A 461,373-nucleotide genomic window follows, 5' to 3' on the forward strand; every position below is an offset into this window, starting at 1 on the left:
GTGTTAAGACCAGTTCAGTACCACTTTGCCGGATTGGCCAGAGCACATAATGTCGAAGCCTTCCTGAAAACGCTCCATTGGTAACTCATGGGTTATCATGGGTGTTAAATCCAGCCCGGATTGAATTAAGCTGGCCATCTTGTACCAGGTTTCAAACATCTCCCGGCCATAAATACCTTTAATTATCAGTCCTTTAAAAATAACTTTGTTCCAGTCAACTGCCATATCAGACGGCGGGATCCCCAGCATGGCAATTTTGCCACCGTGGTTCATGGTATCCAGCATGCTGCGAAATGCTGCCGGTACGCCAGACATTTCCAGGCCAACGTCAAAGCCTTCTGTCATACCCAACTCTTTCATCACGTCTTTTAAATTCTGCTTGCTCACATCTACCGCACGGGTGGCTCCCATTTTCAGTGCCAACTCCAACCGGTATGGGTTTACATCGGTAATCACTACATGGCGGGCACCAACATGACGCGCCACTGCAGCGGCCATAATACCGATAGGGCCGGCACCGGTTATCAGTACATCTTCACCAACTAAATCGAATGACAAGGCAGTATGCACAGCATTGCCGAACGGGTCGAAAATAGCGGCGATATTGTCCGGAATATTATCAGCCAGTTTAAAGGCGTTATAGGCCGGGATCACCAGGTACTCGGCAAAAGAGCCGGCACGGTTTACACCAACGCCAATAGTATTGCGGCATAAATGCACTCTACCGGCACGGCAGTTACGGCAGTAGCCGCAGGTGATATGGCCTTCGCCGGAGACGCGATCGCCAATGTTAAAGCCACGCACTTCCGAGCCCATGCCTTCAATTACGCCCACATATTCATGGCCAACCACCATACCGTGCGGAATAGTATTTTGTGCCCACTCGTCCCACTTATAGATATGCACATCGGTGCCACAAATCGCGGTTTTTTTAATGCGGATTAACACATCATTTGGGCCAACCTCCGGTTTGTCTACTTCGGTTTGCCAAATGCCAGGTTCTGCTTTTAACTTTGCTAATGCTTTCATTTTCACGCCCCGCCCTTATGCGATCACGCCCATGTCTTTACCAATACGGATAAAGGCTGCAATCGCCTTATCCAGTTGCTCTGTTGTATGTGCTGCTGAAATCTGGGTGCGGATCCGCGCCTGGCCTTTTGGCACCACCGGAAACGAGAAACCCACCACGTAAATACCTTCGGCCAGCATACGTTTGGCCATTTCTGCCGCGACTTTGGCATCGCCCAGCATTACCGGAATAATAGCGTGGTCTTTACCGGCCAGCGTAAAACCGGCAGCAGACATTTTTTCGCGAAAGTAATTGGCGTTATCCCACAGTTTAGCCCGCAGCGCATCGCCTTGCGCCAACATGTCCAGCACCTTTATAGAGGCAGTGACAATAGACGGCGCCAGCGAATTAGAGAATAAATATGGCCGTGAGCGCTGACGCAGCCACTCAATCACTTCTTTTTTACCTGAGGTATAACCGCCGGACGCGCCGCCAAGTGCCTTACCCAGGGTACCGGTAATAATATCAACGCGGTTCATCACATTGCAGTATTCATGGGTGCCACGGCCATTTTTACCAACAAAACCTACAGCATGGCTGTCATCTACCATTACCATGGCGCCGTATTTATCGGCCAGGTCGCACACAGCTTTTAAGTCGGCGATTACGCCATCCATTGAGAATACACCGTCGGTGGCAATCAGCTTAAAGCGGGCGCCGTCGGCATCGGCTTGTTTTAGCTGGGCTTCAAGCTCTTGCATATCGTTATTGGCATAACGGTAACGTTTGGCTTTACACAACCGCACACCGTCAATAATAGAGGCATGGTTTAACGCATCAGATATTACCGCATCTTCGGCGCCTAAAATGGTTTCGAACAAGCCGCCGTTAGCATCAAAGCAGGATGAATACAAAATGGTATCTTCAGTGCCTAAAAAAGCACTGATATTTTGTTCCAGCGTTTTATGAATATCCTGGGTACCGCAGATAAAGCGTACCGACGCCACACCAAAACCATGGCTGGCTAAGCCCTGCTGCGCAGCAGCAATTAAATCAGGGTGATTGGCCAGGCCTAAATAGTTGTTAGCGCAAAAATTCAGTACCTGCTGGCCACCAACAGTAACGTCAGCACGTTGTTGAGACGTAATAATACGTTCTGCTTTGTACAAACCTTCTGCTTTCACATCGTCTATTTGTTGTTGTAGATGTTGCAGAAAAGCGCCATTGCGCATAAAGCCTCCTGTTGCGGGGGTAAGAGAACAGAAAAAAACGGCGCCATTGTAAAGCTTATAGCGTTGTCCTGCAGCGCTTTTAACGTATCCAAAGCGCTGCTCAGACCTGCAGCTGTAAAGTTTAAACTACATAAACATCAATATCTAAACAGCCTTACCGGGCCAAGGCTTCGTAATGCTGCTGCAAACGGGCGATACGTGGCCGGGCTTGCTCGGTGGCATAAGGCTTAAATAACAGCAATACCTTAAGCACCCCCTGATATACGCTGGCCTGATCAATCGCCTGATCCGGTGCCTGGGTTTTCAGATAGCTGATCCAGAATGTCACCAATAGTTTTATGCTATGCGCCAGATCGGTAATATCGTCATCGTCAATCTGGATCACAGCAGATTGCTTCAGTGCTTTTAGTACGGCAATAACACGCGCCAGCACGCCTTGCTGCACTTGCAGGTAGTCTTGCTGCAAAGCGGGATCACGCGACAGAATATCCGGCAAATTGGCGTAGAAGAAATGAAAACGCCACATTAGCTCAAACACCGCATCCAGATAACAGGCCAGCGCGTCTAAAGCTTCAGCTTTGTCTGACGGCGGTTTAATACGGGTTTCCAGCAACTTGGCGTATTCTTTAAAAATCTGCCGGACGATGTCTTCTTTATTACGGAAGTGGTAATACAGATTACCCGGGCTAATGCCCAGGTGGGCAGCAATATGATTGGTAGTGACCTGACGCTCACCAACCTGGTTAAACAGCTCTATGCTGGCTTGCAGAATTTTATCTTTAGTTCTTAACTTCTTTTCCATCTGCGAAACAGGCTTATTGTTAGCTAAATTAATTTGCTATAGTAACGCCAAATTGACTAAAAACTCTAGTCGCAGGACAGCCACTGCTGTGCCCTCGCCAAGGAAAGCTTACAACTCAATGAAAATAAAAGCTATTTACCCAGGCACCTTTGACCCACTCACCAATGGGCATGCCGATTTAGTGCAGCGGGCTGCCCGTATATTCGATCAGGTTATACTGGCTGTCGCGGCTAACCCCAGTAAACAGCCACTGTTTAGTCTGGACGAACGGGTAGCACTGGCCCAACAGGCTTTTACCGGCATCAGCAATGTTAGTGTTATTGGCTTCTCAGGCTTACTGGCTAAATTTGCTGAAGAGCAATCAGCACAGGTGCTGATCCGTGGTGTGCGCGCAGTGGCAGATTTTGAATATGAGTTTCAGCTGGCCAGCATGAACCGCCAGTTAAATCCGGCGCTGGACAGTATTTTTATGACACCGTCCGAAAAAAATACCTTTATCTCCTCAACGCTGGTAAAAGAAGTATGCCGCCATGGCGGTGATGTCTCCAGTTTCGTACCCTGCCACGTTGAACAGGCACTAAAAACTAAATTTAAACTATGACTTTTAAACCCGCTTTATTAACTGCATTGCTGTTTGCCCTGCCAGCTGTGGCTGCGCCCTGGGTAGACACTACCGATAACTATTTGCGCCAGTCACTGCAAACACTGTCTCACGCTGGTGTAATTACCGGCCCGGTAAATACCTACCCGCTAATGTGGAAAAACATAGTTGCTGATTTAGCGGCGGCGCAAGAGCTACCCACAGAAGAGCTGCGCTTTGCCCTGGCCCATGTGCGCTCAGCATTAAATGCGAATCAGCACAGCTATATTGCCGGTATTAAACTTAAAGCCAGTTCAGATCCCTCTTTGTATCAAAGCTTTGGCGAAACTTACTTTGATAAAGCCAGTGTCAGTGTATTTAAAGAGTATCTTGGTGATAACTGGGCAGCGAAAACCCAGATTAATTACCGTGAACCGGAAGATGGCAGCACTGAGCAGGAATTAACCTACGACGGCAGCTATATGGCCGTTATTGCCGGCAACTGGGTACTGGCATTGGATCAGCAGCCATTATGGTGGGGACCCGGCCAGCAAACCTCACTGCTGGTAACCAATAATGCCCGCCCGATCCCGTCATTGCGCTTAAGCCGCCACAGCTGGCAAAAGAGTGACACTATGTTATTCAGTTGGTTAGGCCCGTGGAGCTTTACTACCTTTGTTGGCCAGGGTGAGCACAGCAGCATCCCGCAACAGATTAAACATTTTGGTGCACGTTTCAGCGCCAGGCCCTTGCCGCAACTGGAACTTGGCGTATCGCGGGTAAGCCAGTGGGGTGGCAAGACACTGGATAACGGCCTGGATGCCTTCGGCGATATGTTGTTATTCAATGATGATAACAACGCCGATAACCTGGCCGCATTGGACATGACTTTTCACACAAATCTGTTTAACCGCCCGTTCAGCTTTTATACCGAACTGGCAGACGACAACGGTGGCCGCAAGTTAGGTAAACCCATGCAACTGTATGGCGTGCGTACTTTCTTTGGCAGTGAAAGCGCGGTGCACACACTGAATTTAGAATGGTCTGACACCTATATCCGCTGTGAAGAGCAAATGGTGGCCGGTGATTGCGCCTACGAAGGCGACATTTATCCGCAAGGCTACCGCCGCTATGGCCGGGTGATCGGCAGCGGTTATGGTGCCGATGCCAGAGTGTTGTCAGCAGGTTACCGCTATCAGACATTTGACGGCTACAGCTGGGCAGTTAGTGTGCTGCGGGGTGAATTTCTTGCTGCCAGTTCAGAGCTGAAAAACTGGCAGTTAAGACTGGAATACCGCCAACCGCTGTTTAACGGCTTGCTAAGCATTGAAGGCCGGGCGTTCGATAAATCGCCGCAGCCAGAACTACGCATAAAACGCGGTAGCCTGGCGGCAACCTGGGAATACCGCTTTTAAGCTAACACAGTATCGGGCTGGCTCTAGCGCCAGCGGGTTAATTTGTGGCCTTTAAGCGCATAAAACAGAATAAACAGGTAACAGGGCAGCATCACGATATAAGCGCCCTGTTGCCCCAGCGCGCTGCCGCTGGCCAGCCCCCAAAACAACGGGCCAAAGGCACCACCGGCAATACCCATAATCAGTAACGCCGAGCCTACACTGGTAAGTGAGCCCAAACCAGACAACGCCAAAGGCCACACTGCCGGCCAGACAATAGCATTTGCCAGCCCTAATACCGCAATAAGCAGCAAGGTGTCGGGTAAGGCTGTACCACCAAAAGGCACCAGCAGCGTATTGGCTATAACATAAGATGAAGCATCCCCCATAACAATTGCCAGCGTAAGCACTACGCCCAGCACAGCTGATACTGCCAGTGCAGCCTGCTGCGACAGCACTCTTGGGATCAGCACTATGCCCAAAACATAACCCAGCACCATACAAGCCATAGTGTAAGACGTCATTACGGTATACCGCTCCACTCCCAGCGATAATGCAAACAGGCCGATGGTGTCACCGGCGATCACTTCTACCGCAACATAAACAAACAGTGCCAGCACCCCAAGTGCCAGGCTGGGCCTTGCCAGCGCGGCTTTAACCTGCCCGGCTTTGTTACCTTCGCCGGTTTCTTTTTCCAGCTCTGGCAATGGTGAAAACTTCACTGCCAGGGCCAGCAAACCCAAAAAGGCAGCTAACCCGAGATAAGGCAACACTAAACTGGCTGCCATAGTGTCAATCTGCTCTGCACTAAGCTCCGTGCCGGCAGGTGCAACAAAGCTGCTGGCGATAAGGGCAGTAAAAACTATGGGCGCAACTACACCGGCAGTTTTATTTAAAATACCCATAATGCTGATACGCACAGCCGCAGTTTCTTCCGGGCCAATTTTAACCACATAAGGGTTTACCGCGGTTTGCAATAAAGTCTGGCCGGTACCAATAACCAGCTGCGCTAACAAAAATAAGGCAAAGGTCTGGGTTTGGGCCGCCGGAATATATAGCAACCCGGCCAGCATCATTGTGGCCATACCCAGCGCCATACCATTTTTATAACCTACTTTACGGATAAGCCAGGCAGAGGGCAGCGCGGTAAAGGTTACGGCGATATAAAATGAAAACAACACCAGCGATGCCTGAAACGGTGTTAGCAATAGCATCTGCTTCAGATAAGGCATTAACGAGCCATTAAGCCAGGTAGCAAACCCCAGTACAAAAAACAGCATCGCCACTATGATCATTGGCAGTATGCTGCTGCGCTTTTTTGCCTGCTCAGCTGTCATTTCCATATTTATTCCCCGCTTTTATTATTATGCTATTCGGCAGCAAATACCGGCTTACCGTTAATCCAGTTAGCCTGCACCTGCCAGTTATTATTCAGTAATACTAAATCTGCCTGCGCCCCGGCTACTATACGGCCTTTGTTCGGTTGTGCTAAAAACTGCGCCGGGTACAACGACGCCATACGTAAGGCTTCTGCAGCACTCACATCAAGCTGTTCCACGGCATATTGCACGGCGGCTGCCATATCCAGTACCGAGCCTGCCAGCGCACCGGCTTCGTTGGTTAGTTTGTTACCCTCGCGGATAACTTTGCCGTCAAAAAAAGCAAATTCGCTATCTGAAGTGCCAACCGGCGACATGGCATCGGTGACGATCATCAGTTTACCCTTAGGCTTGGCAGCCAGCGCCACTTTGGCAGCCACCGGGTGCATATGGTGACCGTCAAAAATAACCCCGCACCAGCTGTTGGCATCTGCCAGTGCAACCCCAACCATACCCGGCTCGCGCGAGGTCAGCGGCGACATAGCATTATAAAGATGGGTAAAACCGCTGGCACCGGCAGCCAGCGCGGCTTGTACGGTAGCCGCGTCGGCATTGGAGTGTCCAAGGCAAACAATTACATTCAGCGCGACCAGCTGCTGTATTTGCTGCGGGCTGATATTTTCCGGCGCCACTGTCACCAGCTTAACACCAAGATCGGTACGGCCGTATATTGCCAACTCCGCTTCACTTAATTGCCGGATGTGTTGCTGCGGGTGCACACCTTTTTTTGGTACCGACAAATGCGGCCCTTCAAAATGCACACCAATAATACCGGGCTCAGCATCGGCAATAGCATCGGCAATAGTGTCAGCAGCTTGCTGCATAACACTAATGCTGTCAGTAATTACCGTAGGCAGCATAGCTGTGGTACCAAAACGGGCATGTGCCTGCAACATGGTGCGCAGTGTCTGGCGGCTGGGAGCGGTATTAAATAACGCCCCGCCACCTCCGTTAACCTGTACATCAATAAAACCGGGCACCAGTAAACCCGTTTGCACTGCACCGGCTGCCGGTGTTACCGCCTGAATAATGCCGTCTTTAATTACGACACTGACATTATCAAACCACTTTTCGCCGTCAAACAGGCGGCTGACACTTAACTGCTGCATGTACTCACTACCCTTAGGTTGGGTTATACCGTTTTGGTCACTTTATTCAGGCCCGGCGGTGCATCGGGGTTAATGCCCCTGCTGCGCGCCACTACTTCAACATCCAGATAAAACCGCTGCAATACCAGCAACGGTAATACCCGCGCATCGGCGTTTACACCACGGTGGTGCAACTGCACTATGGCAGCACCACGGCTGCGTACATCTTCTATCTGGCTGCGGTGTGCGCTTAAGCTTTCATCTTCTATAGTGACATCAACAATAGCAAACTGGTTTTTTACCAGTGTAACCGGGCCGTGTAAAAACTCAGCACTGGAAAACGCTTCGGCATGAATGCCACACACTTCTTTTAGCTTTAGTGCAATTTCGCGGGAAATGGCATAGCCCAGACCACGGCCTAATACCACCAGATGTGCCACTTTTTCTAACGCCTGTGCCGTTAACTGCTGTGGTAATTCGATAGCAGCCTGCAAACTTTGCGGTAATTGCTGCACCGCCTGTTGCAGTGCCTGATTACCCGACCAAACCGACACCAACTGCAAAATAGCACTTAAGGTAGCCAGATAGCTTTTGGTCGCCGCCACTGCCTTTTCCGCACCAACATGCAGCGGCAGCGTATAATGCGCCAGCTCTGCCAGAGGAGAGGTGGTATCGTTTACCAATGCCACCACCATAGCGCCGCTACGTTTGGCCATATCAACCTGTGCCAGAATATCCGGGCTACGGCCCGACTGTGAAATAACCAGTACCAGCGCATCGGCCAGCTGCAATGATTTGTTGTATACACTGGCAATAGACGGCGCGGCGGCAGCTACCGGCAAACCAACTTCTATTTCAATTAAATATTTGGCAAATACCCCGGCATGATCAGAAGACCCGCGCCCCACCATATAGACAAACTTTGGCGCACGTTGGCGAATGTGTTCTACCACCTGCTGCACGGTAGCGGCATTGGCTGCCAGTTGCTCGGCAATACGTTGTGGCGCTTCTGTGGCTTCCAGAGCCATAATACTGTTGCTCATTTTTACTTCTTACCTATAACGACATAACGGAAGATGGCAGTTGGCTGCGCTGACGGGCAAACCACACTGCACCGAGTTCCGGCGGTTGTAATGCCGGTGTAACCTGTTGCTGAATATGTTCTGGCAGATACGGCAGCAGTTTATGCGCCAAGCCACCAATAAAAGATAATCTGGGCGGCGCTATGCTAAGCAACCTGTCGGCAATAGCGCTGATAAACTCTGCGCCCTGACGCACCAATTGTAATGCCGTAGCATCACCAGCCTCTGCGGCAATAAATACCAGAGGCGCATATTTGGCATAAGTAGTTGGCGTTGCCTGCATAAAATGCGACACCACCTCAATGCTATTGCTGGCAGCCAGCTCTTGTAGCAGCAAGGTTGTCATTTGCGTAGGAGGCGCCAGTTGATCCAGGCTTAGTAATACCTTATGCAGCAACTGCATACCAAACCAGGCGCCGCTGCCATTGTCACCATAAGGGAAACCATGGCCGCCCACCTCTATCAACTGACCGTTTACTTCGGCCAGACCGCAAGACCCCGTGCCAACAATAATGACTGCACCATCAAGCCCCTGATGCGCTCCCATACAGGCAATATGCAAATCACTGGTAAGGTGTAGCGTTTTAAACGGATGCTGCCAGGCAGAAAAAAGCCGGTAATATTGTGGCATATTAACACCCGCTAAACCGGCACCGGCAATTAAGCGCGACATATCATTAAATGCCAGCCCCGCACTGCTAAGCGCCTGCTGGGTAGCCGTTAAAATAGAGTCTGTTGCTACTTTCATGCCACGCAACGGGTTAGCCGGGCCGGACAAGCCTTCGCCTAAAATTTGCTGATCTGCCGATACAATAACAGCGCGGCATTTACTGCCACCACCGTCTATTCCTAAATATAAAGGCGTATCGGCCTTCAGCGCTGTACTCATCCTGTAAACCTCATTGCAAATTGTGTTGATGCCTCTGGCTGTCATCACTGTGGCTGTCTGCTATTAGCTGTTGCCTGTTAGCTTAGCAAATTGACAGCGTTGTCATTTTTAAAAACCAGCATATAATAAATCTGACAAATAACAAGTGTCTTGTTTAAAAATCAGGCTGGCATTTTACGACACTGGCCGCATTAAATTTAAAATTAACAATATAATCATAAATTTACATAATATGTTTGAGTTGTTTGTTAACATACTAAAATAACAAGCCGGTGCAGTTGGTACAGCACCGGCTACAACAGGGGAACTTTTTATGCGCGTTATGATTTTTTTACTGCTGCTAAGCACAGCTCCGGCATCGGCAGCATGGACCCAGCAACAACTGGCAGAATTTGCCCAAAACAGTACTTTGCAATTTACTGTGCAGTCAAACCAGCTCAATACGCCTTCACGTTTTAACGCAGCTATTATTTTACAGAATAACTCTGCGGTCGCTTTACCTGCCGGTGCAGCAGACTGGCAAATATACTTTCATTTAATCCGCCGGATAGAACATACCCAGCAGCATGGGCTGCAAATTGAGCACGTGCAGGGCGACCTGCACCGCATTAGTCCCGTAGCAGGCTTTGCCGGCCTTAAACCCTCGCAACAATTAACACTGCCGTTTGAGTCTGGCCCCTGGATGGTAAGCTACAGTGATTTTATGCCACGTGCTTTTATTGCCTTTGCTAACCTGCAGGCCGAAGTTTTTACCAATACTGACACTGAAGACTTCAGCCGGTTTGTGCAGCCTATAAACACAGCAGAGCAGCAACTACGTAGTTTGGGCGAGCCGGATCAGGTGCCGGTAGTAGATGCAGCTTTGCGTTTTAGCCACAACGAGCAGTTAAACCGTGCCCGTATAAGCGATGATGTCAGTACCCGCATTATACCTACGCCATTGCAGGCAGAATTTAGTAAGCGCCGCGTTACACTGGATAACAGCTGGCACATTCACTTCAGTGGCCGCCTTACGCAAGAAGCAAAATACCTGCAGCAGCAATTACAGCAACTAGGCTTAGCCCTGCCCGGCAGCAGCGCGGCAGCAGATAAAAAAACCAGTGTGATAACATTACAGGTAGATAGCAGCTTAGCTGTCAGCGCAGAAGGCTACCAGCTTGATATCAGCGATAAAGCCATCCGTATTACCGGTAAAGATAATGCCGGCGCATTTTATGCTGTGCAGTCATTACTGGCGCTATTACAACAGCAAGACAACAAACTGTTGCTACCTACAGGTAACATAACCGACCAGCCACGTGCTGCCTGGCGTGGCATGCATTACGATATGGCGCGTAACTTTCATGGTAAAGCAGTCACTATGCGGCTGATTGATAATATGGCGCGCTACAAACTGAATAAACTACACCTGCACCTGACAGAAGACGAAGGCTGGCGGCTGGAAATTCCCGGCCTGCCGGAGCTGACTGATATTGGCGCCAAACGTTGCTTTGATTTAACCGAGCAGCACTGTCTGCTAACCCAACTGGGTACCGGCCCGCACCCGGATGGCTCTGGTAATGGTTATTACAGCACAGCCGATTTTATTGAAATTTTACAATACGCTGCAGAGCGCCATATTGAAGTTATACCGGAAATTGACCTGCCAGGCCATGCCAGGGCCGCTATTGTGGCTATGAAAGCCCGTTATAACCGCCTAATGGCCGCCGGCCAACCCCAGGCTGCCAGCCAGTATTTGCTGTCTGATCCGAACGACAGCTCCAGTTACCTTAGCGTGCAAAACTACAACGACAATTCAGCTAATGTCTGTCTGCCCTCAACCTATGCCTTTGTCGATAAAGTAGTGTATGAGTTGCAACAAATGTATCGCCAGGCTGGTATTAAGCTGAATATTTTTCATATGGGCGGTGATGAAGTAGCAAACGGTTCCTGGCTGGGCTCTGCCGCCTGCCAGCAACTGTTTAGCACACCGGACAATGGCGTAGCAGGCGTAGCCGATTTAAAGCCCTATTTTGTCAGCCGGCTGGCTGATATTACCCAAAGGCGCGGCCTTGCGCTGGCAGGCTGGGAAGACGGCTTAATGTACGACCGGCAAAATACCTTTAACCGCAGCCAGTTTGCTAACGAGCGGGTAATCGCCAATGCCTGGGACAATATCTGGGAATGGGGCGTGGGCGATCGCGCTTACCGGCTGGCGAATAATGGTTATCAGGTGATCCTGTCGCCCGGTACGCATTTGTATTTTGATCACCCGCACGAAGCCAACCCCGCCGAGCGCGGCTATTACTGGGCTACCCGCTTTAGCAGTATTGATAAAGTGTTTGGCTTTATGCCTGACAATTTATACGCCAATGCCGATACTACCCGCAGTGGCGCCCTGATTACCGATTTAGAAGCTCTGGTTGGCCGCGAAATGCCGGCACTGAAGCAGGCAGAAAATATCCTGGGTATTCAGGGCCAGGTGTGGAGCGAAACCATACGCACAGCAGAGCAACTGGAGCAAATGATTTACCCCCGCCTGCTGGCTTTGGCCGAGCGCGCCTGGCATAAAGCCAGCTGGGAGGCCAATAATAATAGCATCCAGCGTAGCCAGGACTGGCAGCGGTTTGCTTTGCGCTTAAGCCAGGTTGAGCTGGGCCGGCTGGCCGCGAATAACAGCAGTTTTTACCTGCCACCGCCGGGCGTAAAACTAAACGCAGAACAACTTAAGGTTAATACCGCGCTACCGTTTTTAACCACCGAGTGCAGCACCGATCAGGGCCAGAACTGGCACTCCTGCCCGGCTGCCGCGCCAGCACAACCAGCCACACTTTGGCTGCGCAGCCGCCTTGGCAATACCGTAAGCCGTACGGTAATCCCCGACCTTAGGCCCTGAATATAAAAAAGCCAGCTAACCTAAGCTAGCTGGCTTTCAGGCAACACCAACAACAAAGCTAACAGCATCAAGCCATTAGCTTTATTACTTAACTGGCGTCAGCGATTTTCTTTACCAGTTTCTGTGTATGCTGCAGCGACATCAGCTGGGCATAAATCGCAGTTAAATAACCGCTCTTACGCAGCTCAAGGAACACTTCATCACTCAGTTCATTCAGTTTTGGCTCGTCAATCAGGTAAATACCGTTAATACGGCGCTCTTCACCTTTAATTGTCAGCGTTAATACCTGTTCTTTAATCAGTTCCAGGCTTTGCAATTTTTCCACAAAGTTGCGGGTAATCATGCCCATATCAACATATTCAGCCATTTGCTGCTTACGCTGGGTTAAAAATTCGCTTTCACTGCCATCATCGTTAAACAGAGCATGACCTTCAGCCTGGCCTACACGCTCAGAACTTTCATCCAGGCCTACCAACAGGCGGTCGCCATCCGGCTTATCTTTTACCAGTACCAGCGGGTAATTGCGTGCTGCACGCGGTACATACAGCGCCTGCCATTGGTCATTTTGCATAAACAGGTTTTGTTGTGCAGCCAGGCCCAGCATAGCTACCGGCTGAAAAGTGTCATTAGCTTTTACAAAAACAATAGGAAACTCAGCACCAGCCACAACAAATTCGTGTACCACTACCGGTAATAAATGCTCGCTGCTGATATGAGAAAAGGCGTTGTTATTATTGATTTTAGTTGCGGCGTGCTGTTCTTTATTTAACGGCACAATCTTAGGTGTTGAAGTCATAAACTGCTCTTTATTCTGTTCATGGATTTGAGAAGTACTGATGGCAAAGATGTTGTTATAAGTCGTCTACCCCGAACGCCATCAGCAATGCGCTGTTATCATGCGCTAAGTCAACAATGGGATCAATACCAAATCACTGCTCTGCTTACATAGTTTTTAGCTGCGTTATCAGCCAATCTTTAATGTTGGCATCCCGCTTGTTCGGCAGTTCACCTGCAATCCCTTGTTGTGTATCAGCTAAATGTGCTACCGGGTTGCCATCAGCATGGAATGCAAAATGATTAAAAAATGCCTGCCAATGCTGCCGTTGCTCTGGTGGCAGATTCCTTATTGTTATTAAGGTGTGCAACAGACTATCAAACGGTGAAGCCTGATTCGCATCATCACCGAGTGAGCCACCCCACCAATAATTGATAAGAATATTAACTGCAGACAATGATTCCACATGATGCCACCACAAGGTAGGTATATACAGTACATCGCCAGGTTCAAGCGCAGCGAATTGAGCATGCTCAAGCGCCGTTTTGAATTTAGGATGTGCGGCAAAATCCGGCTTTAGCATATCAACCATACTGATGGGAGCTCCAGCCGGGGTGAAGTCCAGCGGGCCGATATATAAGTTGCTGACCTGCTCTGGAGGAAATAAGGTAAAACGCCGTGCCCCCGCCACGACACAGGCCAAGTTATCTGCATTGTCAAAGTGCGCTGGCACTATTATGCGGTTTCCTACCCAGATCCGTGGGCAAATATCTGCCGCCAGCAACGGCATAGTATTAAAACGGTGAAAGTCTGGTAAACAGGCATCAGTCCGCGCACTTTGCACTGCTATATGCAACGCATCTTTTTTACCATTAATTTTGCGCAGCTCATTAATAACAGCCGTAACGGGCGCCTTTTGCCGTTCAAAGTTAAACCCTGTCAGCGTGTCGTTGTAACTTAAACGCCCGCCACTGTCCGGATGAGCCAGAACTGTATTGACTTCAGCTCTGTTATCCAGCGCGGCAAAATACTGTTGTAATTGCATATCTGATTGCAAAGCAGCCTGCACTGCAGGCCAGTGTTTTACTGCCTGGCGCAATATCGCTGGCTGATGTAACGGAACAATCTTCTGCCGGAACAAAGCTTCATCGACGTTGTGCCACTGGGTAACATCTTTCATATAATTACCTCCACTCAGTAGCTGAAAATATAAAGGTTGGTACTGCTAAGCAGTACCAACCTTGGCCTTACGGTCAACATTTCGCAAATCAGAAGTTCATACGAACACCGGCAACAAAACGGCGGCCATTTTCATAGATTGAAAATAACCGGGCTTTATCAGTATTGTATTCAACAACTTCTTCATTGGTCAGGTTAACAGCTTCCAGGGAGAAGGTAATATTGTCGGTCAGGTTATAACTTAGACTGGCATCCAGTTGGCCATAACTGTCATTCCATAACTCATCACCGTTATAGTGCAGGCCTTTGTACCATTCAGTGCGGTAGTTATACATTAAACGGGCACCAATTTTATCTGTCTCATAGTACACGCTGGCATTAGCCATATGTCTGGATGTACCTTCAACCAGGCCCGATCCCGGCAAAGTCAGATCGCGCGTTTCATCACGTTTAGCATTGGTATAGGTGTAATTGGCACTTATGCCAAAATCACCAAACGCCTGCTGATAACTCACTTCAAAACCATCTGTTTTACCACCTGGGCCATTTTCAGGGCGGGTAAAGGTAACATCGACCCACTCTTCGCCTTCTTCCCAGTAGCGCTCATCCACAAAGGTTGAGAAGCTGCGGTAACTTTTTACATCTTTATGGAAGTACGTTACTGCAAACAAGGCTGATGCATCAAAATACCACTCCCAGGATATATCAAACTGGTCAGCAATTTGTGGCATTAACATTGGGTTGCTGGCACTACCCGTTGGCTGGGCTACGTCAAGCGAACCATAGGTGATAGAAGATGAAATATTATTCCAGTCTTGCCGTGCCATCACTCGCGCAGCACCAAAGCGCAGGATCTGATCGTCTGATAAATCAAAAGCAATATTCAGGCTGGGCAGCACTTCACTGTAGTCGTTATCCGTTTCAACCCAAGCCAGGTACTCCGGTGTCAACCATTCACGATCTATAGTTTGTAAGCCCCAGGAATCGCCGGAAAATTCATAGCCACCAGAGGTTTGTTTGGTATCAACATAACGAATACCAACGTTACCGCGGAAGCCCTCTCCCTCAAAATCCCCCTGAACATACAGCGCTAAAATATTCTCTTCAACACTCCAGATTTCTGGCAAATTAAGTGATTTAGCATAATCTGCCGGTACACCATTTAGCCCTTCAAAAGCAATTTGTTCCATAACAGCACGGTTATGAGCCAGTTGCCGTGTCATATTGCCATTTACTACAGCATCAATATTAACGGTGCCGCTGAACAGGCCACATTGGGCTAAATCGTAACAACTGGCAAAAATATGATCCAGATAACTACCTGCAACATCCTCGTTACCTGTCATGGTTTGTGGGCCATGCCAGCTATAAGCAATACGGTCCTGAGTACGTTCAGCTACGCGATATTTAACGCCGGTTTTTACTGCTGAAAACGCTCCTTTTTGTACCGGAATAGTGAAATCGAGCTGACCATAGGTTTCTTCGTCAGTTGTTGGTTTTTCGCCACCCCATATCCAGCCAGGCCGGAACTGAGTAGGGTCAGACGCATCTACCGTAGTTGACGCCGATGGTTTACTACCACGCAAATCAAAGGTGTAGCCGGTAATATCTGCCGGGGTACCATATTCCCATGACGTTTCGCGATAAGTACCACCTTTGGCTTTGGTATGGCCTACCTGAGTATGTAATTCAAACGTTTCTGCACTATAGGTCAGATCGAAGTCTATAGATCGGGTTTCAGTAGAAGATACACGATTAATAAAGTTATATGCCGCTGTACCACCCGTCGCGACTTCACCTGCAACAATACTGCCATTTTCGATGACCGTGTTTGTCAGTGCAGCGGCATTGTTATTGACAAAAATAAGCCAGTTCTGGTTCTGGTTGTTGGCGTCTACTTTAGAATCCAGTACGTTCAGCACCATATCCAGATTGTCATTTGGTCTTGCCTGTAATGACAAAAACAAGGTTTCGCGTTCGCGGTCTTGTTCAAACCGAGGCACACCAATATGGCTCGGTACTTTTGTATCTAAATCAGGGTTAGTTGGCCAGCCCAGAACTTCAACACCTTCACGAACAACTTTACGATCCTGCTTAATAGCCGACACTAAAATACCGAAACTGTCGTCATCGTTTTTCCAGGAATACAAGCCAGAGATCTGAGGGTCCCACTTTTCTGACGTTTCTGAATACTGCCCTTCCAGAGAAATATTGACTGAATTAGCATCCATCGACAACGGTTTGCGTGTACGCAGAATAACCGTACCGCCAATCGAACCTTCATCAATACTGGCAAGCGGCGATTTATAAACTTCTAAATCGGATACCAGTGCTGACGGCAACATAGTGTAGTTAAAGCTACGCCCCGGATTATCCAGAATAAACCAGTCTGCTGTTGCTACGGTCTGACCATTAAGTAAAGTACGGTTAGTAGATGAACTGGCACCGCGTACTGTAATTTTTTCACCTTCACCAAACTCACGGCTTACACCGACACCGGTAATACGTGACAATGACTCGGCAACGTTTTTATCAGGAAACTTGCCGATATCTTCTGCCGTAACCACATCTACCACGGCATTTGAGTAGCGCTTGGCATTTAAGTTAGCCTCTTGTGACGCGCGGATACCGCGGATCTCTATAACTTCAACCTGTTCTGTTGTTTCAACCTGATCAGCGGCAAATGCCGGCATTGTTAATGCGGCGCTTCCTACCAACAAGCTGAGTTTCACTGCTAAGGCACATTTATTAATTTTATTGTGCTGCATATGCTTCTCCCGTTCCTGTTTTAATTTTTACTGTTTTACTTCATCCCGGACACTTAATGACAACGCTGTCATTGCAAATGAACATACACAAAAAAATTTGCCTTTGCAAACCCAATACGACGAAAATTTAACCATATTACCCACAACACGCTATTGGCTTATTTAGCCGCCTCTTTGCTACGGTAAAAATCTGCTCGTAAAAAAAGCAGCTCTGTAGGTTTATTTTTTAAAATTAATTCATAAAGTTAAACAAAAATACTGCCAGATAAAGCAAAGCGGAGCTCAGTGCAGTAGTAATTAACATTTGCCGTTTAGCTCAAAAAGAGGTATCCATTAGTTTAATTTGATCTAACAGATGACCAGCGCTGTCATTTCTATACTAAACATTACTGCAAATGGCGATATAATAGGCAGCCTTAACGTAGTAAAACCGTGGGATAAACCATGAAAGTAACCATTAATGATGTTGCCAGCCATGCTGGGGTATCCATTAAAACCGTATCCCGGGTAATGAACAATGAACCGTCGGTGCGAAAAGACACCTATGACAAAGTGATGGCCGCTATAACCGCACTGCAATATCAGCCTAATGCCGCCGCCCGTAACCTGGCCAGTAGCCGCTCATTTAGCATTGGTTATATTTACGACAACCCTAATGCCTATTATGTTATTGATATGCAACGTGGTTTACTTGATGCCTGCCGCAAGCACGGTTATGAGTTGCTTATTCACCCTACCAATGCCAAATCACCGGATATTGTGCAGGAGGTTATAGATTTAGTGCAGCAATCACGTTTAGCCGGTCTGGTGCTGACACCACCGTTTTCTGAAATGCCACATATTGCCGAAGCGCTGGAAAAAATCGGCGTGCATTTTGTCAGAATTATCTCCGGCTCTACCCCATCGCCTAAGTTAAGTAACTGCGTGCTGGTAGACGATTTTACCGCCGCCTTTAAAATTACTAACCATCTGCTGGAACTGGGCCACACGGATATCGCCTTTTTATGCGGTGACGAAGAACACAGCTCAAGCGGCGAGCGCTTAGCCGGTTATCAGGCCGCACTGACTAAACGCGGCATTACCCCCAACCCCAAATTTATTGTGCCGGGCAGTTATTCATTTGAATCGGGCGTAAAAGGCGCAAAACAGCTGATGAACCTGAGCAAAAAACCCAGCGCTATTTTTGCCTGTAATGATGAAATTGCCGCCGGTGCCCTATTCAGTGCCCGGCTGATGAATATTGCTATTCCACAGCAACTGGCCATTGCCGGTTTTGAAAACAGCCCGTTTTCACGCCAAACCTGGCCGCCGTTAACCACGGCACATCAGCCTAACGTTACCATAGCGCAGCAAGCGGCAGAGTTGTTATTCCGCCATGCCAAGCCTAATGCCAGCAAGATGCTGGCAGACAAACAGCCGGTATTTATTCCTGAGCTGCTGGTGCGTGAATCTACTGCTGTTAATGATTAATAATATCAAGACAAGATTTTTGAAAATCTTGTCTTGATATATGCAACTAGTACGCACATCTGGGAACTGTACATGTTAGAGTTGTACCAGAAAATGAGCATATCATAATGTAAGAAGTGCACGTCATATTATTAAATACTGATACGCCAAACATTGCCTCCAGATACTGTCTCATACTTTGATAACTTTCTGGATTAGAAAATTGATATGAACCGGTGATCATATTACGATTGGTTGGCACAGTATTATTATCTGCGTCCCTTGCTGTATTCTCAGCTATATCTAAGGTTCGGGAAGACAGATTTGGGTATACGAGGATAGAAGAACCGTCAGGGAACTCTATTCTATAGCCTAACTTCAGATCTTTAAGATGCAGAGCCCCCAATGACAGAGTGTCTGTTATTCTATTGGTTATTGCTGCAATATCATATACACCTAATGCAATATGGGACTCATACATATTGTTTCGCATTTGGCTGTTAGATAAAAAGTCATGAACAGTGATAGCTGGGTGTATTATTTTCACAGTTCCCAACTCAAAGGGAGCCGCATTCTTCAAGAGCAACGATGGTGCAACCTTATTATTTAAGGATCTATTGTTCTGAATAGCAGATTTCAAACTGTCGTACAGAGCAAAGATATCATTAAACGCTTCCTGCTCAGCAGGGTTCAAAGGAATTAAATTCGTTTTATGAATGGGAAATCGGTCTGGTCCTTCTACAACATAATCTATGTACACATTGTATTTGAAGCCCTCTCGCATATAAAAATCAGCTACATACACTTCACCGGATTGATTCCAGTTAAATACTGACTTTGCTGCGTGCTCCCGACCAACAGTACCGCATGGATCACAGGCAGTAATTTTTGCTATAGAAGCAGCAGTAGCATTCAGAGATCCAATTATCAACAAAAGTGTAAAAAGCATGTATTTTAACATTGCACATTCCTGTAATTGATGTTCCTATATAAGATAAACAGGAAAAGACTTAAAGTAAACAAAATTTAAACATTTACAAGCAGACAACACCCAAATGACTCCCATTTACATTACACCGTCAACCTAAAAGCACTTAAATTATTTACTTTGAGAAAAACAGACTGTATTTTGTGCCTATTCACAATAATTAGTACATTGAGAAAATCCCAGGCAGACAGCATTCTCCGGCAATATAGCATTAACAGTTGATTGATTATAAAGAATTCAAAAGGGGCCTTTAGTATGATTATGACCAATACTTATGACGGATTAGTCGGTTTCGTAGTGACCTTTATAGCAGCCATGCTATGGGTGCTGCTACCAATATTTATCTACCTGATTGGCAGTAGGGTTCGTCGTATGTTACGAATTATGGAGTCGAACCAAATTGCAATTGAGGATCTGAACCGCAATGTCAAAATATTAACCGAGATACAGAAAAAACAATTATAAAACAACAGCCTAAATTCACCCGATGTAATATTTTAACTAAATAGAGAGGCTATGCAGTTTGCAACAGCCTCAACTATTTTTTCGGTACTCTATCCAAAGTTATAATAGGTTGGTGAACCCGGCCCCACCGGCAGGCCAAATACAAACACCCACAGGTAAAACAATGTAACCCAGCCGACAAAAAACACCATGGTGTAGGGCAGCATGGTGGCAATCAGTGTACCTATGCCTAAATCCTTTTTGTAGCGTGCCGCTACCGCCAGTATTAAACCAAAGTAGCTCATCATCGGTGTAATAAGGTTGGTAACAGAATCACCGATCCGGTATGCCGCCTGTATTACCTCGGGGGAATAGCCAACGATCATCAGCATCGGCACAAAAATGGGTGCAAAAATTGCCCACTGCGCCGATGCAGAGCCCAGTGACAGGTTCACCAACGCGCACATACCAATAAAAAACACAAACAGCATTGGGCCGGTCAGGCCAATATCCTGCAGCAAGGTTGCACCTTTTACTGCCAGAATCGACCCCAGATTCGACCAGCCAAAAAAGGCAACAAACTGAGCCGCAAAAAATACCAGTACGATATACAACCCCATTGAGCTGATGCTTTTGGCCATAGCATTAATTACATCGCGGTCGGTTTTCATAGTGCCGACAATACGGCCGTAGATATAACCCGGTATCGCAAAGCTGATAAAAATAAATACCACTATGCCTTGTAAAAACGGTGAGCCGGCAACTAAACCCGTTTGTGGGTGGCGTAACGGCCCCCATTGCGGCACCACACTTAGTGCTAATAAAACACCCAGCGCAACAAAGGCCAACCCGGCTGCTGTTAAGCCGCGTTTTTCCGCAGCAGTCAGCTTATCCAGTTGCGGCTCGCCCAGTTCAATCGCCGCTTCACGCACATCATATTTGCCCAGTTTCGGCTCGACTATTTTTTCAGTAACAAAAGCACCCAGCGCCGCAATAAAAAAGGTACTGGCAATCATAAAAAACCAGTTCGCTTCTGGCCCTACAGTGTAGTTAGGGTCAATTAAATTGGCAGCAGACTGGGTAAAGCCCGCCAGTAACGGGTCAACAGTACCAATAAACAAATTAGCGCTATAGCCGCCTGACACACCGGCAAAAGCAGCTGCTAAGCCTGCCAGCGGGTGCCGGCCCAGTGAATGGAAGATCACTGCCGCCATCGGTATTAACACCACATAACCAAGCTCAGATGCCGTATTAGAAATAATACCGGCAAACACGATAGTCACGGTAACCATACGCTTGGACGCGCCCATAACCAGGCCACGCATCGCGGCAGAAATCAGCCCGGAGTGCTCGGCAATACTCACACCCAGCAAAGCTACCAGCACCACACCCAGTGGCGGAAAGCTGGTAAAATTAGTAACCAGGTTAGATACAATGCGTTGCAGGCCATCAACACTAACCAGGTTAACCACACGGATCACGCCATCTGCCGCCCGCCCGGCAGTACCTTCCGGCCGCGGATCTACCGCGCTAACGTCAAAGTATGCTGCTATACCGCTGCCCAGCACCACGGCTACTGCAAACATCGCAAACAAGGTAACAGGGTGTGGCAACAGGTTACCAAACCACTCTACCGTATCAAGAAAACGGGTAAACCAACCACGTTTGCCGTTATCGGCAGTGTAATTGTCAGAAGCTGACATAAAGTATCCTCAACGTAAGACTTTATCCGGTGCTACAACCACTGGGTTAGCACACTGATTATGCCGCTTTATGCCATACAGAGCGTAATAAGCTATTAAAACGCTGAAAAATAACATTTATGACGGCCAAAACCATCATCGGAGCGGGCGTAATTTTGTTGTAAGCCGGCAAATTTAGCACAACTGGCGGGCATCACAAAACCTCAATAGCTTATTCTGTCAATTAGCCATCCGGATAACATCGTACCTCAATGTTTTAGCGCAACATAAAGTACGCAGGCACTTATAGCACTAAAGTAGCGTTGCCCAACTTTAGCGCGGCTTCTAGCATGAGCAGAATCAGCCAATAGCTATTTCACTACGGAGCAAACAGCATGCAGGTTCTTGTAACAGGGGGTACCGGCGGTATAGGTTTTGCCATTGCCAGCCATTTTGCCGCTCAGGGGCACAAGGTTATTCTTGCCGATCTGCAACAAAGCAGTATCGACAACAAAGTGGCAGAGCTTCAACAACAGGGGTTTGCCGCAGAGGGCATTGTGCTTGATGTTACCGATGCGGCCTCAATAGCCAACTGTGCGGCAAAATACCCGGCAGATGTACTGATTAACAATGCCGGCATTCAGCATGTTGCCAGGCTGGAAGATTTTCCACCGGAAAAATGGCAGCTATTGCTTAATGTCATGCTTACCGGCCCGGCAATGCTAAGCCGCGCTATGCTGCCTGGCATGCGCCAGCGTAATTTTGGCCGCATTATTAATATTGGTTCTATTCATGCGCTGGTAGCCTCGCCATTTAAATCGGCTTATGTTGCTGCCAAACATGGTTTACTCGGTTTTAGTAAAGTGGTGGCACTGGAGAACGCCGACATCAATTTTACCATTAATACTGTTTGTCCGGCTTATGTAAAAACCCCGCTGGTAGAGCAACAAATTGCGGCTCAGGCAAAAGAACATAACCTGACCGAGCAACAGGTAATAGAGCAGATCATGCTGGCGCCTATGCCACAAAAAGCTTTTATTGGTGTTGATGAAATTGCCGCCACTGCAGCCTTTTTATGTAGTGAGGCCGCACGGCATATGACAGCGCAAACCCTGGTGCTGGATGGCGGCTGGACAGCACGCTAGCTCAATGGTGAAAACTCGGGCACAATCCGTACATTATGTTATCTGATGACAGCACCTGAACTTATGATGCTAAACGGCAGCAGCATTGGGCTTGGCACCATTGCTGCGCTTTCGTTGGTTTACCTGTTAATTTTGTTCAGCGTCGGCCGTTTTGGCAGGCGCATTAATAGTAAACACCCACTGGCCCCCTGGGTGTTCAGCTTTGCGCTGTCTATTTATTGTACGTCCTGGGCATTTTATGGTGTTACCGCACAGGCCGCCGTAAACGGCTGGTGGATGCCCCCTACTTATATCGGTTCTTTTATTCTGTTCTGGTTCGGCTTTAAGCTTATTGCCCGTATTGCTATTGCCTGCCGCCGTTACCGCATCACCTCTGTTGCCGACTTTATCGCCACCCGCTTTGGCCATTCACGCAGCCTGGCGGTGATCACCACACTTATTCTGTTGATGTCTACGGTGCCTTATATTGCGCTGCAGCTGCATGCCGTATCTACCAGCATTAATACCCTGGTTGGCAGTGCCCCCAGCCTGGCCTGGTACAGCGATACCGGGCTGTATGTCAGCTTATGGATGGCCGTATTTGCGCTGCTGTTTGTCAGCAAAAGTGCCAAGGCTCACCAGCCCAACCCCGGCCTGATGACCGCCATCGCCTTTGAATCGCTGATTAAATTACTGGCCCTGCTGGCTATTGGCGCCTTTGTATTTTGGGGTATGTACGACGGTATCGGCCAGATTTTCCAACTGGCCGCGCTCAGCCCGGCGGTGCAACAGGTGCAGCAACAGGCTCTGCCGGCCCACACCTACTGGCTGCACGTATTGCTGGGTTTTGCTGCTACCTTGTGTCTACCACGGCAGTTTCACGTTACCTTTGTTGAAAACCAGCATCTGGGGCATTTACGCAGCGCACGCTGGATTTTTCCGCTTTATCTGCTGCTAATGGGTATGTTTACCCTGCCGCTGGCACTGGCCGGCGTAATGTTGCTGGGCAGCAATGCCAATATCGATCTGGTGGTACTGCAACTGCCACTGGCGGCACAGCGTACCGATATCGCTTTGCTGGCTTATCTGGGTGGTTTTTCTGCCGCGACCAGTATGGTGGTAGTGGCCACAGTAGTGCTGGGTATTATGATCACCAACGAACTGCTGGCCCCGCTGCTTTACCGCACACCGGCGCGCCAGGCAGCAGCGTCCGGCCATATCAAAATTTCAACCCTGCGCCGTATTGCCATGCTGGCGGTTATGGCACTGGGTTATGTGTATTATCGCTGGATCGGCACCGAAACCGGCCTGGCTCAGCTGGGTTTAACCGCCTTTGCCCTGGTAGCACAACTGGCCCCGGCGCTGATCCTTGGCTTGCTCAGCCGCAATATTAACCGTCAGGGCGCTATTGCCGGTTTATGTGGCGGCGCGCTGGTGTGGGCTTATATTATTTTACTGCCCGAACTCAGCCGGGCCGGTTTACTGGGCAATCAGTGGTTAACGCAAGGGCCTTTTGGTATCGGCCTGCTGGCACCGCAAAAACTACTGGGCTTAAATATCGATATGATTAGCCTGGGCGTACTGATCAGCCTGACAGTAAATTGTTTATTAGTGCTAATAGTCAGCCGTTTTAGCACCACCCGGGTGGGCGAATGGCTGGAAAGCGGCCGCTTTTTACGTACCCAGCTTACCCAGCACAACGCCAGGCCACTTAACCTCAGCGTGCAGGATTGCTACCTGCTGGTAAAACGCTTTGCCGGAGAAAAAGAAGCCCGCCGCCTGCTGCAACGTAATTTAAAAGACCCAAACGCTTTGCAACAACTGGCACCGGCCAATTTGCTGCAAGCCGCCGAACGCAGTTTAGCCGCCGTAGTAGGCGGTGCCTCTATGCGACTGATTATGGACGCCAGCGGCCGCCATGCGGCGCTGCCGCTGGAATCGGTAGCCCGTTTTGTCGACGAGGCCAGCCAGGTATTTCAGTTTAATCAGGCATTGTTACGTTCCACCATCGACAATATCAGCCAGGGTATCAGCGTGGTAGATGCCGATCTGCGCCTGATAGCCTGGAACCAGCGCTATATTGATATGTTCAGCTACCCGCCGGCACTGGTAGAAGTAGGCCGGCCGGTAGCCGATGTTATTCGCTTTAACCTGCAGCGCGGCCTGATCGACAGCCACGACATAGAAGCCGAAATTAACAAACGGCTTAGCTACCTGAGGCAAGGCAGCGCCTATAAATTTCAGCGCCGCCAGCAAGACGGCCGCGTACTGGAAATGCAGGGCAACCCATTACCCGGCGGAGGCTTTGTTACCACCTACAGTGATGTCAGTGCTTTTATCGATACCCAGCAGCAATTAGAACAACGCGTAACAGAGCGCACCCAGGCCCTGCAACAACTTAACCAGCAGTTGCAACTAGCGCAGCAAAAAATTGAAGCCGCTACGCAGGCGAAAACCCGCTTTTTTGCTGCTGCCAGCCATGACTTAATGCAGCCGTTTAATGCCTCAGCTCTGTTTGCCAGCCTGCTGCGCGATAAACAAACCGAGCCCGAGCTTAAACAACTTAGCCAGAACCTGATCAGTTCTTTAAATTCTGCCGAAGAGCTGCTCGGGGCCATACTGGAGCTGACTAAACTGGATTCAGGCGTGATCAGCGCCCATCACCAGCCGGTAACTATACAAGCGCTGCTGGATGACATTGCCAAAGACGCCGGCGTTCTGGCACAGGAAAAAGGCCTGTCGTTGCATTACCGGCCATCAAAGCTGGCAGTAAATACCGACAGAAAACTACTAAAACGGGTGGTGCAAAACCTGTTATCCAATGCCATACGTTACACCCAAAGCGGTAAAGTACTGCTGGGCGTAAAGCGGCGCGGCAGCGATGTGCAAATTTGCGTTATAGATACCGGTGTTGGCATTGCGTTACAGGATCAACAACGTATTTTTGAAGAGTTTCAGCAAGGTGAGCAGCAGGATCAAAAAGGCCTCGGGCTGGGTCTGGCGATAGCACGACGTATCAGCACTATATTAGGCCACCCGTTAACACTGCAATCGGTGCCGGGCAAAGGCAGTTGTTTTAGCGTTACTTTACCATTAAGTAACACACCGGCTATTTTACTTACCCCAGTCAGACCGCCACAAATCCATATCAGCTTTAGCGGTAAAACCGTATTATTACTGGATAATGAATCGCAACTGCGCGCGGCCGTCGCGGAGCTGCTGCGCAGCTGGCAGATTAACGTTACGGCTGTCGGCCAGCCGGCGGAAGCGCTGCAGGCGTTGCAACAAGGTCTGAAACCCGATTTACTGCTGTTTGATTATCATCTGGACAACAATGCCACCGGCATTGAAGTTGCAGAGCAACTGGCGGCACATTTCGCTGTTAATGTACCGGTGGTAATTCACTCAGCAGATCATAGTGAAGACATCCGCGAAAGCGCACTAAATGCCGGTTACTACTTCTTACTTAAGCCGTTAAAACCAGTAGCGCTGAAACAACTGTTCCAGCGCCTACTGCGTTAACCAATACGTCATGTTTAGCTGGCGCTTCTAAAGCGCCGGCTGAACGGTAATACCGCAACGAGTGCAAACAACCACAGTGTTGCTGGCACCGGTATTTCTGCCGCACACTGCCCCTGCCCCACACCAATACAAGCGCCGCGCGCCATCAGATCCAGACTGATCCCATCAGCACCGACAACGTTAAGCTCAAAATTAGTATCAGAACCAAAATTAATCAGGCTAACTCCATCGGTAAGCGCCAGAAAGCTGACTGAAAACAGCCGTACCGGTTCTGTTTGCTTTAACGCCAGCTCAGCATCAGTCAGAAAAGACACCATAAAACTACTGACAGCACCACCGGTGATATTAAAATCATACAGCGCATCCAACAGCGGATCGTCAGTAAAGTTAGCCAGATCAAAAAACACGTCTGTGGCTTGCAGAATACTGTCATCAAACAGCAACAGCAGATCCCAACCAGAAACAATTTCGCCAGCCAGGCCAGAGACAAACACATCCACCGACAAAGTGTCAGAAACCGCTCCTTGCTGCTGGGCCGGGGACATATAAATCATCGCCGCTTTGGCCGGCAAAGCTGCCAGTAATACCGCAAACATAACGGACATCATAAACTTACTCATAATAGTATCCTTCTATTTAGGTTAAACCGTTGGCTAAGGTGCTATGGCACAGCGGGGTAAGCTGCACTTCAGCGCACATAAACGGGTATCGTTGACAGTTATTAAGCCATCGCCATTTTGATCCCGGACATCACCAGGCAACGCGGTCTGCCCAATACCGGCACGCACCAGTGCTACGTCAACCGAATCAGTAGCACCATTACCGTTGACATCACAACCGGCATCCACTGCAGTAATAGTAAGGTCAAACAGTATTGGTGAGTCGCCCTGATCACTGCCATTTAACCGGCTTTGCACTTGTATAAACCGGCCACTGCCCGCCAGAGGGTCTGCTTTGCCTGTGAGCTGATAGCTGGCTAATGCCAATCCGGCTTCTGTTTCCGCCATACGATACGATACCTGTACCGAGGTATTAGCAGGCACCAGGTCGTTCCAATTGATATTGTCCCACGCCATACCAGCGCTACCACCGTCGTACACTACGGTCCAGGTGCCGGTTGGGTTGGTCACATTACGGGCCACCAAACCGGTTGCATCGCTGTAGGTATAGGGCATATTGCCGACCGGAAATACCCCCAGCGGCGCGCCATCGGTTCCGCGGTATTTTTGCACGCGCCCAGCACTGGTAAAACCAATTTGCAGCACATCGTTATTGGCATCTACCTGAATACCTACTGAGCTGCTGCCACCGGCTTGCAACGGTGCCTGCCACTGTAAAGTGCCATCGGGCGCCACTTTACGTACGGTTGAACTACCGGCAATAATATTACCGCTGCCATCCACCACAATACCTGAGCTGCCAACTGTCATATTAGGAATAGCACTGTAGGTGTTAGTGGCTGGGTCAAACTGCTGATTGGCACTGCCTAAGTACACCTTGCCATTACCTAAGCCAATACCGTAATTAAAACCAGAAGCAAAAGACGCTACGGTGTAAGGTCCGGCATTACTTTGAGTGTTGGTAATTTTACCTAAAATACCAGACAGAGAAGCACTCCACAGCGTACCATCGGCACTAATCAAACAGCCATAAGGTGTCCAGGAGCCGGCATTAGGTTGCCCGGCACTGGGTGCTGTTGACACCGGCCCGGCGATGGTAGAACCGTCGGCAGCACTGATTTTGTAGTAAGTACGATCACTAAACAGGCCCACCCACAAATTGCCATCGGTACCGATACACATAGCGCGGCCCAGCACTCCCGTTGGCCGCAGCGGGGCGCCAATGCCATCGGGTATGCGTTTTACCCAGGCAATGCGTTCATCCTGAATTTCATTATCATCAATAATGCCATTGCCGTTTGCATCGGCCAGCGGCAGCATTTCACCGGGTTCAATAATGCCGTTATTACTCGTATCAGCGGAGGTGTCCATAACACCGTTGCCATTGCGGTCGATAAAACCTTCTGCCAGTATTTTCAGTACCACGCCCCCACTACTGCTCCCCTGGCTAAAATGCCGGTTCAGCACATAGGCATTACCGTTAATATCCACCGCGGTGCGTGACGGCGCGGCGCCATCATAAGCGTTGCCCAGATGGTTATAAAAGCCCGGCTGCCCCGCCGGACCAAACCAGGTGCGATAGCGTGCGACCTCTTTATTCAGGTTAGTGTCAAACTTAGACACCGTATCTTCACCGGCGTTGGCTATCCACGCCACCGGAAAAGTAGTACCAACGGCATTAAGCTGCAGTTGATCGCTATTGGGCGCGTCATAGTTAACACCGTCCAGTAAGCCGAGGGCAAAATCAGCGTCCAGAGTATAGGTTTTTCCGGCCGCCAATGCTGCTGTACTGGCACAGCACAAAGTGGCAATGATCAGCTGGCACAACACGCCCTGCCTGACCAACCGGGTAGATTTAGTGTTCATACGACAGGTCTCCTTTTGTTAGCGACACCGCAGTTTGCAAAACACGTACTGCTGCAGGCTGGGGCACCTGGTCCATATCATGAGATTTATTATCGGTTAACCGCTCCGATTGTTTCGATACTAAATCGTAGGCAAAAATTTGCGCGGTACCGCTACGTAAACTGGTGAAAATGATCCGTTTGCCATCAGCCGCCCAATGCGGATTGAAATCTTCGTGCGGATGCCGGCTCAGGTTAGTTACCGCAGAGCCATCGGCGTTCATCAGGAAAATATCCATCCGGGTTAAGCCGGGATCATCCCGGCTACTGGCAAACACCAACTGACGGCCATCCGCAGACCAACGCGGTGTTTCATAGGCGGCCGGTTTACCGGCGGTCAAATTTATCGATTCACCACTGTGCAAATCAGTGCGAAACAGCGCTAAATAACCGCGCATATCGGCGACATACACCACAAAACGTCCATCCGGTGAAATCGCTGCATGCGCTTTATGCCGGGTAGACACCGACTGGCTGATATTTTTCAGGCCGCTGCCATCACGCTGTGTAACCCAAACATCGTTTTTACCTTGATCATTCTCGCCCAGAAAAACTAATTGCTGGCTGTCTGCCGACCAGACTGGCGCGTCCGGGCCTTTTTCCGCACCATCCGCCGCTACTACTGTCACAGCGCCATCATCCAAGCGGACGATATGCAACTCGACTCCGGCCTTGCTGTTGTCTCGCGCCAGAAAAGCAATTGCGCTACCATCGGGTGACCAGGAAGGGGCGGTTTGCCACAACAGGCTATCGTTAAGCCGACGCAAATTGCTGCCATCGGCGTTAATCAGGTAAATTGCTGACTGACCATTTCGTACCGAGCTAAATGCCAGTTGAGAGCCATCAGCAGACCAGGCTGGCTGGGTATTTACTGAGTTGCCACTGGTCAGTGCCCGCTCTTCATAACCCTGACTAACATAAATATGTGCATTACCATCACGGATGGAAACAAATGCCATACCTTGTTGCAGCGAGCCTGCCGTCGCGGCACTGCTGCCTAACAGCAACATTGCAGCAGCAAAATGCAAGTATTGATAAGACGCCATCGTTACTCCCCTGCCGGATGCACCAGCACTATCGAAGTTGCTATCAGACGGTTACTGCTATCACGTACCTGCAACTGATACTTGCCCGCACTGGAGGTAACTAACTGATACGACAAGCTACCGTCACTACCAGAACTCACCAGCTCCTGAGTTGTTTTTTTGCCCACTGTGGTTTTCACCGTGAAACTGGCTCCGGCAGCAAAATGCTGGCCATTAAGCTGAACCAGATCACCAACCACAGCTTGCGATGGCCCATACAACACCGGCTTAGCGGCGGCCATTACCGTGGAACTGACAAACAATATTGAAACAATACTGGTGGCGCAGATGCGCCGAATTGAAAAAGGGTTTTCCATTGCTAGCTTCTCCTTTGCTATAAAGCAGAAACCCGCATCACACCTTAATATGCAGGGGATACTACAATGAGGGATAATGCATAGCACAGGCCAATATTAGAACTTGCTGTTTTAATTCATGTTGCTGCAGCAGTGGTTGTATAGCATTGTGCTGGCTGTAAAGCCTATTGACGCAAGAGCAGCAGGTTTAGTACCGCTGCAGCTGACAGAGTTATTGTGGCAGGCGCAATTTTTCAAACAAAATACCGGCCAGAGTGCGGTTATTAACGTTAAGTTTGCGCAAAATGGCTGATACATGCTGCTTAATGGTGGTTTCCTGCACGTTCATTTCAAAGGCAATTTGCTTATTCAGCAGGCCGTCGGCAATCATTTTTAACACCCGGAACTGCTGCGGGGTAAGTTGCTCCAGGCGGTGGGCAAAATCTTCATCAATCAGCGGTTTGGCATTACGTACATCCTGCTCCAGTTCGGCTGGTAGCCAGCTGTCGCCGTTTAATACCGCCGCTATGGCCTCAGATAACAACTCCAGCGGCGCTGATTTGGGAATATAGGCCGCAGCGCCCAGTGCCAGTGCCTGGCGGATAATTACCGGGTTTTCTTCTGCCGATACCATAATAACCGGTACGTCGGGATATTCGGTGCGCAGTGCGCTTAAGCCGGTAAAACCGTCTGAACCGGGCATTTTTAAATCGAGAAAAATAAAGTTGGTGTCAGGGTGCGCCCTTAGCAAGGGCCAGAGTTGTTGCATGTTTTGCGCCTGCAGCAGCAGGGCGTCGCTGCCAAGAATATTGGCGCAAGCCTGCGATAGTGCTACGCGAAACAGCGGGTGGTCGTCAGCAATTAAAGCAATCATAAATCCGGTTCAGAGCCTTTTGGCCCATCATAATGTACCGGGGCTTTCGCCCCGGCAAGCACTTTGTTAATTAAAAACGGTAACCAACGCTCAGGCTAACAGTGCGCGGGTCAATATAAAAACCCAGTACTGAGTTATCCAGTGCAGCACCGGCAAAGTTATAACCGGCAATACGCGCTTGTTTGTCACCCAGGTTTTTACCCTGTAACGACACGTCCCAGTGGCCATCGTTTGAATACCAGTTCACACCGGCATTAAATACCGTGTAACCGCCGTAATCCAGCATTGACGGTACTTCAAAAATCTGGGTTTCACTGCGGTGCGCCATATTGGCCGTAATGACAAACTCACCTATTTCAGTCGCAATGCTGTACTTACCGGCCAGGGTTGCGGTGAGTTCCGGCGTATTGGCAAAAGCCCAAACGTTTGACACGTCCACCACCTGCTGCTGGTTCGGGTCAAAAAACTCTACTTTATTAAAGCTGGCATCTACATAGCCGACTATCATACTTAAATCGAAATTACGGCTTACTGCAAACTGCGCTTCAAGCTCTACGCCGTTAATATCGGCACTGGCAGCATTTAATACCTGTGAGGCCACCGTAACCACACCGGGTGAAGTTTCAACCGAGCGTTGCACAGTAACCTGCATATCGTCGTAAGACGACATAAACACCGCAGCATTTAAGCGTAAACGCTGATTAAACCACTCGCTTTTCATACCCAGCTCGTAGGTATCTACGGTTTCTTCCTGATACGGCTCGTCAGCATCAGGGTTGATAGACTGGTTAGCCCGCATATCAAAACCACCGGATTTAAAACCGTTGGTGTAGCTGCCGTACAGCATCAGATCGCGGCTGTACTGATATTCAGCGCCCACCCGCGGCGAGAAATGGCTGAAGCTCTCTTTACCGCTAAATTCGGTTTGGGTAGACAGGTAAACGCCGTCATTATCACGCGGGAACTTATAACCGGCATAAACATAGCGATACACGCTGGCGTCTTTATCATCCTTGGTATAACGGCCACCAAAGGTTAATGACCATTTATCATCCAGCTGATAAGTGCCCTGGGCATAAGCTGCAATGCTGTCGGTTTGCACACAACCGCCGTTTTCGGTGGTGCTTAAGCCATAAACCACCTGGCCAAAGGCACCGCAGGCTTCGCCGTCGTAGTAATACAGGCCGGATGCTACTTTGAGCTTATCATCGCTGTATAACAGCTGTAGCTCTTGCGATACCTGAGTGTCTTCATAAAATGCCGGGATATCCAGCGTTGGAAAGCTGGTAGAGTCGAAATCGATATTGGTATCGGTTACACCTTCGCGCCGGGCAGTAACAGACTTAAGCGTCCAGTTATCAGACAAATCCAGCGTCATGGTAATAGACTGGCCTTCAGTTTCTACCTTATTGGTTACCGGCATGCTGATATTGGCATCATATACGCTGCCCGGCACAGCATCTGTTGGTGCCAGTGCACTGGGGAACAGCCTGAAACCTCCGCGCGGGTTTGAATCATCTACCGTTTTATCCGCGTTTAGCAACATGCGAAAACTGTCGTTCACGTTCCACTGCAGGCTTACCCGGCCTGTCATCAGCTCTTTGTTGTAGTTGTCATCACCGGTATTTAAAAACTTACCAAAACCGTCACGGTTAAAGGTAGCAAAAGCACCGCTGATATACACATTGTCGCTCAGGCCGGTCTGGCCGGAAATTTTCAGGTCACGCTGGTTTTTTGTGCCCACAGTGCCGCGCACGGCAAATTCGTTATCGCCGGTCAGTTGTTTGGTAACATACTTTACCGCACCACCAATGGTATTACGGCCATACAGTGTGCCCTGCGGGCCACGCAGCACTTCTATCCGTTCAACGTCGTATACATCCAGTGCTGCGCCTTGTGGCCGCGCCATGTATACGTCATCAATATAAATACCTACACCGGGTTCAAAACCCCACAATGGGTCCTGCTGGCCAATACCACGGATATAAGCAGTAAGGGTACTGTTGGTACCGCGCGATACCTGCAGTGTGGTGTTAGGTGAAAACTGCGCCACAGCAGTAATGTTGTCCATACCGCGCTGCGCCAGCTCTTCTTCACCCAAAGACGTTACCGCAACCGGTACTGTCTGCAAATTTTCTATGGTGCGCCGGGCAGTAACCTCGATGCGCTCCAGTTTAATTTCAGCATCGGCCTCTGTGGCCGTTTCCTGCGCCAGGGCGCCGGTGGCAAAGCAACTGCTGATCGCCAGTGCTACTAAGCTGGGTTTCAGTAGGGTACGGCTAAACTTGTGCTGTGCATCGCTATTATAGTTATTGGCCATCTTGGCTCTCCTGCTGTTTGATTTCACATCATCTTGTAATTATTTTTGCAGCTTTACTGTAGGCCTAAACGCAGAATTTTTAACCTGTACCTTAGTACTATGGTGATGCCCGTCGTCCTGTATCAGACTAACTGAAACTGATAATAAGGATAACAAGATGTTGAGTCTTATCGGATTGCTGGCCGGGCTAGGCCTGCTGATAGTACTGACGATGCGCGGCTTTAACCTGTTTATTACCGCCCCCCTGTGCGCATTACTGGTAGCAATAACCAATGACATTCCGTTCTGGCAACTGGCCGATAAAGCCGATTTTGTTCACGGTTATATGTCTGGTTTTGCCGGTTTTGTTGCCGCCTGGTTTCTGATGTTTTTATTAGGCTCTATCTTCGGCAAATTAATGGAGCACACCGGCGCCGCAGACGCCGTAGCACTGGCAATTGTTAAACGGCTGGGCCATACCCGCGCGGTGCTGGCTATAGTGCTGGCATGTGCGGTATTAACCTATGGTGGCGTCAGCTTATTTGTAGTGGCGTTTTCAGCCTACCCTATGGCGGTAAGCCTGTTTAAAGGCGCTAACCTGCCGCGGCGTTTTATTCCTGCCGCGCTGGCATTGGGCTCGGTTACCTTTACCATGACATCGGCCGGCTCACCGGAAATACAAAACTGGATCCCCATCCCCTACCTTGGCACCACACCTTACGCCGGCTGGCAGGTAAGCATTATTGTGGCGCTGTTTATGGCAGTTGGCGGCTATTTTACGCTAATACGGATGATTAAATCTGCTGTAGCCAAAGGCGAGCAGTTTAACGCCCGCAGCAGCGATCCGCTGTTAAGTGATAAGCCCTTACCGCATTGGTTTACCGGTTTGCTACCGTTGTTGGTGGTGCTGCTAACCTCCTTTTTGCTGCACGACAGCCTGCAACAAGCCGCATTAATTATTGCTCTGGCCGGTGGCGTAATCAGTTTATATTTATTAAATTTCCGCTTTTTATCCAACCCGGCAGCAGCTACTAACGAAGGCGTGCTGGGCGCTCTGCTGGCCATTGGTAATACTGCCGCCGTAGTCGGCTTTGGTGCAGTTGCAAAATTAACACCGGCATTTAGCAGCGTAGTAGATTACATGACTCACCTGCCCGGGCCCGAACTTTTGGGTGCTGCCGTGGCAGTAAGTGCCATAGCCGGTTTAACCGGCTCAGCTTCCGGCGGCCAGGTTATTGCGCTGCCGGAAATTGCGCCGCATTATCTGGAGCGCGGCGTAGATGCCGAGCAACTGCACCGCGTAGTGGCTATTTCATCCGGCGCGCTCGATTCTCTGCCGCATAACGGCTATGTGGTTACCACCATCCGTGCTATCTGTGGTGAAACACACCAAAATGCCTACTGGCCGGTTGCAGTTGTCAGCGTGCTGATGCCGGTGTTGGGTACTATGCTGGCCATAGCGCTGTTTCAGTGGTTTTAACCGGAGGCAACACCATGTTTATCAGGCTTATTTTACTCTGCTGCATTATGCTATCGGCCAGCGCGCATGCCATGCTGGTGCAAAAACAGCGTTTTACACTGGACAACTTCAGCACAGAAAACGGGCACACTATTGCACAGGTAAATATCGGCTGGGAAGCTTATGGCCGGCTTAATGCCGATAAATCTAACGTGATCTTAATTACCCATTTTTTTTCCGGCACCAGCCATGCTGCCGGTAAGTACCATAAAGACGACAGCACCGCCGGCTACTGGGATGCCATTATCGGCCCCGGTAAAGCAATAGATACCAATAAGTTTTACGTGATCAGCAGCGATACACTGGTAAACGCCAACGTATTTGACCCAAACGTGATTACCACAGGCCCGGCCACCACCAACCCGGCTACCGGTAAACCCTATGCGTTAAGTTTTCCGGTCGTCACCATCGGTGATTTTGTTGAGGTACAAAAAGCCTTGCTCGACAGTCTTGGCATTGGCAAATTACATGCAGTTATCGGCCCGTCGATGGGCTCGTTTCAGGCCATTGAATGGGCGGTGCGCTACCCCGACAGAGTTGCGCGCTTAATTCCGGTTATCGGCAGTGCTTATATCGATGCCTACGCCGCAGTAAAACTGGAGCGTTGGGCTTACCCAATCAAAGCAGATCCAAACTGGCATAACGGCAACTACTATGACAAAGGCCAGCCAATACAAGGGTTAAGCACTGCGCTGGCGTATATTACCCAGGACGCGCTGCACCCTACCGGCTTTAACCAGCGCTACCCGGCGCCGACGCAGGATAACACCCCGTTGCAAGACATCACAGCTACATTTTCTGCCTGGGATCAACTGCTGCAGCACGCCAAAGCACGGGCAGAATATCAGGACGCCAACCATATACTGTATTTGGTGCGCGCATCGCAATTATGGCGCGCCGGTATGGGCGATAACTGGCAACACGCCCTTAGCCGGGTAAAAGCCAAAACGCTGTTTTTACCGGCCAGCGGCGATTTACTGCTACCACCGGCCTTAAGCCAGCATAGCGCAGCCGCCATGACAACTGGCGGTAATACACCACACTATGCTGAAATTCCGGGCAGTTGGGGCCATCTTGATGGCGTGGTGAGCATTAGTGCTGTGGCAGGGCAAATCGCTGAATTTTTAAACTAGTTTTTTCTGGCGGGTGCTGCGTTTATCGGGCACCCTTTTCCCTTTTTACCACCCCCTTAGCCCAGGCAGCCAGCAGGTAACCGACGCATCGTATAATTAACTCGCACTCAAACGCATTTTGGGCTAAAACTAACCGGCAGAGGATTGCAAAAATTCAGCCGTCAGGCAAGATAGTATCTTTTTCAACAAACTGATTTATAAAAGGAAGTAACCATGGCTTATGATTATGGTAGCGAGTCGTTAGGGATCCGTAACCCGTTTAAAGCCGAAGGCTTGCTGCGGGCAGTACGGGGTTTAGTGGTCAGTTTGCTTGGTATTTACCCGCTACTGCAAGTGGTAAGCCTGGTACAACAGGACAAAGCCCTGGCCTGGTTTTATGCTGCCATTGGCTTTATGTTGCTGGCAGGTGGCTTACGCGCACTGGGCGGCGGCATTTTCCAGATGCTGCGCTTTTTTGTAGGCCGCAGTGTACCTACCTCACTGGCGCCGAATTACAGTAAATCCGAGCGTGAAACCGCCAAGCTGGAACAGCCGCATTATAAAAGCGCCGACTTAGAAGAAATGCTGATGGGGCGCAAAAACAAAACCTTCGTCGAGCCGGTGGGCTTTATCTCCCGCCTGGTGCACACGCTGGTGCCCAAACTTATTTTTCTGCCCTACCCTCTGCGTAATCTGGCGCAACGTTTTTCCGGTGCCTTAATTGCCACCGTAATTGCACTGGTAGCTTATGCGTTAACCGCTTTTGTTTGTTTAACCGGCCTGGCCGGCAACACCGGCGATATTCTGCTGCCATTTTTCTCGTTTGTGCTGGTGGTGTATTTAATTCTCAGCTGGCGCAGTGCCAGTACAGTGTACCGTAAAGCCGAAAAAACCATTGAAACCAAAGGCAACCTGCAACTGGCCAAAATTATGGCCTTTGCCATACTGGCGCCGGTGCTGCTGGGCTTATTAATCAGCTACTTGCTGCAACAGCATGATATTCAGCAGTTTGTTGCAGACTTACAGCAGTCTGAGCTGGAAAGCTTTGCCGTAGCACCGCAATTATTGCTGGTGCTGTTATTTGCCGCCATTAGCGGCACCTTTATCTTTTTACTGTTAAAACAACGTACTGCCCAGGTAAAAGCGCAAACCAAGGTGTCGGAATACCGCGCCAACTGGCAGGAAAATATTCACCCGCGTGAGCTGTTTGTTAATATCGACAATATTGTCATGGCCAACCGGCGCTACAAAGAAATACCTAACCGGATCTACCGCGAGCTAAACCCGCAATTAAATGAGCAATCGGAAAGCAAAGGCGATTTTAGCGGCGAAGTGATTATAGAAACCCAGCCCGCTTATGCCCCAATGGACCACAATGCACTGTTTAAACAATTGCGGCTACTGGCCACTATTACCGGCCAGGTACTGTTGTTAATCGGGCCTTTTATTCTGTTTTATTTATTGTTTGAGGCAGAAACCGTACTGCAACTGATCCGGGAATACAGTGCACTGGCCCGCCCGTCTGATGCAGTAACACAAAGCTTTGCAGTTAACCTGTTTAATGAAAGCCAGTTTGTTTTAAGTCTGATTTTCAGCTGGCTTATTTGCCACAGCTTTGGCCGCCTGCTGGAAAACTATAGCCACACCTTCTGGGCCGAGCTGAACTTTGATTCTTTACTGGTGTATTTAAAATGCGAAGGCACCTACACCCAAAGCAAGCTGACCACGGGTAAAGGCATTTACGATTCTACCGCGTCAGAAAACTACGTTATGCGCTCATCGTTAACACCGTGGATTATTACCTCACGCATTATGAGCAGCACCTTTGCCGACAGCGGTGCCAAAAATGTCGAGCACCCGCGGCATATTCTGGAAATGCAGGACAACCCGCAGGAACTGCAGGCGATACTGGACGACATTCAGGGCTTCTTGTCTGATCGCGAAACCATTGCCAGCATTAAAAACCAGCAGGACTTATCCAACACTGAGCAAATTTATCAGATTAACCAGCAATCACGCGCCATGCCGGTTACGTCAGATCAGGCCATGCTGGCCAGCCCACAGCAAGACGCCGAAGCCAGCACCAGTCTGCCACCAGAGCAGCCACAAAACCCATAACCTAAGCCGAAATACCCTTGCGCCAGCAGGCGCAAGGGCTCGCCATGACAATTTGCTGCATTTACCGAGCTATAGCTTTTACTAACAATGCCGGTAATGGGCTTTGCCATACGGCTAAGGCGAATGTATTGGCAATCTATCTTGCTGATGAATAACAGACTGGCCGCTAACACTGCCAGCAGCAAACTTGAAACATGCACAAATTTTGATGCTTAATCTTACTACTATGGTTTATTTCAGCAATTCTACAGGTACTGCCTTTTTTCTTTCCCAGCAGTATTTTTCTTTATTGAGCGAATAAACACTGTCGACTATTAAGCGCCCTTCAATCTCGCGACGGTCACTTCTGAAGGTTGCTAAGAAATACCCCTTAATGTCTACCCATCCGTTATTGCATTCCATGTCATACAACTCACCTGTTTCAGTATCATCCAATACATTGATCGCTGATTTGTTGTCGCGAAATTTTGCATGATCAGATGTTAAATACAGCCAACTATCGCCAGCACTAAGGAAATGTCCGCGTACACGAATTCTTTTGTTCAGAAATTTGTCTGGGGTAGCGATTAGTTGAACCAAGCTCACAGGAAGCACTTCAGTACTGCCATAAAATTGATCTGCGTTGAATTTCTCTTCAGCAACAACAGCTGATGACAGTAAAAAGCAGCAAACACCAAGCAAAGCTTTTAACATTACTTAAACCTCTTAAATGTATTCTCGTTGCAGTAAAAAACCGACTTCAAAGCATCCATTCCTGTGCCAATCAGAAAAACTGGTGTGCGGGTCTTTTTTGAGAGTTGCTTGCAATCACCAACAGTGACTCGTCCCATAATACTGGTTAATCTGTAACTTGGCGGAGCGGCAACAATAATTGCAGCTTCGTCCAGAATGTCCTGCCAAGAACAGACGAATCCATTTTGGTAACACTCCCGCCCATCCCAAGCATCAGTACCAATAGTACCTAATTTATAATCGCCTTTATTGTCTCGTCGCATAACAGCCCCCAGAAATCTGTGCTTTCTGATTTGATCTGCCGTCAATGGATCATGCGCCAGCCTTGTTTGCATCCCTAACTGGCCTCTAGCAACGTCCAATGCAGATAAAAATTTGCTGTCTTTACAAAGTTCCTTGCACTCTTCAATCTCTGCCATCTCGCTATCTCCTTATAAAAAGAACATGCAGTATAAAAACGCACAACACAAATATCAACCTAATTAAAACCAAATATTAACAATTCAGATGTATAAGTTCGCTTACGCCAGCGGCTAGTTAATTGAGCAACAAAGCCGCACCAGCCAGTGGGAGCGGTACAGTTTTTCTTTTGTGCATAAATGGGGCATGTTGCAGCCATTACTCGGCCGCGAAGGCCGCGATATGCTGGTAGTAGGCTTTATGGTATTGCTGCTCACAATGGCGGTATTGGGCTTCGCCATGCGGCTTAGGCGGCGCCAAAGCAGGATGTGTTAACAGCTGTGTTGCTGATAAATAACAGACTGGCCGCGAATGCGGCCAGAAGAGCGGTTTTACCTGTTTACTCAGGAGCAGTTGATAAGTGCCATGACCATCATGTTCCGAACTTTAGCTGATACTCTTCTTCAAAACCTTTTATCATGGTGTCAATCAACATTGCATCATTGGACAAATGAACATACTCATCTTCTTCATCAGAAATGAGTTCCATCCTTTCGATGGTTTCTTGCAGTAGCTTTTTTAGGCCGAGAATAACCAGCCGCTGCTCTTTAGCTTGTAGTTCCATATTATTTCCCCTGAGCCTTTTTATCAGCGACATCGAATGTTCTTTCTGCGAATGCGGCCAGCTCTTCCAGTAAAGAGATATATTGCCTCAATGGCATATCATACAAGGGCCTGATTGTGTAATGAGTGGGATGCGCAGACGGTTTTGGATTAAAATCCATACTTACCCTTAAACCCGAAGGCAACTTGGTTCCTCTTGGAATTTTCCACCAAAAAGTTCCAAATCCGGGCTTCTCTCTGTCGAAAGTTGAAATACCGCCAGTATCCTTCGATACGTAATCAACACCATTTTTCGTATATATTTGAATATCAAAACTTTCTTCAAGCATACGCGGCGGCATAGTTCGCAATTTATGCAGCTGAGGACTATTTTTGCTGCCGTTTCGGTATAAATTTACAGGGATAACTTTGACGTACATTTCAACGATTGTATGGCTCATGATTCTGTTCCTGTTTTGTCATAACAAGCCTGTAGAAAAATCTGTTTCCAGCACAGCATTTCTATACCACCATTTTGTTTACTATTTGTTAGCAACTCTGCATGTTTTTGGTGGGAATTTCAAGACAAGAATTTCTATGGTAACTGCCAAATCTGTTAAGTGTGTGGCTATATCGTTTTATATAGCTCACTTGATGAAGAGTGGTGCTTGTTGATTTCAGATATAGTCTTTTCAAGGGCTATGATGTCTGTTGTGTCTGCAAAGTAAAGCGTATTTATCCCAGACTTTTCGTCCTTCACAAAGTATTCGTACTCAATATCGAAGTGCTCAACAAGGACGTCTTCAATGTAATCGCGGTGTTCCAAGTCGTCCAGCACCAGAACTATACCTCGCTCTGGTGCAATTTTCAGCTCTAGTATTCTTCTAATATCAGACACACTTATAGACCTTAAAGCGATGGAGCAATAGGCAAGGCTGTAGTTGTTTTAGCTTGTCAGAAGCCACCGCTATTGCCACCGAACTTGAGTTCATGCTTAACAGCTTGAACGAAAGCATCAACTAACTCCAGAGAGAGCGGGCTTTTATGGAAGTGAATTTTAGCTTTTTGCTCAGTGTAGCTAATTAATTCAGCCTCAATAAGCAGTTCATCTCCGTTGCAACATTCTAAACTCAGGCAGTCGTAATCATTTGCACTGGTAACGACGACATTGTACTCAATTCCATCTATCAGCATATGGTTCCCAACTCAAAGCTCACGGGCAACAGGCCACAACTGCTGCGCATTATCATACGCGTTTTAGCGAACACATCATTTAGCAAAATAGTGACAGCCCCATTTTCGGGCTGAGGCTAATGCAAAGCCAAAACTTACTATTGAAAACACTAAGTAATAATACATATATTGCTTCGGCTGAAAAGTTAGTGCATATGCTATAGAAACAAGAAAACCGAACATTGATGCGAACCAAATAAACTTAAGAACCTGATCATAAAAGCCATTCAACACGATACCACTATGCTGCTGGAAGCTTAAAAACAACGACGTCAGCTTGTAGGTTAACCACACGAGGAATAATGACATTGTTGATATGAAAATTGCACCTGATACTTCGTGGAACAGTACGCCCCAAATTAGGGCCATTGAGGACCAGAAAACCGGAAATCGAAATCCAATATTATCTGTTTTAATCAAGTATTTTGGTTTGGTATACAGTCGCTCCAACTCAGTACTCCGCAAACGTTGCTCTTACCCATAACAATCAAACCCGATACCTCACCATAATTTAATTCATTTAATTTTGATCTGCCTCCCGTTTATTCCAGCGAATTGTTCGGAGCCTTTACAGCGAAGAGTCTTCAAATGAAAAGTGAACTCTATATGAAAATAACTTCAGTCCAGGAATGATGCTAGCCGCATAGCGAACGCCTTCGGGAAAATCTGACGCAACGACTATGCCACGAGGAAGCTTTCCATCGGATTTTGCGAACCAACCAAGGTACCTAGCAATTTGACCTATGACGGAATCTTTAGCCTCGCCAACCTTGACCTCAATTACAACCCGATCGCCTTTGGCATCTTCTGCAAGAATATCAATGCGACCAATGTCAGTATGCAATTGTCGCGAGATAAACTTTAGACCTTTCTCAATAGAAGCAAGATTATTTATTAAGTGATCTTCGATGTCACGCTCTAGACCGATTGATGTTTCAACCATTTCTGCTACTGGCGAGATTTGATCCTCTCCCTCCGCTGGAGCCCACTCATTTACTCCATGTCGCTCTTCGTCATATAGCTCAAAACTCCCGTCTGAATTTTTGTAGAGAAATTTTACAGCTGATGGATGATGAATGTATGCTTTTGGATTATTCACCGCGCAAGCATAAAGGTGGGCTTGCAGTGTTGTCGGCTTCCATTGCCCTGGATAGTCAGCGTTAATTGCTTGCTTTACCTCTTCAGAAGTAACCCTTCTGCCAGATTTTTCTAGAAACTTTCTAATTGCTTCTGCCATCGTCATGTTTATCTCTCCTCGACATTGTTTAAAACGCCGAACGCCCTCAGCACGTGCGGCTTTGTAGAATCCCGCACGTTCCAAAATTTTATCCAGTCTAGGCTGCTAATTGAATGTAAATCAAGAATTTTTATGATGTAGGAATTTTGCTGCAACAAACTACCGCTTTTAAACCACTACACCACTGCGACAATTTGCCACAGCGACGTAAACCGCCGGTGGGGTTACACTAAAAGCTCAAACATGACATTATCGCTGCAATGGTTGAATCTTTTCTGACATGTTGCTGCCACAGTCGGGCTTAAGCTTTATTGCCACACTAAGGGCCGCATTACCGCAATGCCGTACTGTTATCGCCCAAGCAACTGGAGTGAGAGCATATTCACCGTGTACTAGCCAAACAGGATGGCAATATCAGCCGCACCGCAGAACTGCCGGGCATGCACCGACGCACCCTGCAACGTAAGCTAAGCAAACACCGACCTTGTTAAGTGCGGTAATTTGATACATCATTTGTGTATTGCCATGTTCAATGTGTGGGATGAAACAATGGAAACAGCAGAGCTTGAAAATATAACCAATGCCGCTATGACCCTACCCGAAAAGCAGCGGGCAAAACTTGCACATGATTTAATGGCCAGTTTAGACGGGCCCGCAGATATCAGCGTAACAGAAGCCTGGGATGCAGAAATTTGCCGCAGGATAAGCGATATTCAATCAGGCAAAACTGAACTGCTGGATGCAGATAAAGCCGTCGCTCGCGCCAGAGCCAAAATAAGGGGCTGAGTTTGAAGGTAAAGGTTAGCAAGGAAGCAACCGAAGAATTGATTGAAGCCGCAGCCTGGTATGAGTTGGAACTACCCGGTTTAGGAGAGCAACTTATTAATGCCTTTGAGCTTGCAACAGCAACGCTGGCCGAACCAAACCCACCGCTCGTACCTGCAATTGGCAAAGCCGCTAAGCTGGGTGCCAAAAGGTTAATTCTGCAACGGTTCCGTTCTCTATTGTGACCATTGCAAACAATCAGGTAATTACAGTTATTGCCTTTGCCCATCACTCCAGAAAGCCGGGCTACTGGCGCAGTCGGCTAACGCCACCATAACAACGGATGTAAAATAGGATCTGGCAATGCAGCATTAGCGCTATTGCTGCCCGGCCATTTGCTGTAAAAACTGCAGGCGTTGCAACTCTTCGGCATCGGGTTGCCAGGGTTCGTCAGTTAGCTGGCTTAACGCAAAATAATCCAGCTTATATTCTGCTTTTTCACTGTCGCCGTACTGGGTTAGCTCGCCGGGTACGGCCGGGCGCTTTTCCAGCACAAAGGTGCCGAGAATATAAGGCCCGCTTTGCTGTTGCAGCACCGCTTTAAAAGCCCGTAAGATTATTTCACCCTGCCCTTCACTTAGCTTTGCGTTGCCTGTTAACAGGGCTAGCGGCTGGCGTTTTTCGGTAAATAAATTAGCCCGTAAGCGGTAATAACCAGCTTGATGAACCGCTATTTTTACCGGGATCAGCATATCACTGCCCACGCCACGGCTATCGCCCACGCCGGTGATAGTGGCTACCGGGTGGCTGTATTCAATACCGGTTTTCAGCACTTGCTGCTGGCCGTTGGCGCTAAAGCTGACGCTGATTTCAAAAGCGCCATTCCAGTCGGCCTCTGCATTAAAGGTAGCTGACCAGTTAGCCGGTGTACCGCGCATGTCTTCTGTGGCCACTATTGTAGCCGTACTTTCCGCGCTTAGTGCCACACTGACATCTGACACCTGAATACCGCTTACCTGCAGCGTTACCGGTATCGCCTCGGGGTAACTAAAACGGAATTTTGGCAGCACTATCGTTGCGCTGGCACCGCCCTCAAGTGGCACGGTTTGCGGGATATAGCGGTTTGGCGCCAGCAGGTGTTCATCATCCAGGCTTAATGGCCGTGAATACGGCGGTAACTCAAGCTCTGCAGCATAAGCGCTGGCCAGTAATTTAAAGCTTTCGCTTACCGGCTGGGGTATTTTTTCTGTTACGTTAATTTGCTGTGGCTTTGCCGCTGGTGTATTAGCTGGCTTAACGGCAGCAGCGGCTGACAGCGTGGTAATTTGCGGCGCTGTTTCTGGCACTACCGTTGCCGGTTGCAGCCAGAAAAACCATAAGCCTGCCAGCAATGCCGGCAGGCATAATAATAACCACTTTTTCATTAGGCTAGTTCGCTGCCTGATACACCAATGCTGACATACTGGTGTTATCAGAGTTACGCACTATACGATAACGCGAGCTAAACACCCACCAGCCACGGTTTTCGTCAACAGTGTTAAATTGCAGCCGCTCGCCATTAAGGTAGTTAACACTATTGCTGGCCGCAGTTATTTCGTCAGCAGCGCGGTTGGCTATAACATCGCTGTGGCTGTAGCCTTCGCTCATTAACATCGGGTAATGGTATGGCATAAAGCTGGCTGGCCCGCTAACCGATGTCAGCTTGCCATCAAAGGCCACACTGCGTGAACAACTGTTAAAGCTGCCAACGTTGGCGGCACCACAGCTGGAATGGCTGGCCACTACGCCGTCATCTTCACCTGGCAAAAATGCGCCGGTGGCACCTAAAAAGTCAGAACCGGCGCCAACAAAACGTAAGCGCGGCACCCGGCTGTCGGGGAAAGCTGCTAACTGGCGTGCGGTGTTTACCCGTAAGTCGTTTAACACACCAATGTTAGCCGGCGACGGTATCTGCCCCAGCCACAAAGATATAGCCAGCCGCAGTGCGCCATCAATCAGGCCGGAACCGCCGGCCACATTTACCGCTAAATCTGCCAGTTCTACCCCGCCGCCAGCACCGGCAAAATCAAACGTCGCAACAATATTCAGCGGCTGTAAGCCGGCGTTTTGCAGCCACAGCGCCTGATTATCAATAATGTAGCGGGTAACTAAATCACCGGTAGAGTGCGACACAAAAATACAGCCACTGGCGCAGGTGCCATTTTGTGACAGCTGTTGCAGCTTAGGCCAGACATAGTCACTGGCAATTTTACCGGCCACCCGCTCTTGCGATGGCCAGTCAATACGTACATCGGCGCGGTCGCGCCAGTATCCGGCCCAGTACTCTGCGCCATTGTTGCTTACCTGGTTGCCGGTAGGCCGGCTGGCTAAATTATCCGGTTGAAAACCGTGCACCAATACCACCGGATAGCCGCCTACAGCGGCCTGCGCAGCGCCGCTAAACAGGCCTGCCAGTAAAAGCAGGGTAGATTTTTTCATTTGGGTTGTCCTCGTCTTTTCTCTGCTGAAACAGGGTTCTTGCTAAGATTATCGTTATTATTCTGCCGCCTCGTCCCTTTGACATTACCCAAACTACTTGCAGATGCAGCAAGGCGGCAAGTGAGCACATCTCCATGAACATAGTTACCTATGTGATGGAACCGTGCTGGCGTTCCAGTGGGCTAACGTAGTTAACACCGCTGCAGCTTCAAGTAGGGCGGGTAAACAACTCCACCAACAAGATAGACCAGTTCATTTTGAATGCAATGCACTGATTTTGCTGCCAGCAAGCTGCCAGACCGGCTAAACCGGTAACGGTGTTTGAATTTTCTTAAACAGAGAAAAATGTGAACAGCGCTACAACAGAGTTAAACCGGCAGTGTGCTTTTTAAGCAGATAACTGGCAGCTAAAACACTGTTTAAAGTGATTGCTCAAACTATTTTTGTTTTTTTGCCTCGCCGGATAACGTAATGGCTTACTAAACACTCTCAGCCCACGACTACCGGGTTAATCTGCAGTGTGTAACTTAACACTTTGCATAATGCTGTGCTCTGCCGCTCTGGCGTTGGCATGCCAGTAGTGAAAATAAGCCGGTAAATTTGCTTTGTACGCAAAACGGATTTTTAAATAAAACTGCTCCGACAGCGGGTAGCAGTAGTAGTGATACTGCCGGGTAAACGCCCGGCTGGCGTGCGTGTAATGCAACCATTGCTGGCTGCCAAAGTGTTTAATGCTATAACACTGCGGCAGTTGCTCTTTGTGCCTTAGCACAGCATATTGCTGCGTTTGCCCGGCAAGTAATTTATTGCTGTGTCTGCGGGCTTCGTAGTGTTGTAAAGCGTGTTTTAGCTGCGCAGCGCCAGCAGAAATATAGCTGCCGTTTGCATCGCCGTTCTGCCCGCAGAGATATTGGCCTAACTGTGCAAGATCATGCCGGGAAATGCTTTTACCCGTTGCAACCTGCTTTAGCCAGATTGATAACATTAACTGCCCCAGCGGCTCGCCGTGAGTTCTTAAAAAATGCCCTCTGTACCAATATTGTTGCTGGTTTATACAAACAAAACGATGCCGCTGTCGCTGATCGGTATAAAGCTCAAACCAGCCGGGCGTCTGGTAAGGAAACAACACCGGAAACGTCATCGGGTTGGGGCTGGGAATGCAAAACGCTAACAGATCATTATCCAGCAACACTTTGTAATTAAAGCGCCTGTAGGCATCTGGCCCGCCATCAAAGCCACGGCCGGTAATGCGTTTTAAAAAGTTCTTTATCATACCGGCGCCAACACTGTGCAATTTACGCTTTTATGTTGTTAGTTTGTGCAGCATTGCTACAGGTAAACTTACGCTGCCTGCACCAGGCTAAAGCCAGTTCATCCATCAGCTCAGCGTTGATGGCTAAAGTGAGCCAGATCCCGGTTTTATCCTGCTCCAGAATACATTCAGTTGGGTTTCGTAAGTCAATGTAAGCACAAGGAATATTGTCACCGTGCACAGTTTTCTCACTAAACACGATATGCGCCACCGGCTTTGCGTTAACATTGCAGTTCATAACAGAGATCTCCCCGTATGTTATTGGGTGCCAAGAGCAAATATGCCGCCAACAACACTCTTTGCTTTTACGTTTTCTTCACATTATTGCGAATTACGCAAATTTATCAAGCTAATTTTGCAGCAACCGCTTTGTGCATCTGGGCCAATGCACCGAGAATCGCCCAGATGAAAATTGGCAACATACTGAGACATAGAAGAAAAATGCTAGGGAAAACCCTGGAGGATGTTGCTTATGCCGCAGAAACTGATGCCGGAAATTTGTCACGTATTGAGCGCGACGAGCAGCGCCCGTCACTGGATTTGCTGGAAGCTATCGCCCACGCTTTAGATATGCAGGTGTCGGCGCTGTATCAAAGCGCTGAGGAGCACAGCCGCACGGAGGTTATGGAACAAGGCAACCATTACAGCCCGTCGGCTACTGCAGTAGACGCGCAACTGGCTTTGTTGCTTAAGCATTACCATAGCCTGACCGACGAAGGCCGGGCTTTGGCTGTTAACCTTGTCAGCACATTGAAGAAAACTCATGGCGCAGGCAAATAAACCGCTTTAACCCACGCCACTCTTACTCTGTGTTATCTATTTGAGTTATTAACCAAATCGCCAACAACGTGCGATACGTAATCGGCGCCTTTGAGTATTTCATCAATAATGCTGGCTGCTTCTGAGATAAGATCAGCATTTTTATCTGCCTGCTCAGTAACCAGCAACATGCTGCCCCTGCCCTGCGTTACCAGTTGATTATTTTTGCTTACCATTTGGTTTATTTCTTCTGTCGACTTGGTGGTGCGCCCGGCTAATGTTCTTACTTCATCGGCTACTACTGCAAAGCCTCTGCCATGCTCGCCCGCGCGGGCCGCTTCAATAGCAGCATTTAATGCCAGCAGGTTGGTTTGATCAGCAATAGATTTTATCGTAGTGACAATTTTAGAGATTTCACCTGACTGAATATTTAACTCTTCCACCAGCCCGGCCAATTGTTTGATATCCTGCGACACTTTCTCTGAGTTGCGCAGATTTTCTTTTAAAATGCTGGCGCCCCGCTCTGACACCTGCGCGGTTTCAACCGAGGTGCTGTGTGCCAGCTCTGCCGCTTTTTGAATGGCCAGTTGCCGCTCCATCCGCCTGGTAATATCGCTGGCTATCTTAACCACTTTGATGACTTTACCGGCATGGTCAAACACCGGGTTGTAAGTTGCCTCAATCCACACCGAATTGCCCTGGCTGCTTACGCGGCGGAATAAACCGTTTTTTACCTGGCCGTTTTCCAGATCCTGCCAGAATGTCGGGTTATCATGGTAAAACTCCGGCGCACAAAAAATTCTATGGTGCTTACCGCGGATATCGCTAAGGCTGCGATATCCCAACGCATTGATAAAATTCTCATTTGCCGTAAGGATAGTGCCGTCAGGGGTAAATTCTATTACCGCATTGGAGCGCTCTACCGCATTGATAAAAGCCGAATTACTAACAAATTGCTCATGCACTTTTGTAACATCATTGGCAATTTTCATCACCTGAACAACCTGCCCACTTTCAATGGTAGGAATATACGTTGCCTCAAGCCAGATATCGCTGCCATTTTTATGCTTTCGTCTGAACAGGCCCCGTTTGGGCTGGCCTTTTGCCAGATCGGCCCAAAACTGCCGGTAGTCGGCCGATTCAGTCAGCTCTTTCGGGCATAACGTTTTGTGATGCCGCCCCTGGATTTCTTCCATGCTGTAACCAATACAATTGAGAAACAGCGGGCTGGCTTTAAGTATGTCACCAGCCGGTGAAAAATAAATAACGGCACATGAGTTTGAAATACTGTGAGCCTGTGCTTCTAAAGCTTTTACCGCTGCGCTGATAACATCTTGCTTTTCTTTATTTTTATTAAAAAACATTTGGACGATCTCCACGGCGGAATTAGTTAAAACAACTGGCAACGCTTTGTGTTGTACCGGACATGACACAGGCACACCCTACCTAGTTTAGTTAAAACAATGAAAAAAGCTGTGTTCAACCTCGTTGTTGTCTAAAAAGTACCGTTTTGCCATATAAACAAAAAACGCAGCCGAAGCTGCGTTTTTCTGTTTACTGTAAAGCTTATTGTTTTTTCATTTGTTGATGAAAGGCAGCCACGTCAGTTACCCTTGTTTGGCCGGGTAAATCGGCAAATGGCTGGTCGCGGAACTTAGTGCCGCGCATTTGTACCGAAATCCGTGCTGCGTTGTCATTTAGCATGGTTTCGCGGTAAAAGGCTTTTACCTGCTCCAGTGTTACCTGCTCTACGGCGGCAATTAACTGCTGTTTGCTGTCGAAGCTAAATTTCTCGCGGTACCAGTCGGTAATTAACGGCCCTACTTCTTCCTGCAGGTTTTTCGCCGGCTCTTTTAGCGTGATCAGTGTACTGGCTTTAAGCTGGGCAAAGCTATCTTCAGTTAACTTATCCAGCTCGGTGGCATATTGCTGCTTAAAGCTGTCAAAGCGGGCCTGCATATCGGCTACACCTTTTACCGGTGTTTGAATATACATGGCAAAACCGGTGTAGTTTTCTATTTGCATGGCGGTGCCACCCACGGCATAGGCCAGTTGCTCTTCGGTACGCAGTTTATCAAAAGCCACATTACTAAAATGGCTGTTAAGCACCGTTGCCCGCGCCAGTTGGGTATATGAAGCTTCAGGGTGTATATGCACATCTACCAGGCCAACATCGGCAACGTCGATATCTTTTTGCAGTACCAGTTTTTCACCTGCGGCCGGTTGCCAGTAAGCTGTGCGGCTGTATGGCTGCTCGTTACGCTGCGCCGGCAGCGCCTGTTGCACGGTAGCCACTACCTGGGTTATGGCGGCTTTGTCGTAGTTACCAAAGGCGAATACCCGCAGCTGATTATTCGCCAGCGTGTCGGCGATAAAGCTTTGCAGCTGTGCAATGGTTAAACTGTTGGCAGCAGTAATTAGCTGCTCTGGCTCATAGTTACCATTGCGCACCAGGGTGTTGTAGCCATTAAATGCCTGATAAAACGGGAATTGCTTGCCCTGGTTTTGCAAACCGCGGATATAGCGGTCTTTCGCCTGAGCAAAGCTTTGCTCGTCAGTGCTAACCACTAAACCGGCCAGGGCCTGCTGCAACAACTCAGGCTGTTTGTCAGTAAAACCGGCTACCGTCAGCGCCATACCGCTACCGGCGGTTAACCGCAGCTGCATACCGGCAATATCGGCTTCTGTTGCCAGCACGCTTTGTTGCAGGCTGAAAATGTCGCGCCACAGTGCCAGGGCTACTCTGGCTTTAATATCCTGCTGTGGTGCCGGTGTATTGATAAAAATTTCCAGCACGCCACGCGGCTGGCTGGCAAACTGCTGGCTGGGGTACAACCAGGCGGTAATACCGTTTTGCTGCAGCACAATTTCCGGTTTGGCTTGCTGTACCGGCGCTACCAGCTCAAAGTTTTCCGGTAACAGCCGGTTTACTGCCGGTAAGTTCAGAGCCAGCTGCGGGCTTTGTTGCCAGCTTTGCTGTTCTTCACTGCTGATATCAGTAATTTTATATTTGCCGTCGTAAAAATGCAGGCTGCTATCGTGCGGCTCTTGCTTGCTGATATACCATACGCGCAGGCGCTCTGGCGTTAACTGCGCCAGCACATCTTTAATGGCTTTGGCATCAAAACGCTGGTAATAAAACGGCGCATTTACCGCGTTGCGAGCCGGTACTTTTTGCATGGCACCGGCCAGGTCAGACACATAGCCAAATTCGTCACCTTTTTCCAGAAAGCGGAACTGGTTGTTCAGGCTGGTTTGAATTTCGCTGAAGTATTTGCTGTCTACGCCCTGCTGCTTCACCAGCTCAATGTACTGCATAATAGTGGCTACTATACCTTCACGGTTTTGCATACCGGCGTCGGTTAGCTCTACGTCTATGCTTAGTGAGCCGTAATTGCCGTATAAGTCGGGTGTGGCACTGGCGTTCAGCTTAGAAATAAGCCCCATGGCTTTGAGTTGCTCAGCCGGAGTGCCGGGCATTTCTGAGCCCAGCAGGTAACTGATAAATTCATTGGGTTTAACGGCAAACTGCTCGCTGTTATTGCTGATGGTAAAATCCAGCCGCAGCTGCTTTACGTCCTGATTCGGCACATAATGAATACGCTTGCCACCTAACTGGCTAAAATCCAGCTCTGCGGTTACGGCGGGTTTTTCAATGTTCTTATTCACAATACTGCTAAAGTGTTTGCTGGCCAGTAGCTCCATTTCGCTTAGCGGTAAATTGCTCAGCAGGGCCACTTTCATAATATTGGCCGAGTAATAGCGGTTATAAAACGCCAGGGTTTCAGGGTGCAGTTTACTGCCGTCTTTATCGCCCAGGGTTTCCAGGTTACCAATTAAAAACCGGTTTGCCGGGTGGTTACCCATCATGCCGCGTGACAAATTGTACTGGCCGAAGTAGTCCATTTCGCGGCGCATTGACCACTCTGCATTAACGGCATTTTTCTCTTTATCGGCGTATTCGGGGTATAACTTGGGGGCTTTAAAAAAATCGGAGAAACGATCCAGCGCTTCGTCGTAAGCGTTGTTATTTACCTTAAACATGTAGTTGGTAATATCAAGCCAGGTGTAAGCGTTTTGCGCGCCGCCGTTGGCTGTCATAAATTCGCTGTAGCCTTTGGTATCAGGGTAACGCTCGGTGCCTAAAAACAGCATATGCTCTAAATAATGCGCCATACCCTGCTGGCTCATGGGATCTTGCAGTAACCCTACGCCTACACTTAACGCCGCGGCCGATTTTTCTGCTGTAGGGTCTGACACCAGCAGCACTTCCAGTTTATTTGGCAGTACCAGAGTTTTATAAGCACGGCTGTCGTTCGGGCTTACCACTACCTGGCCCTGCACCTGTTGCTGTGCAGCACGCGTATCAGCAGATAAACTGCGCTCACCGGCACAACCGGTTAATACAGCCAGCGCAACTGCACTGATAACAAATATTTTTTTCATTGAACCACCACGATTAGACAACTTGTTACTTTTTGTGAAGCTCAATGTAATGAAAACGACTGGCCACTACCAGCGCTAACCACCTCTGGATTGTAATAAATTGTGTCGGCACACTTGTTGGATAAGACTGTTGCTGGGTAAGACTATCAGCTAAGTGCAGTATCCAATAACATCATCAAGACAAAGCCCAGCATTAAGCCGTTGGTGGCAGCCATTTCGTGGCCCTGCCGGTGCGATTCAGGGATCATTTCATGGCTGATCACAAATAACATAGCGCCAGCCGCTACTGCCAGGCCCCAGGGTAACAACAGGCTGGATTCGCCCAACACCGCCGCGCCAACAATAGCCATAACCGGTTCGGTTAAGCCAGATAATATCGCAATACCCACTGCCAGTGCGCGGCCGTACCCTACGGCCAGCAATGCCATTGCCACTACCAGCCCTTCGGGAATGTCCTGCACCGAGATACCGGTAGCCAGTGCGCTTGCTGCTGCAACATCGCCACTGGCAAAAGAGGCGCCAATGGCCAGCCCTTCAGGAATATTATGCAGCGCTATGGCAAACACAAATAACCAGCTGCGGCGCAGGGTTTGGCCACGTTGCCGGTCTTCATCTTTAATAAAGTGTTCATGGGGTACCAGCCGCTCCAGCAGTAGCATAAAAACACCGCCAAGCAAAATAGCCAGCGCCACACTGCCAGAGCTGTACCACGCAGAGGCACCACTGTTGGCTAATAAAGCCAGCGCCGGTACGATCAGCGAAAACATACAAGCTGCCAGCATAACGCCGGCACCAAAGCCCAGCATTACATCAAGCAACTTTTGCGGCAACCGGCGCATAAACAGCGCCGGTATCGCACCGGCTGCCGTTGCGGTAGCGGCCACCATACCGGCATAAAAGGCATAGCGCACATTAGCTTGCTGTTGCAGTAATAACACCAGTTGCTGCAAACCATAGCCTGCACCGGCCAGTACTATCAGCAGACCTGCCAGTTTACGCAGGCCCAGCGCGGGCCATTGCAACAACATTAGCTTCATTGCTTCTCCTGATATAACCCCGCCACACAGGGCCAGTTTATTACATTAAAAAACGCTGCCACATATTCCGGCCGCTTATTCTGGTACTGCAGGTAGTATGCATGTTCCCACACATCCAGCCCCAGTATTGGCGTTAACCCTTCCATTAACGGGCTGTCCTGGTTCGCACTGCTGCTTACCTGCAATTTGCCCTGCTTGTCTTTTACCAGCCACGCCCAGCCACTGCCAAACCGGCTTAGCGCGGCCTGAATAAATTGCTGCTTAAACAGGGCAAAGCTGCCAAAGTACTGTGTTATGGCTTCAGCCAGTTCGCCGCCAGGTTCGCCACCGCCTTGTGGTGACATAATCTGCCAGAACAAACTGTGGTTAGCATGGCCACCACCGTGGTTACGTACCGCCAGCTGTAACGGTTGTGGCAAGGCAGATATTTCACTGAGTAAACGCTGCAATGGCCAGTCAGTATAGGCGCTGCCTTCAAGTGCTGCATTTAAACCATTAACATAAGTTTGATGGTGCCGGCTGTGGTGTATTTCCATCGTCAGTGCATCCAGATGCGGTTCCAGTGCGTTGTAGCTGTATGGTAGTTCCGGTAATGTAAAGTTCATATCGCCCTCCAATTAATGATAACCATTATCATTTGCATTTAATCGAAAAACAAGCCATATTTTCAGTCAGGTTCCCGACAAGGTGAGTGATATGGATACGATAGAACACTGGAAACACATTATCCGCCAGGCCAACAGTGCGTTTGCACATGACCACTATGTACTGGCGGCCGATTTATACCAGCAGGCTGCAGTGTTGCTAACACAAGCCTGGCCGGAGTACGAAGCCAGATCGGCTGACAATTTTATACCCGGTGCACCCGATGGCACTGCATTGTTAATTATTTGCCTGTCGATCAGTGTGCAGAATCTGGCCGAAACCTATGCCAGACAACAACGCTGGCGCCGCTGTCTGGCCACATTAAACCGTGCTTTGCAGCAAGTGCTGCAATTGCAGGCACAGTTGCCCGACACCCACCCGGCTAACGTTGCGCTACTGCGGGAAAGCTGCAGCCTGCGCCGCGAACTGTGCCGTTTTTCGCAGTTAGCACCCGTTACACAAACCGCAACGCAGCCGGCCTCTGCCACACTGCATTAAGGAGCATATTATGCTGATACAAAGTTCATTGTGGCAGGATTTCAGCCGCCTGAGCCGGCAGCTAAAAGCAGGAAAGATCATGCCGGACGACTATCACCGGCTGGTATCTGATTACAGCTGCCGCTGCTGTCAGTTGGCCACTATGCTGGAACAGCAAAACAGCAGTGTGTTGCAGGAATGGTGTTTGCGCTATGCGCTGTTTACACTAGCCGAAGGCGCTGTGAGCCAGCTACACACAGCAATGCAGCGCCAGGCCTGTATGGATATGCTGTATATGCCGCTGATTGCGCTAACCCGGCTATACCGGCGCCAGCCACAAGGTCAGGCTGAACTGGCAGCACTGCATGCAAAACTAAAATACTGTTTTGCATGCTCATAAGCGCTGCTATTACATCTGTGACTGCAAATAGTTGGGCAGGCCAAGCAGTTTAATCAGGTTAAGTTGCTGCTCCAGCCAGTGGGCGTGGTCTACCTCGGTATCGTCCAGCAACTGTTGCAACATAGCACGGGTAACGTAGTCCTGCTCTTGCTCACACAGCGCCATGGTTTGCTTTAACAACTTTTGCACGGTGAATTCTACGTTTAAATCGTTTTGCAACATGGCAGGCACATCCTGGCCAACGTGAATGGCGTCACGTTTGCTCATATCCGGCACACCTTCTAAGAAGATAATGCGTTCAATCAGCTTGGAGGCATGGCCTTTTTCGTCATCAAATTCATGATCGATACGTTCAAATAACTTGTGCAGGCCCCAGTCGTGGTACATGCGCGAGTGAATAAAGTACTGATCCATCGCTGCCAGCTCGTTGGCCAGTAGCACGTTTAGCGCGTCAATAATTTTGCGGTTGCCTTTCATTTACTCGCCTCCCAGCTGAGCCTGCAGATAATTTGCCAGCCCCATAGTGCTGATTTGGTGCTGCTGGGTTTCCAGCCAGTCCAGATGTTCTTCTTCATATTCCAGAATTTCGGTCAGAATATCGCGGCTAACGTAGTCCTGCTCGGTTTCACATAATGCAATAGTGGCACGCAGCAACGGCAGTTGCTCTACCTGAAATTCCATATCGCACTGCAGCATTTCCGGTGTGTCTTCACCAATGCGTAATTTACCCAGCGCCTGTAAATTGGGCAGGCCTTCAAGCATTAAAATACGCTCAATCAGTTCGTCGGCCTGCTTCATGTCTTTAATCGACTTTTTGTAGCACACATCGTTAAGTGCTTTTAAGCCCCAGTTTTTATAGATGCGGGCATGCAGAAAGTACTGATTAATCGACGTTAATTCAGCTGTCAGCACTTCATTCAGCTTAGACAGCACCTGCGGATTACCTTTCATGTAATGTACCTTTTCTGTCGCGGCAAGAATTGTTGCACAGTGTAGACCAAAATACCTCTTTACGCAAAATTATGTTTATAATCAATAACATAATACTGATAACCATTCGTATTATTAACTCGTTTAGCTTAACGTTTAATTAGCACATTAAAGCTTAAGCCGGATTTCAGGGTGCTTGTCTCAAGCCTTTTGAATTGTCGGGCATTTTACGGTAAACAGAGAGTGGTATTACTTACCTATAATAATAATCCGGGGGTCCGATGAAACTGTTCCAACCTATTGCGCTGTTACTGCTGCTATGCAGCACTGTGGTGCTGGCAACTGAGCGCCAGATTGAAATTGACAACAGTGTAACCACAGAACATAAAACCGAAGTTAACGGCAAACGCTTTAGCTATACCGCTACTACCGGCACCCAGCCGGTGTGGGATGAAGACGGCGTACCTACCGCCACCTTGTTTTATACTTATTATCAGCGCAGCGATATTAAAGATCGCAGCAAGCGACCGCTGTTAATATCATTTAACGGCGGCCCCGGCTCTGCCTCAGTATGGATGCACATTGCCTATACCGGCCCTAAAGCACTGATTATTGATGAAGAAGGTTACCCGGTGCAGCCGTATGGCGTAAAAACCAACCCGTATTCTGTACTTGATGTTGCCGACATTGTATTTGTTAACCCGGTAAATACCGGTTACTCACGCGTATTACCGGGTAAAGACGGTAAAATGCCATCAAAAGATCAGCAACAAAAAATGTTCTTTGGTGTTAATGCCGACGTGAAGTACCTGGCCGAGTGGATTAATACTTTTGTTACCCGCACTGAGCGCTGGCAATCACCAAAGTTTTTAATTGGCGAAAGTTACGGCACTACCCGGGTATCAGGCCTGGCGCTGGCACTGCAAAACCAGCAGTGGATGTATTTAAACGGTGTGGTACTGGTATCACCTACCGACTTAGGCATAGAGCGTGCCGGCCCGGTTAAAGCCGCCAACCGCCTGCCGTACTTCGCGGCCACTGCCTGGTACCACAAAAAGCTTAACAGCGACCTGCAGCAAAAAGATTTATACGACATTTTGCCGGAAGTAGAAGACTTTACGCTAAACCAATACCTGCCGGCACTGGCTAAAGGTAATGCTATAAGTAACGACGAAAAACAACGCATAGCCCAGCAGGTAGCCAGCTATTCGGGTTTATCACTGCAGGCGGTGCTGCAAAATAACCTGGATATTCCTACCAGCTATTTCTGGAAAGAGCTGCTGCGCGATCGCGGCCAAACCGTCGGCCGGCTGGATTCACGCTATTTAGGCATTGATAAACGCGACGCCGGTGACAAACCGGACTACAACGCCGAGCTAACATCCTGGCTGCACTCGTTTACCCCGGCCATTAACCACTACCTGCGCAACGATCTGAAATACAAAACCGACATTAAATACAATATGTTCGGCCCGGTACACCCGTGGGACAGATCTGACGACAACACCGGTGAAAACCTGCGCCAGGCCATGGCACAGAACCCCTATCTTAAAGTCATGACGCAGTCTGGCTACTTTGACGGCGCCACTAACTATTTTGATGGCAAGTACAATATGTGGCAGCTGGACCCAAGCGGTAAAATGAAACATCGCCTGAGTTTTAAAGGCTACCGCAGCGGCCATATGATGTATCTGCGTTATGAAGATTTGAAAAAGTCGAACGACGACCTGCGTGAGTTTATCCTGGGTGCTTTGCCGGCCGAAGGTGTAGCCGCCAAATACTGATACGGCAGCAAAACACTGTCAGACAAATCCCTGCTCCGGCGGGGATTTTGCTTTAAAGCTAACGCGATAACTTAGTACGGTTTGCAGCTAACACCACCAATGCAATACCGCCCAAAATAGCCAGCGAAGCCAGCAACAAACGCAGTGTTAGCGGCTCCTGCAATAGCAATACACCACCCAGTGCTGCCAGCAGCGGTACACTTAACTGCGCCGTGGCAGCAGTTGTAGCTTTTAGTAACGGTAAAGCGGTATACCAGATGGCATAACCAATACCAGAGGTTAAAACCCCGGATAGCAGCGCATACCCTACCCCGGCACTGTCTAACGACGCCTGCTTTATTAACAACACACTTAGCAGCAGCGCCATCGGCACGGCGCGGATAAAGTTACCGCTGGTTACCGCAAGCGGATCGCCTGCACCTTTGCCACGCAGCGAGTACACGCCCCAGGCCACACCGGCAGCTAACATCAGCAAAGCCCCTGACAGCGGCGGTGCCGACAGCCCCGGCAGTAACAAACCAATAAGCCCCGAGCAAGCCAGCAGCAAACCCAGCCACTGCAACAAACTAAAGCGTTCACCGCGCCACAGGCCGCAAGCTATCATGCTGGTTTGCACTGCTCCGAACAGGATCAGTGCGCCTATACCGGTGTTCAGCTGAATATAAGCAAACGAAAACCCGGCAGCATAAACAAACAGCGCCAGCGCTGATAGCCAGTTACCACGGCCGCTGTGTTCAGCCCGGCGCAATGCTACCAAAGCCCATAACACCACAGCACCGGATACCAGCCTTATAGCGGTAAAACTGGCAGCATCTATCTGGGTATGCGCCAGTGCCGCACGGCACAGCAGCGAGTTACCGGCAAAGGCGATAAGCGCCAGCAGGGTTAACAGCACAACGCGGGTGTAGGGCATAGTACAACCTATAAAACAGCAGGATTTGCAGCAGGCTAGCACTAAAACCGACCCGATAATATCGCGACAAAAGTTGTAGTTAAGGAATATAGCGCCAGAGTTAATGTATCGGCTCAGTAACAAAACCCAACTGCGTAATGCTCAACTGCTGTGCCAACGCCATTACGTTAAGCACATGCCGGTACTCCACGGCTTTATCGGCCATTAGCTGCAGCGGTGGTTGCTGGGGTAACTGCGCTATTTGTGCCAGCTTATGTTGCAGTTGCTCTGCCGTTACCGCTTCGCTATTCCACTGCACGCTGCCGTCGCGCAGTATACTGATGGCAATGCTGTCGGGCTGTGTGGTAGCGGGTGTTGCACTGGCCTGAGGCAACTCTACCAGTACAGTCTGAGTAAGCACCGGCATGGTGATCATAAAAATAATCAGCAGTACCAGCATCACATCCACCAGGGGTGTCATATTAATTTCGCTGATGATTTCATCATCCTGTGAGTCTGCGGCGAAAGCCATTTATGCACTCTCCCCGTTACTGGCCTGTTTAGTGGTTAACACACTGACACTGGCTTTAGGCGCCGCGCCGGTAAGAAAATACGCATGTAGTTGATGGGCAAAACGGTTAAGCCGGGTAATCACACCTTTATTGGCCCGTTGCAGTGCGTTGTAGCCCAGCACTGCCGGTATGGCCACCGCCAGACCAACGGCAGTCATAATTAATGCCTCACCTACCGGGCCGGCTACTTTATCAATACCGGCCTGGCCGGATACCCCTATGCTAACCAGCGCATGGTAAATGCCCCATACTGTGCCAAACAAGCCAATAAAGGGTGCGGTTGAGCCTACCGATGCCAGCACCGGCAGGCCACGCTGTAGTTGCTGGACGTTGTCGTCAATAGCATTGCGCAAACAGGCGCTTAGCCAGTCGTTTAAACTTAGCTGGCCGTGTAAATCGGCTTTGTGCAGGCTGTGATGATCAACCGCCGCCTGGCCTTCTTCGGCCAGCATACGGTATGGGCTGGCACTGTTGTGCGGTTGTAGTAACTGCAGGCCCTGGGCAAAGCTTTGCGCATGCCAGAAATCACGCGAGGCAGTATTGGCCGGGCGCAGGCGCCACAGCATCAGGCTGCGCCAGATAATCACGCTCCAACTGGCAACCGACATTAGCAGCAGCAACAACGCCACGCCTTTTATTACCCAGTCGCCCTGCGCCCAAAGCGCAGCTAAACCATAAGGGTTGTCTGTTAGTTGTGTCATCAGTTAACTCCTTCGGTTAAGGAAAATGCTACCCGCTGGCGGTAGCGGTAATCTATGGCGGTTTCGCCACGGCGCGCCGCCTGATAACGCCAGTGCTGCACGGCGCTGAGCGCAGCCTGATCTAATCTTGGGTAGCCGCTGCTTTGCAGCACGATAACATCGGCTACGGTGCCGTTAACCAGCACGGTAAGTTCCAGCACCACTGTGCCCTGCTCACGCAGTTTGCGCGATAACTGCGGGTATACCGGCGGCGCGTTGTAGTGCGCTGTAGCATTTAACACCGGTGCAGAAACCGGCACGGCTTTAGCAGCGTGGTCTTGCTTTGCGGATGGGTTAGCTGGCTCAGTAACCGGCTGTGCTATGGCTTTTATTTCGGCGGCTTTTGTTAGCGGTGCCTGTTCTGCCGCTTTAGCTGGCTTTTTATCTGCCTGAGTTTGCTTTAGCTCACGCTTAGCTGCCGGTTTAACTGCAGGCTTAATTTCTTGTTTTACTACCGGTTGCGTTTCTGCTGTAGCCACAGGCTTTTGCTCTGGTGGTGGCCCGGCAGTTTGCTGCGATGCCGGCTGTGATAGCAATACCCCGGTTAATACCGGCGGCTTTACTGTTACACTGTTTTGCTGTGCTGCCAGATACCAGGCCAGTGGTAATAAATGCGCACTAAATACGGCAACCAGCGTAAACAAAAAGCCCCCTGCTTTAACAGCAGGGGGAAGGCTTTGCGCCAGCGGTTGCATAGCGGCGGGAGAAAACATCAGAAACTATAACTAATGGCCAGTTTGGCATAACGGCCAGGTTCGCTGTAACGCTGCAGGCCGGTACCGTCAGCCAGAACACCACCTCGTGCGCCACTGCCTACCCAGTTGGTAACAAAACGCACCCTTTGCCATTGGTAGTATTCTTCGTCGAACAGGTTATAAATGCCGGCTCTCAGCTGCCAGTTTGGTGTCAGGTCCAGTGTCGCCATCAGATCAACCACGGTGTAGCTGTCGGTCAGGTAAGGCTTTGCTTCAAAAGAGCTTTCTGTTGAGTCATAGGCGTCTTTGGCTTTTTTAGCCGCACTGTGGGTTAGGTTCGCAGTAACATTCCAGTTAGCTCCGTCGTAGCGAAAGCCCAGCACTGCTGAAGCCGGGTTAATGCTGCGTAGCGGGTCACCGTTTTCTTTCTCACCCTCGTTATACGAATAAGCCAAACGTGAGCTAAAAGCGCGGCTAATGCGCCAGGCGGCTTCCAACTCCACACCTTTTACATCTGTTTCGCCAATATTATCAATGGTGTTGTACTGGTTACCCTGCGATTCTGTGCAAACACCACGGCTACAGGTTTCGTACACCACATCGGGGTTTTGTATCCGGGTAACAGTGTCAATCATATCGCTGTACTGATCTTTAAACAGCGATACGCCAAGTAACAGATTGTCGGTTTGATAACGGTAACCGGTTTCCAGATTCAGGCTACGCTCGGCCTTTAAATCCGGGTTAGCGATACTGCTCCATAAGTCGTCTACAATAACACCCGTTGCTTGTTCAGTACGGCTGATCAGCGAGGTGGGGGAATACATTTCTGCTACGGTTGGCGCCCTAAAACCACGCCCGGCCTGAACCCATACCTGATGCGCCGGGGTTATCTGGTAGGTCAGGTTAGTTTGCCAGGTAAAAGCGGTGAAATCGACGTCGCCTACGGTTTGGCTGTCATCACTAAACTGCTCATCTAACTCAGGGCTGTACTTTAGCGAATCAAAGCGGCCGCCGATACGTAAAGTCCAGCGTGGATCAAACTTGATCACATCACGGGCATACAGGCTAAGTGCGGTAACATCGGTTTTGGGCACCTGATCCGGATCAATTACCGGTGGGCTGGCCAGCTCATCTGTCTGGCCGATATAACGGCGGTCAACAGCAGAATATTCCACCTTGCGCCGCTCAGCTGAACCACCATACAGCCACTGCTGGTGCACAGTATTGCTAAACAGTTCCTTATCCAGTGCCACAGCCAGTTTCAGTTGTTGCTGCTTAAAATCACGATCTTCACTGCGCAGGCAAGGCGATACTTCACCATTTACTGCACCACTGCAGCCTGTGGTGAGCATGGTGGTTAAACCATGAGTGTAATTTGACTGATAATCCAGCGTGGCATTTACGCTGTCGGCAAAGGCCTGAGCGGCCAGCCACTCATATTGCAGGCCAAAGCGTTTGCGTTCAATTTCATCGTCACCAAAGCGGGATAAATAAGTGCTGTCCAGCCTGGATTGGTTGTCCAGCTCGCTTTTTTGTTTAAAGTATTCGCCGGTCCAGCCCAGGCGCTGGCTATCCGTTAGCTGATATTGCAATTTGGCCAGAATATTATTGCTACTGTAATCCAGCGGATCGGCAATAATGCGCCCGGCACCGCTGATATTTTCACCAGAGCGGGCAGTTTCAGTTTCACTACCATCACGGCGGGTATACACCAATAAAGATTCCAGCTTGCCGCTGCGATTAGCCACAGTGCCGCTGAATGAGGTTTCGTCATTTGAGCCGCTAAAACCGGCAGACAAGCCAATATGGCTGTCATCACCTTCTGCAGTTAAATAGTCGGCCGGATCTTTGGTAACAAACAATACCGCCCCACCTAAAGCGCCGCTGCCGGCGGCGATAGCATCAGCCCCTTTTACAATTTCAATTTGCTTTAGTGCGTCGATATCGACTCCGCCTCTGGCGGAGCGGAAAAACTCATAAGCAACAAAAGTGGGCGGGTCCAGCGTTTCACCCAGCGACAAACCATCTACAGTAATGGCTACCCTGTCGCCATCTAAACCACGGATATTAAAGCCATTACTACCAAAACGCCCCATGTCGGTAGTGGTAACACCAGGCACAAAGCGCACCGCATCAGCAATATTTTGCGCTTGTTGCTGTTGCAGCTGCTGTGCGCTGAGTTGCTCGGTTTGTTTGCTGTTAGCCTGAGTTTGTGCCGGGGCCTGTGCGGTTACCGATACGGTATCCAGCTCTGGCGCAGTGTTATCCGCCAGTGCCTGGCCGGTAAAGGCGCCCGTTACTGCCAGCGCTAATAAAGTGTACTGCATAACCATGTTACTGTTCTCCTGAATGCGGCTTAGTCTGCTTTTTTGCCGGTCTGGCTTATTTGTTTGTCCAGCCGGGCGGCAAATTCTGCAACGTATTCGTCGTAACTCAGCTGGCCATCGCCATTGGCATCGGTAGCCGCAAACTGTGCAGCACGGCCTTTGGCATATTCTTCGCGGCTGATTACGCCATCTTTGTTGCTGTCGTACATCGCCAGCATGCCTTCAACAGAATGGGTGGTTGGCATTTTTAACAGGCGCTCGCGCCGGGGCTGTTCAGTGCGCTGTGCTTGCTGTTGGCGGCTTTGCTCTGCACGCGTTTGCTCTGATCGCGTGTCTTCGCCACGCGGCTCCGGTTTAGGATCGGCAGCAGATAACACGCCGTCTTTATTGGTATCCATCCGCTCAAAAGCTAAATCGCCGGAGCGGTTAAATTCAGCGCGGCTGATATAGCCATCTTCGTCTTTATCCAGCGCATTAAAGCGCACATGAGTCTGGCGCAAGTGGCCGGCACGCTCGCTAGCCAGTTGTTTTTGCTGCGCCTCGTTTAAACGCGGCAAATCGGAGGCCATCGTATTGCTGCAGGCACTCAGGTAGGCACTGCTTAGCGCCAGAAATAAGGTGGTATATAAATGTTGTTTGTTCATCGGTAAAACTCCTGCTGTAACGGGTGGGCGCTATTGGGTAACTTCCAGCACAACACTGTAGCTGTAACTGTATTGCGGCACTTTGGCGCTGGCCGGAGCATCAGCGCGATAGCGGCTTAGCAATAAATAAGTACCGGCTTTTTCGGGTTTAAAGCTGATAATACCGGCGGCATCAGTTGTCAGTTGCTGCGTGATTTTTTCGTCATTGGCACCGGCTTCCACGAAGTACGCATTTACCGTCTGTTGTGCCAGCGGCTTGCCGTTAAACAGTACGCGGGCCCGTAGGGTGCTGTCGGTATAAAGATCATTAGGGTGGCTGAGAAACTCCAGCTCCAGTGCCTCGCCACCGGGTTTTAATGCGTTATGGCTTGGGGCGCCTTTGCTGACATAGGTTTCAGCCCGGGTTACCGCCTGAAAATGCGCAATAGATTTAGCCCCGGCCGGTAATGTGAAGTTTTCATCACGGCTGTTTTTCCGTTCACCATCTTGCTCGTAAGTATGAAATACCGCGCCGTAACGCAGGCCGGTGCTAAAGCGGTAAGTGCCGTCGTCGGTTAACCGGTGCTCTGCCGTGGTGCGGGTATGGCTGTACTGCACCAGAGCCGGTTTAACTGACGTGCCAGCCGGTGTCAGTACACTGAACTGGCTGTTATCAAAAGCTACTTCGGGAATAAAAAAACGGTCGGCGAAGGCGGCATCCAGGCTTACCCAACCACCGCGGATCGGCTCAAAACTGTTGGGCTGTAAATACGGCACATGGGCTTGTACTACAAAAGGCGCGGCAATGCTGGCAGACAATAGCCCAGCAACAAAAATAGCCCGGTTAAGTGGCAACGACATAACGGCCCCTTAATGATAATAATTCTTATTAACTTGCGAGCCGCACTTTAATCTAACTGAGAATCATTTGCAAATGATAATTGATCTTATTTGGATAACTTAACGACAATAGCAAAACAATAAACATGCGGGCAGAAAAAAGCCGGGCTATAGAACCCGGCTTGGTAAGGTGTTGTAGCAGCTTATTCGGTTTGTCCCAGCAGGTTAAGAATAAAGGCATACTCCTGCGCGTACTCGGCTAAGCGTGAAAAGCGACCAGATTTACCGCCGTGGCCGGCCTCCATGTTGGTTTTAAACAATAATGGCTGGTTGTCGGTTTTAAGCGTGCGCAATTTAGCGACCCATTTGGCCGGTTCAAAATACTGCACCTGAGAATCATGCAAGCCGGTGGTGACCAGCAGTGCCGGGTAAGCCTGCTTGCTTAGCTGATCATAGGGCGAATAAGACAGCATATAATCGTAATAAACTTTTTGCTTTGGGTTGCCCCACTCGTCAAACTCGTTGGTGGTAAGCGGAATGCTTTCATCCAGCATAGTGGTAACCACATCAACAAAAGGCACATGCGCTATCAGTGCCCGGTATTTTTCCGGCGCCATGTTTGCTACTGCGCCCATCAGCAAGCCACCGGCACTGCCGCCCATACCAAATACTTTATCTTTGGCGGCGTATTTATTGGCTACCAGATAATCGGTTACCGCGATGTAATCGGTAAAGGTATTAATTTTTTTCAGCAGTTTGCCATCTTCATACCAGTGGCGGCCCATTTCCTGGCCACCACGGATATGAGCAATAGCATAAACAAAACCCCGGTCAACCAACGAAAATACGGTAGAGCGGAATGACGGATCAGACGAGCTGCCATAAGAGCCATAAGCATATTGGTACAAGGGTGCAGTGCCGTCGGCTTTAAAGCCTTTTTTATACAATAAAGACACCGGTATTTTTACGCCATCGGCGGCGGTGGCCCATACGCGCTCAGTGGCATAGTTGTTTTTATCAAACCCACCCAGTACTTCGGTTTCTTTTAGCAGCTGTTTTTCACCGGTTTTCATATTCAGCTGATACACACTTTGCGGTGTGGTCAATGATGTATAGGTGTAGCGTAACCAGTCGGTGTTTTGCTCCGGGTTGGTTTCAAAGGTGGCAACGTAGGCCGCTTCATCTGATGCGACATAAAAGGCTTTATCGGGAGTGTTCCATGGCATTACTTTAATACGCCGCAAACCATCGCTACGCTCGCTGATAGCCAGATAATTGTCAAACGCTTCAAAGCCATCAATAAATACTTTCTCATCATGCGCGACCAGCGGTTGCCAGTTGTTGCGATCACCCAGCTTAGCGGTTTCTACTGTCATTAAGCGGAAATTAGGTGCATCCCAGTCGGTATTAATAATCCAGCGGCCATTAAGATGCTCGGCCGTATACTGAAAATCACGCTGGCGCGGAGCGATAACTTTAAACTCGCTTTGGGGCTTGCTGGCATCCTGTACCCGTATTTCGCCAGACACAGTACTGCTGGAGTAAATCATCACATACTTGTCGTCCAGCGTATTGCCCACCCCCATGTAAAAGCTGTTGTCTTTTTCTTCATATACCTGGCGGGCACTGGCAGGATCATTACCCAGCGTATGTTGCAATACCTTAGTGCTAAGCAGGGTTACCGGGTCGTTTTTAATTACGTACAGCGTTTTGTTATCCTGCGCCCAGGCCAGGCTGCCGGATAAGCCGGTAAGCTGATCAGGTAAATCCTGGCCGGTGCGTAAATCACGTACTTTAAGGGTGTATTGACGCCGGCCATTAGTGTCTTCCATGTAGGCCAGCAGGTTTTGGTCCGGGCTTACCTGCCAGTTAGCTACCTGATAAAAGTTTTTCCCCTGCGCCAGTTTGTTCACATCCAGCATAATCTGTTCGGTGCCGTCTTTTAACGACTTACGCGCAAACACCGGGTATTCCTGGCCGGTTTCAAAACGACGGTAATAGCTGTAATCACCTCTGTTGTAAGGTACTGAGCTGTCGTCCTGTTTAATACGGCCGATAATTTCATCTGTCAGTTTGCTGGTAAGCGGCTGATATTTGCTGGCATAGGCTGCAAAGTAGTCATTTTCCTGCTGCAGGTAATCCAGCACGGTTGGCGAGGTGCGGCTGTCGTCACGCAGCCAGTAAAAGGGGTCTTGCCGGTCGCCATTGGGTGATTTAACAGTATAAGGTTGTTGTACTGCTACCGGTGCGGCAGGCTGGGTAGCGTGAGTCAGGCCGCTGTTAATCAGGGCAGTAAATAATAATGAATAAAATGTGGTTTTCATGGTTTTGCTCTGTTGTACCGTTAACCGCTGAAATTAGCATGCAGCGGTAAACAACTCTATTAGCGATGGTTTAAAAAAGTGTAACCGGGTGTTACATAGTCTTCAGCTATGTAGGCTTTAGCTGTTGGCTATTCACAAACGTCTGATTTTAGGCTATTACTTGTAAGTTTTCTAATTAACAGGATCAGGTTATGGCACTAATGACAGTTGAGCAGGTTGCAAATCTGCTTGGCGTACAAACAACAAGAGTAGAGCGATTGGCACGGGAAAATTTGCTGATTGCTGCTAAGACAGACAGCGAAGGTAAGCCCTTGTTTAATGAAGAGGATGTAAAACGCTATAAAACGCTGGCTGAACGTTTAGGTGGTTTGTAACTTTAAAGCCGCTAAAGCTTGTACCTGCTGCTGCCAATAGTTTGCCTGTGTCTGGCAATCTGGCAGCGCCAGATACCACAGCCAGCAAAAACCGCTGTACAGCAGCTTAGCTGCAGGGAGCTTTTTATCTAACAATTTTTTATCTAACAATGTTGCCAGCTCACTATGTTGCCGTAAGCGGGCATAATCTGCCAGCATTTGCGCTTCGGCTGTTTTATCTAAGTTAAAATGCAAACTTATGGCGGCTAAATCCAGGCTGCTGTCGGCCTGCTGGCTGTACTCAAAATCAAGTAACCACAATGCATCAGCGGCCCAAAGCAAATTCCCCTGATGTAAATCCAGATGACATAATACTAAATCAGGCGCCAGGCTGCTAAGCAGCTGTGCGGCCTGCTTCACCTCAGCCAGCACAGCTTTGTTAATTTGGCAATCTGCTGGCAGCGCTGCCAGTAGTTGTGGTAAATAGGCTACATAATCCAGGGTGGTAGTTTGCACCTGTAACTGATGAAACTGTGCCAACACAGATAGCAAAGCGCTACCGCCATGGCGGGCATAATCGAACGGCTCGGCGCCGCGGATATATTCGCTTAACATCACCTGATAGTGGTTATTTAAACACAGAGGCGTAGCGGCCAGCCCTTTGGCAGCGGCGGCATGCTGACAACGTAGCTCCTGCTGGCGGCATACGGTAGATTCTGCCGGATAACAGCGCAACACGTATTCGCCCTGCACTGTTTTTACATAGTAACTTTGGTTACTGGCGCCATGAGACAGAGCCCGCACCTGCAACGGCGGCTGATCAACAAAAAACTCCAGCCGCTGGCATAAGCGGGTTACATGCTCAATCTCACTGCCGGTTGCTGCTGATAATGACTGCGCCAAATAAAGAACCCTGCAATAGCGATAACCGTATACAGCATAAACAAGCCGGTAAGGAAATACAGATGTTTTTGTGCATAAACGAAAATTGATACGGCGTCTATCACCACCCAATACAACCAGTTTGACACCAGTTTGCGTGCTACCAGCCAGGTTGCCATTACACTGAACACTGTGGTTTGCGCATCAATATGGGCGAAATCGGCCTGAGTATAATTTGCCATAAAGGCCCCCAGCACCACTCCGGCCGCGGCAGTAATACCAATTAACACCGCATGGCGCTGCCAGGGCCACTCATACACCGGGCCGCGCTGGTCCGCAGCACTTTGACGTAACTGCTGCCAGCGCCACCAGCCATATAACGCCATAGCAGCGTAATACAACTGTAGCAAGGCATCAGATAACAGTGCCGACTGCCACATAACATGGGTAAACAGCACGGTACTTAACAGCGCTGCCGGCCAGCACCACAGGCTTTGTTTTAATGCCAGAATCACATAAGCCAGCGCCAGCAGCGTTGCTGCCAGCTCAAGGCTGTGCATCAACTGCCACTGCGCCATAGCCTGTGTGATCAGCTCGTTCATGGCCGTAAATCACCGTGAATAAACTTAACGACAAACACCACCTTGCCGTACTGCTCAAATGACCATTTGATGCAGGCCTGCAGTGCCTGCATCACTGCATCATAATCACCAAATAACTGGGTACTCATGGTGTTGGTCAGCACGGTTATGCCCGGGTATTTATTCAGCTCGGCAATAAAACCTTTTATCGGCGTAATGTAATCGTCGGCTAACGGATACTTACTGATTTCAACAGATAATTGCATAATGCCCTCCTTAAATAATCAATCGCTTCAGAACTGGTAGCTGGCCGTTACGCCAAAGCGGCGCGGTTCAGCAAACTGCTCATAGACATGTGGCTCGTAGCCGTCACGCGGGTCGTTGCCAAAGTAGAAGCCACGTACACCAATATCCTGATCCAGCGCGTTACGGGTCCATACTGCCAGCTCCCAGTTTGTCAGCTGGTAGCTTAAACGTGCGCCTAACAGCTCGTAACGTTTTGAGCGGGCATTGTGGCCGTCAGAGTAAAAGAAGGCATCTTTGCCCTGCAGGCTGACATTAAAGGTAAGGGCTTCGGTGATATACCAGTCAGTGGCTACACTGTATTGAAAGCGCGGCGCCTGAGCCTGCTCACGGCCGCTGAAGTTTTCTTCATCCAGCGTAATATAATTACCCAGCTTGGTTTTAAGCCAGCTGGCAGATAAAAACAGCGCAAACTGCGGGTGCAGTTGCAGGCGGTTTTCCATTTCAATACCGTAGTTACGGCCGCTACCGGCATTATCAATAAAACCGGCAAATTGCGGGCCGCTGTCGGGATTAAGCCAGCCTTTTACCTGCATATCGTCACGCCACATATAAAACGCCGCAACCCTTGCGGTTATGCTTTGGTCCAGCGCACTGCCCTTTACACCAAATTCAGCGTTGTACAGTGTTTCTGGCTTAAAGCTGGCTTTGCTGTTTAGCTCGCTTAAGCTGTCATCGGCGGCTTTAGCCAGTGCGTCACCGTTTACACCGCCGGCTTTGTAGCCGCGTGACGCCAGCAGGTATATTAATGCCTGGCTATTAACCTGATAATTCAGGCTTAGATTGGCACCCCACATAGTGTCGTGGTTTTTAATATTGTTGCCGCTGATATCGCTGTAGTCATCGTCATAACGCTCCAGCCGCAGGCCCGACACCAGGCTCCAGCCACTGCTTAGCGGCGTGCTTAGCTCACCATACACAGCGGCATTGCTACGGCTGAGCTCACTGACAAAACTGTCGGCTTGCCATAAATCCCAGTTCCAGAATTGCCGGGTTAAATCGAAGTTTTTACTGGCGGCATAGAGGCCAAATACCCAGTCGCTGTTACCCAGCTTGCCCGCTGGCGTGGAGATAAACCGGTAATCCAGCGTAAGTTGATCTCGGCTGCGCAAGTAACGATCGGTAGTGGCATATTCATCGGGGTGAATACCAACATAACTCCAGTCTTCGTCAAAACCATAATCGCTGTCGGCAGTTAAATAACTCAGTTGCACCAGCACTGTAGCAAACGGCAAACCACGGTAATCTGCCTGCAGCGCTACCGCTTTGCTGCGGATCTTATCTTGCCCCGGCTCGTCTGACAGCGTGGTACGGTTGCGATCCAGCGAAAACGCATCATAGCCGTTATCCTGATCGGTAAAGTGCGTAACCAGTTGCAGTGTCAGGGCATCTGATGGCTGATAACGCAGTTTAAAACGGCCGGTAAATTCATCGATATTGTTGGTATCGTCGCGGTTTAAATAGGCATTATCGATAAAACCATCTGAGGTTTGCTGTTCCAGTGAAAAACTGTAACCCAGTTGCTGATTAATGCTGTTACTAAACTGGCCTGCCAGTTGGCGGCTGTTGTAGTTAGCCAGGGTAGCGCTTAACTTACCCTCCGGCGTCGCCGTTGGGCCTTTGGTAGTCAGGTTTAACATACCGGCCAGCGCATTGGCACCAAAGCGGCTGGCTTCAGGGCCTCGAAATACTTCCAACTGGGCTAAATCACTGATGCCACTGATCCCTAAACCCGAGTAATCAATACCGTCAATCAGTATGCCCACTGATGGGTTAATGGTGTCGACAAATTCGCTACGCTCGCCGATACCGCGCATCTGAATATAGCGGCCACGCGATGCACCTGAGGTAAAGTTAACATTGGCAAACTGGTTGAGTAAGTCATCCAGATGTTGCGCTGAGGTGCGCTTAACATCCTGCTCACTGACCAGCACGATACTACCGGCAACCTGTTGTACTGCCTGCTGGCGAAAATCACCCTGTACACGGATCCGCTCTATAGCCGTATCAACCGGCTCTGAGGCAGTTTCAGTTGCATTGATCTGAATAGCAAAACTGCTGCATACCGCAACAGTAATTAACGATGGGAAAAAACGCATTTTTGTATGAATCTCCATAACAACACAGAGATCACACCAGCTTGAGGAGTTAGCACCATCCCTCCGCCGGTATAATCCGGATCAGGTTCTAAGGGTTCGCCTTGCGGCATCTCAGCTATTGCACCCCTTGGTTGCGCGGCAAGTGTAAAGCGTTTTATTTGTACATGCAATGCACAAAGCAACACCAGTGGCCTGTTGCTACTTTGCTATGGTGAAATGGGTACTGTGATACGGCAGCTTTGTCAGTTAATTGGCAAATACCTGCCAGTCGTTATTTAGCTGGGCAGCCAGTTGGGTTAATTGCTCACTGGCACTGGCTGAGCGGCTGGCTTCATTGCTTAACTGGCTAACCTCATCGTTTAGCTGATGTATAGTGGCGGCGATATTTTCTGAAACCACCTGCTGCTGTGCTGTGGCGGTGTGGATTTGAGCATTTGCACTGCTGATATGCTCAACCGCACTGGCCAGTTGATTAAAGCGGCTACCAGTGTCCTGCGCCAGCTGCACATTGGTATTGGCCTGTGTATACGCCTGCTGCATTACCTGTACGGCGTCAGAAGCTTGCTGCTGCAACTTTGAAATCATGCCGTTTATTGACTCTGTAGCCTGCTTGGTATTGGCAGACAAGGTGCGCACTTCGTCAGCGACCACAGAAAAGCCGCGTCCGGCCTCGCCTGCCCTGGCGGCTTCAATGGCGGCATTTAACGCCAGTAAATTGGTTTGCTCAGAAATTTTACCGATCACCTCCAGCACACCTGAGATCTGGCCGGAGCCCTGTTGCAAACTACTTACCACCTCAACACTATGCTGTAACTGTTTAGCCAGTGCTGTGATACCTGCGGCGCTTTTATCAGCAGCAGTATGGCCACTTTGGCACAGCTGCTCTGCGTTCACTGCCGCCTGTGCAGCAACACCGGCGTTTTGCGCTACCTGCTGCACGCTGCTGCTCATCTGCTCTGCGGCGGCGGCCAGTTGCTGTGCCTGGCGTGCCTGCACGGCAGCACTCTGGTTTACCTCAGTACTGATATCGTACACCTGCCCTGCCTGCTGGTTTAATGCCACAGCACTGTGGCCCAGCTTGGCAACCAGCTGCTCAAAATGCTGCATCATCTGATTTAGTGCGCCGGCAGCTTGTGCCAGTTCGTCGTTGCCATTGTCATTTGCCCGCAAGCTAAGATCAGAGCGGGTAACCACCTGCACCAGCAAGTCACGCAATGCCAGCAATGGCCGGCATACAGAGCGCTGTATCGCCCAAATCAGTGCACTAACCAGCAATACCAGCGCTAAGCCACCCAATAAATAAGCCCGCACCAACTGCCCGGTAAAATGCTGCGCTCTGTCACGCACTGTTACTGCAGCACTGAGTTGTTGCTGAATGAACGCCTCGGTCAGTTGGGTAAAGCCAGTGATCCTAAGCTCGATTTCGCTGTTAACGGTAGACTCATTCAAAATACGCACCAGCAGCGCATCGCTGCCGGCATAACTAATCCATTCGCCATAATGCTTAACTGCTTTGGCAAAGGCCTGATCCAGTTCGGTATAAAATTCGCTGTTATCCTGCATTGGCCTGCTTTGCACAAAGCCCTGCCAGTGCTGCTGCGCCTGCGCCATATGTTGTTTAATGACTTGTTCAGTGGCTTCTGCTGAAGCCCAGCCGGTACGGTACTTACGGATATCCTGCAATGCGGTTTGCTGTAAAATCTGCTGCACCGCCATAACATCAGACAAAATCGCCAGATGATCATCATACAGCTGATTAAACAACCTGTCTTTTTGCTGTGCCGACCAAAAAGCACCGGCTAACACCAGCAACAACATTAATAACGGCAGTACACCAAGTATCAGTACCCTGCTGGAGATTTTCAGCTTCGACAACATAACCGCTCCCAACGTCCGGCTTAAAACTGGCGGCAGTGTAAAGCGGCCAGATGACAGTTATGTGAATATTAATAATCGCCATTGACATGCAAAATAACAGATATATGATATTTCACATATGTATAAAGGGTAATTACCATGAGCAAAAAGTCCGTTATTTTTATCTGCACCGGCAACTCAGCCCGCTCGCAGCTTGCTGAAGCCCTGCTCCGGCATATGGCGGGAGACCAGTTTGACGTATTTAGTGCCGGTACCGCGCCAGAACCGGTAGACCCAAGGGTATTTGAAGTATTAAACAGCCGGCATATGTCAGCTGAACACCTGCGCAGTAAAGATTTAGCCAGCCTCAGTGAGCGGTATTTCGACTACGCTATTACGCTGTGTGACAAAGCCCGGCAAAGCTGCGTTACTCAGGTAAAAGCAGCACAAATTCTGGCCTGGGATTTTGCCGATCCTAAACCCAAAGCCGGTACTAAAGCCTTTGATGTGGTGTTAAACGAGCTAAGCGAGCGGATTAAATACTTCTTACTGTTCAGCCAGAAATACCGCTCTGGGCCAGAGCAGCTTGGCGATGCATTAAGTTTTTATAAAGCACTGGCCGATGATACCCGGTTAAAAACCCTGTTACTGATCCAGCAGCAACAAGAACTGTGCGTCTGTGAGTTAACTGCTGCACTGACTGAAACCCAGCCGAAAATTTCCCGCCATCTGGCTCAGCTGCGTAAAGCGGCTATTTTGCAAGACCGCCGCCACGGCCAGTGGGTGTTTTACCGCTTAGCCGATAACCTGCCAGACTGGGCATTAACAGTACTGCAGCTTACGGCAGAAAATAACGGCGACCTTATCGCTGATAACCTTAGCAAACTTAACCAGATGGGCGACAGACCGCAACGCGTCGCGCTATGTAACTGAGTGACTTAGCAGTATAGTTAACAAACAGGATCAACAAGATGACAATTAAAGTAGGTATTAATGGCTTTGGCCGCATTGGGCGTTTGGCATTGCGCGCGGCGTTTGACTGGCCCGAGCTGGAATTTGTACAAATTAATGACCCGGCTGCCGATGCGGCCACCTTTGCCCACTTACTGAACTTTGACTCAGTGCACGGCATCTGGCGCCACAATGCCGTGGCAGAAGGCGATAACATCCTGATCAACGGCAAAACGCTTGCTGTAAGCCAAAACAAAGCCATTGCTGATACCGACTGGTCACAATGTGATGTAGTTATTGAAGCGTCTGGCAAGATGAAAAGTAAAACTGTACTTGAAGCGTATTTAGCCCAGGGCGTAAAACGGGTGGTGGTAAGCGCACCGGTAAAAGAGCCGGGTGTATTAAACGTGGTAATGGGCGTAAACCAGCAGCTATATAATAAAGACATGCACCGCATTGTTACCGCCGCCAGTTGCACCACTAACTGCCTGGCACCGGTGGTAAAAGTAATACACGAACAGCTGGGCATTAAGCATGGCAGCATTACCACCATTCACGATTTAACCAATACCCAGAGTATCCTGGATACACCACATAAAGACTTACGCCGCGCCCGAGCCTGTGGCAGCAGCTTAATCCCAACCACCACCGGCTCGGCTACCGCCATTACCGAAATATTCCCTGAGCTTAAAGGCCGCTTAAATGGCCATGCGGTGCGCGTGCCGCTGGCTAATGCCTCGTTAACTGACTGCGTCTTTGAAGTAGAGCGCGCCACCACAAGCGATGAAGTCAACGCCCTGCTAAAAGCCGCCTCAGAGGGTGAGTTAAAAGATATTCTCGGTTATGAAACCCGGCCTCTGGTGTCGGTAGATTATAAAACCGATCCGCGCTCAAGCATTATTGATGCACTATCCACTATGGTGGTTAACGGCACTCAGGTAAAAATTTATGCCTGGTACGATAATGAATGGGGCTACGCCAACCGCACGGTTGAACTGGCCAAACTGGTTGGCCTGCAGGACAAACACTAAGCAATGCTAACCGGAACAAGTCTATGCTAAGCACACTAAGCCCGCAGCTGCGCCAGTATATGCTGGTAACAGCTAATTACTGGGCTTTTACCCTGACCGATGGCGCGCTGCGCATGCTGGTGGTGCTGCATTTTTATAGCCTGGGTTACAGTGGACTGGCCATTGCCATGCTGTTTTTGTTTTATGAAATTTTTGGCGTTATTACCAACCTGGTTGGCGGCTGGCTGGGTGCCCGCATCGGCCTGAATAAAACCATGAACATCGGTCTGTTGCTGCAAATACTGGCACTGGGTATGTTACTGCTACCGGCACAATATTTAATTGTGCCCTGGGTAATGGCAGCGCAGGCACTATCAGGCGTCGCCAAAGACTTAAATAAAATGAGTGCCAAAAGCAGCATTAAACTGCTGGTGGCAGACAATGCTCAAAGCACCTTATTTAAATGGGTAGCTATTCTTACCGGTTCAAAAAATGCGCTTAAAGGTGTGGGCTTTTTTATCGGCGGTTTACTGCTAAGCCTGTATGGTTTTAGCACTGCGATACTACTTATGTTGCTGACACTAAGTGCAGTGTGGTTGCTAAGTTTATGGCGCTTAAAAGCCGATTTAGGTAAAAGTAAAACCAAGCCCAAATTTACTGAGCTGTTGTCAAAAAGCCGGGCAATTAATTTACTGTCAGCCGCACGTATGCTGTTGTTTGGCGCCCGCGATGTCTGGTTTGTTATTGCGCTGCCGTTAACGCTGGCCAGCCAGTTTGGCTGGAGTCACTGGGCAGTGGGCAGCTTTCTGGCATTATGGGTTATTGGCTATGGCGCGGTGCAAAGTATGGCCCCCTTGCTTACCGGCAAAACCACCCTGCCTGATGGCCGCACTTTAACGCTATGGGCACTGCTCTTGTGTGCCATACCAGCCGCTATTGCGGTAGCGCTTGAGCAACAATGGCAGGCAGAAACTGCTTTGCTTGGTGGTCTGCTGCTGTTTGGCGCCGTGTTTGCCATTAATTCCTCCTTACACAGCTATATGATTGTCAGCATGGCGAAAAGCGATGGCGTGTCACTGGATGTCGGCTTTTACTATATGGCCAATGCCATGGGCCGCCTTATTGGTACGGTGTTATCCGGCTGGGTATATCAGCTGGCAGGCTTAACGGCCTGTTTATGGATCTCGTCTGCCATGCTGGTGGCTACCGTATTGGTATCGCTGCTTTTACCCAAACACCACGCATAACATCATATGGCATCACCTGACAATGCATGACACCAGATGACATCAGGCAGCGGCTGCTCTACACTGCAGTAAGCCGCTGATAAATTGTGAATTACACCATGTTAAACTTAGGCGCACGCCAGTTACTGCTGCTGTCTTTAGTGGGTGCCTTTGCCACTATGGCACTTAAGTCACTGGCCTGGTACCTTACCGGCTCGGTCGGTTTTTTATCTGACGCAGTAGAATCTCTGGTTAACGTTGCCGGCGCAGGTTTTGCGCTGGCCATGGTAAGTCTGGCCCGCCGCCCGGCAGACAACAGCCACCCTTATGGCCACAGCAAAGCGGAATATTTATCGGCCGCCTTTGAAGGCGGCATGATTTTTCTGGCTGCACTGGTCATTCTTACCACAGCTATTGAACGCCTGTTTAACCCGCAGCCTATTTCTACGCTGGGTATAGGCACCTTGCTTACGGTGCTGGCCAGCCTGATTAACCTGGCTATTGCCATGCTGTTGCTAAAAGGCGGTAAGCAGTATAACTCCCCTGCTCTGGAAGGCGATGGCAAGCACCTGCTAACTGATGTCTGGACCACCGCCGGTGTGGTTATCGGCGTTGGCCTTGCTGTGCTCAGCGGCCACAACTGGTTAGATGCAGCTGTGGCTATTGCCGTTGCGCTGCATATTCTGCATGAAGGTGGTGGCATTTTGTATCGTGCGGCAAACGGCCTGATGGACAAAGCCCTGCCTGACAGCCGCATCAGTGAAATAGCACAGGCGCTGGAGCATTTTGCCAGCGGTAAAGTGCAGTTTATTAACCTGCGCACCCGCGCAGCAGCCACCCTGCAGTTTGCCCAGGTAGATATGCAGGTACCCGGCCACTGGACAGTAGAGCAGGCGCATCAATTAGCTGACGACGCCGAACTGGCTATGCAGCAGCTGGGCGTTGAACTTAGCGTACATATAGAACCACAGCATGCGCATGGCACGCCCACCAACCCTGTAACGGAATATAAAGGAGTTTAACATGACCGTACGTACCCGATCTGAATGGCTCTGCCTGCAACAGAGTTACGACAAAATGGATATGCAGGCGCTGTGGCTAAAACTGCTTAGCCTGCTGGTCTGGTTTTGGCTGCTGTATAGCGGCAGTAGTTTGCGCGTTCAATTCGCAGCAATAGCCTTATTCTGGCTGCATGAAGCCTTACTGCGCACAGTGCAGCAGCGCACCGCCGGGCGGCTGTTACAGTTAGAGCAGGCACTGGCACAAAATCAGGACATTGGTATGCAATGGCACAGCGCCTGGCAGCAACAACGCGGCGGCATCACCGCCCTGGCTATGTCATACCTGCGTCAGGCGTTAAAGCCAACTGTGGCGATTACCTATATTGCTCTTGCCGTACTAAGCATAATTCGCATGAATGTTGTATTTAGTTAGTTACATCAACCTGCGGCAGTGATTTTTCAGCCTCAGCCAATAAGTAAAACCGCATGCCGCCCCTATACCCACCAGCTATACTTCATACCAGCCGCAGGCTGCGGCTAACCCGGTAACACCGGGGTAACGGAGGAGCTTTTACTATGGCCAGAGATATGGTGATGGAACACCTGCATCCGACTTTCCGGCAAAAAGTCGAGTTGCTGTTGCAGGAACTTGCCCGCGCAAACTTACCTTTCAGATTATTTGAGGGCTTTCGCTCGCCACAGCGACAACGCGAGCTGTATAGCCAGGGCCGCACACGCCCCGGCGCCAAAGTAACCAATGCCGATGCCTGGAGCTCATTGCACCAGTATGGCGTTGCTGCCGATTTTGTACTTTATATTGACGGCAAATGGAGCTGGGATGATAGCGGCGAGCGCAAAGCCTGGTGGAAAAAACTGCATAAACTGGCGCAGTTGCAGCAGTTGGAGCCATTAAGCTGGGAGTTGCCGCATTTACAAATGCAGGGTATGCAGCTGGCACAACTGCGCAGCGGCAGCTACCCGCCGGATGGTGATAGCGATTGGGCTGAAAACCTGCAACAAGCCATTGTTAGCTGGCACGGCACACCACTGGCCCCACCGTTACCGGCTGCACAATTTGGTCGTCCACCATTACCGGCTAATGCTCCAGAACCTGAGGCAAGCAACACGCTGGCGCAAGCTGGTTTAAAGCGCGCTACAGTAATAGCCCGCGATGGTTTACGCCTGCGGGCAGGCCCGGGTACAAGCTTTGATGTTAAAACCACATTACGCAGTGGCCAGCTGATTACGGTAATGCAGACCAGCGGCGACTGGAGCCAGATAGATATTCAGGGTGACGGTTTAGCCGACGGATACTGCCACAGCGGTTATCTGGCATTTGCTTAGCCATTTTCTTACAGCACTGCGTAACATACGCAGTGCTGCTTTGTTAAAGCCCCAGATACCAGGTCGCAATAGAAAAGTACAACACCACACCAGCAACGTCAGCAAGAGAGGTAATTAACGGCCCGCTGGCGGTAGCCGGGTCAAGGTTAAAACGGCTGAGCAGGAACGGTAGAGATAAGCCCGTTAAACTACCTGCCAGTACTACCAGCATCATAGTGAGTGATACCACCAGCGCAATATCATATCCGCCACGCCACCAGCCTAGCCCGACTACAGCAGCAGCCATCGTCAGGCCGAGCAAACCGGCAACCAGGCATTCCTTGCCAAGCAAATAGCCCCAGTCGCGCAGCTTAATTTCACCGGTAGCCAGAGCCCTTACCATCAGAGTGCCGGATTGTGCCCCGGCATTACCACTGCTGCCTATCAGCAAGGGCAAAAAGAATAACAACGCTATATTGTCAGATATTGTGCCTTCAAAATAAGCAATACCTGCACCGGAGAAAATATTGCCAAACACCAGGATCACCAGCCAAAGTACCCGCTTGCGGTATAACAGGCCGATACCAGCGTCTTTTACACTGGTTTCCAGCTTGCCGATGGTGGCGGTTTTGTGGAAATCTTCTGTGGCTTCTTCTGCTGCAACGTCCATCGCATCATCGTAGGTTACAATACCCACCATCTGGTGCTCGCTGTTAACAATAGGTAATGCAAGTAAGTCATATTTAGCGATTAACGACGCTACTTCTTCCTGTGGCATATCAACACTGGCATAAATAGGATCGTGGTTAATCAGCTCTTCTATCGGCATATGCAGCGGTGCCAGAATAAGATCGCGCAATGACACCACACCGATTAATTTACGGGCAGCATCTACCACATAGGCAGAATAAATGGTTTCTTTGTCCGGCGCTTCACGGCGCAGTGAGTCCAGCGCCTGTGCCACTGTCAGCTCAGCGGCAAGAATGGCGTAGTCAGACGTCATAATAGCGCCAGCGGTGCCTTCTTCATGCGATGTCAGACGCAATAAGTCTTCACGCTCAGCTTGTGCCAGTGCGGGCAGCAGAGTTTCGCGTTGTTCATCACTTAAGCGGTTGAATAAATCGGCGCGCTCATCAGACGACATCTGGCGGATGATAGGTGCCAGTTTACGACGGCTGATACTAATCGATAATTTGACCTGTTCTTCTGCCGGTAAATAGCCAAATACTTCTGCTTGCTCAGCCCTTGGCAACACTGTTAACAGCGTCCATAGATCCTGAGGCGCAAACTCAACCAGCGCACTGGCAAGGTCGGCGGGGTGCACATCGTCCAGCCGCTCACGCAGCAAATGTACAGTATCTGATTCCAGCGCGGTGCGCAGCGTGTTGATCAGCGCAGGTAATTCCATAGCAACCTCTTACTAAACAAGCTTAGTAAGGGCTGAAGGCTACCTCACTAAGCGGCACAATTGGCGAAACAATTGCAAAAAATGGGTGTTTGCAGGCAAGGCCTGCTACTGGGCACGTCCATAAGGGTGATAAATCTCCGGCTAAGTTAATTAACCTGTTGCTGAATAAGCAAAATATTGCGCTATTTTATAAAGCATAGCAGTGAATCTCAACTGAATATTGCCAAAACGCCGATAGGACTTATACAGTCTTCTTGCTAAGATTGCTGCAGTACCATGATTGAGCAAACTATATGACAACAAAAAACTCAGCAGATAATGCCTGGTGGCTGCCAATTGAACTGGCCGCTGACAGTTGCTGGAGCTTCAACATAGGCCCGTTAAGTATTTATTTTAAACGCCAGGCGCAACAGTGGTTGCTGGCATATGAACGCACCGGCAGCATGGGCGAACGCGAATTACTTAGTAGCTCTGCGGCAATTTGTATGCCGCCGCAGCTAAAAGCCGAACGTTATATGTTTCGTCAAAGCCCGGCGGCATTGTGCCTGAAACCCGTGCTGATGGACAGGCCTGTCGTGGTGAAAACGCTGCAACCTGTGCATATACCTCCTGCTGAACAAACCACCTTGTATATCAGCTCTCCGGTAAGCGTACGGGTGTCTTTGCAACAACCGGAATACCTGTTGCAGGAAATTGCCATAACGCGTTTATCCGATACCTGGTTTGGCCCTTCTACTCAGGTGGGCGAATTATGCTACGCTGACAAAACCCATGCCCGCCACAATAAAAACGAGCTGCCTCTGCGGCCACATCGTGCCATTACACCCGTAGTGGTGCAAAACACGTCAAAACAAATGCTGTCATTGAGCAAAATCAGTATTCCTGTGCCTTATCTGGCCGTTTACAGTTCGGCTGATGGCAATTTGTGGACCGACCCGATAACCTTGCAACACGAAGGCGCCAACAGCCTGGCCCGCTTTAAAACCGGCACTTTGTCGGCAACTGACGCCAGTGGAGCAACCCTGGTAAGCCCGGCGCGGGCTGTGCCGGAAAAACATAGCCTGATCCGCGCCTTTACCCATATTTTTGCTGAATAACCCAGAGGCAATATGACTGAACAACTACTGCACTGGCTGGAATCAGAACAAGCCAGCCATCTGTTAAGAGCAACAATTCTGCTGCTTGCCGGTTTTGTTATCGCAGGCCTGGCGTCACGTGCTATCGGCCGTATTCTGCTCAAAAGCTTTTCACAGCATCATGTGGTGTTATTTAAACGCCTAGTGTACTGGCTATTACTGGCGTTGTTTATAGCTTCGGCGCTAAAACAGCTGGGCTTTTCGCTTAGCGTATTACTTGGTGCCGCCGGTGTGCTATCGGTTGCGCTGGGGTTTGCTTCACAAACCTCGGCATCTAACCTGATTAGCGGCTTATTTTTAATTGGTGAGCAGCCATTTCAGCTGGGCGACACCATTAAAGTAGGCAACACTACCGGTGAAGTATTATCGATAGATTTACTGTCGGTAAAACTGCGTACCTTTGATAATCTTTATGTGCGCATTCCAAATGAAAGCCTGATTAAAAGCGAAATGACCAACCTGACACGCTTTCCGATCCGGCGTTTTGATTTATTAATAGGCGTCGCTTACAAAGAAAATATCTCACAGGTGCGCCAGGTAATGCAGAGCGTGGCCGACAATAACCCCTTATGCCTGGACGAACCCAGCCCGATGTTTTTATTTCTCGGCTTTGGTGATTCATCGCTGAATATTCAATTTTCAGTATGGGCAAAGCGGGAAAACTTCCGCGATTTACGCAACAGCCTGCAGGAGGAAATTAAACTGGCGTTTGATAAAGCTGGTATTGAAATTCCATTTCCGCAGCGTACCGTTTATCTGGCACAACAGGCTACACCGCTACCAACAGAGGATGCTGACCCGGTAAAACAGCACAAGCCGGTATAGGCTTTACTTGCTAAGTACGCTGAAATAACGTTAACTGGTAACACTATTGCTACAGACTCTACCTTACCGTCAGCCAGAGGAGCAGGCTTATGTTTCGCAGTCTAAGCTGCTTATTAACCGCTGTTTTCTGCTGTACCAGTTGGGCTGATTGCACTGAAGTCAGCCCACAAAGTAATACCACGCTACCCAAAGGCGTTAAAGTGGGTAATATCGAATACCAACGTAATAACGTATTCGACCTGAACGAGAAAGGCACATTCTGGCTGCACCGCTTTGCTAACTACAGCCACATTGTAACCAAAGAACCTACAATACAGGACGATTTGCTGTTTCTGCCCGGAGAGCCGCTTAACCTGCATGATCTGGAGGAAACCGAACGCTTACTGCGCAGCCGTGGTTACATCCGCGAGGCCTCCGTCAATGTGATCCGCTACTGCGAAGATACACAAAGCGTCGATATACTGGTAGAAACCTGGGACACCTGGTCTTTACTGCCCAAAATAGATTTTAGCAGCGAAGGTGGTGAAACCGACTACTCCCTAGGTATTGCCGACGATAACCTGCTGGGTACCGGTAACCAGCTACAGCTGGACTACGCAAAAGACAGTGAACGTAGCGGCTATCTGCTGAGTTTTGCCTCGCCGAATATCTTTGGCACCCACTGGAATACCCTCACCCGCTACGCCGATAACTCAGACGGCGAAAGCTATCACTTTGCGCTGACACGGCCTTTTTACCGGCTGTCATCCAAGTGGGCATTCAGTTTAGATATAGAGCAGAAAAAAGAAGAAATTAAAGACTATCTGCTGGGTGATGAAGTAAACCTGTACCACCGCAAACAAAAATGGTTTGAAAGTTACGCCGGTTTTAAAATTGCAGAGCAGGGCAACCGCATTCACCGGCTTAACGTGGGTATAACGCTGGACGATACTAAATTTCAGTATATTGATGAAACCCAGTATACCGTGCCGGAAGATCGCAATTTGTCCTCTGTCTGGCTGGAATACCAGATGCTGCAAACTGACTATAAAAAGCTGTTTAACATTAACCAGTTTAACCGGGTAGAAGATATTAACCTGGGCTGGCAGGCACGGTTACGCATTGGCCGTTTGCAGTCATGGCTTAGTGCAGACAAGCCTGGCTGGCAACTGGATTCTGAGCTGGCCAAGGTATGGCAGCTAAACAGCGACACCTTCTTGCTGGGTAACAGCCGCTATCAGGCGCTATGGTTAAAACAAATGAACCAGCATTTGTTTAGTAATCAGCTGCAGCTGGTACATCAGTTAAACAACAGCAGTAGTGCGGTAGGTATTATCAACGCTGAATTTGGCCGTCAGCTGTTCCAGGATAACACCCTCTACTTGGGCGGTGACACCGGCCTGCGTGCCTTTCCGCTGTACTACCAACGAGGTGACAGCCGTATTGTTGCCACTGCCGAATACCGCTACTTTACCGATTGGACAATATTACAATTGCTGGACGTAGGCTTTGCCAGCTTTGTTGATGCCGGCCGCAGCTGGGGTGCCGAGCAGGATTTTGACAGCAATATCGATGATGGCGTGTTGTTTGGTGTCGGTGGTGGTATCCGTTTGCTGTCGTCGCATTCCAGCCGTGGCACCATGATCCATATTGATCTAACCCATCCTTTTACCGACAACCCTGAGCTGGATGCCTGGCAGTGGCGGGTTACTGCGAAAAAACGTTTTTAGTTCTAAGTTATCTGACGAAAACCGGCTTGCCCTAAGTCAACCGTTGCAGGCCAGGATGGCCGAATCGAGCCCCCAGGGAGGGGTTCACGGCGTGTTGACGTAGGCAAACCGGTTTTCGCCTAAACTCAACTAGCCGTTTGAATTGTTAATTTTGACACTTCGGACAAAACACGGTGCTGCGCTGGCCAAGCCGAATTTCACTTAATACCGTGCCACAGGTTAAACAAGGCTGGCCGCCGCGGCCATACACCAGCAATTGCTGGGCAAAATAGCCAGGCTTACCGTCAGCCTGGCTAAAATCTTTTAACGTAGTACCGCCCTGCTTAATGGCTGCTGCCAGCGTGTCTTTGATCACCGGCAACAGTTTTTTCAGTTGTCGTGTTGTTACCGCTTTGGCCGGTTTAGATGGCAAAATACCGGCTTTGAATAAGGCTTCGTTGGCGTAAATATTACCCACGCCTACCACCACATGGTTATCCATCAGCACCAGTTTTGCTGCACTGCCCCGCCTGGCAAAAGCCGCGGTTAAATGCGCCAGATTAAAACTATCGCTCAATGGCTCCGGCCCCAGGCTGGCCAGTAACGGGTGGGTTTCTCCCTTGTGTTGCCACAACACAGCGCCAAAACGGCGGGTATCGTTTAACCTAAGCAGCATACCGCTGGCTAATACCAGATCAATATGATCATGCTTAGTTGCAGGCGTATCAGCCGGTATAACCTTTAAATGGCCCGACATACCCAGATGCAAAATAATATCGCCTTCAGGCAGCTGAATAAGCAAATACTTGGCACGGCGCGTTACCGACAAAATCGGCTGGTTTAGTTGCGCCAGCACCTCATCCGGTACCCACCAGCGTAGCTGGCGTTGGCGTGCCACCACGTTAACTAATTGCTGGTTTTCCAGATAAGGGCTAATGCCCTGGCGCGATACTTCAACTTCCGGTAATTCTGGCACGGTTACTCCGCTGTATCGATTAAAAACAATTGCGCAGCCTGGGCGGCGCTTAACTGGTAAAACTGCTGCTGCCCGGCCTGTTGCAGCAAATACCGGCCGTTACCGGTATCAGACGCCGGATACAATAACCAAATAAGCGGTGCCGTTTGCCCCACCAGCTGTACACTGGCCTGTGCTACCGGTACACGGCTTTTATCTGTACCCACCTCAACCGGCGTAAGCAAACTATGCTGCCAGGCCACTGCCAACTGTGCTGCATCCAGCGGCTTACTGAGTGGGGGTTGTAACTGCCATACCGGCCCGGCTTTAACAAGCCGCGTATTAGCAAAAGCTACCATCAGTAGTTCACTATCAGCGGGGAGCAACCTGTGCTCAGGCGCATTAAACTGTGCTAAACGCTGCGGTATACCGTACAGCGCAAACATTAGTATCAGCACTGCAAAAATCAGTACATTGTTCCAGTTACGGCGGGAAAGTTTTAGCATAACCATACCTGTGTGCAAAAGCTTTGCGGCATAGTAACTTAGGCGGGCTTTAAAAAGCAAAAACCCGGCGTTGGCCGGGTTTCTGTGTTCGATTACTTGATTTTCGCTTCTTTGAAAATCACATGCTTACGCACTTTAGGATCAAACTTTTTGATTTCCATTTTTTCTGGCATGGTGCGCTTGTTCTTCGTTGTTGTATAGAAGAAACCAGTGCCTGCAGAAGAAACTAAACGGATTTTATCGCGCATTTTTTATTCCTTACACCTTGTGACCGTTAGCACGCACTTCGGCTAATACCGCATCGATACCTTTCTTATCGATGATGCGCATACCACGGGTAGAAGTACGTAATGTAACAAAACGGTTTTCACTTTCAACCCAGAAACGGTGAGTTTGCAGGTTAGGCAGGAAACGGCGCTTAGTAGCATTGTTGGCGTGCGAACGACGGTTACCCACCATCGGACCTTTGCCAGTTACTTGGCACACTCTAGACATGTCAATAGTTCTCCAAAATTACATCAGCTCGAGCTGTCATCACCCTTCTGGCCAAGAAGGTTGCCCCAAAACAAGAGGGCGCAATTTATACACGAATAAGCCGCCTTATTCAAGCGAAATCTTTCGCCCGCGCGCAGAGATCCGGCAAGGATCCCGGCGGTTCTTTACAGCCAGCCACGCTCTGCAAAGGAGATTACATCAGCATCGCCCACAATAAAGTGATCCAATACCTTGATATCTACCAACATTAACGCCTGAATTAATCGTTCAGTAATCGCTCTGTCCGCCCGGCTTGGTTCAGCCACGCCAGAGGGATGATTGTGCGCCAGAATAACAGCGGCGGCATTATGCGCTAAAGCCTGCTGAACTACAATACGCGGATACACCGGCGAGGCATCTATAGTGCCAGCAAATAACGGCTCGGCTTTAATCAGCCGGTGTTGGCTGTCTAAATACAGTAAAAGAAAAACTTCGCGCTGCTCACCACTGATAGCATGCTGCAAATAACGTTTCACGGTAGCGGGCTCGGTAAACACGGTATCGCGTTGCATTTGCTGATGCAAATAACGTTTGCTCAGCTCCAGCACAGCCTGCAACTGTACAAACTTGGCCTCACCCAAGCCTTTGGCCGAACAAAAATCAGCCTGGCTGGCACCAAGTAAACGCCTTAACGATCCAAACTGATTTAACAACTGCCGTGCCAGCGTTACCGCATCGGTACCGGCTATACCGGTGCGCAAAAAAATAGCCAGTAACTCGGCGTCTGACAGTGCTGTCGCGCCTCTGTCGAGCAGTTTTTCCCTTGGCCGCTCTGTGGCCGGCCAGTGACGAATACTCATGCTATCCCTCCCTGAATTGATGCTGAATTTGTGTTTCCATGCTATCTTATCGCCAGTTTTTTCCGGTTCCGGTGTCTCTGTTATGTTGCAAACCCTTGCCCAAAAACACATTTTGTTAGGTATCAGTGGCGGTATTGCCGCCTATAAAAGTGCAGACTTAGTACGCCGCTTAAAAGAACGCGGCGCGGATGTACGGGTTATTTTAACCGACGCAGCCCAGCACTTTATTACCCCGCTAACACTGCAGGCAGTATCCGGCAACCCGGTAAGCACCAGCTTGCTGGACCCGGCAGCTGAAGCCGCCATGGGCCATATCGAGCTGGCAAAATGGGCTGACATCGTGTTAATTGCCCCGGCCAGTGCCGATATTATCGCCCGCATAGCGCATGGCTTAGCCAACGATTTGCTGACAACCTGCGTGCTGGCCACTGCGGCACCTGTTGCTGTAGCGCCTGCAATGAACCAGCAGATGTATAAAAACATAGCTACCCAGAATAATTTAGCCACTTTAAAAGCACATAATTTTTACATTTATGGCCCTGGTGTGGGTGAACAAGCCTGCGGTGATGTTGGTTCAGGCCGCATGCTGGAGCCGTTAGAACTGGTCAGCGCCCTAGAAAAACATTTTTCAGCTGAACAGCAACTTAATAACATAAAAATCACAATCACTGCCGGCCCAACGCGTGAAGCTATTGATCCGGTGCGTTATATTTCTAACCACAGCTCCGGCAAAATGGGTTTTGCCTTAGCGCAAGCCGCCGTAGCTATGGGCGCACAGGTAACTCTGATTAGCGGCCCGGTGCAGTTAGCCACACCGGCAGGCGTAACACGCATTGACGTGACCACAGCAGAGCAGATGCATAACGCCGCGCTGGCGCAGGCGGTACAAAGCGATATTTTTATTGGCTGTGCCGCTGTAGCCGATTATCGGGTGGCAGAGGTTGCCAGTGAAAAGATGAAAAAAACTGCCGGCGACAGCCTTGAGCTGAAGCTGGTAAAAAACCCCGATATCATTGCCGCTGTTGCGGCACTTTCCGCACAACGCCCCTTTACTGTAGGTTTTGCCGCAGAAACACAAAACGTACTGCAATACGCCAAAGATAAACTGGCACGCAAAAAGCTGGATTTAATTTGCGCTAATGACGTATCAGGCACTGAACTGGGTTTTAACAGCGATCATAATGCTGTCACCCTGGTGTGGCAGCATGGCGAGCAGGCATTAGAAGCCCAGCCCAAAGCTGATTTAGCCAAAGCCATACTGCAGCATATTTATGCCCGGTTTTCCGCCAGCTAATTACCATTAAAAGACTAATTATCAATAAAATAAGAGTTAAGCCGTAAATGAAAAAAGCCATTGATTTAAAAATACTTGACCCGCGTATTGGTACAGAATTTCCGTTACCGGCTTATGCCACACCGGGCTCTGCCGGGTTAGATTTACGCGCCTGTATAGACAGCACGCTGACACTGGCACCAGGTGAAACGACATTAATTCCTACCGGTTTATCTATTTTTATCGGTGATGCCAATTTATGCGCCACTATCCTGCCCCGCTCTGGCCTTGGCCATAAGCACGGCATCGTGTTGGGCAATCTGGTTGGCTTAATCGACTCGGATTATCAGGGCCCGTTAATGGTATCTATGTGGAACCGCGGCAATGACAGCTTTACTATCGAGCCGGGTGATCGCATTGCCCAGCTGGTGTTTATGCCGGTAGTGCAGGCAGAATTTAATATTGTCGACAGTTTTGAGCAGACAGCGCGCGGCGAAGGCGGTTTTGGCTCATCAGGTAAAGCTTAAGATGCCGGCACCTCGTCGTAGTAACCGTAAAGAAGATATTTTGCAGGCCCTTGCGGCCATGTTGCAAAGCAATAACGGCCAGCGTATTACCACCGCCGCACTGGCAGAAAAAGTCGGCGTATCTGAAGCAGCGCTATACCGGCACTTTCCCAGTAAGGCACGGATGTTTGAAGGCTTAATTGAGTTTATCGAAGATACCCTGCTATCACGCATTAATGGCATTCTGGACGAACATAAAGACACCGCCAGCCGTACCGGGCTTATTCTGCAGCTGATATTAGTGTTCGCCGAACGTAACCCCGGTATTTGCCGTATTCTCACCGGTGATGCCTTGCAAGGCGAGCAGGAACGCCTGCAAGAACGGGTAGCCCAGTTATTTGAAAAGCTGGAAACCCAGTTAAAGCAATGTCTGCGTGAGCGTAAGCTGCGTGAAGGTAAAGGCTTTAGTATCGACGAAGGCGAGCTGGCAAACCTGCTGCTGGCCACGGTAGAGGGTAAGCTAAGCCAGTTTGTCCGCTCTGGTTTTACCCGCTTACCAACCCAGCACTGGGCTAATCAGTGGGCACAACTACAAACTGCTCTGTTTAGCTAAATCATAACGTGAGAGCAGCGTGGCTGCTGTGCTTTCGTAGCAGCGGCAACTAAGGTAGTAACGTCTGGGATTAGGAAATGCTTTCTTCGCCGGCTTCAAGGAGCACATCCATGTGCCCTCTCAGCCTGCGCGGCATCCATGCCGCTGCTGCGAAAGCACACCTAATCCCTTCCTAATTCAACTCCGGTTCAAACAAAGCGCTCGTACAGCGCCGCGCCCCATACCAGCGCCACTATTACTAAACTAACAAACACCGCCGCCGAACCCATATCTTTAGCGCGGCCCGACAACTCATGCCGCTCCAGGCCAACGCGGTCAGTCAGTGATTCAATCGCAGAATTTAATAGCTCCACTACCAATACCAAACACCAGACACTCACCAACAGCGCAAACTGGCTTACTGACGTGGCCAACCAGGCCGCTAACGGCACTGAGATAACGGCTAAGGTAGTTTCCTGCCGAAAAGCAGACTCAAACTTCCAACTGGCAGCAAAGCCCTGCATAGAACACTTTGCTGCTTTAATAATGCGGCCTATTCCAGTGCCATTGGGCTTTAACATCTTTGCTGTCCTTAGTTGCTGTTTTTATCAGGCTAACGCCGAAACATCAGGTACAGGGTCAGGTGTGCTTTCGGAACAGCGGCATGGATGCCGCGCAGGCTGAGAGGGCACAGGGATGTGATCCTTGAAGCCGGTGCAGAAAGCATTTCCTGACACTGTACCCTAATCTGCAGCCCGGTTGTCCTTAAGCATGCACACCATATTGCGCCCGGTAAGCTTTTACCGCATCCAGATGCTGCGCCATCTCCGGCTTATCGGCCAAATAGCTGATTAAATCCGGCAGGCTGATAATCGAGATCACCTTAGTATTAAAGTCGCGCTCCACTTCCTGGATCGCCGACAACTCCCCCTGGCCGCGCTCTTGCCGATCCAGTGCAATTAACACCCCGGTCAGCTCAGCGCCCTGCGCCTGAATTAACTGCATCGACTCACGAATCGCCGTGCCAGCAGTGATTACATCATCCACCAGCATAATACGGCCTTTTAGCGGCGAGCCGACTAAATTACCGCCTTCACCATGGGTTTTGGCTTCTTTACGGTTAAAACAGTACGGCACATCGCGGTTATAATGATCGGCCAATGCCACCGCAGTAGTAGTGGCAATAGGAATACCTTTATAAGCCGGGCCAAACAGTACATCAAATTCCAGGCCGCTATCTTGCAATGCTGCGGCATAAAAACGACCAAGTTTGGCCAGATCACCGCCGGTGTTAAACAAACCGGCATTAAAAAAGTACGGGCTGGTACGGCCGGATTTCAGCGTAAAACTGCCAAACTTAAGCACCTGGCGCGACAGCGCAAACTCAATAAAATCACGTTGAAACTGTTTCATAGCCTGATCTTTACCTTCAAACCTTAATAAGTCTTAAGCCAGCACGCGCTTTTGCTCATCGATAATTTCACGGATAGCATGCTTGCCTAAATCCATCATCTGCTGCATTTCTTCAAAGCTAAACGGCGCTTCTTCGGCGGTGCCCTGAATTTCAATCACTTTGCCGGTTTCAGTCATCACGATATTCATATCCGTTTCCGCATTTGAATCTTCGGCGTAGTCTAAATCGGCTACCGCTGTGCCTTGATAAATACCGACCGATACCGCAGCTACCATAAAATTCAGCGGGTTGGTTTTTATCATACCTTTAGCACGCATAAAATTCAGCGCGTCAACCAGCGCTACACAAGCACCGGTAATAGAGGCCGTGCGGGTACCGCCATCGGCCTGAATCACATCACAATCGATAGTAATCGTATTTTCACCCAATAGTTTTAAATCAACCGCCGTGCGTAGCGCGCGGCCAATAAGGCGCTGAATTTCCATCGTGCGGCCGCCCTGTTTGCCACGTGCCGCTTCGCGGTCATTGCGGGTATGGGTAGCGCGCGGCAACATACCGTATTCAGCCGTTACCCAGCCTTTACCCTGGCCTTTCATAAAGCGTGGCACTCCTTCAATTACGCTGGCGGTACAAATCACCTTGGTATTACCAAATTCAACCAATACTGAGCCTTCAGCATGAGCGGTAAATTGACGGGTAAAAGTAAGGGGACGGATCTGACTGGCGGTTCGGCCACTTGGACGCATAGCTGCACTCCTGAAATTAACAATGTTCGCCATTATACGCTATGAATTTCTAAATGCACGTAGGCGGCCAGGCTGCGAGCCCCATGAGCTTAGCGTTACTAAGTGATTGGGGCACGTAGCTGCAGCCAACACCCGTGCAGTTTGAAAGGCGACGCGTTTAAAGGGTTAACGACTGTTAGGGCGAGCAATTCGCCAAAATCCGTGTTCCTGCGGTATACTCGGTGTTTATTTGTCGCCAGAGAGTCTTTTATGATCCACAGCATGACCGCCTTCGCCCGCCACGAAACCAAAGCCAGCTGGGGCACCGCCCAGTGGGAAATCCGCTCGGTAAACCAGCGTTACCTGGAATCCTACTTCCGCTTGCCGGAGCAGTTTCGCGGCTTAGAAAGCTTGCTGCGCGACAAACTACGCAACAGCCTGCAACGCGGCAAAATAGAAGTAAACCTGCGCTACCATGCCAACCAGGCCGCTGGCGAACTCACGTTAAATGAAGTATTCGCCGAGCAATTACTGCAAAAGGCACAACAATTACTGCAAAAGGCGCCGCAAGCCCAGTTAAATATTGCCGACATTCTGCGCTGGCCCGGTGTAATGGAAACGCCAACCGAAGATTTAGATAGCTTACAAGCTGAGCTACTGGCCGGTTTTGATGCTGCCTTACAAGACTTTTTAGCCGGCCGCGGCCGCGAAGGTGACGCTATAGAAGAAATGATTCAGCAGCGTTTAACCGCCATTAGCGAGCAGGTAGCCTTTGTCCGCAGCCATCTGCCACAGGCGATGCAATGGCAGCGCGACCGCATTGTTAACCGTTTAAATGAAATTAAAGCCGATATTGAACAAGGCCGTTTAGAGCAGGAAATGGCGTTTTTAGCGTCAAAGTCTGACGTGGCTGAAGAGCTCGACCGCCTCGACGCCCACATTAAAGAAACCCGCCACACCCTGAAAAAAGGCGGCGCTTGCGGTCGGCGTCTCGATTTTATGATGCAGGAATTTAACCGCGAAGCAAATACGCTGTCGTCTAAAGCCATAAGCACCGAGATCACCAACGCGGCGGTGGAGTTAAAGGTGTTAATTGAGCAGATGCGCGAACAGATCCAAAACGTTGAATAACTTTTCCACTCTTCAAAGATCAACTAAAAAGCCCTGTTATTTGCCTGCAAATACAGGGCTTTTTTCTAATACAACCCAGCAATTAATCACCACTATCGGTTATTTATTTAAGAAATCTTTCATTAACTGCGTATATTCACCGTTATTAGTGATTATATTTGAAATTTCTCAATACCCCTCTATAATCACCAAATATGGTGATTAATAGCTAAAGCAGAGCCAACATCATGGCAAAAAAAGTAACGGTTTCAGATATGCCTGATTCAGTATTTATCGATAACGCCGGAATACTGGGACAACTGATTAAAGCGAAGCGGACAGAACTCGGTATTAAATTAGCCGACTGTGCGGCGCTATGCGGGGTCGGCATTAACACCCTGTCACGTATTGAAAACGGCAACGCAAATTGCACCTTAGCTGCAGTATTCTCTGTGTTAAACGGCTTGGGCATTAAACTGACTTCGAAAGAGCTGACATCGGCAGCGATTCCCACCTCAGGTGGAAGGAAGTGGATTTGATGATGGCGAAAATCGACGCATACCAACTAAAGGTAACTTATGGTGATGATGTCATAGGAACATTGGCACTGGATAACAGCACTAACCTATTAAGACTTAGCTATGCACCGCATTGGCAGCAACAGGGTTTTGCCATTTCACCGCATTTGCCACTTAATAATCAGCATACACCGGAAGTTGCCTACAACTATCTTGATAACGCCCTACCGGAAGGTGAAGCGCGAAAGCTGCTGGCAGAAAACTTAGGCGTTTCGGAAAAAAACGTCTATTCGCAAGTGCGTGCTATTGGTAATGATTTAGCAGGGGCCGTTGTATTTAGCCCCGTTGAAGAGAAGCATGTAGATAAGACGCAACCCAGCTTTAGGCTACTTGAAGAAGCTGAGTTAATTGAAAGACTTAACATTAAAGAAGAGTTTGGCCTGCTGACATGGGATGACAAGCCCCGGCTAAGTGTGGCTGGCGTGCAGGACAAATTAAATGTTTTTATTGATGAAGCCGGCCACCTTGGCTTTGGTGACGGCTCACTGTGCTCTACCCATATTCTGAAATTTGAAAAGAAAAACTGTCCAAACCTCGTATTAAACGAGTTCTTCTGCATGAAGCTTTCAACTGCAATTGGCTTACCCACAGCCGACGTGGCGTTTAGGCGATTCGGTCCTCATCCGGCGCTTATCGTTAAGCGGTTTGATCGCAAATACGTGAGGGACAATAACAGAGTATTGAGACGCCACGTAATAGATGGCTGCCAAGCACTTAACTTATCGAGAGATCATAAATATGAGCGTAACCTTGGCGATGGCCGGGACGTTAAACACATCCGTGATGGTGCAAGTTTAGAGAAGCTATTTGGGTTTTGTCGGAAAATGTCTTCGCCCGTAGAAAGCATGCAATGGCTGATCCACTGGCAGTTGTTCAATTTAATGATCGGCAATTACGACAGTCACGGCAAAAACGTGTCGCTGTATTTCGACGACAGCACTGCCCGCTTTACCCCGGCTTACGATTTAGTTAATGTCTCGATGTTCCCACAATTCAAGCATGTGCTAGCAATGGCGATGGGAGATGAATTTGAACCTGACTCCATACACGCTTATCAACTGGCAGATTTTGCAGAAACTTGTAAGATCGATAAAAAGCTATTGTCGAGACTGTTAGTTGGCTTAGCAGATAAAGTCCTAAACCAGCTTTCCGATGAATTACTAATTAATCATCTGAAAGATCTGCCCAGCATTACCTCTGATGATATTCAGTACTTTCTGGTATTGCGTGACAACATAGTTGCGAGAACAATCCACTTAAAAACGCAGGCAGTCGATATTCCCTTTATCAAGGTATAGACGCATGATGAATTTGCTACAAGACCCTATTCGCTACTTCAATGCCAGTATAAACCAATCGAGCTGACTTTCGGTTACCTTACTGGCCTGGCCTATCACATTGAGCACTGCGATCAGACTCTGATTTTCATCATTATCCAGCACCCACAGCTTTTTATGCCCAGGCTCCAGCGCACGAAATCAGGTTGCATCGTCGGTTTACTTAACAACCGCTGCAACCTGCTGCTACAGCCCCCCCAAACACAGGTATTTTAAATCGGTGTAATCATCCAAACCGTATTTAGAACCTTCGCGGCCATAGCCCGATTGCTTGATACCACCAAAGGGCGCGGCAGCGTTAGAGACTATGCCCTCGTTAATACCCACCATGCCAAACTGCAGCGCTTGCGCCACCCGAAACACCCGGCCGACATCGCGGCTGTAAAAATACGCCGCTAAGCCATATTCGGTATTATTGGCCAGTGCTATTGCTTCAGCCTCGGTATCAAACGCCATTAACGGCGCTACCGGACCGAAGATTTCCTCATTATTTATAGCCATATCCGTGCTGACATCGCTAAGCAAGGTCGGCTGAAAAAACTGCTTACCGGCGCTGTGGGTTTTGCCGCCCAGCAGCACTTTGGCGCCATCATCAAGCGCGCTTTGCAGCAGTTTTTCTACTTTTTCTACCGCTTTACCATCAATTAACGGCCCAATTTGGCTATCTCCGTTTAAGCCATCGCCTACCTTCAGTTGGGTAACGGCAATGGCAAGCTTGTCAGCAAAGGCCTGATATACACCGCGCTGCACTAAAATGCGGTTGGCACAAACACAGGTTTGGCCGGCATTGCGAAACTTGGCCGCCATCAGGCCCTGCACGGCGGCGTCTAAGTCGGCGTCGTCAAATACAATAAAGGGGGCATTGCCGCCCAGTTCCATGGTTACCCGTTTTACACTGTCGGCGCATTGCTTTGCCAACTGCTTACCCACGGCGGTAGAGCCGGTAAAACTGAATTTAGCTACCTTAGTGTGCCCGGTAAATACCTCGCCAATAGCTTTGGCGTCGGTTCCTACTACCACATTAAATACCCCGGCCGGAATACCGGCCTGGTGGGCTAACTCAGCCAGCGCCAGCGCCGATAACGGTGTTTGCTGTGCCGGTTTCACCACAAAGGTACAGCCGGCTGCCAATGCAGCGGCGGCCTTACGCGCCAGCATGGCATTGGGGAAATTCCACGGTGTAATGGCTGCCACTACCCCGACCGGCTGGCGCTGCACAATAATGCGTTTATCATTGGAGGGTGCCGGTATGGTATCGCCGTATAAGCGTCTGGCTTCTTCGGCAAACCATTGTAAATAAGAAGCGCCATAGGCTATTTCGCCTTTGGCCTCGCTAAGTGGTTTGCCTTGTTCAAGCGTGAGTATGCGGGCTAAGTCGTCCTGATGCTGCATCACCAGCTGATACCAGCTTTGCAGCAGCTGTGCGCGTTCTGCGGCCGGTTTTGCTGCCCAGCCGGCAAAAGCACTGCTGGCTGCCTGCACGGCTTGTTCAGCCTCGTTGGCACCAGCAATAGCAACCTTAGCAAGTAACTGCTGGTTGGCCGGGTTAACCACTTCAAAAGTATCAGTATGCTGTAACCAACTACCGTTGATGTAGGAGCCTTGTTTAATCAGGGTGTTATTGAGCTGTTGCATGATCGGCTGCATAGTTCACTCCGCTAAGCTGAGAATGTCAGTGAATGTTAGCATACTGAAGTGAACCGCAAATTAAACAAACGGCGGGCAAAGGCCCGCCGTTTTCAGTATCAGGCTGGTGGATCAGAAACGATACGCTAAGCCCAAAGATGCATTGCGGCCATTGATGGTACGGGCACGGATAATACCGTTCTCCGGCACAGAACCTTCTTCGGCTTCTGTCAGGCCAATTTCATCAAACAGGTTGTTGATATTCAGCGACAACGTCAGGTTTTCGGCCAGATTGTAGCTGGCAAACGCATTGACCTGAGTGTAACCGCTGAATTTTAAATCGTTATTGTCCTGGGCATAGGCAGCAGTGGTGCCAATAATGCTGACACCCAGCTGGGCTTGTTCAAAGAAATAACGCGCCAGCAGGTTATAAACGAAGTCAGCCTGGCGTCGTGGTGTATTGCCTACCACTTCCGGGCTCAGCGCATCTTTGCTGATCTCAGCATCGGTCCAGGTAACAGAGCCACGCATATCAAAATCGCCGATGCGGTAGCTGCTTTCTAACTCTATGCCGTGTGCTTTGTACGTGCGGTCGAAAAAGCGCTGGCTGGTGGCTTCAAAGTTTTGCTCTTCGGTTTCGGCAAAAAACAAGGTAGCAAACAGGTTTAAATTACCATGCCGGCTTTTACTGCCCAGCTCATACTGGGTAACTTCATCTATGGCATCTTCTTTGGCAACACTGCCATCGGCATTAACTTTACCAAATAATAACCGGTCGGCATTGGCACGTCCGCCTTTGCTGATGCGGCCAAACATGGCCCAGTCTTTATTAAACTGGTAGTTGGCGCCGGCCGAGTAAGAGTTGTAGCCCCAGCTGTAGTTAACAATGCTGGCATTGGCTAAGTCGATACCCGATACGCTTTGCTCTACCTGGCTGATTACGCCATCGCCGTTCATATCGCGGCTACTTTGCACCGCACCGGCATAAGTGCCTGAAGCACTGCCGATATCGCGGCGGATACTGGCATCAAGCGACAAATCACCAAAAGCCCAGCTTACACCGGCATAAGGTGCTTTAATGCTGTAGTCGGTGTCGTAGTTGCGCTGGCAACAGTTGCCGAAAAACGGCACACCATAGGCGGTAAGGCCCTGCTCAGAAAATGCGGTACCGTCTGCTGCAGTAACATTTAGCAGCTCGGCATTGTTGCCTTTTAACGCCATTAAATACGAGTTCCACAACCACGACATACTGATACTTTGATCAGCAATGTAGTAACCCAGGTTCACATCAACCTCACCAAAGCGGCGCGACAATTTTAAGTCGTTCACGATAGAACCGAAATCGTCTATCTCAATATCGAAAGTGTGAATACGCATGGCGTTTTCTGCTGTATAGGCCTCACCGGCATTAGGCCCTACTGCATAAGTTAAGTTGGCACCGGCACCGGCGATACTATCGGCAATAGCCTGGGCATTGCCTACTTCTGCCGGAAACAGCGTATTAAAGTTGCCGCTGACGTCGCTGACGCGAAAACGGTTTTCCAGCGTCCAGCCTTCAGCCAGATCAAACACTGCCTCTGCCCCTACGCTGCTAACTTTGGGGTTCATACCATCGCGCAGATCACCGCGGGAGATTTGGTTAGCACCGTTTAAACGCACCGTCTGGGTTAAATATACCGATTGCAGCGTGTCAGAGCCGGCGTCGTAGCCGGGTATTGAGCTGCCATCAGCATACATTGGCATCGGCATATAGCTGGTGGCTTTGTCGTTTAAATGTTTAACGTACAACCGCACATAACCGGTATCGAATTCTTTGGTCAGGTTACCCTTTAACTGAAAGCCTTTTTCGCCCTGATAGCCAGGGTCACGTAAACCTTCACCCTGGCGGACAAAACCGCCCAGATGAAAACGCATATCGCTGCTGATATCGCCACCATAGTCAAAGTCGGTGCGGAAACTGTCGTAATCCAGCCCGGTAGTAAAACCGATGCTGCCGCCGCTTTCTTCGCCGGTTTTACTGACAAAATTGATGATACCGCCTGGCGAATTACTGGCAGTGGTACTGGCCGAGCCGCCGCGGATCACATCCAGCCTGGATAAGGTAGCATCAGCACGCAGAAAAATATCGGCATTACCAAAAGCAATATCGCCAAACTGCATTACCGGCAAACCATCTTCCTGCAGGGTAAGAAACTTGGCACCTCCGGATGCTACCGGCAAACCACGCACGGCAATATTGGCATTACCTTCACCGCCGCTGGCTTCACTGCGCACGCCCGGCAGCATACGGAATATCTCGGCTGTGCTACGCGGCGTAGCAACGGCAATATCATCTAGTGTCAGGCTGCTAACCGACACACTGGACTGCATTACCGTTTGGTTACGCGACACGGCACCGGTAATAACGATGCGCTCAAAGCCTAAACCGGCGTTGTTGCTGTCTGATTGCGCTGCTGCCGGTTCGTTTGTATCAGCCTGCTGCGCCAGCAGTGATGTACTTGTCAGCGCCACACTTACCGCTGCAGCGACTAAAGCTGGTGTTAGTTTATTTTTTTGCATTGTCTATCTCCCGTGTTGAAATGGCTATCTGTGTATTCCGATAGTCTTTTATATAGTCTTAATCGTTTAAGTTCAGTTAACTGAAAAAGCCTGTTAGTCGGCCATTTGCTCTAACCTGGCTTTCGCCGGCTGTTTCAACCAGTTGTACAGCATGGCAACTGCTAACATGGCGGAAAACAGCGTGGCCAGATAAAACCCGGCGGTAACATCGTTAGCCCAATCACCCAGCACAGCCATTAACGCCGGAGCTACCGCCGCCGCTAACGCAGTAAAAGCCAGAATTAACCCTGCCACAGCGCCATGCTGCTGCCGGGTAAAGCAACTGATACCTTTAGAATTCAGCGTGGGATAAATCATCGACATAAACAGGCCGGACAGTGGCATCAGCCATACCGCAACGTCTTTACCGCCCAGCATACTGGCAGCAAAACAGACAAAAATGCACAGCGTAAACACTGCCATCACGCTGCTCCAGCAAAAGCGGCTTAAAATGGCGGTGGCAAGAAAACGCCCCAGCGCACGCAGAATAAAAAACACTGTTATCGCCTGGGCAGCCAGTAAGCTCCAGCGGCCGTCGTAATCGGCCAGTAAGGTGGGCAACCAGACAAATATTGCTACTTCACAGCTGACATACAGCGCTATCGCCAGCGAAAAACCCAGTGCATAGCGATCTTTTAACAGCAGCATAGAACGGCGCAGTGATACCTGCTCTGCAGATGCCTGATACGGCGGATAGGGCAGCCGCGCCGACATTACTACCAACAGGGTGCATAGCAAACCGGCCAGTAAATACAGCGATGTCCAGTGAATAGAGGCTGCTATCATCAGGCCAACTAAGGCCGGGCCCACTATAGCACCAATAGCAAAGAAGCCTTCTACCGTGTTCATCGTGCGGGTATGGCTTTGGCTGTCTGGGCTGATATCGCCAATTAACGCCAGCGCAGCGGTTTTAAAAATACCAATTGCCAGGCCGCACAGGCCCATTAATAAGATAAAAAACAGCGCACTGTTACCGGCCATAAAGGCATAGCAAGATACTGCATACAGGCTTAAGCCAACGATAATCAGCTTTTTGCGGCCCAGTTTATCGGCCAGGCGGCCAAGGAATAAACCGGCCAAACCAATGGCTAACATGGGTACGTAGTGAAAGGCACTGGCCTGAAACATGGTTAACTGATATTCCGCCATCGCCTGCGGAATAATGACACCCACCGCATCGGTGGTCATGGCAAAGACAAAAAACATCAGGTAGGTCATCCAGCGCACCTGGCGCTGCAAACCCACGGCGCGATCTAACGTCACAGCTGCCCCGACAGCCTGACGCTTCGCTTGCGTAGTAAGCATAGTGTTCCCCGTTTATATTACCTTTAACAGTGGGTGTAAGCGCACCGCTCTGCAAAGGCTTATTGGCACGATACACTTTGGCACCGGCACCCGTTTTATTATTATCCGGGGGGTTGACAAAGTTGTCCGTTGGCTTAAAGCTATATCTTAATCGTTTAAGAAGCAAATTTTTTTTCAGGATATATGCCATGAATCGTCAGTACAACGCTAACCAAATTCAGCTGATCACCTATATAGACCGGCTAAGCGGCGGCAAAATCAAAGACTTACATACTATGTTGCAAGGCCCGCTGGCAGGCTTGTTTGATGGCGTACATTTGCTGCCGTTTTACCCGCCGATAGATGGTGAAGATGCCGGCTTTGATCCTACCGACCACACCGCAGTAGACAGCCGGCTGGGCAACTGGCACGATATCCGCGCTTTAGCCCAAGACTACCCGCTAATGGCCGATATGATTGTTAACCATATGTCGGCACAGTCACCACAATTTGCCGATGTACTGGAAAAAGGCGAAGCGTCGCCTTACTGGCCGCTGTTTTTAACCCGTGACAAAGTGTTTGCCGCTGATGCCCCGGCAGAGCAGCTTGCTGCCGTATACCGGCCAAGGCCAACACCGTTTTTCACCGAGTTCAGTTTAAAAAATGGCACTAAAGTACCGTTTTGGACCACCTTTACCGCCAACCAGATTGATATTGATGTTAACTCAACGGCCGGTAAAGCCTATCTGCAGGCCATTTTAGATCGCTTTACTGAAAACGGGGTGAAATATATCCGCCTGGATGCCGCCGGTTATGCTATTAAAAAAGCCGGTACCCGCTGCTTTATGCTACCGGAAACCTTCGAGTTTATTGCGGCTTTATCTGAACAAGCCAAAGCACGCGGCATGGTGTGTCTGGTAGAAATACATGGCTACCACCAAACCCAGATTGAGATCGCCCGCCGCTGTGATCTGGTATACGACTTCGCCCTGCCGCCACTGGTACTGCATACCTTATTCAGCCGCAATGCCGATGCACTGAAGCACTGGCTGGATATTGCACCACGCAACTGCATAACGGTGCTGGACACCCACGACGGCATTGGTATTGTTGATGCCGCCGATTATCAGGGCCAACCGGGCCTGCTGACAGATCCGCAATTAGACAGCCTGGTAGAAACCATTCATACCAACAGCAAAGGCAGCTCAAAACTGGCTACCGGCAATGCCGCTAACAACGTTGACTTATATCAGGTGAACTGCAGCTTTTATGATGCGCTGGGCCAGAATGACCAACAGTATTTGCTGGCCCGCGCCATTCAGCTGTTTTGCCCGGGTATCAGCCAGATTTATTATGCCGGTTTACTGGCCATGCCAAACGACCTTGCACTGCTGCAGCACAGCCGGGTAGGCCGCGATATCGGCCGGCCTTATTTAACCGCCGCCAAAGTTGAGCAAGCGTTGCAAAAACCTGTGGTACAGGCGCTGTGTCAACTGATTAAACTACGCCGTAGCATGCTGGCATTTAACGGTACATTCAGCCAACAACTGACAGCGCATGATTACCAGTTGCAGTGGCAATATCAGGGCCACAGCGCCAGTTTGCACATTCAGTTAGCCAGCTTAGACGCCACTGTACACTGGCAGGCGGCCGGTGAAGCCGCACAAAGCCTGAGCCTGAATGCCTTGTACCAGAGCGTGCTTTAACTGCTTTCGCCCGGTCGTAGCTGGTAAGGTAATAATTGTGAGCTGTCGTCCGCACTTAAAAACGCCCTAACGGCCGCCTCACCTTTAGCATCACTAAACTGCCACACCGACGTAAGCGTCGGGTGGTAGCGCTGTGTTTCTTCAATGCCATCAAAACCTACTACCCGGATATCCTGCGGAATGCTCAACCCCAGTTGCAGCGCTTCGCGCATTGCACTTAAGCCGATAAGGTCGCTCATACACAGCAATACTGTTGGCCTTGGTTTCATCGCCAGCACGGCTTTGGCTGCCTCGCTGGCATAATTCTGATTGCTTTCCGGAATATGCCATAAGTAGCCAGCCGCCAGTGTTAAGCCGCGTTGCTGCATCGCCCTTTGGTAACCGTCTAAGCGGCGGTGCGCTATAGAGCTTTGATTATCCCACATTGGCGCATCCCCCACCGGCCGGCTGGTGGTAGCATCAATTAAACGTAAGCCCAGTACAGCAACAGTATCATTGTCCCGCAGTACAGCCATGGCGCTGTCAAAAGCGGCCTGCTCGTTATCAATATTTACCGACGGGCGGCCAGGCAAGTCAAAATCGACAGTAAGAACCCGCTTATGTGATTGACGTAGCTGTTCAATTAAAGCGGTATTGCGTGGTGCACCATAGCAAATAAAGCCGTCGACAAAATCACTGATCGCATCCAGGTTTGTAGCCTGGCCGGAAAACAACAGCAAGTGCAGCTGATGGCGCTCCAGCTCACGGCTAACCCCCTGCAAAAACTGGCTTGCTACCGGATCGCTCACCATATATTCCAGCGAGTCAGATAAAATCACTGCGACAATACCCGAGCTGCCGGTACGTAACGACTGCGCGGCCTTATTCGGGCCTAAATAGCCCAGTTCATTACAGGCAGCCAGAATTTTCTCCCTAAGCGCTACTGAAAGCTGATCCGGCCGGTTAAAGGCATTGGAGATCGTCGCAGTAGAAACACCTAAGGTTTTGGCGACCCTTTTCAGGGTTAGTTTTGTTGTCATTGTTGTAATTTTCGCTATCATCTTAATTGATTAAGTTATATGATTTTGCAGTAATTGCGAAGCTTTCCGGCTACCTTTTTTCCACAGCTAACCCGACCACCTAACATAACAGGATAACCCTATGCTTGCAGTAATTGGAGAGAATGTAGTCGATATAATACCCGCGGAACACGGTATGTACCGGCCATATCTTGGCGGTTCCCCCTTTAATGTGGTAATAGGTGCTGCCCGTCGCGGTATCAATGTCTGTTATTTATCACCGTTATCGCAAGACCATTTTGGTCAGCAGTTTGCCCGCTATCTGGCCGACAACGGCGCCTGCTATGGCCTGCCGTTTTTCAGCAGTGCTCCGTCTTCGCTGGCCATGGTCAGTGTTGATGCACAGCAGCAACCGCAATACAGCCTGTACCGCAGCAACATTGCCGACCGCGCTGTCAGCGCAGAGCAGCAAATTGCTGCCTTGCCCGGCAACAGCAAACTGTTGCACCTGGGCTCGCTGGCGCTGGAGCCACAAGACGCGCCGCGTATCCGTGCGGTGTTGCAAGCGGCGGCAGCACAGCATATTTTAATCAGCGTTGATATTAATGTGCGGCTTAATGCCGTATCAGACATTACCGCCTACCGGGCTTTTTTGCCTGAAGTCACTGCGCTAAGCCAGTTTATTAAAGCCAGTGATGAAGACCTGCAGCTGTTATATCCAATGCTTAACACCCGCGACGCGCTGGCCGCCCTGCGGGCTACTGCCCCCACAGCCTTAGTAGCACTGACCGAAGGCGACAAAGGTGCTACGCTGTACTGGCAACAACACCGGATCAGCCTGCCGGTTATTCCGGCCACGCCTTTTGTTGATACCGTAGGCGCCGGTGACACCTTCTGGGCCAATTTGCTGGCATCGTTGCTACAGCTGGGCCTGCCAACAGCAGAGCAAATCAGCACCGCTCAGTTAACGCTGTGCCTGCAACAGGCCATGCTCGCCGCCAGTTTAAATATCGCCCGCCAGGGCTGTAACCCACCCAATAGCGCTGAACTTGCAGCAGCGTTACTGCAGTTACAAACCGCTAAAGGTTAAAGACCGCTGCTGCGTGCTACGCGCCTTGCTATCGCTTGTTGCAATAACGCCGGATTGGCACACAGCAGCGTAAATTGCTGCTTAGCGCGGGTAATGCCGGTGTACAACAACTCACGGCTAAGCAAAGGGCTGTTATCAGGTGGCAGCACTAAACAGCAGTGGTTAAACTCCGAGCCCTGCGATTTATGCACCGTAATAGCAAAGGCGGTATCTACCTCAGTTAAACGGCTCGGCAATACCCACTTTAAGCTGCCATCAGCCAGTTGAAACACTACCCGTAACTGGCCACTTAACGGGTCTTGCAGTGTAATGCCAATATCGCCGTTCATTAAGCCTAAGCCATAGTTATTGCGCTGCATCATTACCGGCCGCGCGGCGTACCAGTGCTGGCGCGCATCAATTAAGCCTGCGCTGGTTAACCAGGCAGCAATCTGCTGGTTTAGCCCTTCCACGCCCCAATCACCGCTACGCAGTGCACACAGCAGCTGAAAATGGCTGTAGCCGCCAAGTACCGCTGCAGCCCACTGATCACGATCAGGTTGGTGGTGCTGCATCAGTTGCAGGTAGTGGCGGTAACCGGCCACCACGGTGGTTTTTAATGTCGTAGGCGAATCTGCGGCTAGCAGTTCAATATCCGCAAACTGCGTAAATAATGCCACGGCACTGCTGTCGCCACGATTAACCGCAGCAGCCAATTGACCAATACCGGAATCAGCAGCAAAACGGTGGCTATGGCGCAGCATCACCGTCGCCTGATTCAGCACACTGCCATCGCCCTGCCAGCTTTTCAGGGGAACACGACTAAAAGGCGTAAGTAAAGCTAAGGTATCGTTGCTGTAACCGCCCAGATCGGCACCCCGGCATAAATCACCCAATACTGAACCTGCCTCCACCGACGATAACTGATCTTTATCGCCCAGCAACACCAGTTGCGCCCGCTCTGGCAAAGCAGCCAGCAGCGCTGCCATCATTTCCAGATCCACCATTGAGGCTTCATCTACCACCAGCACGTCCAGTTGCAGCGGGTTGTCGCTGTCGTGTTTAAAACTACGCCGGTTGGGTAGTGCTCCCAGTAAGCGGTGCAAGGTAGTGACTTCAGTCGGGATACGCTGTAGCTGCTCAGACGATAGTTGCCCGGAAAGCTTAGCCAGTGCGCCGCTGATAGACTCGGTTAAGCGCACAGCGGCCTTACCGGTTGGCGCAGCCAGTTTTATTGTCAGCTCACGCTGTTGGTTAAGAGCAGCCCCCTGCTGCAACAGCACCAGCAGTTTTACTACCGTGGTGGTTTTACCGGTGCCGGGGCCGCCGGTAATAATGGCAAAGCGGCGTTGCAGTGCCATAGCGCAGGCCAGCTTTTGCCAGTCAGGCTCTGTGTGAGAGGTTGGCGGGAATAACCCATCAAGTTGAGCACCAATAGCCGCTGCCAGTGGCAGCACAGCGCCCACGCGCTGGCTTATTTGCTGTTTTACCAGTTGCTCGGCCTGATATAGCCGGTTTAAATATAAGCGCTCATCGGCCAATACCAAAGGCGCGCCGCCCTCACCTTGCAGCCAGGCACTTTGTACCAGTGCACTGCGGTAATCCTGCAATGTTAAGCCCTGTAAAATGGCCGAGGGCCGATCACTAAAGCGTTGTAAAAACTGATTTTGTGGCGGCAAACTGAGCAGGCCGTCCGGGTCGCTCACTAAGTCCTGCAGCAAAATGCAGCTGTGGCCACGGCCATACTGATGGCACAACAAGGCGCTTAGCAACCACACCAGCGGGTTAGGCTCGGCCGCCAGCTGATGCAGGGTTTGCGGTAGCTGTGCATCTAACGCGCGCAGCCAGCGCCGCTCTGTCCAGCGTTGCAGCAGTGCCTGCATCTGGTTTAAATCCGTCAGGGCGCTGTTAGTCGCAGCACTTGGCGCGGTGAATAAATCAAACTGCATTGTCAGCCTCCGCCGCTACCGGCTCACCGGCAAATAAGGCATCTAACTGCAGCAGCAGCCTGATGTCGGCATTTAGCAGCAGCTGGCCCTTCTCAGGTGCGCGGATAAACCAGTACAACGCACCGCCAATATATTGCTCCGGTGCCTGCAGGTAGCCGGGCTGGCGCAGCTTTAACAACCGGTGCAGCGCCAGTAAATACAGCGCAGCCTGCACATCATAGCGTTTATCCAGTACCACCTGTTGCATGGCCTCCTGGCTGTAGTCGGCGTCTGCCGGGCCTAACCAGTTAGATTTATAGTCCAGCACCCAATAGCGGCCATCTGCACCTTGTAAGGTTAAGTCGATAAAACCCTTGAGCATACCGTTTAGTGTATCAGGCAACAGCGGCGGGCGGGCCATACCCGGCAATATGGCGCGGCTGATCAGAGCATCCAGTGTAACCACATTAACCGCACAGCTTTGCAGCCAGAACTCCAGCTCGGCACGAACCTTATGCAACTGCGCCAGGTTAAGCACGGCGCCCTGCAGCGGGGTGTGCAACATCTGCGTTAACCAGCTTTGCAGCACACTTTGCCACTGCAGCCAATTGTGTTGCGTTAACCTGTGCTGCAATAACTGAGCAGTAAACACGCTATCGCAGGCGGCAAAACCCTGCTGTTGGGCATCTTCCAGTAACTGGTGCAAAAAGGTCCCCGGCACAGCACCACGCGGAAAATCATGTATTGATAACTGTTGCTCGCTGTGGGCAAGCGGCTCGCTGGCTTCCTCCTGCAACAGAGAATCCAGTGCGGTATCGGCGGCCAGTCCGGCTGTTGCTGCCATACCGGCCTCTGCTGCGCCGGCCTTGCTGCCGCTACGCAGCGCCGAATAGCTGGCTATCCACCAGTGTTCACACTTTAACGGCGCGCTAAGTGTAAGTGCCGCGGCTGGCTGCGTTAGCTGCGTTTCCGGCATAAATTTACAAAACTGCGGCAACGGCTGTTGCTGCCACGGCAATGCTGCCAAAGCGGCTTGCAGATCGCTAAGGGCCGGATCTTCGGGCACACCAAGCAAATACCCTATGGCACTTTGCGATAGCTTGCTTTTTTTCGCTGCGCCCTCGCTAAACAGGGCTAACCCCAACCAGCAGGCATATACCGGCCGTGTTAATGCGACATATAACAGGCGAATATCTTCGAGTAAACGTTCATGCTCGGCGCAAGCCAGCGCGCTATCGTCCGGGGTTAAATCCAGCACCATCTGGCTGCCGTTGAAATAGCGCTGTGGCTGGCCTTTTCTGACATTTTTAAAGCCACAGATAAAAGGCAAAAACACCAGGTTGTATTGCAGGCCCTTACTTTTATGAATAGTGACTACCTGCACCAGTTGCTGATCGCTCTCCAGCCGCAGTTGCTGCTCATCGGCATTTTTCGGGTTGTCCAGCTGTTCAGCCAGCCAGCGTAGCAAGCCGCTTTCACCGTCGCGCTGCTGGCTTTCACTTTGTAACAGCTCTGCCAAATGCAATACGTTGGTTAAGCGCCGCTCGCCCTGCTCCAGCGCCAGCCATTTCGCCGGTAAAGCAAAATAATGCAACCAGGCAGTTAACATGGCCAGCACACCTTTAACGCGCCAGATCTGGCGAAACTCACGCACTTGCTCGGCAAGCTTCTCCCAGGCCTGTTCATCATTTAGCCAGTAATGCAGCTGCGCATCGCTGTTATTGGCCAGCGGCAACGCCAGTGCGGCACGCAGCAGGCTTTCATCTTCCGGTTGCTGACAGGCCCGCAGCCAGCTAAGCACAGCTATGGCTTCCTGGCTTTGGAAAATTGATTCGTTATCAGATAAATACACCGAGCGCACATTACGGGCGCTTAACTCGCGCCGTACCAGAGCCGCTTCATTGCGGTCGCGTACTAAAATGGCAATATCCGCCGGTTGTAGTGGCTTAAGCCTGTCGCCGCCAGTGGCAAAACCTGCCTTGCCAAGCTGTGCCTGCAACAACAGCGCGGCCACTTCATCGGCACAGGCGTTGGCCATTAAGCTCTGGTAGCTGCCTTTTTTCAGCTGCGCCGGGTCAATATCACTTAGCCAGTAATTTAGCGCCGCAACAGTGTTACCGTCGCGCTCTAGCTGATCAGTTTTACCTTTGGCCTTAACCGGTAAAAACGGCAGCGTTGTGCTGTCGGCTGCACCAAAACCAAAGGCGCCACGCTGCTGCTCGGCACGGGCAAACAGTTGGTTAACACTGTCTACCAGGGCAACGGTAGAGCGAAAGTTAGTACCCAGGCTGTAATGGCGCCCGGCTGTTAAGCTGCGGGCATTCAGGTAAGTGTGTAAATCGGCGCCGCGAAAGCTGTAAATCGCTTGCTTGGGATCGCCCACCATAATCAGTGCGCAGTCGCTACTGTTAACGTCAGGGTAAATGGCGCGAAAAATAGCAAATTGCAGCGGATCAGTGTCCTGAAATTCATCTACCATGGCAAACGGATACTGGGCCCGGATACGGGCAGCCAATACCTCACCGGCTTCGCCTTGCAAAGCATGATACAACTGCAGCAGTAAGTCGTTAAAATCCAGCTCGCCGCGCTGGCGTTTATGCCGGTTAAACTCACTAGCCAGCCACAGGGCGGCATGATGGCGCACACTTAATGCCAGTTCGGGTTTGGTATCCAGCAAGGTTGCTGTGCGCTCAAATAAGTCAAATAGCGGGTGGCTAACCAGCGGCTGGCTCTTTTTTTGCGCACCAGCCAGCTTAGCACCGCTGAATTTTTGCACCATGGTGGCAAAACCGGCATCACGGTTATTCAGCAGTGCCGGCTCTGCCAGCATGGCCTGCCACCATTGCCGCTCGGCGCTCCAGCTGGCGGCGCGGTATTTAGTGCCGTTTAACCAGCCATTAGCGTAGGCATCGTCCAGCAGTTGCAGTGCATCCGGGCTTAGCGCCTGCTGCAGTTGGCTACAGTGGCTATCAAGTTGCTCTTGCCACTGCAATAACGGCAGGGCCGCCTGCTGCGGGCTTAATGGTGCTGGCAGTGGCACACCGGCGGCATTAAAGCGTAAGTTAACTGCATCGGCCTGCAACCAGGGCCGTACGTCGTCAAGTAAGGCTTGTGGCGCTTTGGCGACATTACCCAGCTCGTGCAATATGGCGGCCTCAGTTAGCGGGTACAAAAAGCGCCGCCAGTAGTCACAGGCCAGGGTGTGCAGCAGCTGTTGGTTATCATCGCTGAGTGTTTCGCCAAAGCTCATGCCGGAATCAAAAGCATGTTCAGCCAGCATACGCTGACACCAGCCATGAATGGTAAAAACAGCCGCTTCGTCCATCCATTCGGCAGCGCTGCTCAAACGCGAGGCGCAGGCGGCAAACTGCTGTGGCTGATACTCTGCCAGTAAGCCGGCGAGAAACTGATCTTCAGCACCACCGCTACGAAATGCTGCCGCCGCCTCGACCAGACGGCTGCGGATCCTGTCGCGCAGTTCAGCTGTGGCAGCACGGGTAAAGGTAACCACTAAAATTTCCGGTGGTAATAACGGCCGGCTAAAGCCTGCGCCTGTATTAGCGTTACCGCCCTGTGGTGCAGCCCGGCCATGCCCCAGCACCAAACGCAGATACAGTGCAGCCAGGGTGTAGGTTTTACCGGTACCGGCGCTGGCTTCAATTAAGCGGCTACCGGTTAGCGGGAAGCTTAGCGCATCTAAGGCTTGTACATCGCTCATGCGTTGGCTTCCTTGTTAGCATGTTCTGCCAGTGGGGTTTGCAACAGCGGGCCATACAGCTTTTGTGCCCAGTCGGCAAAACCGGCCTGCAGTAAGCTGGCAAAATCCGGGTAATAACGCTGCAGCTCAGGTGCGCTTTCTACTTCACCGGCAAAGTTATAGCCGCCTTCAAACAGCTCGCGGCATTTGGCTTCGTCCTGCGTTTGCAAATAGCACAGCGCGGTTTTCGGCATTACCGGCAAGGGTTGCTTAAGGCCCTGCTGCCAGTATTGCACCAGTGCGGTTAGCTGTGTGTCGGCCTGTTGCTGCTGATGTGGTAACAGTTGCACTGCGTCGTCCAGCCCGAACTGCCAGGTGCTTAGTGCCTCACCCTGCGCATTGGCGGCCAGTTGCTGCAACCAGGCGCTACGCAGGGTATGCCAGCGCAGCTCGCCCTTATTGCGGATGGCCGTTGGCCTGAGCAGCAACAATGCCTGTTGCCCGGCCGGGCTTTGGTAAACATTCGTTAAGTTGTCTTGCAGCGCGATACCGGCCGGGTTTAGCGCCAGCCGAAGTGGAGTTGCACGGCGCTGCCAATCGATACCGGCGGCGCGGTAGCGGGCAAACACCACTTTGGCTTCACGGCCAATAGCTGCGCCGCTAAGGGTGCCAAACAGCGCCAGCGGCAACTTAGCCTCATGCGCCAGCTGAGCAATAGCAGCATCGACATCCAGCTGTGGCTCGGCCAGCAGTTGCTGCAGCAACTGCTGTTTTAGCTGATATAACTCCAGCGCATTAAGTACAAAGGGTTCTGCATCTTCGCTTGCCAGTTCAGCCTGGTAAAAACGGGTTTTAAAGCGCTGCTGCAAATAGTGCCGGCAGGGGTTGGCTAAAAAGTCGTCCAGCAGGCGCAAACTTAATAGTGGCAGCTCGTCGCTGTGGCTGGCTGTAGTCATAACAGCCGGTGCCGCCTGGTGCGCAGCTTGCCACTCATGCGCATAGGTGGCGTAGTTACCGTTAAAATACTGCTGCGAAAAGGGCTGCAGCGGATAGTTATGCAACAACGCCTGTGACACTTTTTGCTCCGACGGATGCCGCCAGCCGCTATCGAGCAGATCCATCAGCTGGCTTAACAACACACTGGGCGGTAATTCGCTGTTATTACGGATATCGCGCCCTATCCAGCTTAAATACAGGCTTTCGCGGGCGCTTAACAGCGCTTCTAAAAACAGGTAACGGTCATCGTCACGGCGCGAGCGATCGCCGGGGCGGTAATCTGCCGCCATTAAGTCAAAATCATCGCGCATGCGTGAACGCGGGTAATCGCCGTCGTTCAGCCCCAGCAGGTAAATGCGTTTAAACGGAATAGCCCGCATCGGCATTAAGGTAGAAAAGGTCAGGCTGCCGGCTAAAAAACGCTGGCTTAAGCCGCTGCTGGCGGCCTGCTCCAGCCAGGCTTCGCGCAACACCGCCAGTTGAATATCGCCGGTAAAATCTCCACTTTGCGCGGCACTGACCAGTTGCGCTATGCCCTGGGTAAGCCTGGCGTAAATAAGCTGATCCTGCTCATCAGCAAAATCAAACAGGCTGTTTAGCAGGCCGTCGTCACTGAGCAGCAGTTGCTGCCAGTCAGTCAGGTTGCGCCCGCTGTTGTGGCTAAGTAGTACATGCCAGCGTTTTAGCTGCTGAATAAACTGCAGCAGCGGCCCCAGCTCAGCAGCAGCCAAACCGGCCACTTCGGCATAGGGTGCGCGGCCCTGCCACAATGGTACATCGCCGATGGCAAAACCGAGCAACATACGCTCTATGGCAAACATCCAGCTGTAACTGTGGCCTGGTGTGGCTAAATCGAGGCTGGCGCGCTGCTCCGTATCCAACCCCCAGCGCACACCGGCTTCACTAAGCCACAGCCGTAATTGCGGCAGCGCCTCGCTGTTGATGCCAAAGCGGCGTTGAATGGCCGGCACATCAAGCAGATCGCATATTTCGGTCAGGGTAAAACGCTGGTTAGGTAAGTCGAGCAGGTACTCCAGTGCCAGCATTAATGGCTGGCTGCCGCGCAGGCTCTGATCGGCCAGGGTGTAGGGTAAAAAACGCGCATCGTCATGTGTCAGACGCCCAAACACCGCATGCACATGACTTTGGTACTGGCTGATATCCGGCGTCATAATAATCACATCGCGCGGCTTAAGTGTTGGGTCGGCGGCAAAAGCAGCGATCAGATTGTCCTGCAAAATTTCGACTTCACGCTGGCGGCTATGAGCAATATGAAAACTGATACTGGTGTCGCCAGCAGCCAGTTGCCGTGGTGGCTGCGGTGTAGGGTTAAGCTCTAGCATATCCTGCTGCAGTTGCGCCAAAACCGGCAGTACGCTGATATCGGCCACCGGTTCTGAGAATAAATCTATCCGGCCATTAAACCAGTGCTGATAACGCTCGCTGTGATCAAACGCATCCAGCAGGCTGATGTAATCGCGCCCCTGTTTACCCAGGCTGGCCAGCAACACGGGCGCGTGCAGGTACAAAGCATCAGTGTCCAGCACCGGCGGTAAGCCGGGTTTACGGCCGTGGCGTTTTTGCGCTGCGCGCATTTCATCTTTAGCCTGGCTGATATCGCCCCAAAAATGCCGGCACGGGTTCAGCACCGTTAGCAGCACCTGGCGCTGCGCACCCAGCGCGGCCAGCAATTCTACCGTTTGCTGCGGCAGCGACGATACACCAAATACGACGATACGATCGGGCAGTAAATCGGGCCGTTGCAACTTGCCTTGTTGCAGCGCTTCCAGCGCCATGCTGTGTACATCGGCCCGGCTGGAAAACGCCAGATCGCCCACCACTGTTGCCAGCTGGCTTTGCAGCAGACGCCACAATGCCGGTTGCCATAATTGATCGGGCGGCACCTGCTGTTTTTTGCTGTTGGGTAACAGGTTAGTGCCGCTGCGCCAGCTTTGCAGCCAGTCGGCGCGGTACACCTGATATTGGTCAAATAAATCGGCCAGCCGCAGCGCCAACTGGTAGCTTTTGCGGCCGTCACTGTCATCCTGTAAATACCGTTTTAGCGGCGCATATACCGCATCGGTTAACTGTGGCAGCAAGCCAAGTAAACGCCAGCTTAAGTTAATTTTGTCATACGGCAGGCTTTTCGGGATCGTGTCGCCCAGCACGGCGCGGTAAAGCTGCCAGACAAATTGATTAGGCAGTTCAACCTGTAAACCGGCCGCAATACCGGGGTGGCCGTTGGCCGTTTCAGCCAGCGCCATTTTTAACCACTGCGCTATGCCATTACTTTGTACCAGAATTTCTTCTGTGCCCAGCACCGGCACCGGATGTGCGCTTAACCACTGCACCAATAACTCGCGCAGTGTTTCCAGCTGATTGGCGTGGATCACAACAAAACCAGGCTCTGGCATGCACTTTCTCTGCTAAAACAATATGCTGGCAGGTTAGCACAGCGGCCCGGTTTTGAGAATGCAGCGTTATTGCACCACTCTACCCACGCCTTGCTACCCGCTGCCTGCAAATTTTGCATCCGCCTGCATCTGGCATTAGTATTGGCCGATGATACCCGCCAAACAGCGCGGCCCTGCGGAGACAACATGCATTTGACAGCCAAATCACGCAAAACCCTGGTTATTATTTTAGTTCTCGTTTGTGTTGGCTGTGCTGCTCTGGCCAGCCGGGAATTAGATGCGCAATATGGCAAGGCTGCAGTCACTAACCGCGCAGTACCTGCCGGCGATGATCTGCTAAGCGATCATTACAACAAGCATGTTAAACCGGTTATTGAGGCCCGCTGTGTGGTATGTCATGCCTGTTATGACTCGCCCTGCCAGTTGAATATGGCCTCCGCCGATGGCATAGAGCGCGGCGCGCACAAAGAAAAAGTATACGATGGCGCGCGGCTGCTGGCGGCCACGCCAAACCGTTTATTTACCGACGCTTTTGGCAGCGATGCCTGGCGGGAACGTGGCTTTTTTCCGGTACTGAATGAGCGCCAACAAAGCCCGCAAGCTAACACACAGGCCTCGGTACTGGCACGCACTTTGTTATTAAAACAACAATACCCGCTGCCGCCGGGCGACATACTCCCCAAGCCTTTTGATTTCAGCCTTGACCGCAACCAAAGCTGCCCCACTATTGAAGAATTTGATCGCTACGCCCAAAGCCAGCCTTATGCCGGTATGCCCTACGGCTTGCCGGGTTTAAGCACAGCAGAACACAACGCTTTACTTGACTGGCTAAAACGCGGTGCCGTTATGCCACAGGCCAGCGCGCTGCCAGACGCCGAGCTGGCCGAAGTAACCAGGCTGGAGCAATGGCTTAACGCCGACAACCTGAACATGCAACTTAGTGCCCGCTATATTTACGAGCATTTATTTACCTCACAGTTATATTTCAGTGCATTGCATGCAGCAGAGCATACTCCACAGTTCTATAACCTGGTACGTTCAAAAACTCCGCCCGGCAAGCCGGTTGACGTTATCGCCAGCCGCCGGCCCTTTGATGCTCCGGGCGTAAGCCGGGTGTATTACCGGCTGCAACCGGTTCAGGCCACTATCGTAAATAAAACCCTGCAACCCTATGACATTAACGCTGATTTGCTGGCCAAATGGCAGCAATGGTTTGTTGACGCCGACTATCAGGTAAGTGAATTACCGGGTTACCAGCCAGAGGTAGCTGCCAACCCGCTTACGGCTTTTGCGCAGTTGCCGGTTAATGCCCGCTACCGTTTTATGCTGGAGCGGGCAGAAAACACCATTATGGGTTATATCAAAGGCCCGGTATGCCGCGGCCAGGTAGCGTTAAATGTAATTAACGACCACTTCTGGGTATATTTTGTAACACCTGAGATGGCCAGTGCGGCTGAAGTTGAAGCGTTTTATTTGTCACAGCAGGATAATTTGCGTTTACCGGCAGAAAAAGAAAGCACCGCCGCAGCGCTAAGTTGGGTGGCCTTTGCCAAACGTCAGGGTAATTATTTACGCGCCCGCAGCGATTTTATGAACAGCGCTTTCAAAGATGGCAAGCACCTGACCACCAGCGGCATCTGGGATGGTGATGGCAATAACCATAATGCCAGCCTGACAGTATTCCGTCACTTTGATAACGCTACCGTAGTAAAAGGCCTGCAGGGCCAGGCACCGAAAACCGCCTGGGTAATAGATTACGCCCTGCTGGAACGCATTCACTACCTGCTGGTAGCCGGTTTTGACGTATACGGTAATTATGGTCATCAGTTAATGACACGGCTGTATATGGACTTTTTGCGCATGGAGGGCGAGTCTAACTTTCTCGCCCTGCTGCCACCCGATGCACGGCGGCGTGAATTTAGGGACTGGTATCAGAAATCCGGCACTGAGCTGACTAAATTTATTGAAGGTGATATCAACCCCTTCCACCAGCCAAGTGGTATCCGTTATAGCACCGACAACCCTAAAGCTGAACTGTATCAGTTATTGCAACAGCATTTGGCGAAGGTACAACCGCAGCGTTATCAGCTGCATAACAGCAAGCTTGCTGCCAACAGCCAGGCATTGCTGACACAGCTGGGTAAAATCAGTGGCCACGGCGCAGCCATTTTGCCCGAGTTAACCATGATCATGCTCGAACCGGAAAATGGCTCCACGCCAGAGCTGTTTACCTTGATCCGCAACAGCGCGCATTACAACGTAAACAGCCTGTTTGCCGAAGAGCAAAACCGTAACCCGGCGCAGGATAATATGACCTTAGTATACGGCCTGCTGGGCAGTTACCCGAATGCATTCTGGCGGGTAAAAGAAGCCGATTTAGCAAAACTGGTAGCACAGGCAGAGCAAATAAGCAGTGAGCAGGATTATGCCAAACTGCTGGATAATTTCGGTGTGAGGCGCACCGCCGCTGATTTTTGGGCGTTTAGTGATAAGGTCAACCAACTGTTTATGCGCCAATATCCGGTAGACAGCGGCTGGCTGGATTACAACCGGCTGGAAAACAGATAGCCGGTTGGGCACATAAAAAATGTAGTTAACCCAGCATCAGATAACGATGCGCCGCCGCACCGGCTTTAACCCCGGCTGCAGCGGCCAGCATGCCATTGTGCATCGGGCTTGCCATATCACCGGCGGCAAATAAACCGGCTACCGAGCTTAGCTGCATGGCATCGGTTTTAATGTAAGCGCCAACCGGTCCCTGCTCCAGCTCGCAGCCCAGTTGCTGCGCCAGCGTATGGCCAAAAGCGGTTTTCGGAGCCACATACACTACCTGCGCCGGCACACGGCGGCGATCTGCCAGCAGCATATAACTGATATCCGGGCCTTCACCTGCTACTGCCGTTACGGCAGTGTGTTCAAGCGTTACACCACGGCGTTCAAACAAAGCCAGTTGCTCAGCATCGGGTATAAACTTACCCTGGCTAAAATAGGTTACCGGGCCCCAATCAGGCAAAATAGCCGCCTGATGTATTGATGCCTCGCCGGTGGCGATAACAGCAATAGGCTGATTGCGAAACTCATAACCGTGGCAGTACGGGCAATGAATAACCGACTTGCCCCAACGCGGTGCCAAACCCGGTATATCCGGCAAGGTGTCGGTAAGCCCGGTGGCCAGGATCAACACCTTGCTCTGATATTGCCGCTCAGTTTCATCCTTAATACAAAAACTGCCGTCAGCCAGCTTTTGCGCGCTGCTAACCCGGCTTTGCCGGAACTGCACTGTTGGGTAGGCTATAAGTTGTTGCCAGGCGCGGCCGCGCAACTCGCCGGGTTCAGCACCATCGGCAGCGAAAAACCCATGCGACTGCGCCGCAAAACGGTTACGCGGCTCACCGGCATCAATCAGCAATACCCGGCGCTGGCCGCGCGCCAGTTGCATAGCCGCCGAAAGCCCGGCAAAGCTGCCGCCTATCACTATTGCATCCCATATCATTTGAGTACCTCACTTTTGTATTAAACAGCGGATGGATTAAACAGCTAATGCCTTAAGCTGCCGCCTTAAGAAACATCATAAGTTACATAAAAACCAAAAACAACTCTCGTAACATAAAAAGTGTCTTAAAACTGCGGTAGAATATCCGCCACTACAGCGCTTAAAGAGTCACTAATGAGAAAAGACAGCCGTTTATCACGCATGCTGCACGTACTGGTGCATCTGCATCAGCTGCAACAAGCCGTTACGTCAGACCAACTGGCGTTAATGCTGCACACCAACCCGGTAGTGGTGCGCCGCACTATGTCATTGCTGCGTGAGCAAGGCTATGTCAGCGCGGTAAAAGGCCATGGCGGTGGCTGGACCTTAGCCAAACCACTGCACGAAATCACATTACTGGATATTCACCGCTCGCTAAGCGAAAGCTCGTTATTTACCATAGGCTTAACCGATGAGCACAATAACTGCCCGATAGAAAAAGCAGTAAATCTGGCCATTGATGATGTGTTACAGGAAGCAGAAACGCTGGTACTACAACGCTTTGGTGAGGTAACTCTGGATAAACTGGCGGCAGGCTACATACCCCGGTAATACCCTTGCTGGCGCAGTGCTTTACATAACTGTTATGCTGCCTGCACTTTGTTTGGCTGTACTACTAAAACCTGATAAGAACCAGATGAAAATTATTGTAAAAAGTTTACTTAAAGGCCTGGCAATCGTTCTGCCACTGGTTATCACTATCGAGCTACTGCGCTGGCTGTTGTTAACAGTTGAAACGGTATTAAACCCGGTATTGCAAATGGTATTACCGGGTGAATGGTACCTGCCGGGTATGGCAATACTGGGTTTTTTACTGGTATGTACCGCCATTGGCTACAGTTCGCGCTGGCCAAGCTTTAACTGGCTGTGGCAGGTACCCGGCAAAATTTTAATGAAGCTGCCCGGCACCAGGCAGGTATATGGCATGCTGCAGGACATTATTGACGTAATGGCAGGCAAAAACTTTACCGATGGCTCGGTAGTGATAGTTAAGCTCCCTTCGTCTGAAATTGAGTTAATTGGCATTGTTACCAAGCAAGGCGGCCAACCGCACGACCGCATGTCGTCACTAATGCAGGAAGAGCAGCTGGCGGTATTTATTCCGATGGCATACAACGTTGGCGGTTATACCATTATCATACCCCGCAGCTGCACGCGGAATATTGACATGAAACCCGCCGAAGCCTTACAGCTGGTACTCAGTGGCGGTTTGGGCAGTGCTAAAGCGCCGGGCTCATCAATACGTTAAAACGCCGGGCTTAACCCAGCAACATCCACAGCGCCACGCCAAACATCAGGCTGGCGCCAATGCGGTTTAAATACTGCACCCGGTTGGCTTTGCCAAAAAACAGCGCCAGCGCTTTACCGCCACTGGCATATAACAGCATAGATAAAAACTCCAGCAGCAAAATAATAGCCACCAGCACCAACAACTGCGGCCAAAACGCCAGTTGGGTATCTATAAACGGCGGTAACAGCGCCATATGAAAGGCCCAGCCTTTTGGGTTCGACACCGCAGTAACAAAGCCCTGGCTAAATAAGGTACGCCGCGCCATCAGCGGCGGCAGCTCACCCGCTTTAGGCAATGCCAGCTTACCTTTAGCACGCCACATTTGCAGGCCAATATAGCTAAGGTAGCAGGCACCAACAACTTTAAGCCACTGAAACACAGCCGGAAACTGCAGCATTATTGCCGCCACACCGCATACAGCCAGCACAGCCACCAGGCCCACACCCAGCATTTCGCCCCACATCATCCAAAAGGTACGCCGCACGCCCTGGCTCATGCCCAATGTCATCGCCAGTGTCATACACATACCCGGAGTTACCGAGACAAATAAAAACGTCGGAATAAAAGCACCCAGCAACGCCAGATTAACCATAGCCACCTCAACAGCAAAGTAGCGCTATTCTGGCGGGTTGTATCAGCGCCAGCAATAGGGTTAGGCAGAGTTTTTAAGCGCCTGATCGAAACCTTTATTATTCAAACCAGTTCTCTACAACAAGACCGGCAACACGGGAAAACTCACTAACGTTGCGCGTTACCAGTATTGCCCCTGAAGCTTTTGCGCTGGCAGCAATAAGGTTATCCAGCGGGCCTATCATTCGGCCCTGCTGTTCCAAATCGGCGCGCACATCCGCGGCAATACGGGCTGCTTTGGCATCAAAAGGGATAATTTGAATAACTTTTAATAGCTCATTAAGTTGATCACGTCTTTTAGCCGGGGCCTGCGATTTAGCAATACCTGTTTCAAGTTCAAACAATACCACCGCGGGTAATAAAATATCGCTTGGGGCCTTTGCTAAAAGTTTTTGCTCAACCTTACCCATTCCTTTAAAGAAGTAAATCAGTGTGTTGGTATCCAGCGCATATTTCATAGCGGCTCTCGCGGAATGTCTTTGCCTTGTTCTGCGCGGATCTCTTCCTGCTGCGGAAACACCTGCCAGCTGCCAGCCATCTCCCGCACAGATAAAGGCCAGTCAGTATGGCAATGCTGTCGGATAAGATCTGCAATCCATTGGCTTTGCGATACCTTCGCCTCTGCGGCAGATTGTTTCACTTGCTGGATTAATTCGTCATCCAGATAAATAGTAATTTGCGCCATAGCCCCCTCCAACAACACATATAAGTACAAGTATAATTTTACTGAGCGTAAATGCAAAATATTGACATGAAAAAATTTCCACCCTCTGTCGAATCCTGCCCTGCTGCTTCGACTAAGCTGTGATACGTCAAACTAATGCGTTTAACACAGGGGGTTAAGTATGTCAGGCAATACCGTAACACTGCACCGGGTTATAAAAACCACACCAGAGCGGTTGTACCGCGCTTTTTTAGATGCCGATGCGCTGGCAAAATGGTGCCCGCCGCATGGTTTTACCGGCAAGGTGCATAGCATGGATGCAAGGGTAGGTGGTGGTTATAAAATGAGTTTTACCAACTTTAATACCGGCCAGAGCCACAGCTTTGGTGGCACTTATCTTGAGTTAAAACCAAACGAGCTGATCCGCTATAACGACCAGTTTGATGACCCAAGCCTGCCGGGTCAGATGCTGGTTACTATCCGGCTAAAGCCGGTACTGTGTGGCACTGAACTGCATATTGAACAAAGCGGTATACCCAAGGCAATACCGCTGGAGTTTTGCTATGCCGGCTGGCAGGAGTCATTACAATTGCTGGCATTTTTAACCGAGCCGGAAATACCGGATCAAAACGCCGGCTAACTGCCACGCCGCACTATTGCTGTTGCAGCCACTCTCTGGGGCTGGCACCGGTTTTACGCCGGAACGCCCGCGCCAGTGCGGACGGGCTTTCGTAGCCCACTTCATCAGCAATTAAGGCAATAGGCCGGCCTTCGCGCAGGCGCTTTTGTGTCAGGCTAACGCGCCAGCTTAGTAAGTAGTCAGCCGGGGTTTTGCCTACTACTTTATGAAACTGTGCCGCAAAGCTGGCGCGCGACATACTGGCCGCGCTGGCCAGTTCAGCCACCGACCAGGGCTTGGCCGGCTGGTCGTGCATTAGCGTAACCGCGCGGGCTAAGCGTAAATCGGCCAGCCCCGCCATCATACCGGATGACATGCTGCTACTGGCCATAACATGGCGTAGCAACTGGATCATCACCAGCTCAAACAGCCGGTTTAACACCGCATTTTTACCGCAGTTTTGCTCTGCGGCTTCGCTGAACAACCACAATACGCTGTCGGTCAGGATGGGTAATTCATTAACCGGCAGCAACATATAATCGGGTAAAGCCGTGGTTAACGGGTTATCCAGGCCACCATCGAAACTTACCGCCGCACCGACAAGCTGGGTATTGTCTGTCGGCACCGCACTTAACTGGTGTTTACAGGGCCGGGGAATAAACAGCAGGCTGGGCTGGCTGATAACAATATCCTGCTTTGCTATATGCAAGCGTGCCTTGCCGGTATTAAACAAATACAGCTTGCCACTACGCTCCTGTGCGCCATAGGCCAGTTCACCACTAAAAGTGCCGGCATAAAAGGTTGTGGCGTGCATACCAAATTGCGCCAGTAAGGTTGAAAGCCTGTCCATACCCATCTCCAATTAGACCATCTGCAGCATAATTTAGACAATATGGCGCCAAAAGACAAGGTTAACCGCCTAATATACTCCCAACGCTCACAAATGAGCTGAAGCTAAGCAGTACGTCACTTTAGGCATGACGTTAACCAACGAAAACACTATTAACTTAAAAGGAATACATTATGACTAAGTTCAAATTTCGCCACATCGCTGCTGCTATTGTTACTACAGCGTTGACATTAAGCAGTGCCGCCTTTGCCGCAGAAAAACCCACTGTTGTGCTGGTACATGGCGCCTTTGCTGAATCGTCCAGCTGGAACGGCGTAGCCGCTAACCTGCAGCAACAAGGCTACCCGGTGGTTGCCGTTGCTAACCCACTGCGCAGTTTAACTGCCGACGCCGACTATGTTGCCAGCCTGGTAAAACAAACCAGCGGCCCGGTTGTACTGGTTGGCCACTCGTACGGTGGCGCGGTGATCAGCAACGCAGTGCAGGACAACACTAATGTTACCGCTCTGGTATATGTTGCTGCCTTTGCCCCGGAGCAAGGCGAAACGGTACTGGAATTGTCTGGCCGTTACCCCGGCAGTACTTTAGGTTCAACACTGGCAGCGCCGGTGATACTAAAAGACGGCAATAAAGACTTATACATCCAGCAAGATAAGTTCGGCGAGCAGTTTGCTGCCGATGTACCGGCGGCCGACGCCGTGCTGATGGCCGCTACCCAGCGCCCTATTACTGAATTGGCATTAACAGAGCCCGCCGGCCAACCTGCCTGGCACACAGTACCGTCATGGGCCATTTATGGTACTGCCGACAAGAATATTCCGGCAGTTGCAATGAAATTTATGGCACAGCGGGCTAAGGCAAAAAAAATCGTTGAAGTGCCGGATGCTTCTCATGTGGTGATGACATCTCACCCGGACAAAGTCGCCGCGCTGATTGTTGAAGCAGCCACGGCCACCACGAAATAACCGCCGCTAACTGCGGCACACTGAACCGATATTGAGACTAAACGAGCATAAACTAACTGAATAAATTAAGGAAACTACCATGAAAACATTAAACACTATTGTCACAGCCAGCCTGTTAGCCTTAAGTATCGGCAATGCGTTTGCCGCCGGCTCACCGGGTGTTGAAACTCAGACCCAGGGCTTTTTAAATGCGTTAGCCCAGGGCGGCGGTAAACCACTGGAACAGTTATCTGTCGCCGATGCCCGTGCTGTGCTGGTGGGAGCGCAACAAGGTGCTACCTTACCGGCAGCCGACGTTAGCGAAAAAACCATTAACGTTGATGGCCAGAGCATTAAGCTGGTAATTGTTAAACCCAAGGGCGCAAAAGGCACCTTACCGGCCTTTATGTTCTTCCACGGTGGTGGCTGGGTGTTGGGTGATTACCCCACGCATGAGCGTTTAATTCGTGACTTAGTAGTGCGCTCTGGTGCCGTAGCAGTGTATGTAGATTACACCCCGTCACCGGAAGCGAAATACCCAACAGCAATTAACCAGGCTTATGCAGCAACAAAATGGGTGGCAGAGCATGGTAAAGAGATTGGTGTGGATGGCAGTCGTTTAGCGGTAGCCGGTAATAGCGTTGGCGGCAATATGGCCGCGGTAGTGGCCTTAAAAGCGAAAGAACAGGGCACTCCGGCGCTGAAGTTCCAGTTGCTGCTGTGGCCGGTAACCGACGCCAGCTTTAACAATACCTCGTATCAAACTTATGCCGAGGGCCATTTTTTAACCCGTAATATGATGCAGTGGTTTTGGGATAACTACACCACCAGTCAGGAGCAGCGTAACGATATTTATGCCTCGCCACTGCGTGCTACAACAGAGCAGCTAAAGGGGTTGCCACCGGCGTTAATTCAAACGGCAGAAATGGATGTACTGCGTGATGAGGGCGAGGCTTATGGCCGCCACCTGAATGCCGCCGGTGTCACCGTAACCTCAGTACGCTACAACGGTATGATCCACGACTTTGGCTTGCTGAATGTATTAAGTAACGTACCGGCAGTACAGGACGCCTTAGATCAGGCAGGCCGCGAGTTAAAAGACCATCTTAAGTAAACCCACCGCCCGCAGAAAAGGCCCCCTCCCGGGGCCTTTTTGTTTTATACCGTCAGCCCATAAACTGCTAGGTTTGCAGCCGCGTAGCGCTAAAGCGGTTTAGTAACTGGTGCATCAGATACACGGCAATTAAGGTACAGATCACCGAAATAGCCACCGAGCTAAAGCGATACAGCGCGCTGTATACCAGATCTTTTTCTGGCGTAAGATATTGGCCAAATAAAATGCCCATTGTGGTCATAGCACCAAAACCGGCACCGGCCTGGCCGCCTTCAAACATATGATGCCGGGCAAACAGCATGATGCTAAGCCATATTGCCAGCGCGACAAACAGCAGCACTCCGGCATGGTTATACAACAGCAATTGGATCAGCAAACCGGCGTTACAGCCCACTAAAGTACCGATTGCCCGGTTCCAGCCTGCTTTACCGGCACCGTGCCAGTTTAGCGGAAACAATACCAGCACCGATGCCACCTGCGCTGACAACGAATCTACCAGATCAAAGCTTTGAAACACCAAAAACGATAAAGTTGCCACAGTGGTAGCCAGGATCACTTCATGGCGCTGGTTACTCAGCGGTTTAACCGGCAGCTGCCGCCCTTGCCTTGGTGCAGTGTCGGGAAACAGGGTATACATTAAAAAGGTAATAAACAGGGTAACAGCACCGGCCACCAGATTAGACATCACAATATCGCTGACCTGGGTAACAGGCGCCGGATAACTGGCAAAGTGCAGTTGCATTGATAAACCCACCATGGTCATGGCGCCAAACAAAAAATTAACCCCACGTGTCATACAGCGAAATAAAAAGCCAAACTGCAAAATAACCAAAAGTGTCATCGCCAGTGGCTTATCACCAAACAGGCCCTGCAATACCAAAATACTGATACTGACAAACAGCGTACTGGCAATAAACTGGCGCAGTATATGGGCATTAAGCACCGGTACCAGCCCCAGCAATAACATGGGGTTAACGACAAAAAAAGTACCGTAACTCCAGCCCATTAGCTTACACAGCACAAAACCCAAAGTACCGGCAAAAGCAATACGCAAACACTGGCGCAGATCGTTACTGCTTAGCTGCAATTTTTGTGGCGTAATGCTCAGGGGCGAAGACATAGCCGCTACCTTAATAGATATAATGCAGCAGGCTGACAAACTGCGCCTGCGCCTGCCCCAACCAGCGGGCCGGGCCACCTACCGGATACAACTGCACCGTGGCACGTGCGCCGCTTGGCAAAGCTGCCAGCACCTGATCATTATCCTTTAATGCCAGATGCAAACGCAGATACTGGGCATCGCGCACCCAGCGATCAGAACTTTCCGGGTTAGCCAGGCTGCCATCGGCCGGTAACTGGCCGTCTTTTACCCCGGCATCAACCGACGCTACTGTGGCCGCAAACACCTGGCCTGGCAGGCTGTCAAACATGACACTGGCCGCAGTACCCACGCTAACCTTCATCAACGATTTTTCCCGAAAATCAGCAATAATATCGGCTTTCGCTGCCACCAGCGCAGCCAGGGCTTTACCGGCGGTAGCATAGTTACCGGGCAGCAATTGCAGGTTACTGATAACGCCATCTACTTTGGCCTGCACTGCAGTGTACTGCAGGTTTAGCCTGGCATTGGCTAAGTTATTGCTAGCCTGGCGCAGCAACAGGTTGTCATCACCGGCAGCACCACGGCGCACCACCAGCTCATTTACCTGAGCTTTAGCAGCCTCTACCTGTGCCAGTGCGCCGGTGTAATTGGCCCGGGTTTGATCAACTAACTGCTGCGATACACTTTTGCTGCCAATAAGTTGCCCCAGCCGCTTTACTTCCAGCGCCAGCTCATCGGCACTGGCCTGATGCGCGGTTACACTTGCGCGGGCTGCGACAATAGCGGCCTCCAGTTGAGCGTTTTCCTGCTTTGCGGCTTCAAGCGCCAATTCGGCTTTGTCTATCGCCAATAAGTAAGCGCGCTGGTCCAGCGTAAACAACGTATCACCGGCTTTTACCGGCTGGTTGTTTTGCACCAGCACTTGGGTTATCTGGCCGCTTACATCGGGCGCTATAGCAACCACAGGGTGCATTACCCGCGCCTGGGTACTTAGCGGCATCCAGATATCTGCACAAATAAAATAAACAAAGGCTATAACAAATACCGCTAAAGCCCCCTGTACCCAACGTTTAAAAATCTGATCCGGTGTCATGCTTTATTCTCTGTAGCGGTAGCGAGCAGCAAAGTACGGGCGTTACGCTCCATAATATCTAACGACTGCATTAACTGCTGTACCGCAGCCGGGGTTAAATCCTGGTACAGTGCCTGGCGGATTTGCATCGTGCGCTCAATCAACTGCGCCAACATATGCTGGCCGGCGGCGGTGAAATACAAGCACTGCGCTCTTTTATCGGTAGGGTGTGGCTGGCGCTGCAGCATGTCCTGCTCTACCAGTTGGCTGAGCGTACGGCTTAGCGACGGCATTTCTATACCCAGCTCCTGCGCCAGAGCCTGCTGGGTTGCGCCTTCGCCCAACATTTTCAGGTGTAACATCGCTGTCCAGCGTGCCTCTGTCATACCCAGCGATTGCACCGACGCAGTAATAGCACTGCGCCATAAACGATGCACCCGGCCTATCTGGTTGCCCAACGGCACTTTCAGCATGGCTTTCATCTCGGTCAGGTTGGTTATTTCAGTCATTACATGCCCGGCAATTAGTTAGCATGCTAAGTATTATATGGTCAGCAATATACTTAGCAAGCTAACTAATTTGTTATTGCGTTGAACTGCACAGGGGTTACGTTAAACGCAGCAACATGGCTGCCACTGCAGGTTCAATGCTATAGTGACGCCATATTTAACGCTGCCACTGGCAGCCTTTATTACAGGAATACGCATGAACACTATTTACCATATCGGCACTGTGGGCCAACCCTGGGGCGCAGCAGAAAAAGCGCAATGGCTTAGCGAACAACAGATAAAACGCAGTTTCTTCGACGATGTACTACCGGCAATTACAGCACTGCAAAACGAGTTTGATGTTGAGCAATACGGCGAGCTGAATTATCAGCACGTTTGCGGCAAAACCTACCCGCTGTATGCAGTAAAAAGCCGCAACTGGCAAAACGATAAGCCGACTATTTTAGTTACCGGTGGTGTACATGGCTATGAAACCAGTGGTGTACATGGTGCGTTGCGTTTTTTACAAACCCAGGCCAAAGCTTATAGCAACAAAGTAAACGTATTGGTGCTGCCCTGTATCAGCCCCTGGGGTTATGAAACCATTAACCGCTGGAACCCAGAGGCGATAGATCCGAACCGCAGCTTTAGCACCGGTGGCAAAGCCACTGAAGCGCAGCAGGTGCGGCAATATCTGGCCCACCTGAACACCCATTTTGCGCTACATATTGATCTGCACGAAACGACTGATTCAGATAACAGCGAGTTTCGCCCGGCCAAAGCTGCCCGCGATGGCACAGTAAATAACAACTGGAATATTCCGGATGGTTATTACACGGTAGATGATGCCGAACACCCTTGCCCGGCGCTGCAAAAAGCTATTATCGACAGCGTAGCCAGGGTGACGCATATTGCCGAAGCAGATGAAAACGGCGAGCTAATTGGCGAGAAGATCGCGCAGTTTGGTGTAATTAACTATGCCAAAGCCAGCTTAGGTTTATGTGGCAGCGTAACCGATGCCCCGTTGGTTAGCACCACAGAAGTATACCCTGACAGCCCAAGCGCCACGCCGGAGCAGTGTATTCAGGCCCAGGTGGCAGCGGTAACCGGTGCACTGGAATATTTGCTGCAGCAAAATTAACTAATACTCTGCCGGGGCAACCTGCAGTAAATGCTCAATAAGCAAACGCAGCCGCAGCGGTTGGTTATCTCGATCGCGGTATAACAGATAAGTTTTACGCAGCGGCCCCAGCCAGTCTGTGGCCAGCGCGACCAGCCTGCCCTGCTGCATATGCTCCTGCACTACCCGGCGCGGTAAATAACCAATACCTACGCCGGCCTCAACTGCCTGCATGGCAATATTCATATCATCAACAAACAGCCGGACATTGCCTTGCGGACGAAAGTCAACGTGCTCGCGGCGCTGCTGATGCTCAAAACGCCAGACATTAATCGGGTTGCTGACAACCAGCGGATAATTAATCAGTTCAGACGGGTGCTGAATGTGATGCCACTGCGTTGCCTGACTGGCAGCACACAGTAACGATTGCACATTGGTCAGCGGCCGGGCAATCCAGCCTTGCAATGCAGGCTCACCTACGCGAATAGCTAAATCGATAGCTTGTTCGCCAACGTCAATCAGCCAGTTTGACATACGAATATCTAAATCAATTTTCGGGTAGCGTAACTGAAACTGATTCAGTGCGGTTGCCAGCCAGCGGTACATGGTATTAACCGGCACCGCGACTCTAAGCGCACCAGCAGGTTCATGCTTTTCAGCATGCAAATCGCCGGAAATGTCGTTCAGCTCAGTAAACAATGGCCCGCAACGCTCAAAATACTGCTGCCCGGTACCGGTCAGGTTAATACGATGCGCATCGCGGTGCAGCAGGCGTAGCCCTAATGCTTGTTCCAGCGCATTAATGCGCCGGCTTAGCGTAGACGGCGGAATACCTACCTGCTCTGCCGCCTGGCGAAAACTGCCGGCTTGCGCCACCAGCCAAAACAGCCGCATATCATCCAGAGAATAATTAGGTTTCATTTTTGGCATTTAACCTGCTATTAGTTGGCATTTATTTTATTTATGAAACAAATAAACTATACGGCAAGTTAAACTGCCAGAGCAATGCTATGAGCCGCCAATCGCCAATCGCTACTATTTTATTGTTGTTAATCAGTATATTTTGCTGGGGCAGCGTGTTTCCTGTGTCAAAACTGGTGCTGGATCAGATGTCACAAAACTCCCTGGTAGTATGGCGCTTTAGTATCGCCGCGCTATGTCTGGTGCTGTGCCTGCTGGTTAAGCGTGAGCGCTGGCCGCAACTGAGTGTGAAGCAATACGCCTGGTTGCTGTTTATCAGCGTGATAGGTGTAGGCGGCTTTAATTTATTGCTGTTTACCGGCGTTAAACATACTGCAGCCACTAATGGCGCACTGGTGATGGCATTAAGCCCTTTAGTTACCTCATTAATGGTGGCTGCGCTGTCACGCAAGTGGCTTAGCCGCTCGCAAAGTGTCAGCCTGGTAATAGGCTTAGCTGGCGTATTGCTGGTTATTACCAAAGGCAGTTGGCAAGCCCTGCTGCAGTTTGAGTTTAACCGCGGCGACATCACTATTATCGCCGCTATGCTGTTATGGTCGGCCTACACCACGGCATCACAAAAAATGACCACCTGGTTGCCACTGTTGCCTTTTACGTTAATCAGCATGTTAGCAGGCGATGCCTTTATTCTGGGCTTTAACAGCATACAGGGCGATATTCATCCGGTTACAGAACTGCTGCAACTGCCGCTGCAGGGAATATTGGCAGTGGTTTATATCGGCGTGTTTGGCACTGTAATAGGGTATTTATTTTTCTTAAATGCAGTGCAGCGGCTGGGCTCTGCAACTGCGGCATTGTTTTTCAACTTAATTCCGGTGTGCGCGGCTTTAACAGCGCTGATGATGGGGCAAAAGGTTACATCTGTTCAGGTTACCGGTATGGCGGTTGTGTTGCTGGGCCTGATGCTGCCGCAGCTATTAAAACTAATACGCCAGCGTAACGCTGCACAAATACCAGCTAATCAGTAATGATAACGGCAGGAAATAACGGTTAGCGCATTACCGTCCACCGCATATACCAGCCGGTTGCTGTCATCAATACGGCGCGACCAGAAACCCGACAGATTTTCCTTTAGCGGCTCAGGTTTACCGATGCCGTTAAAGGGGCTGCGTTTCGCCTCGTTAATAAGTTTATTAATGCGTTTCAGCGTCTTTTTATCCTGGCTTTGCCAGTACAGATAATCGTGCCAGGCTTCGTCTGTCCATGACAATAAACGACTACTCATCCACCAGCTCTTTGTTTGTTACCTTACCCGCTTTGAACTGCGCAATAGAGCGCTGCAAATGTTCAGCGTTAGCCGGTGAGCGTAGCAAATGCACTGTTTCCATCAGGCTGTTGTAGTAATCCAGCGACATTACCACGGCATCTTCAGCATCGCGCCGCGTAATTACGGTGGTATCAGCGTCATTCACCACGGCATCTAGCACAGCTTTTAAGCTATTTCTGGCTTCGGTAAAAGATACAACTTTCATAAGGCCTCAACATTTACAATTAACCGCATAAGTATAGGCTTAAGCACCAGACTTGTACAGAGAATAGCACAGGTAAAATCTCATTAGACAAGAGCAGGTAAAGCAGTTACAGGTAAGCAAGATGCTTTCACCACAACGCCTTTTGTGCTCGCCACAGCAACTCGCCGCCACTTTCGTGGCGACTCAGACACTCTGTGGCTGTGCGCAAAAGGGTTCTGGTCGCATCTTGTTTTCGCAGGCCCGGCCTGTGCTATCAGTTACGCTGCGGAATACGCTCCAGCACCGCTAACAACAATTGCCAGTATTGACCTACGGTGGTGATATTAACCATTTCATCCGGGCCGTGCGGGAAGCGGATAGTGGGGCCGATGGATACCATATCCATATCCGGGTAAGGTTTTTTAAACAGGCCACATTCTAAACCGGCGTGAATAACCATAATCACCGGATCTTTGTGGTAAATGTCTTTGTAGGTTTGGTTTACTATCGCCATTACCGGTGAATCCGGGTTGGGTTTCCAGCCAGGGTAGGCACCGCTGAATTTCACTTCTGCGCCAGCTAATTGTGCCAGTGAGCCAAGCATGCTTTGCACCTGCTCACGGCCGGAATCAATTAACGAGCGGATTAAACACAAAACCTGAACACTGTTATCTTTGGTGGTGATCACACCCATATTCAGCGAGGTTTCGGTAACACCGGCTACCTCATCACTCATGCGCATTACGCCATTAGGGCACACATTTAGCAGATTGATAAGCGTGCTTTGTGCTGCTGGCGTTAATACCTGCGCCGGTGTGGTTACTTCGGCCAGGCTTAGTTTTAATGCTGGCTCTACGGCGGCCAGTTCCAACTGTAACAGTGCCTCAAACTCTGCTACGGCCTGTTGTAACAGCGCCAGCTTTGCCGCCGGTACTGTTACAGTAACACTGGCTTCACGCGGAATGGCATTACGTAAAGAGCCGCCGTTAAAGGCTGCTACAGCCAGTTGCAAAGCTATTGCCTGGTCGGCCAAAAAGCGCGCCAGCAGTTTATTGGCGTTACCACGGCCTAAATGAATATTCACACCCGAATGGCCGCCTTTTAACCCGGTTAAGCTTAAAGTAAACGCCGTTACGCCGCTTGCAGGTACCTGCCACTGTGTTGGTACGGTAAATTCAGCGTCTACGCCTCCGGCGCAGCCCATGTAAATTTCACCTTCCTGCTCTGAGTCGGTATTGATCAGAATTTCGGCTTCCAGCATGCCCGGCTCTACACCAAAAGCACCGGTCATACCGGCTTCTTCGTCTATTGTCAGCAGCACTTCCAACGGGCCGTGTTTAATATCGCTACTGCCTAAAATAGCCAGTGCCGAAGCCATACCAATACCGTTGTCAGCACCTAAGGTAGTACCGTTGGCTTTTACCCAATCGCCATCAATATAAGCTTCTATAGGGTCTTTGGTGAAATCATGCACTTTGTCGGCGTTTTTCTGCGGCACCATATCCAGGTGCGCCTGGATCACCGCGGTTTTGCGGTTTTCAAAACCGGCTGTCGCTGGTTTTTTAATGATCAGGTTACCAACTTTGTCTTCCAGTACGCTTAAGCCTTTATCACGAGCCCAGGCCTGTATGTGCTGGCTCAAGGCTTGCTCGTGCTTGGATGGGTGCGGGATGGCACATATTTGGGCGAACCATTGCCATAACGGCTGCGGATATAAACTTGATAATGCTGACACTGCAGGCTCCTGTATTACTGACGCGGCAAAAAAACTTACCGGCGAAAAGGCGGCTATTTTAGCACAGCGGGCTGCAGGCTTCACAGTGTCGCGGCTAACGCGAAAATATCAGCCGTGCTGTGTAGTAAAGTCTTTGTTACTGATGGCGTGCAGTGTACCGGCTGCCAGTAAACTGGTTATTGAAGTAGTATCGGCCGATGTGCCGGCAGGCTGAACTGAGACAGGTAGCAGTAACAGATAACCATCGCGGCCATGCTCTTTTACCCAGTACAACGCCTGATCAGCCAGGCGCAGGCTATGTTGCCAGTTGCAATCGGTTAACTGCGCAATGGCACCAATTGAGCAGGTTAGCGGCTGTTGCAAGGCCATATTTTTCTGCCAGGGGTATTGGCGGATCGCATCCTGAATACGCTGTAACACGAGCTCGGCATCTTCACTGTGTTCGAGGATCAATAAGAACTCTTCCCCACCCCAACGAATAACGTGATCAGAGCTGCGGCTGTTCTGCCGCAGAATATCGGCCACTACCATTAATATATTGTCACCGGTTTGATGGCCCAGGCTGTCATTGATGCGTTTAAAGTAATCCAGATCAAGCAAAACCCAAATCAGTGGTTCGGCATGACGGTTGGCACGCGCTAATACCTGCTGAATATTACTGTCCAGATAATGCCTGTTGTGCAGCCCTGTAAGCGCATCCTGCATGCTCATCAGCTGCAGTTTTTCATTGGCCTGGTGTAACTCGCGGGTACGGTCAGCTACCAGTTTGGCTAACTGGCGCTGCGAGCGGGCCAATGCCAGTAAACGCCAACGATACAGCCCCCACAACAACAATATAAACAACACAGCTAATACACCACGCGCCCAGGCGGTTTCGTGCCAGTAAGGCGTTAGGCGTATATCCATGGTTACTGCGTCACTCCAGCGGTAATCGGCCGCCACCCGTACCTGCACATTAAAGCTGTAATGGCCGGGTGGCAGGTTGGTGTAAAACGCCTCCCGCCGGTTGCCAGCATCAATCCAGTGGGCGTCGTAACCTTGCAACTGATAGCGAAACTGCACTGATGACGCCTGCACATAGTAAGGTGCGGTAAAGCGGAAATGCCAGTCGCGCTGCTCTGGTGCCAGCCGGGCTTCGCTATTGCGATAATACTGTTCATCGGCAATTAAACTTTCCAGTACAGGTTCAGGCAAAGGGCCATGCTGAATGAGTTGCTGCAGCGGCAGAGATACCACGCCGTCCAATGTTGGATACCATACCCGCCCCTGATGCACTGCACCTTTGCTACTGCCGGCACCATTACAGCAACGATGTGAATCAGTGGCGGCTTCCGGCCTGCGGTCGTCCACTAACATATATAACTGCTCTACGCGACCTTGCAGCAAACCAGCATAATTTACACGGTAAAATCCCTGAAAATTGCTGATCAATAATTGATTGCCAACCAATTCAGCATGCAATGCTCCGCTGCCAGGCAAGCCATTTTGCTGGTTAAACCATTGCCACTGCCCCGGCTGCCCCAACACGAACCCCTGATCCAGGCCGCCCACCAGAATATTGCCATCGGCAAATTCTACGATGGTACTAACAAAACTACCCGACAACGGCATATCGTCAACCCGGCTAAAGCCATTGGCATCACGTATATACAGGCCGTTTTCGGTGCCAACCCATAGCCGTTGCCGGCTATCGGGATACACCATGCGTACTTTAGCCTGGCGCAGGGCTTCTGGCACCTCAGACTGTTGCAGCTCATCCTGCTGCAAATAGAACAAACCACCGTTGGTCCCAACCCAAATACGTTCATCTTCCTGCGCCAACGTGGTTACCAGCAAATGCGCTATAGCATCATAATTACGCTGCCAGGCCAGCGTTACACCGTCCAGTTGGCTTAAACCGCCGCGGGTGCCTACCCACAGCCGCTGCTGCGTGTCCAGCAACAAGCTATATACAAAGTTGTTTGGCAAATACTGATTGGCAGTCAGTGGCTGAAACTGGCCGTATTGCAGTAAGGCTAAACCATTACTGGTACCTGTCAGCAAATGTTGCTGCCAGGGCAGCAGTGCCCAAACATAAGGATCCGGTATACCCTGTGCCCGGCTAAAGCGCTGGGTTGATGCGCGGCGTAACCGTTTCAAGCCGTGAGAATGACTACCCAGCCACAAATTGCCGTGCTTGTCCTGCAACATGCTTTCTACCCAGACAAAATCGCCATCTTTATCACTGACAAAATCAGTTTCAACTAATACGCCTTTGTGCAGGTTGTAAAGCTTTTCGTAGGTGGTTACCCATAGTCGCTGCTGTGGATCCCGGTAGAGTAATTCTATGCGGGTATCCGTTGGCTGCCCCGGTAAGGTTAGCTTTTGCCACTGTTTATTCTGCCAGCTGAACAAGCCCATATTCGAGCCCAGATACACATTTGCGCCCTGCACGGCAATTTCAGAAATTTGCAAAGCCGACACCTGCTCAGGTGCCGGATGCCACTGGTACCCATCAGCATTCAGCGTGGCAAAACCGTTTAGTGCGCCAATCCATACCGTGTCATGCTGCTGATGCAGCTGAAATACCTGGCCATGGTGTTCAACTACCGGCTGTAATTGTTTTAATTGCTCATGCCAGCGAAATAACTGCGTTGCGCCTATCAGCACTGTGCCATCTGCCAGCTCAGCAAAACTGCTTACCGCCCCCAGAGCATCCTGTTGTTGATCCAAACGGCTGAACTCATGTTGCTGCAACCGCACCAGGCCATTAACAGTGCCAACCCATAGCCGTTGCTGTGCATCTATATGCAGCGCTGAAATCAGGTTAGAGGGTAACGTCGGCGTATTGGCGGTGTTGTATACTTTGAAATTAAGGCCATCAAAACGGGCCAGGCCGTTTTGCGTACCCAGCCAGATAAAACCCTGGGCATCTTGTGCTATTGCTGTAACTGAAATTTGTGGTAAACCCGCTTCTACCGACCAGATACGGTATAAGTAATCATCCTGTGTCAGCACCAAAGCTGTTGCCTGTGGCACACTCAGGCAACTTGGTAAAAGGGAAAAAAGTAACACCAGATGACACCAACGCACTTTATTAATATCCGCTACCTGCAAAAAGTTAATTTCAATCCGACTTTACTATAGCTTGCTTTAAAGCCCACCACAGAAACCTGACGAATGGTATTTTTTACAGCATTAACGGTCAGGTTGCAGCAATGGTCATACCAGTGTAAGCTCAAGCCAAATTTCAATACAGGAGCCATGCTATGGCTATTTCCCTGCGCAAAGCCAACTGGGGTTTAAAATTATTTGCCTGGCGTTATATTCCGCTGATTGGCTTTTGTTCGCCGAAAATTGTACGTATGAACAGCAAAACGCTGGAAGTTATCATGCCGCATAGTTGGCGCACTAAGAACCATTTAGGCAGTATTTATTTTGGCGCTTTGGCTATAGGTGCTGATTTAGCCGGCGCTTTTTTAGTGTTTAGCAAAGCCAAAGCGCGTGGCGTAAATGCTAATTTTGCCTTTAAAGATGTGCAGGGCCAGTTTTTAAAACGGCCGGAAGCAACCGTGCACTTTACCAGCCATGATGGTGATATTATTGACGCCATGATTGATGAATCGTTAGCCACAGGCGAGCGTATTAACAAGCCGGTGTCGGTGGTGGTTACCTGCCCGACTTTACATGGTGACGAGCCGATGGCAACTTTTACGCTGACGTTATCGGTTAAAGCTAAAAAGCAAAAGAATTAACCGTTCCAGCTCTGGGGCTCCCGGAGCCGGTATACCCACATCAACACGCCGTAAACCCATCCCTGGGGGCTCGATTATAAGCTTCATCCATGAAGCTTATCCTGGCGGACCAGCAGAGCTGTTCAAATTCGCTCCAGGCGAATTTGTCAGCATCCTGGCCTGCAACGGTTGATTTAGGGTACACCGACTCCTTGCTAAACAATCTCATCTTATTTGCAGCAACAGCCAACAGCGTCTAAAATCCGCATTCTTTCATTTTCAGGCGTCAACCCCATGCAGGAACTTGCCGGTAATCTGTTTATTATTTCGGCGCCAAGCGGCGCCGGTAAATCCAGCCTGATCCAGGCGCTGTTAAAAAACCACAGCGATATGCAGGTTAGCGTATCACACACCACCCGTGCGCCACGTCCGGGTGAGCAGGATGGCGTGCACTATCATTTTATCAGCGTAGATCAGTTTAAAGCACTGATTGCACAGGATGAGTTTTTAGAGTGGGCCGAAGTGTTTGGTAACTACTATGGCACCTCAAAAAGCACTATTCGCACCAGCCTAAGCCAGGGTATAGACGTTTTTCTGGATATAGACTGGCAGGGGGCACGGCAAATCCGCCAGCAGGCACCGTCAGCTAAAGGTATTTTTATTCTGCCGCCCAGCCTTACTGAGCTGGAACAACGGTTAAACCAGCGTGGGCAGGATTCACCAGAAGTTATCGCCAAACGTATGGCACAGGCACGCAACGAAATGAGCCATGCTAACGAGTACGAGTACCTGATTATTAACGATAACTTTGACACTGCTTTAGCCGAGTTTGAGCGCATTGTGCTGGCACAGCGTAATAGCTACGGCAGCCAGGCCAGCAAACATAGCCCGTTGCTTAAGCAACTGTTGGCGAAAACAGCAAATTAGCGTAAACTATGCGGTCTTGTGATGGCCCGAACACTGGAGTGGTAAATGGCACGTGTAACTGTTCAAGATGCAGTAGATAAAATTGGTAACCGTTTTGACTTAATCCTGGTGGCCGCACGTCGTGCCCGTCAGTTAGCTGTTGAAGGGAAAGAGCCGCTGGTAGATATCGAAAACGATAAGCCAACCGTAATTGCCCTGCGCGAAATTGAAAAAGGCTTTATCACCAATTCAGTTCTGGATGAGCAAGAGCGTCGCGATCAGATCCAGCAGGAAGCGTCAGAAATGGCAGCCGTAGCTGCGATTATCGGTTCAGACCACTAAAATCCCTCGCCGTATGCAGGCCAGCGGCGTTTAGCCGTTGGCAACTGTGATAAATAGACGTATATTCATAATAAATCCCGCGCTTAACGGCGTGTTTTATTTGCTGTCGCAGTTTGGGAGCACAGGTGTATTTATTTGAAGGTCTGAAAAACCAGATTAGTGCCTATTTGCCGCCGGAGCAGGTTGCCCTAGTGCAACAAGCCTATGTAGTGGCAAGGGATGCGCACGCGCCACAAACCCGATCCAGCGGCGAGCCTTACATAACCCACCCTGTTGCCGTAAGCAGTATTCTGGCTGATATGCACATGGACCACGAAACCTTAATGGCCGCCCTGCTGCATGATGTCATTGAAGACACACCGGTAAGCAAAGAAGACTTAACCCGGCTGTTTGGTAATACCGTTGCAGAGCTGGTACAGGGAGTAAGTAAGCTTGATAAGGTAAAGTTCAAAGACTATCAGGAATTTGAAGTTACCAACCTGCAAAAAATGTTTATGGCCATGACGCAGGATATCCGCGTTATTTTAATTAAACTGGCCGATCGCACTCATAATATGCGTACTTTAGGTGCCCTGCGTCCCGAAAAACGCCGCCGTATTGCCAAAGAAACCCTCGAACTGTACGCCCCTATTGCTAACCGTCTGGGTATTCATAACATCAAAAACGAGCTCGAAGACTGGGGCTTTCAGGCGCTGTACCCTATGCGTTACCGTGCGTTGTCTACCGCGGTTAAACAGGCTCGTGGCAACCGGCGTGAGCTGCTGGAAAAAATTCAGCATGAAATTTTAGGCCGCTTAGAACAGGCTGGCATTAACGCTGAAGTTAGCGGCCGGGAAAAACACCTGTACAGCATTTACCGTAAAATGAAAAACAAAGAGCTGATGTTCAACGACGTCATGGACATTTATGCCTTTCGTGTAGTGGTAGAAAGCGTTGATCACTGTTACCGCACTTTGGGCGTGGTGCACAACCTGTACAAGCCGATTGAAATTCGCTTTAAAGACTATATCGCCATCCCAAAGCAAAACGGCTATCAGTCGCTGCATACCTCGCTAATTGGTCCGCACGGTATACCGGTAGAAATACAGATGCGTACCCGTGAAATGGACGAAATGGCCGACAAAGGTATTGCCGCCCACTGGATGTACAAAGCCAATGGCGAGCATCAGGACACCACAGCGCAAATCCGTGCCAGACGCTGGATCCAAAGCTTACTGGAATTACAGCAAAATGCCGGTAACAGCGCTGAATTTGTCGAGAACGTAAAATCAGAACTGTACCCGGACGAGCTGTATGTGTTCTCCCCCAAAGGTAAAATAGTTGAACTGCCGATTGGCGCCACAGCAGTGGATTTTGCTTACGCCGTACATACCGACATTGGTAACCGCTGCGTAGGTGCTAAAGTAGACCGCAGACCTTACCCGCTGAACAAACCGCTGGAAACCGGCCAGACGGTAGAAATTGTTACCAGCCCCGGCGGTAAACCCAACGCGAACTGGCTGAATTATGTGGTAACCAGCCGGGCTATTTTAGGCATTCGTAACTACCTGAAAAAACAGCAACAAAACGAATCTACTGGCCTGGGCCGGCGCTTGTTAAGTTCAGCGTTGGGCGAGGTAAAACTGGAAGATATCGCACCGGAGCGGATTGAACAGGTACTGCAAAACACCAAACAGAAATCATTAGACGAGCTTTGCAGCGAAATTGGCCTGGGTAATCAGCTCGCCATCGCCGTAGCGCGGCGCTTGCTGGGCGAATTTGATTCTGATGAGTCCAGCAGCAAAGATAACAACGGCCCGATGCCGAAAAGCAAAGCCTTTATTATTGGCTCTGAGGGTATGTTGCTGACATTCGGCAAATGCTGCCGGCCTATACCGGGCGATGATATTATCGCCAACGCGACACCGGGCAAAGGCCTGAACGTGCACCGGGCCGATTGCCGCAATATTAAAGGCTGGGACAAAGAGCCGGGTAAGTTTTTCCCGGTACGCTGGGATAAAACCGGCGATAAACAGTTCCTGTGCGATATCCGGGTATTTATTGTTAACCGTCAGGGCGTACTGGCTAAACTTACCACCCTGATTGCTTCGCAGGGGTCGAATATTCAGGACTTAGCCACCGACGATCGTGACACTGGTGAATACGTGATTAAAATTACGCTGTCAGTGCGTGACAGAGTGCATCTGGCCAACGTAATGCGCAAAATCCGCGTGATGCCAGACGTACAAAAAGTTTACAGAAGGAAATAAACAGCATGTCTAAAGTGATTATCCGTACCAGCGATGCACCGGCTGCCATTGGCACATACAGCCAGGCAGTAAAAATTGGTACCACGGTGTATTTGTCTGGCCAGATCCCATTAGTGCCAGCCACTATGCAACTGGTATCAGAAAACTTTGCCGAACAAACCCATCAGGTATTTAAAAACCTGGCAGCAGTGTGTGACGCCGCCGGTGGTAGCTTAAATGATATGGTGAAGGTAAATATTTTTCTAACCGATCTTGGCCAGTTTGCCACAGTAAATGAAATTATGAGCCAGTACTTTGCCGAGCCTTACCCGGCGCGTGCCGCAGTGCAGGTATCGGCTCTGCCGCGTGCCAGCCAGATTGAGATCGACGGCGTAATGGAAGTGCCGTCAACACACTAGGCCGACAATGACTCCTGCCCGCCTGCTCTGCCTTACTGTTACCGTTATGCTGGCCAGCTGGCTGGCAGCTACGGCAGTGCAGGCCGAAGAGCCACTGCCGGGCGAAAGTGAGCCGCAGTTGCTTTGGTGTCTGGATCACTTTTCCCGCTTTCATCACTATGAAGACGTCACCACACCTTACGGCCCGTCGGTTGATTTAATGCAGGAATTAGCCAGCCGCGCAGGTTTTAAACTGGTCTTCACCCCTAAAACGCCGGGAGCACGTTGCCTGCGGCTGATGGCCGAAGGCAAAGTAGATTTAATGTCAAACCTGAAGTTCAGCGCCGAGCGTGACGCCATCATGCACCTCTTGCCGTACAATAAAACGGTGCCGGAAAGCCTGTTTATCCGCCAGGACGACAAGCGCCAGCTAGAAACCGAAGCACAGCTGCAGCAGCTAACACTGGTGAGTATCCGCAGCTATGTTTATTCGCCGGCACTCATGGCACTGCTACAGCAAAAACAACGTCATATCGTAGAAGTAGACTCAATTGAAGCCGGGTTGGAAATGGTTCTACGTGGCAGAGTAGATGGCTTAGTTGCACCTACCATCAGCACCTCTGAGGCTATCCGCAGTATCAGCAGCTACCATAACAAATTCCGTAATGCGGGTATCGACTTCAGCCGTGGTCAGTCTGGCTTTATTCATATTGGTTTATCACGGCTAAGCCCCTATGCAGCAATGGAGCCGATATTACGCCAACACCTGGCCACCATGTTAAACGACGGTACGGTCGAGCGCTTATATGCTACACCAACCAAGCTGCAACCTGCCCCCCAGTTAAATAAACAGCCCTGATGACATTAGCCGACTCTGTTGCCAGACAGCCTGTTTCTGCCATTAAAGGCGTAGGTGCCAAAGTGGCCGAGCGGCTGGATAAACTGGGCATACAAAGCATACAGGATATTTTGTTTCACCTGCCACTACGCTATGAAGACCGCACCCGCATTTATGCCATAGCCGATTTAATGCCACTGATGCATGGCACTGTGCTGGGAGAGGTTACCAGCAGCGAAATACAAATGGGTAAAAGGCGCAGCTGGCTGGTAAAAATTAAAGACGGCAGCGGCTTTCTTACCCTGCGTTTTTTCCATTTTAGTGCCGCGCAAAAAAATGCTGTTACCCCAGGCGTGTTACTGCGCTGCTTTGGTGAGGCCAAACGCGGCCCACGCGGGCTGGAAATGTTGCACCCGGAATACCGCGTCCACAACGACGAACTGCTGACCGAAGTAAATGAAACCTTAACACCCATTTACCCCACTACTGAAGGCTTACGCCAGGCCACCTGGCGCAGCCTTACCGATGCCGCGCTGCAGTATTTACAACGCAGCCAGCCGGACGAATATTTACCCGCAGATATGCTGCGCCAGCCATGGTCACTTACTGAAGCCTTAACCTACATTCACCGGCCGCCGCCGGACGCCAGCCTGCAATTACTGGAGCTGGGTAAGCACCCGGCGCAGCAACGGCTGATTATTGAAGAATTAGTGGCGCAGCAGCTGAGCATGCACAAGCTGCGCAGCCAAAGCCAGCAACAACAGGCTGTAGCACTGAAAATTGACAGCAGCTTACAGCAGCGCTTTTTGGCCACGCTGCCGTTTTTACCCACCAACGCCCAGCAGCGGGTAACCGATGAAATACGCCACGACTTAAGCCAAACCCTGCCAATGTTGCGCCTGGTACAGGGTGATGTCGGCTCAGGTAAAACCCTGGTAGCGGCATTAGCAGCCCTGACAGCCATAGGTAATGGTTATCAGGTAGCGTTAATGGCCCCCACTGAACTCTTAGCCGAGCAACATGCGGTAAACTTTGCCCGCTGGTTTGAACCTTTGGGCATTAGCGTAGCCTGGTTGGGTGGTAAAACCAAAGGCAAAGCACGTCAGGCAACCCTTGCAGCCATTGCTGATGGCAGTGCCAAAATGGTGGTAGGTACCCATGCGCTGTTTCAGCAGCAAGTAGAGTTTAACGCCTTAACACTGATTATTATTGACGAGCAACACCGCTTTGGTGTGCACCAGCGGTTGGCACTACGTGAAAAAGGCGGTATCGAAGGTAAGTATCCGCACCAGCTGGTCATGACCGCCACCCCGATACCGCGCACGCTGGCCATGACTGCTTATGCTGATCTGGACACCTCAATTATTGACGAACTGCCGCCAGGCCGTACGCCGGTTACCACAGTAGCAATACCGGATACACGGCGCGATGATATTATCGAACGGGTGCGCAGCGCCGTACAGAGCGAGCGGCGTCAGGCGTACTGGGTATGTACGCTGATTGAAGAATCTGAAACGCTGCAATGCCAGGCTGCTGAAGACACCATGCTGAACTTGCAACAAGCCTTACCGCAACTGAAAATCGGCCTGGTGCATGGCCGGTTAAAAGCCGCTGACAAACAAGCCGTAATGCAGCAATTCAGCAGTGGTGAACTCGACTTACTGGTGGCCACTACAGTAATTGAAGTTGGCGTAGATGTGCCCAATGCCAGTTTAATGATTATTGAAAACCCGGAGCGGCTGGGCTTAGCTCAGTTGCACCAGTTACGCGGCCGTGTAGGCCGTGGCAGCACTGCTTCGCACTGTGTATTGCTGTACCATGCGCCGCTGTCACGCACCGCACAATCGCGGCTTGGCGTACTGCGCGATTCTAACGACGGCTTTGTTATTGCCCAGCGTGATTTAGAAATACGCGGCCCCGGCGAACTATTGGGCACCCGCCAAACGGGTATTTTACAGTTTAAAATTGCCGACCTAGCCCGCGACGCCGACTTACTGCCACAGGCACAACAACTGGCCACACAGTTATGGCAACACAACCGCCCCGCCAGCCTGGCGCTAATCAAACGCTGGCTGGCCAATAAAGAAATTTATGGTAATGCCTGATACAACAAAACTGGCTATAAATTACTGCACCCTGCCGTATTGCGCTGGACGACAGATGCTGTGCTTGCGCAATATAACAGCGGTATTTCGCCAAAGGACAATCGTATGACAGCATTAAGCCCTTACCAATTACGCCAGCAGTGTCGCAGCGGCGCCTTTAGCGGCAATACCTCGGGTTTTGCACCAGGGTTTGTGCAGGCTAATATGGCGATATTGCCCAAGCAGTACGCGACGGATTTTTTGCAATTTTGCCACTTTAACCCCAAACCCTGCCCGTTGCTGGGTATGGCGGCCACACCAGGTGCCATTGATATGCCCTCTTTGGCCAAAGATCTGGATATCCGCAGCGATCTGCCAAAGTATCGTATTTTCAAAAACGGCCGACTGACAGATGAAGTAACCGATGTGCGTGAATACTGGCGTGATGATTTAGTCACCTTTTTAATTGGCTGCTCATTCTCGTTTGAAGAATCGTTACTGGCCGATGGCCTGGAAATCCGTAATATTACAGAAAAAGTAAACGTACCAATGTACCGCACCAATATCGCCTGCACCCCGGCCGGGGTATTTCACGGCGGCATGGTGGTAAGCATGCGGCCGATGAAGCCGTTTGATGCAATACGCGCTATCCAAATTTGCTCACGCTTTCCGCAGGTGCACGGCGCGCCGGTGCATTTTGGCGACCCGGCCGCTATCGGCATTAATGATATTAATAAACCGGATTTCGGTGATGCAGTAACCATAAAGCCCGGCGAAGTGCCGGTATTCTGGGCCTGCGGCGTTACCCCTCAGGTAGCTATAGCCAACGCCGGCGTGGATTTTTGCATTACCCACAGCCCGGGCCATATGCTGGTAACTGACTTAACTAACAGCAAGTTGTCGGTGCTGTGACGCTAACGTTACGGCAATAGCTGAATTAGCACGCCAGCGACAGCAGCACATGCCAGCACCGGCATTATGCCCTGGTTATAGCGAAATAGAGCGACGCCGGCGGCGATACCCAGCAGTAATGCAAACCAATCGAAACTACCGCTTACCCCTTGTGGCCATAACACATGGTAGCCAAAAAACAACGCCAGATTTGCAATTACTCCCACCACTGCTGCCGTAATGGCGGTAAGCGGTGCAGTAAGAGCGGCTTGCTTACGGCTGCTTTCAACCAGCGGCGCGCCAACTAAAATAAACAGGAATGACGGCAAAAAGGTAAAAAAAGTGACAATAGCCGCGGCCAGCATACCTGCCAGGGGCAGCATGTTTGGCCCAAACAATTGCTCAGTCCAGCCGGCAATAAAACCGACAAAGGCCACTACCATAATCAAAGGGCCGGGAGTACTTTCGCCCAGCGCCAGTGCGTCGATCATTTGCAGTGCAGTCAGCCAGCTGTAGTGCTCTACCGCGCCCTGATACACATAAGGTAATACCGCATAAGCGCCGCCAAAGGTTAACAGTGCTGCCTTGGTAAAAAACCAGCCCAGCTGCGCCTGTGGGCTGTGCCAGCCATATAACAGTACCAGCACACCAAGTGAAACCGCCCAGATCCCCAGCCCCAGAGCAATACCCAGCACAAACCGGCGCCAGCTGAATAACTGCCATTTTGGTAATGCCGTGTTGTCGTTTATCACTGCATCGCCCGCTGCAGCATGCGCTGTGCCACTGCCATGTGACACTGGCGGTACTGTTAACTGTACCGGCCAAAAGCGCATTAGCAGCAAACCAATACACGCCGCAGCAAGTACGATATAGGGAAAAGGTAGCTTAAATACGGCTATGCCAATAAGCGCCGCTAACGCCAACAGTTTAAGGGCGCTGGTGTGTAAGGTTTTTTTACCGATACGCCAGGCGGCAAACAGCACTATGGCGGTAACCGCCGGTTTTACGCCATACAGCAGGCCTTGTACCAGCGGCACGTCGCCATGTGCCAGATACAACCAGGCCAGCAGACTTAAGATAAAAAATGACGGCAGAATAAACAATAAACCAGCAATTAAGGCACCTTTAGCGCCGTGTAATAGCCAGCCGATATAGGTAGCCAATTGCTGTGCCTCAGGCCCGGGCAGTAGCATGCAGTAGTTCAGCGCATGTAAAAAACGTGCTTCAGAGATCCAGCGGCGTTTATCTACCAGCTCCTGGTGCATCATACCCAGTTGCCCGGCCGGCCCGCCAAAGCTGATAAAGCCCAGCTTTAGCCAGTAGCGGAATGCCTCGCGCAGGCTAACGGCTTTGGCCGCTGAAGATAAAGGCTGTGACATAAACTAAGTTATCCTGCTCTGCTGAATGTTGCTTTAAAGCTGTCCGGTGCAGTATGCCAAAATAATATGGCAGTAGCATTGTTTAAACTGAGTTTATTACGCCGGGTATAACGGAAACAACAGCGGCACCAGTAACACGCTTACCACCAGTACCAACAAGGTAAAAGGCACACCAATACGCATAAAGTCACTGAATTTATATTGCCCCGGCCCTAATACCAACGTATTTACCGGTGACGATACCGGCGTCATAAAAGCTGCCGAAGCGGCCAGCGCCACCATCATAGCAAACGGATAAGGCGATGCCTCCAGCGTAGCGGCCAGTGACACTGCAACCGGTGCCATCAGCACCGCAGTGGCAGTATTAGAAATAAATAAGCCGGTTGCCGCTGTTAACACAAATAATGCCGCTAACAGGGCGTAATGGCCGCTGTCGCCAAGCACATACAACAGGCTGCTGACGGCCAGCTCAATACCGCCGGTTTTTTGCAATGCCTGTGCAAAGGGCAGCATACCCACAATCAGCACCAGGCTGGGCCAGTGAATGGCTTTATAGGCACTGTTTAAATCAATACAGCGCAGTGCACCTAACAGCAGGCAGGTAATCAGCGCTGCTATTACGTTGGGTACTATGCCCGTTACCATTAGCAGCACCATCAGCGCCAGACAACAAAGCGCATGTGGTGCTTTGCGGGCGGCAGGGGTCATTTCATCTACTTCAGCCGGCAGGCTAAGTACCAGAAAGTCGCGGCCCTGATGCTGCAGGCTGTGAATGTCTTTCCAGTTACCGGCTACCAGCAAGGTATCAGCCCGCTGTAATTGTTCATCTACCAGTACACCTTGTAGCGCCTCGCCGCCACGGCGCAGCCCCACTACATTCAGTTTATGCCGGCTGCGAAACGCTAGTTGCTGAATTGTTTTACCCGGCATAGATGACTCTGGCGGAAACGCCACTTCTGCCAATCCTAACTCATGAGCATGTAAAGCATAGTAAGAACTGGTTAACGGCTGTGGCTCAAGCCCCAAGTGGTGGCAAATTTGCAGTACGTCCTGCGCCGGATACATCAGGTCAACCAGCAGCACATCACCTGCCTGCACGATAGTATTGCCGGTAGCATTAAGCAGTAAGGTACGGAATTTTTGCAGCCGCTCTACCGCCACTACATTAATGCCATAGTCTTTGCGCAGTGCCAGTTCATTCAGTTGCTGGTTTAATAACAGCGATCCCGGCAGTACCCTTAGCCGGTGTTCACGCTCGTTTAAGCGGTAACTTTGTGCCAGCGCGCTTAATGTCAGGCGCGGCGCACCACTCTGCCCCGGCACTAACTGCGGTTTAAGCCAGCGCCGCGCCAGCAGCATATAACCAATACCCAGTAACAGCACCACTAAGCCGATAGGTGTAAAGCTGAAAAAGTTAAAGCCTTCCAGGCCATTACGTTGCAATTCACTGTGCACCACCATATTCGGCGGTGTAGCCACCAGTGTTTGCATACCGCTGATCAGTGCGGCAAAAGCCAGCGGCATCATTAACCGTCCCGGCGCAATATTCAGCCGGGCGCAAATGCTTAACACCACAGGGATAAAAATAGCTACCACACCAGTAGAGCTCATTACCGAGCCTAATAGTGCTACTGCTAACATCAGCAGTACCAGCAGCCGGGTTTCGCTGCTCGCTGCCACCCGTACCAAAGCATCGCCCAGCCGGTATACTATGCCGGTGCGAACCAGGCCATCGCCAATAACAAACAAGGCCGCAATAAGAATAACGGCAGGATCACTAAACCCGGCCAGCGTTTGTTGTAAATCCAGCACACCTGTTAGCGGGAACAGCACCAATACCATCAAGGCCACGACATCAGTACGGGGTTTATTCGCTGCAAAGCAGCCAATACACAACAGCAGCATAGCCAGCACGCAAAGCAGTTCTGTGTTCATCGGCTATGGGCTCCGCTTAGTGTTAAAGGCGTGATAGTAAGGTAAACAGAGTAAGCTTTCTTAGCGGCAGATCAACAATACTCATTAGCTATGATACCTTTTGCCTCGCGGCAATACTTAACATTAAAGCTACTCAGGACCAGGGCCGGGCCTCTATGCGCAATACGCCCCGCAGACCAGGGCGGCTTTTCTGCTCTATCGGAATAGCGAAAACAAAACCTTTAGCCGCATCGTCAGACAACAGGCGAACCTCTGCATCTATGCCAGGTTTACCGGGGTTGATATCCTGATAACCATATTTAACACGCCAGCCCCCCAGTGCCTTTTCATCGGGGAAAGCCTCCACCAGTATTAACTCCCGGAAGATAAAACCGCCCTCATAATGCCGCTTCATAAACAGTACGCCATTTACCTCGTAATCGGGAACCAGCACTTTTACATCAAAGGCAAAACTGACAGACTTCGACGTTTTTACGCTCTTTCCGGGATCGAGGAATACAGAAAAAAGGTGCGGGCTCATCGCCCGGTCCGGCTTGCGTTCAGTACCGTCCTTGCCGGGGAAAAGCTGGCCATAGCTGCGAAAAATAGCAGAGTTTTCGCGGACCTCGCGCCGGGTCATCTGCCACTGGCAACCACGCACACTGGCGGCAATTTCAAATTGGTATGACGCCCGCACCGTTTTGCCATCTTTCAGGGCTTTCTGCACTTCCATCGGTAAAGTGATATCGTCCACATCCAGGATGCCATCAACACGCAGCGTACCAAACAGGAAACGGGTGAGATTCTGATACCCCTCTTCGGAATTCACAATACCATAGTGCCCGGAGTGGCTGCGGTGCACAAAAGCACGTGGTGAGGTGACATCCTTGCCATCCGCGCCCGGCCCGTGGGTAGTGGCATTTTCAATACGCACCAGCCCGTCACTGGCATCCCCGGCTGCCCAGGCCGAAATACCACCTGCTACGGTGTAATCGCGCGGATTGGTGCCAACAAGGTTGAAGATCCGCTCAGGTGGGAAGTTTTTTACCAGGCTGACGTCGTCTCCCCTGGGGACATCAAGGTATGCCGCCATCCTCTGACGATTAAAGTTGTTAACATCACCGAATGAAAGCCAGCCCGGCACATTACGTACTATGCGCATATCAATACCATTATGTGGCGTGGCATAGGTAAAGACCTTATCTACCGCCGCTCGTGCGGCTGCCGAGCCAAGCTTGGTATTTTGCAGGAAAGCACGACACACCAATCCGCCCATAGAATGCGCAACCAAATGCACACGAAAGTCTGCTGCTGTCATATTGTTCGCTTTATTGGCACACACTTTATCCCGCAAGCGCAGAATAAGTTGATCTAACCCTTTGGCAAAGTGTTCAATCGGTGGCGTTTCACCAGTGCCAAAATCTTTAGACGCCTCGTCGTAGTAACGGTAAATAATGATACTACGATATGGCACAGGGTGATTATTGCGCTCGGCCGCGACCAGATCATCGCCATCGACAAAAACATCTTCATACTTGTGATCACTCATCAGACGTACCAGTGGCGATTCGAAGTAAAAGCGTTTGACATCACCGCTCCAGGCCATGCGCGACTTAGTTGAACCAACATTAAACCCCATATAAGGGTCGGCAACGGTTTCCTCAATCTCACCCTGAGTAGCAGCAAAGCCGCGGACATAGATGATCGGATGATAAGGATGCTGTGAATTTGTGGCCATAGCAGAGGCTCCGTGTTGAAGTAAATTGGGTCAGGGTTTGTAATCACAATCAATGACACCCGAGCTAACACTGCTGAGCTGTTAAAGTGCGCTGATGTACAGCATTTTTTAATCAAACAATTTTTTTAATCAAACAACTGTAGTTTAAAAACAAATAAAATGTGAGGTGTTAGACACATGATTAAAAATGGTATATTTCAATTTATAAATGAATATTTATCATACATCGTAGCCAAGGTAGCAGCATGATTGAAAAAATTCACCTGAGTATTTTGCGTGAAATTGACCGCCAGGGCTCGCTAACAGCGGCAGCCAGCAGCCTGAGTCTGACGCAGTCGGCCTTAAGCCACACCATAAAAAAGCTGGAGCGGCAGGGCAATATCAATTTGTGGCTTAAAGATGGCCGTAATATCCGTTTAACTGAGGCTGGTAACTACCTGCTGGAGCAAGCAAACCGCTTGCTGCCGCAGTTTGAACGCATGGACGATACGCTGCGCCAGTTCGCCGATAACGAAAAAGGCAGTCTGGCAGTGGGTATGGAATGTCACCCATGTTATCAGTGGTTACTAAAGGTGGTGCAGCCGTTTTTGGCGCAATCGCCGGGGGTAGATATCGACGTAAAGCAACGCTTCCAATTTGGTGGCATGGCAGCGCTGTTTAACTACGATATCGATTTACTGATAACACCCGACCCAATCAACAAAGAAAGCATAGTGTTTGAGCCGGTGTTTCCGTACGAGCTGGTGCTGGTGGTTAGCCAGCACAGTAAACTGAGTGGTTTAAGCCAGGTAGCCCCGGCACAGCTAAGCGACCAGGTATTGCTAACCTACCCGGTAGAAACGGCGCGGCTGGATATTTTTCAGCAGTTTTTACTACCGGCCCAGTGTATGCCCAAATTACATAAAACACTGGAAGCCACCGACATTATTCTGCAAATGGTGGCGGCTAACCGCGGTGTTGCGGCTATGCCGAAATGGCTGGCGCTGGAATATGCGCAAAACCTGCCGGTTAATGTTATTCGCTTAGGCAGCAGCGGTATTCATAAGCATATTTATGTCGGTTACCGTAAGCAGGAAAAACTGAATAAACATATCCAAACCTTTATTACTCTGGCCAAAAGCAGCGGTGCAGCCTTGTCGGCAGAAGTGTAAACAGCACTCAGGTAAATGGCAGCTTAGTGCTGCCGTGCCAGCTTCCACTGTAACACCGCTTTTACCACTAAAGTGGCAATAGCAATAAGTGTTAGCAAAGCTGCGGCAATAAAGGCCCCGGCGGTGTTGTAATCTTGCTGCAGCAGTTCAATATGCAGTGGCAGTGTATTGGTTTGGCCACGAATAGTACCCGACACCACAGACACCGCGCCAAACTCGCCCACCGCACGGGCGTTGGTTAAAATAACGCCATACAGCAGCGCCCAGCGAATATTGGGCAAGGTAATATGCCAGAACACCTGCCAGCCACTGGCACCCAGCAACACAGCTGCTTCTTCCTGCTCGGTGCCCAGCGTCGACATCAGCGGCACCAGTTCGCGCACCACAAAGGGGCAAGATACAAATACCGTTACCATTACCAGGCCGGGCCAGGCAAACATCAGCTGTATATCATGCTGCTCCAATATATTCGCAAAAGGGCCGTTGCTGCCATATAGCAATAAATACAGCAAACCGGCCACTACCGGGGATACGGCAAACGGAATATCAATCAGCGTAAGTAATAAACGCCGGCCGGGGAAACTAAAACGGGTAACACACCAGGCAATCAGGGTGCCAAAAATCAGGTTTACCGGCACCGTTAAGCCCGCCACCAGCAGTGTTAAACCAATGGCATGCAGCATGTCAGGCTCAGTCAGGTTTTGCCACACCCCGCCGACACCGGCAGAAAACGCCGCGACAAAAATAAACACCAACGGCACCACTAACAGCAACAGCGTTAACACCACACCCAGGCTGATTAATAACGGCCTGATCCAGCGCCGTGAGCTATTAAGCGCGGTTTGGCTCATTTCACGCCTCCGGTAATGTGCTGATAGCGCTGCTGAATGCCATTAATAACAAACAGCAAAATTAACGATGCCAGCAGCACCACACTGGCAATAGCGCTGGCACCGGCGTAATCAAATTCCTGCAGCCGGACAAAAATCATCAGCGAGGTCACTTCAGTTTGCCACGGCAGGTTACCGGCAATAAAAATAACCGCACCAAATTCGCCCAGACTGCGGGTAAACGACAATGCCGTACCGGTAAGCAGTGCCGGCTTTATTTCCGGTAATATAATACGAAAAAACGTTTGCCACGGGCTGGCGCCCAGCGTAGCCGAGGCCTCTTCATACTCCGGGCCAAATTCTTCCAGCACCGGCTGCACCGAACGCACCACAAAAGGCACACTGGTAAAAATCATTGCCAGCACTATGCCCAGCCAGGTGTAAGATACCTTTATATCCCACAGCGCCAGATACTGGCCAAACCAACCCTGGGTAGAAAACACCGCCGCCAGTGTTAAACCCGCAACAGCGGTGGGCAAGGCGAAAGGTAAATCCATCAGGCCATCGAGCAAAATACGGCCGGGAAAACGATAACGGGTTAAGATCCAGGCCATTAGCAGGCCAAAAAATAAGTTAAAAATGCTGGCCACCAATGCTGCAGACAGCGTAACTTTATAGGTAGCTACTACCCGCGGATCAGAAATAATCGCCCAGTACTGCGCCCAGCTTAACTCTGCCGTTTGCACTATTAAGCCGGTAATGGGCAGTAAAATAACCAGGCTGATAAAAAACAAACTGCTGCCAAGGCTGATACCAAAGCCCGGCAGCACACGTTTACTGCTGATACTGCGATAAAATGCCACGGTTAGCGTTTACCCTCGGCCAGTAATTGGTCCAGCACACCACCGTTGGCAAAATGGTTACTTTGCACGGCATCCCAACTGCTGAACACATCTTCTACTTTAAACAGTTTAGTTGCCGGAAACTGCGCCGCAGTGGCAGCAACCACGTCGGCATCGTGCACCCGGTAAAAGTGGCGTGCCAGTACCTGCTGTGCCGCCTTGCTGTATAAAAACTCCAGGTACGCTTTAGCTTGTTTTTCGCTGCCGTTGCGCTGAATATTGCGGTCAATCCAGGCTACAGGGAATTCGGCCAGCACATTGGTTGGCGGCACTACCCGCTCAAACTGCTGATCCGGATATTGTTTAATAATACCGTTTACTTCAGATTCAAAGGTGATCAGCACATCACCCAGCCCACGTTCAACAAAAGAGGTGGTAGCGCCACGGCCACCGGTGTCAAATACCACTACGTTGGCTAAAAAGGTTTTTACCCAGTTACGGGCTTTGGCATCGTCGTTGTCAAAACGCTGCAGCGCATCACCGTAGGCGCCTAAATAAGTGTAACGCGCGTTGCCCGAGGTTTTCGGGTTAGGAAATACCAGGCCAATGCCCGGTTTAGCCAGATCCTGCCAGCTGCTGATTTGCTTGGGATTACCCTTACGCACTAAAAAGGCCATGGTAGAGTAATAAGGCGAGGCATTATTGGCTAAGCGTTCACGCCAGTTTGCCGGCAGCAAATTACCACGCTGGTGCAGTACATCAATGTCGGTGCTTTGGTTAAAGGTTACCACGTCGGCACGCAGCCCCTGCAAAATAGCCTGTGCCTGGCGCGATGAGCCACCATGCGATTGGTTAATGGTTAAGGTTTCACCGGTTTGCTGCTGCCAATGGGCAATAAATAACGGGTTAATTTCAGCAAATAATTCACGGGCAATATCATAGCTGCTGTTTAACAGTTCTTTTGCGGCCAGTGGTGCGCTTAGCAAGGTGGCAAACAACAGCAGCGCCAGTTTTTTTGAAATGTGCATAGGTACCGTCCTGTAAATTAAATGCCTTCGCCAAGGAAGACTTTGCTGTAACGGGGCTGGATCCAGGCAATATCGCCCTGCGCCAGCGCCAGCTGTTTAAATTGCTCTTTGGGTAATTCAATATGAATAAGCTGTTGCCCGGTATCGGTTATTACTTCCAGCCGCGCCACCGGCCCGACTATGGTTACCAAATCCAGCTTTACTTTTAGCCCGTTGCTTACCGGTGCTTTAAATACCTCTATTTCATGCGGCCGCACGTAGGCAAAGCCGTCCTGCTCGTCACCATTAGTATGTTCCGGCGACGCCAGTTGTACACTGCCAATGGTGGTTTGGCCCTGTTTTACCCTGGCATGAAATAAATTTACGTTGCCAAGAAACTCATACACAAAGGGGTTGGCCGGGTGATCGTAAACCTGCTCTGGTGTGCCATCCTGTTCAATGGCACCTTTGTTCATTACCACTATACGGTCGGCTACTTCCAGCGCTTCTTCCTGATCGTGGGTGACAAACACACTGGTTACATGAATTTCGTCGTGTAAGCGGCGTAACCAGCGGCGCAGTTCGGCCCGCACCTTGGCATCTAAGGCACCGAAAGGCTCGTCCAGCAGCAATACTTTAGGCTCTACCGCCAGTGCCCGTGCCAGGGCAATACGCTGGCGCTGACCACCGGATAACTGCGCCGGGTAGCGATCTGCTGTCCAGTCCAGTTGCACCAGCTGCAGTAATTTATTCACTTTTCTCGCAATTTCGGCCTTATTGGGGCGAAATTTTTTCGGTTTTACCGTTAAACCATAAGCAACATTTTCAAATACCGTCATATGCTTAAACAGCGCATAGTGCTGAAACACAAAACCCACGCCGCGCTCAGACACATGCTGGCCGGTAATGTCTTCATTATTAAACTGAATACGGCCGCTGTCGGCTTGTTCCAGCCCGGCAATAATACGTAACAAGGTGGTTTTGCCCGAGCCTGACGGCCCCAGTAGAGCCGTTAATTCGCCGGTATTAATACTCAGGTTAACATTGTCTACCGCTACAAAATCACCAAAGCGTTTATTTACCTGTTCAATGCTGATGCTCATAACCTGTTAATCCTGTTCTGTTGTTACAGTGCATGGCCGCTCAGGCTGTGGAGTATTGCCGGGCTCAGCAGTAGACAGCTGTTATCTTACGCCTGGTATTTAATAACTTTAAAATAGCAAATTAGAATCTTCTATATCTTTTAGAAATATAAGTAGCAAAATGCCTTCCGCAAAAGTGCTAAAACACAGCCCCGATACAGCATTTTTACTTTGCACTTGCGTTACATAATAAAAAAAGCAAGAAGGTAACGCATTTTGACAACTTCCCCGAAGTGACAAGATTACTACAATGATTGCCAGGGGTTGGCTATTCGGCATGGATGTGCAGGAAGCCGTACGGTCAGCGCCTGCACAAACGAACATGCCGGCAGCTTCCAATATCTGTAGTTAGTAACCGTGCTGCTGCCCTATTGTTTGATTTGAATGACTTATAACAAATCACGAGGGGATGTAGATAAAATGGAAAACAGGAAAAAATTTAGCCGGACAGCATTGGCCAAAGCCGTGTCTTTGCTGCTTGGCAGCACCGCTGGTATGCCGCTGTACGCGCAACAAGCCCCGCAGACCGAAGCGGTAACACCGGCCGACATTGAAGTAATACAAGTGCGTGGCGTACGGTCAAGTATGCAGGAAGCCGCTGATATAAAACGTAATTCAATGGGTGTGGTCGATGCTATTTCTGCTGAGGATATCGGTAAATTTCCAGACACCAACCTGGCAGAATCGCTGCAGCGTATTACCGGTGTGTCTATCAGCCGCACCAATGGTGAAGGTTCGGAAGTAACAGTACGCGGCTTTGGTGGCGACAACAATATGGTTACCCTGAATGGCCGTACCATGCCGTCAGCCACTACTTATGGTGCCGGTTCAGGTGCCGACGGCACCACCCGTGGCGGTAGCGCCCGGGCTTTTGATTTCTCTAATCTGGCATCAGAAAGTATCCGCGCAGTAGAGGTGTATAAAACAGGTAAAGCCAATATCGCCACCGGCGGCATTGGTGCCACACTTAACGTTAAAACAGCCCGCCCGCTGGATACAGAAGAAACTGTAGCCAGTGTTGGTTTAAAAGCAGTACATGATTCCACCAACCGCACCGGCAATGATGTCACCCCGGAAATATCCGGCATATTCAGCCATACGCTGGATAATGGCAAATTTGGTGTGAGTTTATCGGCCAGCCATCAAAGGCGCGACTCCGGTTACACCGGCGCCACCGTTAACGACTGGCAGGTAGATTACTGGGACGACATCGCCGATGCCGATCGTACCTGGAATAACGCTGATACTGAAGTGATTAATGCGCCAGAACAAGGCCAGCTATATGCCCGGCCAAATGATATCCGCTATGCGTTTTCCAATACCCGGCGCGAGCGCGACAATGCCCAGCTGACGTTACAGTTCAGGCCGGTAGACAACTTTACTGCAACAGCAGACTACACCTTTGCCGAAAACAACCTGGTTGAGCACCGTGGTGAAGTGGGTAACTGGATGCAAACCGGTAGCAATACTAAGGTGGTAGAATTTGATAACAATAGCGTTAAAACGCCGTCTTATATTCAGGAAACCTATGCCAGTGCCGTAGATGAAGGCTATGAGCAACAATGGCGTGAACAAACCAATACGCTGAAATCTGCCGGTTTAAACCTGGAGTATCAGGTTAATGATGCCCTAACCCTGATGCTTGATGCCCACAGTTCCGAGATGTTCAGCCGGGGTACCGGGCCACGCGGCTCAGGCGAACTGGCCGTAGGTTTAGGCGCCCCTATTGTTACCTCGCGTGAATGGTTCTGGGGTGCCGATTTACCCACTTATCAAAACGTGTATGACGATACCATCCCGGAGAAAGGCGCTAATGCTAATGGCATGGTAGATGCCGGTGATGTTGGTTCATCCATTGCCCGTATTCGCAACGCCAGCCAGGAAAGTAAAATCAAACAGCTTAAACTGGATGGTATGTATGAGCTGGACGATGGCCGCTTTGATTTTGGCGTAGAAATGCGCAAAATGGAGTCGCGCTCTATCCAGACAGCCGGTAATAATATTGCACTGGGTAACTGGAACGTAGGTAACCCCGGCGAATTTGGTGATTTAATTAAACCATTTGATTTACCCGGCGAGTTTGACGATTACAGCGCCCGCCCGGGCGGCTACGGCTTTATTGCTGATCCGCGCGCATTATACAACGCTGCGTTAGATTTATATCCCGGTATTCCTACCGGCGTAGAAAGCTCATTATCGTATGACAACATCGTTGAAGAAGACACCACTGCAGTGTACTTTCAGGTGGCGTTAGGCGGTGAACTTGGCGGCATGCCATTTGATGTGTTAACCGGCCTGCGTTATGAAAAAACCAAATCAAAATCCAGTTCACTGGTCAGCCAGGTGTATTTCAGCTGGGAAGATAATAACGACATTGTTGCCTATGTCGATTCTACTGTACCACCAGAGCCTACCTCAGCGGAAAATGATTACGACTACCTGCTACCCAGCCTGGATGTTACCCTGCACCTGAGCGATGACCTTGTCAGCCGCTTCTCGTTCAGTAAAACCATAGCCCGTGCCGGTTTGGGCAGCCTGGGCGTATCGGCGTCTAACTTTGGCGGCGGTGGTGGCTCTACGCTGTTAGGTGCTCAGCCTACTGCCGATGCCTCTAACCCCGGCTTATTGCCGCTGGAATCGAGCAACTTTGATTTGTCGCTGGAATGGTATTACAACCCCTTTAGCTATATGTCAGCCGGTTTGTTTCAGAAAAACGTTATCAACTTTATCGGTAGCCGCCAGGTAGATCAGCCACTGCTGGGTATTCGCGATGTTACCGGCGGGCCACGGGCAATAGCTGCGGCTCAGGCAGTGCGCGATGCCGGCTTCCCGCTGGACGATACCTATTTGTTCGCCATGATGGCCTTTAATGAGTTCCGTAACCACCCGGATATGATTGCCAGATACGGCGCTAACCCGCAATTTACCGGTACGCAAGAACAAATCGACTTTTTGGCCAGTAACCCTGGTTTTGATTTACGCGCTAACGATGATGATCCGGAAATGGTGTTCCGTACCAGCACACCCGATAACAACCGCGAAGCGAAAATATACGGTGCCGAATTTGCTATCCAGCATTTCTTTGGTGAAAGCGGTTTTGGTGTGCAGGCTAACTACACCATAGTGCGCGGCGATATTGGCTTTAATAACAACGCTAATCCTGGCGAGTCGCAGTTTGCGCTGATTGGCCTGAGTGATACCGCCAACCTGATTGGTATCTACGAAAAAGACAGCTGGCAGGCCAGGGTAGCCTGGAACTGGCGTGACAAGTATCTGGCCGAAGTAAATAAAGGTGGCTCTAACAACCCCAGATATGAAGAAGCCTACTGGCAGATAGACGTTAATGTCAGCTACGACATCAACCCGCAGTTAACGGTATTTGCCGAAGTGTTGAACCTGACAGGTGAAAACAGCCGTTCTCATGCCAGGAATGAAGCCATGCTGTGGTATCTGACAGATCTGGGACCACGCTATCAGATTGGCGTCCGTTACGACTTCTAACAGCTGCTCCCGCCAGCCAGACTGGCGGGAATGTTGTATCAGTTGTACATTAAAAGCCAGGCCGCCGTTACAGCGGCCTTTCCTGACCGATGGGAGTTATAGCTACACAGCAGACACAGGAAGTAAAAATGCCCCGACATGCACTGTTAAACAATATCAGCCACCAACACACCCGTGTACTACACCGGTTTGGCGCAGAATACGGCGACAATATTGCCAGCGTGCTGGTGTTTCCTACCGAATTTACCGAACTGCAAAAAGAGTACCCCATTCTGCTGCGCCGTGACACCGGCGACAATCAGTATTATGCCAGTGCTTTATTAGGTTTTGCTGCAGATGAAAATTTGTACCTTAACAACCAGCAGCCGTCTGGCTGGGACGCACGCTATATTCCGGCCAGCATTGAAAAAGGCCCGTTTCTGATTGGTTTTCAACGCCAGAGCAGTGATCTGAACGAAGCACCGGAGCCGGTAGTACATATAGATATGGACCACCCCAAAATTAATGAGCAATACGGCCAGCAATTATTTTTGCCGCAAGGTGGCAACAGCCCTTATCTGGAGCATATATCTGCCCGGTTGCAGACAATTCATCAGGGGCTGGCTATAGCACCGGCGATGTTTGCTGCTTTTACCAAACTGGAGCTGATAGAGCCGGTCAATATTGAGTTCAGCCTCGATAACGGCGAAAAATACCGTTTAACCGGCAATTACTGCATTAATGCAGCCCGTTTGGCTGCACTACGTGGCACAGAGTTAGAACAGCTGCATCAGGCCGGCTTTTTGCAACTGGCGTATGCCATTGTTAACTCAATGAGCAATATCCGCAGCTTAATTGAACGTAAAAATCAGCTTAACCGGCAACAGGCCGCCACTGTAAGCAACAAGCCATTATGAGCAAAGCATTATGCTGAATATTAGCCGCCATTGCCGTATTGTTGACATTTGCCAACCCGGTGTTTTACCGGCAGAAATCGTCAACGCCAAACAACCGGTGGTGCTAAAAGGCCTGGCAAAACACTGGCCCATGGTACAACTGGGGCAGCAAAATCCGGCCTTAGTGGCCGATTACCTTAACAGCCACTATAACGGCCAGCCCACCCAGGTATATTACGGCGAACCCGGCCTGAACGGCCGCTACTTTTATAACGATGACGCCACCAAACTAAATTTTACCGTTAGCTTAGGTAAAGTTGATCAGGTGCTACGCGATATACTGGCCTGGCAGCAGCAAGCACAAGCGCCGTCGGTTTACATTGCCTCTAACCTGCTGCAAAGCCACTTTCCTACCCTGCCCGATCAGCATAATATGCAGCTGCCCAAACCTGAGCTGGGCTATGCCACCGAGCCTGACCGCATCAGCATCTGGCTGGGTAACCGCTCACTGGCCGCCTGCCACTATGATACCTCTGAAAACCTGGCTTGCTGCGTACTGGGTACACGCCGTTTTACCCTGTTTCCGCCAGAACAAATCAGTAATTTGTACCCCGGGCCACTGGAACCGACACCAGGCGGCCAGGCCATCAGTATGGTCGACTTTAGCAAGCCGGATTTACAGCGTTTTCCTGATTTCCCCAAGGCTGTAGCGGCTGGCCAGATAGCCGAGCTGGAACCGGGCGATGCACTGTATTTACCCAGCATGTGGTGGCATCAGGTAGAAGCGCCGGGCACATTTAATATTTTGATTAATTACTGGTGGAGCACCGCCCCGCGTTATACCGGCTCAGGCATGAACCTGTTGTACCACGCCCTGTTGTGCCTGCGCGACAAGCCAGAGCATGAACGCCGCGCCTGGCAGGCGCTGTTAAATTACTATGTATTTGACGACCCCAAACAAGCCGGGCAACACCTGCCTGAAGCCGCCCGTGGTGTATTGGGCGGGCTGGATGATATGCAGGCGCGGCAGCTCAGAGCCATGCTGCTAAACCGGTTAAATCGCTAAAAATATTATAAAAATCACAGGGAGCAGACCATGCAAAACAATACAGTTAAAAAAGTGGTGATCGCCGGTGGCGGTACCGCCGGTTGGGTAGCCGCTGCCGCGCTGTCAAAACGGCTAAAAGGCTTAATTGATGTGGTGCTGATAGAATCGGAAGAAATAGGCACTGTCGGCGTGGGCGAATCTACCGTGCCACCGGTACAGCTGTTTCATAATTTGCTTGGCATAAACGAGCAGGAGTTTATGCAGGCTACCGATGCCACCTTTAAACTGGCCATTTCATTTGAAAACTGGGGCCGGCCGGGCGACCATTATTTCCATCCCTTTGGCGTAACCGGCAAAGGCAGTTTTCTGAGTGATTTTCAGCACTACTATTTACACGGTTTAAGCCAGGGCATAACCGAACCTTTTGGCGACTATTGTTATGAGTTACAGGCGGCCAAACAGCATAAATTTGCCAAAACCGAACAATCCACCATTAACTATGCCTACCATCTGGATGCCGGCCGGTATGCCCGCTTTTTACGCCGTTTCAGCGAAGAGTTAGGTGCGGTGCGTATTGAAGGCAAAATTGCCCAGGTGCAGCAGCATGTTAACGGCGATATACGTTCTGTAGTGCTGGAGTCTGGCCAGGAAATAACCGGCGATTTGTTTATCGACTGCACCGGCTTTCGCGCCTTGTTAATAGAGCAAACATTAAAAACCGGTTACGAGCGCTGGGATCACTGGTTACCGTGCAATAAAGCGGTAGTAGTGCAAACCGAGCCCGGCCCTACTGTGCCGCCTTATACCAGAGCTATCGCCCATGACAGTGGCTGGCAGTGGAAAATTCCGCTGCAGCACAGAGTTGGTAATGGTTTGGTGTATGCCAGCGATTATTTGTCCGACGACAAGGCCAGACAGCGTTTACTCGATGGCCTCGAAGCTCCGGCCATTATGGAACCACGGGTACTGAGTTATCAAACCGGGCGGCGTAAAAAGCTCTGGCATAAAAACTGTGTGGCTATTGGTTTATCCAGTGGTTTTATTGAACCGCTGGAATCAACCAGTATTTTTCTGTTTATGAGCGGCATTATCCGCTTACTGCGCTTATTTCCGTTTAATGGTGTAACACCGGCCTTAACTGATGAATATAACCAGCAATCTATTACTGAAGTAGAGAAAATCCGCGACTTTATTATTTTGCATTACCACCAGACCGAGCGTAACGACAGCCCGTTCTGGGACTATTGCCGCACTATGACGATCCCGGATTCACTGGCACACCGCATAGCCTTGTTCCGCGAAAGTGCCCATGCTTTTCAAACCGGCGATGAGATGTTCCGGCTCGAATCCTGGAGCCATGTGATGCTGGGGCAGCGGTTACAACCACAAAGTTATCATCAGTTGGTGGCGGGCCTGAACAACGGCGAATTAAGCCGCCACTTACAACAGATCCGTGACACCATTAACAGCGCCGTGCACCGGCTGCCGTCACACCGTGACTTTTTGCGCCAGTACTGCCCGTCTAATCTGACATAGCTGCAGTGCTGAATAAGTGCTGATATAAAAATGCAGATCACCCGGCTGGCTACAGGCAAAGAACAATCGCCATTGCTGGTGGTAGATAATTTTGTGCCACAGCCGGAAGCATTAGTTGAATATGCCTGTGGCCAGCCATTTTTGGCCAATTCACCTTATTATCCGGGCGTGCGCTCAGCAGCGCCTGAAAGCTATCGCCAGTTTATGCTGCAAAACCTGCAGGCTATGTTAATAGATTACTTTGCCCTACCGGCAACGGCGCTGGGCTTTTCGGTGTGCCATTTTTCGCTGGTAACTACGCCACCGGCACAACTCAAACTGCTGCAACGTATTCCGCATTTTGACACGACAGAAAAACACGCTCTGGCGGCGGTGCATTATTTATTTCACGGCGATCAGGGCGGTACAGCGTTTTACCGCCACCGCAAAACCGGCTTTGAAACTATTGATGACAGCCGCACTATGGCGTATTACCGCGCGCTGGAAGCCGAAAACGATGGCCCCAACCTGCCCAAAGCCAGCGATGGTTATATTGGCGGCGATACCGCATTATTTGAGCAAATTGGCGCGCAGCAAGGCATCTTTAACCGGCTGATTATTTACCGCCGCCATGCATTACACAGCGGCATTATTACCCCAAACACCAGCTTATCCGCCAACCCACGTTTGGGCCGGCTAACCATTAGCAGCTTTATCGATATGCAGCCAGAGCGTGGCTAAATACTACCGATACTTTGCTAAACGGCTTAACCCGAACTTGCGCCACCAGCAAAAATGTCAGCTGTACCGATAAGTTATTGTAAGTTTTAAATAAGCGGTGTAGTGTTTTGTACATTTACAAGCACAGGTTAACCCGTGTTTAATTGCGGGTAGAACCGGCGAATAAGTGTTAAGCATCATGATAGATCAGCAACATATCAATAAATATGCGGAATGCATGGAGGAGATCAAGAAACGAACCGAAGTCATTCGAGCGTTTCTCGACGGCCGTTGCAATGCCCTGTATAAACAAACAACAGCTGAATCTATTTGCCTTCAAGTACGAAAAATACTTGAGCTTATAGCTTTGGCATCACTTGTAGCCAACAAAGAAGAATATGCAAACATCCGGGCTAACTTTTCTAAAGATTGGCACGCCAAAAGAATCCTGCAAAGCATCCAGGAAATAAACCCAAACTTTTACCCATCTCCAAGTACTCAGATCCTTGATAAGGTCACGGGAAAAGTTTTAGAAGTAAAGGCTATCAAGTCAGGCTTTCTCACCAGAAAAGACTTTGAAAATATCTACGACCGGTGCGGGGGTTTACTTCATGCTCAAAACCCTTTTGCCGCCTCCAAGGATATAGACAACTTCTTAAAAATAGTACCTTCTTGGTTAGACAAAATTAAAACTCTGCTAAACCACCATCAAGCTCAGCTAGTACAAGACGACCTTCAGCTTTGGGTGGTGATGCAATCTAAAACAGATGGTAGAGTTCAGGTTAGTCTTTTTCAGCGGGTCAGTGAAAATGTTTAAAAATAAATGGGTCACAATAAACGTAATAAACGGGGGTCAGATAAAAATTAAATAGCTGATAGTTTAATTTTTATCTAACCCTAATAATTCAAATTCGTGCAGTATATATAACAGGCAAAGGCTGCGCACCGCTGCTTTGGGCACTGTGTATTCATCAGGAGTAAGTATGCCAAAGAAAACTGTTGTTGGGGAATATCAGGGCAGTAAGATTATCGTGGAAAACACTTGGTTTGGGGGTGCAAAGCTTTTCCACAACAATGATCTTGTGGCAACCAATAATGACTTTTTTGCCGTTAAGAAGAGCGTCCCTCTAATGAGTGGGATAATCACTATTAACGGGGTTGAGCATCTGATACAGGTTTTCGGATATGCGCTCATCACAGTTAAGCTTCAAATAAAAATAAATGGAGAATATTTGGCCGGTGATAGATTTTAAGTACATAAGCAAAGGCAACATTATTCTCGCGAGGCTTGAACTCGCTTCGCTCGGCTGTTGCTTTGTTCGTTAGGTACCTTCGCACATTTTCACTTATCAAGGTTATAGCAATTGAATTATAAAGACAGATGTATAAATGCAGTCAAGAAGACCAAAGAGTTCGGTCTTGAAATTGATCAAAGCCCCATTCCTTTTTCAAAGCCGATATCAAATTCGAAGCGACAGAAAATTTTATTTAATAGCGCATGGGCGTTAGAGTCAATCGGCTATCTCACGTCTTTTGATTTAGCGCAAAAATGTATTCCAGTACATCTAATGCTTAACCAGTTTTTAAAAAAAGAATTGGGAGTTGTAAGCTATATAACCATTGGTGATAGGTTTTGGAGTAATAGTGAGATCTACTGTGAAATGTCATATGATAATATTCAAAAAGAGCTTAATACCCCTCAAATAAATTCACCAATCAATGCACATATATGGCTAACTCTATCTGACGGAAGTATTTTGGATTGCACTTCCGAAGCTCACTTGGATATATTGGAAAATCGAGGGATTTATCCAACACACCAGTGTATTACGTACATAGAAGCAAATAGCAAACAAAATGTACTGAGCGGATATCATCGTCCATACTTATTTGGCTCCGATTTTCTGATAAAAACTGGAGCAGCTCCTGCGGTACTTTGTAAACCAGCTAACCTATGAAGCGGCACATAACAAACTACTCAACCGGAAAAATTACTCGCTGGCGCTCCCAATTTCCGGTGAGTAAAGCGTTAGCAGGTTTTCGGGAGTTAATGCCTTTGGCCAGTGGCTTTATTCCGGTCGCGATCACTTACCACCTTGCTACAGCTGCAATTACTTTAGCTGGTAAATAAAGGGTGATGCCGGTAGTCCTGCGCTGTTGTACAGCACTGCATCCGGGTTATCGGCCCAGGCGTAGCGTACTTGTACCGGCGCGGTAATATCAGCATGCGACAGCGCTAATTGTTTACCCTGCAGCTGTACCTGCGCCCAGCAATACTTGCCGTCGCTGCCGGCGATGGCAAAGCTCTGGCCGGGTTTTAGCACCAGTTGCTGATCAAAGCTAAGCAGTAATTTATTGCCCTGCGCCTGTACCGACACCAACTGCGGCCCCTGATACTGCACATCTTCGCCAAGCGCCACCGCCCGCGCCGCCAGTGCCAGGCGCTCTGCTAAGGTTTTTTTATCTACCGGGTGAATATCGTTCCACTCGCCGGTATCAATCGCCACCACCACAGCGGTATCAGGTTCGGTTAAGCTCTGGCGCTGCGCTTCGCGTAACCCGGCCCAGTGGCTGTCGGTGGGCTCTGCTGTTTTTTCCAGATAATTAGCCAGCTGCACAAATAAAAACGGTAATGGCTGTTGCTGGCCACTATTTTGCGCCCACTTTAGCCGCCAATCGCGGATCATCGCGGTAAAACGCTGCTGATACTGCGCGTACTGGCCAACATTAGATTCGCCCTGATACCAGATCACGCCTTTAACCGGCAAATAAGTTAACGGCGCGGTTAAGCCATTAAATAAGCCCAGCGGTTTCCAGCGGATAAAGGTATCACCGGGCAAAGGCTCTGCTGTGGCGGAGCTTTGCATTTTCCACGGCCCGGTTAAATCCAGCTTGCTGTTATCTGTGCCAAGCCAATAAGGTTTATCCGGCATTAAGCCGGTTTTACCATTGGTGGCGATAATACGCACTGCCAGCAGGTTGTTACCGGCTTTAAGCAGGTTGTCAGGTAAGGCATAACGGCGCGGCGGGTACTGATAGGTGGTATTGCCCACTTGCGTGCCATTGATATATACCTCGTCGGCATCGACAATAGAGCCCAGGCGCAAGGTATTGGCCTGTGCCGCCTGTTTGGCAGTTAACTGCACCGTTTTACGTAACCACCAGACACCGGTAAAAGGCTCGGGCCGAAAACCCGGCACGTTAAAGGTGGCCCAGTTGCTGTCGTCCAACGCGGTACTATACCAGGGTGTTTTACTGTTTAAGCCCGCATCACGCTGCTGTAAATCACCATACCAGTTGGCATTTTTTGCCTTATCGGCTTCGGTAACTGCCTGGATCAGTTTATCATCGCGAAAACGGATGCCTTCAGCCAGCGCATCAGGAAATGGCTGCAGCGCCTGCTCGCTCATCCAGGCTTCAACCGGCGAGCCACCCAGCGCATTATTTAAAATACCGATGGCAACGCTGCTATGTGCGGCAACAGAATGTTCAAACAGCTCGCGGGCAAAATAAAATGCCAGCGCAGAAAACTCGCTAATAGTGTCCGGGCTGGCAGCAACCCAGTGGCCGCTGCTGAAATCCTGCTGCGGCGTTTTAAAATTGTAATGTTGCGGTACTTTAAACTGGCGGATTAACGGATAGCTGGCGGCGGTTAAATCCTGCGGATAGGCCTCGGCCAGGCGTGCCATCTCCATTTCCATATTAGACTGGCCCGACGCCACCCAAACATCACCAAAATAAATATCCTGTAGCGTGATCTGGTTATGGCCGTGAAAGCTCAGCTGATAAGGCCCACCGGCAGCTTGTGCTGGCAGCTTAAGCTGCCAGCGGCCATTGGCAGGCTTTGCCTGCCCCACGGCTTTGCCATTAAAGCGCACTTCAACTGTTTCATCCTCAGCGGCCCAGCCCCACAATGTAATAGTGGTGTCGCGCTGCAGCACCATACCATCGCTAATCAGCTTTGGCAGGCTGATATCAGCAATTGCCAGCGGGCTAAGCAGCAGTGCAATATATAAGCTGGCGTGCTTAGCCCAGACGGTATAGCCAGCAAATTTTAGTTGCCGCATGTAGCATTGCCTTCATTTTGCGCCAGCCGCACATTGGCCAGTTGTAATACCAAGCCAGCACCAGCTTGCAGCACCATTGGCCGGGTAACTTTACTGATATCAAAAGCGCTGTCGGCTTCACTAAAGCAGCGCAAGGCAATTTTCATACTCTGCCAGCCCTGGCCCTGCATTTGCGCCAGTTGGCCGCTGATATCAATATTGGCACTGCAGTTGTCGCCGCATTGCATGCCAAGCGTAGTGTTACTGTTGCTAAGTGCCAGCACCTGATATTCCAGCTCCAACGCCATATCACCGTTAGACTGGCGGGCTAAATCCAGCACTACTCCATCGGCATGGGTTAGCAACACTGTACCGGGTTGCACAAAACTGAGTGTAACCGAGTCTTCCTGCTGCAACCGGTCTGTGGCAGTGGCGGTTATTGCGCCAAGGGCTGAGGTATGCAGGGCGTCTGTTACCCGCGTGATCTGGCCCTGATCGAGCAATTGCAACTGCCAGGGTGTTACGGCTTTGCCTGCATGCAGATAACGGCTGGCATTGAGCATTTGATCAGCGCTGATCCCGGCCTCTTCATGCAATTGGCCAACTGTGGTGTTGTCGCCGTAGTTTAAACCATAGCCATAGGCAAACAGCGGCTTGTAGCCCGCATCACCTACATTAAGCGGCTCGCCTTTGGCGTTATCCGGCCAGGAGAATGACAACTTACCCTGAAAATCGTGCTGCACTTCACCTGCGGGCGAGCGGAACAGTACATCGGCCACAGCACCACCTTCGCTGCCGGGTAAAAACGCTGCGACAAAAGCATCAGACTGATTCAGCTCAGGGTTTACCCACAACGGCCGGCCGGATAAAAACACCGCTACGGTAGGAATACCCTGGCTTTTTAGTTGGGTAAGAATTTGCAAACCGCGGTTGTCGTCAAACGCCAGATGGCTGCGATCGCCAATAAACTCGGCATAAGGCTCTTCACCAAATACTACTATGGCAACATCAGGCCGCTGGCTGTAACGGCCATTTTCGCTAAGCTCAACACTGCCGCCCCCGGCGGTAACCGTTTGCAGGATACCGGCATAAACAGACTCGCCATTAGGGAAATCGCTGTTGGCATTACCCGAGCCCTGCCAGCTTAGTGTCCAGCCGCCGCTTTGCTTACCAATATTGTCGGCACCATCACCCGCCACCAGTACCCGGCCAGTAGTATTTAACGGTAACAACTGTTGATTATTTTTCAGCAATACCAGAGATTTACGTGCAGCCTCCCGTGCCAGTGCCCGGTGCTGTGCATTGCCCAGCAGTTCATAACGCCCGGCCAGTGGCCGCTCAGACGGTTTTACCTGCTCAAATAAGCCCATTTCTGCCTTAATGCGCAGTATGCGCAGTACGGCTTCATCCAGCCGCGCCATCGGCAGGCGGCCGTCTTTTACCTGCGCCAGCGTATTGGCGTACAGTGCCTGCCAGCTGTCCGGTGCCATATACATATCCAGCCCGGCAATAACCGAGGCCGCACAATCTGTTGGCGTACAACCGGTTATCTGGCCGTGGCCGTTCCAGTCGCCCACTACAAAACCGTCAAAGCCCATCCGGTGTACCAGTACGTCTGTCAGCATAGGGGCAAAACCGTGCATTTTATCGCCATGCCAGCTGTTGTAAGACGCCATTACCACGCGCGCACCCGCCTTAATGGCACTGTAGTAAGGCGGTGCATGTATGTCGCGCAGCTGCGCTTCTGTATCTATATTGTCGCCCTGATCTTTACCGCCTACGGTACCGCCGTCACCCAAAAAGTGTTTTACCGTAGCCAGCATATGCTCAGCACGCAAAAAGTCTGCGGCGCCCGGCGTACCCTGAATGCCCTGCAGAATATATGGCGCATAGCTGGCGACCAGTGCAGGGTCTTCACTGTACGATTCATAAGTGCGGCCCCAGCGATCGTCACGCGCTACCGCTATGGTTGGTGCAAAGGTCCAGTCGAGCCCGGTTACCTGCATTTCAATGGCGGTTGCACGGCCAATAGCATGCAGTAGCTGTGGCTCGCGCATGGCTCCCAGGCCAATATTATGCGGAAAAATCGTCGCGCCTTTTACATTGCTATGGCCGTGCACGGCATCGGTACCCCAAATCAGCGGAATATAAGGCCGGCCGTCGCTGGTGTCGGTACTGGCCTGCCAGAAGGCATCGGCCAGCTGCAACCAGGCCGCTGCACCAACACGGTTATCACGCCCCGGTGCCGAGTTGCCACCGTTTAGCACCGAGCCCAGATAATAATCCCGCGCTTGCTGTGGTGTAACCGAGGCAATATCGGCCTGAATAATCTGGCCGACTTTCTGCTCCGGCGTCATCTGGCGGAGCAAAGCGTTAATTTTGTCTTCTATCTGCTGATTGCGCGCAATCGGCGCGCTTTGCAGCGGCCAGTTTTGCGGCTGGATCTGTGGTTTTTCTGCTGCCTGGCTGCTGCCATCAGGTGCCTGCCCGGCACAACCAACCAGCGCCAAACTGCAGGCTAACGCCAGTGTCAGTATGGCCGACAACTGGCCACTGCCCTGATATCGCTTGCTTTGTTGCATAATTCCTCCCGCTGTTGCGGTTAATCCTATTGTGATATGCCCACCGCAGTTACTTATTGCTGATCACGGCCTGGCTCAGATACGCCTTATTGTTAGCTACTTCAGTCACGTCACCTTTGATAACAAAACTGCCTGTTAAGCGAATGTCTGCCGACGAACTGCCCAGCATCAGGCGGATTTCGCCCGGCTCTACTACCCAGCGCATGCTCTGGTCAAAAAAAGCCAACAGGTTAACCGGCACAGTAAACCGCAGTGTGGCCTGTTCGCCGGGTTTAAGGGGTACCCGCTTAAAGCCGGTTAACTGCTGCACCGGCCGGGTGACACTGGCCTGCGGGTCGTTAACATATAACTGCACCACCTCAGTGCCCTGACGCTGGCCACTGTTTTGTACCGTCAGGCTTATTTGCACTTCACCGTTGGCACGGGCGCCGCTGGCATCAATCTGCAAGTTGCTGTAGGTAAAGCTGGTGTAGCTTAAACCATGGCCAAAAGGATACAGCGGGCTGATATCGTCAAATAAATAGCCACGTTTAGCAGAGACTTTATGGTTGTAATAGCTGGGAATATGGCCGGCACTGCGCGGGAATGTCAGCGGCAACTTGCCAGACGGGTTAACATCGCCAAACAACACATTAGCGATAGCCGTGCCGGTTTCCTGGCCCAGATACCAGGCTTCAATAATTGCCGGTGCGGTTTCGGCCAACTCGCCAAGCGCCAGCGGCCGGCCATTAGTCAGCAGCAGCACTACCGGTTTGCCGGTGGCCAGTATTGCCTGCGCCAGCTGCTGCTGGTTACCTACCAGCTCTAAACTGGTACGGTCGCCCAAATGGCTTTCGGCCCAGGCTTCGCGTGATAAGCCCTCGTTTTCACCTAACACCAGCACCACTGCATCGGCGGTTTTTGCCAGTGCCACGGCTTCATCCAGCAGGCCTTTACGGTCGTTATCGGTCGCCAGCGCTATAGGATCGTAGTTCCAGCGCTGCATTGAAAATGTACCGGCCGCCTGGCTGCGCTGGCGGATATCTGAGGTAATAAAAGCCTGATTCTGCTCTTGCGCTTTAGTTGCTGTTAAGGCTTTGGTTAAAACAGTGCCGCGGGCAAACTGCACTTGTGCTTTGCCCTGCAGTTTTTGTTTTAAGCCCTGATAAATACTCACCGTCTGGCGCGGAATACTGCTGTAACCACCCAGTAAAACTTCATCGGCATGCGGGCCAATAACCGCCAGCTTGCTAATTTTTGCGGCATTTAGTGGCAAAATGCCGTTATTTTTCAGCAACACCATCGACTTTTCAGCCACCCGCCGGGCAAAGTCGCGATCTTTAGCGGCCCCTACCAGCGCATTGGCCTGGCTGGCATCAACATAGGGGTTGTCAAACAAACCCAGGCGGAATTTCAGCGCAAGTACGCGGCGTACTGCGGTATCTATCACGCTTTCGTCTAACTGGCCACTTTGCACCAGTGCCGTTAAGTGCGGGAAGGTTTTCGGATCCGGCGTTTCCATATCCACTCCGGCCAGCAAAGCGGCTTTAGCCGCTGCGGCCTCGGTGTCGTACAAATTATGGCGGCTGTTCAGCTCTTCGATGGCAAAATAATCGCTGACAATAACGCCGTTAAAACCCCATTCTTTGCGCACTATGTCTTGCAATAAGGCGCGGTTAACATGCGAGGGAATACCGTCGATTTCATTGTACGACGCCATAATACTGGCGGCATGTGCCAGCTTTACGGCGGCTTCAAACGGCGGTAAAAACACCTCATGCAGCTCACGCGGGGCTATGTGTGCCGGGGCAATATTTACCCCGGCCTGCGGCTGACCGTGGCCGGTAAGATGCTTTAATGTGGCCACCACTTTATCTGGCGCAAACTGGCCGGTTTTACCGGTTTTGCCCTGAAAGCCCTGTACTGCTGCTACCCCCATGGCCGACATCAGGTACGGATCTTCGCCCATGGTTTCTTCAATCCGGCCCCAGCGCGGATCACGGGCAATATCCAAAATGGGCGTTAAGGCCCAGTGTGCCCCGGTAGCGCGCATCTCGCGGGCGGCCAGCGCATATACATCGTGCATATCTTCCGGTGACCAGCTGCTGGCCAACGCTATTGCCTGCGGAAAACTGGTGGCATCAAAGGCGGCATAGCCGTGTAGTGCTTCTTCGTGCATCAGCGCCGGAATACCCAGCCGGGTGTTTTCTTTTAGCCAGCGCTGCAGTGCATTGTTAAACTCTGCGGTTTGTTGTGGTGTTTTAAATTCACTCGGCCGGCCGATATGGCCAATGCCCAGCGGGATAATTTGTGCTGCTTTGCCGGGTAAAAACTGCTGTTGCTGGTTTTCCATACCACGGCGCTGTTGCCATACCGTTTGCAGCTGGGCGACTTTTTCTTCCAGTGTCATGCGGGCCAGTAAGTCGTCTACCCGTTGCTCTGTGCTCAGGCTGGCGTTTTGATATGGCTGTTGCGCTAACACAGTAAATACTGCGCTAACCCCTAATAGTGCTGCAAGCAGTTGCCTGGCCATGCGGTGTCTCCTGTTTAGTCGCGGTACGGCGTTAAGGTACGGATCCGCCCTTCGGCGTCATACTGCAGTTCAGTCATTTTTACCGAGCGCAAATGGGTTACCCCTTCAGACAGCACCGAGTCGTGGTAAAACAGATACCATTTACCGTTAAATTCGCAGATAGAATGATGGGTAGTCCAGCCGATAACCGGCTCCAATATGCGGCCCTGATAAGTAAAGGGGCCGTAGGGGCTGTTGCCGGTGGCGTAGCAAAGAAAATGCGTATCGCCGGTAGAATAAGAAAAATAGTATTTACCGTTATATTTATGCAGCCAGGACGCTTCAAAAAAGCGCCGCTCAGTATCACCGGCCAGTAATGGCTGGCCGTGTTCGTCCAGAATGATAATTTCGCGTGGCGCTTCGGCAAATTCCAGCATATTGTCGGTCAGCCGGGCCACTTTGGGCCCCAGCGCCGGTTCATTGGCAGCAGGTTCAGCATATTGTGCATCATAGCGGTTATTGCGGTACTGCTGTAACTGGCCACCCCAGATGCCACCAAAGTACAGATAATAGCTGCCGTCGTCGTCGGCAAATACGGCCGGGTCTATCGAGTAACTGCCCTGAATGGGCTCAGGCTGTGCCGTAAAAGGCCCGGCCGGGCTATCACCGGTAGCAACCCCTAGCTGAAAGCGGCCATCGGCTTTTTTCGCCGGAAAATAAAAATAATATTTGTCGCCTTTTTTTGCCGCATCCGGTGCCCACATTTGCCGCTCTGCCCAGGGTACGTCGTTAATATGCAGCGCTACGCCGTGATCTACTGCAGTAGCTTCCGGGCCGTCCAGCGACAGTACGTGATAATCCTGCATGGCAAAATGATCGCCGTTGTCGTTAAAGGCAATACCCGCATCAATGTCATGCGACGGGTAAATATAAATACGGCCGTCAAATACATGCGCTGACGGGTCGGCAGTGTAAATATGCTCTACCAGTGGCTGCGAAATTGCTTTGGCTTTTAGTGCCTTATAATCGGTGTCTGACATTAGCGTTATTCTCCCTGCAACAAACCGGCCGCGGCGCGCCGCTGGCTTAGCTCTTGTTCAATCTGAATTTCTTTATGCTTATTAATTTCATAAACAAACATGCAGGCCACGCCGAGTAAAAACGGCAGCGCCGCATATAAACTGACCGACAGTTTAATGCCGTTAATGGTGCTCTCTGCCTGGGAGGACAACAGAGCGTCATAGCCGTAGTGCGCCAGCAGGCCGGCCACCAGAGCGCCGCCAATGCTCAGCCCCAACTTAAGACCAAAAATCATCGCTGAAAAAATAATGGCCGTAGCACGGCGATGATTTTTCCATTCGGAATAATCAGCCACGTCGGCAATCATGGCCCACAACAGCGGAATAGTAATACCGTAGAAAAAGCCGTGCAGCAGCTGCGCTAAAAACACCAGGCCAATGGCATCGGGCGGCAGCAGATAAAACAACAAAATAAACAGCGTAGAAATAAACAGCGCCACAGCAAACACATCACGCTTGCCAAACCTGTCGGCCAGTGGCTTGGCAAAGCTAATGCCAATAATCATGCAGATAATGCCACCGGCATTAAACAGGCTAAAACCCGAGGTAGGCGCGTCTTCAGGCCAGAGAAACCCGTTTAAGCCCATACCGGTAAGCATGGCATTAAGCCCGGCAATAAAGCGGTTAAAGCCAATATCGTCCAGAAAACCGGCAATATGGGCTTCGCTAAGATAATGCTCAAAATAAAAAATATACATGCCGCCTTTTAGCGCCAGCGTAATAAACACCAGCACTGTTAACAGCAGCAGAATAAACCAGGGCTTGTTGCGCAGCAGATCACCGAGATCCTGGCGGATACTGGACTTTTGTAATTGTGGTGACTGCACCCGCTCTTTAGTGGTAATAAAGGTGATCAGAAAAAACACTATGCCGGTAATGGCAAACAGCAGCATGGTCTTTTCAAAACCTACAGCTTTATCGCCATCACCGAGGATCAGCACCAGAGGTAGCAACAACGCCTGAATAATAAACTGCGCCACCATTACCGCCACAAAGCGGTATGCCGACAGGCTGTTACGTTCGGCCATATTACCGGTAAGTACGCCGCTTAATGCCGAATACGGCAGGTTATTGGCAGAATACACCAGCACCAGCAACACATAGGTAATAAAAGCATAAATAATTTTGCCCTGCGGGCTGAAATCGGGTGTGCTGAACGCCAGCAAAGCAATAACGCCAAAGGGTACCGCTGTCCACAAGATCCAGGGCCTGAACTTGCCCCAGCGGCTTTGTGTGCGATCGGCAATCAGGCCCATAACCGGATTAAAACAGGCGCCAATTATACCGCCGAAGAAGATAATCGCCGCCGCAGAGCCGGCCGGGATCTGATAAACGTCGGTATAAAAAAAAGCCAGAAAGGTCATCAGTGTCTGAAAGATCAGGTTAGCCGCCAGATCGCCGAGGCTATAGCCGATTTTTTCTGTCACACTGAGTTTTTCTGTCGTGCTGAGTTTTGCTGTGGCGCTTGAGCTAGCTGTTTGCATCTTTGTCTGCCTGTTGATTATCGTTGTTTTTATTCTGTTTTATATGTTGGTACAGGCAACCAGGCCTGAAACTGCCCGCTTACATGCAACAATGCCAGCATATACAACATGCCATCATAGTAACGGTAATGGCCTTCTGGTACTGGCAGCTGCCACAAGGCCTGCACAAATTTACCGGCATCCGGCCGGGTAGCCGCCAGGCTGGCCACGGCATTCATTGCCACTAAGCCACTTTGCTGGGCGTTATCCAGCTTTTTACCGTCCAGGCTGTACTGGCTGCTGTAACTGCTTAACCCTTCACTGACAAAAAACGCCTGCAGCCGGTTGCTTAGTTCTACCGCTCTGGCATCCTTGCGCCACCAGCTCCAGTCAAACGACCAGTTCATTGCCGTGCGCCAGGCATCAAAGCGAAAATCGGCTGACTCGGGCCGCCATGGCGCCGCCCAGGGGCTGCCATCAAAGTTGCCGTAATCCGGCGTCAGGCCTGTGCCTGGATGAGCCGCCTTGCTGAAATAGTCGCGGCTAACCTGCGCGGCCTGTTGCCAGAATGCCCGGTCGGCTTCTGGCCCCATTCTGGCCCACACTTCATAAAAGGCCGGTAAATGGTATGAGGCATCGGTATGATCGGCATTGGCTAAATCGGGTGTAAAGCGCACCATGGCGTATTCAGGATGAAACAAATTCGTGCCGGTTTGGCTGCCACGCCGGGTCTGGCCGGTAATAATGTTGCGGTGGCGCATATGCTGCAGTAATTCATCGGCCCTGGCCTTGTACTGGTAAATACCCGCCCCGTCGCCCCAGCGTACCGAGGCAAAATATAGCGCCGTAGCAAAATATTCTTCGCCATCAGGCGCGGGCATTTCATCCAGTGCCACTCCGTCGGTACCTACAGACCAGGCAAAGTAGCCATAGGCCGGATGCGCCGGGTCGCTATGGTACATATGGCTGACAGCCCAGTTCCACAGCGCATTAAATTCAGCCTGTTTATTCAGTTGCACGGCGATCATCATGCCGTACGACATGCCCTCAGAGCGCACATCATTGTTATTAATATCTGCAATATACGCCTTGGCGCCATGCCCGTTACTGCCATCAGCAAAATACACTGCCTGGCTATCTGGCGCGCCATAAAACAGCTGGTTAAAAGCCCGGCTAATTTTGGCGTTAATGGCCTGCTGGCTGTAGCCCTGCTGAGCAAATAAGTTAGGGTAACGGCCACTAACAGCACTGCCCTGCTCTGCCTGCCCGGGCACTATAGTTGCTGTTTGCCGGTTAGCCGTACAGGCTGCTAACAGAGCTATCAGGCAAAGGCTGCAAGCCAGTAGTGCCGGTTTGTATAACAGCAAAAACTTAGGTGCTGACATCATGGGTATTGCTACTTTTATAATGACAATCTGACCTTACCATACAATGCAAGGCCGCTTAGCGGATTAACGAAATGTACTGAAAGAATTATGTTTTTTAACAAGCACGCTGCTTAAGTACCGATTAAACTTTATGCTGCTTAAAGATAACTACAATAACAGGGGTCACTATTTTGCAGCCTAACTCAGTAAACGCAGCACTCACTGCGACAGAAGCCGATAACCGCGGTTTTATTTTATTTATTACCATAGTCGCCACCTTAGGTGGCTTTTTATTTGGCTACGACAGCGGCGTGATTAACGGCACTGTGGATGGCCTGCAGCAGGCGTTTAACTCACAAAGTGCCGGTACCGGCTTTAACGTAGCCAGTATGCTGCTGGGCTGCGCCGTCGGCGCTTTTTTTGCCGGCCGGTTAGCCGACATTAGCGGCAGGCGTACCTTACTGCAGGTAGCGGCTGTGTTTTTTGTTATCAGCGCCTGGGGCTCAGGCGTGGCTGACAGCTCAGTAGAGTTTGTGTTTTACCGTATTCTCGGCGGCTTGGCGGTGGGGGCCGCGTCGGTAATGGCACCGGCTTATATCTCTGAAGTAGCACCGGCGCGTTATCGGGGCATGCTCACCACAGTGCAGCAAATTGCCATTATCTTTGGCCTGTTTATGGCTTTTATCAGCAATTACCTGCTGGCAAAATTCGCCGGGGCCTCCACCGCAGTGCTGTGGCTCGACTTTGCTGCCTGGCGCTGGATGTTCTGGATGGAGCTTATTCCGGCAGTGCTGTTTTTACTGATGCTGTTGTTTATACCGGAAAGCCCGCGTTTTCTGGTGCTCAGAGGCAAAGCCGCACTGGCAAAAACGGTGTTAACACGGCTGTATGGCGACACTGCCGCAACGCGTAAATTAACCGAGATCCAGCAGTCGCTGGAAGGCAATCATCAACCACAGCTGCGCGATTTAGTGGATAAGCAAAGCGGCAAATTGCGCCGTATTGTCTGGGTTGGCATTGGCCTGGCGACGTTTCAGCAATTAGTTGGTATTAATGTGGTGTTTTATTACGGCGCTGTACTGTGGCAGGCGGTGGGGTTTTCCGAATCAGACGCGCTGTTAATCAACGTGATCAGCGGCGGCCTGAGTATTGCTGCCTGCGTGATTACGCTGCTGGTAATTGATAAAATTGGCCGCAAGCCACTGCTGAAATGGGGCTCAGTTGGCATGGCTATTACGCTGGCTTTGATGGTACTGGCTTTTGCCAATGCCGATCAGGACGCCAATGGCCGCCTGTTGCTGGGCGACTGGGGTATAGTGGCGCTTATTAGTGCCAATGCTTATGTGTTTTTCTTTAATATGTCCTGGGGCCCGGTAATGTGGGTAATGCTGGGCGAGATGTTCCCTAACCAGATCCGTGGCTCGGGCCTGGCGGTTAGCGGCCTGGCACAGTGGAGCAGTAACTTTCTGATCACCATGACCTTTCCGCTATTACTAAGCGGCATAGGTTTAGCCGGCGCTTACGGTTTATACACGCTGGGCGCGCTGTTATCGGTGTTCTTTGTTGCGAAAATGGTGCATGAAACCAAAGGCACCGAGCTGGAAGATATGCAGGGTTAAAGCAGCGTGCACCAGATACAATGGCAACTGCAGTTATAGTAAACGGCTGCAGTGCCAAAAAGCTGGCATTGTTTCATGCACCTGCCAAAGCGCTTGTCAGGTCGTTATTTTGCCTAATATATATCTTCAATGTACCGTGCATCTGGCAAAGCGACGATGACCTATCGATCAATTATCAGGTGAAAAAGCTTCAGCAGCTGGTTACTGCATGCGCTATACTGCACCAGTAGTATGATTATTGGTGAGGAATATGAATTATGGCTGTTGTCCGAAAAACAATTACCTTAACCGAGCAGCAAGGTGACTGGGTAAAAACACGCATTGCCAGCGGCGATTTCACCAACGACAGTGAGTATTTCCGCGACTTAATCCGCCGCGATCAAGCCCGCAACGCCCAGCTTGAAGCAGTACGCGCAGCACTGATTGAAGGTGAGCAAAGCGGCATAAGCCCACGTTCTGCTGATGATATTTTGCAGGCCGCAAGAGCAAGGCTGAAAGCCGATGGCACGATACCGGCTTAGTCATAGCGCAGATCAGGATTTTTTTGACATCTATATCTATGGGGCGCAGACCTTCGGTGTTAAACAAGCTGAAGCCTATACTGCGGGTATGCAACTACGTTTTCAGGAAATTGCCGAAGCGCCCCATTTGTATCAGGCTGTCGACAATATCAGGCCAGGGTATCGCCGCAGTGTGTACGGCGTTCACGCAATTTATTACCGCCAAGACGGTGCAGATGTACTGATCGTTCGTATTCTACGAGCACAGAATCTAACCACAGCGCTTACGGAAGATATTAGTTAGCACAGCCCAATCCCCCAGCATCTGGTTTTGCCTTTAAACAAACTAGCAAAAGGAATGGCATGCATAAATTTTTAATATTATTTTTAGTTGTCATGACTAATTATGCTCACGCAACTCAGCAGATTAAAGAAACATATATTATTGATGGTGAATCATTTGGTCTAGATATGGGGCCTGGAGATGTAAGTCCTCTTAACTCACTATACACCTTTGAAGAAATTCACTTAATGTTGGAATCAGAAGGTTGGTGTTCTGCAAACTGGCGAGGTTATAAAGGTACTTGGGAAGTTAAAAATAACCAATTGTTTTTAAACGCTCTAGTTAAAGGAGCTTGCTCTGAGAATCCTCCATTAGTTGATCCGGTTTTATTCTTCGGTGAAAAATCTTATCCACTAAAAGCAAAATGGTTTAGTGGAAATATTAAATTACGACTATCTCCCGACACATATAAATATTGCAAAACCGATGGCAACACAAAAAAAATGATCGGTTATGAATATGAAGCCATGGTATATGAATTCTCTAATGGCGACTTTGTGTATAAGTCAAAGCAGTTAATTAAAGAAACATGGGAGCATGCTCTGGAGAGCTGCCTAACGGAGCGTTGATATGCCGTTCAGAGGTTTGGAGACGCAGTAATTGGCAGTGAACAACTGCCGATAAACTGAGTTTTACTGTTTTTTATATGCAGTTTGATTATACAAAAGAATTTCCGGCTGCCCCGCAACTACGCTAAAACTGACTTCAACCCCGGTATCTTCATGTACATAGGTATTTTCACCCTGCACTGCTGTTAACGGATAAATATCGCCATTGGGGAATTTAACTGCAATCCCGTCAGCCTCCGCCACTGGAATAATGTCCACCTGCCAACCTGCTGCAAAGGGATATTTGCCGATAAACACGGCCTGCTCTTCCAGATTAACTTTACGCTTATTAAAAGATTTGCCTTTAAAATTAGGCCAGTTATAGACAAATGACGCTGCCCTCATCATTTCAAACCCAACACTATAGCCAGCATCGGAGTTTGTCATAAATACTGCGCCATCCCCTGTTTCGGGATACATTACCATAAAGCATCTGTAACCCTGGGTGCCACCACCATGCTGAAACAAGAATTGCTCACCTTCACCGGCAACGATAAATGTCATTGCCGGTTGCCCGCCAAACTCTTCTGATAGATCCTGGTCCGGCATTACCGGGGCTAACATTTCTCTGGCGGAGGCTTGTGACAGCAAATGACTTTGCCCTTTATATGCCTTACTGGTTTCTATCGCCAGCTTGGCTAAATCGGTTGGTGTAGACCACAGTCCGGCAGCAGCTTGTTCAGGATGCACCCGCCAACTGCCGTCTATCATCTTGCCCGACGTTTCGTGGCCTAAAGCTACTTGAATACCGTCCTTTTGCGGATAATCCATAGCAAATGAGCTGTTTTGCATACCCACTTGCGATAACATCCAAACATCCATAACACGTTCAAACGGTTGTTTGAACGTATCACTTAAGGCTATTTCGGCAAGGGTGTACCCCGCGCCTGAATAGCGAACTATAGTGCCTGGTGTTGTCTCAACACTGGCAGCTTTACTTGTCGCTGGCGCATCGCCGTTAAACGTTTGAATATCCGATGGTATTTCGGTACCTTTTTCATAGCCCTGATAACCTCCTGCTGTTAAACCGGAACTGTGATCAAGAATGTTTTTAAACGTCACAGGAGCCTCAGACGTTTGCTTGCCTTTCGCTAAGGTCAACGATGTTAAATATGTCGCGATATCGGCATTAATATCGATAACGCCCTGGTCTTTCATTCTCATCACAGCAAATGCCGTTGCAGGTTTTGCAATAGACGCCGCCTGAAACACTGTGTTGACAGTAACAGCCTGCTCTGAAGTTGCAGAGACAGTGCCGTAGCCCTGGGCCCAGGATACTTCTCCGTTTTGGATCAGGGCGAAACTTATACCAGGCACTTTGTGATGTAACAACCGTTCATTTATTGCAAAAGTGCTTACCCTTTCCTGTTCAAACTTAACAGGAAGACGCAAACCTGTTTCAACTGCAGCCTTTAGTGCCGCTGTGCCAGGCTCAATATCAACAGTGTTTTTAGCCTGAGCGATATTGGTGCTGACAGCCAATATTAATAACAAATACTTCTGCATATTTTCCTCAGTAGGGTTGCTCACATTTGAACGCAACGATAATGACCAAAGGCAGAACAACAGGCATGATTTCCCGATGACTTTTTATGACCTTTAATGACCTGACGTGGTGAACATGTTAAGTTCTGCCCTCCACAGGGACAGCAAGGGTTAAGCAATGCGTTGGCAAATTGAAGGTTTTGTTTTTTGTGATCAGCAACAGTCGCTAACGCATGATGGTAAAAGGCAACAACTGGAACCTATTCTGGTTGAATTACTCAGCTACTTTTGCAATAACCCGGATAACATCATCAGCAGAGACACTCTGGTTGAAACAGTATGGCTTGGCCGCACAGTAACAGATAGCGCCGTGAACAGAGCCATTACCAAATTGCGGCGTTGTTTTGCAGATGATCCCAGAACCCCCAGATTTATCGCTACCTTTCCGAAAAAGGGCTATAAATTTATTGCTGTAGCTAACAGAATAACACCCGATGATACAACTACTTTGCAACCAGGCAATACAGCTTTGCCTGTGCGCACAGCCCGGCGCCAAGCATCGGGTAAATGGCTCCTTTATACCACTGCTGCCGCCATAGCCGTTGCTATCGGCTTGTTGTGGTATCAGGGTAGCGACAAGGCCACTTCATTGTTTACTGCAGCAAAACCCCTTACCCGCTCTTCAGGGCAAGAATGGCAACCACGGATTTCACCCGACCAGCAATACCTGACATACACCGAAATTGTTTCCAATAATATGCAGTTGTTTATCAAGAAGTTATCTGACGGCCATACAATAGAAGTGATGTCAGAAGCTGAGGCCAATGCCTGGGTTGGACCTGCCAGCTGGAGCCCTGCAGGTGATAAAATTGTTTATCTGGTGGCGACTAAAGATTACTGCCGCTATTACCTGCAAGCATTTGACGCTATGACACTAGGCGAGCCACAGCTAATTCACAATTGCCCTGCCGGTAGTTACGGCAAAATTGCCTTTACGCATAGCGATAACCTGTTAGTTTTTACTGAACGCTCCGCAGCCAACGCGCCCTACGTGCTATTTGCATTTGACCTGGCAACAGGCAAAAAGCGCAAACTTAACCAGCCACCACTGATACTGGCTGGTAATGTGTCGTTCGATTTGCATCCAACGCAAAACAAACTGCTGGTGTCCTCCGTAGACGAGCAAATGTGGGAGCGTTTTTATAGCCTCGACCTGAACACCGATACAATAAAACTGCTGTTTAAGCTAAACAGCTACATCTGCTGTGGTATTTGGGATCATAGCGGAAAGCGCGTAGTGTTGATGGGTGAACACCCGGCAGTACAACTTATTAGCTACGATCTGCAAGGCACAGACCGGCAGGTAATTTATGCCGGCTCACAACAATTACATGCACCGGAACGGCACCCGAATGGCCGCGACTACGTCTTTGCCGCTGGCAGCAGCAACCTCGATGTGCATTTCTATAGTTTTAGCTCAGGGCAAACACAACAGATTACCAATACGTCTGTGGATGACAGGTTGGTGGTGATCAGCCCACAGCAGAACAAGGTGGCCTACGTCGGGCTGGCAAGTGGCACAGAAGAAATCTGGCTGGCAGATAGCGATGGCAAAAATCAGCGCCAGCTGAGCCATTTTGCTGATCAACGGCATTTCCTGGATTTAACCTGGTCACCAGATGGCAAACAGCTGGCGGCTCTGATGCTAAACGAAATCCATCTGTTTGATATCAGCCATAACAGCAACCGGGTTTTGCTGATCCCACAGACAGAGATCCGTGCTATATCTTTTCAGGATCAGCAAAAGCTGTTTTACAGCGTAAAGCAAGACGGCAACTGGCTTGTTAAACAGTACAATCTTGCAACCAATGAAGTCTCAGCCACAGAGAGTAAATGGCAGTTTGTCCGCTTCGCTGTCAATGCTGACGATACCTTGTGGTTGGATCAGCAAAACAACCTCTATACAGGCGCAACTGCTCAACCGGCAGAACTGCCTCAGCCCGACAGTCTTAATATCATGGCAGGGCGACATTTTAATTTACGAAAACTCGGCGCCAACTGGTACTGGCAACTCTGGGACAACGATCAGTATCAGCTCTATAGCATAACGGCAGAACACCAGCAGCCCCAACCGCTGCTGCGCTCCGACAGCCCGCATTTTGATCTGTCTGAAACCGGGATTTTTTACCATGTTGCCGAGCAGCGCAATACTGATATCTTTCAAACCGTAGCGCTGAAGTAGCACATCACCATAAATCCCGTTATATAAAAAAGCCCGGCAAGCCGGGCAACAACAACGGGGTAGTACAACCTTAGCGGTACAGCACCAGATTAACCTGGTTTTCTAACCTTTCTTGCTGGCCGCTCACTGCTTGCGGGTTCAGTTGCTCACGCGCGACCATATCAGCCAGTGATTGCAGGCTGTGCTCACCGCTCTGAATGGCTTTACCCAGCGTGTTACTCCAGCCAGCGTAGCGTTTGGCAACTGCGGCGCTGAGGAAGTCTTTTTCCAGCAAGGTAGCGGCGCGTTTTAATGCCATGGCCAGATGGTCCATGCCACCGATATGGCCGTAAAACAGATCGTAACGATCGACACTTTGGCGGCGTAACTTAGCGTCGAAATTAAAACCGCCGGTAGATAAACCGCCCGATTTTAAAATTTCGTACATTACCAGGCTTAACTCTTCCACGTTGATAGGAAACTGATCGGTATCCCAGCCATTTTGTGCGTCACCACGGTTAGCATCGATGCTGCCAAAAATACCCAGCGAAATAGCAGTTGCCACTTCATGGTGGAAAGAATGGCCTGCCAGGGTGGCATGGTTGGCTTCGATATTAACTCTGAACTCTTTTTCCAGGCCATACTGCTTTAAAAAGCCGTACACTGTTGCTGAGTCATAATCGTACTGGTGTTTAGTGGGCTCTTGCGGTTTAGGCTCGATCAGTAAGGTGCCTTTAAAACCAATTTTATGCTTATGCTCTACCACCATTTGCATAAAGCGGCCCAGTTGGGCTCTTTCCTGGCGCAGATCAGTGTTAAGCAGTGTTTCGTAGCCTTCACGGCCGCCCCACAGTACATAGTTATCACCGCCCAGCCGTTTGGTGGCGTTCAGGGCGTGAAATACCTGGGTAGCGCCGTAACTGAACACTTCAGGATCGGGGTTAGACGCGGCACCGGCGGCATAGCGCGGGTTGCTGAATAAATTCGCGGTACCCCACAACAACTTAACGCCGGTTTGCGCTTGCTTTTGTTCCAACACATCTACCATGGCCGCGAAATTATTCACGTACTCTTTGATGCTGTTGCCTTCGGGCGCTACGTCGATGTCATGGAAACAGTAATACGGAATACCTAACTTTTGGAAAAATTCAAAGGCGACATCGGCTTTGTGTTTTGCCTGTTGCATAGCATCACCGGCTGCCAGCCAGGGACGGTTAAATGTGGGCTGGCCAAACACATCCTGGCCGTTCCAGCAGAAGTTATGCCAGTAACAGGCTGCCATACGCAGGTGTTCTGCCATGGTTTTACCGAGGATTTTTTCACTGGCGTTGTAATGTTTAAATGCGAGGGGATTGGTGCTGTCAGCACCTTCATAGGCGATTTTATCTACTTTATCGAAATACTGAGCCACGCTGCTCTCCTTGGTTTTGCACATATGCTGCTGGTGTAATGTTGGGCAATGATGCGGCTTATCACAATTATGTTTTTTCAGAGCCATCTTGTGCTTTTCAACATAATTGCCGTCATCATTGCTGCTGTAGCGTTGTTGGTTGCGTGCCTTCGCCCCAATCACATAGTTTACTATGCTCATGGGGCTCATCCGCTTGCTGCCTGGCTACAACAGCAATGATTCAGGCAATATCAGCTCTGCAGCTGTAACTTAAAAATGCCCGGCCAGGCTCTGGTACAGTGCCTTGAATTTGCTGTAGCGCGGCAATAGCGCGGCATGGCGCTGGCTGTCGGGCAGATGCCGGCTTACCAGCTCAGGTTGCGGGCAAATATCGGCCATTAGCGTGTGCGGCTCCATTGCCAGCTGCGCCAGCCTGGCAGCGCCCAGTGCAGGCCCCACTTCACCGCTTTGGCGAAAGCTAAGCGGCAGGTCTAATATATCTGCCAGTAGCTGGCGCCAATAGGCGCTGCGGGCGCCGCCGCCAATAAGGTTAATTTCTGTCGGCAGCAGGCCGCTGGCATGCACGGCATCGGCCCCCTGCGCCAGGGCAAAGCTCACACCCTCTAACACCGAATAGGTAAGCGCTTTGCGATCTGTACTGTGGCTTAAACCAAACCAGACGCCTTTAGCATTAGGGTTATTGTGTGGCGTACGTTCGCCAGATAAATAAGGCAAAAACAGTGGCAGCTCTGCAATATCGGCACTTATATCAGCAGTTGTATCAGCACTGGCCTGCTCCAGTTCGGCTAACAGTTCAGCCACCGGGGCATGCGCCACCTGATCGGCGTACCATTGCAGGCAACTGGCGGCACTTAAGGTTACCGACATTAAATGCCAGCTACCGGGTAATGCATGGCAAAAACTATGCACTGCCGACTGCGGATTCGCCATAAACCCATCGCTGACCGCAAAATACACACCCGAGGTGCCAAGCGACAACATTGCCTGCCCAGCACGGACAATACCTGCGCCAACAGCGCCGGCGGCGTTATCCCCCCCACCGGCAACCAGTGGTACTTCGGCCATACCCCAGCGCTGTGCCAGTTCCGGCAGCAAAGTACCGGTGATCTGGTTGCCTTCATACAATTGCGGCATTTGGCCCCGCTGTAAACCGCAGGCCTGCAGCAGTGCATCACTCCAGTCCCGTTTGGCCATATCCAGCCATAAAGTACCGGCCGAATCAGACAGATCAGAGGCAAAATCACCGCTTAAGCAAAAGCGCAGGTAGTCTTTTGGCAATAATACTTTTGCGACACGGGCGAAGTGCTCTGGCTCATTTTGATGCAACCATAACAATTTTGGTGCAGTAAAACCGGGCATGGCCAGGTTGCCGGTAAGCTGCTGCAATTGTGGCACCTGTTGCTGCAACTGCTGGCACTGCGCAAAAGCGCGGCCATCGTTCCAGAGTATCGCCGGGCGGATTACCTGGTTGTTGCTGTCAAGCAAGGTGGCGCCATGCATTTGCCCCGCCAGCCCGATGGCTTTTACCCCGGCTAACGACTGGCGCTGGCTTAGCTGGGCCATGCATTGCTGCAGGCCGGCCCACCAGTGCTGTGGGTCTTGCTCTGACCATAACGGATAAGGCCGGCTTACCAAAAGTTCGCTACTGCTGCTGTCAATAACGCTGCCGGTGCTACTAAGTAAAATAACCTTTATGCCGGATGTGCCTAAGTCTATACCTATGTACATTTGCAATAATTATCCGAATGTTAGCGCTGATAAACGCATCTTTGATGAGCCTGCTGTCAGCAGCAATTACGAAAATTCATAATTAATGGCTGAATTATGTTTTCTGGTTTGCCTGCCGCGCTGGCTGGTCTAATATTGAACACGCTTGCACTATTTTAGTTAAAAATACAAAACAAAAATAATAACCAGATAAACCAGACGGGGCGGGGATATGTTTAAGGCCAAACACAGCATTACGTTGTTGTTTAATGCGAACAAAGTTTACGATAGACAGGTTATTGAGGGTATAGGGCACTATTTGCAGTCATCTAAAGTGGATTGGGATCTGTATCTGGAAGAGGATTTTCTCTGCCGGCTGGAGCATATTCACGAGTGGAGCGGCGATGGCATTATTGCCGATTTTGATGATATGAATATCCAGCGCGCTTTGGCAGGTACAGTTAAACCGCTGGTTGGTGTTGGTGGGTCTTACACCAATGCCGCCGATTATCCGGCAGTACCCTATGTCGCTACCGATAACTACGCTTTAGTGCAAAGTGCCTATGAGCATTTAAAACGCAAAGGGCTGGATCGCTTTGCGTTTTACAGTGTGCCGGTTGATGAGCACCACCGCTGGGCAAAAGAGCGCGAAAATGCCGTGCGCACGCTAACGGCGCAAGATGGTTACGATTGTCAGGTATATCAGGGCCACTGCACCCGGCCGGAAACCTGGCAATATGCGATGAACCGCCTGACCGACTGGATCCAGGGCCTGCCCAAACCAATTGGCATTATTGCCGTAACCGACTCACGCGCCCGCCATTTGTTGCAGGCCTGTGAGCATGTTGGCATTATTGTGCCGGACAATATCGCCATTATTGGTATCGACGATGATGATATCGCCCGTTACCTCAGCCGCATCAGTTTAAGCTCGGTAACCCAGGGTTGTTTTGAAATGGGCTACAAGGCTGCCAAGTTGCTGCATATGCAACTGAATAATATTGATGTCGGCAATAAGCGTATTCTGGTGCCGCCGGTGGGCGTGGCTTCGCGCCAGTCTACCGATTTTAAAGCACTGCGGGACCCTTATGTTATTCAGGCTATGCATTACATTCGCCGCCATGCAACCCGTGGCGCCAAGGTTGAACAGGTTACTGACTTTGTTGGTATTTCGCGCTCTAACTTAGAACAACGCTTCCGCTCAGAGCGTGGCCATTCTATTCACACAGAATTGCATAACCAAAAGCTGACCAAAGCCTGCAAAATGCTGAGAGAAACCGAGGTTAATCCCACCGAAATTGCAAAAATGTGCGGTTACCCATCGTTACAATATATGTATGCCGTTTTTCAGCGCCATTTCAGCCAGACACCGAAAGAGTACCGTACTGAGCGCAATGACGCCTTTAACGGCATGGCGGTAAATGATTAACCTGAACCGCTGCTATTTGCCCGGTTAGCGCTTTGCGCAAAAAACGCACAGCGCAGACGTATTTTCATAACACTAAGGCCATTGATGAATATGGCCTTTTTTCTTTTAATGACACTACCTTTTTATGTAACGGGCCAGCGCACAGGCTGCCCCGGCATTGACAGCGGGAGTGTTATAAATGACAAACAACTATCGGACGGTGTTACAACAATCAGTACTGGGGCTGGTATTTTGCTTAAGCGCCTGCCAACCCGCTGTGGATACAGCAGCAAACCACACCACTGAGCCTGTACCAGCACCTGCAGCCGCACAATTTAACTGGTTTGAATATCAGGGCCTTGACCCGCTGTTTGCCGAGCCATTAGCGCAGGGCACCTATCAAAACCCGGTACTGGCAGGTTTTTTCCCTGACCCCAGCATTACCCGCAATGGCGACGACTATTATATGACGGTGTCGTCTTTTACTTACACGCCCGGGCTGCCCATTTTACATAGCCGCGATCTGGTAAACTGGCAGCTTATTGGTTATGCGCTAACACGCCAGTCGCAAATGGAAATGGCTGGTCTGCAGGTGTCGCGCGGTATTTTCGCCCCTACGCTGCGTTACCATAACGGCACTTACTATATTATCACCACCGTGGTAGACAGAGGCGGCAATTTCATTCTTACCGCTACCGATCCGGCTGGCCCCTGGTCTGATCCCATCTGGCTACCTGAAGTGGAAGGTATTGATCCGGATATTTTCTTTGATGACGATGGCAAGGTATATATTGCCCACAATGGCGACCCCGTCGAATCATTGTACGAGGGCCATAAAGCCATTTGGTTATGGGAGTACGATTTAGCAAACCAGAAAATTATCGCCGACTCGCAGCGCTTATTGGTTAATGGCGGCGTTGACTTAAGCACTAAGCCGATCTGGATTGAAGCCCCGCACCTGTATAAACATGATGGCTGGTATTATTTACTCTGTGCCGAAGGCGGTACAGCAGATCAGCATTCGGCGGTAATCTTTCGCAGCCGCAGCCTGACCGAACCCTTTGTACCCTACAGCGGCAACCCTATTCTAACCCAGCGCGATCTGGCACCCGAGCGGCCGGATCCTATTACCACCGCCGGCCATGCCGACTTTGTACAACTGCCCGATGGCAGCTGGTGGGCGGTATTTCTGGCCAGCCGCGCCTATCAGGAACGCTATTTTAATACCGGCCGTGAAACCTTCTTATTACCGGTTAGCTGGCAGGATGGCTGGCCGCATATTTTACCGGCCGGTGAAGCTATACCCTACCGCCCTGCCGCCCCGGCCAGCCTGGCCAGGCAGACTGTGTCGCAACCACTAACCGGCAACTTTAGCTGGCGTGACGACTTTAGCGCAAACACACTGGATTTAAACTGGAATACGTTGCGTAAATATGACCAAAGCTGGCTTAACCTGAGCAACCAGCAACTTACACTGCAGGCCGGTGCCACCGGGCTGGATTCTTCCGAGCAACCGGCTTTTATTGGCCGTCGCCAGCAACATACCCATTTTGATGCCAGCACCAGCCTGACACTGCCTGCCGGGCAAGTTTCTGCAAGCCCGTTTTCTGCCGGAATAGTAGCGTTTCAAAACGAGCAGTATCACTACTATCTGGGTATTAAAACCCACGGTGAGCAGGTGAGCATTTTTCTGGAACAGGCCAATGGCGGCGCACCGCAGCAAATAGCCAGCCAGCCGCTAACCAGCGCCACTGACCAAATCCGCCTGAAAATAAGCGGCCGCGCCGGTAGCATCAACTTTTATTACGCAAAGGGCAACGATGACTGGCAAGCGCTGGCAGGTACCCAGGACGCCACACTGTTAAGCACGCAGGTAGCCGGTGGTTTTGTTGGCACTATGCTGGGTTTACATAGCCGACAGGAAACCGGGGGTAACTGATGAAACCCTCTTTATTACAGCACTGTTTACTGCAGTGCTGTTTACTACTGTACTGTGCGCTGTTTAGCCTGCAAATATACGCCTTACCGGGTGATTATCTGGCACTGACACCCGCTAAGGCTGATTTTGCGCTGGTAGGCAAAAACAGCCAGGCCACCATTCTGGTAGCAGAGCAAGACCATAAAGGCTTATTGCGGGCGGTTAACAGCCTGCAGCAAGATATTGCCAGGGTTAGTGGTAAACAGCTGAGCATCAGCTATAAGGTAGAAGCTGAGCCAACCGGGCAAGTGCTGATTATTGGCACTTTGGGCAACAACCCGTTGCTGGATCAGCTGGCAGCGGCAGGCAAGCTGGATAGCAGCGCTATTGCCGGCAAGTGGGAAGCCTATCTTATTCAAGTGATAGAGCAACCGTTGCCGGGCGTAGCACAAGCTCTGGTTATCGCAGGCAGTGACAAACGCGGCGCGATTTACGGCGTGTTTGATCTGGCCGAAACCCTTGGCGTTTCGCCGTGGCACTGGTGGGCCGACGTACCGGTAATCAAACGCGAGCAACTGTATATTAAAGCGGGCACCGCCTTTACTGATGCACCAAAGGTAAAATACCGCGGCATTTTTCTGAACGACGAACACCCGGCATTAACAAACTGGGTACACGAAAAATTCGGCGACTATAACAGCCTGTTTTATATCCATGTATTTGAGCTGTTACAAAGGCTTAAAGCCAACTTTTTATGGCCGGCAATGTGGAACAACGCCTTTGCCGATGATGATCCGCAAAATGCCGTTCTGGCCGATGAAATGGGCATAGTGATGAGCAACAGCCACCACGAGCCGATGATGCGCGCCGACAAAGAATGGAACCGTTACGGCGAAGGGCCGTGGGAGTACTCTACCAACCGCGACAATATCTATAAGTTCTGGCAGCACGGCGCGAAGCGGCATAAAAACCTGGAAAGTATTTTTACGCTGGGTATGCGCGGCCAGGAAGACGAACCAATGAGCGAAGGCGATAATATTGAATTACTGCAGCAGATAGTGGCCGATCAGCGCACTATTTTGCAGCAAACCTTTACTGATCGCCCGGTTGAAACCGTGCCGCAGGTATGGGCACTGTATAAAGAAGTACAGGGCTTTTACGAGCGCGGCATGCGGGTACCAGACGATGTTACCCTGCTTTGGGCCGACGATAACTTTGGTAATATCCGCCGTTTGCCCACAGCCAGCGAGCGTAGCCGGGCCGGTGGTGCCGGCGTGTATTATCATTTTGATTATGTTGGCAGCCCCCGTTCGTATCGCTGGATTAACACCGTACCGATGGCGAAAATATGGGAGCAAATGCAGCTGGCCTGGCACTATCAGGCTGATCGCATCTGGATAGTGAATGTCGGTGATTTAAAACCGATGGAATTTCCGATTGATTTCTTCCTGCGTATGGCCTGGAACCCGGACGCTTTTAACGCGAACAATTTGCAGCAATTTGCTGCTGACTGGGCCACGCAACAATTTGGCCCTGAACATGCCACTACCATAGCAGAGCTGATCCAGGGCTACACCCGGCATAACGGCCGCCGCAAACCTGAAGCCGTAGAGCCCGGCACTTACAGTATTTTTCACTACAATGAGGCACAGCGCATAAGCGATGAACTGGCGCAACTGGTAGCAACAGCAGATAAAGTACAGCAGCAGTTAACCCCAAAGCTGCATGATGCTTATATTCAGCTGGTTGCCCACCCGCTAAAAGCCAGCCAGGCGGTGTATGAGCTAAACCGCGCGGTGGCAATAAACCAGCTGCACGGCGCACAGGGCCGGGTAACCACCAACTACTGGGCGCAGCAGGTAAGGTTTTGGTTTAACCGCGATGCCGAACTGACAGCACAATATCATAGCCTGGGCAATGGCCGCTGGAACCACATGATGTCACAGCCGCATATCGGTTTTACTTACTGGCGTAACCCACCGGCTAACCTGATGCCCGTTGTCTCGGTAGCTGAACCTATGGCGGTGGCTGATATGGGCGTAGCCGCCGAAGGTTCGCCGCTGTCATGGCCAATAAGCGAGTATCAGGGCCAGCAACTGGCACTGGATCACTTTTATCCGCATGGCCAGCAACAACGCACTATCGAAGTGTTTAATAAAGGCACAGTGCCGTTTGAGTTTAGTGCTAAAGCCTCGGCAGACTGGGTAAAACTGAGCCACAGCAGCGGCCAAATTGCTGTTGAGCAACACATTGCCGTATCCGTTGACTGGAGCAAAGCCCAAACCGGGCTGAATAACGCCGAAGTGCATATTCAGGGCACCGGCTGGGGCGGGGCAAAAATACAGCTGGCTGCCATAAAACCCGCTACAACCGCAACACAGGGTTTTGTTGAAGCTGATGGCTATATTGCTATCGAAGCCGCCAGTGGCAAAACGGTTGCCAATAATAAGCAAGCCTGGTGGCTGGAAATTCCGGGCCATGGCCGTACGCATTCTTCGATGTCGGCTATGACAGTACCGGATTATCAACCCGGTGCGCTAAAACAGGCACCTTATCTGGAATATCCGCTGTTTTTTCATAGCACCGGCACTTTTACCCTGCACAGCATAGTGGCACCAACGCTGGACTTAGTGCCGGGGCGCGGCCTGCGTTTTGCCGTGGCGCTGAATAATGACCCGCCGCAACTGGTTGATACGCTGGCCGATAACAGCCAGCAGGTGTGGGAGAAGTCGGTACTGGATGGTGTGCGTATTATCAAAAGCCCACTGCAGGTAACTAAACCCGGAACCCATACACTGCGTATTTATCTGGTAGATCCGGCGCTGGTACTGCAAAAACTGCTGATTGATACCGGTGGCCTTAAACCCAGTTATCTTGGCCCACAAGAAAGCAAACGGCTGCGCTAGCAGCTGTTTGCTGCCAGGCCACAGTAATTTTGCTCAAATGCACTACTGCGGTGGTGCGAACGCTGCAAACATCTCGTCGCAGGTCATATTGTGGGTGTGTTCAGCAAAGTTGTAATAACCTGGTTTGCTGTCGATACACACCTGATGATCGAGCACTAAATCATCGCTGTTATCAAATAGTCCTGCCGGCATAACATATTGGCCATTTTGGCTTAAGCGATAAAACAAATGTGTACCGCATTCAGCGCAAAAACCCCGCTCGGCCCAGTCGGATGAACGAAAAGCACGGATATATTGCTCACCGTTAAACTTAACTTCTGTACCGCAATCGATCGCCAGCAGTGGCCCGCCACCCCAGCGCCGGCACATACCACAGTGGCAGGCGCCTATCTTGCTCTCTGCTTTTGCCGCACTGATAATAACTTTACCACACAGGCAACTGCCTTTACGTTGAACTGACATGTTATGCTCCCATCAGGTTAATGCTAGCTAGTTAATGCTACACACTTTAGCACAGCACTAATTTATTCGCGTCCAGCACTGAACATTGCGACAATAATTGCGTACCCCGTTACATCTGACAACCGCTTAAGAGAGGCTGTTATTCCAGTTAGCATTTACCAACAACAGGTTGCCAAAGCAGCCCTAAACTACGACGAAAACCAGTATCAGCTGCTGCAACGCTTATCGCTGCTGGCACAACAGCTAAGTACCGGCCAAAGTGCCGGTGCTCCGTCTTCGCTGCGTGGTTTGTATATTCAGGGCCCGGTTGGCCGTGGCAAAACCCTGCTGATGGATCTGTTTTACCAACAGTTGCAAACGCCACAGAAGATCCGGCTGCATTTTCATCATTTTATGGCACGTATCCACCAGGAGCTGCACCAGCTAAGCGGCCAACCGGATCCATTGCAGCGTATTGCTGCACAGTGGGCAGCACGTTACCGGGTATTGTGTTTTGATGAGTTCTTTGTCAACGATATCGGCGATGCCATGTTACTCGGCACGCTGTGGCGCCATCTGTTTAACGCTGGTGTAGTATTGGTTACTACCTCGAATACCTTGCCGGAACAGCTATACGCCAACGGCCTGCAACGGCAACGTTTTTTGCCTACAATCGCCTTACTGCAGCAATACTGTGAAGTGGTAACGCTGGACAGCGGCGAAGATTACCGTCTGCGCCAGCAGCAAAGCTGGCCGTATTATTTGCAGGGTGCCAGCCTGGCAACACTGCAGCAAAAGGCGGAACAGCTAAGCGGCCCGCTGACACCCTTACCGGCCATTAACTTGTTAAACCGCCCTGTACCGGTACTGTGGCATAACCAACACCTTATAGCTTTTAGCTTTAACGCCCTGTGCGCCGGGCCGCGCAGCCAGCTGGATTATATGGCGCTGTGTGGCCAATACGCCGCCATTGCTGTACACGGTGTACCGCAATTTAGCTATCTGGCCGATAAACCGATAGTGCACGGCGTTGAAGACTGTTATCAGCGTGAACACAAAGAATACTACGTAAGTAAACTGGACAACGAAGCGCGCCGCTTTATCGCCCTGGTCGATGAATGCTACGACAGAGGCACCTTGCTACTACTTAGCGCCGACGTGCCGGTTAATGAGTTATATCAGGCAAAACAACTGGCGTTCGCCTTCGCCCGCTGCAGCTCGCGGCTGCATGAAATGCAAAACCGGGTGCTGGGTCAGAGCACTGACATCAAATAGCACAGTTTCGCCTGAGCTATTATGTACTTGCTACCCGGCTTATAGACTTATGCGACCAGCGGATAGCAGTAACTGGTCGCATACGACTAGACTATTACTAAAATTGAACGCAATATGAATAAATTATTTTTCCATTGCGGAGGGAAGATGAAACTTAACTGTGATCTGGGTGAAAGCTTTGGCAGCTGGCAAATGGGGCTGGACAGCGAGGTTATGCCACATATCGATATGGCCAATATTGCCTGTGGCTTTCATGCCGGTGATGCGGATGTAATGGCAAAAACCTTACAACTGGCGAAACAGCACAGTGTTGTTATCGGCGCACACCCATCTTACCCTGATTTGCAAGGCTTTGGCCGGCGCAGTATGGCCCTGTCGCATAGCGAAATTGTGAACTGCCTGCATTACCAGATTGCCGCGCTGGATGGTATGGCACAAAGCGCTGGCTTAACCCTCAACTATGCCAAGCCGCATGGTGCTTTATATAATGATATGATGAGCAAACCAGCCGTATTCGCTGCGGTACTGGACGCCGTTGCCCGTTATTATAAGCCGCTTAAACTGATGATTTTAGCCACTGCACAGCAGCAAGATTACCGCGATTTAGCTGCTGCCAAAGGCGTTACCCTGTTATTTGAAGCCTTTGCCGACCGGCGTTACACCATTGATGGCAAACTCACACCTCGCGGCCAGCCGGGCGCCGTATTACATGCTGATGAAATGCTGGCACAGGTTAGCCAACTGGTTAAACACGGCACAGTCACCACCGCAACCGGTAAACAGCTGGTACTTGACGCCGATACGCTGTGTGTACATGGCGATAACCAGGCCGCTATTACCCAGGTGCAGCAAATTAGAGCCCTGTTAAAATGAGTATGGGCATGAGTAAGCCGCAGTACCAACTAACCCTGGCCGGTGAAAATGCCCTGATGCTGTATTTTGACCAGCGCATTGACCCGGCCATATCCGCCCTGGTACAGCAGGCTTGCGAGCTGATCCGTGCTGAACTGGCAGCAGATCTTATTGATGTATTACCCTCTTACGCCTCGGTGCTGGTGATGTTTAACCCGCTGCGTACTGATCACTTTCGCGTACAGGCGCAGCTGAAGCACAGCATGACGCAGCTGCAAAACAGCGACAGCCGAAGCGGCAAGCAGGTAGAACTGCCGGTGTATTACAGCGAAGAGAGCGGGCCGGATTTAGCCCTTATCGCCCAAACAAAAAACATCAGCATTGATGAGGTTATTCAGCGTCATCAGGCTGTCAGTTACCGTGTTTATGCTATTGGCTTTGCACCGGGTTTTGCCTATTTAGGTGAGGTAGACCCCATATTACAGATGCCACGTTTAGCCACACCACGCGCCAAAGTGCCACGCGGTGCCGTTGCTATTGCCGACCGGCAAACTGCAGTATATCCGGCACAATCGCCCGGGGGCTGGAATTTGATCGGCCTGTGCCCGACACGGATGTTTAACCCAGAGCAAACACCGGCAATGCCGGTATCGGTAGGCGATGAAGTACGCTTTGTAGCGATAGATAAAGCAGAATTTTTGCGCCTGGGCGGTGAACTACAAGGTGCCGGGCTATGAGTGGCTTTGAAGTAATAGCTGCCGGCGTACTAAGCCTGCTGCAGGATAACGGCCGTTTTGGCCAGAACGCGCTGGGCTTAACCACCGGCGGCGCTATGGATGCCCCTTCTGCCCGCTGGGCTAACCGGTTACTGGGCAACGACAATAACGCTACCCTGATAGAGTGCAGTGTTGGCGGCCTGCAACTGCGTGCCAACAGCAGCAGCTATATTGCCGTTACCGGCGCAGAACTGCCGCTTAGCATTAACGGCAACTCGGCTGAGCTTTGGGCAGTACATAAAGTTCAGCCAGGCGATGTCATCGAACTGGGTATGGTAAACCAGGGCCTGCGGGCATACCTGGCTGTTGCCGGGGGTTTTGCTGTTACACCTCAGTTTGGCAGCGTGTCTACCGTGCTGCGCGAAGGTATTGGTGGCTTAAAGGGTAATAAATTGCAAACCGGTGATTTTCTGGCAGCACAGCCGGTTAACCAGCTACCTCGGCTAAGCCTGCCGCTGGCCTACCGGCCACAGTTTAACCGCGTTCTGACGCTACGGCTGGTTGAAGGTTATCAGGCAGACAGCTTCCCCAGCACAGAGCGCCAGCGCTTTTACCTTAACAGCTATAAAGTAACACCGCAGGCCGATCGCATGGGCTATAAGCTGGCCGGTACTGCCATTCGCAGCCAGCAAAGCCAGTTGTTATCTGAAGGCATCTGTTACGGCGCAGTACAAATACCGCCCGATGGCCAGCCGATAGTATTACTGAATGACCGCCAGACGCTGGGAGGTTATCCGAAAATAGGCTCAGTTCTGTCGCTCGATTGCGCACTGCTGGCGCAGGCTGTGGCCGGTACCGAGCTGTACTTTACCCCAATCAGCCCAGAGCAGGCGCACAATGCTCTCTGTTTAGCCAAAGTACGTACTGATGCAATAACAAGCCAACTGGTGAGCCTGTAATGACAGCACTGCCTCCTGATTATCTTGCACTAAGCCAACAAATAGAGCACATGCTGGTGCGGCAAAACCTGCGCGGCATGGCCACACTGCAGCCACATTTGCGCCCCGGTTATATTCTGCGTGCGGCGCGGCTGATTAACCAATGCCGTGGTACTGTGCTTATAGGCACCGGTTTTCCGGTGCTGGATACCTTTGAAACCGACGGCCCGGTAGGCGCTATTGCTTTATATCAGTTACTCATGCAGCTAGGGGCAAAGCCGGTTATCGTCTGTGGTGACCCGCTGTACAGCGCATTAAAAGCTGATTACCAGTGTTACCAAATTACGGTAAATCAGTATGAGGCGCTGCCTGCCATTGCCAGTGAAGCGCTGGCAGCATTACAGCCGCAGCTGGTGATATCCATAGAACGGCCCGGTTTTAATGCGCTGCAGCGCTACGCCAATATGCGCGGTGAAGATATCAGTTCGCGCTGCGCCAGCTTTGACTACTTTTTAACACAAGCGGCCTGCCCCACCATCGGTATTGGCGATGGCGGCAATGAAATTGGTATGGGTAATTTGTATCAGCAGGTTAGTGCACTGAATATTACCCCGGCGGTAACCGAATGCGATGAGCTGATTGTGGCCGATGTATCAAACTGGGCAGCCTGGGGCCTGGCGGCTATGGTGTCCTTGCTGCGCAATGAAAACCTGCTTGCCAGTGCCAACCCGCTGGAAATTTTGCAGTATTTATCGGCCAAAGGCAGTGTAGATGGCGTTACCCGGCTAAATACCCTGACCGAAGATGGCCTGGCGCATACTGAAGGCGAGCAACTGATTACGGATTTTAAGTTACTGATTAAGTGAGAATCGGTTTACCCTAAACCAACCGTTGACGGCATGGATGCCGGACAAATGTGTCTGGAACACATTTGAACATCGTAGATAGCCCGCAGGGTGAACTGTAGGAAACAGTTCATCATCGAGCCTACAGGGACGTATTTACGGCGTGTTGGTGTGGGTAAACCGGTTCGATTGTACACCAACGAACAGCGTTAACAGCGAGAACCGCAATGACAACAGTATATTTAAACGGCGCCTTTGTACCGGCCAGTGAAGCAAAAATATCGCCGATGGACCGCGGCTTTTTATTTGGCGACGGCATTTACGAAGTGATCCCAAGTTATGGCGGCCGCTTTGTTGGTTTTGGCCCGCATATCGACCGCATGCACAACGGCCTGGCGCAACTGTCGATTGACCCTAAACTAAGCCTGGCTGACTGGCAAACCATTGCCAACAAACTACTGGCAGATAACCGTGCAGAACTGGGCGATAACCTCGGTGTGTATTTTCAGGTTAGCCGCGGTACCGATACCAAGCGCGGCCATGCCTTTCCGGCCAATATAGCGCCAACGGTGTTTGGCTTTGCCTTTGCCATCCCGCCAGAGCCGGTGGCCGATAAAGCCAAAGCTACTACCTACGCTGTGGTTACCGGCCAGGATTTACGCTGGCAACGCTGCCATATTAAATCGACGTCGCTACTGGGCAATGTGCTGCACTACCAGCAAAGCTACAGCCAGGGCGCACAGGAGATATTACTGTTTGATAAAGACGGTAATTTAACCGAAGGCGCTGCAGTTAATGTCTTTATCGTAAAAGATGGCGTTATTGCCACGCCGCCGTTAAGCCATAAACTGCTGCCGGGCATAACGCGGCAAATTCTGCTGGCCATTTTAGCCAAACACAGCAGTATCAAAGTGGAAGAGCGTGATATCAGCGAAGCCGAAGTGCTGGCCGCCGATGAAATATGGCTTACCAGCTCCAGCAAAGAAATTGCCCCGGTGTTATATGTTAACGACAAACCCGTCGCTGACGGCAAAGTAGGCGATGTCTGGCTTGCTGTACAACAGCTGTTCAGCATGCATAAGTTCGATTATTAACCTCAAACCTCACACACTATTAAAATAGCGCTACTGCAGCGCTGCCAACCCCGGGCAGCGCTATCTTTTATCTTCTTTTAATCACAATTTCACAAATAATTAATTTACAAAATTGCATTATTTATATATCTTTTAGCAACGTCATTTTAGCCGGAGCCCGGATGCGTATTTCTAACGTCTGGCGAAAGCCGCTGCCGCTGCTGGCAGCTGCCTTGAGCTTTTTAGTATTTATTGTTTTCTCACAACAGGTTAACGCAGATATGTTTAGCTGGTTTAAAAAATACGATGTGCATTTATCACCTGCCGTGCACGGTAAAATAACTTTCAATGGCAATCCGGTGGCCAACGTTAAAGTATTCCGTGAGCTGACTTATGACACTGAATATCTGGACTACGCAATAACCGATGTTAATGGCCAATTTTCCTTTGCTGAAAAGAATATCCGGTCACGCCGGCCAGGTAGCCTGCTCGAAACCTTTACCCGGCAGGTATTATTTTTGGATCATAACGACAAGCGGTATATTTTGTGGCGCTTTACTAATCGCACCATAGAACCCGCGAAAACGATAAATAGTTTGCTCAATGGTCTGCATTGCGATTTGTCAAACCCAGATATGATTTATGACCTGAGAAATCAGGAACATCCTGCTCATCCTCATGTAGTTTCGGGGATTTGTACATTTGAAACAGAAACCTACATTATTGGACAAGAGAGGAAGTAATCGTGCCTACACTTACCCCTTCAATGGCAGTGAAGCTTGCATCTTTAGCTTATGAAATTAAAGCTCCGGGGTCCTCCGGTAGCTATGATTTTGACGCTGCACCGGAAATAAGAAACGCTTTCAGTTTCGATTTATCCAACGGACCTATACGAGGCGTCTCTGGTAGCATGCTGGCCAGAATGCTAAAACGCTCAACTGGATTTGCAATGATTGGCAAAGGGAAAGGCCAATACAACGGTGATCACGTTGTTGCTATTCGAGGCACAGCAAGCTTAAGTGATGGTATCACTGATGCCCATATTGGTTTGACTGGTGGAGATAATAACTCTTTAATCCATGCCGGTTTTAATAAAACCTTTCAAAGTATGAAGCCAGCATTAGAAAACACATTAACGCCTTTACTAGCGCGTAGCTCAACCGGAACCGTACATTGTGTCGGCCATAGCTTGGGTGGTGCACTGGCACATATCACGGCCGATTGGGTTAAACGTCGTTATAAAAATAAGGTATTTTTGTATACCTTTGGCGCTCCCCGTGTCGGGCTGGATGGTTTCGCCATCAAAACATCTAATAACATCGACCGTATTTTCCGCTGTACCCATGCTGCCGATCCGGTACCAATGGTCCCTCTGTGGCCCTTTGTACATGCCCCTTATCAAGGTGAAGAAGTATTGTTAGCGCCAGGACAAGGAATTAGCTTTGCTGCACATAAAATGGCTGAGGCTGCCACTCCTGGTTATTTGAATACAGCCAACAGTGATAGCTGGCGCAGTCTTCAGCAAAGATCATCGCTGAATCTGGCGACAGTAAGGTTACAGTATGATAACCGCCACCAAGCTTCTTTCTCAAACTATTGGGCGGAAAAAATAAGTGCTGGTTTAATTACTCTGTTAAAGGACGCAGGGTATTACACTGCTGTCATGGCACAAGCTGCTATTGGCACCGGTTTAACATTCTACGATATGCTGGCAAGAACTTTAGAAGCTGTTGCAAAAGCCTCGACTAAACTTGCTGAGCAAACAAAAGGCTTGCTTGGCCACATGTTAGTGTTTGCCCGTCAGGCAGTTTCCACAGTCACCGAGTTATCGTTTAAATTTATCCGCTGGGTATTTGATGTCACTTTAGGTGCTTTATATCGCACTGCACGTGAAGCCATTAACAGCGTAATGTAAAGTTACTGCCCGGCTTTGCCGGGCTTTTTACTTATTTGTCTTATTAACATCAGAAAATACTTACCGGTTTCCACGCCATTGAGGTTGTCAAAAATCGATGCAACGCCAAACCATGAGATGGTTTTTCCTAATTTTCGTTGCTTTTTCACAGCAGGTTAACGCAGATATGTTTAGCTGGTTTAAAAAATACGATGTGCATTTGTCACCTGCGGTGCAGGGCCAGGTGTTACTTAACGGCCAACCATTAGTGGGTGCCGTGGTATCGCGTGAGCTTAACTATGACAAAGAATATGTTGATAAAACTACCACCGATGCTAAAGGCCATTTTAGCTTTACGGAGAAAAATATCCGATCCGGCAAACCTGGCAGTCTTTGGGAAATGCGAACCCGTCAGGTTATTGTTGTCCACCACAACCAACAACCCTATCTGCTTTGGTATCTGACAACGTCCAGCATTAAGCCACAACAAGCCGTGTTGCAGCGCTTGGCAGCGCTAAACTGCGATCTTAAAGACGAAGAACTGGATCAGGTATTTGCAAACGTTGAAACACCCGACTTTCCTCATGGCGTGGTAAGTATTTGCCGCTGGCCGGAATAAAGATAACTACATACAAGTAATTCAGCTAATGCTGCGATAACATCATTTGCCATACTGCGGCGGGCTGCTCGGTTTGCTGCAAATAATCGATAACAGCCTGCTGCTCGGCAGGCGTTTTGTTTTGCGATAACTTAAAACGTCCCGTGATACTGCTCAGGTTAATCTCAACGCCGACTATGGCGTTAACTAACTTTTGTTGGTAATCAGCGGCTTGTACCATATCAGCTGCGCTGTGCGCTTCCTGCTTTTTGACCAACGCCAACGTTTGCCCGGTATTTAACAGCCGTGCGGTGCCTTTTAATTCAGCCAGAGCGTAGTTCCAGGTAGATACCGCAGGTTGCTGCCGGTAACAACTGGCAGCAATAAAAGCATGCGGCCCCTGAATAACAATAGTAACCTCAGCACCATCCAACTGGCGAAGCTGCGGGTTATTGCGCGCTAAATGGCAATACGCTTTATCACTCTGGTTTTGCCAGTCAAATAAAAACGGCGAGGGTGTATAGCTTAAACCGGCGTTATTACTCAGCAGTAAACCAAAATAATGTTGCTGTAAAAATGCCTGTAACTGCGTGCGGTCATCGCTGGAATAAAAAGCAGGTGGATACACGGCTGGCTCCCGGTTAGTACTGGCGCTGAATATGAAAGGCGTTATCTATCGCGGTAAAGCCCACTTGTGGGTAATACTGCATGGCAGACGGCGCACTACGCAGTAATTGTTGTACCTGCGGCCCGGTAGCCTGTTGCACCGCAGCCAGCAGCGCTTTACCTATACCCTGCTGCTGATAAGCTTGATCTACCAGCAGATCACAGATATACACCACATAGGCTTTGTCGGTTAAACAGCGCGCCAGCCCGAGCAACCGGCCATTTTGCCTGGCGGTAATCAGTAAATTGCTACTTGCCAGCATAATGGCCATTCTTGCTCTGTCGTCTGTTGGCCGGTTAATGCCCGATGCGCGGTAAAGCGCCAGCATTTCGTCCAGATTAAAACTGCTTTCCTGTTGGTATACGATGGTCATTAGCTGTCTCCTTCTTGTCTTGCCGCTAGCATAGCGACTAAACTGGCACCATAAAAAGTACCAGTTTTAACAAAATGAGAGATCCAGTTGCGTATACTAACCGACAACCTGCAGCTTAGCGGCCGGGGTAGCCTGCAATTGCAGCTATACCAGTTGTTACAATATCAAATACTGCAGGGGCTCTGGCCTAATGGGGCCTTATTGCCATCCAGCCGTCAGCTGGCCACGGATTTAAAGCTAAGCCGCAACACGGTAAATCAGGTACTGCAGCAATTGGTGGCAGAAGGCTATATCGTGGGCCAGCCGGGCCGAGGTTATCAGATTATTGCAGTGCCAGATCAGTACTTTCAGCCGGAGCCAGCCCGTGCTTTACCAGTTAACCGGCTAACACTTAACCATTACGATTTACCGCAAAAACAGGGAATGGTAACTGGCTTGCTGCAACCGGGTGTACCGGCTTTGCCGCTGTTTCCTTATGCGTTATGGCAACGTCTGCTGTCGCGCCACAGCAACCGCGGGCAGCTAAGCGGCTTTGCTGAGCCTTTGGGTTACCTGCCACTACGTCGGACACTGGCTGTTTATCTGCGTCAGTCGCGCCAGGTGGTGTGTAACGAGCACAACATACTGATCACCGCCGGAGCACAGCAGGCACTGTTTATTGCAGCCAAACTGGTGGCAAAGGCAGGCCAGCAGGTATTGATGGAAACACCCGGCTATCCGCGCCTGAAGCAAGCCTTGCAGTTGTGCGAGTTGCAGGTGCGGCATTTGGATGCCAGCTCTGCTAATGGCCTGGATATAAAACAGCTTCCATCATCATCTGAGGCCAAAGCGCTATTCCTTACGCCCGGACATCAGTATCCACTGGGCGGCATTATGCCACTGGCAAACCGGCTGGCTGTGTTGCAATGGGCGCGTCAACACAACTGCTGGCTGGTAGAAGATGATTACGACAGCGAGTTTCAGTATCAGCACCGGCCTGTTGCCAGCCTGCAGGGTTTAGCAGGAGGTGAAGGGGTGTTATTTGCCGGTTCGTGCAGCAAAACCTTGTTTCCGGCGCTGCGCCTCGGTTATCTGGTTGCACCCAAAGCGGTTATCGCTCAGGCTGCCAGCATTTTGCAGGCGCTGCATGGCGATGTACCACTATTGCCGCAAGCCGCATTGGCCGATTTTATCAGCGAGGGGCATTTCGGCCGGCACCTGCGCAAAATGCGCCGCTATTATCAGCAGCAAAAGCAGTTTGCGGCACAGCTGTTACAACAAGGTCTGCCGCAGTGCCGCTTATATGCGCTGGACGCCGGCTTACATTTAGTGTTGCAGTTTCCTGAACCAATTGATGACGTCAGCTTACAGCAACAACTCACAGCCTATGGTATTAAAGCACAACCGCTTAGCCGCTACCTGTTTAATGCTGAGCCACGCAGTGGTTTGGTATTAGGTATTGGCAACAGTAGCCAGCCGGAATTAGCGGGCGCACTGCAACAGCTGATAACCTTATGCCAGCGCGCACTGCGTTAAGGACGGGAATGCTCTTAGGTGCCTGCCTAGTGGTTTAGCAATGCGTTAGCTGCGTATAGCTTACTTTCGCCCTGATGCTGCACGGCATAATTAAAACCCGGCTGCAGGCAATAGCTGCCATATTCACCTTGTTTATTCAGCGCAATAAAGCCAATTTGGGTATCGGCAATATTGCCTTTGCGCAGCTGCAGCTTGTGATAAATACGCTGCACCGCCTGCTCACACGCCTGCTGCGGGCTGTAGCCCTGACGCATCAGCTCGACTACCAGAAAAGACCCTGTCACCCGGATCACCTCTTCGCCATGGCCTGTGGCAGTGGCCGCCCCCACTTCGTTATCGACATAAAGCCCGGCGCCGATAATCGGCGAATCACCCACCCGGCCGTGCAGTTTAAACGCCATACCACTGGTGGTGCAGGCACCGGCTAAATTACCGTGGCTGTCCAGCGCCAGCATCCCTATGGTGTCATGGTTTTCAATGTTTACAATTGGCCGGTAATTGGCATCTTTTCGCCACTGCTGCCATTCCTGCTCTGACTCTGCCGTGAGTAAATTCTCGGCGACAAAACCTTGCGCCAGTGCAAAGTCGAGCGCACCCTGGCCTACCAGCATCACATGCGGTGTCTGCTCCATCACCGCCCGGGCTACCGCTACCGGGTGTTTAATTTGTTGCAGTGCTGCGACAGCACCAATATTGGCAAATTCGTCCATGATGCAGGCATCCAGCGTGACTTTGCCATCACGATCCGGCCGGCCGCCATAGCCCACACTACGCTCGGTCGGGTCGGCTTCGGTCAGCATTACACCTTGCTGCACCGCATCAACGCCACGGGCTCCCTGTTGTAATAAATTAAACGCCACCTTGTTCGCCTGCAGGCCGAAATCCCAGGTGCTGATCACCACAGGTTTACGCCCCGGCGCCGCTACTGCCGCACGCCCCGGAAACAGGGCTGCAGCCGATACACCGGCGCCGAGCATAGCGCCGAGTTTTAAAAAATAACGCCGTTTAAGCATAGGGCTCTCCTTGTTGCCGGTTTGGCACTGGTTGTTGATTTGGCTTAGCCCGTCCGGTCAGGCAATATTGTAGTTGCTCAAGCTTAGCGGCATCGACCATACCTTCAGTGAGTACCGCCGAATGCAAATGCCAGCACAACTGCGCATTGTCGTGCAGTGTTTGCTGCAATTGCGGCAAATTCGCCAGCGTAACCCCACCTCCTGCCACCAGCACCATGCGCCCGGCAATATACTGCTGCAGCACCGCCAGCTGACGTACGCCCTGCGTTATGCTTTGCTGTTGCTGCCAGGGTGTACCATTACTTAATAACCGCTGTATGCCTAATGCCAGCAGTTGCTCTACTGCTGCTGCCGGGCTGATGCAGGCATCAAAAGCACGGTGAAAAGTACAAGCCAGACCAAGCTGCCGGCACTGTTGCAATAAGCCGGTTAAAAACGGCAAATCCGGCTGCGCATCGGCACTTAGCGCACCTACCACTATGCCATCTGCACCCAACTGCGCTGCCTGCAATAACTGCGCCTGCATTTGCTGCTTCTCTGGCACCGAGTAAACAAAATTACCGGCTCTGGGCCTTAGCATAACCCGCAGCTGCGTATGCGAATTACAAGCCGCACGCGCCTGGCGTAAAGCATCGGCACTGACAGATAAGCCCTGCTGTGCCATCTGGCTGCACAGCTCAATGCTGTCAATACCAGCGGCGCAAACGGTGCGGATATTCTGCGTAAGGTAACGGCTATCGCTATCAAGGCATATTTCAATTTTCGCCATACTGCTTAGCCTCCTGCGCTGCAATGGCCAGTTGGCGGCGGGCATAATAAATAGCCCCTACCGTTGCCGCTGCCAGCGGTGCACTAAAGCGGCTACGTTGCGCCGGCGGCAGGTAAGTGAGCAAACGCTGGCCCACGCCACCGAGCAGACAACAACGGCCGGACGGTAGCTGGCTACTGAGCTGCGCGATAAACGCCAGTGCCTGTTGCAACATATCAGTAGCCACAGCATCAGCGCTATCTGCTGCCTGAAATACCAGCGGTGCCAGCTCAGCATATTGCTGCGGTGTCGCCTGCAGCAGTTGCTCTGCCATTTGCGCAGCGCTACCATTAAAGTGTTGTTGTAGCAAGGCAGTCAGCATAGTGGCAGGGGCCAAGCCATCCAGTGCCAGCAATACCGCCTGCACTGCCTGTAAACCCAAACCGGCACCGCTGCACACAGCGTTAATTGGAAAACCATAGCCACCAAGCAGGGTTTCGCCCTGCTCCGTCAGCCCGATAGCACTAAAGCCGGTGCCCAGAATAATCACGCTGCCAGCCCCGCCGCCATGGGCACCATAACAGGCTGCATGTAAATCGGTGGTAACATGCCAGCTGGCAAAAGGGTGCTGCCACTGCAGCGCTGTGGCTTTTAACCCGGCCAGATGGGCACCGGCAAAACCGGCACCTACATGCAAACGCGGATAAGCCCTGCTGTCCAGCCCGGCCTGTTGCAAAGCAGCATTTAACGCCTGCCAGACATTGGCTTCAACCTGTGGCCAGCCCAGCCCCAGGTTGGCAGCGCCCGAGTGCCCTTCACCCAGCAAAGCGCCGTTTTTATCTTCCAGCCGCACCCGGCAATGGCTGCCCCCGGCATCGATACCGGCAAACAGTGCAGAGCTTACAGTTAACATCAATCAGATTACCTTTATGATAAAAGGCGCAGCCTTAGCTACGCCTTTGTATGCCAACAATATTGCAGCTTAAAGCACGGGGCCGATCAGCTCAAACTCTGCTACCTGCATTAAATTGGTATCACCTTTGTTTTTTGTGATCTCAATGCGGTAATGGCTGAAACTGCGACCATTTAGTATGCTAAAGCTACGCCGCTCGGCTCGTGCCACGAAACTCTCGCCAGCCCAGTTACCCAGTGGCTGCCAGCTTTCACCATCGTTTGAGCCGAGCAGACGGAAGTTCTCCGGATCGCGATCCGGCGCATCGTTGGCACTGGTAATAGCAAAGGTATTCACAATTACCGGCTGCGGCAAGCTGATTTCCAGCCAGGAGGGCGCTTCAACCGACGGTACGCCGCCGTTGTCCAGCCATTTGGTTGCCGGATTATTATCAAACGCCATAGTGCCGGCTTCACCATCACTGATAGCGGCCCGCTCGTTGATCTGGGCTGCAGCATTATCACTGTGATCCTGCGCCTGCACCTGTGGGCCAATCAGCTCAATTTCGGCTACCTGCATTAAAGCACTATCACCTTTGTTTTTAGTGATATTCAGCCGGTAATGGCTGTAGCCCAGTGCATTAGCTACTGCAAAAGTTTGCCGCTCGGCGCGTTCGCTAAAACTGATACCGGCCCATTGCCCCAGGCTAACCCAATACTCACCATCAGCAGAGGCCAGCAGGTTAAAGTTTTCCGGGTCACGGTCCGGCGCATCATTGGCACTTACCAGCGCCAGCATGTTCACCGCCTGCGGCTCTGCCAGAGCTACACTGGCCCAGGCCGGTGCTGCGGCTGTTGGCACTGCGGTGTTGTCCAGCCACTTGGTCTGGCTGTCACCGTCAAAGGCGTAACCGGCGGCTTCGGCTTCACTGATAGCGCCGCTGGAAGTTACTGCTGTTGCCGCCAAAGCATGATTCAGTGCTGGCATTGCCGGCCCGATAAGCTCAATTTCAGCAATTTGCATCAGGCTGTTATCACCTTTGTTTTTGCTGATATTAAGCCGGTAGTAGTGATAAGCCAGGCTATTACCGGTGCTGAATAAACGGCGCTGACCACGGCTGTCAAAACTCTCTCCGGCCCACTCGCCTAAAGTCAGCCAGTTGACACCGTCGGTTGAGGCCTGCAGGTTAAAGTTCTCCGGATCGCGTTCCGGCGCATCGTTAGCACTACTGATAGCCAGGCTGCTAACAGCTTTTGCTTCACTAAATTGCACCTGCACCCAGGATGGCTGCTCAGCTGTTGGCACCGCCGTATTATCCAGCCATTTGGTGCTCAGCAAACCATCAAACGCCATCTCAGCCCGCTCGGCATCACCAATAGCACCTCTGGCGCTAATGTTGCCGCCTTGCTGAATTTGGTCAGGATACACCGGGCCAAACAGCTGCACTTCAGCCAGTTGCATTAAGTTAGTATCACCTTTATTTTTTGTGACATTCAGCCGGTAATAGCGGTACGGCAAGCTGTTATTAAAGGCAAAATCCTGCGCCGTTAAGCGCTGCTCAAAGCTGATCCCGGCCCATTGCCCCAGCGTAAACCAGCTTTCACCATCGTTGGAGGCCTGCAGATTAAAGTTTTCCGGGTCGCGGTCCGGCGCATCATTGGCGCTGGTAACAGACAACACACTGATAGCTTGCGCCTGAGCAAACTGCAGCGTTAACCAGGCAGGAGCCTCTGCACTGGGCACGGCTGTATTATCCAGCCATTTAGTGTCGGCACTGCCATCAAAAGCTTGCTCACCACTTTCGCTATCGCTGATAGCACCGCGGTAGCTGATTTGCGCACCGGCTAAATAGGCTGCAGTGGTGTATTCACGGATCGGTCCGCTGCTGTTATCTGCCAGCACTAATGGCAGCTCAAGATCAATAATGCTGTCTGGGGTTAAACCCAGCTCTGCCAGTACCGGATGGCCCTGTAATGCATCCAGCAGTTGCTGGCGCAGTGCTGTAGCAGCGGCTTCATCGCCCCCGGCTGCCAGCGCAACCTGCGCAGCCGCTGCCGCAAAGGTGTCGGCCAGAGTTGCCTCAGCGCCAATGTGGGCAAAAGCGGCATTAACAAATGACAACCGAATCAACTGGTTGCTACTTTGAGCAAAATTTTCAGCATTATCGGCACTTTGCAGTGGCTGCTGCATCAGGTTTATTGCCGGCATGTCAACGCCAAGAATACGTAACAGCTGCGCGGAGTACTCCAGTTGCGCCGGTTCCAGCGTAGCCAGTGCTGACACATTCCGCCCTCCTGCAATTGCTGCTTCCAGTAATTGGCTGGCAAAGGTGGTCAGGGCATTGACCTGCACTGTGGCATCAGCAGTGCCATCAGCGGCAGCACCCAGCGGTGCTTTTAACCAGAACAGGTTAGTTAATGTCACACTGCCCAGCGCGCCAGCACTGACCGGTGCACCCAAGACTACTTCGCCACACAGGCTAAGATCACATAGCATACTGCTGTCGGCGGTAGTGGTAACAGCCAGTTTGTGTACTGCGCTAAAGGCATAACCCGGAGCTGATGTCAGGGTGGTAGCGGCCATACCGTTACTGTCGGTTTGCACGGCGGTACTGCTTACCGTAGTACCGTTTAATGCACTGACACTAACCGCAGCACCACTTAAAACCCCTTTTACAGCACTGGCGTTTACCTCGGCTGAGGTTAACACTGGTGTTGGTGCATTATTTACATCCGGTGTCTCACCACTATCACAACCGGTTATTGCACCTAGTGCCACTGCCATCGCACACAGTAGCTGACATTGTTGTATTGTTTTCATTATATATTCTGCCTCTTTGTGTACATGGTTCAGAAATTAAACGTAATACCGGCATAATAGCGCCGGCCAGAGTAGCTATTGTTTAAAAAGCGTGCGTCGGTGTCGTTACCTAACCTGGATGTTGATTCAGATTTTGTCAGGTTTATAACCGATGCACTTAGCAACCAGCTCTCTGTCAGGGCGTAGGTGGCATTCACATCCACCTGATCATAAGGGTCCTGATACACGTTTAAACCACTGTTAATACCCAATACCGTTTCGCCACGTTTGTTATAAGACGCCCGGATACTGTAATCGTCTGTTTCGTAAAACGCCGACAGGTTGTACTGGTACTTGGCACTGCCCACTAAAGGCGATTCACCAAATTTTTCACCATCAACATTCACGTCTGCCTGGTTAGTTTTGTTGTAGGTATAGTTGGCGTTAAGACCAAAGCCGTTGGCAAAAGCATGCTGGATAAACAGCTCTACACCTTGCGACTTCGCGTTTGTACCATTACCTACAGTGCTGTAAGGGCTGATCGTGATCTGGCCCGGTTCAACCACACCCGGTTCACCGGCAAAATCACGCACTGAATCAATGATCAGCGGCACCACAAAGTTATCAACGTCTTTATAAAACAGTGCCATCCCCACCGCCGAGCCGGTGCCGTAGTAATACTCTATCGAAAGATCGGCCTGCATAGATTCAAACGGCTTCAGATTTTTATTACCACCACTGCCGCTAAAACCCGGTTGGGTGTTAAAGGCCTCACGGTCTTTAGCCCATTCATCTGATATAAAGCTGATACGCTCCTGACTGCCTAAATCGCTGTAACCCGGTGGCGACATCACTTTTGCCAGGGCGCCGCGCACCACCAGATTATCACCGGCATCCCATACCAGGTTCAGGCTGGGTAATACATAGGTTTCTTCGGTAGTTTGCGAGATCAGTTGCCAGTTTTCGACAAAACGGGCGTCGCCGGTCACAGGTAAACCGGTTACATCGTCGGTATGATCAAGAAAGTAGGTGTATAAATCGGTCGATTCACCGGTGGTTTTGGTTTTTACTACCCGCACACCGGTATTACCGCGGAAATCACCAAAGCTAAAATCGCCCTGCAGATAGAATGCTTCACTTTGCTCACGGATGTTGTAAACAAAATTATCTTCAATCCGGGTATAAGGTTTGTAATTGCTTAAAATAATGCTGCGGTATTTATCCCAGTCTATCACCGGCATCAGATTAATATTAAAGCCACCGGCAATATTACCCTCGCCCTGAGGTTTTAATACATCTTTTGCCAGTGGCATACCGCCGTTCCACTGGTAACTGTCAAACTGATCTATGCCCCGGCCACTGGCCAGTGCACCTTCAATATCAAAATCGGGTGCCAGAAAGAAGTTATTCCCGGTTTCGCGGTGTAATTTGGCATCACGGAATTTTAAGCCGGTGCGAACCAGCGTAAAAATGCCCCAGTCGACATCAAAATCAAGATCCAGCTGATAGTAGCGCTCTTCCAGCGTGCTACGCACAAAGCTGGAATTAGACGACCCCGGGTCCCGGCCGCCGCCGACACCACTTAGCAGATTGGTTAAGGTGTTAGGATCGATATACATTGACATACGGTCACCCGTTGACCAGCCAGCGTACTGTGCAGCATTTTCAATAAAGGGTTGGTTTTCACCCCAGTTTGAACTTTTATACGCCACATCCCAGCTTTCTGTTGGCCCACCTTTAGCTTTGGTGTTACCGGCAATCAGTTTCAGGCGGTAGCTATCACCCTCGTAACTGAAGTTAAAATCGAAAGTATCTGAGGTAGACTCTTCCCTGACATAGCTGCCATTCATCCAGGGAAACTGCAAATCATTCTCGGCCCCACCGGCGCCGACAGTATAATCCATGCCGGTAATAATGGTGCCGGAAGCATCCAGCGTTACGCCGGTAAGAAAATTAGGGTTTAATGACCACTCCGGCATTGACACCACTGAACGGGTTCTGTCCTGGCCCAGAGTAAAACCAAAATAGTTAAAACCCAGCTCCAGCCGGTCAGTAGGTCGCCATTGCCCGGTAAGCTGCACGCCTTCGCGATCACGCTCTTCTTTGGTTACACCAACCCGGGCCACCTGCGGAAACCAGACCCCGTTATAAACATTGCCCTGGGCATCTGTCAACGCAGCCCAGTTGTTGTTATTGTCTACCGGATTGCCATTAACATCTACCGCCGTATCTGCCACACCGCCCCAACGCCAGACACTCGAATCGGTACCGCCCGACAACACACGGCTGGTGCGGTTTTGCCGGGTATATCCTACCAGCAGGCCCAGGCTTTCAGCATCGTTTTTCCACGAGTACACGCCGGTAAACTGCGGTTCGTGTTTGTCGGTAACATCGGCATAGGTCGATTCAATATTTAGTACGCCAGAATTAGCATCCATCTCAAACGGCTTGCGTGTATGTAACAGCACAGTACCGCCAACCCCACCGGCATCCAGCCGGGCTTCCGGCGATTTAAATACTTCAACGGTCTGGATCATCGCCGACGGCAACAGGGTGTAATCAAATGAACGTGATGGTTCACCGGGTGACGATGCAATAAAGTTGCCGTTTAACTGGGTAAACGTCAGATCAGACGATAAACCACGGATACTTACAGTTGAACCTTCACCGCCGTCACGCTGGATCACCACACCCGGCACCCGCTGCAGTGAATCAGCAACGTTTTTATCCGGAAACTTACCGATATCCTCAGCAGTAATGGCATCCACCACCGCGCTGGACAAGCGTTTTATCGCCATATTCTCGGCCATACTGGCACGGATACCCCGAACCTGTACTACCTCAACTTCGGCTTCAGCCTTGGTTTCTGCCGCTGGCTCAGTTTGCTGTGCCAGTGCTGTATTGCAACCGGCGGTTAATAACAGGCTTAAACTTACTGCCTGTGCCAGCCGGTGTTTACGCAGCTTTAGTGGCTGCGTGATATTCCCCGTTTTGTTGTACATATTTTTGCTGTACATAGTGTGTCGCTCTCATTTTTTTAGTTTTAAATATTGTTCTGAGCTATGAGTTTCTCTTACCGCCTAAACGCAGTCAGAACCCTGTTTTTCACTTGTGTCACTATTTAATTAGCTGCCCGATTGACCACGGGCATTGGTTTAACTTTTTAGTTTCAGTTTGCGCAGCACCTCATCAGGCGGGCCGTCGAAACTGGCCATAGGTTTATTGCCGATATAACCGATGTCGGCCATACCGGGTTCAGTGGTGTAAAAAGCTGTGGCAGTTAAATCGCGTACTTTGGCAAAGAAACGGGCGCCGTGCTTTAAGTTGGCAGCCGCTTTGGGCTCAAAACAAATATCGTCACAAATTTGCCGTTGCTCAGCCGTACTGAGTTTGGCGAATGCTTTACCAAAGCGTTTCTTTGCTTCGCCGTTTAACCAGACCAGGCCACCACGTACCAACACAAGATCGGCTTTTTGTTGCGGATAAGGCGCGCTAACCCATTCATTAATAAAGTGTTGCGCGCCCAGGCTGGCTGCCGAAGGCGACTGGGCATCGGCCGGAATAATAATGTCAGCCAGTACGGCCAGATCGTCCAGCTCAGCCTGAGTCAGTGTCATTGACCAGGGCACTACAGGCTTGAGCATATCCGGATCGGTAGGCCGGTAAATAAGCTCTGCCCCTTTGGTTTTTGCTGTTACCGCCGCAGCATGGCCCGCCATACTCAGCACAGGTATCGATACGGCCGCCGTAGCAAGCAGCTTTAAGGCATCACGGCGTTTTAAGTTGGTGCTGTTATTGTCGTTATGATCTGCCATATCAGATATTCCTTTGCTTGAACTGCTCAACAATGTAATCACTGGTGCGCCAGGCCAGTGCCAGAATAGTCAAAGTGGGGTTTTTATCAGCGTTCGACGCGAAAGGCGCGCCATCAGCAACAAACAGATTGGGTACATCCCAGGCTTGACAATACTGATTCAACACCGATTTTTTGCGGTCGGCGCCCATAATGGTGCCGCCCACTTCGTGAATAATGGCACCGCCGTTCATGATGGCTTTACGGCCGTCGGTTTCTATGTTGCTGGTTACCTTGCCGCCCATACCGGTAATAATGTCGGCGAAGGTTTTTTGCATGTGCGCCGCCTGATTTATCTCATGCTCTGACCACTGCCAGTGAAACTTCAGCACCGGTATCCCCCACTGATCCACCACTGTCGGGTCCAGTTCGGCATAGCTGTTTTCGTTGGGGATCATTTCGCCACGGCCATCAAAGTGCACAAAGGTGCCGTAATAGCGCCGGCACGCCTGTTTAAAATCAGCACCGTAAGCTCCTTCAGTAAAACTTTGCAGGCCGCCAAAAGCACCGGCCCCCGGCATGCCACGGCCACCGCTCATTTCAATGTGATAACCACGGGCAAAATTCAGCTTGCCGGCTTTTTGCTGCTTGTACAGCCACCATGGTTGATACAGATGCATACCGGACGAGCCGTCTTCATTCATTGGCGGCAGGTTTTCCAGCGCCGGAATTTGCCCGCCGACGCCGGCACCGACGGTATCCATCAGGTATTTACCCACCAGGCCGGAACTGTTGGCAATACCGTCGGGAAACAGCGGGCTGCGCGAGTTAAGGAAAATCCGCGCCGTTTCTGCTGCACTGGCAGCTACAACAACTGCACGGCCTTTAACTTTTACTTCTTCACGGCTGTTTTTATCGATGTAAATCACCCCGTCAGCTTTACCGGCCTTATTCAGCGTTACTTCGCGTACCATCGCATCGGTAATGATGGTCAGATTGCCGGTAGCCAGTGCCGGTGGAATTAACACCGTAGTTGACTGAAAATTGGCTTTAATCGAACAGCCACGGCCGCAAGGCGTGGCCCAGAAACAGGCAGCGCGGGATTGCATAGAATCGGCCACCACTTTTTGCCCCAGCTCACTGTTAGGAAACAGCTTCGCTGGCAGCCGGGTGTGGTCCTGGCGCTGGCTTAAAATGGCCAGATGCGCCGGGATCACTGGTATATTCAACTCATCACAGGATTTTTTCGCCAACAGCTCATAAGCACGCGGCTTGGGAGCCGGTTGCAAAATGCCTTCGGGCGAATCAGGGGTGTTTTCCAAACCATGGCCGGTGTCACCGTACACACCAATTAACATTTCGGTTTTATCATAATAAGGTGCTAAATCGGCATAGCTTATCGGCCAGTCAAAACCCAGGCCATCGCGGCTGTAGGGTTTAAAGTCATACTCGCCGTTACGCAACGAAATACGGCCCCAGTGGTTGGTGCGCCCCCCCAGCATGCGCGCGCGCCACCAATCAAAACGTTGTTGTGGCTCGCGGCTGGCCTGGGTATAAGGTTCACCCGGTACCTGCCAGCCACCGTCGATGGTAGCGTCATAGAAACCAAAAGGTTTGTCCGGGGTACTGGCTCCGCGTAGCGGTGCTTCTTTGGGCAGGTTAAACATCGGCGTTTCTGTTACCGGGTCATAATGCCGCCCTGCTTCGAGCATTAATACCTTTAACCCGGCAATGCTTAATATTAATGCTGACATACCGCCGCCGGCCCCCGAGCCGACTACGATTACATCATATTCCTGTTGTCCGGATGCTCCTGACATCTTGCACTCTCCTCGTCTGCACACTTTATAACGGTGCGCTTTGTTATAATAATTGTGCCGGCCAGGCTGCTAACGGCCTGCTGGCTTGGAACTACTCACTTAAACACCACTTTGTAACCGGTTACACTACTAAGCAAAAAAAACCGGGCATTGCATTTAACCTCAACGCCCGGTGTAATTGGCCACTGCCAGCAATAAATCGCGTGTGGCACGGATCCCGGCATCTTCATCAGCACTTTCACCTTCATACTCAATACCTATATACCCCTGATAGCCTGAGTTTTGGATTAATTGCCACATGCGCTGATAATCGATACTGCTCTCAGCACCATTTTCATCAAAGGCATAGCTTTTAGCACTGATGCCTTTGGCAAACGGCAACAGTAGTTGCGTGCCCTGGTATTTGTCACCGCTAAAGTTACCAAAATCCGGCAGGCTGCCAATATTACCGGCCTGCTGCAATACCGTAGCCAGCCAGTTGGCATCCATAGAGTGGCCCATATGGTTTTCGACAATAATGCTGATGCCAAAGGGCGCGGCGAAAGCCGCCAATTGTTGCAGGCCCAATACTGCCGCCTGCTGCATCTCTACTGCATCGGTTTTGGCGTTATCAGCAATACTGACGCGGATAGCGTGGCAACCTAAAAACGCTGCGGCTTCAACCCACTTATAGTGGTTTTCTACCGCCTGCTGGCGCTGCTTTGCCTCCACTGCAGCCAGATCGCCTTCAGCGTCGACCATAATCAGTAAACTGCTGACACCGCTGTCATCGGCACGCTGTTTTAACTGGCGCAAGAAAGATTGATCCTGCACCTTGTCGGCAAAAAACTGATTTACGTATTCCACCGCGCCCAGCTGAAAATCGCGGCGGGTTTTTACAGCAAAATCCAGTACCTTTAACTGACCGGAACGTAACTGGCGGTGCAATGACCACTGGGCCAGCGAAATTTTTGGTTGCACCGGGCTGGCAGCAAACAACGGCCAGCTTAACGGCAACTGGCTGGCTAAACCGGCAACAGCAGCTCCGGCAAAGGCCCGACATAAAAAATGGCGACGGTTAATAGCCATAACATTCTCCTGTTATAAGGCCCGGATCCGGATCTGACGAAAAGCTATTTTGTCGTTATGGTCTTGCAAAACAATATGCCCCGGCTCGTTTGCGCCAAGCACTCTCTTGGGGGCAAATTTACTATTGGCAGCGCGCTGCTGCCAGTCGGCGGAGCCCAACTCAAACTGCAGTACCAGTTTGCCATTAAGCCAGTGTTCAACCTGCGGGTGGCGCACTACAATGCGGGTATGGTTCCAGCTACCGGCAGGTAAATGAGCATCAACCTGCGGTGCGTATATATCAAATAATGAAGCGGTAAAATGGATCGGATTGTCATGGCCGGGATAATTATCATCATCCAGTAGCTGGTACTCTAAACCACCGGACCAACCTGCGCTGTTAACCTTGTAGAAGATACCACTGTTGCCGGATGCCGAAATTTGCCATTCCAGTTCCAGTTCAAAATCGGTAAAGCTTTGTTTACTGACAATATCACCACCGCCAGCTGCAGTAAGCACCAGTGCATTGTCGATAACTTGCCACTGCTGGCCAATCGGTTCACCGCTCTTGTCGGTCCAGGCTTCGACAGACTCACCATTAAACAGCCATTGCCAGTCAGCTGATACTTCTGCTGTGGCTTTATCAGGTGTAGCAGCACCAGAGATGCCTTCGGAGGTAGTTGGTGCAGGTTTACAGCCGGTAACAGCCACCAGTAACAGCAGGCTGCTCGCCGCTGCACGGAAAAACGCATCCGAGTTAACTCTGATCACGTTGACGCTCCCCTTGTTGTAGCCAGCGCTATTGCCAGCCGGTACCGCTCGTTATAATTATTTTGTTGGCGTGATTCTGCGATCACTGCCAATGAAACCGGTTACATCATTTAAGTTAAATCCGGCGCAGAATTTTGTCAAGCCAGATTGGTTATTTTTTGCTGCTATTGCAGCGGTGAGTCATGCACCGCTGCACGGGTATATTGGCTGCCTTAGTCGCTTAAACCCAGAATACGACGGTTACGATCGGCATCGGTAGCACCACCGGCAAAATCATCGAAGGGTCGCTCGGCCACGCAGATCAGCCGTTTGGCAATAAAAGGCGCGCCTTCTGCAGCACCTTGTTGCGGGTGTTTTAAACAACATTCCCACTCCAGTACTGCCCAGCCGGTATAGCCGTATTGTGTTAGTTTGCTGAAAATAGCATTGAAATCTATCTGGCCATCACCAAGCGAGCGAAACCGGCCCGGCCGTTCCAGCCAGCTGCTGTAGCCACCGTAAACACCCGCTTTACCGGAGGGGCGAAACTCAGCATCTTTAACATGAAACGCCCGGATGCGCTGATGATAAAAATCAATAAATTGCAGATAATCCATCTGCTGCAGCAGAAAATGACTGGGATCATACAAAATACAGGCGCGTGGGTGCTGCCCGGTAGCGTTAAGAAAGCGCTCAAATGATAAGCCATCGTGTAAATCTTCACCCGGGTGCAGTTCAAAGCATACATCTATGCCTGCGGCATCAAAAGCATCCAGCACCGGTAACCAGCGCTGCGCCAGTTCGGCAAAGCCCTGTTCTACCAGGCCGGCCGGGCGCTGTGGCCACGGGTACACAGTATGCCATAGCAAAGCACCGGAGAAAGTAACATGGCAGTTCAGGCCGAGGCGTTTTGACGCCTGCGCTGCCAGTAACAATTGCTCAGTCGCCCACTGTTGCTTCTGCGCTTCGGTTTTCGCGTGCGCCGGGGCAAAACCCTGATACAGCTCATTGTATGCCGGGTGCACTGCCATTAACTGGCCCTGCAAATGGGTCGACAACTCGGTAATATGCAACTGATAACGCTGGCATAATGCCAGCAGCTGATCGCAATATTGCTGGCTTTGTGCAGCTTGCTCTAAATCAAAAATGCGTTTATCCCAGGTTGGCAACTGCACGCCTTTGTATCCCAGTTCCGCCGCCCAGCGTAATAATGACTCTAATGTACAGGCCTCTCCGGCAGGTGGCAGATACTGCGCCAGAAATATCGCTGGCCCTTTAATTTTGCTTGTCAGCATACATTTATTATCCCGTAAAAGTGTACTGCCCGGTTATGCTTACCCAAGCCGCATTTTGCCTGCTGCTTAACACAGCAGCCTGCACGAAGGCCATACCGCGCACCGCCTGCTCAATACCTGCAGCTAGGTTGCCGGTTGTGGGTTGGCGTAATGCCAGCGCAAAGTCACGATAAATATTAGCAAAAGCCTCCAGATAGCCCTCAGGGTGTCCCGCCGGAGTGCGGCAACAGGCCCGTACCTGCGGTGCCAGGTATGTTTTATCAGTACCCGCCTGCCAGGTTTGCTGTGGCTGATTGCGCATCTGTACTATCAACTGGTCTGGTTGCTCCTGCTGCCAACTAAGTGAACCGAGCTCGCCATACACACTAATTTGTAAACCATTGCCCATGCCGGCACATACCTGGCTGGCCAGCAAAGTGCCGCGGGCACCATTACTAAAACGCAGCAAAGCGCTGCCATCATCATCCAGTTGGCGGCCGTCTATCACGGTTGCCAGATCGGCGCACAGCTCTGTTACCTCAAGCGCACTGATAAACTCTGCCAGTTGAAAAGCATGGGTGCCAATATCAGCAAAACAACCACTGACACCCGAGCGGGCCGGATCTAACCGCCACTGCGCCTGAGCACTGCCATCGCTGTCGGCTTTATTTGCCAGCCATCCCTGTGGATAGCTAACAGCAACGCGACGCACCGTACCTAAATGGCCCTGCTGCACTAATAATCTGGCTTGCAGCGCCATCGGGTAAGCGGCATAAGTATGAGTTAAACCATAATGCAGGCCCGTTTGCTGCACCAGCGCCTGTAGCTGCAGAGCTTCGTCTAATGACAAGGTTGCAGGTTTATCTGACAACACATGAAAACCGGCCTGCAAGGCTGCTTTTGCCACCGGAAAATGCAGATGATTCGGTGTCACTATAGTAACAAACTCTATCCGTTGCTCCGGCGGCAGCTGGGCTTCTGCAGCAAACAACTGCTGATAGGAATCGTAACAACGCGCGGTGCTGATACCCAACTGAGCCGCCATAGCGGCGCTGCGCTCAGCCTTGCTGCTAAAGCAGCCTGCTACCAGCTCGATCTGATTATCCAGCCGGGCTGCAATACGGTGTATAGCCCCGATAAAAGCACCCTCACCACCACCAACCATCGCCATTCTGACTTTTGTTTGCGCCATTAGCACCCCTTGAAACCGGTTACAACACCGAAAAACTCTATGCTGTTTTACTGTAGCAGCACCGCTGTGGTTACACCGGTAACCGGCGCTGCTTTGGAAAGCTTAATACAAATACCACTAGTACCAACGCCGCTATACCAGCCGGAATTAACCAGATTTGCCACCACTGGTAGCCACTATCCAGGTGATGCAAATCGGTGATGTAACCGGCCAGACGGAACCCCAGTAACATACCTACGCCATAGGTTGCCAGCGTGATCAGGCCCTGCGCCGCAGCTTTTATCTCACGGCCGGCTTTTTGTTCGGTGTAAATCTGGCCGCTGACAAAGAAAAAGTCATAACAAATACCGTGCAGCAAAATACCAAAAAACAGCATCCACAACTGCTCACCGCTGTTACCATAGGCAAACAGCACATAGCGTAGCACCCAGGCCAGCATGCCTACCAATAAGGTAGCTTTAATGCCATAACGGCGCAAAAATAACGGTAGCAATAACATAAAGGCAATTTCAGACATCTGCCCCAGCGACATTTTTGCCGCAGCACCGCTGATGCCCAAATCGTTCAGATACAGGTTGGCATTTTGATAATAAAACGCCAGCGGAATACAGATCAGCACCGAGGCCAGAAAAAACACCAGATAAGCGCGATCTTTCAGCAAGGCCAGTGCATCCAGCCCCAATAGTTGCCGCATGCCAGGCCGCTGTTGCGAGGCCTGCGGTGGTGTATCGGGCAGGGTCAGGCTAAACACGCCAAGCGCCAAAGACGCACCAGCGGCCAGCATAAAGGTAAACTGTAACTTCTGACTGCTTTCCCAGCCAAACCAGCCAATTAACAAACCAGCGGTGATCCAGCCAACAGTGCCTAATACACGGATATGGGCAAACTGCGCGGTTTTTTCTGCCAACTGGCGAAAGCTAATGGCATTAACCAGCGCCAGCGTTGGCATATACACCACCATATACAACAGAATATAGGGGTAAAAACTGCTAAAACTGCCACTGTAGGCCGCACTAAACAGCAAGGCCGCCCCCACCAGATGCAACAGCGCCAGAATTTTCTGTGCGGCAAAGTAACGATCGGCAATCAGGCCGATAATAAAAGGCGCGATAATAGCGCCGATAGACTGCGTTTCATACGCCATGCCCATTTGCGCACCGGAGGCAGAAAAACGCTGTGACAGATAGGTGCCCATGGTAACAAACCAGGCGCCCCAGATAAAAAACTGCAGAAACATCATTAGCGACAATTTAAGTCGGATGCTGATAGGCATGGCGGTGTTTTTCCCTGTTGATTTTATTGGCATTAGTGGCTGCTAACTCTGTTGGTTAGCATACTTTTTATCCACAACAGAAATAACTGTAACCGGTTACACCAAAAATTACAAGCTGGCACGCAGCAGAAAATACCGCCGCCAACTACTCAAACTTTAAAGATATAACCGCGTTTATAACACCAGTGCATTAACAGGTAGGAAAGCAACAAAAAGCTCAGCGCAAAGGCCAGTGAGCCGTTGTAATCGCCAAACAATGGCTGATATACAGCGCTGAATAACCAGCCGTGTAAAGAGGTATCGCCGACAGATACCATCATCAGTATGCGCGCTGCCACACCGGCAAACATAAAAAACAAAATAGCGTTGGCGCCAAACACCACAAAAGGCGCACTCCACAGCCGCCAGCGTTTAACATCACATAACCACAGGCAGGCCGCCAGTGCGATAGCGCAATAACCGCTGCTTAGCAGTACAAAGCTCGGTGTCCACAGGCTTTTATTAATTGGCAGGCCCATATGCCACAGCTCGGCCAGCCATACGGCCACTACACCAAATAATAAAAAGCCACGAATTTTTTGCACCAGGGTGCGATCGCTTTGCAGATATTGCGCCATTAACACCCCGGTCAGGCAGCTGCTGATTGCCGGTAAGGTAGACCAAAGCCCTTCCGGATCAAACGCAAACGGTGTGGCACTGCGGTAATACACATGGCCGGCACCCAGCACGACATGATCCAGCCAGGCGGCAAAACTGTTACCAAACTCCAGTAAACCACGGAACTGGTTGCCCTGCGCATCCTGATACGGCAGATACAACATGCCGGCCAGATATAAGGCACACAACCCTAACAGCCAGCCGATGCGGCCACGGGTGCCACAATACAGCACAATAAGCACAGTAAAAAAATATACCAGGCCAATGCGTTGCAATACCCCAAGCCAGCGCAGCGTAAGCAGTTTCTGCTCAATATAGTTGTACGCCGGGTCACGGAAATTGTAATAAAACAATGCTAAAAACAACCCCAGAGCAAACAGCTTTATGCTGCGCACTGCGGCATGTTTTATCACTGCAATATTGCCATTGCTGTTTTGCCGCTGCAGGCTTAATTGCAGCGACATACCGACAATAACAATAAAAAACGGGAAGATCAGATCTGTTACTGTCCAGCCATGCCACTGCGCATGCAGCAACGGGCTGTACACATGGCTCCAACTGCCGGGGTTGTTAACCAGTATCATGGCGGTAATCGTTAGCCCGCGCAGCGCATCCAGCGCCAGCAGGCGCTTTGGTGGTAATACAGAAAGTATTGCTTCAGCGTAACGCTGATACCAGTTAAACATAATTTTAATACCCGCTAACAGTAACCGGCAGCTTACCGGTTAAACGATATTGGCCAAGTAAAGCCTGCGCCAACGCTTCGTATACCGCATTACCGGCGCCCATAGCGGTTGGCTGTTCTGACGTGTTATAGGCATAGCTTGCCAGCACTACATCGGCATACTGGCCATAACGGCTGATATCATAAGGTGCGCGCAGGCTTAAAAACACGTGCGGTTTTTTCTTCGCTGTAATCTGCGGCAGCAATGTCTCAAATTGCAGGCTCTGGCGCTCATAAGCGGCGGTAATATTAGCAATACCGGTTAAATCATCCATACCGCCAATATCGGCCAGGCTTTGCATAGGGGCAATAAAGCCGCTTATCACCAAATCAGCCGCGCCAATTTGTGCACTGGCTTTGCTTAGATCAGTTTGTTGCAGGCTAATGGTGTCGATCACGAAATGATCTTTGCTGTAGTGCTGCAGCGCGGCGGCTAAGGCCTTAGCTTTAGTTTGGTCCGGCATAATCAGCAACAGTTTTTTTGTATCGCTGAGTTTAAACGGCCAGTAAGACGAAGCCGGTTTTACCTGGGTTATCGCTGCTTTGGCCAGTGCCAGTTCGCTTTGCCGGTGCGCTACGCTGCCAAGCAGTTTGCCGGCCAGTTTGGTTTGTTCTGCCACCGATTTCACCGCCGGTAATAAAGGATACTGCTGCTTTAAGGCCACTATGCGCTGATAAGATTCGACCAGTTCCGTTTTAGCAATAGCACCTTTGTCTACCGCAGCCTCAAGCTCATTAAGCAGTGCTGCCAGCGCTTTTAGCTCGCCGGGGTGTTGCAGCTTTACCGGCATCAGGGCGATATCAGCACCGGCGGCAAAGGTTTGTACTACCGCTTCGGTGTGGGTAAAAAACTTGCTGATCCCGGCCATATCCAGTGCGTCAGTCACTATCACACCCTTATAGCCCATTTCCTGGCGCAATACGTCATGCAAAATGGTGCGTGACAGCGTAGCCGGTTTAAGCATTTCTTCACCATTTTTGGAAACAAAAGTGCTGCTGTCCAGCGCTGGAAACTGAATATGCGCGGTCATAATCATGCCGGGCGTTTGCTGCTTAATAATATACGCAAACGGGTATAAATCGACCTGGCGGATTTGCTCACTGCTGTGCTCTACCCGTGGCAAGCCTAAATGGCTGTCTACTTCAGTATCACCGTGGCCGGGGAAATGCTTTAGTGCCGCTATCATGCCGCGCTGTTGCATAGCGCTGGTCATAGCGTTACCCAGTTCGGCCACGTGCTGCGGGTTTTCACCAAAAGCCCGTACGTTAATCACCGGGTTTTGCGGGTTAACGTTAACATCTATCGTAGGGGCAAAGTTTACGTTAATGCCCAGTGCCAGCAATTCATCGGCCAACACCTTGCCTACTTCAGCGGCAAAAGTAGTACCGTGTTCAGCATAAGTTGCACCTATAGCCATATTGCCGGCAAAAGATGTGGCTAAACTACGTGGCAGACGGGCAACCCGGCCGCCTTCCTGGTCAATACTGATAAACAGCGGTAATTTAAGCTTCGATGCCGCTGCCGCACTTTGTAAATCACGGTTAAGCTGCACAGTTTGAGCAACATCGGCCAGGTTTTCTGCAAACAGGATCACACCGCCAATATCATAGTCACGTACCAGTGTGGCCAGCTCAGGTGGCAATTGTGTCATTGGGGTGCGACACTGGCCGTTTATCGGCACCTGTTCACAGTAGTAGCGCAGGTCCAACATCAGCTTTTGCCCCAGCATTTGTTTTACACTGGCAGCCGGCGTAGCAGATTTAACCGGCATAGCAGCAGCCGGCAGAGTAAAACTGCAGGCACTTAGCAGCAGTAAAGAAGCGCGGGTCAAGCATGACATAGAGTTCCCAAGAGATAAAACAACCACGGCGGTATCCTGTTATTTTGGCAAAAGCTGCAGGCAGTACAACAAAAATAAATTATTCATTCAAGTAAAATTTAAATGAATACTTTACTCACCCACTATACATTATGGTATGGTTAAGCACTTTTTCATGGTTAAGAGCTGCGCATGCAACTGACATTACTGGACTGGACGGTATTTTTTGGCTACTTCGCCATACTGGCACTGGCGGGCTGGTATGTAAACCGGCGTAAGGCCGGTAACAGTAATGACTATTTTTTAGCAGCCAACAGCATGCCGGTATGGGTGGTAGCGGTGTCGGTGCTGGCTACTTCACAATCGGCAGCTACCTTTCTTGGCGGCCCTGATATGGGTTTTCGTGGCAACTTAAGCTATATCGCCACGAATATTGGCGCCCTTATTGCTACCTATATCGTGATTAAGTTTTTACTGCCGCGTTATTACCAGCTTAAGGTAACCACGGTATATGAACTGCTGGAACAACGCTTTGGTGCCAGTGCCAAAGATCACGCCGGTAAAATGTATTTATTTGGCCGGGTGTTTGCCAGCGGCGCACGGCTTTATATGGCAGCCATAGCGGTGGCTATGTTGTTGTTTAACGATATTCAGGCCGGTAGTGTACTGACTGCCGTAGTATTACTGGCATTGATCGGCCTGGCCTGTACTGTTGCCGGGGGCATCCGCTCAGTTATTTATACCGATGCGCTGCAATGCGGCGTTTATGTGCTGGCCGCGCTGCTGGTGCTGGGTTATCTGTATCACAGCCTGGGACTGGATTTACCCATCCTGATACAGGCGCTTAGCTCACCGGTAGAGGGCGGGCCATCTAAATTATTGCTGTTTGACTGGCGTTTTGATGTCAGCTCAGCTGGTGTTTTCAATATGTGGTCAGCATTAACCGGTTTTATTTTGCTGAATATTGCCGCTTTTGGCTTAGATCAGGATATGACGCAACGAGTGCTCACCTGTAAAGACAGCAAAGCCGGTGCCAGAGCACTGTTAAGCTCAGCACTGATGGTGATCCCCATTATGCTGGTATTTATTCTGATTGGCTTTTTGTTATATATCTTTTATCAACGGCCAGATTTATACCAACCGGCGCAGGGTTTTGCCGACAGCTTCGGCGGGGAAAAAGTCACGGTATTTATGTATTACGTATTAAATGAAATGCCATCCGGCCTGCGCGGCCTGGTAGTTGTTGGTGTAATAGCGGCGGCGTTATCTACTATTACCTCAGGCTTAAATTCTATGTCATCTGTGTTGGTAGCCGACATGTACAAACCCTGGCGGTTAAAGCACCACCCTGTTACCGATGACCGGCATTTTGTCCGCGCCGGCCAGCTGGGTATGCTGTTTACCGCTATCACCCTGTCGGCCATGGCTATTTTGTGTTTTTACTGGCAGCAGTATTCGGATATGCCACTACTGGCGTTTGCCCTTAGCGTAATGGTGTTCTCATACAGCGGCTTACTGGGGGTATTTTTTACCGCCTTGTTTAGCAAACGCGGTAACCGTTACTCTGTTAGTGCAGCACTGTTAAGCGGATTTTGCGTGACCCTGCTGCTACAACCTTATATTCTGCACCAACTTAGTCCGCAACTGGCTGCACTCGACTTAGGCTTTACCTGGCAGCTGTGTATCGGCACCCTGGTGGCAACATTAGTGTGTCTGGCCGGTAAACCAGCGGAAAAAAAAGGCGCTGCCATGGAGGGAGTTAACTAAATGTGGATTTTGGCAGTTGATGGTGGTGGCAGTAAAACGCTGGCCCGCCTGACTAATAGCAGCACCGGCCAACACTGGCAGCAACAGGCCGGTCCGGCCTCACTGACCAATGATTTTTCGCTGGCACTGAGTAACATTAATTTACTCAGTGCCAGCCTGTGCCAGCAAGCCGGTATCAGCAGCCAGCAAGTGGTGGCCGTAATGGGTCTGGCTGGTGCGGGTAACCCACAGCAGCATCAGCAGGCTTGCCAGCAACTGGCCCGGCACTATGCCCGTTTTTTACTGACCACCGATGCCAAAACCTCTCTTTATGGCGCTAATCTGGGCCAGCCGGTACTGGTAGTTGCACTGGGTACCGGTTCAGTTGCTATGCGCCTTCTCGCCGATGGCGCTGAACAACAGGTTGGCGGTTGGGGCTTTAATATTGGCGATGAAGGCGGTGGCGCCTGGTTAGGTAAACAGACAGTACGCGAACTGCTATGGCAGGTAGACAGCCTGGCCGGGGTACAAAGCCCACTGCTGCAGGCCGTGGCACAACAAATCGGTGACGACGCGGCTGTGTTACTACCCTGGCTGAAAACCGCCAGCCCAAACGATTACGCTGCTCTGGCACCATTAGTGTTTAATTATGCCGGGCACTGCACAGTGGCCGATAAATTGTTACAACGCCACAGCGCAGCGGTACACCAATTGCTATATAGCGCCCGTGAGCAATTTGAGCTGCCGGTAGTCTTATTAGGCGGCCTGGCGGATATTACCGCCCCGCTTTTAAATACAGAATGCCGCGCTTTGCTGCAACCGCCTCGCGGTAGCGCACTGGATGGCGCTTTTATTCTTGCAACACAACTGACAAACTCTTTACCCCTTTCAGGAAACGGCAATGACAAATAACCAACAGGACTCTTTACTACAACAACTGGATGCCATGAGCTCAGAGGCACGCAATCCCGATAGTTGGGATATCGATTTGTTGTCGAGCCTGGAGATCGTAAAACGCATTAACGCTGAAGATCAAACCGTGGCACAAAGCATTACCAGCTGCCTCGGACAGGTGGCAGCAGTGGCTGATCGCATAGTAGAAGCCTTTGATGCCGGTGGCCGCCTGGTGTACCTGGGTGCGGGCACCAGTGGCCGGTTGGGTATTCTTGATGCCGTAGAATGCCCGCCTACTTACAGTGTACCTTCAACTCAGGTAATCGCGTTAATTGCCGGTGGTAACGGCGCCGTATACAAAGCGGTAGAAGGAGCCGAAGACAACCCACAACTGGCCGTAGAAGATTTACAAAGCATAAACCTGCAGCCCAGGGATATTCTGATTGGCATTGCCGCCAGTGGCCGCACACCTTATGTGCTGGGTGGCCTGGCCTATGCCCGCAGTATCGGCTGTTTTACCGCCGCCATCAGCTGTAACGCCAATGCACCGGTGCTAAGCGCAGCCGATATCGGCATTGCTGCTGTGGTCGGGCCGGAAGTGGTTACCGGTTCTACCCGGATGAAAGCCGGTACGGCACAAAAGCTGATTTTAAATATGCTCACCACAACAGCCATGATCCGCAGCGGTAAGGTGTATCAGAACCTGATGGTAGATTTGCACGCCAGTAACGAAAAACTGGTGGCACGCGCAGTACGCATTGTTATGCAGGCCACCGATTGCACACCAGAAACCGCACGCGAAGCGTTAAAAGCCGCTGATATGAGCGCTAAACTGGCTATTTTGCATATTCTCAGCGGCCAGAGCATTGAGCACTGCCGCCGGCAATTGCAGCAACAACATGGCTTTATCCGTAAGGTATTACAGCAAGGCACCCCCGAATGAAACCGTTACTGTTACTGCTGCTAGGTTGCTGTTTGCTGGCCTGCCAGCCGGATACAGAACGCCCCGGCACGCAGCCGGCAAAAGCTGAACTGCAAACCGGAGCTGAGCAATTGCAACAGTACCTGCCGCTACTGCAAGGTAAACGCGTTGGCGTGTTGGTAAACCAAACGTCGCTGGTTGGCGGGCAGCATCTGGTTGATGTACTGCTGGCCAATAAGGTGAATGTTGTCAGTATTTTTGCGCCTGAGCATGGCTTTCGCGGTGATTATGACGCTGGCGCCAGTGTAAAAAACAGCACAGACAGCAAAACCGGTTTACCGCTGCTGTCGTTGTACGGTGCCAGCAAAAAGCCGTCAGCAGAGCAAATGCAGCAACTGGATATCGTTATTTTTGATATTCAGGATGTTGGTGTGCGTTACTACACCTATATCAGCTCTATGCACTATATGATGGCAGCCGCAGCCGAGTATAACGTAGCCATGCTGGTGCTGGACCGGCCCAACCCGAATGGCGCCTATATAGACGGCCCGGTGCTGGATCCCGCCTTTCAGTCTTTTGTTGGCATGCACCCTATTCCGCTGCTGCACGGTATGACAGTGGCTGAGTTGGCACAAATGATTAAAGGCGAACGCTGGATTACTAACGCCGACAAACTACAACTGCATGTAGTGCCACTGCGCGGTTATCAGCGTAGCCAGCCTTATTCGTTGCCGGTAAAACCCAGCCCGAACCTGCCCAATGATCAGGCCATAGCGTTGTATCCGTCGCTGGGCTTTTTTGAAGCCACACCACTAAGTGTGGGCCGCGGCACGGAATTTCCGTTTCAGGTGATTGGCTACGACAAATTTGGCCCGGCTGGCTTTCAGTTTATGCCGGTATCCACTCCAGGTGCTGCGTTAACACCACCGTTAATGGACAAACTGCTGCAGGGCGAAGATTTGCGTCAGGTACAAGCACAGGGGCTGAATTTACAGTATTTGTTACAATGGCATGCTCTATTTAAGCAGCACAACGAGGTGTTTTTTACCTCTGCCAACTTTATGGACAAACTGGCGGGCACCGATCAGTTAAGGCTGCAAATTGAACAGGGGCAAACCGAACAGCAAATCCGTGCCAGCTGGCAAAGCGCACTGCAGCAGTTTAAACAACGACGCCAGCCTTACCTGCTGTACCCATAAGCCTAATGCAGGTAGCGTAATAGTGCTTGTTGCACCGCACCGCTTTGCTGTTGCTGCAAAATAAACTGGTTAAGTGCCGGTAATAACGGCTGCCATTTAGGGTGCAGGCATAAACTGATACTGGCTTTGGCAACCCCCTGCTCCAACGGATACAGCGTGGCTTGCTGCAACTGCTGCTGCATTAGCCAGCGCGCAATGATGTCGTTCATGTAGGCCAAATCACAACGTTCATTCAGCAACATTTTCAGCTGTGCCTCCTGGCTGGAGGCATCGACCCTGATAAAACCCTGCTGGCTGAAATACGGCTCAAGCTCAGGGTATATATAATGCTCGCGGGTACAGATCCGTAATTGACGCGCCGTGGTTAAATCCATTACCGCATCTTCTGGCCTTAAACTAAACAGGTAGTCGTTGTAACTGAGTACCGGATCTGAAAATATCAATGCGTCTGGCTGGCTTAGCCAGGCAGGGTTAATAAACATTGCGTCGATATCACCCTGATATAACGCCTGCTCGGCGCGCAGCGGGTTATTAAAAACGTAGCGGCTGCTTATTTTCTGCTGGCGGAAAAACGGCTCAAACAACTCAGGCAAAATACCGCTTACCTGTTCTGAGCGCCCGTTAAGATAAATAAAAGGCGGAAACTGAGGATGGTGAATAATCAGTTGGCCTGTCTTTGGCTGTGCTATTGCCCCTTCTATGCTTAATACTGCCAATAGTAATAACAGCCCAAACTTCATGCTTTACTCCGTTAGTTTCTGCAAGCGATAGCGTGCAGCTAAATCCCCCTCAATACGTTTTCCTTGCTTATCAAGCATAAATAACTGATTTTCCGCAACAAAAAACTGTACAGGTTGCTCCGCTTCCAACAACACCGTGCTACCAATATCACTCCAGTTAAACACACCCTGCTCCGTAAATACCCTGGCAGATTTACCTACATACACCTGTTCCAGCTGATAACTGCCATCGGCATTTAACGTTACCGTGGTATTAATGGCCTCGCAGTCGGCACAGGGCAACATGCCCTGATAAGTACCCACCCAATCCAGGCTGGTACGCGCATTGTGTGTAATATCAGCCTGTGGCGTAACACTGTGCGGCGGAGCATTGTTTACGCTTTGTTTAGCTGTGTTGTCACAACCGGCAGCCAGCATTATTGCGGCAGTTACAGCCAAACCTTTAGCTAAATTTTTCGTCAAACTCTGCTTTAACATTATAAGTTCCTAATGTGTCGGGCAATGTTGACAGCCAGCATATAACTTAGCTAATCAACAGCGCTTTACCAGTACTAAAAGGTGATATTGCACTGCCGGGGCTGTATAGCGGCTGAATAATCAATATAAAAGAGATATGCATCATCATGTTATTGTTAGAGGCCAACAATAAAAATATATGGCTTGCTCACTGCATAATAAAACAATGAGCAAGCCGGGCCGGTGGTTAAATAACTAATGGCTTAAGGCAGGTCAAAAATCAGTGCCTTGGCAGCGCTGGTGGCAGTAAGTTGCAATGCAATTTGCTCACTGATCTTAATACCATCACCACGCTGCAGTTTATGCCCGGCAATGTCCAGCTCACCGGAGATCAGGTGAATATACACTTTACGGCCGGGCGCTATATCCAGTTGTTGTTTTGCCGCTGTTGGCAAAATCAGCTGATACAGCTGTGCATCCTGCAGCACGGTTAAACTGCCTTCACGACCGTCCGGCGATAATATCAGCGTTAAACCCGGCTTTTGGCCAAAGTCTTTTTGCTGATAACCCGGCTCACCGCCAAACTGATTTGGTTGCAGCCATATTTGCAAAAAGGTTAGCTCGTCGTGCTTACTGGCATTAAACTCGCTGTGGTAAATACCTTTACCGGCGCTCATCAACTGGAACTCGCCGGCTGGCAGTACCTCGGTATTACCTGCCGAATCTTTATGCGCAATCTGGCCCGACAGCACCAGGCTTAAAATCTCCATATCTTTATGGCCATGAGTGTCAAACCCGGCACCGGGCGCCACTCTGTCGTCATTAATTACCCTTAACGCTGAAAACCCCATCTGCGCCGGATCATAATAACTGCCAAACGAAAACGTATGCTGGCTTTGCAACCAGCCAAAATCGGCTTTACCGCGATCAGCTGCGTAACGTATCTCAAACATTGTCTTTCTCCCGCTCAGGTCTTAAGTTGGGTGTAGCTTATAGTTGCTTCTCAGGCGACAAAAGCGGAATAATTTGGGTTCAATGTTCAGTTTTTTTGAACTAAAGCCCGTCAATGCCACCATAAGCTACAATGGTCCTGAGCGACACAACTACAACACCTACTTACGGAGCTGATTATGAGTATTAATGTACTGGCCATTTGCGGCAGTTTACGGGCGAAATCCACTAACCGCGGGCTGCTGCGTTATGCCCAGGCGCATGCGCCTGATGGTATGCAAATTCATCTGGCTGATCTGCAGGAGGTACCGTTTTACAATGCCGATCTGGCCGAAAAACCCGCCGCAGTAAAGCAGCTGTTAAAACAAATTGGCGAAGCCGATGCCTTATTGTTTGGCTGCCCTGAATATAACTACTCGCTGGCACCGGCGCTGAAAAACGCCATTGACTGGGCCTCGCGTGAGCCGGACAACCAGCTGTTAACCGGCAAACCTGTCGCCATCATGGGCGCTGGCGGTGGCATGGGCACCAGCCGGGCGCAATACCATCTGCGTCAGGTATGCGTATATGTGAATTTGCACCCGCTAAACCAACCCGAAGTCTTTGCCAATGCCTTTACCGGCAGCTTTGACAACGATGGTAATCTGACCGATGAAAAAATACAGGGTATGGTGCGCAAGCAACTGGACGCCCTGGTCAAATGGCAGCAACAACTGGCGCGTTAACCCGCTCCGGCCCGGCTAAACTAAGCTAAGCACCGGGCCGGTTTTCTTCTGTGCTTTATTTTCAGCTGTAGGTTGTTTGGTGGCTTTGGGCTAAAATAAGCTACCTTCAACTCACTGCCTGCTTTGCCGTTATGAAACTTCTTGCGCTGTTGTTATTTATTTTAAGTTGCTCTGTTTTTGCCAAACTGCCCAAAGTCAGCTCGGGCAGTATTGAACGGCTGGAAAACTATCATTCTGAGTTTGTACCACCACGTCATATCGATATCTGGCTGCCAGAAGGCTACAACGGTAAGAAAAAGTACGCCGTAGTGTATATGCATGACGGCCAGATGCTGTTTGACGGCAGCAACAGCTGGAACCAGCAGGAATGGCGGGTAGATGAAACCGCTGCCAGGCTGATGGCAGAAGGTAAAACCCGGCCTTTTATTGTGGTAGGTATTTTTAACGCCGGGCCGCACCGGCACAGCGAGTACTTTCCGCAGCAACCCTTTATGGCCTTAACGGCCGGGCAACAGCAGGCGTTGTATCAACCTGATGCAGCACAACAGGCCTCACTGTTTAGCCAGCCGGTGTATTCAGATAACTACCTTAAGTTTTTGGTACAGGAGCTCAAACCCTATATCGACAGCCGTTATGCCGTGCATACCGATGCCGCCAATACTTTTATTATGGGTTCCAGCATGGGCGGGTTAATTTCATTGTATGCCATCAGCGAATACCCACAGGTATTTGGCGGTGCGGCTTGTTTATCTACCCATTGGCCCGGCAGCTTTGAACAACACAACAACCCGGTACCGGCACAGTTTTTTGCCTATATGCGCAATAAATTGCCTGAAGCCGGTAAGCACAAACTGTATTTTGACTATGGCACCGCCACGCTCGACGCCTGGTACCCACCGCTGCAGGCGCAGGCCGATGCCATTATTGCCAGCAAAGGTTACGACGATACCAACTGGCAAACCCTGCGCTTTGACGGTGCCGAACACAGCGAGAATGCCTGGGCAGAGCGTTTACATCTGCCACTGACCTTTTTGCTGGGTCACGCCACTGCGGCTAAATAATTCTGCGGCGTTTAGCAGCAAGGCAGCCTACTGCCCTGCCGGGAGCAGCTGAATAAACACCGGATTACTGTAAAACCATAAGTCGTGCCACGGGTTCTCACCTTTGGCATCGGCTTCGGGCTCAAGCTCATCTTTGTTATTGGTGCCGCGCAAGCGCAGGTAACCGCTTTGGCTAACTTTACCCAGCGCCAGCTCAAATCCGCTATAGCCGTGTTTAGTTTGCCAGTCGCCGGCATACAAACGTTTAGCTACCCGGGTAGCCAGTGCTTCGTCACTATTGCGGTTTTGCGCCGGCCCGCTAATTACACCTTGTATTACATCTACCCGCTGCACCTGCGGCTTAAAACCGCCGCCATTAGGGCCATCAGGGCCCCTGAATCGTACACGTAGTAGTAACTCATCTTCAGCCGACACAAGTAAAGTCTCGCCTAAGGTAGCCTTTTGAGCCGTATTTTTTACCACCACGTCAATATAGAGGGCATCAATTAAATCGCCGGTGGTAACAAATATATTGCCGGCTTTTAGCGCAGCAAAAATACTCTGGTAGTCTTTTTCGGCATAAACATAGGTTTTGGCGTATTGCCCGGGCCAGAAATCGGCCCAGCCATCGGTGTAATGGCCATGGCTGTCAGACACGCCGGTAACCCACCAACGCCGGCCTTCGCTAAGCAGGCTATCCCACACGCCGCCTAAGCGCGCTGTCATTTGGTCGTAGCCGCCCATAGTCGGGTAATGCGGGTATTCGGCGCGAATGGCGTTGGCATCGATACTGCCATCCGGGTTTAATGTGGCGGCCTGGTGGCCTTCAGCGCCGGTCATACCAATCACCACATCCGGTGCCGTATCTTGCCAGTCGCGCAATTGTTGCGGGGTAATTTTATGATACTGACGAAAACCTGTGGCTAAACGCGATGGATGATTTGCCAGCAGCAAGGGTTTATCCGGTAGCGCATCCATGGCTTTTAATGCCAACAGCATAAAGGCATCTTCAGCTTTTTCCGGCCCGGGTGGCATGCCCTGACGGCCATTATAGCGGTGTTCTATCTGGTACAGCTGCTGTGCTTCAGTCGTGCTGTACGGCATAATAAAACTGGCATGGCGACCGCCAGGGCTGTTGCCTGGTACATCAAATTCCATACCGTAAAATTGCAAAATGTGCGGCAAGGCTTTGCGCGACGCCACCAGCTCCGGATACGCCTGCTGCAGCGCTAATTTGGCACGGTTCGGGCCGCCATGGTCTGTTACCACCATCCAGCTTAAACCGTAATGCGCGGCCATCTGGGCATTTAATGCGGTAGAATATTTCGCATCCCCACCAATAATTGGTGCCGGTGGAAATACCGAGGTATCCCACTTTACGCTGTAGTGGGTGTGCACATGGTGATCACCGGCCAGCCAGCTTTTGCTTTGCTTTGTATTCAGGTCTGTTGGCACTTGCTGGCAAGATGTGACCAGCAAGGTCACAATAGCAGCTAAGCCCAACTGCTTTTTATTCACTACAAAATTCATTGATCAATACACCCTACTAAAACAGTGTACCTATACCCAAAGTAATTGGTGCTGCAGCGGGGCGGCAAGTGCTTGAGGCCCCGGTCACATAGTTAACCTATGTGACCGGGCCACGTGATGCAAGCAGGTGCGCAGCCAACAAAGCTGCAGCTTCCAGTACGAGGGTATAAGCTTAAAACTGAACGGTGATGCCCGCCATATAAGTACGGCCACTGTAGGTGGTGTTATAGGCTCTGTTGCTGGAGTCGCTGTATAACTCGTCCCGTACATTGGTCAGGTTTATCGCTTCCAGGTTTAGCTTTATGTTGTCAGTTAAGCGATAAAACGCGGAGAAATCGACGTTAGTCGTGGCATGGTAGCCACGCTCGTCATCGTCAATAGAGCCGCTTTCCACACCGGTGATGTATTTGCTGCGATAAGCAGCAGCAACACGGGCGCCCCACTGCTCGGTTTCATAATATACCGTCAGGTTGTAGCTTTGTTTTGATAGTCCCGGGAAGGCTTTAAATTGATCTTCGCCTGAGTTTTCTACGTTGCGATACAAGGTTTTAGCATCGGCCCAGGTGTAGTTTGCTATAACACCAAGGTTATTAAACGGCGCTGGCAAAAAGTCGAGATCACGTTGCACTGCCAGTTCAAAGCCCTTAATAGTTGAGGAGTCTGAGTTTTGCGGTGAAGACACGTTAAAAATATCATCTACCGTTTTCCCCACCGGCAACAGCACAGCCGGTAAGCCTAACTCGCTATAGACAATTTGCTGGGTTTCGGTAACGATAAAGTTGTCGATATCTTTATAAAACAGTGCTATCGACGCCAGACCGACATCTTCAAAATACCACTCCAACGCGGTATCAAAGTTAGTAGATTCAAAAGGTTGTAGGTTCGGGTTACCTATTGAAATCTGGCCGATATCGTTTTCGCCCAGCGACGTCTGGCTAACATTGGCCGAAAATGCCATAGCGCCCAATGATGGCCGGGTCATATTCTTGCTAATACCGGTGCGCCAGATCACATCGTCGATAAACTCATAAGCAATGTTCAGGCTGGGCAGATAATCGGAGTAATCGCGCACCATCTGCGTAGGTACACCTTTCGATAAGCCTGCAGAGGTGATCTCGGTGTTAAAATATCGCACACCTAAATTCAACCGCAATGGCGCACCGGCCACGTCATACTCGGTGTCGTACACCAAATAGGCTGCGCGGGTTTCTTCGGTCAAATCATACGCCGAGCTTTCTACTGTGTACTCGTCGGTTAAAGCGAAATCTGTCAGGCCATAAAATGCCTGCAAAGCTGCCATATCACCCTGCAACCAGCTTCTGTCAGGGTGGTGAAATACCTGCACCTGTTCTGCCGTTAGCGTAAGTACGCCCTGATTTTGTGGTGTGGCGGGGTTAGTCGGAAAGTTTTGCGCTACCCGCTCAAAGCCGGTGTTGCTGAACTTTTTATAATTAGCGCCAAATTTTAAACTGGAACTGTCTGTCAGGTAGTAGTCAAAATCCAGCCTGGCATTATCAAAGTCGGAGTAGATAAAATTCGATTGAAAGTACAAATCTTTTACCGTGTAACCTTCCAGCGTACTAACATCAAAATCAGGTGAATAACTGTGGCCGTAAAACGCATCCTGGGTAAAGTCAGTAATAATATTGACGCTTTTTTTCGCTTCAATATTCAGCTTATTTACCCGTGGCTGTTCATAATCTGATGAGCTGTGCCCCAGCATGGCGCGCATTTTCAGCGCATCGCTCAGTGTCCAGTCGGCTGTCAGGCTGATTTGGTTAAACACCGATTCGTTATAGTCCTGGCGGTTTTCATTACGCCAGGTGGCGTTTTCATAATCGGCATAAATCACTTCTTTATCGCCATTGTTGTCGCGCCACACCAGTTCATTCACCACGTTGTTATCTTTTACCGCATGGTGATGCTCAGACAGGGTGTTTTCCAGCTTGCCATGCATCAAATCCAGCACCAGGCTAAAATTCTGGCTGGGTTTATATTGCAGTGCAACCGTTACTCCAAGCCGCTTTTGCTCATTTTCCCACATTGAATAGCGATGGCCGCGCGGGAACCATAATTCCCCGGAATCCAGCTCGGCTTGTAATGCTGTATTGCTGGCATCGGCAGCAGTTTTGCCACCTTCACGCCGCCAGCGCGTGGTATTGCTGCCATATTCCATCGTGTCTCTGTCGCTGTACGCAACAGATACCAGGGCGCCAAAGTCAGACCAGGTGTTTGACAATAACGCCGCAATCCGCGGATCGGTGCTGTCGGTGTTACTGTTGGTACCCAACTGGCCAGACACAGCGGCCTGAGCGCCGTCATAGTCAAAAGGTTTGGCGGTACGTAAGTTTACGGTACCGGCAATGCCGCCTTCTTCCTGATCGGCCGAGTAAGATTTTTTCACATCAATCTGGTTAAACAGCTCAGAGGCGAAAATATTAAAATCAAAGGCCCGACTACGTGACACCCCGCCACGCGCATCCATTGGCGATGACGACGTGCCCAGCGCTTCCATACCGTTTACCTGCACCCGGGTAAAATCCGGGCCCAGACCACGCAAAGAAATCTGCCGGCCTTCGCCGCCTTCACGGGTAATGGTTACGCCAGGCACGCGCTGCAGTGAGTCGGCCAGGTTTAAATCCGGGAAGTCGGCAATGTCTTCCGCCACTATCGAATCCTGCGCTATCATCGCTTCGCGTTTTAAGTCTTTTGCTTTGATAATGGCGCTGCGAAAGCCCTTTACTTCAATCACTTCGGTTTCTGTTGCCACTTCTGCCGCAGCAGATTGGGCCTGCACGGGGGCGCTGCATAAAGCCGGAATTGCAGCCAGTATCGCCAGGGCCAGATGGCTCTTGCAAAGATTCGTCTTCATAATGTGTCCGTTAATCCTGATTAGTTAAGCTAATTGGTGGAGTAAATCTGCCAGCGCAATTGCACAGCAGTCCCCTTAAAGAGCAACAACCCGTGATTTTTGGACAGAAAAAAATATTAAGCTTTTTTGACAGCGGGTTAGGATCAGGCTTAATCAGCTTGCTACACGGTTCGATAATTTAAGGCGTTCTGTTCAATAAAATGCATTTTATTTATGATGTGCTTTTAAACACACTAACCGCTACTTCTGTTTAAAAGGATACCCAGTGCTTAGAAACTCCGCCTCCCACTATGGTTATGTCGCCCGAACACTGCACTGGCTAACTGCCCTGCTGTTTTTACTGGCTTATATCAGTGTTTACTACCGGCAATGGTTTACCGAAGCGCGCACGCCGGAAAACTGGACAGCACTGCAACTGCATCTGTCTTTTGGCGTAACTATTGCGGTGTTAGTGGCATTAAGGGTGTATTGGCGCTTAACTAACCCGCAACCTCAGCCAGAACCAGGCTCGGCCTTAATGCATAAAGCTGCGCACCTGGGGCATATTGCTTTATATGGCGTGTTAATTGTTATGCCGCTAACCGGTTATCTGGGTACCGGCGTTGCCACTGAATATTTTTTCCTGTTCGACATACCCAAATTTGAAGACACCTGGTTATTTCAGACTGTGGTAGCCAGTGGTATGGGCCTGAGCTTTGAGCAGTTTGAAGCGCCGATAGATTTTATTCATAAACAAGGCGGAGCCTATGTGGTATGGCTATTAATACTCGGCCATGCAGGTGCTGCGTTTTATCATCACCTGAAACTAAAAGATCGCACCTTACTAAAAATGTTAGGCCCTAAAAAAACAGCCAACTAGTTGCTGGCTGTTTAAGGGTATAAGTTTTATCAGCCCGGAATCCGGGCTATCACCTTAATCTCAAAATCAAAGCCCGATAACCAGGTGACTCCCACTGCTGTCCAGTTTGGATATGGCGGTGCGCCAAAGATCTTTTGTTTCACTTTCATAATGGTGCCAAATTGATGTTGTGGATCGGTATGAAAGGTGGTGACATCGACGATATCGTCAAAGCCGCAACCTGCTGCAGCTAAAGTGGCTTTGAGATTCTCAAAAGCTAACTCAACCTGAAGCTCGAAATCTGCTTCAGGGCTACCGTCTGCCCGACTGCCAACCTGGCCGGAAACAAACAGCAAATCGCCTGAGCGGATTGCTGCGGAATAACCATGCTCTTCATAAAGTGCATGTCTGTTGGCTGGGAAAATGGCTTCTCTTTTCGTCATGGTATGGCTCTCTTTTTGAGGGTTCGATTGCCAGCGCTGCTGATATCAGCAGCGCTGCACAATTTGGATAGTTTTATTGCTCCTGCATGTTGAATTGGTTTAACATACGAGGCGTATGTATAATATCTGACATACGCCTCGTATGTCAAGTGGCATACATATCGTATGTGACAGGAGTATCGAATGAGCACCCGATTAACCAAGATGGCAGAAAACCGTGAGAAACTGATTGCCTCTGCAAGGCGCGCCTTTGCTCAGCAGGGTTATGCTGCCGCCTCTATGGACAGTTTAACTGCGGAAGCCGGGCTAACCCGGGGCGCGCTGTATCATAACTTTGGCGACAAACGTGGTTTGTTAGCTGCTGTTGTCGATCAGATAGATTCTGAAATGGCGGCATATGCGAAATCTGTCGGAGCCAAAGCCGGCGATGCCTGGCTAGGTTTACTGGCCGAAGGCGCTGCCTATATAGAAAAGGCACTAGACCCGGAAGTGCGGCGCATTGTGTTGCTGGATGGCCCCTCAGTACTGGGTGACCCGTCGCAATGGCCAAGCCAGAATAAATGCCTGCAATCAACCAGAAACACTATTGAACAGTTGATTAAAGATGGCACGTTAAAGCCGGTAGATCCTGAAGCCGCTGCAATGCTGTTAAATGGCGCAGCGTTAAATGCCGCCCTCTGGATAGCGTCCAGTGCTAATCCTCAGGCTATGCTGCCAAAAACGCTGGAGGCATTTAATTTGCTCGCTTCAGGGTTCCTTACGAAAGACTAACGAAAAACAGCTGGATAAGTACAACTGTACATCGGCTAAAGAAAACTCGTGCTCTTAAAGCAAAACCGATTGCTTCTTCAAAGCTGCATTTGGTGATATTACAGATGATGCTATGGCCCCAGCATTGTTGCATTAATATTATTTCTCATTGCAACCAAATGCATTTTAGTGACATTATTGTAAATAACTATCACTAATAGGACTGTGAAGATGAAATATCGTATAGAAGATGGTAAATACACTACTTTAGGCCCTCAGGAATTATGGGCATTTTATCGTGGCCTCAGTGGCCTTTATCGGGGAGCCGGAAGTTCGGGCAGCCCTAAACTGGTTAGAGCCAACGGGCCTAGAAGTAAAGACGTAACGATTGTTTATGATGCCGAACATGAGATTGAGATGGTACTCCCTGACAGGACAAAGGGCTTGTCATTTGCCAGTTCGGTAGAGAAATTGGCAAAAACTCCAATTATCTCAGGTCATGTCTGGTTGTTGCCTAAAGGGACTATGTTACCGGAGGGGCTGATTTTTAATGTCAAAGACAAAGATCATCCTTTGCTGAACGTATCCCGTAAAATGTCTGTGTCAGAATTTACTGAGAAGCTACTGGTATTGTCAGGCAAGATGGTGGCAGCAAATATCAGTGTTGAAAAAGGCACCGGAAAACTTGTCCAAAACGCTGCGTTGCAGGATCAAAAATCTAAAAGGTATTAACGATGTCCAGGATTAATGTGTATTTTCCGACTGAGCTGCTTGATGAAATCTACAGTATTGTCATGCAAGAAGGATATGAAGCGATTAAGCCTTTGTTTAATAATTACATTAAAGCTGAAACAGAGTATTTGAGTGTTGATCAGGATGCTGCGGTAAATTTACTCCGGCTGGCAAATATCGAAATGCAAAAAGCGTTGTTGAAATACCCTTACACGGATGATGAGGATGAAAATTACAACCCTGAACATGAAGCGCAATTTGACGATGTGATGATGGGAATCTACGAGAAAACCTATTATTACTTGCGAACTGAGTTCCCGGATCTTGAAGTCTGAACCCGTTAACAGCATCTGCTGTTAACGTTGATCACGTCTGCTTCATTGATACACACACATTAGGCTTGCTTCTCAATGCTTGCATGGTCTTTTTAGTTTTAGTGCAAGAACTAGAACTTATTATTTAGAGCAGCTTTGGCAATTGGTGAGTCTAAAAGAGTTTCCGGACGAACGTCACTGACTCGTTTAACAATTATTGCTTTTTGCTTCTCTGATATTTTGTCACGGCTTCCGGTAAGGGTTCTTGCTCCACTTTTCATCCTGTCTAACACATAATCCGGCAATTCATGGTCTTTGACAGATAAAGTTCCCTTGTCAGGCGAAATTCGCCCTGTTTTCCATCCTCTATTACTGGGCAGCTTTATTGGGCAGAGTTGTAGAAACTTTAAATACTTAACATAGATAAATGAGCAAGTATCGGTTGTTAGGACATCATGTTCTATACCCCGAACTAGGTACATGCTAAAGTCACTATCCGAGGAATTACTTGGCTTATCTAAGAGAATTAGAAGTTGGCGCTGCTCTCCTGCTGTAGGAGACTGCCCCAGTAGATACTTTCTAAGCCGGTCAATCGCTAGAGGAACATGGCGCAACATGTTTTCGTCAAAATAGCTAAGTTCACCGCTATAGTAAGCATGAGCAAGTACTCTAAAAGAAATAGAAGCCAGATACTTAGCTAACCAAGCTTCATGTGAAAATGTGTCCTGAGTTCCATCTTGATATTTAAAGAATATTTCTTTCGCAAACTTTGCTTCCCAACAGCTAAACAAATCTTCGCAGTCACCGCATAAAAATGGGAGCTTCAATCCATCTTGCTCTGATTTGTTTGGGTTTTCAGTTGAACGCATATTCCCAGTTGGTGATGTGTTCTTGAGGTGACGAAAGATAAACTTTGGAATTATATGACTCAACTCCAGATCTTTTTCTTTTTCACATAGCCTGCATTTAGTCATAAGATTTCCTGCATATAACATCATCTGCATTGCAAACCAAACGAGAGCCCAAAAGCCAGATTGGCACAGCCCTCTACCAAAATAAATAACATAAAAGAATAATTAGCTTAATCAAACATCTGTATCAGACGTAAATAAAGAGAAAATGCGCTTAAAAGTGAAGCAAATCTGCCCCACATCCTTATTGGATCTCAAACAATTCCACATCAAAAATCAGTACAGAACCTGCCGGAATTTTGCCGGTGCTGCGGTCGCCGTAGCCAAGACCTGATGGAATAAAAAAGCGAAATTTATCGCCAACTTTCATCAGCTGTAAACCTTCTGTCCAGCCAGGAATAACGCGGTTTAGCGGGAAAGAAATAGTTTCGTCGCGCTCAACTGAAGAATCGAATACTGTGCCGTCAATCAGAGTGCCGTGGTAATGCACCCGCACTGTGGTGCTGGCCGTTGGGTGGATTTCGCCGTTGCCACTTTGTAATACTTCATATTGCAGGCCTGAAGCGGTAGTTTTTACACCTTCTTTTTTACTGTTTTCAGCTAAAAATGCACTGCCTTTTTCATGGTTCAGCACGGCGGCTTTCTGGTTGTTGGCGTTGTTGTAGAAATAATAAGCGATGCAAGCAAGAACAATGATAATCAAAGCAATTTTCATAGTGAACTCTGTTAGTTGAGTTAGGTAGCGGCTATCTTATGGTGCATAGTAGTTTTGGTCAAAGGTTGGTAGCAGACACAGGGCTACCAGCCCCATTTTCTTTGTTTCTTACCGTCGCACTTGAGCAGCCTGCCGACCTTGCCTACAGTGCACACAGGGTCAGGCTAATGTGATGGCTCGCCTCCCATCCCGTCTTAGGATGCAGGTGACCCTACATGCTCGGTGTATTTAAAATTGAGCCTTCTTTATAAATTGCTTTGTGAGAATAACGATATCAGGAATACACCCGCCATCTTCCGCATAGATCGAAATTTCATTTTCATCGGGATAAGGGGAATGTTCAGACTCAACTATCTTTACTCCTGCACCTTGAAATTTCTCTACATCCAGCGTGTACATATACCCATCACATGTATTCCCCCTTGTCGCAAAATGCCTGGCGACTTCAAAGCTGGTCGATGTAGAGATAAAACCCAAATTTTTCATTCCAGAATCTACTTGATGTGCTAATACTCCATTTTCTAAAGATTCTCCCCATGTATAGCCAGCTCTAAAAGCAGCACCTTCTTGACCGAAGTCGACGCTACTACTGACTGTATTACCATAAGGTTTGAGAATTCCCTGATTAAGGGCATCAAGTTCGGCAGACACTCCTCTGTATAACTTTTTCATCAATAAACAGACCTCCATATGCGCATATCGTACCCTTCTCTGGTGCACAGCGCCGAATAACTATAGCTTTCGCTGTGCACCTTAAATATCAATAGTCACTGGATGCCACTCCCATCAGTATCCACTCGGGAAAAACCCTGGGGGACTTCCTGTTAGCCTGTTCGCTCCTTAATTTTTTCCACTCTCATTAACGCAATATTTAAAAATTCAATTTCAAGACCAAAAATCAGTTCAAAAATATTTCGAGGAGAGACTGAATTAATAGTGATTGATTCACTAGACATCCCCCACTCCGGAGCCTTTTCACGTAATGCTGATAAGTATGCGTCTATAACAAGGTGATCTTCGATAGCAGCATTTAACCTATCTCGAATATCGGAGTCACTCAATGATATAGAACTGACGTTATGAGCAAACTCATTACGGATTCTTCTAAATATATTGAACATTACGCTCTGCTTTTTTGTAATGAGACCCAGCCTGTAAGACATTTCAATCTTCGCTGAAAATGTGCCTAAAGCTCCATTATTTTCAAATATTGGATCACGTTTAACAGTGCTTTCGACCAATTTCGCCACTAATAGCTTTTCTAACCCAAGCTCTAGCATTGCTGCAGCAATAAGGACAGCCCCCCGATCACTTTCACCTTTTAAGGTGCTAGTTGTAATTTGATATGAGCTCACTTTACATCACCGTAAATTTATAGGCTGGCTAACGCTGATCGACGGATCAACACGCACTTAAACACGAGTTCACCTGTCTTTGTAAATTTGGATTAGAAAACATTACGCCGTTTTTCTAAGGCTGACAATACCTTATGGGTACATGTAGTTTTGCCTTGAGCACAATGCCTGCTTTGCCTACAATGGCGCATATTTTATTTACCATAGGCCTTAGCCATGAACGACACTGTAAAAAACGACACTGTACGCCCGGAGTTACCGGATCGCCTTTCAGTTAACCCGCGCAGCAAGCATTATGTGGCAGCAATTTTCGAGCATGACATTGGTATTAAGCTAAACGGCAAAGAGCGTTTTGATGTGGAAGAATATTGCATCAGCGAAGGTTGGGTGAAAGTGGCTGCAGCTAAAGCACTGGACCGCCGTGGCCAGCCGCTGTTAATGACACTAAAAGGCACTGTTGAAGCGTTTTATCGTTAAGCCATAGCGGTAAACCCGTCTTAACAGCTAACTTGCCGCTTTGCTTAAAAACCTGCTAAGCGGCATGCTGTGCCAAAACTGGCTTAGCCAGCCGCAAAACCTCCGCCATTAAAACTCTGCTGTAACCCCCAACATATAAGTGCGGCCGCTATAGGTGCTGTTATAGGCTCTGTCGCTGGAATCGCTATACAACTCTTCGCGCAAATTAGTCAGGTTAAGCGCTTCAATATTTAGCTTTATATAGTCGTTTAAGCGGTAAAACGCTGAGAAATCGATATTAGTGCTGGCGTGATAACCACGCTCGTCATCATCAATAGAGCCACTTTCTACCGCCACGATATAACGGCTGCGATAGGCGCTGGTTAGCCGAGCGCCCCAGCGTGGCGTATCATAGTGCAGCGCCAGGTTGTAGCTGTGTCGGGATAAACCGGTAAAGGCTTTACGCTGATCTTCGCCGGAGTTTTGCACATTACGGTACAGCGTATTACCGTCAGCCCAGGTGTAATTTAATGCTATACCAAACTGGTTAAACGGCGCTGGCAGAAAATCCAGCCTACGCTGCAGTGCCAGTTCAACGCCTTTAATTGACGAGGGGCCGCCGTTTTGCGGCGAAGATAAATTAAACACATCATTCAGCGTTTTGCCCTCTGGCAACAGGCTGGCAGGCAAACCCAGTTCGCGGTAGATAACCGGCCGGGTTTCGATGGCAATAAAGTGCTCAATATCTTTATAAAACAGCGCGGCAGAAAATAGCCCGCCATCAGCAAAATACCATTCCAGCGCGGTATCCAGGTTATTGGCGCTAAACGGCTTTAGCTGCGGGTTGCCGGTGTTAATTTGGCCAATATCATTTTCGCCGAGCGAAGTTTGGGTGACATTGGTAAACAGTGCTAAATCACTTAACGACGGCCGGGTGATATTTTTACTCAGGCCTAAGCGCCATAGCACGTCGTCGGCAACTTCATAGGATATATCCAACCCTGGCAGGTAACCGGAGTAATGGCGCACTACGTTGGCCGGCCCGGTGCTGCTGGCCGGGCTGCTGTTAGCCAAACTCTGCGGTGGCGTTTGGCTGGTAAGCTGGGTATGAAAATAGCGCAGGCCCAGGCTGGCCCGCAGCGGTGCCCCGGCCACAGCAAATTCTTGCTGGTACTGCAGGTAGCTGGCATTGGTTTGTTCGGTTAACCGGTACACCGAACTGGCAAGAGTATCGGCGCAGGTTAAAGCAAACCTGCTCAGGCCATAAAACGCCTGCAGTGCGGCAATATCGCCCTGTAGCCAGTTTTGGTCAGGGTGGCCGCTATACAACTGCACCTGATCGGCCTTCAGGCTAACCATGCCCTGGTTTAGCGGTGTAGCACTGCTGTGCGGAAAGCCGCTGGCCTCTTGCTGAAAACCGGAATTGCTAAAGGTTTTATAGTGCAAACCAAAGGTGAGTGCGCGGTTGTCGCTAAGCTGCCAGGTAAAATCCAGCCTGGCGTTGTCAAAATCGGAATAAGTATAGTTAGACTGAAAAAACAAGTCCCTTACGGTGTAGCCCGCCAGTGCCGTAACATCAAAATTGCTGGAATAGCTGCGGCCATAAAAGGCGTCCTGAGTAAAATCTGTGACGATATCAGCTTGTTGTTTTGCCTCAATATTCAGTTTGCTTAGCAGCGGCTGGCGATAATCGGATGAACTGTGCCCCAGCATAGCGCGTAATTGCAAATTGTTGCTTAACGCCCAGTCAGCCGCCAGGCTGATTTGGCTAAACACCGACTCGTTATAGTCTTGCCGGTTTTCATTGCGCCAGCTGGCATTTTTATAGCGGGCATACAGCACTTGTTTATCGCCCGTACCATCACCGTTGCTGTCGCGCCAGATTAAATCCTGCACCAGATTATTATCTTTTACTGCATGGTGATGCTCAGACAGCTGGTTTTCCAGCCTGCCGTGCATTACATCCAATAACAGACTTAACTGCGCTAAGGGCTGATATTGCAACGCTGCCGTTATACCGAAACGCTGTTGCTGATTTTCCCACACCGACAAGCGCTGGCCGCGCGGGAACCATAAATCGCCGGAATCTAACAGGCTTTGTAACGCGCTATTGTTAGGGTCTGCCGCCTGTTTGCCACTTTCACGGCGCCAGCGTGTAGTATTACTGCCATATTCGTTAGTGGCACGGCTGCTATAAGTTAGCGAAATAAGCGCGCCTATATCAGACCAGCGTTTTGACAACAACGCAGAAAAGCGCGGATCAACACTGCTTAAGTTGCTACTGGCGTTGCTGTTACTGCCAAACTGGGCAGAAATGCTGGCTTTGTCGGCAGCATAATCAAAGGGTTTGGCGGTGCGTAAGTTTACCGTACCGGCAATACCACCTTCTTCCTGCTCAGCAGAGTAGGATTTTTTTACATCAATCTGGTTAAACAGCTCGGCAGCAAAAATATTAAAGTCAAAAGCGCGGCTACGCGACAGTGCGCCGCGCGCATCCATCGGTGACGATGAGGTGCCTAATGTTTCCATACCATTTATCTGCACCCGGGTAAAATCAGGGCCTAAACCGCGCAGCGAAATCTGCCGCCCCTCACCCCACTCGCGGGTAATACTAATGCCCGGCACCCGCGATATCGCATTGGCAACATTCAGAGCCGGAAAGTCGGTAATGTCCTCCGCTACCAGCGAGTCTTGCGCAATCATGGCCTGGCGCTTTAATACTTGAGCAGTTGGCGGTGCCGCAGCAGCACTGTTATGGCGGTGCACACCGCCATTAGCCCGCACGGCTATAACTTCCATCGCCGGTGCAATGGCTTTGACTGCAGTATCTGGCTTAGCCTGGGGCACAACGGGCTTTACGGTTACCACTTTGGCTTTAATTAACCAGCCGGATGCCTGAGGTATAGCTTCCAGCGGCTGCTGCGCTAACAGTTGCTGTAGTACTTCGTCAGCGGTAAATTCCCCCGCCACCGCAGGTGCCTGTAAGCCGGCAAGTTGGGCCGGGTTATACAACAAGGGTTTATTTATCTGGCGGGCAAATTGCAATAATGCCGCCGACAACGGTTGTGCCGCCAGAGCATAACGCTGGCGGTCAGCTGCCTTTTGCTGCGCTTCAGGATTATGCTGCGCTGCGGGCCATACAGCAAAGCTAAATAACAGTAATAAAACTAAGTAAAACACAGGCTGCACTGGCACAAGCCCGGCCATACTACTGCGGTGACGGGTGCGGTGACCGGCTAAGCCGGATACCGCCGCTGTATTGTTGCAACGTCAGGCCATAGGCTTCTGCTAGTGCCTGTACCGTTTGCTGCGTATTGGCCAGCTCAAAGCGGCCGGCTACTCTTAAACCAGCGACTTCAGCACTGGCGCTAACCGGCACCGGCGCAGAGCGGTTTAACCGGTGCAGCAAATAAGCTAAAGGTTCGTTTTCAATTTCGATCCAGCCCGAGCGCCAGTCAACCAATTGCTGCAGGTCGACTTTTTCTACCGCCGATAATCTATTCTGCCTGATACGCACCCGCTCACCAGCTTTAAGCAACTGCCGTGGGCCGGCGGCGGTGGCCTGCACCTGCACTGCCCCTTCGTACACGGTAATATCTATCAGATCCGGGTCACGGTCGATATTAAATTCAGTGCCTACCGCTACCACCGTTGCTTGATCCAGCCGCACTTCAAACGGCCGTCGTTTATCTTTGGCTACGGCAAAATAAGCTGCGCCCAATCCCTGCACTACCTGGCGTTTATCTGCACTAAACAATACCGTTAGCTGGCTGGCGGCGGCCATATCTACCACCGAGCCATCGCCCAACATCTGGTGCATGGTGCCGGCCTGCGCTGTTTTTAATTCATAAGGCGCAGCAGTATGGAACAAGCTGCCGTAGCCCAGATACAGCATCACTGCCAGCACAGCGCCGCATGCAACTGCAGTTAACGATACCGCCCGGGGAAATACAGCTGTGCCGGCTATATGAGCGCGCGATAATGAAAGCCACCAGCGTTTTAACGGGTGTAGCTGATAAGCGGCCAATGCTTTAGTTAACGCCGGATCCTGCCAGGTTTGCAACATCGACAATAATAACTCGCGGTGGCGCGGATCGGCATCCAGCCAATGGCTGAACCGCCTTTTGCTCAGGCTGTCCAGCTCACCGGCGGCGAGCTTTTCTACCCAGGCGGCAGCCTGTAAATACAGATCCTGTTCTGTTTGTTCTGCTGTACTCAAAGTGCTGTACTCAAAATCCGGTATAAAAATGCTGTAATCAACGTATTGTAATAAAACTAGCGCTCACTTAACGGCTTTATTTACCCGGCACTAATGTTACCCCGCGCGTTGCTGATCAATTTGACGCTGAATATCTGCCAGAGCACGACTTACATGTTTCGATACCGCTTCTTCACTGATTTGCAGTAAAGTGGCAATGCAACTGCGGCTTTTGCCTTCCATACGGTATAACACAAAGACCTGGCGCCGCAGTGCAGGCATAGCTGCCAGCGCCTGACTAAACAGAGCAACAGTTTGCTGCATACTGGCCATTTCTTCCGGATTGGCACTTTGACAGGCAAGCTCGTCTGGTTGTTCTGCCGGCAGCGGTTTTAGCCGCATCAGCATATGGCGGGCCACGGTAAAGGCATATGCCAGCGGGTTGAGCACAGGTTTTTGCCGTGCTTGCTCCAGCACTCTGGCGATAGACTCCTGAAAAATATCAGCCGCATCAGCACTACTGGCATTTTTTTCCAGGTAACGTGCCAGTGACGCGGCATTTTTCAGCGCCTGGTGCAGCTCTGGCTCTGACTGATTTACGCTAGACACTGATTCCCTAAACATAATGCCCGCTCTGTTATTGCATCGCCACACAATAACGCACAGATATGACACTATGTTGACAACGATGTCAGGTAGATAGCGCTATAATGAGCCGGCCAGTTTATGCCAGCTGGCTTAGCGCTATTTATTAAGATCCAACACTGTAGCGCGGTTAAGATCCAGCAACTGGCCGTTTAGCAGCGCCAGTTGCACGCCTTGTTCATTACGCAGTAAAAATGTAGCCAGGCGGTGGCGCTGTGGTGTTGCTGTGCTTAACCCTTTGGGGTTTATCACTACCGGAAAATCAGAGTTATTAATCAGCAGTTTGGCATCACCGCTAAAGTGGCTGTAGCCCTGACGCAGCAGCGCAATATAAGCCGCGTTATCCAGCGTTAAGGCTTTGCTAAGCGCATAGGCTTTAGGCGCCTGATACTGCAGGCCGCTGGCATCAAACTGCTGGTAAGCACCATAAATAGATAAATCACCGATATCGCGTACCCGGCCCTGGCCACCTGCAGAGCTATCCAGCTCTAACGCCAGATCTATCTGAGCATTATTGCCATTAACGCTGATACCCAGATTATTAATCAGCACATCTTTAATACCGCCATCACGGTTAAACGGAATGGCCTGATATGCACTTAGCGGCTGTTGCTGATAAGCACCGCTGCCGATACTTTCAATACTCATTACCAGCAACTGGGCATTAAGTTTACGCGCTACCTGACGGTTGTCGTCGCGCGGATGGCCGCCGGATTCAATCAGTACGGTGCTGATACCCATACCGGCAAAGGTGTCGCCAAAAGAGCGCCAGGAAAAAGTATCGTTGTATTTAGCCAGATAGCCCGGCAGCTCACTCTCCAGCAAATCACGCATATCGCCAATTAGCTGCATAGCTTTTTTACGGGCCTCGTCTATATCTTTTGCTTCATTAAATGCCGGCGCCAGTAAAGAGATTGTCGCCTGCTTATTGGTATCGCCTACAGCATAAAAGCGGTTTTGATCATGCAGGTTAAGGCCAAAATCCGGTTTAAACTCTTTGGCAGCCTGCATTAGCAAACGGCCTTCCGGGCTTTGTAACGCTTTGGCATCGCGGTTAATATCGATGCCCATGCTGTTAAAACGGGAACCGGCAGCGGCACCATCGGGGTTTACCATCGGTATCAGCCGGATACTGACTTTACTTAACCAATTGTCACGCCAGTTTTTTTGCCGCTCTGCAGCAATAAAATTCAGTAAATCCATCAGCGCCGCCGTAGCGGTAGATTCATTGCCGTGCATTTGTGACCAGGCCAGAATTTTTACCGGGCCGCTGCCAATGTCTATTTGCCAGATTGGTGTACCCAGCGCCGATAGCCCCAACTGCGTAAAACGGAATAACGGGTTTTGCTGATGCTGCAACAGCAGCGGCGCGATATCGTCATAGTCCAGTTGCGGCTTATCCAGAGCACTTTGTTTAATGTCGTTATATTGCTGTGGGGATAAACTATTCATTGTCATTGCCTGTACCGCCATGGTTAAACTGAATACGCTGGCCACAAACCCGCCAGCCAAAAGTTTATGAAGAGCACCTTGCATGTTACACCTCTGCTTAACTGCCTGAGCTTGCTAGCATCTCGCACTTTTGTTAACAATTGCAAGTTAATAGCCAACCAGCAAACCGCTGAATAGCACCTACTGTCGCAATCGGCTGCAATGCCCGCTTTATCGCAAAAGCCACGGCAAAGCTTGCGACACTCTGACACAACCGGTATAAATTATTCAGCAGCAAAGCAAAACAAAATAATAATAACAGGAGGCCATTTTGGCTGATTGGTTAACCTTGGTTCCGGCGCTGGTCGCCATTGTCATTGTACTGTGGCGCAAAGAAGTAATACTGGCCCTGCTGTTATCATTATGCAGCGCTGAATTACTTATTTTTTTGCAAGCCAGCCAGGGCGCAGGGCCTGGCCTGTTGCTGGATGGCGGCATTCAGACACTGGAGCGCATTGTTGCAGTAACCAAAGACAGCGATAACGCCCGTATTTTAATGTTCTCTCTGCTGGTAGGCGGCCTGCTGGCCTATATGCGTGACTCGGGCGGGGTGTCGGCTACGGTAAAAATGCTGGTAGAAAAAGGTGTGGCAAAAACCCCGCGTCAGGCTGGCCTGCTGACCTTTTTTATCAGCTCTGTCACTTTTATTGAATCTAACCTCAGCTCACTTACCGCCGGTATCAGCTCACGCGGCTTATTCGACAAGTTTAAAATGAGCCGCGCCCGGCTGGCCTATATTATCGACAGTACCAGCGCCCCCATTTGTATTATTATTCTGCTTAACGGCTGGGGGGCTTATATTCTGGGCCTGCTTAGCAACTATTCACTGGGCGATAACGCGGTAAGCGTACTGATTGGCACTATACCGCTGAATTTTTATGCGCTGTTTACGCTGGCAGTAGTGCTGTATACCATACTTACCGGTAAGGTTTATGGCCCTATGCGTAAGTCAGAGCAAGAATTACATACGCTGTCAGCCCATACCGAAATTGATGTAAAACCCAGCCATCCGTCTTTTATGCTGGTGCCGCTACTCACGCTGGTCGCCTCAATGCTGGGCTTTATGCTGATGACCGGCAACGGCAGGCTGGTATCGGGTTCGGGCTCACAATCGGTACTGTATGCCACCACACTGGCGTGTTTAGTGGCGTATTGCATGATGTTATTTAGCAAACGTTTTAAGCATCAGCAACTGGTTGATATCGGCTTTAAAGGCATGAGTGAACTGCTGCCACTGGTTACCATAGTGCTGTTATCGCTGGCGCTGGGCAGTAGTTTAAAGCTGCTGGGCACCGGTACTTTTATTGCATCTATCGTTAATGACAGCCTGCCACTGGTTCTGATCCCATGCCTGCTATTTTTAGCGGGCGGCTTAATTTCGTTTACCACCGGCACCAGTTGGGGCACCTTTGCTATTTTGATCCCCATCGGCATGCCGATGGTAGAACTGCTCGGCCTGCCGCCATCTTTGGTACTGGCGGCAATACTCAGCGGTGGTGTGTTTGGCGATCACTGCTCGCCGATATCAGACAGCACAGCAGTAAGTTCAGTTGCCTCGGGTTGTGATTTACTCGAACACGTTAAAACCCAGCTGCCTTATGCCCTGTTCTGCGGCGCACTGGCGCTGCTGGCATTCTTACTGGCCGGAGTGATAATGATATGAAGACACTAATGCCTATGGCATTGCTATTAACCGGTTGCGCAGCGGTAGAACCACACACCGGTGTACCGGCTGACTTTGTCGATATTGCTACTTTAGTGCCACAGGCACAGGTGCGTATGGCCTACCTGGGTACAGAGAATTTTGTTGGCAGCAAAGTAGACGGTTATCAGGCTAACAAATGCTATTTGCAACAAAATGCGGCTCAGGCGCTGGTACAGGTGCAGCAAGCCGCCGCAGCCCAGGGTTATACACTGTGGATATTTGACTGCTACCGGCCACAACGGGCGGTAAACCATTTTATGCGCTGGGCCAGCGATTTAAGCGACACCCGTACCAAAGCGCAGTACTACCCTAATCTGGGCAAAGATAAACTGGTGGGCGAATATATTGCCGAAAAATCCGGCCACAGCCGCGGCAGCACGATAGATTTAACCCTTGCAGCAAAAGATAACAGCGGCAACTGGCGGCCAATTGATATGGGCTCACCCTTTGATATGTTTGATCCTATATCCAATGTTGGCGCCCCCGGCATCAGCGCTGAACAACAGGCTAACCGGCAGTTACTGGAAAACCTGATGCACGACGCCGGTTTTAAGGTATACAACATGGAATGGTGGCACTTTACCCACCAGCCACCGGTATATACCGAGCAGTACTTTGATTTTGTAGTGAAGTAACAGCCAACGCTGCCTTTAAAATAAAGCCACCTGCGGGTGGCTTTATTGTCTCAGAGGCATAGCTACTATGAATGACTGCGAATACGGAACACCATCGCATAAAGCAGTGGCACCGCCACCAGCGTCAGTATGGTTGCAAACGCCAGGCCGCCCATGATGGTAACAGCCATACTGTCAAAAAACGCGTCCCACAGCAGCGGCAGCATACCTAAAATAGTGGTGAGTGCTGCCAGAATTACCGGCCGGATCCGGCTCATGCTGGCCTGCACTATGGCCTGAATTTTGTCCGGCACTTGTTGTATTTGCAGGTCAATTTCATCTACCAGCACGATAGCATTTTTCATCAGCATTCCCGACAGGCTTAAAAAGCCCAGCAACGATGTAAAGCCAAACGGCAAACCCGACAACATTAAACCGGCCGTAACACCGCAAATAGACATCGGTACAATTAACCAGATCACTAACGGTTGCTTTAACGAGCCAAACAACAAAATACTGATAACCAGCATCACAATGAAGCTCAGTGGTAATTGCCCTGCCAACGATTCCTGCGCCTCGGCAGAGCTTTCATATTCACCACCCCAGCTTAGCTTATATCCTGTGGGCAGCGGCAGTTGCTCTATACGGGCCCGAACTTGCTTTAACGCCTGATCAGCGGTGACACCAGGGACCGGTTCAGCCTCGACTGTAAGAGTACGCACACGATTGCGGCGTTGGATCTTTGCCTCTTCGGTTTGGGTAATCAGGCCATCTATTACCTGGGTAATTGGAACATAGGTATTGTCTGCCGCGCTCCAGATCATCCGGTCATTTAAACGGTCTACATCAAAACGCTCGCTGGCAGGTGGCCGCACAACTATGGGGATCTGACGGTCGTTTTCACGATACACACCACTTTGTATGCCGCTGCTGGCAAATTGCAGAGCTTGCGCCAGATCAGTGCGGCTAACCCCGGCAACTCTGGCCCGCTCTTCATTGAAATCAGGCACTATCACCACCTCACGCTGGCGCCAGTTCTGCCTGATATCAGTAATATTACTGTTTTCACGCATAATGTTGGCAATTTGCTGGCCAAGCTGTCGCAGCACAGTTTCGTCGGCACCGGACACTCTGGCTTGCAACTTGGCACCAGAGCCAGGGCCAAACATTAATTGCTCAGTATAAATTTCGGCGTCTGGCAGTTGTGCCGGTAAATGTTGCCTTAAGCGCTGCATCAGCAGCGGAATATCATCACGCTGTTGTGTACGGATGATCATCTGGGCATAAGCCGCACTGGGCTGTTCCGGCGCATATGTCAGCATAAAACGGCTGGCACCGCCGCCAATAAAACTGCTTACCGACACCACCTCTGGTTGCTGCTGTACAAATTGTTCAATTTTCGCGATATCACGCGATGTCGCATTAATATCCGAGCCCTGCGGCAAATGGTAGTTTAAGTAGAAAATAGGTGTATTAGAGGCCGGAAAAAACACCTGCCTAAGCTGACCAAAGCCAATAACACTGCTGACAGTAAATGCCACCAGCAGGCTCAAGGTTAGCATCCGGTGTTTTAACGCCAGCCGGAGCAAGCTGGCATAACGCTGATAAAAACCTGCCGCATAAGGGTCAGCGTCAACATTAGCCGGATTAACTTTAAACAGATAGTGGCCAAATAGCGGAGTAACTGTAATGGCCAACACCCAACTTAACAACAGCGATATGCCGATCACTGCAAACAGCGAGAATAAAAACTCACCGGTGGCATCCGGTGACAAACCTATACCGGCAAAAGCCATAATACCAATCACAGTGGCACCTAACAGCGGAATTTGTGTCCGGCCAGCAGCCTCGCCGGCAGCCTGGCGTGAAGGCATACCACGCTGCATGTTGATCAGCATGGTTTCTGCTACAACAATAGCGTTATCTACCAGCATACCCATAGCAATGATTAGCGCACCAAGTGAGATCCGCTCCATTTCAATTTGCCACAGCCGCATAAAAAACACAGTACCCAGTACCGTGAGTAATAAGGTAACGCCAACGACAATACCAACCCGCCAACCCATTGCCACACATAACACTGCAATCACAATAACCACCGATAACAGCAGATTGACAATAAAATCATTAATCGACTGATCAACCACGATATGCTGCTGGTACACCGGATGCAGGGTAACACCAAGCGGGATCTGCTGCTGCAAACTGGCAAGATGTTTATCTACCGCATTGCCCACGTCAACAATATTGACGTCGCTCTGGCCTGCTACTGCCAGTGTAAATGCCGGCTTACCGTTAAAGCGGATCAACATTGATGGCGTTTCTGCTTTTTCACGGCTGACGTTAGCAACATCAAAGATACTTAATTGCTCAGTAGAGCCGGGGTTACCAATACGGACATTTTCAATCGCCTTTACTGAATCCAGGCCGGGCCGGCTCACCAACCGCACTCTCTTGTCATCAACCTGCAGCGAGCCTGCGGCTGTTACAGTATTTTCTGACTGCAGCGTGTCAACGATTGACTGCGGCGATAAGCCAAGGCCAAGCATACGCTGATGCGAAATTTCAACATAGATAGCTTCTTCCGGCTCACCGGCAGTTTGTACTTTCGCCACGCCGGGTACAGTGAGCATTTCGCGGCGTAAAAATGTCGCTAATTCCAATAGCTCCCGGTCGCTGTACCCCTCGGCCGTTACGGCATAAAAAATACCGAAAACATCGCCAAAATCATCATTCACTACAGATTGTTGCACACCAGACGGTAAACTTGCCTGAGCATCATTAACTTTGCGACGCAACTCATCCCAAATTTGCGGCATAGCATTACCGTCATATCTGTCTTGCATCTCGGCCCTGATTTCCGACATACCCGGCATCGATTTTGACGTAATCCGCTTTAACTGTGGTAACTGCTGGATAGCCGATTCCAGCTTTTCGGTTACCTCCGTTTCAACCTCAACTGCAGTAGCCCCGGGGTAAGCTGTGGTAATAATGGCTTCTTTTAAGGTAAAAGAGGGGTCTTCCAACCGGCCAATAGTGATTAACGCCCATAAGCCACCAAGCAGGCACAGCATGATCAGCAGCCAGGTATTTACCTGTTTCTCAATCGCATAACTGGCAATTCGCATAGTACTGCTCCTGCCTAGTAAGCGTTAAAGGGCCGCACAAGCTGGCCATTTTGCAAATGATAGATACCGGCAGAAACAACCTGCGCGCCCTGATTAAGGCCGCTCAAAATTTCAACCTGCTGCTCGCGCATTGTGCCTACCTGCACTGGTATGCGCTGCACCCGCTGGCTATCTGCATCATACCGCCAGACAAAAAACTGGTCTGGTGTAGATGTGTCCAGTGCAGAAACCGGAACAGACACCTTGCTCAGCGCTTGCTGCTTTTGCGTGACAACATTAACTGTCATGCCGGGCAATAAATTGACACCCGGCATCCGGGGCAAAGCAAAAGATACCTGATAAGTTTGTGTATAGGGATCCGCTTCAGTGGCATGCTCACGATATACCAGCGGATAACGCTCTGTGGCTTTGTCGGATAGGCGCACAGATACCTGATAATCGTTGCTGTCGCTCACCAGACGCATAATTTGCTCCGGCACATTAATATGTACCCGCAGCTCACTGACATTCTGTACCCGCAGCACTGCCGTACCGCCTGCAACAGTGGTATAGCGCTCAATCAGCCGACGGGTAACCAGAGCATCAAAAGGAGCATTAAGCCGGGTGTAATCTGTATTACGCTTGGCATTTTCCTGTGCCACTTTGGCTATGTCATAACTGGTTTGTAATTGGTCAAAATCAGACGGCGTTAAAATACCCTGCTCACGCAGCGGCTGGCCTCTGGCTAAATCACGTTTAGCTTGTTCTAACTGCACATTAGCCTGCTGTAATGCCAACTGATAATCGGTCGGGTCCAGTGCCGCCAATAACTCTCCGGCAGGCACTATCTGGCCTTGCTGCACGGCCAGTTCAGTTACACGGCCACCAACCTGGAATGCCAGATCAACAGTACTGACAGCATCAACCCGGCCAACAAAATGCCGGCTGTTTAGCTGCTCATCGCCATTGACAGTGTATAGCTTCACCGTAACAGGCGTTACCGACTGCGCTTCAGCTGGCGCTTCAGAGCAGGACGCTAACATCAACAGTATCGCCAAGCTTGGCAGTAAATACCTGATAGACATAGGTTTCATTTTATCAGCTCCTGTGCGCGGCTAAGCATATAGTGATCTAAATTGGCTTTTTGCTCGCTACTGAACGGGGATATGTGCAGTAACTCCTGAAAAATCATTGCCTCACTGGCTAATAGCAACATCAACGCTTCAGAATTGTCGCCACTGGCCTCAGCAATTTCATGCATAACTTTCCGGCCGATCTGCTGCACGGGCGCCAGTAAGGCCGGTTGCTCAGCTGCTGCTGCCAGTATCGCCATGGCAGTATTGCCTTTCACCTGAGAACTGAAATTAGCATGTGCCTTTATAACAGCAGTTAATACATTGTCTCCTTGCTGCATCAGTGCTAAGCGGCTTGTCTCTGTCTCATCTACCAGCTGTTGTATCATGGCGCTGATCAGCGCTTCTTTAGTAGGAAAGTGATATAGCAGCCCCCTTTACTCAGGCCGCTGACTTTGGCTACCGCATCAAGCGTTACCTTGCCGGCGCCTTGATCAGCGGCAACATTTAATGCAGCAGAGAGGATCTGCGTGGTAGTAATCTGCGATTTTTTGCTCAATTTACGTCTCCCAGGTCTGTTTATAGCGTTATGCCAATAAAAAAAACCGTCTGGTTGGTATAGAATACTGAAATTCTATACCGTCCAGTTGGTACAGTAAAGTTATAAAACCTGCAGTAATAAAAAATCGCGGTAAAGTAACCGATATAGGGAAAGATGCACAAAAAATAAGCCGCAATACGGCTGTATTGCTATGGGGATTTAACAGATATCGTGAAGTTCGGCTTAGCCTGAAACCCGCTGCCGCTGATACATTTGCATTGCCAGCTCGTCCTGCTGCTTTTGCTCGCGCCGTTGTTGTTGCAGTAACTGGCGCTGGCGGCGTTTTTCCAGTACCTGCTCTATCGCCAGATTATAGGCTGCCTGCTTGTTGCAGGCCTGTTGCTGCATGGTTGCTTCCTGTTGTGCCAGTAAACTGCGGTGTTGCTGCTGCTGCGCCATATCATGCATGATCACCTTTAAACCCGACAAATTCTGCAGGCTGAGGCTGCAGACCATCTGGCGGCTGGTTTCCATGCTGTCAATATGTTGTGCCAGCAGGCTGCTGCGCTGTTGCTCATATTCGGCCTGACGTTGCAGCTGGCTGTGCCGGCTGCGCATGATATCGAAGTTATCCTGTTGCGTTTGCAGATATTTTTTAAGCATGTTGCGCTACCAAAGTTGCCAGTTGTTGTTCGGTTTGGCTGAAATCAACCTGTTCATTTAAACCCTGACACAGGAACTGCTCTATCTTCGGATACAAGGCCACGGCGCGATCCAGCTCGCTGTCTTTCCCGGCCTGATAAGCCCCCAGCGGGATCAGTTCCTGTACCTGCTGATAACGGCTATATAAACGTTTTAAGCTGTAACAGCTTTTCAGCTGCTGCTCGGAAACAATATTCGGCATAACCCGGCTGATAGAAGCGCCAATATCTATCGCCGGATAATGGCCGCGCTCGGCCAGTTCGCGGCTTAGTACCACGTGGCCATCCAGAATAGCGCGGGCGGCATCGGCTATCGGATCTTGCTGGTCGTCACCTTCGGCCAGCACGGTGTAAATGGCTGTCATGCTACCACTGCTATCGCTGCTGTTACCGGCGCGCTCGACCAACTGGGTAAGTTTGCTAAACACCGACGGCGGATAGCCCCGGGTAGCCGGCGGCTCACCAACTGACAACGCAATTTCGCGCTGTGCCTGGGCATAGCGGGTTAATGAATCAACCAGTAACAATACATGCAAACCCTGATCGCGAAACCAGGCTGCCAAACGGTGCGCCAACTCGGCACTGCGCATCCGCAGCAACGGCGACTGATCTGCCGGTGCCGCCACAACAATGGCTTTTTTCATGCCTTCAGGGCCCAGGCTATGTTCAATAAAATCTTTTACTTCCCAGCCACGCTCACCTACTAAGCCAACGATCACCACATCAGCACTGGTAAAACGTGTCATCATGCCGAGCAATTTACTTTTACCCACACCAGAACCGGCAAATAAACCCAGCCGCTGGCCCTGGCCAACAGTAAATAAACCATTAATGGCTTTTATGCCGACATCCAGGGGCGCACTGACGCCCTTTTTCTGCATCGGGTTTACCGCCGCCAACTGGCTGCTGATATGCTCGCCTTTGGTTAAAGCCGGGCCACCGTCAAGCGGCTGCATCAGGCCATCAAGTACCCGCCCCAGCAAAGCCCGGCTTACAGTTAATGCTGCTGCGTTTAACTGTGGCTTTACTCTGGCACCGGTTGTCAGCGCACTGGCGTTGGTAAGCGGCATTAAAAACGCCTGCTCGCGGTCAAAACCGACTACTTCAGCTTCTACCCACTGGCCGTCCTGCATTTCTACCTGATAACGCTGCCCCAGCGTATACTGGCCACCGGCTACGGTAAGCACCATGCCGTTTACCCGTACCAGAGTACCAAAGCTCTGATATAAAGCGCCGGCATCCAGCTGGCTGCCAGCCTGTTGCAGGCGGTTAAGCAGGTTCATCAGTGCTCTCAAGCTGTTGCTTCAACTGCGGTAACATCTGGCTTAAACGCTGACGAAAATCGAGTAAATGCAGCTGAGACAGGCCAACAAATTCAGCGCTGCCCACTGCCAGCCGGGCGTCGGGTTGCAGGGTAATAGTGCCAAGGGCGGCAATATCCAGTTGCTGCCATAATGTAAAGTCTGCCGGGGCCAGCCGGATAGTATGGATCTGTTCATTCACCTGCAATAAAGCCAGTACGCTGGTTACTGCCTGCTGCAAGTGTGCAGGTTGCAGGCTAAGTTCAGCCTCAAGCGTGAGTGTGGCCAGTTGGCTGATCAGTTCAAATATGGCTTGTGCCAGTTGTTTTTCCTGCTGTTGCTGTTGTTGCTGCAATTGCAGTTGTAACTGTTGCAATTGCTGCTCAAACTGCTGGCGCAGTTGCTGTATCGCCTGTTGCTGGCGGGCATCAGCCTGTTGCAACGCCTGTTGCTCAGCTTGCTGTTGTGCCTGCTGGCGGCCTTGCTCTGCCCCTTGCAGCCGGCCTTCCTGCACGCCGCGCTCATAAGCTTGCTGCAGTTGCTGCTCGGGGCTTTGCCGGCTCAGATCGCGCTGTACACCGGGGAAACGATACAGATCGGCCATAGTTATCCCAGCGTTGCTTCTTCGTATAAGCGGTAATCTACTTCGCCTTTGGCCATCATCTGGCGGATCATGCGCATTATTTCTGCCCGGGCCGCTTCTACTTTAGTAACAGTCTGTGCTTTAGTACCTTCAATTTGCTGGCGGTAAACCTGCGCCAGCCGTTTTGGCAGGGCCGACATAATGCTGTCCAGCATGGCCGGCTCGCAGCCTTTTAATGCCACTACCCATAGCTCGTCCGGTATTTCGTTCAGTAAGTACGCCAGCACATCTTCGCTTTGGCGGGCCAGTGAGGCAAAGTCATACATTTTGTCCTGCACGGCTTCAGCGGTTTCAGCGTTATGCTGCTTTAGCAGTTCCATTACCTCAGCTTTATTGCCGTTGTAACGGTTCATAATTTCTGCCACTTTTTCCACGCCATTAACGCGGGCACCAACCTGTTCGCCAACAAATTCAATGCAGGCTTCCAGTGTATGGCGTAAATCATCCATTACGTGCTCACTGACTTCACGCAGGCTGGCAATACGAAACAGAATGTCGTCGTGCTTTTGTTTGGGAAACAGCGCGATAACGGCTGAGGCTTGCTCGGGCGGCAAAAATGCCAGCAACAATGCCTGCATTTGCACATGCTCCTGCTCTAAAAAGCGCGCCAGCAACTCAGGAGGTACCCATTCCAGCCGGCGTAAGTCATCCGCCAGTGCACCACCGTATATATCATCCAGCATGCCGCGCGCCAGCTTACGGCCAACGGCTTTATCCAGCGCCCGTTCCAGATACAACCTTGAAGCACCACTGACACCGCTTTCACTGCGGTAGCAGTCAAAAAAGTCGTTTAAAATTAACGCTACGTCGTCCTGCGTTATGTTGGTGATCTTCGCCATCCGCTCTGACAACGCCCGCACTTCATGCCGGCTAAGCTTTTTAATGATGCCAGCGGCATTTTCTTCGCCCATGCTTAGCAGCAGTATGGCCGCCCGATCTAAATCGGTAATAGTGCGGCTATGTTCAGACCTTAGTTGATTCAATGCTGACTCCTCGCTCTACCCAATATTTAATCACTGCGGTTACCCTGTCAGATTCTTTACTGGCCAAAAGCTGCATATGGCTGATTTGCTCGGCAAATTCAGAACCAATTTTAGGCAGGTTAATGGCGTTAAAACCCGGTTGTGGTATATCGCTCTGAGCGTTATCAGCGCTGCTATCTGCGGCATTTTTCACATTTGACTGCGCATTCAGTGCGGCCAGTGGTTCATCCGGCAAGGTGGCGTAAGCGTGGTTTGTTTCCGGCTCGCGCTGCTTTTTGCCCGTGATCAGATGGTTAACCAAAGGCCGCACACCGAACAGGATCAACGCCAGCGCGATTAAACTGCCAAATACATAGCGGGCATATTCTTTTACTTCAGGTAGCTGCCACCAGGGTAAACCTGCCTGCGGCTCAGTTGACAGCTCTGCGGCAACAAAGCCGAAACTGGTGATATTAAACTGATCGCCACGGTCGGCCTGAAAACCGGTTGCCGTTTTTACCATTTCACCCAGTTGTTGTAACTGAGGTTGCGTCCAGCCGGCATCGCCTGCAGCAGCTTCATTTACCAGCACCGACACGCTCATAGACTTTAACCGGCCCACTTCAAAGCGGGTGTGTGTTACTGCACGGCCATTATCAAACTGGCGGCTGCTTTCATTGCGCTCTGAGGTACGCTGGTTATTGTCTTCAGCCTGCTGATTGGCCGGTAATGGCGGTTGATTTGCCAGCGAGCCGGGAATGCCCATTGCCAGTTGATCAAGCATGGTATCGGTTTTTATTGATTCAGACCGCATGACCGAGGCTGGGTCTACCACTTCGCGGGTTTCTTCTACCACACTAAAATCGACATCTGACGATACCTGGATCCGGTAGTTGCCATCGCCCAGAATAGGCAGCAACATAATGGCGGCACGTTGCTCTATATTACGTTCCAGCTTTTGAATAAAAGCCAGCTTTTTGTCTGTTTCTTTGCCAATCGGGGCATCGTCGTACAACTCGCCGGTAAGCAATTTACCACGCTGATCTACCACCGATACTTTGCGTGGATCCAGCCCCGGCACACTGCCACTGATCAGGCTGACGATTGCTTCAACCTGAGTTGGTTTAAGCTCATAGCCCGGTGCCAAATCAACCATTACCGAAGCGGCAGATTTTTCTTCCTGACGGCCAACAAATAAATTGCGTTTAGGCACAGCCAGATGCACCCGGCTGTTGCGCACGCCATCCATAGTAATAATGGTACGGGCCAGTTCGCCTTCCAGTGCATGCTGGTATTGCATAGACTCCATAAACTGGCTGGTACCCATCGTTACTTTCTCGCCGATGGTTGACAACCCCTCTGGCATGGCGGCTTTAATACCGCGGGCAGCCAGCGTAATACGGGCATCTGCCAGGCGGTCCTGCGGCACCATAATATTGCCGGTGTCAGTATCAATCCGAAAGGCGACTTTTTCTTTGTCGAGCACTTCCAGAATACCGGCTTTATCATAATGTTCCTGATTACCATATAAAGGCACGTAGTTTTTAGCTGAAGTCCATAAAATCAGTACTATCGTCGCCGCCACCAGCGTTGCCAGCAAAGCGATAGAAGCTATGCTGCGATCGCCACCCGGTAACCAGTTAAACCTGTTGGACAAGTTAATGACTTTCTCGCGAAAGTTACCCTCAATATGCGCAGCGGGCATTTGTTTTATCACTTCGCCTTTCATTACATTGTCCTTACAGTGACATCCGCATTACATCATCAATGCCGCTCAGTACCTTGTTACGCGCCTGCAGCAGCATAGAGAAACTTAAACTGGCTTTCTGGCTGGCTATCATAGCGCCCACCACATCGTCAGACTGGCCGGTGTCTACTGCCGTCATCATATCCGCAGCGATATTCTGCTGCTGATTGATTGAGCGGATCACCTGTGAAAAGTCGCTGCCGATGCCGCTGTCATTATTAGCCGGTGCAACGCGCTCATTACTGGCAACCTGCTGTAACGCTGTCATCATATCCAGCAGTTGGCTCTGGCTGTTTATTGGTGAAATCATCATAAATTCCTTAAGAAGCTAATGCGTCTATATCGACACCATGCTCACGCATAGCAGCTAGTTTGTAGCGCAGGGCGCGGGTACTCACCCCCAGAGCCTGTGCCGTGCGGGTGCGGTGGCCATTAAATTTGTTCAGTACATCGAGAATGTAATCAAACTCGGCATTTTTCTTACTTTGCTTAAGCAAGCCGGCACAAATAGCAGCAGCCTGCGGGTGGCATTGCGGTAAGTTCAGATCGGCTATCTGCAGTTCGATGCCGCGCGCCATAACCAGGGCTCGCTGCATGACATTTTCCAGTTCGCGCACATTGCCCGGCCAGTTGTATTGCAACATTACGTCGGCCGCGCTGCGGCTTAAACGGTATTTGCCGTTACCGTATTTATTAATAAAAAACTCTGCCAGTGGCAAAATGTCATCACGCCGCTCGCGTAGTGCCGGCCAGCTTAGTGGTAAAACATCCAGCCGGTAGAATAAGTCTTCGCGAAATAGCCCCTGCTCTACCTGAGTGCGTAAATTTTTATTGCTGGCAGCAATAACGCGGATATCCAGCTTAATGCGGTTGTTACTGCCCAGACGTTCTAATTCCCGCTCTTGCAGTACACGTAATAGTTTGGCCTGCAAGGCCAGTGGTAACTCAGAAATTTCATCCAGCAAAATGCTGCCGCCGTTGGCGGCTTCAAATTTACCAATTTGCTGGCTGACAGCACCGGTAAAAGCGCCCTTGTTGTAACCAAACAACATGGCTTCAAGCATATGTTCCGGAATAGCCGCGCAATTAACGGCAATAAAAGGTTTACCGGCGCGGTCTGATGCCTGATGAATAAACTGTGCCAGCCGTTCTTTACCTGTGCCAGACTCGCCCAGTATCAATACACTGGCTTCAGTTTGCGCGGCCCGGTTTGCCAGCTGCAGGATCTGACGGCTGGCATGCGACACGGCTACTAAATCTTTCAGCCCCTTGCTCATGGCCGTAGCGTTACGGATTGAGGTTTTTAACTGCGAGGCAAAAAAAGGTTTAAGTAAATAATCAATAGCGCCGCTTTGTAAGGTATCAGACGCCAATTCGCTTTGGTCGTTATTTACCATACTGATAATTTGTGCAGCAGGTAGTTTGCGGTAAACCAGTGTTACCAGATCCGGCAGCGTCATTTGCGGTACACCACTGTCAATAAATACCAGCGCCGGCTGGTAGTCATGGCACAAACTGATTATCTCAGTCACGCAGTGGGTGTGTAATAAGCGGTACCCTTCTGCACTGATACATTGCTGTATCTCGGCATTGGGTTTTTGTTGATCAATCCATAATACATAAGGTGAATTCATGGTTAGTCAGATCCTGCTCAGGAAGTGGTTCGGATTAACCGGATAGACACCCGGCGATTAGATTGCTCAGCCTTACCCTGGCTGTGCAACAACGGATAACGGTTACCATGGGCGCGTACTTCCAGCATGCTGGCCTTTACCCCCAGTTCTATCAGTCGGGCAGCCACGTCATCGGCTCTTTCTTTTGACAGCTGCCGGTTAGCCAATGCTGTGCCAACGTCGTCGGTATGGCCATCAATCAGAATTTTCTTAACAGAAGGATCAAGTTGCAGATAGCGCGCCAGTTTTTGCAATACCGGCAATTGCGTACGGTCAACCACACGCTGGCCTGAAGCAAAAACAATGTCGGTGTCGCGGGCCTGCTGCCAGGACAGCGGCGACATTTTTGCCACACAACCACGAAACTGCTCTACTGCCTCGTGGCCACGCACGCTGGTAAGTAACAACTGTTGCTGCTGCCGGCCATTACCCAGCTCAAACTGTAGCCAGGCTCCGGCCTGCACTTGCTGAAATAACGGTAATGCGGCCTGTAAGAAGCTTACCCGGCTATCGTGATACAGCTCGGCTATATAAGGCTGGCTTTCCAACTGGATGACGTCAGGTTGCCAATCGGCACTGCGGGCGGCGACAGTGGCTTGCTCTAAAGCAGGGTAAGGCTGCGCCAGTTCAACATCAAGCTGCAGCGACTGGCCAGGTTCCAACGCAAAGCTTACCTGGCCCAGCCCGCTAACCCGCTGCTGCAAACGGCAATGAAAGGCGCTGCTGTCAAGCTGCCACTGCGCCTGCTCGGCTGGCTGGATCAGCACAGTGCCCGCAATGGCAGTGCCAATTGCAGAGGTGCTGAACCACAAGCTAAGAGAAAACAAAGACACATTGATACCCTTTTATTTAACCGCAACCTGTATCGCAACGCGATACGCCACTGGCTTAAGAAAATAAAAGGAAAACTGCATAGAAAGCGCCCGGCACTGACACGGGCAGCCGCGCAGGCAGAGACACATCACGAGGATGTCGCCAAGCTAATGCAACCCCGCTATCGTAACGTTGTTAAACGCCGTAGACCGGTGGCTTTGCGTCCTGCCCTTTCGGTGCAGTTTGCCTTTTAATTGTCTTAACTGGCTCATAAAACGTAAAACGATTTATGAACCCAAACTGAATAATATAAAAGATATCTAAATTACCACTCTCTGGCAAGTCAAACTTTAAAAAGATCTTTCATGATCTTAAAGATCATATGGTTAAAACTACATATTGTTACATATTCAGCCAGTTTTTTGCGGCAACAGCTCAGACCAGATCTTGTTTAAAACTGATTAAATATTTACAAAGCCTGCACAACTATCTAAATACATCATTCAGCATACCGCAGCGCTGTGACAACACGATGACAGCCCGGGCCAACAACATATTACTTTAGCCCAGCGCACCTATTACATTTACCCGTAATGTTTCCGGGATTTCATTATATGAAAGCACTGCCAGCGAGTTTTGTGTAAAAGTACGGGCATAGCGCGCCAGCAACGGCCGTAATTGTGGCACTACTACTAATGCCGGGGTATGGCCCTGTTGCTGCATCTGGCTGCAGATCAGCGGCATATTGCGCTGAAACTGGCTTAACAGGTTGGGGGCTACCGGAAAACTGTCTAACGCAACTTTGCCGGCCTGCATTGCCTGGTTAAGCGCACTTTGTAAGGTTTGTTCCAGTTTCTCATCCAACGTAAAAGCAGCCAGTTCATCTTTATCACCACTGATCTGCCGCACCAGCGCACGTTGCAGTGCACAGCGCACGTCTGAGGTAAGCAAAATAGGATCTTTGGTTACTTCGCTGCTGTCCAGTAAGGTACTGGCAATAGTCAGAATATCGCCCAGGCTCACCTGCTCCCGCAGCATCAGCCGGTACACTTTCAGCTGCACTGTGGCACTAAGCGCTTTATCCAGTGCTTCTGCCAGTACCGGCGCTACTGCTGCCAACCGCTTATTTAGCTGCTTTACGTCTTCATAAACAAACAGCTCAGATAAGTTTTCTTTAATAACCTTGCCGGCGTGGGTGGCAATAATGGTCGCCAGATCAACCACCGAATAACCCAGATTCAGTGCCTTGGCGCGGGTATTGTTGTCAATCCATACCGCTTCGAGACCGTAGGCCGGATCACGGGTAATTTCACCGTCAAGCTGGCCATAAATTTCGCCGGTGTTAAGTGCCAGCAACTGCTGCGGGTTTAACCGGCCGCTGGCCAGCGGCACCCCGGCCAGTTTAATACGGTATTCCTGCGGGTTTAGCTGCAGGTTATCGCGTACCCGTACTTCAGGTAATAAAAAGCCACTTTGCTCTGACAACGTTTTGCGAATACCGCGCAAGGTTTGTACCAGTTCTTCGCCTTTATCTTTATCGGCCAGATACACCAGACGAAAGCCCAGCTCTATTGATAAACGGTCAATATGTGGAATATCGTCCCAACCCAGTGCTTTCGGCGTTTGCGCTATACTTTCGGTTAACAGCTCTGCCTGAACCAACTCGCCCTTATCTACCCGTTGCTGTAAACGCCAGGCAACATATACCAGCGGCAGGCCAAAGCTGATAAAAGCCAGCGCCGGCATACCCGGTACCAGCCCCAGGATCAACATAATACCGCCGGTGGTCAGTAACACTCTGGGAGAGGCCAGCAACTGCTTGCCAACCTCATCTGACATTTCGCCTTCGTCATTCATCCGGGTGACGATAATCGCCGCCGCAACGGCCAGCAGTAAAGAGGGGATCTGGGCTACCAGGCCATCACCTATGGTAAGCAAAGCAAAACGCTGAAAGGCTTCGCCCATGCTCAGGCCATGCTGGAATACCCCGATGCTGATACCACCAAGCAGGTTAATCACCAGAATAATTAAACCGGCAATGGCATCACCACGGACAAACTTGGACGCACCATCCATTGAACCGTAAAAATCTGCTTCGCGGGCAACTTCATTACGCCGCTCTTTGGCTTGTTCCGGGCCAATCAGGCCGGCATTCATATCTGCATCTATGGCCATTTGCTTGCCGGGTAAAGCATCCAGCGTAAAACGGGCAGCCACTTCTGAAATACGCTCGCCACCTTTGGTGATAACCACAAAGTTAATCACCATCAGAATAATAAATACCACCATACCAACAACATAGTTGCCGCCAATCACTACCTCACCAAAGGCCTGGATCACCCGGCCGGCAACATCTGAGCCTTCATGGCCGTGCAACAATACTACCCGGGTAGAAGCAATGTTCAGCGTTAACCGCATCAGCGTTGCCACCAGCAGCACGGTAGGAAATACCGAAAAATCCAATGGTTTTTTACTTGAAACGGCTACCAGCAGCACTATGACCGACAGCACTATATTGAAGGTAAACAGCGCGTCCAGCATCCAGGCCGGTAACGGTAGTACCACCATCGCCAGAATGGCCAGCAGTAATATGGGAATAGCGGTATAAGGTTGGGTAAGAGTACGCCAGTTCACTGTTTAACTACCTCTGACATTAGCTTTGTCTAACAACGATTTCGGAATATCCAGCGCCGGCAGCGGTGCCGGTTGCTGGCCACGGCCATGTTTATAGGCTTTTAACTGCATCACGTAGGTCAGTACATAGGCTATCGCCGTATACAGGCCTTTAGGCACTTCCTGATCCACGCGGGTAGAATAATAAATAGCCCGCGCCAGCACCGGCACTTCTAGCACTTCTATCTGATGACGCTGGCCTACCGCTTTGATCCGCAGCGCCATTTCGTCTATGCCTTTGGCTACCACATAAGGCGCTCTGGCATCTTTTTCGCTATAGCGGATGGCCACAGCATAGTGGGTTGGGTTCATTACAATCACATCTGCTTTGGGCACCCGCTCTTCAATGCGCCGGTTGGCCATCTGAAACTGGATCTGCCGGATCCGGCCTTTGATCTCCGGGCTGCCGTCTGAGGATTTACGCTCTTCTTTTACTTCCTGTTTGGTCATCTTGATCTTGGAAGAAATAGTGTACTGCTGATAGGGTACATCTATCGCTGCGACTAACAGTAACAAGGTTACCGTGATCATCAGGCTCAGTGACAACAGGCCAAATCCTTCCTGCAACGCGGTTGTCAGATCCAATCGTTGCAAAAACAGCAGGCGGGTCCATAACTGGCTGAGAAAGCCATACAAACACCCACCCAATAACAGCACTTTAATGATTGATTTGGCCAGCTCAACCAGGGCGTTCAGGCTGAACATGCGCGCCAAACCGGTTAGCGGGTTTAACTTATTAAACTTAGGCCCGAGCAGGCTGCCGGAAAATATAAAACCACCGGGCATGGCACCAATAATCCACATCGCCAGAAACAACAGCAGCAAAAACGGCATCAGTGCACCAAGCATCTCTAAAAATGCCTGGCCTATTGCCAGAGGCATCAGTTTATTATTCGCCAGCATTTCCTTATTCAGCTGCATGCTGTTGTGCATTAACTGCATAAACAGCGTAAACAATAACTGAGCAAACCACAGTAAGCCCGCAACACCCAGCATTAACAGCACAGCAGTGTTCAACTCTTTTGAGCGTGCAACCTGGCCATCTTTACGGGCTTTTTTCAGCCGTTTCTCGGTGGGTTGTTCGGTTTTTTCCTGCGCGCTGTTTTGTTCACTCATGGCTTACTCCATCAGCAAACGCATGCTACCCAACACATGGCTGGTCAGCGCAGAAAACTGCACACCGGTTTGGCTTAAGGTTAAAAATACACAAACAAACCCCAGCAGCAGTGTCATTGGAAAACCCAATACAAACAGATTTAACGATGGCGCAGAACGTGTCGCTACACCAAAGGTCAGGTTAACCAGCAGCATAGCAATTACCGCAGGTAAGGCTACCAGCAAAGCGGCACCGAACATCCAGCCAAACAATTGCAGCAACACGGTAATATTCAGCTGATACAGGCTGGCGCCCACCGGCCACAGGGTAAAACTGTCAACCAGCACCGCCAGCGTCAGTAAATGGCCATTTAAAGAAAAAAACAGCAGGGCCGACATCACCCAAAATAAATGCCCCAGCAAAGAGGTAGAATCACCGCTGCCGGGGTCCATCATCATCGCCATCGACAAGCCCATCTGCATCGACAGCATCAGCCCGGTCAGGGCCAGCACTTCAAACAAAATACGTACTGCCAGCCCCATCATAATGCCAAAGCCAATTTGCTCGAAGGTCATAACCGCTGCATCCAGCGAAAACGGGTCAACCTGCGGCATTGCGGGTAACGTGGGGCCAACCAGAAAGCTTAAAAACATCGCCAGCAAAATACGCGCACGTGGCGTAACGGCAGGGTTGTCAAATACCGGCATCGCCCACAACAACGCTGATAAGCGGACAAAAGGCCACCACACGGCGCCAATCCAGCTCATCAGTTCGCCACTTGTCAGCGAAATTAACGAATTCACCCGAATACTCCGGGGATAATCTGGGTCAGGTTAGCAAACCATGTCAGCAGGGTTTTAATCAGCCAGTGGCCGGCAAATACCACCATTAACAGCGTTAGCAACATACGCGGTAAAAATGTCAGTGTTTGCTCCTGAATAGACGTAGCCGCCTGAAACACTGCAACCACAATACCCAGAATAAGCCCCGGTACTATCAGCACCAGCAGCATCTGAATGATGGTATACACTGCCTGAGCAATAAGCTCTGTAGCCTGTTCCGGACTCATAGTCTGGCTCCCGTCATGGTGCCGCTCCGAACGTGGCCGCTAAAGTACCGGCCACCATAGACCAGCCATCTGCCAGCACAAAAATCATTAACTTAAACGGCAGGCTGATAATAAGCGGTGACAACATCATCATACCCATCGACATCAGCACACTGGCCACCACCAGATCGATAATCAGAAACGGAATAAACAACATAAAGCCTATCTGAAACGCCGTCGTCAGCTCACTGAGCACAAAGGCCGGCATCAATACTTCCAACGGCACATCTGCCGCAGCCATAGTGGTAGGCTCTTTGGCAATTAACAGCACCTGATGCAGTTCATTTTCACGTGTTTGTGCCAGCATAAACTGCCGTAATGGTTGTTCTGCACGTGCCAGGGCTTGCTCAAGCGTCATCTCTTCGGCCTGGTAGGGTTTAAAGGCATTTTGATAAACGTCCTGCCACACCGGGCGCATAATCAGCAGTGTCAGCATCAAAGAAATGCCAATCAGCACACGGTTCGGCGGGCTTTGTTGCAACCCCAGCGCCTGGCGCAATATGGCCAGTACGATCACAATACGGGTAAACGAGGTGAGTACCATCAGCATACCGGGGATCAGACTTAGTGCTGTCATCAGCAGCACAATTTGCAGCTTTACGCTGTAATCCTGGCCGCCATCTGCATCACGCACTGATAGCAGCGTTAAGTCATTTGCCATTGCTGTACCGCTTAGCAGCATAGCTGCCAGCAGCAACAACAAGGTCAACAGCGGCTTACTCATGATACTCAGGTGCCGCCTTGCGGTTAACAAACTTAAGGCCATATTTGCCATCAACCATCACCACCTCAGCTTTGGCAAACAACACACCATTTACTTTTACATCCAGCGCTTCGCCTACGGCTTTATCCAGCGGCAGCACATCGCCGACACTGGCCCGGCTAAGCTCGCCCAGCGTAACTTCGGCACTGGCCACTTCTAATGTGACAGTGAGCGGCACATCACGAAACATCGACAAACCATCGCCTGTGGTACCGGCACTGTCAGTACCCTGCTCGAAGATATCGTCCATCTCCATCATATCCAGCCCGGCCAAAGCCGCATCCAGACCTTTGCTGTGATTCAGGTTTTCGTTCATGCTTGTTTCTCTTTATTAACGATATCAGTAATCTGGAATACCAGGCTGTTGGCTTCTTCTGCCACTTTGCCCAGAAATAATGCTGTCTGGTTAAGCTGTAATGTCATAGCACTGCCAAACTCAATTGGTAGCACAGCACCATCCAGACAGGCCTGTAACTGGCGCAGGCTGACTTTTTTGCGCACCATTTCAACCCGGCACTGCACCGGCACCTGCGGCCAGTGCGATATATCTACCGCACTGGCACTGACTGCACTGTGATATTGCGGTGCAATAAAAAACTCCAGTGGCAGCCACAAAAACCAGCTAATCACATCACTGCCAAGCAACAGCCGTACCTTCAATGGCAGGTACTGAAACCGGGCCGGTTCCATTTGCTGCTTTACTGCACTGGCCGGTAATGCTGATTGCTCTTTAAACAACAGCTGTTGCATGGCCTGTAGCTGGCGCTGGGCAATGCGGCTGCATATGCGTAGCTCTGAAGCGCTTAGCTCGGTTTTTTCTTCACCGGGCAGCACTTTGCTAAGCTGGCCGCCAAGCGATAAATCAGCCAGATGATGTACGCTGGTATAATCCAGTGCCAGATAACAGTTGGTATCGGTTGGCACCAGCACCGGACACTGTAATAACAGCCGCCCCGGCTCTGCCAGCCAACTGTCCAGTGCCGTGCCCTGGCATAAGGTCAGTTCAATATTAAATTCGACATCGGTCAGCAATTTGCTCAGTTCTGTCTCTACCGCCTGTGCCAGATCCGCTAAGCGCTGTTTCGCCTGTTTACTGGCCGCGCTGAAGCGGCGCTGATCCAGTGTCAATGCAAAAGGCTGGCAATGGGCGGCCTGGTCAGCCGGGATCAGCAAAGTAGGGGTTTTCATCTTATTCATCTGCAGTTACGTTATCCGTGGCTTTGGCATCGCGTGATGCCCGGTAGGCTTTTTTACTTAAGCGGCGCAGTAAATTCAGCCGCTGTTCGCGCTTAGCGTCCAGCCAGCTGATACCCAGAAACACCAGTTTGTCGCTAACCTGGCGGCGATACACCACCTCAGCTTTAATTTTGAACTGGTTGTCATATTCAACCATAACGATATCCGGTACCGTTTTTGTCAGCGGCGCCAGTAAGCCGGCGCCACCCAGGCTGATGTCTTTTACCACGGCCTGGCATATCTGGCTGCCAAACAGGCCGCTTTGCCACAACTTTACCGCTATGCCTTTAGTCTGAGTTTCATGGGGTTGACTTGCCGAACTAAAGTACCAGCGCAAATACTTGCGCGACACATCAGGCTTAGTTGCTACCATCTTCTACCCTCACTCCTGAACGGCCAACTGGCTGATTACGCTGTGCTTCCTGTGCGGCCTGCTGTACGGGATTGTTCTGGTTATCGGGCGAAAACAGCTGGTTGAGTTCCGCTTCGGCGGCACTGGTTAAGATCAGTAATTCAATGCGCCGGTTAGCGCTGTCGCCACTGTCCTGCTCGTTTAGCGGCCGGGTAGCCGAAAATGCAGCCACCTGAGCTACGCGGCCAACCGGCATGCCACCGGCAACCAATACCTGGCGGGCCTGTAAAGCGCGGTCGCCGGATAACTCCCAGTTACTGTACTGGCTGCCACTAAAAGCTGTGCTGTCAGTGTGGCCGGAAATAATCAGTTTGTTTTGTACTTTTTTAAACACCGGCCCCAGGCTAAGCAATAAATCCTCAAAAAACGGTGTCATACGCATTTGGCCGCGGATAAACATTTGCTGCTTTTTGTTGTCGCGGATAATAACCCGCAAGCCCGATGGTACTACGTCCAGCTGGATATGCTCCTGCGCCATCAGTTCAGCGGCCAGCTGTTCAAAGGCCTGCAACAACAAACTCAGTTCAGCCGGGCTGTCGAACTGGCCATCAATCAGTGAATTCAGCTTATCGCCCTTACCTGCCAGTGGCCTGTCGTCACCTGAGGGCACCTGCAGATATTCTGACATGCCAGGCAAGGGGTTATCCGGCGGTAAGGTGTTGGCAGAATTCTGATCAATTACCGAGGGCGTGCCGCCTAAATCAACCGGAAACGGGCTATTACCGGGTTCAAACGGCGCAGGGCTACCTTCGAAAATAGAGTGGGTGCGCATATAGTTGGCAATTTCAGCGCGCTCTTTCATATTGGAGACTTCTAAAATCCACAACACCATAAAGAACGCCATCATCGCCAGCGTAAAATCGGCAAAGGCCACTTTCCAGGCGCCGCCAGATTTGGCTTTGGCAGAGCTGCGCTGACTGCGCTTAATAATAACCGGCGAGCTGGAGCTGTTCATCAGGCGGCCTTATCGTTAATCCATTGTTCCATCGTGGTAAACGATGGCTTCTGCTCTTCGTTAATCATGCGACGGCCAGAGTCGGTCGCTACTATCGCCACATGGCCTTTGGCATGTGCCACCAAAATAGCGCGCACACATTCAAGCAGAGCAACCTGCTTTTTAACGTATTGCTCCATAGCAGAACTTAACGGGGCCATCAGACAATAGCAGCCAAAAATACCAATAAAGGTACCCACCAGTGCAGCCGCAACGTGATAACCAATATTGCTTAGCGGGCCGTCCAGATGCTGCATGGTAATAATTATGCCCCCCACCGCAGCCAGAATGCCAAAGCCGGGCATAGCCTCAGCAATGGTTGCCATGGCTGCAGAAGGCTTTAACTTTTGCTGTTCAATGGTATAAATTTCCTGCTCCAGCAGGCTGTCAAAGTCATGGGCGTTTAACTTACCCATGCTCATCAGACGCAGGTTGTCGCAGACAAACACCACCAGTGCTTCATGTTCCAGCACCAGTGGATAGGCGAGAAAGACTGAGCTGGTTTGCGGGTTTTCAACATGCTCGTCCAGTTCGCGTAAGCCTTTGCTTTTGGCCAGATCCAACAACGAGTACATTAATAACAGCAGCTCGCGGTACAAGGCACTGCTGTCTTTGTGTTTGATAAACTGCGACTTCAGCTGCGACCACATTTCTTTTAACACATAGCCGGAATTACCCACTACCAGAGCACCGAAACCGGCACCAAAAATAATAAGAAACTCAGCAGGTTGCCACAATGTTGCCACATTGCCGCCGGCAAACATATAACCACCGACAACGGCGCCCAGTACGATAATAAAACCTACTATTTTTTGCATTGTTCTGCTTCCTGTACCTTTACCATTGCGCCAGCTTTTTGCTGAGCATTTCCACCGATTGCTTATGTAACTGGCAAACCCTGGACTCGGTTAATTCCAGTACCAGTGCAATCTCTTTCATATTTAACTCATGGGTGTAATACAGCTGTAGCAACAATTTATTGCGCTCAGGCAATGATGCCATCGCCTTTGTCAGTGACAGCTTAAGTTCGAACTGGCTTAAACTGCTGCTGCCAAGCTGGGCCTCAGCCTGTTGCTCCAGCAATAAATCCAGGCTTTCCATCGCCTCTGCCTGGCCGACATACTGCAGTTCAAGCAAGGTTTTTTGATCAATGTCCAGCGCCTCACACAGCTCGTCATCAGTGGGTACACGGCCCAGTTGCCGGGTAAGTTCACGGCTTTTATCCCGTAACTGATGCGACTGCTGGCGTAATTGCCGTGGCCGCCAGTCGATGCGGCGAAATTCATCCAGCATGGCACCCCGGACACGCTTAAAGGCATAAGACTCAAACTGTTCGTCTACATCACGGCCATAGCGGCGCAGCGCACTTAGCAGGCCCATCAGACCAATTTGTTGTAAGTCGTCTTTATCTACCATACTGCCAACCAGGCTGCGTAAATGTGCCGCCGCCCGTTTTACCAGATAGCCGTAACGGTTCAGCAAAGCACTTTCCTGCGCCGGGCTGAACTTAAAACTGCTCGGTTGTTCCGGATCAGACCATTGGGTTGTAGCCAGCATAAAACGGCCTTACTGAATAAACACGTTAGTAACCAGTACCTGTTCAATCTGATAACTGAACTTGTTCTGGCGCAGGGTCTGGTTAAACTTATCCAGTAATGTGCCTTGCACCTGAGGAATATCCTTAAAGGCATCTTTCGCATCGCCATGGCTGATATTGCTAAAATGCGCCACCAGCGTATTACGCAGTAACGGCGAAGCATCAGGCAGTTGTGCCATTACCTGGCTGTCGTGGCTGAGCAGTGTCAGCTCCAACACCAGATAACGCGAATGTTGTGCATGGTCAACGCTGATAACAAAGCGGTCCAGCGGATAAAACAGTGGCTTGCTTTGCTCCGCAACCTGGCTTTGCTGCTGGCCAAACCAAAAATAAGCTGCACCACCACCAACGGCCAGCAGTAACACTGCTGCAATCACTAACACTAAAGCTTTCATGTCTTACTGTTCTCCTATACCAGCCGGTTAAGCCAGCCAGTGGTTAGCTGCGCTGACGCTGAGCTGCTTAGCTCTGTCACGTCGTCGGCAAAATGGGCAGCAATAGGCTCAGGCTCAGCATGTTGCTGCCCTGCCTGCTGCTGTGATTGCTGGCGTACATCTATATCAAGCAGTTGTTCACTGCCCAGCCGCTGAGCCAGTTGCTGGCGCAGCTGATCCAGGTTTTGTTGCATAGCGTCACGCATCTGATTATTGCTGGCATATAGCTGCACCGTAGTGCGGTCGCCATCAACACTGACACTCAGTTCAATTAACCCCAGTTGTGGCGGGTCCAGCCGGATTTGAGCCCGCTGTATTTGCTGGCCCAGTTGTAAATTAATTTTGTCGGACAATAAATACACCAGCTTTTGGCCCCACTGGCTGCTTTGCAAACCCAATTGATCAGCCTTCCACTGAAACGCTGGCTCTGCTGATGCTGTGCTGGCAGATATCTGCGCGGCTGTTATGCCGCTAACTGCAGCAGTGTCACTGCTAAGCGGGCGTACCAGCTCTGTAGCCTGGCGGATAAAATGCTGCAAAGACATTGGCGTAACAGGCAAAGCCGTGTTTGTGCCCGCCAGCGGCAAATCTTTTGTAGTGCTGTAAGCGCTGCTGTTTAGCAATGCTGCGTTATAGTCTATGCCAGTAAAACCTGATAACCCTGTACTGCTTTGCGGCATGCTCTCTGTACGCAACGGGTTTACTGCTGGCAAAGGCAAAAAATTAAGTGCAGACAGCAGCAAAGGGTCTATTGATATTTCTGCGCCATCGCCTGGCAGTTGCACAGCGTCAGTTGTGCTGCCGCTATTATCCGTTTTGGTGCTACTACCAGCTACAGCGGCCCCTGCAGGTAAAACACCGGTTTCCGCTATCGCTGCCGTTATCAGGTTTACCTGTGTTATTTCTGTCAGTGCACTGATATCAGGCTGGGGTTCAGGCGCTGCCAATTGCAAATCAGCCTGCCCAGGCAGAGTGTCTGTTAAAGTGCTATTTACATTGCCGCCAGTACCGGCCTCAGACAACTGTGCCAATAGCTCTGTATAACGGCCAGAAGATGCTGCGGTGTCTGGCTGGTTTAACATAAACACTAAGCTGTCAGTGCTCTCTGCAGCGCTCCCGGCAGAGCTGTGGTTTGGCAGCACCCCGGCAGTCACACCGCTGCTGTTAGCAATTGGCTGACCTACCTGTAACTGGCTCATAGCCCTTCACCTTCAATGGTTTGTTTATAAGCCAGCACACCCGGCCGGTTTTGATTAAATTGCTTCATCTGCGTCTCAGTGCGGTGCATTTCATCTTTAGCCAGCGTTACCACCTGCTGGTAGCTCTGCTGCAGTGCGCTAAGCTGGGTTGAAAATTGCCCACGGGCACCGGCAAGATCTAACTGCCGGAGCAACGCCATTAACTGGCGATCCACGTTGCGCAACAACGGCCAATTCTGTGCCTTTGCTGCCAGCAGTAAGTTCTGCTGCAGCTGTAACAGCTGCTTTGCCATATCAACTGCCTGTAAGTGGTTTAACGGCACATTCAGCCCCTGTTCAACTTCGCTAAGCAGAATGATTTAGCAACTGTCAGGCCACAATTCAAACCAATGATTTATAAGTATTTTTAAGATAGATTAGATAAAAAGCGGAAGTAATACTTCCGCTGATCGGAAGCAAGCCAATACCGCTTGCCGCTAGCTTCCGGTTAAAGCCTGGCGAAAAAAAACCGCAGCCAAAGCAGCGGTTTTTCAGGTTATTAAGGTAGGTAAGCCATACCGGAGTATAGGGGTATATACCCAAAATCATTGAAGATGCAGGTAGGCGGCAAGTGAGCGCATCCCCATCAGCATAGGAATACTATGTGATAGGGGCGAGCGGGCACAGCCAACACCGCTGCAGCTTCAAGGATGACGGGTATCTGTCAGGCTGCAGTTTGTGCCAGCCCTTGCCAGCCTTCTTGCAGGTTGGTCATAATCACCCGCACGGTATCCAGTGAAGTTAAATCGTTTTTCAGGCTGGCGTTAAGCAATGCCTGGCCGCAGTGCTGATACAGTTTTTGCATATTGGCTGCCACTTCACCACCGTTTTGCTGGTCCAGCGACGCATCCAGCCCACCCAGAATTTTTAGCATGCGCTCAATGCCGGCGGCTTTTTTATCAAAACGTTTCGCCTGAATATGGCCCTCGGTGCGCGACAGTTCATCAAGAAAACCATCAAATAACATCAGCACCAGCTTGTGAATATCAGCCCCGGCAGCTTTACCCTCTACTGCCGTACTTTTATAAGCCTGATAACCATTGCCAAAATCTAACATAAGCTGTCTCTCACTAGTTAAAACTGACCCATAGAGCTTTCAAGCTGCGCTATGGTAATTTGCATCTGGGTAAACTGACTCAGATAGCGCTTGTAGGTTAGTTCCATGGAATAATCATGCCGCTTTTGTTTTTCGGTGATTAAATCCAGGCTGGCCTGCAGCGTTTTTTGCTTATCACCCAGTAAACCACCATAACTTTTGCTGTAGGGTTCTACTGTTTTTTCCAGCTTGGCCAGCACTCCGGTATCCGAGGTTAGCATGGCTTCCAGTGCTGCCGGATCATCTGCCAGCGCTTTTTCAAACCGGCCGCTGTTAATACTCAGCTTACCGTTGCGGTCAAATTCCAGACCCACGCTATATAGTGTTTTGCCGTCAATCTCACCCTGAAAAGCCGCACGGAACTGGCTTTGTATGCTGCGCGCCATACTGTCATTCTTCAGGTTGGAGTCCCCGGTAATACTGCTGACAATGCCATTGTAACCATCAATAAACTTTTGCAGGTTATCTTTAATCGCCTGCTGATCCTGGCCGATTTTAATATTTACCGGGCTGTCACCGGCTGCCTGTGCTTTAACTAAATCAATAGTTACACCTTCAATCACATCGGTTAAGCTGTTGCTGGCGCTGGTAACGCTAATAGCACTGTCGCTACCTAAACGCACTATCGCGTCCTGAGCTTTTTTTAATTCCTGTTTTGCCGCCAGGGCCGCCGTAATATCGGCACCGGCTGCATCTGCACCGGCGGTAAAGCTCAGTGTCAGCTCATTGGCTGCGCCACTTTCATTGCTTGAGATCACTAAAAAGGTTTCATTGCCGCTGCGCATTAACGTAGCACTGACGCCGGGGTTATCGGCATGGCTGTTAATTGCTTTGGCCAGATCAGCCAGCTTGGCATTGGCAGGTAACCCGGCCATATCGACAGAAAAACTGCTGCCGCCCAAATCAATAGTAAACTCACCATCTGTTGCCAGCGCGGCTGTGGGATCAAATGACATCGCTAACTGATGGTTTTGTGCCAGTTGCTGCACAAAAATATCGTAACTGCCTGCCACCGCTTTACCACTGGCTTTAACAGCTAAAGTCGACTCGCTGCTGCTACTGGCAGTATTGGCCAGCAGGCTGCTGTCAGCTTTACGGAAATCTTTCAGCTGGGTTAAGAAGCTACCCATAGAGGTTTGTAATTTTTTAATGGCATTAAGCTGGGCGGTAAACTGTTTTGACTTAGCCGACAGTAAATTATCTTTACCGGCACGGTCAATTTGGGTGTACTGGCTCGCCAGAGTCTGGGGATCAATACTTAAATAAGACGCCATAATGTATACCTTCTGCCACCAACTATTGCCTGAAAAATACCCTGCCAGCTAAAGCCGGCAGGGTTATAACACTATTGTTACCCTGGCAGCGTATTAACGCAGCAGTGAACCAATCATTTGTGTTGTGCTGTTAGACGCGCTCAGTACAGAAATACCTGAGTTCATCAGTAACTGCTGTTTGGTCATATTTGAGGTTTCTTTGGCGAAATCTGCATCCATCAGCTGAGAAGCAGAAGCCTGAGTGTTTTCAACCATGTTAGTCAGGTTATTGATAGTATGATCCAGACGGTTCATAGTCGCACCCAGGTTGGCACGGGCAGCACCGATATTATCGATCAGTGTATCAATCTCGGCCATACTAGCAACTGAGTCGGCCTGATCAGCCAGACCGGTCAGAGCGCCTAAAGCGGTATCTACATCGCCTAGCTCAGCTGAAATGTCCACATCTAAAGTTTCAGCAGCAGTAGAGCCAATCTGGAGAGTTACAGGGCCAGCACCGAACTTACCGGCAGCATCTAATAAAGTAGTGCCTGAACCGTAAGATGTATTGGACATAATATTGGTTAGTTCGGCAGACAGTGCATCAAACTCTGCACCCATTGCAGTATATTCAGAAGTGTTATTCGTGCCGTTGGCGCCTTGCGTTGCCAGCTCTTTCATACGGTAAGCAATGTTAGTCATCTCTTCAAACGCGCCTTCAGCGGTTTGCAGCATAGAGTTAGCATTGTTAGCGTTATAGATAGCCGCTTCCTGGCCACGTACCTGCGCATTTAAGCGGTTGGCAATTTGTAAACCGGCTGCGTCATCTTTAGCAGAGTTAATTTTAAAACCAGAGCCTAAACGCTGTAACGCTACCGATAAATCGTTGTTAGTACGACTCAGTTGGTTTTGGATCGATTTTGACGCTGCATTAGATTGAATTGATAAAGCCATCGTGAAATCTCCTGTGATTGATGCTCACAGAGTTAAAGCGACGGCGGTGTTGCAGAACTAAAATTTTTTTAAAAGAATTTTTGGTGCGCCGGTATAACTAAAATGCCAGGCCGACAAAAGCACCGCGGTTACGCTTAGCCACCGCCTGCATAAAAGCGGCAAATTGTGCAGCGTCACCACCAACGGGCCGGTAAAAACCGATACCATGAATACGAAAACGCGGATTACCGGCCGGGTCGGCATTTTTGCCGGTAATAGTGCCGACAATGGCATCCAGGCTGGAGGAGCGATAATCATCGCCAAATACATACAGGCTAACTTTGCCTTTTGTTTTGCTGTACAAGTCCAGCGCACGTAAAATGCCCACCTCAGGCGCACTGCCGCCGCCGGTAAAGCGTTTCATCCGGTCCATGGCACGCTGGCGCATGCTGGTTGAGTCACTCAGCCACTGGCCTTCCTGGCCGGGGTATAAAAAGGTGCCATCGGCGGCCATTACCTGAAAGCCTTTCATTTGCGGGTGATTCACTAAAATATCATTCACTACATTAATCACCTGCTGCCATTTATTGCCTGCCACCATTGAGCCTGAATTATCAATAACAAAGATCACATAATCGGCATCGGTTGGAATGCCGCCCACTTCGTCTGACGGTTTATCGGTAGATTTGGGCACATTCAGCATTGCTGTGGCCTGGCGCAGTTCATTACGCAACGAGCTGGCCTGATCCTGCAATTGCTGTAACGTCTGCTGGGCGCGGGGAATCGAAGACTCCAGCGATTTCAGCTGCTCTGTCACAGAAGCAGAACGGGCCTGAGCAGCAGCAAGCTGCTGCTGTTTATCTGACACCGCGCCTTTTAACAGCTCAACGTTAAGCTGCGCTGCTAATACCTGCTCAACCATAGTGCTTAAATTGTCCGGCCCCAGTTCAGTTTCGCTTTCACCATTTTTCGCCAGCAACACCAGCAATACCACAGCGCCAAAAGCACAGGAGATAATATCAAGAAACGACAGGGTAAAAATTTCCACCGGCGGCCGTTTTATTCTGCGTGCTCTTGCTGCCATTATGGCCACTCCTTAGCCGGCGCTAAAAAGGTACCCTGCGTTACCTGCGACCAGCTCCAGTAAATGGCCGACGCATAAGGATCACCATCTATTGGCAGCAAAATCACATTCATCCGCAGCCCCTGGCCAGCACGTTTAACGGTTTCAACCAACAGTTCCTGCCGGCACTGCGACGAAATTGACTTTTTACTGGTTAGCAAACCGCGACAACGCACACCAAGGCCGTCACCCAGTGTCGGTAAGCCATCAGTAATTAAATACACATCAGTGACATTGGGGTGCAACTCGCGCAGTTTTTGCAGGCCAATTTGCAAATTAGTACCACCGCTGGGCACCAGTTTGCCAATATCACGCACTATAGCGTTCATTGAGTCAGATACCTGGGCAGAACTGGCCGGGCGTTGGCCTAACATAATGGCGTCTTCAGAAAAAGCCACTACGGTTACTTTGGCGTTCTTTGGCAAACGGGCCAGCAGCCACTGTGCTGCACGCCTGCTACGCTGCCATTTGGGCAGCGCCAGCTTCTGGTTATCGGGCAGCGCCATATAGCGCAGCACTTCAAGCAGGTTTTCGCCCATCATCGACGCTGATTTGTCCAGCAAAATACCAATTTCCTGGCCCTCTACCTTCAGCCCGGTAATATAATTTTGCTGGCCGCTGCCGCGTAGCTGCACATTGGCATCCGGTACCGGCAAGCGGGCGATGGCGGCCAGTTGTTTTTCCAGATCGGCTACTACCGCCAGTTCAGTGGAAATTTGTTGCAGCAGTTTACTTTGGTCGCTGCTGGTATCGCTTTGCGACAGCTTAACATCCTGCTGGCTGGCCGATTCCAGTGCAATTTTGTCGTTTAGCTCATCAATCGATTTTTGCAGTTGCTCGCGTTGCTGCTGGGCAGCGTTTAGCTCCTGCTGCAGCTTATTGGTTTCGTCGGTGGGTTCTGGCACAAAGGCGTTAAAATCGACCAGAATTAAAATCAGAATAACCGCGCCCAGCCCGCATGCCATCACATCCAGAAATGACATATTAAAACCATCTTCAGCGCGCCGTTTTAGTCTCATAACGTGCTAATCAGTTATGTAAATGCGCTAACAGGTGTTTCTCACAGGACTGTTGTGTATTTAACACCATGGTATCCTGCCTGCCATTAAGAATGTGCATAAAATACATTAAAATCAGTGAAATAAATAACGCTACCAGTGTTGAGTTAAAGGCAACCCCCAGCGAGGCTGTCATACCGGCGATGTCGCCGGCCAGGGCTTTATCTGCCTGTGCCAATGCCTGGCCAATACCACGCACAGTACCAACAAAGCCAATACTGGGAATGGCCCAGATAATATAACGCACCATACTGTTACCGCTTTCCAGTTGTGCCGCCAGGCTTTCTACAGAGGACTCAATAGCGTCGGCAGCATGCTGCACATTACGGGTGTTTTTAAAACGCCGGATACAATTGATCCAGGTTGCCATGGCCGGGTTATCTTTGTAAGACGACGCCTCCAACTCTGACAGTGCCAGCTCTACGTCCAGCGGCAGGCTTTTGTCATAGTCCCGCAGAAAATCACGGGTATACAGGGTTTCTTCATCTAGCAGCCGCCATAACTTGTAGCCCATCAGAAACAAACAAAACAGCAGCAACGAAAAACACACCTGCTGCTCCATGTCTTTTACAATAACCCAGACAGAAAACAAACCACTACTGCCCTCGGCAGCCAGAATTGCGGCTGCGGTTGGCCGCACTATGCCTTCATAAAACAAATGCACCAGAGTAAAACAACCCGCCAGCACCAACACACTGGTAATAATGCCGGGGTTCATGGCGGCAGAATCTTTGTTACGCATAAATGTGCTGCTCCGCTCGTCAGATATTAATAGGGAAATCCTGTGGCGCATCCAGTGATACAAAATAAGCCGCCGCAGATCCTGCTACAGCCAGTAGCACCAGGGCCAGTATGATGCGTTTTTTCATAGTTAACTCCTGCTATTGATACTATTGATAGCGGGCAATCCGAAAGCCAACATCGTCTTGCGGCCCGTTACCTTCGTTACGGATACTGGCTCTGAGCTCTTTTAAGCGGCCAGATTTATACGACGCCCCCTTAATCACATGCCCCTGCCCGCCGCTGGCGCCGCGATAATCAGTATACTGTTTTGTCGTATCGGGCGCGGTTACCGCATAAGCATCATGCACCCATTCGCGCACATTGCCATCCAGATCATAAAAACCCGCCCGGTCAGCACGGAAACTGCCTACCGGCGCTTTACCGGCAAAGCCGTCGTTATAATCGCGGAAAAAGAAAGTTTGTTGTCCTTGTACCGATTTATCGGCAAAATTACCCTGCTTATCACGCAGCCGATCTTCGTTGCCCCACACATAGGTGGTTCTGGCAGCACGCCGGTTGTGCTTGGCAATAAACTCCCATTCGGCTTCTGTTAGCAGCCGGTAACCGGGGCTATCGGCGTTAATGCCAACCACCCTGTCGCCTTGCAGGTTATAAAATGGTGCCAGCCCTTCCTGCACGCTTAACCAGTTGCTGAATTTAACGGCGTCCAGCCAGGATACCTGGGTTACCGGCAGCGCCGAGCCACCGGTTTGACCTTTAAAAGCGCCATACTGAGCTTCAGTGATCTCATGGGCCGACACCCAGATATTACGGCTGAAATTAACATTAAGCGGGTGCTCATTGCGGCCCCGGTCTGCCTCATTGGCCGGTGACCCCATGGTAAAAGCTTTAAGTTGTACTTCAATAAGATTAATGCCCAGTGTTTGGGCAAACAACGGTTTACCTTCACGGCGACGGGCGTCGAATTCTGTCAGCATGTCGGCTTGTACGGTTTGCGTTTGCCGCTGACTGGGCGTAACAGTGCGGCTGACGGTACGATAACCGTTTTTACGAAATTCAACATTCTGCGCTAATGCCTGCAACGTCAGAGTTAACGGGGTTTGCCCCACCATCTTGCCATTAATCAGTACATCGGCCGTGTGGTTAGCACTAAAACGGACCTGGCCCATTTCTGCTTTCAGCTCAAAATTCAGTGTACGCTGCTCTGCCGGTTTTAGCGTAACGCTTTGCGACTGCGCCAGGTAACCGGCCTTTTCATAGCGCACGGTATAAGCTTTACCGGCATCAATACTGGCCGGGCTGCTGGCCGGTTTACCATTTAAAAGCAGCACGCCGTCTTGTGGCGTGGTGGTTATGGTGAGTACAGCCTGCAGCGGCTGTAAAAAATAATCCCGTGCCGCTTTGGGCTGGCGGTAAGTTATGTCGATAGTATCCTGCACCGGCTCGTAGCCTTCCAGGTTAACCTGTACCTGATAGCTGCCGCCATTTTGCGGTAAAATTAATGGCGTTTTACCGACAGCCTGGCCATTTACTGTAACGCTTGCCCCTGCCGGGCGCGAAGCCAGTGTCAGCTCGCCCTGTACCGGTGTTAGTGTCAGGGTTTGCGCAATCTCATCGGCAATAGCAGTTGTCAGTGTCAGGCTTTGCGGCTGAAAAAACGGCTGTTCGGCACTGATTTGATACTCACCCGGTGCAAAACGGTCTGCCAGCTTTGGCCCCTGGCTGTGTAGCTGGCCATTGACTGTCCAGCTGATATCCGCCACTTCAGGCACTGTATCCAGTTTAATACTGGCTGGCATTGGCTGCAGCGTAACAGCCAGGTTGCTTTGTTCACTGCTTAGCACCAAACGTTGTAATGGCTCAAACTTATCGGCGCTGACTACAATTTCTGCACGCGAGCCCAACATATAGAGTTTATTTTCGATAAAAAAGCCACTGCCCGACACCACTGCAAAACGCTGGGTGTGCGCGGCTTCAGCCGGCAATACGGTGACGGTAAAACCTTTTAATAAAAACAGCCAGGCCAGATAGCTGGCCATAACCAGAGCCAGCAGCACAATACTGCTGAGCACAACCCACTTGCGCTTGCGTTTATCTGATGCGATAGACGTATCAATCCGACTCACTGCTTATTCCTCTCAGATCCGGGTTTTGCATTGTAGCTGTACAGCAGGCATAGCCGGGCTAACTTCAACACTGATAATTTCAGTACGATAGCCTTTACAACTGCCTTCAAACTGATAAGTGCCTGGTAGCAGGTTAATGGTTTTCTCTTTTACTTCACCGACATTACCCACCCCAAGCACCCGGATGTTAGTGCGGCCATCACTTTTTACCAGCACCGGCACCGGTTGTACCTGAGCCTGCAGCAAGCTTTGTAACTGGTTAAGCTGTTGTGCCAGCTTGTCGCTTTGCGTTATTAACGGCTGGGCTGCCGCTATTGCTTCATTGGCGCGCTGGCGGATATTGGCATCACTAAGGCGTTGTGGGCTGGCTAAAAATGTCTGCAACCGCTGCCCGGCCTGAATAATCTGATTAGCGTTTTGCAGCGCCTGCTGCAATACCGGGTTATCGGCGTTTAATTTCAGGCCATTTTCGGCCAGCATTTTTACTGTCGGCCATTCGTCAACCTCAATAAACACCTGAATTTGCTGCTCGGCCTGTGCGGCTGCACCGGCTTTTTCGGCGCTATCGAGCCGGCGCTGTAAACTCACTAACTCCGGCCGGTTGCTATCAATGCTGCGCGCCCGGGCTAATGCCTGGCGGGCAGTGGCGTAATCGGCCTGATCCAATGCGGCAACGGCCTGCGCCACAACATCAGCAAATGATTGTTGCTGCGCTTGCTGGTTTAACGCGGCCAAACGTTGCTGTGCCTGTTGCTCGGCCGGATCTAACCGGCGAATGCTCTCCAGCAATGTTTTTTGCTTACTGACATTGTTTTCCAGCTGCGCTACCCGTACCTGTTGCCACAGTTCCTGTACTTGCGTTGCCACATCCAGCCGCTGCTGTAACTGCAATGCCGGCTGGTATAACGGGTTTACTGCCAGCGCCCGGCTGTTGTTAAGCTGCGCCGCAGACAGGTCGGTATTGGCAAATGCTGTACTGGCTGTCTGGTACGCTGTTTCATAAGCCTTGACATAGTTTTGCTGTAACGCGCTGCTTTGTTGCTGAATATCGCGCAGCAAAGTACCGGTTTCACTGTACAGTTGCTGGCCGTATAGCCGGTAAGCTTGCTGCATATTTTGCTGTAAGGTATTTACCGTAGCGCTTTGCCAGGCAAAAAGATGCGGATCTGCAGCCAGCTGATTAACCTGGTTATTGGTGTCTGACAGCATTTGTTGTAAAGCCTTACGGGCTTGCTCGTCCTGAACCTCTGGTACAGCGGGCGCAGACGTTGCAGATAACGGCGCGCCCGGTGCAGTACCGGCAACCGGGGCCGAAGCAGCAAACCAGTTCAACGCCAGCCACACCACAAGCAATAAAAGTAATACCGCAAAAAAACCGGCTATTACTTTGATATAAAACGCCTTTTGTGACTGTTTATCCTGGTTGATTACATCATCTAACGCTGCCACATCCGGCTCCTTGCCCGAAGCTCAAAACACATTTACAACTGCTGATTTGGTGTTGCTTCTAACTGATAAATCTCAAACAGCTTTTGTCTTAACTGGGTGTATTGCTCAGTAGCTGTACCTTTAAGCTCAATAGTCTGTTCGTTAAGTTCCACCACCTGCGGTGTCACTTTAATATCCAGGCTTTGCCCCATTTCACTGAGCACATCACGTTGTGCACTCAGCTCGCGGTTTGTCTGTATCGCCTGGCTAAGGCTGTAAATTGCTGCGGCACCCGCCGCAATGGCACCAACTTCACCAATAGCTGAATTAGAGTTTTTCACCAGCATAATGCCCAGCACTGCACTGCCGGCAGCAACTAATTGCTGGGTGGTGCGTTCTGCTTTTTTCTTGCGGATATCGGCAGCAATCGGCAGGGTTTCACGCTGATATTTGCGATAGGCCTCATCTGACTCGGCATAAAAGGCTTCATAGCTGTCCTGCAGTTGGTCAACAAACTGTTCATCTTTTGCCTGTAGCAAGTTTACCCGTTGCAACATCGGGTCGTTTACTGCCGGTGCTCCGTTCAGATCGAATACGGTTTGCCGTGAGGTAAAGCTTTTTCTTTTGCTGACCAGATAAGGTGCAAAGGCTTCCTGGCTATACATAGCGGCATAGCGTAAATCTGACACCTGCTGAATTTTCTTTTTATCTGCCTCTGATTTTTTAATCAGCAAATCGTAAACATAAGCGGCAATATCGTTAAATACCGGCGAGTAAGGGTTTTGATCTTTACGTAAAGCATCGCGGTAAAAGGCTTCACCCACCTGATGTTCAAAGGTTTTCTCCCCCCAAATATCATTGGTAGCATCCATTACCCGCACACTGATACGCACGGTTTCGGTATCCGAATAATTGATTTTGCCAAGTACATACACATCGGCAGAAACCGACGCGTCCGGAGTAACATTAATCGAACCAAATACTTTGGTTGCCGCCAGTGCTTTTTTGGTATCAATGGCAAAGCGGTTTGCTTCCAGCCGCCGTACCTGTGGCCAGATATCTTCTTCAGCCACTTTTTTGTCATCAATATTGCCTTTGGCATCCAGTGGAATACCCGGGTCAAATACCGGCACAGCCACATCCAGATAAATTGCCGACTGATACTTAAACTCGCGTTCTGTCTTACCCAACTCCGCTGCTTTTGCCTGGCCGCCAATAGCAGGGCCTACGCTGCTGACATTAGTCTGGGTTGACTGACAGCCACTAAGCGCCAGTGCAATCAGGGCACAGGCGGCCGCCAGCCAGTGTTTATAGTGTTGCAAAAGAGAACGAGGTTGCATTGCCAGCTCCATTTCTAAATTATCCACAGCTATTCTAAATTATTCACGGCTATTCTGAATTATTCGCAGCCATATTGTGTCATCAAAGCGCTGAAATGTTTTTTCTCAGCGTCGGTCGTTGCAGCCGCCAGGCCTTGTTTTACCGTGTCACACACAGCAGAGTTACCTTGCTGCCCTTTGCCTTTCTGAGTTGTTTTTGACGGTGATGTCTCTGGCTCTTTCGTACTATCAGCATGTTGTGTCTGTTCAGTACCGGCTGATTGTGCGGCCTGTTCATTAGTACCTGCAGAGGCATCAGCCACGCTGCCGGCTCCGGCGCCTGAGGCACTGATCCGCCCGGCACCGCTGCTTATTGCTTCTGCCATACATTTTTCAGTTTGATTCAGATTGGCGGCAAAATCGGCGTCCATGCGCTCCAGTAGCTCGGCTTTGGTCAGCTCGCTGCCATCAATATCTTTAAAATCAATCAGTGAACAATCACCGTAAGAGGTCACGGCCCCGGTTGCAGGCTGCGGCGAAGTTTGCTGAGCACAAGCCGGAAGTGTTAATAACATTAATGAAAAGCTGAACAACCATGATCGGGCGCAGAAAATAGTTTCGCTGGACATTCTTTACTCCTTAACGGCCAGGCTGAATAGATTGCATAGCCGGTTACATTGCAGGCCAACAGACAAGCACACAGCACTGCAGTTCAACTAAGTAGATTTGCAGTATATTATGGCGGTTTTTACTTATTAACCAGCAAAATCAAGCCTAAGCTATTACATCTTTATAGATGTACCAGCTCTCAACTTGTTAATGCTGTAGTAGTGACTGCAAAAAACACTATATGATGCGGTACAAATTTAAATACATTAGACCACCTTTAAAACCGCAGCCTATCATCCGGTTTAGTATATTCAGGTTCATTGCCCGGCTGCCACTTTCGCGTTAACCATGTTCCAGAATTACACCAGGTTTATCGCCCAGCCGGTCGGCTAAATGCAGCTGCATACTTTGCATAATTTTCTGCTCAGCCTTGCGCGCATCAGCCTGCCAATACTGCGAAAAGCCCAATTCATCATGGTAGCCAAAACGGATCTGCAAATAATGTTGGCTGGTAAGCGGGTAGCAATAATGTCTTGCAGGAATATCAAGCGGACTGCGCCGATGTAAGTATAATAACCAACGCTGGTTAGCTATTTCAGTAATGTCGAAATATTCCGGCATTAGCTTACCTTCCCTAACCATTAGCTCGTCTAATTCTTCTTCGGTGCGGTTACGCATTAATAGTGGCGGAGAGCGCAGTTCGTTACGCCGCTGCGTGTTCCACCCCCGTCCGGTTTCAGCATCATATTCTGGCGCATTATAGTAATCATCGTATTCCCAACCAATATAGTGGCCTAGTAATTCCAGATTATGCCGCTCTATTGCCTGGCCGGGTACTACCCGCTTTAGCCAGATATTCAGTGTTAAATAAGCCAGCGGATGGCCGCCAGTTTTAAGAAAAGGGCCGCCATACCAGTAGCTTTGCTGGTTAAGATATAAATAGGGCTGCCCCATATCCTTCCGTTCGCTTTTTTCAAACAAATCATTGGTTGAATATGGCCAGTGCACAGGGAAATTTTTGGCAGTAACCACCGGAATACTAAATTCCAACACATCCTGCTCCAGCTCTATGCGGTGCGGAATAAACTTAAGCGCATTGGGGCCACCTTTAAAGCCACGGCCTATTATTCTGTTTACTATATTCAGGCTCATTTTATCGCCCTGTAATACGGTTAATTAGCTGTTTGCTGCTGCGTTTTACCTTAGCCAGCCGCAGGTTATACACCTGCTTTACCATCGCCGCTTTTAAAGGGCGGCCGGTACTTTGTAATTGTTGCTGGTAGCTGCGTAACCCCAAATAAGGCAAGGTATGCGGGCTGGTTAATGGCGTACCGCCAATAACAGAGCAAAACGTACTAATACTACGTAATAAGCCACTGGGGCTTAAGTTATTGGCCCCGGCCACATTCGGCACAGCATCAAACGGGTTAGCACGGTTTTTAATTATCTTTACCCCAACGGCCTGTGCAGCGTCACGTAATTTAACCATATTGGCACCACCGGCATGCACTACCACTTCGTGTTTATCCAACATAATGCCCTGTGCCCGGCATTGTTGCAAAGCACGGGTAAAAATTATCGCGCCCTGGCTGTGTACCAGCCACTGTGTGGTTTTACCCTGCGCCTGGCGCTGGCGCAGGGCACTGACTAAATGCTGGGCATTATGGCTGGGAGCTGCATCAGGTCTTTTATCCCATAAGCATTCAACAAAATCCTGCAAAATGCCTTCGGTCGGGTTATGCACCAGCGTGTAGTCAGGCATAGCAGCTTTAGGGTAAGCGACATCTAAATGCGCGCCCATTAACCAGGCGGCTTTTGTTACATCGTTAAGCATACCATTTACCGCAGCATAGTCTGTGGTGATTAAGCTTACCGGATCTTTAAGCTCCCAGGCTCCCTGCATAGCCAACAGGTCACCATCTGCCTGAGCCACCCTGTAAGGCACCGCGCCAGGAGCCCTATTTACCTGATACAACATATTGCGCTCATTTTTAGGCGGCTGCTGTGGCCCTTTTAGCTGCATATCAAAATAAATTTCATGAATTAAAATATGCTGCGCAGCTTCACGCTGATAGCTAATTAAATAGTGGTATTGCTGAAACGGATAACGGCTTTTTGTTAAGCGCCGTGTGGCATCACGCCACCAGCCTGCACTGCCCTGCGGCTGGCTGTCATAACACAGTGCTGCAATTTCTTGCCATACCTGTTTAAAGTCAAAATCGTTTAATACTTCCAGCATACCCAAAGCCTGATCGGTAAAACTAAGTCGGTGTTGCAATGGCAGAATACTGCCTTTACCTATACCGGCTGCTGCCAACCGTTGTTGCAAAAGTTCAGCTTGCGCAAGTGGGTAGCGGGTTAGTGCCTGGCGGGTAATTTCCTGGTAACTCATAAGCAGCGTCCTTTGCACAGTGTAAACACAATGCAAAATACCAAACCACCCACCTGAATACAAATAACAAACAAAATAAATAACAAAATTACATTAAATTCACTTAAAAATGTACTTTTGCTGTGATAACAGAACGGCCATGCCTCAGAGGATGAATCTTACATCATGGTACTGCTTAATTAAGCGGGGGAAGCGGTTTTCTTTACCGCATTATTAAAATATAAAAAGTCTGCTACCAACCCGTGGAGTTATTGCAATAGGTCCTGCAGTTCGTATTCAAGATAATCGGCCAGGCCTGACCAGTCACGGTTTTGCTGGCATTGCAGCACGGCCGTTAATAGCTGGTGTAACTGAGCGATCTGTTGTGGTGTAGCACCGGCAAACAACGTAACAAGTTGCCCGGCAAGGGTTGCCAGCTCAAGAGCAGGCTGTGTGGTGATACCCAGCCGGAACTGCAGCGCCAGCGCTTTGGCGTGCTGCCTGTATTGCTCCACAGTACCCATTAGCTTGCCAGCTCCGTATGGTATTGTGTACCGGCAATAACCGCACCGGCTTTAGAGGTATTAACAAAGCTGACAGCAGGTTGCTTGCTGATATAACGCTCTAAGCCGGTAAGGTAAGTAAGCAGGTTACGTAAGGTGGGCACTTTTTCGCCAAAACCATTAATAACCTGTTCGGTAGCAGCCTGGTACCCCGGCCCTAAAGCACCGTTTTGCCAGCTGGCATGGGTTTTATTGTGGCTAAAGGCAAAGTCGGCGCCAAACAACAGCACACGCTTTGCGCCCATTTTTACAGCCAGATCAACGGCGGGGTGTATTACACTGCCATGGCTGAATAACACCGCGGCAGCTAATTGTTTACGCACCGGATTGAACACGGCACTGTCACTTAGGGCAATATAACGTGTACCGGGGAAATGCTGTAACAATTCGGGGTTAGCCAGCGGAAAATACACCAAACTGCTGGCAGCGGTTAAGCTGCTGCAGGGCAAATGCTTTAATGTAATTTTATGGTCACGGCTAACAATAATATCCGGTCTGATATCCTGTGCTAACAAGGCTTTTACTGCGGTGTCAACGCAGATCAGTAAAGGTGCATTAGCCTGCTGCTGCGCTTGCCTGATAAAGCCGTAATGTTGTTCCAGCGAAGGTCCGGCCCCTATCACATAAACGTCCTTATCTGCCGCTAAAGAGTTAAATAACACCTGTACCTGTTGGTCTTGCTGCCAGAAAGGCTGGTTTTGCTGCAGGCGCGGTAAAAACGTGCTGACATCCTGCCGCAAGCGCTGCGCGGCGTAACCGGCTTCGAGCTCGCTGTACAAGCGATCACGGGTTTTCATATTGTCATCGCTGGCCAACACTAATTCAGACGGCAGCACGGCAAATGGCAGCTGAATATCACTCTGGCTGGCAGCCAGCTGTAAGCTTACCCGGCTATCACTGAGCCAGTGCCGTTGATCAAGCAATTGCAGCACCAGCGCAAAAATATACTCATTTAAAATACAAACACTTAACTGCTGCAGGCGCTCACGGCTGAGCAACTGTTGCTGCATATCGCCAAGGCCGGTGCCGTACAATGTAATATGTGGGTAATGTTGCGGCAATTTACTGATTTGCTGCAAGGCTTCCTGCTGCCGGTTATGCCGGCTGGTTAGCTGAATACCGTTAATCAGCAGGGTGTTGTCCTGCCCTTCTATCAGCTGCACTGCCGGGCGGTGTTTTTCAGCGGCAGCCTGCTGTAACACGTCAGCCAGTGTGGGCCAGCGGCTGGCAATTACGCGCATATTTTGCGCAAAACAGTCGTTAATCATTACTCTGTCAACCCAAACCAAACTCAACCAGGCTACGGGTAATATTGGCTTGCGACATGACCACAGACACCGCACTTTTACTGCCACCTTGCATTGCAATACGCAGTTGCTGGCTAAGCGCATTAAGTTCAGTGTTATCGTTCTGGCTTTGCGAAATCGCCACCAGTTGCGCCTGCAATGCGGCACGCTGTGCCTGCACTTTACCCAGCGCGTCTTTTAATTGCTGCTGCGCCAGCTGAATTTGCTGGCTATAGGCCTGCACATTGTCGGCTGTTGCCGCAGCTTTACCCAACTGAGCCAGTGTGCTGTCAGCAGCCTGTAGCTTTACACTTACCGGGTTACCTGCGGCAACACGCACGCCCTGGCCACTGATGAGCCAGGGTTCCTGCAACTTACGGGCATCGCGCGCTTCGGCAGAGAAATACAGTTGCTGATTATCGCTGCTAACACTGATTTGCTGTTGGGCAAAGGCTTGCTGCACGGTGTGCAGATTTTGCTCTGCGCTTTGGCCTGCCGGTAAACTGATACTGACAGCACTACCGCTGCGGCCCAGTAAAATACTAACCTGCTCGTTTTGGCGCCGCTCAGACAATAAATCGATATTGCTGCCCAGGCTGGCTTTTAGCGGTGCCGGTTGCATACTGGCCGGAGTGAGATCAGCATTGAGGCCAGAACTGCTGTGTGCCAGTTTTTGTTCCAGTTGCGCTAACTGCTGCTGTGCCTGCTGTTGCTGTTGCGCTGATAACTTGCTGTTACCCGGCGCATTCAGCTGCCGGCGCAGGTTTTCCAGCGCCTGATATGCCTGGCGGATATTGCGTTCGGTTTGATCTGTCTGGCTAAGCTGTTTACTGACATCTGCTGCCAGTGCCCATTTGCTTAATACCTGTATTTGCCGCGACTGCCGGGATACCGGCACAGTGCGGCCAGTATCGTCAGCACGTACAGCTTTGATCACAGCAGCCCTATCCGCCGCATTTAACGGCGTTAGCGCACTGTTACTGACCTTATCAACCGCACCGGATAGCTGCATAGCTGTACCTTATTTAAACATAGGAAAACAAGGTAAGCCGCGAGACACTGGAATACACTTTCAGCGACGACTCATAAGACGCCATGGCCTGATTCATTTTAACGTAGGCTTCAGGGTAATCCACTTCTTTAATGTCATCACGCAGTGTTTCGGTAAAGAGTGCTATATCCTCATTGCCCAGTGCCATTTCCTCCAGCGAGGCTAAAGTACCACCAATGCGGGTGATCTCACCACTTACTGTAGCCAGAAAACTACTGATATGGCCCAGCATATCGCGTGACTCGTCACCCACACCGCCTGCCGGCGCGGTGCTGATCAAATCCAGATAGGTTTGCATTTCATTTAAGAAATTCACGCCCGGATCCAGCGCGCTGCCAACAATATTGCCCGGCACACTGGAATTATCTGACACAGCAATCTGCCGTACACGGTTGTCGCCATTGTACTGATATACCCCGGCGCCATCGCGCTCAAACGGTTTAACGTCGGTTAAGCTGCCTGAAAAATAATAATTGCCGTTGCCGTCTTTGGCGTTAAGTAAATCAACTATACCCGGCATTAATACTGCCAGTTCCTGGCTAAATGCTTCCAGCTCGGCCTGGCCCATAGTGCCATCGGCGGCCGTAGTGACAATTTCCTGAATTGAATACAGCGTATTGACAATACTGCTTAACTGCGTTTCCTGCTGCCCCAGATTAAAATGCACAGCGTTCATATTCGATTTGTACTGATCCAGTTTAGTCAGCTCGCTGTTTAACGTTAACAGCATCACTGAGCCTAATGGGTCATCTGACGGATTTTGGATCCGTTGGTTAGTTGCAAGCTGGGTAGATAACTTGCTGTACTCAGCAGTAGACTGCTGAATATTGCGGATAGTGGTTAGGTGATACTGATTGCTGCTAACGCGCATAGCCACGGCCTCAGAAGATATTAATCAGGGTTTTAAACAATTGATCCGCTGTGCTGATCACCCGGGCATTAGCGTCATATAGCTGCTGGTAATACATCAGGTTAGCGGCTTCTTCGTCCAGATTTACGCCACTCACGCTGTCACGCGCGGCCACGGCATTGTTGTTCAGCACCTGGGCAGTTTTCACACTGCTTTGCACCTGCTTGCTTTGAATAGCCAGATCGCCGATTAACGTATCATAGCCTGCTGTGCCGCCATTTAATGACGCCACCAGATTAGCAATGTTGCCATTGTCGCCGCGGCCACCGGCCGGATTGCCGAAACCGTCGTTGCCAATAAAGGCCAGGCCATCCGGTTGCAAGTCAGGGTTCACACTAATAGTGCCCAGTACATCAGCCGGGTTGTACAAGAACAACGGTTCGCCCGGCTGGCCGTTTAAATCGAAGCCTTGTGACAGCGCAGTGTTTACTGAATCAGCAATATTAGTAACTATTTGCTCCAGCTGCAGTTTACTCGGTTGCAGCACGTTTACATCGACATTGAGTAAACCGCCGATACGGCCACCGACAAACTCGTTCAGGCCGAAGTTCTGGCCGTTAAAGCTAACATTAACCGCAGTGCCATTTACGCTGACTACCGAAGCTTTAGAGCCAACCACCAGTGGTGCGCCGTTTTTACTGCTGATATTAATATTGCCATCGCCCGGATCGACAATATCTACACCCATATAACCAGACAGTTCGGTTATTAGCACTTCGCGGGCGTCAGCCAGCTCTGCGATAGGCTGGCCCAGCGCCTGCGCTTTGCTTATTTTGCTGTTTAGCTCAGCAACCTGTTGTAACAACGAACTGCTGTTATCTGCCAGGTTGCTTAATTCTTTGCCAAGTTTGTCTTGCTGATCTGACAAGGCACCATTAATTTGCGACAGGTCCTGTACCAGTGCCTGTGCAGCAGACAATACCTGCTGACGGTAAGCGCTTGAGTCGGGGGCTGACATTGCGGCATTAAAAGCCGCACTGATACCGGCAACAGCGTCATTCAGGTTCAGCGATTCAGTGCCGAGTATTTGTTCCAGATACCCCAGATAGCTTTGAAAACCTTCGTAATAGCTTAAATCTGAACTGGTGCGCCAGATATCGTCATTAAGAAAATCATTAACGATGCGATCAACCTTAGTCACCTTAACGCCGTTTAAGCCACCGGCAGCGGTTTCCAGATATACCGTTTGGCGGCTATAGCCCTTTACGGCAGCATTGGCCACGTTCTGGCCTACCACGTTTAGTGCATTGTTAGCCGCGTTAAGGCCAGACACACCGTTTAAAAGCATACTCATAAGCTGGGTTTCCCGCCGCTGTCGGCCTGCCATAATGGCTGGCTAAATCCGCTGTTACTGTATTCCGGCGCAACCAGACTCAGCGCCGCCTTATCAGGTAAAGCGACGGCTTCGGCCAGTTGCTTAAATTTATTTTCGGTTTGCGCCAGACCATCGCCTAACTGCCGCACTATGGCTTCAGCTAAACCGAGCTGCTGCCTGGAAGCCAGGTTTTGTGCCAGCTGAGCATCGTGCATATCACGGAATGTTTGTGCCTCACTGCTGCCAAACAGGCCATTGTCACCGGCAATAGCATCGGTGCCGGCATGCATGTTTTTTAGTACCAGCTGCAAAAATATCGCTTCAAACTGTTCTGCCGCTTTAGTCAGCCGGGCGGCAGGATCCTGGTTGCTATCTATGCCTGCGGCAGCGCGTGGGTCTATCGCCAGCCCTTCGCCAGGTAAAGCGTAACCGGTTAACGAGGTTATATTCATTCAGATCACCAGCAAATCAGCATCCAGCGCACCGGCGTTATCCAGCGCAATCAGGATCGACATCAGTTCTGCCGGAGTTGCCCCCAGCGCGTTAATGGCCTGCACTATAGCGTCCAGCGAGCTGCCTTCCGGCCACAGCATCATATTGGCAGTGCGCTCCTGCACATCAACCCCGCTGTTTTGTAGCGGTGTTGTCGTGCCACCACTAAAAGGCAATGGCTGGCTTACTCCCTGTTGCTCACTGATCGTAATAGTTAAACTGCCATGGCTGACTGCAGCGCGCTTTACCCGCACTACGTCGTTCATCACCACAGTACCGGTGCGGCTGTTAAACACTACGCGCGGCCGCTGGCTGCCTTCTTCTACGTCAATGTCCTGTAACATTGACATAAAGGTAATACGGCTGTTCGCGTCTACCGGTGCACTGACGACCAGCTTGCCTTTATGCTCGGCTCTGGCGACATCAGGCCCAAACACCTGATTAATGGCGGTAACAACATTGCGGGCAGTCTGATAATTGGGTTGCTTCAGGTTAAGCACGACCTGGGCGGCAGGTTCATATAATTGCTGCACGCTGCGCTCAACAATAGCGCCGGACGGAATAATACCGGCAGTGGGCACATTGACGGTAACCGACGAGCCATTCTGGCCGGTGGCATTTAAGCCCCCTACCACCAGATTACCCTGCGCCAGCGCATATACTTTGCCGTCAACCCCGCGCAACGGCGTCAGCATCAAGCTGCCACCATGCAGGCTTTTGGCATCACCCAGCGACATAATAGTTACGTCCATAGTTTGCCCGGGACTGGCATTGGCCGGCAACGTTGCGGTAACGGCGACCGCCGCCACGTTTTTTGACTTCGGCAGGCTGTTTTCATCCAACTGCACGCCAAACTGTTTCAGCATATTGTTTAATGACTGGGCAGCAAACCGGATTTGCGCCTTATCGCCGGAGCCGGGCAAACCTACCACCAGGCCATAGCCCACCAGTTGGTTGTCGCGCACACCCTGAATATCGACCAGATCCAGCAGTGGCCGGGCTTGCAACAATACGGGCCACAACAGCAACAGCACGGCAGTTATACAATGTTTCATAACACCTCAGTTAAAACGGGTTAAGAAAGCGGTTAAACAAACGGGTAAACCAGCCAGCCTGGCTGGCACTGGCTAAATCGCCTTTGCCGGAATAACTAATGCGGGCATCGGCAATACGCTGCGACGAGATGCGGTTGGTAACATCAATATCTTCCGGCCGCACCAGCCCCTGCAGGCGGATATATTCATCGCCCTGGTTCAGCTTGATCCATTTTTCGCCACGGATAGCCAGAGCACCGTTGGGCAATACATCGGTTACCCGCACGGTAATAGAGCCGCGCAGAAAGTTCTGCTGGCTGGCGGCACTTTCGCCATCAAATTGTGAACGTGAGTTCAGTTGCATGGCCAGCTCTGAGGTATTTAAGTTACCTACCAGTGGCACGCCAACATTAATGCCGGTGCTTCTGTCTATACTGGCATCGGCGCTTTTACTTGATTGGGTACGCTCATTCAGCTCCACGGTAAGAATATCGCCTACCCTGTAGGCACGTTTATCTTCGTACAGGGTAAACATATAACGATCGCTGTACAGGCTGCCATGCTGCTGGCCCGGCAGCGGTTCATCAACGCTGCGCTGCGCCACCACCTGCTCCCAGTCGGCTTCATGTACCAACGGCGGCTGGCTGGCACAGGCGCTTAGCAGTAACATAATGATTAAGGCGCTACAGGCTTTCATAGGCTTACAGGCTCTGGTTAATAAAGCGCAGCATTTCATCGGCCGCCGATACCACTTTGGCGTTCATTTCATAGGCGCGCTGCACTGCTATCATGCTGACCATTTCATCAACCACGCTAACGTTAGAGCCTTCAATGGTGTGTTGCTGTAAAGCACCCAGCGCGTCTTCTCCGGGAACACCTTCTACCGCTTCACCTGAGGCGGCAGTGGCGCGGAATAAGTTGCCACCCAGCGCTTCCAAACCGGCAGGGTTAACAAAGTTAACGGTTAAAATCTGGCCCAGTTCTACCGGTTCAGCCTGGCCGGCAACGACAGCTGTAACGGTACCGTCGCGGCCAATAGTTACGCTGGTGGAGTTCTCTGGTATCGCAATATTTTGCAGCAGTGGCAGGCCATTGGCGTTTACGATTAATGAATCGGCGTTTAGCTGAAACTGGCCGCTGCGGCTATACAGGATTTCACCGTCCGGGTTTTCAATCTGGAAAAAGCCCTGTCCGGCAATGGCGATATCCAACGGGTTGTCACTTTTTTCAAAGCTGCCTTCCGTAAAAATTTTCTGGGTACCGTTAATACGTACACCGGTACCCACCTGAATGCCTGACGGCACCTGGTTTAGCTCGTCAGCCTGAGTGCCCGGCTGGCGCTGTACCTGATAAAATAAATCTTCAAACACGACGCGGTCTTTTTTAAAGCCTGCGGTACTAACGTTAGCCAGATTGTTGGAGATGGTTGTCATGCGCATATCCTGCGCGGCTAAACCGGTTTTACTAACCCATAAGGCAGAGTTCATGTGCTGCTCCTGTTAACTGTTGCCACTTACCAGCTTGTTACCGGCTACCGCCAGTTCGTCAGCGGTTTTCATCATGCGGATATTCATTTCAAACTGGCGGCTGATATTCATGGTGTTTACCATCTCTTCCACCGCATTAACATTGGCGCCTTCCAGCGCGCCGGTACGCAGGGTAATAGTTAAATCTGCCGGTAGTTGCTCCTGCTGTTGCGGCCGTAACAGGCCGTCCAGCCCTTTTACCAGAGTATTATCACCAACACTGACCATTTTTAACCGGCCTTCCTGCGCAATAACACCACCGCCTATCGGCAACAAATTAATGGTGCCATCGCTGCTGATGTCGATATCACCAAACTCCGGTAACACTATGTCGCCCTGCTCACCCTGCACCGCATAGCCATTTAGCATTAAACGGCCATCGGCATCTACCTGCAGGTTGCCGGCACGGGTATAGGCTTCATTACCGTTGGCATCGGCTATGGCTAAAAAGCCGCCATCGCTCAGCACAATGTCCAGATCACGGCCGGTTTGCTGCACCGGGCCATTAGCCAGATTGGTAAACACCGGCAGTAACTGTGCCTGATAACGGGTGCGAAAACCGTCACCGGCAATCATCATTGCCTGTGCCTGTTCAATATCTGCTTTAAAACCAGGCGTATTAACGTTGGCCAGATTATTGGCACTAACGCGCAGCGCTGTCTGGTTAAGTTCGGCACCCGATACAGCGGTATAAATTAAGCGTTCCATAGCGGTTTACCTTTAGGTGGCGTTAAACAAAACCTGCATCATCTGATCAGCCGTGCTGATGGTTTTGGCATTCGCCTGATAGTTTTGCTGAAACGCCATTAAATCAACCAACTGCTCACTGATATCCACGTTAGAGCCAACATAGGCACCCGATAACAAAGCACCAAAACTACCGGCATCCGGTGTGCCATACAGGGCTGCACCAGATTCATTGGTGGCATACCAAACGGTTTTATTACCGGTTTGCAGGCCATTGATATTGGCAAAGTTAGCCAGTACTACCTGGCCTTGCAGCTTGGTTTCACCATTGGTAAAAGTGGCAAATACTTCGCCGGTTTCAGCTATTGCTACTCCGGCAAATTCACCAGCGGTAAAGCCGTCAGCATCATTTTTATATATGTTGAAGCCACTACCAAACTGGGTGGTTTTGACAAGATCAATAGTGAAATTCATCACTTCTGCACCAGCGGGCGCATAGGTGAGTTCGACTTTGCGCTGATTATAGGGATCTGTAACGTTGTCGTCTGGCTGAGCAGGCGGAGGCGGGATAGCTGCCGGATTGAACGGTTGTAACTGGCCATTTGCACCAAAAGACATCCTTACAATTGATGCATTAACTGTATTGCCTGCTGAATCTTTTACCGGTTGGATCGGAGCAAGGGCTGGAGGATTTGCTCCCGGTGCAGCTAGCCCTGTTAAAGGTTCGCCATCCACGTAGTACATAACATCCCAGGCATTACCGCCCTGATGGTTAAAGTACTGTGTCAATGTATGACTATTACCCAAGGAATCAAAAATTTCTGTGGATTGTGAATAGCTGTAATGTGAGCCGTCTTTAGGATCAAATATTGCGGGGGCTACCGGATAAGGTGTTACACCAGTAGCCGCACTTAAATTTAATGAGAACTCCATGCTTTCAGTTGCTTCAGCCGGAATATTCGCCGCTTCAATTTTTAAATCGGTTAGCACGCCGGGTACCAGGTTGCCATTGGCATCGATACCATAGCCCTGCAACCGGTTGCCGCTGCTGTTAACAATGTTCTGATCTTTATCCAGATCAAAGCGGCCTGCCTGGGTGTAAGCCATACGGCCGTTTTCAGCTACCACAAAAAAACCTTTACCGGTAATGGCTAAATCCAGCGCTGAACCGGTGTTTACCACACCGCCTTCACGGGTAAAGTTTTCTTTAATATCACTTACGTCTACCCCGCCGCGCTGGCCGCCGTTATACACTGAAGCAAATTCAGCGCTGCCACTTTTAAAACCGGCAGTACCTGAGTTGGCAATGTTATGACTGGTAATTTCCAGTGCTTTTTGCGTGGTTTTCAGCCCACTTAACCCGATATTAAACATAGACATAATACTGATTCCTTAACTGTTGCTGCCAAAGGCCAGCTGATTGGTATCTAACAGAGCGTGGTTACCCAGGCCGTTGACTTGCAAAATAATGTCGTCTTTATTGCTACCGACAGACACCCGCTCAACCTCGCCACTTAATAACGTGGTAAGCGGTTTTGGCTGTCCGTTAATATAGGCATCGGCCTGCACGTAGTAGCCACCGGCTGCTTCTTCATCAAAGGCAAACCGCAAGGTACCGATGCCACTGTATGGCAGCGTTTGCTGTTGCATTAATTTACCTTCAGCGTTATATAGCCGCAGTTCAATGCTGTCGGCTTCAACACCCAGATTAAGCGCACCTTTTACCTGGCCTGCTTGTTCCAGCACTATGGTTTCAGCAGCAACATCAACCTGAGTACCAATTAACGCTGTGGCCTGTAATGCCTGCTGGCTGCTTTGCAGTGCCAGGTTTTTGCCGGAATCTATTTTCAGGCTTTGCAGGCTTTCAACGTTGGCAAACTCGGCCAGCTGGCTGACATATTGGGTGCCGTCCATTGGGTCCAGCGGGTTCTGGTGGCTGATTTGCGCCACCAGTAATTCCAGAAACATGGTGGACAACCCTTCTGCGCCGGCAGTACCGTTTTTTGCTATCGTACTGTCATTAGTCGTATTAGTACCGGCACCCAGGCCGCTGATTGCACTCACGCTATTACTCCTTTACTGGCCAAGCCGCAGCACACTTTGCTGCATACTGGATACCCGGCCCATCACTTCTACCGAAGTTTGATAACTGCGCGACGCAGACATCATGTCAGCCATTTCCTCCAGCACATTAACGTTGGAATAAAATACATAACCGTCTTGATTCGCCAGTGGGTTATTCGGCTCGTAGCGCTGCTCTACCGGCCGACTGGAGGTAGTCACACCCAGCATTTGTACTTCGGCAGACAAACTCTGGCTGTCTGCCGTTTGTTTATATAACGCAGCAAATACCGGCTTTAATGCTCTGAATGCCCCGGCTTCAGTAGCTGAAGCCGTGTCGGCATTGGCTAAATTTGAGGCGATGGTATCCAGGCGCATTACCTGAGCACGCATTGCACTGCCGCTGACGTCATAAATGCTGTTAAATGACATGCTTATTCTCCTTTGATGGCTTTTTGCAGGCCGCTGATTTTCATATTCATGAAGGTAAGGCTGGTTTGAAAATCCATGCTGTTGGCGGCGAAATTAGCCTGCTCAATATTCAGCTCGGCCGTGTTGCCATCGGCAGACACCTGGTACGGCGTGCGGTACAGTAACTGATGCCCGTTTTGTGCTACCTGATACGGCTTGTCCATGCCGTTGCTCATGTTGTAAGCCACATCCTGCATAATTTGCTTGTAGTTGATATCCCGCGCTTTAAAACCGGGCGTATCGACATTGGCCAGATTGCCTGCAATAATTTCAGCTCTGTCCAGGCGTAGCTGTAATGAAAACGGGTGTACACCAAGCGCTTTATCAAACATATTCAGGTTGCTCTCTTTACACAGGTTGCCTTTGCTTACCCTGGGTTTTACAAGCTCTGTGCCACAATTAAAAAGCGATATGTATCAATGAATTGCTATATGAATACGCCAGAATTACCACCCAAAGCGGAAGTAACACTTCCGCAGCGGAAGCTGGCGTTTTTTCCTGCAGCCTGCAGCATAATGGCGCTGTTACTGCTAATCGTCTGGCCAGCGCAGGCTTTGCCCGGGCCTACACCCGAGCAACAGCTTAAACAGCATATTCAACAAGAGCTGCAGCAGTACCTGCGCCAGTTAGGGGTAAAAGCCCGCCAGCAGGAGATCCAGCTTAATTTACCTTCAGCGCTAAGCGACAACCGCTGCGACAAGCTTGATATCAGCCGCCGCCAGCAAACCGAGCCGCCGCTGGGCCGGGTTAGCTATAGTTTAAGTTGCACCTCGCCGCAGCGCTGGCAAAGCCGGGCGGTGGCACAAGTAAAACTATTTTTACCGCTGGTAGTAGCCAGCCGTACGCTGGAGCGCGATGAAGTGCTCACTGCTGATATGCTCAGCCTGCAGGATTTGGATATCAGTAGCATACGCCATGGCCTGGAGTTTGATGCCGCAACCCTGCTGGGCATGACAGTAAAACGCCGTATAAGTGCAGGCAGCCCGGTTAGCCGCCATCTGTTACAGGCGGCTTATCTGGTGCAAAAAGGTGCGCAGATCACTTTGCAGTACCGTGGCGATGGCTTTGCAGTTACCACCAGCGCTATAGCCCTTAGTGATGGCCAGTTGGGCGAGCGGATCAGTGTGCAGAATGTCAGTTCCGGTAAAGTCATTGATGCCATCGTAACCGGAGAAAATAATGCAGAAACCACGCAGAAATAAATTAAAGTTTCACTGGTATCGCGCCGCTTTATTTAAACAGAGCCAAATTGTGGAACATACAGTATGCAAATAGATCCGAAAAACCCGCTACAGGTAAACCCGGTAAACCGGCTGGCACAAGAGCAACACAGTGCAGAGCCAGCCAAAACCCGGGTAGCAGACAAAACTGAAGCTGGCGTCAGTCAGGTAAGTGCCTTTAGCCGTTCACTGGAACAAACCTTTCAGGCTCTGTCAGACAAAGACAGTGTAGATATGGCCAAGGTGCAGCAACTTAAACAAGCTATCGCCAATGGTGAATTACAGCTGGATGAAGACGCGCTGGTTAGCGCTATGCTGGAAATGCACAAACGATGAGCGCCCAGCTGCTGAAACAATTTATCAGCAGCCTGCAACAGGATGTGCAGCGGCTGGATCAGCTGAACCAGTTACTGGAACAACAGTATGAACTGATGAGCCAACGCGACAGCACCCAGCTGCAGCAGTTGAACCAACAGTCACTGCAGTTGATGACAACGCTTGAGCTTAGCCACAACGAACGCGACACGCTGCTGCAACAGTTTGGTTTGCAAAATAACCGCGACGGTATGCGCCAACTGGTAAGCCGCTTACCGGCACCGGTGCAGCACGGTACCCGCCAATTACTGCAGGAGCTGACATTAAAAGCCCGCTTATGCCACGCCCAGAACGAAAAAAGTGGTAAGCTGCTGGCCAGTCAGCGCCAGCTAATGCAGAAACTCACCGGGATGAACAGCCGCACCAGCTATCCCGCTATGCCGCTGTAACCGCGGCCAGCCTTTACCACAGGAAGCCAACAACCATGTTTTCAGCTAGAGCCACGCAGGATAAAACCGGTACTAAACATGCAACATTGCTTTCTGAAGGCTGTGAATTGCAGGGCGACCTGATGCTCAATTGCAATATGCAAATTGACGGCCGTTTGCAAGGCAGCATCCGTAGCGTGCACGCAGTAACCATTAGCCAGCCTGGCCGGGTACAGGGCAAAGTTTACGCCCGCCATCTGATAATAAAAGGCTGTGCCGAAGGCGAATTTTATGCCGAGCAGGTTGAAATTCTGCAATCCGGCATTCTAAGTGGTACTATTTACAGCGACAATCTGAGCATTGAACCAGGCGGCCGCTTTATTGGTGAAGTGCAGGCAGCTGACAGCAGCAGAAAAACCGGCAGCAATAAGTCGGTATTACCACTGCGTGATGCCAGAGGCAAAGTACTGAGTATGACCTCAGCACCACAAGGCGCCAATTAAGGCTACTTATAAACGCTACCGATTAAATATCACCGAGGTTTGGGTGCATTTGTTTGTTTTGTTACCGCTGCTGCTGATCCTGTTGTTGCAATGGCAGTTTGCGCCGCTGGCCTCAGCCATCAGTGCCCAGTTTCCTCACATTGTTGCTGCCATGATATTGCTAACCGCCACGCTGGCCAGCCTGATGCGGCAATGGCACTGGTTATACAGCCTCAGCTTGCTTGGCAGCCACTATTATGTAGTGCAGCAAGCACTACAACGCCCGTTAACCGACCCTGCTACTGCGGCCCTTAGTTTTACCCTACCGCTGCTGTTCACCGTACTGATGCTTTTACTGCAACTGCAGCAAAAACCACAATTACTTACCCCGCGCGGGGTATTACTGCTACTGCTGATGCTACTGCTACCACCACTACTGTTATTGTTACCACTGGCCGATTGGCTGGCATTGTTACCCCTGCCGGCAGCCTTTTTTCAGCCGGTATCAGCACAATTTTTGCTTAGCTGGGGGCAGTTATGGTGGGTGGCGGTTATCGCTGCCTGTTGGTTAGGTTTGCTCAATTTTTACGCTGCCAACAGCCAGCGCTGGGGCCAGTTTGCCGCCTGGCTGGCGGTAATGCTGTTTTATCTGTTGATCCAGCAACCACAGATGTCGGGCTGGATGACACTGGCAGCCAGTTTAAGTTTGCTGCTTAGCCTGGCCAGCCAGATGCTGCAACTGGCTTATATTGACGAGCTTACCCAGTTACCGCAGCGGCGTGCCCTGCTAAACCATTTAAGCCGCCTTGGCCGGCGCAGTGCTGTGACTATGCTGGATGTTGATCACTTTAAAAAATTTAACGACACCTACGGCCACGATGTTGGCGATCAGGTATTAAAACTACTGGGCTCCTTACTTGGCAGCGAACGCGGCCTTAGTGCCTACCGCTACGGCGGCGAAGAGTTTACACTGGTATTCCGTCACAATAATAAAGACACCCTGGCAGAAAAGCTGGAACAGGTGCGCGCTAAAGTTGCAGAATACCCACTGGTGATCCGCCAGCAAACCCGGCCGCAAGACAGTAAGCAAGGCAAGCAACAACGCGGCAATACGCCGGGCAGTAAAACCGTGCATGTTACCATCAGCTTAGGCTGCGCCATTCGCACCCCCGGCGAAACCACAGAACAACTGCTAAAACGTGCTGACGAAGCGCTATACAGCGCCAAAAAAGCCGGCCGTAACAGAGTGGCTTTTGCACGCTAACCAACCAGCAAGCGGCATGAATGCGCCTTTCTGGCTAAGCTTGTTGCAGTTTAGTAGCCTTAGTCAGCTACACGTTATATTACTGCCTTGCTAAACACCTGTTTCGCGCGTGACAAAGGCAGCAATAATAAGCAGGCAAAAAATGCTGACGTTGAGTTTGGGTTCCCAGTAACTCATAAACAAATAGGTAATGGTAAGCCACCCTAAACCTGCAGCAAGCGAAAGCAGTAGTATTGGCGTTTCACTCAATGTATTAATACTTCGCCACGCTAACAGCAATCCAAGTACTCCGAACACAGTCTGCCCGAGAGCAAACGCAGAATGAAGGCCATAGTATAAGGTTGTCTCAATGCCTGGAGCATGCTTCCCTCTTAGGTGTTGAGAGATAACATCGACACAGAAATGCAGAATGCCGGTAAGAGTAAGCCAGCCATAGGCCGTATAGATGATGTATTTGTGCATGTTAGTCTACTTTTAAATTAGTGTGCCAGTTGTATACAAAGCTGCAGATTTATCAGAATTGCTCATCGGAAAACGCCACTCCGGTTAACTGTTCTGATACCATCCACAAACTTGATGCAATTTCTGTTTCATGTGCTTGCGGAGGAATTTTGGCTAATGCCGGATAACCCCGGGTTTCACTCAGTTTATCCGGGCCATAGTACATTCCCGCCTGAGCTTGCGGCGACGTTGCGGCAAAGAGTATTGGCAACGCGCCTTGTGCTGCAGGCTGGAACAGGAACCAAAGAATACGGCGGGCAATACCAGCAACGCTGCGGGAACCCGAGCCATTAGGAATAAGTGCTGTACGTGAAATACCAGGATGAGCAGCAATACTTTTAATACCCCACCCAGCTATATCACTGCGACGTTGCAGCTCCAATGAAAACATTAAGCATGCAAGTTTTGACTGTGCATAGGCTGTCATTGGCTTGTATTGGTGTTCGGACTGCAAATCATCAAGGTGAATTGTGCCGTTTCGGGCAGCAATACTTGATAAGTTGATAACCCGGGCGTCATTACCTTTAACAAGCATAGGCAATAGTTTAGCTGTTAATGCAAAGTGGCCTAAATAATTAGTGCCCAATTGCAACTCAAAATCGTCGACAGTTTCCAGCCGCTTTGGCGGGGCCATTACAGCAGCATTATTAATCAACAAATCAATACTGCCCCATTCACGTTGTAACCGTTTGCTAAACGCGCTAATAGACGAAAGATCTGCAATATCTAACACTTCAAAGCACACCTTTGCAGAAGGATAGATTTGCCGGATATGATTAACCGCTATTAATCCCTTATCAGGGTTTCTGCTGGCAATAATGACATTAGCGCCCGCCGAAGCTAAGGCCAATGCACATTGAAAGCCAAGCCCACCGGCTCCGGTAACAATGGCTGTTCTGCCTTGTTGAGACGGGATCTCTGCTGTTGTCCAGGTAACCATAGTTTTGCCTTATATGAGAAAGAAAGATAAACTTCTGCCAATAAATTTTGTACTTGGCACTAAAAATTGCACCAAGTGCAAAAAATAATGCACCCAGTGCAATTATGTGTTGAGTTTTAGCTAATGTCAAACCCTGATCGTTTTCCAGATACTGGTACTACCTCTGCTGAAGGTTTGCGGGAGCGTAAGCGTCGTGATACACGCCAGCGTATAGCCGAGGTAGGGCAACGTTTATTCCTCGTTAACGGCTATGAAGATACAACTCTGGATGCTATCGCAGCGGAGGCCGGTATATCGCGGCGTACTTTTTTTTCTTACTTTAAGTCAAAAGACGACATCATATTATTTTGGCAACAGGTTGATTCAGAAAAACTTATTGACGATCTGCTAAACACATCACCGGATGTATCGCCACTTGATGCAGTGCGTGATGTCATGATTAAACATATTGCCCGCTATACCACTGAGCAAATGATTGCAGTTGACAACCTTATGCGATCGAGTGCATCACTTCTTGCACGTAAACAAGCATATTACGCAGAACAAGAGCAGGTACTCTTCAGTGCACTATGTGAGGTTTGGCGCCAACCAGAGCGCCGCGCAGAACTTAGAATGGTTGCAATGGTATCCATTGGCATTATGAGGCTCTCGCTTCAGGCCTGGAGAGAGCAGGCTGAACCGCGAAAACCTGTAGCTACATTTTTAAGCGATGCGTTTAATAGCCTGAAGATTAATCTTTAAATTTTGTTTATCGCTCGTGGCGAACGAACATAATGCGGCAACTATAATTCTTTCATCACTTGCTGTATGCGACCACCATGAAACTCACAGCAAAACACCCGATCACACAAAATCTTCACATCGCCTTAAAATAATAATTGACTTATTTCTGGCCTGAATATAGAAATAGCACAAATCTTAAACAGTCTAACCTACCCCTTAATCAAGGATGATTTTCATGCATAAATCCTATTTGCAGCCTTCAGTAATGCTGAAGTGGCTGATGTTTGTTGGTGCCTTCGGTTTACTCAGCGCCTGTGGTGGTGGCAGTGGTGGCGACAATAACACCGGCACTGCGGTTACTGACACTACGCCGGATAGTTTTAGCTTTGCAGCTCAAGCTAATACGCCATTAAACCAGTGGGTTACGGCTCAAGCCATTACCGTAAGCGGCATTAACAGCGCTACTGCTGTCAGTATCACTAATGGCGAATTCGCTATTAATGGCGGTACTTTTACCAGCAGTAACGGCTCGGTAACTAACGGTAATACTGTGGTTGTGCGCCATATGGCATCAGCACAAAATGCTACAACTACAAACACCATCTTAACGATAGGCGGCGTCAGCGCCACTTTTAGCAGTACTACTGTGCCTGCAGACACCGGCAGTGCTGCGGCGTTAGTAAATATCACCTTTCCGCTGGGGAAAGCAAAAACCAGTAGCAATACTATAAGAGTTACCGGCACAGCAAACAGCGCACAGCCATTAGCCAATCTGAGCGTTAATGGCACACCTGCGACTTTTGCAGCTCTAAGTGCATCCATACCCGGTAAAGTATCTGCAGCGCTGTCGCCGCCAGATTATGCAGTTAACTGGTATGCCGATGTCCCGCTGACAGCCAACGCAGATAACACCTTAACGGTGGCAGTAACAGATAACGCAGGCAACAGTAATAATGAAGCGGCTACCGTGCAGGTTAGCCGTAAGTTTGCTCCTTCAACCTTTAGCTACGATGCACAGACAAACCGTTTATATGCCACAGTAGAAAACAATGAACTGGTCAGCATTGATCTGCAAAGCTATGAATATCATGCGCTAAGCAACCTACAATCGGCATATAATCTGGTATTTGCTCAGGATACCGGCAAGGTATTTTATGTCACTGCAGTGAATAGCAATATAACCCTGTACAGTACTGATACTGAAACGGGTATTGTTAACCAGGTACATACTTTTAATGTTGCGTTGCAAAATGGTCAGTTTACTAATCTGACGGATATCGTTTATGCCAGCGCTACACAAACGATTTATTTTATGCTGACCTATCCTTCCAGTGATCGTGCGCTACATTCGTATGAACTGTACGGCTTTAACCTTAGTTCTGGTAGTTTATCGCTAGTCTCAAGCGATGCGGTGGGTAATGGCCCCCGGCTGGAGAGCAATAAATTACTATCAGTAAACAATATGTTATATGGATTTAACTGGGAACGGGACGGCCTGATTAGTATCGACCCTGCCACAGGCAACCGCAGCTTATTAGTTGAAGGCATAGCGGGCTACAATATGGCTCTGGCTAAAGGTGAAACGGATAATATTATCTACACCGCCGGTTTTGCGGGCGTATTCCGGATTGATCTGACAACACAGCAAATAACCAATATTTCGCCGGAGGCAGAGCAAGACATCTATGTTACCGAGCAAATACAAAGCCTGGCACTGGATGCTCAGGGTAGCCGCTTATTGCTTAGCGACTCTACAGCCGGCTTAGTACTGGCGGTTGATTTAAACACGGGTGAACGCAGCAAGGTGCTAAGTTCCGGCGTAGGTGATGGCCGTTACCTGCTGATGCCTCAGTTTATCGCTACCGATACCACTACAGATACCGTGTATCTGCTGGATGCCAATACCAATGCCAACCAGGCACTGCTGGAGGTAAACCTTAGCACGGCCAATCGCAGTTTTGTTACCGACAGCAGTGCCCTGCCTGATGATATTGCTGCAGATTTATTGCTAGACAAAGCCCGTAACCGCTTAATTGCTATTTACAATAATCAGATAGTGGCTGTCGATTTAACCAGCGGTGCTGTAAGTACACTAAAAACCAATAGCGGAGCTGCAGGCATAGCGGTACAAAGCTTTAACGGCGGCGTAATTGACAGCGTAAATAACAAGCTGTTGATAAGCGCCTTTCATGCAGATAATACATTGATAGAGTTAGACTTAATCACCAACCAGCATCAGTTACTGTCAATGACACCTGCTAGTACCAATACTCCTGTAAGCGGTATTATTGATATCACACTGAACAGCAGTGCCGACAAGGTATATTTACTAAGCCAATCGCAGGGCGCAATTTATCAGTTTGATCGCAACAGCGGCGTGGCACAGGTAATTGTTAGCGCATGTAACAATGCAACCAATATGAATATGTTGGATCTGAATTACGCAACTCCGCTTAATATCATTTATAACCCGAACGCCGACAGCTTGCTTGTTACAGCAAGCTCAGTGCTGGAAGTCAACCTGGCCGACAACAGTTGTGTGGCTTACGGCAACAATGGCGACAGCTATATTGATGTAAGCCTGACCAGCGATAACCAATTACTGGCAACCCAACAGAATAAACTACTGCATTATGACCGTATCAATAACCAGAGCGTAGTGATCTCACGCTAAACGTTTTTTCACTGCCATATAAACAAATCCCGCCACGGCGGGATTTGTTTTTCTACTACCCACACGTCCACATTAGGTTAGGCCGGAACCGGGAAAATATGGTAAAATTGCAACCGTATTAAGCAGATAACAGGGTTAAGAGACAACAAAATGGCAAGACGTACCAAGGCCGAAGCCGAAAGCACCCGGGCAGCAATTTTAGATGCTGCAGAAGTGTTATTTTTTCAGCACGGTGTATCGCGTACGACGTTGGAAAAAATCGCCGTAGCCGCTAATGTAACCCGCGGCGCTATTTACTGGCACTTTCAGAACAAGGCTGATTTATTCAATGCCATGCTGGAACGGGTACGGTTGCCATTTCAAACCCTGTTAACTGAAATAGATAATAACCCCACTGCCAACCCTTTTGAGCAAATCCGCAATTTAATGATTAATGGCTTGCAGCTTATTGCCTCCAGTGCCCAGCATCACAGGGTACTGACCATTGTGTTTCACCGCTGTGAATATATTGATGAGTTAAACCCGGCGGTAAATAAGCAGGATGAACTGGATGAGCAAACCATTGCGATACTGCAACGGGCTTTTGAGCGCGCAGCCCAGGCAGATTTACTGCGTGATGGTATCTGCCCCTATCTGGCGGCTACAGCTTTGCATATGTACATGGGCGGTATTATCAGTAATTTTCTGCTTAAACCGCAACAATGCGACTTACATCAGCATGCCGGCGCGCTGGTAGATGCCATGCTGCAGGGCCTGAAAAAACCATAAAAAAAACCGGCAGTTCAGCGTGGGACCAAAAAGCCGGTAAAGGTACAAACTTAGCAGGGCAGCAACGCAGCCCTGTGTTAATTTAAGACTGCCTCACAACTTCAGCGTTACCTTGTCCGGTATCATCTTGCTGCGTGGTTTTGGCTTTTGTTGCAAACACACGCATTATTACCAGATAAAACACCGGCACCAGAAACACCGCCAGCACAGTGGCCGAAATCATGCCGCCCAGTACACCGGTACCGATGGCATTACGGCTGGCCGACCCTGCGCCACTGCTGATAACCAAGGGTAGTACGCCTAATGAAAACGCCATTGACGTCATAATGATGGGCCTTAAGCGTAAGCGCACAGCTTCTAATATGGCATCTACCAGTGCTTTACCCTGATGTTGCAGTTCGCGGGCAAATTCAACGATTAAAATGGCGTTTTTCGATGCCAACCCCATGGTGGTCAGTAAGCCCACCTGAAAGTACACATCGTTACCCAGGCCTCGCATATAAGCGGCTGTCAGCGCACCGACAATACCAAGCGGTACTACCAGTATTACTGCAAAAGGTACGCTCCAGCTTTCATAAAGTGCAGCTAAGCACAAAAACACCACCAGAATAGACAGCGCATATAAAGCCGGCGCCTGCGAGCCAGACAGCTTTTCCTGATACGAGGTGGCTGTCCATTCAAAACCAATACCGTCCGGTAACTGGCCAATTAAGCGCTCCATTGTTGCCATAGCATCACCCGAGCTGGAGCCCGGTGCCGGCTCACCCTGAATTTCCATGGCCGACACGCCGTTGTAGCGCTCTAACCGTTGCGGGCCATATGCCCAATCACTGCTGGCGAAAGAGGCAAAGCTAACCATCTCACCGCTGCTGTTACGCACATGCCAGCGTTTAATATCTTCCGGTGTCATGCGAAACTCAGGCTCGGCCTGCACATACACTTTTTTCACCCGGCCACGGTCAACAAAGTCGTTAACGTAGGTAGAACCCCAGCCAATAGACAAGGTTTGGTTAATATCGCTAAGCGACACGCCAAGTGCCTGCGCCTTTAACTGATCGACAGAGATTTGTAACTGCGGCGCGTCTTCCATACCGTTTGGCCGTACACCTACCAGGTTTTGTTGCTGTGCCGCCATACCCAGTAATTGGTTACGCGCATTTAATAACGCCTGATGCCCCATCCCGCCGCGGTCTTGTAAAAACAGCGAGAAACCGGTTGCCCGGCCCAGCTCAGCAATAGGCGGCAGGTTGAAAGCAAAAATCTGCGCTTCTTTTACCGTACCAAAAAAGCCCCAGGCGCGGCCGATAACCGCCTGTACGCTATCTTCCGGGCCACGATCCCCCCAGTCAGCCAACCGCACAAACGCCAGGCCCATATTCTGGCCCCGCCCGGCAAAACTGAAACCCGATACCGTAAACACCGACTTTACCGCAGCCTCAGTACCATAGTGTTCAGCCACTTTATCCATAATGGCTTCGGTACGCTCCTGGCTGGCGCCGGTAGGCAGTTGGATCATGGTTAAAAACACGCCCTGATCTTCTTCCGGTAAAAACGACGTAGGCAAACGCATAAACATCAGCGCCATAACAGCAACAATAGCGCCATACACCAGCATCGACCGCTTCGGCCGGGCCAGCATTCCTGCTACACCGCGCTGATAATTACGGTTGGTGCTGTCAAAACCACGATTAAACCAGCCGAAAAAACCGCCTTTGGCGTGATGATCGCCCTTAATCGGCTTTAACATAGTGGCACAAAGCGCCGGGGTGAAAATTAACGCCACCAGCACCGACAACGCCATGGCAGTAACAATGGTAATAGAAAACTGCTTATAGATGGCTCCGGTTGCGCCGCCGAAAAATGCCATCGGCACAAATACTGCTGATAACACCAGGCCAATACCTACCAGCGCACCGGTGATCTGGCCCATAGATTTACGCGTGGCTTCCACCGGGCCCAGGCCTTCTTCGCTCATTACCCGTTCAACGTTTTCTACCACCACAATAGCATCGTCTACCAGCAGGCCGATGGCCAGCACCATACCAAACATGGTTAGGGTATTAATGGTAAAACCAAAGGCCGACATCACACCAAAGGTACCCAGCAATACTACCGGTACTGCCAGGGTAGGAATTAACGTAGCGCGGAAGTTCTGTAAAAACAGATACATGACGAAAAACACCAGAATGATAGCTTCAATCAGGGTTTGCACTACCGAGCTGATAGATACTTCCACAAAAGGTGTGGTGTCATAAGGGATCACCGTGGATAAACCGGCCGGGAAGTAAGGTTCCAGCTCAGCCAGTTTGGCTTTTACCGCACTGGCGGTATCCAGTGCGTTAGCGCCGGTGGCCAGTTCAATAGCCAAACCTGTGGCCATTTTGCCGTTATAACGGGCAATAACAGAGTAATCTTCGCCGCCCAGCTCAATGCGGGCCACATCAGACAGCTTTACCGTTGAACCATCGGCATTAACTTTAAGCAAGATCCGGCCAAACTCTTCGGCCGAGGTCAGCCGGGTTTGCGCCAGAATAGCCGCATTAAACTGCTGGCCCGGTAACGCAGGCGCGCCGCCAAGCTGCCCGGCAGTAACCTGATTATTTTGTACCTGAATAGCCGAGGTTACATCGGCCGGTGTCAGCTGATACTGGTTTAGTTTATCAGCATCCAGCCATACCCGCATAGCATACTGGCTGCCAAACACCTGCACATTACCTACGCCCTGAGTACGGCTTAACGGGTCTCTTACGTTGGCAACCACAAAGTCGGATATATCATCGCGCGCCATGCTGCCATCTTCGGAGATAAACCCCACTACCATCAAAAAGCCGCCGTTAGACTTGGCTACCCTTACGCCGTTTTGCTGCACTTCCTGCGGTAATAACGGTAACGCCTGTTGCAGTTTGTTTTGCACCTGCACCTGGGCAATATCCGGGTCGGTACCGGTTTCAAAGGTCAGGGTCAGGCTAACATTACCGGATGAATCGGTATTGGCCGACATATACATCAGGTTGTCCAGGCCGTTCATTGCCTGCTCAATAACCTGGGTTACCGCATCTTCAGCTGTTTGCGCCGCAGCACCGCGGTAAGAGGCGCTGATACTGATAGCTGGAGGTGCTACACGCGGATATTGTTCTACCGGCAGTTGTTTAATAGACAACAACCCGGCCAACATTATTACTATTGCAATTACCCAGGCAAAAATTGGCCTGTTAATAAAGAAATTTGCCATCTGCTACTCCTGAGTTTACTGCGCAGCAGTATTAGCGGCGTCATTTTTAGCAGCAGCTTGCGCTGTAACCACTTTAACCGTGGCGCCCGGCTGCACTTTTTGCAGGCCCGCCACTATCACTTTGTCACCGGCTTTAAGGCCCGACAGCACCTGCCAGCTTTGCGCAACGGTACGGCCGGTTTCAATCACCCGGGCTTCCACTTTATTTTCACCGGTTACCAGCATTACTGACGCCTGGCCTTTAGGTGTACGGCTAACGGCAGCCTGTGGCACTAACAGGGCATTATCATCGGTACCGTGGTGTAAGCGGGCCCGCACAAACATACCCGGCAGCAAGTCGCCACTTTCATTCGGAAACACCGCCCGCAGCGTTACCATGCCGGTGCTGGGGTCAACATTTACCTCAGAAAACTGCAGGCTGCCTTTGTGTGCATACTCGCTGCCATCATCCAGCAATAAATCCACACTGACTTTCTCAGTACCGTCGCCCTGGTGTTGCCGCTTTAACCGCAGCAGCTCACTGCTGGACTGGGTTAAATCAACATAAATCGGATCCAGCTGGCGAATAGTAGCCATTACCTGAGTTTGGTTTGCGGTTAACAGTGCACCTTCAGTCACGGCAGAGCGGCCAATCTGGCCGCTAATCGGGGCGGTAATATTGGTGTAGTCCAGGTTAATTTGTGCTGTTTGCAGTGCTGCTTCGCTGCTGGCTACCGCCGCATCAGCCTGCATCAATGCAGCCTGGGCATCATCAAAATCTTGTTGGCTTACCGCTTTGCCACCCAGCAAGCCTTTAAAACGGTCGGCTTTCAGCCTGGCATTGTGTTGCACCGCTTTACTGCTGGTAAGGTTAGCTTTGGCATTGGCCAGTGCTGCCTGGTAAGGCGCGGCATCAATTTTATATAGCACCTGGCCTGCTTCAACCAGTTGGCCTTCGGTAAATAAACGCTGTTTTAAAATACCATTTACCTGCGGGCGGATTTCAGCCTGGCGGTAATCTGTAGTACGGCCCGGTAACTCAGTTGTTAGCGCCACAGATGACTGGCTCAGTGTTACAACTTCAACTTCCGGTGTAGCCGCCCCCTGTGCCCCGGCTTGTTCCGGCTCGCTACAGGCTACCAATAATACGGCCAGCACTGACGCACTTAACAGCTTCATATTTACACGCATACAAACTCCTGTGAGACACTGCCCTAATAAGCTGTGCACAGCTCAGGCAGAATAAGACTGGCAATATACATACAGGGCTGTATGTAATCAAGCCTGAAATAATTGCTGCGCGACCAACAGCGTAAAAACGCTGACCAACAGCAAGAATGTTCAGAGTAAGGTCCAGTATAGTCTCGTCAGAGCAAAGCAGCGGCGCCGGGCAGGTCCAGCTCCGGCTCTGCCAGGCCCCCGCATTACACATTTATTGCTGTGTAAAAACTTCAGTGTCGTCCTGAGTATCCCCGCCCGATGGCCCGGTATCCGACAGCCGGCTGGCCAACCAATATTGAATAGTGACATTAGCTAGTACTGCTGTGGTTTCAGCATATGCTGGCTGTGGGTAAGGTTTCTGATCTAACGCCCGCACCATATAAGACGAAGCAAAAAACACACAAGCCCCCAGGCCAACTGCAGCTAAGGCATTTTTATAATCATCGTTGTCGCGGGTAACAAAAAATAACATCAACATGGCACAGCAGGCAGCCATGTAAACTGCGACGTAATTAAAAACATTATTACCAACAACAACACCAAGGGTATAAATGCTCAGATACACCAGCACCGGTGCAACCAGCATAAATGTAGATTTCATATACCTGTACATGCTGTAAGCTCCTGTCGTTAAGTGTTAGTTGTCATGTTCAACCGTGTTCAACATTACGCCAGCAAAAAACAAACCAACCATATAATATTGTTTTTATTGAATTACTTTAAAAACACCTTGGCTTGCTTCTGTAGTATTTACAAAAAGTACTGGAATTTTTTCCCGCTACCGCCGTTGCTAATGGTTAAAACAGCACAGAAGGGCCAACCGCCATCCTCCTTAACGTTATTCAGAAGTTAAGCCGTAAGCCAAAGCAGTGATGAGGTTGGTGAGATGGGGTAAAACACAAACTACGGCTGATAGTTGCGCCAATCAGCTAACCGCTCATGCCGGTAATACAAGAGGTTACTTTACTGACGTTAAGTGCTTACGTTTATGCGCTTTATCAATAGCGATGTCTTCGGCGATAGTTTTTTCCGGCATTACATCTTCCCAACTACGCGGACCGGCAATAAGGCCGCTACCAACATCGGCCAGATCCTCAGGGATTTCAGCAGTAAATAGTTCGTCAGACCATTTTTGTGCTTTGGCCAATAGCCAGGCTTCAAATTCTGCTGTGCCGTGTTTTGGTCTGTCCGCGCCAAACAGTCTTTCAGAGCGTGCTTTTGCCCGCTCCAGCATCCACTGTTCAAATTCGGGTGAATCGGGTGAAGGTCTTTTCATTTTTATTACTGATAGCGCTGTTTGTATTGTGTAATTAATAATTCAATCTGCGCGGTTACTTCATCGCGGGACGGCTTTGCGCCAGTTGCAAGCTGCTCATCAAACCAATCAAGTATTTCGCGGTTAACTAAATAAGACTCGTCGTGGCAATAAGCCTGCTGATTTATCCATATCTGCCCCGAAAACGCAGCGGTGCGGCTTAACTTATCGCAGTAGATAAACCCTTTGGCTGGTAAATATTCACCCAGAAAAACCCCCACAGCAAAACGCGATGCCAAAACCAATAGCAAACAAGGCAACGCAGCTTTTAATAGCTTGTCCAAATTCAGCTGCGGCAATACTGGCAATCCCCTGCCAAGCAAAATATAGCTGAGCATCAGCAGCACAGGCACCAGCCATAATGCAGCTAAGGCGAATGGCATGACATCGATATAAAAAGCTTGTGCTGCAGGTTGCCAAAGTGTTTTGAAAGTAATCCAGGCTTCATTAACAATTAGAAAACATGCAAGCAGCAGTACTACGCTGTAAACAAGAGCCAATCCTTTTTGAAAAAATGATAGCTTAGAATTATCAGCAATCATTAATATCGCTCCAGTCTCGGGATGGCGAAGAAACGATGCAAAAACCCCATCATGTCTTCTGAATATTGATTGCTAAGTTTATCTGCAGCATGACGGGAATTATTTAGAGAGCGCTCTAGCTTGGCTGACTCTTGTTTCAAAAGCGTCGCTAAAGTCTCGCCGAGCATGATGTTTTTATCCAAAATACCAAATGCTAGAGCCAACCCAACACCAACAAGCACAACCAGCGCTAATGGCCCGATAGTAAAAGTTGCAACGCCACCAACTACAATTGATACTGCTGAATACGCTATCGCCGAGGCCGCCCCGGCATAAATCACATCAGCGGCAACGCCACCGACAAAGTCATGCCAAGTTTTTTGATCCTTTAACAACTGGTCAACCGCATGAAATCCTACGGACAACACTATCGATAATACAAAGCCCCCCTTAATAGCTTTAGCCGCATCCATTTTGCCAATACCCATAGAAACCACTTTAGGGTGGCTAGCCAGGTAACGGGTGCCGGTTAGGTGCTGTCGCAGCGATGGGTAGCCTTTAATAATCACGTAAGTACGGCCATGATAATTTTTAATCTGATACTTGGTCAGTATATTGCCGCTTTTACTTAAATCCTTTGTCAGCACAGCCAGAGCGGCACCATCAACAAAACTGGGGGCAAATGAAATAAGACTTTTCAGCCCCTCACTTCTGCGTTGCCACAGCGCTGTTAAGCCCGAATGCTCTTGGCTAAGATTTTCCAGCCAGAACAATATCTGCTGTTCATTTAAACCTTGTTGCAGTTTTATATTTACCGCCAGCTCAAAAAATTCAGCTTCATTCATAACAAACATCGTATGTGAATTGGCGGCTAATGCCTTGGTCAACGCTTCTCTTTGCTGGTTTTGCTGCGCCTGCTGGCGGATCTGGTTAGTACGCTGAATATCGTGCAGTGTTTTCATAAGCGGATCTCATCCTTGAAAACCAGAAACATAACACAATTTACAATTTGAAAACAAATAAAATGGCGATTATGTAGCTTTTAAATAATCAGCAACACAGGTAGTATCAAGGCGTTTGTAGCGAAATCGCGGCCAGATAAATGTCATCTGAAACAATAGATTATTACAACCAGAATGCAGCTGATTTTGTTTTAGCAACCGATCAGATTGATATGACTGCGCTGTATGCCGAGTTTCTGCCTTTGGTTAAGCCTGGTGGCCATATTCTCGATGCTGGCTGCGGCAGTGGCCGTGACGCCAGCTATTTTAAACAGCAAGGTTTTACCGTAAGCGCTTTTGATGCCAGTACAGAAATGGCACACATTGCCAGTGAGCGCTTACAACAAACTGTTATGGTGCGTACCTTTGAACAGTTGGATCAAGCAGAAACCTATGATGGCATTTGGTGTTGCGCCAGCCTGCTGCATGTTGCCAACCGAACCTTGCCTGATGTTTCCACCCGTTTACAACGTGCGCTTAAACCGGGGGCAGTACTGTATGTGTCGTTTAAATACGGTGACACAGAGCGTGAGGTAAATGGCAGACGTTTTACCGATATGAACGAGCAAACATTAACAGCGCTGGTCGCTGATATAGCAGGGCTAACACTTAAAAAAACCTGGCTTACGTGCGATCAGCGGCCAGAGCGTAATAACGAAAAATGGCTTAATGCCTTACTGACAAAGGATGCGGTTTAGTTATGGCAGGTATGCAGCAGCAACTTGATTTTATTGCTTATATCCAGCGCATGCTAAATGAGGGCGACTTTAGCGCCACCTATAAGTTTGCCCTGTTGCATGCTATTGCCGATGTCTGCGTAGAACACCCGCTGCAACAACCTGATAGTGAACTGGTGATCACGCTGGATGATCTGGTAGATAAATTTATTCTGCTGTACTGGCATCATGCAGTGCCGTTTGCCAGCGGCAGTAACGGAGATGCTGCGCTGCTAAAGCAAAACACCGGTAAACAATCGAAAGTAATCAGCGTTTTGTATCAGTGTCAGCAAAATGATATCCGCAATATCCGCCAGTTAAAGCAAAGCCGGTATTGGAAAGAAATTTACCGCGCTACGCTGGCAACGCTAAAAGATGGCCCGTTATGGCGCCTGCAAATTTTGTCCAAACAGGCGGAGTGCTTTTTATATCCGCACACTGATAACAGCAAATTTATTAAGCTGAACACTGGCATCGCCTATTCATTCCGCCGCTTTTACGATCTGGTAGTGTATCTGGCAAAAAATGCCTGGCTGCAAAAAATTCAGAGCATTAAAGACAATCAACAACTGATAGGCCCGCAAAGCCAGTTGCAGCAGTTTTTATTTGGCGTTGACCGCAATGCGTTAAATAAAGCGCGCCCGGTATTAATTGAGATTCAGCGAGGCCTGTGTTTTTACTGCAATAAACCACTGAATAATAACAGCGCCGATATTGATCACTTTATTCCCTTCGCCCGCTACTCTACCGATTTAGGTCATAACTTTGTGGCCACTCACAGCACCTGCAATAACAGCAAACGCGATCATTTAGCGGCGCAGCTGCATCGGGACAACTGGCAAGAACAAAACCTGGTACTTAACGAGCAACTGCTAAGCAAAGAGCTGGGAGCTTATTTTTATTGCGATGCGGTAAAGTCACGCGCAGTAAGTGATTGGGCTTACGGCGTTGCTCAAGCTAATGGTGCTAAATTATGGTTAAGTAAAGATGAGTTTGTTTATGCTGGCACCACACAGCCGGCTGTAACCCGGTTCACAACAAACACCGTCAACGCAGCCAATGATGAAACAACTTCGTTTGCAGGCACGGCTTTGCCACAGCTGCGTTACTTTCCCAACATCAAAATCGCCTGCGGCCACTTTAAAACCGGTGATGCCAGTGACGTTGAATATGTTGATGCCCCCGCCAGCTTTGGCAACCTGAACCCGGCTAAACACTTTTTAGCCCGCGCCAGCGGCAACTCAATGAACGGCGGTAAAAACCCGATATTAAACGGCCAACTACTATTGCTTGAGCTGATTAGCCCAACCAGCGCAGGTTCACTGCAAAACAGTACCGTTGCTATAGAACGCCAGGATCAAAGTGGTGATAACCAATACCTGCTGCGTGATGTGAAAAAAATCGCCGACGGGCAATATCTGCTAATGGCTAAAAACCCCGAATATCCGCCACTGGCAGCCGATGAAACCATGCGAACCTTCGCCAGACTAAGAGGCATAGTTGAATAAGCCCGGCACAAAACCCCGATTTGGTTATAATGCTTAGCTTTGGACGCTGCTATGGCTAACGATTCCCACTACCACCTGCTTGTACCCACCCGTAGCAACCACTTTAACACCTGCTTTTATTGCGGCTGTATTGCCGCTACGCATGACTATGCGCCGCCGTTGCAGTATCTGCAGTTTTACCTGGCTACGCGCGAGGCCAGTGAGTTTTTAAAAATTCCGGTTTGTAATGAATGCCATGAGCTGGTTAAACCCTGCAAGGCTGGCACTTTGGATGAGCGGCACAAATTTGCCAAAACCAAACTGGCTAAAAAGTATGCCAAGGCACTGAGCATTTACGAGATGTGGACGACGGAAGAGTTAGCGGCGTTAGATTTTAGCCTGCGCCACAGTATTGAAGCTGGCTTAAAACTGGGTGCGGAAACCACCGAGCGGCTTAACTTTTTTGGCTTTGATTATGAAGCCGGTGGTATTAGCCAGCAAGTACAAGATAGCGCCCCGCTGGTGTTTGATGTGTTTGGCGAGTGCTTTGCCAGCTTCCGTGAAGCGCTGGATTTTGCCAGCAAGGCTTATCGCATACCGAAAAATGCGTTAAAAGAAGCCTTTGCTGATAATGGCAATAGCTTTGAACAGGCAATACAGGCGATACACCAGCAAGTGGCGGAGAAAGAATTTAACCAGCAGCTAAAACAGCAATGCGCTGCCTTTGCCAAACAGCATAAACAAGCAGTGATTTTTGTGCATAAACAGGTAGAGCGTTACCTGAGTGAAAACGCCGATATGACGATAACCGAAGCGCTGCAGCATTTATATGACACCAGAGTAAAGCCGGCAGCAGCCAGGCGTTAAATTTAACTTAAGCCATAGTTGTGCCTGGTTGGCTTAAGACTGATGAGCAAACTTGACAAAGTTTGCCATAACAGCACAATTAGCTTAACTGCAGTAACAGAGACAAACCAATGGCAACCATGAACGTATCACTACCCGATGGTATGAAGCAATGGGTAGAACAACAAGCTGAAACCGGACGTTACAGCAATGCCAGCGACTACGTGCGGGACCTTATTCGGCGAGATCAGGAACGGGCAGCCAAAGTAGCCCACCTGCAGCAGTTAGTTGATGAAGGCATTAATAGTGGCCGGGGTAATCGCACTATTGCGCAGCTGGAAGCAGCGGCTATGGCGAAACTGGCGCAATAACGCATGGCTTATATTCTTAGCAACAAAGCTGAAGAAGATATAATTGCTATTTTTGTTGCCGGTGCAGAACAGTTTGGCCTGGCTCAGGCGCAGCGTTACCACCAGCAATTAACCACTACTTTTGAGTTTTTGTCTGACAACCCGCAGGCTGCGCCTGTGCGCGAAGAACTTATCCCACCTGTGCGGCTGCATCCTGTCGGTTCACACCTGGTTATTTACCAACTTGAAGATGACAACAGTATTTTTATTATTCGCGTGAGGCACGCGCATGAGGATTGGTTAAACAATAGCTAGTGGCTTTACCACAAAAGCTCTGGCGCCTAAATCAAGTGCCAGCGCGCGCAGTTCGCTTTGCTGCGTTACCGGCGCATAGGCAAAGCAGGTTACCTGCAAGCCTGCCTCACTGGCAGTGTGAATAAACTGGCATACATCACTAAAGCCCAGTTGTATTGGCTTAACCGCTTGCTGATAGGCCGGCGGGTTGCTGGCCGGCAGGTATATTTCCAGCTTTTCTACTTCCAGCTCCATTAGCTGCTGGCATAATGCCGCGGCCTCATTTGGTGGCACCAAACCATAAGTTACCAATGTAACCGGCACACCATGGCGTTTGGTTTTAAAAGCCGGTAAAAATGCGGCCAGCAGTTCCAGCTGCAACAGCGGATCGCCGATACCGGCAATAGCCAGGCCTTGCAGCTCGAACTCGGTAGAGGCCTGCTGCTCGTAACCGGCCTGATAGGCTTGCTCTGCGGCGTCCAGCAACTGCTGTGCAGTAGGCTCTGCCGCCAGTTGCGCCGGCAGTTGGCTATTACCCTCCAGTTGCAACAAGGATTGGGCGGCCGCTAACCGGCTGCCGCTTTGCAGCGTTAAACGCTGCTGCTCAAAATAATGGTAAGCGGATGATGACATTGCGATACTCCACAAAAAGCCTGAGCAGAAAGTAACACAAGCCGGTTTGGCTGTCTTGTTACGGCCGTAATGATCTTTTGCACAAAATATTGACGCAGAGCAGGTTTTAGCCTGATAAAACTGCCGCCGTGCCGGCAAAACAGACTAATATAAATAAGAATATGCTAATTTATGAGGTGAGTTATGCAAGCTAATGTAGGTGGTATAGATAAAGGCATACGCATTATTGCCGGTATGACATTAATGCTGCTGGCCGCAACCGGCTACATAGGTATATGGGGCTGGCTGGGTATAGTGCCACTGCTGACCGGGTTGTTTAACTTCTGCCCGCTGTATAGCCTGCTGGGAATTAAAACCGGTAAAATTAACCGCACTTAAGTACAACGGCGCCCAGAGGCGCCGTGATATTTAAGCTTAACGTGCGCCGGGTTCGGCGAATTTAGTCATCCAGTCTTTAACCTGGTTATACCAATAAATGGAGTTATTCGGTTTTAAGATCCAGTGGTTTTCATCCGGGAAATAAATCATCCGCGATTCCACGCCACGGCTTTGCAGCGTGCGGAACAACTCGAAGCCCTGACCTACCGGTACGCGGTAATCCAACTGGCCGTGGATCACTAAGGTTGGCGTGTTAAATTTATCGGCATGGTAGTGCGGCGAGATGTTTTTATAGATGTCTGGGTTTTCCCAGTAGCCACCAAAACGGGTGGAATGCACGGCAAAGTCGGCCGCCATTTGCGAGTACATATTGTATACCGCGGCATGAATAAGCAGCGCTTTAAACGGGTGTTCGGTACCCAGCAACACTGAGGTTAAATAACCGCCGTAGCTGGCCCCACCGGCCACCATACGGTCGGTGTCAATCCAGCTTTGGTTTTCAAACCATTTGGTTGCTGCCTGAATATCGGCTAACGGCTTGGTGCGCCAGTCGGGGTTTATCGCATCGGCAAAATCCTGGCCAAAACCGCTTGAACCATGAAAATTCGGCCAGGCAGTAACATAACCCCAGGAGGCAAAAGTTTGCGCATTCCAGCGGTAGCTGAAGCTGTCACCAATGGCATTATGCGGCCCGCCATGAATAAGCAAAAACAGCGGGTATTTTTTGCTTTTATCAAAGCCTGCCGGGTAATGCACCCACATCTGAATATCTTTACCGTCGGCACCTTTATAGGTTACCGACTCATAAGTACCCAGTTTGGTGTTGCCCAGAATATCGTCGTTAAAGCTGTCAAGCCGGGTGGTTTTGCCGTTACGGGCATCTACCGTTACCAGCCGCGCCGGGTACATAAAGCTGTCGTTGGTAGCAACCAGAGTATTACCGCCCGCTAACACCGGCTGGCCAAAGCTGGTGGCCTGGGTAATGGCGCGGGTTTTACCGCTTTTGGCATCAATATGGTACAGGCGCTGGGTGGCGGCATCATCGATACTGCTATAAAAGCCACGGCTGTCGGCTGTCCAGACAAAATTACTGACCGAGCGGTCCCAGTTGCGTGCTAACTCACGGCTGGTTTTTTTTGCCAGATCATAAATCGTTAATTTGGCGGTATCGGCATAAAAACCGTGAATACGCTGCCGGGTAAAAGCCAGGCTTTTGCCATCAGGGCTGAAACTGGGGTTAGCATCCGGCGCCTGGTTATCGCTCGTCAGATTCTCTGCGCTGTCGCCGCCAATACGCGCCAGGAAAATATCAATTTTGGCATCTACCTGGTTGTCCCAGCCGTTGGCAGTAAAGGCAATGTACTGCTCTTTGCTGTCAACATCGTAGCTGGATGCACTCTGGCTGGCTCGCGGCAGTTCATAACCCAGTGGCTGGGTAACGGCCTGCACTTCACCGCCGCTGGCGGCAATACGGAAGACATGCGCCTGGCGGTTTTTCATCTATCCAGTGATCAAACTGCGAGTAAGGCAGCGCATTCCACTGCCGGGCCGACATTTTTTTATCTTTGTCGGCTTTTAGCTGTTCGGCCATGTCGTCCCAGCTTTTATCCGGCCAGATACGGCTGATAAAATACAAATGCTTGCCTGCCCACTTAATACCATATACGCCGGTGGGAACCTGGGTTAAACGCTGTGCTTCACCCGGCTTGTCCATTGCCAGCAGGTAAATCTGCCCGGCGTCATCTTTGTCGCGCTGGCTGATAAAGGCTAAGGTTTTGCCGTCAGGCGAAAAGGTGGCTTCGCTGGCACGCAGGCCTTCGGCGGTAAGCGGTGTTTGCTGCTTGCCATCGGCACTGAACAGCCATAAGCGGGTATGTGCTTTGTCGGCTTTAACGTCATATTGGGTAACCGGCGCCACAATATAGCGGCCATCGGCTGATGCTACCGGCGAACCTATGCGCTGCAGTTGCCACAACCGTTCTACGCTAAGACTGCTGTCGTCCTGTGCAAAAACCATAAATGGCAGCAGGCACAACACCAGTAAAAGGTGCAGTTTTCTCATCGGTGAAACTCCCTGGTTGTTATTAGAATGATACCGGGGAGGATACTAGCACAAGGTACTGTGCTGTCATTACTACGTCAGACGAATGGCTAAATTAAGGCTGCTATTTACTGTGGTTTGACTAAAACCGGCTAAAACCGGGGCGGTGAGATGATACTTTTCAGCAAGTTCCGCCGTCAGATCCCTGCGACTCTGATTCTAATCAGCACTCAGCGAAATAAGTACCTATACATAAGCATAGTTACCCTGTAATAGCGCTTGGTTTAGTATTTTCTTATCACGTTAATAAGGAAAAAACTAATGAGCAGACTTACCAGTGCCGTGCCGCGATTTAGAGGCTGGTATGAAAACTAACCTCAGTACACTGGTATATAGTGCCGTCGGGCTGCTCTCGGCCCTGCTGCTCATTAGCGGCTGGTCGATCGGCTATGCTGGCGGTTTGCACTACATCAATGCAGCTGGTGTTAGCGTGGCTACTGTGCAAAGCGGAGACTTTACCCAACGTGTCACCGGCTACGGCAGCCTGCAATCGCAAAACCAGCGTTTGCTTACTGCCGGCAGTATGGCCACGGTAGATGAAATTAAGCTACGCCCCGGTGCGGTGGTAGAACCCGACAGCATTATTCTTACCTTAAAAAATCCTGCGCTTGAAGTGGCTGCGCAACAAGCGCTGGCAAACTTACATAATAAGCGCAGCAATAGCCGCCGACTGGCGCTAGAACAGCAGCGTGAAATTTTAGAACAAACATCCCGGCTAACTGAACTGAGATCAGACGCTGAGCTGGCCGCCTTGCAAGTGGAAGCTGAAGCGCCCTTAGCTGCGGCAGGCATTATCTCTGGCATGGATGCACGCCGAAGCCGCGGTAGGGCCGATCAGCTCGCTGAGCGTTATCAGTTAGAGCAACAGAAACTGGCCACCCTGAAGGAAGTACATCAGCAATATTTGCTGATCCAGCAAGAAGATGTGCAACAAGCCGAAGCGGAATTAAATAATGCCACCTATCAGCTACAACAATTAATTATCCACGCCGGGTTACGGGGGGTGCTGCAGCGCTTACCGGTTAGCCTTGGCCAAAGCGTTAACGTTGGCGACGAGTTGGCGCTGGTGGGCAGTTTATCGCCGCTGGTCGCGGAAGTAAAAGTGCCGCAAATGCAGGTGCGTTTATTACAAGTGGGTGCCAGTGCTGATGTAGATACCCGCCATGGCATCGTCACCGGGCAGGTGGTACGTATTGATCCTGTGGTAGCCGATGGTGCGGTGCAGGTAGATATTTTGCTGCCCGAGCAACTTTCAGCAGATATCCGGCCAATGCAGATGGTAGATGCCCGTATTCACGGCCAGAGCCGGGGTTTGGTGAATTTTGTCGACCGCCCGGCCGGGGTTGCCGAAGATTCGCGGGTAGAACTGTTTAAACTGGATGCAAACCAAGTGGCCAGCCGTATACCGGTACAGTTTGGCAAAGCCTCTGGCCAGCAAATAGAAGTGGTAGCAGGGCTTAATCCAGGTGACCGCATTATTGTCAGTGACTTGCAGCTTGATAGCAGCGTGAAGCAACTTAAACTGACTCAGTAAGGAAATGGCAATGAAAACTGAAGTATTAAAAGTAAAACAACTCAAAAAAGCGTTTCAGTCGGGCCAGCAGCAACAAGCCGTGCTTAATGGTGTCAGTTTTAGTGTGCGCGAAGGCGAATATGTGGCAATTTGTGGCCCCTCAGGTTGCGGTAAATCCACCTTGCTTAATATTTTGGGGCTACTGGATACCTCCGACAGCGGCGAATATTACATTGATAATTTGTTGGTATCGGATATGAATGCCGAGCAGCGGGCACAAATGCGAAGCCGCCGTATTGGTTTTGTATTTCAGGCGTTTAATCTGATTGATGAATATACCGTATTAGATAACGTGGCCTTGCCGCTGAAATACCGGGGCGACAGCATCAAACAACGCCACGCCAGAGCGCTGGAATGTTTAGAAAAAGTCGGCTTAGCCGATAAAGCCGCTTTGTTTCCCAACCAGTTATCCGGTGGTCAGCAGCAGCGGGTTTCTATAGCGCGGGCCCTCGCTGCCGATTCTGGCATTATGCTGGTCGATGAGCCCACCGGTAACCTCGATTCGAAAAATGGCGATGCCGTGATGGCGCTGCTTGCTGATTTACACCAGCAAGGTACCACTATTATTCTGGTTACCCATGACCCGCGTTACGCCGATATGGCTCACCGGCAAATTAATTTACTGGATGGCCAGGTCGTTAGCAGTACATCATCTGTCAAACCGCTGGAGCAAGAAGCATGAGCTTGCGCATGTTATGGCGTGGCTTTCAGCAAGCCCGGCAATATTATTTAACTGTGATATTAAGCCTGGTGTTCACCCTGACCTTGCTGTTTAGCGTGCTGAGCCTGGTTAATATCACTTTTTTTGCCCCGTTACCCTATAAAAATGATCAAGCGCTTTATTACATAGGTGCAGAGCTGAATTATCAGGGCGCGGTGCACCAATCCAGTAATGTACAAACTCTGTTCGATTTTCAGCAAAAAAGCCAGCTTATCGAGCAGATGGCGGTGTATTTTAGCTTTCAAACCGAATACAAACTTCTGGATCACCCGACACGCCCCAAAGTACCAGTGCTGTTTGGAGCTCATAATATTTTTGATGTAATGGGAGTAGAGCCATTACTAGGCCGTCTGTTTAACGAGCAGGAGCAGGTGGGCAATAAACAACCCTCGGTCGTGTTAAGTCAGGCTGTATGGCAGCAGTATTATCAGGGCCGTGCTGATATCGTTGGTCAGACTATTCAGCTTAATCAACGCCAGTTTACTGTGATCGGCGTATTAAAGCAGGTATTGGAATTGCCGGGCTTTAATGAAGCACATGAAGCTATCTGGCTTGCGCTGGATATGGATGAAGTTGTCAATATCCGCAACTTTAACGGTTACTCCTCTGGTTTTGCCGCTTTGGGCCGGCTTAAAGCAGGAGTAAACCAGCAAGACGCTGACGCCGAGGCTTATCAGCTTATTAAACAGGCTTCGGCAGAGCGCAACCCGACACTGCAAACCATGTTTGAGTACTATGGCAAGGTTGTACCGCTACGCCAGCAAATTCAGGGGGACTCCGGCCGTTTGGTGCTTATGCTGCTGGCGGGTGTATCCTTGCTTACTCTGATTGCGCTGGTCAATTTATCCAGTATGCAGTTGGCACGGGCGGTAAAGCGCTTGCAACCACTGGCGGTGTGTTACGCTTTTGGTGCCAGCAAAAAACAGATGTTTTATCAGGTGTTCCGCCATAATATTGCCTTGCTGGCGGGCGCAGGACTACTGGCGCTGCTGCTGACCTGGCTTGGTTTTGGCGTGATAGCCCAGGTAGCAGCCGATCAGCTACCGCGTATCAGTGCATTGCGCATTGATGGCCTGATGTTACTCCTTACCGCCCTGGTGCTATTGCTTATCGCGGTGTTGTTTAGTTGGATAGAACTGAGTGGCGTACGTGAAAAGCAGTTAATGGCCAGCCTGCAGAGCAGCGGTAAAGGCGCAGGCAAACAACTACGCCAGGGTGTAGCGCATAGTTTAATCGGTGTACAGCTATTGCTGTCTCTGTTGGTATTGCTGGCCACCGCCCATGTTTTTGCGGCGGCCTGGGCCGAAGCAAACCGGCCAACCGGCATAGATAGCACCGATCTGTGGTCGGTAACCATTAATTACAGTGATTTAGATAACCGTGAACAGCAGCAAAACAACCACCGCAGCCTGCTGCAAAATCTTGCTGCTATACCGACAGTGCAACAGGTTACTGCTGTTTCTGAACCTCGTGCGGTCAAAACACGTAATCAGGGTGCGGTAATTAATGATCAGGGCGATATTATTTCTTCTGCCCGGCAAATTGCGGTTTTGCCCGGTTATTTTCAGTTTTATGGGCTGGAGCTGACAGGCCAGGATTTTAGCGCTGAACACGTTAATTTGGAGCATTATCCGGTGATTATCAATCAGCGCCTTGCCGAGCGTATTGCCCGCTTAAGTGGCAAACCCGCGCTGAATCAAACCATATCACTTAGCGATGGCAGCACGCAGCGGCAGATTATCGGCATAGTAGCCAATACCAACTTTCCCGGTAACCCCGGCTTTGAAGTTGATGAAGTGTTTTACCCGCGGGAAAATATCGATCGGCGCGACTACAGTTATCTGTTAAAACTCAGTGCTGGCAGTTCGCTGAGTGATACCGCCTTATTAAACATGCTGCGCGAACAAGACCCACGGTTAGATCTGTCAGAGCTGACAACAGTGCAGGCAGCCTTTGATCACTTTACGCTTTCAAACCGGCTGGCAGCAGCCTTAGCTGCAACACTCGCGGTGATGAGCCTGCTAACGGTATTGGCAGGTATTGCCGGTATCGTCAGTTATCTGGTTCAGGCGCGGCGCTATCAGCTTGGCGTAGAAATGGCGATGGGTGCCAGCTTAAAACAACTGCTTAAAGATAATCTGAGCAAGCTGGCGCAACCTGTTACCGCGGCACTGCTGCTGGGCTTCTGCTGCTTTTTCTTTATCGCTGGTGTTAGCCGGACCCGGCCGGAGCTAATGTTTCAGGCAAATTGGGCTCTGGTAGCAGGCATACTGGGATTACTAACTTTTGCCGCCCTGCTCTGCTGCTTTATTCCCCTGCGGCAGGTGTTGCTGACTGATCCGGTGAAAGCCTTACGAAATGAGTAGTACATGGGCTGTAATGAGTAAAAATGTGCTGATACCGGCTCTCGTGTTTATTGCTTGTATGGCCCGGGCTGAAAACAAAGTGTATGCAGTTATAGACCTTCCGCCATATGGTTGTGAACCCTCAGATGGTGTTGGCTGCATCAACACTGAAATTACTCAGCTGATTGCCAACACTATCGAAGGTAAACCGGCCACTATTCATGCCTTCCCCTATCCAAGGGCTTTGCATATGTTTGAGAGCGGGAAGTCAAGCATCCTTGTGGCGTTAATGAATAAGCGGCTAATGGAACAGGCTGATGTAATTGAGCTGTATTCCGGCGTTTTTTATCTGGTGGCTATGGAAAAAAATGTCACGTCTAAACGCCCGACCATTGCCTACCTCAGAGGGGCCGACGCGCAAAAGGAGATTGCCGACGCGGTTGATGCTACGCCGGTTGAAGTAAATGACTACCGCCAGATCATAAGGATGCTAAAAGCCAACCGGTTAGACTATGTCATCATTCCGGGCCTTTTATATAATTCTGAGGTAAAAGCCGTTTTTAATAATGCTCACGTTATATCAGAGCACAGCTTGCCGGTTGTGTTATATGTAAACAGGCAAGAGGCACAGCATCTCGGGAAAATCAGAGATGCTGTATCGCAGTTATCCTTAAATATTTCAGAACAGTGCAGCCAGCTAAACCCTCAGGTTTGTGTTACTTCAACGTCGCAATAATGTTCCTGGCGTAACAACCATAGCAGGATGCCAATAGGCACCAGTAACGCCCAGAAGCTTACGGCTACGTAGCAAAAGCCAGCCACTATAGCACCGGTAGCAAAGGCGGCTATCGTCCATAAAGCTTTAGAAAGCCTTACTTTGGTAGCCGCATCTGCTTTCCCTAGCATTAACTCCATCGCATCCAGCACAACTTGCGTAACATTTCCTGTCATCATTGAGGTTGGTGCCAGATGGGGCAGCAGCAAACGGGTGTAAGCACTGTGCGCCCCCATCGCGGCAGCCCCAAACATACCGCAGACAATAGCGGCAACGGTTTGCTCATTACCGATAGGAGAAGCCAGTAAGCCTGTTACCATGAAGGCAACCAGCAGCATTAGCTGCAGTAAAACCGTCAGTTGAATTTGTAAACTTTGCCGGTGTTTACTATCCAGCCAAATAGTTAAGATGCGAATAGCTGCTATACCCAGAATAAAAGCCGGAAAGGCTAAAAACTTGATCAGTACAGCAGAGCTGGACTCACTGACTAAATTAGCACCTATCAGGATAAAGTTACCTGTGACGAGGGCGGTCATCAAACCAAACAACGCGACAAAGCCCAGGGTGTTAACATAGCCCGCCAGAAAACCCAGACTGATGGCCTGAAACCGGTGTTTAGATTCAATATTCATAATGTTGAACCTGTATTAGTAACCTGTGGCAGGCTGCTGCAAAAGTTGGGGCGGTTAGTTTCATTTATTCAGCTCCTGTCCTTAGAACGCAAAACAGCTGCAACCTAACACACCCCAAAACGAGTTATGGTCCGACACCGGCATATCAGAACGTCGCGCTATATCGTGCGAATGGCCGTGCACACCGCAAGATCCGGCACAATGCTGGGGTAAGCAGCTCGTCTGTGGATGAACTAGCCGGGCATGCCCCGGATACATCGCCACAGGCGACCACTCAGGGATCACCGGAATAGGCGCAGGGCCATGAGCGGAGAAATCACCGGCGGCGTAGACGACTTTGCCATCAACTACCGTCATAACCGACTCAATACCTTTAATCTCTTCTTCCGGCACGGTAAAGAAGTCTGACTCTAACACCACTAAATCAGCCAGCTGCCCGGCTTTAATCCGGCCTTTTTTATCCGTTTCACCGGAAAACCAGGCGCTGCCCGCGGTCCATAATTCCAATGCGGTATCGCGGGGCAAGCAGTCTTTATCCAGATACAACGGCATACCGCCAACTGTTTTGCCAGACACTAACCAATACAATGCTGTCCACGGATTATGGCTTGCAACCCGGGTTGCATCTGTGCCGCCCCCTACAGGAACCCCCATTTCTAACATCCGGGCTACAGGCGGAGTATTTTGTGCAGCTTGCTGCCCATAACGCCGGACAAAGTACTCGCCCTGAAACGCCATACGGTGCTGAATAGCAATACCACCGCCCAAGGCCCGTACCCGTTCGATATTTTTTTCTGTAATGGTTTCAGCATGATCGAACAACCAGCGCAGGCCGTTAAATGGGGTATCTCTATTCACTTTTTCAAATACATCCAGCATGCGGCTGATGGATTCGTTGTAGGTGGCATGTAAGCGAAATGGCCAGCGGTTTTCTACCAGATGTCGTACAACTTTCTCCAGTTGTTGCTCCATATCATCGGCCAGGTCTGGTCTGGGTTCAACAAAGTCTTCAAAGTCTGCCGCAGAAAACACTAACATTTCGCCGGCACCATTGTGGCGGTAAAAATCATCGCCCTGACCTGGTGTCACCATCTGGGTCCACTTTTGAAAGTCTTCCAGCTCAGCACCTTTGTTTTGCGTAAAAAGGTTATAGGCGATACGCACAGTCAGTTGGCCAGCTTTTGCCAACCGCTCCACCACCTGATAATCATCCGGGTAGTTTTGAAAACCACCACCGGCGTCAATTACACTGGTGACACCCAAACGATTAAGCTCACGCATAAACTGCCGGGTTGAGTTAATCTGATGCGATAACGGCAAAGTTGGGCCTTTGGCCAGCGTAGCATACAGGATCATGGCATTTGGCCGGGCTATCAGCATGCCGGTTGGGTTCCCTTTAGCATCCCGCTGGATTTCTCCACCCGGAGGATTGGGTGTATCTTTGGTATAACCCACGGCTTTTAGCGCCGCGCGGTTTAATAATGCCCTGTCGTACAAGTGCAGCAAAAACACCGGTGTATCCGGTGCCGCTTTGTTTATTTCATCCAAAGTTGGCATGCGCTTTTCGGCAAACTGAAACTCAGTCCAGCCGCCAACCACCCGCACCCACTGCGGATGAGGTGTACGGTCAGCTTGATTGCGTAGCATGGTAAGCGCGTCTGCAACTGAGGGTACGCCTTCCCAGCGCAATTCCAGATTGTAGTTTAAGCCACCGCGTATCAGATGCAGGTGTGAGTCATTTAAACCTGGAATAACAGTATGATTCTTAAGATCAATTACCTGACTTTGTTCATTCTGGTGGCGCAGCACTTCGGCTGTGCTACCTACTTCAACAAACTTGCCGTCGCGGATTAATACCGCACTGGCGACAGGTTGTTTTTTATCCATAGTATGAAAACGGCCGTTAATCAGGATCAGGTCGGTGTTTGAAGGCTTATCCATTGGCATAATTCCTCTAAATCTCTCCCTGGCTACTGCAGTGTTGGCAGAGCCTCGGGGGTAAAACCTTTGCAGTGATATTGAGTGTGAGAAAAATCCGCCCGCCCGTCTAGCTATACAAACAGATAATGGAACAAGGCCAGAAGCACTTCTAGTATATGTTCAGTTCTGATGAATTATTCAGACTAATACGATAGTCGGCAAAAGAGATAGCCGACGCAGCTATTCCTGGCAGGTGCTGCAACATCACTTAGCAGATAAAGCTGGCGGTTGTTTTTCTTAACGAAAGCAGTGCTGTACTGAAGTTAATTTATTAATCAGGTTAATACGCCGTGTGTAACACCGAGATTAACCATAGAAGGAATTATGTAAATGACAAACCCTAAACTTGAAGTACTGACTCCACAAAACAGTCAGCTTATTTTTATCGACCACCAACCACAAATGGCCTTTGGTGTGCAGTCAATTGACAGACAAACACTGAAAAACAACACTGTAGGCCTGGCTAAAGCAGCCAAGATTTTTAACATTCCTACCACTATTACCACGGTAGAAACTCAGGGTTTTTCTGGTTACACCTACCCTGAGTTATTGGACGTGTTCCCCGGTAAACCCATACTGGAGCGCACCTCAATGAACTCATGGGACGACCAGAAAGTACGTGATGCTTTAGCCAAAAATGGCAAAAAGAAAGTGGTAGTAGCGGGTTTATGGACTGAAGTGTGTAACACCACTTTTGCACTGTGCGCCATGCTGGAGGGCGACTACGAAATTTATATGGTGGCGGATGCTTCAGGCGGCACCACTAAAGAAGCGCACGATTATGCTATGCAGCGTATGGTGCAGGCAGGTGTTGTACCGATGACCTGGCAGCAGGTATTACTGGAATGGCAACGCGATTGGGCGCACAAAGATACTTATGATGCAGTTACCAGCCTGGTAAAAGAGCATTCTGGTGCTTACGGTATGGGCGTCGATTACGCCTACACCATGGTACATAAAGCGCCACAACGTGCAACAGGAACCCATGAAACTCTGGCGCCGGTAGCTGCTGCCAAATAATGTTACTGTGTGGCTGACAGATTATCTTTACTGCATCGCAGACTGACTGTCAGCCCATAACACACCATACCCTAACTGTGGATTATATGACGGCTAAAGTCTTATAACCCAAAGCATTCTCAGGTTTTATACCCTTTGGGGGTCTATATGAAATTATATCTGTTGTCACTGGGTGCCGGTTTATTGGTTGGAATTATTTACGCGCTGATGCAAGTGCGTTCACCTGCTCCACCGGCCGTTGCGTTGTTAGGTTTACTCGGCATGCTGATTGGTGAACAAATTGTACCTGTAGTTAAGCAATGGGTCGCAGGCCAGCCTGTAACTATGCTATGGTTTAAAACAGAGTGTGTTCCTAAAATCACCGGCACGCCAGTCACTTTAGTTTCCAAAGCCAGAACTGAGAGAGACACTAATCCCAAAGACGATGTCTGATACCTGACGTGTTGATTCAGTGAGCACTGAATAACTGCAATAATCGACCCAAGGCTGCAGACTCCAAAGGATATTTACTTGCTTAGCAGTATAGGAGTCATATGCGGACCATTGATAATAATAAAAAATTCATAGCGGTTGTCGATGATGATCTGTCTGTCCGGGCAGGGTTAAATAACTTATTGAGTTCAGTGGGCTATAAAACCCTATTATTTAAATCGGCCGAAGAGGTATTGCAAAGCGACGCTTTGACAAACTTAAGTTTTATGGTGCTTGACGTGAAGCTCAAAGGCATCAATGGCATAGAGTTGTTTGAACAATTACGCGCTGCCGATGTAAATATTCCAACGGTGTTTATCTCAGGTAATACCGATTTGAATACTCAGCTGCGTATCGCCCGTGCCGGGGCTTTACTATTTCTAACAAAACCGGTGGATGTAGAACTTTTGCTACGAACAATAGACAGTATAATGGAAGCCTGAATTCAGATGCGTCGAATGATCAGTCGCATGTCGTTAAGAGGCTGTGGCAATGAATAAGCTGGATCTTAGTGCATTCGATTTTAAACTATTACGGCAAGTCGATGGCATTAGCTATAGCCGTGGCACTGTGCCAATGCAGACAAATTCTGCTGTAGTCATAGCCAGAGCGACTACTGTTGATACAAGGATCAGTAAACAGCTGGAAAATGAATTTTCTCTGGCCTCTGTGCTGGGTGCAGCCTGGGCCATTCGTCCTGTCGATTTGGTTGTTTCAGATGACCAGCCGGTCTTACTATATGAAGATTATCAGGCAGAACCACTGCACCGCCGTTTTAAAGGCAGTTGTTCGCTGGAGTTTTTTTTCCCTCTGGCGTTACAAATTACAGCGTTATTAAAAGCCCTGCATGCTACTTCCTTACTACACAGAAACATTAATCCTGACACGCTGTTGATTGATCAGAACGGCATTATACGCTTAAGCGGCTTTGGCTTTGCAGGCCCCATAAACGGCACTAAACCTGCTTTAGCTGCGCCCGTGACAAACGGTTCCCTGGCTTATATCTCACCGGAACATACCGGTTTAGGTGCAACCCCTGTAGATTACCGTAGTGAACTTTATTCTGCCGGTGTTGTGCTGTATGAGCTGCTAACCGGCCGTTTACCGTTTGAGCTGGATGAAACAGCAGAGCCGCAAGACTGGATGCATTGCCACTTAGTATGTGATGTCAAAGCACCTAATATTCTAAACCTGGCTATTCCAGCCTGGTTATCAAAACTGATATTAAAGTTACTGGAAAAAGACCCTGCACAACGTTACCAATCTGCCGCCGCACTGGAAGCAGATTTGCTCTATTGCCATAAAGTCTGGCGGGAGACCGGCGATATCAGTCCTTTTCCGCTGGGGCAGTTTCATGCATCTGCAAGTTTAAAAATCCCTGACAACCTGCATTTACGACAACAGGAAGCAGAGCAGCTGCATTCAGCCTTACATTACAGCAGAGTGAGTAAACATAAAGCAGTAGTATTCCTGACAGGGGCTGCCGGTATTGGCAAGTCTGCATTATTGCAGGCTTTTATATCTGATTTAGATACCACCAGATTATGTGTTGCCAAGGGTAAAGCCGAACAACAAACCAATGTGGTGCCTTATATTACCTTAATCCAGGCATTCCGGTTTTGTCTTAAAAGGCTTTTGAAATTACCTGCGCCTGAACGTAATTTCTGGCAACAACGATTGGCAAAGAATCTTGGTAGCTATCTGAGCAAAGCTATTAACGCATTGCCTGAGTTGGCATCTCTTTGTACGGTAAAACAAGAGGGCGTTATACCAGCAGAACCGCAAGACAGCACCAGATTAATACTGCTAAAACTGGTTCAGGCTCTTACCACAACAGAAAATCCTTTTGTTTTAGTTGTGGATGACATTCAGTGGTTAGATCAAGCCAGTAAACATTTTTTAGTCCAGTTGATGTCAGAAACATCGTTTTCACCGCTGACACTGATACTGGGAGGGCGTGACAGTGAAGAAACTACGATACTCCGCTCTGCCTTACCGCAGCCTAATCCGGCCTGGTTGTTTGAGCTGCAGCTAAAACCACTGGATCAAGCGCAAATCACAAAAATTATTGCCGGCATGTTTCAAACCACTCACCCAAATATGCTGAATCTGGCAACACTGATACTGGCCAAAACATTAGGTAATCCCTTTTTTGTTACGCAGTTTTTAAACACGCTGGTACAAAAAGGTTTAATCAACCGGGTTCCTCATACCAGCAGTTGGCATTGCAACCAGAAGGCTATTGAAGCCATCGCCTATACCGACAATGTGGCAGACAACATTCTGCAGCACTTTCTGTTGTTTCCCTCGGAAACTCAACATCTGCTTATAGGTATGTCCTGTATTGGCCGTCAGGCAGAACAGCACCTTCTTACAGATCTTTTTAAGCTGACAAACGAAGAAATCCAGCACCGTCTGCTACCTGCGTTACACAATAATGTGCTGCATAAAACAGATACAGGTTATGCCTTTTATCATGATTTAGTACATAGCGCGATTAAGGAGCTGATTTCTCAGGAAGACATTTGTCAGTTTAATCTGATGATTGGCAGGCATTTATTAAAACAGGCGATGAGCAGCACATCTGATGATAAGCTGTTTCGGGCACTGGAGCATTTGTCTGTTGCCACCTTACTGTTAACTGATCCGCTGGAACGCCGGCATATTATGAACTGTGCTCTGACTGCGGCTAACAAAGCCAAAAGTGCGAATGCCTGGCAGTCGGCTTTGTACTTTATCCGTTTCGCCGACAGCCTTCTGAGCGACAATTGCGAAAACCATAAACAGATTTTAGTGGCATTGCGGCTGGCACTGGCTGAATGTGAAATTCTAACCGGCCGGTTAGAAGCCGTGCCAGCTATTCTGGCTGAAGCACTGCAAATGAATGTTGATAAGATACATAACGCGCAGGTCTACCAGCTTAATACCGAACTTAACTTACGCCGCTTTGCTTATCAGGAAGCGGTGAATGTGGCACTAAACGGCTTGCAAATATTTGACTACATAATAAGCCCTGCACCAACAGATAATGATTGTTTGAAAGCTTACAACCGGTTAAAAAAAAGGCTTGGCAATGACTTCAGACAATGTTTTATACAATTGCCATTGATGGCAGACCCACAGGCAGAGGCTATAACCGGCCTGCTGGCTGCGTTATCTGCTCCCGCCCTGTTTACCAACCAAAACCTGCATTTTATTCAGTTGTGTCATTCGCTGGAATTAGCACTGGATTATGGCATTAGCGGTATTGCTGCTTCAGCGTTAGGTTGGTATGGCGTATTGATCAGCCAAAAGTATGGCGAATACGAAGCCGGCATGGCTTACTGCCAATTGTCCCGCTCTTTGGTAGCTAAGCATCAGTTTATTGAGTATGAAGCAAAGGTTTTGCTACCTCTGGTTCGGGCAAGTGTATGGACCCAGCCGCTATCTTCTGCCGTTGATTGCGCCAACGCTGTTGTTTTTGCCGACGTTGTACACGGTGATTTAGCCGTAGCCTGTTTCGCGTTCTGCCATCAGATAGCCAATATCCTCAGTCTTGGTCAACCGCTGGATAAAGTGCTGGCAGAAACACACCGTGGTTTAACCTTAAGCAAAAAAGCAGCTTTTGATGATATAGAACTGATTTTAACGGTGCAGCAGGTATTTATTGACAACCTGCATCTTGGCAAAGGCAATGTGTTTTCAGGGCATAACCTCATGTCAGCTATGCCGCATCTTAGCGAAGATGAATTGTCAAAACGTATGCCGACATTAGTGTTCTTGTACTGGCTATACAAAGGTATGTCGCATTATTTTGCCGGTGAGTATCAGGACGCTGTAACCTGCCTGAACAAAGCGGGTGGTTATAATTGGTCAGTGCCTGCTCATATCCATTTGCTGGATTATCACTTTTTCAGTGCTATGTCGCTGATGGCAGCACACACTGAACTGAGCCCGGGCCTCAGACAGCAGGTGTTGCAGCATCAGCAACAAATAAACCAATGGGCCGAACTTAACCCAACAAATTTTGCCGATAAAGCCGCTATTCTGCAAGCCGAGTTATGGCGCTTTGATGGCGAAATTCTAAAAGCCATGGGAGCTTTTGAAAATATTACGGCCAGCTATAAAAACAAGGATTTTATCCAAAACAAAGCCTTAGCTTATGAAAGAGCTGGCCGCACCGCATTAGAACACGGACAGCCAACCGCTGCGGCTGCCTATCTGCAGCAGTCTATCCTTTGTTATAAGGAGTGGTCAGCCCAGAGTAAAGTTAAACAACTGGAGAACCTCTGTATTGATGCCGGGATAGCTGAGTTGCGTGGCGAAATTAAGCAATTACCGCATTCTGAGAGTGCCAATAGTTACTATTTATCTAATCTGTTAAGGGCATCTAAAGCTATTACCGAACAGGTGGATTATTCAACGTTATTACAAGTACTGTTAAAAATTATTGTCGAGCAAGCCGGCGCACAACGTGTATTACTGCTCAAACCGCAAGGCGATAGCCTGATACTGGAAGCAAGGGCAAATACCACCACCACAGGAGTCGTGTTTGAAGCGTTGAATAGCGAAGCTAACTGGGATGACTTACCAAAATCTTTTGTAAATACCGCAATACGAACACAGAAATTGCTGTATGTGAAAGCTAACCAGCTAAGTACACCTTATGAGTTGGACCCCTATTTCCAGCGCTTCTGCGATTTTACAGCACTATGTCTGCCGATGATCAGACAGGGTAAGTTACTCGCCATGTTCTACATTGAGCTTAAAGCAAAAGACGAGCAACTTAGTGAAGAGTACCTGAATGTACTTACATTTCTGGCAGGCCATGCTGCTGTGTCAATAGAAACGTCCCGGCTATACAACAGCATAGAAAATGTAAACCAACAGCGACTGCAGCTGGAGCGGGCACTACGGGTAGCGGATACCTCACTGGCATTGGGTGAACAGATCAGCAGAACCGGCAGTTGGCGCTGGGAGCTGCATAAAAACACCTTAGTTTGCTCAGAAGAATTTTGCCGAATCTTAGGCCTGGATCCACAGCGTCGTACTATTTTATTTGCTGCTTTTGCCGCTTGTATTCACCCGGATGACAAAAAATCTGTGCTGGAGCAAATTCATCGCGCAGTGCAAATGGAAACAGCAATTAAAGTGGAATACCGCATTCTTAAGGATGATGGCAGTATTTTATATTTAACAGGGCAAGGCTGTCCGGTATTTGGCACCGACAAATTAATTGATTACGTTGGCACTGTCACTGATGTAACAGCACGACGGGCGTCAGAAGATGCATTACGCGCAGCGCAAGACGATTTAGCCCGGGTATCCAGGGTTACCACTATCGGGCAACTCACTTCTTCTATTGCCCATGAAATTAATCAGCCTCTTATGTCTATTGCTGCCAATGCCGGCGCAGGTTTACGCTGGTTGCATCGCCCAACGCCCGACTTACAACAGGTTAGCGCCAGCTTACAGGCTATAGCCACCGAAGGACAAAGAGCCGGGCAAATTGTACAAAGCCTGCGCACTCTGACTAAAAACTCCAAAGCTGTATTGCGCGCGCTGGATATGCACGATGTACTAAACTGTATTGTGGCACTGGCGCGCAGTGAAATTGAGCGACGAGATGTATCTTTAGTTATGCATTTGGATGCACAGTTGTCACATATCCGTGGTGATATAGTGCAACTACAGCAGGTGATGTTGAACCTGGTGATGAACGCCTTAGAAGCGATGAGCGAAGTCAGCAACAGGCAAAGAGTGCTAACCATATCCACTTTTACGCAAGAAGAGCAGAAGATCTTTATCACAGTTGAAGACACAGGACCAGGTATTAATGATGAGATAAAAGACCGTTTGTTTGATGCCTTCTATACTACTAAGAAAGACGGCATGGGTATGGGGCTGGCAATTTGCCATTCGGTTGTTGATATGCATGGTGGTAAGTTATCTGCAGCAGCACGTCAGCCTGTTGGCAGCGTGTTTTCTTTTTTTGTTCCCTTAGTCAAAGACTAAGTCGTAGCGCCTGAACGGAGGAAGCCCATGACTGGTTTAGTGATAGTAGTGGAAGATGAAGAGCCGGTGCGTACTGCACTGGTGAGGTTGCTGGAATCCGCGGATCACACTGTACGTGATTTTGCCTCTGGCACAGACTTTTTGAACAGTACTATCCCGGATACTCCGGCATGCCTGCTGTTAGATATGCAAATGCCAGACATTACCGGTATAAATATTATTGAACAACTGGCCAGTATCGAAGCCAGAATTCCCGTAATTTTTATTACAGGTTATGGCTCTATTCCTATGAGTGTACAGGCAATGAAACTGGGGGCCAGAGAGTTTCTTACCAAACCTGTTTGCCCGGAAGCATTATTGACGGCTGTAACGGAAGCATTAGCATCTGATCAGGCAAATCTGCAGTACCGGCTTGAGCAAACCGAACTGACAACCCGCTATAACTTGCTAACGCCCCGGGAGCAGCAAGTGTTGGAATTTATTATTAGCGGTTTGCTAATCAAACAAATTGCGGCGGAACTAGCTGTTAGCGAAATAACCATTAAAGTACATAAAAAGCAGATTATGAATAAAATGTGCACCAAATCCATTACCGATTTGGTGCGTATTAGCGAGCGGTTGCATATATCCCAGGCCAGAAGCCGCTAGAAATCTGCTTTATCTATCTTTCAACGTCATGCTTCAGGCTGCTCTCAATGCGCTGGTCAGAGATCAATCAAACTTAGTACAAACAATTTTATCAAAACTAGCTCATAAGGCTCATCAAGATGAAAACAATTCATTTAATATTCGTTCTTTTGTCCACTTTTGGTGCCCATGTTTATGCGCAGCAAAAACCCTTTATGGATTATGTGCTCAGCTGGGACGGAGACACCTCAACACTGGAGGTCGAACTGACGTATTCTGCATCCCAAAAAGACAGTACTGTATTTGTATTCGGAGACCCCAGTTTTGGCGGACAGAATGATATATTTACAGTCATCAAAAATATTCGTGTTACCGAGCCTGAAGAGGTCAAGATTGACTCTGCAACCAGACAGATCACCGTACATCACAACGGCACTAAAAAACACCAAATCCGTTATGAAATAGATGGTTCATTTAATGAGAATCAGCCAACGGTAATATCTCAAACAGAACTGTTCAGGCCGGTTATCAGCAAAGGATTCTTAACCTTGGTAAATAAGCAATTTACCCTGGAAATAACCGATGAAAGTAATCCATTGGTATCCTTCGTATGGCGTGATCATCCCAAAAACTTCAACTATTTCAATTCCGTTGTTCCGTCTCAAACAGATCCATTGGAAAAGCTTGCAGCCGATTACAACCAGGTTTCCGAAAAGGTGTACTTTGTTATGGGAGACAATATTGATGTGAGGGAATACAAGGTTATCGGGGTTCCCTATTATAGTGTGACTACGAAAGAAGATAAGTATGGCAATGACTTGCAGGGGAGTCTCAAGCCTTTTTTCGAAAGCTATTTTCCGAGTATCCACAGGTTTTGGAACGATACCGATTTTCCGTTCTATTTTTTAGCCGTATCGGCGCTTCAAAATAATCAAAATGAAATAGGAGCAGGTGGCTTTGGGATCAGAAACGGCTTTGTAATGAAGCTGGGAAGAGCATTTGGTACTTGGGAAAAGTATGTAACAGCACACGAAACCGCCCATACTTGGATAGGGATAAAAATGATGTTGGGTAAAGGGAGTTTTGATCATCAATGGTTTGGTGAAGGGTTTAACGACTACACTACTCTCATTAATTTGGCAAACAGCAAAATTTACGGGCAAGGGGAGTTTCTGCATTACCTGAACGAAGAGACCCTGAAAAAGCATTACGAGAGTGAGGTTAAAGGGGCACATAATGATGCCATCGCCGCAAATTATTGGACCGACTATGCCAATTATGGAAAGCTTCCCTACAGACGAGGTCTTATCTATGCATTTTATCTGGATAACCAAATCAGGTTGGCGTCAAATGGAAAATTTACCCTGAGGAATATGCTGCTAGACCTTTACCAGTATAGAAAGGCTAAAAGTAAGGATGAAGCTTTAACTGTTGATGATTTTATTAACGCAGGCGCTACTTATATAGACAAAGAGGAGCTATCACAACAAGTAAAACGTTTTATGATAGAAGGGCTCCCCATTGATTTTAGCAGTGTAAAACTTATAGACGCATTCAATCTCGAAATCAACGATAACATACCAAAGCTGAACTTGCGTGAGGGGACAGACCTAGCAACAATATATCAATGGTAATGATAATATTAAATTAGCCTCCGACAAACCCGATGTGCTTCACTTTAGCGCTAAGCTGGCGCCCCTGTTCGCCGGCTTTGAATCGTCAGACAGCAGTTCTTACACGGGTATGGCTAAACGCAAAGACTTACTGGATGGGGCGGTATTGGTGTGCAATTACGTCAGCAAGGCCGGCTGTTAGAGCCGCTAGTTTGCACGTTCTTTACCTTGTAACATCATGCTTCAGGCTGCGCTCTATGCGTTGATCAGGGATCAACCATACCATGGCTATGGCCATGTAAATCGCTAAAGATAGCCACGGAGAAATAAAAGACAACAAAGCACCGATCAAATAAAACAACATAGATAAGCGGCCCTTCCAATCTGTTCCTACAGCATATTTCAACCTTGATTGCTCTCCCTGCGCGACAATAATTCTGTATTCCAGTATCCAGTAAGCCACAGAGGACATCAGTAAGACAACGCCATACAAAGCTACGGGTTGAGCTGAGAAGCGGCTTTCCCCCATCCAGGCAGTTGTGAATGGGATTAAAGACAACCAGAATAACAAATGCAGATTGGCCCAAAGAATAGACGCCGTCACTTTGTCACAGACATACAGCATATAATGATGGTTATTCCAGTAAATACCCAGGTAGATAAAACTCATTACATAACTGAAAATCACTGGCGCCATAGGTAATAAAGCATCCAGACTGTGTCCGGCCGGACTACGCATTTCCAGCACCATAATAGTGATAACAATGGCGATCACGCCGTCAAACAGGGCTTCCAGTCTGTTTTTACCCATAAGAATACTCTTCCCTATAACCTTAACTTATTTACCATTAAATATCTTTCGTAATTAAGTGCCGCAGATGTTCAATGAAAGACCTGGTAACAGGTCCTAACTTTTCCGCATCCGCATAGTTGAGGTAATACATCATACTTCGGCACCCACACCTTGGTAAGGCAAGCGGGCTTAACTGCCCGGAGTTAACGTAAGGCGTCACTAAATGCTTTGGAAGCCAGGCAAACCCAAAGCCATTTAAGAGTAGCTCAATCGAGATCGTGATATTACTTGCCGCCCATCTTTGCATGGATCCCGGCCAACCCTGTCCCCAGATTTTTTTCTGTCCGGAGTCTTGCAGTACAATCTGCCGGTAGCTTTTCAGATCTTCTAAAGTGACCTCTCTGCCAAGCTGATTAAGTGGATGAGACTGAGCAGCAACGGCAACAAACGTAATGTTACAAATGTCTTCGCTAAGATGATAATGATGCATAAAGGGCGACACGGCAATTTCTGCCTTACCTGCAGAAAGTAATTCATCAGCACCGGATAAAACTGTTTCCATCAGCTCAATCCGCACCAGTGGGTGCTCTTGTGACACAATCGCCAATGCTTTGTATAAAAGGTCTCTGGGAAAGGCATTATCAATAGCGATATTAATTGTCGGCTCGCCCCCGGCTTGATAGTTTAACGCTACACTCTCCATACGCTCAGCTTCAGAAAGCAGAAAATTAATCCGTTGTAATAATTGCTCTCCTGCCGGCGTTAAACTCGTCTTACGATTTTCAACGCTAACTAATTGTACACCCAATGTATTTTCCATTTTATAAACTGCATGGTGAATACTTGACTGACTTTTAAAAACCACCTCGGCGGCCTGGTGAAATCCGCCATGTTCGGCAACAGCTTTAAACATACGCCATTGCTGTACTGTTGAACGTACCATATTGACCTCTTAAAACTCATTCCATTCCGAACCAACACAAACAAAATCTGTACATCATCTGATGCCGTCATTCCTCACTTTGGGGCCGGGGTTTATAAAAAGGGCCCGGTTCAGATGTAGCGATATTGCTGCGGATAAACTGGCGGCCATTTTCCATACCGCCAATCAGTTCCAGTTTCACCCGTTCTTCGTCCCGCAAACGTACATCGCTAAGTGCATCCATTGCTTGTTCATTGTCAAACCCCAAACCCGTTAGTACTGCTTTACTAAAGGTCAGTGCGGATTCAAATGTTTCGCGAACCTGAAACGCAACTCCCGCTTTGATTAGCCTTAGTGAATGACCACGATCAAATGAGCGGACATAGAGTTTTGTCATAGGAAAAGCCGATTGGCATAGCTCGACAATCCGATCTGCAGACTCAGGGTTGTCAATACAAACCAGGATAGCTTCGGCTGTTTCAGCTCCGGATGCGCGTAATACATCAAGGCGGGTCCCGTCGCCGTAATGCACCTTAAAGCCAAACTTGGCGGCCGTTTGGATCATAGCAACATCATTTTCGATCACGGAAAGCTCAACACGTTGTGCCAACAATGCCTGGCTGGCTACCTGAGCAAACCGACCAAAACCGATAAGCAGAACCCGGCCACGCAAACCCTGAGCTTCATCAACATCCTTGAGATTAGGGGCCTCGCCACCTCTCTCCAGCCACTTATTGGCAAGTAAAACCAGCGGTGTCAGTGCCATAGAGATAATCACAATGGCACTTAAGATTGCCGAGTCGCGAACATCAAAGATGCCGGCGGCCACTGCTGCGGCATACAAAACAAACGCAAATTCGCCGCCTTGTGCAAACAGCGCCGTTCTGCGCATTGCCTGAGCATGTGTAGCGCTGGTTAAACGTGCTATGCCGTATATCCCGATTGCCTTTACCACCATAAAAACCAAGACACCGCCCAGCACAAGACGCCACTCTTCAGCAACAATAGGCAGATCGAGCGACATACCTACACTCAGGAAAAATAATCCGAGCAAAATGCCGCGAAACGGCTCAATATCTGCCTCCAACTGATGCCTAAAGTTAGATTCGGCAAGCAACACTCCGGCGATAAAAGCCCCCATCGCCATTGACAGGCCCACACTCTGCATAAACACGGCGGAACCCAACACAACCAACAAGGCCGCTGCAGTTAACACCTCCCGTGCTCCAGTGCGGGCAATAATTCTGAAAAAAGGGTCAAGCAACCAGTACCCCGCTGCCAGTAATGTAGCCAGGCCCGCAAAGGCGATTGCGGCACCTTGCCATAACGGCGCTGCGTCGACCTCTGGTGGACTGGCTAAAGTGCCCCATAGCGCAACCATCGCCAGCAACGGCACTATTGCCAAATCTTCCAACAGCAGGACAGATACCGCCCGCTGCCCTTCCGGGGAGGCTAGCTCGCCTTGTTCCTGCAACAGTTGCATAATGACAGCAGTGGATGACAACACAAATCCCATGGCGCCGATCACGGCAACCGGCAGTGACATACCCGCTGCCTTGGCGGCTAATGTTAGTAAGATGCCGCATGTCACTACCTGAGCTACGCCCAATCCGAATATCTGCCGTCTTAATGCCCACAGCTTAGATGGGTGCATCTCTAATCCGATAATAAACAGAAACATCACAACACCGAGTTCAGCGGTATGCAGCAGTGTTTCCGGGCTGTCTATCAGACCTAATCCAAAGGGACCTACTGCCAGCCCGGCCGCAAGATAGCCAAGCACAGAGCCGAGCCCCAGCCGCCTGAATAGCGGTACAGCGACAATTGCCGCCCCCAACAACACAACCACCTGGACCAGGCCGAAACCGGAAGCATCACCCATCAGTCCTCCTTAAACCTCAAGTACGCTGAAAAAATCGGCTGTAATAACGTCGGTAATCCTGGTTTTCGCAGTAGTAATTGCCAACTCACGGGCTTCCGGGCCGGAACCCAGCTTCTCTGCATGAATAAAGGTCACGTCAGTTATGCCAATAAAACCCAATAATGTTTTCAGGTATGGCTCCTGAAAGTCCATCCATTTGGTAGGGCCATCGGTAAACCGGCCCCCTCTTGCTTCGATCACCACAGCCCGTGTACCGGTAAGCAGCCCCTGCACAGCACCATCCTTGTATGCAAAGGTGACCCGTGGCCGCAGTACATGGTCAAACCAGGCGCGCAGTGATGTTGGTATGCTGAAGTTGTACATTGGCGCACCGATAACAACCACATCGGCTGCTGTTAACTCTGCAATCAGCTCGTCCGAAAGCGCCTGTGCCGTTAATTCAGCCTGAGTTTGCGCAACAGCTCTGATGCCGGCAACAGTAGCAGAAGTCAAATGCGGGATAGCGCCATCACCTAAGTCCCTATGGGTAATCTCAGCATCAGGTTCTATGGCCAGTAAACGCTGCACGGTTTCAGCTACCAATAACCGGGAAACCGAAGCATCACCTGACAGGCTGCTGTTTATCACTAAAATTTTGCTCATAATAAGCGGTGCTCCTTTGGATCAAACATGGCAATACCATGCTGAGCGTTAGTTACAGGGGCTTCGTTTTGCAATACATCCCAATGTTCGGCAAGCTTGCCATCCTCAATCCTGAAGATATCAACCACGACTTGCGGTACCTCACCCCAGCCACGGATACGGCCGTGGATCGCCACGACGTCTGCTTCGGCGATGATAAGGCCGGGTTCATAGAACACTTCTTTCGACAGGTTGCTGACAATCTGCTGTAACGCGTCCCGGCCTTGCGGAATATCAGGGTTGTGCTGGATATAATCTTTGGTATAGAGGCGTGCTACTGCGCTGGCATCATGGCGCTGAAACAACGAGGTCATTGCTTCGAGCACTAACGCTTTGTTACGGGCAGGTTTATCATCCGCGATAGTAGCCGCTTGCTGCGTAACAGTGATGTTTCCGGCCATACGCAAAAAAGTGCCATCGGGTAGTGTGGCAAAAGATTGCACAGCAAGGCGATCATAATCCTGAATATTGACCACAGTAGCGCCGTCTTTTTCCTGCCAGCTTACGGCGAAGGTACTGTTGCCAAGCGGAACGACCTGAATATCGACAATCTCGGTGCGGGCAAAAGGGCCGTCTTTAATTTCAAACTTAAGCTGCGTAACGGATAAAAGTGTAAGGCTTACCTGAAAGTGTGGAAAAGAAACATCCATTGCCAGCCCAACAGGAAACTGATTTAGCGACATCTTTGCTATTCCTTATTGAAGTAATAAACACCCGGGACAAGCCGTTTGCTCAGACGATAACGAAAATGAAGCCCGGGCCTGCTGCCCGGGCTTACTCAACTTAGCTCTTGCTGCCTGGCACTGGTGTATTAAGTAATTGCTGCTCCCACATATACGCAATACTGCTGCCACCACCATGCTGCCTCATAACATCAAGTATCCCGGCAAGGTGCTCGGTCCGCGCCCAGTCCCGCTGCCATTCGGACGCCAATGCCATCCAGGTCATCATATTCACGCCGGCCGCAATCATGCGCTGTATACCGACTTCGTGAGCCTCTACCGACGTACCGCCAGACGCATCCGTGATGACAGTGACGTCCCAGCCCTCGCCAGCAGCCTGGATAGCTGGCATCGCAACACATATTTCGGTCCACAGCCCTGCGATGATCAGTTGCTTGCGACCCGTCGCCTTGACCGCGTCCACAGTCGGTTTGTCTTCCCAGGTATTGATGAACGTGCGGTCGATGATCTCCTGCCCGGGAAATACATCCGTGATCTGAGGAAAGATGTTGCCGCCCTGGGCAGCGACCACACTCGTCAGGATGGTGGGAACATTGAAGGCTTTGGCTGTCTTGGCCAGGGCCGCCGAATTGTTAATTACCATCGTCGGTTCGTGGCTGTTCAGGTTGGCAAGCTGATAAGGTTGGTGGTCGATAAGTACAAGTACAGAATCTTCCGGACGAAGAAGTGAAGCCAGGCCATTACGTAATTTCATGATGATACCTCTACTGTTGTAAGTAAATTTGCGTTAGCGGGAGTCGGGTGTCGGCAACGATGTCTTCTCCGACAGGTAGAGATTGCCATTGCGAATTGTGGTGCGATATTATCTATTGAGATAGTATCCATTTATGACACTCTGTGTCGCGCCGGGAGGAACGCTCGGATTGGACATAGGAATATCAAGGTGGACATTGAAGAGCTGCAAACATTTATAGAAATTGCTGATGCAGGCGGTGTTTCACCTGCTGCACGCCGTCTTGGTGTATCTAAATCGATCGTTAGCAGGCGGCTTTTACGGCTTGAGGCTGAACTTGGCGTTCAGCTTCTTTCGCGAAGCACCAGAGGAGCAACACTGACAGAGGCAGGAGCTACCTTCAGGGATTATGCAGTAAAAGCCTGTACTGAGATCGATATAGCCAAAGAAACGATCCTGCCCGAAGGTGAGCTGCGTGGCAGATTAAGAATTGCAGCGCCGCTGTCTTTCGGCCCAACCCACCTCGCCCCCTTATTGGCGGAAATGGCGCGAAATCATCCTCTTCTGCATGTTCATACTTGCTATAGTGACCGCGTCGTCGATCTCATAGCAGAAGGATATGATTGCGCTATCCGGCTTGGTTATCTTCAGGATTCTAATCTGCTTGCAAAACGGGTAGGAACAATATACGGAACCGTAGTTGCCAGTCCAGACTACATCAAAACTCACGGAGCACCAGAAACGCCAGAGCAGTTGCTTACCCATCAGGCTCTTATGCAGGGTACTGAAAGCTGGCAATTCATGGATGGTGATAAAGTCATCGCTATACACCCTCAGGGGCGTTTCAAAGCCGACAATGGCTCAGCGTTGGTAGCAGCCGCCGTTGCAGGGCTTGGTATAGGTATGGTTCCCGATGGCTTAATTCATGAATATCTGGCTTCTGGCGCACTTGTAGCGGTGATGACTGGCTACCCGGTACGTCCCGGCGGAGCATATGTCGTCAGCCCGCCAAGTTCACATCCGGCACGAAAGGTGCGGCTGCTTACTGAACTGCTGATCGAACATTTCAAAAACGCGCCGCACTTTGCAAAGGCTTCTGATCCCCCCAAAAAAACCTGACTGTAATGCGTTTTACCTACAATCACATTAGCAACCGCCAATATGCTATATAGGCCAAGAATGCACCGCAGAATGCTGTCAGCATGTTTACATTACTTCGGTAATAACCTGGGTTTCACTCTGCGTCATCAATTTGTGTATCGGGCATTTTCCCGCAATTTCAGTAAGTTTCTGCTTATCTGACTCAGCGAGTTTACCGAAAAACTTCAATTTTACCTTAATAACATAAAGGCCTTTTGCCTCCTGAGTAGTGTCACGCTCAACATCAATATCAAGGTAATCTAATGGAATATTCTTATTTTTTGCATACATCATCACGGTAATGGCTTTGCACGCAGCCAAAGAGGCGTCATACAAATCATGAGGATCCGGTGCGCTGTTGTCCCCGCCAATAGAAGCGGCAATATCAGCAAAAATGGTATGTTGATTAATCCGGATAGTTTGACGGAATGCACCGCTATCACTTTTTCTCAGCTCAATAGCCATTACTTTGCTCCTGGTAAGGGGATAAATTCTTCTTCGTCACCCGGTACAACAGGGAACTTTTTTTCAATCCAATCGTGTTTTGCCTGCTCAATGCGTTCTTTTCGGCTGGATACAAAGTTCCACTCCATATAGCGGCTTGATATTTTCTCACCACCAATCAAGGCAATAACAGTTGGCTGTAGTGCGGTGATGGTAACGCCGGTAGCATCAGACAGAATAATCATCTGCTTTTCAGTATAACGACGCTCTTTAATTTTTAGCTCGCCTTTTGCAATATAAAGGCCCCGCTCAGCCTCGTTAGGTAACTCAAGAGTTTGGCCCGGCAGCAGTTGTGCCTCCAAATACAAGGTCCGGTAAAACTCTTTTACCGGGGAGACCACGCCATAAGCACGCCCAATAAGAACTCTGACAGGTACGCCATCTACTGCAACAGAAGGTATCTTGTCAGATGGGTAATGATGAAACTCAGGCTCTATTTCTTCTGACTCTTCGGGCAACGCCATCCACAATTGTAAACCATGCAGTCCACGGGTTTGTTGCGTTATCTCGGAAGCCTCGCGCTCAGAATGCACTATACCTTTGCCTGCAACCATCAGGTTAACCGCCCCCGGCGTGATCTTCTGGAAAGTGCCTAAGGAGTCCCGATGCAATACTTCACCTTCGAATAAATAGGTCACGGTTGCTAAATTTACATGAGGATGTGGCCGAACATTAATGCCAGACCCAGGCCGGAAGATTGCCGGCCCCATCTCATCAAAAAATATCCATGGCCCAACGCTGCGTTTCTCCAGCACTGGTAAACACCGGTTAACGCTAAATCCGCCTAAGTCTCTGAGTTTGGGCTGTACCACTAGCTCAATAGCATCACACTCGTTCACTTGTTGACATCGTGTTTCAAGTTCCAGTTGTTCAATACTCATAGCATTTACCTCTTATTTTTTAGCAACGACTTATACCGGAAACCGGCGTAGGTTAGGAGTAAGACTGCCAGCAAGCCTCGCAATGCACAGGAGTTCAATCTACTAAACCTGAGCGTTAAATAAACCTATACATAGGCATAGGTTTATTTGTAGTGGCAAACACATGGCTAAAGAAACTGCCTTCTTCGAGTCTTCCTTAGCTGAAATCTGGTAAAACTTCTTTGGCCAGTCGTTGTAACGTCGATTCAATGTCGGCCGTGTTAAAACGCAGATTCAATCCAACATGGTTTATACCAATCTGCTGCAACTGCCTCAAATAGGTTCGCAGGGCATTTGCACCTAAACTAAACCCCAAATGTATCGGACGCGGCGCGGCATTCGGGTTTTCCTGCAAATCAATATACAGCGATTGCATGGCCGGCTTATCCGCAATACCTGCTTCGGCCATGCGCTTGCGCCAGTCAGTGATAATGGCCGCCTGGGCGTCGATGCGTCGCGGGTATGTCATCCAGCCATCGCCATTGCGTGCGAGCCAGTCGGGGCTCTGCCGACTGGCGCCGGTAATCAATAGCGGCAAGCGTCCCGATACCGGCTTTGGAAGCAGCTCCATGCTGCTGTCGGGGTTACCGAACGCATTCGTAAAGCCAGGCCTGTTGCTCCAGGCATCGCGAATATAATCAAGGCTGGCCCGAAAGCTCTCGCCACGGCTTTCAAACGGACGGTGAAACGCAGGGTATTCTTCCGGGCGATCACCGGACGCTACCCCCAGCAAGATACGCCCACCGGACAAAACATCGGCGCTGGCAGCGGCTTTGGCCACATGGGCCGGGTGGCGCAGCGGCAAGACAATGCTTGATACACCAAGCGCAATGCGCTGGGTATTGCCTGCTAAATACCCAAGGTAAACAAAAGGATCGAAGATCTGCCCTGCGTCGCCGAAGGTCGGCACATTGAACGGGACATCACGCAACCATACCGCGCTGAATCCTAATTCTTCCACCAATTGCACCCGCTGCAAATGCTGCTGCATAGTCGGAATTGCACTATACGCATTATTTTCAATCGGAATGAAAATGCCCAGGCTAAGGCGCCCAGGCCGGAATGTTTCGTTATAGGCGTTGTTGATTGCCTGAAAATTCATACTACCCACCGGTTATCATCATGCTTAATTTATGTCTAACGCTTGCTGATTTATGATGAACGCTTTGGCAAGCGTTCATCACATCAGCTTAAGTGTGATCAACACATAGATATCTTCAGTGTCAAAAGCCCGTTAAAACGATCTTGCCGATAGTTTTACCAGCTTCCAGCAACTGATGGCCTTTTCTGATATTTTCAGCGCTCATCCGGCCAAGTACTTCGCTTAGCGTGGCTTTTATCTCACCAGCATCGACCAGCTCACTGACTTTTTTCAATAAAGCATGTTGTTGCGCCATATCTTCCGTCTGGAACATCGACCGGGTAAACATCAGCTCCCAATGAAAACTCAGTGACTTCAGTTTCATTTTGGATATATCTAGCGGGCCCGGATCGTCAATCATCGCAATCTGCCCTCTGGGCGGCATAATGTCGATTAAGCGCTCAAAATGTAAATCAGAGCGCGTCAGCGCAGCCACATACTTAGGCGCTTTACCCAGCTGTGCAAGTTGCTCTTTCATGGATTGGCTGTGATCGATAACATCATCAGCTCCCAGCTCTAAACTCCATTGCTGTGTTTCAGGCCTTGAAGCTGTAGCGATAACATGTAGCCTGGTCAATTTCTTCGCCAGTTGAATCAGCGCCGAGCCAACACCGCCGGCACCGCCCACCACCAGCAAGCTTTCACCTTCGCCACCACCCATAGGTATTTTGAAGCTGTCAAACAATAACTCCCACGCCGTGATGCTGGTCAAAGGCAAAGACGCCGCTTCTTCAAACGAAATACTCTTGGGTTTCGGGCCCACTATGCGTTCATCTACCAGATGAAACTCAGCGTTTGTGCCTGGCCGGGTAATATCACCGGCATAAAACACCTCATCACCCGGTTGAAATAAGGTCACTTCAGCACCGACAGCTTCAACCACACCAGCGGCATCATAACCAAGGATACGATAACCAGACTCAGGCACACCATTGCGACGCACCTTGGTGTCTACCGGGTTCATGGATACCGCTTTAATGGCAACCAAAAGATCACGGGGGCCAGGTGTTGGTTTAGGCGTATCAAACGCAACCAGCGCATCCTGATGATCAGCAGGAAGATATGTTGAGAAACCTACAGCTTTCATTTTTCACCTCCGATTGTTGCTGCACTGTTGAAGTGGAACACCTCCACTTCGCCTGTAAAAAACGGAACCAGTGCATTAATAAAAGTTTCATGCGCTGCGCTGGGTTCAAACAGCTCGACATGATCGGCGTAACTGCGCCATTGCACCAGTAAACTGATACGGGACGAGTTTTCGATTTCCTGGCTAATAATGTGCGACTGATAACCTTCCGCCTGTTCAACATAGGCTTTCACCTCAGCGAAGGCCGCAAAAAAACCTTGTTGTTGCTCAGGTGCAACGTTAAAGCGGGCAATTTCTATAACCATTGTGTATTCCTCCGGGGTGTTAATACCATTAAGCGGTAACGTCGATGGCAATCTTGCCGCGTAACCCATTCGATTTTTGCTCCAGCCGCGCATGTGCCTGGCCCATTTCTGATAGCGGATACACTGCGCCGACAACTGGCTTAAGTTGGCCTCTTTCTACCAAACGCGATAAATCATCTAACTTGCCCCGGTTTTGCCGCGTAAACACAAAGTGATAACTGGCATTGCGCCCCCAGGCTTCTATCAGGTTTTGCGGCGTCGCTATATCAACAATGCTGACCACCCGCCCCAACTGCGCCAACACCAACGGGCTTCTTTGCAGCGTATCGCCACCAACGGTATCCAACACCACATTCACGCCCTGGCCATCTGTTGCTGCCAGCACCGCCTCTACATAATCGGTTTGCTTGTAGTCAATAGTGACATCTGCGCCCAAACCTTTTACAAACTCAGCGTTTTGTGAAGACACTGTCGTTATCACCCGCGCGCCGGCCGCTTTGGCTATCTGAATCGCAATATGGCCTACACCACCTGCGCCGCCATGTACCAGAATGGTTTCGCCGACCTGCAGATTGACCCGCGTAATCAGCGCTTCCCATACCGTGCCGCCCACTAAGCTCAGTGCTGCCGCTTCAAGATGCGTCAGGGCTTTGGGTTTCAGGCCTACGATGGCTTCATTCGCGACATGATATTCCGCATAGCTGCCATCACCGTTGAAAATTTCCGGCGTGTACCACACTTCATCACCCGGCTTAAACGCCGTAACGCCAGGGCCTACGGCCTCTACTACGCCGGAAACGTCATGTCCGGTAATCGCTGGCAGTGGCACATAATCTTTATAGTCTCCACGACGCACCTGATAGTCCAACGGGTTGACTGACGTCGCATGCACCCTGACTAAAACCTGACCGTCTCCTGCTACCGGCTTAGCCAGCACCACTTCACGGAAACTCTCTGGACCACCAAAAGACTCTAAAATCATTGCTCGCATATTTTTCACCTATTTATATATTTGCATATCGATATATGCAGATGTAACTGGTTTTAAAAAAAGAGTTGCCTCGCAACTCCCAACGTTTTCCTGCATGCCAGTGGCATAAATCTACCAATATCTGTGCACACCATTCGAATCTATATATCGGTAAATTTCGATATGTACACATAATATCTTTATATCGAGAAATGTCAATATGAATTTTCATTTTTAATCAAACTCTGTCCGTTACCGGGAAAGCGCCTCAAATAATGTGACTGCTGAAAATACTAGGATAGGCCATTCCATTTAGAAACTATATCTGCGTATAGGTCGGCTCTCTCATACGATAAAAGACGATATAAACAAGGCGGGGTTTAGTGAGAATAGACAGCAAAAACAGATCAGGAAAAGATCGCTAACCACAATAAATAAACCCCGGCTAAAAAACCGGGGTTTGTCATTCATCTAACAGAGCTGTATTACAACTCTTTACCAAGCAGCTCAATCAGCTTTTTGATATTCGCTTCATTGCGCTTGTAATAGGTCCAGCCACCCATGCGCTTGGAGGTAACCAATCCGGCCCGTTGCAGTGAAGCCAAATAAGTCGATGTCGTCGACTGGCTCAAGCCAACGCCTTCCTGGATACTGCCAACACAGACACCATCAATAGTGACATCGCCTTCGTCTTGCGGCGGAAAGTGCTTTTCCGGCTCACGAAGATTTTGCAGTATTGATAACCGGGTCGGATTACCTAATGCTTTAAATATTTCTACTATGTTCATGGGCATCATTATATCGCCATATTTAAAAAAGTAAATGCATTGTCCGCCGTTTTTTCAAACTTTTTTGGCGAAGTAAGAGCGTGTAAAGCCCTTACTTAAACCTCGGCAAACTCACGGATAATGCTGTTAATTGTATCTTTGGCATCACCCAATACCATCCGGGTATTGTCTTTAAAGAACAGTGGATTGTCCACACCGGCAAAACCAGCATCAGCAGAGCGTTTTAACACAAAGACCGTTTTTGCCCGGTACGCTTCAATCACCGGCATACCGTAAATTGGGCTGCCTTTCATTTCTTTTGCCGCAGGGTTAACCACATCGTTCGCACCGATCACAATCACCACATCGTAGTTTTCCATACGTGGGTTAACGTCTTCCATCTCGTAAAGTTGCTCATAAGGTACATCAGCTTCGGCCAGCAGCACGTTCATATGACCTGGCATACGCCCTGCCACCGCATGTATTGCGTAATCAACAGTACTACCATTTGCTTCCATTAACGATTGTAATTCGCGTACCGCATGCTGCGCCTGCGCTACCGCCATACCGTAACCCGGTACTACCAGCACTGACTGTGCCGCTTCCAGTACATAAAACGCATCTTGGGCCGCAAGAACTTTGATCTCACCTTCAATTTTCTCGCCTGCTTCAACCGGCTTAGCAAAACCCGACAGCAGCACGTTGACCAACGAACGGTTCATCGCTTTACACATAATGCTGGTCAGAATCAGCCCTGACGCACCCACAAGCAGGCCTGTTACGATAAGAATAGTATTACCTGTTGCCAAACCCGCCGTTGCAGCCGCCATGCCCGAGTAACTGTTCAGTAACGCAATGACCACTGGCATATCAGCACCACCAATGGAGATAGTTGCCCAAAGACCAAGACTTAATGCCAGCACAATGGCCAGGTAAAACCAAACCGGGGCTGCTGGTGCAGTAACAAAGAAATACCCCACAACCGCTATGGCCACTAAGTGCAGTATGCTTAACTCACGCAAGCCGGTAAACACCAGAGCCTTAGATTTAAGCTTACCGGACAGCTTACCCCATGCCACAACAGAGCCCGAAAAGGTAACGCCCCCCACCAGCACTGTGATAAACAAGGTAACAAAAACAAAGGTACTTTCGGTTTGTAACGTCAGCAGATCCATGCCCGCAAACGTAGCCCAACCTAATACCAGTGACGCTAAACCGCCAAAGCCGTTTAATAGCGACACCATTTCTGGCATGGCCGTCATCTGAATGGTTCTGGCTTTCCAGGCGCCAAAGGCACCGCCAATAACAAACCCCAGCGCAATGTAGTGATAACTAATAATTTGCTGATCCAGCAAGGTAACCAATACCGCAAGCAGCATACCCAGCGCTGATACAAAGTTGCCTTTTCTGGCTGTGTCAGGGTGACTTAACAATTTAAGACCTATGATAAAGAGCGCAGCAGCGACCACATACGACAGGTTGATGATGGTTTCGATAGTATTCATTTGCGTACTCCTGGTTTGTCTTTTTTCTTGAACATGCCAAGCATGCGATCAGTAACCCAATACCCGCCCACCACGTTGATACTGGCCAGCGCAACCGCCGCTGTACCCAAAATGGTGGTAAGCAGGTTATCGTCTCCGCCCGCCGCTGCTAAGGCGCCGACTAAGGTAATGCCTGAGATCGCGTTTGAACCCGACATCAGTGGGGTATGTAAGGTTGCAGGAACTTTCCGAATAAGCTCAAAGCCCAGATAAGCTGCCAACAACACAATAAAAAGTAAGTAAATAATTTCCACAATTAAGCTCCTCTATAGGCGTTTAGTAACATGTCGTTCGTGATCTTGCCGTTGTGTGCTATCACCGATCCGGCAAGAATGTCGTCGTCTAAATTCAAACCAAAGGATCGGCTCTCATCATCAAAGAACTCATCAATCAGGTTATAAATGTTGTTGGCGTACATATCTGTCGCCGCTCTCGCAACGGCCTGGCTCCAATAACCATCGCCAATCACCTTTACACCATTAATTTCAATGGTTTCACCCGCCACTGAACCTTCAACGTTGCCGCCGGATGTCGCCGCCATGTCTACGACCACGCTGCCAGGCTTCATTAACGCCAGGGTTGCTTTAGTAATCAGCACCGGCGGTTTACGGCCAAACAGCTGTGCTGTGGTGATCACGATGTCGGAGCCGGCAATCGCGTCGCGCTGTGCATCTTGTTGCCTGGCTTTTTGCTCGTCAGTCAGCTCTTTGGCATAACCATCTTTGGTTTGCCCGGTCTCACCGATATCAATGTTAAGAAACTTTCCGCCCAGCGACTCTACTTGCTCTGCCACCACCGGACGGGTGTCGTACGCCAGTACATTGGCTCCCAAACGCCTGGCGGTAGCGATAGCCTGAAGACCGGCCACCCCAGCACCTAGCACAAACACCTTGGCGGGCTTGATGGTGCCCGACGGCGTCATCATCATCGGTAATATTGAAGGTAACTGGTTAACCGCCTGCATCACCATGACATAACCAGCCAGACTGGCCTGTGAGCTCAACGCATCCATTTTCTGGGCACGCGAAGAACGCGGGATCATCTCTACCGACAGGGCGGTTAAGCCTTTTTCAGCAATTGACTCAATCAGTGGCTGTTGAAAGAAAGGATCAAGATGGCCAACCACCATGGCGCCTTTTTTCATTAACGCCAGGTGCGCTTCCGAGGGTTTATTGACTGCCGCCAGCATATCCACTGTGGGCAGCACCGGATTAACATCAGCAATGATTGTCACACCCACTGCTGCGTATTCTTTGTCTGCATAGCCAGAGGCCTCACCGGCCCCCTGCTCCAGCAACAGTGTTATGCCTTTTTTCACCAGTTTCTGCGCACTGCCTGGTGTAACTGCAACCCGCTTTTCCACATGGTTTAGCGGATCTGCGGCTTTAGATTCATTCAGTATTATGATTTTCATAAATTTTTCCTTACGAACCCATGCTTTGGTTGACTGATGTCGCATGCACCTTAACTAAAACCTGACCGTCTCCCGCTACTGGCTTAGCCAGCACCACTTCACGGAAACGCTCTGGACCATCAAATGACTCTAAAAGCATTGCTCGCATATTTTCACCTATCTTTACATTTATATATCGATATATATCGATATATGTAGTTTTAAAAAAAGAGTTGCCTCACAACTCCCAGCGTTTTCCGGCATGCCAGTGGCAGCAAGCTGCCAAGATCTATACATACCAACCAAATCTAAATATCGGTAAATTTCGATATGCGGATATGATATCTTGATATCGAGAAATGTCAATATGGTTCTTGCGATTTATTTATCGGTGCTCGCCCAGATGAACGGGTAGCGCTCAAGGCGACTCAGCCAAAGCACTGGCGCAAAATAGTTGAAAAACCGGACAAAATTTTAAGTTGCCGGGTTGCATCGTCTATCACTGTGATGCGGCATTATACGTTCCGATAATATCCATTTAGATAATATTCGTTAAGCGGCTTTTTTGTATAGACTGCGGAAAACCCAGATTTCAGGGCAAAGCATGGTGGTGTAAAGCCTATTATTGAACGCGATATAGAGGAGTCTCACTATGAGTAAGGCATCTGATCTGTTCATCCAGTGTCTGGAAGAAGAGGAAGTGGAGTATATTTTCGGGGTTCCCGGTGAGGAGAATCTCGACATGCTCGACAGCCTCAGCCGCTCCACCAGGATACAGCTGATCCTTACCCGGCACGAACAAGGTGCAGGTTTTATGGCCGCCACCTATGGTCGGCATACAGGCAAGACCGGCGTGTGCATGGCGACGCTGGGCCCGGGCGCTACCAATCTGGTCACCGCCGCCGCCTATGCGCAGCTTGGTGGCATGCCGATCCTGATGGTCACCGGGCAAAAGCCGATCAAGAAGTCTAAGCAAGGTCGCTTCCAGATCCTGGATGTGGTCGACATGATGAAGCCGCTAACCAAGTTTACCCATCAGCTCGCCAGCGCCGACAACATCCCCAGCCGGGTGCGCGAGGCCTTCCGGCTCGCCGAAGAAGAGAAGCCAGGCGCAACGCATATCGAGTTTCCCGAGGACATTGCCGCCGAGCAGACCGAATCGATACCGCTCAAGCGCAGCCACACGCGGCGGCCCAATGCCGATGTGAAATCGATCCGCGCGGCGGTGCATGCACTGGAAAAGGCCAGGTCGCCAATCCTGGTAGTCGGCGCAGGCGCCAACCGCACCATGACCTGCCGAATGTTGCGGCAGTTTATCGAAAAGACCGGCATTCCGTTCCTGACCACTCAGCTCGGCAAAGGCGTGATCGACGAACGGCACCCCAGGTTTGTCGGTTGCGCAGCCCTGTCGGCGGGCGACTTTGTTCACCGCGCGGTTGAGGCCGCCGACCTTATCGTCAATATCGGCCATGACGTGATCGAGAAGCCACCGTTCTTTATGCAGCCGGGCGGCACGCAGGTGATCCACATCTCGTCTAAGAGTGCCGAGGTCGATCCGGTCTACTTTCCGCAGATCGAGGTTATCGGCGACATCGCCAACGCGATCTGGCAGATCAAGCAGGACATCATTCCCAATGGCGGCTGGACATTCGACACTATACTGGCGGCGCGTAAGGGGCAGGTTGCGCACACAGAGTCAATCTCGGGCGATGCCCGCTTCCCTATCTTCCCGCCCTTTCTGGTCGCCCAGGTGCGCGCGGCGATGCCCGAAGACGGCATCATCTGCCTCGACAACGGGGTGTATAAGATCTGGTTCGCGCGCGACTATCCGGCTTACCGCTCCAATACCGTGCTGCTCGATAATGCGCTCGCCACTATGGGCGCAGGCCTGCCCTCGGCCATGGCCTCAGCGATGATCTATCCCGATCGTAAGGTGATGGCGATTTGCGGCGATGGCGGCTTTATGATGAACAGTCAGGAAATGGAAACCGCCGTTCGCTTAAAGCTGAACATTACCGTGCTGATCTTGAATGACAACAGCTATGGCATGATCCGCTGGAAGCAGGCAAACATGGGCTTTAAAGATTGGGGGCTGACCTATGGCAACCCCGATTTCGTCAAGTACGCGCAAAGTTATGGTGCGTTCGGCCATCGTGCCGAAAGCGCAGAGCACCTCAAGCAATTGCTCGCGTATTGCCGCGACACGCCGGGCGTTCATCTGATCGACTGTCCGGTTGATTATTCTGAGAACGATCAGATCCTAAACATCGACATCAAGACGCTGTCGAAAAATTTGTAATTATTGTCGTTTTCCCGGGAGTGTCGAATGTCCATACTCAAGTCGATCTATCCGCTCTATCTCAACAACGTGGCGCAGCAGCCGAATAGCGATCTTGCCGTAACCGACAAGTTCACCGGCGAGGTCGCGTTTCGCGTCGCCCAGGCTGATGCCGCGACGATCGATGCCGCAATAGCGGGTGCGGTCCGTGCGGCAGAACCTATGGCGCGAATGGCAAGCTACGAGCGCCAGGCGGTTTTGGCTCATTGCGTCACCCGTTTTACCGAGCGCTTCGATGAGCTCGCGTACGCGCTGTGTGTCGAGGCAGGCAAGCCGATTAAGGATAGCGAAGGTGAAGTTGGCAGGCTAATCGACACCTTCCGCATTGCAGCAGAGGAATCGGTACGGATGACCGGTGAGGTCCAGCCACTTGATATCTCGGCGCGCGCCAGAGGCTACCAGGGCATCTGGAAGCGCGTACCCATCGGGCCCTGTTCATTCATTTCACCGTTCAACTTTCCGCTTAACCTGGCCGCGCACAAGATCGCGCCGGCGCTTGCAGTGGGCTGCCCGTTCATAATGAAACCGGCAAGCCGCACGCCGCTGGGCGCGATCATTATTGGCGAAGTGCTTGCCGAGACCGACCTGCCCAAAGGCGCATTCTCCATCCTGCCCGCCAGCCGCGACGGCGCTGACCTGTTTACCACCGACGAGCGACTTAAACTGCTCTCGTTCACCGGATCGCCCGATGTCGGCTGGGACCTCAAGGCGCGTTGCGGCAAGAAAAAGGTGGTGCTTGAGCTGGGCGGCAATGCTGCGGTGATTGTCGATGCTGATGCCGATCTCGACGATGCGCTCGAACGCGTCATTTTCGGTGCCTTTTATCAATCCGGGCAGAGCTGTATCGGGGTGCAGCGCATTATCATCCATGCCGATGTCTACAACCGCTTCCGCGACATGCTGGTCGCAAAAACCAAGACGCTGGTGGCTGGTGATCCCAAGCAGCGCAATACGTTCATCGGTCCGATGATCGACGCCAAAGAAGCAATACGGCTCGAAACCTGGATCAACGAGGCAGTTGCCGCCGGTGGTACTCTGCTCTGCGGTGGCAACCGCGACAGCGCAATGCTTGATGCCACTCTGCTTGAAGCCGTGCCTGCCGATACCAAAATCGTCACGGAAGAGGCGTTCGGCCCGGTGGCAGTGCTGTCACGTTTCACTGATTTTCATGCTGCTCTTGCCGAGGTTAACGCCTCCAAATTCGGTTTGCAGGCGGGCGTCTTCACCCGAGATCTGTTCAAGGTGCTCGACGCCTGGGACCATCTCGATGTGGGCGGCGTGGTGATCAACGACGTGCCCAGCTACCGCGTTGACAACATGCCCTATGGCGGCGTCAAGGACTCGGGCCTGGGCCGAGAAGGCGTGCGTTTCGCCATGGAAGACATGACCGAAATCCGCAATCTGGTTATCCGACGGGCATGAACCGGACACCTCCCGGATGGCGGTGCCGCAACATACCAACAGGCCATGGTCTTTTACTCCTTACCCCACAGGCGCCTTAAGGGGTATGAGTCGACGGTGAGAAACTGCGCCATCACCGCCGTGATTTAGCTACTTTAGATTGCGTTGCAGGAAATCTTTGATCACCGGAATGATCTCTGATTGGTGGGTCTCCAATGCAAAGTGACCAGTATCAAAAAAGTGGATTTCAGCCTTAGGGATATCTCTCTTCCAGGCTTGCGCACCTTCTGGTGAGAAGAAAGGATCGTTCTTTCCCCAAACTGCCAGAAGCGGCGGCTGGTATTGACGGAAATATGCCTGATATTGCGGATACTGCTCTACGTTGGATTTGTAATCAAGCAACAAGTCCAACTGAATATCGGCCATGCCGGGCTTTGATACGTGTAGTCCTTCCAGGGTGTAGCCATCAGGCGAAACTTTGGTTAAATCGGGCACACCCTCCACGTATTGCCACTTAATGGATGCCGCTGTCGGGAAATCGCTTAACGCTGCTCTATTTTCGCTGGAAGGGTTTTGCCAATACTTTTTAATCGGTCCCCAGCCGTCGGCTAAACCATCTTCATAGGCATTGCCATTTTGAGAGATGATCGCTGTCACTTTACCAGGGTTTTTCAGTGCTAAACGCCAACCGACAGGGGCACCGTAATCGTGAACTGCAATAGCAAAAGAGTTAATCCCTTTTTGCTTGATAAATTTATCTACAGTATTTGCAAGGTTGGCAAAGGTGTACTCATAGTCTTCTCTGGCAGGAGACTCTGTAAAGCCAAAGGCCGGCAAATCTAAAGCGATAACATGATAGTCAGCAGATAATGCATTGATAACATCACGCCACATATAAGAAGAGGCGGCATAGCCGTGTAACATCAGAATTGTTGGTGAATCTTTACTTCCAACCTCTCTGTAGAAAATATTGACATTTTCTACTTGCTCATAGTTAAAACGCACATGCGGCTTAGTAGCGTTATTGCTCTGGTCAGCTAATGCCACACCACTAACCATGCCGCTGGCAAGTAACATCGCTGGAATTGTTTTTGATTGCATAAATAACCTCGTAACCATCTAAATGTTAATTTAGAGGTTACTCTAAACCTGATAACCTCTAAAGTCAAGTTATAAAGGTTACTTATTAAGTTAGGGTATTTAGAGGCTGGCATCGGTATGATTGCCTGCGGCGATAATCCTTGCTCAGAAAGATCTACAAACCCCGACTATGCTCTCCATCAATAGCAATGCCCCTGACAACAGCATTGCGGCTTCTGGTTAGTCGCTGTTTCTTTTCCTGAACTGCGCAGCTTTGTAGCGATTGCCACATGTTGCCATACTGCACCAACGGCGTTTATGCGCTTTTGTGCGATCATAAAACCACAAAATACAGTCCGGGTGTTCGCATTGCTTAACCAGTGTCGCGTCACCTTCAACCAGCAACTGAGCCACCGCTTCTGCAACCTGTCCCAGCATAGACGCCGCAGTGTCACTACATGAGAGACGGGTGATTACCAGCCGACCATCGCTGTCGGGTGCCAGATGCGGCGCGCTAACGTAGCTATGCAGGTAAGTATTTAACTCGCTGATTTCCTGAAGTTTTTCTTGTTTAAACCCTGTAATCAGCTGATGCGCAAGGGTTCTTAAAGTCTTAGCTTGTGAGAGTAGCTCACCATCAGTCAATGTGCTCTGCTCAACAGCAGGAGAAATTCCACTCTGCCGTAACCACCGGAGCACATCAGCATCACTGTTCCAGTACTCCACCACTTTATCGCCACTACGGGCCTGAGTGTTAAGCAAGTCCATTGCCAGGTGATCCCCCAACATTGGGGCATGGGGCAAATTTTTGTCATTCGGCATTTCAAACATAAGCATAGGCAACCTTTAAAGAATAGTATGGCCGGTTACTTACACTGGGTTAGGCACAGCATAAGTAACCATATAAATAAAACTATACGGGTTACAAAAAAGGTTTACCAGTCGTTCTTAAAGAAATAGCCATGGAAACTTAGTTAATACCAGCCACCGACACTGGCAATCCTGGGAGAAAAAGATCCGTTCTTTATTGCGGGCGCCTATGCATTTAAACATGGCTGCCCCAATGCTAAAGTTCGCTTTCTCAATACCGATTAGTTATGCCCATAACCCCATTCACCCGACGTACCAAGTGCTTCCAGGAATGCGCTACGGCCGCTTTCTGCCAACCAGCTCCGGAAAGTTTTCAGCTGCGGATTAATGTTTCTTAGCTCGTCCAGGTTCGCCGTGCCTGCCAGCACCCCGGTATCCAACAGCTCAGTGAGCTTTGCCAGAAAGGCATTACTGGCCAGTACATCGTCATCAAATCTTGAGTAGCTGATCTTACGCCCTGCCATTTCACTAAACACCGCCTCAATATCCCGGCCGGTAACATTATCACTGGCGGCAGCAAGTGTTGTTTCACTAAAGCGCTCAGGTTCGGCAAATACAGCTGCAACAACCAGCCCTAAATCCTCAAGTGCCAGCAGTTGCATAGTCTGTTCTGGCCGCATAAAAAAATTGAAGCGGCCCTGATCCAGCCCAAAACCGGGCATCAGTAACATCTCCATAAAGGCGGCAGGCCGCACGATGGTGCTGCTGACAGGCAAGGCACGAACATGCTTTTCAATCCGTGCCTTGCTATCAAAATGCCCCATGCCGGTTGGTGTATCAGTAATTGCATCTGTTGAGCTATAAACCAGATGCTGCACGCCGCTTTCTAAAGCAATATCGGCGATCTGCATGCCATAGCGCACCTCGTCTTCATCGCTAACGCCATACAGAGCGCCCTGGCCTGAACTGGGCTGCACACTAAAAACGCCATAAACGCCAATCATGGCACCGCGTATTGATTGCGGATCATTCAGATCGCCCTGCACCAACTCAACTCCAGCGCTCTGCAGCGCCAGCGCCTTGTCAGCATGAAGGTTGCGCACCAATGCCCGCACCCGCCAACCGTCGTTAAGTAAAGCCCTGGTCACCGCCCCGCCTTGCTGCCCCGTAGCACCAAAAACCAGAATCGGCTGTTCAATTTTTGACATAGAATAATCCTCGTATCGACTTTATAATCAAAATTCTAAGCTTTTTAAAAACAGCCCGGAAGACGGCACATTTTTGTGCCTCAGGCACACAGGTGATACGTTTGAGTAAATTTATTCACGGGCGTCCTTATCAGGAAACTGCAACAGGGCCGCAATTCAAGCCATGTGCGCCGCACAGTGTTCTTGCCAGACTGGGCGACAAATGGACCATCCTTGTTATGTCACACCTTGCCGTTGCACCAGGTTTCAGGCTGCGTTTTTCAGAGCTGAAAAGAGGAATTGAAGGCATTACGCAGCGCATGCTAACCCTGACAGTACGTAATCTGGAGCGGGATGTCTTGCTGATCCGCCACTATTATCCTGAGGTGCCGCCACGCGTTGAGTATGAGTTATCAACCATGGGGGCCAGCATGCTACCCGCTTTGGCAGGGTTTACCGCCTGGATAAGCAGTAACTGGCAACAAATTGAAGAAAACAGACGCCGCTTTGATGAGGGAGAATCATAAAAGTCATAAAGCGCTACCAAGTTGGTTTGCTCTGCAAATAACATCCAGCACTTTGTGCCAAATAGCAGGATCAGCCTCTGCTGTCGGGTCCTGATACAAATGTTCAATTGCCGGCCGCCCCAGCCGCATATAATTCAGCTTGTTTTTTATGCTGACAGGATCTAAGCAAGAACAAGCAAACAATACCAACCACCAGGAACAATGCGGTTCGCAATATATCGACATACAGCTGGGGAAGCTGCAATTGCAGATTGTCAATTAGCCCCTGCTGGATCGAATTTACCGTGCCATGTGCCAGAGCTGCAGGCCAGAAACTCCCGCTTTTAATAGTAAGCCAGCCGAAAAACAAGGATGCGCCAACCATTAACAGTGGGAACAAAATAAAAGAGCCGATATAAGGATGCTCGGGAAAGTTGTATCCCATTAATAAAGCGGGCAAATGCCAGGCCCACCAAATAGCCGCCAGTAACATAATGCCGGGCAATACGCCAAACTGACTGGTCAGTTGGCCCTGTAAAAAACCGCGCCATGCAAACTCTTCTCCCGTAGTAGCGAGCAAACCCACAATAGAAAAGGCAATGGCGGTAACACTGACATTTATTAAAAAGAATACCCAGCTCTGCCCCCCTTCACCAAGTAGCCAGGCTTCTCCTGAAACGACTACCCCTGTCGTTTGAAAGGTAAAATAGCCAGATGTCGCAAGCCCTGCCGCTATTAGCAAAGCCACTACAGCAAAACCTATCATTGTCTGAACCACTATACCTAGTGGCAAATAACTAAGCTTACCTAGACGCCACAGCACCTGGGAACGGACAGCCGGATTACGTAAAATAAAAACCAGCGCCAACAGCGTGGGTGACCACATGATAAATATAAATATATTGTTGATTACCGGGCTGTCTAAACCAAATAGCATAATCGCAGGTATCTGCACACACCAACTCAGTGCTATGGCCAGAACAGCATACAAAGCAATGGCGTTACGACTCATAGTGATTCTCTCTACTGTCTCAAATAAAGCAGATCCAGCGATATCAAACATACAGCTCGCCAAACTACTTCATACAACCTTACATATTGATTGAAAAAACGCTGTACCGCTAAAAAAGCACTTTGGCGGTAAACTCGATATACTCAGTTGCCCCCCGGCTACCGGTTTGCCGCACGAGGGCGGCAGGCTCAGAACGACCACCAGCCAGCGTTAATGTTGTCGATTTCGTTACACTAACTGCTGCGCTAAGGGAATACTCCGTTGCAACATATCGTCGGTCTGAAGCACTATCTACGTTCAATAAGTTACCGCCCGGGCCATAAACACCGTCGTTAGTGGATAATCGCCAATAAAAATTAACGGCTGTAGTCACCTTAACCGCCGGATGTGGTTGAAAAGTAAGATAGGGTTGGATGTTATAGAAATTTCTCGGCCCCAGGATTGCTAACTCCGAAAAATAATTCCCTCTGGGCAGCAGCGGATTGAAAGTCCCCAGTTTATTATCATCCTGATCTTTATCACCGCTAGCGACATTGGCTGAGACCCCTACACTACTAAAGGGATAGCGGCTTAGCGCATAACTCGTATCTGAAGCAATGGTCCAGGCCCTAATATCCTGTTCATTAAAACGACCAAATTGCAGCGCCAGTTCCCAGTTTAAGGTCAGCCCGCCACGTGTTCCCCAAAATCTGCTGCCCAGAGTGTGCCGGAGCTCTTCACCACTGCCTTGCAAATAATTTGCTTCATTGTTTCTGTAACCAAGGTAGTAAACATCAAATTTGGGCCACGAATATTCATTGTTTACAGCATAAATACCCCAAATAGCCTGATTACGATCTAACCTGTCATCGAAGCTACCTTGCGAGATTTGCCACGGACGGCCGACGAATACGTCGACCTGCCAGGACTTAACCTGGGATGTCAGTCGTAATGCATCATAGCGACGCCGGACGTTAGGCCCTTCCCTTGCGTCAACCAAACGGCCTGAACCCAAAGCAAGCTCTTGGCGCCCCAATGTCATTTGCCAGTGTTCACCACCTGAGAACTGAAAGAACGCCTGCTGAAAACTTAGCCGGTTTTCATCTAATGGCGAGGGTCCCTGCTCCAAACCGGCCGACAGTGCACTGTATAATTGCGTATAAATCCGCAACGATGGTGAAAGACGCCAGTCTGCAAATACGACATAGCGTTGCAGAAAGGCTCCATCGCTACCATCGGTTGCATTCTGCCAGTTCGCACCATTCGTAACCGCATATCGCCAACGGCCTTCCCCTCCGACACTAAGCAAGCCGTTCTGTGTCGGACGTAAACACTTGTATGCGTATTCATCGCTATCAAGGTTCTCCCGACACCATTCAGACCAGTTTTCATCCTGGCGCAGCCGTTCATATGATGGCGGCGTAGCTGCCGAAGCTACACCCGTGATTAACAGAGATAACATCAAACCAAGCGTAAACCTCATTTTTTGCCCTCATGCTTTGCATGGCTGGCGGCAATATAATGCTCTACAACCGGTTTAGGCCCCTGATGGAATGACAAAACAATGTTTTGAATGTCAGCATCAGCATGCGTTACCCGTTCATGCTGCCGCAGGTGTTCAAGCCAGGATTCAACCATAAAACATTCGATAAACCGGCCTGGTTTAGCGGTATCTTCAAACAAGCCCCAGGTGTAAGCACCATCCCGGTAACGCTGCTCTTTTAACTTATGTGCCGCAAGATAAAATGCATGTTTATCATCAGGTTTGACGAAGTATTCCAGGGTGATCATTACAGGCCCCTGATCCTGCTCAAATTCCACCCCGACAACAGGTTGAGGCCAGTGCATTGAGGGAGAGAGATCCATACTTTCACCAACTTGCAGTTTAAAGCGCCATGTTAGCGGAATAATTAATACCAATACGGCAGCAGCACAATAAAGCGCATTGGCAACCCCAAATAAACTTGAGAGCTGCCCCCAGAAAAGGCTCCCCACACTCATCGAACCAAAAAGCACGGTAATAAACACAGCAAGGCCGCGGGCACGCACCCATTCAGGCAATGCCACCTGCGCTGATACATTCAGACTGGTAAGAACTGCAATCCAGCAGGCGCCGGCAAAAAAGCAACTTACCACCGCCAACTGCTGGCTATACGCGCTGGCCAGCACCAGCATGCACATCGCGGTACCTACGGTACCTAAAGCAACAAGTGTATCTGCTCCGAACTGCTTTCTCAGGGATGGCAGAATAAAAGCACTGGAAACAGCACCAACCCCAACAGCTCCCATCATAAATCCGTAAAGTGTTGCATCGCCATTGAGCAGGTTTTTGGCAATAAGTGGCAGCAGCGCCCAATAAGCACTGGCAAACAGAAAAAATGACAATGCCCTGGCCAACGTAGCCTTAAGAGGAGAGCTGTGCAACGCATACCGCACCCCCGCTTTTAAGGCTCCTGCCATGTTTTCTGCTGGCAACAACCGGGGCGGAGTAGCTATTGGTCGCCACCACAACAGTGCGCAAACAACCAGTAAAAAACTAAGGCCATTAATCAGAAACGGAAGCGCAATTGAATATCCGATAATAAAACCGCCAAGCGCAGGGCCAATTGCTCTGCTGATATTGATACCAACGCTATTTACCGCAACAGCTTGCTGTAATATTTTTCGCGGAACTAAGCCAGGTACAATGGCCTGCCAGGCAGGGGCAGCAACAGCAGTGCCAATACCCATCATAAAAGTAAACAATAACAGCACAGCAGGCGTAGCATCGCCGCGGTATACCACATAACCTAAAGCCAAAGCAGTGCCTGCCATTACCAGTTGTACCCCCAGCAACAGCTTTCTTTTATTGACTATATCTGCAAGCGCCCCGGCTGGTAGCGCAAAAAGAAAGATAGGCAGTGTAGTTGCAGTTTGCACCAAAGCCACAAAAAGCGGAGAAGGGGAAAGCGATGTCATTAACCAACCAGCGCTGACATCATGCATCCAGGTGCCAACATTCGACATCACAGTGGCTATCCATAAAACCATAAAGTGGCGGGAGCCAAAAGGCGCTAAAACACTACTTGAGTGATGATCAGGTACTGTGTTCTGGCCTGCACTATTCATAAAAGCTCATTTCCTGCTAAATTGATTAGCCAATAACCATGCAAACGCCAAATGCCTAGCCGCCAATATTGAAATACTACTGAGGGCGGTATTTACCGCTGCATCATCGTGCAATACGTCTGAGTATTCTGAGAGAGTGCCATTCAAAACAGAGGGGCGATATTATCTATTGAGATAGTATCCCTTCAAAACGCTCTGTAGCGTACACAGACACCTGCCATAAACGGGGCATGATAGACATCAGAACAGTAGGCACTAAGCCACACAACACACGCAGAAGGAAACTTTGAGCATCTTAAAGTGAAACAGTGATACCTTGCGAATGACTCTTGCCAGAGGACCGATAGTAACTGGAAAAGCTTTGTTACCTTAATGGGCGGCGTGTTCTGCAAGCGCAAAGAGCAAACCATCAGGCCGCATTATGATGTTGAAATAGACACCGAAACCGGCCAAATCAGCACTGACTATTACGACGGATTTATTACTACCAAGTTAAAAGGCATTTGCTACCTAGGCCAAGCCATAATCACCCGCCTGCACCAATGGCGGCTTGATACGCAATGCTTGGCTCCCACCATGGGAGAATAGCTTTACAGTCTTCAAAGTAAACCTTCGATAAAATTGCGTATAACTGCTATTCAGATTAGCCGGAGGCCAAACTGTGTCAAGTTCGCTTATCGACAGCATTACTTTAACGTTTGTGACCTCAGTTACGCAGCTGCTCCTCTTCTCTGCAGAACATTTTTCCGCTGGGATACGCGTGTCTAACAATTCACCAAATGTGGCAAAAGCCTCTAAATATAAACTATAACAGCTTTCCAATTTATGCCATTTACTACAACGGTACCATGATGCAAGCTGATAGTTCTAGCCGTTGATTTGAGGGTATTTTCATAATTGAAAGAAGGCTACGGCCACAGTTGAGTATACCCTCATGGTGTATGCACGTAATATCTATGACCCGCCCTCGTCAGGCTCTACTGGACTATACTGAGGCTGCAGCCGGTTCGGTGTAATGACATAGCTGTCCCCTGACGGTACTTTAGTTTGCAGTAGCCAATCCCTGAGATATGTTCGATAAAGCCTAAGTTTAAGAAGATTAGGAAAGACAGTCCCTAATTTCATGTGGAAAACGGCACACTGAGAACTGTATTTAATGAGTACTCAACCACGAAGAGATACCTGTAAGAACAAGGTACTGACGTAATAACGCTGTCTAAGGTTGATATAAAACATGCAAAAAATAGATGCGTTAGTTGTTTATGCTACTGCGGAAACATTAGATAACTATAAATCTAAATTAGATGCTTAGGACAAATGGGTTTCAACTGGTAACAAAAAATACATAGAAAGTAAACTCAAAGCCCAGTAAGAGCAGGCTTCCTCTTGCTAAATCGCTGTTGGGGCCTACATCAAATCGTACAGAAACTCTTTTTTACCATCTGATCAAGCAACTATGTGAACGAACAATAAATGTTTATAAATTTAATAAAAAGCTCAAAAAAATAGAAAGTTTTACTTGATTTTACGATGTTCGCAAGTAAAGATTATAAATGTGTGGTTATTGGGTTAACAGAATGGAGGTGGTACGTGACGTCGCGGACCAAAATTATACTAGCAATCGTCGTGATTGTAGCAATTATCATTTTGTACACGCATTACGAAAAGCTGTTACCGAGTGCAAATTCATCAGTCCAAAATGTTAATGAACCTAAGGCTACATTTCAGGCAATGCCATCTACAGGGAATCGGAACCTCCTATACAAAATCTGGGTGTCAGCATTTAGGGATTCGAACAGTGATGGTGTGGGCGACATTAACGGTATTGTAGAAAAGCTAGATTATTTAAAGACGTTAGGCGTTTCTAGATTGCAACTGAGTCCAATATTCTCGTCTCCTGCATATCATGGGTATGAAGTAAGTGATTACCGTTCAATAGAATCTAAGTACGGTACAATGCAAGATTTTGATGTATTGATTGAAAGCGCAAGGAAAAAGGGAATTGAAATAATTCTAGATATCCCTATTAATCACACATCTGATCAGCACCCGTGGTTTTTAGGGGCGCTTGGTACTCAATCGCAGTATGCCGATTACTACATATGGCAAGATGTCCCTACCCCCTCATACGGAAAGCCGTGGGGCGACCATTCAGACCCTTTGTCTGTATTTCATACAAAAAAAGAGCGCAATGGCTATTACTACGGAGTATTTGGTTACCACAGTCCTGATCTCAATTTTGAAAACCCAAAGGTTGTAGACGAATTCAAGAATATTTTTCGCTTCTGGATTAATAAAGGTGTTAAAGGATTTCGGATTGATGCTGCAAGGTATTTGATTGAAACAGGCAGTTTAGAAGGGCAGCGAGATACTAAAGAAACACTAATGCTTTTGAATTTTTTTAATAATTATATCAAAAGTATAAGTCAAGACTCTTTCTTCATAGGCGAAGTTTTTGCCTCGACTGAGGTTCAAAACCTGTATTTTTGTAGCGATAAAATTTTGGACTACCTATATAACTTCGAATTTGGTCCGTTCGTCTTAGATTTGATAAATAATGATGAGATATCGAAAAAAGGTAGAGTTGCAGAGATTAAGAAACTATACCAATATTTATCTTCATCAGAAATACCAATGTCAAAACAGTACGTATTTTATCAGAATCATGACCTGCCTAGGATTAACATAGACAATCTAAATAAATTGAAGCTTGCTTATTCTCTGTTACTTACGTCACCTTTCCAAATTTCATTATATTATGGAGAGGAGAACGGACAAACTGGCTTTAGTCAGGAAAGTGATTTGTTTTATCGTGATGCGATGATTTGGAGTGATGATAATATTGCAGATCCAATAAAAAATTATCTACCGGAGATTATTCGCGAGGATTACTTGCTATGGAAGTCTAATCGGGAGGTTAATAAAAACCTATTCGAGTATATAAATTCAAGCATAAGATTAAGACAACTTGCAAAAGTATATGATGACCATGATATTGATATAAGCCTAGATCTTTCAAACGAATCATTTATAGTTTATTCAATATTTTCAAAAAATAAATCTTACTTTGCAATAATCAATCCGGACGTGGAGTTACCCCAGGATTTCAATGTAAGCATGTTGCCACCTGGAAGTTATAAAAATATTCAAAATGATGAATTTTTTTACGCGAATGAAGTTTTTAAAGTTCTTCCTGGCGAATTTATTTTGATAAGGAAATACAATGATTAAAAAAATAATTAAAATATCTTTATTAATTTCGCCAGCTTTTCTGATCTTTGGTGCACATGCTGCAGCGTCGGCTATTCATACCCCGGGGCAAATAAGGGTTAGCTGGACGAACGATGCATCAACACACTGTCCAACAAATCAAGTTTCATACTATTTGAAAGAACACATAAACGGAACTTATACAAAAACTATAGATATCTACTATGCCTCGCAAAAGTACATAAATATTAATGTTCCAGTTGTTGCACCAATGAATACAACGTATGAATATGTCGTGCATTATTTCAAATGCTATGGGAGCGGTGGTATTTACTTGATTGCAGGTTCTACGACGACAAATATATCTCCTGCTCCGGCTGCTGGGCATGGTCATGTGATATATATTCATACGGATATTCTGGGCTCAACTATAGCTGAATCAGATAATTCTGGAAATGTAATTAAAAGATACTACTATATGCCTTTTGGCAAGAAACAGGATTAACAATGAAAAATAAAAATATTGCAAGTAGCGTGCTAATTCTGTGCCTGCTCAAAGTTGGTTTTTTCTCTGTTGAAGCGAATCAAGATTACTCGTCTCACCCTGAAATTGAATTTACAACTGAGCCGCTAAGTCATTTTGAGAAAATGAATGTTACTAATGATTTAGGAGATAGTTATGACCCGATAACGGGCTTAGTTTCATTTTCTGTTACAGATGTCTCCATTCCAGGAAATTCAGGGCTAAGTGTTGAACTTAGAAGAACTTTATCAATTGCCCATAATTCTAATTTAGGGAATGGGGAATTTGGCATGTGGAGTGCTGAAGTTCCATACATCTTGGGACATTACACCGAAGGTGGTTACAGTCAACAAGCAGAAGGTGGTTGGCATCACGGCAAAGTTTGCTCAGGCAGCTTTCAAGATATCTACATTAGTGGACAACAAAACTCATACTATCTTAATCCTAAGTCTTATTGGAGCGGTAAACTCCTACATATCCCAGGTAAAGTGACAGAAAAATTTCTTAATGATACAACTCTTTCTAATGTTTTTGTAAATGGACAAGTCACGAAATCAAATTACGGTATATCATCATGTACAACGTCAGCCAATAGTACAGATGAGGGTATCGTAGTTAAAGGGCCTGACGGTACAAGTTACACATTTAACTATTCTATTAATAGAAACAAAAACGTGGGTACCGTAGCCACGGAAACACCATATATAAAAAAGATTCTTGTGACGCAGGTAAAGGATAAGTTCGGAAATACAGTTAACTACCGTTATATAAAGATTAATGGTGCGCCCCGGCTGTCTTCAATTGAAAGTAGTGGCGGTCGAAAAATAGAGTTGATATACAATGACGATGGCAACACTTGGGTTGATAAAGTTATAGTAAATGGTAATACATGGTCATATATTTACTTCAGTGGGTCAGGATATTTAGCAGGAAGATTAAAAGAGGTAGTTTTGCCAGATGGCAGAAAATGGGATTACAGTTACTCTTTATACAGTCAACTGCCAGGAAGGAAAGTTAGCAATACATCAATTTTTAATGGTGTAACCTACAAAGAGGGTACGTGTTTCGTTCAAGATCCCAACAGTTTAAGAAATTTCACAGTTGTTACACCCAGTGGCTTAACAATAAACTACACCACAAAAGACACATACTTCGGGAGAACAAATGTCGATCCAAATGTTCAACCGTTTAAAACGTACTTGAAAGATTACGCTCGTTTTTCCAATGTGAGCTGTGATGCGAACGCTGCTCTTGTTAAGAAAACTGTCACCGGGCCCGGTATCTCGACAAAAACATGGAACTATAGTTACTCACAGAATACAGGTAAGTATTCAGAAGAAGGACCAAATAGTTTCGGTTTTAAGGCTAATTCCCGACATTCTGGGTTTGATATAAATTTCAGTGGTGAACTTCCTGAGTCAGTTCCTAATAGGACTGATGTAATGACTACTACAATAAACGGACCTGAGAATATTAAAAGGTTATTTATTAATAGAGATTATAAATCAAATTATTATGGCAAGGTTCTTGCCGTGGATATTTTATCTAAAGAAGGCAATTTAGAAGAGCGTCAAGAAAGCTATTTCTCAGTAGGTAATAAGGTAGGAGATGCTTGGTATCGTGAGCCAATGAATTGCAGTGGCGGTAATTGCTTTGATTTAATTCAGTATCAAAGCACAAAGATTGATGAATATCGTATTAATCTAAGCAAGCAGGTCTATAAGCGTGGTGAGGACTCGTTTACTACTGAATTCAGCAATTATGATGATTTCGGTTTTGCCTTGGATATAGAAGAGTATAGCAATACCAGTAATGAAACACGTTTTATTAGAAACACTTATCTTCATGAGATTTCATATTGGATCCTTGGCCTTCCAAGGAAAAAAGAAATAAGCAGCAACGGCGTTAACTATACAACTACTGATGAAACAACGTATCATGACTTTTCTAATACAGGTTTATATCAAAGCCTCAAACTTCCTTATGAGAAAAAAGTATTTGGTGAATGGGTTACCCGAACCAGCCTTTATCATAGTTATGGTCTGCCTAAACGGGTTGAATTTAACAGCCCTCTTGAGAACAACAGCACTTCATACCGTTTCGTTGAACTCCTCAGCTACAAACGTGGCCTCGCGCAAATAGTTGAAGTACCAAAACGTTATTCAGAGGGATGTAATTCCATTTCAGGATGCCCTATAAGCGCGTCAAGAACTGTGGACAATGATGGTAATATTACAAAAATAACGGACTTTAACGGTAATACAACGATCTATCGGTACGATGCCTTGCGGCGTTTAATAACAGTTACTCCTTCTGATGGCTATTGGAGTCCTACCAATATTAGTTATACCACCTCATCTGGCTATTTCACTCAAACTATCAGTCGGGGAAATTATCGAAAAAAAATTACATTTGATGGATTGTTACGACCAATATTGACCCAGGAATGGGATAATAGTGACGCTACAGGGACCAGTCGCTATGTTGTTCAGCAATTTAACATTGATAATTTGCCTACATTTATTTCTTATCCAAGTACATATAGCGGCGAAACAAAAGGTACAGAATTTGCGTACGACGCTTTAAGTCGCTTGAAAAGAGAGTTCAATACGGTTGATGGCACCGGGGTAGATTATGATTATTTTGATAATAATCAGATGAAGACTACCGATGCTCGTGGCAATATCACTACTACGACTTATCGCGCATTTGGTATCCCAAGCCAATCTTTACCACGTTTAATTGAGCAACCTCATGGGGTTACCACCGATATAAGTTATAACTTATTTGATAATGTTACGACTGTCGCGCAGGGTGGTATTTCCGAGAGCCGCATCTATGACTCCCAGCAACGGCTATGCCGCCTGGTACGTCCGGATGTAGGACATACCGCTTATAGCTATAACGCATTAGGGCAACCAGTTTGGGTAGCGCAAGGCGCTTCTGGCGGAGCAACAGCTTGTAACGCAGATTCTGTAACATCAATTCAAAAGGTAGTTTATAGTTATGACAATCTTGGTACACTACGTTTAAAAGATTATTATGATAGCACAGCTGATAAGATTTATACCTATGACAATCAAGGTAACCTCAAAACACTTGCTGCCCAAGGTGCTGTTTGGAATTACACTTACAATAGCGAGAATCTTGTAGAAACAGAAACTTTTACCCTTCGTACAGGTTACCAAACTCAAAAAGTTTGGTCGATTGACCGCACCTACAACACGTTAGGGCACGTTAACAGCTTAATCTATCCATCCGGAAAAAGCGTAAATTTTGCGCCAAATGCTCTTGGCCAGCCAACAACGGTTGGTAGCTACGCAACTGCAGCCACTTACTACCCCAATGGCCAGTTAAAGGGTTTCACCTATGGTAATGGCTTAAGTTTCAGCCAACTACTGGACAGTCAGCAACGGCCTGAGTACCAAACAGTAAAACGCAGCAGTGCTAATGTGTTGAATCATCGTTACCAGTATGACAACAACCATAATATCGATACGATAAGCGACCTTATCACGCCATCGAAAAATATCAGCCTGACTTACGATGACTTGGACCGGTTAGACACGGCAGTAGGCTTTTGGGGTAATGGCAGTTTTGATTATGACAGTACAGGTAATATAACCCAAAAAACGCTTGGAAATCAGAGCCTAACGTATGCTTATACCAACAACCGTTTAACTGGGATTAGTGGCGGCGTGAGCAGAACTTTTGTTTACGATAACCGTGGGAACGTAACCAGTAATGGCCAGCGTTCTTTTAGCTTTAACCTTGCGAATCAACTAATAGGGTCCTCTGGTTACACCTATTGGTACGATGGTTACAACCGCAGAGTTAACAAGGTTAGTAACGGAAAATCGCAATACAGTTTATATAGCGTGACAGGCCAGTTACTGATGACAGAGGGCGATAAAGGCCTGACGGAATATTTTTACCTGGGTGACAAGTTGATTGCAAAGGGAAGCGATGTACCAACGAGTGATGATTCGCCTGGCTATACCGGGCATTTAGAAGATAACGACATACAGTTAACTTACATGCAGCAGCGGTACTATGACCCACTTATCGGGCGGTTTTATTCAAACGACCCGGTAGGCTTTACTGCCAGCAACCCGATGATGTTTAATCGGTATGCTTACGCAAATAATAATCCATATAAGTTTGTAGACCCAGACGGGCGAGCTGCTGTTGCATGTGCCGTACCACCAATAGCTGCGGGGTGTGCAGCTGTTGCTCAGAAAGTTGTTGAGGCTGTTGTTATCGGAGTAATCCTTGCCCAGAATGCACTCAGTGAGTCTCCATCAGATAAGGCCGTTGGAGAGGTCAAAGAAGGAAAAGAAAAGGCAAAAGGAGAGGCTGGAGAAAAAGGCCAACTTGAAGGGGCTGGAGGTAAAGAAGGCGCTTTATCGGATTTAGGGAAGTTACCCTTAGTTCCGGGAACAGAGTGGACATCACCTGACGGCACAAGAACTGGAGGTACTTTGGAAGACGGTCGTAAGGTGAATGTGCATCCCAGTGGAGGCGGTGATTCGTATCCCAAAGGAACATCAACATTAGAAATACAAAACCCGAACGGAAAAACAGAAGTTAAGATTAGATATCCAGAGGAAACCAGCTCTTGAAACGAGATCAGATAAACAATCTTATAAAATCAGTAAACTCAAAACTGATTGAGCCAATTAGCTTCCCTGAAGTGAGGCCTGCAGAAGGTTACACAAGCTTCATAATGCGGAAGGATGATGAATATTGGATGTCTCAAGAAGTATTCGAGAAAACGTTAGTTAAATTGTCGAATAGCGTAGGTTGTTCTCGAGTAATTGCAGCTGAAGATTTTGAGAGGGTGTATAAGTCTACTGGTGAAACAGTGAGACTAAATGAAACTTTCGGCGTTAGTTGGGAAGAATTCTCTCGTTTCTGTTCCAAAAACGCGATGATTTCATTTTACATATTTGACGATAGCCAGAGATGGTGTGCGTGGTTCAATGATGGATATTGGGTGTTGGTTTTCGACAAACAATTAAGTGACCATATTGACGACATTTATTTAAATGTTAACACTGCCTTACAAGCATTCCCTGAAGCTGATGAGCAATTCAAAATATTTATTAAGCATCTATACGCTGCATCTTAATTTAATTGTTACGAGAGAACAAAATATAGGACATCCATAAACCGGTGTCCTTTTTTAACCCAAATGACCTTTCCCCGGAATTAATACCAATCCCGTGATGAGATTTTCCAGCTTATGCTGCCTGTTTTGCATATTCAACAGGCGACATGTAATTCTGTGAGCTATGCGGTCTTACATTGTTGTAATGCTCACGCCATAACTCAATTTCATATCTGGCTTCATCCAGTGTTCTGAACCAATGCTGGTTCAGGCATTCGTTCCTGAATTTACCGTTTAGGCTTTCAACAAAGGCATTCTGTGTTGGTTTACCCGGCTGAATAAAACCTAATGTGACGCCTGTTTCTTTACTCCAGAAGAACATAGCCTTGCTGGTAAATTCGGTTCCATTGTCACAGACCACCTTGCCAGGTTTACCACGTTGTTCAATCAGCAGACTCAGGAATCTGGCTACCTGCCTGCCACTGATAGACACTTGAACTAATTGGCCAACCATTTCTCGCGAATAGTCATCCACCACATTCAGCACTCGAAAGCGTCTGCCGTTACTAAGTTGGTCAGACACAAAGTCCATTGACCAACGCTGGTTAGGGGCGGTTGGTACTTCAATCGGCTGTCGCGGCCGGGTCAGCTTTTTGCGTTTCTTCGTCCGAACCTGTAAGCCTTCTTCGGTGTAAAGCCGATACGTGCGTTTACGATTCTTCACCCAGCCTTCGCCCCGCAGCAAGCCATGCAACATCAGATAGCCATAACGTGGATATTGCGTTGCCAGCGCTTTTAAGCGCTGTCTAAGGCTGCTATCTGAGCTTGTTTTAGGCTTATAGCGAAACGCCGTTCGGCTTATCCCCGCCAGCTTACAGGCCACCCGTTCATTCAGGTGAAATGCGTCAATCAGATGTTGAGCAACAGGTTTCCTTGCCGCTGGCGTCACCACTTTTTTGACAGCACATCCTTCATAGCTTCAACTTCCAACATCTTGTCAGCCAGCATCTTTTTAAGCTTATTATTCTCGGCTTCAAGCTCTTTCAGCCGCTTAGCTTCGTTCACTTCCAATCCGGCATACTTGCTACGCCAGTTGTAGAACGTCCCAACAGACACGCCCATGTCGCGGCAAATGTCATCGACCTTTGCTCCGGCTTCATGCTGCTTGATGGCTTTGATGATTTGTTCTTCGGTATAACGCTTTTTCATTTTGAGATCTCCATTGGTTCCATTTTATTGGAAATCTCATCAATGTCATGGTTTTAAAATCGGGGGAGAGGTCACGGCAAGACAGCTTTTATCAGCTTAAAAAAGTTCACTTTATGGTTTAAACTTGAGAGTTCAATTTATGCTTTAAAAAACATATGTAATTGATTTTATTTGCTCTATAAAGTTCATGATATGCTTAAAATGACAGCATAAACAAAAAAACCACCCTGCGGTGGTTGTTTTGTTTATGGCGCACCCGATAGGTTCGAACCTATGACCTCTGCCTCCGGAGGTCAGAGGTACGAACCCAGTATAGAATATGAACTTACCACAAAAACATATATAAAACAACGCTTTTAGTCAAGCTAACCAGTTCAAATAAATTAAGCGAAATCCAATTTAGAACGTTTAAAGCACGTTGATCACGCAAATTTTGGTCACAATTGTTGCACTTGAATGTTTTGATTTTTTGACACCTGCACCACTTAGGTGGTGATAGGTTCACACAGCGCCGAGTTGTAGAGGTGGCGTGCAAATTGTTCCCGTTTGAATGCGATTAAGCATGCAAACAGGGACTCCACTCGTGATGCTTTGAACTAAGACGATTGAGTAATTCAAACGGGGACAATTTGTGCGACAGGTTTAGAAGTTGGCTCAGGTGAACCTTCATCACTGATCTCTTCAACGCTATACGAGTTGGCGCAGTTTTGGCGGAACTGCGCCAAAAACCCAGCCCAAAATGGAGCAGTTTGAAGAGTAAAAGAAAGCACGAGACGAGCTTTAACCGACTTAGAATAAAATGGGCCAATTTCCACTATAATATCCCCCACAGGGGTTAACTTGCCAATACCCCCTAAAGGGGTTAATATTGCTTTATCCCCTGAAGCGGTTAGGCATATCAAAAGACAATGAGGTGGAGAATGAGGGTAACGTCACCGACTGCGTTGGCGAATGCTGTACGTAATCAACGCAAGGCTTGCCAGAAAACACAGAAGGACACTGCCGACTTGGTTGGTATCAAGCAAACCACCGTATCCGATTTTGAACTTAAGCCCGAATCTACCAAGATTGAGACGCTGTTTAAAATACTTGCGGCGCTTGACCTAGAATTGCATGTCACTGCCCGGGGGGCACAAAAGAATGACCACTCGGACAACGCCAACAAACGAGAATGGTAAGGCATGAGAGTTAAAACCCTGATTGTCGCAATGAATGCAGAGATAGTCGGTACTTTATACCGCGATGGCGATGGCGCTCTGTCGTTTCAATACGACACTGCATGGTTATCCGACACCGAGGCCCGTCCAATATCATTATCATTACCATTAAGGGCAGAGCGACATCGGGGCCCTAAGGTCTTTAACTTCTTCCAAAACCTTCTGCCAGATTCTGATGCCATAATTGCGCGAATGCAAGCGAGGTTTAAAGTCGAAACATCGCATCCATTCGATTTACTAGCCAGCATCGGCCGTGATTGCATTGGTGCCATCCAGCTTTATCCACCACTTGCGACTATCCCTCCGGTAACAGAAATCACTGCAACGCCGTTAGCGGATGCAAAGATTGAAGAGATTTTGGCCGGCTACCAAGTCTCACCACTTGGCATGACCGAAGAGACGGATTTTCGTATCTCATTAGCAGGGGCTCAGGAGAAGACGGCATTACTCTGGCATCAGGGCCAATGGCAGCGGCCACAAGGCAGTACCCCAACCAGCCACATCTTTAAACTACCAATCGGCAGGCTCATTCATCACAACATCGATTTGTCAGAAAGCTGTGAAAATGAGTGGCTATGCCTGCAAATTGCCAAAGCCTTTGGTTTCGATACGGCAAATGCTGAAATCAAAACATTCGGCGAAAAGAAGGCGTTGGTTGTAGAACGTTTTGACCGACGCTGGGCTCAAAATGCTCTCTGGTTGATGAGATTACCCCAAGAGGATTTCTGTCAGGCTTTGGGGATCGCCCCGGCGTTAAAATATCAGGCCGACGGTGGCCCGGGTATTGAGGATGCCATGAGCTTGTTGTTAGGCTCGCGCTTGGCATCTCAGGATCGGGAACAGTTTTTTAAATCACAAGTATTGTTTTGGTTATTGGCAGCCATAGATGGGCATGGCAAAAATTTCAGCATCTATATCGAAGCGGGTTCATCCTATCGAATGACGCCCTTGTACGATGTCATATCTGCTCACCCACTATTTGTATCAGGCAGTATCCAGGAAAAGAAAGCAAAGATGGCGATGGCACTACAGGGTAAAAATCGGCATTACCACTACACAATGATCCAGCCTCGTCATTTTATCAGTACCGCTGCACATGTTGGTTTCTCTGTTCAACGGGCCGCCGAAATCATGCGTGATATGGCAGGAAATACAAAACTCGTGATAAGACAAGTTGCATCACAGCTCCCAGCTAACTTCCCTGAGCATATTAGCTCGGCGATATTCGCGGGATTGTCACAACAGGCAGAAAAGATCTTAAGAGCAAGGCTTTAATACAAGCCTTACTTGAAGGGGTAGGCTCGGGTGAAGCTGTGCTACTATACAATACATACCGAGACAGCGTTTCGTGTATGCCGAAGTTACATACCACTATCAGCTAAACGGCCACTTTGTACCCCATTGCCTTATAACTTTTCTCTCGCTTGGCAAACATACGCTGTAGCATTGGAATAGCACTATCAACGTAATCATGGATGGTCACCAGGGTTTTACCGTCAACTTCACGATGGATCCTGCCAGCGTACTGCGCTAAAGCGCCCTTCCAGGCAATAGGCATGGCAAGAAATAAGGTATCTAATCTGGGCAAGTCAAAACCTTCGCCAACATATTTACCGGTTGCCACCACCACTTTTGCTGTGGGTAAGCGCTCATTAGCACTTTTGCGCTCAGTAGATCTCATCGCGCCAGTAAGCATTACCGAATCAATTCCTTGTTCTTTCAGCAGCCGATAGATCTGTTGCGCATGTTCACGCCGCTCAGTTAAAACCAGTGGATGCCGATTCTCGCTAACACTTTGCACGACGTCTTCCACAATGCGATTAGTGCGCCTTTCATTCTCCATAATTACACGGTACACGTCCGCAACTTTGGGGCGCTCTTGTGCTAGCAAAACTGACGGTGATTCGGCATCGTGTAGCTGATGCACACGCACCTCCTGCTCAAACTGCTCCTCCGTCTGTGATTTGACTTTATGCCTGATCGGACCGGCCGCCATAAAGATAATTTTCTGATGGCCATCTTGTCTATCTGGCGTTGCTGTCAGACCCAGCACATATTTCGCTCTAACCTCGTTTAACACCATTTCAAAGCGCGGCGCTGAAACATGATGGCATTCGTCCACTATAACGTGGCCGTAATCCTGCACCAACGGCAGAACGGTGTTGTCTTTCATGTTGATTAAACTTTGATATGTCGCGATATCAATTACACCCGTAGGCTTTCTTTTGCCACCAGCGATCACACCTATTTCGGTTTCAGGTAGAAATGAGCGTAGGCGCTCCTGCCATTGCTCCAGCAACTGACGGCTATGTACCAGAATTAAAGTATTTACTTTGCGCTTCACGATAATACCAATCGCCGTTACCGTTTTGCCAAATGCAGTGGGGGCATGCAAGGTACCAGTATCGTGTTTGGCCATCTCCTTAACTGCAACTTTCTGGTTCGGTCTAAGCGTCATTAACGGTTTTAGACCGACAAGCTTTTCACCTATCGTACGCTTGTCATCAATGAGCACGGCAATTTTGCTCTCAGTAAGCAAAGTAATTGCCTCATCCAGACAGCCTCTTGGCAGCGATAGATAGCCCTGTTCCATACGTGCACACGAAATAAATCTCGGGATACCATTAGTTGAAAAACGTAGTGCCTGAGTTTTAAAAAACACTGGATTAGAAAAGCTGGCAAAGCGTTTTAGTCGTGCCGCCAGTAAATTGGGTAGCGTACTCAGCTCAAAATAAACTCTGTCAGCCAATGTAACCGTCAGCTGCGTTGGTGGATTATCTAGGAGCAATGGACCAGATTTTGCGCTAGTTTCCCAAGGCGGGCGACTATCAGGCACTTGTTGCTCTTTTTGCAGCAGCGTATTTGAGGATAGCTGGCTGAGTAGTTTGGTTAACTCTTGTTGTTTAAGACGTCTTATTTGCGCCAAGTGCTGCCACTGATCTTCTATCAATTTCAGTTCTGCATCAACAAATGAGCTGTTACCTGCTTGTCTGGCTTCACGCTGCAGCGGTAACGCAATTAAATTGCCAAAACCGCCCTCTGGTAACACATCCTGATTCGGGAATAATCTGTCATAGGAATCAAATGACAGGTTAGGAAAGATTTCCATAGCTCTATCGAGCAGTGCAAACCCCAGCAACCGAGCCTCAGTCGCTGGTAACCTATCTTCAAAAAAGATCCAAAGGTGTGCTCCCTGCCCGGAGCGGGATATTTCAATTACGTGGGGGATAGCCAAATCCACGCAGACTTTTGCGATTGCCTTAACTTCCTCTTGCCAATGGCCTTTGTCAAAATCGACAGCCAACAAATAGCAAGTATTGTCTTGGAGCAACGGATACAAACCAACCACTTGTTGACCTGCAAGATGGCGGTAAATAACCTGGTCATTCAACTCACTGAATTGCCGGTGATGGCAGTCCATGCATTTTATGCGCGGCTTATTACAAATTCCCTGCACCCATTCGTTGTTGCAGGCGACAGAGTAACCTGCCCGACCTTGTTGGTTTTGCCAACGATTAGCGAAAATATCCTGACGGCCACGGAATAGGTCTCGAAAAAGAGCAATCTTCTGCTTTGGAGTTAAATTGGAGCCATTATCGTCGTTTGAGGTTAACTTGAGCAATTCTTCTTTGAGAGCCAGTAAAGCACGTCTTTCATACTCAATTTCTGTCAGTCTGGCTTCAATAACGGCAACACTTGTGAAGTGTCTAACATCAGCTTGATTTGTAGACATTACAGAATCCAACCTCCTCAGCACTCATGTACAGCATGTAAGATCAATTCGGGGAAGCGATACAGACCTCGACCGCATTTAAGCAACCCCCAAGATGCTACTCAACCTATCGCAGGCTTCAGCATGTTTAATGGCTGTCATTTTCGATAAGTTATGCATTTTCCATCGCACGGCTGGCAATTGATCAATGCCATCAATATCCAGCAAGGTCCAATCAGGTTGTAGCCTTTTAAACGACAGCAAAAACTGTCTATCCTGTAGCGTCAACAAGGAGTGGATGTTATCAACCAACTGAACACGGGCAGTTTCCAATTCGGCTCGCGAAACCTCTTGTTCAGCCATGGTTTTAAACTCACCGTTGTAAAGCCCGGAAATGTCTTTAAAATTAGGCCGCAGTAATTCAGCAATTGGACGAGGATGGCTAATTATGTATACCAGCAGGGCTTTGCGAAGCTGCTCATCTATACCCTCGTTATCCAACAACTGTTTCACATCAAATAGATCTCGGGGATGTTGGCGATCCAGCGCCGCGCAGATTTTCCCCGCGTACAAGTCAGCAAAACTGACAACCGCCATCTCTGCGTAACCAAATTCAGCTTCGACAGCTTCGCTGACAGAGTGGATCTTCGGTTCATACACCGTACCACGCAGAACAGGTGATAACTCAATTTTAATCTGGATACCATTACGCTCAACCAACAAACGCAATGCATCTGCTTTTTCCTCAAAAGCACGTACAACTCGCACCGGGAGCCTGGTCTCAATGCTCGATGCCAAGGTATTCAAATTGGTTTTAATCGAGGTTAAGGCGTCATCTCTTTCCATCATGGGTAAGAACACCAAATCAATATCAACCGATAACCGTGGAAAATCACGGACAAATAAATTGATAGCGGTACCGCCTTTTAACGCAAAACAGTCATGCTTGGCGACATAAGGGATGATTCGCAACAAAAGCTGGACTTGTCGGTAATAAACGCTTTGCCTATCCATAGTATTACATGTCCTTAGGCACAGTTATCTGCCAAGTTGACTCGTACCGGCCACTTTTTGCAATCATGCGTTTGCCTGTACCTAGCGCATAATCATCATTACTAAGATGTTTCAGCCAAGCATGCTGGTGCCTATGGGCAAGCCAAAAAAACAGCCGCTTTACTTTAACGTTTAGACAGCCCCTTAATAGCTTATCCAATTTGCGCGGCGACAAATTGTGCATCCCCTGCATCAGTTGGTCGGCATGCTCAAAGCTGATTGCATCAGGTACCTGTAGTAATAACTCCAATATGGCCTTTTCCGGACAAGAATAGTAAAGACCCGGTAAGGGTGCTTGCCAGCTGTGCTCTCTTATGAAGTTGCTATCCGACATGATATTTTTGGCCCAAAGCCTGCGAGTACCCTGCCATTCAAATTCAGCAGCCACAGCAATTCTATTCAGCCACCTTGGTAGTGCTTTTTCACTACATAACGTAATACGAGGTGAGGTTGAACCAACTACATAGTGCGCTGCGCCTTCCAGCTCCAGCGCTGACAAAGCGCTAACATGCACAGGGGAGTCTGTCATTCGCTGCAAAGATGCCACAACACCCTGCCAACTGACTATTCCCTCCCTAACATAAACACCTGCAGTCAACGGTGTTAAAGTGCTACTGCGAACAGCATTATCCAGAAAATGCAGGTTCAAGCCCTGCGCTTCAAGCCAGGGCTTTGTTGCCAGCATTCCTATCGGCAACAATGTCTGCAGCTGCTTTCTAGCCTCTATGTTTAGCATTGGCCCCAAGGTTTGTAAAAATAAAAATATACGTTAATTATTGCCGCACATATTAATTATTGCAAACCATACAATTAATGCGGGTTCATTTATTTTAATTTTCACGCCAATTAACGGCGCATATTTAAAGTTTTATAAACCAAAGAGTCTATACTCTTGATGCTGTGCGCTGAAAAGATGGACTAACCTGCTGTCCATAGTGTCGAATTGAATACAGAGAATTGCAAAATGGATAAGCGTGTCTTTACTGAAATCGAAACAGCTGAATACATTGGTATGAGCCGCTCTTATCTGCGCCAATCAAGGATGGAGGGCAATAGAGCTAATCGCACGCCAGCTCCGCCGTTTATCAAAATTGGTCGCTCTATCCGCTATCTGAAAGAAGACTTAGACAAATGGCTGGATGAGCAGCCTAAATACCAACATAACGAAAACTGAAAACTACCAAAAGAACCAATGAAACGTATCCAGCGCTAAATTCATATTGATTTTTCCCGAACCTTGGTAAATCCTCTGGCAATGAAATCAAGCACATGCATGATACATGTGCTCTGCCAAGGACAGCTGGGCATGCAACTAATCACCATAACATTTGACCAAATAAGCGGCATTTATCCAAAGTTGGCTGATACATTAAAAGCCACTGCTCAACTTATGTACTCTGGCCAGATTAATGATTTCAGTCCAGCCGGTTTAGATAAGCTGTTACAGCTCTATCCTATTCACGTAGTAAAACATGCTACTGAAACCACCAGCTACTACGTGATAGCTGGGCTACGCCAGTACGAATTGCTTTGTGTTTTTCACACCGTAAAGAGCAGTGACAACGCTACTAAAAAACTGCTTAATATAATTCCGGTTATTGAGCATACAAACCTAAGCTCTCAAGCGATAAACAACATGGCAACTTGCGATATTGCCGGCAGTGCTTTGCTATTTTCTCTTGGGACTAAAGTGGGCGCTCAGCTGGCATCTATAAAGGAAAATTTGGCGTCAGACGTAACTAAGCATTTTCCAAAATATCAATCGGTAAGACGCATGGTAGACCGCCCTAGCGGCAAGGTAAGAGAAAAATGAGTCATACCGAGTATGATGATGCTTTAAAAGAACTCGGCATCGTCGATGGCGACCAACTCGAATATGCTGAGCTCTTGCGTTATCTTCACACACCAACAGATTTAAAATACCTACACGCAGTTTTAACAAATTTTATAAGTACATTCTCCGAAGGCTGGCTTGAAGATATTAGCGTGAATGGAGAGACAGTTTCATTTACTCATAAATCATTAGCGCTCTCACAAAAATTGATTGAGTCTATACAAGAATCAGAACGTTCGAAGATCTGTTTCAGACCAACAGATGAAACAAAGCTTGAGAAAATCTTCCACGGAGAACTAGAGGACTATCCGTTCTACGCTATTTATTTTCTTATTAACAATGTCAATGCAAATTTCTTTAGGTGGCTCCGCCAAGTATTATTTGCCATTCCTCAAATCATCAAAGACAGAACGTCAGACGAAGAGCGATTGATACCATACGAACCTGTTTTCTTGGGCCTTTTTTTCAGGCAGATGACTGAGCGGGAAGAAGCGCTTGAATGGCTCTCAGAAAAAAACTGTTCTCAGTGCAACAATTTGAAGTCTTTCGTTGGCTGGTTATATGAATACCGATATTACTTCCGGCGCAGGCACAATTTAAGTTTTACTGACTTAAAAGCAAAAGGCCTCAAATCCAGTAAGGATGTCAAATTAAAAGCTATAGCGCTTTATCATGAAATTTCAAAATGCATAAAAATTCTTGAAATACCGCTAGGACATCGAAAACAACGCCGCACCACTACAACCCGAGGTCCTGCAGAGCAGCTACCGTCGACGCTGGTTCCACTGTATGGCGTAACCGCGTTGGAAGGCGATGTTATTGTTCAGCTCGAAACACTACCTGAGGAGACTGACGATAAAAATGTGCTTTATTCAGTTGTTCAGGTGCAGTTAGAGGATGAACTGGTTCAGGCCGGTGAGGAGGTTTTTGAGCAGCAGCAAGATGAAATGTATATTTTTGCCGATCAAGAACCGATGGAGTCCTACGTAGCTGCGTTTCATGCCCGGCGCTTGTCCAAAGCCATTATGCGCAGGATAGAGCGACAGCATCAGTATTTAAGTACATCACTGCAGTGCTTGTCCAATTCACAAGTACATCAGTTGCTAATATCGACTCAAAAAGAAACAGACAACTGGAAAACAATCGAGGCCGCATTAGTCGCCTGCATTTGCTTTTTCACAGCCAGAAAACCGGAACAAATAACTTATGACAGCGCATCAGATTTTAGCAGTGAGACTGCAACAATAAAATTACCGGCATTTACGATTCAATACGCCAATTCTATTGCGCCAGCATCTATATTGGATAACAAGTCCCTGCAAGATAGCTCAGTAAGACCAGCTCTCTTTTTACCCATGCCTGAAATACTACTCAACTCACTAATAGGCTACGAGCGCAATTATCCTGGGTTCGGAAAGTTTTTAGAGTTAGGAGAGTTTTGTAGACAAAACTCTGATTTTCAAAATTTTTTACCTGATTATGAAAATCTACACATAACACCCCAACAATTGGCCAATCATTTATTCATAAAAGCCTGTGCAATGTTTGGCTCCGCATGCGCCACATTAATGTTTAACCGGCCTGCGCCGGGCAGCCAGGCCAGACTCTATTACACCTCGCTATCCGCTTCAGTACTTGAGCAGCGCTATCGGCAATTGGTGATACAGATATTAAGCGATGCCGGTATCGAAACCGCGGCTTTTGCTAACAGCGAGTCCATTAAGCAAGACTCTGTTCTAGGGTGTCGGCAAGCTCCAACCCTGGCAAGTTACCGCACATCACTAGACGGATTAAAAAACGATTTAGCTACACTAAGTAAGAACGATCTCAGCCCTGATTGGGTGCGGTTTCACAACCGGTTTACCGCTTATTGTGTTGTGGCACAAGGTTTACTTACTGGTATCAGGCCTACCCATAGTGGTTTTATAAACTACGCTGATATGTTACTCGAGGCACGCGTTGCTGTGGTTCGGGACAAAGACAGCGCTGATGAATACCATACTCGAACCATTCCGCTTCATCCTGTTGCTATCAAAATTGCCAAGGCGTACAAGGAACACATAGAGGCAATAGCCGGACGCCTGCATCGTATTGGCATGTTAACCCAGTGGCATGCAGCAAACTGCCCTACCCCCTTCTTTTTTACCAATACGCAAAACCTCGATAACCGTTACAAAGTGGCGATTATGCCGTTTAAACCAAGCCTGTTGAGCCAGGAGTTACAGCCTCATTTCAACTTGCCGCCTAACAGTAATCGGAAGTTGTTGCGCTCAGAGCTGGAAAGAAAAGCAGTTCCCGCTATGTGTATTGATGCGCTACTCGGCCACGCCAATCTCGGGGAAACACTGTGGCATCCGCATGCAACCCTCTCACTCGAAGACGTGCGGCAAACCTTGCTCCCATGTTTAAATGAGCTGGTTACATCCCTTGGTATTCAAGTATTAACAGGGGTGCGGATATGAAGTTTTTTGATTTAGACAGTTACTTACAAGACGTCATTCTAAAGGCCACGAAAACCAAAGCAAGAGACGTATCTGACGACTTTGTTCAGATAAATAGAGAGCATTATCGTGATATTTTTTGGCAGTTACACAACAACAAAGAGCTTGCGCGTGATGAATTTGGTAAACCTGCAGCCGCTAAGCAGGCCAACAACCTCATTCACCAACTAAATAACTATCTGCTGACTAACCGCAGCAAACTCAACGATGTCTTTCCCATTAAGAATCCGGTGCTCATCAGGCGCCCTAAACCACCACTACGTCAGCTTTACAGCCACTATCTGCCTGACATTGATGCGCTAGATCGGAAGCTGCTTTGTAATCCGGATTTTGGTTATCCCGCCCGAAGTGTTCAACCGGGATCTGTTCAGCAAGCCGAGTTTTATTTGGGGCAACTACTATACACAGCTGCGAGGTTCGGCAACTTATTGCGAATAGACTTGCTGAGCAGTCTATTTGAAAGTCTACGTCAAACTGCTCCAGTACAGCATCACAACATTACCTGGTTTGAGCTCAGCGGTAAGGCAAAGGAGCAATATCAATGGATACCGGATCCCGTTAGCAGTGCGCTGCTGCCCAGATATTTTCAATTACGCCATGACAGTAACTGGCAAAACGATCCGTTAGTTCTGAATTTACGATGGCTAACCTGTATACGTTACTTCCTCAGAAAGTCTCGCTGCAAGTCGGTAGCCTCTTTGCGTAAAAAGAAGCTTCTCAGCACGCTTAAATCACGCTTATCCATTACTCATACGCCTTGTCATTTAAATGTGGCAACCGGCGAAGAGCCTAACATGTCGCTAACGAAGAGCGGCTTCACCCGCTTAGTTGGTTATTATAATCCCATACGAGTCAACGAGGATGAGGTTAAGAATGAAGATAAGGTTGACGACATCAAACTTGCACCAAGTACGAGTGCACAACAAGCTCTTGCACAACATCAAGATAAACACCTTGACCGGGCTATCACAGATTGCAAAGTAGCAATTAAGTTAGTGAAACAAGCGCTGTCAGATTATCACTCGCACAGTCAGCACACTTCAGAAAAAATAACAGATGTTATCGTGACAAAGTCGCTAAGAGAATTGTCACAATCTCTTTTAGCAATAGCCGCAAATCCGAACTTCGTATTGCTACCTGTCACCAGGTTGCTCATTGAGTGGGCAGCTATGCGCCTGGTGTCACAAAATAAATGGTCTGGCAAACTTAAACCCAAATCTATTGTTACTTACCTCAGCCATATCTTCATTCCCATGGCGGATACCTTTGCTGGCCATGACATTATCCAAAAGCTGTCAAAGCAAGCACTGCTAAATCAGCAGCCTTGGGACATCGCAGATCTTGATGAATACTATTTGGAAATCATCGATGAAGGTCCAAGCAAAAACTCACAGCTGATGCGTGCCAAAATTCTGCGAGACTTTCATTTGTTTCTCGAGAAAGTCTATAACATCGAGCCCAGTTATGTTTGTTCTACAATCGTCATGCAAGGCGGCAAAATAAAGCCTTCAATGGTTGATGCCAATATCTTGCTACCTTATGAGTATCAGCAAGCCTGTGAAATATTACTTAAACGCGCGAAGTTATCACTTGAACCCGCATCAGATTATATACCGTTAATATTGTTAGTTTTGGGCTTTAGGTGCGGGTTACGACGACGTGAAGCACTCTTTCTTCGTGCTTCAGACATGCAAACACCTGGTGTAACTAACGTTAGTATTTCACCTCTGACTGAGCTCCTTGTAAGGCCTTTTGAGCAACGACAGCTCAAAAGTAAAGCCGCAGAGCGGCGACTCCCCCTTGGTAAACTTTTAAATGAGAGTGAGATCGAGTGGCTCAATGAATTCTTTACGTTGCGCCAACAAAGTGAGCCAAGCCTATATGTATTTTGCACCAACTCACCGGGCAAGCCTGCCGATGCCGATACGGTATTTCGTCCTTTAGTTGAGCAACTCAAGCTGATTACACAAGACGCTGCCTTCAGATATCACAGGCTACGACACAGTTTTGTTACCTGGACATTCTGGTATTGGCAGCAGCACAAGTATCAAAACACACACCCACTAAAGCCTTTGCTGCAACATGACGTCATGCTGCATTTAGAGAAAGCTCGTCAGCATTACTTTAATCAAGCGCCTGACAATGCCATTCGAGGTGAATTACATGCCATAAGTGTAATGGCTGGACACTCAAGTCCATCAATGACATTGCTACATTACCTGCACTCATTACACTGGTGTCAGTCAGCAGAAGCGTGGCGCCATTATTCGCTTGATCAAGATGCAATCGCAAAACTTCTCGGATTGCATCGCAGAACATTTTTCGACCAAAAAGACAAACACGGGCTAATAGTGATGTTACAGCAAGCTATCTCCCCCTGGTGTTCATCATTGCCTGTTAACTCGTCACCAGAAGCTGATGCAGACATTGCAGCAATACAAACAGCAGTAAAAACTGATGCCAACGACGTACACGATTTTTATCAGGTGCTGTATAAGTTTTACATTACTACACAGCTGTTTAAAGCGCCCACATCAGAAGAGAATGAAAACGATGACTACTACATCAACGATGAGAACATGACACCCGACTCCCTGCTAAAGCACCCAACTCAACAGCATCAGTGGGCAGAACAGCACTTTGTTAATCCCGGGCAATTCATAAATGCGGTTAATTCATTAAAAACACGACTGGTGAGAACGAACCGGGCTCTAAGACAACAAAAAAACAAATTTACGGGCAGCACCTACACTTCGAAAATAATCCGATACGAGCTGCCGCGATGGTCGGGAAAAGGTTACGCATCAAAAACAGCCAAGCTGATCATCCAAGCGTTTAATACTTTGCAAGAAGAAGAGCAAAACGCTGTATTAAATATCGCGCATTATATTGTGATGGATAGAGTGATATCGTGGAACAACTGTCAGTTCAGGCATCCAGATGACCTGTGGCGATTTGTCTTGCAAATCGCCCCCTTGATGAAACGGTTGCCTGCCAGGTATTACATCAATATCGATCTACTTCACAAAGCGCCTTTAGATAGCTCAGACCGAGCGGACTTTTACAGCACATGGCAAAAGCCGGCTGATTTTAGCATTACGCCGAAAATCAACCATATTGTCTATTCAGATACAAAAGGCAAAGGCTATGCGGCACTAACGCTAAGGGCTACCACATCACATAATAGTGACAATCGACAAGGCGACCACGGGCTTTATATTGGTATGTCAGCCATTTATTTTTACTTCAACTCATTGGAAAAGCCTATAGCAGTGTCACATAAAGACCTAAAACAAGCAGAGCCAACACAAAATATTGTGCAAGAACCAAGCAGACCTAATGGTGATGACTTATTGACGCTTACAGACGACATGCTGCTAAGTAGCATGGGAATCAGTATCGACGACCTAGATAATGTCATTCCAAACGGTATCGAGAGCACTTACGCAGACATTGAGAGTTACGTTGGAGATGACATTAATGACTCACATAACCGGGATGTTGATGAGCTACCAGCTTACGACCAAAAGCCGAAAGGCCCCAGAAAAAAGCCGTAAAACGTGATAATGTCTCGGATGATATTGATGACAAATTACACCTTAAATTGCATTAGTCTTGACTTAATCTGACACATCTACTTGAAAAGATCAGAGTTACCAGTTTTGATATGGGTATCGAATCCGTAATAAAAACAAAAAATTACTCTCATGCTGCATACTAACAAACCGATAATTAAACCCAAGGCTGGGCTGCTGAATTTAGCTCAGGAGCTTAATAACGTCTCAAAAGCCTGCAAGGTTATGGGCGTGTCACGTGACAAGTTTTACCGCTATCAGGAGCCTGTTGCTGAAGGTGGTGTTCATGCCCTTATCGATAAAAGCCGTAGAGCACCAAACCTCAAAAACCGTGTGGATGAAACCATAGAAAAGGCGGTTATTGATTATGCTATCGAGTATCCGGCTCATGGTCAGCACCCACCGCACCAGTAATGAGCTGCGTAAACAAGGCGTGTTCGTTCTGGCAACGGTGTTCGTTCTATCTGGCTACGTCACGATCTGGAGAACTTTAAAAAGCGTTTGAAGGCGCTGGAAGCCACCAAGGTGGCCGATAAAGGGATACTCCTGACTGACGCACAAATTGCTGCGCTGGAGAAGAAGGAACACGACGATGAAGCCTGTGGGGAGATTGAGACTGCCCATCCTGGCTACCTGGACTCGCAGGATACGTTTTACGTTGGCAACCTGAAGGGTGTAGGCCGGATTTACCAGCAAACTTACGTCGATACCTACTGTAACGTCCCGCATTGTAAGCTGTATACCACGAAAACGCCGATTACCGCAGCAGACTTACTCAACGATAAAGTGTTGCCATTCTATGAGACTCAGGGCTTGCCTGAGTTGCGTATTTTGACTGACCGGGGTACAGAATACTGCGGTAAAGTAGAACAGCACGACTATCAGCTGTATCTGGCAATCAATGACATCGACCATACCAAAACCATGTCGCCGCAAACGAACGGGATCTGTGAGCGGTTCCACAAGACCATATTGCAGGAGTTCTATCAGGTTACGTTCCGTAAAAAGCTCAATGTAGACCTGGCAGAGTTAAAAAAAAATCTGGACGAATGGCTGGTTTATTACAACAATGACCGAACTCATCAAGGCAAGATGTGCAATGGCAGAACGCCAAAGGATACTTTGCTGAATGGAAAGCAGGTTTGGGAGCAGAAGAATCTGACTCAAACCTAATCTGACAGACACCGTGGAAAACTGGTAACTGTCAGATCAAGTCTGAGCTAGTACACTTTGTAATAGCTGAAATAACGTTGGATGAGACTATAAAATTTTCTGTGTAAGTGGCTGTTTATCATAACGATACACGGTCACCGTACATGATCATAAACCGCGTCATGGCTGGCTTCCAATCTCGCAGTGGCATTGTCCACTTTTTAGCAATCTGGTGTAAAGCCAGATAGAGCAACTTCAGCACCGCATCATCACTTGGGAATGACCGTCTGGTTTTGGTGACCTGACGCAGGCTGGCATTGAGTGATTCGATAGCATTGGTGGTGTAAATCACCTTACGTATTTCGGGCGGATAGTCGAAGAACACGCTCAGCCTTGTCCAGTTGTCACGCCAGGACTTGCTGATACTCGGATGCTGGTTATCCCAGGTTTCGGCAAACTGTTCGAGCGCCTGCTCGGCCTGTTGCAGCGTGGCTGCGCCATAGATAGTTTTAAGGTCGGCTGCGACGGCCTTGCGCTCTTTCCAGCTAACGAAGCGCAGACTGTTGCGGATTTGATGCACGATACACAGTTGCACCTGTGTTTTAGGGTAAACCGCTTCTATCGCATCCGGGAAGCCCTTAAGGCCATCAACGCAGGCGATGAAGATATCTTCTACACCGCGGTTTTTTAGCTCGTTCATTACCGAGAGCCAGAACTTGGCACCTTCGGTTTGCGCTATCCATAAGCCCAGTAGCTCTTTCTCGCCATCCGTGTTTACACCAAGGGCAAGGTAGACAGACTTGTTCTGAATGCTGCCAGAATCGCGACTACGCACGACCAAACAGTCCAGATATACTATCGGGTATACCGGAGCCAGCGGCCGTTGCTGCCAGGCTTTAACTTCGTCCAATACGGCATTGGTTACCTGGGAGATAAAGGTCGGTGAGACTTCAACACCATAGGCTTCTTCAAAATGCGCCTGAATATCGCGGGTAGACATGCCTCTGGCATAGAGCGAGACGATACGCTCATCAAAACCACCGAGCTGTTTCTCGCCTTTCTTGATGAGCTTAGGCTCAAAGCTACCATTGCGGTCACGCGGTGTTTCAAGCTCGATATCGCTATGAATGCTGCGCACTGATTTACGGCTTTTACCGTTGCGGGAATTACCGGTATTTTTACCGGCGGCATCATGTTTGGCGTAACCAAGGTGCTGCTCCATCTCGGCCTCAAGAGCACGCTCAGCAATTTTCTTAGTTAATTGCTTAAGGATACCTTGCTCACCAAGCAGGTCTTCAGGGGATTTGTAGTCAGCTAATAACTGGTCGATAAGCTGGTCTGATACTGGCATTCTTTATTCCTTTCAAATACATGGGTAGAATGCCACTTACACAGATTTCTTACACTCTCCGTTGGATAATTTCCAATATTTTTGAAGCAACTTTGTCACTGCAATGATTAATAAAAAAATGGTCGCCATTGAAACGTGTTATATTTGTATTCTTGCTAGATAGCTCACGCCACGCAAACACATTTTTTTCCTCGACGCTGATATCTTGCTCTCCATGGAATATTTCAAAAGGTATATTTAGCACAATTGGTTCAGCAAGATATGTTTCTGAAATTCGGAAATCTGCCCGCAATAGTGGCAGTAGTAGCTCCATCAGCCCCTTGTTTTCTAGAACTTCACTCGGGGTTCCGTTGTGATTTTTCAGTTCATTCAAAAATTCATCTTCGGGCATATCATGGATACTTTTCACCAGTCCTTTGGTGTGTGGAGCTCTGCTTCCAGAGGCGATAACACATTCAGGTAAGTGCTTGTTCGCAGCCATCAACTGGCAACACAACTCATAGGCTACACGACTGCCCAAGCTGTGTCCAAACAGCACGTAAGGCTTTTCAACGATAAAGTCGGCATGATGCATTAGCTCCTTCATCAACGCTGCCATAGACTGATGCGCTGACTCAAAAATTCTTGTTCCTCTACCTGGCGGTTGCACAAAAACCAGTTCAGCATCTTCAGGGAAGAAATTTAGCCACGAAAAGTAAGTATTAATCCCCCCACCAGCGAAAGGAAAGCAAAACAACCGGACTTTTGCGTCAGGATTCGGGTTTCGTATTACGAAAAGCTTGTTTAAAGTCAACTTGAACTCCTAAAAGGTGATTCGTTACTATACAAAAACTGTTGAAGCAGAATTACAACCAGGTAATTTACGAGCAGGATACCTTATTCAAAACTTTCATACAGTTTACTATGCAATCAATGTTTAAAATTAGCACTCAGAGTAAGAAAATTGCACCTAATTATATTCAATTAATGTTACGCAAAGGTATCCAATGCAGATGGTTTAATATTATCCAGTCGTGCGTCATCTAGTGTTAGAGTCCCCTGTGACGGCTATTGCGGGCGATATTTCACGGTTATGTACAATGATGCCGAGAGCGTATTGTCATTGCTTATCCGTGGCCAACTTTATGATGGCGCGATACCCAGAGCGACTTAACGCGATTATCAGGCCAATATCACGAACGTTTTTTGAACAGTTTCAGCTCAGTTTTTGATGGTTTCTTGAGCGAAAAAGATCGACCATTAAACAAGCTGGACAGAAAACGAACACTCACGCTCTCGCCCTGACGCGACTATAAGTTACTCGACGTCATCGGAGCTCCGTTGTCGTAGTGCAGCACCGGCGGACTGAGAACCCAGTTTTCACTTAATACCGCGCGCGCGCTCAGTGCCGCAGCACGTCGCCACCGTTGCGCTAGTCCTTGGCAACGAACTTGCGGCTATAAATATCTGCCACCAGATACGGATACCAGTATGGCCCTTTGTACCAGAGACGGACAACAACTAAAATCCCGTGGCCACAAATCATTTGGACCACTAGCAACATAAATGCTCGGAATCAAGCGTGTTCGAGGTGGCGCTGCCTTTCTCCGCCAATTTAACTGATGATGCTTTCAGCACCCGGTAATATCCTGCTAAGACGTCAGAAACAAAACCACTACTTTACCATTAATTTTCACCTCAAAATCAAACGCTTATAAATTTATTAATGCAAGAAACCCCGACAATATCCGCATAGCGTATTTTGTCGGGATTCCTGAACCTCCAGAATCGTTTCCAGTTGATATTCTGCCAATTCAGGTAACGAACGATAATCAAAATCGTCATCAAGCACCAGCTATGCCAAGGTATAGACTTTAGCTATGCGGTCATAATAGCTAACCCCGCCAAGAACAGGATGAATACAAAAAACTCCTTTTGGCGGTGGACTGATTCAACTCCACCAAGGTAGCCAAGTCGTCATTCATACTTAGTCTCAATAGCCCTAATAATCGTTTCAACTCATCATTTCGGCACATCTTGTGGTGAAATCTTCAACTAAAGCGATCCAATCCTGTTCTTCCATTAAAATTCGGTGCCCGGCAAGTACACAACAGCTATGCTCACCGGCGTCAATATAAACAACTGCAAAAAGATTCTCATCGAACAGGTCGAAGCCTATAGCCATGTCTTTTTCTATGGCGGCGACCTTATCCTTGATTTCAGCGGCGTCAACGTCATGGATATCCTTCACCGAAATCACTTTTTTGACTGCGTTGCGGTCGAATTCGCGATACCATGCATTCACCACATTATCTTTTTCAACCAACTTGCAACTTAATTGGTCCTTCTGTTTAAGCAAATTACGAACCAAAGTACGCAAGTGAGTTTCGGTAAACGCTTTAGTAACAGGAACTATTGCAGTCCATCCAGATAAACTACGTTCCGCTATGTCATCCAGTATTTGCTGTTGATAATCGGTCAGCTTGATGGTGTCGGCATCGCAATGGTCTATCGGTTGTCCGCTAACGGGTTGTGCTTGCTGTTTGGCTGAAATGGCCTGGCACAATGCAGCAACCGTTTGGTTTTTCCAAATGTCACCCACCGTTAGCGTGAAACCAATGTTCGATGCCTCTGTCACCATTTGAATAGCCAACAAGGAGTTTCCACCCAGGTCGAAAAAGTTGTCGTTGGGTCCAATCGATTCTTTTTTCAGCAATTTACACCATAAATCAGCCATTTCCTGCTCTTGTGCAGAAAGAGTACTTTCCCCATCGTCTAAAGAAAATGCGGCCTCATAAAGGGGTAACTTCACCCTGTCAACATATCCGTCTTCCCCTACAGGTAGCGCCGGCACTACAACCACTAATTGAGGGCGGCTATAATCTGCTAACATTTCAACAAGGTAGAGTTCAAGCGTAGCACTAAAATTGCTCTCATCAAACACCGAATCATTGCGATTTTTGTGTGGTACTACATAAGCAATCAGTGCCTGAGACTCATCATCGGGATGTTGGCAGACAATAGCATCGTTTACCAATTCATGGCGGCAAATTTGCTGACAAATGAGGTCTGTTTGCATAGGAATACCATCAAGCTTGACCCAGTGTCGGTCAGCACCGGATTGCCGCTGCGGCGTACATACTTTACTCAATTGACAAAGCGGCATTGCAGGATTGTCCACTAATTCCTGCAGCAACTGTTCAAAGTGGTTGGCCATTATTTCGATAGTCGAAGCGTTAAATAAACTGGTGGCATAACTCCAATTTAACGACATGCCAAGGTCGTTCTCACTGGCAGTCAGTTCCAAATCAAACTTGATAATGCTTTCGCCACCGGGTAATCCACTAAGTTCAAGACCAGACAGTACCGGCACCGTTTGTTCGTTGTTTTGCAACACGAACATGATCTGGAATATCGGGTTGTGGCTCAAACTTCTCTTCAGTTGTAGTTCGTCGACGAGCATCTCAAAAGGTAGCTCCTGATTGGCAAAGGCACCAAGCGATTTTTCCTTGGTCTGTGCCAATACATCACCAAAATCGGCTGCTTCGGAAAAGCGATGCCTAAACACCAAAGTATTGATAAAGAGTCCAATCAGTGGCTCAATCTTTCGATGGTTACGTCCAGCGATAGGACTGCCTATCACGATGTCGTCTTCACCACTATATTGACTCAACAGATACGCGAAGGCACTTTCCAGCAACATGAACAAAGTCACATCGTGCTGTGAACACAACTTGTTAAGGCCATCCACCAATTTGTTGCCGATTTGCCGGGCGCAGGCGTCACCACGATAATCGGGTTTTGCCGGTCTTGCCCTGTCCAACGGAATGCCGTGAAGCGCCGGTATACCATGCAGCTCGGTTTTCCAGAAATCTAGCAATTTAGAAATACGTTCTTGAGTAAACGATTCGCGCTGCCAACGCGCAAAATCGGCATATTGTATCTCCAATGATGGCAAAGGATTCAGCCCGCCTTTGCTGAAAGCATTATAAAGAGCGACGAATTCACGGTTCAAAATACCCATCGACCAACCGTCCGATGCAACGTGATGCATGGTGTATAGCAGAACGTGTTTATGCTCAGCTAAATCGATTAGCATCACTCTGATCATCAAGTCTCGGGCCAAATCAAAGGGTTTGGTCGCCTGCGTCCGGAACAACCTTTCTACCTCGGTACGGCGCTGGTCTTCGCCTATTGCCGTCAGGTCCACCCGTTCGATGGCCACAGTTTTATCACGATGCACTATCTGGTAAGGGCCATCTTCATTGCGGGCATAGTTGGTCTGCATCACTAAGTGACGCTTTACAAGCACATCAAATACGCTTTGCAACGCAGCTATGTCCAAGTTGCCGGTTAACACCAATCCGGCTGGCATATTGTACTGACTATTACCTGGTTCGAGTTGGTCGATAAACCACAAACGCTGCTGGGCAAAAGACAGTGGTGCCGGTTGGCTCGACTCAACCATAGTAATGGTCTCATAAAGGCTTCTAGCCTGCTTGTCGATGTGGTCTGCCAGGGCTTTGACAGTGCTATGTTCAAACAATGCCCTTAAGATGTTTTCAACGTTAAACTGCTCGCTGACCGCGCTGGCCACTCGCATCGCCTTGATGGAGTTGCCACCCAAATCGAAGAAATTGTCGTTGATACCGATGCGCTCAAGGCCGAGGATCTCGATCCAGATCTCTGAAAGCTTGGTCTCGGTTGCACTGGTTGGTGCAACATAGGATTCACCGTCAGTTTCTTCGCCACTTGGTTGTTCTGGCTCTCCCTTTTGGCTGTCGAGACGTAACTGGCGATATTGCGCCTTAAGCACCTCGTCAACAACCTTTAATTCGCTGACCCGTTCGCACCGGGTCAAACCCATCAATATATGTTTCAATTGAGCCAGCAGAGTTTCGATGGTAGCAATCGAAAACTGTTCTTGGTAAAAACCCAATTGCACAACAAGCGATTGCTGCAAACTAACGGTAAAGGTCAGTTTGAAGTTGGTTTGTTCATTGCCACCTATGTCGTCAACAGTGATGGCGTCTTCCGACGGCTCATTATTAACTTCCATCGCCGCATCAATGGGGAAGTTTTCAAATGCCAGCAACGAATCGAACATAGTCATACCGGCTTTTACATTACTTTGCGCCTGAATTTGCGTCAGTGGCAAATAGCCGTAACTCATACTGGTTTGGAAACCCTGGTGCAATGACTCGATAAGTTTGATGATTTTATCATCCGGGTTAATCGATATCTTGACTGGAATGGCATTGATAAACAGCCCGACCATGGACTCGATTCCAGGCACTTCCGCCGGTCGCCCGGAAATGGTAGCACCAAACATCACGTGCTCCTGCTCTGTATAAGCATTGAGCAGCACCCCCCAAGCCAGCTGCATCAGGGTGTTTACCGTGGTTTGTTGTTTCTTGGCGAAAGCCTGCAATGTATCGGTGGCATCAACTTCCAATTTAAAGCCCAAGGTATAGTACCCTTGTCCGGGATCTTCTTTTGGCAGCAGATCTATCACCAACGGTGTCGGTTCAGCGATATCCGCCAGATACTCCTTCCAATACTGCCTAGCTTTATCCTTATCCTGCCTGGTCAGCCAGTCGATGTATTCCTGGTAAACGGCAACCGGCGGCAATTCGGCCTCACGTCCTTCCTGCAGCGCTTGATAGGCTAGCATCACATCACGGTAGACAATGGACGTACACCAGCCGTCAAGCAACATATGATGGTGGCTCCACAACATGGTGTAGCGACGATCAGTCAGTCTGAATAAAGTAATACGCTGTAATGGTGCTTTGGCGACATCGAAGCCTGCGGCCTTGTCCTGTTGACGAAACTGCTCAAACAACTGTGCCTGCTGCTCTGGAGATTTATCACGTAAGTCTTCTTCGTTCCAGGGAATAGTGGCCTGCTTGACTACCAACTGGTGAAGGTCGTCGCCCTCGCCGATAAACACGGTACGGAAAATATCGTAGCGGTCTACTACACTTTGCCACGCCTGACGGAAGTAATCAGTATTAAGCGGACCGTTGAAGGTCGGAAATATCTGGGTAACATAGGCTCCGGCTTCTAACATGGTGTGGAACAACATCCCCTGTTGCATTGATGTGGCTGGATATAACCGGTCGATGTCATAGTGACTTTGCCAATTGTCCAACTGTTCCATTGATACTTTGGCCAAAGGGAAATCGCTTGGGGTGTAGGTGCCACTTTTCACTTTCAGGCAATGTTCTATTACCTCGGCCAAACCTTGTTTAATATCGGCGGCCAACTTCTCCATGGTTTGAGTGTTAAATTGGGCACGACTGAAATCGAGGTTGAACTGCAACTTGCCTTGTACCGCCATACCATTGAGACCGAGAATATGATCCCTCAGTAAATGCGGGCTGACCGTGGTACCGGCAGATTCGGCCGCCACACCGAATTCAGTATCAGCACTCAACGATTGGTCGAACTGGCCAAGATAGTTAAATACCAGCTCAGCCGGACTTATCCCCGCCTCTTGCGGCCGGGCATCCTCAGACAGGTAATGCAATACGCCACAACCTATGCCGTTATTGGGAATGGATCGGTATTGTTCTTTAACATAGCGAATGAGACCGTCTACTTCATTGGCCTGACAACCCAATATTACCGGGAATGCCGTAGTGAACCAGCCCACCGTCTGGGTAGTGTCCAGATGTTCGAACAGATCTTCCCGGCCATGCCCTTCCAAGGTGATGCGTAATACTTCAACCTGGCACCAGCGTTTAAAACCTAGATACACGCCGCTAAGTAGCAGCTCATTAATAGTAGTGCGATAGGCGATGGAACATTTTTTAATTAAACTTGTTGTTTGCTCCTCACTTAAGATTATCTGCACCGTCTCAGTGGTTTCATAAGACGGCACTTCACTAACTTGGTTGTCCATCGGGAAAGCGGGAATTTCAGCATCCAACTTGGCCTGCCAGTAGTCTTTTTCCGACGCCAAGCGAGCGGAAGCAGCATATTCGGTCAACGTCGCGCCCCATTGTTGAAAAGACGAACTCTTCGGCGGCAGTGAAATTTCCATCCCGGCCAGACATGCCGCAAACGCCAGCTCAATGTCAGCCAACAATATACGCCATGAAATACCGTCAACCACCATATGATGCACAACCAACAACAAACGCGGATGCTCAGGGTGAGAAAAGTATACTGCCTTGAGCAGCGGCCCCTTTTCAAGATCAAGACTACGCTGAAAATACTCACACCTTTGAGTAACCGAATCGTCGCCCGGGGCAAAATCATCAGGCAGCGCTTCATTGAGACAGCTGGCTTCAAGCATTGCGTCATCAAATGGCACATGGCTGGCTCTCCAAATGGCACGGGCGGGCTCGAACCGCAAGCGCAGCGCATCGTGACGGTGATATAGCGCCTTAACTATCTTTTTGAGCATATCAAAATCAAGGGTGCTTGGCGGTACCAACAACATGGCTTGGTTGTAGTGATTCACAAAGCCCTTGTTAGTCATTAACAGCGACTGCTGAATAGGCAACAACGCAATCTCACCGGTCATCGCCTCTTGTGGCGTATCGGTAACCACTGCTTCTGTCGCCAGCGCCGCTAGTTCTGCCACAGTTTGGTTGCCGAACAGCTGCCGGGTAGTGATCCCTATACCGGCCTGGTTGGCCCGGGAAACCACCTGAATCGACAATATCGAATCCCCCCCGAGCTGGAAGAAATTATCATGAACACCTATGCGCTCGATTTTCAACAGCCGTTGCCAGATCTCACACAATTCTTGCTCGGTGGGGTTGCTCGGTGCGACGTAACTCTCTTCGAGCTGGGTCGAGATATCGACCTCTGGCAAAGCTCTGCGGTCGATCTTGCCGTTCACGGTCAACGGGAAGGACGGTAAAACCATAAATATCGCGGGCACCATGTACTCAGCTAATGATTGTTTGACTGACTGACGCAACTGCTCGACATATTTGAATTCGCGGAAGTCTTCATCAATTGGTACATCCGGCACCACATAAGCCACCAAGCGCTTTTCGCCGCCACTATTTTTAACCATGACTAGGCTGTCTTTAACCCCAGGTTGGCGGATAAGCTGAGAATTGATCTCTCCAAGTTCTATGCGGAAACCACGTATCTTGACTTGGTCATCGGCCCGACCAACATATTCCAAGTCGCCATTGGACAAGCGCCGCACCAAATCACCGGAGCGATACAACCGGTCATGCTGGGCATCATCATAGGGATTTTTAATAAAGCGTTCCTCGGTCAAGGCTTGGCGATTAAGATAACCCCTGGCAAGCCCGGCGCCGCCGACATATAGCTCTCCCGTTACACCTATCGGCAATATTTGACCATGGCTACAAACATAGGTCGACAGGTCGTCCAAGGGCAAACCGATATTACTCATGGTTTTGCCACCATCTTCAGCAGTAATCCGCCTGAAGGTAACATGCACAGTAGTTTCTGTAATACCGTACATATTGATTAACTGCGGTTTGTCGTAACCGAAAGCCTCGAACCATGGCGCCAAACGTGCAGGCTCCAAGGCTTCGCCGCCGAAGATCACATAACGCAAATCGCGCACTGTAGCCGTCACATCGATGAGATTGTAAAACGCTGAAGGAGTCTGGTTCAGTACCGTCACTCCTTCCCGGTGCAGCAATTCGTTAAAAGCTTTGGGATTACGCGAGATCTCAAACGGCACAACAACCAATTTGCCACCATACAACAATGCCCCCCAGAACTCCCACACTGAGAAGTCGAAGGCATAGGAATGAAACAGAGTCCAAACATCGTTGTGGTTGAAATCAAAATATTGTTCGGAAGAGGCAAACAGGCGAGTCACATTCCGATGGCTAATCATCACACCTTTAGGATTGCCGGTAGAGCCGGAAGTATAAATCACGTAGGCCAGGTTTGATGGTGTCAAGCCAATATCTGCAGTATCGACATTACTTATCGGATAATCTGCAAATGTTGCCCAATCATCGAGCATCAAAAGTTTTTGACCGTCGACAGGTATCTTTTCTTGAGTAGTCGTCTGGCACAATATCACGCCGATATTACTGTCTGACAACATATATTGCAAACGCTCGGTGGGGTGTTTGAAATCCAACGGCAAATAACCGCCACCGGCTTTCAAGATGGCCAGAATACCTACCGCCAGCTCCAATGAGCTTTGCACACACAGTCCGACCAGGGTATCAGGTTTGATCCCCTGCCCTTTAAGCCAATGAGCAACCTGATTCGCTCTTTCATTCAATTGTCGGTAGCTCAGGCTGTCTTGTTCGAAAATCACTGCGGTTGCATCCGGTTCGCGTTGCACCTGTTGTTCGAAAATTTGCTGTAGGCAAAGCGGCTGATCGTAGTTTTGTCCGGCTTGGTTCCACAGTGCTAACTGCAGCTTGTCCTGCTTTGTGGTAAAGCCAAGCTGGTACACCGGCAATTTCGGTTGCGCCACGATACTGCGTAACAACTCCTCAAAACTCGCCGCCATTCGCTCGATGGTCGAGATCTCAAACAAGCTGCTGGCAAAGCCCCAATTCATGTACAATCCATCGTCGAGTTCGCTGACCGCCAACTCTATGTCAAATTTGACCGTTACTTGCTTTTCCACCAGTCGTTCTACAGCCAAGCCCGCTAATTCCAGCGCAGCTCCGGGTTGCTGATTGTTTTGCATGGTAAACAGAATTTGAAACAATGGGCTGTGGCTCAAACTGCGCTCCGGTTGCAGCTTGTTTACTATCATTTCAAAAGGCACGTCTTGAATGGCATAGGCTTGCAGTGCCTTTGCCTTGTTTGCCGCCAAGTATTCAGTAAAGGTCTGTTCACCGTCAATCTTGTGACGGAATACCAGAGTGTTGACGAAAAAACCGATCAGTGGTTCTAGCTGGCTTTGAGTGCGACCGGCGAAAGGACTACCGATTGTAATATCGTCCTCATGGCTCCAACGCGCTACCAACAAAGCAAAGGCAGACTCTAGCAACATGAACATGGTCACGTCTTGGGCCCTTGCCAATTGCTGCAACTGACCAAGCAATCCGACGTCCAGAGTTTGCTTGACTACGGCACCGGCATATTGCTGTACAGCAGGGCGTGCCTTGTCCAGCGGCAGACTGTGAACACCTGCGACGCCCTCCAGCTCCTTTTGCCAGAATTCTAATTGCTTGGCAATCTTGTCGTCGTTGACGTTTTTACGCTGCCAATGGGCAAAATCGGCGTACTGGATCTCGAGCGGCGGCAGAGGATCGCTTAGACCTTGGGAAAATGCTCCGTAAAGCTGGATAAACTCCCGGGTCAACACGCCCATCGACCAACCGTCGGAGGCAATATGATGCATTGTAAGCATCAAAATATGTTCTTCGGCACCAAGTCTTACCAGGCTCACCCGCAACATCAAGTCTTTGCTTAAATCGAATTTGCCTACCGCCTGCTCATGAACCAACTGTTCGACTTTCTGCTGTTGCTCGGTTTGGGATGTTTCGGACAGGTCTAAATGCTCGATGGCAACATCAGTATGAGGTTGTACAATCTGGGCCGCAACCTCATCAACCTGGTCATAGACCGTTCTAAGTATTTCATGCCTTCGGACCAGCGCGTCAAGGGTCTGCTTCAAGGCACCAACATTTAATTGACCACGCAGGCGCAAAGCCATCGGCATGTTGTACTGGCTGGAACCGCCATCCATTTCGTCGATAAACCACAGTCGCTGCTGGGCGAATGACAAAGGTAGTGCGGCTTCGCCACGAACTACCGGTTCTATCTTTTCCTTATTGGCGTCAAGAACGTCAAACTGTGCGGCACTCAACAGTTCAATTAGTTGCTCTTTGGCATCGCGGATCTGTTGCCGCAGCTGATCTGTCATCGCGTTATTAGCGGCTTTTACTTTCAGTTTGCCTTCACTGAGATAAATGTGAACACCGTTGGCCTTTGCGTTCTTTAACAGGTGTAATGGCATTCTAAAATTCCTCTTCAATCAAATCTACGCCGAGCAAATCCGGAACATCCGTATTCAGCAATCCGTTGATTTCTATCAGTTGAGCCTGTGCAAACAAGCCGCTCGTGGCAAACAGAGTTTTTATTGGTATATCGATTTGGTATTGGCTTTTGATCTCTGCATAAAGCCTGGTCAGGTTTAACGAGTTCCCGCCAAGCGCGAAGAAATCGGCGGTAGCGCTGACCTTCTCAAGTCCAAGAATATCTCTCCAAATCTGCGCCAACGAGATTTCTATTTCAGTACTGGGTTCGAGGTAATCGGCATTAAGCATCGCCTCGATGTCTATCTTCGGCAGCGCCGACTTATCGACCTTGCCGTTGGCGGTAAGCGAAAACTTCTCAATAACCATAAAGAATGCCGGAACCATGTAATCAGCCAGCGACTGCTGTAGACTTTGCTTCAAGTGATAAAAGAACTTTCTTTCATCTTCAGCTAGCGACAGCTCGGCAGGTATGACATAAGCCACCAACTGTTTGTTCTGGCTGTCGCCTTGGGTGAGCACAACCGCCTCACTGACAGTATCCAAAGCCCTAAGTTGGTTCTCCACTTCACCCAGCTCGATTCGGTAACCGCGAATTTTGATCTGATCGTCGACCCTGTCGATAAACTCGATATTGCCGTTAGCCATGTATCGCACCAAATCACCGGTTTGATAAATGCGCGGACTGCATTGTTTGGCTGGGTTATCAATGAACTTTTGTTCGGTCAGTAACGGATTGTTCAGGTATCCCCTGGCCAGTCCGGCTCCGCCGATAAACAACTCGCCTGGTATGCCTATAGGCTGTGGCTGACCTTCACTTGAGAGAATATAAAGCTGGTTGTTGCCAAGGGGTCGACCGATATGAGGTAGCCCGCCTTCGATAACCGTCCAAGTGACATCGACACAACATTCTGTCGGACCGTATACATTTAAGGCCTTTCGGTTGTATTGTTGCTGCCACTTCACTAGGCTACCCCAAAGGTTTAGAGAAATGGCTTCGCCGCCGATAATCATGTTCGGCAATACATCTCCCAATTGTTGGCTTAACCAGTTGTCTGCCAATCCTGGCGTACAATCGAGCATGTCGATGGAATGCTCTTGTAAAACCGCGCGTAACTGGTCGGTTTCCAATTTGTGGCGATTGTCGAGTACGACGAGGCCGCCGCCATAAGCCAAGCGAGTCAAACCCTGCAAGGACGCGTCAAAGACAAATGCTGCCACCCAGCCCCACAGTTTTGACTGGTCGGTAATGATATCCAGGTGATAACCAAGATGGGCCAGGCTGTGATGTTCGATACAAACGCCCTTGGGTTTGCCGGTCGAACCAGAGGTGTATATAACATAGGCATAATTTTCAGGGGTAAGACCGGCAACAATAGGATTACTGTCCGAGTAACCGGAAACGACAGATTCGTCGTCGAGTTTGAGCACCTCAGCACTGGCAAACTTAGTCTCTTTAACCACGTCGGAATGACTCAACACCAATTGAACACCGCTATCGACAATGATGTAGTCAATCCTGTCTTGTGGATTTTTCGGTTCGATAGGCAAGTAAGCACCACCGGCTTTCCAAATCGCCACTATGGCCGTCAACATTTCAACTGAGCGCTCTACACACAAACCGACTATGCTATCGGGTTTGACACCCAGCGCTATCAGGTGATGGGCTAGTTTGTTGGCCTTTTCGTTCAATTGTTGGTAGCTCAAACGCTGCTCACGAAATGCAACCGCCAATTGTTCAGGCTGCTGCGCGGCATAACGTTCAAAGCCCAGGTGAATACACTCGCTCGAACTGGTTTCATCATTTTGGCTTTTCCACTGAGCCAATAGCGTAATATCGTCCTCTGCAATGAATTCCAACTGGAAAATCGGCGTTTCAGGCGCCTTAACGATACTGCGCAACAGCACCTCGAATATTTTGCCCATTCGCACTATGGTGCCATGTTCGAATAAACTTGTGGCGTAATTCCAATTGAGCCATGCACCATCTTCGACTTCGGCAACAGTCAGTTGCAAATCGAATTTAGCGGTATCGTTGACGCCGTCGAGTCTTTCTATGGTCAACCCCGGAAGTTCCAGCGTGGTTAGCTCGTTGTTCTGCAAGGTAAACAAGATCTGGAACAGCGGGCTATGACTCAGACTGCGCTGAGGCTGTAAACTGTCCACCAACATTTCAAACGGAACCCCCTGATGATTGAAGGCATCCAGTGCTTTTTGTTTGGCCTGCTCGATAAACTCGTTAAAGCTCAGAGAACCATCGAGTTGGTGCCTGAACACCAAGGTGTTGACAAAAAATCCAATTAACGGTTCGAGTTGGTTTTGGGTTCTGCCTGCTATCGGGCAGCCGATTACGATATCGTTTTCGTGACTCCAACGCGCCAACAGCAGTGCAAAGGCACTTTCCAACAAAATAAACAGTGTCGTTCCACGGGCCAGCGCCATTTGGTTGAGCTGTGCCATCAACTCACCATCAAATTGATGGGAGTATACTGCACCGTCGTATTGCTGCTCAGCCGGGCGGGCTTTGTCTAATGGCAGACTGTGTACTGCTGGAATGCCCTGCAGCTCCTTAGTCCAGAACTCGAGACCGGCAGCCATGTCCCCATCGTCTTTACCACCGGTCTGCCAATAGGCAAAGTCGGCGTACTGGATCTGCAAGGGTTGTAGTGGGCTGTCAACGCCCCGGTAGAATGCGTCGTAAAGGGCCACGAATTCTTGAGTAAAAATCCCCATAGACCAACCGTCCGATGCGATATGATGCATGGTAAAGAGCAGAATGTACTCTTCGTTGTCCAATTTGAGCAGGCTGGCACGTAGCATCAGGTCCTGGCTCAGGATAAACGGCTTGGCTGCTTCTGCTATGATTGCCTTTTGCACCTCAGTTTCTTGCTGCGAGGTAACCAAAGCCGACAGGTCCACGTCCATCAAAGGCACGTTTGATGAAGCGTTGATCTGCTGAGCCGGCATTTGATCAACCTCAACATAAGTAGTACGTAACACTTCATGCCGTTCAACCACGCCATTTAGCGCATGCTGCAACGCAGTTTTGTCCAGGGCACCACGTAAGCGCATGACCACCGGCATATTGTATTGAACTGAGCCACCATCGACCTTATCAAGGAACCATAAGCGGGTTTGGGCATACGACAAAGGTAAAGGCTTGTCCCGGGATACCGGTTCAATCGCTGAAAATACACTTACTTGCTGAGTATCGATGAAAGCCGCCAGAGCTTCTACAGTGGTGTGTTCAAACAATGCCCTGACCGAAATTTTAACACTAAGGCGGGCTTCGACGGCTGTAGACAGTCGCATCGCCAACAAGGAATGGCCGCCGATTGTGAAGAAGTTATCGTGGATCCCCACCTGTTTGACTTTTAGCAATTCCTGCCAAATTTCACAAAGGGCGCGCTGGGTATCATTTTTCGGTCCCACGTAGCGAGCTTCCAACTGGCCGCTGATGTCGACTAACGGTAAGGCCCGTTTATCGATTTTACCGTTGACGGTCAGTTTGAAGGCGCCCAAAACCATTATCGCGCTGGGCACCATGTACTCTGCCAGCGTCTGTTTCAGAGACTGGCGCAAGGTATAGACAAAGTCGGCTTCATTGAAATCCGCCTGAGTTGAGCGCTCGGCAACCACATAGGCCACCAGACGTTTATCAGTATCTTTGCCCTGGGTAACCACGACACATTCTTTAACCCCAGGCTGGCGAACCAGCTGGGCATTGATCTCGCCCAACTCGATACGGAAGCCGCGGATCTTAACTTGGTCGTCCACCCGGCCGAGATACTCTAGCTCGCCGTTGGCCATCTGGCGCACCAAATCGCCGCTTCGGTACAACCTTTTATGACCGTTATGGCCAAACGGATTTTCAATAAAACGTTTGGCAGTCAATTCTTCCCGGTTGAGATAGCCTCGGGCCAGACCGTCCCCACCGACATACAACTCACCAGGTACGCCGATGGGCAGCAAATGATCATAGCCACAGACATAAACCGACAAGTCAGCCAGCGGCAAACCGATATTACTCAGCGCAGCTAGCGCATCGTCTTCGGTGATACGACGGAATGTGACATGCACCGTGGTCTCGGTGATACCATACATATTAATCAGTTCTGGCTTGTCATAACCGTATCTCTCGACCCAAGGAAGCAGCCTTTGGTGTTCCAAAGCTTCCCCGCCGAAAATGACGTAACGCAGCTTGGTTTCACCTTCGCTGGCATCGATCAGGTTATAAAACGCCGAAGGGGTGGTATTGAATACCGTGACATTTTCCTGTTTTAATAATTGCGCCAGCGCTTCAAAATTACGCGAAACGTCCCGCGAAACCACCACCAGTTTTCCGCCATATAGCAACGCCCCCCAAATCTCCCATACCGAAAAATCGAAGGCATAGGAATGGAACAAGCTCCATACATCATTAGCGTTAAACGCAAAATGTTGTTGGGACGATGCAAACAGCCGAGTGACATTACGGTGTTCAATCATTACCCCTTTAGGATTACCGGTAGAGCCAGAGGTATAAATAACGTAGGCCATGTTCGCAGCATTGATACCCAATGCATTGACATCCAGATTGTCTTTGGAATAGTTGCCGAAACTGGTAGGGTCGTCCAATGGAAAAAACTGCTGGTCGGTTAACGGCAAACCATCTCTAATGGACTGTTGGCCCAAAACGATACCAACACCGCTGTCGCCAAGAATATACTCCAATCTGGCCGTCGGATGATTCGGATCCAGCGGCAAGTAGGCTCCGCCTGATTTTAAAATCGCCAGAATGCCGACTAACATGTCGACAGAGCGTTCAACACACAAGCCCACCAGACTGTCGGGTTTAACACCATGCTCAACCAGCCAACGGGCCACTTGGTTGGCCCGTTCGTTTAGTTGCTGGTAGCTTAGAGCTACTTTCTCACAGCACACTGCAACTTGATCAGGATAGGCCTTCACCTGTTGCTCGAAGAGTTGATGCAGACACAACTGCTCTTTAAATTCACTGCAACGTTGCGCCCATTGCGCCAACTGTTGCTTGTCGGCTGCACTAGTGAAATCCAATTGGTAAATCAGTTTCGTCGGATCGGCAACTATTGCCCGCAACAATACCTCAAAACTATCGCTCATCCGTTCGATGGTTGTCGCGTCGAAAAGGCTGCTGGCAAAGTTCCAGTCCAGCTGCAACCCTTGGTCGCTTGCGCGCACCGCCAATTCCAAATCGAACTTGATAGTATTCTCGCCGCCGGGCAGCCCTTCGACGATCAAGTTCGGTAAATCCAATGATGATTGCTCGTTGTTTTGCAAGGTAAACAAGATCTGGAATACCGGGCTGTAACTCAGACTACGCTCCGGTTGCAATTTATCCACCAGCATTTCAAACGGAATATCCTGGCAGGTAAAGGCCTTAAGGGTTTTCTCTTTGGTCCTAGACAAGTGTTCACAAAACCGTTGCCCGTCATCAAACTGGTGCCTGAAAACCAGTGTGTTGACAAAAAAACCAATCAGTGGCTCAAGCTGACCTTGTGTGCGCCCAGCGATTGGGCTGCCGATTACGATATCTTTTTCGTGACTCCAACGGGCGATCAATAGAGCAAATGCGCTTTCAAGCAACATAAACAGTGTGACGTCCTGCACCTGAGCCAGATGACTGAGCTGTTTGCACAAATCGGCATCAAAGTGACGGGTTATAATGCAACCTTTGAACTGCTGTTGTGCAGGTCGCACCTTATCTAGCGGCAAACTGTGTATCGACGGAATACCGTCGAGGGCCCGATGCCAGTATTCCAAATGTTTGGCAATCTCCTGATCATCGACCTGAGCTCGTTGCCACTGGGCAAAATCAGCGTATTGGATATCCAGCGGCGGCATCGGGTTAACATGCCCCTGGCTAAATGCGCCATAGAAGGTAACGAATTCTCGGGTCATCACCCCCATGGACCAACCGTCCGAAGCGATATGATGCATGGTGAACAACAATACGTGATCTTCATCCGCCAGCTTCAGCAAGCGTACCCGTAACATCAAGTCATTGGCCAGGTCAAAGGGTAAACCTGCTTCACGCTGCAACTGATATTCGACTTGCACTAATTGTTCTGTCTCATTCAATTGTGACAGGTCGACTTCGGTTATTGTCATCTTAGAAGGTGGATGGATGATTTGTATGGCGACATCGTCTTGCTCGCCATAGCTGGTGCGTAGAACCTCATGACGCTCTACCACTGCATCTAATGTCTGCTGCAATGCAGCCAGATTCAAAGACCCGCGCAAACGCAATGCGCCGGGCATATTGTACTGCCTGCTGCCCCCTTCTAGTCGATCGATAAACCACAAACGTTGCTGAGCAAATGACAACTGCAGAGGCTGGTCCCGTGAAAAAACCGGTATGGCGACATATTCAATGCTGGTTTGTGCTACCAGCCAGGCAGACAATTCAGCAATGGTGTTGTTTTCAAACAATGCACGGATGGCATCTTCGACACCAAACTCTTTGGTAATGGCACTGGCAAGGCGCATTGCCTTGAGAGAGTTACCGCCCAAATCAAAGAAGTTGTCTGTGATCCCAATATTGGATTGTTCCAATACGGTTTGCCACAATCTGGTCATCTTCCTATGGACATCAGTGGCTGGCGCAATATACACCTTCGGCAGTTTTTTCAGGCTAACTTCGCCATTATCGAGCAGTTCGAGCTGCTCTACACTAACCAGAACCTCAGGTACATAGTGTTGATTAAACTGCTTGCTCAAGCGCGCAGTCAGTTCGCTGTCCAGCGGCATTTGGCCCGCTTTCGCGCCTTTCCGCTGGAGAAATGCCACCAAGCGTTTTTCATTACCGCCACCGACCGCAGTCGCATAAACTCTATCTACACCAGCTTCACGACTCAAGTAGTCTTGCAAAGCTGTGAGATTAATTTCTTCACCACCAACAGTGTCGGTTCTTTCACCGGCAGTTGCGTCTATGAATTGGGACGATTGTGTTTTATAAGTCAACTGCCCCACGATAGCGTCAACCGAATTGACTGCGAAAAACTCACCAATATTGGCATTAAAATCTGCCGTCAACGCTTCGAGTAATGCACTATAAATCGTAGCCATTTGTTCGACCAGTTCGGCATCGAACAGGCTGTCGGCATATTTCCAATTGAAACTCAAACCGCTTGACGATTGATTGACGGTCAATTCCAAGTCAAATTTGATAGTCGCTTCGGTTCCGAGAAAATCCAAAGCCAATCCAGGTAATTCCAACCGTTCCTGTCCGACATTCTGAAAGTTAAAAACCACTTGGAATATCGGTGAATGCGCCAGGCTTCGTTGTGGGCTTAGCAAACCCACCAAGGTATCGAAAGGCACGTTTTGGTGATTAAAAGCGTTGTAAATCATCTCCTTACTTTGCACCAAATAGCTGGTAAACGATTGGTTGTATTCCACTTCGCTGCGCAGTGCCAGCATATTGACAAACAACCCGATCAACGGTTCAACATCCACCGAAGTTCTGCCCGCAACGGGTGTTCCTACCACTACATCACGACTTTGACTTACACTGCCGATGAGCAATGAGAACATGCTTTGCAATACCACGAACAGCGTGGTCTTATGGACTTTGGCGACTTCACCTAGCCTGTCGCTTAGCTCTTTGCCGATGGCAATATCCACTGCTCTACCGGTAAAGATTTGCTGCGCTGGACGCCGCTTTTGGGTCGGCAACACTGGCGCTGAGGATACCCCAGACAGTTGTTTCATCCAGTATTCGATTTGATTGTTCAACTGGGCTTCGGCTATGTACTCCCGTTGCCAACATGCATAATCAGCATATTGTATTTTCAAATCCGGCAGTGAAGATTGCAGCCTATTGGTAAAGGCCATGTAATTGGCTGCAAACTCATTGACAAGCAACCCCATAGACCATCCGTCGGAGGCAATATGATGAATGGTAAACAAGAGAACATTTTCGTTGTCTGACAATTTGATCAATGCAGACCTGAGCATCAAATCATTGGATAGGTCAAACGGCCTAGACGCCTCGGCTATGCGCAGAGCTTCAACTTGTTTGTCTTGCTCGGTGCCATATAGGTCACTCAAGTCAAAACGTTCTAGGGTTACCGGTTTGGGAGCATGAATCTGCTGCCAGCTGTCGCCATCGACTTTGTAATAGGTACTGCGCAACACTTCATGTCTTGCCACAATAACACTGAGGCTATGACAAACCGCATCGACGTCCAATTTACCGGTCAGCTTAATCGCCACCGGCATATTATATTTGGCACCACCAACGTTGATAAGTTCGGCAAACCAGATCTGTTGCTGGGCATAAGACAATGGCAATAAGCGGTCACGATCGACCGGTCTGATGGCATCGACTTTCACCGCTATAATACTTTGATTGCAAGCCTGATTTTCAAGCTGCTGCTGACGTAAGTACTCGATAATTTTAGATTTGTGTCCAGTGACTTTGGCTTTCAACTCGGCGCTGAAGTTTCCTTGCTCGGCAACAAATGCCAATTGACCATCTTTGAGATACAACACCACCTCGCTACGCAAGGCTTCTTTAACCAATTGCTCAGCCAAATACATTACAACACCCCTTCTTCAATGTTCTTTCCCGCAGCAGAAAGTTGACTCTTCATCTCGCTTGCTTTATTCAATTCAAGGCCTGCTGTTAATTTCTGCGATATCTTTTCAATAGTCGGATTTTCGAAAAAATCTTTGATTCCAAATACAGATTCATCCAAGCCAAACCGTTGACGAATTACACTCAGTATTCGAGTGGCAACGACCGAATCGCCGCCAAGCTCAAAAAAGTCATCTTTGATACCTATATCTCTGATCCCCAGCAGCTCCTGCCACACATTCATTAATTTGAATTCAATCTCGCTGGACGGCTCAACATACTGTATGTCCAGTTCAGGCCGCGAATAAACCCTCATATTGCCGCGGTCATCCTGCGCTTTAAGCCAACGCTGCAGGCGCTGATCGAGCACCCCGGTTGAGTTGACCAATTGCGGCACTATGCCAGTAGCCAATGCACGTTTGAATGCTTTAATCCCTTCGTCAGGTAGCATGCTCAATTGGTCGCCAAACATTGCTGCCTGACCCGGCGCAGTATAGTTCCAGCCATCCCAGTTGACACTCAACCATCTTAAATCACCATCGTTGTGTTTTTGCCTGGCAAAGGCGTCCATGAAGACATTCGCAGAAGCATATGCCGCAAAACCGAGGCCACCGAGCACCGATGACAATGAAGACATCAGCAAGCAAAAATCAATCTTTCGACCTTCAAGCAATTGTTCGAGCACCAACAAACCTTTAACCTTGGATTGATATTGCAGGGCAAAATCTTCGGTGGTCGTTTCCGCAATAGCCTTGATAGACCCATGCAGCAAACCGGCGGCATGGATCACACCATCAATGCGACCCCAACGGGTTTCTACCCTGTCGAATACAGCCGACATCTGGCCAAAGTCCGCAACATCACCTGCACAGACCATCACTTCGGCACCACTAGCCTGCAATACCTTGAGCTTGTTAATTTTGGTACTGGTCGGGTCGCCGTCGGGGTGATTGGCAAGCCATTGCTCCCAATTTTCAACGGCAGGAAATTCGCTGCGTCCGACAAAAGCAATTCTCACCGCATCCTGCTCAGCAATGGCACCACCTAGCAGCAGGCCAATATTCCCCAGGCCACCGGTGATGAGGTAAATCCCTTGCGGTTTAATCGACCGGGCCTGGATTTGGCTATTGTCGGTCAAATGAGGCACGTAATTTCCAACCCAACGCTGTCGGCTCCTGAACGCCACATCTGCCGAGCGCGCAGACAAACACAGTTCAGACAGCAGCGATAACACAAAAGGTTTGAGCGCGGCACTATCAATTGACGACAGTGAAGACAGTCCCAAATCAACCACATTACATTTAATTTGCGGATACTCTTGCGGCACTACTTTACACAGGCCGATCACAGTTGCGCCATCGCGGTTTATCTTTTCCTCGCCCGTGACCCGGTAAATGTCTTGAGTGACAACATCTACCTGCAGGCTATGATCAATTTGCGTCGGTGCAAACTGTTTGATTGCCGCAAGCAGCGAGTAGACACCATAGCGCTGACAGGCTTCAAAGACTTCTGCCTTGTCGCTTCCGTTGCATCCGAGCTGGTCAACACTCCAGCAATGGACAATCCGATCGACCCGCAATCCAGCATCGTCCAAACTTTGTTTAAGTAGTTGATAATCATTCCCGGCAATGAGATTAACCACGTAATTGTTGCCGTCAAGCCGGGCAAATTGTTCACCCACATTAACCATAACCACATTCTGGCTCTGTCTAGCCAGGGACTGGCCTAGCTCAGCACCAAGACCATAGCTATCGGCAAATATCAGCCAGCATTGCTTTTCACTCGCCAAGTCAATCGGTTCGATGGCCATATTCGACTCGAGTCTGAAAGTCGGCGCGCAAAACCAATCATTGATGTTCGACTGCTTGTAACCGCTGACGGCAGGGGCCTGCTTGCTGTCTACTGCTTCTATCCAATATTTCTGTCGCTCATACGGATAGGTCGGCAAAGGCACTCGGCTCACTTTACTGTCTTGATAATAGCCCTGCCAGTCAATGTCGCAACCATGCAACCACAGTTGCCCCAACATTTGACTGACAAAAGCCAAGTCGGAGACCGCTTTGTTTGGATGGCGAATGCACGAAAGCAGCATCTGACCTGCAGCATGTGGGCTCTTTCTTGCCAACGAAGTCAGACTAATCCCCGGTCCGACTTCAATCAAGATCTTATCTACGTTCAACAGTTGTTGCTCACGCAGCAGAGTATTTATGCCTGCTGCAAAATTAACCGTCCCCCGTAGATGCTGCACCCAATACTCGACGCTGCTCGACTCTTGCTCAGTGATAAATTTACCACTGACGTTTGAAATGTATGCAAACTGAGGTGCATTGAAGCTAACCTGCTCAAGACACCGACGGAAATCATCGACAATGACATCCATCATACTGGAGTGGAACGCATGGGAAGTATGCAACGCGCTCACCGCCACCCCTTTTTTTTCCAGCGCTTTAGTCAAGGTATCTATGGCAGAGGATGGTCCGGAAGCCACACAGTTTTGCGGACCGTTCACAGCGGCCATGGAACAACCTGTCTGTTGCAGCAGTCCCTGCAGTTCACTCGCTGCCATAGGCACGGAAATCATGTCGCCAGGGTCGACTCTTTGCATCAACCTTGCCCGCTCGCTGACCAGTTTCAGTGCATCTTCCAGGTTAAATACGCCTGCAAGGCATGCCGCAACATACTCGCCGATACTGTGCCCAATCATTGCCGAGGGGATGATCCCCCATGACTGTAATAAAGTGGCCATGGCATATTCGACGCAGAACAATGCGGGCTGGGCTATTGAGGTTTGATTTAGCATGGTTTTGGCATTTTCATCCACAACCGGTGGATAGATAAAGTCTCGAATATCGACTTCGGCATACTTGCTCAGTATATTTGCACATTCATCCAATTGCTGACGAAACACGGGCTCTTGCTCGTACAATTCCTTGGCCATATTAACGTACTGCGAACCCTGCCCGGTAAACAGCAATATCACCGACTTGTTGACCCGCCCTTTGCTTGAGAAGCTGTGGCGGCTTACACCGTCGCCACTTTGCAACTGCTCGATTGCATGCTCTATGGATTTCGCTACCAACATACAACGATGTTCATGGGCCGTACGACCGACTTTGAGCGTAAAGCCGACATCACTCAATGACTGCTCAGGATGATTTTTCAGGTGCTGCACCAACTGCTCGCTTGCAGTAGCCAACGCTGTTTCGGTCTTGGCCGACAACACAATCAATTCTTCACTGCGACGTGGTTCCGTAACGACAAAGTCAGGAGCCTTCTCCAAGATTGCGTGGGCATTGGTACCTCCGATGCCGAAAGAGCTGACGCCAGCACGCCTTGGTCCTCCAGAAGTCGTCCACTCTCGCAATTCCGTGTTGACATAAAACGGCGTGTTGGCGAAGTCAATGCTAGGATTGGCCTCGGAGTAATTGATACTCGGTGGGATCATACCCGCTTTGAGCGCTTGCACCGCTTTAATCACGCTGACTACCCCCGCCGCAGCATCAAGATGGCCAATATTCGGCTTAAGCGTTCCAAGGGCGCAGAATCCGCGCTTAACACCGGCAAAGGCTTTGGTCAATGCTTTGATTTCGATGGGATCGCCAAGTTTAGTACCGGTACCATGGGTCTCGACGTATTGGATGGATTCAGGTTTGACTCCGGCAATCGCCTGGCACCGAATAATGACATCAGACTGACCCGAAACACTCGGTGCAGTAAAGCCAACTTTGTCTGAGCCATCATTGTTCACTGCTGTGCCTTTGATAACAGCATGAATAGTATCGCCGTCCGCAATTGCATCATCAAGCCGTTTCAAAACGATAATACCAGCACCATCGCCACTTCGGGTACCTTGAGCATCTTTGTCAAATGCACGGCAATGGCCATCTGGCGAAACGATCCCGCCTTCGTTATACATGTATCCGGCTGGGAAAAACTGTCCTACCCGTGCACCACCGGCAATGGCCATTTTAGATTCACGTAACAACAAGCTGTTGCACGCCTGATGGATCGCTACCAAAGAAGTTGAACAGGCAGTGACCACATTGATACTCGGTCCGTTCAAATTCAATTTATAAGCCAACCTTGTGGCCATATAACCTGAGCTGTTGGCATGTAATAAGCCAAACCCATGGGTTTGTTCAAGCTCAGTCCGCCCCATCAAGTGGCCAAAGAAATAGTTGCTTTCGGCAACCCCCACAAATACGCCGACATCGCGCTTACGTTTTTTGCAACCATACCCGGCATTCTCCAGCGCATTATTCGAGCATTCAAACAATAGCCGCTGTTGCGGATCCATCACCTCTGCCTCTCGCGGGGTAAAACCGAAATAGTTGGTATCGAAAGTGTTGATGTCTGAAAGCAATACCCCAGATTTGACATAGTTTGGGTGGTTGAGCATGTCGCGTCCCACACCAGCCTCGAGTAACTGCTCATCGCTAAACTCTTGCAACGACTCAACACCGTTGCTGATATTGTCCCAAAATTGCTCAACAGTGTCGGCGTCCGGCACCCGAAGCGACATTCCAATGATGGCCACATCTTGTTTGGGAACGTCCGCTACCGCTTCGTTCATAGCATGAACATTACTCAGTGTTTTATCGACGCTGTAGCTGAGATAACGAGACAATTCGTTAATGGTGGGATATTCGAACAGGTCAGTTATGTCAATTTCATAATCGGTGTTAATGGCAATCTGTTTTTGAATCTGAATGCTGAGGATCGAATTACCACCGATGTCGAAAAAGTTGTCATAAATGCTGACTTGTTCCAGCCCAAGCACTTGCTGCCAGATTTTACACAATTGGTGTTCGATGCGGCTGTTCGGCGCACTACCGGAAGTCTTGCCCGTGTTAGCCTTTTCAATCGGAGGCAATGCTTTGCTGTCTACCTTGCCGTTGATCGTCAGGGGCATTGAGTTAATAGAGACGAAGAATGCCGGTACCATGTACTCCGGCAGGCTTTCGCGCAGCAGTACCTTGACCTTGCTAATCCAATCGTTTTTGTTTTGTGCAGATGCCAAAGTGGAATCAACACCGATTTCGGGCGACAAAACCACATAGGCAACGAGCTGTTGCACGGTGCTTATCTGCCTGGACATGACAAAGGCATCTGCTATCAATGAAAGCTTGACCAATGCAGCTCGTACCTCACCCAATTCAATGCGATGCCCACGGATCTTGACCTGGTCGTCCATCCGGTTCAAAAACTCGTAGCTGCCGTCGGCTAGGCAGCGCACGGAATCTCCGGTCCTGTACAAGCGCACTTGCGGCCACTGACGGGCAAACTTTTCACTAAATCGCTCGGCAGTCAGATCAGGGCGATTCAAATAGTTATTAGCTAAACCGGCACCACCAATGTACAGCTCCCCCGCAACGCCAATAGGTGCCACAGCGCCATGCTCGTCGAGCACGTACATGGAAACATTGTTCAAAGCATGGCCAATAGTAATTCGTTGATTGGGTAAAATCTGGCCGGCACTGGTACATACCGTGCCTTCCGACGGCCCATATGCGTTGAATAGTCGGTACTTTTCAGCCCATTTCCAAGCGATTTGTTTTTCGCAGGCTTCACCGGCAATGATCAGGCTTTCAAAATGATACTGGTCCGTTAAATCCAGTTGTGCCAACAGCGCCGGAGGCAATGTCAGGTGGGTGATCTTATTGGCAATAAGATACTGCGTTAATTTACCTGGGTCAGTGCGGCATTCCCCCGGACACATAAACAAACAGGCGCCGCTCAGCAGGGCCATCAACCACTCAGAGATCGAAGCATCGAAGCTAAACGACGCAAACTGCAACGCCCGGCTGCTGTTTGATATTTCGAATATACGGATTTGGTTTAGTGCTAAGTTTACTGCACCTGTGTGCCGAAGCGATACGCCTTTAGGTTTTCCGGTCGAACCGGAGGTGTAGATTACATAGGCCTGAGAGTTTCCGGTAACATTGATATTGCTGAGATTGTCTGCACTATAACTTTGATAACTCTCAGCACGGTCTATCAGGATAGTATGGTCCTTAGCAACCGGTAAGTGTTCCAACAGATGAGATTGGGTCAATACCAATTCCACTCCACTGTCTTGTATCATGTATGCCACGCGTTGACGCGGATACTCTGGATCCAGCGGTACGTACGAGGCTCCTGCCTTGAGTATCGCAAGCATCGCAATCAACGATTCCGCTGAGCGATCAACACTCAACCCCACCAATACGCCGTATTTAAGGCCTTTTTGCTGCAGGTAGCGGGCCAGCTGATTGGCTTTTTGGTTCACCAGGCTATAGCTATACACTGAACCTTGATACTCCAGCGCTGCTGCATCTGGAGTTTTTGCAACCTGTTGCTCAAATATTTGATGGATACAGGTGGTGTCGGGATAATCCTCCGCATTGTCATTGAATGTCTTGATCTGGTCGATATCGGCCTTGGTGATCAGTGGTAAATGATAGATATCAGTCTGCGGTTCACGAACCAATGCAGCCAGCAGACATTCAAAGCTCGCAGCCAAACGTTTTATAGTGTCCAACTCAAACAGGCTGGTAGCAAAACTCCAGTTAAGCGCCAACCCATCGGGTTGTTCGGTTACCATCAGCTCCATATCAAACTTAATCATGGTTTGACGAGTAGGCAGCGGCTGAATAGACAACTCAGGCAGTGTCAACTCACCTTGTTCGTTGTTTTGCAGCCCAAACATCAATTGGAAAATCGGTGAATGACTCAAGCTACGTTTGGGCTGAAGTTTCTCTACCAGCATTTCGAACGGAATGTCCTGATTCGAGAATGCTTCGAGAATTGTTGTTTTGTTTTGCTCAAGTACTTGGGCAAAACTCATACCTTTAACAAAACGCGTCCGTAGCGGCAGGCTGTTGACAAAAAAACCAATCAACGGCTCAATATCCTTGTGGATACGGCCAGCCACCGGAGTACCGATTACGACATCCGCGGCATTACTCCAACGTGCAACCAACAAGGCAAAAGCACTTTCGAGCAGCATAAACAAAGTGATATCAAGGCTTAAGCTAAGGCTTTTTAACTGCGCCAACAAACTGTTGTCGATATGTTGATAATAGCTGCCGCCAACCAGAGATTGGCGCTTAGGCCGCATCTTATCCAACGGCAGCGTGTGCAGCTGAGGCATCGCTTCGAGGGTCTTCGACCAGTATTTCAACTGAGCATCGAGCTTTTCTTCCGTAAAGGTGTTCCTTTGCCAATAGGCAAAGTCACCATATTGAATAGGCAACGGTTGCAGCTCGTGCTGGCGGCCGTTACGGAAGGAGTCATAAAGGCTGCCAAACTCCTGCACTAGGATAGCTACAGACCAGCCGTCAGAAGCTATGTGATGCATGTTACACAACAACACGTGCTCGGTATCCGCCAGTTTTAACAATCGCACCCTAAGCATCAAGTCTTTTGACAGGTCAAAAGGCCGCCCCGCTTCTTCAGTTGCGATGCGTTCAACTTCTGCCGATTGTAGTGACATAGGCATTGCGCTTAAGTCGACGACATCCAGCGGAATAGCTTCAGCAGGGTTTACGATTTGCACACCTTGACCTTCAGACTCTTCGTAAGTAGTGCGCAATACTTCGTGCCGTACTACCAATATGGAAAACGCTCGGTGTAGCGCTTGAAAATCGAGATTGCCGTTTAGCTGCATCGCTGCGGGCATATTGTATTGATTACTGCCGGGTGTAATTTGATCGATAAACCACAACCTCTGTTGAGCAAAAGATAATGGTAAAGGGAGCTCTTTGGCTACGGGTTCGATGGTGACATGGGCAGATTTGTTCTGGGAGTCGATGTATGCCGCAAGCTTGGAAATAGTGCCCTTTTCAAACAAGACCCGCAGGGTATTGTTAACATTGAATTGTTTGGAAACCGCGGCGACGATGCGCATGGCTCTGAGCGAATTACCACCTAGATCGAAAAAATTGTCATGGATGGAAATCGACGCTTTACCAAGGATATCCTGCCATAATGTGGTCAAAGACATCTCTGTCGGCGTTCGGGCAGCGACAAAATTTTGTTCAGTTTCATTCCCTGGTTTGGGCAAAGCTTCAATATCAACAGTGCCATCTGGCTTTCGCGTTATTTTTTCCACTACATGATAGGCATTAGGCTGAAGGTAGTCAGGCACCATACCTGCCACCAAAGTAATGACTTTTTCTACCAATTCCGACTGGTCGGCATCGGCCGCTGACGGGACTATGTACGCTGCGATTGATATGCCATTGTCATTTTCCAACGCAACAACTGCGGCATCAGCTAGACAATCAAGGGATTGTAATTGTTTACGCACATGATAGATCGGTAACGGTAATCCGTTCACGTTGACTTTTTCATCTACAGTGCAGATAAACTCCAACTCACCTACCGGGTTGTAACGTACCCAATGTTGTGTCTTTACTAGGCTCTCGTTGGGCTGGTGCAATAAACTGTCGCCCGCCGATTCTTGCGCCTTGTAGTCAAGGTGTGTTAAGTCTAGTTTGGACGTATCATTAATCCCCAGATAAAGATACCCCGGAATGCCTACCGGCACGGGATTGCGTTGGTTATCTAACACGTAACTCCGTATTCCCGCCACGACTGCGCCATCAGTACGCTGTTTGGAGCAAATATCAATAATTTGACTGACATTACCGCAATTGCCCGCCCATTCCGCCTGTTTTGAAAGGTCCTCATCACTAATCACAGGCAGTTGGTAAATTGAAGCATTCGGCGCGTCAACAATGCCGTACAACAACAGCTCATAACCTTTGCACAACGCGTCCATAGTCTGCTCGTCGAAAATGCAGTCAGAACTGTTCCAATTTAGCAACAGCCCCTGTTCTACTTCAAACGCCGCAAGTTCAAGGTCGAATTTGATCATGCTCTTACCAGTATTGACATGTTCAATCACCAAATCAGGTATACTCAAATCCAAGGGTTGATTGTTCTGCAATACGAAGGCTATCTGCAAGACTGGCGAGTAACTCGAACTACGGGGCAATTCCAGCTTTTCTACTAACAGATCAAAAGGCATTTCTTGATGGGAAAAGGCTTGCAGAATATTCTCGCGGTTATGTGAGATCAAATCCTTAAAGGACATGTTATCTTTTAGCTGAGTTCTTAGCACCAGAGTATTGACGAAAAATCCGATCAGCGGTTCTATTTCCTTATAGTTACGGCCTGAGATCGGGCTTCCGATGATGATATCCTGTTGTTGGCTGAAACGCGCCAACAGCAGAGCTAGGGTAGTCTCCAGCAGCATGAACAAGGTTATATCCAATTCACGGGACAACTGCTTGAGTTTATTCAGCAGGTTGTTGTCAAAAGATTGCACCAGGGTTCTTCCTGTGAATATCTGCTGCTTTGGACGCATCTGTGAGCTAGGCAGATCATGAAGCAAAGGCTGACCTGATAATTGCCCCAGCCAGTAGTCACATTGCTGCTTCAATTCCTGCTCATTTAAATATTGCTGTTGCCATGCGGCATAATCGGCATACTGTATCGGCAGCGGTGTCAATGCATGTTGCTGACCGCCTTTGTGGGCCAAGTAGAGTTGCATCAGTTCTGCTTCGAATACCCCCAAAGACCAACCGTCAGAAGCAATATGGTGCATTACTAGTATTAGGATACTTTCCTCGGCAGACAACTTGATAAGGGTCAGCCGAATCATTAGATCTTTGCTCAGGTCAAATGGCTTGGATGACTCTGAAGCTATCAGGCTTTTGATCACACAATCGTGTTTAGTGTAGCCGTAGCCGATGTAATCGATGACAGGAATCGACAAAGGTTTGGCAGGCTCTACCACCTGTACAGCCTCACCATCGACTTCGCGGTACACGCTACGAAGAATTTCATGACGCTCTATAATAACGTCCAATGCATACTGCAAAGAGGCCATTTGCAGTGAGCCAGTAAACATTAAAGCAACTGGCACATTATACTGCGTCTCACTAATTTTCAGCTGTTCGATAAACCACAAACGTTGTTGTGAAAATGATAGCGGAAGCTGGTTGCTGGTTCGTAGCTTTGCAATAATCTGTTTTTTTGACGCCAGATTTTTCTCTTGCTGCACTTTTAACCAAGCCACGAGCTCAGCTTTTCTTTCTTTTATCGCTGCCAGCACATCTTGCGGTATCGATTTTGCTTTGGTAGTAACACGCAGATTATTACCGTCTACCGTAAAGGCCACTTTTTGTTCGAGACACCACTTGATAAAGTCATTTATATTCATTTTTGTCCAACTTTGGTCTGTTGTATTTCACGCTGTTCACTGCTCTACCATTGCTTCAGAACGTCGCGGCCGATAACCACGATCGTACTCAACAAACGTTTAACATTGCCAATCCACGGTAGGACAATTTCCAGGTCACAATTAAAGCCAATGGTGCCGGGCCTTCTAGACACTGGCACCTCTATTGAAGGAAGCAATTGTGTTAGAAGACTATTTCAAATGAACCTTTATCGACTTCGGCGCGAGTTATTTGCTCGAATTGCTGGGCATCAGAGTCTTCTGCTTGACGGTTTCCCAAATACACGGCCATGTCTTTGAGGCTGGTCCGCTCAAACACATCCCGGATCGAAATTTCGATATCAAAGCCTTCTCGAATTTCATAAACCAAACGAGTCAACTGCAGCGAGTTGCCACCGAGGTCGAAGAAGTTAGCAGTAGCGCTAACGTTTTCCAGCTCCAAAACTTGCGACCATATGGCTGCCAACTTGATTTCAGTGGCGCCTTCGGGTTCGACAATTGGCGGGGCCATAATTTCGCCCGGTTCGGGCAGTGCTTTCTTATTGACTTTACTGTTGGCGGTTAGTGGGAAAGCATCAAGCAATACAAATGCACTAGGCAACATGTAAACCGGCAAATTTTTCGCGATGCTCTGCTTCAACTGTTTGTTAAAGCCAGCAATATCGACCTCGGCGGGCATATGAGTTGGAATAATATAGGCAACCAACCGTCGAGCTAGCTTATCGCCCAAAGCCATAACGATGACTTCTCGAACAGTTTCCAGCTTGGCTAATTCAGCTTCAATTTCACCCAACTCGACTCGGAAGCCAAGAATTTTGACCTGGTCGTCAGCACGGCCAATAAACTCGATGTTGCCGTCGGCCATGTAACGTCCGAGATCCCCGGTACGATATAGGTTTTTACCCAAGCCCTTGTGGTAGAAGAAGCTAGCAGCGGAACGCTTTTCATCACCATAGTAGCAACGGGCAACACCTCTACCACCTATGTACAGTTCACCGGGCACACCAATAGGGACTGGCTGTTGCTCACGGTTAAGAATGTGAAATGACTGATTGGCCATAGCTTTACCATAAGGCACACTCTTGAGGTGGCTGGTATCCTCCGTGATCGGGTAACTGATAGACCAAATCGAAGCTTCTGTTGCACCACCAAGGCTATCGGTTCTACAGTTAGGGAATACGCCCCACAACCGTTTCGGTAAGCTTGGTGAAATCCAGTCACCACTCATTAAGATATTACGCAAAGTAGTGCCAGTTTTACCCTGACGCTCAAAAGTCAACGCCAACAGATCTGCAGATGCAGGTACTGCATTGAACAAAGTAATACTGTGCTGTTCAACTAATTCAGCCCAGTGCTCGGCGTCAGTCCCTTTTTCGTGTTCCGGATAGACCACTTCACCACCTGCGGCGAGAATGCCGAAAATATCGTATACAGACAGGTCAAAACTCAACGCCGAAACTGCCAACGCCTTGTCAGAGCTCGTCATACCATAAGTCCGGTTGATATCATGCAAGGTGTTGACCACGGCACCGTGTTCGATGGCCACGCCTTTAGGCTGTCCAGTAGAACCGGAGGTGAAGATCACGTATGCCAGCTTGTCGGCACATCCGGTGACTGGCACAGCTGCAGCCACGGAATCGAGTGAACCTTCCAACGGATTGACTTCATTGATGTTAATCTGAGTAAAGCCATCAATCCCCTCTTTGCAGTCAAGGACCACCATAAAGCGGGCATTGGCCTGTTGCAAAATACCTTCGCAACGCTGCTCCGGCCATCCGGTTTCCATCGGTAGGTATGCACCACCAACCATCATAATCGCCATGGTTGCAACGACTTGATGTCGACCTTTAGGTAGGCGTACGCCCACCAACTCTTCGCAGGCCACCTTCTGTTCTGCCAACTGTTTCGCCAGAGAAACGCTCAGGCGTAGTAATTGCTCATAGCTGATACTACCTTCAATGTCGGTTACCGCCACAGCATCTGGCTGTTTTAATGCAGTTCGCATAAACAGTTCATGCATGCCCTCTCCCTGCTCAAACTCAGCAGCGTTATCATTCCATTTTGCTATCAGAGCCAACTGAGCTTCGCTGGTCATATTCAAACGATGAATATCCTGTTCACAGTCAGCGACAATAGATTGCAACAACAATTCATAGCTTTCAGCCATGCGCTCGATGGTGCTTTTTTCGAACAGACTGGTGGCAAAGTTCCAGACCAGATCCAGACCGTCAGCTTCTTGCGAGGCTGACAGTTCGAGGTCGAACTTCACCAGATTATCGGCGCCCATTATCGATTTGACTTCGGCATTCGGCAATTCAAGCTGCGTTTTTTCGTTGTTCTGCAGCCTGAACATGATCTGGAAAATCGGGGTATGGCTGAGGCTGCGCATAGGGTGAACCGTGTCCACCAACAATTCAAACGGAATATCCTGGTTAGCAAAGCCGTTGAGAATATTGTTCTTTGCTACTTTGAGTAGTTCGCTGAAGCTTGCCCTTTCCGGCAACGTGGTACGCAATACCAAGTTATTAACAAAACAACCGATCATCGGTTCTATTTCTGCTCTGATACGTCCGGCAACTGGTGTGCCTATCACAATATCATCTTCGTTACTCCAACGACCTATCAGCAGCGCAAACGCAGTTTCAAGCAGCATGAACAAAGTAATGCTCTTGTCGTCAGCCAAGGCTTTTAACTGTCCCAACATATTGACATCAATGGTGTGCCGCAATTTGCACCCTTCAAAACTTTGCTGCGCCGGACGATTTTTGTCTAGCACCAGTGAATGTACCAGTGGGATGTCTTCGAGGTTCTGCTGCCAGTAGTTTAACTGCTGGGTGAATGAATCACTTTCGAAATATTCACGCTGCCAATCGGCATAGTCGGCATACTGAATGCTCAGAGTCTGATTGACCACCGAGCCATTTTCTAAAAACTCTTGGTAATACTGGGAAAATTCTTTAACCATCACGTTCATCGACCAACCATCAGCAGCTATTAAATGACTATTGAATAAAATGACATGACTGTGTTTGGATTGCTTAATCACAATTACTCGAAGCTTATGTGACTGGTTCAAATCAAAACGTACTTTAGATTCACTTAACATCAGTTCGCGGACTTTTACCTGCCGTGTCACTTCATTAAGCTCGCTGATATCAACAAGTTCTACTTTGGCCGGCTCTGGTTCGGAGATCTGCTGGTAGGTGACGCCGTGAGATTCAACATAGTTGGTCCTGAGTATTTCATGGCGAGCAATGATCTTGTCCAGAGCAGCCTGCAAAGCTTCGATGCTGAGCAGACCGTCCACACTGAACGCAGTAGAAATATTGTTCTGCACCGAATTATCACCCATATGGTCAAGAAACCAAAGGCGTTGCTGCGAATAAGACAGCCGCAACAGACCATCTCTTGCCACCTGTTTGATGGGTCGCGTTGCCAGTGACTTTGGATTATGGGTGGAGATGAAGCTGACCAGCGCAGGCTTGTTTTCTTTGAGTAGGTCAATCAGTTCGACGCTTGGGTACTCTTCAAACAATACCTCAAACTCACCATTTTCGACGTTCAATTGTACATTCTGGGCGGCGCACATCGCCAATATTTCTTGCAAATTCATTACTATTTCCAATTCTATTAATTTTAAATGACCATTTTTCTGGCTTGAGCAGCTTCTTCCATAACGAAGAGCTCTATCGCCCCCCTAGCAGAATTGATCACCCCATCATTCATTCCGATAGTCGCCGCTCTGATAAATGCGCCACTGTAATTGTTGCCGAAATCAAAGATCCCCCATACGGCTCTTGCCCCAACAATGCCATCTTGCGGATGACATATCGACACAGCATCAGGTTTACAATATTCCTGCACCAACCAATCGTTGTCGTCGCCATATTTCTCAATGATTTCCTGCCACTCTTCTGGCGAGCAGTCTTTGCCGATAAAAACATCGAGTCCCTGAAACGAATGCGCTTTCTTAATGACCAACCTATGCTGCTGTTCCATTAGAAATGGTCTTAACTCAACCTTTTCCGATTGCCAATTGGCCTCCTTACTGTTGAGTTTGGCGCCCCACGGGATGTTTTCAGTAATTAGCTTTCGTTCCTCATCGGTCAATTCAATTTTGTAAAGTGCTTCATGCATTAAGGCCAACAAATTTTTGCTTCCAAGTATCAACCGGTGAGGGCTGTCGGGAAAGACAAGTTTATTTCTTAAGCTGCTACTGGTAAGCTGGTAATACAATTTATCCTGACCTTGCATGGTGTCTCCGACCGGGATAAAAAAAGCGTCAACAATCTCCCCGTTCATAAACACATCACCGCCGGGTTTAAATTCAAGGTCGCTCACATTACGGCAGATCGAAAGTTTACCGTTGGGGAAACTGCCTTTTCGTGCCAAACGAAATTGCTCATAGAAAAACAAAATTGCGTCTTCAACAAACTCGTCATTGTCTTGATTTGCACTCATGACTGCCATAACAATGTTGCCTGTGGCTCCCGGGCCTTTTATACGCTTGATGCTAGCCAAAAGCGCTGCAAACAGATTTTCCACTATTGGCCGACTTTTAACATTCCACAGGGCTGTCTCGGGAAAAGCTTGAAGTACCCGAAGGAAATTGCCGGCGAGCCAATCGAGTTGCCATCCACCGATAGTTGACCCGGCATTGACTTCTAACAACTTGATCTTCTGTCCGGAAATGATGATATCGTGGCGTATCAACATATCCTTTGGGTCGACCCCCATGTTCAGCATCATTTCACAGATAAACAGCGGTTCGTTAACATAATTCGCCAACGCTTGGGCGTTATTGCCGAAAGTTTCCTTTATAACCTTGAGCAACACCTTAGGAAAGAGTTCGACGAAACGCGCTATCTCTTTAATCCGTTCACTCGACAAAATCAAAGGCCAACTGGCAAAAGGATATGGGTAGTTCTGCAATGCTCTGATATCGACCTCTACAACTTTTTTTCTCATAGCCTCACTGTCCGACATCAAATCGAACAATTGGACTTGCAATGACGAGTAAAACCTGTTTTCTGCTGCTGATACTATCACTTTTATTGTTCTCCTTCGGGTCACAGAGATAACTTGTTCTTTTCGCGCTTATCGCTGATATTGTTTAGCACGCTGTTGACCAACAGGTTTTCTTCGACCTTAGCTGCAATGTTCTTGATACTGCTGTCCTCAAAGAATATTTTGATAGATATTTCGACACCGGCTTGGGATTGAACACGTGACAACAGTTGGGTCGACAGCAGCGAATGCCCGCCGAGTTTAAAAAAGTCATCTGTTATTGAAATATCGTCGCGTTTCAATATCTCCTGCCATATTGGTAGCAGGTTTCTTTCCATATGAGTTTGAGGTGCAACTATTTCTCTTTGAGGTTCTAATTCGGTGTCCGACAATTCAAGCAGCGCTCGGGTATCCAATTTACCGTTCGCGGTTCTCGGTAAGCTGTCGATAGCATAGATTGACTGAGGCACCATGTAGCCCGCCAACTTGTTCTTGAGTAACGCTTTGATTTGAGCCGCCTCAAATGACTTTCCCTTGCTTTGTTCACTAAGAGTTAGGTAAGCCACCAGGTAGTTTTCGTTTTCATTACGTTGCTTGACCACAACTGCGGCTGTATCCACCATCTCAAGGCCGACAATTGCTGATTCGATTTCTCCGAGTTCAACCCTGAACCCGCGGACCTTGATTTGACGATCATTTCGACCAAGACAGATGACACTACCGTCATCATGGTATCGACCCAAATCTCCGGTCAGATAGATAATATCGCTACTATCGTCCAATACCGAACAAAATGGATTGGCGATAAATTTATCTGCAGTTTCCTTCGGATTATCGTGGTAACCCAAAGACAGATGGCGACTGCGAATACCGATTTGTCCCAACTCCCCGATGCCGCATTGATGTAAGTTTTGATTGAGCACAATCAGCTGACAATCGCCCATTCCCCTACCCACAGGCACATTGCCACTAGAGTGCTGTGTCAAATACTGTGCCGTGACCTCAAAGAATCCCAGTGCACGGCAGGTTTCGGTAGAACCATACAAATTGACTACTCGAACATTGTCACTAATACGCAAGATTGTCTTGAGATGGGCTTGGGTGAGTGGCTCTCCGGCGCTAAACAGCAACCGTAACGACATCAGCCGCGTGGTATTGCCCCCCCACAGGAATGAGCCGAGACTCGGGGTTATGTTGAGCACACTGATGCACATTTCATTAAGCCATTTGGTCAGTTTAACTACATCTTTGATGTCTTCTGGAATATAGAGCTGGGCACCAACACATAAGGGCGTAAACATATCCCGTTGCAGCGGATCGTGCATCAGCCCTGAAAGCATAGCAAAGCGGCATTGTTCGGTAATACTGAAGTGCTCAGCCGTCCATGGCAAATAGTAACTTAGTGCACTGTGTCGTCCTCTCACCACCTTAGATTTACCTTCAGTACCAGAGGTAAAGGCAATGTATGCCAGAGCATCACCGTCAACATTCTCACTTACAAACTCTGCTGCTTCAGGATAATCCGACAATTGTAACAACAGTTGTGCCACATTGAATTCTGGGACAAAGTGCTTTTCTTGGTAATCGTTTATAATGCCGGACACGTCGGTGCCATCGAGGGTGATGAAAGCAACCGGCGAAGCTAGCTCTATCTGAGAGTTTAATTTTTCAATCGGCGTATCGTCGGCCAACATGACAAAGGCTGCACCGGATTTCAACACGGCAAAAGTAGCCAAAACCAAGTAGTGATTACGTTGTGCTATTATACCGATGACATCACCGCGACCAATCCCACGTTTTTTCAAATAATGGGCAAAGGCATGGCTTAGCTCATTTAACTGCCGGTAATTCCACCGGACATCACCAAATTTAACTGCCATGCGATCACCATAGGTCTCAGCAGCCTCCTCAAACAGGTAGTGAACCGAACCGGCCCAGTGCTCGTGAACGGCTTTAGTTAACAGGCGTGGATCAGGCAACAGATTGGCCTGAGACAGCGTGCTAACCGGTTGTCTATGGAGATCATCATGCCATACCAGCGAATAACTGCCACAGGGTTTACTACTATCTTCAGCCACTTTGTAAAGCAGACAGACCAACTGATCAAGCATTAAGCCGACATATTTGCCGCCATAAACCTCTTTGTTGTAGTTACAAGTGATGGACATTCCATTATCGGTATCGTTGACATACAAAGTGATATCGAATTTACCTTCAATAGGCGGGGCAAAATCAACTTCGATATCAACACAATGACCGCTCAACTCCAACGGAGGCAGACTCAACACATTGAGCAACACCTGGAACAAAGGAGTAGATGCATCCCTTTGGACATCTATGGTTTCCAATATTTTTTGAAACGGTAGTTCTTGATGCGACAAAGCCCTGGCCAAACTTCTGGACTGCTCGATGATGCATTGATCAAAAGATTCGGACATATCCAGCTGACATCTGACCGGCAGATTGTTGATAAATACTCCAAGGATATTTTCAACACCGGCAAGATTTCGACCTGTAATTGGAACACCAATATTCAAATCCGACTCACCGCTAAGTCGCGATAGCACATTGGCAAGAGCACTGTGAATGACGTTAAACAAACTAACTTTATGTTTATGTGCAAGTTTCAGTAATTTGTTACGGGTCTCAGAATCAACCGCATTAGCCAGTTTCATTTCACCTGGATCTTCAGAAGGATTGGCTGCAGGAGAAAATGGCAACTGTAAAACCTGATTACAGCCAAACAAGTACTGTGCCCAAAATTCTCTTTGCTCTTCTGCCAAAGGCGTATTAAGGAATTCCTGCTGCCACAACACGAAGTCATGATATCCCAATGCATGTTCGCAGATAGCCAACCTTTTACCATCTGCAATGTCATCATAGACCTGCATAAACTCATTGAAAAAGGTATTGATTGACCAACCATCGGAAATAAGATGGTGGAAATTGACGAACAGTCGCCATTGGGTGTCTGACAGTTTGGCTATCAATACCGCGAACAATGCATCTCTATTTAGATCAAAACAACGGGTGCCGAACTCGCTGGCTTTCGCGGTATAAGTCTTGTCCCTCACATCTTCAGCACCATTGCTTAGGTCTAGAACTTCCAGCTTCGGTTTCAAGCTTTCATCAAAAAACTGCATCGGCAGTCCATCATTACCAACAGAGATCCTGGTTTTAAGGATCGGATGTTTGGCAACTAAAAAAGTCAACACTTCACAAGCGATGTTGACACTGAATTTGCCGTGAACTTTCACCCCGCCGGTAATATTATGCTTATTAGTTTGGCCTTCTAGTTGCTCGACGAACCATAACAAATGCTGTGTAAACGACAAAGGAACTGGACCTTGATGACCAGATTTTTGCAGTGGTAACAACGCGCTGGATTTACTGGTCCCTTGCGCATTATTTAACGCCCGCACCGCAAGACTGCATACCGTAGGACACTGGAAAATATCGATGATCGCAATAGACAAGCCGTGCTGGGTGCCGGCTATATGGATCAATTTCGAGGAAAGCAAAGAATTACCGCCGATTTCAAAAAAGTTCGCCTCTGTACTGATCTCGGCAACATTCAGATTCAAGAGCTCCGCCCATATGTCCACCAACGTCTGCTCGGTATCGTTCTTGGGAGCAACGTATTTACCTTGCAATACGGCGTAGTCGGGTTTTGGTAAGGCCCTGCGGTCCACTTTGCCGTTAAGGGTCGTCGGCCATTGCTCGATAACGACAAATGCCGAAGGGATCATGTGATTGGGCAACACAGTGCCGATGGACTGCTTGACTTGCCGCACCAGGGTCTGCTCGTCACTACCGGCATCCTCCGGAACCATATAAGCGACAAGAGATTTTTCGCCTTTTAAGTCTTCAAACAGCATGACCAGCGAAGAGTCCACGCCGGCGCAAGCAGTGATTTGGCTCATAACCTCACCGAGTTCCACCCTGAAACCTCTGATTTTGATCTGATCGTCTATCCTGCCGACAAATTGAATATTGCTATCAGGCAAGCGACGCACCAGATCACCAGTGCGATACAATCGGTCTTCAGGAGAATTGCCAAAGGGGTTGACGATAAACCGCTCTGCGGTCATCGCTGAGTTATTGATATAGCCCCGCGCCAAACCATCACCACCGACATAAAGCTCACCCGTCACGCCAACCGGACACAATTCCATATTTTTGCTCAGTATCAGTGTTTTGGTATTGGCCACAGGCTTGCCGATAGGCGTAAAGTTTTTGCCTTCTTCAATATGGTTATTTGGCACGTTGTATAATGTACAACAAACGGTCGTCTCCGATGGGCCGTACCCGTTGACAACCTGCAAGCCCTCGATATGTTTTTGCAAACTAACCAATACCGACTCAACAATTGGCTCGACCCCGACAAGCAACAGTTTAAGGCTTGATTTAACCTCTCTGGCGCGGATTTTAGCGGCAAATCTGAGCAGGTAAAATGCCGGTAAATAGGCGCTGTGAATCTGGTGCTCTTGCATCCAGTGGAACATCAACTCTTTATCGAGTCTGACCTGTTCCGGTACGACATGCAAAGTAGCACCACTGCACAAAGCACTCATGATTTCATAGACTGAAACGTCGAAACTGATATTGGTCCACACACTACAATTGTCGCCAACGCCGATTTTGCCCCTGGTCTGCATATCGGTCAGTAGATTGATCAAAGAGCGATGCAGACATCCTACACCTTTAGGCTGTCCGGTAGAGCCAGAGGTGTATATAACATAAGCCAGTGAGTCAGAATCTTGTCCTTCTGCCCGTTCAAGTCGGCTATCTGGATAGTCCTGCAACTGCCTGCTGAAACTTTCGGAATCGAGTTCAATTAAACTAACTCCTTGAGGGATTTGTAACCTGTCGGTCAGCCCACTAATCGTCACCAGATGTTGTAAGCCACTGTTTTCGATCATATATTCCAGCCGTCTTACAGGGTAGTTGGCATCGAGTGGAACATAGGCTCCACCGGCTTTGAGTATGGCCAACATAGCCACTATCATGTGCGTCGAGCGTGTTGTGCAGATCCCCACAACGGAGTCAGTCGTCACCCCTGCGTTTCTCAGATAATGAGCCCATTGACTGGATAATTTATCCAGCTCCCGGTAGCTGTACTTTTCATTTTCATAAACCAGGGCTATACCATCCTGAGCATTGTGAACACAGGCTTCAAACAACTCATGGATCAACATCTCATTCTGATATTCGGTGTCAGTGGCATTGCATTGTTTGACCAGATATTCAACCTCTTCAGGCAACAACATCGGCAACTCAGACAGCAATCCATCTGGGTTACGCGCAACCGACAACAACAGTTCGTGAAAATGATCACTTAGGCTCTGCACGTGATGCTGGGTAAACAACGATGTGTCATATACCCAAGACATGAAAATGCCGTCTTCATTGATCTTCGTCGAAATGTCCAAATCAAACTTCGCCATCACTTCACGACAGGGCAACTCGCTAATCTGCACCCCAGGTAGGTTCAATTCCGAAAAATCGTTGGTATCCATACTAAAAGTAATTTGGAACAACGGTGAATGCTGGGAAGTGCGAGGAGGTTTCAAATTTTCCACCAACGACTCAAAAGGCACGTCCTGATTTGCCTGTGCAGCCAGATTGACCTCTTTAACGTGTTTGAGATAAGACGGAAAACTTTTGTAGTCGGTATCGACACGTAACACAAGGGTATTAACAAAAAAACCGACCAAGGGTACCAATTCAGCCTGAGTTCGGTTGGCAGTCGGTGTGCCGATGACAATGTCCTGGCTGTTACTATGGCGTGAAATTACCAGACATAGCACCGCGTGCAATAACATAAATGGGGTAACGTCATGTTTTGCGGCTACTTCCATCAGCTGTTCGGTGAAGGAGCTGTCGACATGCCCCGTCACTACTTCGCCACGGAACAACTTTTTTTCAGGGCGAGCATGATCAAGCTGCAAGCTGTGTACTATTGGTGCATCTTCGAGTTGCTTGCTCCAGTAGCACAACTGAGCGTCCAATAACTCTCCTTGCAACGAATGCTGCTGCCAATAGACATAGTCGGAATACTGGATCTCAAGCGGGGGCAATGGATCTACTGCATCTTCCAGGGCCGCTTCGTACAGTGCGGCAAACTCCTTGAGCATAATATTGACAGACCAGCCATCCGAAGCGATATGGTGCATATTGAACAACAGGATCCCTTGTTGGTCATGGCCAGTACAAGACAAATCAATGTAGCCTACCCGAATCATCAAATCCTTTGATAAATCGAAGGTTTTTTTCGCATGATACAAAATTAATTCATTGGCGGTATCGTGCTGGTACTCAGTGTCAAGTTGACGCAAATCGAAATAATCAAGAGCAAAATTGAACTCGTCTCGTATGATTTGTACGCCATCGCCGTCATGCTCGGCAAATACCGTACGCAGTGGCTGATGGCGCTTAACTATATTGGTCACAGCCCGCTCCACAGCCTCCAGGTTCAGCCTCCCATCAACCCTAAATGCTGCAGGCATATTATAATGCACACTACTGCCTTCCATCTGATCAATAAACCATAGAGGATGCTGAGCATAGGACAACGCCATTTTGTCAGATTGAACATTGAGTCTACAAACGGCCGGACGAATCGGGAGTTCGCTTCCTTTATCTACCAGCGCAGCCAAACGCCGAATATTTTGCGCGGTGAAAATAGTTTCAACCGGCAATTCGCATGCCATTTGGGTACGTATCTCGGCAATCATCCGCATCGCCAGCAGAGAATGACCTCCGAGGGTGAAAAAATTGGCAGTAACACTTATTCGTTTCGCATCCAGTTCCAATATCTTCGCCCAAATATCAGTGAGCAATTTTTCACTGGCGGTTTCAGGCTGAACGTAATGGCCCTGCATGTCGGTCCCATCAGGCGCAGGCAAAGCCTTTTTGTCAATTTTGCCATTCAGTGACAACGGCCATTCGGTGATCAGCACAAAAGCCGAAGGCACCATATACTGCGGCATACTCTGATGCAAAGCGTCTTTTAGTTTTTTGACAAATTCGGCTTCATCCTCGTCGCCGTTCATTTCAACGTAAGCAACCAATCGCTTAGAGCCTGATTCATCGTCCCTTGCGACCACTATACTGGCAGCCACATTTGCACAATTTCCTAAATGGTGTTCCACTTCTTTAAGTTCGATACGAAAACCACGGATTTTGACCTGTTCGTCTATCCGACCAACATAGGCCAAGTTACCGTCAGGCATGTAACGCACCAAATCCCCGGTTTTGTATAAACGACCATCATCGTTGTCAGAAAATGAATTTTTAATAAAAACGCTTGAGTTGAGGTCAGGCCGATTGAGATACCCACGAGACAAACCATCGCCACCCAGATACAACTCACCAACGACACCCATCGGCAGCAATTCTCGCGCTTCGTTTAATATATAGGCTTGAGTATTGGTGATAGGTCTACCAATCAAAACCGAACCTTGGACCATATCGTCCATAGCCATGACGGTTGAATAAGTAGTATCTTCTGACGGCCCGTATAAGTTGACTACTCTGTCGAGAGATAGCAATTGGTGGAGGTCGTTCACCAACGACTGACGCAAAGCTTCTCCGGCCAAATTGATGGTTTTTACTGAACTAGGTATACGATTTTCCTTGAGTACCGCAGACACACCGGAAGGTACACTGTTGATCATCGTGATACCTTTGTCTTCATAGTTGTGTTCAACCAGCATCAGAATATTTTCGACGATTAAACAGCTGCCACCGCAACTGAGTGGCGCAAACAATTCAAATACCGACAGGTCGAAGTTTAATGAAGTACAGGCTAGCACGCATTGCATTTCGTTTGCGCTGAAGTAATCGATTGCCCAGCTCAACATGGCAACTGCGTTTCTGTGTTCTATCATCACCCCTTTGGGCTTACCTGTAGAGCCAGAGGTATAAATCACATAGGCCAGCTTGTTTGGTTGTTGTGCTTCAGCCAGTTCTAAATCACTTTCTGGAAATCGTCCTAGTAATTCTTTAAATGCCGGATCGTCCAGTTCAATACAGGTAAGGTCTGTTGATCGATCGAACTTCCCGACCAATTCACTCTGGGTCAAAACCCAATTAAGCGAGGTATCCTCAGTAATGTAATCTAAGCGGTTTTGCGGATAATTGGGGTCGAGCGATACATAGGCCCCGCCGACTTTTAAAACAGCCAAGATCCCCACCAGCATATCCAGCGAGCGTTCCACGCAAATGCCAACAAACTCCTCGACCCCGATCCCTTGTTCCCTCAAGTACTGCGCCAATCTATTGGCAGCACAATTGAGTTGATGGTAGGTCATCGAATCTTGCTCGAACATTACGGCAACTCTGTCCGGCGTTTTTTTCGCCTGAGCTTCGAAAAGCTGATGCATCAAATGGTTCTTGTTGTAGTCGGCCTGCGTATCGTTAAGTGACTGACATAGCATCTTGGCTTCATCTGATGGAATTAGCTCCAACTCTGTAATGGGCCTTTGCTGTTGCTCTGGACAAGTCAACAAACCAAGAATGTGTTCAAAACGTTTTGCTAGTAAGTGGATTTCGTCCTCACAAAAATAGCCGTGGTTGTAATCCAGCTGCAGCTCTATATCTTCGGCACCGCCATCCCATATGGTCACAGTAAGTGGTGCTTTTATACGGTTATGCGTATGGTAGACTACTTCAGCATGATGGCTATCGAACGACAGCCCACTGTAATCGAGCTTCAAAAAATTGAAACATACATCGTACATTTCATTATGTTCACCAGTTAATCCCAGTGATTGCATCAAGTGGCCGATAGGAAAGCCTTGGTGGCGAAAACTAGCCCTTTGCAGTCTGGTAATTTGTTTAACCAAACTGATACAGCTTTGCGACTTATCAACACCGACGATCAGCGGACTAACGCTGGTGAACACCCCAATCATTTTTTTTTGCGCATGGTTTTTACGATTATGAAACGGTGTACCAAACGATATTTTGTCCCGGCTATATGTCTTGGCAAAATAAATTGCCAGCATCGCCAAAAACAACTGTGACACCCCGGTTTCCATGGATTCGGCAGCTTTGCTATAGTCATTGTAAACACTTCTAGATATTGCAACGCGATAACGTGTACTGCGCGGCCCATCAATTTCCGAAATGTAATGGCCGGTTAAAATTTTATCGGGGACGTTGGCACAGTGGTCAAGCCAAAACTCTTTATCCAAGGCATACCGCTTTGATTCGACGTACTCTTGATTTTGCCGACATATTTGTTGCCAACTGCCAAGTTTGGTCGGTTCACCTTCGACTTCGTTGTAGTAATCGGCAAGCTTATGTGCCCAATTGGAGAAGCCCCAGCCATCCATTGCCAAGTGATGACTCAAGCCAACATACCAATATTCCGTCGCGGAAATTTTCACTAAAGTAGCTTTAGTCAACTCGCTATCATAGTATGGGATTGGAGTATTAAAAAGCTCATCCATCCAATCAAAAGCGGCTTTTTTTGGATCTAATCTGTCGCTGAAATCAAGCAGTGGTAATTCAATAGTACGGTCCGAACTGACATATTGCTTCACTTCATGCTCTTGATGGACAATTCGAATGCCAAACGCTTCATGATTTAATACCACCTCACGATGGGCATGGCGAATTCTTCCAATCTCCAGAGACCAACAGCGGACAAATCCGCCAATGTTATATAATGGACTACCTGCATGATGCAATTGGTCAAAATAGATGTCTTTTTGTGATATCGACAGATCGAATAAGGCTTTGTTAATAGTCATTTTTAGCTCTCAAATCCGTGTCAAACAGCTTCTTGCTGCCTAATTTTGCTGCTGACGACTGTGCGACTCAATGTTCGTTGGGCGATGAGTTCTTTGTCGATTATACAATCAATCAACTGACCATTTTCCATAACCAATATTTTGTCGGCAACATTGAAATAACGATCGTCATGACTGATAACAACTACTGCCTTACCTTTGTTCTTTAGTTGAGCTAATACGTTGTTATAGAAAAATTCTTTAAAGATTGGATCTTGGTCTGCCGCCCATTCGTCAAACAGATAAAACTCTTTGTCTTCAAGAAAGGCGACCAACAACGCCAGCCTTCTTTTCTGCCCGTCGGATAGCTTGATTGTTGAGAACTTGCCATCGACAATGGAGACTTTGGTATCTAGGCCGAGCTCACGCAGATACCGATGCATATCTTCTTTTTGCTCTTCGTGACTGCCATCGAGCAAACGGTCAAAAAGATAGTAGTCTGAATAAATCGAAGAAATGACTTGGCGACAGCTTTTAAGATTGGAATCGTCGACTACAGTTTCGCCATACTTGATTTGACCTTCGTCAGGTAAATGGTGAAGCGAAAGCATCTTACTTAATGTCGATTTACCAGAGCCGTTACCACCGACAATAAAGGCAATACTACCCTTTTCAATAGTGAAATTCACCGGACCAACTTTAAAACCGGGCGCCCCATCCTCCAGGTTGTACTTGTAACAAACATCGGAAAATAGGATCCGATTCCAAGGTTCAAGCTTGGTCACTTCTTGATTTATTTCCTCCGGTGGGATCTCTGCAAAAATGCGGTTGACTTTATTCAGCGAGATCCGAGCAATAACCAGCTGGGGAATAGTATTGATCACAATAGAAACCGGCCCAGTGATATACAACAACGCCATTACTACACCAACCAATTGTTCATTGCTGATGGACTCATAATTGACAAAAATAAAAGTCACTATCCCTATGACAAAAAAGCTGATCATATCGCCATAGTTGGCGGCAGTACGTACAATGGTATTACCGGTCTTATCGGCTTTGCGCACGGCAAACTCGTTATTCATCAACACATCTTTGACGTAAACCTTGCTTTTAACGTCATTCAACTTCAACTCTTTGGCACCATAAATCAAACCACGAATAGATTCCTGAAGCTCATCTACTTTTTTTCGCGAATGTTCAAAGTACCAATTACTCACCATGATCGGTAGCTGGTAAGTTACAATTCCGAAAAGTAGCGCCCCTATAACGAACCAGAATACATTGTAGTTTAGATATAGTAAAAATCCTAACAAACCAATAATAGTTACAGAATTAATCAGTACATCGGGGATCAATCTTGCTCCCATGACAATACGTGCAACATCGGTCGTAATGGTCGCAATCAATTTCGACGACCCCATTCTTTCCAGCACGTCGATTGGTGCTGCCATGATTCGCTCGTAGAGCTGAATACGTACTTTGGTGGTTAAATCGATAGATACCCGGGTTAATATCACCTGAGAAAGTGTCCTGGTGACTAAGATAAAGATACAGACAAACATAAATAAAGCCGCCATTTTGTAGTTGAGCACTTCAAATGACAATACTGTTCTAACACTAAGCTCGGATTCCACAATAGTACTGGAATCAACGGTGATAGCACTTAAAACAATGGGGATTAAAACAGCATAACTGATCCCCGACAGCGCACCCAGCACTATCGAAAGTAGTACTTTATTTGGAGCCTGCTTGCTGAATGCATCAAAAAGCTTCATCTGATTACCCCTGTTAACTACTTGTTTGTGGTCGATTTATTATCTTGGCTAATCAGTAATAGTTTATTATTGATTCGAGCGTCGTTGATATTGTGGTAGCGCCCTTGAGAAAACGATTCAACCATATCATCATAATGTTGACTAAACACATTCCCCGATTGTCCAGTTGAGTTCATGTAAAAATGCTCGACTCCTTGATCGCCGACTCGCATGATCTGCCTGAATCCGGCACCAAAAGTCTGTTCATATCCTTCAGCATCTCTAAATACTGACGACGATACATTGACTGTATTTGGCCCACCGGCGGCGGCAACTCTACGCTCAAAAATCTTTTTGAACAAATTGATACGGCTAAACGGGTTGTGGGCGTATACACCAGTATTTATTCTCCCCCAAGCCCAATCGTTCATATCAGTTCCCGCCAGCTTACTCAGCTCCTTGATGGCGTCGTTTAACGCTTGACGGGCTACCATCGAACATTCTTCTACCAGTATGGAATTATTATTTTCACACCAGAACGCACTGCCTGGGGTTAGCGCAGCTAAAATCTGGTCATACGTGGTGTTCAAATATATTCGTCTGAGCAGACCCGAATCTGCTACACGGCCATAATCGGCCTTAAATGCGTCCTTATATATTGCAATCCTCAGGTGCCTGGTCCAACTGTAAAAAATAGAAGCCGCTATACTGTCGGTTGCCATGTCTCCATCCCAATTTTTGATGAACTGCAGAGCTTCGTGTTGTTGCTCCGTCTCCATAGGCATAGTCTTAAGCAGGTCGAGCAGCTTTTTGGCACCGAGGCTCAAAGTATCCGCCTGCATTGTCTTAACGTAATCCAATGAAATTTCTCTGCCAGCTGCAATTTCCTCGGACAGCATCTGCTCGATTCGATTGGCTCTCGCAGGAGGCGCCCAATTATCGGAAATATGGAAGGGGTAGTCATCGCCGACAAGTTTGTTGTTGGCCGAAACGATAAAACCTTCGGGAGGATTGTAACTTTGTGGCCACTGCTCAAACGGTACATAACCACGCCAGAAATAATCACCACTACCGCCATGAACCGGCATATTACCCCGACCTTTTTCTCGAATCGGAATTTTACCGGCGCCTAGATAACCGATATTACCGTGTACATCGATGTATAAAAAATTCAAGTTAGGTGCAACGTAATGGCTCAAAGCCGATTTGAAAGAGCCCCAATCACTGACATAATTGAGCTTTAAGAAAGCTTCGTAACTTGTGTCTTTATCATCAAGTGCAGTCCATCGTAAGGAAATCGGTTGATCAGATAATCCGAATGCGTCACTGATCACCGGCCCTCTAACAGTTTCCCTTATCCTTATTTCAACCGGTTTTACCGCTTCTCTTAGCATTACTGGGAATTCGGGGCGAACCTTGATATACTCTTTTCGGGTTTTGAACTCCAGCCACTGCCCATTGTTGAGATATTGCTTGGGGTTGTTAAGCTTGACTTGCTCGAAATACAAATCCTGTACATCAGCCATCAAGTTGGTTCCACCCCAAGCTACTTTCTGGTTACGCCCGAAAATAATCACCGGCAAACCAACCAATGTCATGCCGACGGCATTAATTCTTTCTCCTGTTAAACTGGCCATATACCACAAAGAAGGGATTTGAAGCCCCAAGTGGGGATCGTTGGCTAACAATGCCTGACCGTTGTCAGTCAACCTCCCAGACACCACCCAAGCATTACTACCCACATATGGACTACCAACGATAAAATGCTGTTTCAGCACATCGTGCAGTTGCGCCATTGCGGCAAAGTTTTTCACCGTATTATTGCCAGATTGGGCAACGGTTAGCGTACTATCTTGAGAATAGTCAGCAAAAAACTCGGAAAATTGATCGTCGTTCAAATAGGATTTGGCCATAAATTGAGAGAGTTCGCTCCACATGCTGTCGGAAAGGTGTAGCGCGAACACCTTGCTCCAAGCGAGTGAATCAATTGGTGTCCAAGGTTCGGGAGTAATATCGAAAATATAGAATTCCGGTGGCAGTCCGTCGGTTTTTTCCAACCAGCTATTAATCCCGGCACTGTATGCAATGAGTGACGACTTGGCTTGCGGAGACAAGGACGCCCAGGCAGATTTAGCCGCGTCATACAAACCCAGAGTACGCATTTGTGCATCAACTGAAACGGAGGAAGCACCGAAAAGCTCACTTAAACGACCCTGTGCAATTCTTCGCTGCAGTTCAAGTTGCCATAGACGATCTTGAGCATGCGCCAGACCCATCCCAAAAAAGACTAGCTCATCCTTTGGCGCTTTAATATAAACCGTACCGTTGTCATCCCGTTCAATACTTATATTTTCCTTAATACCAGAGACCTGTAGCTCGCCTTTAACCTGAGGAATACCAAAATTTTCGTTAAAAAAGAAATAGGCTGAAACGGCCAGGGCAGGCAAAATGATTAATGCCAAAAGCCTTATAACTAAAGTTTTCATATTCTAAGTAGAGCTCCATTTGCTACCAATTACTTTTAACATTCAAGTATAAGGGCCATTAAATCTTTGCTGTTCACACTTCAACCAACTAACTTTGGCAGCTATATGAGGCAGTAAGCCAAGGATAGTGGGCTTGAATAATTCCGAGCCTATTTATCATATCTTATAGCTATTGAGCGATAATTCTTTAGCCTGGAAAATCAGTTCTCTATGGGATGGCAATACTTGTAAAAGTACCAGCAACATCGCCATTCCCTGCCCTTAAACTGCATTTACACGGTATGGCCCGGATACTATTTTTTTCGGGCCTACTCTCGTATTTTCTCACTATCATAGCCTCGACCAACGATAACATGCTCTGCATTAGACAACTGTTCTAGTAATTCTATAGCTGCTTTACAGTCGTGAGCTTTGTCACCCTTGATTATATAATCTATTGGTAGACTACAACTATCAACAGCCATATGAATTCTCGTCGTGTTACCCCCACGACTTTCCTAAAGCTTCTTTCCCTGAAGATAGAGCCTATATTGCTTGCTAATGCGCTATATCATCGTTCCAAAGACAAACGACTCACATACAGGATGCCTTTAAAAGAACTTCTGTGTCTAGTTAGTCTTAAACGCGGCCAGTTTTCATCATCATTCGAATTAGTTTTGACAACTACTTATCTGTTAATCATCTTTTTGGCTAGGCAGGTTGTCCCGGTTCGTTTTTGGCGAATGTAATGCCACCAGCCCATCTTAATGTCAAATTAACACCAGTCCTTAGAATTAAGAGTTCCACACTCTGAATCAGACAAAAAAATAGCTACGCAATTTTTTATAATCTACAGCATTAGAGCACTTTTTTAAGCTGAGCACTAGCCCTTAGTTTAATTATGGGGTAAACCAAATTCCCAATAATCAGGATAACAGATAATAATAGCGGGTCGCCAGCCCTGAAGTAGCAACCGGTCGCCAATCTTTGTACCGTTCAGCACTTCATAAGCGGACTTGGCTTTATGCTTTATCCATCGACGTTTCCTCAGGCTGTACAAGGCTCGGAACCACTCTGGTTGACGCCTTTGCGTTCATATAAAGATAGAAGCGCAAGGTGAAGTTGAGGCTTTCTTGGGCACAGGATTGCACAAGACGATTGTTCAGCAACCCTGTCGAACAGCATTTTGACCTGCTCCTACGGTCAGCAGCCAGAAGCTGCCCAATAACTCCTGAAACTGAAGGGGGCAGCTTTCAGCGGATGCTTTGTTTAGTACTCGCGCTACTTCGCCGATACGGAAGGCCAAGTAGACTTGATCTAGATGTAGTAATCAGTCAGAGTCAAGGAGCGTTAATACAGCCCCCGGTCAATGACAGGCGATCGCCAATGAAAGATAGCCTGAAAACTGCTCCAAGATCGCCTTCACTCGGCTTCTCCATTGTGTATCCGATCAGGCTTAATCATCGAAAAATGAAGGGCATCACTTTCCATGCTTTCGACCATGCCAGAGCTCGCAATGCGGGCTAAGTCAGCCTCTCGCATAAAAGAACGGAAAAATTAACTGAGCGACAATCGGATTAACTGCGAGAAGCCGTCTCACGCATGAGACGGGACAATATAAGCTGAGCGACAACCAGATTAACGCGAGAAACAATCTCACGCATGAGACAGGATAATATAAGCTGAGCGGCGACCCAGTCACGTGCGTGAAGCAAGTCCTTACCTATGATTCTAGAGCGTGTTGATCTTTGCGGTATAAAAAACGAACGGCAAATGAGTAAGTTATAATGGTTTCGCCAAAAAACAAAACAACGTACTCAAATGCCGAGACTTATGCTAACAGATAAAACCTGGGATTTACTATCGCGAGTGATGTATTTAACGGGACGAATTTACAAGAAACCGGAACATCGAATGACACTTGAGGGGATTTTGTTCCGAATGCGAACAGGTATACCCTGGCGGGATATTCCGAAGGAATTTGGGTGTTGGAGTAAGGTCTTCAGGCGCTTCAACCTTTGGTCACGTAAAGGTGTAATGAGTGAAATCTTCAATTTTCTTAGTTCTTTACGTGATCCAGAGTGGGTTTTTATAGACGGAAGTATCGTCAAGGCCCATCAAGACAGCACAAATATTCGAGACAGCCAATGCGAAGCCATTGGCTGTAGCCGGGGCGGTAAAACGACAAAAATCCACCTGGCTGTTGATAGTGGCGGTTTGCCAATACACTTTGAAATATCAGGCGGACAGGTTAATGATATTGTTCATGGCGAATCGTTAATTGAAGGGATAGCGGGTGTAGAAATGGTTGTAGCCGACAAGGGCTATGATAGCGAAGCGCTCAGAGAATTTACCCGTAGTGCTGGCGCGAAACCGGTAATACCAAGGCGAGGCAACAACAAGACGGGGAATCACGACATAGATTGGAGCATGTATCGCTTGCGGCACCTGGTCGAGAATGCCTTTTTGAAAATAAAGAAATATAGAGCTATATCAACGCGATATGACAAGTTGGCGAGGAACTACCAAGCGATGGTAGCCCTTGCGTTTAGCATGATGTGGCTACCAATGTGGGTTGATTAAAAAGTGAACTGCAAAGATCAACACGCTCTAGGGAAAATCGCCATCGAAAATTAAGTTTCTTGCAGAATAACTCGAGTCTTTCTATTCCCGACCTTACTCCAGCCCCTTAGTCAATCCTTGCATGCATACGAATGCGTGAACTAAAGGACTAGCCAATGGACAGCAGATGCCAAACATCCCAGCGACAGCGGCCGGAAAGAACCTTGCCATCCTATTGATTTGCACCCGGCTGAATACCTAGCTCATTTTCTGCCCAGTCATCGAAGTCGACCTGCGGAATTTTTGAGTTCAAGAACCTGGTATACGGGTCGCCAGTACTCGCTGCAATGAGCACGGTGCCGACCTATTAATTGCCTTGCCCCTGCAAATGCTGCGATATTTTTTTGCATGCAACTCCAAAGCTGATAACCACCGCTGCGGCACACTTGGTCGAACATCTGATTCCGCAGGTGCTGACTCGCCTAAGGGGGCTCAGCAATCACAGTGCCGCTCCTGCAAATACTTCAGGGTCGCGGCCTTATGCTTCCGGAATGAGCGCTGGACATGCACGGCTTGGTTCATGGAGGCGGCAACTGCATGAATACCCTAGCAGGCATCTGCGCGAACAACTGCAAGGGCTGGTGTGTCTTACTCGCTACTGCCCTAGTCCAATTTAATCAGGCAAGTGCCTATGTTGAGACTCAAACCAAACCAAGTAATTGACACCTTCCACAAGCGTCGTCCCAATAGAGAAACTCAACAGCGCCTGAGCCCTCTGGATTAACTCGATAACATTGTCTGGATAGCTCTGTCTCTGTGCGTCCGCAGACAGCATTCCCAAGTGCTACTTCTCCTCTGACAGCTCCATGCGCCCAATGAGAAGCCGAATTAAGCCACCGGAAGATTGGGTCACGGGGTTTTTGGCGTACCTGCAAGCGCGAATCTATAAGGTCGCCCCACTCACCTGCCCTCATTAGATAGGAAAATTGCGGACTACCGAAGTCATTATCAAAATGACTAGCGTGCGGCGGATTCTAGATCTCATCAACTACATCTTCCAAGTCATGCCGGACAGCGAGTCCTTGGATCAAAGCTTATTCCGCTGAGCAGTTGCTGACTGGCGTGTTGCCCCTTCGGTCTTCAACGCAAGAATATCGAGCTCTACGGAACGGTTTGCCTTGCTCGCAATACTTGGGTAAACTAACAACAAATTTGCATATTAACGACAATTTCTTTGAAAAGTTTACCGCTTAGCTTGAGTTTAATGAAGGCTAATATGAAGTTTGGGGTGCAGAGACGATATAGATTGGGATTGCTGACAGCATAGTTGGGGGAGTTCTGGCATTTAATTTCCTACCCAAGTTTAAACCATATTGATAAGGAAGGATGTACGCAGAAAGTTTGAAAGGCGCAATAAACGTGATGAACATTGGGTAGACGATACCTTAGATACCTGATTGATTGCTTGCTTAGGTTTAAGTCCACCAAGAAAATAAGGACTTAAACAGCGGAATTAATTGGGGTCGGCAACATACCTGCCATAAAACCGTATGTAGAGCTGCCGCCTAATAAATCATTTGTGTTGTGCTATTAAATGGGGATGCTGTCATTTAGAGTAAGTATGAGCGAAAACATTGATAACTTGAAGACCGTGGTGGAATTGAACCAGTCCGCTGCCGCCAGGAACATTTTTTGTATTCACCCTGCCGGTGGTGGAGTGAGCTATTATGAGGGCATAGCCAAAGAACTTAGCGATATTGCCAAAGTCTATGCCTTGGAAGATCCGGTAATTTACGATGATTTTGATTATCGTTCATTGCCTGAATTGGCGGAGTATCATCTGGAAACTATTCAAGAGGTTCAGGAATCTGGTCGGTATACTCTATTTGGTTATTGCTCCGGAGGCCCTTTGGCTTATGAAATTGCTAAGCAGTTGATCCTAGAAGGGAAAGAGGTAGAGCGTGTAGTGATGTTTGGTTCTAAACTCGTAACCGGTTTTGATTCAACAGTCCCGGAAAAATACCTGTTCCTCCGTGACTATTTAGGGGCCCGCTTCGGTCTTCAATTGACCTCGTTGGATTGGCCTTCATTTGAATCGCGAGACATGCCCAAGGTATCAAAGGCGATTGTCGATTTATTGGTAGAGCGGAAGGTTGAAGGTATCAGTAATAATATACATTGGGTCGACCGCAGCATTCAGGCTCTGGTAATGATGCGCGAAGCGCAAAAACGTTATCGGGCCGGTAATTCATCGATGGATATCGACTTATATCAATGGAATTACGCAGACTCGGAAGCGGCAGCGAAAACCGCACCTTGGTGCGATTGGGAGCAATTGACAACCGGACGTTTGAATGTGTTCGGACCACCGGATAAAGTGGAGGATCATCTGGATATTATGTTTGCCCCCTACTTAGCGGAAACGGTCAATAAGGTAAAGGCTTATAGTTTGGCCTCTAGCTAGGGCTTGTTGATCTTTCATAATTGATTATTAATCAATATGATAGGTTGGAGTTGCTTTTCAGAAATTGACAATTTTAACCTTGCTCCACTGATAATGGTATGAGTATTAATTTATGGACGTAATGAAAACGAAAAAGCAGACCAAACTCTTCAGTGCCAGAAATATCGGAATGGTGACTTTTATTATAGTGGCATTTACATTTTATTTCAGCAGTTATTCAGACGCAGACAGTCAATCGATAGATCGAGACAAACTGCAATTTGCTAAAGTAGATTTTGGTTCTATGGAGATTTCCATTGAAGGCTTTGGCAATCTGCGTTCAAAAAATCAGACATTAATCACCACTCCAAGTGTCGCGACAGTAGAGGAGATAGTGCTTAAACCGGGAGCGATGGTTACTCCGGAGAGTGTGATCCTCAGACTAAGCAATCCAGAACTGGAAGTGGAGTTAATGAATGCCGAGCTTGAATTGGTTCGTCAAAGTGCAAGCCTGCGCCTGCTTGAACTCAATCACGAGCGAGAACTTATCAACGAAGAAGAGCAGTTGTATGAATTCAAAGCACAGCTAGAGGCGACCCAGTTCAAACTCGCAGCAGAAGGCGAGTTAGTTGGCGACGGTATCGTTCCGAAACTGACCTATATGGAAACCCAGCTTAAAGAAAAGCAGATGACAAAACGCTTGGAGTTGAAAGGCAAACGCTTCGAACAATTGAAGCTGGTGAATGCCGAGACGGTAAATATTCAGCGAGAACTTATCAATCAGCAACAAGGTGAATACGACGCTGTTAAGCGCCGTCACAGCATGTTGACGGTCACAGCTAATATGCATGGGGTGCTTCAGGAGCTGCCGGTAGAGCTTGGTCAGAGCCTGACAGCTGGCCAGCCATTGGCTTTGATTGGCGGTGTAGACGAATTTGTTGCGCTGGTCAAGGTTCCACAGTCCAGAGTGGGAAGCATTGAAGTCGGTCAGAGAGCCGTCGTCGATACCCGTAGAGACATGGTCCAAGCCGAGGTTGCACGCATCAATCCGTCAGTAGAAGACGGCGCTGTTACAGTTGAATTATTATTGCTTGGTGAGTTGCCACAGAGTACACGCCTGGGGCTAAACGTAGACGCCGAAATTTTCATCAACCAACTTGAAAACATTAGCTACGTCAAGCGACCGGCCAACGTCAGGGCCAATTCATCGGCAACAATTTTCAAATTGTCTGAAGATGGAAAATCGGCTTCCACCGAGACCGTCGTTTTCGGCGCAGAGTCCGGCCGCAAGTTACAGGTGGTCTCGGGCGCAGTAGCCAACGAAACAATCATTTTAACCGATTTATCGAAATACGACGGAGTTTCTAAGCTACAAATTAAAAACTAGACTTAAAAACAACAGGACTAAGAAAACCATGAGTAATGTAAAAATTCGATTAGAAGAAATAACAAAGGTATTTGTTGGTGAAGAGATGGATACGCATGCCTTAAAGGGAGTCAACCTGTCCATTTATGATGGTGATTATATTTCCATATCTGGTCAGTCAGGTTGCGGCAAGTCAACTTTGTTGTCTATTCTCGGATTGTTGGATATGCCCACAGGTGGAAAGTACTTTATTGAAGATCATGATGTTAGCCAGCTTACGCTCACACAAAGCGCCGAGATCCGAAATCAAAAAATCGGCTTCATCTTCCAGCAGTTTAATCTCATTGATGAACTCAGCGTGTTCGATAACATTGCACTGCCGCTAAACTACTCTAAGACTTCCTACAGCCAGACACAAATTGCCGAACGGGTTCAGTTTTGTCTCGACAAGGTTGAAATGGGTCATCGTGCCAAACACAAGCCCAACCAACTGTCCGGTGGTCAGCAACAACGTATCGCCATTGCCCGAGCCCTAGTGGCCAACCCAGCTATCTTGTTAGTCGACGAGCCTACCGGCAACCTCGACTCGAAAAACGGTGATGTAGTCATGGAGATGTTGGCCAAGCTTAACGAAGAAGGTACCACCATTTGCATGGTAACCCATGATCCTCGTTATGCCACTATGTCAAAAACTCAGTTCCACATGCTCGACGGTGTCTTGCTCGATGCAGAACAAGCGAGGTTAGCGGGATGATTGCAATTGCCAATAAATTCAGGCTGGCGCTGGTCAGTCTGAAGCATGCTCCGGGTTTTTGTATCAGTGTTTTAACGACACTAGGTATTACCATTGGCGCATTGATATGCATGTTCAACCTGAACCACTTGATATACGTCAAGTCACTGCCATATCCGGATCATGATAGGCTGTATGTCGCCCAAGGTGAAAGCTACAACAAAAATGAGATGCAATTGGATGGTTACCATCTCTATCCAATAGCCGAGCTGTTGTACAAAAAACAAGATGTTTTTGAGCATGTCAGTATCATGCACTTTGAAGAACAACTAATCACCAGTATTTCCGGTCAGCCGAAATTAAACGTAACCTTTACCACCTCTGGCTTGTTCACTATAGTAGATGCCCCAATGGAAATGGGCCGACCAATCGCTGCCACCGAAGATCTTGATGCCCGCAATCCGGTAGCGGTGATTAGCTATAAGACCTGGAATGATTACTATGGCAAACGTCCGGACATTCTTAACCAAAAGCTTACGGTCGGCGAAACGAGCTTCAGCATCGTTGGGGTAACGGCCAAAAATTTCTCGGAACCTGAACTGTATTCTATCGGCCGGAAAACTGCCGTGTGGTTGGCTTGGGACTTCAACAGCATTCCTGAGTCCAACAGAGAAGGCTGGCAGTCCTGGTCACCAAGCCTTTTGGTTGTAGGTAAGCTGAAAAAAGGTGTAACTGAAGATCAGGCCAATCAGCAGCTAACCCAGTTGACCAACACCGAATTCAAGGCTCAGACTATTGGTGTCGGCTGGTTGAAGGAAGGTTCTATTAAAGTTCGTTTGGAGTCATTTGAATCAGCCATTGTCGGCGACAATTACAAAACAGTGATGATGTTCTTGCTCGGTGCTCTAGCGTTGTTGTTGATTGCCTGTGCCAACGTATCCAACCTGTTCTTATCAAGAACAGCAGAAAAATTTCGCGAGTACGCCATAAGGGCAACCCTTGGCGCCACCAAAGCACACTTGTTCAAGCATGTATTGTATGAAACTTTTGTGCTGATGTTCCTGTCGAGCATGCTCGGCTTGGTAGTTGCCCATTTTGGTTTTGAGCTGTTGAAAACCCACGCGCAAGAACAATTGCCGCGTATCAATGATTTGTCTATCAACTTTGTTACCGTTGTCTTTGCGTTTTCAGTTGCCGCGCTGCTGGCTTCGTTTTTCTCAGTAATAATCACTAATATGATCAAGTACCGGCGCCTCAATTCGTCATTGCAAAGCAGTGGTAAAGGCAGCGGCCTACAAATTTCAGCTAAAGTCCGTAGCATGTTGATACTCAGCCAGGTGATACTCGCTAGCCTGCTGCTGACCGGCAGCTTCAATATCTTAAAGCAATCGCTGGGGGTCATAAATCAGGCAGCTGGTTTTGAAACCGAGAACTTGGTGCATGTAATAATGACCACCGGTGCCCAACAAACCACCCGGCCTGAGCGCATTCAGATGATTGAGTCGATTAAGAAAAAAGTGTTGGAATTACCCCAGGTAAGAGATATCAGTAATTCTATCTTCGCCCCAATGCAGACCAACAACTTCGTTTCGTTGGTTACCAAAGAACTTAGCGGCAACGAAAAAAACCAAGCCAATACCAACATGATAGACCATCAGTATGTTCCTATGTTTGGCTTAGAGTTGGTACAAGGTAACAACTTCAACCAAGAAAATATCCGCGATTCGGCCAAAATGGTGCTGGTCAACGAAACTTTGGCAAAGTTCTATGCGCCGGACGGCAACGCATTGGGTATGAACGTGTTTTGGCAAAGCCAGCCGGAGCCTTACAAGATTGTAGGTATTGTTAAAGATATCTACATTCCCCGTACCGGTGTAACGTCAAGGGTGTATCTGGCAGGCAGCAGTAGCCTCAGCTTTGTGATTAAGTTGAAAGACAACCACGACCTCACCAAAAACGAGCTTATAGACTTGGTGTCCCAAGTGAACCGCAATATCGCCATTTATTCATTTATAAAAGTTGACGATGCCTATAAGACCTTGTTGGCTAGAGATATTGCAATTGTCTCCATCACCGCAGCTATCGCGGTTCTTGCTTTGTTTTTAGCCAGCCTCGGTATCTACGGTGTTCTCAGTTACTCAATCAAGCTCAGACGTTACGAATTGGGTGTGCGCATGTCCATTGGGGCATGCCCTAAGAGGATTGCTAAGGTGGTGTTCGGCGACTACAGCCGTCCGGTCATGTTAGGATTGTTACTCACTATGTGTATAACCATTTTGTTGTACGCATGGAGCCTGAATACGGACAGCTTTGCAATCGAATTGATCCCTTCAATGCTGTCTTATGTTCTGGTTGTTTTGACCTCGGCAATTGCTTGCGCATTATCATTGCGACAAATTATTTGGGCACGACCGATTACTATTCTCAGGGGAGAATAGTGGTATTAGGCAGCTTTCCGTCTGCAGGTAATGTGGAGGTGCAAGTTGCGCTTCTACAGTAGTAATCAAAAAACTCTTTATAGAAGAAAAATTGTTATGGCAAATGAAAATAGACTGACTTTGGTTGTTATGCCCTTCGCTGGGTCCGGTGCGTCAGTATTTAATGAATGGAACCAGCTCAACAATAATATTGATGTAGTTGCAATACAGTTGCCTGGGCGAGAAAAGCGCTTTATTGAGACTCCATACACAGACGTAAAAACCGCCGTTGACCTTGAATTGCAGCAAGTATTAGATGCTATAGACCCAAATCAACCTATCGCTATTTTTGGCCACAGCTTAGGTGCTGTTTTGGCTTATGAAATGGTACACCTTTTGGTCAAACAACCTGGTCTCGATGTTCGCTCCTTGTATGTTAGCGGCTCACCGGGACCACGCACCCAAAGGACAAAGCGGGCAACTGGTTTGAATGACGATGATTTTGTTAAATGTGTTGAAGAGTTTGCAGGTTATAGCCATGTCGCATTGAAAGATCCGAACATGAGAGAACTGCTGCTACCGTTGCTCAGAGCCGATGTAGAAATGCATGAAAACTACAAGCCCTCTCGCGATATCAAGCTAAATATACCGATTTATACCTTACGTGGAGACCAAGATACCTTGGTTAGTGCTGAAATGGCCGACCAATGGAAGGATGCGACCACTGCTCCCAAGCACTGCATCGAATTCTCAGGTGGTCACATGTATTTGGTTGAGCAGGCTGCAGAGATGTTGCAGGAGATCGAGAAGACTTTTTTTAAGACTCCGTCAAATATTAATACAGTGGAGTATTCGTTGTGAAACTTTCAGGCAAGGTTGCGGTGGTTACCGGTGCTGCCCGCGGCCTTGGCCGTGCAATCGCACTGGAGTTCGCCAAAAATGGGGCAGATCTCGTTTTAATTGATATTAGCAAAAACATTGACGAAGTTCCTTATGCATTAGGGTCGTCGAGTCAATTAGCCTACACCGCACAGTTGTGTAGAGAACTGGATGCGACAGTTCTGGTTTGCGAAACAGATTTGCGCGACATGGGCCAAATTGAGTCGGCAATAGAACAGACCATGGCAAGGTTCGGCAAAATCGATATCTTGTTAAATAACGCCGGTATTGCTGCGCCATCGGGCAAAATCGCTCATGACGTCAGTCAAGAGCATTGGCAGGTAATGATAGACATCAACCTCAACAGCGTTTGGCGAATGACCAAGGCTGTAGGCAAATACATGGTCAAGCAGGGGGCAGGCAGTATTATTAATATTGCATCAACGGCAGGTCTGGTCGGCTACCGCCATTTTTCCGGCTACTGCGCGGCCAAACATGGCGTCATTGGATTAACAAAAGCCGTCGCGTTGGATTACGCACCGCTGAAAGTCAGGGTAAATGCGATTTGTCCAGGTTCCGTTAGGGACTCGCAAGAGGTCGAAGGCATGATGCTATCTGAAATTGCCAGAGTATTGAAGGTTTCAGTCAGCGAACATGAAGATACCTTTCTCCAGGCACAGCCGATGAATGAGCTTGTTGAACCACAAGATATTGCAGATGCTGCGGTGTGGTTGGCGTCTGACGATTGTAAACGCATGACCGGTAGTGTCATCACCGTTGACGGTGGCTTTTCAATCAAGTAAAAGCTGGCCTAGTGCCTAGGATACCTCTGTTGCTTCCAAGCACGAATGGAGCTCAAGATGAGCAATATCACGTTATCTAAATCGGGCAGCCTTATAGCTGCAGCAAACTCACATGCTGTAAGAGCCCGCATAAACAAGCCTGTCGCAGTTATCGACAATAATTGGCAGGTATTGGTTAAAGAGTTACCGACAAGACGAGAAGAATCTGCTGTTGAGCAGCTTTGGGTTGACAATTTGTCAATCGACTCCTACTCAGATAAAGCCGAATCAAATGCAATTAAAGAAATGAATCGTTCGATTTACTTCAGTGAAATCGGACTTAGAGCGACCCTTTTAGTTTACCGTGACGGTGTGGCCGATTTGATTGTGGTTGCCGACAAAACCGTTTACGACAAAGCATCGCTGTTGTTGATCATACGCAGAATAATAGGATCGGAAAACCCATCTGCATTAGTTGCGGCGTTATCTTTGTCTGCTGAGCACTTTAAACTGCACCAGGCTCTTTCTCCCACTGAAGTTGACGATATCGTCTTAAAGGCTGTTGCACTGGAAGGGGAGCCCGATGTTAGTAACCTTACTGTTATCATTGGCCATGTGTTGGCCGCATATGAAGTCAGTAAGGATGCACCTGTAGCCTGGATGAAAAACGATAACGATAACGATAACGCCGATACATTGGACTGCCAGACGCAATACCTAGCGCTGTCAATAGCCCTTGATGCTAATAGCACAGTCGCTTCACTGGTCGAGAAGTTGAATGTTGACAAAGAGGCAGATATGTCACAGTGCAAGGTTGGCATTATTCACGATCAACAAACTTATCGCATGCCTGGCGTAAGTAAATGGCAATACCTGCCTTGTTTGGGTCCATCTCACGAATTGACATTTATCATCAGTGAAAACCTAAACCAGGCCACTTCACTGCTGGTAATGTTCAATCGTAAGACCTATTGCCCAGATTTCATCAAACGTATGATTAATAGTATTCGCGGTATAGCAGCAGAAATTTCAAAAGGCACCAACCAGAGTCTCGGCAACCAGCGTTTGTTGGCTGAGAGTGAACAAGCTTCAGTCAGCCTACTTGGCAGAAACGACATTGAAGTTGAACCGCCCTACCGTGTGGAGGAAAGGATAAGCGAATTGGCACAATCGCAACCGGATAACATTGCCGTATGTTTTGAAGACTACCAGCTGACTTACCGCGAGTTAGAAGAAAAGGCCAACCAAGTAGCTCATACGCTGCTGGAAAAAGGTGTGGCCAAAGGCGAGCATATAGGTATTTGTCTATCTCGTTCGGCAGAGACAGTGATCACCATGCTAGCCATATTGAAAACCGGTTGTGTCTACGTACCGCTTGATCCAAACTATCCGTTGGATCGCATTTCCTATACCTGCACAGATGGCGGCTTGAAATTTATCATCAGTGAATTAGCCGAAATACCTGAAATCGCCACGGACCGGATACTTTTTCATGGGGCATTCTTTGCCGAAAGTTCCAAAAAACCCACCCACAAGCCTGAGATAGAAGGCTTACACGTGAGCGATGCCGCTTATATTATTTATACTTCGGGCTCCACCGGAAAACCTAAAGGGGTTGTTATTCCGCACTGTAATCTGACTCACTTAATAAATGCCACCAAAAATGACTTTGGCTTGCATAATCAAGATGTCTGGAGCCTGTTCCACTCTACTGCATTCGACTTTTCCGTATGGGAAATCTGGGGCTGTCTGCTAACAGGTGGCAAGCTAGTAGTTGTTTCCTACTGGACCAGCCGTGATGTTGAAGAATTTGCGACTTTGGTGCGTGAAAAGAAAATAACGGTACTTAGTCAGACACCTTCGGCATTTATCAGTCTGATTCGAGAGGACGAGTTCAATCCCGTGGGCAACAGTATTAGGTTGGTGATATTCGGTGGTGAAGCATTGGATACAAGAGCCCTGCTTCCGTGGTTTGACAGGCACCCAGAAACACAATGTCGCTTAGTCAATATGTACGGTATCACCGAAACTACCGTACATGTAACCGCGCAGAACATTAGCCGTCATCACGCCGTAACTGCTTCACGTTCAGTCGGCAAGCCACTACCAGGTTGGTATATATATGTACTAGATGAGAAGCAAAGAATGTTGCCTCCGGGAGTAAGCGGCGAAATTTATGTCGGTGGTGCCGGTGTAGCGATGTTCTATCATGACAGACCCGACTTGACGTCTGAACGCTTTATTCCAGATCCGTTCCATAAAGGCACCATGTATAGGAGTGGAGATAAAGGCATGATGCTCGAGAACGGCGAGATGCTGCATATGGGACGACTTGATGATCAAATTAAGCTGCGAGGGTTCAGGATTGAACTTGGCGAAATCCGCAATACCATGCTTGCAGCAGAGGGCATTACAGCAGCTGCGGTAACCTTTACGCAAAAAGATCCCCATGATCCTGCAACTGCAAGGCTTGACACCTATGTAATGCTTAAAGGCATTTCCATCGATGATGTAATAACCCACGCCAAGCGATATTTGCCAATTCACATGCAATCGTCAAGTTATCGCGAAGTCAGTGAAATGCCTTTGACGCCTAATGGCAAGCTCGACACTAAACGCATTGAAGAGTTTGTCATTGAGCGGGATAAAACAAATGCCCAGAGTAACCAGAAATTTACAGAGCCAACCAGTGAAGATAGCCCAGTCGAGGCATGTTCTGGTAAACAGAACCTTGAGGACCTCTTGGTGGCTATATGGACAGCGACTCTAGGTAAGCCGGTCAAAGCCGAGGACAACTTCTTCGACCTTGGCGGAAACTCACTATATGCCATCAGAATATCCGCTGCGGCGAAAGAAGCTGGACTGCCTCAAATTCACATGCGGGAACTTTACATCTATCAGACTATCACCAATTTGGCCGGATTATTGCGTGAGCAGTACTCCATATGCTGATGTTGATAAGTAAGCAGGACGTTGAGCACTTAGTAGAATAACAATGTTGTGGTAGATAGATAGGTAGATAGGTAGATAGGTAGATAGGTAGATAGGTAGATAGGTAGATAGGTAGATAGGTAGATAGGTAGATATGACAGATTATAACGTCTTGGAAAACAATGTATCTTTGTCTTCGCAGTATGCTCAGTTGATGGCTGCAGTGGCGGAAGATCCGCAGCTGCAGAATTTGCAAATCATGGAATATCCGGAAGCCGAGTCAATAGGGAAGTTTTATAAATGTGGTGTCGGCACGTGGCCACTGATATTTTCCCAAGCAAGAAAGCAGGAGTTTGAAAAAATTATCAGTACCTTACCGGCGTTGATCCGCAAGGCCATCCGTATTTATTTTGGCAAAGACGGAAAACTTTTCAGCGACTATCTACAGATGGGGGATTCCATCTTCAACATGTTAGACCAGGTAGAGCTGGACAAGCGCGACTTTGTTCAACGCTTTGACCTGCTCTACAGCAACCATCAATGCAAGGTATTGGAGATCAATGCCGGGACCAACCTCGGATTGTGGGAAGTCGATTGGTTATGTGGCTATATTGACGAGATATTTTCCCGGTTTCCGAAGTTAAATTTGATAAAGTTGGCGCACAAACAAGTAATGGATTCACTGATTACAGCTCTGCTCGATTCGGTTTCAAGGCTAAAGGCAGCAACGCCAAACGGCAATGTTCTGTTCATTACCGAGGAGTTTACCGAGCAGGGCATTGCCGGCATACATGCCAGTTTTGAGCGAGTTAAAGCCAAGTTCGTCAATAAATTCCCTAACGCGACGATGGCGTTTTGTCATCAACCCGAACAACTGGAATGCTTGAGCAACAATGCGGTTAGGTTTAATGGGATTATTTTCGATGCGGTATTAGTTAGTCACCGCGAACTCCCTCCTTCGTTGCATTTAAAATTGGTTTCGAGCTTTTTGGCAGGAAAACTCCATTATCCCGATAATCCGTTCCAAGTCATGATCGGCAACAAGTTGTTGATGGCTGTTCTCCATGAAGACAATGTCTTGTCCGAAGTTACCAACAGTGAAGCCCAGTTTATCAAGGCTTACATTCCGTGGAGTAAACGTCTTATCGAGCAACAGGTAAACTGGGAGGGCAAGGAATACAAGTTGTCCGACCTGCTCAAAGAGCAGCAAAACCGCTTTGTGCTGAAAAAAGGCGAATCCATGGCAGGTAAGGATGTCATTGTCGGTCAAGTCACAGATAGGCAGGAATGGATTGGATTGATAGATGAAAAGTTAAACAGTGTAGGATGGTTGATTCAGGAGTTCTGTCCGCCAGACAGGGTGCAAAACTCTGATACTTTTGGATTTTGTGAAGTCGAACCTGTGTGGGGCATCTATGATTTCGGTCAAGCATACTGTGGCGGTGCAGCCCGGGCTGCACGTGTTGGGAAGCTTAAAGGTGTTATCAATGCTGCTACCGGCGCGAATATTTATTTAATGGCTGAGGCAGCTAAACAGAAATTGAGTATTTAACCAGAATCCAAGTCTAGAACGAGATTGGCTCTCGGTTCATGATACGGCTGGGCAAGAGCGTGTATTTCAAGCTCTATATCGCCATGAATACTGCGTACAGAGAGTTACCGATATTTTTACCGATAGCATTATGTTTGGCAAAGTTGCTCCATCTCAGCTTCAAGGGCACGCTCAGCAAGCTTTTTGGTGAACTGCTTAAGGATACCTTGTCACCAAGCGGGTCTTCAGACGATTTGTAGTCAGCCAATAACTGATCGATAAGCTTGACTCATAATGGTATTCTTTATTCTTTTCAAATACAAGGGATGCCTCTTACACAGATTTTTTATACACTCACATTTAATATGTCGCCATTACGGCTGTACCGCTATAACACTTTCAATCCACTCTTGATAATGACTCATCCGAACATTACAACTGACTTGGTCATACCGCCCAGGTGTTCTGTTAGTACTTTGAAGATCAGACCATGAAGTCAATCCTGCCAACAACCATTCCGTCTCAGCCTGAATCAGAACTGGCCCGCCGCTATCTCCACTACCTGATCCGCCTTCAAGGGGTAAAGCATCCGCTGGGTTATCGAACACATAGCAAAACCAACGACCATCAGCGCTGCTGACTTTATTGTAAGCACGACGAAGTTCTGTACGGTGAGGGCTGCTGGATTCGTAACCGCTCATTCCGTTACCCGTTGCGCCTTTTCCTATAATCTTAACGATTTGGCCGAACTCGTTACTTCTATTGTAAACAGTCACAGGCGAGATATCATTAATTGGTTGCGCTAATTTCACCAGTGCGATGTCATCTGAGGAGGCGAGAAGAAGCCTGAAAAGCGTCCAATCCCACGTAGATAAAGCTTGCTCAAGTAGCAGTTTAGGTGGTGCATTGTAGCCGGGATGTACCTTGATGCGTTCAACAGCTCTGGGTATACCGCCAACCGTTATCTGTTTGATTTCAGATTGCCATGTGATCGCATGAGCAGCGGTAATCACCCATTGCGGGGCAATCAATACACCATGCCCCACACCAGGCATGTCGGCCAGAGCAGGAAGCTCATCCGCATGAACCCGATACTTTGAATCATCTATGTCGTGACGAACAACGATGGCGCTTACGCTGTAAGACACAACAAGCAGTGTTAAAAGCAAAAATCGAGGCATTTATGTTTCCTTTGGTAGTCCCTTTTAAGGCTAACACCTAGGGCTTGTTGAACTTTGTTTATTGATTGTTAGTCATTAAGATGAAGCTGGTATATTAATTTCACCATAAACTGACCATGCCAACTCATCATATTAAGAACAATATTAACAGATGAATACTGGACAAAGCTAATTCGATTAATCCAAAAGCAGGCCGAGCCTATTCCGAACTGGAACGTAGAGATACTTTTTACGTCAAGCTGTGTGAGGTTGGTGTTCGGTGTGGTAATCAAAATCAACGAAAAATCGGTGTTTGTGGTGAGCGAAGATAACCGGCAATGGAAAATCCCGCCTTAGCTAGTGCGGGTGATGAAAGGGGTTTAGTGATAGCAGTCAGAGATCTGAAGGTTGGTGTCAAAACGTCCAATTTTAACTGGTCAAGCTCTAGCGACTGCTACAGCTCATTTTCAGGCTTCTGCGTTGCCCGTTCTAATTTGGCGATGCGTTTTTCCTACATGCGCTCCATTGTGCTCAAAATTTCAGTCTGTTCAAGCAGCATTTTCCAGGCCAGTTCCACATCGTATGGCAGGGATTTGGGTGTCTATCTCATGGCCATTATTGTGACAGCCCAGAGTAATAAATAATCCAAGTTACTAACGTAAATAAAATATATATTTATTATAAATATTGACATGTGTTTGTAAATATCATAAGTTTATCATCTTTTGATAAGCCTAAAATTGTGTGCTTGTGATAGATTTCAGTCTGTTGACGAGTCGGCACCTATAACTCATTATTTGTCATGATCACTTGAGAATTAACAAACGGCAAAAGATTTACTCACCAATAAATAACTTTAAATAAAAAGGTTTAAGTAAATATGGATTCGATAGCAAGCCTATTGCGTGAAATATATAAAGATGCATATCTAGAAGGCCGAAAAGACGGTTTGGAGGGACTGCATACTGAGCCTCAGATAGTATTTGAAAACTATATAGTCAATGAAAAAGTGTCATTAAAATTGTCGAATCTGGGTTATACGTCCTCTTTTATCCTCTGTGAAAGCATAGAGGGCTAATGTTAAGCGATATTCCTACTTAATTTGGCGGCAAGATTGCTTGCTGCCAACTACTGTAAGATCTAAAATACTTTGACATAATATTGAATGAGTGGAGAAAGCTAGTGAGTGTTCTGTCTCTGGAGCAGAAACTAACTGCAAAACTGAATAGTATGGATTTTTCCAAAATCCTCATTGAGCAGCCGTATGAGTACAAATCAATTTTCCTGAACCGCATCCAGCCCGATCAGAGTAATGCCCGTTTTTTCCCGGCTGTAATAATACCTGATCAACTTGCTTATCAAATCGCCACCAAAAGACTGTCAAAAGCTCAATTAATAGAGCGGTTAGATTGCCGAAATCAGGTTGTGATTGGTAAGTCCTGTATTCTGAACTGCTTTAACAATAGCAGCTTCGAGTGGAAAAAAGCTAATGCCAACATTGCATCTATCCTTGAGCTAGCAGCAAACTTATCCGTCTCTGAGCTGATTCAAGCGCCGAGCATCTATCCACTTGAAAGCAATAGTTACCAGTTGCTGACTGGCCACCGCCGTTTTTTCGCGATGATCTATTCTAACGGCATCGACGGCGCAGCACACTTTAAGGTCTACAACCAACAACCATTGTTACCGCGCACTAAACAATTCCAAGAAAACGCTAGCCGGGAAGATTTACCCCAATATGGTAAACTGCAAGCGTTTCAGGAAGCAATACTAGAGCTTGAAACCTTAAGTGCAATGCGACAACGAACTGAGAGTAAAGGACTAACAGTTCGGGAAATTGCTAGTTTACTGGGTATATCCATGGGAGCATTTGACAACTATAACGTGTTGACTCGCTATCCGGCTGTGTTAAAGGCTTACCAAAAGGGTAATTCGATACCTTTTATCACGATGAAGAAAATCGTGCTTACGGAAGAACAACGCATCCGCAAAAAAACCGGCCAGAGTATCCTGAATGTAGAACACAAAAGGATGATCGATAAGAGAATTCATGACATTCTAAATGATATTAAATCTCCAGTGACCGCCGAGAAGAAAAGACATTACCGTTTAGGAACTGTCGAATCACCAGAACTGATGAAATTTATCCTGACAGAAAACATACTTGCTCTCGACTGTGGCATTGACTGGAACCTCTTGGACTGGGAACAGCCAAAAGCTGTGAGTGAAGCATTTAAGCATGTGGTTGATTATATCAAAGAGCAAAAGATACAGTAATGGCATCACTGACTGTTCTGAGAACGTAAATCGCTTTTTCTGCAATCTTCACTAATACTGTCCAGCCATTGAGTATTAACTGAGTTACTGCATACCAATGTAAGGACATCAGATTCACGGCAATTGAACCAGCAGAGATATTTTTGCTGAGGTGCTCTGGCAGCTACCCAGTTGGTGGTTAGTTGCAGCTGTAACCATCCGTGTCGACCAGTAATCATGGAATCACCTGCTAACTCAGAGCATTCCTCTAGTTCAGCGGCATCGAAACTAAAATATTCGCCAACAAAAGGACATATTGCTTTAAATAGAGCTTCTTTGGCCGAAAATAACAGAGTAGTTGCCTGCGCGTCGGTAAAGCCGGCTCTCACTAGTACATGCAGTTCATCTGGATTGTGAATAGATCCGGCTATTTCACTGGCTTGCTGCGAGGACAGCCAAAGTTCAATATCAACACCAACAAAATTGTTAACAGCCAGAGGTTGCGTTAAAACAGCAGCACAAGCACTGTATTGGTGATGCGTAATAGAGCCTGTCACTACCGCAGGCCAAGTCGGAGCCCTCAGCGCACCAATACCAATCTGTGGTGGAGCAGGCTCAAACAACCCGCTTTGCTGCATTGCAAGACGCCCCAGATATCGGCCAGCCAAATATTCTGCTTGCCTTTTCATTACAGCGCCCCCAATGGACGCTGGAAAGTCTACCGCTAGATCAGCAAAGTTAGTCTGTTGATAAGATTCAAGCGAGAAGTTTCCACGAGCCAAAATCAATCGTTGCAAAGTATCGCTGAACAACTGAATTTTGGAAAGACTAGGGACTGTGTTGATGGATAGTGGCAATCCAGATAAAAACGGAAAAGGCGTACGAGACATAGTCAGCTAATTCAATTATTGGTTTTACAAACCGATTAAACCAAACCACACCATAAAGATACTAATTATCAAAAGCAATTAATTGAAATAAATTAATTTGTTAATTTTTTTGGCAAGCGGTTCTTAGCCACGGCAGTAAAGTATTTGTCACGCTTAGTTAAGGCTAAACGTAATTGAACCCGCGCTAAGCGGGTTCTGTTTTATCTAGTGCAATAATTACTGCATCATTAAAACCAAGGACGCACCGATTGTCTCATTGTCCTTAATGTGTTTTATGAGGTTATCAAACCCCCTGAGACACATTTTCTGTTCATTAATGTCGGCAATCCTCATTCCGACCCGGTATGTACAAAACAACGTCTCGACCACCCCGCATTCTTCATCAATAATAACAACAGCAACTTAACGAATCAGCTGTAATGGATAGGGCGAGCACTCACGAATATTAATCCGTACCAACACTTTTGGACACCTTGCTAATTGAGTACCATCGCTTAACGAGGTGAATAGTGTCAACATTGAAAGTGTTTCCAATGGCCTTGTCTATTGTTAAGTGAGTGTAACCATGCAACCAAATTTCTGGCTGGTATTTGTCGACAAGCTGATTGAGATAGCAGCCCCAATATCAACATAACAGCAGCTAACTGTTCTACTTGCGATCAAATTCACAAGAAATTTTTTTATCCTTTGATAAATTCTCAAACCATAAAATCATCCAGCGCATTATAAATTGCGCTGGATGAAGTGCATTTCATAGTGATTAATTAACCTGCATACCCCCAGTCAAGTCGATAAACGACACACCGTAGCAAGACTCCCCTAGGCAGCGAAATACCAGCTTCTGCCAGTGCATCAGCATCAGTTTGTGGCCGATGAGCGGTATTACATCAAGCGGCTCAAAATATTCGGCGCCAGCCTTTTCACCGACTAACCAGGTAAACTCATTATTTTCCTGAATATACAGGCCCCAGCCTGCTTCAAGGTCTCCTTTTATGCTGGTTTTACACACTACCTTGGGCAACTCTTTCGCAAGACCATACCAGTCTGCCAGGCGGCCAGAATCGATCAGGATAATCTCGTTATGTTGCCGGGTTTGATAAGACGAAATTGGCGTTAGTATTTGCATAACAGCTCCTAGATCCAATTAATGAAGTTGACCGGTGGCGTCTGCAGTTTGCATAAGCGCCCGACAACACTGAATAACCGGATGAGACTCGTGCTCAATTGGGCCAAACTGCTGCGACTTTTCAGCCAAGAAAGTACATATTTGGATCAACACTGGGCTTACCAGAAAGTGCTCTATCTCATCTAAAAAGCCGCTTTCCTCAGAGCATTCCAGTAATCCCTCCATCCCCAAAAACGCATACTGGTAAGCATTTTGAATGCAAATGATACGGCGGCTAACCCGATAATCAGCAGACAGGCTAAACCCAAAAAGCAACGCAGAGGCAATACAACCTTGATGAGCCAGCATTTGGCAAAACGCCTGCTGCTCAACGCTGTACAGCTGCTGAAAACCATGGCGGCCCTGGCGCGTGTACGGATATAAAAAGCGTTGGTGTATACCTTTAATTTGCTTAACACGGTTGGACTCTGCCACCTGCTCAGACGTGATAAAATTCCCCAGCCAAATATGGATGGGGGAGTATAAAAAGGTTAAATCGCTCATTGCATGTCTCCCATAGGCACATCATGGTCTAGCAGCCAACGCACAAAGTTACGCTGCAGCGCCTTAAACTCGACTTCTCGCACACAGCTGACGCAGCAGCATTGTTGTTTAACCCAGTTATAAACCACCTCAGTATTGTCATGAGGCTCCCCCGGGCAAATAAATGCAGCGAGTTGGCGCCCATGGGGGTCTATCTGCAGCACGGTGACCAGGTGCAGCGTGAACTGCCGCACCTTCTTTCTAAACGTGTTGTCGAGTAACTGCTGCCGGAAGATGGGTGAATGTTCAATCTGGATCATGCTTTATCTCCTTTGCG

General features: G+C 49.1%; 371 protein-coding genes, 4 pseudogenes and 2 riboswitches (1 of these 377 only partly in view). Of the genes and pseudogenes, 142 read left to right on the top strand and 233 right to left on the bottom strand.

What is annotated here, in order from left to right; translation table 11 throughout:
- Positions 1 to 3 precede the first annotated feature (3 nt).
- The 3 genes from tdh to J3B89_RS02700 all read right to left on the bottom strand — a co-directional run bounded on the left by tdh (position 4) and on the right by J3B89_RS02700 (position 3,043).
- Positions 4 to 1,029, bottom strand: a complete 1,026-nt coding sequence (tdh, locus tag J3B89_RS02690; RefSeq protein ID WP_215395955.1) for an L-threonine 3-dehydrogenase — start codon at positions 1,027 to 1,029, stop codon at positions 4 to 6.
- A 15-nt stretch (positions 1,030 to 1,044) separates the two neighbouring features.
- Complete coding sequence (locus tag J3B89_RS02695) at positions 1,045 to 2,241, bottom strand: glycine C-acetyltransferase (RefSeq protein ID WP_215395956.1); 1,197 nt, start codon at positions 2,239 to 2,241, stop codon at positions 1,045 to 1,047.
- Positions 2,242 to 2,395: 154 nt separating this feature from the next.
- Positions 2,396 to 3,043: a TetR/AcrR family transcriptional regulator gene (locus tag J3B89_RS02700; protein WP_092789429.1), complete on the bottom strand. Its 648-nt coding sequence runs from the start codon at positions 3,041 to 3,043 to the stop codon at positions 2,396 to 2,398.
- Positions 3,044 to 3,161: 118 nt separating this feature from the next.
- On the opposite strand from J3B89_RS02700, the gene coaD reads away from it, so the two are divergent.
- Positions 3,162 to 3,644 carry a pantetheine-phosphate adenylyltransferase gene (coaD, locus tag J3B89_RS02705; RefSeq protein ID WP_215395957.1) on the top strand — a complete coding sequence of 161 codons (483 nt, stop codon included), beginning with the start codon at positions 3,162 to 3,164 and terminating at the stop codon, positions 3,642 to 3,644.
- Complete coding sequence (locus tag J3B89_RS02710; protein WP_215395958.1) at positions 3,641 to 5,038, top strand: capsule assembly Wzi family protein; 1,398 nt, start codon at positions 3,641 to 3,643, stop codon at positions 5,036 to 5,038. Before coaD ends, J3B89_RS02710 begins: the two co-directional genes overlap by 4 nt.
- Before the next feature lie 23 nt (positions 5,039 to 5,061).
- On the opposite strand, the gene nagP is transcribed toward J3B89_RS02710, so the two are convergent.
- Genes nagP through nagK form a run of 4 tightly spaced genes read right to left on the bottom strand, consistent with a single transcriptional unit; the run spans position 5,062 to position 9,455 of the window.
- A complete protein-coding gene (nagP, locus tag J3B89_RS02715; RefSeq protein WP_215395959.1) occupies positions 5,062 to 6,360 on the bottom strand; it encodes an N-acetylglucosamine MFS transporter NagP in 1,299 nt (432 codons plus the stop codon).
- Positions 6,361 to 6,386: 26 nt separating this feature from the next.
- Positions 6,387 to 7,505, bottom strand: a complete 1,119-nt coding sequence (gene nagA / locus J3B89_RS02720) for an N-acetylglucosamine-6-phosphate deacetylase (RefSeq protein ID WP_215395960.1) — start codon at positions 7,503 to 7,505, stop codon at positions 6,387 to 6,389.
- Positions 7,506 to 7,528: 23 nt separating this feature from the next.
- Entirely contained in the window at positions 7,529 to 8,527 is a 999-nt protein-coding gene (gene nagB-II / locus J3B89_RS02725; RefSeq protein ID WP_215395961.1) for a glucosamine-6-phosphate deaminase NagB-II, read from the bottom strand.
- Positions 8,528 to 8,540: 13 nt separating this feature from the next.
- The gene (gene nagK, locus J3B89_RS02730; protein ID WP_215395962.1) at positions 8,541 to 9,455 is read right to left on the bottom strand and encodes an N-acetylglucosamine kinase; all 915 of its coding nucleotides are present in this window, start codon (positions 9,453 to 9,455) and stop codon (positions 8,541 to 8,543) included.
- A gap of 313 nt (positions 9,456 to 9,768) precedes the next feature.
- Here nagK and J3B89_RS02735 point away from each other — a divergent pair, with 313 nt between their 5' ends.
- Positions 9,769 to 12,330 (top strand): family 20 glycosylhydrolase, encoded by a 2,562-nt coding sequence (locus J3B89_RS02735; RefSeq protein ID WP_215395963.1) that lies wholly within the window; start codon positions 9,769 to 9,771, stop codon positions 12,328 to 12,330.
- A gap of 88 nt (positions 12,331 to 12,418) precedes the next feature.
- Here J3B89_RS02735 and J3B89_RS02740 read toward each other — a convergent pair whose 3' ends face one another.
- From J3B89_RS02740 to J3B89_RS02750, 3 genes are all read right to left on the bottom strand, one after another.
- On the bottom strand, positions 12,419 to 13,126 hold the full coding sequence (locus J3B89_RS02740; RefSeq protein ID WP_215395964.1) for a SapC family protein: 708 nt from the start codon (positions 13,124 to 13,126) through the stop codon (positions 12,419 to 12,421).
- A gap of 145 nt (positions 13,127 to 13,271) precedes the next feature.
- The gene (locus J3B89_RS02745; protein ID WP_215395965.1) at positions 13,272 to 14,285 is read right to left on the bottom strand and encodes a cupin-like domain-containing protein; all 1,014 of its coding nucleotides are present in this window, start codon (positions 14,283 to 14,285) and stop codon (positions 13,272 to 13,274) included.
- Between the two features lie 88 nt (positions 14,286 to 14,373).
- Entirely contained in the window at positions 14,374 to 17,052 is a 2,679-nt protein-coding gene (locus J3B89_RS02750; RefSeq protein ID WP_251372177.1) for a TonB-dependent receptor, read from the bottom strand.
- A 444-nt stretch (positions 17,053 to 17,496) separates the two neighbouring features.
- On the opposite strand from J3B89_RS02750, the gene J3B89_RS02755 reads away from it, so the two are divergent.
- Positions 17,497 to 18,522 carry a LacI family DNA-binding transcriptional regulator gene (locus J3B89_RS02755; protein ID WP_215395966.1) on the top strand — a complete coding sequence of 342 codons (1,026 nt, stop codon included), beginning with the start codon at positions 17,497 to 17,499 and terminating at the stop codon, positions 18,520 to 18,522.
- Between the two features lie 46 nt (positions 18,523 to 18,568).
- Here J3B89_RS02755 and J3B89_RS02760 read toward each other — a convergent pair whose 3' ends face one another.
- Entirely contained in the window at positions 18,569 to 19,462 is an 894-nt protein-coding gene (locus J3B89_RS02760) for a hypothetical protein (RefSeq protein ID WP_215395967.1), read from the bottom strand.
- A 282-nt stretch (positions 19,463 to 19,744) separates the two neighbouring features.
- On the opposite strand from J3B89_RS02760, the gene J3B89_RS02765 reads away from it, so the two are divergent.
- Positions 19,745 to 19,954: a hypothetical protein gene (locus tag J3B89_RS02765; protein ID WP_215395968.1), complete on the top strand. Its 210-nt coding sequence runs from the start codon at positions 19,745 to 19,747 to the stop codon at positions 19,952 to 19,954.
- Between the two features lie 89 nt (positions 19,955 to 20,043).
- On the opposite strand, the gene J3B89_RS02770 is transcribed toward J3B89_RS02765, so the two are convergent.
- On the bottom strand, positions 20,044 to 21,636 hold the full coding sequence (locus J3B89_RS02770) for an AbgT family transporter (protein ID WP_215395969.1): 1,593 nt from the start codon (positions 21,634 to 21,636) through the stop codon (positions 20,044 to 20,046).
- Between the two features lie 374 nt (positions 21,637 to 22,010).
- Between J3B89_RS02770 and J3B89_RS02775 the strand changes: the two genes are divergently transcribed.
- Complete coding sequence (locus tag J3B89_RS02775) at positions 22,011 to 22,760, top strand: 3-hydroxybutyrate dehydrogenase (protein WP_215395970.1); 750 nt, start codon at positions 22,011 to 22,013, stop codon at positions 22,758 to 22,760.
- Between the two features lie 45 nt (positions 22,761 to 22,805).
- Complete coding sequence (locus J3B89_RS02780) at positions 22,806 to 26,261, top strand: hybrid sensor histidine kinase/response regulator (RefSeq protein WP_251372179.1); 3,456 nt, start codon at positions 22,806 to 22,808, stop codon at positions 26,259 to 26,261.
- 14 nt (positions 26,262 to 26,275) lie between these two features.
- Here J3B89_RS02780 and J3B89_RS02785 read toward each other — a convergent pair whose 3' ends face one another.
- The 6 genes from J3B89_RS02785 to J3B89_RS02810 all read right to left on the bottom strand — a co-directional run bounded on the left by J3B89_RS02785 (position 26,276) and on the right by J3B89_RS02810 (position 33,360).
- Complete coding sequence (locus J3B89_RS02785; protein ID WP_215395971.1) at positions 26,276 to 26,881, bottom strand: hypothetical protein; 606 nt, start codon at positions 26,879 to 26,881, stop codon at positions 26,276 to 26,278.
- Positions 26,882 to 26,914: 33 nt separating this feature from the next.
- Positions 26,915 to 28,747, bottom strand: a complete 1,833-nt coding sequence (locus J3B89_RS02790) for a hypothetical protein (RefSeq protein WP_215395972.1) — start codon at positions 28,745 to 28,747, stop codon at positions 26,915 to 26,917.
- Positions 28,737 to 29,831, bottom strand: a complete 1,095-nt coding sequence (locus J3B89_RS02795; protein WP_215395973.1) for a TolB family protein — start codon at positions 29,829 to 29,831, stop codon at positions 28,737 to 28,739. Before J3B89_RS02795 ends, J3B89_RS02790 begins: the two co-directional genes overlap by 11 nt.
- A gap of 2 nt (positions 29,832 to 29,833) precedes the next feature.
- Entirely contained in the window at positions 29,834 to 30,187 is a 354-nt protein-coding gene (locus tag J3B89_RS02800; protein WP_215395974.1) for a hypothetical protein, read from the bottom strand.
- 211 nt (positions 30,188 to 30,398) lie between these two features.
- Complete coding sequence (locus J3B89_RS02805; protein WP_215395975.1) at positions 30,399 to 31,040, bottom strand: response regulator transcription factor; 642 nt, start codon at positions 31,038 to 31,040, stop codon at positions 30,399 to 30,401.
- Positions 31,041 to 31,110: 70 nt separating this feature from the next.
- Positions 31,111 to 33,360, bottom strand: coding sequence for a TonB-dependent receptor (locus J3B89_RS02810; protein WP_215395976.1), 2,250 nt, complete (start codon positions 33,358 to 33,360; stop codon positions 31,111 to 31,113).
- Between the two features lie 157 nt (positions 33,361 to 33,517).
- Here J3B89_RS02810 and J3B89_RS02815 point away from each other — a divergent pair, with 157 nt between their 5' ends.
- From J3B89_RS02815 to J3B89_RS02825, 3 genes are all read left to right on the top strand, one after another.
- Positions 33,518 to 34,819, top strand: a complete 1,302-nt coding sequence (locus J3B89_RS02815) for a GntP family permease (RefSeq protein WP_215395977.1) — start codon at positions 33,518 to 33,520, stop codon at positions 34,817 to 34,819.
- 14 nt (positions 34,820 to 34,833) lie between these two features.
- Positions 34,834 to 35,991, top strand: coding sequence for an E22 family MetX-like putative esterase (locus tag J3B89_RS02820; RefSeq protein WP_215395978.1), 1,158 nt, complete (start codon positions 34,834 to 34,836; stop codon positions 35,989 to 35,991).
- A gap of 213 nt (positions 35,992 to 36,204) precedes the next feature.
- A complete protein-coding gene (locus J3B89_RS02825) occupies positions 36,205 to 38,088 on the top strand; it encodes a hypothetical protein (RefSeq protein WP_215395979.1) in 1,884 nt (627 codons plus the stop codon).
- Positions 38,089 to 38,319: 231 nt separating this feature from the next.
- Here the strand turns inward: J3B89_RS02825 and J3B89_RS02830 are convergent, their stop codons facing one another.
- Together J3B89_RS02830 and J3B89_RS02835 are read right to left on the bottom strand one after the other, a co-directional pair.
- Entirely contained in the window at positions 38,320 to 38,781 is a 462-nt protein-coding gene (locus J3B89_RS02830; protein ID WP_215395980.1) for a hypothetical protein, read from the bottom strand.
- Positions 38,781 to 39,239, bottom strand: a complete 459-nt coding sequence (locus tag J3B89_RS02835) for a hypothetical protein (protein ID WP_215395981.1) — start codon at positions 39,237 to 39,239, stop codon at positions 38,781 to 38,783. Before J3B89_RS02835 ends, J3B89_RS02830 begins: the two co-directional genes overlap by 1 nt.
- 172 nt (positions 39,240 to 39,411) lie before the next feature.
- Here J3B89_RS02835 and J3B89_RS02840 point away from each other — a divergent pair, with 172 nt between their 5' ends.
- Positions 39,412 to 39,555, top strand: a complete 144-nt coding sequence (locus J3B89_RS02840; protein WP_215395982.1) for a hypothetical protein — start codon at positions 39,412 to 39,414, stop codon at positions 39,553 to 39,555.
- A gap of 97 nt (positions 39,556 to 39,652) precedes the next feature.
- On the opposite strand, the gene J3B89_RS02845 is transcribed toward J3B89_RS02840, so the two are convergent.
- The 5 genes from J3B89_RS02845 to J3B89_RS02865 all read right to left on the bottom strand — a co-directional run bounded on the left by J3B89_RS02845 (position 39,653) and on the right by J3B89_RS02865 (position 42,298).
- Positions 39,653 to 39,844 (bottom strand): hypothetical protein, encoded by a 192-nt coding sequence (locus J3B89_RS02845; RefSeq protein WP_215395983.1) that lies wholly within the window; start codon positions 39,842 to 39,844, stop codon positions 39,653 to 39,655.
- A gap of 1 nt (position 39,845) precedes the next feature.
- Entirely contained in the window at positions 39,846 to 40,283 is a 438-nt protein-coding gene (locus tag J3B89_RS02850; protein ID WP_215395984.1) for a Tse2 family ADP-ribosyltransferase toxin, read from the bottom strand.
- A gap of 167 nt (positions 40,284 to 40,450) precedes the next feature.
- Positions 40,451 to 40,720: a hypothetical protein gene (locus J3B89_RS02855; protein ID WP_215395985.1), complete on the bottom strand. Its 270-nt coding sequence runs from the start codon at positions 40,718 to 40,720 to the stop codon at positions 40,451 to 40,453.
- A gap of 56 nt (positions 40,721 to 40,776) precedes the next feature.
- On the bottom strand, positions 40,777 to 41,016 hold the full coding sequence (locus tag J3B89_RS02860) for a hypothetical protein (RefSeq protein WP_215395986.1): 240 nt from the start codon (positions 41,014 to 41,016) through the stop codon (positions 40,777 to 40,779).
- 607 nt (positions 41,017 to 41,623) lie between these two features.
- Positions 41,624 to 42,298 carry an endonuclease NucS domain-containing protein gene (locus J3B89_RS02865; protein ID WP_215395987.1) on the bottom strand — a complete coding sequence of 225 codons (675 nt, stop codon included), beginning with the start codon at positions 42,296 to 42,298 and terminating at the stop codon, positions 41,624 to 41,626.
- A 374-nt stretch (positions 42,299 to 42,672) separates the two neighbouring features.
- On the opposite strand from J3B89_RS02865, the gene J3B89_RS21350 reads away from it, so the two are divergent.
- Genes J3B89_RS21350 through J3B89_RS02880 form a run of 3 tightly spaced genes read left to right on the top strand, consistent with a single transcriptional unit; the run spans position 42,673 to position 43,302 of the window.
- Positions 42,673 to 42,783, top strand: a complete 111-nt coding sequence (locus J3B89_RS21350; RefSeq protein ID WP_433915363.1) for a helix-turn-helix domain-containing protein — start codon at positions 42,673 to 42,675, stop codon at positions 42,781 to 42,783.
- 58 nt (positions 42,784 to 42,841) lie between these two features.
- Positions 42,842 to 43,078 (top strand): addiction module protein, encoded by a 237-nt coding sequence (locus J3B89_RS02875; protein WP_251372180.1) that lies wholly within the window; start codon positions 42,842 to 42,844, stop codon positions 43,076 to 43,078.
- 2 nt (positions 43,079 to 43,080) lie between these two features.
- On the top strand, positions 43,081 to 43,302 hold the full coding sequence (locus J3B89_RS02880) for a type II toxin-antitoxin system RelE/ParE family toxin (protein ID WP_215395988.1): 222 nt from the start codon (positions 43,081 to 43,083) through the stop codon (positions 43,300 to 43,302).
- A 132-nt stretch (positions 43,303 to 43,434) separates the two neighbouring features.
- Here the strand turns inward: J3B89_RS02880 and J3B89_RS02885 are convergent, their stop codons facing one another.
- The 4 genes from J3B89_RS02885 to J3B89_RS02900 form a co-directional block, all read right to left on the bottom strand.
- A complete protein-coding gene (locus J3B89_RS02885) occupies positions 43,435 to 44,481 on the bottom strand; it encodes a hypothetical protein (RefSeq protein ID WP_215395989.1) in 1,047 nt (348 codons plus the stop codon).
- Between the two features lie 4 nt (positions 44,482 to 44,485).
- Positions 44,486 to 45,535 carry a hypothetical protein gene (locus J3B89_RS02890; protein ID WP_215395990.1) on the bottom strand — a complete coding sequence of 350 codons (1,050 nt, stop codon included), beginning with the start codon at positions 45,533 to 45,535 and terminating at the stop codon, positions 44,486 to 44,488.
- 508 nt (positions 45,536 to 46,043) lie between these two features.
- A complete protein-coding gene (locus J3B89_RS02895; protein ID WP_215395991.1) occupies positions 46,044 to 46,808 on the bottom strand; it encodes a hypothetical protein in 765 nt (254 codons plus the stop codon).
- Positions 46,809 to 46,830: 22 nt separating this feature from the next.
- The gene (locus J3B89_RS02900; RefSeq protein ID WP_215395992.1) at positions 46,831 to 47,085 is read right to left on the bottom strand and encodes a hypothetical protein; all 255 of its coding nucleotides are present in this window, start codon (positions 47,083 to 47,085) and stop codon (positions 46,831 to 46,833) included.
- A gap of 167 nt (positions 47,086 to 47,252) precedes the next feature.
- On the opposite strand from J3B89_RS02900, the gene J3B89_RS02905 reads away from it, so the two are divergent.
- A complete protein-coding gene (locus J3B89_RS02905) occupies positions 47,253 to 47,627 on the top strand; it encodes a helix-turn-helix domain-containing protein (protein ID WP_285895584.1) in 375 nt (124 codons plus the stop codon).
- Between the two features lie 101 nt (positions 47,628 to 47,728).
- On the opposite strand, the pseudogene J3B89_RS21355 reads toward J3B89_RS02905, so the two are convergent.
- The 4 genes and pseudogenes from J3B89_RS21355 to J3B89_RS02925 all read right to left on the bottom strand — a co-directional run.
- Positions 47,729 to 48,871: pseudogene (locus J3B89_RS21355) on the bottom strand (methyl-accepting chemotaxis protein); the annotation flags it as partial.
- Positions 48,872 to 49,172: 301 nt separating this feature from the next.
- Positions 49,173 to 52,052: an insulinase family protein gene (locus J3B89_RS02915; protein ID WP_215395995.1), complete on the bottom strand. Its 2,880-nt coding sequence runs from the start codon at positions 52,050 to 52,052 to the stop codon at positions 49,173 to 49,175.
- A 146-nt stretch (positions 52,053 to 52,198) separates the two neighbouring features.
- Positions 52,199 to 53,089: a ZIP family metal transporter gene (locus tag J3B89_RS02920; RefSeq protein ID WP_215395996.1), complete on the bottom strand. Its 891-nt coding sequence runs from the start codon at positions 53,087 to 53,089 to the stop codon at positions 52,199 to 52,201.
- Positions 53,086 to 53,694, bottom strand: coding sequence for a superoxide dismutase (locus J3B89_RS02925; RefSeq protein WP_215395997.1), 609 nt, complete (start codon positions 53,692 to 53,694; stop codon positions 53,086 to 53,088). The genes J3B89_RS02920 and J3B89_RS02925 overlap by 4 nt, the downstream gene beginning before the upstream one ends.
- A gap of 91 nt (positions 53,695 to 53,785) precedes the next feature.
- Between J3B89_RS02925 and J3B89_RS02930 the strand changes: the two genes are divergently transcribed.
- Positions 53,786 to 54,232: a DUF2753 family protein gene (locus J3B89_RS02930; RefSeq protein WP_215395998.1), complete on the top strand. Its 447-nt coding sequence runs from the start codon at positions 53,786 to 53,788 to the stop codon at positions 54,230 to 54,232.
- 10 nt (positions 54,233 to 54,242) lie between these two features.
- Positions 54,243 to 54,611 (top strand): hypothetical protein, encoded by a 369-nt coding sequence (locus tag J3B89_RS02935; protein ID WP_215395999.1) that lies wholly within the window; start codon positions 54,243 to 54,245, stop codon positions 54,609 to 54,611.
- A gap of 9 nt (positions 54,612 to 54,620) precedes the next feature.
- Here J3B89_RS02935 and bfr (J3B89_RS02940) read toward each other — a convergent pair whose 3' ends face one another.
- Positions 54,621 to 55,088: a bacterioferritin gene (bfr, locus tag J3B89_RS02940; protein WP_215396000.1), complete on the bottom strand. Its 468-nt coding sequence runs from the start codon at positions 55,086 to 55,088 to the stop codon at positions 54,621 to 54,623.
- The gene (gene bfr / locus J3B89_RS02945) at positions 55,089 to 55,562 is read right to left on the bottom strand and encodes a bacterioferritin (RefSeq protein WP_215396001.1); all 474 of its coding nucleotides are present in this window, start codon (positions 55,560 to 55,562) and stop codon (positions 55,089 to 55,091) included.
- A 260-nt stretch (positions 55,563 to 55,822) separates the two neighbouring features.
- Here bfr (J3B89_RS02945) and J3B89_RS02950 point away from each other — a divergent pair, with 260 nt between their 5' ends.
- On the top strand, positions 55,823 to 57,325 hold the full coding sequence (locus J3B89_RS02950; protein ID WP_215396002.1) for a S10 family peptidase: 1,503 nt from the start codon (positions 55,823 to 55,825) through the stop codon (positions 57,323 to 57,325).
- Positions 57,326 to 57,383: 58 nt separating this feature from the next.
- On the opposite strand, the gene J3B89_RS02955 is transcribed toward J3B89_RS02950, so the two are convergent.
- From J3B89_RS02955 to J3B89_RS02990, 8 genes are all read right to left on the bottom strand, one after another.
- The gene (locus J3B89_RS02955; RefSeq protein WP_215396003.1) at positions 57,384 to 58,238 is read right to left on the bottom strand and encodes a DMT family transporter; all 855 of its coding nucleotides are present in this window, start codon (positions 58,236 to 58,238) and stop codon (positions 57,384 to 57,386) included.
- Between the two features lie 100 nt (positions 58,239 to 58,338).
- Complete coding sequence (locus tag J3B89_RS02960; protein ID WP_215396004.1) at positions 58,339 to 58,749, bottom strand: ExbD/TolR family protein; 411 nt, start codon at positions 58,747 to 58,749, stop codon at positions 58,339 to 58,341.
- Positions 58,750 to 59,490: a MotA/TolQ/ExbB proton channel family protein gene (locus tag J3B89_RS02965; protein ID WP_215396005.1), complete on the bottom strand. Its 741-nt coding sequence runs from the start codon at positions 59,488 to 59,490 to the stop codon at positions 58,750 to 58,752.
- A complete protein-coding gene (locus J3B89_RS02970) occupies positions 59,490 to 60,173 on the bottom strand; it encodes an energy transducer TonB (RefSeq protein ID WP_215396006.1) in 684 nt (227 codons plus the stop codon). Before J3B89_RS02970 ends, J3B89_RS02965 begins: the two co-directional genes overlap by 1 nt.
- 68 nt (positions 60,174 to 60,241) lie before the next feature.
- Entirely contained in the window at positions 60,242 to 62,557 is a 2,316-nt protein-coding gene (locus tag J3B89_RS02975) for a TonB-dependent hemoglobin/transferrin/lactoferrin family receptor (RefSeq protein ID WP_215396007.1), read from the bottom strand.
- A 23-nt stretch (positions 62,558 to 62,580) separates the two neighbouring features.
- Positions 62,581 to 63,195 carry an EF-hand domain-containing protein gene (locus J3B89_RS02980; RefSeq protein WP_215396008.1) on the bottom strand — a complete coding sequence of 205 codons (615 nt, stop codon included), beginning with the start codon at positions 63,193 to 63,195 and terminating at the stop codon, positions 62,581 to 62,583.
- Positions 63,196 to 63,225: 30 nt separating this feature from the next.
- Positions 63,226 to 64,035 carry a DUF4198 domain-containing protein gene (locus tag J3B89_RS02985; RefSeq protein WP_215396009.1) on the bottom strand — a complete coding sequence of 270 codons (810 nt, stop codon included), beginning with the start codon at positions 64,033 to 64,035 and terminating at the stop codon, positions 63,226 to 63,228.
- Between the two features lie 182 nt (positions 64,036 to 64,217).
- Complete coding sequence (locus J3B89_RS02990) at positions 64,218 to 66,338, bottom strand: S9 family peptidase (RefSeq protein ID WP_215396010.1); 2,121 nt, start codon at positions 66,336 to 66,338, stop codon at positions 64,218 to 64,220.
- A gap of 191 nt (positions 66,339 to 66,529) precedes the next feature.
- On the opposite strand from J3B89_RS02990, the gene J3B89_RS02995 reads away from it, so the two are divergent.
- A complete protein-coding gene (locus tag J3B89_RS02995) occupies positions 66,530 to 66,712 on the top strand; it encodes an excisionase family DNA-binding protein (protein WP_215396011.1) in 183 nt (60 codons plus the stop codon).
- Here the strand turns inward: J3B89_RS02995 and J3B89_RS03000 are convergent.
- The 5 genes from J3B89_RS03000 to J3B89_RS03020 all read right to left on the bottom strand — a co-directional run bounded on the left by J3B89_RS03000 (position 66,698) and on the right by J3B89_RS03020 (position 72,434).
- Positions 66,698 to 67,594, bottom strand: a complete 897-nt coding sequence (locus tag J3B89_RS03000) for a phosphotransferase (protein ID WP_215396012.1) — start codon at positions 67,592 to 67,594, stop codon at positions 66,698 to 66,700. The two genes, J3B89_RS02995 and J3B89_RS03000, sit on opposite strands and share 15 nt — an antisense overlap.
- Complete coding sequence (pnuC, locus tag J3B89_RS03005; protein ID WP_215396013.1) at positions 67,546 to 68,175, bottom strand: nicotinamide riboside transporter PnuC; 630 nt, start codon at positions 68,173 to 68,175, stop codon at positions 67,546 to 67,548. The genes J3B89_RS03000 and pnuC overlap by 49 nt, the downstream gene beginning before the upstream one ends.
- Positions 68,172 to 68,420, bottom strand: coding sequence for a YkoF family thiamine/hydroxymethylpyrimidine-binding protein (locus tag J3B89_RS03010; protein ID WP_215396014.1), 249 nt, complete (start codon positions 68,418 to 68,420; stop codon positions 68,172 to 68,174). Before J3B89_RS03010 ends, pnuC begins: the two co-directional genes overlap by 4 nt.
- 27 nt (positions 68,421 to 68,447) lie before the next feature.
- Positions 68,448 to 70,574, bottom strand: coding sequence for a TonB-dependent receptor (locus J3B89_RS03015; protein WP_251372181.1), 2,127 nt, complete (start codon positions 70,572 to 70,574; stop codon positions 68,448 to 68,450).
- 23 nt (positions 70,575 to 70,597) lie between these two features.
- Positions 70,598 to 70,694: riboswitch (TPP riboswitch) on the bottom strand.
- Positions 70,695 to 70,802: 108 nt separating this feature from the next.
- Positions 70,803 to 72,434: a methyl-accepting chemotaxis protein gene (locus tag J3B89_RS03020; protein ID WP_215396015.1), complete on the bottom strand. Its 1,632-nt coding sequence runs from the start codon at positions 72,432 to 72,434 to the stop codon at positions 70,803 to 70,805.
- Positions 72,435 to 72,572: 138 nt separating this feature from the next.
- On the opposite strand from J3B89_RS03020, the gene J3B89_RS03025 reads away from it, so the two are divergent.
- From J3B89_RS03025 to J3B89_RS03050, 6 genes are all read left to right on the top strand, one after another.
- Entirely contained in the window at positions 72,573 to 73,346 is a 774-nt protein-coding gene (locus J3B89_RS03025) for a metalloregulator ArsR/SmtB family transcription factor (protein ID WP_215396016.1), read from the top strand.
- 38 nt (positions 73,347 to 73,384) lie between these two features.
- On the top strand, positions 73,385 to 74,395 hold the full coding sequence (locus J3B89_RS03030) for an ArsJ-associated glyceraldehyde-3-phosphate dehydrogenase (protein WP_215396017.1): 1,011 nt from the start codon (positions 73,385 to 73,387) through the stop codon (positions 74,393 to 74,395).
- A 23-nt stretch (positions 74,396 to 74,418) separates the two neighbouring features.
- Positions 74,419 to 75,621 carry an organoarsenical effux MFS transporter ArsJ gene (gene arsJ / locus J3B89_RS03035; protein ID WP_215396018.1) on the top strand — a complete coding sequence of 401 codons (1,203 nt, stop codon included), beginning with the start codon at positions 74,419 to 74,421 and terminating at the stop codon, positions 75,619 to 75,621.
- 86 nt (positions 75,622 to 75,707) lie between these two features.
- Complete coding sequence (locus J3B89_RS03040; RefSeq protein ID WP_349814180.1) at positions 75,708 to 76,622, top strand: cation diffusion facilitator family transporter; 915 nt, start codon at positions 75,708 to 75,710, stop codon at positions 76,620 to 76,622.
- Between the two features lies 1 nt (position 76,623).
- Entirely contained in the window at positions 76,624 to 77,034 is a 411-nt protein-coding gene (locus J3B89_RS03045) for a hypothetical protein (protein ID WP_215396019.1), read from the top strand.
- Positions 77,035 to 77,177: 143 nt separating this feature from the next.
- Positions 77,178 to 77,945, top strand: coding sequence for a M15 family metallopeptidase (locus J3B89_RS03050; protein WP_215396020.1), 768 nt, complete (start codon positions 77,178 to 77,180; stop codon positions 77,943 to 77,945).
- Positions 77,946 to 77,988: 43 nt separating this feature from the next.
- On the opposite strand, the gene mgtE is transcribed toward J3B89_RS03050, so the two are convergent.
- Positions 77,989 to 79,332, bottom strand: a complete 1,344-nt coding sequence (mgtE, locus tag J3B89_RS03055) for a magnesium transporter (RefSeq protein WP_215396021.1) — start codon at positions 79,330 to 79,332, stop codon at positions 77,989 to 77,991.
- A gap of 293 nt (positions 79,333 to 79,625) precedes the next feature.
- On the opposite strand from mgtE, the gene J3B89_RS03060 reads away from it, so the two are divergent.
- From J3B89_RS03060 to J3B89_RS03070, 3 genes are all read left to right on the top strand, one after another.
- Entirely contained in the window at positions 79,626 to 80,429 is an 804-nt protein-coding gene (locus J3B89_RS03060) for a DUF432 domain-containing protein (protein WP_215396022.1), read from the top strand.
- 12 nt (positions 80,430 to 80,441) lie between these two features.
- On the top strand, positions 80,442 to 81,293 hold the full coding sequence (locus J3B89_RS03065; protein WP_215396023.1) for a mechanosensitive ion channel family protein: 852 nt from the start codon (positions 80,442 to 80,444) through the stop codon (positions 81,291 to 81,293).
- 89 nt (positions 81,294 to 81,382) lie between these two features.
- Positions 81,383 to 83,002 carry a BamA/TamA family outer membrane protein gene (locus J3B89_RS03070; RefSeq protein WP_215396024.1) on the top strand — a complete coding sequence of 540 codons (1,620 nt, stop codon included), beginning with the start codon at positions 81,383 to 81,385 and terminating at the stop codon, positions 83,000 to 83,002.
- Between the two features lie 145 nt (positions 83,003 to 83,147).
- Here J3B89_RS03070 and mutM read toward each other — a convergent pair whose 3' ends face one another.
- From mutM to radC, 5 genes are all read right to left on the bottom strand, one after another.
- Complete coding sequence (gene mutM / locus J3B89_RS03075) at positions 83,148 to 83,957, bottom strand: bifunctional DNA-formamidopyrimidine glycosylase/DNA-(apurinic or apyrimidinic site) lyase (RefSeq protein WP_215396025.1); 810 nt, start codon at positions 83,955 to 83,957, stop codon at positions 83,148 to 83,150.
- Between the two features lie 2 nt (positions 83,958 to 83,959).
- A complete protein-coding gene (locus tag J3B89_RS03080) occupies positions 83,960 to 84,442 on the bottom strand; it encodes a hypothetical protein (RefSeq protein WP_215396026.1) in 483 nt (160 codons plus the stop codon).
- Between the two features lie 92 nt (positions 84,443 to 84,534).
- Positions 84,535 to 84,690 carry a 50S ribosomal protein L33 gene (gene rpmG / locus J3B89_RS03085; protein WP_008219722.1) on the bottom strand — a complete coding sequence of 52 codons (156 nt, stop codon included), beginning with the start codon at positions 84,688 to 84,690 and terminating at the stop codon, positions 84,535 to 84,537.
- A gap of 10 nt (positions 84,691 to 84,700) precedes the next feature.
- The gene (rpmB, locus tag J3B89_RS03090; RefSeq protein ID WP_040551802.1) at positions 84,701 to 84,937 is read right to left on the bottom strand and encodes a 50S ribosomal protein L28; all 237 of its coding nucleotides are present in this window, start codon (positions 84,935 to 84,937) and stop codon (positions 84,701 to 84,703) included.
- Between the two features lie 164 nt (positions 84,938 to 85,101).
- Entirely contained in the window at positions 85,102 to 85,776 is a 675-nt protein-coding gene (gene radC, locus J3B89_RS03095) for a RadC family protein (protein ID WP_215396027.1), read from the bottom strand.
- 82 nt (positions 85,777 to 85,858) lie between these two features.
- On the opposite strand from radC, the gene coaBC reads away from it, so the two are divergent.
- Genes coaBC through slmA form a run of 3 tightly spaced genes read left to right on the top strand, consistent with a single transcriptional unit; the run spans position 85,859 to position 88,168 of the window.
- Positions 85,859 to 87,070: a bifunctional phosphopantothenoylcysteine decarboxylase/phosphopantothenate--cysteine ligase CoaBC gene (gene coaBC / locus J3B89_RS03100; RefSeq protein WP_215396028.1), complete on the top strand. Its 1,212-nt coding sequence runs from the start codon at positions 85,859 to 85,861 to the stop codon at positions 87,068 to 87,070.
- 47 nt (positions 87,071 to 87,117) lie between these two features.
- Positions 87,118 to 87,576 carry a dUTP diphosphatase gene (gene dut, locus J3B89_RS03105; protein WP_215396029.1) on the top strand — a complete coding sequence of 153 codons (459 nt, stop codon included), beginning with the start codon at positions 87,118 to 87,120 and terminating at the stop codon, positions 87,574 to 87,576.
- A 1-nt stretch (position 87,577) separates the two neighbouring features.
- Positions 87,578 to 88,168 (top strand): nucleoid occlusion factor SlmA, encoded by a 591-nt coding sequence (slmA, locus tag J3B89_RS03110; protein WP_215396030.1) that lies wholly within the window; start codon positions 87,578 to 87,580, stop codon positions 88,166 to 88,168.
- 188 nt (positions 88,169 to 88,356) lie between these two features.
- Here the strand turns inward: slmA and J3B89_RS03115 are convergent, their stop codons facing one another.
- From J3B89_RS03115 to rph, 3 genes are all read right to left on the bottom strand, one after another.
- Entirely contained in the window at positions 88,357 to 88,728 is a 372-nt protein-coding gene (locus J3B89_RS03115) for a diacylglycerol kinase (protein WP_215396031.1), read from the bottom strand.
- A 184-nt stretch (positions 88,729 to 88,912) separates the two neighbouring features.
- Positions 88,913 to 89,560 (bottom strand): orotate phosphoribosyltransferase, encoded by a 648-nt coding sequence (pyrE, locus tag J3B89_RS03120; protein ID WP_215396032.1) that lies wholly within the window; start codon positions 89,558 to 89,560, stop codon positions 88,913 to 88,915.
- Between the two features lie 33 nt (positions 89,561 to 89,593).
- A complete protein-coding gene (rph, locus tag J3B89_RS03125; RefSeq protein WP_215396033.1) occupies positions 89,594 to 90,307 on the bottom strand; it encodes a ribonuclease PH in 714 nt (237 codons plus the stop codon).
- Between the two features lie 249 nt (positions 90,308 to 90,556).
- Between rph and J3B89_RS03130 the strand changes: the two genes are divergently transcribed.
- The 3 genes from J3B89_RS03130 (at position 90,557) to J3B89_RS03140 (ending at position 93,272) form a co-directional block, all read left to right on the top strand.
- The gene (locus J3B89_RS03130) at positions 90,557 to 91,417 is read left to right on the top strand and encodes a YicC/YloC family endoribonuclease (protein ID WP_215396034.1); all 861 of its coding nucleotides are present in this window, start codon (positions 90,557 to 90,559) and stop codon (positions 91,415 to 91,417) included.
- A 227-nt stretch (positions 91,418 to 91,644) separates the two neighbouring features.
- Positions 91,645 to 91,935 (top strand): helix-turn-helix domain-containing protein, encoded by a 291-nt coding sequence (locus J3B89_RS03135; protein ID WP_215396035.1) that lies wholly within the window; start codon positions 91,645 to 91,647, stop codon positions 91,933 to 91,935.
- On the top strand, positions 91,935 to 93,272 hold the full coding sequence (locus J3B89_RS03140; RefSeq protein ID WP_215396036.1) for a HipA domain-containing protein: 1,338 nt from the start codon (positions 91,935 to 91,937) through the stop codon (positions 93,270 to 93,272). The genes J3B89_RS03135 and J3B89_RS03140 overlap by 1 nt, the downstream gene beginning before the upstream one ends.
- Before the next feature lie 225 nt (positions 93,273 to 93,497).
- On the opposite strand, the gene J3B89_RS03145 is transcribed toward J3B89_RS03140, so the two are convergent.
- The 3 genes from J3B89_RS03145 to J3B89_RS03155 form a co-directional block, all read right to left on the bottom strand.
- Positions 93,498 to 94,958: an NAD-dependent succinate-semialdehyde dehydrogenase gene (locus J3B89_RS03145; RefSeq protein WP_285895585.1), complete on the bottom strand. Its 1,461-nt coding sequence runs from the start codon at positions 94,956 to 94,958 to the stop codon at positions 93,498 to 93,500.
- Positions 94,959 to 95,069: 111 nt separating this feature from the next.
- On the bottom strand, positions 95,070 to 97,496 hold the full coding sequence (locus J3B89_RS03150; RefSeq protein WP_215396037.1) for a TonB-dependent receptor domain-containing protein: 2,427 nt from the start codon (positions 97,494 to 97,496) through the stop codon (positions 95,070 to 95,072).
- A gap of 93 nt (positions 97,497 to 97,589) precedes the next feature.
- The gene (locus tag J3B89_RS03155; RefSeq protein ID WP_215396038.1) at positions 97,590 to 98,840 is read right to left on the bottom strand and encodes an MFS transporter; all 1,251 of its coding nucleotides are present in this window, start codon (positions 98,838 to 98,840) and stop codon (positions 97,590 to 97,592) included.
- A gap of 188 nt (positions 98,841 to 99,028) precedes the next feature.
- Here J3B89_RS03155 and gtfA point away from each other — a divergent pair, with 188 nt between their 5' ends.
- Positions 99,029 to 100,525 (top strand): sucrose phosphorylase, encoded by a 1,497-nt coding sequence (gtfA, locus tag J3B89_RS03160; protein ID WP_215396039.1) that lies wholly within the window; start codon positions 99,029 to 99,031, stop codon positions 100,523 to 100,525.
- Here the strand turns inward: gtfA and J3B89_RS03165 are convergent.
- Positions 100,522 to 101,544, bottom strand: a complete 1,023-nt coding sequence (locus J3B89_RS03165; RefSeq protein ID WP_215396040.1) for a LacI family DNA-binding transcriptional regulator — start codon at positions 101,542 to 101,544, stop codon at positions 100,522 to 100,524. The two genes, gtfA and J3B89_RS03165, sit on opposite strands and share 4 nt — an antisense overlap.
- A gap of 121 nt (positions 101,545 to 101,665) precedes the next feature.
- Here J3B89_RS03165 and J3B89_RS03170 point away from each other — a divergent pair, with 121 nt between their 5' ends.
- Positions 101,666 to 102,613, top strand: coding sequence for a PfkB family carbohydrate kinase (locus J3B89_RS03170; RefSeq protein ID WP_215396041.1), 948 nt, complete (start codon positions 101,666 to 101,668; stop codon positions 102,611 to 102,613).
- Here J3B89_RS03170 and recD read toward each other — a convergent pair.
- The 3 genes from recD to recC are packed head-to-tail and all read right to left on the bottom strand — an operon-like array spanning position 102,610 to position 111,627.
- Positions 102,610 to 104,541 (bottom strand): exodeoxyribonuclease V subunit alpha, encoded by a 1,932-nt coding sequence (recD, locus tag J3B89_RS03175; RefSeq protein WP_215396042.1) that lies wholly within the window; start codon positions 104,539 to 104,541, stop codon positions 102,610 to 102,612. The genes J3B89_RS03170 and recD overlap by 4 nt on opposite strands.
- Positions 104,531 to 108,238 (bottom strand): exodeoxyribonuclease V subunit beta, encoded by a 3,708-nt coding sequence (gene recB, locus J3B89_RS03180; protein WP_215396043.1) that lies wholly within the window; start codon positions 108,236 to 108,238, stop codon positions 104,531 to 104,533. Before recB ends, recD begins: the two co-directional genes overlap by 11 nt.
- Positions 108,235 to 111,627 carry an exodeoxyribonuclease V subunit gamma gene (gene recC / locus J3B89_RS03185; protein WP_215396044.1) on the bottom strand — a complete coding sequence of 1,131 codons (3,393 nt, stop codon included), beginning with the start codon at positions 111,625 to 111,627 and terminating at the stop codon, positions 108,235 to 108,237. Before recC ends, recB begins: the two co-directional genes overlap by 4 nt.
- A gap of 186 nt (positions 111,628 to 111,813) precedes the next feature.
- On the opposite strand from recC, the gene J3B89_RS03190 reads away from it, so the two are divergent.
- A complete protein-coding gene (locus tag J3B89_RS03190) occupies positions 111,814 to 114,195 on the top strand; it encodes a fatty acid cis/trans isomerase (protein ID WP_215396045.1) in 2,382 nt (793 codons plus the stop codon).
- Positions 114,196 to 114,220: 25 nt separating this feature from the next.
- On the opposite strand, the gene J3B89_RS03195 is transcribed toward J3B89_RS03190, so the two are convergent.
- Positions 114,221 to 115,120 (bottom strand): NAD(P)/FAD-dependent oxidoreductase, encoded by a 900-nt coding sequence (locus J3B89_RS03195; RefSeq protein ID WP_215396046.1) that lies wholly within the window; start codon positions 115,118 to 115,120, stop codon positions 114,221 to 114,223.
- A 174-nt stretch (positions 115,121 to 115,294) separates the two neighbouring features.
- On the opposite strand from J3B89_RS03195, the gene J3B89_RS03200 reads away from it, so the two are divergent.
- Complete coding sequence (locus tag J3B89_RS03200; RefSeq protein WP_215396047.1) at positions 115,295 to 115,711, top strand: Rrf2 family transcriptional regulator; 417 nt, start codon at positions 115,295 to 115,297, stop codon at positions 115,709 to 115,711.
- Between the two features lie 85 nt (positions 115,712 to 115,796).
- On the top strand, positions 115,797 to 116,408 hold the full coding sequence (locus tag J3B89_RS03205; RefSeq protein WP_215396048.1) for a DUF502 domain-containing protein: 612 nt from the start codon (positions 115,797 to 115,799) through the stop codon (positions 116,406 to 116,408).
- A 10-nt stretch (positions 116,409 to 116,418) separates the two neighbouring features.
- On the opposite strand, the gene J3B89_RS03210 is transcribed toward J3B89_RS03205, so the two are convergent.
- From J3B89_RS03210 to J3B89_RS03220, 3 genes are all read right to left on the bottom strand, one after another.
- On the bottom strand, positions 116,419 to 117,042 hold the full coding sequence (locus J3B89_RS03210) for a LysE family translocator (protein WP_215396049.1): 624 nt from the start codon (positions 117,040 to 117,042) through the stop codon (positions 116,419 to 116,421).
- Between the two features lie 97 nt (positions 117,043 to 117,139).
- The gene (locus J3B89_RS03215; RefSeq protein WP_215396050.1) at positions 117,140 to 117,538 is read right to left on the bottom strand and encodes a type II toxin-antitoxin system VapC family toxin; all 399 of its coding nucleotides are present in this window, start codon (positions 117,536 to 117,538) and stop codon (positions 117,140 to 117,142) included.
- Positions 117,535 to 117,765 (bottom strand): ribbon-helix-helix domain-containing protein, encoded by a 231-nt coding sequence (locus J3B89_RS03220; protein WP_215396051.1) that lies wholly within the window; start codon positions 117,763 to 117,765, stop codon positions 117,535 to 117,537. The genes J3B89_RS03215 and J3B89_RS03220 overlap by 4 nt, the downstream gene beginning before the upstream one ends.
- A gap of 160 nt (positions 117,766 to 117,925) precedes the next feature.
- On the opposite strand from J3B89_RS03220, the gene J3B89_RS03225 reads away from it, so the two are divergent.
- Positions 117,926 to 118,384: an SRPBCC family protein gene (locus tag J3B89_RS03225; RefSeq protein ID WP_215396052.1), complete on the top strand. Its 459-nt coding sequence runs from the start codon at positions 117,926 to 117,928 to the stop codon at positions 118,382 to 118,384.
- Between the two features lie 13 nt (positions 118,385 to 118,397).
- On the opposite strand, the gene J3B89_RS03230 is transcribed toward J3B89_RS03225, so the two are convergent.
- A complete protein-coding gene (locus J3B89_RS03230; protein WP_215396053.1) occupies positions 118,398 to 119,213 on the bottom strand; it encodes an AraC family transcriptional regulator in 816 nt (271 codons plus the stop codon).
- A gap of 173 nt (positions 119,214 to 119,386) precedes the next feature.
- Here J3B89_RS03230 and J3B89_RS03235 point away from each other — a divergent pair, with 173 nt between their 5' ends.
- Complete coding sequence (locus J3B89_RS03235; protein ID WP_215396054.1) at positions 119,387 to 120,178, top strand: alpha/beta fold hydrolase; 792 nt, start codon at positions 119,387 to 119,389, stop codon at positions 120,176 to 120,178.
- A gap of 79 nt (positions 120,179 to 120,257) precedes the next feature.
- Positions 120,258 to 121,271, top strand: coding sequence for an alpha/beta hydrolase (locus J3B89_RS03240; protein WP_215396055.1), 1,014 nt, complete (start codon positions 120,258 to 120,260; stop codon positions 121,269 to 121,271).
- Positions 121,272 to 121,338: 67 nt separating this feature from the next.
- Here the strand turns inward: J3B89_RS03240 and J3B89_RS03245 are convergent, their stop codons facing one another.
- From J3B89_RS03245 to J3B89_RS03255, 3 genes are read right to left on the bottom strand one after another with little or no spacing between them, the layout of a single operon-like run.
- Positions 121,339 to 122,391 (bottom strand): DUF2955 domain-containing protein, encoded by a 1,053-nt coding sequence (locus J3B89_RS03245; protein WP_215396056.1) that lies wholly within the window; start codon positions 122,389 to 122,391, stop codon positions 121,339 to 121,341.
- Between the two features lie 10 nt (positions 122,392 to 122,401).
- A complete protein-coding gene (locus tag J3B89_RS03250; protein WP_215396057.1) occupies positions 122,402 to 123,466 on the bottom strand; it encodes an HlyD family secretion protein in 1,065 nt (354 codons plus the stop codon).
- Complete coding sequence (locus J3B89_RS03255) at positions 123,463 to 123,954, bottom strand: MarR family winged helix-turn-helix transcriptional regulator (RefSeq protein ID WP_215396058.1); 492 nt, start codon at positions 123,952 to 123,954, stop codon at positions 123,463 to 123,465. Before J3B89_RS03255 ends, J3B89_RS03250 begins: the two co-directional genes overlap by 4 nt.
- Positions 123,955 to 124,150: 196 nt before the next feature.
- On the opposite strand from J3B89_RS03255, the gene J3B89_RS03260 reads away from it, so the two are divergent.
- Positions 124,151 to 125,074 carry a M14 family metallopeptidase gene (locus J3B89_RS03260; RefSeq protein WP_215396059.1) on the top strand — a complete coding sequence of 308 codons (924 nt, stop codon included), beginning with the start codon at positions 124,151 to 124,153 and terminating at the stop codon, positions 125,072 to 125,074.
- Here J3B89_RS03260 and J3B89_RS03265 read toward each other — a convergent pair whose 3' ends face one another.
- On the bottom strand, positions 125,075 to 125,983 hold the full coding sequence (locus J3B89_RS03265) for a LysR family transcriptional regulator (RefSeq protein WP_215396060.1): 909 nt from the start codon (positions 125,981 to 125,983) through the stop codon (positions 125,075 to 125,077).
- A gap of 80 nt (positions 125,984 to 126,063) precedes the next feature.
- Between J3B89_RS03265 and J3B89_RS03270 the strand changes: the two genes are divergently transcribed.
- Positions 126,064 to 127,002, top strand: a complete 939-nt coding sequence (locus J3B89_RS03270; RefSeq protein WP_215396061.1) for a DMT family transporter — start codon at positions 126,064 to 126,066, stop codon at positions 127,000 to 127,002.
- On the opposite strand, the gene J3B89_RS03275 is transcribed toward J3B89_RS03270, so the two are convergent.
- The 4 genes from J3B89_RS03275 to J3B89_RS03290 all read right to left on the bottom strand — a co-directional run bounded on the left by J3B89_RS03275 (position 126,996) and on the right by J3B89_RS03290 (position 132,238).
- Positions 126,996 to 127,259 carry a Txe/YoeB family addiction module toxin gene (locus J3B89_RS03275; RefSeq protein ID WP_215396062.1) on the bottom strand — a complete coding sequence of 88 codons (264 nt, stop codon included), beginning with the start codon at positions 127,257 to 127,259 and terminating at the stop codon, positions 126,996 to 126,998. The two genes, J3B89_RS03270 and J3B89_RS03275, sit on opposite strands and share 7 nt — an antisense overlap.
- Positions 127,252 to 127,506, bottom strand: coding sequence for a type II toxin-antitoxin system Phd/YefM family antitoxin (locus tag J3B89_RS03280; protein ID WP_215396063.1), 255 nt, complete (start codon positions 127,504 to 127,506; stop codon positions 127,252 to 127,254). The genes J3B89_RS03275 and J3B89_RS03280 overlap by 8 nt, the downstream gene beginning before the upstream one ends.
- 253 nt (positions 127,507 to 127,759) lie before the next feature.
- Complete coding sequence (locus J3B89_RS03285; RefSeq protein ID WP_215396064.1) at positions 127,760 to 129,220, bottom strand: aminoacyl-histidine dipeptidase; 1,461 nt, start codon at positions 129,218 to 129,220, stop codon at positions 127,760 to 127,762.
- Between the two features lie 108 nt (positions 129,221 to 129,328).
- Positions 129,329 to 132,238, bottom strand: a complete 2,910-nt coding sequence (locus J3B89_RS03290; protein ID WP_349814181.1) for a diguanylate cyclase — start codon at positions 132,236 to 132,238, stop codon at positions 129,329 to 129,331.
- A gap of 230 nt (positions 132,239 to 132,468) precedes the next feature.
- Here J3B89_RS03290 and J3B89_RS03295 point away from each other — a divergent pair, with 230 nt between their 5' ends.
- The 8 genes from J3B89_RS03295 (at position 132,469) to J3B89_RS03330 (ending at position 140,641) form a co-directional block, all read left to right on the top strand.
- Entirely contained in the window at positions 132,469 to 132,954 is a 486-nt protein-coding gene (locus J3B89_RS03295) for a DUF4442 domain-containing protein (protein ID WP_215396065.1), read from the top strand.
- A 273-nt stretch (positions 132,955 to 133,227) separates the two neighbouring features.
- The gene (gmk, locus tag J3B89_RS03300) at positions 133,228 to 133,860 is read left to right on the top strand and encodes a guanylate kinase (RefSeq protein ID WP_215396066.1); all 633 of its coding nucleotides are present in this window, start codon (positions 133,228 to 133,230) and stop codon (positions 133,858 to 133,860) included.
- Positions 133,861 to 133,905: 45 nt separating this feature from the next.
- Positions 133,906 to 134,181 carry a DNA-directed RNA polymerase subunit omega gene (gene rpoZ / locus J3B89_RS03305; protein ID WP_215396067.1) on the top strand — a complete coding sequence of 92 codons (276 nt, stop codon included), beginning with the start codon at positions 133,906 to 133,908 and terminating at the stop codon, positions 134,179 to 134,181.
- 125 nt (positions 134,182 to 134,306) lie between these two features.
- Entirely contained in the window at positions 134,307 to 136,430 is a 2,124-nt protein-coding gene (gene spoT, locus J3B89_RS03310; RefSeq protein ID WP_215396068.1) for a bifunctional GTP diphosphokinase/guanosine-3',5'-bis pyrophosphate 3'-pyrophosphohydrolase, read from the top strand.
- A 5-nt stretch (positions 136,431 to 136,435) separates the two neighbouring features.
- The gene (locus J3B89_RS03315; protein ID WP_215396069.1) at positions 136,436 to 136,828 is read left to right on the top strand and encodes a RidA family protein; all 393 of its coding nucleotides are present in this window, start codon (positions 136,436 to 136,438) and stop codon (positions 136,826 to 136,828) included.
- A 7-nt stretch (positions 136,829 to 136,835) separates the two neighbouring features.
- Positions 136,836 to 137,666 carry a substrate-binding periplasmic protein gene (locus J3B89_RS03320; RefSeq protein ID WP_215396070.1) on the top strand — a complete coding sequence of 277 codons (831 nt, stop codon included), beginning with the start codon at positions 136,836 to 136,838 and terminating at the stop codon, positions 137,664 to 137,666.
- The gene (gene recG, locus J3B89_RS03325) at positions 137,666 to 139,750 is read left to right on the top strand and encodes an ATP-dependent DNA helicase RecG (protein WP_215396071.1); all 2,085 of its coding nucleotides are present in this window, start codon (positions 137,666 to 137,668) and stop codon (positions 139,748 to 139,750) included. Before J3B89_RS03320 ends, recG begins: the two co-directional genes overlap by 1 nt.
- Before the next feature lie 105 nt (positions 139,751 to 139,855).
- Positions 139,856 to 140,641: a putative hydro-lyase gene (locus J3B89_RS03330; protein ID WP_215396072.1), complete on the top strand. Its 786-nt coding sequence runs from the start codon at positions 139,856 to 139,858 to the stop codon at positions 140,639 to 140,641.
- An 8-nt stretch (positions 140,642 to 140,649) separates the two neighbouring features.
- On the opposite strand, the gene chrA is transcribed toward J3B89_RS03330, so the two are convergent.
- From chrA to J3B89_RS03345, 3 genes are all read right to left on the bottom strand, one after another.
- Positions 140,650 to 141,999 carry a chromate efflux transporter gene (gene chrA / locus J3B89_RS03335; RefSeq protein WP_215396073.1) on the bottom strand — a complete coding sequence of 450 codons (1,350 nt, stop codon included), beginning with the start codon at positions 141,997 to 141,999 and terminating at the stop codon, positions 140,650 to 140,652.
- Between the two features lie 96 nt (positions 142,000 to 142,095).
- Positions 142,096 to 143,934, bottom strand: coding sequence for an SLC13 family permease (locus tag J3B89_RS03340; protein WP_215396074.1), 1,839 nt, complete (start codon positions 143,932 to 143,934; stop codon positions 142,096 to 142,098).
- Between the two features lie 133 nt (positions 143,935 to 144,067).
- Entirely contained in the window at positions 144,068 to 145,651 is a 1,584-nt protein-coding gene (locus tag J3B89_RS03345) for a PGAP1-like alpha/beta domain-containing protein (protein ID WP_215396075.1), read from the bottom strand.
- A gap of 245 nt (positions 145,652 to 145,896) precedes the next feature.
- On the opposite strand from J3B89_RS03345, the gene J3B89_RS03350 reads away from it, so the two are divergent.
- Complete coding sequence (locus J3B89_RS03350) at positions 145,897 to 146,802, top strand: LysR family transcriptional regulator (protein ID WP_215396076.1); 906 nt, start codon at positions 145,897 to 145,899, stop codon at positions 146,800 to 146,802.
- 23 nt (positions 146,803 to 146,825) lie between these two features.
- Here J3B89_RS03350 and cysW read toward each other — a convergent pair whose 3' ends face one another.
- Genes cysW through J3B89_RS03370 form a run of 4 tightly spaced genes read right to left on the bottom strand, consistent with a single transcriptional unit; the run spans position 146,826 to position 150,584 of the window.
- A complete protein-coding gene (gene cysW / locus J3B89_RS03355; RefSeq protein WP_215396077.1) occupies positions 146,826 to 147,653 on the bottom strand; it encodes a sulfate/thiosulfate ABC transporter permease CysW in 828 nt (275 codons plus the stop codon).
- Positions 147,650 to 148,495, bottom strand: coding sequence for a sulfate/thiosulfate ABC transporter permease CysT (gene cysT / locus J3B89_RS03360; RefSeq protein WP_215396078.1), 846 nt, complete (start codon positions 148,493 to 148,495; stop codon positions 147,650 to 147,652). The genes cysW and cysT overlap by 4 nt, the downstream gene beginning before the upstream one ends.
- A 2-nt stretch (positions 148,496 to 148,497) precedes the next feature.
- Complete coding sequence (cysP, locus tag J3B89_RS03365; RefSeq protein ID WP_215396079.1) at positions 148,498 to 149,502, bottom strand: thiosulfate ABC transporter substrate-binding protein CysP; 1,005 nt, start codon at positions 149,500 to 149,502, stop codon at positions 148,498 to 148,500.
- A gap of 17 nt (positions 149,503 to 149,519) precedes the next feature.
- Positions 149,520 to 150,584, bottom strand: coding sequence for a sulfate/molybdate ABC transporter ATP-binding protein (locus tag J3B89_RS03370; RefSeq protein WP_215396080.1), 1,065 nt, complete (start codon positions 150,582 to 150,584; stop codon positions 149,520 to 149,522).
- 459 nt (positions 150,585 to 151,043) lie between these two features.
- On the opposite strand from J3B89_RS03370, the gene J3B89_RS03375 reads away from it, so the two are divergent.
- From J3B89_RS03375 to J3B89_RS03410, 8 genes are all read left to right on the top strand, one after another.
- Entirely contained in the window at positions 151,044 to 154,124 is a 3,081-nt protein-coding gene (locus J3B89_RS03375; RefSeq protein ID WP_215396081.1) for a TonB-dependent receptor, read from the top strand.
- Positions 154,125 to 154,252: 128 nt separating this feature from the next.
- Complete coding sequence (locus J3B89_RS03380; RefSeq protein ID WP_215396082.1) at positions 154,253 to 155,020, top strand: SapC family protein; 768 nt, start codon at positions 154,253 to 154,255, stop codon at positions 155,018 to 155,020.
- Between the two features lie 10 nt (positions 155,021 to 155,030).
- Complete coding sequence (locus J3B89_RS03385) at positions 155,031 to 156,065, top strand: cupin-like domain-containing protein (RefSeq protein WP_215396083.1); 1,035 nt, start codon at positions 155,031 to 155,033, stop codon at positions 156,063 to 156,065.
- Positions 156,066 to 156,095: 30 nt separating this feature from the next.
- Positions 156,096 to 157,583 carry a tryptophan halogenase family protein gene (locus tag J3B89_RS03390; RefSeq protein WP_215396084.1) on the top strand — a complete coding sequence of 496 codons (1,488 nt, stop codon included), beginning with the start codon at positions 156,096 to 156,098 and terminating at the stop codon, positions 157,581 to 157,583.
- 30 nt (positions 157,584 to 157,613) lie between these two features.
- On the top strand, positions 157,614 to 158,303 hold the full coding sequence (locus J3B89_RS03395) for a DUF6445 family protein (protein ID WP_215396085.1): 690 nt from the start codon (positions 157,614 to 157,616) through the stop codon (positions 158,301 to 158,303).
- 178 nt (positions 158,304 to 158,481) lie between these two features.
- Positions 158,482 to 159,099: a hypothetical protein gene (locus J3B89_RS03400; RefSeq protein WP_215396086.1), complete on the top strand. Its 618-nt coding sequence runs from the start codon at positions 158,482 to 158,484 to the stop codon at positions 159,097 to 159,099.
- Positions 159,100 to 159,265: 166 nt separating this feature from the next.
- Entirely contained in the window at positions 159,266 to 159,535 is a 270-nt protein-coding gene (locus J3B89_RS03405) for a hypothetical protein (RefSeq protein ID WP_215396087.1), read from the top strand.
- A gap of 111 nt (positions 159,536 to 159,646) precedes the next feature.
- Positions 159,647 to 160,240: a hypothetical protein gene (locus J3B89_RS03410; protein ID WP_215396088.1), complete on the top strand. Its 594-nt coding sequence runs from the start codon at positions 159,647 to 159,649 to the stop codon at positions 160,238 to 160,240.
- Between the two features lie 153 nt (positions 160,241 to 160,393).
- Here the strand turns inward: J3B89_RS03410 and J3B89_RS03415 are convergent, their stop codons facing one another.
- From J3B89_RS03415 to J3B89_RS03440, 6 genes are read right to left on the bottom strand one after another with little or no spacing between them, the layout of a single operon-like run.
- Positions 160,394 to 162,349, bottom strand: coding sequence for a sialate O-acetylesterase (locus J3B89_RS03415; protein WP_215396089.1), 1,956 nt, complete (start codon positions 162,347 to 162,349; stop codon positions 160,394 to 160,396).
- Positions 162,337 to 164,910: a glycoside hydrolase family 3 protein gene (locus J3B89_RS03420; protein WP_215396090.1), complete on the bottom strand. Its 2,574-nt coding sequence runs from the start codon at positions 164,908 to 164,910 to the stop codon at positions 162,337 to 162,339. Before J3B89_RS03420 ends, J3B89_RS03415 begins: the two co-directional genes overlap by 13 nt.
- Before the next feature lie 49 nt (positions 164,911 to 164,959).
- Entirely contained in the window at positions 164,960 to 167,422 is a 2,463-nt protein-coding gene (locus J3B89_RS03425; RefSeq protein ID WP_215396091.1) for a glycoside hydrolase family 3 N-terminal domain-containing protein, read from the bottom strand.
- A 14-nt stretch (positions 167,423 to 167,436) separates the two neighbouring features.
- On the bottom strand, positions 167,437 to 168,441 hold the full coding sequence (locus J3B89_RS03430) for a glycoside hydrolase family 43 protein (RefSeq protein WP_215396092.1): 1,005 nt from the start codon (positions 168,439 to 168,441) through the stop codon (positions 167,437 to 167,439).
- Between the two features lie 5 nt (positions 168,442 to 168,446).
- Positions 168,447 to 169,964, bottom strand: a complete 1,518-nt coding sequence (locus J3B89_RS03435) for an MFS transporter (protein ID WP_215396093.1) — start codon at positions 169,962 to 169,964, stop codon at positions 168,447 to 168,449.
- 29 nt (positions 169,965 to 169,993) lie between these two features.
- On the bottom strand, positions 169,994 to 171,331 hold the full coding sequence (locus J3B89_RS03440) for a family 8 glycosyl hydrolase (protein ID WP_215396094.1): 1,338 nt from the start codon (positions 171,329 to 171,331) through the stop codon (positions 169,994 to 169,996).
- A 170-nt stretch (positions 171,332 to 171,501) separates the two neighbouring features.
- On the opposite strand from J3B89_RS03440, the gene J3B89_RS03445 reads away from it, so the two are divergent.
- From J3B89_RS03445 to J3B89_RS03460, 4 genes are all read left to right on the top strand, one after another.
- A complete protein-coding gene (locus J3B89_RS03445) occupies positions 171,502 to 172,929 on the top strand; it encodes a sugar porter family MFS transporter (protein WP_215396095.1) in 1,428 nt (475 codons plus the stop codon).
- Between the two features lie 257 nt (positions 172,930 to 173,186).
- Positions 173,187 to 173,450 carry a type II toxin-antitoxin system ParD family antitoxin gene (locus tag J3B89_RS03450; RefSeq protein ID WP_215396096.1) on the top strand — a complete coding sequence of 88 codons (264 nt, stop codon included), beginning with the start codon at positions 173,187 to 173,189 and terminating at the stop codon, positions 173,448 to 173,450.
- The gene (locus tag J3B89_RS03455) at positions 173,431 to 173,733 is read left to right on the top strand and encodes a type II toxin-antitoxin system RelE/ParE family toxin (RefSeq protein WP_215396097.1); all 303 of its coding nucleotides are present in this window, start codon (positions 173,431 to 173,433) and stop codon (positions 173,731 to 173,733) included. The genes J3B89_RS03450 and J3B89_RS03455 overlap by 20 nt, the downstream gene beginning before the upstream one ends.
- 59 nt (positions 173,734 to 173,792) lie before the next feature.
- Positions 173,793 to 174,341, top strand: a complete 549-nt coding sequence (locus J3B89_RS03460; RefSeq protein WP_215396098.1) for a hypothetical protein — start codon at positions 173,793 to 173,795, stop codon at positions 174,339 to 174,341.
- Between the two features lie 63 nt (positions 174,342 to 174,404).
- Here J3B89_RS03460 and J3B89_RS03465 read toward each other — a convergent pair whose 3' ends face one another.
- Entirely contained in the window at positions 174,405 to 175,886 is a 1,482-nt protein-coding gene (locus J3B89_RS03465) for a serine hydrolase domain-containing protein (RefSeq protein WP_215396099.1), read from the bottom strand.
- Between the two features lie 157 nt (positions 175,887 to 176,043).
- Here J3B89_RS03465 and J3B89_RS03470 point away from each other — a divergent pair, with 157 nt between their 5' ends.
- Positions 176,044 to 178,107 (top strand): winged helix-turn-helix domain-containing protein, encoded by a 2,064-nt coding sequence (locus J3B89_RS03470; protein ID WP_215396100.1) that lies wholly within the window; start codon positions 176,044 to 176,046, stop codon positions 178,105 to 178,107.
- A 70-nt stretch (positions 178,108 to 178,177) separates the two neighbouring features.
- Here J3B89_RS03470 and xylA read toward each other — a convergent pair whose 3' ends face one another.
- Positions 178,178 to 179,677 (bottom strand): xylose isomerase, encoded by a 1,500-nt coding sequence (xylA, locus tag J3B89_RS03475; protein WP_349814182.1) that lies wholly within the window; start codon positions 179,675 to 179,677, stop codon positions 178,178 to 178,180.
- Between the two features lie 69 nt (positions 179,678 to 179,746).
- Positions 179,747 to 181,225: a xylulokinase gene (gene xylB / locus J3B89_RS03480; RefSeq protein ID WP_215396343.1), complete on the bottom strand. Its 1,479-nt coding sequence runs from the start codon at positions 181,223 to 181,225 to the stop codon at positions 179,747 to 179,749.
- Between the two features lie 211 nt (positions 181,226 to 181,436).
- Between xylB and J3B89_RS03485 the strand changes: the two genes are divergently transcribed.
- From J3B89_RS03485 to J3B89_RS03495, 3 genes are all read left to right on the top strand, one after another.
- The gene (locus J3B89_RS03485) at positions 181,437 to 182,633 is read left to right on the top strand and encodes a XylR family transcriptional regulator (protein WP_215396101.1); all 1,197 of its coding nucleotides are present in this window, start codon (positions 181,437 to 181,439) and stop codon (positions 182,631 to 182,633) included.
- 178 nt (positions 182,634 to 182,811) lie between these two features.
- A complete protein-coding gene (locus tag J3B89_RS03490) occupies positions 182,812 to 184,551 on the top strand; it encodes a glycoside hydrolase family 43 protein (protein ID WP_215396102.1) in 1,740 nt (579 codons plus the stop codon).
- Positions 184,551 to 187,436 carry a glycosyl hydrolase 115 family protein gene (locus tag J3B89_RS03495; protein ID WP_215396103.1) on the top strand — a complete coding sequence of 962 codons (2,886 nt, stop codon included), beginning with the start codon at positions 184,551 to 184,553 and terminating at the stop codon, positions 187,434 to 187,436. The genes J3B89_RS03490 and J3B89_RS03495 overlap by 1 nt, the downstream gene beginning before the upstream one ends.
- Positions 187,437 to 187,478: 42 nt before the next feature.
- On the opposite strand, the gene J3B89_RS03500 is transcribed toward J3B89_RS03495, so the two are convergent.
- Positions 187,479 to 187,898: a GFA family protein gene (locus J3B89_RS03500; RefSeq protein ID WP_215396104.1), complete on the bottom strand. Its 420-nt coding sequence runs from the start codon at positions 187,896 to 187,898 to the stop codon at positions 187,479 to 187,481.
- Positions 187,899 to 188,039: 141 nt separating this feature from the next.
- Here J3B89_RS03500 and zapE point away from each other — a divergent pair, with 141 nt between their 5' ends.
- The 9 genes from zapE to J3B89_RS03545 all read left to right on the top strand — a co-directional run bounded on the left by zapE (position 188,040) and on the right by J3B89_RS03545 (position 196,089).
- The gene (gene zapE / locus J3B89_RS03505) at positions 188,040 to 189,152 is read left to right on the top strand and encodes a cell division protein ZapE (RefSeq protein WP_215396344.1); all 1,113 of its coding nucleotides are present in this window, start codon (positions 188,040 to 188,042) and stop codon (positions 189,150 to 189,152) included.
- Positions 189,153 to 189,299: 147 nt separating this feature from the next.
- The gene (locus J3B89_RS03510; RefSeq protein ID WP_215396105.1) at positions 189,300 to 190,025 is read left to right on the top strand and encodes a 5-oxoprolinase subunit PxpA; all 726 of its coding nucleotides are present in this window, start codon (positions 189,300 to 189,302) and stop codon (positions 190,023 to 190,025) included.
- An 8-nt stretch (positions 190,026 to 190,033) separates the two neighbouring features.
- A complete protein-coding gene (pxpB, locus tag J3B89_RS03515; protein ID WP_251372182.1) occupies positions 190,034 to 190,741 on the top strand; it encodes a 5-oxoprolinase subunit PxpB in 708 nt (235 codons plus the stop codon).
- Positions 190,738 to 191,679: a 5-oxoprolinase subunit C family protein gene (locus J3B89_RS03520; protein ID WP_215396107.1), complete on the top strand. Its 942-nt coding sequence runs from the start codon at positions 190,738 to 190,740 to the stop codon at positions 191,677 to 191,679. The genes pxpB and J3B89_RS03520 overlap by 4 nt, the downstream gene beginning before the upstream one ends.
- On the top strand, positions 191,679 to 192,524 hold the full coding sequence (locus tag J3B89_RS03525; RefSeq protein ID WP_215396108.1) for a DUF4392 domain-containing protein: 846 nt from the start codon (positions 191,679 to 191,681) through the stop codon (positions 192,522 to 192,524). Before J3B89_RS03520 ends, J3B89_RS03525 begins: the two co-directional genes overlap by 1 nt.
- 206 nt (positions 192,525 to 192,730) lie before the next feature.
- On the top strand, positions 192,731 to 193,597 hold the full coding sequence (locus tag J3B89_RS03530; RefSeq protein ID WP_215396109.1) for a D-amino acid aminotransferase: 867 nt from the start codon (positions 192,731 to 192,733) through the stop codon (positions 193,595 to 193,597).
- A gap of 161 nt (positions 193,598 to 193,758) precedes the next feature.
- Positions 193,759 to 194,319 carry a DUF6795 domain-containing protein gene (locus tag J3B89_RS03535; protein WP_215396110.1) on the top strand — a complete coding sequence of 187 codons (561 nt, stop codon included), beginning with the start codon at positions 193,759 to 193,761 and terminating at the stop codon, positions 194,317 to 194,319.
- A 2-nt stretch (positions 194,320 to 194,321) separates the two neighbouring features.
- Positions 194,322 to 195,491, top strand: a complete 1,170-nt coding sequence (locus tag J3B89_RS03540) for a lipase family protein (protein WP_215396111.1) — start codon at positions 194,322 to 194,324, stop codon at positions 195,489 to 195,491.
- 166 nt (positions 195,492 to 195,657) lie between these two features.
- Positions 195,658 to 196,089 (top strand): DUF4198 domain-containing protein, encoded by a 432-nt coding sequence (locus J3B89_RS03545; protein ID WP_215396112.1) that lies wholly within the window; start codon positions 195,658 to 195,660, stop codon positions 196,087 to 196,089.
- A 25-nt stretch (positions 196,090 to 196,114) separates the two neighbouring features.
- Here the strand turns inward: J3B89_RS03545 and J3B89_RS03550 are convergent, their stop codons facing one another.
- On the bottom strand, positions 196,115 to 196,696 hold the full coding sequence (locus J3B89_RS03550; RefSeq protein WP_215396113.1) for an FMN-binding negative transcriptional regulator: 582 nt from the start codon (positions 196,694 to 196,696) through the stop codon (positions 196,115 to 196,117).
- A 13-nt stretch (positions 196,697 to 196,709) separates the two neighbouring features.
- Positions 196,710 to 197,108, bottom strand: coding sequence for a GNAT family N-acetyltransferase (locus tag J3B89_RS03555; RefSeq protein WP_215396114.1), 399 nt, complete (start codon positions 197,106 to 197,108; stop codon positions 196,710 to 196,712).
- An 87-nt stretch (positions 197,109 to 197,195) separates the two neighbouring features.
- Between J3B89_RS03555 and pdxR the strand changes: the two genes are divergently transcribed.
- Complete coding sequence (pdxR, locus tag J3B89_RS03560) at positions 197,196 to 198,623, top strand: MocR-like pyridoxine biosynthesis transcription factor PdxR (protein WP_215396115.1); 1,428 nt, start codon at positions 197,196 to 197,198, stop codon at positions 198,621 to 198,623.
- A 26-nt stretch (positions 198,624 to 198,649) separates the two neighbouring features.
- Here the strand turns inward: pdxR and J3B89_RS03565 are convergent, their stop codons facing one another.
- The 14 genes from J3B89_RS03565 to J3B89_RS03630 all read right to left on the bottom strand — a co-directional run bounded on the left by J3B89_RS03565 (position 198,650) and on the right by J3B89_RS03630 (position 218,446).
- Positions 198,650 to 199,636, bottom strand: coding sequence for an isoaspartyl peptidase/L-asparaginase family protein (locus J3B89_RS03565; protein ID WP_215396116.1), 987 nt, complete (start codon positions 199,634 to 199,636; stop codon positions 198,650 to 198,652).
- Positions 199,629 to 200,405: a copper homeostasis protein CutC gene (locus tag J3B89_RS03570; protein ID WP_215396117.1), complete on the bottom strand. Its 777-nt coding sequence runs from the start codon at positions 200,403 to 200,405 to the stop codon at positions 199,629 to 199,631. The genes J3B89_RS03565 and J3B89_RS03570 overlap by 8 nt, the downstream gene beginning before the upstream one ends.
- Positions 200,392 to 201,297: a glucosamine kinase nucleotide-binding domain-containing protein gene (locus J3B89_RS03575; RefSeq protein ID WP_215396118.1), complete on the bottom strand. Its 906-nt coding sequence runs from the start codon at positions 201,295 to 201,297 to the stop codon at positions 200,392 to 200,394. Before J3B89_RS03575 ends, J3B89_RS03570 begins: the two co-directional genes overlap by 14 nt.
- A 69-nt stretch (positions 201,298 to 201,366) precedes the next feature.
- Complete coding sequence (locus tag J3B89_RS03580; protein WP_215396119.1) at positions 201,367 to 204,096, bottom strand: discoidin domain-containing protein; 2,730 nt, start codon at positions 204,094 to 204,096, stop codon at positions 201,367 to 201,369.
- A gap of 29 nt (positions 204,097 to 204,125) precedes the next feature.
- Positions 204,126 to 207,077, bottom strand: coding sequence for a TonB-dependent receptor (locus J3B89_RS03585; RefSeq protein WP_215396120.1), 2,952 nt, complete (start codon positions 207,075 to 207,077; stop codon positions 204,126 to 204,128).
- Between the two features lie 153 nt (positions 207,078 to 207,230).
- Positions 207,231 to 207,890: a gluconate 2-dehydrogenase subunit 3 family protein gene (locus J3B89_RS03590; protein WP_215396121.1), complete on the bottom strand. Its 660-nt coding sequence runs from the start codon at positions 207,888 to 207,890 to the stop codon at positions 207,231 to 207,233.
- Between the two features lies 1 nt (position 207,891).
- A complete protein-coding gene (locus tag J3B89_RS03595) occupies positions 207,892 to 209,688 on the bottom strand; it encodes a GMC oxidoreductase (RefSeq protein ID WP_215396122.1) in 1,797 nt (598 codons plus the stop codon).
- Positions 209,689 to 209,850: 162 nt separating this feature from the next.
- Positions 209,851 to 210,756: a sugar phosphate isomerase/epimerase family protein gene (locus tag J3B89_RS03600; RefSeq protein ID WP_215396123.1), complete on the bottom strand. Its 906-nt coding sequence runs from the start codon at positions 210,754 to 210,756 to the stop codon at positions 209,851 to 209,853.
- Between the two features lie 12 nt (positions 210,757 to 210,768).
- Positions 210,769 to 211,506 (bottom strand): 3-keto-disaccharide hydrolase, encoded by a 738-nt coding sequence (locus J3B89_RS03605; RefSeq protein WP_215396124.1) that lies wholly within the window; start codon positions 211,504 to 211,506, stop codon positions 210,769 to 210,771.
- A gap of 212 nt (positions 211,507 to 211,718) precedes the next feature.
- Entirely contained in the window at positions 211,719 to 212,780 is a 1,062-nt protein-coding gene (locus J3B89_RS03610; RefSeq protein WP_215396125.1) for a sugar phosphate isomerase/epimerase family protein, read from the bottom strand.
- Positions 212,781 to 212,787: 7 nt separating this feature from the next.
- Positions 212,788 to 213,951, bottom strand: a complete 1,164-nt coding sequence (locus J3B89_RS03615; RefSeq protein WP_215396126.1) for a Gfo/Idh/MocA family protein — start codon at positions 213,949 to 213,951, stop codon at positions 212,788 to 212,790.
- A 70-nt stretch (positions 213,952 to 214,021) separates the two neighbouring features.
- Positions 214,022 to 215,257 carry a nucleoside permease gene (locus J3B89_RS03620; RefSeq protein ID WP_251372183.1) on the bottom strand — a complete coding sequence of 412 codons (1,236 nt, stop codon included), beginning with the start codon at positions 215,255 to 215,257 and terminating at the stop codon, positions 214,022 to 214,024.
- Between the two features lie 116 nt (positions 215,258 to 215,373).
- Complete coding sequence (locus tag J3B89_RS03625) at positions 215,374 to 216,567, bottom strand: acyltransferase family protein (protein WP_215396127.1); 1,194 nt, start codon at positions 216,565 to 216,567, stop codon at positions 215,374 to 215,376.
- A 4-nt stretch (positions 216,568 to 216,571) separates the two neighbouring features.
- Complete coding sequence (locus J3B89_RS03630; protein WP_215396128.1) at positions 216,572 to 218,446, bottom strand: glycoside hydrolase family 3 protein; 1,875 nt, start codon at positions 218,444 to 218,446, stop codon at positions 216,572 to 216,574.
- A 171-nt stretch (positions 218,447 to 218,617) separates the two neighbouring features.
- On the opposite strand from J3B89_RS03630, the gene J3B89_RS03635 reads away from it, so the two are divergent.
- The 4 genes from J3B89_RS03635 to J3B89_RS03650 are packed head-to-tail and all read left to right on the top strand — an operon-like array spanning position 218,618 to position 223,186.
- The gene (locus J3B89_RS03635; RefSeq protein ID WP_215396129.1) at positions 218,618 to 220,192 is read left to right on the top strand and encodes a sodium:solute symporter; all 1,575 of its coding nucleotides are present in this window, start codon (positions 218,618 to 218,620) and stop codon (positions 220,190 to 220,192) included.
- Complete coding sequence (locus tag J3B89_RS03640; RefSeq protein WP_215396130.1) at positions 220,193 to 221,083, top strand: glucosamine kinase nucleotide-binding domain-containing protein; 891 nt, start codon at positions 220,193 to 220,195, stop codon at positions 221,081 to 221,083.
- On the top strand, positions 221,073 to 222,008 hold the full coding sequence (murQ, locus tag J3B89_RS03645) for an N-acetylmuramic acid 6-phosphate etherase (protein ID WP_215396131.1): 936 nt from the start codon (positions 221,073 to 221,075) through the stop codon (positions 222,006 to 222,008). Before J3B89_RS03640 ends, murQ begins: the two co-directional genes overlap by 11 nt.
- The gene (locus J3B89_RS03650; RefSeq protein ID WP_215396132.1) at positions 222,005 to 223,186 is read left to right on the top strand and encodes an exo-beta-N-acetylmuramidase NamZ family protein; all 1,182 of its coding nucleotides are present in this window, start codon (positions 222,005 to 222,007) and stop codon (positions 223,184 to 223,186) included. Before murQ ends, J3B89_RS03650 begins: the two co-directional genes overlap by 4 nt.
- 2 nt (positions 223,187 to 223,188) lie before the next feature.
- On the opposite strand, the gene J3B89_RS03655 is transcribed toward J3B89_RS03650, so the two are convergent.
- From J3B89_RS03655 to J3B89_RS03665, 3 genes are all read right to left on the bottom strand, one after another.
- Positions 223,189 to 223,926, bottom strand: coding sequence for a substrate-binding periplasmic protein (locus tag J3B89_RS03655; protein ID WP_215396133.1), 738 nt, complete (start codon positions 223,924 to 223,926; stop codon positions 223,189 to 223,191).
- Positions 223,927 to 223,929: 3 nt separating this feature from the next.
- A complete protein-coding gene (locus tag J3B89_RS03660) occupies positions 223,930 to 224,403 on the bottom strand; it encodes a copper resistance protein NlpE (protein WP_215396134.1) in 474 nt (157 codons plus the stop codon).
- A 242-nt stretch (positions 224,404 to 224,645) separates the two neighbouring features.
- Positions 224,646 to 225,335, bottom strand: a complete 690-nt coding sequence (locus J3B89_RS03665) for a pirin family protein (RefSeq protein WP_215396135.1) — start codon at positions 225,333 to 225,335, stop codon at positions 224,646 to 224,648.
- 177 nt (positions 225,336 to 225,512) lie between these two features.
- On the opposite strand from J3B89_RS03665, the gene J3B89_RS03670 reads away from it, so the two are divergent.
- Positions 225,513 to 226,058 (top strand): NADPH-dependent FMN reductase, encoded by a 546-nt coding sequence (locus J3B89_RS03670; protein WP_215396136.1) that lies wholly within the window; start codon positions 225,513 to 225,515, stop codon positions 226,056 to 226,058.
- A gap of 131 nt (positions 226,059 to 226,189) precedes the next feature.
- Positions 226,190 to 227,119 carry an alpha/beta hydrolase gene (locus J3B89_RS03675; RefSeq protein ID WP_215396137.1) on the top strand — a complete coding sequence of 310 codons (930 nt, stop codon included), beginning with the start codon at positions 226,190 to 226,192 and terminating at the stop codon, positions 227,117 to 227,119.
- A 27-nt stretch (positions 227,120 to 227,146) separates the two neighbouring features.
- On the opposite strand, the gene J3B89_RS03680 is transcribed toward J3B89_RS03675, so the two are convergent.
- Positions 227,147 to 228,628, bottom strand: coding sequence for a phosphoesterase (locus tag J3B89_RS03680; RefSeq protein ID WP_215396138.1), 1,482 nt, complete (start codon positions 228,626 to 228,628; stop codon positions 227,147 to 227,149).
- A 172-nt stretch (positions 228,629 to 228,800) separates the two neighbouring features.
- The gene (locus J3B89_RS03685; RefSeq protein WP_215396139.1) at positions 228,801 to 231,500 is read right to left on the bottom strand and encodes a TonB-dependent receptor; all 2,700 of its coding nucleotides are present in this window, start codon (positions 231,498 to 231,500) and stop codon (positions 228,801 to 228,803) included.
- A gap of 265 nt (positions 231,501 to 231,765) precedes the next feature.
- On the opposite strand from J3B89_RS03685, the gene J3B89_RS03690 reads away from it, so the two are divergent.
- Entirely contained in the window at positions 231,766 to 232,359 is a 594-nt protein-coding gene (locus tag J3B89_RS03690) for a cytochrome b (protein WP_215396140.1), read from the top strand.
- Positions 232,360 to 232,388: 29 nt separating this feature from the next.
- On the opposite strand, the gene J3B89_RS03695 is transcribed toward J3B89_RS03690, so the two are convergent.
- On the bottom strand, positions 232,389 to 232,781 hold the full coding sequence (locus J3B89_RS03695; protein ID WP_068227754.1) for a RidA family protein: 393 nt from the start codon (positions 232,779 to 232,781) through the stop codon (positions 232,389 to 232,391).
- Between the two features lie 183 nt (positions 232,782 to 232,964).
- On the opposite strand from J3B89_RS03695, the gene J3B89_RS03700 reads away from it, so the two are divergent.
- The 3 genes from J3B89_RS03700 to J3B89_RS03710 all read left to right on the top strand — a co-directional run bounded on the left by J3B89_RS03700 (position 232,965) and on the right by J3B89_RS03710 (position 234,598).
- Positions 232,965 to 233,552, top strand: coding sequence for a TetR/AcrR family transcriptional regulator (locus tag J3B89_RS03700; protein ID WP_215396141.1), 588 nt, complete (start codon positions 232,965 to 232,967; stop codon positions 233,550 to 233,552).
- Between the two features lie 210 nt (positions 233,553 to 233,762).
- A complete protein-coding gene (locus J3B89_RS03705; RefSeq protein WP_215396142.1) occupies positions 233,763 to 234,263 on the top strand; it encodes a hypothetical protein in 501 nt (166 codons plus the stop codon).
- 2 nt (positions 234,264 to 234,265) lie between these two features.
- Positions 234,266 to 234,598: a hypothetical protein gene (locus J3B89_RS03710; protein ID WP_215396143.1), complete on the top strand. Its 333-nt coding sequence runs from the start codon at positions 234,266 to 234,268 to the stop codon at positions 234,596 to 234,598.
- A 110-nt stretch (positions 234,599 to 234,708) separates the two neighbouring features.
- On the opposite strand, the gene J3B89_RS03715 is transcribed toward J3B89_RS03710, so the two are convergent.
- The 4 genes from J3B89_RS03715 to J3B89_RS03730 all read right to left on the bottom strand — a co-directional run bounded on the left by J3B89_RS03715 (position 234,709) and on the right by J3B89_RS03730 (position 237,558).
- Complete coding sequence (locus tag J3B89_RS03715; protein ID WP_215396144.1) at positions 234,709 to 235,551, bottom strand: hypothetical protein; 843 nt, start codon at positions 235,549 to 235,551, stop codon at positions 234,709 to 234,711.
- Positions 235,552 to 235,732: 181 nt separating this feature from the next.
- On the bottom strand, positions 235,733 to 236,203 hold the full coding sequence (gene bamJ / locus J3B89_RS03720; RefSeq protein ID WP_215396145.1) for a BamJ family beta-barrel-assembly machinery protein: 471 nt from the start codon (positions 236,201 to 236,203) through the stop codon (positions 235,733 to 235,735).
- Positions 236,204 to 236,431: 228 nt separating this feature from the next.
- On the bottom strand, positions 236,432 to 236,875 hold the full coding sequence (locus J3B89_RS03725; RefSeq protein ID WP_068227744.1) for a hypothetical protein: 444 nt from the start codon (positions 236,873 to 236,875) through the stop codon (positions 236,432 to 236,434).
- Between the two features lie 152 nt (positions 236,876 to 237,027).
- Positions 237,028 to 237,558 carry a hypothetical protein gene (locus J3B89_RS03730; RefSeq protein ID WP_215396146.1) on the bottom strand — a complete coding sequence of 177 codons (531 nt, stop codon included), beginning with the start codon at positions 237,556 to 237,558 and terminating at the stop codon, positions 237,028 to 237,030.
- 216 nt (positions 237,559 to 237,774) lie between these two features.
- Here J3B89_RS03730 and J3B89_RS03735 point away from each other — a divergent pair, with 216 nt between their 5' ends.
- Positions 237,775 to 238,035 (top strand): DUF3297 family protein, encoded by a 261-nt coding sequence (locus J3B89_RS03735; RefSeq protein WP_215396147.1) that lies wholly within the window; start codon positions 237,775 to 237,777, stop codon positions 238,033 to 238,035.
- Between the two features lie 108 nt (positions 238,036 to 238,143).
- On the opposite strand, the gene J3B89_RS03740 is transcribed toward J3B89_RS03735, so the two are convergent.
- The 4 genes from J3B89_RS03740 to J3B89_RS03755 form a co-directional block, all read right to left on the bottom strand.
- Positions 238,144 to 241,194 carry a TonB-dependent receptor gene (locus tag J3B89_RS03740; protein WP_349814183.1) on the bottom strand — a complete coding sequence of 1,017 codons (3,051 nt, stop codon included), beginning with the start codon at positions 241,192 to 241,194 and terminating at the stop codon, positions 238,144 to 238,146.
- A gap of 28 nt (positions 241,195 to 241,222) precedes the next feature.
- Positions 241,223 to 242,233 carry a FecR family protein gene (locus tag J3B89_RS03745; protein WP_215396149.1) on the bottom strand — a complete coding sequence of 337 codons (1,011 nt, stop codon included), beginning with the start codon at positions 242,231 to 242,233 and terminating at the stop codon, positions 241,223 to 241,225.
- A 96-nt stretch (positions 242,234 to 242,329) separates the two neighbouring features.
- A complete protein-coding gene (locus tag J3B89_RS03750; protein ID WP_215396150.1) occupies positions 242,330 to 242,836 on the bottom strand; it encodes an RNA polymerase sigma factor in 507 nt (168 codons plus the stop codon).
- Positions 242,837 to 242,956: 120 nt separating this feature from the next.
- Entirely contained in the window at positions 242,957 to 244,309 is a 1,353-nt protein-coding gene (locus J3B89_RS03755) for a M14 family zinc carboxypeptidase (RefSeq protein WP_251372184.1), read from the bottom strand.
- A gap of 310 nt (positions 244,310 to 244,619) precedes the next feature.
- Here J3B89_RS03755 and J3B89_RS03760 point away from each other — a divergent pair, with 310 nt between their 5' ends.
- Positions 244,620 to 246,011 carry a Na+/H+ antiporter NhaC family protein gene (locus J3B89_RS03760; protein ID WP_215396152.1) on the top strand — a complete coding sequence of 464 codons (1,392 nt, stop codon included), beginning with the start codon at positions 244,620 to 244,622 and terminating at the stop codon, positions 246,009 to 246,011.
- Positions 246,008 to 246,688, top strand: coding sequence for a M15 family metallopeptidase (locus J3B89_RS03765; RefSeq protein ID WP_251372185.1), 681 nt, complete (start codon positions 246,008 to 246,010; stop codon positions 246,686 to 246,688). Before J3B89_RS03760 ends, J3B89_RS03765 begins: the two co-directional genes overlap by 4 nt.
- A gap of 65 nt (positions 246,689 to 246,753) precedes the next feature.
- Here the strand turns inward: J3B89_RS03765 and J3B89_RS03770 are convergent, their stop codons facing one another.
- The 52 genes from J3B89_RS03770 to flgB form a co-directional block, all read right to left on the bottom strand.
- A complete protein-coding gene (locus J3B89_RS03770) occupies positions 246,754 to 249,795 on the bottom strand; it encodes an efflux RND transporter permease subunit (RefSeq protein WP_215396153.1) in 3,042 nt (1,013 codons plus the stop codon).
- Between the two features lie 14 nt (positions 249,796 to 249,809).
- Complete coding sequence (locus tag J3B89_RS03775; RefSeq protein WP_215396154.1) at positions 249,810 to 250,868, bottom strand: efflux RND transporter periplasmic adaptor subunit; 1,059 nt, start codon at positions 250,866 to 250,868, stop codon at positions 249,810 to 249,812.
- Complete coding sequence (locus J3B89_RS03780) at positions 250,865 to 251,236, bottom strand: hypothetical protein (RefSeq protein WP_215396155.1); 372 nt, start codon at positions 251,234 to 251,236, stop codon at positions 250,865 to 250,867. Before J3B89_RS03780 ends, J3B89_RS03775 begins: the two co-directional genes overlap by 4 nt.
- Positions 251,237 to 251,244: 8 nt before the next feature.
- Positions 251,245 to 251,406 (bottom strand): TetR/AcrR family transcriptional regulator, encoded by a 162-nt coding sequence (locus tag J3B89_RS03785; protein WP_215396156.1) that lies wholly within the window; start codon positions 251,404 to 251,406, stop codon positions 251,245 to 251,247.
- A gap of 225 nt (positions 251,407 to 251,631) precedes the next feature.
- A complete protein-coding gene (locus J3B89_RS03790) occupies positions 251,632 to 252,051 on the bottom strand; it encodes a hypothetical protein (protein WP_215396157.1) in 420 nt (139 codons plus the stop codon).
- Positions 252,044 to 253,372, bottom strand: coding sequence for a FliI/YscN family ATPase (locus J3B89_RS03795; protein WP_215396158.1), 1,329 nt, complete (start codon positions 253,370 to 253,372; stop codon positions 252,044 to 252,046). Before J3B89_RS03795 ends, J3B89_RS03790 begins: the two co-directional genes overlap by 8 nt.
- Positions 253,359 to 253,994: a FliH/SctL family protein gene (locus tag J3B89_RS03800; protein WP_215396159.1), complete on the bottom strand. Its 636-nt coding sequence runs from the start codon at positions 253,992 to 253,994 to the stop codon at positions 253,359 to 253,361. The genes J3B89_RS03795 and J3B89_RS03800 overlap by 14 nt, the downstream gene beginning before the upstream one ends.
- A 2-nt stretch (positions 253,995 to 253,996) precedes the next feature.
- Positions 253,997 to 255,016, bottom strand: coding sequence for a FliG C-terminal domain-containing protein (locus J3B89_RS03805; RefSeq protein ID WP_215396160.1), 1,020 nt, complete (start codon positions 255,014 to 255,016; stop codon positions 253,997 to 253,999).
- Complete coding sequence (fliF, locus tag J3B89_RS03810; protein WP_215396161.1) at positions 254,997 to 256,724, bottom strand: flagellar basal-body MS-ring/collar protein FliF; 1,728 nt, start codon at positions 256,722 to 256,724, stop codon at positions 254,997 to 254,999. Before fliF ends, J3B89_RS03805 begins: the two co-directional genes overlap by 20 nt.
- A gap of 10 nt (positions 256,725 to 256,734) precedes the next feature.
- Positions 256,735 to 257,055 carry a flagellar hook-basal body complex protein FliE gene (gene fliE / locus J3B89_RS03815; RefSeq protein ID WP_215396162.1) on the bottom strand — a complete coding sequence of 107 codons (321 nt, stop codon included), beginning with the start codon at positions 257,053 to 257,055 and terminating at the stop codon, positions 256,735 to 256,737.
- Positions 257,056 to 257,062: 7 nt separating this feature from the next.
- Positions 257,063 to 258,376 (bottom strand): sigma-54-dependent transcriptional regulator, encoded by a 1,314-nt coding sequence (locus tag J3B89_RS03820; protein WP_215396163.1) that lies wholly within the window; start codon positions 258,374 to 258,376, stop codon positions 257,063 to 257,065.
- Positions 258,377 to 258,393: 17 nt separating this feature from the next.
- A complete protein-coding gene (locus tag J3B89_RS03825; RefSeq protein ID WP_215396164.1) occupies positions 258,394 to 259,248 on the bottom strand; it encodes a MotY family protein in 855 nt (284 codons plus the stop codon).
- Positions 259,249 to 259,396: 148 nt separating this feature from the next.
- Positions 259,397 to 259,486: riboswitch (cyclic di-GMP riboswitch) on the bottom strand.
- A gap of 303 nt (positions 259,487 to 259,789) precedes the next feature.
- On the bottom strand, positions 259,790 to 261,862 hold the full coding sequence (gene flhA, locus J3B89_RS03830; protein ID WP_215396165.1) for a flagellar biosynthesis protein FlhA: 2,073 nt from the start codon (positions 261,860 to 261,862) through the stop codon (positions 259,790 to 259,792).
- 3 nt (positions 261,863 to 261,865) lie between these two features.
- A complete protein-coding gene (flhB, locus tag J3B89_RS03835) occupies positions 261,866 to 263,017 on the bottom strand; it encodes a flagellar biosynthesis protein FlhB (protein ID WP_215396166.1) in 1,152 nt (383 codons plus the stop codon).
- 3 nt (positions 263,018 to 263,020) lie between these two features.
- A complete protein-coding gene (fliR, locus tag J3B89_RS03840; RefSeq protein ID WP_215396167.1) occupies positions 263,021 to 263,800 on the bottom strand; it encodes a flagellar biosynthetic protein FliR in 780 nt (259 codons plus the stop codon).
- Positions 263,797 to 264,066 carry a flagellar biosynthetic protein FliQ gene (locus tag J3B89_RS03845; RefSeq protein WP_215396168.1) on the bottom strand — a complete coding sequence of 90 codons (270 nt, stop codon included), beginning with the start codon at positions 264,064 to 264,066 and terminating at the stop codon, positions 263,797 to 263,799. Before J3B89_RS03845 ends, fliR begins: the two co-directional genes overlap by 4 nt.
- 13 nt (positions 264,067 to 264,079) lie before the next feature.
- Positions 264,080 to 264,829, bottom strand: a complete 750-nt coding sequence (gene fliP / locus J3B89_RS03850) for a flagellar type III secretion system pore protein FliP (protein WP_251372186.1) — start codon at positions 264,827 to 264,829, stop codon at positions 264,080 to 264,082.
- A complete protein-coding gene (locus J3B89_RS03855) occupies positions 264,822 to 265,184 on the bottom strand; it encodes a FliM/FliN family flagellar motor switch protein (RefSeq protein ID WP_215396169.1) in 363 nt (120 codons plus the stop codon). The genes fliP and J3B89_RS03855 overlap by 8 nt, the downstream gene beginning before the upstream one ends.
- Positions 265,181 to 266,065, bottom strand: a complete 885-nt coding sequence (locus J3B89_RS03860; protein WP_215396170.1) for a FliM/FliN family flagellar motor switch protein — start codon at positions 266,063 to 266,065, stop codon at positions 265,181 to 265,183. The genes J3B89_RS03855 and J3B89_RS03860 overlap by 4 nt, the downstream gene beginning before the upstream one ends.
- On the bottom strand, positions 266,058 to 266,477 hold the full coding sequence (locus J3B89_RS03865; protein WP_215396171.1) for a PilZ domain-containing protein: 420 nt from the start codon (positions 266,475 to 266,477) through the stop codon (positions 266,058 to 266,060). Before J3B89_RS03865 ends, J3B89_RS03860 begins: the two co-directional genes overlap by 8 nt.
- On the bottom strand, positions 266,464 to 267,471 hold the full coding sequence (locus J3B89_RS03870) for a flagellar motor protein MotB (RefSeq protein WP_215396172.1): 1,008 nt from the start codon (positions 267,469 to 267,471) through the stop codon (positions 266,464 to 266,466). The genes J3B89_RS03865 and J3B89_RS03870 overlap by 14 nt, the downstream gene beginning before the upstream one ends.
- Positions 267,471 to 268,328, bottom strand: coding sequence for a flagellar motor stator protein MotA (gene motA / locus J3B89_RS03875; protein WP_092788973.1), 858 nt, complete (start codon positions 268,326 to 268,328; stop codon positions 267,471 to 267,473). Before motA ends, J3B89_RS03870 begins: the two co-directional genes overlap by 1 nt.
- Positions 268,329 to 268,347: 19 nt before the next feature.
- Entirely contained in the window at positions 268,348 to 269,067 is a 720-nt protein-coding gene (locus tag J3B89_RS03880) for a FliA/WhiG family RNA polymerase sigma factor (protein ID WP_215396173.1), read from the bottom strand.
- 9 nt (positions 269,068 to 269,076) lie between these two features.
- Positions 269,077 to 269,502 (bottom strand): flagellar basal body-associated FliL family protein, encoded by a 426-nt coding sequence (locus tag J3B89_RS03885; RefSeq protein WP_215396174.1) that lies wholly within the window; start codon positions 269,500 to 269,502, stop codon positions 269,077 to 269,079.
- A 14-nt stretch (positions 269,503 to 269,516) separates the two neighbouring features.
- Positions 269,517 to 270,740, bottom strand: a complete 1,224-nt coding sequence (locus tag J3B89_RS03890; protein ID WP_215396175.1) for a flagellar hook-length control protein FliK — start codon at positions 270,738 to 270,740, stop codon at positions 269,517 to 269,519.
- Entirely contained in the window at positions 270,737 to 271,033 is a 297-nt protein-coding gene (locus tag J3B89_RS03895) for a hypothetical protein (protein ID WP_215396176.1), read from the bottom strand. Before J3B89_RS03895 ends, J3B89_RS03890 begins: the two co-directional genes overlap by 4 nt.
- 410 nt (positions 271,034 to 271,443) lie before the next feature.
- Positions 271,444 to 271,836 carry a flagellar export chaperone FliS gene (fliS, locus tag J3B89_RS03900; protein WP_215396177.1) on the bottom strand — a complete coding sequence of 131 codons (393 nt, stop codon included), beginning with the start codon at positions 271,834 to 271,836 and terminating at the stop codon, positions 271,444 to 271,446.
- A 17-nt stretch (positions 271,837 to 271,853) separates the two neighbouring features.
- Entirely contained in the window at positions 271,854 to 273,149 is a 1,296-nt protein-coding gene (gene fliD, locus J3B89_RS03905) for a flagellar filament capping protein FliD (RefSeq protein ID WP_215396178.1), read from the bottom strand.
- A gap of 93 nt (positions 273,150 to 273,242) precedes the next feature.
- Positions 273,243 to 274,082 (bottom strand): flagellin N-terminal helical domain-containing protein, encoded by an 840-nt coding sequence (locus J3B89_RS03910; protein ID WP_215396179.1) that lies wholly within the window; start codon positions 274,080 to 274,082, stop codon positions 273,243 to 273,245.
- A 97-nt stretch (positions 274,083 to 274,179) separates the two neighbouring features.
- Positions 274,180 to 275,145 carry a vWA domain-containing protein gene (locus J3B89_RS03915; protein WP_215396180.1) on the bottom strand — a complete coding sequence of 322 codons (966 nt, stop codon included), beginning with the start codon at positions 275,143 to 275,145 and terminating at the stop codon, positions 274,180 to 274,182.
- Positions 275,145 to 276,203 carry a VWA domain-containing protein gene (locus J3B89_RS03920; protein WP_215396181.1) on the bottom strand — a complete coding sequence of 353 codons (1,059 nt, stop codon included), beginning with the start codon at positions 276,201 to 276,203 and terminating at the stop codon, positions 275,145 to 275,147. Before J3B89_RS03920 ends, J3B89_RS03915 begins: the two co-directional genes overlap by 1 nt.
- A 10-nt stretch (positions 276,204 to 276,213) precedes the next feature.
- Entirely contained in the window at positions 276,214 to 276,984 is a 771-nt protein-coding gene (locus tag J3B89_RS03925; RefSeq protein WP_215396182.1) for a MotA/TolQ/ExbB proton channel family protein, read from the bottom strand.
- Positions 276,985 to 277,132: 148 nt separating this feature from the next.
- Positions 277,133 to 279,112, bottom strand: coding sequence for a PEGA domain-containing protein (locus tag J3B89_RS03930; protein WP_215396183.1), 1,980 nt, complete (start codon positions 279,110 to 279,112; stop codon positions 277,133 to 277,135).
- A 12-nt stretch (positions 279,113 to 279,124) separates the two neighbouring features.
- Positions 279,125 to 280,561 carry a hypothetical protein gene (locus tag J3B89_RS03935; RefSeq protein ID WP_215396184.1) on the bottom strand — a complete coding sequence of 479 codons (1,437 nt, stop codon included), beginning with the start codon at positions 280,559 to 280,561 and terminating at the stop codon, positions 279,125 to 279,127.
- A gap of 32 nt (positions 280,562 to 280,593) precedes the next feature.
- Positions 280,594 to 281,880, bottom strand: a complete 1,287-nt coding sequence (locus tag J3B89_RS03940; RefSeq protein ID WP_215396185.1) for a hypothetical protein — start codon at positions 281,878 to 281,880, stop codon at positions 280,594 to 280,596.
- Positions 281,881 to 281,939: 59 nt separating this feature from the next.
- The gene (locus J3B89_RS03945; protein WP_215768294.1) at positions 281,940 to 282,434 is read right to left on the bottom strand and encodes a hypothetical protein; all 495 of its coding nucleotides are present in this window, start codon (positions 282,432 to 282,434) and stop codon (positions 281,940 to 281,942) included.
- 376 nt (positions 282,435 to 282,810) lie between these two features.
- On the bottom strand, positions 282,811 to 283,620 hold the full coding sequence (locus J3B89_RS03950) for a hypothetical protein (protein ID WP_215396187.1): 810 nt from the start codon (positions 283,618 to 283,620) through the stop codon (positions 282,811 to 282,813).
- Position 283,621: 1 nt separating this feature from the next.
- The gene (locus J3B89_RS03955; protein ID WP_215396188.1) at positions 283,622 to 284,860 is read right to left on the bottom strand and encodes a hypothetical protein; all 1,239 of its coding nucleotides are present in this window, start codon (positions 284,858 to 284,860) and stop codon (positions 283,622 to 283,624) included.
- A 248-nt stretch (positions 284,861 to 285,108) separates the two neighbouring features.
- Complete coding sequence (locus tag J3B89_RS03960) at positions 285,109 to 285,363, bottom strand: hypothetical protein (RefSeq protein WP_215396189.1); 255 nt, start codon at positions 285,361 to 285,363, stop codon at positions 285,109 to 285,111.
- Positions 285,363 to 286,670: a motility associated factor glycosyltransferase family protein gene (locus tag J3B89_RS03965; protein ID WP_215396190.1), complete on the bottom strand. Its 1,308-nt coding sequence runs from the start codon at positions 286,668 to 286,670 to the stop codon at positions 285,363 to 285,365. The genes J3B89_RS03960 and J3B89_RS03965 overlap by 1 nt, the downstream gene beginning before the upstream one ends.
- 7 nt (positions 286,671 to 286,677) lie before the next feature.
- The gene (locus J3B89_RS03970; RefSeq protein ID WP_215396191.1) at positions 286,678 to 287,700 is read right to left on the bottom strand and encodes a hypothetical protein; all 1,023 of its coding nucleotides are present in this window, start codon (positions 287,698 to 287,700) and stop codon (positions 286,678 to 286,680) included.
- A gap of 13 nt (positions 287,701 to 287,713) precedes the next feature.
- Positions 287,714 to 288,610: a flagellar hook-associated protein FlgL gene (gene flgL / locus J3B89_RS03975; protein ID WP_215396192.1), complete on the bottom strand. Its 897-nt coding sequence runs from the start codon at positions 288,608 to 288,610 to the stop codon at positions 287,714 to 287,716.
- Positions 288,611 to 288,620: 10 nt separating this feature from the next.
- Positions 288,621 to 289,943, bottom strand: a complete 1,323-nt coding sequence (gene flgK, locus J3B89_RS03980; RefSeq protein ID WP_215396193.1) for a flagellar hook-associated protein FlgK — start codon at positions 289,941 to 289,943, stop codon at positions 288,621 to 288,623.
- Entirely contained in the window at positions 289,940 to 290,416 is a 477-nt protein-coding gene (locus J3B89_RS03985; RefSeq protein ID WP_215396194.1) for a rod-binding protein, read from the bottom strand. The genes flgK and J3B89_RS03985 overlap by 4 nt, the downstream gene beginning before the upstream one ends.
- Positions 290,417 to 291,511: a flagellar basal body P-ring protein FlgI gene (locus tag J3B89_RS03990; protein ID WP_215396195.1), complete on the bottom strand. Its 1,095-nt coding sequence runs from the start codon at positions 291,509 to 291,511 to the stop codon at positions 290,417 to 290,419.
- 10 nt (positions 291,512 to 291,521) lie between these two features.
- On the bottom strand, positions 291,522 to 292,187 hold the full coding sequence (flgH, locus tag J3B89_RS03995; RefSeq protein WP_215396196.1) for a flagellar basal body L-ring protein FlgH: 666 nt from the start codon (positions 292,185 to 292,187) through the stop codon (positions 291,522 to 291,524).
- Positions 292,188 to 292,191: 4 nt separating this feature from the next.
- Positions 292,192 to 292,977 carry a flagellar basal-body rod protein FlgG gene (gene flgG / locus J3B89_RS04000; protein WP_215396197.1) on the bottom strand — a complete coding sequence of 262 codons (786 nt, stop codon included), beginning with the start codon at positions 292,975 to 292,977 and terminating at the stop codon, positions 292,192 to 292,194.
- 12 nt (positions 292,978 to 292,989) lie between these two features.
- Complete coding sequence (locus J3B89_RS04005; protein ID WP_215396198.1) at positions 292,990 to 293,724, bottom strand: flagellar basal body rod protein FlgF; 735 nt, start codon at positions 293,722 to 293,724, stop codon at positions 292,990 to 292,992.
- A 12-nt stretch (positions 293,725 to 293,736) separates the two neighbouring features.
- Entirely contained in the window at positions 293,737 to 295,083 is a 1,347-nt protein-coding gene (locus tag J3B89_RS04010; RefSeq protein ID WP_215396199.1) for a flagellar hook-basal body complex protein, read from the bottom strand.
- A 12-nt stretch (positions 295,084 to 295,095) separates the two neighbouring features.
- Positions 295,096 to 295,767: a flagellar hook assembly protein FlgD gene (locus tag J3B89_RS04015; RefSeq protein WP_215396200.1), complete on the bottom strand. Its 672-nt coding sequence runs from the start codon at positions 295,765 to 295,767 to the stop codon at positions 295,096 to 295,098.
- A gap of 12 nt (positions 295,768 to 295,779) precedes the next feature.
- Positions 295,780 to 296,196 carry a flagellar basal body rod protein FlgC gene (gene flgC / locus J3B89_RS04020; protein WP_068227603.1) on the bottom strand — a complete coding sequence of 139 codons (417 nt, stop codon included), beginning with the start codon at positions 296,194 to 296,196 and terminating at the stop codon, positions 295,780 to 295,782.
- A 2-nt stretch (positions 296,197 to 296,198) separates the two neighbouring features.
- Complete coding sequence (gene flgB, locus J3B89_RS04025) at positions 296,199 to 296,567, bottom strand: flagellar basal body rod protein FlgB (protein ID WP_285895588.1); 369 nt, start codon at positions 296,565 to 296,567, stop codon at positions 296,199 to 296,201.
- A gap of 99 nt (positions 296,568 to 296,666) precedes the next feature.
- Between flgB and flgA the strand changes: the two genes are divergently transcribed.
- The 5 genes from flgA to J3B89_RS04050 all read left to right on the top strand — a co-directional run bounded on the left by flgA (position 296,667) and on the right by J3B89_RS04050 (position 299,944).
- The gene (gene flgA / locus J3B89_RS04030) at positions 296,667 to 297,437 is read left to right on the top strand and encodes a flagellar basal body P-ring formation chaperone FlgA (RefSeq protein WP_215396201.1); all 771 of its coding nucleotides are present in this window, start codon (positions 296,667 to 296,669) and stop codon (positions 297,435 to 297,437) included.
- Between the two features lie 63 nt (positions 297,438 to 297,500).
- Complete coding sequence (flgM, locus tag J3B89_RS04035) at positions 297,501 to 297,791, top strand: flagellar biosynthesis anti-sigma factor FlgM (RefSeq protein ID WP_215396202.1); 291 nt, start codon at positions 297,501 to 297,503, stop codon at positions 297,789 to 297,791.
- The gene (gene flgN, locus J3B89_RS04040; RefSeq protein WP_215396203.1) at positions 297,788 to 298,219 is read left to right on the top strand and encodes a flagellar export chaperone FlgN; all 432 of its coding nucleotides are present in this window, start codon (positions 297,788 to 297,790) and stop codon (positions 298,217 to 298,219) included. The genes flgM and flgN overlap by 4 nt, the downstream gene beginning before the upstream one ends.
- A 35-nt stretch (positions 298,220 to 298,254) precedes the next feature.
- A complete protein-coding gene (locus tag J3B89_RS04045) occupies positions 298,255 to 298,701 on the top strand; it encodes a bactofilin family protein (protein WP_215396204.1) in 447 nt (148 codons plus the stop codon).
- A 43-nt stretch (positions 298,702 to 298,744) separates the two neighbouring features.
- Entirely contained in the window at positions 298,745 to 299,944 is a 1,200-nt protein-coding gene (locus tag J3B89_RS04050; protein WP_215396205.1) for a GGDEF domain-containing protein, read from the top strand.
- A 90-nt stretch (positions 299,945 to 300,034) separates the two neighbouring features.
- Here the strand turns inward: J3B89_RS04050 and J3B89_RS04055 are convergent, their stop codons facing one another.
- Together J3B89_RS04055 and J3B89_RS04060 are read right to left on the bottom strand one after the other, a co-directional pair.
- Positions 300,035 to 300,406, bottom strand: coding sequence for a hypothetical protein (locus J3B89_RS04055; RefSeq protein WP_215396206.1), 372 nt, complete (start codon positions 300,404 to 300,406; stop codon positions 300,035 to 300,037).
- A gap of 52 nt (positions 300,407 to 300,458) precedes the next feature.
- Positions 300,459 to 301,385 (bottom strand): SDR family oxidoreductase, encoded by a 927-nt coding sequence (locus J3B89_RS04060; protein WP_215396207.1) that lies wholly within the window; start codon positions 301,383 to 301,385, stop codon positions 300,459 to 300,461.
- Positions 301,386 to 301,508: 123 nt separating this feature from the next.
- Here J3B89_RS04060 and J3B89_RS04065 point away from each other — a divergent pair, with 123 nt between their 5' ends.
- The 3 genes from J3B89_RS04065 to J3B89_RS04075 all read left to right on the top strand — a co-directional run bounded on the left by J3B89_RS04065 (position 301,509) and on the right by J3B89_RS04075 (position 305,550).
- Complete coding sequence (locus J3B89_RS04065) at positions 301,509 to 302,126, top strand: TetR/AcrR family transcriptional regulator (protein WP_215396208.1); 618 nt, start codon at positions 301,509 to 301,511, stop codon at positions 302,124 to 302,126.
- A 217-nt stretch (positions 302,127 to 302,343) separates the two neighbouring features.
- Positions 302,344 to 304,782, top strand: coding sequence for a hypothetical protein (locus J3B89_RS04070; protein WP_215396209.1), 2,439 nt, complete (start codon positions 302,344 to 302,346; stop codon positions 304,780 to 304,782).
- A 150-nt stretch (positions 304,783 to 304,932) separates the two neighbouring features.
- Positions 304,933 to 305,550, top strand: a complete 618-nt coding sequence (locus J3B89_RS04075) for a TetR family transcriptional regulator (RefSeq protein ID WP_215396210.1) — start codon at positions 304,933 to 304,935, stop codon at positions 305,548 to 305,550.
- Between the two features lie 82 nt (positions 305,551 to 305,632).
- Here J3B89_RS04075 and J3B89_RS04080 read toward each other — a convergent pair whose 3' ends face one another.
- The 6 genes from J3B89_RS04080 to J3B89_RS04105 form a co-directional block, all read right to left on the bottom strand.
- Positions 305,633 to 308,782: an efflux RND transporter permease subunit gene (locus tag J3B89_RS04080; protein ID WP_215396211.1), complete on the bottom strand. Its 3,150-nt coding sequence runs from the start codon at positions 308,780 to 308,782 to the stop codon at positions 305,633 to 305,635.
- A 15-nt stretch (positions 308,783 to 308,797) separates the two neighbouring features.
- Complete coding sequence (locus J3B89_RS04085) at positions 308,798 to 309,952, bottom strand: efflux RND transporter periplasmic adaptor subunit (protein WP_215396212.1); 1,155 nt, start codon at positions 309,950 to 309,952, stop codon at positions 308,798 to 308,800.
- Positions 309,953 to 310,193: 241 nt separating this feature from the next.
- Positions 310,194 to 310,595 (bottom strand): hypothetical protein, encoded by a 402-nt coding sequence (locus J3B89_RS04090; protein ID WP_215396213.1) that lies wholly within the window; start codon positions 310,593 to 310,595, stop codon positions 310,194 to 310,196.
- A 345-nt stretch (positions 310,596 to 310,940) separates the two neighbouring features.
- Positions 310,941 to 311,258, bottom strand: a complete 318-nt coding sequence (locus tag J3B89_RS04095; protein ID WP_251372187.1) for a hypothetical protein — start codon at positions 311,256 to 311,258, stop codon at positions 310,941 to 310,943.
- A gap of 5 nt (positions 311,259 to 311,263) precedes the next feature.
- Entirely contained in the window at positions 311,264 to 311,839 is a 576-nt protein-coding gene (locus J3B89_RS04100) for a hypothetical protein (RefSeq protein ID WP_215396214.1), read from the bottom strand.
- Positions 311,839 to 312,780, bottom strand: a complete 942-nt coding sequence (locus J3B89_RS04105) for a hypothetical protein (protein WP_215396215.1) — start codon at positions 312,778 to 312,780, stop codon at positions 311,839 to 311,841. Before J3B89_RS04105 ends, J3B89_RS04100 begins: the two co-directional genes overlap by 1 nt.
- A 140-nt stretch (positions 312,781 to 312,920) precedes the next feature.
- Between J3B89_RS04105 and J3B89_RS04110 the strand changes: the two genes are divergently transcribed.
- The 5 genes from J3B89_RS04110 to J3B89_RS04130 all read left to right on the top strand — a co-directional run bounded on the left by J3B89_RS04110 (position 312,921) and on the right by J3B89_RS04130 (position 316,533).
- The gene (locus J3B89_RS04110) at positions 312,921 to 313,517 is read left to right on the top strand and encodes a class I SAM-dependent methyltransferase (protein WP_215396216.1); all 597 of its coding nucleotides are present in this window, start codon (positions 312,921 to 312,923) and stop codon (positions 313,515 to 313,517) included.
- 2 nt (positions 313,518 to 313,519) lie between these two features.
- Positions 313,520 to 315,043 carry a DUF8808 domain-containing protein gene (locus J3B89_RS04115; protein ID WP_251372188.1) on the top strand — a complete coding sequence of 508 codons (1,524 nt, stop codon included), beginning with the start codon at positions 313,520 to 313,522 and terminating at the stop codon, positions 315,041 to 315,043.
- 51 nt (positions 315,044 to 315,094) lie between these two features.
- Positions 315,095 to 315,889: a hypothetical protein gene (locus J3B89_RS04120; protein ID WP_215396217.1), complete on the top strand. Its 795-nt coding sequence runs from the start codon at positions 315,095 to 315,097 to the stop codon at positions 315,887 to 315,889.
- 110 nt (positions 315,890 to 315,999) lie between these two features.
- Positions 316,000 to 316,239 carry a type II toxin-antitoxin system ParD family antitoxin gene (locus tag J3B89_RS04125; RefSeq protein WP_215396218.1) on the top strand — a complete coding sequence of 80 codons (240 nt, stop codon included), beginning with the start codon at positions 316,000 to 316,002 and terminating at the stop codon, positions 316,237 to 316,239.
- A gap of 3 nt (positions 316,240 to 316,242) precedes the next feature.
- Entirely contained in the window at positions 316,243 to 316,533 is a 291-nt protein-coding gene (locus J3B89_RS04130) for a type II toxin-antitoxin system RelE/ParE family toxin (RefSeq protein ID WP_215396219.1), read from the top strand.
- Here the strand turns inward: J3B89_RS04130 and J3B89_RS04135 are convergent.
- A complete protein-coding gene (locus J3B89_RS04135) occupies positions 316,519 to 317,145 on the bottom strand; it encodes a hydrolase TatD (RefSeq protein ID WP_215396220.1) in 627 nt (208 codons plus the stop codon). The two genes, J3B89_RS04130 and J3B89_RS04135, sit on opposite strands and share 15 nt — an antisense overlap.
- Before the next feature lie 183 nt (positions 317,146 to 317,328).
- Between J3B89_RS04135 and J3B89_RS04140 the strand changes: the two genes are divergently transcribed.
- Positions 317,329 to 317,523: a YgaP family membrane protein gene (locus tag J3B89_RS04140; RefSeq protein ID WP_215396221.1), complete on the top strand. Its 195-nt coding sequence runs from the start codon at positions 317,329 to 317,331 to the stop codon at positions 317,521 to 317,523.
- A gap of 36 nt (positions 317,524 to 317,559) precedes the next feature.
- Here J3B89_RS04140 and J3B89_RS04145 read toward each other — a convergent pair whose 3' ends face one another.
- Positions 317,560 to 319,023 (bottom strand): S9 family peptidase, encoded by a 1,464-nt coding sequence (locus tag J3B89_RS04145; RefSeq protein WP_251372189.1) that lies wholly within the window; start codon positions 319,021 to 319,023, stop codon positions 317,560 to 317,562.
- Positions 318,974 to 319,585 (bottom strand): TolB family protein, encoded by a 612-nt coding sequence (locus tag J3B89_RS21175; protein WP_251372190.1) that lies wholly within the window; start codon positions 319,583 to 319,585, stop codon positions 318,974 to 318,976. Before J3B89_RS21175 ends, J3B89_RS04145 begins: the two co-directional genes overlap by 50 nt.
- A gap of 343 nt (positions 319,586 to 319,928) precedes the next feature.
- Between J3B89_RS21175 and J3B89_RS04150 the strand changes: the two genes are divergently transcribed.
- Genes J3B89_RS04150 through J3B89_RS04165 form a run of 4 tightly spaced genes read left to right on the top strand, consistent with a single transcriptional unit; the run spans position 319,929 to position 324,999 of the window.
- On the top strand, positions 319,929 to 321,158 hold the full coding sequence (locus J3B89_RS04150) for an efflux RND transporter periplasmic adaptor subunit (RefSeq protein ID WP_215396222.1): 1,230 nt from the start codon (positions 319,929 to 319,931) through the stop codon (positions 321,156 to 321,158).
- Between the two features lie 10 nt (positions 321,159 to 321,168).
- Positions 321,169 to 321,879: an ABC transporter ATP-binding protein gene (locus J3B89_RS04155; RefSeq protein WP_215396223.1), complete on the top strand. Its 711-nt coding sequence runs from the start codon at positions 321,169 to 321,171 to the stop codon at positions 321,877 to 321,879.
- The gene (locus J3B89_RS04160; RefSeq protein WP_215396224.1) at positions 321,876 to 324,284 is read left to right on the top strand and encodes an ABC transporter permease; all 2,409 of its coding nucleotides are present in this window, start codon (positions 321,876 to 321,878) and stop codon (positions 324,282 to 324,284) included. Before J3B89_RS04155 ends, J3B89_RS04160 begins: the two co-directional genes overlap by 4 nt.
- A gap of 13 nt (positions 324,285 to 324,297) precedes the next feature.
- The gene (locus J3B89_RS04165) at positions 324,298 to 324,999 is read left to right on the top strand and encodes a type 2 periplasmic-binding domain-containing protein (RefSeq protein ID WP_215396225.1); all 702 of its coding nucleotides are present in this window, start codon (positions 324,298 to 324,300) and stop codon (positions 324,997 to 324,999) included.
- On the opposite strand, the gene J3B89_RS04170 is transcribed toward J3B89_RS04165, so the two are convergent.
- Together J3B89_RS04170 and J3B89_RS04175 are read right to left on the bottom strand one after the other, a co-directional pair.
- Positions 324,969 to 325,670, bottom strand: coding sequence for a YoaK family protein (locus J3B89_RS04170; RefSeq protein WP_215396226.1), 702 nt, complete (start codon positions 325,668 to 325,670; stop codon positions 324,969 to 324,971). The genes J3B89_RS04165 and J3B89_RS04170 overlap by 31 nt on opposite strands.
- Before the next feature lie 81 nt (positions 325,671 to 325,751).
- Positions 325,752 to 327,611 (bottom strand): amidohydrolase, encoded by a 1,860-nt coding sequence (locus J3B89_RS04175; RefSeq protein WP_215396227.1) that lies wholly within the window; start codon positions 327,609 to 327,611, stop codon positions 325,752 to 325,754.
- A gap of 369 nt (positions 327,612 to 327,980) precedes the next feature.
- Here J3B89_RS04175 and J3B89_RS04180 point away from each other — a divergent pair, with 369 nt between their 5' ends.
- The 6 genes from J3B89_RS04180 to J3B89_RS04205 all read left to right on the top strand — a co-directional run bounded on the left by J3B89_RS04180 (position 327,981) and on the right by J3B89_RS04205 (position 337,396).
- Positions 327,981 to 328,670 (top strand): hydrolase, encoded by a 690-nt coding sequence (locus J3B89_RS04180; RefSeq protein ID WP_215396228.1) that lies wholly within the window; start codon positions 327,981 to 327,983, stop codon positions 328,668 to 328,670.
- A 147-nt stretch (positions 328,671 to 328,817) separates the two neighbouring features.
- On the top strand, positions 328,818 to 329,102 hold the full coding sequence (locus J3B89_RS04185; RefSeq protein ID WP_251372191.1) for a XapX domain-containing protein: 285 nt from the start codon (positions 328,818 to 328,820) through the stop codon (positions 329,100 to 329,102).
- A 101-nt stretch (positions 329,103 to 329,203) separates the two neighbouring features.
- Complete coding sequence (locus J3B89_RS04190; RefSeq protein WP_215396230.1) at positions 329,204 to 329,584, top strand: response regulator transcription factor; 381 nt, start codon at positions 329,204 to 329,206, stop codon at positions 329,582 to 329,584.
- A 49-nt stretch (positions 329,585 to 329,633) separates the two neighbouring features.
- Positions 329,634 to 335,135 (top strand): ATP-binding sensor histidine kinase, encoded by a 5,502-nt coding sequence (locus J3B89_RS04195; RefSeq protein WP_215396231.1) that lies wholly within the window; start codon positions 329,634 to 329,636, stop codon positions 335,133 to 335,135.
- Between the two features lie 27 nt (positions 335,136 to 335,162).
- Positions 335,163 to 335,783, top strand: coding sequence for a response regulator transcription factor (locus J3B89_RS04200; protein ID WP_215396232.1), 621 nt, complete (start codon positions 335,163 to 335,165; stop codon positions 335,781 to 335,783).
- Between the two features lie 119 nt (positions 335,784 to 335,902).
- Positions 335,903 to 337,396: a hypothetical protein gene (locus J3B89_RS04205; RefSeq protein ID WP_215396233.1), complete on the top strand. Its 1,494-nt coding sequence runs from the start codon at positions 335,903 to 335,905 to the stop codon at positions 337,394 to 337,396.
- A gap of 202 nt (positions 337,397 to 337,598) precedes the next feature.
- Here the strand turns inward: J3B89_RS04205 and J3B89_RS04210 are convergent, their stop codons facing one another.
- The 6 genes from J3B89_RS04210 to J3B89_RS04235 all read right to left on the bottom strand — a co-directional run bounded on the left by J3B89_RS04210 (position 337,599) and on the right by J3B89_RS04235 (position 343,090).
- Entirely contained in the window at positions 337,599 to 338,186 is a 588-nt protein-coding gene (locus tag J3B89_RS04210) for a TMEM175 family protein (protein ID WP_215396234.1), read from the bottom strand.
- 37 nt (positions 338,187 to 338,223) lie between these two features.
- Positions 338,224 to 339,111, bottom strand: coding sequence for a LysR family transcriptional regulator (locus J3B89_RS04215; RefSeq protein ID WP_215396235.1), 888 nt, complete (start codon positions 339,109 to 339,111; stop codon positions 338,224 to 338,226).
- Between the two features lie 67 nt (positions 339,112 to 339,178).
- Positions 339,179 to 340,972: a monovalent cation:proton antiporter-2 (CPA2) family protein gene (locus J3B89_RS04220; protein ID WP_215396236.1), complete on the bottom strand. Its 1,794-nt coding sequence runs from the start codon at positions 340,970 to 340,972 to the stop codon at positions 339,179 to 339,181.
- Between the two features lie 9 nt (positions 340,973 to 340,981).
- Positions 340,982 to 341,614, bottom strand: a complete 633-nt coding sequence (locus J3B89_RS04225; protein ID WP_215396237.1) for an FMN-dependent NADH-azoreductase — start codon at positions 341,612 to 341,614, stop codon at positions 340,982 to 340,984.
- Positions 341,611 to 342,336, bottom strand: a complete 726-nt coding sequence (locus tag J3B89_RS04230) for a nuclear transport factor 2 family protein (RefSeq protein ID WP_215396238.1) — start codon at positions 342,334 to 342,336, stop codon at positions 341,611 to 341,613. The genes J3B89_RS04225 and J3B89_RS04230 overlap by 4 nt, the downstream gene beginning before the upstream one ends.
- Before the next feature lie 100 nt (positions 342,337 to 342,436).
- Positions 342,437 to 343,090, bottom strand: coding sequence for a hydrolase (locus J3B89_RS04235; RefSeq protein ID WP_215396239.1), 654 nt, complete (start codon positions 343,088 to 343,090; stop codon positions 342,437 to 342,439).
- Between the two features lie 189 nt (positions 343,091 to 343,279).
- Between J3B89_RS04235 and J3B89_RS04240 the strand changes: the two genes are divergently transcribed.
- Complete coding sequence (locus J3B89_RS04240; RefSeq protein WP_215396240.1) at positions 343,280 to 344,188, top strand: LysR family transcriptional regulator; 909 nt, start codon at positions 343,280 to 343,282, stop codon at positions 344,186 to 344,188.
- Positions 344,189 to 344,275: 87 nt separating this feature from the next.
- On the opposite strand, the gene J3B89_RS04245 is transcribed toward J3B89_RS04240, so the two are convergent.
- From J3B89_RS04245 to J3B89_RS04290, 10 genes are all read right to left on the bottom strand, one after another.
- Positions 344,276 to 344,674, bottom strand: coding sequence for an OsmC family protein (locus tag J3B89_RS04245; protein ID WP_215396241.1), 399 nt, complete (start codon positions 344,672 to 344,674; stop codon positions 344,276 to 344,278).
- Positions 344,674 to 345,594 carry a pirin family protein gene (locus J3B89_RS04250; protein WP_215396242.1) on the bottom strand — a complete coding sequence of 307 codons (921 nt, stop codon included), beginning with the start codon at positions 345,592 to 345,594 and terminating at the stop codon, positions 344,674 to 344,676. The genes J3B89_RS04245 and J3B89_RS04250 overlap by 1 nt, the downstream gene beginning before the upstream one ends.
- Positions 345,595 to 345,790: 196 nt before the next feature.
- Positions 345,791 to 346,735, bottom strand: coding sequence for an LLM class oxidoreductase (locus tag J3B89_RS04255; protein ID WP_215396243.1), 945 nt, complete (start codon positions 346,733 to 346,735; stop codon positions 345,791 to 345,793).
- A gap of 121 nt (positions 346,736 to 346,856) precedes the next feature.
- A complete protein-coding gene (locus J3B89_RS04260) occupies positions 346,857 to 347,861 on the bottom strand; it encodes a zinc-binding alcohol dehydrogenase family protein (protein ID WP_215396244.1) in 1,005 nt (334 codons plus the stop codon).
- The gene (locus tag J3B89_RS04265; protein WP_215396245.1) at positions 347,858 to 348,166 is read right to left on the bottom strand and encodes an antibiotic biosynthesis monooxygenase family protein; all 309 of its coding nucleotides are present in this window, start codon (positions 348,164 to 348,166) and stop codon (positions 347,858 to 347,860) included. The genes J3B89_RS04260 and J3B89_RS04265 overlap by 4 nt, the downstream gene beginning before the upstream one ends.
- 28 nt (positions 348,167 to 348,194) lie before the next feature.
- Positions 348,195 to 349,157, bottom strand: a complete 963-nt coding sequence (locus tag J3B89_RS04270) for a zinc-dependent alcohol dehydrogenase family protein (RefSeq protein ID WP_251372192.1) — start codon at positions 349,155 to 349,157, stop codon at positions 348,195 to 348,197.
- Between the two features lie 464 nt (positions 349,158 to 349,621).
- Complete coding sequence (locus tag J3B89_RS04275; RefSeq protein WP_251372193.1) at positions 349,622 to 349,933, bottom strand: ArsR/SmtB family transcription factor; 312 nt, start codon at positions 349,931 to 349,933, stop codon at positions 349,622 to 349,624.
- Positions 349,934 to 350,019: 86 nt separating this feature from the next.
- Positions 350,020 to 351,408 (bottom strand): NAD(P)(+) transhydrogenase (Re/Si-specific) subunit beta, encoded by a 1,389-nt coding sequence (locus tag J3B89_RS04280; protein WP_215396246.1) that lies wholly within the window; start codon positions 351,406 to 351,408, stop codon positions 350,020 to 350,022.
- Positions 351,405 to 351,704, bottom strand: a complete 300-nt coding sequence (locus tag J3B89_RS04285) for an NAD(P) transhydrogenase subunit alpha part 2 (RefSeq protein WP_215396353.1) — start codon at positions 351,702 to 351,704, stop codon at positions 351,405 to 351,407. The genes J3B89_RS04280 and J3B89_RS04285 overlap by 4 nt, the downstream gene beginning before the upstream one ends.
- Entirely contained in the window at positions 351,704 to 352,861 is a 1,158-nt protein-coding gene (locus J3B89_RS04290) for an NAD(P) transhydrogenase subunit alpha (protein ID WP_215396247.1), read from the bottom strand. Before J3B89_RS04290 ends, J3B89_RS04285 begins: the two co-directional genes overlap by 1 nt.
- Before the next feature lie 631 nt (positions 352,862 to 353,492).
- Here J3B89_RS04290 and J3B89_RS04295 point away from each other — a divergent pair.
- Positions 353,493 to 355,139, top strand: a complete 1,647-nt coding sequence (locus J3B89_RS04295) for an acetolactate synthase large subunit (protein WP_215396248.1) — start codon at positions 353,493 to 353,495, stop codon at positions 355,137 to 355,139.
- Between the two features lie 27 nt (positions 355,140 to 355,166).
- Positions 355,167 to 356,600 (top strand): aldehyde dehydrogenase family protein, encoded by a 1,434-nt coding sequence (locus J3B89_RS04300; protein WP_215396249.1) that lies wholly within the window; start codon positions 355,167 to 355,169, stop codon positions 356,598 to 356,600.
- Between the two features lie 129 nt (positions 356,601 to 356,729).
- Here the strand turns inward: J3B89_RS04300 and J3B89_RS04305 are convergent, their stop codons facing one another.
- From J3B89_RS04305 to J3B89_RS04315, 3 genes are all read right to left on the bottom strand, one after another.
- The gene (locus tag J3B89_RS04305) at positions 356,730 to 357,680 is read right to left on the bottom strand and encodes an alpha/beta fold hydrolase (RefSeq protein ID WP_215396250.1); all 951 of its coding nucleotides are present in this window, start codon (positions 357,678 to 357,680) and stop codon (positions 356,730 to 356,732) included.
- A gap of 219 nt (positions 357,681 to 357,899) precedes the next feature.
- Complete coding sequence (locus J3B89_RS04310; protein WP_215396251.1) at positions 357,900 to 358,496, bottom strand: CGNR zinc finger domain-containing protein; 597 nt, start codon at positions 358,494 to 358,496, stop codon at positions 357,900 to 357,902.
- 254 nt (positions 358,497 to 358,750) lie between these two features.
- On the bottom strand, positions 358,751 to 359,677 hold the full coding sequence (locus tag J3B89_RS04315) for an NmrA/HSCARG family protein (protein ID WP_215396252.1): 927 nt from the start codon (positions 359,675 to 359,677) through the stop codon (positions 358,751 to 358,753).
- A 101-nt stretch (positions 359,678 to 359,778) separates the two neighbouring features.
- Between J3B89_RS04315 and J3B89_RS04320 the strand changes: the two genes are divergently transcribed.
- Positions 359,779 to 360,183 carry a winged helix-turn-helix transcriptional regulator gene (locus tag J3B89_RS04320; RefSeq protein ID WP_215396253.1) on the top strand — a complete coding sequence of 135 codons (405 nt, stop codon included), beginning with the start codon at positions 359,779 to 359,781 and terminating at the stop codon, positions 360,181 to 360,183.
- Positions 360,184 to 360,286: 103 nt separating this feature from the next.
- Here J3B89_RS04320 and J3B89_RS04325 read toward each other — a convergent pair whose 3' ends face one another.
- From J3B89_RS04325 to J3B89_RS04335, 3 genes are read right to left on the bottom strand one after another with little or no spacing between them, the layout of a single operon-like run.
- Positions 360,287 to 361,225, bottom strand: a complete 939-nt coding sequence (locus J3B89_RS04325; protein WP_215396254.1) for a CPBP family intramembrane glutamic endopeptidase — start codon at positions 361,223 to 361,225, stop codon at positions 360,287 to 360,289.
- A gap of 58 nt (positions 361,226 to 361,283) precedes the next feature.
- On the bottom strand, positions 361,284 to 362,636 hold the full coding sequence (locus J3B89_RS04330) for an alginate export family protein (RefSeq protein WP_215396255.1): 1,353 nt from the start codon (positions 362,634 to 362,636) through the stop codon (positions 361,284 to 361,286).
- Positions 362,633 to 364,261, bottom strand: coding sequence for an MFS transporter (locus J3B89_RS04335; protein ID WP_215396256.1), 1,629 nt, complete (start codon positions 364,259 to 364,261; stop codon positions 362,633 to 362,635). The genes J3B89_RS04330 and J3B89_RS04335 overlap by 4 nt, the downstream gene beginning before the upstream one ends.
- Positions 364,262 to 365,851: 1,590 nt before the next feature.
- On the opposite strand from J3B89_RS04335, the gene J3B89_RS04340 reads away from it, so the two are divergent.
- Genes J3B89_RS04340 through J3B89_RS04355 form a run of 4 tightly spaced genes read left to right on the top strand, consistent with a single transcriptional unit; the run spans position 365,852 to position 373,125 of the window.
- Positions 365,852 to 367,492 (top strand): alpha-amylase family glycosyl hydrolase, encoded by a 1,641-nt coding sequence (locus J3B89_RS04340; RefSeq protein WP_215768295.1) that lies wholly within the window; start codon positions 365,852 to 365,854, stop codon positions 367,490 to 367,492.
- Complete coding sequence (locus J3B89_RS04345; protein WP_215396258.1) at positions 367,485 to 367,976, top strand: hypothetical protein; 492 nt, start codon at positions 367,485 to 367,487, stop codon at positions 367,974 to 367,976. Before J3B89_RS04340 ends, J3B89_RS04345 begins: the two co-directional genes overlap by 8 nt.
- Before the next feature lie 2 nt (positions 367,977 to 367,978).
- Positions 367,979 to 372,616 carry an RHS repeat domain-containing protein gene (locus J3B89_RS04350; protein WP_215396259.1) on the top strand — a complete coding sequence of 1,546 codons (4,638 nt, stop codon included), beginning with the start codon at positions 367,979 to 367,981 and terminating at the stop codon, positions 372,614 to 372,616.
- Complete coding sequence (locus J3B89_RS04355) at positions 372,613 to 373,125, top strand: hypothetical protein (RefSeq protein ID WP_215396260.1); 513 nt, start codon at positions 372,613 to 372,615, stop codon at positions 373,123 to 373,125. Before J3B89_RS04350 ends, J3B89_RS04355 begins: the two co-directional genes overlap by 4 nt.
- 112 nt (positions 373,126 to 373,237) lie before the next feature.
- On the opposite strand, the gene J3B89_RS04360 is transcribed toward J3B89_RS04355, so the two are convergent.
- Positions 373,238 to 374,313, bottom strand: a protein-coding gene (locus J3B89_RS04360) for an IS3 family transposase (RefSeq protein WP_215396261.1) whose coding sequence is annotated in 2 segments (ribosomal slippage) — positions 373,238 to 374,064 and positions 374,064 to 374,313 — 1,077 coding nt in all. Because the reading frame shifts where the segments join, the coding sequence is not laid out codon by codon here.
- A 920-nt stretch (positions 374,314 to 375,233) separates the two neighbouring features.
- Between J3B89_RS04360 and J3B89_RS04365 the strand changes: the two genes are divergently transcribed.
- The gene (locus J3B89_RS04365) at positions 375,234 to 375,491 is read left to right on the top strand and encodes a helix-turn-helix domain-containing protein (RefSeq protein ID WP_215396262.1); all 258 of its coding nucleotides are present in this window, start codon (positions 375,234 to 375,236) and stop codon (positions 375,489 to 375,491) included.
- A gap of 3 nt (positions 375,492 to 375,494) precedes the next feature.
- Complete coding sequence (locus tag J3B89_RS04370; RefSeq protein ID WP_215396263.1) at positions 375,495 to 376,805, top strand: type II toxin-antitoxin system HipA family toxin; 1,311 nt, start codon at positions 375,495 to 375,497, stop codon at positions 376,803 to 376,805.
- A 103-nt stretch (positions 376,806 to 376,908) separates the two neighbouring features.
- On the opposite strand, the gene J3B89_RS04375 is transcribed toward J3B89_RS04370, so the two are convergent.
- From J3B89_RS04375 to J3B89_RS04385, 3 genes are all read right to left on the bottom strand, one after another.
- The gene (locus J3B89_RS04375) at positions 376,909 to 379,263 is read right to left on the bottom strand and encodes a TOTE conflict system archaeo-eukaryotic primase domain-containing protein (protein WP_215396264.1); all 2,355 of its coding nucleotides are present in this window, start codon (positions 379,261 to 379,263) and stop codon (positions 376,909 to 376,911) included.
- Between the two features lie 78 nt (positions 379,264 to 379,341).
- Positions 379,342 to 380,256, bottom strand: coding sequence for a nucleotidyl transferase AbiEii/AbiGii toxin family protein (locus J3B89_RS04380; protein ID WP_215396265.1), 915 nt, complete (start codon positions 380,254 to 380,256; stop codon positions 379,342 to 379,344).
- Between the two features lie 4 nt (positions 380,257 to 380,260).
- Entirely contained in the window at positions 380,261 to 381,031 is a 771-nt protein-coding gene (locus J3B89_RS04385; RefSeq protein WP_215396266.1) for a type IV toxin-antitoxin system AbiEi family antitoxin, read from the bottom strand.
- Between the two features lie 228 nt (positions 381,032 to 381,259).
- On the opposite strand from J3B89_RS04385, the gene J3B89_RS04390 reads away from it, so the two are divergent.
- From J3B89_RS04390 to J3B89_RS04410, 5 genes and pseudogenes are all read left to right on the top strand, one after another.
- Complete coding sequence (locus tag J3B89_RS04390; protein WP_215396267.1) at positions 381,260 to 381,469, top strand: helix-turn-helix domain-containing protein; 210 nt, start codon at positions 381,260 to 381,262, stop codon at positions 381,467 to 381,469.
- 132 nt (positions 381,470 to 381,601) lie between these two features.
- Positions 381,602 to 382,108, top strand: a complete 507-nt coding sequence (locus J3B89_RS04395; RefSeq protein WP_215396268.1) for a hypothetical protein — start codon at positions 381,602 to 381,604, stop codon at positions 382,106 to 382,108.
- Positions 382,105 to 384,591 carry a hypothetical protein gene (locus J3B89_RS04400; protein ID WP_215396269.1) on the top strand — a complete coding sequence of 829 codons (2,487 nt, stop codon included), beginning with the start codon at positions 382,105 to 382,107 and terminating at the stop codon, positions 384,589 to 384,591. Before J3B89_RS04395 ends, J3B89_RS04400 begins: the two co-directional genes overlap by 4 nt.
- A complete protein-coding gene (locus tag J3B89_RS04405; RefSeq protein ID WP_215396270.1) occupies positions 384,588 to 388,187 on the top strand; it encodes a tyrosine-type recombinase/integrase in 3,600 nt (1,199 codons plus the stop codon). The genes J3B89_RS04400 and J3B89_RS04405 overlap by 4 nt, the downstream gene beginning before the upstream one ends.
- 150 nt (positions 388,188 to 388,337) lie before the next feature.
- Positions 388,338 to 389,378, top strand: a pseudogene (locus J3B89_RS04410) (IS481 family transposase).
- 118 nt (positions 389,379 to 389,496) lie between these two features.
- Here the strand turns inward: J3B89_RS04410 and J3B89_RS04415 are convergent.
- From J3B89_RS04415 to J3B89_RS21180, 11 genes and pseudogenes are all read right to left on the bottom strand, one after another.
- Entirely contained in the window at positions 389,497 to 390,708 is a 1,212-nt protein-coding gene (locus J3B89_RS04415) for an IS256 family transposase (RefSeq protein WP_215396271.1), read from the bottom strand.
- Positions 390,709 to 390,757: 49 nt separating this feature from the next.
- The gene (locus J3B89_RS04420; RefSeq protein WP_215396272.1) at positions 390,758 to 391,501 is read right to left on the bottom strand and encodes a thioesterase II family protein; all 744 of its coding nucleotides are present in this window, start codon (positions 391,499 to 391,501) and stop codon (positions 390,758 to 390,760) included.
- A gap of 1,200 nt (positions 391,502 to 392,701) precedes the next feature.
- Positions 392,702 to 401,623, bottom strand: coding sequence for a non-ribosomal peptide synthetase (locus J3B89_RS04425; protein WP_215396273.1), 8,922 nt, complete (start codon positions 401,621 to 401,623; stop codon positions 392,702 to 392,704).
- A 1-nt stretch (position 401,624) separates the two neighbouring features.
- Positions 401,625 to 410,204 carry a non-ribosomal peptide synthetase gene (locus J3B89_RS04430; protein ID WP_215396274.1) on the bottom strand — a complete coding sequence of 2,860 codons (8,580 nt, stop codon included), beginning with the start codon at positions 410,202 to 410,204 and terminating at the stop codon, positions 401,625 to 401,627.
- Entirely contained in the window at positions 410,204 to 420,451 is a 10,248-nt protein-coding gene (locus tag J3B89_RS04435) for a non-ribosomal peptide synthetase/type I polyketide synthase (RefSeq protein WP_215396275.1), read from the bottom strand. Before J3B89_RS04435 ends, J3B89_RS04430 begins: the two co-directional genes overlap by 1 nt.
- 202 nt (positions 420,452 to 420,653) lie before the next feature.
- A complete protein-coding gene (locus J3B89_RS04440) occupies positions 420,654 to 424,082 on the bottom strand; it encodes a non-ribosomal peptide synthetase (RefSeq protein WP_215396276.1) in 3,429 nt (1,142 codons plus the stop codon).
- A 23-nt stretch (positions 424,083 to 424,105) separates the two neighbouring features.
- Complete coding sequence (locus J3B89_RS04445) at positions 424,106 to 425,437, bottom strand: hypothetical protein (protein ID WP_215396277.1); 1,332 nt, start codon at positions 425,435 to 425,437, stop codon at positions 424,106 to 424,108.
- A gap of 101 nt (positions 425,438 to 425,538) precedes the next feature.
- Positions 425,539 to 435,237, bottom strand: a complete 9,699-nt coding sequence (locus tag J3B89_RS04450; protein WP_215396278.1) for a non-ribosomal peptide synthetase — start codon at positions 435,235 to 435,237, stop codon at positions 425,539 to 425,541.
- A 20-nt stretch (positions 435,238 to 435,257) separates the two neighbouring features.
- Entirely contained in the window at positions 435,258 to 436,994 is a 1,737-nt protein-coding gene (locus J3B89_RS04455) for a cyclic peptide export ABC transporter (RefSeq protein WP_215396279.1), read from the bottom strand.
- Between the two features lie 17 nt (positions 436,995 to 437,011).
- On the bottom strand, positions 437,012 to 439,459 hold the full coding sequence (locus J3B89_RS04460; protein ID WP_215396280.1) for a penicillin acylase family protein: 2,448 nt from the start codon (positions 439,457 to 439,459) through the stop codon (positions 437,012 to 437,014).
- Positions 439,460 to 439,611: 152 nt separating this feature from the next.
- Positions 439,612 to 439,984: pseudogene (locus J3B89_RS21180) on the bottom strand (transposase); the annotation flags it as partial.
- Positions 439,985 to 440,824: 840 nt separating this feature from the next.
- Here J3B89_RS21180 and J3B89_RS04470 point away from each other — a divergent pair.
- The 10 genes from J3B89_RS04470 to J3B89_RS04515 all read left to right on the top strand — a co-directional run bounded on the left by J3B89_RS04470 (position 440,825) and on the right by J3B89_RS04515 (position 455,103).
- A complete protein-coding gene (locus J3B89_RS04470) occupies positions 440,825 to 440,965 on the top strand; it encodes a hypothetical protein (protein ID WP_215396282.1) in 141 nt (46 codons plus the stop codon).
- Between the two features lie 294 nt (positions 440,966 to 441,259).
- On the top strand, positions 441,260 to 442,021 hold the full coding sequence (locus J3B89_RS04475; RefSeq protein WP_215396283.1) for an IS5 family transposase: 762 nt from the start codon (positions 441,260 to 441,262) through the stop codon (positions 442,019 to 442,021).
- Positions 442,022 to 443,621: 1,600 nt separating this feature from the next.
- Positions 443,622 to 444,464: a thioesterase domain-containing protein gene (locus J3B89_RS04480; protein ID WP_215396284.1), complete on the top strand. Its 843-nt coding sequence runs from the start codon at positions 443,622 to 443,624 to the stop codon at positions 444,462 to 444,464.
- Between the two features lie 112 nt (positions 444,465 to 444,576).
- Positions 444,577 to 445,830 (top strand): HlyD family secretion protein, encoded by a 1,254-nt coding sequence (locus tag J3B89_RS04485; RefSeq protein ID WP_215396285.1) that lies wholly within the window; start codon positions 444,577 to 444,579, stop codon positions 445,828 to 445,830.
- Between the two features lie 28 nt (positions 445,831 to 445,858).
- Positions 445,859 to 446,563: an ABC transporter ATP-binding protein gene (locus J3B89_RS04490; protein WP_215396286.1), complete on the top strand. Its 705-nt coding sequence runs from the start codon at positions 445,859 to 445,861 to the stop codon at positions 446,561 to 446,563.
- Entirely contained in the window at positions 446,560 to 448,980 is a 2,421-nt protein-coding gene (locus J3B89_RS04495; RefSeq protein WP_215396287.1) for an ABC transporter permease, read from the top strand. The genes J3B89_RS04490 and J3B89_RS04495 overlap by 4 nt, the downstream gene beginning before the upstream one ends.
- 96 nt (positions 448,981 to 449,076) lie before the next feature.
- Positions 449,077 to 449,820, top strand: a complete 744-nt coding sequence (locus J3B89_RS04500; protein WP_215396288.1) for a thioesterase II family protein — start codon at positions 449,077 to 449,079, stop codon at positions 449,818 to 449,820.
- Positions 449,817 to 450,641 carry an SDR family oxidoreductase gene (locus J3B89_RS04505; protein WP_215396289.1) on the top strand — a complete coding sequence of 275 codons (825 nt, stop codon included), beginning with the start codon at positions 449,817 to 449,819 and terminating at the stop codon, positions 450,639 to 450,641. The genes J3B89_RS04500 and J3B89_RS04505 overlap by 4 nt, the downstream gene beginning before the upstream one ends.
- Before the next feature lie 57 nt (positions 450,642 to 450,698).
- Positions 450,699 to 453,572 (top strand): non-ribosomal peptide synthetase, encoded by a 2,874-nt coding sequence (locus tag J3B89_RS04510; RefSeq protein ID WP_215396290.1) that lies wholly within the window; start codon positions 450,699 to 450,701, stop codon positions 453,570 to 453,572.
- A 133-nt stretch (positions 453,573 to 453,705) separates the two neighbouring features.
- Positions 453,706 to 455,103 (top strand): hypothetical protein, encoded by a 1,398-nt coding sequence (locus tag J3B89_RS04515; RefSeq protein ID WP_215396291.1) that lies wholly within the window; start codon positions 453,706 to 453,708, stop codon positions 455,101 to 455,103.
- A gap of 65 nt (positions 455,104 to 455,168) precedes the next feature.
- Here the strand turns inward: J3B89_RS04515 and J3B89_RS04520 are convergent.
- Together J3B89_RS04520 and J3B89_RS04525 are read right to left on the bottom strand one after the other, a co-directional pair.
- Positions 455,169 to 455,362, bottom strand: a pseudogene (locus J3B89_RS04520) (IS256 family transposase); the annotation flags it as partial.
- Positions 455,363 to 455,456: 94 nt separating this feature from the next.
- Positions 455,457 to 456,263 (bottom strand): trypsin-like serine protease, encoded by an 807-nt coding sequence (locus J3B89_RS04525; protein WP_215396292.1) that lies wholly within the window; start codon positions 456,261 to 456,263, stop codon positions 455,457 to 455,459.
- A 1,161-nt stretch (positions 456,264 to 457,424) separates the two neighbouring features.
- Here J3B89_RS04525 and J3B89_RS04530 point away from each other — a divergent pair.
- Positions 457,425 to 458,519, top strand: a complete 1,095-nt coding sequence (locus tag J3B89_RS04530) for a hypothetical protein (protein ID WP_215396293.1) — start codon at positions 457,425 to 457,427, stop codon at positions 458,517 to 458,519.
- Between the two features lie 5 nt (positions 458,520 to 458,524).
- Here J3B89_RS04530 and J3B89_RS04535 read toward each other — a convergent pair whose 3' ends face one another.
- From J3B89_RS04535 to J3B89_RS04555, 5 genes are all read right to left on the bottom strand, one after another.
- Positions 458,525 to 459,388, bottom strand: coding sequence for a 4'-phosphopantetheinyl transferase family protein (locus J3B89_RS04535; RefSeq protein WP_215396294.1), 864 nt, complete (start codon positions 459,386 to 459,388; stop codon positions 458,525 to 458,527).
- 760 nt (positions 459,389 to 460,148) lie between these two features.
- Positions 460,149 to 460,514, bottom strand: a complete 366-nt coding sequence (locus J3B89_RS04540) for a hypothetical protein (protein ID WP_215396295.1) — start codon at positions 460,512 to 460,514, stop codon at positions 460,149 to 460,151.
- Between the two features lie 18 nt (positions 460,515 to 460,532).
- On the bottom strand, positions 460,533 to 461,057 hold the full coding sequence (locus tag J3B89_RS04545) for a hypothetical protein (RefSeq protein WP_215396296.1): 525 nt from the start codon (positions 461,055 to 461,057) through the stop codon (positions 460,533 to 460,535).
- Positions 461,054 to 461,356 carry a hypothetical protein gene (locus tag J3B89_RS04550; protein WP_215396297.1) on the bottom strand — a complete coding sequence of 101 codons (303 nt, stop codon included), beginning with the start codon at positions 461,354 to 461,356 and terminating at the stop codon, positions 461,054 to 461,056. Before J3B89_RS04550 ends, J3B89_RS04545 begins: the two co-directional genes overlap by 4 nt.
- Positions 461,353 to 461,373: the end of an Arm DNA-binding domain-containing protein gene (locus J3B89_RS04555; RefSeq protein ID WP_215396298.1), read on the bottom strand. It continues 1,155 nt past the right edge of the window; the window shows 21 of its 1,176 coding nt (coding positions 1,156-1,176); its start codon lies off the right edge, out of view; the stop codon is at positions 461,353 to 461,355. Before J3B89_RS04555 ends, J3B89_RS04550 begins: the two co-directional genes overlap by 4 nt.

Origin of the sequence: Rheinheimera oceanensis, from assembly GCF_018831085.1 — a bacterium.
Lineage (GTDB): Bacteria > Pseudomonadota > Gammaproteobacteria > Enterobacterales > Alteromonadaceae > Alishewanella > Alishewanella oceanensis.

Coding starts and splice junctions, on each gene's coding strand:
- tdh (WP_215395955.1), bottom strand. CDS start 1,029: ATGAAAGCATTAGCAAAGTTAAAAGCAGAACCTGGCATTTGGCAAACC.
- J3B89_RS02695 (WP_215395956.1), bottom strand. CDS start 2,241: ATGCGCAATGGCGCTTTTCTGCAACATCTACAACAACAAATAGACGAT.
- J3B89_RS02700 (WP_092789429.1), bottom strand. CDS start 3,043: ATGGAAAAGAAGTTAAGAACTAAAGATAAAATTCTGCAAGCCAGCATA.
- coaD (WP_215395957.1), top strand. CDS start 3,162: ATGAAAATAAAAGCTATTTACCCAGGCACCTTTGACCCACTCACCAAT.
- J3B89_RS02710 (WP_215395958.1), top strand. CDS start 3,641: ATGACTTTTAAACCCGCTTTATTAACTGCATTGCTGTTTGCCCTGCCA.
- nagP (WP_215395959.1), bottom strand. CDS start 6,360: ATGGAAATGACAGCTGAGCAGGCAAAAAAGCGCAGCAGCATACTGCCA.
- nagA (WP_215395960.1), bottom strand. CDS start 7,505: ATGCAGCAGTTAAGTGTCAGCCGCCTGTTTGACGGCGAAAAGTGGTTT.
- nagB-II (WP_215395961.1), bottom strand. CDS start 8,527: ATGAGCAACAGTATTATGGCTCTGGAAGCCACAGAAGCGCCACAACGT.
- nagK (WP_215395962.1), bottom strand. CDS start 9,455: ATGAGTACAGCGCTGAAGGCCGATACGCCTTTATATTTAGGAATAGAC.
- J3B89_RS02735 (WP_215395963.1), top strand. CDS start 9,769: ATGCGCGTTATGATTTTTTTACTGCTGCTAAGCACAGCTCCGGCATCG.
- J3B89_RS02740 (WP_215395964.1), bottom strand. CDS start 13,126: ATGACTTCAACACCTAAGATTGTGCCGTTAAATAAAGAACAGCACGCC.
- J3B89_RS02745 (WP_215395965.1), bottom strand. CDS start 14,285: ATGAAAGATGTTACCCAGTGGCACAACGTCGATGAAGCTTTGTTCCGG.
- J3B89_RS02750 (WP_251372177.1), bottom strand. CDS start 17,052: ATGCAGCACAATAAAATTAATAAATGTGCCTTAGCAGTGAAACTCAGC.
- J3B89_RS02755 (WP_215395966.1), top strand. CDS start 17,497: ATGAAAGTAACCATTAATGATGTTGCCAGCCATGCTGGGGTATCCATT.
- J3B89_RS02760 (WP_215395967.1), bottom strand. CDS start 19,462: ATGTTAAAATACATGCTTTTTACACTTTTGTTGATAATTGGATCTCTG.
- J3B89_RS02765 (WP_215395968.1), top strand. CDS start 19,745: ATGATTATGACCAATACTTATGACGGATTAGTCGGTTTCGTAGTGACC.
- J3B89_RS02770 (WP_215395969.1), bottom strand. CDS start 21,636: ATGTCAGCTTCTGACAATTACACTGCCGATAACGGCAAACGTGGTTGG.
- J3B89_RS02775 (WP_215395970.1), top strand. CDS start 22,011: ATGCAGGTTCTTGTAACAGGGGGTACCGGCGGTATAGGTTTTGCCATT.
- J3B89_RS02780 (WP_251372179.1), top strand. CDS start 22,806: ATGACAGCACCTGAACTTATGATGCTAAACGGCAGCAGCATTGGGCTT.
- J3B89_RS02785 (WP_215395971.1), bottom strand. CDS start 26,881: ATGAGTAAGTTTATGATGTCCGTTATGTTTGCGGTATTACTGGCAGCT.
- J3B89_RS02790 (WP_215395972.1), bottom strand. CDS start 28,747: ATGAACACTAAATCTACCCGGTTGGTCAGGCAGGGCGTGTTGTGCCAG.
- J3B89_RS02795 (WP_215395973.1), bottom strand. CDS start 29,831: ATGGCGTCTTATCAATACTTGCATTTTGCTGCTGCAATGTTGCTGTTA.
- J3B89_RS02800 (WP_215395974.1), bottom strand. CDS start 30,187: ATGGAAAACCCTTTTTCAATTCGGCGCATCTGCGCCACCAGTATTGTT.
- J3B89_RS02805 (WP_215395975.1), bottom strand. CDS start 31,040: ATGATTGCTTTAATTGCTGACGACCACCCGCTGTTTCGCGTAGCACTA.
- J3B89_RS02810 (WP_215395976.1), bottom strand. CDS start 33,360: ATGGCCAATAACTATAATAGCGATGCACAGCACAAGTTTAGCCGTACC.
- J3B89_RS02815 (WP_215395977.1), top strand. CDS start 33,518: ATGTTGAGTCTTATCGGATTGCTGGCCGGGCTAGGCCTGCTGATAGTA.
- J3B89_RS02820 (WP_215395978.1), top strand. CDS start 34,834: ATGTTTATCAGGCTTATTTTACTCTGCTGCATTATGCTATCGGCCAGC.
- J3B89_RS02825 (WP_215395979.1), top strand. CDS start 36,205: ATGGCTTATGATTATGGTAGCGAGTCGTTAGGGATCCGTAACCCGTTT.
- J3B89_RS02830 (WP_215395980.1), bottom strand. CDS start 38,781: ATGTTAAAAGCTTTGCTTGGTGTTTGCTGCTTTTTACTGTCATCAGCT.
- J3B89_RS02835 (WP_215395981.1), bottom strand. CDS start 39,239: ATGGCAGAGATTGAAGAGTGCAAGGAACTTTGTAAAGACAGCAAATTT.
- J3B89_RS02845 (WP_215395983.1), bottom strand. CDS start 39,844: ATGGAACTACAAGCTAAAGAGCAGCGGCTGGTTATTCTCGGCCTAAAA.
- J3B89_RS02850 (WP_215395984.1), bottom strand. CDS start 40,283: ATGAGCCATACAATCGTTGAAATGTACGTCAAAGTTATCCCTGTAAAT.
- J3B89_RS02860 (WP_215395986.1), bottom strand. CDS start 41,016: ATGCTGATAGATGGAATTGAGTACAATGTCGTCGTTACCAGTGCAAAT.
- J3B89_RS02865 (WP_215395987.1), bottom strand. CDS start 42,298: ATGACGATGGCAGAAGCAATTAGAAAGTTTCTAGAAAAATCTGGCAGA.
- J3B89_RS02875 (WP_251372180.1), top strand. CDS start 42,842: ATGGAAACAGCAGAGCTTGAAAATATAACCAATGCCGCTATGACCCTA.
- J3B89_RS02885 (WP_215395989.1), bottom strand. CDS start 44,481: ATGAAAAAGTGGTTATTATTATGCCTGCCGGCATTGCTGGCAGGCTTA.
- J3B89_RS02890 (WP_215395990.1), bottom strand. CDS start 45,535: ATGAAAAAATCTACCCTGCTTTTACTGGCAGGCCTGTTTAGCGGCGCT.
- J3B89_RS02895 (WP_215395991.1), bottom strand. CDS start 46,808: ATGATAAAGAACTTTTTAAAACGCATTACCGGCCGTGGCTTTGATGGC.
- J3B89_RS02900 (WP_215395992.1), bottom strand. CDS start 47,085: ATGAACTGCAATGTTAACGCAAAGCCGGTGGCGCATATCGTGTTTAGT.
- J3B89_RS02905 (WP_285895584.1), top strand. CDS start 47,253: ATGAAAATTGGCAACATACTGAGACATAGAAGAAAAATGCTAGGGAAA.
- J3B89_RS02915 (WP_215395995.1), bottom strand. CDS start 52,052: ATGAAAAAAATATTTGTTATCAGTGCAGTTGCGCTGGCTGTATTAACC.
- J3B89_RS02920 (WP_215395996.1), bottom strand. CDS start 53,089: ATGAAGCTAATGTTGTTGCAATGGCCCGCGCTGGGCCTGCGTAAACTG.
- J3B89_RS02925 (WP_215395997.1), bottom strand. CDS start 53,694: ATGAACTTTACATTACCGGAACTACCATACAGCTACAACGCACTGGAA.
- J3B89_RS02930 (WP_215395998.1), top strand. CDS start 53,786: ATGGATACGATAGAACACTGGAAACACATTATCCGCCAGGCCAACAGT.
- J3B89_RS02935 (WP_215395999.1), top strand. CDS start 54,243: ATGCTGATACAAAGTTCATTGTGGCAGGATTTCAGCCGCCTGAGCCGG.
- bfr (WP_215396000.1), bottom strand. CDS start 55,088: ATGAAAGGCAACCGCAAAATTATTGACGCGCTAAACGTGCTACTGGCC.
- bfr (WP_215396001.1), bottom strand. CDS start 55,562: ATGAAAGGTAATCCGCAGGTGCTGTCTAAGCTGAATGAAGTGCTGACA.
- J3B89_RS02950 (WP_215396002.1), top strand. CDS start 55,823: ATGAAACTGTTCCAACCTATTGCGCTGTTACTGCTGCTATGCAGCACT.
- J3B89_RS02955 (WP_215396003.1), bottom strand. CDS start 58,238: ATGCCCTACACCCGCGTTGTGCTGTTAACCCTGCTGGCGCTTATCGCC.
- J3B89_RS02960 (WP_215396004.1), bottom strand. CDS start 58,749: ATGGCTTTCGCCGCAGACTCACAGGATGATGAAATCATCAGCGAAATT.
- J3B89_RS02965 (WP_215396005.1), bottom strand. CDS start 59,490: ATGACACAACTAACAGACAACCCTTATGGTTTAGCTGCGCTTTGGGCG.
- J3B89_RS02975 (WP_215396007.1), bottom strand. CDS start 62,557: ATGGTTATGCAGTACACTTTATTAGCGCTGGCAGTAACGGGCGCCTTT.
- J3B89_RS02980 (WP_215396008.1), bottom strand. CDS start 63,195: ATGAACAAACAACATTTATATACCACCTTATTTCTGGCGCTAAGCAGT.
- J3B89_RS02985 (WP_215396009.1), bottom strand. CDS start 64,035: ATGTCGTTGCCACTTAACCGGGCTATTTTTGTTGCTGGGCTATTGTCT.
- J3B89_RS02990 (WP_215396010.1), bottom strand. CDS start 66,338: ATGAAAACCACATTTTATTCATTATTATTTACTGCCCTGATTAACAGC.
- J3B89_RS02995 (WP_215396011.1), top strand. CDS start 66,530: ATGGCACTAATGACAGTTGAGCAGGTTGCAAATCTGCTTGGCGTACAA.
- pnuC (WP_215396013.1), bottom strand. CDS start 68,175: ATGAACGAGCTGATCACACAGGCTATGGCGCAGTGGCAGTTGATGCAC.
- J3B89_RS03010 (WP_215396014.1), bottom strand. CDS start 68,420: ATGCAATTATCTGTTGAAATCAGTAAGTATCCGTTAGCCGACGATTAC.
- J3B89_RS03015 (WP_251372181.1), bottom strand. CDS start 70,574: ATGGAGATTCATACAAAAATGCGTTTTTTCCCATCGTTAATTACTGTT.
- J3B89_RS03020 (WP_215396015.1), bottom strand. CDS start 72,434: ATGTTGTCGAAGCTGAAAATCTCCAGCAGGGTACTGATACTTGGTGTA.
- J3B89_RS03025 (WP_215396016.1), top strand. CDS start 72,573: ATGAGCAAAAAGTCCGTTATTTTTATCTGCACCGGCAACTCAGCCCGC.
- J3B89_RS03030 (WP_215396017.1), top strand. CDS start 73,385: ATGACAATTAAAGTAGGTATTAATGGCTTTGGCCGCATTGGGCGTTTG.
- arsJ (WP_215396018.1), top strand. CDS start 74,419: ATGCTAAGCACACTAAGCCCGCAGCTGCGCCAGTATATGCTGGTAACA.
- J3B89_RS03045 (WP_215396019.1), top strand. CDS start 76,624: ATGACCGTACGTACCCGATCTGAATGGCTCTGCCTGCAACAGAGTTAC.
- J3B89_RS03050 (WP_215396020.1), top strand. CDS start 77,178: ATGGCCAGAGATATGGTGATGGAACACCTGCATCCGACTTTCCGGCAA.
- mgtE (WP_215396021.1), bottom strand. CDS start 79,332: ATGGAATTACCTGCGCTGATCAACACGCTGCGCACCGCGCTGGAATCA.
- J3B89_RS03060 (WP_215396022.1), top strand. CDS start 79,626: ATGACAACAAAAAACTCAGCAGATAATGCCTGGTGGCTGCCAATTGAA.
- J3B89_RS03065 (WP_215396023.1), top strand. CDS start 80,442: ATGACTGAACAACTACTGCACTGGCTGGAATCAGAACAAGCCAGCCAT.
- J3B89_RS03070 (WP_215396024.1), top strand. CDS start 81,383: ATGTTTCGCAGTCTAAGCTGCTTATTAACCGCTGTTTTCTGCTGTACC.
- J3B89_RS03080 (WP_215396026.1), bottom strand. CDS start 84,442: ATGCTAAAACTTTCCCGCCGTAACTGGAACAATGTACTGATTTTTGCA.
- rpmG (WP_008219722.1), bottom strand. CDS start 84,690: ATGCGCGATAAAATCCGTTTAGTTTCTTCTGCAGGCACTGGTTTCTTC.
- rpmB (WP_040551802.1), bottom strand. CDS start 84,937: ATGTCTAGAGTGTGCCAAGTAACTGGCAAAGGTCCGATGGTGGGTAAC.
- radC (WP_215396027.1), bottom strand. CDS start 85,776: ATGAGTATTCGTCACTGGCCGGCCACAGAGCGGCCAAGGGAAAAACTG.
- coaBC (WP_215396028.1), top strand. CDS start 85,859: ATGTTGCAAACCCTTGCCCAAAAACACATTTTGTTAGGTATCAGTGGC.
- dut (WP_215396029.1), top strand. CDS start 87,118: ATGAAAAAAGCCATTGATTTAAAAATACTTGACCCGCGTATTGGTACA.
- slmA (WP_215396030.1), top strand. CDS start 87,578: ATGCCGGCACCTCGTCGTAGTAACCGTAAAGAAGATATTTTGCAGGCC.
- J3B89_RS03115 (WP_215396031.1), bottom strand. CDS start 88,728: ATGTTAAAGCCCAATGGCACTGGAATAGGCCGCATTATTAAAGCAGCA.
- pyrE (WP_215396032.1), bottom strand. CDS start 89,560: ATGAAACAGTTTCAACGTGATTTTATTGAGTTTGCGCTGTCGCGCCAG.
- rph (WP_215396033.1), bottom strand. CDS start 90,307: ATGCGTCCAAGTGGCCGAACCGCCAGTCAGATCCGTCCCCTTACTTTT.
- J3B89_RS03130 (WP_215396034.1), top strand. CDS start 90,557: ATGATCCACAGCATGACCGCCTTCGCCCGCCACGAAACCAAAGCCAGC.
- J3B89_RS03135 (WP_215396035.1), top strand. CDS start 91,645: ATGGCAAAAAAAGTAACGGTTTCAGATATGCCTGATTCAGTATTTATC.
- J3B89_RS03140 (WP_215396036.1), top strand. CDS start 91,935: ATGATGGCGAAAATCGACGCATACCAACTAAAGGTAACTTATGGTGAT.
- J3B89_RS03145 (WP_285895585.1), bottom strand. CDS start 94,958: ATGCAGCCGATCATGCAACAGCTCAATAACACCCTGATTAAACAAGGC.
- J3B89_RS03150 (WP_215396037.1), bottom strand. CDS start 97,496: ATGCAAAAAAATAAACTAACACCAGCTTTAGTCGCTGCAGCGGTAAGT.
- J3B89_RS03155 (WP_215396038.1), bottom strand. CDS start 98,840: ATGCTTACTACGCAAGCGAAGCGTCAGGCTGTCGGGGCAGCTGTGACG.
- gtfA (WP_215396039.1), top strand. CDS start 99,029: ATGAATCGTCAGTACAACGCTAACCAAATTCAGCTGATCACCTATATA.
- J3B89_RS03165 (WP_215396040.1), bottom strand. CDS start 101,544: ATGACAACAAAACTAACCCTGAAAAGGGTCGCCAAAACCTTAGGTGTT.
- J3B89_RS03170 (WP_215396041.1), top strand. CDS start 101,666: ATGCTTGCAGTAATTGGAGAGAATGTAGTCGATATAATACCCGCGGAA.
- recD (WP_215396042.1), bottom strand. CDS start 104,541: ATGCAGTTTGATTTATTCACCGCGCCAAGTGCTGCGACTAACAGCGCC.
- recB (WP_215396043.1), bottom strand. CDS start 108,238: ATGAGCGATGTACAAGCCTTAGATGCGCTAAGCTTCCCGCTAACCGGT.
- recC (WP_215396044.1), bottom strand. CDS start 111,627: ATGCCAGAGCCTGGTTTTGTTGTGATCCACGCCAATCAGCTGGAAACA.
- J3B89_RS03190 (WP_215396045.1), top strand. CDS start 111,814: ATGCATTTGACAGCCAAATCACGCAAAACCCTGGTTATTATTTTAGTT.
- J3B89_RS03195 (WP_215396046.1), bottom strand. CDS start 115,120: ATGATATGGGATGCAATAGTGATAGGCGGCAGCTTTGCCGGGCTTTCG.
- J3B89_RS03200 (WP_215396047.1), top strand. CDS start 115,295: ATGAGAAAAGACAGCCGTTTATCACGCATGCTGCACGTACTGGTGCAT.
- J3B89_RS03205 (WP_215396048.1), top strand. CDS start 115,797: ATGAAAATTATTGTAAAAAGTTTACTTAAAGGCCTGGCAATCGTTCTG.
- J3B89_RS03210 (WP_215396049.1), bottom strand. CDS start 117,042: ATGGTTAATCTGGCGTTGCTGGGTGCTTTTATTCCGACGTTTTTATTT.
- J3B89_RS03215 (WP_215396050.1), bottom strand. CDS start 117,538: ATGAAATATGCGCTGGATACCAACACACTGATTTACTTCTTTAAAGGA.
- J3B89_RS03220 (WP_215396051.1), bottom strand. CDS start 117,765: ATGGCGCAAATTACTATTTATCTGGATGACGAATTAATCCAGCAAGTG.
- J3B89_RS03225 (WP_215396052.1), top strand. CDS start 117,926: ATGTCAGGCAATACCGTAACACTGCACCGGGTTATAAAAACCACACCA.
- J3B89_RS03230 (WP_215396053.1), bottom strand. CDS start 119,213: ATGGACAGGCTTTCAACCTTACTGGCGCAATTTGGTATGCACGCCACA.
- J3B89_RS03235 (WP_215396054.1), top strand. CDS start 119,387: ATGACTAAGTTCAAATTTCGCCACATCGCTGCTGCTATTGTTACTACA.
- J3B89_RS03240 (WP_215396055.1), top strand. CDS start 120,258: ATGAAAACATTAAACACTATTGTCACAGCCAGCCTGTTAGCCTTAAGT.
- J3B89_RS03245 (WP_215396056.1), bottom strand. CDS start 122,391: ATGTCTTCGCCCCTGAGCATTACGCCACAAAAATTGCAGCTAAGCAGT.
- J3B89_RS03250 (WP_215396057.1), bottom strand. CDS start 123,466: ATGACACCGGATCAGATTTTTAAACGTTGGGTACAGGGGGCTTTAGCG.
- J3B89_RS03255 (WP_215396058.1), bottom strand. CDS start 123,954: ATGACTGAAATAACCAACCTGACCGAGATGAAAGCCATGCTGAAAGTG.
- J3B89_RS03260 (WP_215396059.1), top strand. CDS start 124,151: ATGAACACTATTTACCATATCGGCACTGTGGGCCAACCCTGGGGCGCA.
- J3B89_RS03265 (WP_215396060.1), bottom strand. CDS start 125,983: ATGCCAAAAATGAAACCTAATTATTCTCTGGATGATATGCGGCTGTTT.
- J3B89_RS03270 (WP_215396061.1), top strand. CDS start 126,064: ATGAGCCGCCAATCGCCAATCGCTACTATTTTATTGTTGTTAATCAGT.
- J3B89_RS03275 (WP_215396062.1), bottom strand. CDS start 127,259: ATGAGTAGTCGTTTATTGTCATGGACAGACGAAGCCTGGCACGATTAT.
- J3B89_RS03280 (WP_215396063.1), bottom strand. CDS start 127,506: ATGAAAGTTGTATCTTTTACCGAAGCCAGAAATAGCTTAAAAGCTGTG.
- J3B89_RS03295 (WP_215396065.1), top strand. CDS start 132,469: ATGGCTATTTCCCTGCGCAAAGCCAACTGGGGTTTAAAATTATTTGCC.
- gmk (WP_215396066.1), top strand. CDS start 133,228: ATGCAGGAACTTGCCGGTAATCTGTTTATTATTTCGGCGCCAAGCGGC.
- rpoZ (WP_215396067.1), top strand. CDS start 133,906: ATGGCACGTGTAACTGTTCAAGATGCAGTAGATAAAATTGGTAACCGT.
- J3B89_RS03315 (WP_215396069.1), top strand. CDS start 136,436: ATGTCTAAAGTGATTATCCGTACCAGCGATGCACCGGCTGCCATTGGC.
- J3B89_RS03320 (WP_215396070.1), top strand. CDS start 136,836: ATGACTCCTGCCCGCCTGCTCTGCCTTACTGTTACCGTTATGCTGGCC.
- recG (WP_215396071.1), top strand. CDS start 137,666: ATGACATTAGCCGACTCTGTTGCCAGACAGCCTGTTTCTGCCATTAAA.
- J3B89_RS03330 (WP_215396072.1), top strand. CDS start 139,856: ATGACAGCATTAAGCCCTTACCAATTACGCCAGCAGTGTCGCAGCGGC.
- chrA (WP_215396073.1), bottom strand. CDS start 141,999: ATGTCACAGCCTTTATCTTCAGCGGCCAAAGCCGTTAGCCTGCGCGAG.
- J3B89_RS03340 (WP_215396074.1), bottom strand. CDS start 143,934: ATGAACACAGAACTGCTTTGCGTGCTGGCTATGCTGCTGTTGTGTATT.
- J3B89_RS03345 (WP_215396075.1), bottom strand. CDS start 145,651: ATGGCCACAAATTCACAGCATCCTTATCATCCGATCATCTATGTCCGC.
- J3B89_RS03350 (WP_215396076.1), top strand. CDS start 145,897: ATGATTGAAAAAATTCACCTGAGTATTTTGCGTGAAATTGACCGCCAG.
- cysW (WP_215396077.1), bottom strand. CDS start 147,653: ATGAGCCAAACCGCGCTTAATAGCTCACGGCGCTGGATCAGGCCGTTA.
- cysP (WP_215396079.1), bottom strand. CDS start 149,502: ATGCACATTTCAAAAAAACTGGCGCTGCTGTTGTTTGCCACCTTGCTA.
- J3B89_RS03370 (WP_215396080.1), bottom strand. CDS start 150,584: ATGAGCATCAGCATTGAACAGGTAAATAAACGCTTTGGTGATTTTGTA.
- J3B89_RS03375 (WP_215396081.1), top strand. CDS start 151,044: ATGGAAAACAGGAAAAAATTTAGCCGGACAGCATTGGCCAAAGCCGTG.
- J3B89_RS03380 (WP_215396082.1), top strand. CDS start 154,253: ATGCCCCGACATGCACTGTTAAACAATATCAGCCACCAACACACCCGT.
- J3B89_RS03385 (WP_215396083.1), top strand. CDS start 155,031: ATGCTGAATATTAGCCGCCATTGCCGTATTGTTGACATTTGCCAACCC.
- J3B89_RS03390 (WP_215396084.1), top strand. CDS start 156,096: ATGCAAAACAATACAGTTAAAAAAGTGGTGATCGCCGGTGGCGGTACC.
- J3B89_RS03395 (WP_215396085.1), top strand. CDS start 157,614: ATGCAGATCACCCGGCTGGCTACAGGCAAAGAACAATCGCCATTGCTG.
- J3B89_RS03400 (WP_215396086.1), top strand. CDS start 158,482: ATGATAGATCAGCAACATATCAATAAATATGCGGAATGCATGGAGGAG.
- J3B89_RS03405 (WP_215396087.1), top strand. CDS start 159,266: ATGCCAAAGAAAACTGTTGTTGGGGAATATCAGGGCAGTAAGATTATC.
- J3B89_RS03415 (WP_215396089.1), bottom strand. CDS start 162,349: ATGCGGCAACTAAAATTTGCTGGCTATACCGTCTGGGCTAAGCACGCC.
- J3B89_RS03420 (WP_215396090.1), bottom strand. CDS start 164,910: ATGCAACAAAGCAAGCGATATCAGGGCAGTGGCCAGTTGTCGGCCATA.
- J3B89_RS03425 (WP_215396091.1), bottom strand. CDS start 167,422: ATGGCCAGGCAACTGCTTGCAGCACTATTAGGGGTTAGCGCAGTATTT.
- J3B89_RS03430 (WP_215396092.1), bottom strand. CDS start 168,441: ATGTCAGACACCGATTATAAGGCACTAAAAGCCAAAGCAATTTCGCAG.
- J3B89_RS03435 (WP_215396093.1), bottom strand. CDS start 169,964: ATGCAAACAGCTAGCTCAAGCGCCACAGCAAAACTCAGCACGACAGAA.
- J3B89_RS03440 (WP_215396094.1), bottom strand. CDS start 171,331: ATGATGTCAGCACCTAAGTTTTTGCTGTTATACAAACCGGCACTACTG.
- J3B89_RS03450 (WP_215396096.1), top strand. CDS start 173,187: ATGGCTGTTGTCCGAAAAACAATTACCTTAACCGAGCAGCAAGGTGAC.
- J3B89_RS03455 (WP_215396097.1), top strand. CDS start 173,431: ATGGCACGATACCGGCTTAGTCATAGCGCAGATCAGGATTTTTTTGAC.
- J3B89_RS03460 (WP_215396098.1), top strand. CDS start 173,793: ATGCATAAATTTTTAATATTATTTTTAGTTGTCATGACTAATTATGCT.
- J3B89_RS03465 (WP_215396099.1), bottom strand. CDS start 175,886: ATGCAGAAGTATTTGTTATTAATATTGGCTGTCAGCACCAATATCGCT.
- J3B89_RS03470 (WP_215396100.1), top strand. CDS start 176,044: ATGCGTTGGCAAATTGAAGGTTTTGTTTTTTGTGATCAGCAACAGTCG.
- xylA (WP_349814182.1), bottom strand. CDS start 179,677: ATGAGCATAGTAAACTATGTGATTGGGGCGAAGGCACGCAACCAACAA.
- xylB (WP_215396343.1), bottom strand. CDS start 181,225: ATGTACATAGGTATAGACTTAGGCACATCCGGCATAAAGGTTATTTTA.
- J3B89_RS03485 (WP_215396101.1), top strand. CDS start 181,437: ATGTTTAAGGCCAAACACAGCATTACGTTGTTGTTTAATGCGAACAAA.
- J3B89_RS03490 (WP_215396102.1), top strand. CDS start 182,812: ATGACAAACAACTATCGGACGGTGTTACAACAATCAGTACTGGGGCTG.
- J3B89_RS03495 (WP_215396103.1), top strand. CDS start 184,551: ATGAAACCCTCTTTATTACAGCACTGTTTACTGCAGTGCTGTTTACTA.
- J3B89_RS03500 (WP_215396104.1), bottom strand. CDS start 187,898: ATGTCAGTTCAACGTAAAGGCAGTTGCCTGTGTGGTAAAGTTATTATC.
- J3B89_RS03510 (WP_215396105.1), top strand. CDS start 189,300: ATGAAACTTAACTGTGATCTGGGTGAAAGCTTTGGCAGCTGGCAAATG.
- pxpB (WP_251372182.1), top strand. CDS start 190,034: ATGAGTAAGCCGCAGTACCAACTAACCCTGGCCGGTGAAAATGCCCTG.
- J3B89_RS03520 (WP_215396107.1), top strand. CDS start 190,738: ATGAGTGGCTTTGAAGTAATAGCTGCCGGCGTACTAAGCCTGCTGCAG.
- J3B89_RS03525 (WP_215396108.1), top strand. CDS start 191,679: ATGACAGCACTGCCTCCTGATTATCTTGCACTAAGCCAACAAATAGAG.
- J3B89_RS03530 (WP_215396109.1), top strand. CDS start 192,731: ATGACAACAGTATATTTAAACGGCGCCTTTGTACCGGCCAGTGAAGCA.
- J3B89_RS03535 (WP_215396110.1), top strand. CDS start 193,759: ATGCGTATTTCTAACGTCTGGCGAAAGCCGCTGCCGCTGCTGGCAGCT.
- J3B89_RS03545 (WP_215396112.1), top strand. CDS start 195,658: ATGTTTAGCTGGTTTAAAAAATACGATGTGCATTTGTCACCTGCGGTG.
- J3B89_RS03555 (WP_215396114.1), bottom strand. CDS start 197,108: ATGACCATCGTATACCAACAGGAAAGCAGTTTTAATCTGGACGAAATG.
- J3B89_RS03565 (WP_215396116.1), bottom strand. CDS start 199,636: ATGCTTAAACGGCGTTATTTTTTAAAACTCGGCGCTATGCTCGGCGCC.
- J3B89_RS03570 (WP_215396117.1), bottom strand. CDS start 200,405: ATGGCGAAAATTGAAATATGCCTTGATAGCGATAGCCGTTACCTTACG.
- J3B89_RS03575 (WP_215396118.1), bottom strand. CDS start 201,297: ATGTTAACTGTAAGCTCTGCACTGTTTGCCGGTATCGATGCCGGGGGC.
- J3B89_RS03580 (WP_215396119.1), bottom strand. CDS start 204,096: ATGAAAACAATACAACAATGTCAGCTACTGTGTGCGATGGCAGTGGCA.
- J3B89_RS03585 (WP_215396120.1), bottom strand. CDS start 207,077: ATGTACAACAAAACGGGGAATATCACGCAGCCACTAAAGCTGCGTAAA.
- J3B89_RS03590 (WP_215396121.1), bottom strand. CDS start 207,890: ATGGCAGATCATAACGACAATAACAGCACCAACTTAAAACGCCGTGAT.
- J3B89_RS03595 (WP_215396122.1), bottom strand. CDS start 209,688: ATGTCAGGAGCATCCGGACAACAGGAATATGATGTAATCGTAGTCGGC.
- J3B89_RS03600 (WP_215396123.1), bottom strand. CDS start 210,756: ATGGCTATTAACCGTCGCCATTTTTTATGTCGGGCCTTTGCCGGAGCT.
- J3B89_RS03610 (WP_215396125.1), bottom strand. CDS start 212,780: ATGCTGACAAGCAAAATTAAAGGGCCAGCGATATTTCTGGCGCAGTAT.
- J3B89_RS03615 (WP_215396126.1), bottom strand. CDS start 213,951: ATGGCGCAAACAAAAGTCAGAATGGCGATGGTTGGTGGTGGTGAGGGT.
- J3B89_RS03620 (WP_251372183.1), bottom strand. CDS start 215,257: ATGCCAATAAAATCAACAGGGAAAAACACCGCCATGCCTATCAGCATC.
- J3B89_RS03625 (WP_215396127.1), bottom strand. CDS start 216,567: ATGTTTAACTGGTATCAGCGTTACGCTGAAGCAATACTTTCTGTATTA.
- J3B89_RS03630 (WP_215396128.1), bottom strand. CDS start 218,446: ATGTCATGCTTGACCCGCGCTTCTTTACTGCTGCTAAGTGCCTGCAGT.
- J3B89_RS03635 (WP_215396129.1), top strand. CDS start 218,618: ATGCAACTGACATTACTGGACTGGACGGTATTTTTTGGCTACTTCGCC.
- J3B89_RS03640 (WP_215396130.1), top strand. CDS start 220,193: ATGTGGATTTTGGCAGTTGATGGTGGTGGCAGTAAAACGCTGGCCCGC.
- murQ (WP_215396131.1), top strand. CDS start 221,073: ATGACAAATAACCAACAGGACTCTTTACTACAACAACTGGATGCCATG.
- J3B89_RS03650 (WP_215396132.1), top strand. CDS start 222,005: ATGAAACCGTTACTGTTACTGCTGCTAGGTTGCTGTTTGCTGGCCTGC.
- J3B89_RS03655 (WP_215396133.1), bottom strand. CDS start 223,926: ATGAAGTTTGGGCTGTTATTACTATTGGCAGTATTAAGCATAGAAGGG.
- J3B89_RS03660 (WP_215396134.1), bottom strand. CDS start 224,403: ATGTTAAAGCAGAGTTTGACGAAAAATTTAGCTAAAGGTTTGGCTGTA.
- J3B89_RS03665 (WP_215396135.1), bottom strand. CDS start 225,335: ATGTTTGAGATACGTTACGCAGCTGATCGCGGTAAAGCCGATTTTGGC.
- J3B89_RS03670 (WP_215396136.1), top strand. CDS start 225,513: ATGAGTATTAATGTACTGGCCATTTGCGGCAGTTTACGGGCGAAATCC.
- J3B89_RS03675 (WP_215396137.1), top strand. CDS start 226,190: ATGAAACTTCTTGCGCTGTTGTTATTTATTTTAAGTTGCTCTGTTTTT.
- J3B89_RS03680 (WP_215396138.1), bottom strand. CDS start 228,628: ATGAATTTTGTAGTGAATAAAAAGCAGTTGGGCTTAGCTGCTATTGTG.
- J3B89_RS03685 (WP_215396139.1), bottom strand. CDS start 231,500: ATGAAGACGAATCTTTGCAAGAGCCATCTGGCCCTGGCGATACTGGCT.
- J3B89_RS03695 (WP_068227754.1), bottom strand. CDS start 232,781: ATGACGAAAAGAGAAGCCATTTTCCCAGCCAACAGACATGCACTTTAT.
- J3B89_RS03700 (WP_215396141.1), top strand. CDS start 232,965: ATGAGCACCCGATTAACCAAGATGGCAGAAAACCGTGAGAAACTGATT.
- J3B89_RS03705 (WP_215396142.1), top strand. CDS start 233,763: ATGAAATATCGTATAGAAGATGGTAAATACACTACTTTAGGCCCTCAG.
- J3B89_RS03710 (WP_215396143.1), top strand. CDS start 234,266: ATGTCCAGGATTAATGTGTATTTTCCGACTGAGCTGCTTGATGAAATC.
- J3B89_RS03715 (WP_215396144.1), bottom strand. CDS start 235,551: ATGACTAAATGCAGGCTATGTGAAAAAGAAAAAGATCTGGAGTTGAGT.
- bamJ (WP_215396145.1), bottom strand. CDS start 236,203: ATGAAAATTGCTTTGATTATCATTGTTCTTGCTTGCATCGCTTATTAT.
- J3B89_RS03725 (WP_068227744.1), bottom strand. CDS start 236,875: ATGAAAAAGTTATACAGAGGAGTGTCTGCCGAACTTGATGCCCTTAAT.
- J3B89_RS03735 (WP_215396147.1), top strand. CDS start 237,775: ATGAACGACACTGTAAAAAACGACACTGTACGCCCGGAGTTACCGGAT.
- J3B89_RS03750 (WP_215396150.1), bottom strand. CDS start 242,836: ATGTTTAGGGAATCAGTGTCTAGCGTAAATCAGTCAGAGCCAGAGCTG.
- J3B89_RS03755 (WP_251372184.1), bottom strand. CDS start 244,309: ATGAATAGTTTATCCCCACAGCAATATAACGACATTAAACAAAGTGCT.
- J3B89_RS03765 (WP_251372185.1), top strand. CDS start 246,008: ATGAAGACACTAATGCCTATGGCATTGCTATTAACCGGTTGCGCAGCG.
- J3B89_RS03770 (WP_215396153.1), bottom strand. CDS start 249,795: ATGCGAATTGCCAGTTATGCGATTGAGAAACAGGTAAATACCTGGCTG.
- J3B89_RS03775 (WP_215396154.1), bottom strand. CDS start 250,868: ATGAAACCTATGTCTATCAGGTATTTACTGCCAAGCTTGGCGATACTG.
- J3B89_RS03780 (WP_215396155.1), bottom strand. CDS start 251,236: ATGATACAACAGCTGGTAGATGAGACAGAGACAAGCCGCTTAGCACTG.
- J3B89_RS03790 (WP_215396157.1), bottom strand. CDS start 252,051: ATGCTTAAAAAATATCTGCAAACGCAACAGGATAACTTCGATATCATG.
- J3B89_RS03795 (WP_215396158.1), bottom strand. CDS start 253,372: ATGAACCTGCTTAACCGCCTGCAACAGGCTGGCAGCCAGCTGGATGCC.
- J3B89_RS03800 (WP_215396159.1), bottom strand. CDS start 253,994: ATGGCCGATCTGTATCGTTTCCCCGGTGTACAGCGCGATCTGAGCCGG.
- fliF (WP_215396161.1), bottom strand. CDS start 256,724: ATGAAAGGCGAAGTGATAAAACAAATGCCCGCTGCGCATATTGAGGGT.
- fliE (WP_215396162.1), bottom strand. CDS start 257,055: ATGATGATTTCACCAATAAACAGCCAGAGCCAACTGCTGGATATGATG.
- J3B89_RS03820 (WP_215396163.1), bottom strand. CDS start 258,376: ATGAATTCACCTTATGTATTATGGATTGATCAACAAAAACCCAATGCC.
- flhB (WP_215396166.1), bottom strand. CDS start 263,017: ATGAGTGAACAAAACAGCGCGCAGGAAAAAACCGAACAACCCACCGAG.
- J3B89_RS03845 (WP_215396168.1), bottom strand. CDS start 264,066: ATGAGTCCGGAACAGGCTACAGAGCTTATTGCTCAGGCAGTGTATACC.
- fliP (WP_251372186.1), bottom strand. CDS start 264,829: ATGAGTAAGCCGCTGTTGACCTTGTTGTTGCTGCTGGCAGCTATGCTG.
- J3B89_RS03855 (WP_215396169.1), bottom strand. CDS start 265,184: ATGAACGAAAACCTGAATCACAGCAAAGGTCTGGATGCGGCTTTGGCC.
- J3B89_RS03860 (WP_215396170.1), bottom strand. CDS start 266,065: ATGAATAAGATGAAAACCCCTACTTTGCTGATCCCGGCTGACCAGGCC.
- J3B89_RS03865 (WP_215396171.1), bottom strand. CDS start 266,477: ATGGTAGCAACTAAGCCTGATGTGTCGCGCAAGTATTTGCGCTGGTAC.
- J3B89_RS03870 (WP_215396172.1), bottom strand. CDS start 267,471: ATGAACAGCTCCAGCTCGCCGGTTATTATTAAGCGCAGTCAGCGCAGC.
- motA (WP_092788973.1), bottom strand. CDS start 268,328: ATGCAAAAAATAGTAGGTTTTATTATCGTACTGGGCGCCGTTGTCGGT.
- J3B89_RS03880 (WP_215396173.1), bottom strand. CDS start 269,067: ATGCTGGCTACAACCCAATGGTCTGATCCGGAACAACCGAGCAGTTTT.
- J3B89_RS03885 (WP_215396174.1), bottom strand. CDS start 269,502: ATGAAAGCTTTAGTGTTAGTGATTGCAGCAGTGTTACTGCTGGCCGTT.
- J3B89_RS03890 (WP_215396175.1), bottom strand. CDS start 270,740: ATGAGCCAGTTACAGGTAGGTCAGCCAATTGCTAACAGCAGCGGTGTG.
- J3B89_RS03895 (WP_215396176.1), bottom strand. CDS start 271,033: ATGGCAAAGCAGCTGTTACAGCTGCAGCAGAACTTACTGCTGGCAGCA.
- fliS (WP_215396177.1), bottom strand. CDS start 271,836: ATGTTAGATTTTGGCAATGGTTATCAGGCTTATAAAAGTACGGCAGTA.
- fliD (WP_215396178.1), bottom strand. CDS start 273,149: ATGGCGTCTTATTTAAGTATTGATCCCCAGACTCTGGCGAGCCAGTAC.
- J3B89_RS03910 (WP_215396179.1), bottom strand. CDS start 274,082: ATGGCTTTATCAATTCAATCTAATGCAGCGTCAAAATCGATCCAAAAC.
- J3B89_RS03915 (WP_215396180.1), bottom strand. CDS start 275,145: ATGGCAGCAAGAGCACGCAGAATAAAACGGCCGCCGGTGGAAATTTTT.
- J3B89_RS03920 (WP_215396181.1), bottom strand. CDS start 276,203: ATGAGACTAAAACGGCGCGCTGAAGATGGTTTTAATATGTCATTTCTG.
- J3B89_RS03925 (WP_215396182.1), bottom strand. CDS start 276,984: ATGCGTAACAAAGATTCTGCCGCCATGAACCCCGGCATTATTACCAGT.
- J3B89_RS03940 (WP_215396185.1), bottom strand. CDS start 281,880: ATGCAACCTCGTTCTCTTTTGCAACACTATAAACACTGGCTGGCGGCC.
- J3B89_RS03945 (WP_215768294.1), bottom strand. CDS start 282,434: ATGTTATTAACACTTCCGGCTTGTGCTCAGCAAACTTCGCCGCAGCCT.
- J3B89_RS03950 (WP_215396187.1), bottom strand. CDS start 283,620: ATGAGCCTGAATATAGTAAACAGAATAATAGGCCGTGGCTTTAAAGGT.
- J3B89_RS03955 (WP_215396188.1), bottom strand. CDS start 284,860: ATGAGTTACCAGGAAATTACCCGCCAGGCACTAACCCGCTACCCACTT.
- J3B89_RS03960 (WP_215396189.1), bottom strand. CDS start 285,363: ATGGGTACTGTGGAGCAATACAGGCAGCACGCCAAAGCGCTGGCGCTG.
- J3B89_RS03965 (WP_215396190.1), bottom strand. CDS start 286,670: ATGATTAACGACTGTTTTGCGCAAAATATGCGCGTAATTGCCAGCCGC.
- J3B89_RS03970 (WP_215396191.1), bottom strand. CDS start 287,700: ATGCAGCTATCCGGTGCGGTTGATAAGGTCAGTAACAGTGCGCTAACG.
- flgL (WP_215396192.1), bottom strand. CDS start 288,610: ATGCGCGTTAGCAGCAATCAGTATCACCTAACCACTATCCGCAATATT.
- flgK (WP_215396193.1), bottom strand. CDS start 289,943: ATGAGTATGCTTTTAAACGGTGTGTCTGGCCTTAACGCGGCTAACAAT.
- J3B89_RS03985 (WP_215396194.1), bottom strand. CDS start 290,416: ATGAATATAACCTCGTTAACCGGTTACGCTTTACCTGGCGAAGGGCTG.
- J3B89_RS03990 (WP_215396195.1), bottom strand. CDS start 291,511: ATGAAACATTGTATAACTGCCGTGCTGTTGCTGTTGTGGCCCGTATTG.
- flgH (WP_215396196.1), bottom strand. CDS start 292,187: ATGAAAGCCTGTAGCGCCTTAATCATTATGTTACTGCTAAGCGCCTGT.
- flgG (WP_215396197.1), bottom strand. CDS start 292,977: ATGAACTCTGCCTTATGGGTTAGTAAAACCGGTTTAGCCGCGCAGGAT.
- J3B89_RS04005 (WP_215396198.1), bottom strand. CDS start 293,724: ATGGAACGCTTAATTTATACCGCTGTATCGGGTGCCGAACTTAACCAG.
- J3B89_RS04010 (WP_215396199.1), bottom strand. CDS start 295,083: ATGTCTATGTTTAATATCGGGTTAAGTGGGCTGAAAACCACGCAAAAA.
- flgC (WP_068227603.1), bottom strand. CDS start 296,196: ATGTCATTTAACAGCATTTATGACGTCAGCGGCAGTGCAATGCGTGCT.
- flgB (WP_285895588.1), bottom strand. CDS start 296,567: ATGTTTGATAAAGCGCTTGGTGTACACCCGTTTTCATTACAGCTACGC.
- flgA (WP_215396201.1), top strand. CDS start 296,667: ATGAATACGCCAGAATTACCACCCAAAGCGGAAGTAACACTTCCGCAG.
- flgM (WP_215396202.1), top strand. CDS start 297,501: ATGCAAATAGATCCGAAAAACCCGCTACAGGTAAACCCGGTAAACCGG.
- flgN (WP_215396203.1), top strand. CDS start 297,788: ATGAGCGCCCAGCTGCTGAAACAATTTATCAGCAGCCTGCAACAGGAT.
- J3B89_RS04045 (WP_215396204.1), top strand. CDS start 298,255: ATGTTTTCAGCTAGAGCCACGCAGGATAAAACCGGTACTAAACATGCA.
- J3B89_RS04055 (WP_215396206.1), bottom strand. CDS start 300,406: ATGCACAAATACATCATCTATACGGCCTATGGCTGGCTTACTCTTACC.
- J3B89_RS04060 (WP_215396207.1), bottom strand. CDS start 301,385: ATGGTTACCTGGACAACAGCAGAGATCCCGTCTCAACAAGGCAGAACA.
- J3B89_RS04065 (WP_215396208.1), top strand. CDS start 301,509: ATGTCAAACCCTGATCGTTTTCCAGATACTGGTACTACCTCTGCTGAA.
- J3B89_RS04070 (WP_215396209.1), top strand. CDS start 302,344: ATGCATAAATCCTATTTGCAGCCTTCAGTAATGCTGAAGTGGCTGATG.
- J3B89_RS04075 (WP_215396210.1), top strand. CDS start 304,933: ATGGCAAGACGTACCAAGGCCGAAGCCGAAAGCACCCGGGCAGCAATT.
- J3B89_RS04080 (WP_215396211.1), bottom strand. CDS start 308,782: ATGGCAAATTTCTTTATTAACAGGCCAATTTTTGCCTGGGTAATTGCA.
- J3B89_RS04085 (WP_215396212.1), bottom strand. CDS start 309,952: ATGCGTGTAAATATGAAGCTGTTAAGTGCGTCAGTGCTGGCCGTATTA.
- J3B89_RS04090 (WP_215396213.1), bottom strand. CDS start 310,595: ATGTACAGGTATATGAAATCTACATTTATGCTGGTTGCACCGGTGCTG.
- J3B89_RS04095 (WP_251372187.1), bottom strand. CDS start 311,258: ATGAAAAGACCTTCACCCGATTCACCCGAATTTGAACAGTGGATGCTG.
- J3B89_RS04100 (WP_215396214.1), bottom strand. CDS start 311,839: ATGATTGCTGATAATTCTAAGCTATCATTTTTTCAAAAAGGATTGGCT.
- J3B89_RS04105 (WP_215396215.1), bottom strand. CDS start 312,780: ATGAAAACACTGCACGATATTCAGCGTACTAACCAGATCCGCCAGCAG.
- J3B89_RS04110 (WP_215396216.1), top strand. CDS start 312,921: ATGTCATCTGAAACAATAGATTATTACAACCAGAATGCAGCTGATTTT.
- J3B89_RS04115 (WP_251372188.1), top strand. CDS start 313,520: ATGGCAGGTATGCAGCAGCAACTTGATTTTATTGCTTATATCCAGCGC.
- J3B89_RS04120 (WP_215396217.1), top strand. CDS start 315,095: ATGGCTAACGATTCCCACTACCACCTGCTTGTACCCACCCGTAGCAAC.
- J3B89_RS04125 (WP_215396218.1), top strand. CDS start 316,000: ATGGCAACCATGAACGTATCACTACCCGATGGTATGAAGCAATGGGTA.
- J3B89_RS04130 (WP_215396219.1), top strand. CDS start 316,243: ATGGCTTATATTCTTAGCAACAAAGCTGAAGAAGATATAATTGCTATT.
- J3B89_RS04135 (WP_215396220.1), bottom strand. CDS start 317,145: ATGTCATCATCCGCTTACCATTATTTTGAGCAGCAGCGTTTAACGCTG.
- J3B89_RS04140 (WP_215396221.1), top strand. CDS start 317,329: ATGCAAGCTAATGTAGGTGGTATAGATAAAGGCATACGCATTATTGCC.
- J3B89_RS04145 (WP_251372189.1), bottom strand. CDS start 319,023: ATGAAAAACCGCCAGGCGCATGTCTTCCGTATTGCCGCCAGCGGCGGT.
- J3B89_RS21175 (WP_251372190.1), bottom strand. CDS start 319,585: ATGAGAAAACTGCACCTTTTACTGGTGTTGTGCCTGCTGCCATTTATG.
- J3B89_RS04150 (WP_215396222.1), top strand. CDS start 319,929: ATGAAAACTAACCTCAGTACACTGGTATATAGTGCCGTCGGGCTGCTC.
- J3B89_RS04155 (WP_215396223.1), top strand. CDS start 321,169: ATGAAAACTGAAGTATTAAAAGTAAAACAACTCAAAAAAGCGTTTCAG.
- J3B89_RS04160 (WP_215396224.1), top strand. CDS start 321,876: ATGAGCTTGCGCATGTTATGGCGTGGCTTTCAGCAAGCCCGGCAATAT.
- J3B89_RS04165 (WP_215396225.1), top strand. CDS start 324,298: ATGAGTAAAAATGTGCTGATACCGGCTCTCGTGTTTATTGCTTGTATG.
- J3B89_RS04170 (WP_215396226.1), bottom strand. CDS start 325,670: ATGAATATTGAATCTAAACACCGGTTTCAGGCCATCAGTCTGGGTTTT.
- J3B89_RS04175 (WP_215396227.1), bottom strand. CDS start 327,611: ATGGATAAGCCTTCAAACACCGACCTGATCCTGATTAACGGCCGTTTT.
- J3B89_RS04180 (WP_215396228.1), top strand. CDS start 327,981: ATGACAAACCCTAAACTTGAAGTACTGACTCCACAAAACAGTCAGCTT.
- J3B89_RS04185 (WP_251372191.1), top strand. CDS start 328,818: ATGAAATTATATCTGTTGTCACTGGGTGCCGGTTTATTGGTTGGAATT.
- J3B89_RS04190 (WP_215396230.1), top strand. CDS start 329,204: ATGCGGACCATTGATAATAATAAAAAATTCATAGCGGTTGTCGATGAT.
- J3B89_RS04195 (WP_215396231.1), top strand. CDS start 329,634: ATGAATAAGCTGGATCTTAGTGCATTCGATTTTAAACTATTACGGCAA.
- J3B89_RS04200 (WP_215396232.1), top strand. CDS start 335,163: ATGACTGGTTTAGTGATAGTAGTGGAAGATGAAGAGCCGGTGCGTACT.
- J3B89_RS04205 (WP_215396233.1), top strand. CDS start 335,903: ATGAAAACAATTCATTTAATATTCGTTCTTTTGTCCACTTTTGGTGCC.
- J3B89_RS04210 (WP_215396234.1), bottom strand. CDS start 338,186: ATGGGTAAAAACAGACTGGAAGCCCTGTTTGACGGCGTGATCGCCATT.
- J3B89_RS04215 (WP_215396235.1), bottom strand. CDS start 339,111: ATGGTACGTTCAACAGTACAGCAATGGCGTATGTTTAAAGCTGTTGCC.
- J3B89_RS04220 (WP_215396236.1), bottom strand. CDS start 340,972: ATGGGTGATGCTTCCGGTTTCGGCCTGGTCCAGGTGGTTGTGTTGTTG.
- J3B89_RS04225 (WP_215396237.1), bottom strand. CDS start 341,614: ATGAGCAAAATTTTAGTGATAAACAGCAGCCTGTCAGGTGATGCTTCG.
- J3B89_RS04230 (WP_215396238.1), bottom strand. CDS start 342,336: ATGTCGCTAAATCAGTTTCCTGTTGGGCTGGCAATGGATGTTTCTTTT.
- J3B89_RS04235 (WP_215396239.1), bottom strand. CDS start 343,090: ATGAAATTACGTAATGGCCTGGCTTCACTTCTTCGTCCGGAAGATTCT.
- J3B89_RS04245 (WP_215396241.1), bottom strand. CDS start 344,674: ATGGCTATTGAGCTGAGAAAAAGTGATAGCGGTGCATTCCGTCAAACT.
- J3B89_RS04250 (WP_215396242.1), bottom strand. CDS start 345,594: ATGAGTATTGAACAACTGGAACTTGAAACACGATGTCAACAAGTGAAC.
- J3B89_RS04255 (WP_215396243.1), bottom strand. CDS start 346,735: ATGAATTTTCAGGCAATCAACAACGCCTATAACGAAACATTCCGGCCT.
- J3B89_RS04260 (WP_215396244.1), bottom strand. CDS start 347,861: ATGAAAGCTGTAGGTTTCTCAACATATCTTCCTGCTGATCATCAGGAT.
- J3B89_RS04265 (WP_215396245.1), bottom strand. CDS start 348,166: ATGGTTATAGAAATTGCCCGCTTTAACGTTGCACCTGAGCAACAACAA.
- J3B89_RS04270 (WP_251372192.1), bottom strand. CDS start 349,157: ATGCGAGCAATGATTTTAGAGTCTTTTGGTGGTCCAGAGAGTTTCCGT.
- J3B89_RS04275 (WP_251372193.1), bottom strand. CDS start 349,933: ATGATGCCCATGAACATAGTAGAAATATTTAAAGCATTAGGTAATCCG.
- J3B89_RS04280 (WP_215396246.1), bottom strand. CDS start 351,408: ATGAATACTATCGAAACCATCATCAACCTGTCGTATGTGGTCGCTGCT.
- J3B89_RS04290 (WP_215396247.1), bottom strand. CDS start 352,861: ATGAAAATCATAATACTGAATGAATCTAAAGCCGCAGATCCGCTAAAC.
- J3B89_RS04295 (WP_215396248.1), top strand. CDS start 353,493: ATGAGTAAGGCATCTGATCTGTTCATCCAGTGTCTGGAAGAAGAGGAA.
- J3B89_RS04300 (WP_215396249.1), top strand. CDS start 355,167: ATGTCCATACTCAAGTCGATCTATCCGCTCTATCTCAACAACGTGGCG.
- J3B89_RS04305 (WP_215396250.1), bottom strand. CDS start 357,680: ATGCAATCAAAAACAATTCCAGCGATGTTACTTGCCAGCGGCATGGTT.
- J3B89_RS04310 (WP_215396251.1), bottom strand. CDS start 358,496: ATGCTTATGTTTGAAATGCCGAATGACAAAAATTTGCCCCATGCCCCA.
- J3B89_RS04315 (WP_215396252.1), bottom strand. CDS start 359,677: ATGTCAAAAATTGAACAGCCGATTCTGGTTTTTGGTGCTACGGGGCAG.
- J3B89_RS04325 (WP_215396254.1), bottom strand. CDS start 361,225: ATGTTTGATATCGCTGGATCTGCTTTATTTGAGACAGTAGAGAGAATC.
- J3B89_RS04330 (WP_215396255.1), bottom strand. CDS start 362,636: ATGAGGTTTACGCTTGGTTTGATGTTATCTCTGTTAATCACGGGTGTA.
- J3B89_RS04335 (WP_215396256.1), bottom strand. CDS start 364,261: ATGAATAGTGCAGGCCAGAACACAGTACCTGATCATCACTCAAGTAGT.
- J3B89_RS04345 (WP_215396258.1), top strand. CDS start 367,485: ATGATTAAAAAAATAATTAAAATATCTTTATTAATTTCGCCAGCTTTT.
- J3B89_RS04350 (WP_215396259.1), top strand. CDS start 367,979: ATGAAAAATAAAAATATTGCAAGTAGCGTGCTAATTCTGTGCCTGCTC.
- J3B89_RS04365 (WP_215396262.1), top strand. CDS start 375,234: ATGAGGGTAACGTCACCGACTGCGTTGGCGAATGCTGTACGTAATCAA.
- J3B89_RS04370 (WP_215396263.1), top strand. CDS start 375,495: ATGAGAGTTAAAACCCTGATTGTCGCAATGAATGCAGAGATAGTCGGT.
- J3B89_RS04375 (WP_215396264.1), bottom strand. CDS start 379,263: ATGTCTACAAATCAAGCTGATGTTAGACACTTCACAAGTGTTGCCGTT.
- J3B89_RS04380 (WP_215396265.1), bottom strand. CDS start 380,256: ATGGATAGGCAAAGCGTTTATTACCGACAAGTCCAGCTTTTGTTGCGA.
- J3B89_RS04385 (WP_215396266.1), bottom strand. CDS start 381,031: ATGCTAAACATAGAGGCTAGAAAGCAGCTGCAGACATTGTTGCCGATA.
- J3B89_RS04390 (WP_215396267.1), top strand. CDS start 381,260: ATGGATAAGCGTGTCTTTACTGAAATCGAAACAGCTGAATACATTGGT.
- J3B89_RS04395 (WP_215396268.1), top strand. CDS start 381,602: ATGCAACTAATCACCATAACATTTGACCAAATAAGCGGCATTTATCCA.
- J3B89_RS04400 (WP_215396269.1), top strand. CDS start 382,105: ATGAGTCATACCGAGTATGATGATGCTTTAAAAGAACTCGGCATCGTC.
- J3B89_RS04405 (WP_215396270.1), top strand. CDS start 384,588: ATGAAGTTTTTTGATTTAGACAGTTACTTACAAGACGTCATTCTAAAG.
- J3B89_RS04415 (WP_215396271.1), bottom strand. CDS start 390,708: ATGCCAGTATCAGACCAGCTTATCGACCAGTTATTAGCTGACTACAAA.
- J3B89_RS04425 (WP_215396273.1), bottom strand. CDS start 401,623: ATGCCATTACACCTGTTAAAGAACGCAAAGGCCAACGGTGTTCACATT.
- J3B89_RS04430 (WP_215396274.1), bottom strand. CDS start 410,204: ATGTATTTGGCTGAGCAATTGGTTAAAGAAGCCTTGCGTAGCGAGGTG.
- J3B89_RS04435 (WP_215396275.1), bottom strand. CDS start 420,451: ATGAATATAAATGACTTTATCAAGTGGTGTCTCGAACAAAAAGTGGCC.
- J3B89_RS04440 (WP_215396276.1), bottom strand. CDS start 424,082: ATGAATTTGCAAGAAATATTGGCGATGTGCGCCGCCCAGAATGTACAA.
- J3B89_RS04445 (WP_215396277.1), bottom strand. CDS start 425,437: ATGAGAAAAAAAGTTGTAGAGGTCGATATCAGAGCATTGCAGAACTAC.
- J3B89_RS04450 (WP_215396278.1), bottom strand. CDS start 435,237: ATGACTATTAACAAAGCCTTATTCGATCTGTCGATATCACAAAAAGAC.
- J3B89_RS04455 (WP_215396279.1), bottom strand. CDS start 436,994: ATGAAGCTTTTTGATGCATTCAGCAAGCAGGCTCCAAATAAAGTACTA.
- J3B89_RS04460 (WP_215396280.1), bottom strand. CDS start 439,459: ATGAAAACTTTAGTTATAAGGCTTTTGGCATTAATCATTTTGCCTGCC.
- J3B89_RS04470 (WP_215396282.1), top strand. CDS start 440,825: ATGAAAGATAGCCTGAAAACTGCTCCAAGATCGCCTTCACTCGGCTTC.
- J3B89_RS04475 (WP_215396283.1), top strand. CDS start 441,260: ATGCCGAGACTTATGCTAACAGATAAAACCTGGGATTTACTATCGCGA.
- J3B89_RS04480 (WP_215396284.1), top strand. CDS start 443,622: ATGAGCGAAAACATTGATAACTTGAAGACCGTGGTGGAATTGAACCAG.
- J3B89_RS04485 (WP_215396285.1), top strand. CDS start 444,577: ATGGACGTAATGAAAACGAAAAAGCAGACCAAACTCTTCAGTGCCAGA.
- J3B89_RS04490 (WP_215396286.1), top strand. CDS start 445,859: ATGAGTAATGTAAAAATTCGATTAGAAGAAATAACAAAGGTATTTGTT.
- J3B89_RS04495 (WP_215396287.1), top strand. CDS start 446,560: ATGATTGCAATTGCCAATAAATTCAGGCTGGCGCTGGTCAGTCTGAAG.
- J3B89_RS04500 (WP_215396288.1), top strand. CDS start 449,077: ATGGCAAATGAAAATAGACTGACTTTGGTTGTTATGCCCTTCGCTGGG.
- J3B89_RS04510 (WP_215396290.1), top strand. CDS start 450,699: ATGAGCAATATCACGTTATCTAAATCGGGCAGCCTTATAGCTGCAGCA.
- J3B89_RS04515 (WP_215396291.1), top strand. CDS start 453,706: ATGACAGATTATAACGTCTTGGAAAACAATGTATCTTTGTCTTCGCAG.
- J3B89_RS04525 (WP_215396292.1), bottom strand. CDS start 456,263: ATGCCTCGATTTTTGCTTTTAACACTGCTTGTTGTGTCTTACAGCGTA.
- J3B89_RS04535 (WP_215396294.1), bottom strand. CDS start 459,388: ATGTCTCGTACGCCTTTTCCGTTTTTATCTGGATTGCCACTATCCATC.
- J3B89_RS04540 (WP_215396295.1), bottom strand. CDS start 460,514: ATGCAAATACTAACGCCAATTTCGTCTTATCAAACCCGGCAACATAAC.
- J3B89_RS04545 (WP_215396296.1), bottom strand. CDS start 461,057: ATGAGCGATTTAACCTTTTTATACTCCCCCATCCATATTTGGCTGGGG.
- J3B89_RS04550 (WP_215396297.1), bottom strand. CDS start 461,356: ATGATCCAGATTGAACATTCACCCATCTTCCGGCAGCAGTTACTCGAC.